Source organism: Propionicimonas paludicola (assembly GCF_002563675.1).
GTDB classification, from domain to species: Bacteria; Actinomycetota; Actinomycetes; order Propionibacteriales; family Propionibacteriaceae; genus Propionicimonas; species Propionicimonas paludicola.
The window spans coordinates 2,338,700-2,800,072 of sequence record NZ_PDJC01000001.1 but is presented as its reverse complement, the minus strand read 5'-3'; the positions used below and the strand labels follow the sequence as shown (position 1 = coordinate 2,800,072).

Genomic DNA, 461,373 nt, shown 5'->3' with positions numbered 1-461,373 from the left:
GTTTCCGGGGGTTGCTCGTCGGCCCGGACCCGCTTGGCGATCCGGCTCAGCGCGACATCGGTGATGCCCAGGAAGCCGGCCAGGTCGCGCTGGGTGACCCGCTGCACCAGGCCGGGCTGCTCGGCCAGCAGTGCGCGGTACCGCTGTTCGGGGGTGCTGCGCAGCCAGCCGACGTCCACCTGCAAGGTGGTGGCGTGCATCAGGGCCAGCATGCCGAGCAGGCGCGACCACTGCAGGTGCTGGGCGGTGAGATGTTCGACCACCCGGAAGGAGACCCGCAGCACCAGGCTGGGCTCGACGGCGATCAGGGTGTGCAGGCTCTGCTGGTCGACCACAGAGCGCAGAGTGTCCGCCCGTGGGTGCAGGCCACGGGAAACCACTCGACGGATGCCTTCGGCGCCCATCGCGCTCAGCGGCGCCACGAAGTCGCCCTCCTCGGGGAAGAAGACGGTGGTCAGCCGTCCGTCCGGGAGCCGCAGCTGAGCCTTGAACAGCCCGCTCTGGACGAAGTAGAGGTAGGGGTGCACCTCGCCGGCGGAGAACAGGGTCGCACCCTGGTCCAGCCGGAACAGCCGGACGTTGCTGGCGAACAACTCCCACTGCGGCAACTCGGCGCTCGCGTAGGCCTCGAGCAAGAGCCGCAAGCTTCGCAAGGCGTGCGCGCTGGCGGCGTTCTCGGTGATCATCTGCTCCGTCTTTGGATTTACTCGTTGATCGCCGGCCGGTCGGACTACAGAATTCCGATTGATCAGGGTCAACGGTTGATGGCTGAGTCTTGATAAAGGTTAGCTCGGGAATGGCCGATGTGCGACCTGATCTGGCAGCGTGAAGTCGTACCTGGCGGGGTAATCGTGATCACCCATCGGTATCGGGCAGGGGAGCCCCAGGTGCGAGGGGAGACCGCGTCAGCGACGCCGGATCCGGAAGGCAGGCACTGTTCTGCGGCAACTCCGATCCGGCGTCGCGCGAGGGGAGAAGCCCCTTTTTCGGGGATCAGAACTGACAGGTTGCGGACAACTTGCGCTCGGATGGTGGGTGACAGTTGTCAGCATCTGAGGATGTGGTGTTCACTTTCACGTTGGGGGGACAAAGTCGGTTGCCGCTGCTTAGGGGGACTGGCTTTGAATACATGGCTCTCGGAGCTGATGGTGGCTGTTGCGAGTGGCGGCTTGCGACGTCATCGGGTTCCGAGTTGCGAACTGAGCTCGGCTCCCCAAACAGAGCTTGTTCGCAGGCGGGCGTCCGGACCTGGTCCGGGCGCCCGTCGTTGTTTCTCGGTCACGGCTCGAAGCGGTAGCCGACTCCCGGCTCGGTGATGAAATGTGCCGGGTGCGCCGGATCGGCCTCCAGCTTGCGACGCAGCCCGGCGAAGTACACCCGCAGGTAGTTGGTCTCCTTGGCATAGCCGGGACCCCACACTTCGGCCAGCAGCTGGCTGCTCGGCACCAGGGTGCCGGGTCGACGGACCAGGATCTCGACCAGATGCCACTCGGTCGGGGTCAGCCGCACCGGGGCCCCGTTCCGGCTGGCCCGCTTGGCGGCCAGATCGATCTCGAAGCTGGCGGTCCGGACGATCGGAGCCACCACCTCAGCGCCGTCGGTGCGCCGCAGCGCGGCCCGGATCCGGGCCACCAACTCGTCCATCCCGAACGGCTTGGTGACGTAGTCGTCGGCGCCGGCGTCCAGGGCCCGCACCTTCTCGGCCTGGGCGTCCCGGGCGGACAGCACGATGATCGGGATCTGGGTCCAGCCGCGCAGGCCGCGGATCACGTCCACGCCGTCCAGATCGGGCAGCCCCAGATCGACGATGGCCAGATCCGGCGGGGCGGCGGCGGCCGCTCGCAACGCCGTGGAGCCGTCCGGCACCGCCTCGACCTGGTAGTGGCGGGCGGTCAGGTTGATGGTCAGCGCCCGGCGTAGCGCCGGCTCATCCTCGACGATCAGGAGCCGCGGCATCAGGCCACCTCGAGAGTCACGGTCATGGTCAGGCCGCCACCGCGGGTGGGTGAGGCCACCAGAGTGCCGCCCATGGCCTCGGTGAAGCCCTTGGCGATCGCCAGGCCCAGGCCGACGCCATTGGTCACCCGGTCGCCGAAGTGCTGGAACGGGGCGAAGATCTCGGTCAGCCGCTGCGGCGCCACCCCGGGGCCGTGGTCGATCACCCGGATCACTCCGCGACCGTTCTCGATGGCCGCGCTGACCTGCACCTCGGCCTCGTGGCCATGCCGTCCGGCGTTGTCGATCAGGTTCGCCAGGACCCGCTCCAGCAGGCCGGCGTCGGCCGATAGCAGCGGCAGGTCCTCGGGCAGGTCGAGGGTGATCCAGCTGCGTCCCGGGGCGATCACCCCGGCCAGGACGTCCAGCAGGTCGGTCGGCGCCGGATGCACCGACAGCGCGCCGGCTTGCAGCCGGCTGGCGTCCAGCAGATTGGAGATGATCGAGTTCAGCCGTCCGGCGTGCTCGGAGATGGCGGCCAGCAGCTCGGCGCGATCGGCCTCGGTGAGCTCGATGTCGGTCTGTTCCAGGGTCGAGGCGGCCGCGGTGATCGCGGCCAGCGGGTTGCGCAGGTCGTGGCCGACGGCGGCCAGCAGGCTGGCTCGCAGTTCGTCCACCTTGGCTAGCTCTTCGGCGCGGCGGGCCTGCTCGGCCAGCCGTTGCGCCTGCCAGAGCCGTCCGGTGGTCTGGGCCAGGGCGTCCAGCAGGCTGCGGTCCTGGCCGATCCGCTCCGGGCCGCTGAGTTCGAGCCGACGGCCGCCGCCGGCATCCACACTGAGCTGTTGGTCATCCGGCCCGGCCTCGCCGGAGGAGGCCAGCACCCGGTCGTCCTCGAGCAGCGCGGCCCGGTTCGCGCCGTAGACCGTGCGGGCCTCCGACAAGGCGCGTTCGACCGAATCCGGACGGGTGGCCCGGTTTGCAAGCCCGGTCAGCCAGGCCGCTTCGATCCGGCCGCGCTCGGCCCGTCCGGTGGCCCGGGCGGACGCCTCGGTGCCGATCCCGACTCCGATCGCCACGGCCGCGAACACCACGAGGTCGACCAGCTCACTGGGGTTCTGCACCCACAACGAGCCGTAGGGCGGGGTGAAGAAGAAGTTGGCCATGCCCAGGCTGAGCAGGGAGGCGGCCACGGCCGGGATCACCCCGCCGACCGCCGAAGCGGCCACCGCAACCAGCACGAACAGCAGCAGGACGGTGTCCAGTCGCAGGTCGTCGCGGATCCCGATCAGGCAAGCGGTCAGCAGCGGTGCGCCGATCGCGGCCACCGCGAGCCCGTACAGCCGGCGCCTCCCGGACAGTCGAGGTCCGGTGGTGCCAGCCTCGCCCAACTGCTGGCTCACCTCACAGAGCTTGCCAGATTCTCCTCACGAGTGCCCTGTGCAGCGCTCTGCGGGCGCGGGGACGTCCCCGGTTCCGGCTGCGGCGGTCGGGCCGGCGGCTCGGCACCGGCCCCCGGCGGGCTCAGCCGGTACGGCTCGGCCGACTTCAGCTGGTACGGCACGCTGGTCACCATCACCCCGGGCATGAACAGCAGCCGGGTCTTCAGCCGCAGCGCGCTCTGGTTGTGCAGGATGGCCTCCCACCAGTGCCCGACCACGTACTCGGGAATGAACACCTGGACGACGTCGCGCGGGCCGATGTGGATCCGGTCGAGGTAGCTGAGCACTGGCTCGACCAGATCCCGATAGTCGGAGGTGACGATGCTCAGCGGCACCGGAATGTCGCGGGCAGCCCAGTCCTCGATCAGCTTGGCGGTGCGCGCCGGGTTGGTGTCCACCCGCAGCGCCGTGATCGTGGACGGGTGGATCGCCCGAGCGAAGGCCAGCGCCTTCAGCGACGGCTCGTTCAGCTGGCTGATCAGCACCACGGCGTGGATCCGGCTCGGCAGGATGATTCCGGCCGCCCGGGGCTGCAGCTGGCGGGACACCCGCTGGTAGTGCCGGTGGATCCGGAACATCAGGAACACCAGCAGCGGCATGGCGATCACCACCAGGTAGGCGCCGTGGGTGAACTTGGTGATCAGCACGATCACCAGCACCACGGCAGTGGCCAGAGCTCCGACGGCGTTGATGATGGCCGAAGTGATGTGCGCGGGCGTCCAGCCGTGCTCGCGGGCCTGACGCCGCCAGTAGATGACCATGCCCAGCTGGCTCAGGGTGAACGAGACGAAGACGCCCAGGATGTACAGCTGGATCAGCTTGGTCACCGAGCCGCCGAAGATCACGATCAGCGCGGCGGCCGTGGTGGCCAGGATCACGATGCCGTTGCTGAACACCAGCCGGTCGCCGCGGCGGGTCAGCTGCTTGGGCAGGAACCGGTCCTCGGCCAGGATCGAACCCAGGATCGGGAACCCGTTGAAGGCGGTGTTCGCGGCCAGGGCCAGGATCAGCGTGGTGAAGCCCTGGACGGCGAAGAAGCCGAAGCTGTTGTTGCCGAAGATGGCCGAGGCGAGCTGGGCCAGCACCGTCCGCTGGACGTAGCCTTCGGGCACTCCGCTGAGCTCATGGCTGGGGCTGTCGGCGATGTGCACGCCGGCGCTGGTGGCCAGGAAGGACAGCCCCACCATCATGGTGATGCTCAGCACGGCCATGGCGATCAGGGTGAGTGCGGCATTGTGGCTCTTCGGTGAGCGGAAGGTCGGCACCCCGTTGGAGACCGCCTCGACGCCGGTCAGCGAGGTACAGCCGGAGGCGAAGGCGCGCAGCAGCAGGATCAGCAAGGCAGCCCCGGACGGGGTCAGCCCGGTGAAGCCGAAGGCGGCCGACTCGGCGACCGGGGCGTGCCCCTGCAGCATCTGCCAGAAGCCGGCTCCCAGCATCACGAAGACGCTGACGATGAAGCCGTAGGTGGGGATCGCGAACACCGTCCCGGACTCGCGGACGCCGCGCAGGTTCATCAGCATCAGCACCACGATGAAGCCGACGCACAGCTCGACGGTGTAGGTGTGCAGCTCCGGGAAGGCCGAGACCAGGTTCTCCACACTGGCCGCGATCGACACGGCCACCGTCATCACGTAGTCGACCATCAGCGCCGAGGCGGCGATCAGCGAGGCGGTCCGTCCGAGGTTGGCCTTGCTGACCGCGTAGGCGCCACCGCCGTCCGGGTAGGCGTAGCAGGTCTGCCGATAGGACAGCGTCACCAGCGCCAGCAGGCCGACCACCACCAGGGCCACCCACGGGGTGATCAGGACGGCCGAGGCACCGCCCAGGGCCAGCACCAGCAGGATCTCCTGGGTGGCGTAGGCGTTGGACGAGATCGGGTCGGAGCAGTAGACCGGCAGAGCCAGCCGCTTCGGCAGGAGCGTCTCGTGCATCTGTGCCGAGCGCATCGGGTTGCCGACCAGCAGCCGCTTCGGGGCGCGGAATCCAATAGTCACCAGACCAGCAAACTCCCGTCAGCGGCGGGCCCCGTCCATCCTTGACGCAACCTTTGCGCCCACCCGGCGAACCTTTACGCGTCCTTTACGGGTGGCATCGCGGGGACGGCTCCGCCGCGGATCGAACCGGGGCTTCGATGGCGATAGCGTGAGCCCAGAACAGGAGCGTCAATGCGGGCATTGGTGAAGACGGCCCCCGGGCCGGGGCTGGAGTTGGTCGAGGTTCCCGAGCCGGTGTGCGGACCGGGCCAGGTGAAGCTGCGGGTGCTGCGGGCCGGGCTGTGCGGTACCGACCTGCACTTGGAGGCGTGGGACGACTGGGCGGCCAGTACCGTCCGGGCGCCGCTGACCATCGGCCACGAGTTCTACGGCGAGGTGGTCGAGGTCGGGGCGGACGTCACCGGAGTGGCGGTCGGCGACCGGGCCTCCGGCGAGGGTCACATCGTCTGCGGGAACTGCCGCAACTGCCGGGCCGGACGCCGCCACGTCTGCATCAACACCGTCGGCCTCGGGGTGAACACCAACGGCGCCTTCGCCGATTACGTGGTGATCCCGGCCACCAACCTGTGGCGCCAGCCCGAGGCCATCGACCCGGACCTGGGTGCCATCTTCGATCCGCTGGGCAACGCCACCCACACCGCGCTGCAGTGGCCGGTGGTCGGCGAGGACGTCCTGATCACCGGAGCCGGGCCGATCGGGGTGATGGCCGCGGCCATCGTCCGGCACGCCGGAGCCAAGCACGTCGTGGTTAGCGACCTCAGCGATTACCGGCTGGGCCTGGCCAAGGCGGCCGGCGCCGACCTGTGCGTGAACGTCGGCAGCACCCGAATCGCCGACGCCCAGCGCGACCTGGGCATGCGGGAGGGCTTCGACATCGGGCTGGAGATGTCCGGCGCGCCCAGCGCGGTCACCGAGATGCTGGCCAACCTGAACCACGGCGCCAAGGTGGCCATGCTCGGCCTGCCGAAGGATCCCTACCCGATCGACTGGGGACGGGTGATCACCCACATGATCACCATCAAGGGCATCTACGGACGCGAGATGTTCGAGACCTGGTACCTGATGAGTTCGATGCTGGCCAGTTCGTCCGTCCTTGCCGATGCCATTCGCTCGGTGATCACCCACCGCTTCGCCGCGCAGGACTGGGCACAGGCCTTCGCCACCGCGCGCAGCGGCGAGTGCGGCAAGGTGATCCTGGACTGGAGCTAGGAGCGGTCAGCTCGCCGCGGCGAGCAGATGTCCACGCAGGACGTCCAGCTGCGCGCGGGCAGCGGCCAGGTCGGCAGCCAGCTGGGGCCGAGAGTCGAGCAGGAGTTGCCAGCGCCGCGGGTCGTCGCCGGCCTCGTCCGGGGCGATCGGCAGCGTGCTGACCACACCGAAAAGTCGCCGGATCTTCTCCGGGGACGAGGTGGTCACCCCGATCGGGACGGCCCCCTCGGTCATCCCGATGATCAGCGCGTGGGCCCGGTCGCTGATCACCGCAAGGCTGTCGCGGTAGTAATGCCGCAGGCGGGCCTCTCGGCTGCGGAGACTCTCCGTGGCCGGCCAGTCGAGCAGGTCGGCGCCGAGCCCTGCGGCCAGTTCCGCGGCCCGTTGGCCATCGCGCCGCACCTGGACCACCACCTGCAGCCGGCAGCCCCGCTCGGAGGCGAGCGTGGTCACCTGGTCGTACCACTCCGGGGGCGGTGCCGGCCGGTCGCCGCGCATGGTGACGGTGACCAGCCGACGCTCACCGGGTGAGCGCAGGAGTTCGGCGGGGCTGCCGAGGGCGAAGGCCCAGTCCGGGTTCACCGCACCGCGACCCACCTGGTCGGCCGACCACTGCTCGCGCCAGGACACCAGGGTGGCGGTACGCGCGTTGCCCGGGCCGAAGGTGCTGGTCATGGCGAAACCGGGGCGGACGCTGTTCCCGGCCATCACCACCAGACCACCCCGGATCCGGTTCAGCCAGGCGACCACCTGCTCTGCCGTCGGTCCTCCGCTCGCCGCCCGCTCAGAGATCCGCAACTCGCCGGAGTTGTAGGCCAGGCAGATCCGCTCGCGCAGCACGCTGGCGCGGGCCGCCCGTAGCCAGGCCTTCGGATCTGTGTACAGCCGGTCACCGGATTGCGCGTGCAGCCCGGCCTGATAGTCGGGGGGTACGTTCACCAGCACGTGCAGCTCACCGACGTGTCGCAGGGCGTCCAAGTAGGCCCGGCGCAGCACCGAATCACCGACGTTGTCCTGCTGGCCGCCGGCGTCGACGAAGACCTTCATGGGGTATGCGGCGCCTTCGGCATGAGGTGATCGCAGCCGTGGGGCGGGCGGCCTCGGTACCGTCCGGAGACGGCCACCCTGGCGGGGGCGCAGTGCATGGCACCAGCCTAGGCGTCGGCTGCCGGCTCGGCACCTCCGGTGGGAAGACTTACGCCATGGCCGTGGGACAGCGGATCTGTGTGATCCCGGGCCGCCCGCATCGCCCGTCGTCCGGACGGCAGCAGCAGCGCGATGGCCGCGACGATCAAGGTGACCATCCCGGACAGAATCAGCACGAACTCCACCGACTGGAGGTTGGCCAACGGGCCGAAGACGGCCATCCCGACCGGCATGGCGGTCGCCGAGACGATCCCGAAGAAGCCGAACACCCGGCCCTGCCGATCCGGCTCCACGACCTCCTGCAGCACCGTCATCGACGGTGTGGAGAACACCGGCACCGCCACTCCGGTCAGGAACATGAAGCCGTAGAAGACCCACAGGTTGCTGGACAGGCCCATCCCGATGGACAGGAAGCCGAAGCCGATCGAGGCGCCCACGATCAGACCGATCCGGCTGAACCGCTTGCCCCAGCTGCCGATGGTGGCACCGGCCAGCATCATCCCGATCGAGAACGACAGCTCCAGCACGGTCAGCTTCCAGACCTCTTCGCCGAAGCTGCGAGCCACCATCAGCGGGGTCAGGAAGGACGGGGCCGCGGCCAGGACCATCACCACGGCGTACAGCCCGAGCAGCCAGCGGATCAGCGGATGGGTGACCACGTAGCGGAAGCCGGCGCTCAGGTCGGAGAAGTAGCCGGTCGGAGTCGCCTCCGAGCGGACGATCTTGGCGACCGGAATCAGGGTCATCAGGCCGATCCCGATGGCGGCCGTCACCACGTCCACCCCGAGGATCCAGTACAGCGGCAGGGTCGCGTAAAGCAGGGCGGCCACGGCCGGGGCGATCAGCATCATCCCGGCCTGGATCGACTGGTTGATCCCGTTGATGGACAGCAGCCGGTCGGACGGGACGATCTGCGGCAACAGCGCGCCGACCGCGGGCGTCTGGATGCCGGCACCGGCCGAGCGCACAGCGAGCGCGGCGTAGATTAGCCACAGCTCGCGGTTGCCGAAGAACATCAGGATCGCCAAGGTGGCGGTGGCCAGCGCAATGGACGCGTCCGCGCCGATGATCAGTAGCTTGCGGTTGTGCCGATCGGCCCACACCCCACCGAAGATCGAGATGATCGCCTGCGGCAGGAAGCCGAACACCGTGGACAGGGCCAGCACCGTGCCGTCCTTGGTGGTCAAGGTCAGGTACCACATCACCGCGTACTGGACGAGCATCGAGCCGAACAGCGACACGGTCTGCCCGGTCAGGAACAGCGTGATGTCGCGGCGCCAACCGGGACGCTCTTCGACGGTGGTCACACTCTCTTCGCTGCTCACCGAACCCATTGTGGCTGGCCGCTCTGACAGTTCCCAAGCCCCGTCCCCGACGAGATGCGGGCATAAACTGCGGCCATGTACGACCTGCGCGCCGAACTTGCCTCCACGTTGACCGAGATCGCCGAAGCCGGTCTCTACAAGCACGAACGCGAACTGACCACCCCGCAGTCGGCCCAGGTGGCCACCGCGGCCGGGCCGGTGCTGAACTTCTGCGCGAACAACTACCTGGGTCTGGCCGACCATCCGGCGGTGATCGCCGCGGCCAAGGACGCCCTGGACGAGTGGGGCTTCGGGATGGCGTCGGTTCGCTTCATCTGCGGCACCCAGACCCTGCACACCCGGCTGGAGGCCCGGCTCTCGGAGTTCCTGGGCACCGAGGACACGATCTTGTTCTCGTCCTGCTTCGACGCCAACGGCGGGGTCTTCGAGGTGCTCTTCGGTGAGCAGGACGCGATCATCTCCGACGAGCTGAATCACGCCTCGCTGATCGACGGAATCCGGCTCTCGAAGGCGTCCCGCTACCGCTACCGCAACCGCGATCTGGACGATCTGGAGGCCCAGCTGAAGGCCGCCTCCGAGGCTCGACGGACGGTGATCGTCACCGACGGCGTCTTCAGCATGGACGGCTACTTCGCCCCGCTGCCCGGCATCTGCGACCTGGCCGAGCGCTACGGCGCCCTGGTCCTGGTGGACGATTCGCACGCGGTGGGCTTCATCGGCGACGGCGGCCGGGGCACCCCGGAGAAGTTCGGGGTGGCTGAGCGGGTCGACCTGATCACCGGCACCCTGGGCAAGGCGCTGGGCGGTGCGTCCGGCGGCTACGTGAGCGGCCCGGCCGAGGTGATCGCGCTGCTGCGGCAGCGGGCCCGTCCCTATCTGTTCTCGAATGCGGTCGCGCCCAGCGTGGTGGCCGGTTCGCTGGCTGCCATCGACCTGGCCGCGTCCTCTGGCGAGGCCCGGGCGCAGCTGAACGCCAATGCCGCCCTGTTCCGCGAGCTGATGACCGCAGCCGGCTTCGAGCTGCTGCCCGGCGAGCATCCGATCGTCCCGGTGATGTTCCCCGGCCCGGACGGTGCCCGGCAGGCGGCCGCCATCGCCGACGCCATGCTGGAAAGGGGCGTCTACGTGATCGCATTCAGCTACCCGGTGGTGCCGCAAGGCAAGGCCCGGATCCGGGTGCAGCTGTCCGCGGCGCATTCGGAGGCGGACGTCCGGACGGCTGTGAACGCCTTCGTGGCGGCCCGGGAGCTGGTCGGCTGATCAGCAGTACTGGGCCCAGGCGTCCAGGTTGAGATGCTTGCGGACGGTGCTGAACCCGGCCGGACGGGCCGCGCAGATGCCGGCGATGGTGCCGGAGTACTCGACGTGGAAGACCGGCTTGCCGGCGGCCACGAAGCCGGCGTAGACGCCGCACTCGTGGTACTGCAGGCACTGCTCGTTGACCGCGAACTCGACAGCGGAGGTGGCCTTCGGCAGCAGGGCCAGCGCGTTCTTCAGCCCGATGGCCAAGCCGCGGGCGTGGGCGGCCTTAGCCAGCGCCTTCAGGTAGGCCAGGGAGTGCTTCGACTTCAGGGGGAAGCCGGTCGGGGCGTTCGCGTAGCCGTCCATGTTGTCCGGATCGACGGCGTCAAAGCCCTTGTCGCGGCACTGATCCAGGCGCTTGCTCATGATCGGCATGAGTCTCTTCAGCTGCCGGATGTCCAGCCAGCGCTCGTCCGGCCAGCCGTCCAACTTCTTGCCGATCGCCGATTTCGGGAACTTCTTGCGGTCGGGGCGCCAGTTCTCCCAGCTGCCGGCGCTGAAGTAGCAGATCACCTTCTTGCCCTGCGCGTGCAGCGTGGCCACCTGGGCCTTGGTGGTCTCGACGCCGTCCAGGTCGACCACCTGGGCGTCGGTGGCGGCCAGGGCTCCGACGTACTGCAACTGCCAGCTCAGACCCTGGGTGGGTTTCCAGATCCGGGCCAAAGGAGTCGTGGCCTGCGGCGAGACCTCGGGGGCGGGAGAGCTGGTCCCGGCTGCGGCGGACACGTTGGTGGTCGGACGGGTGGCGTCGGCCGCGCAGCCGCTGACGGCCAGAGCGAGCGCCAGGAACAGCCCGGTGAGCCTCACGGCTCCATCTTGCCCGCGATCTCGGCGATCAGCGCCAAGCCGCGAGCCAGCTCGGTGTCCGTGGCCGCGCCGAAGCCGAAGACGATGCCGCCGCGTCCGTCCGCGCCGGACCAATAGCTCGACAGCGGGCTGACCTGCACTCCGGCCGCGGTCAGCTCGGCCACCACCTCGTCCTCGGGCCGGACGGTCTCGACCACGGCGTGCAGACCGCCGTCCATGGGTTGCACTCGCAGGCCGTCCCGGTCGGCCAGGGCGTCCATCACCTGGGCCCGGCGGCGCCGATAGCGCTGCCGCATCCGCTGGGTGTGCAGCCGCAGCGCACCGGCGTCGAGGTAGTGGGCCACGGCCCGCTGCGGGACCAATCCGACCGGCTGGCCCAGGTCGGCCCGGACGGCCCGGACCGGCTCGACCAGCCAATCCGGCAAGGCCAGGAAGCCCAGGGCCAGGGCCGGGGTCAGCGTCTTGGACAAGGTGCCCAGCAGCACCACCCGGCCGTCGTCCGGATCGTCCAGCGAGGCCAGCGCCGGCAACGGCTGGGACGTGTAGCGCAGCTCGGAGTCGTAGTCGTCCTCGACGATCACCACCCGATGCGCCCGGGCCCACTCCAGCAGCCCCTGCCGCCGGTCGACCGGCAGGCTGCCGCCCAGCGGGTACTGATGGCTGGGCGTGACCAGGACGACGTCGGGGGCGTCGGTTCCGGTGGGCAGGTCGGCCACTGCCAGGCCGCGGTCGTCGGTGCGCAGCGGCAGCACCTGGGCGCCGTAGTGGGACGGCACTCGGCGCAGCGACGGGTAGCCCGGTTCCTCGACCCCCACCCGCAGCGGACGGCCCTGCCCGGCTCGCACGGTTGGGTCGGAGAGCGCAGCGAGCAGCAGTCCGAAGCCCTCGCGGCCTCCGGCGGTCACGGCCACCTGTTCGGGGTTCCAGACCACGGCCCGCATTCGGCGCAGGTGCTCGGCCCAGGCCCGGCGCAGGGCCGGCAGGCCGAGTTCAGGCACGGACTGGTTCACCGGTTCGGCGGCCGCCTGTCGCCAGGCGGCCTTCCAGGCCGCCCCGACAACCTCGTCGGTCCACGGACGTCCGGGGCGCAGGTCGAGGGTGGTCTGCGGCGGCGGTGCCGGCACCGACATGGCCGGAGCCGGACGCGGATGCACTCGGCGCAACTGCGGGTTGACTACGGTGGATCGTCCCGGCGCCGCGCTCAGGTAGCCCTCGGCCAGCAGCTGGTCGTAGCCGGCCACCACCGTCCCTCGGGAGACCCCCAGATGCTCGGCCAGCGCCCGGGTCGAGGGCAGCGCATCGCCGGGAGCCAGCACGGCTGCGGTGATCAACTCGCGCAGCCCGGTGGCCAGTCGTCCGGGCAGCGGGCCGTCCCCGTCCAGCCGGACGGGGAGCGTGATCTCGGGGGTGCGCCGCACCCGTCCAGGATACTGGTCCAACAACAGTTGGGTAGTTCTGGCTCTTGGAACAGTCCAGTTAGGCGGCCACGATGCTGCCTATGACAACTGGTTCTCCGCTGGTCAAGCGCGGCTTGGCCGACATGCTCAAGGGTGGCGTGATCATGGACGTGGTCACCCCCGAACAGGCCCGGATCGCCGAGGACGCCGGCGCCGTGGCCGTGATGGCGCTCGAGCGGGTGCCGGCCGACATTCGCGCCCAAGGCGGCGTGGCCCGAATGAGCGACCCCGATCTGATCAGCGCCATCATCGAGACCGTGTCGATCCCGGTGATGGCCAAGGCCCGGATCGGCCACTTCGTGGAGGCCCAGGTGCTGCAGCACCTCAAGGTCGACTACATCGACGAGTCCGAGGTGCTCTCGCCGGCTGACTACGTCCATCACATCGACAAGCAGGCCTTCACCGTCCCCTTCGTGTGCGGCGCCACCAACCTGGGTGAGGCGCTGCGCCGGATCGCCGAGGGCGCGGCCATGATTCGCTCCAAGGGCGAGGCTGGCACCGGCGACGTGTCAGAGGCCACCAAGCACATCCGGACCATCCGGGGCGAGATCGCCCGGCTGCACGCCACCTACCAGGCCAACCCGGACGAGCTGTACGCCGCGGCCAAGGAGCTGTCGGCCCCCTACGACCTGGTTCGCGAGGTGGCCGAGACCGGCGCGCTGCCCGTGGTGCTGTTCACGGCCGGCGGAGTGGCCACCCCGGCCGATGCCGCGCTGATGATGCAGCTGGGCGCCGACGGCGTGTTCGTGGGCTCGGGCATCTTCAAGTCCGGCGACCCGGCGGCCCGAGCCGCGGCCATCGTGAAGGCCACCGCGCTCTACAACGACCCGGCCGCCATCACCGAGGCCTCCCGGGGCCTGGGCGAGGCCATGGTCGGGATCAATGTGGCCGACCTGCCGGCTCCGCATCGGCTGGCCGAACGCGGCTGGTGATCGCCGCTAGCCACCTGGTGAGGACGCCATGAGTCAGATCACGGTCGGGGTGCTGGCCCTGCAAGGTGGAGTACGCGAGCACGTCCGGCTGCTCGAGGAGCTGGACGCGCGGACGGTGCCGCTGCGCACCCCGTCCGACTTGCTGGGGGCGGACGGGGTGCGGGTGGACGCTCTGGTGCTGCCCGGCGGCGAGTCGTCGACCATCGATCGGCTGCTGCGCACCTTCGGACTGTTCGAGCCGCTGCGGGAGGCCATCGCGGCTGGGCTGCCGACGCTGGGCACCTGTGCGGGGCTGATCCTGCTGGCCCGTGAGGTGCTGGATCCCGCGCCTGGTCAGCACTCGCTCGGGGTGCTGGACGTGACCGTGCGCCGCAACGCCTTCGGCTCCCAGGTGGACTCGGCCGAGCTCGATCTGCAGACCGTGGACGGGCCGGTGACGGTGGCCTTCATTCGGGCTCCGCAGGTGGTGGCCACCGGGCCCGGCGTCGAGGTGATCGCGCTGCGCGACCAGGCGATCGTCGGTGTCCGGCAGGGGGCGATCACCGGCATCGCCTTCCACCCCGAGCTGACCGGCGAGCCGCTGTTCCACCGTCGGCTGCTGGAGACCGCGTCAGGCGCGGCTGCGTCCGTCCGCTCTGTGGCCTGAGGCTGGCGTCGTTCGGCCTGTAGTAGTCGCCGGGTCGGACGGACCATTCTCGAACTCCGTGGCTGAGCGGGGCGTTCGGGTGCGGTTGGGTAGGGCCTGGGGTCAAGAGATACGTTCTTCGAACGGTCCGTCCGACCCGGCTCGTGCTGGTGGTCGGGGCTCTCGCCGGGTCGGAGGCACCATTCTCGGACTCCGTCGCTGGGTGGGTTGTTGGGGTGCGGTTGGGTAGGGCTTGGGGTCAAGGGATACGTTCTTCGAACGGTCCGTCCGACCCGGCTCCAGCACCTCGTCCGGCAGCAGGATTACCGCTGTTGGTTGTCCGGGCCCGGATCGTCCCGATAGCCTCGTGGGCGAGGGGAGTACTTCCCAAGTCGTCTGCGGTCAATCCGAGCTACCAGCTCTCGCGGACGCGCCGCGGCTGCGGTGAAGGAGACCTCACAGGCAAAGCTGTGAGAGGAAACCTATGACCATCCCGCTCGCCATCGGCGTCGGCACCCCGACTCTGTGGGCCATCACCATCGCCGCCGTGCTGGCGCTGTTCGTGCTCGACTTCATCATCACCCGCCGTCCGCACGAGGTCTCGATGAAGGAGGCCATCGGCTGGTCGGCGTTCTACATCGCGCTCCCGGTGGCCTTCGGCGGCTGGGTGTGGGCGACCTTCGGGTCCCAGATCGGGGTGGAGTACTACGCCGGCTACCTGGTCGAGAAATCGTTGAGCGTGGACAACCTGTTCGTGTTCATGCTGCTGCTCAGCTCGTTCGCGGTGCCCCGCGAGCTGCAGCAGCGCGTCCTGCTGATCGGCGTGGCCGGCGCGCTGGTGCTGCGCGGAGTGTTCATCGCCCTCGGTGCGGCCATGCTGAACAGCTTCTCGTGGACCTTCCTGTTCTTCGGCGCGATCCTCCTCGTCACTGCCGTGAAGGTGCTGCGGGACACCCTGAACCCCGCCGATCACGAGGTCGACCCGGGCAGCCTGGCCATCGTCCGGGTGGCCCGGCGGTTCTTCCCGGTCACCGACGGCTATCGCGGGTCGCGGATGAGCGTCCGTGAAGCCGGACGCCGCGCGCTGACCCCGCTGGCCCTGGCCACTTTGGCGATCCTTGCCACCGACGTGGTCTTCGCGGTCGACTCCGTCCCGGCCGTCTACGGCATCACCGGCGACCCGTACCTTGTGTTCGCCACCAACGCCTTCGCGCTGCTCGGTCTGCGGGCGCTGTACTTCGTCCTCGAAGGCGCGCTGGGGGCCCTGGTGCACCTGGGCTACGGGCTGGCTGCCATCCTGGCCTTCATCGGGGTGAAGCTGGTGCTGCACTGGGCGCACGGCGTCTGGACCTGGGTGCCGACCGTGCCGACGCTGGCCTCCCTCGGGGTGATCGTGGCCATCTTGGCCATCGTGATCACCACCAGCCTGATCGCGAACCGGCGGACCAAGGCCGTCCTGGCCGCGGCCGAGGCCGGACGTCCCGAGTAGCTCGGCCGCCGTACCGACCCGCCATCGGGCCTCCTCCTCCGCGTTAGCTACCGATTGGAACTCTTGCTGCCGGAACTTCGGTAGCAAGGGTTGCGTCCGGTAGCGGGAACCTTGAGGGACGGGGAGCAGGCCGGACGGGAGCGGGAGCTTCAGCGGTGCGGCGAGGCGGGCGCCAGCGCGAGCCGAGGGGGACCGGCAGAACCGGACGGGGTGGAGGTGGACGGGCCTCGTCGTGTGCCTCCGGCTGCGAGCCGTGCTCTGGGCGTCCCCGGGGCCGTCCGTCGGGTCTCATCCCCCGCGTTAGCTACCGATTGGAACTCTTGCTGCCGGAACTTCGGTAGCAAGGGTTGCGTCCGGTAGCGGGAACCTAGAGGGCCAGGGCGAGGCCGGACGGGCGCGCGAACCGAGGGACGGAGCTAGACCAAAGCCAGGGCGCGGATGATGATCCCGGCCACGGCGAGCACGGCGACGCCGGCCAGGCCGACCCATTGGATCAGCGAGCGGTCCTTGCGCGGCGCGTAGGCGATCAGCGCGGACGTGATCAGGCCGCCGATCAGGCCTCCGATGTGGCCCTGCCAGGAGATCCCGGTGCCCGGCGTGAAGGTGAAGACCAGGTTGATCACCAGCCAGAACAGGACGTTCTGGACGTTCCCGCGCAGCCGCAGAGCCAGCACCAGCAGCGATCCGATCAGACCGAAGATGGCGCCGGACGCACCCAGGGTGGCGGTATCAGGGGCCGATAGCCACATCACTGCGGTGGAGCCGGTCAACGCCGAGATCAGGTAGACGGCCAGGAACCGGGCCCGTCCCAGGGCCTGCTCCAACGGCGGACCGAGGAACCACAGAGACATCATGTTCACGCCCAGATGCAGCAGCTGCTGGTGGCTGAAGGCCGAGGCCAGCGGCTCCAGCCAGAAGCCGTGGCCAACCAGTCCGGGGATCAGCACGAAGTTGGCGTAGGCCTCGTTGCTCAGCTGGCCGTAGTTGATCAGCACCCAGACCAGGGCATTGATCGCGATCAGCACGATCGTGGTCACGCTGGCATTGGCCACCGGACGTCCGCCGAAGCGCAGCTCGCCCTGCCGGGTCTCCTTCGCGGCCGAGCGGACGCATTCGGGGCACTGGAAGCCGACCGCGGCGCTGACCATGCACTCGCCGCAGATCGGACGTCCGCAGCGCTGGCAGCGGATGTAGGTGCCGCGATCGGCATGCCGATAGCAGGCGTAGGCAACCGGTGGCTGCTGGGTCGTCATGGCTGAAACCCTACTCGGGCACCGACACCGCCTGATCCGCTGTGTGATGCGGCACGCTCACGGATAATGGGCCCATGACTGGCAAGACGGTGGCTTTGGTGCTGGGCTCTGGTGGAGCCCGCGGGTACGCCCATATCGGGGCGTTGCAGGTCCTGGAGGAGCGCGGCTACAAGGTCGTGGCGATCGCCGGGGCGTCCATGGGTGCGCTGATCGGCGGCCTGTACGCGGCCGGCAAGATGGACGAGTACGTCGACTGGGTCACCCCACTGACTCAGCGGGACGTGTTGCGGCTGCTCGACCCGAGCCTGGGTGGCCCGGGGGCGTTCAAGCTCGAGCGGGTGCTGGCCCGGATGAGCGAGATCCTGGACGGCGCCCAGATCGAGGACCTGCCGATCCCCTACACCGCGGTGGCCACTGACATCGGCGCCCGTCGCGAGGTCTGGTTCACCTCCGGCCCGGTGGACGTGGCGATCCGCGCCTCGATCGCCATTCCCGGTGCGATCACCCCGATCATGGTCAATGGACGGTTGCTGGTCGACGGCGGCGTGCTGAACCCGGTCCCGGTCGAGCCGGTGATCGGCTCGGGGGCCGACTTCACCTTGGCCGTCGAGCTCTCCGGCGACAGCGGACGCAGCTTCACCGCCAGCCCGTCCAAGGAGACCTCCGAGCAGCGTCCGCCCAACGAGTGGCTGGACCGGTTCATGAAGAGTGCGGCCGGGGTCTGGGAGAACGACTTCATTGCCTCAATCATGGCCCGCTTCGGCCGTGGCCAGGGCGAGGAAACCGACGATGACAAGGCCATCGAGCCCGAGCACAGGCACCCGGTCCGGGGCACCTTCGAGCAGCCGCCGCCCGGGGTCGGGCTGACCGATGTGGCCTCGATGGCGCTGGACACCATGGGCTCGTTGATCACTCGCTACCGAATGGCCGCCATGCCGCCGAACGTCACGGTGACGGTCCCCGGCGATGCGGCCAAGACCATGGACTTCCACCGGGCCGTCGAGCTGATCGCGCTGGGCCGCACGCTCACCGAAGAGGCGCTCGACAGGGCCTTCCCCGAGGATCGCGGGGCGTCGGCCGAGGTGGCCGCCCTGGAGTGATCCCACCGGAAGGGGACTGTCCCCTTCTTTGCGGGGACGGCGCTTCGCGCGTCCGATCAGTCGACCGGCGAGCCGACGTCGTGCAGGTGGTGCACCAGGTCGTGCAGGAAGTACTGGCCGAGGGTGGCCACGGTGAACACCGAGCCGTTGCTGCGGCGTCCGGGACGATCCCACTCCTCGGCGCGCACACTCGTCCACTCGGCAACGTTCTCGGCGGCGGCCACCATCAGTTCGCCGCTGACCACGGCCGGATCCTGCTCCCAGTAGCGCTGCTCGAGTGCGGTGGCGTCCTGATCCCAGTTCTCGAAGAGTGGGTCGTCGGTGCTACGCATCAGCTCCAGCCGACGGTTGAAGATCCGCAGCACGTCGCGGACGTGGCAGCCGTACTCCAGCGCCGACCAGACAGTCGCGGACGGGCGGACGGCCACGTCCGGACGAGCCAGGATGGCCGGCCACGGTGCGGTCGCGGCCCGGACTCGCTCGGGCAACTCGGCCGTCGCCACCGCCGAGCCCAGATAGCCGCACTCGGAGCAGGGAGTGTTCAGGACGAACGTCCAGTCCTTGTCGTCGGCCGGCGGAGTGGCCGGCTCGCCGCTCGGCAGCCGCAACACCACCGAACCGGAGTCCAGGTCGAGCGGCTGCGGGCCGTCCCCGCCCTGGGCGTCGGTGAGTACCAGCGACTTCTCCAGGTCGCGCTGCTGGCGCTGGAACCGCTGTCCGGGGTCGAAGATCTCGAAGAAACTCATAGCGGGCTCAACGCTGCAGCAGCTCGCCGAGTTCGGCAACCCTGTGCACGGTGATTCCGTCGCGCTGCTCGATCGCCAGCCCGTGGGTGCTGCCGCGGGACAGCATGATCAGCGGCGCCTGGCCCATGTCCCGGGTGTGCACCTCGACCGGCAGTCCCTTGGTCGGCTCGGAGTAGGGCAGCTCGTTGGCCAGCACGCCTTCCAGCGGACGAGTGGCAGCCCGGTTGGGGTCGCTCCAGTGCTGGGCGATCACCCGCATCGAGTCCTCGCTCACCTCGACCCAGATCGACCAGACGAACGGGCTCAGCTCCATGTCGTCCACCGCAAGTTGCAGGTGTCCACGAATGAAATGCCTGATCAGGCCGCTGTCGGGGAGGATGCAGACGTCCGGGGTCAGCTCGGCCTCGAGCCGCTCACCATTGCTGACTGCCAGCCAGTCATCCGGCGCGGATGCGCCCAGCAGGCGAGTCAGATTGGTGTGCCGGCGGTTGCACACGCTGCACAGCGTGAGGGCATCTCCAGTGACCCGGGCCATAGCCACAATCATCCTCTTCGGACGGGTTCGGCGAGGCGGAACCGGGTAATTGGGCCCCCCAGTGGTCGGGCCGACCGGGAACACCGCGCTGTGCTCCCGGCCGGGCCGATCGCTGGGGGTTAATGCTTCGCCGCGTGCCAGCCTCCGTCAGCCGAACTCGTCGGACCGAACGGGGCAACTGCCAATCTAGTACGTGTGGGAGATTCCGCAATGGGTTTTCGGCAAGCCGTCGGGGGCGCTCAGCCGAGCACTGTGCGGGGTGGATCGGCCAGCGCCAGCTCGACGCGCCGGGCGTGGTCCTCGGTCATCGGAGGCAGCGCGTCCGCGGCGAAGAAGGCGGCCTCGGTGGCCTCTCCGTCGGCCGGAAACGGCTCGCCGGAGACCCAGCGGCACCGGAACACGTGATCGATGTACTGGGTCTGGTCGCCGTTGGCGTAGGTGACCACATCGGTGACGGTCAGCCAGACCAGGTTCTCGACCTCGGCCACCACCCCGGCTTCCTCGACCACCTCTCGCAGCGCAGCCAGATGAGGCTGCTCACCGGGATCGATGATTCCCGACACCGGGGTCCATTGGCCGTTGTCGGTGCGGCACACCAGGAGCACTTCCTCGCCGGACGGGGTCGGCCGAATCACCACGGCTGTTGCCCCGGAAAGCCACAGTCGAGCGGTTCCGATCTGCTCGCGCAGGGTCAGGATGAACTCCGGGGTTGCCACGGACGCAGCCTAGTGGCTGGACCAGCAAGAGCCGGTCTGGAATTCACCAGACCGGCTCTTGTGGCTCCACAACAGAGACTGAGGACTCGCCGCCCGGCGCCGCAGGACAAAGTCCGAAGGCATCCCCCACCCCAATCCAGGGCTACGGGCATCACGCAGAGGTTCCGGTTCCTTGATCCCAGCTCCGTCCCGGCGCCCCCACGCCGGATCGGTAGGGCGCTGGGGTCAGTGCCCCGGCGATCCCTCTGCCTACCTAGTCCCGTCAGTTGCCGTCCGGCGAGGCTAGATACGAGTCCCTGTTCAGTTGTGGCGGTCGGTCAGCAGTTCGCATCAGCAGCTCCGTCCAGCACCAGACATCTGCCAGAGCCGTTGGCCGAAAAGGTCGGCTCCGACGGATCGATGTCCGTGGCCGAGCCCCTCGCCGGGATCCCCCTCCCGACTTCGGGGCCAGGACGCAGCAGGTGCGATCAGTGACCTCTCCTCTGCTGGAAATTCAACATAGTCATAGCCATGGGTCTTGTGAACTGGACCGGCTGCGGTAGAACTACCTAACCGGGGCAACCGAGCCAGGTTCCGTGGTTCGGACAACGCCGCCCGCCGCCCGCCCGGGAGTACCCTCCATGCACGCGCTGAGAAGGAGAAATGGTGTCGAGCGGGGCGACGATTCGGCCAATGACGGCCGCCGATGTCGGTGAGGTCTTCACGGTCCAGCGGGCCGCCTTCGTGGTGGAGGCGCAGCGGTACGCCGACGCTTTCCTGCCGCCGCTGACCGAGAGCGTCGACGACATCCTCACCGACCTGCAGACCAGCATCGGCCTGGTGTCGGTGCTGGACGGACGGCTGGTCGGCTCGATCCGAGTCAAGGCCAAGGACGACGAGCTGCACATCGGACGGCTCAGCGTCGCTCCGGACCTGCACGGCCGCGGCCTGGGTGCCGAGCTGCTGCTGGCGGCCGAGAAGGTGCTGCCCGGACGGCGGGCGGTGCTGTTCACCGGCGATCGCAGCGAGTCAAACCTGCACCTGTACACCAGCCGCGGCTACGCCGAGACTGGACGGGCCGAGGTGCCCGGCGGGGTCGTCCTGATCCACCTGGCCAAAGAGCTGGTCTGAACAGCCGACGACCGTCGGCCCGGGACCGAAGTCCCCGACCGGCGGTCGGCTGACGCGCTATACCTCTTCGATCGGGGCGTCGGCGGCGTTCTTCTTCACCGACTCGATGCCCTGCTTGGCACTGGCCTTGCTGGAGTAGCCCTCGCCACCGGTGGCGATGACCTGGCCATTGCTGGCCTTCAGGCGCCAGCGGTACTCACCCTTGGCGTCGGCGTACAGCTCGAACTTGCTCATCTTCGTTGACTCCTGGTTCTGCGCGGACGGCCACGTCCGGCCCTGTCAGGAGGCTAGCCGTCCGGAGTTCCGCACGGGAGTAATTGGTGGTGATCTTTCTGAGTCGCGACTAGGGGTAATCGGGACGAGTGGGCCCCCGGCGCGCCGAGGAATTCATCATCTCGCTCAGAATATTGTTGACTACGCAATTTTCAGGTTAGCCTTACCTCACTGGCGGGACGTCCGTCGGACTCTCTCTGAAGGAGAAGAGCGAAATGGCTAGTGTTTCTGACGTCAAGGGCAAGCGAATCCGACTGCTCGGACTGGTCACCGCACTGATCGGTGTCCTGTTCATCGTGGCCGGAGGGGTCACCTGGGGCATGGTCAGCACCAAGCTCGCCGCGGAAGATATCACCGTCTCGGCTGATGCACCGATGCTCGCCGGCGCCAAGGTGGCCGGTCCGCTGGAGGCTTTCGTCCAGGCCGATGTGATCAGCGGCCACGCCCTCAAGGCCACCGGCGGCAAGACCTACGCCGAGCTGGACAAGGAAGACCCGCTGCGAGCGACCGCGATGAACGCGTCCTTCCTGCGGGCGTCGCTGTTCACGTCCGTGATTGCGTTCGGGGTCGCCCTGTTCGCGATCGGAGTGGGCGTGGTGGCGATCCTGATCGGCTGGGCGCTGCGCCTGGTCGGAGCACAGGCGGCTCCGGTGCTGGTCGAGACCGAGTAGCCCTCAGCGCAGCAGCCAGGCTGCCGCGTCCGGAGCGAGGCGTCCGTCGACCAGGTCGTCACTGGTCAACAGCACGCGCGCCGCGTCCGGCAGGCTCAGCGGCTGCTCGCCGAGATTGACCCAACACTCGACGTCGGCCCCGCAGGTGAAGGCGACCGCCTGCGGGCCGGCCTCGAGCCAGCCGAACTCGCCGACACCCAGGCCCCAGGTGCGACGAAGCGCCAGTGCCGAGCGGTAGAGCTCGAGCGTCGAGCCGGGACGTCCGTCCTGGGCCTGGACGCTGTGTTCCCCCCACCCGGCGGGCTGGGGAAGCCACCCGGCGGCCCCGCCCTCAGGGGAGAAGCCGTAGTTGGTGCCGCTGATCGTCCACGGCAGCGGTACCCGACAGCCGTCGCGACCGCGATCGGCGAAGTCCGTGCCGCGGACCACCGGATCCTGGAGCGCCTCCAGCGGCAGGTCTTCGACCTCGGGCAGGCCGAGTTCCTCACCGTTGAACAGGTAGGCGCTGCCCGGCAGGGCCAGGCTGAGCAGGGCCGCGGCGCGCGCTCGGCGCAGGCCGCGCTCCCGATCGGCCGGACGGTCCAGGAAGTGGCTCAGCGTGCGGTCCTCGAAGGCGTGGACTCGCTGCTCGCGGGCATAGCGCGATGCCGGACGGCAGACGTCGTGGTTGCCCAGCACCCAGGTCGGTGGCGCGCCGACTGCGGCGTGTGCGGCCAGCGTGCTGCTGATCCGTTGCCGCAGCTGGTCGGGCAGCCAGGGCGAGACCAGGAAGCTGAAGTTGAACGCCGTGTGCAGCTCGTCGGGACGCAAGTACGCGGCCAGTCGCCGATCGCGGCCCACCCAGATCTCGCCGCAGAACGCGCGCGGCGGGGAGTAGGAGTCGGCCACTCGGCGCCAGCCGCGAAAGATCTCGTGGATCCCGGGCTGATCCCAGTGTGGATGCTCCAGGCCGTCCGGGGCATCCTCGGGCAGCGGAAAGGTCATCCCGTCCAGGTCGGCGAAGCCCGGATCCTTGACCAGGCCGTGCGCGACATCGATCCGGAAGCCGTCGACGCCCCGGTCGAACCAGAACCGCAGGATGTCCTCGAACTCCGCGCGGACTTCGGGGTTGGCCCAGTTGAGGTCGGGCTGGGCCGCGGTGAACAGGTGCAGGTACCACTGGCCCGGACGTCCGTCCGCTTCGATCACCCGGGTCCAGGCCGGGCCGCCGAACTCGCTGCGCCAGTCGTTGGGCGGCTCGGCGCCGTCGATGCCCCGTCCCTCGCGGAACAGGTAGCGCTCGCAGGCCGCCGAACCGGGTGCAGAGGCCAGCGCCTCGACGAACCAGGGGTGCTGGTCGGAGGTGTGGTTGGGGACGATGTCCAGCAACACCCGCAGACCGACGGCATGCGCCTCGGCGATCAGGGCCTCGGCCTCGTCCAGGGTGCCGAAGCTCGGCTCGATGGAGCGGTAGTCGGAGACGTCATAGCCGGAGTCGGCCATCGGCGAGGGGTACCAGGGGTTGATCCAGATCGCGTCCACCCCCAGGCCGGCCAGGTAGCCGAGTCGGGAGCGGATCCCGGCCAGGTCGCCCACGCCGTCGCCGTTGGCGTCGGCGAAGCTGCGCGGATAGAGCTGGTAGACCACGGCATGGCGCCACCACTCGTCCGCCGCATGCTCGCTCATCAAGTGCCCCTTTACCGATAAAGTCTGTAGCGGTAAAGATAGACTCAGCGTGGAACCCGGGCAAGCCAGGAGGTCGGCGAATGGGCAAGGTCACCCTGCAGTCGATCGCCGACCGGCTCGGGGTCAGCCGGATGACGGTCTCCAATGCCTTCTCCCGGCCCGATCAGCTGTCGGCCGAGCTGCGCCGCAAGATCCTGGACGAGGCCGCGGCGCTGGGCTACCTGGGGCCGGATCCCTCGGCCCGCTCGCTGGCCACCGGAACTGCGGGGACGGTCGGGCTGCTGTGGACCACCACGCTGAGCACCGCCCTGGCCGACGAGATGTCGGCCCGCTTCGTCGGCGCCGTGGCCGACGAGCTGAACCAGGCCGGACTCGCCCTGACCCTGCTCCCGGCCACCACCGACGGCGCCGTGGTGCCGGCCCGCGACGTGGCCCTGGACGGGGCGATCATCTATTCCTGCGATCCGCAGCTGCCGGCGGTGGATCTGCTGGCTCGCCGCGGCCTGCCGCTGGTCTATGTGGACGCCGACGCGCCTGCCAAACGTCCGTCCATCACCATCGACGACTATGGTGGCGCGAAGGCGGCTGCCGAACATCTGCTGGCCCTCGGCCATCGCCGGATTCTGGTGGTGACCACGGGTTTCGGTCCGGAGCCCGGACTGGTCACCGGCCCGCCACCGGCGTCCGCGCTGCGTCAGCGGGTGCTCGCTCAGCGATGGTTCGGCTGGATGGACGCACTGGCCGCCGCCGGCGTGCAGCCGCAGGTCATTCATCAGCCCGACCCCTATGCCCCCGAACAGCTGGACCGGCTGCTGGCCGCGGCCGACCGGCCGTCCGCCGCGTTGTGCCTGACCGATGTGCTGGCCCAGGCACTGATCGCCGCGGCGACCGACCAGGGGCTCTCCGTGCCTGGCGATCTGGCCGTGGTGGGCTTCGACGATCACCCCTTGGCTGCGCGGAACCGTCCGGCGCTGACCACGGTCCGCCAGGACGTCGATCGGAAGGGACGGGCCGCGGTCCGAGCGCTGCTGGCCGAGCTGGCCCGCCGGGCCGATCCGTCCGCCGAAGCCCCGCTGAGCCAGCGGCTGCGGGTGAGTCTGGTGGTGCGGGAGAGCACCTCGGGCTGAGCCGGACGTGACTCAGCCCGCCGGTTCGGGGGTACGGCGGGCTGAGCAATCCCCGCGGTCGGCCCGTTTCGCATGGGGGGCGGGCGATGGACTTTGGGGTCTCGGCTGGGCGATTGGCGCATCGCCCAGCCGAGGTCTGTGGGGGACTAGTTCTTCGGCTTCGCGAAGTCCTGCGTCCAGTAGGTGCCGTAGTAGCCGCCGGTCGCATAGCCGACTCCGAGCTCGGTGTAGGAGCGGCTCATCAGGATTCGGCAGTGACCGGGGCTGGCCAGCCAGGCGTCCACTACGGCCTTCGGGGTGGTGAAGCCGGCGCCGATGTTCTCGCCTGCGGCCCGGTAGTCGTAGTTGGCGGCCCGCATCCGATCGAAGGGGCTCTTGCCGGACTGGGAGGTGTGGCTGAAGTAGCTGCGCTCGGCCATGTCGCGGCTGTGCGCTGCGGCCACATCGGCCAGGGTCTGGTCGACGCGCAGCGCCGGGGCGGACGGGTACTTGGTGCTGCCGCACTTGCGGGCCTTGTTCCGGGCCACGTTGGTGAGTCGGAGAACCTCACTTTCCATGGTGCGGACGGTGTACATCGGCCCGGTCGCGGTGCCGGCTGCCGTGGTGACCGAGACCCGGTACTTCCCTGCCTCCAGAGCCGGGAGTTCGAAGGTCACCTTGGTCTTGGTGGCCGAGAGCACCTTGGCCGGGGTGCTTCCGAAGCGCACCGAGGTCGTCGTGGCGAGGTTCTTGCCGGTGATGGACGCCTTGCTGACCGTCACTACGATGCCCGGCTCGACGCCCGACTTCGATGACAGTGTGGACACCTTCGCGGCGGCCGGCTTCAGCGCGGCGCTGGGTGCGACAGAGGCTGCCTCAGCGGTCGGCAACTGAGGCATCAGGGCGATGGCCGTGGCGAACGCGGCAAGCGAACGCAAACACACGGTACGCAAGGTCAGCATGGCGGTACATCCCTTATGTCGAGTTGTCCATCGCGGGGTAGGCGATGGGTTCCCCTCTCGTACCCGACAAACTCTGCCCGAAGCAGGGCGTAATGGCAATCCCTACGAATGGATATAGCGGATAACCGAATGGGTACCCATCTATGTCACCCGTAAGGGGGCTTGCCCTCGTTTCCGTGCATTTCCTGAGATTCCTCTAAACGAGTCCACGCACATCTTGGCGAGGTTGTGAGATTGCTGCAATATTCAACTCATGACCGATTCCGCCACCGGTCGGGCCGCATTCCACGCCGAACTGACTCAGGGCTTCGCGCTTGCGAACGCCGATTTCGTCACGCAGCGAATAGCTGTTGGCGGCGATCTCTCGGCGAACTTCGAGCTTGCCAGACGGCAGCTCGCTGAGCTGTCCGAGGCCGGAATCACTCACATCATCGACCTGCGCGCGGAATGGACCGACGAGTCGCTGGTCCGTCGTTGGGAGCCGGGAATCCGGTACCTGTACCACCCCGTCGACGACGACGGAGCCGTGATTCCGGGCCGCTGGTTCGACGGGGTCGTTGAATGGGCCAGGCAGGCTCTTGCCGATCCGGAAGCCAAACTTCTGGTGCATTGTCACATGGGGGTGAATCGAGCCCCGTCGGTGGTGCTGGCGATCCTGCTGGACGCCGGCATGGGGGTGCGTCCGGCCCTCGAAGCGATCCGGACGGCTCGTCCGGTGGCTGCGATCGACTATGCCGGCAGCGTCCTGGCCTGGTGGTCGGCCCGGCTCGGCCACGACGCCCGCACTCGGCGGAACGCACGGCGGGTGCTGCAGCGCTGGCGTGCCGCCCGGAACCTGGATGTCGAGGCGGTGATCCGGACGATCCGGAACACCCAACAGCCCCGCAATCGGTGGACGCTACGGCTGAGCGTTGGCCAGCGGCTGGCCCTGGCCGACCTGATCGACCGCTCTCCGGAGGTGGCCGCCGGGCTGGTCGTTGGGGGCCCGCGCTCGGAGCTCGCGCAGCTGGACGAGGTGCTGCTGCTCACCGCAGAAGGCCTCTGCGGACGCGCATTGGTGGTGGGGCCGGTCGAGCCCGGCGAGGCCATGCTGCCGGTGAAGGTGACTGAGCTCTTCGAGCCGATCCCGGTGCTGGTTCCGGAGCGATTGGCCGGCTGGCTGGCCGGCGATGGCCCGGTCCTACGCCTGCTGCACGGGGGCGACTACGCCCAGCTGGTACACGCCGATCCCCAGACCCTGGCCCTCGGCGCATGAATATGCGGTCGCCTGTGGAATTCTGAGCCGACCCTCCTTGACCCCCTACAACGACGGCAAATAGCCTCCTTACCAGGCGAGTCACACCCCCGCGGCTCCCTGCCAGAAAGGCGATGGCCGTGCAGCCGAAACTCCCCGTTCTGATCGCAACCGCTACCGCGCTGGCCCTGGCCGCTTCGGCCGTGCCGGCGCACGCTGAGACCCGCTCCGGGGCCGACAGCTTCGTCCGCATGTCCACCGACGGCCCGATCGGCACCACTTTCACCCCGCGCAGCCTGGACGGCTCGAAGAAAGTGGACGTGATGGTGCAGCTCACCGGCGATCCGGTGGCGGTGGTCCAGGCCAAGGCCGGCGGCTCGCTGACCGGCAGCCAGCGCACTGCGGTCAAGGCCAAGCTCCGCAAGGCCCAGGACGCGCTCACCGGCGAGATCACGGCCGGCGGCGGCAAGGTGGTGGCCAAACTGCAGAGCGCCTACAACGGGATCCGGGTCCGGATCGCCCGGAACAAGGCCGCCGCACTGGCCGGCCTGCCCGGAGTGACCGCCGTGCACGCGCTGACTCCGAAGTCGCTGAACAACACCGTGTCGGTGCCGTTCCTGGGCGTCCCGCAGGCCTGGCAGGCCACCGGAAAGACCGGCAAGGGGGTCAAGGTCGCGGTCATCGACACCGGCATCGACTACACCCACGCCGACTTCGGCGGGCCCGGCACCGTGGCTGCCTACACCGCCGCTCGGGCCAACTCGGCCGCCACTCTGCCGACGAACAGCACCCTGTTCGGTCCGTCCGCACCACGGGTGAAGGGCGGCTACGACTTCGCCGGCGACGGCTACGACGCCGACGGCACCACCGGGTCAGCGACGCCCACTCCGGACGCCAACCCGCTGGACTGTGAGGGCCACGGCACCCATGTGGCCGGCACCACCGGCGGCGGCGGAGTCACCGCGTCCGGGGCGGCCTACACCGGCCCGTACGATGAGTCGACGCCGAGCAAGAAGTTCACGGTCGGCCCCGGTGTCGCCCCCGAGGTCGATCTCTACGCGCTGAAGGTGTTCGGGTGCACCGGCACCACCGATCTGTCGGTGCAGGCCATCGACTGGGCCGTCGACCACCAGATGGATGTGATCAACCTCTCCCTGGGCGCCCCGTTCGGTCAGTCGGACGATCCGGACGCCGTCGCGGCCGCCAACGCCGTGGCCGCCGGTGTGGTCGTGGTGGCCTCGGCCGGCAATGAGGGCGGCAACCCGTACCTGGTCGGCTCTCCCGCGGTGGGCAAGGGCGTGATCGGTGTGGCCGCCGTGGACAGCGCCGAGACCTTCCCGGGCGCCGAACTCAGCGTCGGTAGCACCAGCGTCCAGGCCATCAACGCCAATGACGCAGCGCTGCCCTCGGGCACCCTGAAGCTGGTCAACATCCCTGATCAGCCCGGTACCGCCGACGTCAATGAGTCGCTGGGCTGCTCGGTGGAGTCGTTCACCGCGGCCGGGATCAAGGCTGGCGAGAACCAGATCGCCGTGGTCGAACGGGGCAGCTGCGCCCGGGCCGCGAAGGCCATCTTCGGGCAGAAGGCCGGAGCGGCTGCTGTGGTGATGACCAACACCGACCCTGGCTTCCCGCCCTTCGAAGGCAAGATCCTGAGCAACCCCGACGACGGTGAGGCCTACCAGGTCACCATCCCGTTCCTCGGCGTGACCAGTGACGGCGGCGCCACCTTGGCCGATGCCGAGGGTGCCCAGGTCGGGTTCTCGGCGAGCACCGTGACCAACCCGGTCTACCGCGCCGTGGCCGACTTCTCCTCGGCCGGACCGAGCACCACCGAGTCCGGGCTGAGCCCGAATGTGGCGGCGCCCGGCGTCTCGATCTTCTCCGCGGCAGTGGGCACCGGCAGCGACGGTCAGGTCGAGTCCGGAACCTCGATGGCCGCCCCGCATGTGGCCGGGGTGGCCGCGCTGGCCGTCCAGGCCCACCCGAACTGGACGGCATCGCAGGTGGCGGCCGCCGTGGTCGGCACGGCCGACGCCGACAAGGTCGCCGGCTACCAGGTCACCCAGTCCGGCACCGGCCTGGTGGACGCGCTGCAGGCGATCAACACCCAGACCGTGGTCACCGGCGACAGCTACCGGACCTCGGCCGGCAAGATCCAGGAGGCCAGCCTCAGCTTCGGCTTCGCCGAGCCGTCCCTGGCCTACGTCGGGGCGAAGAGCATCACGATCAGCAACCTGAGCGATCGGCCGGTGACCTACCGGCTGAGCACCCAGGCCGGGCCGCAATCGCGTCCGGCCAGCATGGTGCTCGGCACCAAGAAGCTGACCGTGAAGGCCCGCAGCCAGGCGACCGTCCCGGTGTTGCTGAGCGTCCCTGCGGCCAGCATCGGCACCTCGCTGTCCGGTGAGGATCAGTTCAGCTTCCGCCAAGTCTCCGGCGCGGTGGTGGTGAGCTCCAGTGCCGGAGAGCTCAAGGTGCCCTACCTGCTGGTGCCCCGCGCTCAGGCCCGGCTCGACGCCCGACTGGCCGCAGACAAGCAGCTCGGCCTGTTCACGGCCGCGAACGCCACACCCAAGAAGGGCAGCAAGCCCACCGCCGTGCGGCCCAGCTACGACCTGAAGCTGAAGCTGGCCAACTTCGGTGGGGCGCTGCCCGCGCTGGCCGACATCTACACCTGGGGCCTGGCTGACAAGGCCAAGGACCTGCCGAAGGGTTCGGTGGCGTCCGGCTACGACCTGCGGGCGGTCGGCGTCCAGTCCTTCGGTGACCCGGACGACCCGCTGATGGTCTTCGCGATCAACAGCCACAACCGCTGGTCGAACGCGGCCTCGATCGAGTTCGACGTGGACGTCGACACCAACCGGGACGGCGAGTCCGACAAGGTGGTGATCGGCTACGACTCCGGCTACATCCGCAATGGCGAGTACAACGGGCTGATGGAGGCGTTCGTGATGGACGTCGCCAGCGGCGAGGTGACTCCGTCCGGCTACCTGGCCCAGGCGCCCACCGACTCCAGCACCATCCTGCTGCCGGTGAACGCGTCCCAGCTCGGCCTGAGTGCGACGTCCGGTGCCTTCAAGTACACGGCTTCGGCCTACACCGTGCTCGGCTTGGGCGAGGACAGCTTCGACGGCTGGGCCAGCTATGACCCGTTCCACAAGCCGTTCACCGACTCCGATCAGGTGATGGTGGGACGCAACAAGACCGCCAAGCTGACCGTGGTGGCCAACCAGGCCGCCTACGCCGCGCAGAAGCCGAAGGGCCTGATGGTGGTGTCGGTGGACAACAAGTCCGGCGCTAGTGAGGCCGCGCTGCTCCGCACCCGCTGAGCGGCCAGCTCAGCGGCGTTCGCAGAGCTTCGGGGTGTTGGTGTTGCCGAAGCGGTAGTCGTAGAGCTTGCCGGCGGCCTTGACCTGTACTCGCATGCCGTCGACCAGGGCCTGGGTGTACATCCGGCCGGGCTCGGGGCAGCCCAGCGAGCCGTCGTTGAAGGTGACCGACTCGGCGCTGACCAGGGTGACCTGGTCGGCGGGCACCTTGCGGGTGGCCAGGTCGTCCAGAATCGCCTGCCACCGGACCGGCGGGACGGACGCGCTGGCGCCGGCGTTGGGCGTCGGCATCGGGCTGGTGGTCTGGAACGGCGGACGGGCGGACGGGCTGTCCATCGGGACTCCTTGGCTGGCGCACCCGGTGACCGCGAGGGCGAGGCCGGCCACGATCGGGGCCAGGCGGCGACGAACGGTCATCGGGAACCTCCTTGTCGCCTCCAGCCTACGTCGGCTCCGGTCGCCGGCGGCTGACTCGAAGCGTCCTCAGCGGACGAACAGGCGGGTGATCCGGCCCAGCGGGGCGTCCGGCGGAGTGGCGCCGGTGAAGGCCCACTCCGGATCGGTGAGCATCCGGGCCCCGGCCAGGCCGGCCACCATGGCGATCACGGCCAGCACGGTGGCCACCCCGTTCTGCATGGCCAGCACCACATTCGACTGGTCGAAGTAGAGCAGGGTGCGCAGCGCAGCCGCGCCCGGGATCGAGACCAGCAGGGTCGGCACGGTCATGATGATCTTCTCCATGTCGAACAGCTTCCCGGCCAGGGCACACAGCAGGCCCATCAGGAAGCAGCCGAGGAAGGTGGCCACGTACTCCTTCACGCCGAAGCCGATCAGGATCAGCCGCGGGACGTTGCCGAGCATGGCGATCACTCCGGAGGCCACGGCCATCCAGATCGGGGTGTTGAACATGGTGGCCCAGCCGAAGACCGCGAAGAAGCTGGCCGCCAGCACCGCCAGCCACAGCAGGACCGGATGCCCGTCGATCGGCGGCACCGGATCGGGGTTGGCGCCGGACAGGCTGGCCACCAGCCACACCCCGATGGTGATCGAGAGCAGCACCAGCGCGGCGTAGGTGAGCCGAGGGATGCCGGCCAGCAGGTCGATCCGGGCCAGGTCGAGGCCGGCGGTGACCAGCGGGAAGCCGGGGATCAGGAAGATGGCCGCGCAGATCAGCCCGGCCGCGAACCGGGAGCTCGGCCCGCCCAGGGCCAGGTCCAGCAGCCTGCTGAACCCGACGTACAAGCCGGTGGCCACCGCGGCCGAGGTGAGCACGACGGCCAGGTGGTTGAGCTGGTGGCCGGTCAGTGCCCGGTGCAGCCAGTAGGCAAGGGCGGACGCCGGCAGCACGGCCAGCACCTCCCGCCAGCTGCCGTGGCCGAGCACGGTGATCGACGCGCAGGCGATCGCCACCAGCGGGATCAGCACCCAGCTCGGGTACAGCTTCGGGGTGTGCTCGATCTGGTCCAGTTGGGCGTCCACCTCGGCCACCGTGGCCCGCTCGGGCAGGTGCTCGCCGAACTCCTTGAGCATGGCGATCCGGTGCGCGTTCACGCCCGGCGCCGCGACCTCGCCGACCTGGGTCCGGAAGGTGCTGCGTCGGCGGACGGTCAAGGTGATGTCGGTGTAGGTGATCTGGGCCTGCAGCTGGCGCAGCCCGACCGTCCCGGCCACCGAGCGCATCACCTCACGCACCCGCAGGCCGGACGTCCCGGCGCCCAACATCATGATCCCGGCGCGAAGTACCACGTTCGAACGCCGGATCAGGTGCCGGGGCTCGAGGGCGTCCTCGTGTTCGTGCTCGTCGAAGAACCCATCACTGCTCACAGGGGTAAACCTAGCTAGCCGGACCCACCGAACCGGCCCGGTCCGCCCGGTGTCGACGTGCGGGCGCGGCGCGCTAGAGCTGCAGGTCGGCGGTGTTCACCACGTCAGCCACCCGTCCGGGACCCTCGTGATCGGCCCAGTACAGGTTGGTGTGGGCGATCACGTCCGCCGGGGACGGGTTGCCCCATTCGGTGAGGTCTTCGGTGGTGTGCGCGTCGCCGACCAGGATGGTGTCGTAGCCGCGGGTGAACGCGCCGTGGATCGTCGAGCGGATGCAGGCATCGGTCTGGGCGCCGGCCACGTAGAGCCGTCCGATCCGTCCGGCCTCGAGCAGGTCGGCCAGTTCGGTGTCCTCGAAGGAGTCGCCGTAGCGCTTCTGGACCCGGGGCTCGTCGGCCAGCGGCTCGAGCTCGGGGACGATCTGCCAGGGTGCGGAGCCGGCCTCGCGGTCACCGCCGAGGTCCTGCACCCAGATCACCGGGACGCCGGCCGTGCGGGCCTTGGCCACGAGCTCCTGAAGGTGGGCCAGGGTTTCGTCGCGGTGGTAGGCGTCGGCCACCACGCCGACCTGGACGTCGACGACCAGGACGGCGCTGTTGGGACGATCAGTGAAGGTGCTCATGGTCCTCCTCGGCTTCAAGTCCAGACTAAGCCTCGGCACTGACCAGACGGGCGCGCAACTGTTCGATCGCGCCGCGGGCCAGCCGCTCGGACTCGACCACCGCGAAGCCGGCCACCGGCAGTTGCTGGGACGGGCGCCGGGTGTAGTGCTCGCCGCCCAGCGGAATGGTCACGGCCTCCAGCAGCCGCTGGGCCAGCCGGACCCAGCCATCGGTGGCGATCACGTGATCGGCCAGCAGCAGTTGTCCGTCCGGACGGAGGACGCGAGCGAACTCGCGCAGCACCGGTTCGACCTTCGGCACCTCGCACAGCGCGAAGGTGCACACCACGGTGTCGAAACTGGCGTCGGGGTAGGGCAGGCGTCCGGCGTCCCCGGTCTTGAGGATCATCCCGAGCTTGCGCTCGTCCGAGCGTTGAGCGGCCAGGGCCAGGGCGTCCGGCTCCCGATCGACGCCGTGCAGGTCCAGGCCGGGCGGATAGTGGGACAGGTTCAGTCCGGTGCCGACCGCCACCTCGAGGGTCCTGCCGCTGGCCCGCGAGCAGATCCAGCGCCGGGTGTGCGGGAAGTAGCGCCGCTCCAGGCGGGTCATCAGCGTGTCGAAGCGCGCGATCTTGGCGGTGGGCTCCATGCGTCCATCTTTGCTCGGACCCGGTGTCGGTACCGCCGATTGGACGACTCCGCGCCGCCCCTCGGTCACAACTGCCCCCTCGATCTCCCCGCCGACCGTCACGAGTCGGCTTACCATGACCACATCGGCGGCCAGTCGAGGGGACGGTTCCCTGACCGTCCGCCCTGGTCAGCCGGTTCGGTGGGGACGGTTCCATTGCCATCCATCCCGCCGATGCGAGAGGGACGGTTCCCTTTCGTCCTGCGGTCCGCTCGGGCCGCAACCGAAGGGAAGGGGCAGTGATGTTCTCCGGTAAGTCAGTCACCTGGGCGGTGCTCACGGCGTCCGCGCTGTTCGCCGGGACGCTCAGCGCCAGCCCCGCGCAGGCAATGCCGCTGCCGCTGCCGACGGTGAGCCCGGCGTCGGCCGTGCTGCCGATGGCCACCACCGCCACCAAGATCCTCAGCCAGCCGGCCAGCAGCACCACCAACCGCTACGGGGTGTCCACTCGCACGAAGTTCAGCGTCACCGCCTCCGGCACCTCGCTGAAGTACCAGTGGCAGTCCCGGACGCCGAAGGCCAAGAAGTGGACCTCGATCACGGGCGCGAAGTCGTCCTCCTACACCGCCAAGGGCAGCAAGTGGGCTAGTGGGACGCAGTTCCGAGTGGTCGTCACCGGCAAGGGCGGCAAGGTCACATCGGCCGCGGTGAAGCTGACCGTCCGGTTCCCGTCGAAGACGCCGGCCGCGGACGCCCAGAAGGCCTTCGGGCTGACCGGGCTGCGCCAGGGCGTCGACCTGTCGGCCTACCAGTGGGCACCGAAGAAGAAGGTGAAGCTGGCTGCCGTGAAGTCGTGGACGGGCTCGCACGGCTTCGTGGTGCTGCGGGCGGCTTCGGGCGCCAAGCCGATCAACCAGCCCTATGTGAACGCCTGCACCGGTAAGAAGGCCAAGACCGGATCCAAGCCCGTCGACAAGGACTGTGCCTACGCCACCCTGGCCGACGCGGTGAGCAAGGCCAAGCTCGGCCTGGGCCACTACTGGTTCAACGGCTGGATCGACAGCATCGACACCACCCCGGGCAACCTGTTCTCGGCCGGCTACACCCCGACCGACTCGGCCAACCAGTTCTTCGCCTGGCTGGTCAAGGACGGCAAGCTCGCCACGGCCGACACCGACCCGATCGTCCTGGACGTCGAGGCCGGACGCGCCTGGACCACCACCAAGTCCGGCAAGAAGTACAAGCTCTCGCTGCGTGCCTGGAACCCCACCGAGGTGGCCGAGTTCCTGACCGTCCTGAAGGCGAAGCTGATCGACAGCGGACGCCGGCCGAACCTCTACGTCTACATGGGCGCCAATGCGGCCAACCGGATCGACGCCGGCGAGTACGTGTGGGAGCCAGTTGCTCCGCTGGCCCGGCTCTGGGTGGCCTCGTGGGGCAAGGACAACGGACGAGTGCCGGACGCCCAGCCGCTGACCGGGCCGTGGTCGGAGTGGTCGCTGTGGCAGTACAGCTCGAACCTGCGGATCTCCGGCTCCGGTGTCGGCGCCCTGGACGCCGACCTGGCCAAGGCGGACGCCTGGACTCCGCGCGTCGACGGCTGATCCCGTCCGGCTCGGCCGTCGGGCCTCCGCTCGACGCCGTCCACAGCGTTCGCTACCGAATGCAACCTTTGCTGCCGAAATTTCGGTAGTGGGGGTTCCGTTCGGTAGCGCGAACTGGGTTTGGCGGGGCGCGGGTCGGAGGGGCGAGAAGATGGGCCAGCCGCCCCGTCCGACTCGTCCGTCGGGCCCGGCTAGGCCCCGTCCGGGTAGAGCCGCCCCGGCCCCGTCCACAGCGTTCGCTACCGAATGCAACCTTTGCTGCCGAAATTCCGGTAGCGGGAGTTCCGTTCGGTAGCGCGAACTGGGAGTGCGGGGCGCGGAGCTACAGGTGGACCATCCAGCGCTCGGGCTGGGCCAGCGGCTCGAAGCCGTACTGGGCGTACAGGCCGTGGGCGTCCGCGGTGGCCAGCAGGATCCGGCGGAGCCCGAGCGGTTCCAGGTCGTCCACGATGCCGGAGATCAGGCGCTTTCCGACGCCGCGTCCGCGGGCGTGCGGGGCGACGATCACATCGCACAGCCAGGCGAAGGTGGCCCCGTCGGTGATCACCCGGGCGTAGCCGAGCTGGGCGCCGGTCGCCTGGTCATGGACGCTGTAGTTCCGGGAGCCGTCGATGGCGGTGTCCTGGGTTTCGCGGGTGCGTCCCTGGGCCCAGTAGCTGAGCTCGCTGATCCAGTAGTGCACCAGCGTCCGGTCGATGTCTTCGGTGCGGTTGGAAAAGCGCAGGCCGTCAGTCATGGGCGGCAGCCTAGGCGGCTGGACGCCGCCTCACCACCGCGCCGGACGGTAATGGAACCGTCCCCGTCAGCGGCGGACGTACTCGGCCAGGTGCCGACCGGTGATGGTCGATCGGGCCTCGACCAGCTGGGCCGGGGTGCCTTCGAAGACCACCCGTCCGCCGTCATGGCCGGCGCCGGGACCCAGGTCGATGATCCAGTCGGCGTGGGCCATCACGGCTTGGTGGTGCTCGATCACGATCACCGACTTGCCGGCCTCGACCAGCCGATCCAGCAGGCCGAGCAACTGCTCGACGTCGGCCAGATGCAGACCGGTGGTCGGCTCGTCCAGGACGTAGATGCTGCCGGTCCCGGACAGCTCGTTGGCCAGCTTCAACCGCTGCCGTTCGCCGCCGGACAAGGTGGTCAGCGGCTGGCCCAGGCGCAGGTAGCCCAGCCCCACATCGGCCAGTCGGGTCAGAATGGCCGTCGCCGGAGCCAGCTTCGCCTCCCCGGCCGAGAAGAACTCCAGCGCGTCGGCCACTGGCAGCGCCAGCACCTGCGCGATGTCCTTGCCGGCCAGGTGGTAGGTCAGGACGGACGGCTGGAAGCCCTTGCCCTCGCACTCCTCGCAGGTCACCGGCACCCCGGCCATCACGGCCAGATCCAGGTAGATCACCCCGGCACCGTTGCAGGCCAGGCAAGCCCCCTCGGAGTTGGCGCTGAACAAGGCCGGCTTGACCCCGTTGGCCTTGGCGAAGGCCTTGCGGATCGGCTCCAGCAGCCCGGTGTAGGTGGCCGGGTTGCTGCGCCGAGAGCCCTTGATGGCGCCCTGGTCGATGGCGACCACGCCCGGGCGTCCGACCAGCCCGGAGTCGACCAGCGAGCTCTTGCCCGAGCCGGCCACCCCGGTCAGGACGGCCAGCACGCCGAGCGGGACGTCCACGTCCACGCTATGCAGGTTGTTGGCGTTCGCCCCACGAATCGGCAGGCTCCCGGTCGCGGCCCGGACGGACGGCTTCAGCCGAGCCCGGTCGTCCAGGTGGCGTCCGGTGAGCGTCCCGGATGCCCGCAGGCCGTCCAGATCGCCGGTGTAGGTGATCTGACCTCCGGCCGTCCCAGCACCGGGGCCGAGGTCGACCACGTGGTCGGCGATCGCCATCATCTCGGGCTTGTGCTCGACCACCAGCACGGTGTTGCCGGCATCGCGCAGCCGCAGCAGCAGGCCGTTCATCCGGGCGATGTCATGCGGGTGCAGCCCGATGGTGGGCTCATCGAAGATGTAGGTGACGTCGGTCAGCGACGAGCCGAGGTGTCGGATCATCTTGATCCGCTGCGCTTCGCCGCCGGACAAGGTGCCCGACGAGCGGGCCAGGCTCAGGTAGCCCAACCCGATCTCGGTGAAGGAGTCCAGGATGTGCCGCAGCTTGGCCAGCAGCGGGGCCACGGACGGGTCGTCCAGCCCGCGCACCCATTCGGCCAGATCGGTCAGCTGCATGGCGCAGACGTCGGCGATGTTCGCGCCGGCGATCCGCGCCGAGCGGGCCGGCTCGTTCAGCCGGGTGCCGGCGCAGTCGGGGCAGACGGTGAAGGTGACCGTCCGCTCCACGAAGGCCCGGATGTGCGGCTGCATGGCCTCGACGTCCTTGGCCAGGTAGGTCTTCTGGATCTGCGGAATCAGGCCCTGGTACGTGACGTTGATGCCGTCGATCTTCACCTTGGTGGGCTGCTTGTAGAGCAGATCGGACAGCTCCTTGGGGGAGTAGTCGCGGATCGGCTTGTCCGGGTCGAACCATCCGCAGCCGCGGTAGATCCGTCCGTACCAGCCGTCCATTGTGTAGCCGGGGACGGCCAACGCGCCCTGGTTCAGCGACTTGGAGTCGTCGTAGAGCGCGGACAGGTCGAAGTCGTTGACGTTGCCGAGCCCCTCGCAGCGGGGACACATGCCGCCTTGGACGGTGAACGACTTGCGTTCGACGATCTTGCCCTGGCCCTTCTCGATCTCGACCGCGCCTTTACCGGAGACCGTGGCGATGTTGAACGAGAATGCTTGCGCCGAGCCGATCTGCGGGGTGGCCAGCCGGCTGAACAGGATCCGCAGCATGGCCAGCGCGTCGGTGACCGTGCCGACCGTCGAGCGCGGGTTGGCCCCGATCCGCTCCTGGTCGACGATGATCGCCGTGCTCAGGCCCTCCAGGACGTCCACGTCCGGACGGGTCATGCTCGGCATGAAGCCCTGGACGAAGGCCGGATAGGTCTCGTTGATCAGCCGCTGCGACTCCGCGGCGATGGTGCCGAAGACCAGCGAACTCTTGCCCGACCCGGAGACCCCGGTGAACACGGTGAGCCGTCGTTTGGGCAGGTCGAGGTCGATCCCGCGCAGGTTGTTGACCCTGGCGCCGCGCACTCGGATCAGATCGTGCTGGTCGGCCGGATGTCGATGATCAGCGGACATGATCTCCCCTTCGAGGCGGTGGGCCTGCCGCCCAGCCTAGGAGCCGCCACCCACTGGGCGGAATGGGCAGACCATCGAACCGATAGTCGGCCCGGACGATGCCGGGGCGATGCTCAGGCTTCCGGTGCCCCGATCGCGGTCACTCGTCCATTCGGCTCGACCAGCAGGCCGGCATGCCGATCGAGGGTGGCCAGCCAGCCGACGGCGGTCGGCCCCTTCACGAAAGCCGCGGTGGCATAGACGTCCGCCCAGGTCAGCTCGGGGCCGATCACGGTGGCCGACAGCAGGCCGTCCGCTGCCATTCCGGTGGCCGGGTCGACGATGTGGGCGCCGCGAGCCGCGGTACCCGAGGTGGCCACGGCGCCGGTGCGCAGGTGCAGCGCCCGCAGCAGCCGGCTGCGATCGCGCGGATCCTCGATGGCCACCACCCAGTCGGGGGTGTCGGTGCGGGTGCAGGCCACGGCGATGTCACCGCCGGCATTGATCATCAGGTCGTGGGCTCCGAAGCGGCGCAGCCGCTCACCCAGCAGGGCGGACGCCTGCTGGACGGCCCAGCCCTTCACCAGCCCGGTCGGGTTGAACCGCAACACCCCGGACGCGTCCGGCAGCCACGCCGAGAAGGCGCCACCGGTGCGGTACTCGGCGAGCTCGCACAGCGCGGCCACGTGCCGTAGCCGGGGTGGGGCATCGGCGATCTGGTCGCGTCCGTCCCGAATCCGGCTGGCCGGGCTGTCCGGACGCCAGATGCTGAACAACTCCTCATCGGCGCGCAGCTCGCCGAATGCCTCGGCCACCAGGGCGGCGATCGCCGGCGACTCCGCGGCCGGCCCGCGCAGGTGGATGCTGATCGGCAGACTCATGATCTGGGCCACCCAGGCGCGCCGCGGCAGGTCGGTGGCCACGGCTGGGCTCAGCGTGAGGGTGCTCATTGCAGGTGGGCGGCGTCGATGGCCGACTGGAGGGACGTGATGTAGCCGTCGCTGGTCACCGTGGCGCCGGAGACGGCGTCGATGCTGGCGCTCTGGGCGTCCACCGCTTCGGAGTTGAGGATCGGGATGGCGTAGGCGTTGATCTGCTGGTCGTGCCGATCGCTGTTCGGGTACTGGATCGCGTCAGCCGCGGTGATCTTGCCGCCGGAGACGGTGATCTGCACCTGAACGTCGCCGTACCGGGTGGCGGCCGCATCGCCGGTGTAGGTGCCGTCCGCGGACGACCCGGACGAGCCCGCGTTGGGTGTCGTCCCGCCGGAGCTGCCGGTGCCCCCGCCGGTGTCGGTGGTGGTGTCCTTGGCCGCAGTGGAGTTCGTGGACGTGTGATAGCTGAACAGCAGCACCAGCGCACTGACGGTGCTTGCCAGCCCAATGACGATCTTGCGCATGAGGCTCCTCGATTACCAGCTGAAGCGTTCGGAATGGATGCGGTCGGCCGGCACCCCGCACTCGCGGGCGGCCTTGGCGGCGGCGTCCATCCAGGCGTCCGCGCCGCAGAGGTAGACGTCGTGCTCGGCGATGTCAGGCACCAGCCGGCGCAGGCCGTCGGCATCGCTGAGAGTGCCGGCGCTGGACGGCAGCCAGGAGTTCCGCTCCCGGCGACGGTGGCCGACCACAAAGAACACCCGCGCCCCCCGGGACGCGGCCAGCTGCTCGATCTCGCCGGCCAGCACCAGCTCGTCGTCGCTCCCGGCCCGGTAGATGAAGGTGACATCGCCGGGGGCCTGCGGCAGTTCCTCGAGCAGCGCCCGCAGTGGGGTGATCCCGATCCCGGCACCCATCAGCAGCACCTTCCGGCTCGTCCGGACGCCGCCGTGCAGCCGTCCGTAGGGGCCTTCGATCAGCACCCGGCTGCCCGGGGTGACGCCGGCCAGCTCGTGGCTGCCGTCGCCGAGATCCTTGACCGTGATCCGCAGGTCGCGGCCGTTCGGGGCCGCCGACAGCGAGTACGGGTGGGCCCGAGTCCAACTGGGACGGCCCAGGAACCGCCAGTGGAAGAACTGGCCGGCCGCGACCGGCAACCGGTCGAGGTCACGTCCGGAGATCAGCACGCTGATCACGTCCGCGCTTTCCCGGCGGACGCCGGCCACCCGCAGGTCGTGCCGCAGGCTGCGGTACAGCGGGACGGCCAGTCGCCAACCGACGATGGCGACCAGCGCGGCGATCCACAGCCCCCACCAGTAGATCGTGGCCCAGGCGTTGCTCAGGAACTCCTGGCCGGTCCACAGCTGGTGGGGCAGGGCCAGCCCGACGCCGAGGTAGGCGTACAGGTGAATCAGATGCCACGACTCGTAGCGGAGCTTTCTCCGTGCGGCCCGGATGCTGCTCATGGCCACCACGACCACCAGCACGGTGCCGGCCGTGGCCAGCAGCATTCCGGGGTAGTCGACGACCAGCTCCCAGAACTGGACGAACACGTTCAGCCGGGCCGATAGCGCGTAGCCGATCGTGATCAGCACCAGGTGGACGAGCATCAGCGAGAACGACCAGAAGCCGACCAGCCGGTGTCGGCGGGCCAACTCGTCCTGGCCGTAGACCCGCTCGACTACGGGCAGCCGGGCCATCAGCAGCACCTGGATCAGCAGCAGGACGGACGCGATCAGGCCGGTCAGCCGGCCCAGGGTGGTGAAGGCGCCGGCCGGTGTGGACAGCGCCTGCAGCCCGCCGCCGCTGACCCACAGTGCGGTGACGATCAGCAGGTTGGCCCAGATGGTCAGGCCCACGGCGTCCCGCCACCAGGACGGCACCAGCACTCGGCGGTCAGCCACCAGCACCCGACGATCAACGATCGGCGTCTGCCGGGTGGTGCCCGTCGGGCTCTGGGTCTCCACGGCCACGTCCACTCCCATCATTCGATGTGAACGAGAGTCTCGGGTCGAACCGTCCATACCCTTGGACGTCGCTGTGTGCTCGCTGTGGCCGCGCGGGGCGGGCGTTCGCTGGTGGCCGTGAGCGGCTGGTTCTAGCCAGCCGACCGCCATCTGCGGGCCTTGTTACCGAATGCGGGTGCCTCCGGCAGCGCCGGAGCCGAGTGGCGGAGTTGGTTACCGAATCCTGGCTGTTTCGCTGCGCATTCGGTAACCAAGTCCGCGAGTTGCTCGGGACGCTCCGCCCTCTTCGCCGATCAGGTAACAAACTCCGCGATCAGCCGAGATCGGCGCATCGCCCTGCGGCGCAGAGCGTTCCGCGGGAAGCTGCGGAACGGCTCAGTGGCCGGAGATCAGGTCGGCGAACTTGGCGATCGGGGAGGTGGTCGCACGTCCGTCCAGCTCCTGGCGGTCGGCCATCCGGTAGGCGGCGTACATGGCCTGGACGCCCAGCCAGCGCAGCGGCTCGGGCTCCCACTTGCGCACCTTCCGGCCTACCCAGGGCAGCCGGACCAGCTCGGTGTCGCGGCGCAGGATCAGATCGGTCAGGGTGCGTCCGGCCAGGTTGGTGGTGGCCACTCCGGTGCCCACGTAGCCGCCGGCCCAGCCCATCCCGGTGCCGTGGTCGAAGCCGATGGTGGCCGCCCAATCCCGGGGGACGCCCAACACCCCGGCCCAGGCGTGGTCGATGCCGACCCCGGACGCCGCCGGGAAGAAGCTGCGCAGCAGCCCGGTCAGGGCCTCGATGGTGCGCTCCTGGGTGACGCCGTCGGTGTCCACCCGCGAGCCGTAACGGTAGGGGACGCCCCGGCCGCCGAAGGCGATCCGGCCGTCCGCGGTGCGTTGGGCGTACATGTAGACGTTGGCGTAGTCGCCCAGCACCTGCCCGGACGTCCAGCCGAGCTGCGTCCACACCGACTCCGGCAGCGGCTCGGTGACGATCATCGAGGAGTTCATCGGCAGCCAGGTGCGGTGCTCGCCGCGCAGGTTGGCGGTGAAGCCCTCGGTGGCCCGGACGATGGCCGGCGCCCGGACGTCCCCGTGGTCGGTGCGGACCACGCCCGACGAAATCTCGTTGACTAGGGTGTTCTCGTAGATCACCACACCGGCGCGTTCGCAGGCCAGGGCCAGACCGCGGGCCAGCCTGGCCGGGTTCACCTTGGCGCAGTGCGGCTGCCAGGTCGCGCCCAGGGCGCCGTCGATGTTGATTCGGTCCTTGGCTTCTGTCGCGTCGAGCAGCTCGATGTCGGTGACCGGCCAGGCGGCCTCGGCCTCGTAGAAGGCCTTCATTCGACCGACCTGCGATGGTGTGCGAGCCACGTTGAACTCGCCGCCCTTGATGATGTCGGCGTCGATCCCCTCGGCCGCGGCCACCGCGATCACCTCGTCGACGGTGTCGTTCATGGCCCGCTGGAAGCCGATCACGGCGTCGCGGCCGTGGCTGTCCAGGTACTGCTCACGGGTGCCGGTGATCGAGTTCACGCACCAGCCGCCATTGCGACCCGAGGCCCCGAAGCCAGCGAAGCGCTGCTCGAGCACCACCACCCGGGCGTCCGGCTGGGCTTTCTTCAGGTAGTAGGCGGTCCACAGGCCGGTGAAGCCGCCGCCGACGATGGCCACGTCCGCCTCGAGCGAGCCGGGCAGCGCCGGACGGAGGTCCGGCAGTCCGAGTTGCTGCCACCAGAAGGAGATCTGCCCATTCGTGGTCATCGGTGATCCTTGTTCGCGCGGGACGACTACCGCCAACGCTAGGTTCGAAAACCCGGCCCCGCAGGCCTCCTCAGATGCTGAATCCGACCCACGCTCGTCATCGCCGCCTGCTAGACGGGCACGCGGGCTCGAACAGCAGCAGTGAGCAGCATTCGAGAGTGCTGGGCTCGAACCCAAACTTGGTCCCGATCTGAGCCAGCGGAGGGCTCAGTAGACGCCGTCAGCCGCGGGACGCCACCGCGTCGATCTCCACCCGGAAGGCCGGGCTGACCAGGCCGGCCACCTGAATCAGCGAGCTGGCCGGCGGCCGCTCGGCGTCGATGAAGCGATCCCGCACCTCGCGGACCACGGCCAGGTCGGCCAGATCCACCAGGTAGTAGGTGAGCTTGACCACGTGGCTGAAGTCCAGGCCGGCCGCGGCCAGCGCCGTCCGCAGGTTGGTGAACACCTGCTCGACCTGCGCGGACGGGTCCGCCGAGACCACCTCGCCGTCGGCATCTACCGGCACCTGGCCGGAGATGAACACGGTGTCACCGTGGGCGATGGCCACATGGCTGTAGCCATTGGTCGGGGGCATTCCGTCCGGGCGGGTAATGACGTCGGGCATGATCCTCCTGTTCGGGGCAACGAACCCGACCAGCGTCGGGTCACCGCTTCGGCAGCACCAACAAGGTGATTGAGGAGCCGGCGAAGCTGGTAGAGATCGTCGAACCGTGGCGTTTCACCGAGACCTTCTTCACGATGGCCTTCGGATGGGCTGAGGAGTAACGGTACACGGCGGCCTTGGACGCCCCGACGAAGCCGGCCAGCGACAGGGTGGACAGGATCGTCGAGCCGGTCTTGTTGATCACCATCACGGTCAGCGCCCCATCACTGCTGCGGACCGCGGCATAGACCGCCAGCCGTCCCTGGTTGGCGCTGCTGGCCCGGACGGAGGTGTCCCCGAAGCGGTGGTGCCGCCCGTCGTAGTTCAGGTACATCCGGAAGGCGTAGGCCCAGGGGTCACTGGCCTTGGTCGGTCCCCACAAGGTGGCCAGGTCGAGGCCTTCGCGCCCGAAGATGCCCAGCACATCGGCCTGGGCCAGGGCCCCGTTGATCGACTCCAGGCCGCCCCAGTTGTACTCGGTGATGGCGGTCTTGGTGCCCGGGTAGTACTGGCTGACCCAGGCCTTCATGGTGCGGATCCACTGCAGCGGCTTGCGGCCGTCCGCATCGCTGATCCAGGACTCGTCGACATAGCTGGGATCCCACAGCGCCCGGGTCGAGCGCAGCCGCAGCGCCTTCGTCGCCGAGCTCCCGGCCTTGCCGAGGGCCACGTTGTTGCCCTGCGGATAGAAGTGTTCGTCGAAGTAGTCGAGCAGCCGGACGCCACCGTCGCGCTCGGCCGCGGCGAACTGCTGTAGGTACCAGGCGCCCAGCGGCAGCCCGCCGTGGGCATTCCGGTCGGCGGTGGATTGGCCGCACTCGTCGGCCGCGGAGAAGTAGTAGGCGCACCAGCCCCAGTCGCTCGGACCGAGGACGGCGGCGGTGCCGTCCGCCGACTTCACGGCCTGGGCGGCGGCCTGTGACTTGTTCCACAGCTCGTCGCTGGTCAGCGGATCGGGGTGGACGTCGCGGTGGGTGCTGTTCCACAGCACCGGCTCGTTGTCCAGCGCATAGAACTTCACCCCGCCCTGGGCCGCGGTGCCGTACCGGCTGACCAGGGAGGCGACCATGTCGTGGTCGAAGTCGGCCCCGACGCTGATCGAAGTGCGGGACGGGTCGGCGCTGAGCTGGGTGCTGCCGCGGACGCCGTTGCCGCAGTTGGCGTCCCACGGGTCGAAGTCGTTCTGGGTGGCGAAGCTCGTCCGCGGGAAGGAGCAGGCGAACGGGTGCGCGGACGGGGAGTCCTTGGCCACCCAGCCGATCATCGGCACGGTGACTAGGCTGGCCGTCCCGGCCGTCCGATCCTTGTCGATGAAGCTGGTCAGGGTGTCGGACGGGTCGGCCACGATGTTCTCGTAGTACCAGTCCTGGCCGGTGTTGTAGGTGTGATTGCGGTAGTTGTACCGGGACGTCGAGTTGCCGCCCCACCGATCGACCGGAACGTGGAAGGCCGAGCTGAGCCCACTGGTCTGACCGGCGAAGTTCACCCCGTAGATGAGCGGACTGATCGGGTGGCGTCCGGCTCTCGCGTCGATCTTGAGGTTAACCCGGGAGACCTTCGCCTTCTTCGCGACCACCACCCGGGCCGGACGGAGAGTCGCGGACGGCAGCGAAGTCGAGGCGGACGGAGCCAGGCGCGGCTCTTGGACGGGCGCGGCGCTAGCGGGGGCCGGTGTGGCCAGCAGGGCCAGTGCGGCGGCAGCGATGATCAGCAGGCGGGGGGTGCGCACAACTTCATTGTGCGCCTGCGGACCGCCGTCAGTGCTGCATGTCGACGAAGCGGCTGTAGTGGCCCTCCGATGCATGTCTGGCCGGGACGGCCTCACTGCGTCTTCCGTGGACGCTTCCTCGGGTGCCAGTCGCCCCATTCTGTAAACGGCTCCAGGCTCGCCAGGTCCTCACCATCGCAGATCACCGATGCGAGCTGTTCGAAGAAGGGCAGGCGAGGGTCCCTCTCCTTCCGAAGGCGATCCAGGCTTCCGCCGAAACTCCAGCCCGGGGACCGTGCGCCGGCTTCGAGTGCTGAGCGGAGTTCGAGGCCCGGCTTGGGTGAGGAGCCTCCTGTGTGGGCAGCAAGCGCGCAAAGGATCTCCACCCGCAACGTGGCGGGGCAGCCCTCGTCGGACAAAGCCACCTTGGCCAGCCTCACTCCCTTGGCATCGTCCGCCACTGCGAAGGCCAGTTGTGCGAAGTTGCCGAGCAGGATGGTGTTGTTTGGGTCGTTGGTGAGGGCGCGTTCGTAGAGTTCTTGGGCTTTGTCGTGGTCGTTGCGGGTGTTGGTGAGGAAGTTCGCGTAGCTGCCGAGAGCGTAGGGGTCGTTTGGGTCGTTGGTGAGGGCGCGTTCGTAGAGTTCTTGGGCTTTGTCGTGGTCGTTGCGGGTGTTGGTGAGGAAGTTCGCGTAGCTCGTGAGGTTGTTGGTGTTGTTTGGGTCGTTGGTGAGGGCGCGTTCGTAGAGTTCTTGGGCTTTGTCGTGGTCGTTGCGGATGTTGGTGAGGAAGTTCGCGTAGCTGCCGAGAGCGTAGGGCTTGTTTGGGTCGTTGGTGAGGGCGCGTTCGTAGAGTTCTTGGGCTTTGTCGTGGTCCTTGCGGATGTTGGTGAGGAAGTTCGCGTAGCTGCCGAGAGCGTAGGGCTTGTTTGGGTCGTTGGTGAGGGCGCGTTCGTAGAGTTCCTGGGCTTTGTCGTGGTCCTTGCGGATGCTGGTGAGGAAGCTCGCGTAGCTGCCGAGAGCGTAGGCGTTGTTTGGGTCGTTGGTGAGGGCGAGTTCGTAGAGTTCTTGGGCTTTGTCGTGGTCCTTGCGGATGCTTCTCATGAAGTTTGCGTAGCTTGTGAGGTTGTTGGCGTTGTTTGGGTCGTTGGTGAGGGCGAGTTCGTAGAGTTCTTGGGCTTTGTCGTGGTCCTTGCGGATGCTTCTCATGAAGTTTGCGTAGCTTGTGAGGTTGTTGGCGTTGTTTGGGTCGTTGGTGAGGGCGAGTTCGTAGAGTTCTTGGGCCCCGTCGTAGTCGCTGCAGCTGTTGGTGAGGAAGTGCGCGTAGTTGCGGAGGACCCTAGGGTCGTTGTTGCTCGTCGCAGCGGCCCGCTCGTAGGCGGCGGTGGCTCCTGAGATATCACCAGCCTTGGCAAGGCGGCGGGCCTCCCGTTCGGCATTCAACCCCTCCAGGGTTGCGAGAAGGCGGTCAGCCGCTGGCCTCAAGTTAGATTGACCCGCATCAGCAAGAACGCCCTTCAGCCTCTCCTCCCAAGAATCAAACAGCTCGGTGAATCGACTGGAGTCCGGCAGCTTCAAGTCCAATGTGGACGCCAGTTGGATGAACAGGGCGTCGAAGTCTTGGTGCTCAATGTGAAACGAATCGGCGCGGTTGGCTATCCACTGCCCGACCGCGTTGTTGGGGACGGTCTCGCCTACCCAGTACACGCCAAACGGAAAGGCGTCTGCCGGGAATCCCTGCAGGAACTCGGCGATACTCTCGTCGTTTCCGGCATAGCCGCAGAACACTAGCCCGCCTCCATCCAGAATGCCGCGGACGGCAGACGCTAGGCGCGGATCCAGCTGGCTGGTCTCTTCGGCGGTGTTTCGCGGCGCGAGTCGGGCATCCCCGTGGACCTTCACCACCAGCGGCCGGCGGCGACTAGCGCGGGCGAACTGGGCCAGGTTCTCGTGGGCGATGACCAGCGGCTTCTGGCGTGTGAGGAGATACAACGAATCCGCGACGAGGTCATCGAAGTTGGTCGTGACGACCACGTTCGTCTTCGGGCCGTGCGAGGCGTCTGCCGCAAGCACGGCGAAGACCGCATAGCCGACGGCGGGGTCGCAGTCCGATGTAATGCGCTCGATCTCACTCTGGCGGTCGCGTGGCAGAGGGAAGAGGGCATTGATCACCTCGCCGTAGACCTGCTCAAGCCGCTCGGGATGGTATCCCTCGAAGTACTTGGCCGCCCAAGCGTCGACGTCATCACTCGTTCCGGTCTCGAGTCTCTTGAGTCGCGGCAGCCACTCCCGTACGAGATCTTGAGCGCCAGGAATGCCCGAAGAAATCGAACACCCCGCACCAAAGAACCACACCAAGCGGAAGTCCTCCTCGGAGTCCAGGTGGGACTTGAGTGTGTTCAGGAATCGTGCGAGGGTGATCTTCCGCATGTCGAACTCCAGGGTTGCTGATGTGCCTGGGCAGAATCCTTGCATCGAAAGGGCCGTGGCACGGTTCCTTAGGGGATTCTCGGCGAACATCACCTAGCCGCTAACGTGAGCCACCCCTGATCTGATCGGTTCGAACAACCCGGGGCGAGGATCGGCGACTCCGTTTTGCGTATCGCGAGGGCGGCCTCGAAGGCGCTTGTAAGTGACGGTGACGGTCCTGGTCTTGTCGTTCCCGGTCGCCGTTGAAACTCCAACCAGGCATCGCCGACGACTTGACGCTTTCGGCTAGCGCGAGCGCCGCGCCTCGACCGGATGGCGGCCAGAGGTCACGCCCATAAGTGGATTTCAGTCGTGTCGCCAGCCGAATATCTTCGCGAGTGGGCTCGACGGGCTTTCGATGAGCAAACCTAGCTTGGACAGTTCGCGAAGCTGGTACTGAGGAATCGGGTTCTTGGCCACGGTTTTTGTGTACTTGTCAAAGGCCTCTCGCAGCTCGTGCCGAGTCTCCGGACTCCCGCCGTTGGCGCGGATCGCGGTCTTCGCAGCGTTGGCGCCCGAGCCGACCAGTCCGTCCTTGAGCAGCGCCAGAGCGAGCCTGCCTGCCGCGCTCCTAGCCGTCTTGTCGTTGGCAAGGTTTGCAGTGAGGAGGCGATCTGTGGACGTCGTCTGAGCCGTAAGCGAAACCCCAAGAATCTGGCTCTTCATGTGATCCACGACGCTCGCGTCAACTCCGGGGAGTCCAGCAGCAGACAGCATGGCCGCGGGTTCCCCCGACGCTTCCATCTGGATCCACATCTTGCTACGTTCCGCGACCGACTTGAGTGGCGACCACGAACCAACCACTGGCGAACTGAGCCTGTGGGTTGCGTGGACGGTCAACATCTCCTGATGAGATGGGCCGCATAGGGCCCATTCCGCGACGAGTTGTGGCCCTCCCAGTTCTTGGGCGAGGCTGGCTACTAGTCGTCCCGGTAGAGGCGTCAAACCGGCTCGTTTGCGTGCCGCCGTGCGCAAGCGAACGAGCAGCACGGGGCTGAGGGCAGACCCAGTCGCGGCCCTCAGCTTGGTTTCGAGATGACGAGCGTGGACCGGCGTGAGGTCTCGGATCTCGGCGCAGGCCTGCTCTGCGCCTTCATCGGGAATGCTGCCGTCCTCTACGCAGCCTATGAGGGACTGGACGCAATATGCGCTTCTCTGGCCAAGCGCGGGCCTCAGCTCCAGGGCACTGTCGATGAGGCTGATGAGGCTTCGCCTTAGGGCGCGGCTTGAGGGTGTTCCGACTGGTGGGTGAGTGCTCAGTGCCTCTAGGACGGCCTGTAGCGCATCCTCCGTGCGGACATCGCTCATTGCTCCCATTAGGCGCTTGAGATGCGCCGCAGCTTCGCTGCTGGGCTTCTCGAGCGGGGCAACTGTGCTGATCTCCAGAAGACGACTGAAGGCCCTCTTGGCTAGAACATGGTCGAGCTTTGGGGTTAGGTTCAGGGTCTTCGCCCAGCCCATGGCCTCGGCATCGTCGCTCACCGATGATGTAGCCCCGAGCGCAAGCTGGTCGTACTTGGCCGGGGAGAGGACTTGGTCGCTCAGGGCATCGCGATGCTCGACCAAAATCGCGCGCAGCAGTGGCGCGTCAGCATCAAGTGCGAGCGATGCGACGGCGAAGGACACGTCCTCGACCGCGACGTCTTTCCTCTCGATCAAAGCCCCCAGAAGCGCCCGGTACTGATCTGCTGCGCCCTCAGAGCTATCGACTGGGCGGCGCGCCGTGGCCGCTTCCGGCGCCTTGCTGATGATGGCGAGGATGCTCGGCCCGGCTAGCTCCCAAAGCGCCGCGACCTGATCAGCTGGCAAGGTCTTGAGTGCCTCAAGGAGGTACTCAGGATGCAGGGAGTACGCCTCGACTATGGATGGATACAAGTACGCGGCCCTCAGCCCGACCGATGGCAGAGCCGGCATCAGCGCGGCGAGTGTCCCATCTGCGGCAAGGCCCTCAGTGAAGCCGATGGCCTCGAGGCCTTTGAGGGGGTCGTGGATCTCCTCATCGAGGAGCCCGAGAAGGATCGCGCCCCGCGTGGCGCTACTCCTCCATCGACCCTGTGCGGCCTCGCTTAGGACCGTGGCGGCCGCGACACGGGCGACCTTGCGGGCTTCATCAACAGAGAGGCTCATCGCGACCCGGCAGATTGACTCAATCAAGTTTGCGCGGGCTTCCCCCCAGGAACTTGGGACCTGCGCCACCAGGTACCCGATGGCCCCGATCTTGTCGCAGGTCTCCGCATCTGAGAAGGCGCGAGCAAGCTCGGACGGTGCCGTGTCAGCAGCGAGATCAAGAACCTGAGCAAGGGATGCATCTGCAAGCCCGGATGCGTGCCCGGCGGGTTGCAGATATACAAGGTCCAGAGTCGGGAGTGGGATACCGGCCGCATGGATCTTGCCGAGATACGAGTGGAGCTGAACGTTCAGCTGTCGTCTGGTGGCTACGCGATCTTCCGTCTCCCGCGCTTCGGGCAGGTCCGCCAGCGGTGAGGCCGCCACCACCTGTCGGCTGTCGGCCCTTGGTGAGGGACTCGCCGGAGCTTCCTCGTCGTCGATCCCCTCGTACGCCTCAACCAACGCATTAAGGCGGGGCGACTTCTCAAGATCCGGGTCCAGAAGAGCCTGCAGGAGGAGAGGCTCTCGTACAAGATCTCTCGCCACGGACGCAAACTCGGTTTGCAGCACAGTGAGCACTGCCATCTCGACTGCCCTCGAGCGCATGTCCATTGCCCTAGCGCCCGCTATCCGCATGTTGGTTGCGAAGTTGTTCAGGAGCACCTTGACGCGGCGGGGGCTTCGGACGTGGGCAGGCACTAGCGAGTAGACGACATCCTCGTATGTGTGACGATTCTTGCGAAGCTCGTCCCAGATGCCATGCGCTTGATCGGCCATCCGCATTGCGTAGCTAGTAAGCGCCTCAGGCCGAGTGGGGGGCACGGCTAGTTGGTGCTGGAAGACTTTGTCGAGATACTCCGCTGCAGTTGCGTAGTAGGGCTCGCCCGAGCGGAACGGCCGGGCCTGAGGCGCCTTCGCAATTGCCTCCTCAATCACCTCTCTGTCGGCTGCGACCACGAACACGCATGCCCTATGGTCGAGGAAGGCCACAAGATCGGATAGGGCCCTGGCAACACTTGCAGGGGAGCAGCGGTCTAGCTCGTCGACGAAGACCACCAATCGTTCGACGTCTCGCCGGAACCAGTGGCTCTTGGTGAGGTCCTTGATGAGGCGGTCGAAGGCTCTGTAGAACTCGTCGGCGTCCTTGAGTGGGGCCCGTGTGTGACGCTCGACTGTAGCGGCGAGTCCTTGGGTGCTCAGTAGTAGCGCGACCACGATTGCCCCGAATACGACCGATGCACTCGGAACTGCCTGAATCAGTTCGGACTGGAGAGATGCTGGCTCGCCGGTGTTGCCGATGCCGAGTTGCGCGCTGGCCCAGCTCCCGAAGAGCGCCCATACTGCCGCAACTGCGAACGCAAGGATGATGGCCGCCACGATCGACAGCCAGTTCTCACGTAGGTATCGGCCTATCCTGAGGCGCGATACCTCGGCGGTGCCCTCAATGTTCTCGATCTTCCTAGACTTGAAGCCGAGCTCGTTGGCGACGTGCGAGAGAAAGTTGCGCTGGAGGCTCTGCCCATCGAACTTCGAGATGTCGTACCGAATGAGAATGACTCGCGAGGGGTGAGACTTCGATCGCGCTGCGATCTGCGCTTGAAGCATGCTGTAGATGCTCGATTTGCCGGAGCCCCAAGGGCCGAACAGAGCGATGTTCGCGGGGGTTCGGACGCTGCACACCAGGTCGAAGAGGGTGTCAGCAACAGCCTTGTGGTCGAGCGCATCCTCGGAGGGATCCTCGAGTGCTCGGTCTGGGATGAGGTCGTCCCCAGTCAGCGTCCAGGCAGCAACCACCGGGTCCGGTTGGTCCGTCACTGCCTGGAAAGACTCGAGCATCGCGCCGCCTAGTGCTGCATGTCGACGAAGCGGCTGTAGTGACCCTGGAAGGCGACGGTGACGGTCTTGGTCTGGCCGTTACGGTGCTTGGCCACGATCAGGTCGGCCTCGCCGGTGCGGTCGGAGGAGTTGTTGTACATGTCGTCGCGGTGCAACAGGATCACCATGTCGGCGTCCTGCTCCAGCGAGCCGGACTCACGCAGGTCGGACAGCATCGGCTTCTTGTCGGTGCGCTGCTCGGGGCCACGGTTCAGCTGGGAGAGCGCCACCACGGGCACCTCGAGCTCCTTGGCCAGCAGCTTCATCTGCCGGGAGAACTCCGACACCTCGAGCTGACGGGACTCGACCCGCTTGCCGGAGCTCATCAGCTGCATGTAGTCGACGATCACCAGCTTCAGGTCGTTGCGCTGCTTGAGCCGGCGGGCCTTGGCGCGGATCTCCATCATCGTCAGGTTCGGCGAGTCGTCGATGTAGAGCGGAGCCGTGGAGATCTCGGCGGTCTTGCGGGCGATCCGGCGCCAGTTCTCGTCGCTCATGTGACCCTTGCGGATCTCGTTGAGCGCCACCTGGGCCTCGGCCGAGATCAGTCGCATCACGATCTCGGTCTTGGTCATTTCCAGGCTGAAGAAGGCCGAGCACAACCCGTGCCCGATGGACGCCGCCCGAGCGAAATCCAGCCCCAAGGTCGACTTGCCGACACCAGGACGGGCCGCGATGATCACCATCTGCCCGGGATGCAGGCCGTTGGTCAGCTCGTCCAGATCGAGGAAGCCGGTGGGCACCCCGGCCATGGTGCCGTGGGCGTCCAGGGCCTCGATCTCGTCCAGGGTGGACTCCATCAGCTCCGACAGGGGCTGGTAATCCTCGCTGGCCTTGCCTTCGGCGACCTCGTAGATCGCCTGCTGGGCGGCATCGACGATGCCGGCCACGTCGCCCTGGCCGGAGTAGCCCAGCTGGGAGATCTTCAACGACGCTTCTACCAGCCGACGCAGGATCGCCTTCTCTTTGACGATCTCGGCGTAGTAGGACGCATTGGAGGCGATCGACACCTGCGACAACAGCTCGTGCAGGTAGATGTGGCCTCCGACACGACCGAGCTCACCACGTTTGGTCAGCTCGTCGGCGACGGTGATCGCATCAGCAGGCTCGCCTCGCCCATACAGGTTGAGGATGGCCTCATAGATGATCTCGTGCGCCGGCCGGTAGAAGTCGCGCCCCTTGACCACCTCGGCAACGTCTCCGATGGCGTCCTTGCTGAGCAGCATCGCCCCGAGCACACTCTGCTCGGCCAGGACGTCCTGTGGCGGGGTGCGGTCGGATCCGGCCACGTCGTCGGCGCCATAGGGCATCACTTCAGCAAGTGACATAGTTCCTCCAAGGGCGCGTCCGGGGTGGTCGCGGCTCTGCACATCAGCAGGTTATTTGGCGGTGCTGACAGTCTGGCCGCGGGGATCGACCAGCCCAAACTAGCCCTCGGCCGACGACTTCATCAACGGCATTATCCACAGCCCCTGTGGATGAACTGGGGACAACCCAGCGTGTCTAGGCACAGGCCTGTGTACAGGTAGGTGGCAAGCCTGTGGACGCAGCCGCCCCTCGATCGCTAATTCGTTTCTGACTAGGTGCGATAAAGCTCACGGGGTGTGGACGGAAGACAGTTCTCCACCAATTTTCGGCTTTGGCCCCGGACTTGACACCCCTCCCTTCCATGGGTGTATAGGCGCTGGCGCTGAGCGGTTATACACACAACATCCACACCCCTGTGGGTGTCCTCCTATACCCATGGGGGGTATGCTGGCCAGCAGATCAGGAGGTGGAAGTGGAACAGGAGTCACAGTTGTCACACGAGTCCGTCGATCATCAGGTCGATCACCCCGCGGATCATCACGGTGATCATCACGCCTCGGGCCACGGCTATGTCGACGGCCGGGCCGAGTATGTCCGCCGGTTGAAGCGGATCGAGGGCCAGGCCCGCGGGTTGCAGCGGATGGTCGAGACCGACCAGTACTGCATCGACATCCTGACCCAGGTGTCGGCGGTGACCAGGGCTTTGGAGTCCTTCGCCCTGGCCATGCTCGAAGACCACCTGCGCCACTGCGTGGCCCGCGCCACCGTGGCCGGGGGGGACGAGGCCGAAGCCAAGATCACCGAAGCCTCGGCCGCCATCGCCCGGCTCGTTCGCTCCTGACCGAAGGAACCTCCGACATGCGTGAACTTCTCCAGCTCAACACCGACCGCCTGTCCCCGGCCGAGAGCACCCGTCGAGGGCCCGTGCGTGAGCTGACCCTCTCCCCATTGACCTCCGTCGCTGACCGCCAGCCTCCGTCTCAGGCCGAACGTCCCGCCCGGAACCTCACCACCACGAGCAGCAAGGAAGATCTGATGAACGCCACCTACACCGTCTCCGGCATGACCTGCGGCCACTGCGTGCACGCCGTCAAGCAGGAGGTCTCGGCCATCCCCGGCGTGACCGACGTCGCACTGGCCCTGGAGACCGGAAAGCTCGAGATCACCTCGTCCGCCCCGGTCGACTTCGACCGGATCGTCGAAGCCGTGGCCGAAGCCGGCGAGCACTACTCGGTGTCCTGAGCCGATGACTGCCCCGACCAGAGAGGCCGTCGAGCTCGACATCACCGGGATGACCTGCGCGTCCTGCGCGGCCCGGATCGAGCGCAAGCTGAACAAGCTGGACGGGGTGCAGGCGCGGGTGAACTACGCCACCGAGAAGGCCACTGTCCTGATCCCGCCCGAACTCGACCTGACTCACCTGATTCAGGTGGTCGAGCAGACCGGCTACGGCGCTACCCTGCCGCAGCCGGACGAGCCGCCGGTCGACCACGCCGCCCAGCTGCGCGGACGCCTGATCGGCGCCATCGTCCTGGCTGTGCCGGTGATCGCGCTGGCCATGGTCCCGGCCTGGCAGTTCGCCGGCTGGCAGTGGGTCAGTCTGGCGCTGACCCTGCCGCTGTACCTGTGGGCGGCCTGGCCGTTCCACCGCTCGACGCTGGTCAACGCCCGGCACGGGGCCACCACCATGGACACCCTGATCAGCTTGGGCACCACGGCCGCACTGGGCTGGTCGATCTATGCGCTGCTGTTCGGGGGCGCCGGACGGATCGGCTACACCCACGCCTTCGAGCTGCGGCTGGGCACCGCCCACGGCGAGGCCGGGCTGTACTTCGAGGCGGTCGCCGCCATCGTGGCCTTCCTGCTGTTGGGCCGCTGGATCGAGGCCAAGGCCAAGGCCAGCGCCGGCGAGGCCGTCCGCTCGCTGCTGCAGCTGGGCGCCACCGAGGCCATCGTGCTGATCGACGGCGTCGAGACCCGGGTGCCGGTCGGCGCGCTGGGCGTCGGGGACGAGTTCGTGGTGCGCCCCGGCGAGAAGGTCGCCACTGACGGCCACATCGTCTCTGGCGTCTCCGCGGTGGACAACTCCCTGGTCACCGGCGAGTCGGTGCCGGTGGACGTCGGCCCGGGGGACGCCGTGATCGGCGCCACCCTGAACACCACCGGACGCCTGGTCGTCCGGGCCACCCGGGTCGGCCGGGACACTCAGCTGGCCCAGATCGCCCGGCTGGTCACCGAAGCCCAAGCCGGCAAGGCCGCCATCCAGGACCTTGCCGACAAGATCTCGGCGGTGTTCGTCCCGATCGTGATCGGGATCTCCGCGGTCACCCTGGCGGCCTGGCTGCTCTCGGGTGCCATGGTGGCCGACGCGGCCGGGGCTGCGGTGGCCGTGCTGATCATCGCCTGCCCCTGTGCGCTGGGTCTGGCCACGCCGACCGCACTGCTGGTCGGCACCGGCCGCGGCGCGAACCTGGGCATCGTGATCAAGGGCGCCGAGGCGTTGGAGCGAGCCCGCGGCATCGACACCATTGTGCTGGACAAGACCGGGACGGTGACCACCGGTGCGCTCAGCGTGCTGGCCGTCCAGCCGGCTCCCGGGGTCGAGGAGGCCGAGCTGCTCCGCTACGCCGGGGCCGCCGAATCCGGCTCCGAGCACCCGATCGCGCAGGCCATCGCCGGCTATGCGGCCAGCGATCTGGCGGTCACGGCGCTCACCGACTCCCCGGGCCTGGGCATCACCGCGCAGGTGGCCGGCCGGACGCTGCTGGTCGGCCGGCCGTCCTGGCTGGCCGGGCAGGTGAACGTCCCCGAACTCGTCGAGCCGGGCCCCGCCAGTGCGGTCTCGATCGCCTGGGACGGCACCTACGCCGGCACGATCTGGGTCGCTGACCAGGTCAAGCCCACCTCGGCAGCGGCGGTTGCCGCCTTCGCCAAGCTGGGGCTGCGGCCGGTCCTGCTGACCGGGGATCGCCGGGTCGCGGCCGAGGCCATCGCCGCCGAGGTCGGGATCACCGACGTCATCGCCGAGGTGCTGCCCGAGCAGAAGGTGGCCCAGATCACGGCGCTGCAGGCGTCCGGCGCGAGAGTGGCCATGGTCGGGGACGGGGTCAACGACTCCGCTGCGCTGGCTCAGGCCGACCTGGGGATCGCGCTGTCGTCCGGATCGGACGCGGCCATCGAAGCCGCCGATCTGACCTTGATGCGCTCGGACCTGCTGGTGGCCGTCGACGCCGTCCGGCTGTCTCGGGCCACCTTGGGCCGGATCCGGGGCAACCTGTTCTGGGCGTTCGCCTACAACGTGGCCGCGATCCCGCTGGCGGCGTTGGGCTTCCTGAACCCGATGATCGCCGGGGCTGCCATGGCCTTCTCCAGCGTCTTCGTGGTGCTGAACAGCCTGCGGCTACGAGCTTTCCGTCCGCTCAGCTGAGCGTCGCGGGGAGGGGCGCGCGAGGCGGGCGCACCTCCTGGCCGGCGAAGCCGGTGATGTCACCAGCGCCGGTTCAGGCTTCGAGGACCGCGCCCTTCGCCCTGCCGGAGACGGCGATCCAGGCCAGTGCGGCCACCCAGACCACCGCAGCGACGGCGATCGGCAGCGCGGTCACCGTCGAACGTCCATCGATCATCCGGGCGCCCAAAGCGATCATCCCCGCCAGGACGGTCACGCCCGCCAGCCAGGAGAACAGATCGGCACGCGGCAAGCCGATGATGGTCTGCTGTACCAGCACCCAGCCCACCCCGACCAGCAGCAGCACTCCGGCAGCCAGCAGCCAGCGAATCTCCAGCTGCCATTCCACAAGGCCGAGCGCCAGGCAGATCGCCGTGCCGCCGAGCAGCCAGCCGTGGGCCGACCGCGGCGAGGACGCCGCTGCCACCCGCTGGGTGAGCAGGTCGTCGCCGGTCTGCGGCCAGCGGTCGAGAATGCGCCACCAGTTGCCGGCCTCGGCCATCCAAGCTCGTCCCTCAGCAGTGGTGAGCCGACGGACCAGCGTCCAGCAGACGTCGACGCCGATGATCATCACCGGGGCGATCACCATGGCGGGTGAGGCGTTCGCCAGCCAGGCGTACATGCCCAGCGCCCAGCCCAGTCCGCCGAGGAGCGGACCCAGCAGCAGCTCCGTATCGCCACCGCGCGGAGCGAGCACCGCGCCCGGCAGGATCGCGGCGCCGACCAGGGCAATCAGGCTCAGCAGGCCCGGGTTCGGCAGGCCGAGGGCGATCACCGCCAGGTAGACCGCGGTGAGGACGCCCACCTGCGCCGGGAGCCGAGCGGCGGACGAAGTGGTCGAGGCTTCGGTGGCGAAGGTGACCACGCCCATGACGACGACGCCGGCGATCACGGCGAAGGCGGCGTTGGTGAGGAAGAGGTCCCCGCGCTTCCACTCCAGGGCCATGGCCGCAGCGAAGACGACGGCCTGGCCCAGCACCCGCCACAACCGATGCGCGCCCAGACTGGCCAACCCCGCGTCCAGGACGGCCACGATCAGCGCGGTGATCAGCAGGATGGAGATCAGGTTGAGTGCGCCGCCGGCGACCATCAGCACGACGAAGCCGGCCAGGACGCCGAGCAGGGCCGGTAGGCCTCGTCCGAAGCGGGTCAGCACGGCGGGCAGCTGAGCCATGGAGGGCAGCAGGAAGGCGGCTGCCCCGCTGATCATGAGCGCCACGAGGGCGGCGAAGACGGTTGCCATCATGTGCCTCAGCTCACCTTGATCCCGAAGATCTTCTGGTCGTACGAGGCGACCACCAGCATGTTGTTGTACGCCGCCACCGAGGCTTCGACGTTCTTGCCCAGCGACACCGTGGAGTAGTCCTTTCCTGTGGCCGGGTCGAACAGGTGCAGCAGGCCGGCGGAGTCACCGAAGACGCCGTACTCGTGGCCGTCGGTTCCGGTGATCATCACCGGCGAACTCCACGAATAGTGCGCCAAGCTTCGCGACCACACGACCTGGCCGGTCTCACGATCCAGGGCGATCAGGGTGCCTTCGGACGGCGCGGTCGTCTTGGCCACGTTGAAGATCACCAGGTCGGAGTCCTCGCCCTTGCCGAGCAGCGGGGTCGACAGCAGGCCGCCCTTGACCGGGAAGTAGTAGTAGCTCGGCAGGTTGTACTGCCAGACCACCTCGCCGGTCAGCCCGTTCACCTTGCGCAGGTTGGTCACCTGGTCCTTGCGTTCCGACCCGCGCCAGCCCACGGAGTTGCCGGTGTAGAGGAAGGGGGTTCCGGACGAGGCGTCCAACACCGGCGTGGAGTCGGTGTTGTCCACCAGGTAGTGGGTCCACACGATGTCCATGGTGTTGGCGTCCCAGCAGACCAGGTTGCCGTCGTTGTCGGTGGCCCACATCAGGTTGCGCCAAGCCACGGCCGAGCTCTCGATGCCGCGCTGGTTGCTCTGCGAGGTGTCGTAGACCATCTTCACGACCTGCGGGTTCACCGAGACCTTCTTCGCCTTCGGGTCGAAGGACGTGTTCAGCTTGGCCTTGTAGATCACGCCGTTCTCGCCGGGCTCGATCAGGGTGTCGGCGGCCTTGTTGACCAGCGCCGAGGAGTCGAACGCTCCCCAGCCGGTCGGGTCCTGCCGCAGCGAGACCTCATCGGTGCCGCTGATCTGGGAGACCTGCTTGTTCTTGATCAGATCGAAGATGCGGTACTCCCACGGGCCCTTCTGATCGCCCTTCTCATTCAAGCCCTGGCCGGTGTAGAGCAGCGGATAGCCGCGCGGGTCGATCGACCCGGTGCCCTTGAAGCCCCAGCCCGAGTCGATCGCGGGTTTGGTGGCCGCACCCGTGGCCAGATCGAGGCGATAGATGTGGCCGTCGAAGACCGGATAGACGACTTCAACGAAGTTCGGGTCGTTCACATAGGACGGGGTGAGGCTCATGGCCTGCTTGGTGGCCTTCGGCCAGTTCACCAGCAGCGGCTGGCCCGTCCATCCTGCGCCGGGGAAGTAGCTGCCGTCGGCGCTGACCGCGCCGATGTCGTGGGTCCACACGATCTGCAGCTTCTTCTCGGTGATGTCGGCGGTGCCATAGGTGGGGGCGGTGCGGGAGTTGTTGCCCCGCCAGACCAGCACGCCGGGCACATCGGTGTAGGTGTCGCCCGAGCCCCACACCACCTTCTGTTGGCCGTCGGTCGAGGGCAGTGGCTGGCTGGCCGCATCGAAGACCTGCCAGCTGACCGAGCCCTTGCTGCCGAGCAGCGGCTTGGTGTACCAGCCGTTCGACTCCCTTGTCGGGGCCACGAAGCCGGGCAGAGTGCTCGGCGTCACCGGCTCCGGGTCGGTCACGGTGGCCTCGGCGTAGCGCGTCCCCGCGTGTGGTCGGGAACCCATCGCCACCGGGTCGGCGGCGCAGGCGGCCAAGCCGACCAGGCAGGCCATCGCTGTGGTGGTTACGAGCAGACGCGATCCGATTCGCACCCGGCATCTCCTTCGGACTGCGGCAGTACACCGCGAGCCTACCTTCGCGGGCAACGCCGCCGGCCGGCCGAAGAAGCCGACGCCGCCGGACGATGGAGCCTCCTCCGGCAACCCCGTTCGGTGCGCTGAAAGCTCAGCCGGCCGCCTCGGTCGGGGCCAACAGACTGGTGTAGGTGTCCGGGCGACGGGTCTGGGTGAACGGGAACAGCTCGCGCCAATCCCGGCACTGGTCCAGATCCAGCGAGGCCACCAGGACCATGTCGGCCGAGCGCGGCGCCTGGGCCAGCACCCGTCCGTAGGGGTCGGCGATGAAGGACGAGCCGTAGAAGGCGATCTTGCCCTCGGTGCCCCACCGGTTCGGCACCACCATGAAGGTGCCCGCGGTGACCGCATTGGCCGCGATCACCTGGCGCCACAGCGGCTCGGTGTCGAAGGCCGGGTGATCGGGCTCGGAGCCGATTGCGCTGGGGTAGGCCAGCACCTCGGCCCCGGCCAGCGAGTAGGTCCGGGACACCTCGGGGAACCACTCGTCCCAGCAGGTCGGCAACCCGATCCGCGCCGCCGAGGGCAGCGCCAGCGTGGTCACCGGGTACGGATCCTCGGCCGGCCCGGGACGGAAGTAGTGATCCTCGTGATAGCCGGTCGTCACCGGAATGTGCAGCTTGCGGGTACGGGCCAGCAGGGTGCCGTCCGGCGCCACCAGGATGGCGGTGTTGTAGCCGCGTCCGTCCGGGCCGTCGGCGCGCTCGTAGAGCGAGGCGTGCACCAGCACCTGGTGGCGTCCGGCCTGCTCGGCGGCGAAGCGGTAGGTCGGACCGTCGGTCAGGTCCTCGGCCAGGTCGGCGGCTCGTCCGGTGGGCAGGGTGTCGGCCGGGTAGCGCTGCAGCGTCAGTTCGGGCAGGAAGACGACCTCTGCTCCTTCGGCGGCGGCCGAGGAGATTCCGTCGGCGAACACGGCCCGGTGGGTGGCCGGGTCGGGATGCCAGTGGGTCTGGACCAGGCCCACTCTCAGCGGCGGACGAGTGGACGGCCGGACGCGGGCGGGCGAGTCCAGGGGGGTGGCCACCACGGTTCTCATCGACGGACTCCTTCTGCGGAGCGGGGTTGTTGCTGGGTGATGCAGTGGACGCCGCCGCCGCGGGCGAACAGCGGACGCGCGTCGACGCTGAGAACCTCACGGCCCGGATAGGCGGCGCCCAGGATCTCGGCGGCCGGCTCGTCGGACGGGTCGGCGAAGCTGCCGAACAGGACCGCCCCGTTGAGCACGTAGTGATTGATGTAGCTGTAGTCGACCCAACCCTCGGCATCGCGCAGCGTGGCCGGGGCGGGCAAGTCGACAAGCTCGAGCGCGCGCCCGGCGGCATCGGTCTGGCCGGCCAGGACGTCCCGCAACTGGGCACTGACCAGGTGATCGGGGTGCTCGGGGTCGGTTTGGTCGTGCACCAGTAGGCGTCCGGGGGCGGCGAAGGTGGCCAGCAGGTCGACGTGGCCGCGGGTGCCGTAGGTCTGCGAGTCCCGGGTCAGTCCGCGGGGTAGCCAGATCACTTTCTTGGCGCCGACAGCCCGGGCCAGCTCGGCCTCCACGTCGGCCTTCACCCAGCCCGGGTTGCGTCCCGGGTCGAGTTGGACGGTCTCGGTGACCAGGAAGGTGCCCTGCCCGTCGGTGTGGATCCCGCCGCCTTCGTTGGTCAGCGCCGAGCGGATCGCGGTCGCGCCGGCCGCGGCGATGGCCACATCGGCGGCCCCGGCGTCCAGCTCCCAGCGGGCCCAGCTCTGCGCGCCCCAGCCGTTGAACAGCCAGTCGACCGCGCCCAGGCGTCCGCCCGGGCCGAGGACGAAGGTCGGCCCGATGTCGCGGTACCAGGCGTCATCCAGCGGCCGGAAGTACAGCTCGACCGACGAGCTCAGCAGTCGGGTGGCCTCGGCGGTGGCGGTCGGCGGGACGATCATCGAGACCGGCTCGAACTCGACGATGGCGTTGGCCACCGCGGCCCAGGCGCGCCGGGCGGTCTCGGCCTCGCCCCAGCTGTCGCCCAGCGTGTAGCCACCGGACGGCCAGGCCATCCAGGTGCGTTCGTGCGGCTCGGTTTCGGCAGGCATCCGCCAGCCCGGATGGTCCGCGGGCGCGTCCGCACCGGCGTTGGTGAGCACCCGTCCACCTCCTGTCGCAGCGATCGTGCAGCCACGATAGGCCGCGCTCAGCGGCAATGGCGGGTGCGGTGAACGTTCGTCACCGAGCTTTCACCTGGCCGAAATACCGGCTCAGTCGGGCCGATCGAAGCGGGCCGTGATCGTCCGTCCAGGGAACACGCGTCGCCCGTAGTCAGGGCTCAGGTGCTCGGTGGTGGGCACCGTCCGTCCGGCGGCCAGGTCCTCGTAGATGCCGACCAGCTCGGCGCACTGCCCGGCCAGCGTCCACTTGGCGGCCAGCTCGCGGGAGCGGGCGGAGGCGTGGGCGGCGTAGCCGGGGTCCTTCAGCGCGTCCAGCAGGCTGACCATGGCGCCGGCAAGCGAGACCGGGTTCGCCCTGGCCAGGACGGTGTTGGTGCCCGGCTCGGTGACCAGATCCAGCTCGTGATCGACCATCACGAAGGGCAGCCCGGCGTGGGCGGCCTCGTGCAGGGAGATGCCCTGGGTGTCGGTCAGCGACGGGAACACGAAGGCGTCCGCAGAGGCGTAGTAGGCACCCAGCTTGGCCTTGGGCACCTGGCCGACCAGCCGGACTCGGCCGAACCGGGAGGCCCGGACCAGCCGGCGGCGCAGCGCGGTGGGCGCCGACCTCCAGTCCCCGACGATCATCAGCTCGACGTGCGGGATCTGATCGCGGACCAGCGCGAACGCGTCCAGCAGCAGGTCGATCCCCTTCTCCTGCGAGATCCGTCCGACGTAGAGCAGCCGCGGGCCCCGTCCCTTGCTGATCGGCGGCAGCTCCGGCAGCGGATCGACGCCGCTGGGGATCACCCGCACCGCGGCCGCCGGGGCCACCTCGAGCACCCGCTCGGCGGTCTTGGCGGACGGGGTGGTGACCAGGTCGGCGTCGGTGAGCATCTTGGCGGCCAGCTCGAGCAGCTCCACCTGGGCGCCGCCGCGGCGGGGACGCTTCAGCTTCAGCTTCTTGATCTGCTCCCAGGTCGATTCGGCCATGTGCAGCTCGTAGACCTTGTAGGCCGCGTTCAGGAAGGGCAGCACATGCCAGTAGTGCTCGGCATAGGCCTCCAGGTCGGTCTGCCAGGTCAGTACCAGCGGACGTCCGGTGCGCTCGGCCACCCACAGGCCCAACAACCCGATCGGGCCCAGGCCGTGGACGTGGATCACGTCCGGCGGGTTGGCCACCATCTGGGCCAGTCGGTAGTCGAAGTCCTGGCCCATCGACAGCCGGATCTGGGTGCCCGGGATCGGGACGCTGGGCAGTCGGATCTCGCGGCGTCCGGCGCGGCCGGCGTAGGGGTTGGGCCCGTCGCCGACCGGGGCGACCAGCAGCAGCTTGTGGCCGGCGGCCAGCACCTGGCCCTCCAGTGACTGCACCGCGTGCAGCAGGCCCGAATCAGCCGGCCCGTAGTTGTCGGTGAACTCGGCGATGGTCAGCGGGCGATGGCCCGCCGCGGCAGGCCCCGATGAGGCCGGGGTCGGCGCTGATCCCTTGCGATGTGGCACGCTCCCGACTGTAGCGGCCCGCCCCGGCTCCACGCCTGCCCCACGGGAAAGGGGGCAGTCCTCTTTTCGGTGGAGCAGTTGGCGGCGAGACCCCCAGTCAACCCGAGGTAACCGGGCTTGGCTTGCGGAAACGTCACAGTCTGGGCACGCCTGAGATTCGCGAAAGTAGGGGGTTGTCAGCCGGGGGGTGGGGGTGTAGCTTCGCCGTGTACAACGATGTACTTCTGGAGTACAACGTTGTACACACCAGCTATCGACCACTGATGGAGGTCTGAAATGACAGCACAACGCCGAACTCGCCGGTGGCGGGTCGCGGCTATCGGGTTGGCTGCGGGATTGGTTCTCCCGCTGGCGGCCTGCGCCGGTCCGGCGCAGCAGCCGCAGGCGTCCGGCCCGACCCACATCACCTTCTGGAACTGGTACCAGGGATCCGATGGCCCCACCGTTGAGGCCTTGGTGAAGAAGTTCAACGAGTCCCAGTCCAAGGTCGTCGTCGACATGACGATCATGCCGAAGGACACCATGATCCAGAAGCTGCTCCCGGCCTACGCCTCCGGCGACGGCCCCACCCTGATCGCCGTCGGCCACGAGATGACCACGCAGTACATCACCAAGAAGGTCGTCCAGCCGATCGATGACTTCTACGGGGAGGGCAAGCTCGACAAGTCCGTCCTGCCCAAGGCCACGATCGACGCGACCACCTACGACGGCAAGCTCTACGGTGCGCCGATGAGCGCGGCTCCGCTGATGCTCTATTACAACAAGACGCTCTTCGCGAAGGCTGGGGTGAACCCGCCGACCACGCTCACCGAGATGGCCGAGGCCGCCAAGAAGATCACCGTCTACAAGGAGGGTGAGAACACCACCAACATCTACGGGCTCGCCCAGGGCATGTTCTCCGGAATCCACTCCTGGACCGCGTACTTCCGCAATGACGGCGGCGGCTACGTGAGCGAGGATCGCAAGAAGTCGATCTTGGACTCGCCGGAGAACATCAAGGTCCTGAACTACTGGACCGACCTGTTCCGGAACAGCCACATCTCGCCGATCGGCATCTCGGTGCCGGACGCCCAGGCGCTGTTCGCGGCCGGACGGGCCGGCATGGTCATCGACGGACCGTGGGGCGCGGGCAACTACAAGAAGAGCGGTGTCGACTTCGGTGTCGTCGCCTTCCCCAAGGGTTCGGTCACCCAGACGACGATGATCGTCGGGACCCCGATCCTGGTTGCCTCGGGCATCTCCGACGCTCAGCGTCAGGCCTCCCTGGAGTTCCTGAAGTTCTGGAACAGCACGGAGTCCCAGACCACCTGGGCCGTGAAGTCCGGTTACCCTCCCACCCGCAGTGACATCCCGATGGCCGATCTGTCGGCCAACCCGGTTCCGGAGATGTTCACCAAGGCGGTCGGTGCCGAGTCCCACATGCGCGGTGTCGTGAACTTCCAGACGATCCTCGACGACGTCGTCAATCCGGCCATTCAGAAGGTGATGAACGGCCAGGGGACCGCGGAGGAAGTGCTGCCCGAGGCATCCAAGCAGCTCCAGGCACTTCTGGGCTGACCGCAGTAGCCACTGATTCCTCTCTGAAGCAAGGAAGCGCCATGAGAATCCTGCCGGCGGCAGAACGCCGTCCGTCAACCGGACTCTCAGGCACGAAGGCCTGGCGAGTCACCTCGAAGACTCGCCAGGCCTTCACCGCCTGGATGTTCATCGCCCCTGCCGGGGTCATCATCGCCATCTTCGTCTTCTGGACGTTGTTCGAGTCGCTGAAGACGTCGTTCACCGACGACTCGGGCTTCGGCTCGGCGAACTGGGTGGGGCTGGCCAACTACGCCCAGCTGCTCTCCGATCCCCGGTTCCTCAACGCCTTGGCCAACACCTTGGTGTACGCGGCTGTGGTGGTGCCGGTCTCGATCGTCATCGCGCTGGGCCTGGCCGTCCTGCTGAACCGGCCGAACCTGCCCTTCCGTGGGTTCTTCCGGGTGGCGGTCTTCCTGCCTTTCGTCACCTCGCTGGGCATCTCCTCGATGGCCTGGTGGGCAATGCTCAACCCGCACGCCGGGATCATCCCGGCCTGGTTCGAGATCTTCGGCCTCAGCCTGGGCAACGGCATTCAGGATCCCAGTCTGGCCATGCTGTTCGTGATGATCGTCGGCGTCTGGCGTGATGTCGGCTTCTTCATGGTGATGTACCTGGGCGGCCTGCAGTCGATCCCCAAGGAGCTGCGCGAAAGCGCCCAGATCGACGGCGCCGGACCCTGGAAGTCGTTTTGGAGTATCACCTGGCCGCTGCTGGCCAACACCACCATGTTCGTCGGGATCATGGCCCTGGTCTTCGCCTTCCAGGCCTTCGACCAGATCTACATCATGACCGGCGGCGGTCCCTTCTTCCGCACCGAGACCTTGGTGCTCTACATCTTCAGCACGGCCGTCGAGCGCTACCAGCTCGGCTACGCCTCAGCCATCTCCTGGGTGCTGGTGCTGCTGGTCTTCGTGGTGAGCCTGTTCCAGGTCGGCTACTTCTCCAAGAGGACGGTGCAGTACTGATGACCGCAATCACAGTTCCCGCCGTTGACTACGCCACTCAGGCCACCCGCAAGGCGCGCCGGCAGCGCCTGGTGACCACCGTCGTGGTGATCGTGATGTTCGCCATCTCGGCCTTCTTCCTGCTGCCGTTCGCGTGGATGCTGACCGCGTCGGTGCGCACCGAGGGCTCGCTGCTGGCCGACCCGGCCACCCTGTGGCCGACCGTGTTCACCTTGGACAACTACTCCGAGATCTGGCGCCGGATCCCGTTCGGACGCCAGCTGGGCAACACCGTTGTCTTCGCCGGAGTGGTCACCGTGGTCTCGGTCACCTTGAACTCGATGGCCGGTTACGCCCTGGCCCGGTTCGACTTCCGGGGCAAGAACGTGGCCTTCCTGGTGCTGATCCTCACCTTGATGGTGCCGATCGAGGTCACCTTCGTCCCGCTGTACAACATCATCAGCAACTTCGGCTGGATCGACACCTACCAGGGCCTGATCGTCCCCCGGATGGCCAGCGCCTTCGGCATCTTCTTGATGCGGCAGTTCTTCATCGCACTGCCCAAGGATCTGGAGGACGCGGCCCGGATCGACGGTGCGTCCGAGATCCGGATCTTCCTGCGGATCATGTGGCCGCTGGCCAAGCCGGCCGTGCTCACGCTGGGCATGTTCAGCCTGCTGCGCAACTGGAACGACCTGCTCTGGCCGCTGATGGTGATCACCCGACAGGACATGCTCACCCTTCCGCCCGGCCTGGCCATGTTCAAGGGCGACAACCTCACCGAGTTCGGCCTGCTGATGGCCGGCTCCGTGGTGGCCCTGATCCCGATGGTGGTCGCCTTCCTGTTCGTGCAGCGCAGCTTCATCGAAGGCGTTGCGACCACCGGAATGAAGTAGATCGTGCGCCTGCCGCTACGCACGCAAGAGCAAGGAGAACCAAGCGATGGCTGAGTACGTCACCATCAACACCACGGCCGGCGCCATTCGTGGCCTGGACACCTGCGGCGTGGCCCGCTACCTGGCGGTGCCCTACGGCGAGTCGACGGCCGGGGCCGGACGGTTCCGGCTGCCCCAGCCCAAGCGGCCCTGGACCGGCGTCCGGGACGTCCTGGAGTTCGGCCCGATCGCACCGCAGGCCGACTTCCGGATCGGCGGCAGTGAGCGTGGCGACCGGATGATCGCCAGCCTCAACCCGCGTGGCGGGGGCCCGATCGAAGCCGGGCCGATCAGCGAGGACTGCCTCAGCCTGAACGTGTGGACGCCGTCGCCGAAGCTGAACTCCGAGCCGGTTCCGGTGATGGTGTGGCTACACGGTGGCGCCTATATGACCGGGTCGGGCAGCGAGACCGCGTTCCACGCCGACCTGCTGGTCGAGCGGGAGAACGTGATCCTGGTCGCGGTCACCCACCGGCTCGGCCTGCTCGGCTTCTGCCCCTGGGAGGACTTCGACGCCGAGGGCTTCACCGGGGCCGGGGTGGCCGGCATGGTCGACATCGTGTTGGCCCTGGAATGGGTGCGGGACAACATCGCCGCTTTCGGTGGTGATCCGGACAATGTCACCGTCTTCGGCCAGTCCGGCGGCGGCGCCAAGACCGCGAACCTGCTGGCCATGCCGCGAGCCCGCGGCCTGTTCCACAAGATCATCATGCAGTCGCCGTCCTCGCCGGCGCTGCCGCTGAAGGAGGACCACTCCCGGCTGGCCGAGCTGATGGCCGCCGAACTGGGCATCAACTCCGGCAACTTGGGCCGGCTGGCCGAGATCCCCCTGGCCGAGCTGCTGCGGGTGCAGCGGATCGTCGAGGCGAAGGTGGATCCCGGACGCGTCCTGTTCAGCCGCGGACGTCCGCAGCTGCGGATCGGGCCGTACCGCGACGGCGTCCACATCGTCGAGGACTTCTACTCACCCGAGATCCAGCCGTGGGCCGCGCAGATCCCGGCCATCGTCGGCTCGGCCGCCCACGAGTACTCGATGAAGCTGTGCAGCCGCGACGACTACCCGGACGCCACCGATGAGCTGGTCATTGAGCAGCTCACCGCCGAGTTCGGGGACGCCACCGCAGAACTGGTCGCCGACTACGCCAATCGCCACTCCGAGCCGCCCCGGCTGCGCTGGGCCCGGCTGTGCGCCGACATCAGCTTCCGGGGGGTGGCCTTCCGGACCGCCGACCAGCTGGCCGGCTGCGGAGCACCGGTCTACGGCTACGTGTTCAACCAGCCCACCGGGATCCTGGGCGGCATGCTCGGCTCCTGCCACAGCCTGGATCTGGCCTACACCTTCGGCACCGTCGATCGGATCCCGATGACCGGCCGCGGTGGCGGACGGCACCGCGTCTCCGAGCACGTGATGGACGCCTGGGCTCGGTTCGCCCGGACCGGCGACCCCAACGGCGGCGAGCTGCCGCACTGGCCCACCTGGCAGCCGGACGCGGCCGAACTGCTGCTCATGCAGCCGCACCCGGCCGTGGTCTCGGCCGCCGAGTACGCCCCGGTGGCCACTGAGGCCGGCTCGAGCGCGATCGTCCGCTGAGCCCAACATGCGCACCTACGTCGAACCAAGAGAACGAGAGAAGGACCAGAGAATGACTTTCCGACCCCATCACCTGCTCGTGGATGGCCGCGAAGAAGCAGGCGGCGGCGAGCTGCTGAGGTTGGTGAACCCGGCCACCGGCAAGGTCTTTGCGACCTGCCATTGCGCCGATGCCCGGGACATCGATCGCGCCGTGAGCTCGGGTCGGGAAGTCTTCCAGCGTGGCGAGTGGAGTCAGATGACGATCCACCGCCGGGCCCGGGTGCTGAACCGTTTCGCCGACCTGATCGAGTCCGAGATGGGCACCCTGTACCAGATGGAGACCCAGGGCAACGGCCGGCCTTTCACCGAGACCCGGGCCCAGGTCACCCGGCTGCCCGAGTGGTACCGGTACAACGCCGCCCTGCTGCTGGCCAGCCGGGACGCCGTGGTGCCGATGGCCGGTCCGTACCACTCCTACACTTCGCGGTTTCCGCTCGGCGTGGTCGGCATCCTTTCCTCGTTCAACCATCCGCTGATGATCGCCTCCAAGAGCCTGGCTCCGGCTCTGGCTACCGGAAACAGTGTGGTGCTCAAGCCGTCCGAGCAGACTCCGCTGACCGCATTGGTGATGGGCCGGCTGGCCTTGGAGGCGGGCATCCCGCCGGGCGTCCTCAACGTCGTCCCCGGGCTCGGGCCGGAGGCCGGCGCGGCTCTGGTCGAGCACCCGGACGTGGCCAAGGTGGTCTTCACCGGTGGCACCGAGCCGGGACGATCGGTCGCCGTGGGGGCGGCCAAGCGCTTCGCCAAGGCCACCGTCGAACTCGGCGGCAAGACCCCGGTGATCGTCTTCGACGACATCGACCCGGCCGTCTCGGCCCGTGGAGCGGCCTTCGGTGGCTTCATCGGGGCTGGTCAGACCTGCATCGCCGGCACCCGGATCCTGGTCAAGGAGAACATCTATGACCAGTTCGTGAAGGCGCTGGTGGCGCAGGCGGAGAGGATTCGAGTCGGCGACCCGACAAGTGCCGCCACCCAGCTCGGGCCGGTGATTTCGGCCGCGGCCCGGCAGCGGATTCTCGAGTTCGTCGATTCCGGGGTCGCCGAAGGCGCCCGGCTGGCGACCGGAGGGGTCCCGGTGAAGGTGCCGGGCCTCTCCGGCTTCTTCGTGGCACCGACCGTCCTCGCCGACGTCACCAACCAGATGCGGGTGGCGCGCGAGGAAATCTTCGGGCCGGTGGTGGTCGTGATTCCGTTCACCGATGAGGCGGACGCCATCCGGCAGGCCAATGACTCCCGCTACGGCCTGGGCTCCTCGGTCTGGACCCGAGACGTTGCTCGCGCGCATCGGGTGGCCGGCCAGCTGGAACACGGCATCGTCTGGGTGAACGATCACCACCGGCTCGATCCGTCCTCGCCGTGGGGCGGGGTCCGGGAGAGCGGGTACGGACGCGAGGGCGGCTGGGAGTCGTTCAACGACTTCTCCCATGTCCGCGCCGTGACCGTCCGGACCGCCGAAACCGACATCGACTGGTACGGCGGCGTGGCCGTCGACCGACTCAACTGAAGGACGGCCCCGATGGCGATCCTGACTTCGGTGGACGGCCTGGTGATCGACGCCAGGGGGCCGGTGCTGTCGGCCACCCTGGCCGCCCCGAACGGCAACCAGGTCAGCCCGGTGATGGCCGATGCGCTGATTGAGGTGCTCACCGCGCCGCCGACCGATGCGCACGTCCTGGTGTTGCGGGCGGTGGGGGAGGCGTTCTGCCTGGGCCGGGATCGGGCCGCCACCGGGCCGGGGGCGCTGTCGGTGGAGGTGGATCGGCTGGTCCGGCTGAACCAAGCCCTGGCCACCACCTCGTTGGTGACCATCGCCGAAGTGCACGGGGACGCCGCCGGCTTCGGGGCCGGCCTGGCCGCGCTGGCCGATGTCAGCGTGGCCACCGAGTCGGCCCGGTTCTGGTTCCCCGAGATCGGGATCGGCCTGGCGCCCACCCTGGTGTTGGCCTGGCTGGAGCGGATGGTCGGACGCCGGGAGGCGTTCTGGCTGACCGCAACCGGCGAGCGGATCCCGGCCGTCCGGGCCCAGCAGCTGGGCCTGCTCAACGAGGTTGTCACCGACCAAAAGGCCTTGTCCGATGCGGTTGAGCGACGCGTGGCCGAGCTGGTGGCTCACCCGCGGCGAGTGCACGCCGAGATCAAGTCGATGCTGCGGGCAGCGTCCGCGCTGAGCCCGGAACAGGCCGGTCAGCTGGCCGCCAGCCGGCTGGTGGTGGGTAGCCTGCGGCTGGGCGAGTGAGCCTTCGGCCCGATGGCGCGAGTGGGCTCAGCGGGGGGTGAGCGCGGTGGTCCGGGCTCCGGTCGACTCGCGGGCCACGATCCGGAACTCCGGCTTGATCAGTCGCGGCGGGACGGCAGTCTCCGGCTTCTCGTTGATCCGCTCGATCAGCAGATCGACCGCCGTGGCCGCGATGGTCTCCCGGCCCGGGTCGACGCTGCTCAGCGAGGGCACCGAGTAGCTGGCCTCGTCGATGTTGTCGAAGCCGATCACGGCCACGTCGTCGGGGACCTTGCGTCCGGCCTCGCCCAGGGCGCGCAGCGCGCCCAGCGCCAAGGTGTCGTTCAGAGCGAACAGTCCGTCGAAGGGGACGCCGTCGGCCAGCAGGCCGCGCATGGCTTCGGCGCCGTTCTCGCGGTGCCAGGGGGCGGCCACCCGGATCAGCTTCGGGTTGAGCGCGATCCCGGCATTCTCCAGGGCGGCCCGATACCCGCGGACCCGCAGGTCGGCCGAGCGGACCTCCTGCTTGCCGTCCGGGTGAGCCCCGATCACGGCGATTCGGCGGCGTCCGATCGAGATCAGGTGCTCGACGGCAGCCTGGGCCGAGGAGCCGTTGTGCATGGTGACGTGATCGGTCGGCCCGCCGAAGATCCGCTCGCCGAGCAGCACCACGGGGAACCCGGTGTTCAGCAGCTCGCGGTCGTCCTGGCCCAGGGCCATCGGGCTGAACAGCAGCCCATCGGTGAGCCGGACCCGGCGTCCGGTGAGCACCTCGATCTCGCGCTCCCGGTCACCGCCGGTCTGCTCGACCACCACGCCCAGCCGGCGTCGTTCGGCGGCGCGGATCACCGCGTCGGCCAGTTCGGCGAAGTAGTTCTGGCGCAGTTCGGGGACGGCCAGGCCGATCACTCCGGTGCGTCCGGAGCGCAGCCCGCGCGCCGACAGGTTCGGCCGGTAGTCGAGTTCCTCGATGGCCTGCTGCACTTTGCGCCGGGTCTCCGGGCGGACGTGCGGGTAGTCGTTGATCACGTTCGAGACGGTCTTGATGGACACGCCGGCAACCCGCGCCACGTCGTGGATGGTCGGGCTGCTCATGGTGCTCCATCTGGGGGTGCCGGCTGCGGCGAGATCGGCGTCAGCCTACCGCTGGCCGGGCGGCTCACTGGAGCGCGGGCCGATCATCGACTGCAGGACGGTTCCGGGCGGGAGGCTCCGGGTCTTTGTGGCGGCCGGTCGGGACGTGAATGGTGGCCGCGCCATGCGACGTCCGAAAAATCAGATGCCCTCGCCAACGGCACCTACAACGTTGTAAAGTGAGGCCAGCCGGAGCCCTTGGCCGGCCAAAGTCGATGCACCTCTTGACCTGGAAGGCACAATGATTCGAGCCCACCTGACGGTAGACCCCCACTTCGTGGTTGGGCCGATCAATCGCAGACTCTTCGGCTCCTTCGTCGAGCACCTCGGACGCTGCGTCTACGACGGCATCTACGAGCCCGGCCACCCGTCCGCCGGCCCGGACGGCTGGCGCGCCGACGTCCTCGAACTGGTCCGGGAACTTGGCGTGACCACGCTGCGCTACCCGGGCGGCAACTTCGTCTCCGGCTATCGCTGGGAGGACGGCGTCGGCCCGGTCGAGCAGCGTCCGCGCCGGTTGGATCTGGCCTGGCACTCCACCGAACCGAACCTGGTCGGCCTGGACGAGTTCGCGGCCTGGACGAAGCTGGTCGGCGCCGAGCTGATGTACGCGGTGAACCTCGGCACCCGCGGGCTGCAGGAGGCCCTGGACGTGCTGGAGTACGCCAACATCGCCGGCGGCACCACGCTGTCCGACCAGCGGGTCGGCAACGGCGCCGTCGCGCCGCACGGCATCAAGATGTGGTGCCTGGGCAACGAGATGGACGGGCCCTGGCAGCTCGGCCACAGCACGGCCGGCGAGTACGGACGGCTGGCCGCGTCCACGGCCCGGGCCATGCGGCAGATCGACTCGAGCCTGGAGCTGGTGGCCTGCGGCAGCTCGGGAGCCCAGATGCCCAGCTTCGGCACCTGGGATCGAACCGTCCTCGAGCACACCTATGACGAGGTCGACTACATCTCCTGCCACGCCTACTACGAGCCGATCGACGGCGACCTGGGCAGCTTCCTGGCCTCAGCGGTCGGGATGGACCGGTTCATCGACTCGGTGATCGCCACCGCCGACTTCGTGAAGGCCGCCAAGCGCAGCAACAAGACGCTGGCGGTCTCCTTCGACGAGTGGAACGTCTGGTACAAGTCCCGCTACGAGAACGTCGATCGGATCACCGACCCGAACAGCTGGCCGGTCGCCCCGCGCCTGCTCGAGGACACCTACTCGGTGCTCGACGCCGTGGTCTTCGGAAACCTGATGATCTCGCTGATCCGGCACGCCGACCGGGTGCAGGCCGCCAGCCTGGCCCAGCTGGTGAACGTGATCGCCCCGATCATGACCGAGCCCGGCGGCCCGGCCTGGCGGCAGACCACGTTCTTCCCGTTCTCGCTGTCGGCTCAGCTGGCCAAGGGGGTAGCCCTCGAGCTGCGGCTGGACTGCCCCAGCTACGACACCGTCGAGCACGGCGAGGTGCCGCTGCTGGACGGGGTGGCCACCTACGACGCGACGGACGGCTCGGCGTCGATCTTCCTGGTCAACCGCAGCATGGACGCCCCGGCCCAGGTCGAGATCGACACCCGGGCGCTCGGCCCGGTCGTCCCCGGCATGGCCCGGACGCTCAGCGACGCCGACATCCACGCGGCCAACACCCTGGCTGAGCCCGAGCGGGTCGGGCTGGCCGACAACAGCAGCATCGAGCGCGACGGCGATCGGCTGCTGATCACCCTTCCGCCGGTCTCCTGGACCGTGCTGACCCTCAACCCATCCAGCCCGCGCTGACGCGGACCCAAACCAAGGAAAGCTGATCATGACCTCGATTCAGGACGGCACTGTGGCCGCCTCGTCCGGCATCGTCCGGCTGCGCTATCTGGTCGACAACGAGTGGCGGGAGTCGAAGACCTCCAGCTACATGCCGGTGCTGAACCCGTCCACCGGCGAACAGATCGCCGAAGCGCCGTGCTGCACCCAGGCCGAGGTCGACTCGGCCGTGGCGGCCGCAGCCAAGGCCTACCCGGCCTGGAAGGCCACCCCGGTGCCGCAGCGGATCCAACTGATGTTCCGGTTCAAGGCCCTGCTCGACGAGCATCTGGACGAGCTGAGCCTGCTGCTGGCCACCGAGATGGGCAAGGTCCTCTCCGAGGCCCGCGGGGACGTCCTGAAGGCCATCGAGGTCGTCGAGTGCGCGTGCTCGACGCACTACCTGATGCAGGGCGACACGGCCATGAACATCTCCAACGGCTACGACACGGTCTCCTACCGGGAGCCGTTGGGCGTGTTCGTGGGGATCGCGCCGTACAACTTCCCGGCCATGATCCCGATGGGCTGGATGCTGCCGTTCGCCATCACCACCGGCAACACGTTCGTGCTGAAGGCTGCCTCGATGGTGCCGCAGACCTCGATCCGAATGATGGAGCTGCTGATCGAGGCCGGCCTGCCCAAGGGAGTGGCCAACCTGGTCACCTGCTCGCGGGTGGAGGCCGACAGCCTGCTGGTGCATCCGGACGTCCGCGGGGTCACCTTCGTGGGCTCGACCTCGGTGGGCCGCTACATCTACCAGACCGCGGCCGGCGCCGGGAAGCGGGTGCAGGCGCTCACCGAGGCCAAGAATCACGCCCTGGTGCTCGAGGACGCCGTCCTGGAGCGGACCGTGGCCGGCATCGTGAACTCCACCTACGGCTGCGCCGGCCAGCGCTGCATGGCGCTGCCCGTCGTGGTAGCCCAAGAGTCGATCGCCGACCAGCTGGTGGCCATGCTGGCTCAGAAGGCCGCGGCGCTGCGGATCGGCCCGGCCTACCTGCCCGAAAGCCAGCTCGGCCCGGTGATCACGGCCAAGCATCGCGACTGGGTGACCTCGTGCATCGATCGCGGCGTGACCGAGGGCGGCGAGCTCGTCCTGGACGGCCGCGGGGTGCAGGTGGACGGCTACGAGGGGGGCTTCTACGTCGGCCCCACCATCCTGGATCGGGTGGGTCCGGACAACTGGGCCGGGACGCATGAGATCTTCGGCCCGGTGACCGCCATCAAGCGGGTCCGCGACTTCGAGGAGGGGGTGGCCGTGATGAACGCCAACCCGTTCGCCAACGGCTCGTGCATCTACACCAGTTCCGGTCACTACGCCCGCGAGTTCGCCAGCCGCACCGACGCCGGCATGGTCGGGGTGAACGTCGGCATTCCGGTGCCGTTCTCGATCTTCCCGTTCAGCGGCCACAAGCAGTCCTTCTTCGGTGACCTGCACGCCATGGGCAAGGACGGCGTGGCCTTCTTCACCGAGACCAAGTCGGTGACCACCACCTGGTTCACCGAGGAGCACCGCCATCAGGCCGTCGGCACCTGGGACGGGATGACCACCCGCAGCTGACAGGCTCCGCCGCCCGGCTGGGACGAAGGGACTGAGGTCCCTTCGTCCCAGTGTGCTGTTCGGGCCAGACGACTCGGCCGCCAGGGGAGCGGACGGTCCCGGCACCGTCCATCGAAGTCAGCGGCGTATGGAGGTCGGTTCCCGCGGCGCCGGGACGCAGCGCGGCAGGTCCTCTTCGTCCCCCTGCCATACCTGTCCGGTCTGCGGCTCCTCGCTGTGGACTCGTCACTCCCGGCGTCATCGGCGTCATCAAGTTGTGATGTGAGTGAGTCTTGACAGTTCGCGCGAAAGTTAGTTGGATCGGTTTAGTAAACAGTGCACCTTGCGGCCGGGGCACCCGACATCGACGTCAGGACGGTTCCGATGGCTCGCTCTTCAGGGCAGGTTGACTCGCCCCCGATCTCGTCGTGGCAGCGCCACGGCCAGGCTCCCGGTGAGTCTGTGAAGACCGGCGAGCCGGGCTACGCCACCTCCTGACCACACCCATACGTCCGCTACATCCACAATCTCGCCCGGGTGGTCCCTGGCCGCACCATGGCCACCCGGGCGGCCTCACCGAAGGAAGCCGATGACCCTCGATTCACTCACCGCTCATACGGAGTCCGCCGTACTCGGCGCCTTCCCGTCGGACGCGGTCGTGTACCAGGTCTACCTGCGTTCCTTCCGTGATGGCGACGGCGACGGCCTCGGTGACCTGGCCGGGCTGTCCCGCGGCCTGGCCGAGATCGCCGAGCTGGGGTGCGACGCGATCTGGCTGAACCCCTGCTACCTCTCACCTCAGCGCGATCACGGCTACGACATTGCCGACTATCGAGCGATCGACCCGAGTTTCGGCACGCTGGCCGAGTTCGATGCGGTGGTCGAGCAGGCGCACCGGCTGGGCCTTCGAGTGCTGATGGACATGGTGCCCAACCATTGCTCGAGCGAACACGTCTGGTTCCGGGCTGCCCTCGCTGCGGGGCCGGGCAGTCGCGAGCGGCAGCGCTTCCTGTTCCGCGATGGACGCGGTGCCGACGGCGGGTTGCCGCCGAACAACTGGCTCAGTGTCTTCGGAGGGCCGGCATGGACTCGCGTGACCGAGGCGGACGGTACCCCGGGCCAGTGGTACTTCCACGCCTTCGACTCCACCCAGCCGGACTTCAACTGGCGCAACCCGGAGGTTGCTCAGGAGTTCGAGGACGTCCTGAGCTTCTGGTTCGCCCGCGGTGTGGATGGGTTTCGGATCGACGTCGCCCACGGCAACGTCAAGGCCGCCGATCTGCCCGACCACCGGGGCGATGGCCACAACTATGCGATGTGGGACCAGCCGGAGGTCCACCAGATCTACCGCTCCTGGCGTGCGCTCGGTGATGCCAGCCCGGTGCCCAAGTACTTCGTGGGCGAGGTCTGGCTGCCCTCCCAGCACCTGGTCTCGGCATACGTCCGCTCGGACGAGATGCACCAGGCTTTCGACTTCGGCCTGCTGGTGCAGCCCTGGAACGCCGCCCGGATGCGCGCCGCGATCGATGCCGGGCTGGCCAACTTCGGATCGGCGCCGGCCTGGGTGCTCTCGAACCACGACGTGCATCGCACCGTCACCCGCTACGGCCAGCAGCAGAGTCTGATCGCGCCACCGCCCACCGACATGATCTCGGCCGCCCGCCGCCGGGGCCCGGTCGATCTGGAGTTGGGGGCTCGGCGAGCGCGCGCCGCCGCGGCGCTGCTGCTGGCCCTCCCCGGGTCGGCGTACCTGTTCCAAGGCGAGGAGCTCGGCCTGCCCGAGGTCTTCGAGCTGCCCGACTCGGTCCGCCAGGATCCGATCTGGTTGCGATCCGGTGGTGCCGAGCTGGGCCGCGACGGCTGCCGAGTGCCGCTGCCGTGGACCCTGGACGGGGCCAACTTCGGGTTCTCCCCGGACGGTGCCCGGCCCGCCTGGCTGCCGCAGCCGGAATGGTTCGCCCGCTATGCCCGGTCCGGCCAGCGTCAGGACCCGAACTCGATGCTCACCCTCTACCGGCAGCTCATCCGAGCCCGCCGGACACTGTTCGCCGCGGACGCCGGCCTGCGCTGGTTGGAGGGCCCCGATGGCGTCCTCGCCTTCCAGCGCGGAGACGGAGTCTGCGTGGTGAACCTCACCGACCAGCACTGCACCATTCCCACGTCCTGGTCGCTGGGGCCACGCGTGATCAGCACGGAGGAGGTCAGCGGAGTAGCTGACCTCCCAGCCAATAGCGCGAGCTGGTTCCAGCTGGCGCTGCCGACACCACAAACCGGGCGCAAGGATTAGCGCCTAAACATGAAAGGAAGACCAATGCACCGTCACCTTAGGCTTGTCGCCGCTGGCGTCGCAGGCCTCCTAGCGCTCACGGGGTGCGCCGGGCCATCGGGCAGCACCGCTGCGCCCGCCGTCTCGTCCTCGGCTTCGGCCCCGGCCGCACCGGCGCAGATCACCATCTGGCACTACTGGGACGGCACCAATGCCGACACCTTCGACGCCATGGTGGCTGACTACCAGAAGAGCCATCCCCAGGTGAAGATCACCACCTCGATGGTGCCGAACGCCGACTTCCTGACCAAGCTGCGCGCCTCGGCGACCTCCAAGACTCTGCCCGACATCGCGATCGGCGACCTGGTCTGGGTGCCGCAGATCAACCAGATCGGCACCTTGGCCGACCTGAAGTCTCTGCTGCCGGCCGAGGTGGTCTCCGACATCAACCCGGCCCTGACCTCCTTCGGCACCATCGGAGGCAAGCAGGTTTCGGTACCGGTCTCGGCAAACAACCTCGCCTACATGTACAACAAGACCCTGTTCAAGCAGGCTGGACTCGATCCGGAGAAGCCCCCGACCACGTGGGAGGAACTGATGGCTGATGCCAAGCAGATCCTGGCCAAGACCGGGAAGCCCGGCTACGACCTGTACACCCAGGCCGGTGACAGCGGTGAGGGGCTGACGTGGAACTTCCAGGTGAACCTGTGGCAGGCCGGCGGCGAGTTCCTGAAGGCCGACAACTCCGCGGCCGCGTTCAACACTCCGCAGGGCAAGAAGGCGCTGCAGTTCTGGGTCGATCTGATCAAGTCGGGCGTCTCCCCCTACGCCAAGTGGGGCGAGTTCGAGAAGGGCAAGGGCGGCTCGGCCCAGGAAGGTTCCTGGATGGTCGGGATCTGGGCAGCCGATCCGCCGTTCGACTTCGGGGTGGCCAAGGCGCCCTACCCCAGCGACGGCAAGCCGGCCACCAACCTCGGTGGCGAGCAGGCCATGGTCTTCAACAACTCCGATGCCAATGCCAAGGCCTCCGCGGACTTCCTGGCCTGGTTCCTCTCCGCCGACCAGGTCACCAAGTGGAGCGAGACCACCGGCATGCTGCCGGTGACCAACTCGGTGGCTACCTCGGCCGGCTACCTGGACTGGGTGAAGAGCTCGCAGCCGCGGCTGCTGCCCTATGTCGAGCAGATGGCCGACGCCCACGCTCGTCCGAACACTCCGCTGTACCCGAAGATCTCGCTGGCCTTCGCGCAGCAGATCGAGAAGGCGCTGGCCGGTGAGGCCACGGTCGACGAGGCGCTAGCCGCCGCCGAGAAGGCCGTCAACGCCGTGATTGCACAAGGCTGAGCCGCGTGGCGCAGGCTCAACTGGTGATCCGCTCGGGGGAGACTCCCCCGAGCGGATCACCGCGCTCCCCACGACGGCGGCGCTACGACCGGGAACAGGTGATCACCGCCGCCGTCTTCCTGGCCCCGGCACTGGTCGTCCTGGCCGTGTTCGTCTTCTACCCGATCCTGGCCGCAGGGCAGATCAGCCTGACCTCCTGGAACGGCTTCGACCCGGTGCAGCCCTTCGTCGGTCTCGGCAACTACCAGCGCCTTGCCCAGGATCCGGAGTTCTGGAACAGCCTGGCGGTCACCGTCGGCTATGCGCTCGGGGTCTGTGTGCTGAGTGTGGTCAGTGGGCTGGCGATCGCCCTGCTCCTGGACGCCCCACTGCGCGGTCTGGGCATCTACCGCAGCATCTACTTCCTGCCTGTGGTCACCTCGTCGGTGGCGGCTGCGATCGTGTGGCGCTACCTGCTCGACCCGTCCGGCCTGGTCAACTCGGTGTTGGCCCAGTTCGGAATCGCCGGCCCGGACTGGCTGCAGGACCGCTACTTGGCGCTGGGGGCGCTGACTCTGCTGACCGTCTGGAAGAACATCGGGTTCAACGCCGTCCTCTACTTGACGGCGCTGCAAGCACTGCCGCATTCGATCTACGAGGCGGCCGGGCTGGACGGGGCCAGCGGCTGGCAGAAGCTGCGCCACCTGACGATTCCGCTGCTGTCGCCGATGACCTTCTTCGTCGTGGTTCAGGCCCTGATCACCAGCTTCCAGGCTTTCGACCTGGTCTATGTGTTCACCGAGGGCGGGCCCCGCGGTGGCACCGACGTGCTCGGCATGTTCATGTATCGCACCGCGTTCCGGCTCGGCGACTTCGGCTATGGCACGGCGATCGCCTTCGTCACCTTGGCCCTGGTACTCGGCGTGACCCTTGTGCAATGGCGGGTCACCGGCAGTGATGGGACCGAGCGATGACCCGCGCACAAGCCGGACGACTCGTGCGCCACGCGATCTTGATCCTCGGTTCGGTGGTGGTCGTGGTGCCGTTCCTCTGGATGTTCACCACCTCGCTGCAGACCCGGGCTGAGACCTACACCAACTCCTCGATCCTGCCCACCTCGTGGCACTGGGAGAACTATCTGCGGGCCTGGCAGTCCGCGCCATTCGCGCAGTACTACGTCAACAGCCTGGTGATGGCCGTCGGAATCGTGGCCGGGCACCTGGTCTTCGACGCCCTGGCCGCCTACGCGTTCGCTCGACTGGACTTCCCGGGCAAGAACGTCCTGTTCCCGGTGCTGCTGGCCGGGCTGATGGTGCCCACCTTCGTCACGGTGATCCCGGCCTACACGATCGTGGCCAACCTGGGCTGGATCGACACCTATGCGGCCCTGATCGTGCCGAGGCTGGCCGATGTGTTCGGCATCCTGCTGCTGCGCCAGTACTTCGTGACGATTCCGGTCGAGCTGGAAGAGGCGGCCCGAATCGACGGCTGCAGCCGGGCCGGGACGTTCTTCCGGGTGATCGTCCCGCTGTCGTCGCCGGCTTTCGCCACGTTGGGGATCTTCAGCTTCCTGTTCGCCTGGAACGACTTCCTGTGGCCCCTGCTGGTCACCAACAACGACGACATGCGCACGATCCAGCTCGGACTGTCCTCCTTCGTGGGGCGGTACGGGACGTCCTGGAACTATCTGATGGCCGGCACACTCACCGCCACGATCCCCAGCATCGTCGTCTTCCTGTTCTTCCAACGCGCCCTGGTGCGTGGAATCGCTTCGACCGGATTGAAGGACTGATGGCCGCTCCCGAATGGCTCGCTGACGCCGTCTTCTATCAGATCTTCCCCGAGCGCTTCGCCAACGGCGATCGCTCCCTGGATCCACCCGGAGTCGAGCCCTGGGACGCCGTCCCGACCCGAGACAACTTCCTGGGCGGCGACCTGCAGGGGATCATCGATCACCTCGATCACCTGGACGGGCTGGGGGTGAATGCGCTCTACCTGACGCCGATCTTCGAGGCCCGCACCAACCATCGTTACGACGCGGTCGACTACTTCGCGATCGACCATCGCCTCGGCGACCTGGAGACCTTCCAGCGCTTCCTGGACGCCTGTCACGCCCGCGGCATCCGGGTGGTCCTGGACGCGGTCCTGAACCACTGTGGGGATGGCCATTGGGCCTTCCGGGACGTGGTCGAGAAGGAGGCGGCCTCGCCGCACGTGAACTGGTTCTCGGTCGAGGGCTTCCCGGTGATCAGCCACCCGGAGCCGAACTATCGGACCTGCTCGGGCTGCTACTACCTGCCCAAGTGGAATGCCTACAACCCGGAGGTTCGGGACCACCACTTCTCGGTGGCCCGGTACTGGATCGAGCAGGGCATCGACGGCTGGCGCCTGGACGTCCCCTACTTCATCAACCGGAACTTCTGGCGGCAGTTCCGAGAGGTCGTCAAGCCGCTGGGTGAGGACCTCTACATCGTCGCCGAGGAGTGGCGCGAGCCGCAGGAGTGGCTGCAAGGCGACATCGCGGACGGCACCATGAACTACACCCTCCGCGACCTCGTCCTCGGCTTCACCGCCGACCGCAGCATCGACGCCACCGAGTTCGCCGCCGGGATGAACCAACTGCGTCGGCAGATCCCCGACGGCTACCACCACGGCATGCTCAACCTGCTCGGCTCACACGACACCGAGCGAGTGCTCACCCGGCACGGCGCGGACGTCGACTCGGCCCTGCTCGGCTACAGCCTGCTGTTCGCCGCCGAGGGTGCGCCGATGCTCTACTACGGCGACGAGGTGGGGATGACCGGCGAGAACGATCCCGGCTGCCGGGCCGGAATGGTCTGGGATCCGCAGGCCTGGGACCAACGGCTGCTGGCCGGGGTGCGTGAACTCGCCGCTCGACGCACGTCGACGGCGGCACTTCGTCGCGGCAAGCAGGACGTGTACCCGCTCGGCACCGATACAGTCCTGGTCATGCGAACACTCGGGGACGCCGCCGCGGCTGTCCTCGTCCATCGGGGCGAGGGCGTCGACCTCGACCCGGTCGACTATCCGGTGCTTTCGCGCTTCACCTCCGCGCCGCTGCACCTGGGCCGGCGCAGTTCGACGATCCTGGAAGCCGGCTGATGGCGCGCAATCGGATCACCATTCAGGACGTCGCCAATCGGGCCAATGTCTCCAAATCCGCGGTGTCCCTGGCCTACAACGACTCCAAGAAGCTCTCCGAGGCGACCCTGCAGAACATCCTGCGGGCGGCCGAGGAGTTGGGCTACAGCCAGGATCCGGCCGCCCGGATGCTCCGCACCCAGCGCACCGACAGCCTGGGGCTGCTGCTTCCGCAGCAGCTCGACAAGGTCCTGGAGAACCCCTATTACACCCAGTTCCTGCAGGGGATCGGGCAGACCTGCCAGCAGGAAGGACTGACCTTGCTGCTGGTGCCGCCGTTGCGCGGCTCCATGCTGAAGGCAATCCCCTACGCGGCGGTGGACGGCTTCATCGTCAGCGGCCTGGAGTACGACCGCGGCGAGGTCACGGCGCTGCGCCAGCGGGGGATTCCGTTCGTCCTGGTCGACAGCGAGTGGCATGAAGGAGTGCCCAGCGTCGAACTCGACGAGACCGAGGGGATGCGGGAGCTCGTCGACTACCTGTTGCGGCAGGGTCACCGTCGGATCGCCTTCATCGCGATCGAGACCGACACTGCCGGCGGCTATCAGAACTGGCGAGGGCCGGTTCAGCGCCGCATGCAGGGCGCCACTGAGAGCCTGGCCCAGTACGGCCTGAGTCCGGAGAGCGACTCGATCACCATCGTCGAGACCCCGTGCACACGCCTGGGCGGCGTGACCGCCTTCCGGACGCTGTGGGCACAGGACGAGCGGCCGACCGCGATGGTGGCCTTCAGCGACATCATCGCCTTCGGCATCCTGGACGCCGCCCGCGAGGCCGGAGTGGACGTGCCGAGTCAGTTGTCGGTGTCCGGCTTCGATGACTTGTCCGAAGCCAGCTGGACGATGCCGAGCCTCACCACGATTCGCCAGCCGATCGCCACCAAGGGACGACTGGCTGCCGAGTACCTGGTGGAGGCCATCACGGCCAGCAGCCCACCCGACACCACTCATCAGCAGCGGCTGTCCACCGCACTGCTCTTGCGCGGCTCGACCGGCGCCGCTCCCGCGCTCGGGCCCACCTGATCGAGGGCTCCGGCCACCGAGGACTGGTCGGCGCTGCCTCAGTGGCGCAGCGAGCCGTACATCGACTTGGCCTTCTCCAGGGCGGCCAGGTAGCCGGAGCGGTGGTAGCCCAGCGGGTCGGCGTCGGAGGGGACGGCCAGCAGGCCGCGGAACTCATCGACGCTGGCGTAGCCCTTGGCCTGGGCCCAGTCGTCCATCCCGGCAATGAGCTTGGCCGCGTAGCCAGCTCCGTGCCGGACCAGGGCAGAGGTGGTCATCACCACGTCCGCACCGGCCAGCATGTGCGCGATGGCATCGGCCGCGGACTCCACTCCCGAGCTGGCGGCCAGGGAGGCCTTGGTCTGGCGGCGCAGCGCGGCGATCCAGGTGCGCGGCACCCGGGCTTCGGCCGGGGACGACAGATGCACCCCGGACACCACGGCCAGCTGCTCGACGTCCACCCCGGGCTGCAGGAAGCGGTTGAACAGCACCAGGCCGTCCGCGCCGGCCTCGATCACCTGTAGCGCGAAGTTGCCCGGGCTGGAGAAGTACGGCGACAGCTTCACCGCCACCGGGACGTCCACGGCCTGCTTCACGGCCGCGACGATCTCCAGGTGCTGGGCCTCGACCTCGGCGCCGGTCATGGTCAGGTCGCCGGGGACCAGATAGATGTTGCATTCCAGAGCGGACGCTCCGGCATCGACCAGTTGTCGGGCGAAGCCGGTCCACGAACCGACAGCGGACGCGTTCAGGCTGGCGATGATCGGGACGTCCACGGCCTTCGCCGAGCGCTCGATCAGGCTCAGGTAGCCGGCCGCCGGGTTGGCCAGCTCATCCACGGACGGGAAGTAGCTGGTCGCCTCGGCGAAGGACTCGGCGTACTCCTCCTCCAGCGCCAGGTCATGGGCGGCCTGACGCTGCACCTGCTCGGCGAACAGCGAGTAGAGCACCACGGCACCCAACCCGGTGTCGGCCAGCGCCTTCACCTGGTCGACGCTCTGCGACAGCGGGCCGGCCGAGGCCACCAGCGGATGCCGCAGGGTCAGCCCCAGATAGCTGGTGGTGGTGTCCATCGCTCAGCTCCTCGCTACTTCGGCGAACCGCTCGGCGCCCCGAGTGGCCATCTCCTCGTATTCTGCCCAACGCCGGTTGACCTGCTCCTGACCGAGCTCGAGCAGCTTCTCCGCCGACTCCGGATCGGAGTTCATCAGCATCCGGAACCGCAGTTCCTTGGCGTGGTACTCCCGCAACGGCAGTCGCGGCCGCGGCGAATCCAGCAGGAACGGGTTGCGTCCGGCCGCCCGCAGCACCGGGTTGTAGCGCATCAGCGGCCAGTGGCCCGACGCCACCGCGGCGTACTGCTGGTCCAGGCCCTTGCGCATGTCGATGCCGTGGGCGATGCAGTGGCTGTAGGCCAGGATCAGGCTGGGGCCGTCATAGGCCTCGGCCTCGCGGAACGCCTTCAGAGTCTGCTGCGGATCGGCGCCCATGGCCACCCGGGCCACATAGACATTGCCGTAGGCGGTGGCCTGCAGGGCCATGTCCTTCTTGGTGGTCGGCTTACCGGCGGCGGCGAACTTGGCCACCGCGCCCAGCGGGGTCGACTTGGACGCCTGGCCGCCGGTGTTGGAGTACACCTCGGTGTCCAGCACCAGGATGTTCACGTTGCGCCCGGACGCCAGCACATGGTCGACACCGGCCGAGCCGATGTCGTAGGCCCAGCCGTCGCCGCCGACGATCCACACGCTGCGTCGCAGCAGGTGGTCGGCCACCGAACGCAGGTCCTCGACCTTGGCTCCGCTCATCGAGTCCAGCCGGGACTTCAGCGCGTCCACTCGGGCCCGCTGCTGGGACAGCTCCGACTCGTACAGCTGCGGAGCTTCCAGGATGGCGTCCACGGTCTCGTCGCCGAGCTCACCGCGCAGTTCCTCCAGCCGCTGCCGGGCGGTGGCGGTGTGCAGGTCGGCGGCCAGCCGCAGCCCCAGCCCGAACTCGGCGTTGTCCTCGAACAGCGAGTTCGACCAGGCCGGGCCGCGCCCGTACTTGTTGGACGACCAGGGCGTGGTCGGCAGGTTGCCGCCATAGATGGACGAACAGCCGGTGGCGTTGGCTACCGTGGCCCGGCCACCGAACAGCTGGGTGAGCAGCTTCAGATAGGGGGTCTCGCCACAGCCGGAGCAGGCCCCGGAGAACTCGAACAGCGGCTCCAGGAACTGGGTGCCGCGGACGTTCGCGAAGTCGATCCGCGAGCGCCGGTTCACCGGGATCTTCTCGAAGAACTCGACGTTGGCGATCTCCTTGTCCCGCTCCAGCACCGGAGCCAGGTTGATCGCCCGACGGTTCGAGGTGGCCCCCAGCGGCTTCACCGGGCAGGCCTCGGTGCACAGGCCGCAGCCGGTGCAGTCCTCGGCGTACACCTGCAGGGTGTAGCGGGAGCCGGGGAAGCCGGCCGCATTCAGCGGCGCCGACTCGAAGCCCTCGGGGGCCCCGTCCAGAGCCGAGCCGTTGTAGTACTTGGCGCGGAGCACGGCATGCGGGCAGACGAAGGCGCAGTTGCCGCACTGGATGCAGGCTTCCGGATCCCACTGGGCGATCACGTCGGAGATGTTGCGCTTCTCGTAGCGGGTCGTCCCGGACGGGTAGGTGCCGTCGACCGGAAGCGCCGAGACCGGCAGCGAGTCGCCGGTGCCGGCCAGCATCGAGCCGGTGACATTGCGGACGAACTCCGGCGCACTGGAGGGCACCGGCGGAATCATCTGGTGCTCACCGACCGGCGCGGCCGGAACCTCGACCCGGAACAGTGAGTCCACCGAGGCGTCCACGGCGGCCTCATTCTTGGCCACGACGTCGGCGCCCTTCTTGGCGTAGGTCTTGCGAATCGTGGCCTTGACGGCCTCGATGGCCTCGGCCCGCGGCATCACCTTGGAGATGGCGAAGAAGCAGGTCTGCAGGACGGTGTTGGTCCGCCGGCCCATGCCGGCCTTGCGGGCCACCAGGTTGGCATCGATCGTCCACAGCTCGATGCCGAGCGCGATGATCTTGGCCTGCATCGGCACCGGCAGCTGAGCGAAGACCTCGTCCGGGCCGAACGGGGCATTGATCAGCAGGACGGTGCCCGGCGCGGCGAACTCCAGGACGTCCACCCGCTCCAGGATCGACCAGTGGTGGCAGCCGATGAAGCCGGCCTGGCTGACCAGGTAGGGAGCCTCGATCGGCTTGGGGCCGAAGCGCAGGTGCGAGACCGTCCGCGAGCCCGACTTCTTGGAGTCGTAGACGTAGTAGCCCTGGGCGTAGGTGCCCTCGATGCCGCCGAGGATCTTCACCGAGTTCTTGTTGGCGCCCACGGTGCCGTCCGAGCCGAGGCCGTAGAAGACCGCGCGCAGGGTGGCCGGATCCTCCAGGTCGATGCTCGGGTCGTAGGGGAGGCTCAGCATGGTCACGTCATCGTTGATGCCGATGGTGAACCGCGGACGGGGGCTGGGCAGGGCCAGCTCGTCGTAGATCCCGACCACCATGGCCGGCGTGAACTCCTTGCTGGACAAGCCGTAACGCCCACCCGACAGGTGCGGGAGGTGGTCGCGACGGCCGGCGGCGTGCGCCTCGCCGAGGGCCGCGGCGATGTCCAGGAACAGCGGCTCGCCGCCGGCTCCGGGCTCCTTGGTGCGGTCCAGGACGGCGATCGACTTGGCGGTGGCCGGGATGGCGGCCAGCACCTCTTCGGTCGGGAACGGACGGTACAGCCGCAGCTGGACGACGCCGACCTTCTCGCCCTGGGCGACCAGGTGCTCCACGGTCGAGCGGACGGTGTGAGCGCCCGAGCCCATGATCACGATCACTCGCTCGGCGTCCGGGGCGCCGTAGTAGTCGACCAGGTGGTAGTGGCGTCCGGCCAGGGCGGCGAACTGATCCATGGCCTGGCTGACGATGCCGGGCACGGCCTCGTAGAACGGGTTGGCGGCTTCGCGTCCCTGGAAGTAGGTGTCCGGGTTCTGCGCCGTGCCGCGGATGTAGGGGTGCTCCGGCGACAGCGCCCGGCGCCGGTGGGCGCGGACCAAGTCTTCGGGGACGAAGGCCAGCAGCTGTTCGTCGGTGAGCAGCTCGACGCTGTTCTCCTCGTGGCTGGTCCGGAAACCGTCGAAGAAGTGGACGAACGGCACCCGCGAGCGCAACGTGGCCAGCTGCGAGATGGCGGCCATGTCGTGGGCTTCCTGCACGCTGGACGAGTTCAGCATGGCGAAGCCGGTCTGCCGGACCGCCATCACGTCCTGGTGGTCGCCGTAGATGCTCAGGCCCTGGGCGGCCAGCGAGCGCGCGGCCACGTTGAGCACCATCGAGGTGAGCTCGCCGGCGATCTTGTACATGTTCGGGATCATCAGCAGCAGGCCCTGGCTGGCGGTGAAGGTGGTGCTCAGCGCACCGCCCTGCAGCGCGCCGTGCAGCGCACCGGCCGCACCGCCCTCGGACTGCATCTCGATGACCGTGGGGATCGAGCCGTAGACGTTCTTGCGTCCGCGGGCCGACCACTCGTCGGCCAGCTCGGCCATGGTCGAGCTGGGAGTGATCGGGTAGATGCTGCACAGCTCGTTGAGCCGGTAGGACGCCGAGGCGGCGGCCTCGTTCCCGTCAATGATTACCCGGGCCATGCTCAGTTCTCCTCGATCATCGCGATGGCACCGACCGGACACTGCTCGAAGCAGGTCGCGCAGCCAGTGCATTTGTCGTAGTCGTAGCGGTAGCGGTTGCCCTTGCCGAGCTTGATCACGGCGTCCTCGGGGCAGGAGCCCAGGCAGCCGTCGCACTCGAAGCAGTTACCGCAGCTCAGGCAGCGGGCCGCCTCGGTGTGCGCCTGATCCTCGGTCAGGCCGCCGACGATCTCGTCGAAGTCGGTGACCCGCTCGCCGGGCTCGAGCTCGGGCTGGGTGGTCCGGCGGGCATCGCCGAAGTACCACAGGTTCAGCTTCTCGAAGCTGGCCAGATCGTGCTTGGGGCGATCGGCCGCTTCGCGTCCGGCCAGCCAGGCGTCGATCTGCTTGGCCGCGCGCTTGCCGTGGCCGACCCCGATGGTCACGGTGCGGTCGGACGGCACCGCGTCCCCACCGGCGAAGATGCCGGGCACGTCGGTCATCAGCGTGCGCGGGTTCACCTGGACCACGTCGTGGTCGAAGTGCATGCCCGGGATCCGGCGCAGGAAGTTGGAGTCGGTCTCCTGGCCCAGGGCCAGGATCACCGTGTCGGCTTCGAGCTTCTCGAAACGTCCGGTCCCACGGGCCTTGCCGTTCTCGTCCAGCTCCATGATCTCGACGGTCAGGTCGGACTCGTCCACGCTGGAGATGGTGCGCAGCCAGTTCATCTTGACGCCCTCGCGCTCGGCGCCTTCCTTCTCCTCGGCGTGCGCCGGCATCTGCTCCTCGGTGCGCCGGTAGACGATGATCGACTCCTCCGCACCCAGGCGGCGGGCCACTCGGGCGGCGTCCATGGCGGTGTTGCCGCCGCCGTAGATGGCCACCTTGCGGCCGATCATCGGACGCTCGCCGGAGGCGACGTCGCGCAGGAAGCTGACCGCGTCCACAATCTTGGAGGCGTCCCGGTTGGGGATGTCGACCCGCTTGGACAGGTGCGCGCCGATGGCCACGAAGACCGCCTCGAAGCCGCCCTCGGCCTGGTCGGCGAGCAGATCCTTGACCGTGTAGTCGGTGGTGATGGTCACGCCCAGGGCGTAGAGACGCTCGATCTCGGCGTCGAGCACCGCGCGCGGCAGCCGGTACTCCGGGATGCCGTAGCGCATCATTCCGCCCGGCTTCGGGGAGGAGTCGCGGATCTCCACCTGGTGGCCCATCTTGGCCAGCTGGTAGGCCGCGCTCAGGCCGGACGGGCCGGCGCCGATCACCAGGACCTTGCGGCCCGAGGAGAAGCGGGGCTTGTCGAACTGCCAGCCCTTCTCGATGGCCAGGTCGCCGAGGTAGCGCTCGACGGAGTGGATCGAGACCGACCCGTCCAGCTCGACCCGGTTACAGGCGCCCTCGCAGGGGTGGTAGCAGACCCGTCCGTGGATGGCCGGGAAGGGGTTGTTCTTGACCAGCTCGCGCCAGGCAGCCTCGTCCTGGCCGGCCTTGGCCAGTCGCAGCCATTCCTGGATGTTCTCTCCGGCCGGACATGCGTTGTTGCACGGTGGCAATCGGTCCAGATAAATCGGCATTCGGGTGCGGACCGGGGCCACCCGTCCGCTCGCATCGGCCAGGTCGGGAAGTTCGGTGATATCGCGGGCCACAGTGCACCCCTTCGTTGTCAAACTATGCGCTCGAGCAGCACCCTACTCCGGCTCACACTCCCGCGCTGACAAGGGGATTTGTGCAACATCTCAGTTCAGAAAATACCCGTCAAGGTATGGCCGACTGATGAAATCTCGGCCATGGTGGGAGGTCTCCGGTGAGGCTCGCATCACCCCAAGTCAGCCCGGTTACCGCGGGTCGCAGCCAGCCCTCGGAGGGTTCGGGACGTCCCCGGAATGGGCCCGTCCGTCCCCTCAGGCAGGCGCCCTTTCCGTCGCGACGGAGCCACGGCCGTCCGACATCTGGTCTCCTGGCTCGAACCCGGAAATGGTCCCGATCTGAACGAGGCGTGGCATCCCCCGAGGCTCGAACCCGACTTTGGCCCCGATCTGCGGCCCCGGGTGACGCCGATTGGGGACCAAACTCGGGTTCCACTCTTGCTGGGTGTCGAGACTGGCTCGGATCGGGACCGAACTCGGGTGTGAACTGCGACCGAAGCGACAGGCTTACCCGGTGCTGACCGGATCGCCGGTGGCGGTGAGCTCTCCTTCGAACTGCGTCCGGGCCACCAGGGTGGCCAGCTGGTTCTTGATCTCGGCGAGCTCGGACGCCAGGACGTCCACCTGCTCGCGGGTGGCGATCTCCTGCTGCTCGGTGACATCGGCAACCCGCTGCACCAGCCAGGAAGCGATGGTCGCGGTAACGACGCCAAGCAAGGCGATGCCGCCGATCATCAGCGCCACGGCGACGCCGCGTCCGATCGGCGACACCGGGAAGCGATCCCCATACCCCACGGTCGCGATGGTGACGGCGGCCCACCAGAAGCCGTCGCCGAGGTTCTCGATGTTCGCGCCCGGTACGCCTCGCTCGGCGTCGGTCACCGCCAGTGCACCGATGACGACCAGCAGCGAGACCGCACCCACGGTGTAGGTGACCACACGTCCATGCAGCCGCTGGGTGGCCGTCCGGTTCAGGATCGAAAGCAGCGAGAGCAGCCGAACCAGGCGCAGTGGACGCAGCATCGGCAGCACCACGGCGGCCAGATCGACCAGGTTGCTGCGGAAGAAGCGCCACTTGTCGTGGGCGAGTACGAAGCGGGTCACGTAATCGACGGCGAACAGCCCCCAGGTGACCCAGACGACGACCTCACAGGTCAGCAGCAGCCATTCGGGGGCGTCCGGGTTGGCCACTGGGATGGCGTAGGCGATCAGGAAGATGACAGCGGCGATGTTGAGCGGCCATTCGGTGATGACCTCCCAGCGGCTACGAGTGGGCATGGCGCGAAGATTAGAACCTGCGAGCTCATTGTGGATAGAGAGGTCCACTTTCTGTCCTATCCCAGCCGTCTGCTCGTCCACTTTCGGCGGCGAGGTGGTATTCGTACAAACTCGGTGAGCGCATTGCCTGTCTCGTGCTCACACCCGTGGATATGCTCCGCTCAGCAAATTCCTGGGTTGAAGGGATTCACGGTGAGCACTCCTGGCGTCAAGGATCGGGTGCGGTACTGGTTCGACAATCAGATGTCGAAGGGTCTGGGCGCTCTGATGGTGCTGCTCGGGCTGGCCACCGCGGTCTTCGTGCTGGTGTTGGTGGCGCTCGCCTTCGCCGCGCGGGCGTTCCCGGGAGATGCGCCGGACGCCGACCCGCTCGAGATGATCTGGGCCGGCCTCATGCATGCCCTCGACGCCGGTGCGGTCGGTGGCGACACCGGATGGGCCTACCGCGGGGTCATGCTGCTGGTCACTGTGGGCGGTCTGGTGATTGTGGCGAGTTTGATCGGCATTGTCTCCAGCGCATTCGATGAGAAGGTCGCGCAACTCCGGAAGGGCCATTCCCTGGTCCTGGAAGAGGGGCACACCCTGATCCTGGGCTGGAGCAACAAAGTCTGCCCAATCATCAATGAACTGGCCAAGGCCAATGAATCCCGTCCGCATGCGAGCGTGGTGGTTCTGGCGAACAAGGACAAGGTCGAGATGGACGACCAAGTCAAACGGGATTGCCAGCGCCTTGGTGGCACCGCCGTCATCTGTCGGACCGGCGATCCCCGACGGCTGGCCGAGCTCCAGCTCGCACGTCCGCACCTGGCCCGCAGCATCATCGTGTTGGCGCCCGAAGGCTCCCACGACCCGGACGTCGAGGTGATCAAGGCGGTCCTGGCGATCGTCAGTGACACCGAGTATGACGGGCAGGTGCCGCACATCGTTGCCGAGCTCTCCGATCCGGCCAACCTCGAAGCGGCGAAGCTGGCCGGCCAGGGCCGTGCCCACTGGGTGGTCAGCCAGGAGGTGATCGGCAAGATCATCGTCCAGACCTGCCGGCAGTCCGGACTCTCGGTGGTCTACCAGGAGTTCCTGGACTTCGACGGCGACGAGATCTACCTGGTCCCGGCCGATGGCCTGGTGGGCCGAACCTACTTCGATGCCCAATGTGCGTTCCCGAGATGCGCGGTAATGGGCCTGTTCAGTGACGGGATCCCTCGGCTCAACCCGCCGGCCGACACCGTGATCGGTGCGGACGATCAGATCATTCTGGTCGCCGTGGACGACTCCGCCGTGCGGATCGGCCCGGAGCCCGACCAGCAGAACGCCTCCGAGGCGCCCGGCGAGCCGCCCCGGATGCCCAAGCCCGAGCGGGTTCTCGTCCTCGGGGTCAACCAGGTTCTGCCGATGATGCTGGCCCAACTGGACGAGTACGTCGGGGCGGGCTCGGAGGCCGTGGTCGTCACACCGGGAGAACCACCTGCCATGCCGGGTCTGGGGAAGCTTGCCGTGCACTGGATCGCTGGTGATCCGACCAAGCGCTCAGTGCTCGAGGGGCTGGGGGTCGGCGGCTTCGACCACATCATTCTGCTGGCCGATGTCGAGCGCTACGGGGCCGAGCGGGCCGACAGCCGAACCCTGGTCACCCTGCTGCATCTGCGCAACCTCGCCGCCGGTTCCGAGCTTGAGCTGAACATCGTCAGCGAGATGCTGGACGACCGCAACCGTGAGCTCGCCGAGGTGGCCCGAGCTGACGACCTCATCGTCAGCGACAAACTGGTGGCGCTGATGCTGTGCCAGATCTCGGAGAACAAGCACCTGGCCGAGGTCTTCACAACGCTGTTCGAGTCACAGGGCAGTGAGGTCTACCTGAAGCCGGCCCGCAACTATGTCGAGGTCGGGCACGAGGTGGACTTCTATGGAGTGCTGAACGCGGCCAGGCAGTACGGCGAAACGGCGATCGGCTACCGGATCGCGGCGCAGGCTCACGATGCCGACCAGTCCTACGGAGTGCGACTGAATCCGGAGAAGTCGGCACCGGTGGTGTTTGGGCGGTCCGACCGGATCATCGTGCTGGCCGAGAGCTGATCGTTGTTGGCCAGCGGGCGTCCGGGCTAGAGGTGGACCACCCGATCGCAGCGGGCCACCACGGCCGGATCGTGGGTCCGTCTTGGGGACGGTTCCCATTTCGTACCAGTCCCTTGTCGCACGGGTTGGGGACGGTTCCCGGTTCGCGTCCGTCCACAGCCCGAGCTGGTGCCGCCCTCGAAACTCACAGGCCCGCGTCAGTGTGAACAGATCAGTTCGGCTGCCCCCACCGTTGTGAAGCGAACGAGCCCAGGGGGAGTCCATGCCACGCCAACGCCGAAAGCTGTCCGAGTCCGGGATCCACCACGTCATGATGCGTGGGGTGAACCGTTGCGCAATCTTCCTTGAAGAGGCCGACTATCGGCGCTTCCTCGAGGTCTTGTCTGTTGCCGTGAGGCTGAGTGGGTGTCACGTCCTGGCCTACTGCCTGATGCCAAACCACGTCCATCTGGTTCTGCGCACGGGGGAGGAACAGATTGGGCAGGTGATCAAGCGGGTTGGCGTGCGCTACGTCGGCTGGTTCAACCTCAAGTACTCGCGTGTCGGGCACCTCTTTCAGGATCGCTTCCGAAGCGAGCCCGTCGACTCCGACGCGTACTTGCTGGTGCTACTCCGCTACGTATGGAACAACCCGGTCGAGGCAGGGATCGTCGGGCGTGCGGAAGACTACCCGTGGAGTAGCCGGCGGCATTGGGAGTTGGTGAGGTGCGTTGTCGACCACGCCGAGCTGGAGAGGCTCATCCCTGCCGATGAGCTCAACGAGCTCGGTGCGGAGCCGTCGCTATCGCTCGGACCGAGGCATCGTTCCGGACGTCGTCCACGGATTGCGGACGACGATGCGCAACTCCTGCTCGTTCGAGTCTGTGGGGCGGCAGACATGCATGAGTTCGCTCGCTTGGCCGCACCGGCCCAGCGCAGGGCCATCCGCGAGCTGTTTGACCGGTCGGTCTCGTATCGCCAACTTGCCCACCTCACTGGGCTCAGCGTGACGCAGGTTCGTCGAATGCAGATAGCGGGTCAGGACTGAGCCGTGCGTCGGGCGTAGGTGCTCGGGTTGGTACGGAAGAGGAACCGTCGCCTATATGGCGGGCTAGGGGTTGGTACGGAATAGGAACCGTCCCCGGGGTTGCGGGCTAGAGGTGGACGACCCGATCGCAGCGGGACACCACGGCTGGGTCGTGGGTGATCACCAGGACGGCCGAGTCGGAGGTGCCCGACCAGATGTCGTCCATCAGTTGGGTGGCGGTCTCGACGTCCAAGTGCTCGGTGGGCTCGTCGAGGACAAGCACCTGGTAGTCGCCGACCAGCAGCCGGGCCAGCGCCACCCGGCGGGCCTCGCCGCCGGAGAGCTGGGTGCCGGTCTCGCCGACCAGGCGGTCGGGGGAGAGCCCCAGTCCGGCCAGGGTTAGCGCCGCGCTCACCTGTTCGGGGGTGGCGTCCCGGTTGCCGATCCGGACGTTCTCGGCGATCGAGGTCGAGAAGATGTGAGCGTCCTGGGCCAGGTACCCGACCCGACCGCGGACGTCCACGCGTCCGCCCATGGCCGGGATCAGGCCCAGCACGGTCGCGGCCACGGTGGTCTTGCCGACCCCGGAGGGCCCAACCAGAGCCACTCGCTGGCCGCGCTCGACGTCCAGACTCAGTCCGGTCACCACCGGATCGTGGCCGGGCCAGCCCGCGGCCAGCCCGACGATCTCCAGCCCCGGATCGGCGACCGGTGCACCGGCGGCCGGCAGGTCTCCGGCGCCCACCGGATCGGCAGCCAACAGCTCCTCGACCCGGCCCAGAGCCACCTTGGCCCGGGTGTAGGTCTGCGCCGACTGCACCAGCGTCGACAAGGCCTCATGCAGAGCCAGGGGAGTCAGCACCAGCACCGCCAGCAGAGTGGTCTGCAGAGCGGCGGCCGGCGGGTCGGGGACCCGGATGAAGACGACGTCGCGCATCCAGCCGACCAGGCCCGGTGCCATCGAGTTGGACGCCACTTCGCCGGCCCCGATCAGCAGAGCGCCGATCACGGCCGTGCCGGCGGCAAGCAGCTGACCGGCCACGGCCAGTCCGCGCACCCAGGTGCTGCGCGCCTCGGCGCGACGTAGCCGCTCATCGACGGCCAGCAACTTGTCGGTGTAGCTGCCGGCCGCGTTGTAGGCGACCAGATCGGGAGCGGCCTCGGCGATCTCGTTGACGGAGTCCGCCAGATCGCCGCGCAGGCCGACCATGGCCACGTCCGCCTTCGCTGACAGCCGCTGAGCCAGCCACGGCACCAGCAGGCCGGCTGCCGCGGCACTGAGCAGTAGCACCAAGCCGGAGCCAGGTGAGATGACACCCATCGCGAGGCCGGTGATCAGGATCACCAGTGATGAGGCCACGAACGGGATCCAGACCCGGACGATCAGGTCCTGAATCGCCTCGACATCGGCGATCACCGTGGTCAGCAGGTCGCCGCGACGCCGGCCGAGCAGGGTCGTCCGGGCCAGCCGGGAGTAGGTCTCCAGCCGTAGCGCCGACTGCAGTCGCAGCGCGATGTTGTGCCCGGTGAGCCGCTCGACGTAGCGCAGCACGCCGCGGGAGATGCCGAAGAAGCGCACCGCCACCGACGGTGCCTCCAGGAACAGCACCGGCACCAGCAGGGCGGCGAAAGCCAGCAGCCAGGCCGAGACCGACATCAGCGCCACCGAGGCGGCGCTCGCGCAGAAGGCCAGGAAGACGGCCAGGGCCAGCCACTTCCGTGAGCCGGGGACGGCATCGAGCAGGCGGCGCAGCAGCGGGCGGTCGTCCACCGGCAGCGCACTGACGTCGTCGATCTCGGCGGTTGAGCCGGCCGCCGCGGACGTGGGGGGCGCGGCCGAAGCAGCAGCCCGCACCGGCGTCGGGGCGTCGGAGGTGTTGGCCGGAGCCGCGACGTCCAACTCGATCACTCGATCGGCGGCGGCCAGCACGGCCGGCCGGTGGCTGACCACCAGGACGCCGACTCCGGCCTCGCGCAAGCTGGTCAGCAGGACGGCTTCGGCGTCGGCGTCCAGACCGGCGGTGGGCTCGTCGAGCACCAGCAGTCGAGCCGACGTGGCACCGGCGGCATCGATCCGCAGCAGGGCGCGAGCGGTGGCGATCCGGCGGCGCTCGCCCGCCGACACCCCTTCGGCCCGGTCGCCAATCACCTGGTCCAGCGGCAGTTCGGAGGCACCGGCTCGGGCCAGCGCGTCCCGCACGGCATCGTCACTGGCTGTCGGGTCGCCGAGCCGGACGTTGTCGGCCACCGAGCCGACCACCAGGCCGGGGAACTGGCCCACGTAGGCCATCCGGGAGCGCCAGTCGGACAGCTCCAGGGGGCGGCCGCCGCTGTAGAGCTGGCCGGCAGTCGGCGTCAGGAAGCCCAGCACGGCGTTCAGCAGAGTGGTCTTGCCGCCGCCACTGCTGCCGGACAGGGCCACCAGCTCGCCGGGCTCGAGGTCGAAGCTGATCGGCAGCAGGGCCGGCGCAGTGGCACCGGGATAGGTATGGGTGAGGCCGCGGACGCTGAGTAGCGCGGTCGGGCTGGGCGCGGTGGCGTCCGAACTCACCGAGGACTCGGCGGTGCCGGTGGCATGCGCGTCGATCAGGCCGAAGGCGGCCTCGGCGGCCGCCACCCCGTCCGCGGAGTCGTGGTAGTGGACGCCCACCTGGCGAATCGGCAGGTAGGCCTCGGGAGCCAGGATCAGCACGAACAGGGCCGTGCTCAGGTCGAGGTGGCCGTAGACCACCCGGAAGCCGATCACCACGGCGATCACCGCGACGCTCAGGGTGGCCAGCAGCTCCAGCACCATGGCCGACAGGAACGAGATCCGCAGCGTCCCCATGGTCTCCCGGACGTGCGCAGCCTCGGTCCGCTTCAGTCCCTCGGCCTGGGCCTTGGCCCGTCCGAAGACCTGCAGCGTGGGCAGGCCGGTGACCAGGTCGGCGAAGTGGTGGGCCAGCCGGGTCTGGATCGCCCAGCGGCGCTGGGTGCGGGCCTCGGTGGTCCAGCCGACCAGGGCCATGAAGACCGGGATCAGCGGGACGGTGACCGCCACGATCACCGCGGAAAGCAGGTCGGAGGTGAGGATGGCCACCCCGATGATCAGCGGCACGGTGACCGCCAGCATCAGCTGCGGCAGGTACTTGCTGAAGTAGCCGTCCAGAGCGTCCAGACCCTGGGTGACCAGGGTGATCAGCCCGCCGGTCGAGGCGGGCGAGTCGATCGGGTGGGCCAGCCGGGCGCCGATGATGTCGCGGCGCAGCTGCGACTTGACCGCGGCGGACGTCCGGTGGGCCAGCCACTGGTGCAGCCAGGCCAGGCCGGCCCGTCCGGCGAAGACCGCGGCCAGAGCCAGGGCGGCCAGCCACAGCCGGTCATCGTGGCCGGTGGCGAAGATGGTTCCGATAGAAGACGACAACAGCCATGCCTGAACCAGAGTCAGGATGGCTGTTACGGAGCCAACTGCGACCCCGGCGACCAGGTATCCCCTGGTCGCCGAGGCTCTGCGCAGTAGGCGCGGGTCGATTGGTCCTGCCATCAGGCAGTGGCCGCTACCTCATCGGGAATGTTCTCGATGCTGAGTCGACGCCGGAACACCCAGTACGTCCAGCTGGTGTAAGCCAGGACGATCGGGACGAAGATCACCGCAGCGACCGTCATCAGGGTGAGGGTGTAACTGGTGGACGATGCCGTCGCCACGTTCAGCGGCGAGAGCGCTGCGCCAGCAGCATCCCGGAAGCCGAGCCCCGGCCACATCGCCGTGAAGATCCCGACGGCCACGAACAGGATGGTCGCCGCCGTGGAGACGAAGGCGATCCCGTCGCGTCCGGCGTTGTTGAACCACCACGCCGACACCAGGCCGAGGGCGGCCAGCACCAGCAGCACCCAGCCCAACCAGCCGGTCGGGTGGACGAACTGCTGCCAGACCAGGAAGGCTGCGCCACCGACGATGGCCACCAGGCCAGCCTTGGACGCGAAGGCCTTGGCCCGGTCGTGAAGCTCGCCACGGGTCTTCAGGGACAGGTAGAGCGCTCCGTGGAACAGGAAGAGCACCACCAGCACCACGCCGCCGAGCAGACCGAACGGGCTGAACAGCTGCCAGAAGTACGGCCGCGGCTCGAGGACGAACAGGCTGGTCAGCTTGGCATCGGCTGCCACCGGCAGGCCCAGGATGAAGTTGGCGAAGCCGACTCCGAAGACCAGGCTGACCAGGAACGAGCCGGTGGCCGCCATCCAGTCGAAGGTGCGACGCCACTGCGAGTCCGGGTGCTTGCTGCGGTACTCGAAGGACACGCCGCGGATGATCAGGCCGACCAGCACCAGGAACAGCGGCAGGTAGAGCCCGGAAAACAGCGTGGCGTACCAGGCCGGGAAGGCCGCGAAGGTGGCGCCACCAGCGGTGAGCAGCCAGACCTCGTTACCGTCCCAGACCGGACCCACGGTGTTGACCATGACCCGACGTTCCTTGTCGTTCTTGCCCAGGAACGGGATCAGCATGGCGACGCCGTAGTCGAAGCCTTCGAGGACCAGGTAGCCGATCCACAAGACCGCGATCAGGATGAACCAAAGCGTCTGCAGGACTGTTACATCAACCATTTCTCAGACCTCTCAGTACGCGAAGGACAACGGGGCGTCGTCATCGGTGAGCACCTTGGGCTCCTCGACGTCGGGCAACCCGAGCTTGATGTAGTGCAGCAGCAGCCGGACCTCGACGACCGCCAGGGCGCCGTAGATCACTGTGTAGAGCACCATGGTGAGCCCGACCTCGAAGGCCGACACTCCGGGGGACCATGCCGCCGATACCGGAAGCACGCCGTAGACGATGAACGGCTGACGCCCCATCTCGGCCATGATCCAGCCGAAGGAGTTGGCGAACAGCGGTGCCAGCGGGGCCGCGATCATGGCTGCGGTCCAGAGCTTGCCGCCCTTGGGCAGGCGTCCCTTGCGGGTGGCCAGCAGCGCCCACAGCCCGATCAGGATCCCGATGCCACCCAGCGCGATCATCATTCGGAAGGACCAGAAGGTCACCGGGATGGACGGGGCGAAGTCGGTGACGCCGGCCTGGGTCAGCCGATCCTTGGCCTGCAGCTGCAGCTCAGTGGTGCCGAAGCCCTGCGCGGCGTACTGCTTGTTCAGGTCGTTGATGCCCTGCATCTCTGCGTTGACGTCGCCCTTGCCGAGGTAAGAGAAGACCCCCGGGACGGTCACGGCGAAGCCCGAGCCGGGCTTGCTGCAGTCGATGCCGAAAGCGACGATCGAGAAGCCGGCTCCCTTGGTGGTCTCGCACAGCCCTTCGGCCGCGGCCATCTTGGCGGGCTGCTCGGCGGTCACGATCTTGCCCTGGATGTCGCCGGTGGCGATCGAGAGGACGCCGGCCACGATCATCACCCAGGCGCCGAACTTGGTGGCCCAGGTCCAGGCGGCACGCTGATCGAGCTGCTTGCCGGACAGGTCGCCAGAGCGTCCGAGCTTGGCCAGATGCCAGCCGGCCACACCGAGGATCAGGCCGCCTGCGGTGAGGTAGGCCGCCACCAGCACGTGCGGCAGGGTGATCAGGTTCACCGGGTTGGTCAGGACGGCCAGCAGGTCGGTCATCTCGGCCCGGTCAGTGGCCGGGTTGAACTTGGCGCCGACCGGGTTCTGCATCCACGAGTTCGCGGCCAGGATGAAGATGGCCGAGATCATGGTGCCGATGGCCGCCAGCCAGATCGTGGCGAGGTGGACCTTCTTCGGGAGGCGATCCCACCCGAAGATCCAGATGCCGAGGAAGACGGACTCAAGGAAGAAGGCCAGCAGGGCCTCCAGGGCCAAGGGGGCTCCGAAGATGTCACCGACGAACCGTGAGTACTCGCTCCAGTTCATGCCGAACTGGAATTCCTGAACGATTCCAGTGACCACACCCATGGCGAAGTTGATCAGGAATAGCTTCCCGAAGAACTTGGTCAACTGAAGCATTTTCTCGGCACCGGTGCGTACCCAGATCGTCTGCATGACAGCCACCAAGAGCGACAGTGCAATGGTGATCGGCACAAAGAAGAAGTGGTACACAGTGGTGATACCGAATTGCCATCTGGCAAGGGTTTCCGGGCTCATGGCGGGCAATCTACTACCCACTGTCGTAGTCCGCAATGAGGGCTTTAGCATGTGCGTCATGGCCACATCGGGCGAGCTGGAGCAGGCGGTGATGGAGATCCTGTGGTCTCACTCGTCGCCGCTTTCGGTGCGCGAGGTGCACGAGCAGCTGGCCGCCGACCGGACGCTGGCCTACACCACCGTCCTCACCGTCTTGGACCGGCTGGCCAAGAAGGGCAATGTGCTGCGCACGCTGGACGGGCGGGCTTGGCTCTATCGACCGGCCCGCAGCCGAGTGGACGAGGTGGCCAGGCGGGTCGCTGCACTGATGGAGCCGCTGGCCGAGGCGGAGCGGCGAACGCTGCTGGCGCTGCTGGTGAGCCGGCCCATCGGGAATGCCGAGGCCTGATTCCGGGCGAGCCTCGTCCGGGTGCGGTAGAGCCTGGCTAGCGTTGAATCATGACCCTTCCAGATTGGCTCTTGCCCTTCGTGAGCATCGATATCTCCTTGTGGGAGAAGGTTTTACGGACCGTGGTGGTCTACCTCGGGATCGCCGCCCTGCTCCGGGTGGCCGGCAAGCGGCTGCTGGCTCAGATGAACTCGCTGGACCTGGTGGTGGTGTTGCTCCTGTCCAATGTGGTGCAGAACGCCATCATCGGGCCGGACAACTCCGTCTTGGGCGGCCTGATCGGGGCCGTGGTGCTGGTCGGGTTCAATGCACTGGCCGACCGGGTAATCGAGAGTTCGGACCGGGGGCGGCGGCTGTTCATCGGTGGGCCGTCCGAGCTCGTCCGAGGCGGTCAGGTGGATGAGGCCGAGCTACGCCGGATGGGGGTCAGTCGCAGCGAGTTGGAGATCGCCCTGCGCCGGCAGGGGTCGGACGGTCCGGCGGCTGTGGAACGAGCTACTCTGGAGCCCGAGGGCGAGATTCTGATCGATCTGAATCCCGGTGCGCGGCCTGCAACCAGAGATGATCTTGAAGCTGCAGTAGAAGAATTGCGTAGGCTGCTGGCGCAGCGTACGTAGGACCGCGCTCGCTGCTACTCCGTCACCCCGCCCCGGTCCGCCCATTGGGTGGTTGAGAAGGTAACTCGTCGCCGAAACTCTCCTATTTCCGCCTTTTCTGGGCACCCATTTACGTTTGCTGATCGGTGATGGCGAACTCCTTGGCGGGCCTCGCTGAGGTTCTCTTTCGGACCGCGGGAGAAATCCATCCGATGCCCTAGGGGCAGCTTCCGGCCAGGCCGGGACGGTTATCGGTCATTCAGGGTGTGCTGAGTAGGCGGCGCAACAGAATCGCCAACTGGGGGTGGCCCAGCGACAGGTCGGCTGCACTCGCAGCCAGCACCGCCCGTCCGGGCTCGCCGTACTCGGCCAGGGCCATGGCCGCCGCGACTCGCAGGTCCGGGTCGCCCTCGGCCAGGCGGGCCGCCAATGCTGTCACCGCGGACGCCGCCGCTGCCGGCTCGAGCCGGCCGGCCACCCGAGCCAGTGCCTCGGCCGCGGTCTCGCGACCGGCGGACGGTGCCGTCTCCAGGGCAGTGATCAGAGGATCGGCGGCCGGTGCACCGATGCTGACCAGGGCGTCGAGCAGGGCATCATCGGGGATCCGTCCGGTGCCGAGTCGGGCGGCCAATGGGCCGGCCGCTTCAGCATCGCTGAGCCGGCCGAGGGCGTCCGCCGCAGCGCGGGCCACGCTCTCGTCCGCATCGTCCAGCGCGGAGATCAAGACCGCTCCGGCCAGCGGAGAGCCGGTCTTGGCCAGGGCGCGGATCAGTAGACCGCGTGAGCCGGCAGGGGCCGTCCCCAGCGCGGCCAGGGTTGCCGCGGCGCCGTCGGGTCGCTGCGCCAGCGCCCAGATCAGAGTCTCCCGGACCGCCGGATCGGGCTCGGTGAGGAGGGACTCGACCAGCTCGTCCGTCGCCCGAGCGGACGGGGTGAGCGCGGCCCGCAGCCGAACCATCGGATCGCCGTGGGTCTGCAGCTGGCTCAGCGCGATCGCGTCCAAGACATCGTCCCAGCTGGGCTCATCAGCTTCAGCCAGCCGACGCAGGCGTCCGGCCAGTCGCTGCTCGGCCGCGATCCGGGCCTCCAGGTGAGCCAGATGTCCGGCCAATGCGGAGGCGGCATCCAGGCTCGGGTCGGCCAGTACGTCAGCGATCTCGGCCAGGCTCAGCCCGAGCGCCTTCAGGTTCTGGATCTGCAGCAGGCGCAGCAGGTCGTCGCTGGAGTAGAGCCGGTAGTTGCCCCAGCTGCGCTCGGCCGGCACCAGCAAGCCGAGTTCGTCGTAGTGGCGAAGGGTGCGCCGGGTCAGGCCGGTGCGCTCAGCCACCTCGCCGATCCGCCAGCTGCGTGCCACCCGATCAGCCTAACCAGCGATCAGTGACGCAGGGCCAGGGCGTGATGCGATTTGCCGGCTCGATGACGTGGCGGCGGTTCGGAGGTGTCAGTGCGGCGATCGAGGCGGCAAATCACGTCACGTCTTCCCGCCGAGGTGACATGCTCGGGGGCCGAAGCCTGGTCGGCGCGGTCAGCCGCTGGCCGCTCGCGTCGCCGGGCTGAAGCCGAGCGCGATGCAGCCGCCCAACGCGATCACGACGGACGCCGCCGCGGGCAGTACCAGCCCGGGTGCGAGGGTGTCGCCGAACAGTGCCACCCCGATGACCGCCGGCACGACCACCTCGATCACGGCGACCAGGGAAGCGGCCAGCGCCACCGGCCCCACCTCCAGTGCGCGGATGTAGGCGGTGAAGGCGACGACTCCGAACCCGACGATGACGATGGCCAGAGGTTGGCAGAGCATCTGGAGCAACCCGCCGGCATCGTCGGTTCCACGAGCAGCGATGGCAACGCCGGCGTAGGCCAGGGCGCTGATCGTCCCGAACAGCCAGGCGGGTCCACGCCGATACCAGACAGTGAGGACGACGATCAGCGCGACCAGTGAGCTGGCCGTCGCGGCGAGGAAGCCCGGGGGCGGGGCCACGGCCGGCTGGTCCGTCCCGAGCAGCGCCAACCCGATCAGGCCGGCCAGTACGCAGAGGACCGCGGCGGCGTCCGACCAGCGCAGCCGTACGTTGAGGAAGGGGACGGCCAGTACGACCACGACCGCCACGGAGGCCGCGATGATCGTCTGGACCAGAAACAGCGGCAGCCGGGCGTAGGCCACCAGGCTCAGCAGGAACGAGGCTCCGTCGATAGCCACGCCGATCAGCACCAGTGGTTGCAGCATAGCCTTCAGGCCGGTGGCGCGTCGGCTGCCGATTGCCTGCAGGATCGTCGCCACTGCGTAGCCGACGGACGCACCAAAGGTCGCCAGCAGATACGGCGTGATTGCGTCCGTGGCGGCCTCCGTCCGTGCCTCACCAGCCTACGTCGCCGCCCGCGAGCGGACGGCGACGTAGGCGAGGGTCAGGCGGCGTCCTCGGCGGCCGCCGCAGCGAACTGCGCCTGGTAGAGCCGGTGGTAGGCGCCACGGGCGGCGAGCAGCTGATCGTGGTTGCCCTGCTCGACGATGGCCCCGTCCTCCATCACCAGGATCACGTCGGCGTCCCGAATGGTCGAGAGCCGGTGCGCGATCACGAAAGAGGTGCGGTCGGTGCGCAGCTTCTTCATGGCCCGCTGCACCAGCAACTCGGTGCGGGTGTCGACCGAGCTGGTCGCCTCGTCCAGGATCAGGATCGACGGGTCGGAGAGGAATGCCCGCGCGATCGTGATCAGCTGCTTCTCACCAGCCGACAGGTTGGACGCCTCGTCGTCGATCACCGTGTCGTAGCCCATCGGCAACGAGCGGACGAAGCGATCCACGTAGGTGGCCTTGGCCGCAGCCAGGATCTCCTCCTCGGTGGCGCCGTCTCGGCCGTAGGCGATGTTGTCGCGGATCGTCCCACCGAACAGCCAGGCGTCCTGCAGGACCATGCCGATCTCACTGCGCAGCACCTTGCGCGGCACGCTGGTGATGTCGGCACCGTCCAGGGTGATCCGGCCCGACCCCAGGTCGTAGAACCGCAGAATCAGGTTCACCAAGGTGGTCTTCCCGGCTCCGGTCGGCCCGACGATGGCGACCGTCGAGCCCGGCTCGGCGACCAGGTTCAGGTCGGTGATCAGCGGACGCTCCGGGTTGTAGCTGAAGGAGACGTCCTCGAAGGCGACCCGGCCTCGGACCGGCTCGGGCAGCGCGCCGGACGCATCGGCCGGCTCCTCCTCGGCGTCCAGCACCTCGAAGACCCGCTCGGCCGAGGCAACGCCCGACTGCAGCAGGTTGGCCATCGAGGCCAGCGAGGTGATCGGCTGGGTGAACATCCGGCTGTACTGGATGAACGCCTGCACCGAGCCGATGCCGAGCCCGCCACCGGCCACCAACAGGCCGCCGACAACGGCAATCACCACGTAGTTCAGGTTCCCCACGAAGAACATCACCGGCATGATGATCCCGGAGATGAACTGGGCCCCGAAGGATGCCGTGAACAGCTCCGCGTTCTTCACTCGGAACTGCTCGGCGATCTCGCGGCGCCGTCCGAAGACCTTGACCAGGTCGTGGCCGGTGTAGGCCTCTTCGATCTGTGAGTTCAGTTCGCCGGTGGACTTCCAGGTCTTGGCGAACAGCTTCTGCGAACGCTTGCCGATCACCATGGTCACCACCATGGCGATCGGGATCGAGACCAGCGCCACCAGGGCCAGGACCCAGGAGACGTAGAACATCATCACCAGCACCCCGATCAGGGTGAACAGGTTGGTCAGGATCTGCGACAGGGTCTGCTGCATTGTCTGAGAGATGTTGTCGACGTCGTTGGTGACCCGGCTCAGCAGTTCGCCGCGGGGCTGGCCGTCGAAGTACTTCAGCGGCAGCCGGGTCAGCTTGTCGGAGACCTTCTGCCGGATCCGGTAGATCGAGCGCTGGACGATGCCATTGATCATCCAGGCCGCGGACCAGGACAGCAGGAAGTAGATCAGGTAGACCACGGCCGCGCTCAGCAACACCTGGGCCACTGCGGCGAAGTCGATCGGCCGGTTCTGGATCACCTTGGCGTTGTAGATCAGGTCGGTCGCGTTGCCGAGGATGGCCGGGCCCACCGAGTTGGCCACTGTGCCGACCACGGTCATCAGGACGACGACCGCGATCCAGCGCAGCTCAGGGCCGAGCTCTCCGGCCAGCCGGCGCAGCGACGGAATGAAGTTCACGGCCTTCTCGCCGCTGCCGCCTTGGTGCATCGGGCCACCGCCACGGGTGGGCGGGCCGTACTTGGGACGGGCGTTGGCCGCCGGCTTGGGGCTGTTCTGCTGGCTCATGCCGCCTCCTCGCTGCGGAACTGGGATTCGACGATCTCGGCGTAGGTCGGGCAGCTGACCAGAAGCTCGTCATGGGTGCCGATCCCGACGATCTGACCGTCGTCGAGGACGATGATCTGATCGGCGCTGCGGATGGTGGAGACCCGCTGGGCCACCACGACCACGGCGGCCTGATCGGTCTCCTCGGCCAGGGCGGCGCGCAGGGCGGCGTCCGTGGCGACGTCCAGAGCGCTGAACGAGTCATCGAAGACGTACACCTCCGGACGTCTGACCAGGGCTCGGGCGATGGCCAGCCGTTGTCGTTGGCCGCCGGAGACGTTGGTGCCGCCCTGGGAGATCGGGGCCTCCAGCTGGTCGGGCATGGCTCGGACGAAGTCGGCGGCCTGCGCGATCTCCAGGGCTCGCCACAGTTCGGCGTCATCGGCGTCCGGGTTGCCCAGCCGCAGGTTGGACGCGACCGTCCCGCTGAACAGGTAGGGACGCTGTGGCACCAAGCCGATTCGGCTCCACAGCAGATCCGGCTCGAGATCGCGGACGTTCACTCCGTCCACGGTCACCGAGCCCTCGGTGGCGTCGAACAGCCGGGGGATCAGGTTCACCAGGGTGGTCTTGCCGGAACCGGTCGAGCCGATGATGGCCGTCGTCTTGCCCGGACGAACCGCGAAGCTGATCTCGGATAGCACCGGCGACTCGGCGCCCGGGTAGCTGAAGCCGACCCGATCGAAGGTGATCTCGCCGTAGCGGCTGAGCGTCGTGACCGGGTTCTCGGGCGGCACCACCGAGGACTCGGAGTCGAGCACCTCGTTGATCCGTCCAGCCGAGACTGCGGCGCGCGGCGCGATCATCAGCATCATTGTCGACATCATCACGCTCATCAGAATCTGGGCCAGGTAGGCCAGATAGGCGGTCAGCTGGCCGACCTGCAGGTAACCGTCCTCGATCCGGGAACCGGCGAACCAGACCACCGCGATCGAGGAGAAGTTCATCACCGCGAAGACGGCCGGGAACAGGGTCATCATCCGGCGTCCGACCGCGGTCGCGGTCTCGGCCAGGTCGGCATTGGCGCGATCGAAGCGGGCCGCCTCGGTGGCCTCGCGGACGAAGGCGCGGACCACCCGCAGGCCGGAGATCTGCTCGCGGAGCACCCGGTTCAGGGCGTCCACCCGGACCTGCATCACCTTGAACAGCGGCATCACCTGGGTGATGATCGCGCCGATGATGGTGGCCAGCACGACCACGGCCACCACGATCAGCCAGCTCAGCCCGACGTCCTCGCGCAGCGCCATCACGATGCCGCCGATCATCATCAGCGGGGCGCCGATGATCATGGTGGCGGTCATCAGCACCAGCATCTGCACTTGCTGGACGTCATTGGTGTTGCGGGTGATCAGGGTCGGGGCGCCGAAGGTGTTCATCTCTCGGGAGGAGAAGCTGATCGCCTTGTCGAAGATGGCTTGGCGGAGGTCGCGTCCGAAGCTCATGGCCGAGCGCGAGCCGAACCACGTGGCACCGATCTGGGCGGCGATCTGGACCAGCGAGACCGCCAGCATCACTCCACCGAGCTGCCAGATGTAGCCGATGTTGTTCTTGGCTACGCCGTTGTCGATGATGGACGCGTTGAGGCTGGGCAGGAAAAGTGCGGCCAGGGCCTGCACGAGTTGGAGGACCACCACGCCGATCAGCAGCGGGGTGTACGGACGCAGGTAGCGTCGCAGAAGTCGGATCATTGCTTTCCTTTGGCGATTCCGTGGGCGAGGAGCTCGGCCCACTCGGCCGGATCTTCGAGCTGGTGATCGGTGCTGAACATACGGCCAGCCACCGACACTGCGACGATCAGCTGGCTGGTGCGCTCAATCGAGGCGCTGAGCTGATCGGTGTAGGGAGCCAGCGCATCAGCGAGGCCCGTGCGGATGATCCGAAGCCGGTCGGTGTGTGGCCGGTGATTGGTCGGCTTCGGCGGACCTTCATGCGGACGGGACCCGAACACCGCCGCGAACAGCGAGCGGGTGCGGGCGATCTCGTCCGAGACGATCTGAATGATGGCGGCCAGCCGGTCGGTCAGTGGCTGGCCGTCGGGGAGCGCGGCGAGCGCGTCCATGGCCTCGGTGGGCGCCAGCGCTGCGTCGAGGGTGGCGTGGACGAGTTCAGCCTTGGTCTCGAAGACTCGGAAGATCGTCCCTTCGGCGATCCCGGCGGCCTTGGCGATCTCCTTGGTGCTGAGTTCGGGGCCGTTGGCGATCAGCAGCGGCAAGGTCGCCTCGATGATCGCCCGGCGTCGTTCGTCCGGGCTCATCGGGGTTGCTCTGCTCACGTGCCCAGAGTAGTGAGTGAGCACTCACTCATGCAACCGAGGGGACCACATTGCTGATCTGGCCGGTCCGGTCGCCGTGACGTCCGATCGGCAGGCTCGTCGCGAGCAGCTCATCGCTGGCCGCGCCGGACGGCACCAGGCTGCGGTCCTCTTGCTGATCCCGCCCCACCTCCACGGTTCCGGCTACCGACTGCAACTCTTGCTGCCGATCTTTCGGCAGCAAGAGTTGCAGTCGGTAGCGCGAACCGGGGTGACGTCCGTCTGCTCGCCGGGGCGCGGCAACCCAGGGCCGGAATCGGTAGCCTAGGCGCCGTGAACCAGACGCCAGCTGTGAACCCGTCCCTGACCGAGCAGGAGCAGGTCCGGCACGATAAGCGCGCCCAGCTGATTGCCGACGGTGGCGAGGCCTACCCGATCACGGTGCCGCGGACGCACAGCGCCGCCGCCGTCCATGCCGGTTGGGGCCACCTGACCGCCGGCGAGGAGACCACCGACGTGGTCAGCGTCTCGGGCCGAGTGGTGTTCATCCGCAACACCGGCAAGCTCTGCTTCGCGACCATCCAGGACGGCTTCACGCTGGACGAGTCCGGCACCCGACTGCAGGTGATGCTGTCCCTGGCCGAGGTCGGCGAGGAGTCGCTGGAAGCCTGGAAGGCGCAGATCGACCTGGGTGACTTCGTCTCCGTGACCGGCCGGGTGATCTCGTCCAAGCGCGGTGAGCTGAGTGTGCTGGCCACCGACTGGGTGCTGGCTAGTAAGGCCCTGCGTCCGCTGCCGACCCTGCACAAGGAACTCGGTGAGGAGACCCGGGTCCGGCAGCGCTACGCCGACCTGGTGGCCCGGCCGGAGGCCCGCGACATGGTCCGGCTGCGTGCTGCGGTGACCCGCAGCATCCGGGAGACCCTGTACGCCGACGGCTACCTGGAGCTCGAGACCCCGGTGCTGCAGCTGATCCACGGCGGGGCGGCTGCGCGCCCGTTCAACACCCACCTGAACGCCTTCGACATCGACATGACGCTGCGGATCGCGCTCGAGCTGTACCTGAAGCGGGCCATGGTCGGTGGCGCCGATCGGGTCTACGAGATCGGACGGATCTTCCGCAACGAGGGCATCGACTCCTCGCACTCGGCCGAGTTCACCATGCTCGAGGCCTACCAGGCCTGGGGTGATCAGTTCAGCATCGCCGAGCTGATCAAGAAGCTGATCCAGAACGCCGCGGACGCCGCCCTGGGCACCCGGGTGATCCAGACCGAAGCCGGCGAGATCAACCTGGACGGCGACTGGGAGTGGAAGCCGGTCTACCCGACCCTGGCGGCAAAGCTGGGCGAGGACATCACTCCGGAGACTCCGGCCGAGCGGCTGCGGGAGATCGCGACCGCCCACGAGGTGCCGTTCGATCCTGCCTGGCCGGCCCAGAAGCTGATCATGGAGCTGTTCGGCGAGCTGGTCGAGCCCGATCTGATCCAGCCGACCTTCGTGTGTGACTACCCGCCGATCGCGCAGCCGCTGGCCCGTCCGCACCGCAGCGACCCGAACCTGATCGAAGCCTGGGATCTGATCATCGGTGGCGTCGAGCGCGGCACCGGCTTCTCCGAGCTGATCGACCCGGTCATTCAGCGCGAGCGGCTGGTCGCCCAGTCACTGAAGGCCGCTGCCGGAGACGTGGAGGCCATGCAGCTGGACGAGGACTTCCTGGCCGCACTCGAGTTCGGGGCACCGCCGATGGGTGGCCTCGGGCTGGGCATGGACCGGCTGATCATGCTGCTCACCGGTGCCGGCATCCGCGAGACGATCCTGTTCCCGCTACTCAAGCCGCAGAGCTGAGTTCCGTCCGCCTGGACGGGGGCGAACCCGTCCATCGGTTCGGGGGACGCACTCGTGCCGCCGGAACTGCCTCCAGTAGGGCACAGAAAGGGGATTGTCCCCCCTGTCTGTGGGGCTACTTCCAGAGAGTGGCGAGGGCGAACGAAGCGGCCATCAGGACCATTCCGATCGCCACATTCCAGGAGCCGAGGACGTCACTGAACACCGGAATGGTGATGCCGACGGCGTTGGTGATGTAGAAGACGACCAGCCACAGGACGCCGAGCAGACCGACGGTGATGAAGGTCGGCACCACCCAGGCGCGGCTGCCGGGGGCGGCTACCGAATCGCGCTTCTCGGCCTCAGTCGCGACCGAACGGTCGGTGAGCTTCTTCTTTTCGGCTGCAGCCTTGCGAACCTTCGACTCCGGCACCTGAACTCCTCATGACGTGCATGGACGTCTGAAAAGGATAACCGAGATCGGCCGACCGTGTTGGTGGGCGACAATGGGGGACATGGCACGGATCCTGGTGATCGACAACTACGACTCGTTCGTCTACAACCTGGTCGGCTACCTGGGGCAGCTCGGGGCCGAGACCGAGGTCTGGCGCAACGACGACCCGCGGTTTGCCGACCCTTCCTGGGCGGACGGATTCGACGGGATCCTGCTCTCGCCCGGCCCGGGAACCCCAGAGGAGGCCGGGGTCTGCATTGACGTCGTTCGCAACCAGGGCGGACGGATCCCGATCTTCGGTGTCTGCCTGGGACTGCAGTCGATGTCGGTGGCATTCGGCGGGGTGGTCAACCGCGCTCCCGAGTTGCTGCACGGCAAGACCTCGCTGGTCCATCACGACGGCAAGGGCGTCTTCGCCGGGCTGCCGAACCCGTTCACGGCCACTCGCTACCACTCGCTGGCCCTGGATCCGGCGACCGTCCCGGACGACCTGGAGGTCAGCGCGTCCACCGACTCGGGGGTGATCATGGCCGTGCGGCACAAGAGCTTGCCGATCGAGAGCGTCCAGTTCCACCCTGAGTCGGTGCTCACCGAAGGTGGCTACCAGATGCTCGCGAACTGGCTGGTGGCCTGTGGGGACGCCGAGGCGCCCAGCCGTGCCGTGGGGCTGACCCCGTTGATGGCCCTGCGCGACCAGGGCTGAGCCGCACCGCAGCCGACAGTCTGATCGGACAACGCGAAAGCCCGTCCAGTTAGCCGACGTCCGGCGCGACCCCGATCAGGAGGGGGCCGAGGTTGGTGACTCGGTGGGCGGCGGCGTGGTCGGCGGCGGTGTCGGGGTCGCCGGAGCGACGGCCAGCACCAGCTTGATCACCGTGGTCCGCTTGACCACCTTGCCCAGCACCGGGTTCTGCGAGATCACGGTGCCCGGGGTCTCCAGCGACTCGGCAGGGGTGAACTTGGGCGACGGGAAGCCGGCCTCGACCGCCTGCGCGATCGCCTCCTCCTGGGTGAGCCCCTTGAAGTTCGGAACTGCCGACTCCCCGGTGGCGTAGTAGACGGTGATCAGCGCGTCCATGTTCACCGTCTGGCCGGGCTGCGGGTCGACATTGGTGACCGCGTTCGCCCGCGCGTCCAGGGGCTCGCTGGGATCCTTGATGGCTCTGGTGTTCGAGAAGCCGAGTCGGGTCAGTTCGGCGATCGCGTCGTCGACGTTCATGGTGACCAGGTCGGTCGGAATCTGGGCCTTGGCCGGGCCGATGTTCACCTCGATGGTGACCTCGGTATTGATCGGGACCGACGTGCCCTCGGGGAGCGACTGCCGAATCACCTGGCCCCGGGTGGTGTCGTCGGGGCCGGTCACTGTCTGGACGCGGGCCTTGAGCCCCTTGTCGGTGAGCGCGAACTCGGCGACGGCCTGCGGACGTCCGACCAGCCCGGGGACGGCCACCATCTGGACCTTCTCGGGCTGGGTGGCGAAGTAGGCCACGAAACCGATCGCGACGAGGGCCAGCGCGGAAAGGAACACTGCCACCGGCCAGATCCGGCGCTTGGGCTTGGTGGCCACCGGCCCGGCCAGCGTGGTCGGCGAGGGCAGCGACGGGTTCGGGTTGCCGGCCATGACGGTGGTCGGCTCATAGGAGGCCGGAGTCAGCGAGCTGGTCGGGGCAGCCATCGGAATCACCGGCGGACGGGCGGAGATCTCCTGGCCGGCCAGCAGCCGGGTCAGGTCGGAACGCATCGCCGCGGCGGTCTGGTAGCGGTCCTCGGGGTCCTTGGCCAGCGCCTTCAGCGTGATGGCGTCCATGGCCGGGGTGATCATCGGGTCCAGCTGGGACGGTGGCACCGGGGCTTCCCGGACGTGCTGGTAAGCGACGCTGACCGGCGAATCGCCCTGGAACGGCGGACGCCCGACCAGCAGCTCGTACAGCAGGCAGCCGGCCGAGTAGATGTCGCTGCGGGAGTCGACGGTCTCGCCGCGGGCCTGCTCCGGGGAGAGGTACTGGGCGGTGCCGATCACGGCCGCGGTCTGGGTCATGGTGGACGAGGTGTCGGCGACCGCACGGGCGATCCCGAAGTCCATCACCTTCACGGTGCCATCGGCGGTCAGCATCACGTTCGCGGGCTTGATGTCGCGGTGGATGATGCCGGCTTTGTGGCTGTAGCTCAGCGCGTCCAAGATGCCGCGGACGAACTCCAGCGCCTTGCTGGGGACGATCTTGCGGCCGGTGCGCAGCAGGTCGCGCAGAGTGCGTCCGACGACCAGCTCCATCACGATGTAGGGCACTCGGACGCCGCTGTTCGGCTCGAGATCCTCGCCGGTGTCGTAGACGGCCACGATGTTCGGGTGGTTCAGGCCGGCCGCGGACTGGGCCTCGCGGCGGAACCGCTCCTGGAAGGTGGGGTCGGAGGCGAGGTCGACGCGCAGCTGCTTGACCGCCACTTCGCGGCCCAGGCGTAGATCGCGGGCTCGACGGACCTCGGCCATGCCACCACGGCCCAGCACCTCGCCGAGCTGGTAGCGGCCTCCGAGAATCCTCGGCTCTTCGGTCATCTCACTGCGTCCTTTCGGGCCGGTGATCCGCCGGGCCGAGCGCGGCCCACCGGTACATTGTGGCTGATCAGGGGTACTGGGGTCATCGCAGGGCCTCGATCACGGCCTTGGCGATGGGTGCGGCGACACGTCCGCCGGCGATTTCACTGGCGTCGATCTCGGCATCCTCGACGAATGCACAGACCGCCACATGGGGATTGTCCGCCCACGCGGTGAACCAGGCGTACGGGTTCCGGATCCGGTCGGACTGCGCCGTCCCGGTCTTGCCGCCGACGGTGACGCCGGGGATCTGGGCGTTGTGCCCGGTGCCGTTGGCCACCACCTGGACCATCATCTTCTGCAACTCGGTGGCGCTGGACGCGGTCAGCGCCTGGCTGCGCGCTCGCGGCGTCGTGGTCCGGACGACATTGAAGTCGGCGTCGGTCACCTGGCTGACCAGGTAGGGCTCCATGAGGACGCCGCGGTTGGCGATCGCGGCCGACACCAGCGCCATCTGCAGCGGAGTGGCGGCCACCTCGAACTCACCGATGGCGCTCATTGCGGTCTGCGCCGGGTCGAGCTCGTCGGGGAACCGGCTGGGTGCCGAGCCGATCTCGTCGAGGAACTTGGAGCCGAAGCCGAAGCGTTCGGCCTGGTTGCGCAACTCGTCCTCGCCGAGGCTGGCGCCCAGTCGGGCGAAGCCGGGGTTGCAGGACACTTTGAGTGCCTGGGTGAGGCTGATCGAACTGCCCCCGCAGTTGCCGGTGATCACCTTGGTCGAGGTGGGCAGCTTGAAGGCCGAGGAGTCGATCTTGGAGTCGGCGGTCAGCCCGGACTCCAGGGCGGCCGCGGCGGTGACCAGCTTGAAGGTCGAGCCGGGCGGGTAGATCTCGCGGGTGGCCCGGTTCGACATCGGCTTGGTCGGATCGTTGTTCAGCGAGTTCCAGGCCTTGGTCGAGTTCGGCAGGTCGTGGGTGGCCAGCTTGTTCGGGTCGTAGCTGGGTGAGGTGACCAGCGCCAGCACCGCACCGGTGGTGTAGTCCACAGCGACGACCGCGCCCTTGCGTCCGGCCAGGGCTTTCCAGGCTGCCTGCTGGGCTTTGGCGTTGATCGTGGTCTCGATCGCTCCGCCGCGGGGGACGGCCCCGGACAGCATGTTCACCAGGCGACTCAGGAACTGTGAGTCGTCCTGGCCGGACAGCGCCGAGGAGTAGGACTGCTCGAGCCCGGAGGCCCGGTAGAGATAGGAGTAGAAGCCGGTGATCGGGGCGTACAGCTCGCCATTGGAGTAGCTGCGCTGGAACTTGTAGCGGTCCTTGACCGGCTTGGACTCGGCGACCGCAGTGTTGCCGACCAGGATCGGCCCGCGATCCTGGCCGAACCGGGCGTCAGCCACCCGACGGTTCTCGACGCGGTCGTTCAGGTAGGACTGCTGGCCGATGCTCAGATAGGTCAGGTTGGCCAGTAGCGCGGTGAACATCAGCATGACCGCGATGGCCACACCTCGAATCGGACGGTTCATCGCGGCTCCCCGTTCTCCGGCCGGATCGCCGTGGTCGCCTCGGCATCAGTATCGATGGACGGCAGTGGGCCGGTGAGCGCATCGGGCGCGACGGTGGGCAGTGGGCCGGTCAGGGCGTCCGGGGAGACGGTCGGGATCGGCCCGGTCGGGTCGTCGGCGAAGATCGGCAGCGGTCCGGTCTCGTCCTCTGCCACCGACGGACGTACGGACGCACTGACCGGGATCAGCTGAGTGGCTTCGGAGGCCAGCGAAGCCACCGGATCGGCCAGCGGCTCGACGCTGGGCTGGCGGACCTGGTGGGTGATCACCAGCAGCAGCCCGATCATGACCCAGTTGGCGACCAGCGAGGAGCCGCCTTGCGACATGAATGGCGTGGTCAGACCGGTGAGCGGAAGCAGCCGAGTGACACCGCCGATGATCGAGAAGACCTGAATGGCGAAGACGAAGGCCAGGCCGGCGGCCAGCAGCTTGCCGAACGGGTCGCGGCTGCCCAGGGCTGCCCGCAGGCCGCGGGCCACGATGAAGCCGTAGAGGATGATGACGGCGGCCAGACCGGTGATGCCCAGCTCCTCGCCGATCGCCGCGGAGATGAAGTCGGACTTGGGCAGCGGGGTGAGGTTCGGCCGGCCCAGGCCCCAGCCGGTGCCGAACAGGCCGCCCCAGGCGATCCCGAACTGGCCGCTGATCACCTGATAGTTGACGTCATAGTTGCTGAACGGGTTCAGCCAGCCGGAGACACGGGTCTGGACGTGGCCGAACAGGAAGTAGGCCCCGACCGCACCGCTGATGAACAGTCCGGTGCCCAGGATCACCCAGCTGGGCTTCTCGGTGGCCACGTAGAGCATCATCACGAACAGGCCGAAGAACAGCAGTGAGGTGCCCAGGTCCTTCTGGAAGACCAAGACCGCCAAGCTGGCCAGCCACATCACCAGGATCGGGCCCAGGTCACGGGCTCGGGGCAGGTCCAGGCCCAGGAACTTGCCGCCGGCCAGCGCCAGGACGTCCCGCTTGTCGACGAGGTAGGAGGCGAACGCGATGGACAAGACGAGCTTGGCCAGCTCGGCCGGCTGGAAGCTGTAGGTGCCCAGGTGGATCCAGATCCGGGCGCCGTTCTTCTCCAGCCCCAGGCCGGGCACCAGAGGCAGCATCAGCAGCACCATGCCGGCCAGGAACATCAGGTAGGTGTAGCGGTACAGGATCCGGTAGTCGCGCAGCCAGATCAGGACCGCACAGCAGCCGACCACAGCAACCACCATCCAGCCCAGCTGGAGTTCGGCGGAGTGCATCACCGGGTCGGTGCCCAAGTCGAGCCGATGGATCATGGCCAACCCCAGGCCGTTCAGCAGCATCACCAGCGGCAGGATCAGCGGGTCGGCGTACGGCGTCCGCCAGCGCACCACTAGGTGCAACACCAGGGCCATGCCGAGCAGGATGCCCAGCGCCCACGGCCACTGCGCGGGCAGCTTGGCGTCCTGGTTCAGGTGGGTGATCACGTAGCCGCCCCAGCCGAGCGCCACGGCGAAGACCAGCATGAAGGCCTCGACGCCGCGTCGCTTCCGATAGCTGACGACTTCTGCCATCAGCACTCCGTGGGCGCTGCCGGGGTGCTGGTGTCCGTCGGCTGCGGGCTGGCGATCGACGTGGGGGCCGACGGGGTGGCCCCCGGCTTGGCAGTGGGAGAGGCGGATCCGCTCGGACGACCGGACGGGGTCTGGCTGGCCGGGGGAGTGGGGCTGGGACTCGGGCTGGGGCTGTGCCAGCCGGAGCGCTGCTTGATGCACTGCTCGGCCTTGACCCGCAGCGTGTCCAGGATCCGCTGGGCGGCGGTCAGCGAGCCGGCGGTCAGGGCCTTGGCCCGGACCTGTTCTTGGTAGTAGCCGGGCAGATCGGCGACCCGGGTCTGGTCGTCCTGGATCACCTTCGACAGCGGCAGGTTGAACACCGGCTCGGGGATGCCCTGGTAGATGGCCACCTGTTCGGCGTTCGCGCCCAGGTAGTACTGCCCCTGGGTGTAGTGGTACCAGCCGTAGCCGGCCCCGCCGATCAGGCCCAGCGGCAGCAGGATCGCCAGCAGCACGGTCAGCGAAGTGCGCAGCCGGTGCTTGGTGGTCGGGGCGTAGCGGGCCGTCTCGCCGGCCACCGGGTCCGGGGCGACCTCGACCAGCTGACCGGCCGGCAGGGCCACGGTGTTCTCGCTGATGTCGTCCGGATCGATCACGGCTGCGGCACCGAGCACCTCGGGGGTCCCGGACGGCTCGCCCTCGACCACGTCGGCCAGGATGATGGTGATGTTGTCCAGGCCGCCCTCGGCGTGAGCCACGGCGATCAGCGACTCCAGAACCTTGGGCAGATCGCCGTCCATCTCGGAGGCGATGACGGCATCGGTGACCATGCCGCACAGGCCGTCGGAGCAGACCAGCAGCCGGTCGCCGACCTGGACGTCGACCAGCTCCAGATCGGGCAGGTGCTGGGTGCTGCCGTTGATGACGCGCAGGATCAGTGAGCGATGCGGATGCTCGAGGGCCTCGGCCTCGGTGATCCGTCCCTCATCGACCAGGGTCTGCACCCAGGAGTGGTCCCGGGTCAGCCGGGTGAGCACGCCGTCGCGGTAGCGGTAGGCGCGGGAGTCGCCGATGTTGGCCAGGCCGATCTGGTTGCCGTCGAACATGAAACCGCACACGGTGCTGCCCATGCCGTCTAGGGCCGGGTCGTCGTCGATCAGATCGGAGATGGACCTGGACGCCTTGGCGATGGCCGCGTCGATCGCGGTGAGCATCGACTCGCCGGTCAGCGGCCCGTCCGCCTCTTGCAGCTCGCGGATGGCGATCGCCGAGGCCAGGTCGCCGGCGGCGGCGCCGCCCATTCCGTCCGCCACCATCAGCATGGTGGGCGAGGTGTAGGCCGAGTCCTGGTTGTTGCGACGGACCAGCCCGATCTCGGAGTGGGCCAGGTAGCGCAGAGCGAGGGTCATCTACTTCTCCACGCTCATCAGGGTGCGGCCGATCCGCAGGGTGTCACCAGCGCCGAATGGGCTGGGGGTGGTGAGCCGCTGGTTGTTGAGGAAGGTGCCGTTGGTGGAACCGAGATCCTCGACCTGGTAGCCGCTCGGGGTCACCACGATCCGGGCGTGCTTGGTGGAGACGTAGTCGTCCTCGAGTAGCAGCTGGCAGTCCGGTGAGCGTCCGATCAGGACGCCGCCGGCCAGCGGGACGGTCAGACCGGCCTGGCGTCCGTGGGTGATCTTCAGGACGGTGGGCAGGCGCTTCTCGACCTTGCGGGGCATTTTCGCGGTCGGGCCGCCGGTGGCCACCAGGCTGGCTTGGGCGATCTCGGTGGCCGGCACCTTGCGTCCGAACAGGTCGGTACGCACCACATTGCCGACGAAGAGGATGAACAACCAGAGCAGGGCCAGGAAGCCGAGCTTGAGCGCGACGACGACGAGTTCAGACATCCGAGGTCGGCGAGACGATGGCGAGTCGGGTGGTTCCGATCTCGATGCGGCTGCCTTCGCCGAGGCTGGCCTGACGGGTGCGGACGCCGTCCACTGTGATGCCGTTGGTGGAGCCGAGATCTTCGATGCTGACCTGCTGGCCGGCGGCGGTGTCGACCACGTTGATCCGGGCGTGCAGCCGGGAGACGCCGGGGTCGTTGATCCGCAGGTCCGCGTCGGTGCCACGTCCGATGCTGAAGCCGGGCGGGGTGAGCGGGTGCCGGACGCCGTTGACCTCGACCACCAGCCGGGCATTGCGCACCTCGCTGGGGGTCGGTTCGGCAGCGGCGTCCACCCCGGCCACAGCGGCGGAACTCACCGTGAACCGTCCGACCGGAAGCGATGCGTCGAGGACGTAGTCGATGGTGAGCGGGCCGTTGAACAGGTAGCCGGCGTTCGCCGCGTAGTCGCGCAGGACCGGGATGATCTCGGCGTTCAGCGTCTTCGAGTAGGGGGTGAGCCGGTCGTAGTCGTGCTGGGAGAAGCCGATCGTGAAGTCGTTGGGAACGAGCTTGCGATCGCGGTCGAGCAGCTTGGCCTCGCTGTCGAGTTCGCGCTGCAGGCGAGCGGTGAGCTCCACCGGCTGCACGTCGCCCTTGAAGGCGCGCGCAAAGACGCCGCTGACGGCGCCCTCCAGCTTTTTCTCCACCCGATCGAAGACCCCCATGCGCACTCCTTCTGCTGTGGCCGGTAGCTCCAAGCCTATCGAGGCCCAGGTAAGCGTCCCACGTTGTCGCTATGGACGCGGCGGACAGACTTCGATCTTCAGCAGGCCTTCAGGCCGGTGAGCTCGAATCGAACTCACCGGCCAGTCTGTGCTAGCCTCTTGCGGCTGGCTCCTGAGGGAGTCGAGCGCGAGTGGCGGAATGGCAGACGCGCACGGTTCAGGTCCGTGTGTCCGAAAGGACGTGGAGGTTCAACTCCTCTCTCGCGCACCGTAAGGTGCCCCTGACTAGGGCAAACACGGAATGGCGAATCCTCTATCGGGACCCATTTCGGGCACAGGCAATATCCCGCTGGCTAGGGCTTTCACTGGGCGCGGCAGGCCGCCTCAGGTCAATCGAGCCCTCACGTGACAACTCGTGCCCCACGGAAATGGTTCGCTCAAACCCGCCTTTGACTAGGTGCGGAACCTTGTGTGGAGACTGCGCTGCCCCACGTCTGCCCCACGACCGATTCAAGTAATGGTGACCCCTGACGACCTTGTGCGAGGTTGATCGGCGGGAAGGCCGTCGGTCAGCCGAGGTTCGGACCCGAAGGTGACGCATGCGAGGGTGGCGACGTGTGTGACGTTCGGGTGTACCAGAACTGATCAGCGTCGGTTACGTTTGGCGTCGCTCGAGGATGGTGGTGGTAGAGCGACGAGACTGGTGCTCATGAACGCTTTCCGACTCAGCTGCCCGCGCTGCAAAGAGGCCTTCTCGAGTGACAACGCCGACCACCTCACGGACGCGTTGCTGACCCATTTGAAGGTCGAGCATGGGCACGCGCCACCCCGCGAACATGTCCTGGCGCGGATCGAGCGCCACAATCCGCCCAGCAGATTGGGGAGCTGAGTGTGAACCGGGAGGCTATCGCGTGGTTCGGCTCCGACCTCCCCCTAACAGAACGGCTCTCGCGGGCTTGATCTGCGCCCTTCTTCACCGATCGGTGGGGGCACCGATCCCTCCGGTGCACTCGCCTCGCGGCTCGGGAGCCTGGCTGGCGTCGGCGTACTTGGCGATGAAGCTGGCCAGCTGGGGGTCGGTTGCGGATTGAACCTTGAGTTGGACGCCCCACACGGTGGCCACGACGGGTGCCGGTAGTCCCGGGAAGGGGCTGAGCAGTCCGTAGGGTTGGGTCTTGACCGCGGCCTGGAGGACTTGCACCTGGTCGGGTGCGAGGTCGGGCCGGTAGGTGACCCAGATCGCTCCGTGCTCGAGGGAATGGACCGCGTTCTCGCTCTGGACAGGGGCGGTGTACACGCCGCAGTTCTGCCATTCCTCTGCATGGTCGCCGCCCGCCGGCGGAACCTGGGCGTACACGACCGGGGTGGAGACGTGGCCTCGTGCCAGATCCGGGTAGGTAACGGTCCCGGTCGTATCGGCAGTGGCTACCGGGGGTCGTGACAGGAGTACTCCAGCGCCGGTGATCACCACGACGACCGCGACACCGATCGCCACCCACATCAGGATCCATCGGCGCCGCTTCCGCCGCTGTTGTGCCACAACGGCTTCGCGAAGGGCAGTCGGCCGGGAGTTGGGGCTGGGGTTCTGGGGCATGGGGTCCTCGTCAAGTGTGGTTTGGGGCCGGGGATGTGGTGATGTGCCTAGTGCGGGTGGGGTGCCGCGAGGTGGCCGTAGCGGTGGGGATCCCGATCGAAGGTTTTGGCGCAACCCTCGGCGCAGAAGTAGAAGTTTGTGCCGTCGTGTTCGCGGGTTGCTGCGGCGTTGGCGGGGGCGATTCGCATGCCGCAGATCGGATCGAGGGCCTTGATGGTCTTCTGCTTCTCGAACATGCTCTTTCCTTCTCGATGGGTGTGATTTCGGGTTGGTCGAGTGGTCGCAGGTCTGGAGATCCGAGCCCGCGATCCCGCCGGTCAGAGCCGGGTCTTGATCTCGTCGAGCAGTGTTTTGGGTTCTAGCCACATGGAGGGGTATTCGCCGTACCAGCGCTGGACGCCGGTGGCGTCGATGAGGACGAAGCTGTGGCCGGGCAGGTCGGCGTGCATGCCCTTGCCCAACGTGCCGTAGGCCTTGGAGACGGTGCCGTCGTCGAGGAGGAAGGGGGTGGTGACGCCGTAGTGGGTCATGTCGGTGGTGATGTCGGCCTTGGTGTTCATGACGATGGGCAGCACGGTTATGCCGACGGCGTCGAAGGCCGCCTTGTTCCTTTCGATCTCGGTCATCTGCATGAGGCAGGCGCCGCATCCGGCTCCTTCGTTGAAGTAGAGCAGGACGGCCTTGCCGCGGAGGTTGGAGAGGGTGACGGTGGTGTCGCTGGTGGTGGGCAGGGTGAAGTCGGGGGCGGTCTTGCTGGTGCTGGCCGAGGTGGTCTGGGAGGTGAACAGCATCCCCGCGATGATGGCCACCAAGGCGAGGGCAGCCCCCCAGGACAGCCACAGCCGCAGGGTGCGCTTGCGCTTCTGGGTCTGGGCCGCGACTCGCTGGCGGGCGTGCAGATCCTGACGTTGGGTGGGGATGGTCATGTCGTCTTTCGTCCTTGTCTGCACGGTCAGTGGAGTGGGAGGTCGGAGGTGGACGCCGGCTTGCTCGGAGAGGACCGTGCGTCGGCCAAGTCGGGGAGGGCTTCTTCACTCTCAGTTGGACGGGGGTGTCTCCGGCGTCCGATGAGGGCGCCCCAGATGAAGACTCCGGCCAGCAGGAGGAGACCGAGTCCGAGGACCGGTTCGGGCACTGGGGTGAGGAGGGTTTCGATCTGGGTGAACCAGGTGGCGAGTGCGCGTCCGGTGTCGACCTGGACTTCGGTTCCTCCGGACATGGTGCCGGTGTTGGCCAGGTAGATGATGAAGCCGCCCATGACGGTGAACCCGATCGCGACAGCAAGGTTGACGGTGTTGGTTGCCAGCGACCAGCGCCCCAGCCGCAGCCGGAGTGGTTTCGCGGCCAGTGGCTTGGTGCGCAGTCCGGTCACGTCCCACACCAGCGCCATCACGAACAGCGGGAACACCATTCCGAAGACGTAGGCCAGGCCGAGAGCGACCCCACCGACGGGTGAGCCGGCGAGCGCCGACAGGGTCATCACCCCGACCAGCACGGGGGCGCAGCAGCTGGACGCGATGCCGCTGAAGACGCCAAGGGCGAAGAAGCTGGCCCCGTCCCCCCTGGCGGTGTCTGGGGTGCGCAGGAAGCTGGGCAGGCTCCACATCCGTCCGGACAGGGTGAAGGCGGCGAGCGCCAGCATGAGCACGCCACCGGCGTAGTAGAGGACGGTGTGGTACTTGGCGATGGCGCCGGCGATCAGGCTGATCCCGACCGTGATCGGCACGAGCACGGCGGCGAGCCCGGCGGCGAACAGGAACGTGAGCGGCAGCAGCCGCCAGCGCCGGTTCTTCACGGCCGCGGCGAGGTAGCTCGGGGCGAGGAACACGATGCAGCAGGGCGCGAACAGGGCGACCCCGCCGGCAAAGAACGCGGCCAGCACCCCGCCGGTGGTCAGCAGGTCACCCACGGGAGTTCACCCCGGTGAGGGTCCGTGCGCGGCGGTCTAGGAGTACCTGGAGTTTGCGGATCGGGAGCCGGCCGGCGGAGAAGTAGTCGCCGTCGACGAGGACGAGGGGATTCATCGGCGGGCGGTGCTCAGCCAAGAGCGCGAGCCCGGCCGGGGAGATCGCTTCGACGAGTTCGATTTCGATCGCGGCACCGTCGGCAGCGAGGTGGCTGAGCGTCTGATGGGCTTGTTCGCAGAAGTGGCACCCGGGTGCTGTTACGACCGTGATCCGTGCCGGGCGCTGCGGAGTGGTTCCGGGGGTCATCGGAGGTCTCCTTCGGTCTTGGCTCGGGTCGGGAGGGGTGCGGTCGCATGGGCCTGGGGATGCTCGAAGGTGGGCTGCTGCCAGTCCGACGCGGGTGGCGTCGGGCGGGGCGGTGATGTTGTGAGCTCCTTCGGCTGGGCGTCCGCGTTCGAGTGGGAGCCGATTGATGACAGCAGCCACCACAGGCCACCCCAGATGGTGGCGACGGCGATCGCCCCAAAGGCCCAGGAGACCATGCCCATCGCGCCGAATCCCATCATCTTCAGTACTCCTCACCTTGTGGCCTGCTGGTTCTCAGCTTGGTTGGTGTTCCCGATGGGACCTCGAAGTCTTGATGAAGAAACGATGTTGCTCTGGACTGTGGAGCGGGCGGTGTAGTCCGGCGGAGGCATGATGGCAGTCATGGACCCAACCTCGGATCTGCAGGCTGCCCATGTTCTGGTGGTGGATGACGAGACCGTGCTGGCCGGCATGGTGGCCAACTACTTGCAGCGCGCCGGGTTCCGGACGTCGGTCGCCCACGACGGGATCACAGCTGTTGAGCGTGCCCTGGCCGACGCACCGGACGTTGTCGTCCTCGACCTTGGCCTGCCGGGTAAGGACGGGCTGGAGGTGTGCCACGAGATCAGGCGGCATTCGGACTGCTACATCATCATGCTCACCGCTCGCAACGAGGAGATCGACAAGCTGATCGGGCTGTCCGCGGGCGCTGACGACTACATGACCAAGCCGTTCAGCGCCCGCGAACTCGTCGCCCGCGTGCAGGTGCTGCTGCGCAGACCGCGGGCGGACCGGGCTGTCGAGGAGCCGGCCCGCACCGTCGGGGCGTTGTCCATCGACGTGTCCGGACGCCGGGTGACGGTCGAGGGAACCGAGGTCGAGCTCACCCGCACCGAGTTCGACCTGCTCCAGGTGCTCGCGGCCAGGCCCAGAGCGGCGTTCACCCGCCGCGAGCTGGTGGACGCGGTGTGGGGCGAGGACTGGGTCGGCGATGAGCACCTGGTCGACGTCCACGTCGGACACCTGCGGCGCAAGCTCGCCGAGATCGCCGACTTGGCCTTCGTCGAGACCCTTCGCGGCGTCGGATACCGGATGGGCCCCGCCCGATGAACCATAGGCAGCAGCCCGGGAGCCTGAGTACCCGGCTACTCGTCTCCCAAATCGGGGTGTCGGTAGCGATGGCGCTGACCATGATCGTCGTTGCCGCAATCGCGGGCCCGCCCCTGTTCGAGGCCCACATGAAGGAAGCCGGCCACGACAGCCCCGAACTGCTCGCCCACTCCCAAGAGGCATTCAGCGCCGCCGGAGCGCTTGCACTGGGTATGGGCCTGGCGATCGCCGCCACCGGTGCCGTCATCGTCAGCGTCCTCATCACCCGCCGCCTGCGACGATCGCTCACCGACCTCGGCGACGCGGCCGCTCGGATCTCCGACGGCGACTACGAGCTCCGGGTCGAGCCGGCCGACTCCCGCGAACTGGCAACACTGGCGGCCAGCTTCAACACCATGGCCGGCAAGCTCGCGACCGTCGAAGGGAGCCGCCGCCGGCTGCTGACCGATCTCGCCCACGAGATCCGGACCCCCTTGGCCAGCATGGAGATCTGTGTGGAAAGCCTCGAGGACGGCGCCATCGAACCCGGCCCGCGGGCCTGGCAGATCCTCAGCAGCCAGATCGACCGCATCTCCCACCTCGCCGACGACCTCGGCCAGGTCTCCGCGGCCGAGGAGGGCAGGCTCAACCTCGAACCCCGTCCCAGCGACCCCAACGCGCTGGCCGAGACGGCGGTCCTCGCCGCCAGGGACGGGTTCGAGCGCAAGCAGGTCGAGCTCCAGCTTCACCCCTACCGAGGGGATGCGCTGTGGACCGAGGCCGACCCGGCCCGGATCGGCCAGGTGCTGGGCAACCTGTTGTCGAACGCCTTACGGCACACCCCTAGCGGCGGCCGGGTGGAGATCACCGTCACACCCGACCGGGACAGGGTGAACCTGCAGGTCACCGACAACGGGGACGGGATCGCCGAGGAACACCTCCAGCGGATCTTCGAACGTTTCTACCGGGTCGACGCAGCCCGCGACCGCGAACACGGCGGGACCGGTGTGGGCCTGGCTATCAGCCGAGCCATCGCACGGGCACACGGAGGCGAACTCAGCGCCGCCAGTGCAGGTCTGGGCAAAGGCACCACGATCACGCTGAGCTTGCCGATCGCCAAAGGATCTTCAGAGAAACTTCACACCGCACCGTAGGGAACGACCTCTCGCACGGGCAGGCTGGAAGAACGACCAACGAGAGGCCCGCCATGCCGAACATCTTCACCCGACGCCGCCTGATCGCCGGCGGTCTGGGGATCGGCGGGGCAGCCCTGCTGAGCGCCTGCACGCCCGCCACGGGACAACCGGCAAGCCCGGTCGCCGCGCCGCCCACCTCGACCTTCGGTGCGCCGGCTTTCGAAGCCACCCTGCGCGCGGGCGTCACCGAGGTCGACCTGGGCGGAATCACCGCGACCACCTGGGCCTACGACGGCCGGATCCCCGGCAAGGAGTTCCGCGCCAAGGCCGGCGACGTGCTCAAGATCCGCGTCGAGAACACGCTGCCTGTCGAGACCAGCGTGCACTGGCACGGCGTCCGGCTCCACAACGCCGCCGATGGTGTGCCGGGCCTCACCCAGGATCCGATCGCCGCCGGCGCCGACTTCACCTACGAGTTCGTCGCCCCCGACCCAGGCACCTACTTCTTCCACCCCCACTCAGGGGTGCAGATCGATCGCGGGCTGCATGCCCCGCTGATCATCGACGACCCTGCAGAACCCGGCCGCTACGACCACGAATGGGTGCTGGTCCTTGACGACTGGACCGACGGGGTGGGGAAGAGCCCCGACGACATCCTGGCCGCCTTCCAGGCCCAGCACGGCTCCGTCTCCAAGGGCATGAACATGGACGGCATGAGCGGCATGTCCGGCATGGGCAACTCGCCGCTGGGTGACGTCGGCGACATCGTCTACCCCCACTACCTGATCAACGGACGCATCCCTGCCGAACCGCTCACCCTCACCGCCACGCCGGGCCAGAAGGCGCGGATCAGGCTCATCAACGCCGCGGCCGACACCCTGTTCCGGGTCGCGCTCGGCGGCCACGTGATGACGATCACCCACACCGACGGCTACCCCGTTCAACCCACCCAGACGCGAGCGCTCTACCTCGCACAGGGGGAACGGGCCGACGTGCTGGTCACCCTCGGCGACGGGGTGTTCCCGCTGGTCGCCGCCGCAGAAGGCAAGCAGGGTCAGGGGCTGATCCTTGTCCGCACCGGCGCAGGTGCGAAGCCCGCCCCCACGGTCCGGCCCGCCGAGTTCGACTCGAATCCACAGCTCCTTGCGGCCTTGATGCCGCTGGACTCGGCACGGATGCCTGTCCGGGAACCGGATCAGGTCGAGCAGGTCACCCTGAATGGTCAGATGCAGCCCTACGCCTGGGGAATGAACGGGGTCACGTTCGGCAACGACACCCCGATCCGCACCAACGCAGGTGCGCGGCTCCGACTCACGATGGTCAACGAGACGATGATGGCCCACCCCATGCACATCCACGGCCACACCTGGTCGCTGCCCAGCAACGGCGGTCTGCGCAAGGACACCGTGCTGGTGCTGCCGATGCAGTCGATCACCGCCGACCTGCAGGCCGACAACCCGGGCAAATGGGCCTACCACTGCCACAACATCTACCACGCCGAAATCGGCATGATGACATCCCTGCAGTACTAGCTAACCTGCTGGATCCGATCCGGTCGCAGATCGAGCCGCCGCAGCCACTGGGCGTTGGCAGCCACCACGATGGTCGAGATCGACATCAGGACGGCGCCGAGTTCCATCGGAAGGTTCACACCTATCGACGCGAGCACGCCCGCGGCGAGTGGCACCGAGATCAGGTTGTAGCCGGCAGCCCACCACAGGTTCTGCAGCATCTTGCGGTAGCTGGCCTTCGACAGCGTGATCACCGACACCACCGAACGGGGGTCGTCCCCGGCCAGGATCACCCCGGCGGAGGCGATCGCCACGTCGGTACCGGCACCGATGGCAAGCCCGACATCGGCCTGAGCGAGGGCAGGCGCGTCGTTCACGCCATCGCCGACCATCGCCACCCGCTGGCCGCCCGCCTGCAGCGCAGCCACCCGGGCGGCTTTGTCCTCGGGTCGGACCTCCGCCAGCACCATGTCGACGCCCAGTTGCGCGCCGACGGCTTCCGCCACCGAGCTGGCATCGCCGGTGATCATGGCGACCCTGATGCCCAGAGCTTGCAGCGCCTTCACGGCCTGGGCCGACTCGGGGCGGATCTCATCGGCCAGCACGAGACTGCCCAGGACGGCACCGTCGCGGATCACGTGGAGCTGGGTTGCACCCTGATCGGCCGAGGCCAGTGCGATCAGCCCGACTTCAGCCAGAAGCCGGGGCCCGCCCACGCGCACCCATGCCCCGTCGACCTGCGCGGTGACGCCCAGCGCCGGCTCGGAGCGGAAGTCCGTCGCTGCCGGGATCGCGAGGCCACGTCCCTCGGCTGCGTGGACGATCGCCCGGGCCAGCGGGTGCTCACTGTCTGACTCGACAGCTGCCGCAAGCGCGAGCAGCTGATCAGGCGAGTACCCGGACACGGGGACGGCTTCCACAGCTGTCAGTGCCGGCTGGCCCTTCGTGAGGGTGCCGGTCTTGTCGAACACGACGGTCGTGATGGTCCGCATCCGTTCCAGGGCGAGGCGGTCCTTCACCAGGACCCCGCCGCGCGCCGCCCGTTCGGTGGAGATCGCCACCACCAGCGGGATCGCGAGCCCGAGAGCGTGGGGGCAGGCGATCACCAGCACGGTGATCGTCCGCGCCACAGCCTGGTCCGGCTGGCCGAGCAACGACCACACGAGGGCGGTCACCGCGGCTGAACCCAGAGCGAACCAGAACAGCAGAGCTGCCGCACGATCGGCCAGACGCTGTGCCCGCGAGATGGAGTTCTGGGCTTCGGCCACCAGCCGCTGGATACCGGCGAGTGCGGTGTCCTCCCCGGTCGCTGTCACCTCCACTCGAATGCCCGAATCGGTCGACACCGTGCCTGCGGTCACCCGATCACCGGGACCGCGGCTCACGGTGCGTGACTCGCCGGTCACCATCGACTCGTCCATCTCGGCCACACCGGCCACGATCCGTCCGTCCGCAGGAACGGCAGCACCCGGACGCACAAGGACAACGTCACCCACGACCAGCTCGGAGGGGCTCACCGGCACCACGTCGTCGCCGCGGACGACCTCCGCGACGTCGGGCAACAATGCGGCGAGGGAATCGAGGGCGCTGGTGGTCTGGGCGAGCGACCGCATCTCGAGCCAGTGCCCCAGCAGCATGATCACGACAAGGAGTGCGAGCTCCCACCAGAACTCCAGCGTGTGGCTCAGTACGCCGAGCGTTGCTCCCCAACTGGCAACGAAGGCCACCGTGATGGCCAGGCCGATCAGCAGCATCATTCCCGGACGGCGCGACCGCAGCTCGGCAACGGCACCGCTGAGGAACGGCGAGCCACCCCAGACGTACAGCACGGTGCCCAACACCGGCGGCATCCAGGCCAGGATCCCCTCTGCCGGGACCTCGTAGCCCAACAGCATCCCGAAAGCGGGGGACAGGACCACGACCGGGACGGCGATCAGCAGCATCAACCAGAACAGACGCCGGAACCGCTGGACATGGCCGCCATGGCCATGACCGTGGCCCGTGTGTGACGAGTGGTCGTGTTGGTCGTGATTCGACATCATGTGGTGGTCGGGTGTGGCGACCATGTGCTCGTGTTCAACCATTTCGCTACCTTCTGCGAATACCTATGGGGGGTATCCGTCACAACCCTGTCGCGGTCGGCGAGATTCCTTGCGGCACAGAACAACATCGAAACTTCATCGAAACCGGGCTGGCCGGCCACTCGCGCACGCGACCCTTGGGGCAAGCGATTCCCCCCCCCGAGTCCAGGACGTAACGATGATCCCCAGCGCAACCCGTCAACGCCAGCGTGCACCCTGGCGTGCCCGTCGGACGATTCCAGCCGTGCTCGCTGCGTTCATTTCTGCCCTGATCCTCACCGCCGTCGCTGCGTCGGCCGCCTTCGCAGCTCCAGTGGGCTATCCCGCAGAGGGTCCGTCCGCAGGCGCGACAGCAACCCCCGATCCGCACGCGTCAATGTCGGGGATGGATCCGAACATGCCGGGGATGATCCACGAGGCGACCACGGGGATGGATCCGAACATGCCGGGCATGACCCACGAGGCGACCACGGGGATGGATCCGAACATGCCGGGCATGACCCACGAGGCGACCACGGGGATGGATCCGAACATGCCGGGCATGAGTGGGAGTAGCGGCCACGCGCACACCGCAGCCGCAGGTTCTGACTCTCGTCCCCAGGCTGCCGTGGTCGGCACCTTCGCCGTGGTCAACGGCGGTGTCCTGCTGACCGCCGGGCTGATGCGACGCCGGGCCGAGTTCACCGCCAAGCCGTCCCGGGCCACCCGGCCGGCGAAGTAACCCCCACCGCGGCCAGCCGAAAGACCAACACCATGCCCACACCGCTTTCACTCCGCCCGGTCGGCAAGGGTCGTCCGCTCGTCGATCCCGACGTCCCCCCCGATCTTCCGCCCCCACCGCCGGGACGCGACCTCATGAAGATCCCGGCGATCGCCAGGATCATGCGAAGCCGGTGGTACCCGGGCGTTCTGCAGGTCCCCGTCGCGGCCATCTTCGGGCTCGTTGCCTACCAGCTGCTGGCGGGCCCGGTCACCGCGGACAGGAACCCCGGAACCGCGCTGATGTGGGTGCTGTGGTGGCCGGTCCTGCCGATCACCTTCGTCGTCCTCGGCCGGTTCTGGTGCGCAGTGTGCCCGTTCGGCGCCCTCTCCGACTTCGTCCAGAAGATCGTGGGCGTCAACCGTCCCGTGCCGAGGTTCCTGAAGCTGTACGGCCTGTGGATCATCGACGCGCAATTCCTCGCGATCACCTGGAGCGACCACATCTGGGGCATCGTCGAATCGCCGTGGGGATCTGGTGTGCTGCTGCTGCTCCTCACCACCGGCGTGATCATCTCCGGCGCGTTCTTCCAGCGGCGCACGTTCTGCCGCTACCTGTGCTTCCTCGGTGGGCTGTGCAGCAATTACTCGCGCGCCAGCGTGGTCGAACTCAAGGCCGACACGAGCATCTGCGCCACCTGCAAGGCGAAGGCCGCCTGCTTCAACGGCAGCGCAACCCAGGCAGGCTGCCCGATGTTCAACTTCCCCCGCACCATGGATTCGGCAGCCAACTGCAACCTGTGCTCCAACTGCATCAAGGCCTGCCCGAACGACGCCATCCAGCTCACCACCCGCAAGCCCATGAGCGAACTCTGGTTCCTCGACAAGCCCAAGGTCGAAGAGTCGTTCCTTGCCATGGCGATCATGGGCATCGTCCTCATCCAGAACATCACCATGCTGACCGTGTGGCAGAACGTGCTGACCTGGATCGAGCAGACCACCGGCATCACCAACTACCCGCTCATCTTCACCGTCGCCTTCGTGACCGCCGTCAGCCTGCCGGTTGGGCTGCTGGCGCTCGCCTCACGCGTGGCCGCGGCCGGCAACCTGGAGAGCACGTTGATGAACTTCGCCCGGTTCGGCTACGCCCTGATCCCACTGGACATCGCCGCCCACGTCGCCCACAACCTGTTCCACCTGCTGGCCGAAGGCTCGCTGGTGTTCTCCACCGTCGCCTCCATGTTCGGTGCCACACCAGCCAACGGGGCAACAGCACTGGCCAGCCCCGCAGTGATCCTGATCCTGCAGATGACGGTCCTTGCGCTCGGCGTGGCCGGCTCGGCCTACACCATCCGCCGCATCGCCAACCGCCGATACGGCAGCGTCGCCCGCCGCTGGGCAACGACCGCCCCGTTCATGGTGATGCTCGGCATCCTCTCGGTCATCAACGTCTACCTCTTCATGCTTCCCATGGCCCATCGCATGTAGGGCAAGAACACCTTCGAGCGCGCTTGGTACAGGGCTGACTGGCAGCACAGCTTGCCCCACATCTGCCCCACGAGCGTCCTCTCCACCGTTCGAAATTGCACGAAAGCCCTTGTCAACACGGGGTTGGCTCGCGTGCCGCGGGAGGTTCAACTCCTCTCTCGCGCACCGTAAGGTGCCTTTGACTAGGGAAAACACCGAAACTCGAATCCTCTCTCGTGTCCATCTCGGGCTTAAGTCAAATCGCTGTGACTAGGGCTTTCGCCTGGCGCCTGGGTGGGCGCGGGTCAGATAGGCCCATTCGGGGTCACTCCTGCCCCACGGAAATGGTACGTCGAAACTGCCTCCCACTAGGTGCGATGCACCCGGGACGGGGTGCGCTGCCCCACGTCTGCCCCACGGCCGGTCGAAGAATGGTACGGCGCCGGTTTCGGGCTACCCGTGTGTAGCCCGCGCGCTGGAACGCGGGAGTCGTCGTGGCTGTGCTCGTGGGCGTGGGTCACCGGGTCGTGCCGATGAAGATGCTCGTGGTGCTCGCTGAGGTGCAGCCAGACCCCGACCGCCATCAGGACGGCTGCGCCGAGCAGTGGCCAGGTAGGGGTTTCGCCGAGTGCGAGGGCGAGGGCGGCACTGAAGAACGGGGCGACCGAGAAGTACGCGCCGGCCCGGGCCGTGCCGAGGTGCCGCATCCCGGCGATGAACAACGCGAGGCTCACCCCGTAGGCGAAGAACCCGACCAGCATCGCTGGTGCGACCGGTCCCGGTGCCGGCAGGGCGGCGCCGACGATGAGGCCAATGGTGAGGTCGACCGGCCGGCGACACAACCCTTGATGGCGGCGAGCCAGGTGGCGGCCGAGCAGGAGTTTCGCCACTGGCGTGCTGGCACCGAACAGGACCGCCGACATCAAGGCGGCCTGCACGCCGCGGTTGCTCAACGCCGCCCTGATCGCTCCCGGCCCGATCTGTGTCGGACGCCGACGATTGTCCCATCTAGCGCCGCCGGGCGCCGAGGATGGTCGGTCAGTTGGCTGGTGCGAGTTCTGCGATCAGGGCCTGGATGCGGCCGCGGATCTCGTCGCAGATGGCGCGGACGGCTTCGATGCCTTGGCCTGGCGGGGTCGTCGAGGATCCAGTCCTCGGAGCGCTTGCCTGTGCCTTCGCCAATCTCCGCTATCATCGTCGCATGACGATACTAAACGATGGCGAGCGGGCGACGTCTGAGGTCGAGCTAGGGGCGGCAGCGTCGCTGTTTCGAAGTCTGGCCGATCCAGGTCGGCTGGTTATCCTGCAGCATCTGCAACAGGGTGAGCATCGGGTGCGGGAACTCACCGAGCATCTGGGTTTGGCCCAGTCGACGGTGAGCGCGCACTTGGCCTGTTTGAAGGGCTGCGGGCTGGTGACATCACGGGCCGAGGGCCGGGCTTCGGTGTTCTCGTTGTCCGTGCCGGCCGAACTGGTGGGCGTCTTTCAGGCGGCGGAGCGGCTACTGGAAGCGACTGGTTACGCAGTCGACCTGTGCCCGGTGTACGGCTCGACGGGTACCCGGAAGTGAGCGCCTCACCTTCAAGCATGTCGGAGGTTGAGGTCGGGCTGACGCGTCGAGGGCTGCGGCTGGCGTGGTTCACGATCAGCTACAACTTGATCGAGGGCGTCGTCGCGGTCACCGCGGGCGTGTTGGCCGGGTTGGTGTCGCTGATTGGATTCGGCATCGATTCGGGAATCGAGTCGATGTCAGCCGTGCTGGTGGCAATGCGGTTGTCGGCACGGCTTCGACACGGGACGGTGGACGAGGCCAAGGAACGCCGAGCGCTAAGGTTCGTCGCGATCACCTTCTTCCTGCTCGCCGGCTACGTCACCGTCGAGGGAATCTGTGCCCTTATGGCCGCGGAGGTGCCCGACACCTCCCCGTTGGGCATCGCCGTGCTCGTCGCGTCGCTGTTCGTGATGCCGTTACTGGCAGCCGCGAAACGCCGCGTGGGCGTCGCCCTGGGTGGGGATCCGCTGATCCTCGCCGACGCCGCCGAAACCCGGATCTGCGTGTGGTTGAGCGTCTCTACGTTGGCCGGACTACTGCTGTTTCAGCTGACCGGTGCTGCCTGGCTCGACCCGGTGGCCGGATTCGTGATCGCCGCCTTCGCCATCCATGAGGGCATCGAAGCCTGGCACGGCGAACTCGTGGAAGCGGACGACGACGATGACTGAGACACCACCTTCGATACCCGAAGGGACCCGCTGATGGGCGCCGGCCACGACCACGACACGGCGGGGTCGAACCGGGTCCGGCTCGCTATCGCGTTCGGGATCACAGCGACCGTCTTGGCCGCTGAAGCCGTGGGCGCCTGGATCACCGGCAGCCTCGCCCTCCTGGTGGACGCAGGACACATGCTCACCGACGCCGGAGGGCTGTTGATGGCCCTACTCGCCGCGACCGCCATGACCAAGCCTCCGACGGCCCGACGCACCTGGGGTTGGGCCCGGATCGAGATCCTCGCCGCCGGGGCCCAGGCAGCGATCCTGCTGGGTGTCGGGATCTACGCGTTCGTCGAAGGGCTACAGCGACTCCTCGCCCCACCCGAAATCGCCGCCGGCGGACTACTTCTCCTGGGCATCCTGGGCCTGATCGCCAACATCGCATCCGTACTGGTCCTGTCCGGCGGCCGGGGACACAACCTGAACATGCGCGCTGCGTTCCTCGAAGTCGTCAACGACGCCCTCGGCTCCATCGCCGTCATCGCAAGCGCGCTGGCCATCCACTACACCGGCTGGACCCAGGCCGACGCGCTGGCCGGCATGCTGATCTCCGTGCTGATCGTCCCCCGCGCCCTGACCATCCTCCGCCAAGCCGGCAGCGTGCTCCTCGAAACCGTCCCCAAGGGACTCAACCTCGATGACGTCCGCACCCACCTGCTTGAACTGCCCCATGTGACTGACGTCCACGACCTGCACGCCTCCCTCATCGGCACTGGACTACCAGTCCTCACCGCCCACGTCGTCGTCGAAGACCAGTGCTTCCACGACGGCCACACCGACGAACTCCTCGACCAACTCCAAGCCTGCGTCCGCCAACACTTCCCCGTCAGCGTCGAGCACTCCACCTTCCAGCTCGAACCAGCAAGCCACACCAGCCACGAGAACGACACCCACGCCTGATGACGAGCAGCCGGGTGCGTCACGTCACCCTGCGCGGAGCCTCGGGATCGTGGGTGATCGGCCGTACCCTCGGTGCTGTGACCGCCGATCGCCAGGAGTTGCACGAACTCGTGGACGCGCTGCCCGACGACCAGGTCGCCCGGGTCCTCGCCGACGTCCGGCGCCGGCTGCCAGCCGCCTCGGGCGAGCGACCTTGGCCGCGGCGTTCTTCGGCATGGGTGTCGACAAGGACGGCCGTCCGGACCTGTCTGTGAGTGTTGACGAGTAGCAGCAAAACAACCCAGTCGATGCGCGCAGCAATCCCGGTGTGACCCGGTAGCCCGGGCAGTCGGTCAGCCGCAATCCCCAGACTCCCTGGCCGACTGGCTTGGTGTCCGCTGGTGGCTTTGGGTTTCGGCTCAGGTCCCGCTGGTGATGATCTGGAGGCCTTCGTAGTCGGCGTAGTGCTGGAAGCCAGCGGTGTTGAGGGTGGCGAGCGGGAGGTGGTAGGTGCGAGGACGATCCGCATCGGGTCTCAGGCGAGTCCAGCGGCGCGGTCGGCGCGGAGCCAGGCGAGGAACTCGTCGAGTTCGTCGGTCGACTCGAAGACCCCGGGCGCGGCAAGGTCGCTGCCGTCGCCGACTGGTCGGGCATCGCGGAACAGCTCATCGAGGTCGACCCGGTCACTTCCGTCCTGCGCGGGCAGCGGTTGTGGGTTGGTAGACACGATGACCACCTCCTGACGCGAGATCTCGACTCCCAGTGTGACACGGACAACGCCTTGCGGCCCGTGTTGGCACTGCCTGACAGGGGAAGCAACGCGCCGTCCTGGAAGTCCCCGTCCGAGCGCGCAGTGAGCACTTGGCTGAGTGCTCGGAGCGCCACGGACATCGGGCCTGCGGACGGAAGATGGTTGGGGACGGCGGAGCTCCCTCCTGCCCCACATCTGCCCCACGAGGCCCGTGGCGCCGTCCGTGAACTGTACATAACCCTTAGTGGGAGCCATGTTCATCTCTGCCCCACGGTAGGTTCAACTCCTCTCTCGCGCACAACGCAAAGAGCCCCAGGCTTCGGGATTCCCGGCCTGGGGCTCTTTGGTTTTGTCTGCTTTCTGAGCCTGTGCTTCCGCTACCTGAGCGTGGTCAGGGAACTTGGCGTTGGCTTCGACAGGCTCGGCCAACGGCAGGCTCAACCGACGGTTCGGGTCAGTGCAGTGCCGTGCCTGGCAGTGGGTCGGGGACGGTCAGCAGGTAGCACTGGTCGTGATTGGTCAGAGTCTGGGTGTCGGCGTCGTGGGTGTAGCCGAAACAGGACAGGACGCTGCCGCTACCGGCCGCCATCACCGCCGATGAAGGTCCGCCCTCGGTGCTCTCCTTCGGATAGGTCACCCCGGGCAGCGCCGGCACCTGCCACAGCACCTGGGTGCGCGGGTCGAAGAGCTTGCCCTGCGACTCTACGGCGTTCCCCGTGGAGAGCGGCCGGGTGGCGATCGAGCCGCCCAGGTCGTCCATCCGGGCCGTCAGGCCGCCGATGGTCGACGCCTCGTCCGCGGTCAGCTTCACGGTGGTGCAGCGATCGGTGGTGGCGCCAGCGATGCCGGCGAAGTGGCAGCTGGTGATCTGGGGCGGTGCACTCTCGCCGGGGCCGTAGGTGTCGAACGCGGCCAGGCCGCCCACGATCTGCGTGGGCACCGACTCCGCATCGAGGAGGCGGACGGCTCGCCACTTTCGAGCAGACAGATCGAAGATGGCGTTGCCACCGGGTCGTTCGTTGTCGTCGGCGTCGTAGCTGGACTCCGTCCGCAGCCACAGATGAGTGGCATCCAGGAGCGCCGCTTGGGGATTGTCGAGGCTGCGTTGCGGGGGTCGGGGCAGCGGCGTCCACGACGTGGTGGCGAAGGCGAAGAAGGCACCCCTGCCGGCGGTCGAGTCGCCATCGGCGAACAGGGCCACGCCGTCCGTGGAGGACATCAGCAGCTGGTCGCCCCGGTCATGGGTCGCCGGTGGGGCGGGCAGGGCCGTCCAGCCCCCGCCGGGCCGCAGATCGAGGACGGCCGCCTTCCGCTCGCCGGTGGTCGGCTCGCCGCTGTCGACATGGAGCGGAGGCCCCAGCGGTGAAACCACATAGAGCCGTCCGTCGACGATGGCCGCCGCGCTGCTCGCCGTCACCCACGGGAAGACGTCGGTGAACGACGGCAGTCGAGTCCAGGTATCGGTGGCCGGGTCGTAGCTGGCGCCGTCGAAGACCGGGTCACCGTGCAGGCCCTGGTCGTTGTTCCAGATCTCGGCGGTCATCCCGGTGTAGCCGCCAAGGACGTAGTAGCGGCCCTCGGCGTAGAACGCCAGCGCGTCGTAGCGAGTGCCCAGCGGTGACGGCGCCGTGGGCGTCCAGTCGGGGTTCCCGGTGCGAGGTGTGGACGCCGGTGTGGTCGGGGCGGGCGCCGCGCTCGCCGAGAGGGGGTGGCTGACCGGCGCCGGGCTCGGCGTGCAGGACGCCACCAGCCCGACTGTGGCCACGACGGCTGCCACCGTCAGAGTCAGGCGTGAATGACGGCCGGAGGGCCGGCCGACGCGGATCCTCGTCATCCCTAGCCGTTGTTCCTTTGCATCTGTCTAGTTGGGCGCGAGAAGTAGCACCCGGGCGGTCTTGTTGGTGATGAAAAGTTGGTACACCCGGCCGTCGACGATCTGGAGTTCTCGGCTCGGCTTGACGTCGGCGGCCACGTGCAAGGTGTAGGTGTGGACCAGCTGCTCGGACCGGTCGAACTGGTACACGTAGCCACGGTAGACCTGCTCGGCGTTCGCTCGGACGTAGTTGTCGTAGACCTGGTAGTACGTGTAATCGGCGTCGCGAGCGATCAGTTCAACGCCAGTCGGCTCGTAGCGGGTGGGGATCTCCAGCACGGTGTGGCCGTCGGTGATCCGGAATCCGCGTCCGTTCAGTTCGAAGGTGGGGTTGGCCACGACGGGGTCGGAACCGTCGACGGCGACCCAGGTGTTCTGCTCGGTGAGCTGCGCGACCAGCCGGCCATCGTCCCAGCCGATCCGGTCTGCTTCGGCCGGCAGTATCTGGTTGCCGACCTGGGTCAGAGTGCGGGTGTCGTCCATCACAAACTCGTCCACCTCGCGCTGGTCGAGGGCGTTGAGGAAGTAGTAGTGGCCGTCGCGGATGGCCATGTCGGCGAGCTTGAGATCCGGGAAGGCGACGGCCCCAATGCGGCGTCCGTTCTGGAAGGTGACGATCTGTTTGTTCACGCGGTCAGCGATGGTGACGGTGTCGCCGCGGACGACGAATGCCTCCGGCGCGTACGGCTGATCCTCGGGGCGGGTGAGGACCATCTTCGGCTGGTCCAGGAGCACCCGCGCCTTGCTCGGCGCATCGGCGGCAGGCGCGCGTACCACCGTGAGGCGTGGCGTCGCCACCGAGGTGGTTGTCGCTGGCGAGGTTGGCGAGACCGCGGCGGACACCGTGCCGCTCGGAATGTCCGGTTGCGGGCTCACGGTGCAACCGGAAATCGCAAGGCCAAGCAGCGCGGCAAGTATCACGAACGGTTGCTGGTGCTTCATCTGGATCCTGGACTACGTGGGCACTGGTGAGGCGGCGGGGCGGTCAGGCCAGAGTTATTGGCAGCAGCCTGATCCCGGCCGTCGGCTGGCCATGCCGACCCGCATCTGTTGGCGAAGCTACTCGCCGAGGGACGAGCTTTCTGGAGCTTCCCGGCCTTGTCCGCGCTTTGGCCGCTGGCAGTCGGTTGCCGCCTCGGCTCGCTCAGGGCACGCGACTCTGACCAGCCGTTCACTCAGGCGGAGAGGTGCCTGGCCCGGGCTCTCGTCCAGCCCAGCCAGGGATGGGCTTCGGCAGGATCAGGCCGGGATCGGCACCTGCCCGCTGATCTTCGTGACTGTGGCGTAGCCGGACAGCTTGCCGGTGACGCGCACAGAGATGAAGGTGCCGGCGTCCGCGGCGCCGAGCTTGTAGCTCGCCTTGGTGGCCTTGGAGATGGCCTTGCCGTCGCGCAGCCACTGATAGCTGAGCTTGGTCTTCTTGTTCCAGGTTCCGGGCTTGGCGGTCAGCGTGGAGCCGACGGCCGGCGAACCGGTGATCGTCGGGGTTCCGGCGGTGGTCACCTTGGCGGTCGCCGAGCTCGTCCGGCTGATCACCGGGAAGTTCTGGTAGGTGCCGCTCACCTTCACGGTGAGCCGCTTCCCTTTCTGAGCGGTGGTGAGAGTCAGTGACTGCGCGGTCGCGCCCGCGATCTGCTTGCCGTCGGCGTACCACTGGTAGCTGGGAACCGACGCCAACTCCCAGGCCCCGGGATCAGCACTCACCTCGGACCCCACTGCCAAAGTCCCACGGATTTGTGGGACCGAGCTGCGCAGGAGGGGCCAGCTTGTCGGCGATGTTGCGGTCACCCAGTAGTTGCCGACCCGGCTGGTCACCCGGACTTGCAGCTGGGTGTGCAGGTCGGCCAAGCCCGGCGTGTACGTCTTCTTCGTGGCCTTGGGGATCGTCGCACCGTTGCGCAGCCACTGGTAGCTGAAGGATGCCTTCTTCCACTTTCCGGGACCGGCATCGGCCTTCTGCTCCAGCCCGATGCTCGGCGATCCCACTACCCAGGGCGCAAGCAGGCCGGCGTTCTTGGGTCCGCTGAAGGAGAGCAGACTGAGATAGTGAGCCTCGGCCTTCAGCCGGGCCCCCTTGGGCAACTCGCCGTCGACCGCATAGCTGCCGGGACGCAGCTCCGGGAAGCTGAAGCGTCCGGCGCTGTTGGTGGTGACGGAGTCCAACTCGCCCCAGTACTGGCCGCTGGTCAGCCAGATGTACAGAGTGATCCAGCGGCCGGCAACCGGCTTGCCCTTGGAGTTGGTGAGCGTGCCGGAGATCGTGTCCAGGTGGTCGAGTTCAGCGTTGGCCTCAGTCCCCGGGCCGTCCGCGGTGACGGTGATCACCTTGGCGCCGATCGAGCCGTAGTTGTTGTGGTCCCACCATTGGGTGATGAAGCCGTCGCCGCTGAACTCCAGCACATAGTCACCGGCGGGCAGAGCGCCCAGGGAGTAGTAGCCGTAGGCGTCGGTGACGGCCGTCGCGACGGGGGGGCCACCGAAGAGGTTGTCGTGCCAGATCTTCGCCGTTATGCCCTCGACCGCATCGCCGGAGTAGCTCTCCCAGACTTCGCCGTAGATGGACGGCTCGGTCGCCGGGTCGTCGGTCGTCGCGCTGATCCGGCTGCTCTGGACGGACTTGGCGGGTTCGAGCCCGGCTGCGGTCCGGGTGGGCCTCGATCCGCGCTCACCCTTGGTCGCAACCGACCTCTTCGTCACTCTGTGGTCAACCGGCGGCGCAGCCAACTGCCGATCGGCGCGAGTCGCCGTGGCGCGGGCCGGCGCCGGATCGGTGGTGTCCTCCGCCTGGGCGGGGAGCGTTGAGCTGACCGCGAAGGAGAGCGCAAGAAGCGTGGAAACGAAGACGCAAGCGAGTCTGGTCGACCGTGACATGGGGGGCTCCCTGTGAGACTGCTATGGAATCTAGCAGGCCTAGTCAGCGCCCGCTCGGGGCCGCAGAAACTGTCCGCGAACTGGCCGCATGCGCAGCCCGATGGGTCGGTCTTGCGAACCCCGCCCCTGGCGGACGAGCCCGCGCCCGGGGGCATCGACAGGCCCAGCCGTCGGGTGTCCTCGACGGGGTCAGCCAACGATGGGCTCGGTCGGCGCAGGGTGAGGTCATACTGGGGCTGAGGGAAGGGGACGGCCATGAGCAAGACCATCGTCATCACGGGGGCCAGCGACGGGATCGGGGCGGCGGCCGCCGCGCAGCTGACGGCGTCCGGGCACCACGTGGTGGTGGTCGGCCGGTCGCCGATCAAGACCAGACAGGTCGCCGAGGCCATCGACGCCGACTACTTCGTGGCGGACTTCGCAGACCTCGGCCAGGTGCGGACGCTGGCTGCCGAACTGCTGGCGGCCTACGCCCGGATCGACGTGCTGGCCAACAACGCCGGCGGCCAGATGGGTGCTCGTAGCGTCACCGCGGACGGCTACGAGAAGACCTTCCAGGTGAACCACCTGGCGCCCTTCCTGCTGACCACCTTGCTGATCGAGCGCCTGGTCGAGTCGAGGGCGACGGTGGTGAACACCTCGAGCATCGGCAGCAAGCTGTACGGCCACGTCGATCTGTCCGACCTGAACTCCGAGCGGCACTACGGGGCATCCCGGGCCTACTGCACGTCCAAGCTGGAGAACGTCCTGTTCACCAAGGAGCTGCATCGGCGCTACTACGACCAGGGGATCTCGACCCTGGCCTTTCACCCGGGCGTGGTCGCCTCGAACTTCGCCGGCGAAGCCACCAACCTCATGGGCCTGCTGTACCGGACCCGGTTGCGCAACCTGCTGACCAGCTCGAAGACCGCCGGCGGTTTCCTGGCCTTCTTCGCCGAGGGGGCGCCTGGACGGGACTGGATCCCGGGCCAGTACTACGAGAAGACCACGCTGGCTACGCCTGCCAAGCAGGCCAACGACGCCGGACTGGCCCGAGCGCTGTGGCAACGCAGCGAGGAACTGGTCGCCGCGAAAGGCTGAGCGGTACCGTCGTGCGGACATGAGCCGGTGACCCGGGAGAGCTGAGTGAGATCCGCGTTGCGCAACCGCGGCGTCCAGGCCGCGCTCGCCTCGGCCGTCCTGTTCGGAGCCGGGACGCCACTGGCCAAGCTGCTGCTGGGCGAGGTGAACCCCTGGCTGCTGGCCGGCCTGCTGTACTGCGGCTCCGGGCTGGGCCTGCTGGGCTACCGGCTGCTTCGGCGGCTGCCGCGGGTGCGGCTGGCTCGCAATGAGCTGTGGGCGCTGGTCGGGGCGGTCGGCTTCGGTGGGGTGATCGGCCCGGTGTTGCTGATGCTCGGCCTGACCGCCATGCCGGCTTCGGGGGCCTCCCTGCTATTGAACGCTGAAGCGGTCTTCACCACGTTGCTGGCTTGGCTGGTGTTCTCCGAGCACGTCGATCGGCGGATTCTGCTCGGGATGGCCGCCATCGTGGCCGGAGCCATCGTGTTGGGGGTGCCGTCCACGGTGTCGCTGGGGACGCCGCTGCCGGCGCTGGCGATCCTGGGGGCCTGCCTGGCCTGGGGGCTGGACAACAACCTGACCCGCAAGGTGGCGCTGAACGATGCCACCTGGCTGGCCGCGGTGAAAGGCCTGGTCGCTGGCCCGATCAACCTGGTGCTCGGCTTCGGGCTGGGTGCCACCTTGCCCCCGCTGGGGGCGGTCGGCGGCGCCATGGTGGTCGGACTGTTCGCCTACGGGGTGAGTCTGGCCCTGTTCATCGTGGGCATGCGCCAGGTCGGGACGGCCCGGGCGGGCGCCTACTTCTCGGTGGCACCGTTCTTCGGCGCGATCCTGGCAGTTGCGCTCGGCGAGCCGGTGACCTGGTCGCTGGTGGCAGCGGCCGTCCTGATGGGCCTGGGCGTTTGGCTGCACCTGAGTGAGCGGCACGAGCACGTCCACACCCATGAGGCCATCACTCACACCCACTGGCACACCCACGACGAGCACCACGACCACGAGCACCCGGACGGGCCGGTGCCGGCCGGGGTCCGCCATCGGCATGAGCACACCCACGCGCCGATCACCCACTCGCATCAGCACTACCCGGACGCCCACCACCGGCATCGGCACTGAGATGAAGGCGTCCCGTCAGCGGGCGAGTTCGAGCGGCTCATCCCGGACGGGCTCGAGCGGCGCGGCGGTGTGCCCCAGCTGATGGGACAGCTCCCGCTCGGTCGGGCCGGGACGCACGGCGCGCAGCGCGGTCAGGATCGCGGCCAGATCGACCAGCTCCTGCAGGGCAGCGCCGACGATGGCCGGCAGCACTCCCCAGACCGCGATCAGCATCAGCACGACGCTGATGATGATGCCCAGCCAGATCGCCTGCAGGGCGATCCGGACGGTCCGCTGGGCGATCGCGATGCTGGTGGCCACCCGGCTCAGGTCGTCCAGCATGATCACCACGTCGGCGGACTCGCTGGCCGCAGTGGCCCCCTTGGCGCCCATGGCGATGCCGACATCGGCGGCAGCCAGCACCGGGGCGTCATTGACGCCGTCGCCGACCATGGCCACCGGGCCCAGCGGCAACTCGGCCACCTGAGCGACCTTGTCGGCCGGCAGGAGTCCGGCCCGGACGTCGTCGATCCCGATCTGCTCGGCGATATGCCGGGCGGTGGGCACGGCGTCCCCGGTGAGCATGGCCACGCTGCACACGCCCAGGCCGTGCAGCGCGCGCAGGGTGGCCGGGGCGTTGTTGCGGATCTGGTCGCTGAGCAGGATGCGGCCCAGGTAGCCGTCCTCATTGCCCAGATAGATGGCGATGTGGCCCGGTGGGACGGGAGCCTCCGGAGGCTGATGCCCGGTGACGCGGGCCACGTGGCCGGCATTGCCGACGGCGGTTCGCAGACCACCGATGGTGGCGATCATCCCGGCTGCGGTGGCCTCTTCGACCCCGGTGGCGGCCGGCACGCTCAGCCCCGCTTCGTGCGCGGCACTGACGATGGTTTTGGCCAGCACATGGGCGGAGAAGGTCTCGGCGGCAGCCGCGGTGGCCAGCAGGTCGTCGGCGCTGGTGCCGTTCGCCGGTTCGATCAGGTCGACGACGGGATGGCCGTGGGTGAGGGTTCCGGTCTTGTCCAGGGCGACGGTCCGCACTCGGGAGAGGGTCTCCATCACTCCACCCGACTTCACGATCACGCCGTTGGCGGCCGACCGGCTCATCCCGGCCAGGAAGGCCACCGGTGCGGCGATCAACAGCGGGCACGGGGTGGCCACCACGAGCACCTCGGCGAACCGCACCGGGTCGCCGGACAGGTACCAGGCCAGGCCGGCGATGGCCAGGGAGACCAGGGTGAACGGCACTGCGTAGCGGTCGGCCAGCCGGACGATCGGAGACTTGCTCTCTGCTGCGGCTTGGACCAGATCGATGATCTGCTGGTACTGGCTCTCCTTGGCCGAGAGGCTGGCCCGGATCAGAGCCGCCTTCTGCTGGCTGACTGAGCCGGACAGCACCTGATCGCCGTGGAGATGCTCGACCGGCAGCGGCTCACCGGTGATGGACGACTCGTCGAAGGAAGCGGCCTCGCCTTCCAGCAGGCCGTCCACCGGGACGACTTCGCCCGGCCGGACCAGCACCAGATCACCGGCCGCCACCTCGCTGATGGGAACCTCGACGAAGCCGCCGTCCGCTGTGGCCCGGTGAGCGAAACGGGGTGCGCGTTCGAGCAGTGCAGAGACTTCCCGGTGCGCCCGCGCATTGGCATAGTCCTCGAGGGCCTCGCCGCCGGTGAGCATCAGGACAACGATCAGCGCAGCCCAGTGATCACCGACCAGAACTGTGGCGGTGATTGCGGTGACGGCAAGGACGTCCAGGCCGAAATTGCCGCGCAGCAGATCGCGAATCATCGACCACGCCTGCCAGGCCGCGATTGCCAGCGCATAGCCCCCGACCAGCCAGTAGGACAGCGTCGGATGCCCCGCGACTAGCAGCAACACACCCACGACGCCCACTGCCAGGGTGGCCGCAATGACCGGGTACTGACGTATCGAACTGAACAGCCTCACCAGGCAATAGTCGCGGCAAATTCAGGCAATATCCAGCAAGGAATGCCTTACCTCATTGATGGAAATGAGGTTTGCCTCACCTATTTCCAGTTCCGATAATCGGCCTCAGGAGAGCAGTTCGAGGCGGCCGTCCGCTGCCTCGCCGCCGGCTTCGAGCAGCGCGCGCCGGACCACCGTGCGCAGATCGCGGCGGTTGTGGGTGTCGGTGGCCGAGGCGCGGAACTCGCGCTGCCGCTCGGCACCGGAGCCGCCGGCGAGCAGCTCCTGGATCAGTTCGGCGACCGGCTCCCGCTCGCCGAACTCGGCCAGGACCGGGTCGATCGCGGCCAGGAGCTGGCCGACCACCTCGGCGGCCGGTGCCGGACTGCGAGTGATCGGGCTGACCAAGGAGCGGGTCAGGCCGAACCGGCTGGCCTGCCAGCTCCACGTCCTCAGGACCGCAGCCGAGACCGCGGCGGGAGCCCGTCCGGCCTGCCATTCGCGGACCGCGGTCTCGACCAGGGCCCGGATGATCGCGGCCAGCCCGGCGGCGTGGGTCGGCTGCAGGCAGACGTCGGCCACCCGCACCTCGATCGTGGGGAAGGCGTTGGACAGCCGAGCGTCGAAGTAGAGCATCCCTTCGTCCAGGGGGACGCCGGTGTCGAGCAACTCTGCGCAATGCCGGCGGTAGCCGTCCGCCGATCCGAACAGCTCGGACGGCCCGGCCGTCGGCCACCGGCTCCACACCTGATAGCGGTAGCTGGCGAAGCCGGTGTCCATCCCCATCCACAGCGGCGAGTTGGCGCTCAGCGCCAGTAACACCGGTAACCAGCCACGGATCCGGTCCAGCGCCGCGACGCCCTCCTGGTCGGAGGCCACGCCGACGTGGACGTGGAAGCCACAGGTGAGCTGGTCGACGGCGGTGAGCGCGAAACGTCCGGCCATCTCGGCATAGCGCGGGTGATCGACCAGGGTTGAGGTCAGCGGCCACGGGCTGGTGGCCAGCGGTACTGTCCGGGCGTCGTGCTGGGCGGCTGCGGCGTCGGCGATGGCCCGTCCGGTGCGAATCGCGGCGAGCTGGCCGTCCAGGGTTGTCTGCGGTGGGTTCACCACCTCGACCTGCTCGCGCTTGAACTCGGTGGTCAGCCGATGGCCGGCAGCGGACGTCTCGGCGGAGGCGACGATGGCCTCTCCGCGCGGCACGGGACGCAAGGTGGTGGCGTCGACGACTAGGAGTTCCTCCTCCACGCCGAAGGTGCGTTGCTCCGATGCGCGGCCGGGCAGGGTGGAGAAGGGCGAACGGCGAGAACGACTGGGCATGGCGGCCTCCGACTCTGTCGGCTGTTCCGGCCAGTGGCACTGGCCAGCGAGCAGCCTGGCTCCGTCCCATACCCAGCGCGGCGCCTGATGAATCGGCTTGTCGCAGAAGTGTCCGGTCGGCTCCCTATACAGCGGCCGACTGCGGAGCCCACGGCGCCGGCTGGCCGGGGTGCTGGGTGCCGAGAGTGCGACGCAGTGAGCGCAGTGCGCGATGCTGAAGCACGCGGACCGCGCCCTCGGACTTGGCGACGATCTGGGCGGTCTCCTCGATGGAGAACTGGTGGACGTAGCGCAACAGCAGGACGGCCCGCTGATCGGGGCTCAGGCCGGCCAGGATCTCGGCCACGGCGGCCTGCTGTTCGCTGGGTGAGTCGGTCGCGCCTTCTGGACGCAGCTTGTCGGCGGCCGCGGTCACGTCCTCGCTGCTACGGCCAGGACGGCGCTGCTCGCGGCGCCAAGAGTCGATCAGGCGGCTGCGGGCGATGGTGAAGGCCCACGTGCGGAAGGCGGCCTCGTCACCGGTGAACTTCGGCAGCTGCCGGACCAGTTGCAGGAACACCTCGCCCAGGCAGTCCTCCGGGTCGGCAGCCCCGTGCGCGGCCAAGAACCGCAGCACGCCAGGGGCCAGCTCGCGATAGAGCTCACCCCACGCCCAGTCAGCTCCCTCGGCCGCAGCGGAGAGGACCTGCGGGAATCGTCCACCGATAGCCACGACGCAGATGGTCTCGGCTAGGAGCGGCGGGAGGAAGGTACCCGTGCGGGTACCTGCACGGATGCCTGCGCGAGGCGGAGAGAAGTGCTGACCCGGGCGGCGGTCACCGGGTCAGCACTACGTCCACCATCAGCCAGGGGATCAGTCTTCGGAGTGATCGTCACCGGAGTCTTCGCCGGAGTTGTTGTCGGAGTTGTTGCCGGAGTTGTCACCGCTCTGGTCGTGGCTGCTGCCGGCGCTCTCCTGGTCGTCGGGCTCGTCGCTGGAGTCGTCACTGGAACCGTCCGACTCGTCATCGGCCTCCTGGTCGTCGGAGTCGTGGCTGCGGCCGGCCTTGGTGTGATGGTCGCCGTCGTCGTCGGTCTCGTCGGCTTCGGCGTCGTCATCCTCGCGATGCGAGGTGGGAGTGGCGCTCGGGGTGGGGGAGCTGTCGTCGCCGGACTCGTCCTCGGCCTCGGACTGGTCGTCGCTCTCGTCGTCGGCGGACGAGCTGGCGGTCGGCTCCTCGGTCGGAGTGGGGTCTTCGGTCGGGGTCGTCTCGACCGACGGGGCCATGGTCTCGGGTGCGGCGGGCACCAAGTGAGCCAATGGGCCGGTTCCGGTGGCGGCGGCCACTCCGACGCCTGCGGTGAGGGCGACGACAGCCGCGATCACCGAGCCGATCAGTAGGCGGTGGGTCTTGAACGTGAACAGGTCCTTCATGCGGGTCCTCCTGTTGGTCTGGGGTGCGTTCCTGAGCGAGCGCGCCTCATGCGAGACGGCGGCCACGATGGTCGCCTCGTACTGCGCAGTGGGAACGTCGGCGTAGGCCGACTCCACGGCTTCCAGGAAGGCGGAGACCTCCCCCCAGGTCGGGTCATCAACCGGCCGCTCTCGCGAGATCAGCCGGTTCTCCTGCTCTTTGTCGATGCCCATGACCACCTTTCCAACTGGGTAAACGCGCGGTCGGACGCCGCTGTTACACCCCCTCGCCGCAGAAGTTCGGTGGCGTGGGTGGAATGTTTGGGGGTCTGTCCCCGCACGTTGGGTTGGCAAGGGGGACGGTGGTGGAAAACCGTCCCCGGGGTCAGGGCTGGAGGGGGAGCAGCAGGGCGCCGGCGTGCGGCGGGAGCAGGATCTCCGAGCCGCCCAGCCGGGCCCCGGCCGGGGTCGTCCAGCGCAACTGGTAGGACCCACCGAGCTCGATCGGGTTCTGGTAGTCGCTGAAGTTGATGGCCACCACCAGGCCGCCGCGGCGCAGCAGGAACCAGCGGGACTGCTCGTCGAACTCGCAGCTGGTGCGCAGCAGGGACGGGTTGGTCAGCTCGGCGTACTGCCGGCGCAAGGTGATCAGCTCGCGATAGGCCCCGAACAGCCGCCGGTGGTCGCCGTCCTCGCGCTCGTCCCAGTTCAGCTTCGCTGCCTCGAAGGTCTCGATGGCCATCGGGTCGGGGACGGCGTCGTGATCCCAGTTCATCCGATCGAACTCGGCCAGCCGGCCGGCGCTGACCGCGGCGGCCAGCTCGGATTCGGGGTGACCGGCGAAGAACGGGAACGGGGTGCGGGCCGCCCACTCCTCACCGGCGAAGATCAGCGGAGTGAAGCCGCTGGTCAGGGTCAGTAGGGCGGCGCAGGCCAGCTGGTCGACATCGAGGTGGGCGGACGGACGGTCGCCCGCGGCCCGGTTGCCGACCTGGTCATGGTTGGCGCTGTAGCCGACCAGCCGCCAGGCGGCCTGGTGGGCCCGATCCAGCGGCGCGCCGTGGTGGCGTCCGCGGAAACTCGACCAGGTGCCGTCGTGGAAGAAGCCCTGCTCACAGACCTTGGCCAGCGCCGACAGCGGTTCGAAGTCGGCGTAGTAGCCGTCGGTCTCCCCGGTCAGCGCCACATGCAGGGCGTGGTGGAAGTCGTCGCTCCACTGCGCGTCGATGCCCAGCCCGCCGGAGCTGGCCGGAGCGGTCAGTCGCGGATCGTTCTGGTCGGACTCGGCGATCAGCGTCAGCGGGCGACGCAGATGCACCGACAAGTCGGCCGCCACTGCGGCCAGCTCGGTGAGGATGTGGGTCGGCGAGTTGTCGATCAGCGCGTGCACGGCGTCCAGGCGTAGGGCGTCCACGTGCATGTCGACGAACCAGTGCCGCAGGTTGTCGGCCAGGTATCGGCGCACCTCGTCGCTGCCCGGGCCGTCCAGGTTCACCCGGGTGCCCCAGCCGCTTTCGGCGTCGTCCCCGGCACCGAGGTAGGGGCCGAACCGGGGCAGGTAGTTGCCGCTGGGTCCCAGGTGGTTGTAGACGACGTCCTGGATCACGGCCAGGCCCAGGCCGTGCGCGGCGTCGACGAAGCGGCGATAGGCGTCCGGGCCGCCGTAGGGCTCGTGGACGGCGAACCAGGCCACCCCGTCGTAGCCCCAGCCGCGGTCGCCGTTGAAGGCGTTGACCGGCATCAGCTCGACGAAGTCGACGCCCAACTCGACCAGGTGCGGCAGTTTGGCGATGGCCGCATCCAAGGTGCCCTCGGGGGTGAAGGTGCCCAGGTGTAGCTCGTAGAGGACGGAGCCGGCCAGCTGGCGTCCGGTCCAGGCCTGGTCGTGCCAGGCGAAGCCGTCCGGGTCGAAGGTGCGGGAGCGTCCATGGACGCCGTGCGGCAGCCAGCGGCTGCGCGGATCGGGCAGCACCGTGGGATCGTCGTCGAGCAGGTAGCCGTAGTCGACGCGGCCCAGCGGCTCCGGCTCGGCCGGAGTCCACCAGCCGTCGGCGCCGCGCTGCATGGCCACCACCCGCTCGTCGGTGACCAGCCGGATGCGGTGCGGCAGCGGCGCCCAGACGTCGAAGCGTCCTCGTTCGCCGGCCCGACGCTCCTCGCGGACCAGGGCGGCCACCGGGTACTGGGCCAGCAGGTCGGCCAGTGGCACCGCACCGGCCGGGTCGCGCTCGACCAGGCGTCCGGAGATCAGGTCCCGCCAGCGTCCCTCGGGCAGCGGCAGGGACGTATCCCGCCAGCCGCCGGCCGCAGCCAGGCCCACCGGCAGCCGGGTGGCCACGGCGATCACCCCGCCCCGGTCGAAGGCCACCAGATGTGCGGCGGCCGGACCTTGGGCGGCCAGCGGGGTGTACTCGGCGAACAGCTCGGGACGGTCCCGGCGCAGGGTCAGCAGCTGGTGGCACAGCAGCAGCTTGGCCGCCCCGTCGTCGGTGATCCCGGTGCTCAGTGGCGGACGGGCGCCGGTGCGGACCCGGCGCAGCAGCTCGGCTCGGGCCGCGAAATCGACCGGACGCCGGTTGTCCGGGTCGACCAGGCTCTGCTCCCACAGCTCGCTGCCCTGGTAGAGGTCCGGGACGCCGGGGACGGTCAGGGTCAGCAACTTGGCGGACAGCGAGTTGCTGCGTCCGGGGCCGGCCACCACGGCCAGCACCCGCTCCAGCACCGCGGCCACCCGCGGATCGTCGAAGCAGGCGTGCACGCAGGCCTCCAGGGCCCGCTCGTAGCCGGCGTCCGGCGCCGTCCATCGGGTGTGCTCTCCGGCCTCCCGCATCGCCTTTTCGGCGTAGTCACGTAGGCGTTCCCGGCTGGCCGGCCAGGCGCCCACGATGGCCTGCCAGAGCAGGTTCGCCATCCCGGCGTCCGGCACCGGCACCAGGGCCAGCAACTCGCTGAGAGCCTCGGCCCACAGCTGCGGAACCTCGGCCAGCACGCTGATCCGAGCCCGGACGTCCTCGCCGCGCTTGGTGTCATGGGTGGTGCCGGCGGTCAGCGCACGCGGCCAGTCCTGCTGACGGGCGGCCATCAGGGCGTGGAAGTCGTCCACTCCGACCGAGAACAGGTTCGGGTTGCCGCCCACCTCGTTCAGCGAGGTCAGCCGCGCCCAGCGGTAGAAGGCCGCGTCCTCGACGCCCTTGGCCATCACCATGCCCGAGGTCTGCTGGAAGCGCTGCGCCGGGGCGGACGCGCCGTCGGACAGGATCGGCACCAGGACGTCCAGCAACTCCGACAGGTCCGGACGATGCCGGCGGGCGGTCTCGAAGGCCCGATCGACGTACTCGCGCCCCTCGGGCAGGTAGGAGCGGTACACCTCGAAGTCGGCCAGCAGTTCGGCGATGGCCTTGGCCAGGGCGTCCAGCTCGGGGGCCTGCTCGGGCTCAAGGGTGGCCCACACCTCGCGCGCGATCCGGCGGGTCTCGGAAGCCAGGATCCCTTGGGCCACGGCCAGTTTGCTGGCGTGCACCAGGGTGGGCCAGTCGGTGGCGTGCCCGCGCAGCTCGGCCTCGAGCTCGGTCAGCGGGGCCTCGCCGGCCGGGTCGACCAGCACCCGGTCGATCAGGGCCATGGCCTCGTAGCCGGTGGTGCCGGCCGTGGCCCAGGTGTTCGGTAGCTTCTCCAGGCCCAGGCGTCCGGACTCGCCGTCGGTGATCGAGAGGATCTTCTCGACCAGGACGTAGCTGTCCCGGGTCAGCCCGGCCAGATCCTCCAGGTAGCGCCCGGGGTCGCGCAGGCCGTCGGGGTGATCGACCCGCAGCCCGTCCATCAGGCCCTCGTCGAACCAGCGCTGGATCTCGGCATGGGACTTGCTGAACCACTCCGGATCCTCGACCCGGATCGCCACCAGGGTGTTCACTGCGAAGAAGCGGCGGTAGTTGAGCGTCCGATCGGCCTCCCGCCAGCTGACCAGCTGGTAGTGCTGGCGACTGTGCACCAGGTTGGGATCCTCGTCGGGGCCGAAGGTGGTGCCCGGCGCCAGCGGGAAGCGTTGGTCGTAGTAGTGCAGCTCGCCGCCGAGCACCTGCAGGTGCTCGATCCGTCCGTCCGGGCCGAGGTCGTCGTCACCGATCACCGGGAGTCGCAGCTTGCCGTCCCCGGCCGCCCAGTCGATGTCGAAAGCCGAGGCATAAGGGGATTCGTGGCCGTGAGTGAGCACCTGCCACCACCAGTCGTTCTCCCATGGACGGGCCACGCCGACGTGGTTGGGGACGATGTCGACCAGCACGCCCATGCCCAGCCGGCGGGCTTCGGACGACAGCGCGGCCAGCCCGGAGGCGCGTCCGCGGGAGGGATCGATGGCCCGATGGTCGGAGACGTCGTAGCCGTGTTCGCTGCCCGACTCGGAGGCCAGCAGCGGGGAGAGATAGACCCAGTCGACGCCCAACTCGTGCAGATAGCTCAGGTGCCGGGCGGCCGCGACCAAGTCGAAGTCCTCGGTGATCTGAAGCCGGTAGGTGCTGGTCGGGGTGCGCCGCACGCCTACCTCTCTTTCTGGATCGGAGTCGGTCTCTCGAGGCTAGCTCGCGCTACCTGAGCGCGTCATCATCGTGGAAGTACCCGGTGTGGACGCCATCACGCGGCCATCCGTGTGATGCTCAACGTAGCGGTCGCGGCGACCGCCCGATCCGAGCGGAGGTGGCAGGTGGCCACGATCGAGCAGGACGCGGCTAGTCCGGGCCAGCGCAGGCGGGTGGCCGTGGTGGTGAATCCGGTCAAGATCGACGACCTTGAGCAGCTCAAGGGCTCTCTGGAGGATGGCGCTGCGGCGGCCGGGTGGACGGTGAGCTGGCACGAGACCACGCAGGACGAACCCGGCGAGAGCCAGGCCCGGCAGGCGGTGGACGAAGGGGCGGAGCTGGTCTGTTCGCTGGGTGGCGACGGCACCGTCCGGGCGGTTGCGTCGGGGCTGGTCGGGACCGAGGTCCCATTGGGGATTCTGCCGGGCGGCACCGGGAACCTGCTGGCCCGCAACCTGGGGCTGCCGGTGGACGACCTAGTCGCCGCAGCGCAGGTGGCGCTCACCGGAGTGCCTCGTCCGGTCGATGTCGGAGCGGTGACCTGGGACGACGACCCCGAACAGATCTTCCTGGTGATCGCCGGGATGGGGCTGGACGCGCGGATGATCGGCGAGGCCGATGAGCGGATCAAGAAGGCGGTCGGCTGGCCGGCCTACCTGCTGTCCGGGGTGCGTGGGCTGTTCGACTGGGGCTTCTCCGCGCACATCACGGCTCCCGGACGCCGGGAGGGCAGCCGGCGGGCCCGAACCGTGGTGGTCGGCAACTGTGGGCAGCTGCCCGGCGGCCTGGATCTGATGCCGGACGCCCGGCTGGACGACGGGCTGCTCGACCTGGTGCTGGCCGCCCCGCACGGCCTGTCCGGCTGGTTCGGACTGCTGCGCGAGCTGATCACCGGCCGCGGAGATCGCAGCCTGCGCCGGCTTCGCGCCGACTCGGTCCGGATCAGGCTGGGCCGTCCGATCCTGGCCCAGCTGGACGGAGATGCGGTCGGTGAGCGAACCACGATGACCGTGCGAGTGCGTCCGCTGGCGCTGAAGGTGATGGTTCCCGCCGACTGATCCCGTGGCCCCCCGGTACGAAATGGGGACGGTTCCGATTCGTACCAACCCCTAGTCAGCGGGCTGCGCTACGAGTTTCGGAACCGTCCCCGGGTTAGGCGGGACGAGTGAGCCGGGCCAGCCGGGTGGTGAGCTCGGCCAGCTCGGGTACGAAATGGTACGAAATGGGGACGGTTCCGATTCGTACCAACCCCTAGTCAGCGGGCCGCGCTACGAGTTTCGGAACCGTCCCCGGGTTAGGCGGGACGAGTGAGCCGGGCCAGCCGGGTGGTGAGGTCGGCGAGCTCGTCGGCGGGGATGGCGTAGGTGTGCTCGGCGGCCGGGAACTCGCGGGCGCGGACGGCGTCGGCGTAGGCGGTGACCCCGCGCAGAGTCTCGGTGTGCACGTCGGCGAAGGTCCGGACGAACTTGGCCAGCGAGCCTTGGGTGATCCCGAGCAGGTCGTGCCAGACCAGGACCTGGCCGTCGGTGGACGAGCCGGCGCCGATGCCGATGGTCAGGCAATCCAGCCGAGATGTGATCAACTCGGTGACCGCTGCCGGAACCGCTTCGAACACGATCGCGAAGCAGCCGGCATTCTGCAGGGCCAACGCATCGGCGAGCAGTTGCTCGGCCTGGTCGGCGCTGCGTCCCTGGACCCGGTAGCCACCCAGCGCGGTGGCCGCCTGCGGGGTCAGGCCGAGGTGGCCGACCACCGGGATGCCTGCGGCAACGATGGCTCGGGCCCGATCGATGCTGGTGCCGCCGCGCTCGAGCTTCACCGCGTCCGCGCCGCCCTCTTTCACGAAGCGCTGCGCGGTGTGGACGGCCTCAAGATCGCTGGCCTCATACGACCCGAACGGCAGATCGGCCACCAGTAGCGCCCGGCGCAGGCCGCGACGGACGGCCTTGGTGAGCACCAGCAACTCGTCCACGCTGACCGGGATTGTGCTGTCGTAGCCGAGGACGACATTGGCCGCCGAGTCGCCGACCAGCACCAGATCGACCCCTGCCTGATCGGCGATCAACGCGCTCGGGTAGTCGTAGGCGGTCACCATCACCACCGGTTCGCCGGCGGCCTTGCGCTCGGCCAGGACGGTCAGGGTCACCGGGCGCTCCTCGGAGGCCGCAGCCTGCGGACGTCCTGCTGCGCTCATGGCGCCACCTCCAGGTTGTCGATCAGCCGAACCGGGCCGACCGGGACGGCCAGCGCGAGCAGTGCCCGGCCGTCCAGCTCGTCGATCGGAACGAAGGTGGACGGATCGACCACGGCGATGTACTCCGCACTCAGGCCGTCCGCCGCGAGTACGGCCGCGATGATCGTAGTAAGGCTCGTCGCGCTGCGTTCGCCCTGGTCAACGGCGGCTTTGGCCGCACTCAGCCCGCGGGACAGCGCGGCCGCGCGACGGCGCTGATCGGGGTTCAGCCGGACGTTGCGGCTGCTCATCGCCAGGCCGTCCGGCTCGCGGACGGTGGGACACACCTCGAGAGCAACTGGCAGGTTCAGGTCGGTGATCATCCGGCGCACCACGGCCACCTGCTGGGCGTCCTTGGCCCCGAAGAAGGCGACGTTCGGCTGCACCATGTTCAGCATCTTGGCCACCACAGTGGCCACACCGGCGAAGTGCCCGGGACGATGCGCGCCCTCCAGGACGTCCGCGATGCCGGAGACGGTGATGGTGGTGGCGTGGCCGTCCGGATAGACCTCGGCCACGTCCGGCGCGAACAGCAGGTCGGCGCCGCCCGCGGCGGCCAGCTCGGCGTCCCGGGCCTCGTCGCGCGGATAGCTGGTCAGGTCGGCGGCGTCGTTGAACTGGGTGGGATTCACGAACAGCCAGACCACGACCAGGTCGCAGGACGTCCGCGCCGCCCGGATCAGCGACAGGTGGCCCTCGTGGAAGGCGCCCATCGTCGGCACCAGGCCGACCCGGAGCGGGGACGATGCGGCGGCCCGGGCCTCGGCGATCGCGGCTCGCACCCCGGCGACGTCACGGACGATCTGCATCGCGGCCGCCTCCGTTCACCCGTCCGACCCGGTGTCGGCGCACCAGAAATCATCCCCCGGCGCGCAACCGACCGGCAACCGGCGCGGTCAGCTCCTGGGTGCCGAGGACGATGGCGAGCTCGAGCAGCTCGGCGTCCGGGCTACCCGGCTCGGCGGTGTAGACCATGATCCGCAGATCATCGGAGGCGACCACCAAGGTGTCGCAGGTCAGGGCGATGTCGCCCACGGCCGGGTGACGAATCACCTTGTGACGGCTGGGATCTGGGGGAAGTGGCTCGCTTGCGGCCGTCCACAACTCGACGAACAAGGGGCTGGCAGAGCGCAGTTCGGCGAGCAGTCGCCGCAGGCCCGGATCCTTCGGATAGCGGGCCGCGGTCAGCCGAAGGTCGGCCACCAGGCGGGCGGCGGCCGCGCCCTGCTCCTCGGCGCTCTGAACGGCGCGAGAGCCGGGCCCGACGAGGTTGCGCCACACGCCGTTGCGGTCGTTGCCTTTCAGGGCGGAGGTCGCTCCCATCAGGGCGTCGTAGGGGGCGTTGGCGACGATCAGATTCCAGGCCGCGTCGTAGACCACCAGCGGGACGTTGCCGAGCCGATCCAGCAGGCGCTGGACGCTGGCTGTGATCCGGGTGCAGATCAAGCCCGGGCCAGGTGCGACGAGCCCGGCCAGTGTGAACAGCAGCTCCCGTTCGGTGTCGGCAAGCCGCAGCGCCCGGGCCAAGGCCTCCACGATCTGAGGTGAGGGTGACGTCGCACGTCCCTGCTCCAGTCGGGTGAGGTAGTCGACGGAGATCCCGGCCAGGCCGGCCACCTCCTCGCGGCGCAAGCCGGCGGCCCGCCGGCGAGAGCCGACCGGCAGGCCGACGCTCTCGGGCCGCACCTGCTCGCGCTGGCGACGTAGCGCCTTGCCGAACTCGCTTGCCTCCATCGCTCCATTCTGCGCGCTGTGCGAGCGGACGTCCTGGCCCTGTCAGTCCTACGACAATCAGGGACCTGGTTGCGCTGAGGTTGGCGGCCAATCATCGAACCATGACCACAACACTGATCACCGGGGCGAACACAGGCCTCGGCAAGCAAACGGCAAGACTCCTCGTCGAGGCAGGCCACACGGTGTGGCTCGGCGCCCGCGACGAAGCCCGCGGACAGGCGGCAGCGGACGAGCTCGGGGCGCGCTTCGTCCAGCTCGACGTCACCGACGACGCGTCCGTCGCCGCCGCGCTGGCCGCGATCGAGGCCTCCGGAACCGGGCTGGATGTCCTGGTGAACAACGCCGGCATCGCGCGTCGGGGCGCCGGCGGCTCGGAGGCTCTGGACGGACCGAGCGTCCTGGAGGTATTCGACACCAATGCCGTCGGGATCATCCGGGTCACCGAGGCCGCGCTGCCGCTGCTGCAGCGTTCGTCCAACCCGGTGATCGTGAACATCTCCAGTGCCCTCGGCTCGTTCTGGGCCACCCACGAGCCGTCCCGGCCAGCCTCGCACTTCCGCTCGATCGCCTACGGCTCGAGCAAGGCCGCGGTGTCGATGATCACCGTCCAGTACGCGCTGAGCTATCCGCAGCTGCGGATCAACGCCGTCGAGCCGGGAATCACCCAGACCTCGTTGGGTGGCGGCGATCCGAAGAGCCACCCGGGTCGTCCGGCCGCCGAGAGCGCAAAGGTGGTGGCGCGGCTGGCCTGCATCGGCTCCGACGGACCGACCGGCACCTTCCAGGAGGACGACGGCGAGCTCGGGTGGTAGTTCGCCGGTGCTCCGCCACCGGTTGTGACCAGTCGCGGCGGATACTCGGTGCATGAGTAACAAGGGCTGGCAGACTCACTGGCACAAGCATCCGGGCGTCCGCTCGGGAGACCAACTCACCCTCGGCGAGCGAGCCGCCGACCGGATGCGCAATGCCATGGGATCGTGGCCATTCGTCTTCGGGTTCTTCGCCGTGATGATCGGCTGGGTGATCGTCAACACGGTGCTGGCGATCGGTGGGCCGCACGGCTTCGATCCGTACCCCTACATCCTGCTGAACCTGTTCTTGTCGATGATGGCCGGGGTGCAGGCGGCGGCGCTGCTGATCGCCGCCAAGCGGTCGGACGCCATCGCGTCCGAGATCGCGATCCACACCGAGCACAACACCGACGACATCAAGGACCTGCTGGCGCAGAACCTGCAGCTGATCCAAGAGGTGAAGCGCAACACCGATCTTCTCGACGAGATCCATCGGCATGTGACCGCGCAGACTCCAGGGGTCGGGGAGTTCCCGCCGAAGGCCTAGCTCGGACGTTGTGGAGCCGTCCCCACCAGTCGCGGGGACAAGGGTGGACGGTTGTGGAACCGTCCCCGATGAGGCGGGGGACTAGCGACCGGGCTGGTCGGCTCGGCTCACGTTGGCCTGGATGATCGGGATCGGGAACCGGGACGCCCGCAGCGGGTCGAGCAGGTCATCGGTGATGCCGGCGGTGAAGTCGTCGATGGCGAAGACTTTGAACAGGGCTTCGCGGCCGAACTTGGAGCTGTCGGCCACGAAGAAGGCCTCCTTGGCCACCGAGCGCATGACGCGCTTCAGCTCCAGCTCGTAGCTGTTGGCGTGGTACAGCCCGTCCTCGGAGACGGTGTCCGATCCAAAGATGGCCACATCGACCCGGAGGTTGGCCAACTGCTGCACTGAGGTCGGCCCCCACATGGTGTAGAGGTTCGGCAGCAGCTCGCCGCCGATGAACACCAAGTGCATTGATCGTTTTCGCGCAATCTCCAGGCCGACCCTCAGATCGTTGGTGACGACGGTGACTCGCTGGTGGTTCAGGTTGCGCGCGACTTCGAGCGTGGTGGTCCCGCCGTCGAGCAGGATGGTCTGGCCCTCGAGGACTCGCTCGGCCATGGCTTTGCCGATCGCCGCCTTCTCCTGACGGTGCAGTTCCTCTTTGAAGTGGTGTGGTGTCTCCGACTGCTTGATCGGGGTGGCCCCGCCATGCGTGCGCCGGATCAGATCCATCGACTCCAGCTGCTCAAGGTCGCGACGGATAGTGGATTCAGTGACCCCAAAGGCCTGCGCGAGATCACGCACCGACTGGAAGCCGTGGTCGCTGAGCACCTCCACGATCTCCGCTTGCCGAGACATGTCCCTCCTCATCCGTCTTGCTGCAAAGGCTAGCCCGACTAGCGTCCGCGCGCAGCAAGCGCGCGAAATCGTGCATCAGCAACCGTACTGCAAGCCAGACCCGCCCTCGCACGAAATGAAGCGCCCCCCGCGCGCACACCGCACGGTCCAGCGAAGTGGTTGCGCGTTCGAAAGATGGCCCTTCGCGCGTTTTGCGCGATGTAGCGCAAGATTGTGCACGTTTTCGCTTGACCCGGGGGTGGCGCAGGGGCTAGCGTCCACCGCAATGGGGCGCGGCATGAAGGCTCGTGCAGCCCCCAAACCAGGCTTTGGACAAAGGAGTTCCTATGAAGCGCAGGTTCATGCCCGCCGCCGTTCTCGCGGTCGGGCTGTCCTTCTCGGTGGTTGGTTGCACGACGGTCGGCGAGGCTGCCCCGTCCGCATCCGGCGCCGCCTCGTCGGCCGCTCCGGCCGGTGAAAAGGTGATGGTGACCGTCGTCAAGGCGCAGACCATCCCGTGGTTCCAGCGGATGGCCGAAGGCGTCAAGGCCTTCGCCGAGCGCACCAAGATCGACGCCCGCCAGGAGGGCGCCGACGACGTGGCTCCGGAGAAGCAGGTCAAGATCATCGAAGACCTGATCGCCCAGCGCCCGACCGCGATCACTGTCGTCCCGAACTCGCCGGAGGCGCTGGAGAGCGCACTGGCCAAGGCTCGCGAACAGGGCATCATCGTGGTCTCCCACGAGGCCACCGGCATGAAGAACGTCGACATCGACATCGAGGCCTTCGATAACGCGGCCTATGGCTCGGACATCATGAAGAACCTCGGCGAGTGCATGAAGGGCAAGGGCAAGTACGTCCAGTTCGTCGGTGGCCTGACCGCCAAGACGCACATGGAGTGGGTCGGTGCGGCCTATGACTACCAGACCAAGAACCTGCCCGACATGAAGCGGGTCGAGACCCCGATCGAGAGCACCGACAACCAGGAGACCGCCTACCAGCGGGCTCGCGAGATCCTGGCCAAGTACCCCGATATCGCGGGCTTCCAGGGCTCGGCCGGCAATGACGTCCCCGGCATCGCTCGGGCGGTCAAGGAAGCCGGTCTGCAGGACAAGGTCTGCGTGATGGGCACCTCGATTCCGTCGGTGGCCAGCCAGTACCTCGAGGACGGCTCGATCGACAAGATCTTCTTCTGGGATCCGGCGCTGGCCGGCGAGGCCCAGCTGCAGATCGCCAAGATCCTCTCCGAGGGCGGCAAGATCACCGCTGGCACCGACCTGGGCATCAAGGGCTACGAGAACCTGCAGCCGATGGCCGGACAGACGAACGTCTTCGTGGGCACCGCTCAGGTGGCGGCCGATAAGGAAAGCGCGAAGCAGTACCAGTTCTAGTCACTCAGCGCTAACCGGCTCCGGGGCGTGTCCAGGCGGCACGCCCCGGAACCAACCCAAAGAGAACAGAAGCTCACGATGAGTTCCACGACAGCACCAGCAACCCAACCCTGGGTCGCGGCCGGGCAGCCCCCGGTCCTGCAGGCCCGACACATTTCGAAGCGATTCGGCGGCGTCCAGGCTCTGGATGATGTCTCGCTGGACCTGCTCCCCGGCGAGGTGCACTGCCTGGCCGGCGAGAACGGCTGTGGCAAGTCCACGCTGATCAAAATGATCTCCGGCGCCGAGCGTCCCGACTCCGGCGAGATCGAGGTGGACGGTGTCGTCCACACCCGGATGAACACCACCTCGGCCATCCAGAGCGGGATCCAGGTGATCTACCAGGACTTCTCCCTATTCGGGAACCTGACGGTGGCCGAGAACATCGTGCTCACCTCCGCGGTGGCCGCCAAGCAGAAGCTCTACCGGGCCGCCGAGGCTCGCGAGAAGGCGCGGGCCATCGTCGAGGAGTTGCAGCTCGATCTGGATCTGGGCGCCGACGTCGAGAACCTGTCGGTGGCCGATCGGCAGCTCACCGCGATCTGCCGGGCTCTGGTCAGCGATGCCCGGGTGATCATCATGGACGAGCCGACCACGGCCCTGACCCACTCCGAGGTGGAGCATCTCTTCACCGTCGTCGAGCGGCTGCGGGCCCGCGGCGTGGCCCTAGTTTTCGTCTCCCACAAGCTGCAAGAGGTGCTGGCCATCTCCCAGCGGCTCACCATCATGCGTTCGGGACGAGTGGTCATCTCCGGCCCGGCCGCCGACTTCGACCGGCGCTCGATCGCCCGGCACATGACCGGAAGCGACGTCGAGGAGTCCCGGCGGGTGCCCGACTTCGACCAGGCCGCGACCCCGGCCCTCGAGGTGCGCGGGCTGACCTTGCCCGGCGCCTTCCGGGATGTCTCCTTCCAGGTCGGCAAGGGCGAGATCGTCGGCGTCACCGGCCTGCTGGGATCCGGACGCACGGAGTTGGCCGAGTCGATTTTCGGAGTACTGCCGGCCAAGTCCGGCACGATCGCGATCGACGGAGCCCCGGTGCGCGTCCGCAACATCCAGGATGCCGTGGCGGCCGGCATCGGCTACGTCCCCGAGGATCGGCTCACCCAGGGCCTGTTCCTGGAGAAGCCGATCGCCGACAACATCATCGCGGCCTCGCTCGACGAGCACCGCAACTGGTGGAAGCTGCTGGATCGCGCGCGGATCTGGAAGACGATCACCCACTTCTTCGATCAGCTCAAGATCCACGCGCCGCACCCGAACCGGGCGGTCCGGGCGCTGTCGGGCGGAAACGCGCAGCGAGTGGTGCTGGCCAAGTGGCTGGCCACTGATCCCAAGGTGCTCATTCTCAACGGCCCGACCGTCGGCGTGGACGTCGGCTCGAAGGCTCAGATCCTCGACCTGCTGCGGATTCAGGCAGAGCGGGGAATGGCCGTCGTGATCATCTCCGACGACACCAATGAGCTCGTCGCCTGCTGCCACCGCGTCCTGGTGGTGGCTCACGGGCAGATCACGCGTGAGTTGGTTGCCGATCAGGTAACCGAGGAGTCGATCCAGGAAAGCATGGCGGTCTGATATGCAGCTCCTTCGCAAGTTCCGGGGCGCCAACAACGAGGGCAGCCTGGCGCTGATCCTGCTCGTGGTCGTCCTCGGCATGTCCCTGCTCAACCCGGTGTTCTTCAGCGTCAACACCGCGTTCTCAATCCTGCGGGCGGCCACCGTCCCGATGATCCTGGCCCTGGCCGTCCTTCTGGTGATCATCTCCGGCGGCATCGACGTCTCGTTCCCGGTGGTGGCGATCGGCTCGGCCTACACGGCGGTGACCATCTGCCTGAAGACCGGCTTCGATCCGGGGCTGCCGGCCATCTTCGGGATGGCCATCATCATCGGCGGACTGCTCGGCTTGGTGAACGGCTTCGTGATCGCCAAGTTCCGGCTGCCCACCCTGATCGTCACTCTGGGCACCCAGGGCATCTTCTTCGGCGCCATGCTGGTTTACGTCGGCACGCGCTACTACCCGAGCCTGCCGGCCTCGATGGCCGCACTCTCTGCGGTCAACGTGGTCGAACTGACCACCGGCGCCGGACGGGCCTACCTGCACGTGCTGGTGCTGCTGTCGATCGCGATCGCCATCGCCATCTGGGCGGTGCTGAAGTTCACGATGTTCGGACGAGCCCTGTACGCCATCGGCGGTGACGTCGAAGGCGCTCGTCGGGCCGGCATCCGGGTGGTCCGCACTCAGCTGTTGATCTACGTGCTGGTCGGCATGGTGGCCGCCATCGGCGGGGTTGCCTATGTGGTGATGAGCCGCAGCGCCAACCCCCAGGATCTGGTCGGCGGCGAGCTGGACATCATCGCGGCCGTGGTGTTGGGCGGGGCGTCCATCTTCGGCGGACGCGGCTCCGTGCTGGGAACCGTGTTGGGCGTGCTGCTGATTCAGGTGATCAACAACAGTCTGTTGTTGGTCGGCGTCCCGAGCGCCTGGCTGCGGGCGGCGGTCGGTCTGCTGCTGATCCTGGGCGTGGGCGTCCAGGCGGTCAGTGCCCGGCGCAACTCGCAGCGCATTCACACAGTGGACGACGCGGTCGAAGCCGCCGGGCCAGAGCTGGAGAAGGTGTCATGAAGACTGAGCAAGCACAGCCCGAGACCGGCGCGAACAGCTTCGCGGCGATGAACAACCGGATCGGACGGGTGGTCGCCGAGGCCGTCGGACGAACCCTGCGGGATCGCGGCGTCTCCCGGATGCTGATCGCCTTGGTGGCGGCCTTCGCCTTCTTCGCGATCATGCGGCCGCAGATCTTCCTGGGCCCGATCAACATGCAGAACATCATGGTCGCAGCGCCCGAGGTGGGCGTGATCGCCATCGCCATGATGCTGGCCATGCTGACCGGCGGGATCGACCTTTCGCTGGTCTCGATCGCCAACCTGTCGGCGGTGACCATGTCCACGCTGTTCACGATGATGGCGGCGTCCAACCCGGCCACGGGGCAGTCGATGACCGTGCCGCTCGTGCTGATCGGGCTGCTGGTCGGTGCTGCCTGCGGCCTGCTGAACGGCTTGCTGATCAGCCTGGTCGGGATCACCCCGATCCTGGCCACCCTGGCCACCATGCAGATCCTCAATGGGATCGCCATCGTGTGGACCGGCGGCAAGACCCTCTATGGGGCACCGGCCGCGCTGACCACCTTCGGCAAGACCGCACTCGGCCCGGTGCCGATGCTGTTCATCGTGTTCATCCTGGTGGCCATCGTGATCGCTACCGTGGTCCGGAGCACTGCGCTGGGACGCAAGCTTGAGTTGCAGGGGGCCAATCCGGTGGCCGCCCGGTTCTCCGGGATCCCGAGCCGGTCGGTGCTGATCGCCAGCTACACGATCGGTGGGACGTTGGCCGGCCTGGCTGGAGTGCTCTTCCTGTGCCGCAACCCCACCGCATCGGCCGACTACGGCGCGTCCTATGTGCTGCTGGTGATCGTGATCGCCGTGCTCGGTGGCACCAACCCCAACGGTGGTTTCGCCACGGTGGCCGGGGTGGTGCTGGCCACGCTCACCCTTCAGGTGGTGGCCAGCGGGTTCACGGCACTGCGGCTTTCGCCCTATCAGTACTCGATCGCACAGGGCGTGATCCTGGTCGTGGTGATGATCCTCGACACCATCAACTGGTCGCGTCCCAAGTTGCGCAAACCCGCCGTGACAACCGATTCAGCTTCATTGCAGACGACACAGGTCGGATCAATCAAGAAAGATAAGGAACAAGAATGAAGAAGATCATCAACGAGCCGCTCCGGTTCGTCGACGAGTTCCTCGAGGGCATCCTGCTCGCTCACCCCGACCTGGTGAAGACCCCGGGTGACGACCCGCGGATCCTGGTTCGGGCGGACGCTCCGGTGGCCGGCAAGGTCGGCATCGTCACCGGTGGCGGCTCGGGGCACCTGCCGCTGTTCAAGGGCTACGTCGGCAAGGGACTGTGCGACGGCGTCGCGATCGGCAACGTCTTCTCGTCCCCGTCTTCGGCCCAGGTGTTCGAGGCGACCAAGGCCGTCGACGGCGGCGCGGGCGTCCTGTATCTCTATGGCAACTACGGCGGCGACGTCTTCAACTTCGACCTGTCGGTGGATCTGGCCGAGCTGGAGGGCATTCCGACCCGGACGGTGCTGGGCTGCGACGACGTCGCCAGCCAGCCGAAGGAGCGGGCCGCGGATCGTCGCGGGGTGGCCGGCATCATCTTCGCGTTCAAGGCGGCCGGTGCCGCTGCCGAGCGTGGCGACAGCCTCGATGAGGTGGCCGCTGTGGCTCAGGACATCGTCGAGAACACCGCCACCATGGGTGTGGGGCTGACCCCGACGATCCTGCCGACCACCGGCAAGCCGAGCTTCGAGCTGGCCGAGCGCGAGATGGAGATCGGCATCGGCATTCATGGCGAGCCGGGCATCCACCGCGGTGAGCTGGAGAGCGCCGACGAGATCGCCGATCACCTGCTGGCCCCGCTGATGGCCGACCTCTCCCTGGTCGCCGGTGATCGGGTGGCCGTCCTGGTCAACGGCCTGGGCGCGACCCCGCTGGAGGAGCTGTACGTCCTCTACCGCCGGGTGCACCAGAACCTGGCCGCGGCCGGCATCGAGATCGCCAAGAACTACGTCGGCGAGTACGCCACCAGCCTCGAGATGGCCGGTGCGTCCATCTCGCTGCTGAAGCTCAACGACAGCCGGCTCGAACTACTCAACGCGGCGGCTCGCTCGCCCTTCTTCATTGAGGCATGACAGTAATGAATGGAAAAGAACTCGCCGAGGCGATTCAGAAGTGCCTGGCACTGTTCACCGACTACGCCGACGAACTCGGTGACCTGGATCAGGCACTGGGCGACGGGGACCTGGGGATCACCGTGTCGCTGGGGGCGAAGGCCGCCAGCGAGGCGCTGAGCAACCTGGACGACTCGGCCACGCCGGCCGAGGTGGTGCTGGCCTGCGCGAAGGCGTTCGCCAATGCCAATCCGTCCACCATGGCTGCCCTGGTGGCCGGCGCGCTGCTGGCCGGTTCCCGGACCCTGGGCGATGCGACCGAGGTTGCGCCCGGCCAGGCCGGCAAGTTCGCCCTGGCCGCGGCCGAGTCGATCAGCCAGCGCGGCAAGTCGCAGGTCGGCGACAAGACCATCCTGGACGCGATGTTCCCGGCCGCCGAGGCTCTGCTGGCCTCCCCGGACGGTGTTGCCGACCTGGCTGCGGCCATCGAGGCCGCCGAGGCGGGGGTGATCCGTTCGACCGGCCTGCAGTCTCGTCGCGGGCGGGCGTCCTGGATGCAGGAGCGCAGCATCGGTCTGAAGGATCCCGGTGCCACCGCGTACCTGAGGTTCCTGCAGTCCTGGCACGCAGCGAACAGCCCGGCGGAAGTCGGCTGAGACCCGGCGAGCGGCGCGCCGCCACGTGCCGTTGGCAAGCCCCGGGGTGTGTTTCGATCTGGACTCTCGCAGATCGAAACACACCCCGGCCTTTGTTTCGGGCCGGTCGGCCCGCAGACCCAACAACAGGCAGGTAGCCCGATGACTTCGATGTTCGCGCAGGAACTTGATACCCCCGGCCCGCTGGCGTCGGCGCCACTGAGCTGGCGGACGACCACGCGTCCCGAGCCCGGGCCGGGGCAACTGGTGATCGAGGTGGCCTCCTGCGGGGTGTGCCGCTCGAACCTGCACATGGTGCAGGGCGACTGGGTGGCCGGCGGGGTGCCGGCGATCTCACCGATCATCCCCGGCCACGAGGTGACCGGACGGGTGGCTGCCCTCGGCGCCGGTGTCAGCGACTTCGCGGTCGGTGACCCGGTGGGCGTCCAGCCGGTGTGGTGGACGTGTGAGGAGTGCGAGTTCTGCACCAGCGGACGCGAGCAGCTGTGCCACCGCCGGATCATTACCGGGGAGCATGTGAATGGCGGCTATGCCGAGTTCATGCTGGCCAATGCTGCTCACACCTACCCGGTCCCCGCCGAGCTCGACCTGATCGACGCCGCGCCGCTGTTCTGCCCGGGAATCACCGCGTACGGCGCCGTCGAAAAGGCCGGCATCGTGCCTGGTCAGCGGGTGGCCGTCTTCGGGCTGGGTGGGGTCGGGCACATGGCCGTCCAGTTCGCCCGATTGGCCGGGGGTGACGTCGTGGCGGTCGGACGCAATGCCGAGCACCTGCGGGTGGCTCGCGAGCTGGGGGCGTCGGACGCCGTGGACTCGACCGACCCGGCGCAGCTGGCCGCGTTGGAGGACTCTGCGGACGTGGTCTTGACCTTCGCCGACGCCGATGTGGTCACTGCGCAGGCCCTGGCCGCGCTGAAGTGGGGCGGGACGCTGGTGGCCGGCGTACCGCTGAACGTGACCGGCTTCCACTTCAACAAGGCACAGACCATCAAGGCGTCCATCCTGGGCAACCGGGAGCAGATGCGGACGGTGCTGGCGCTGGCCGCGTCCGGGAAGATCACCACTGTCGTCGAGCGGTTCGGGATGGCGGACGCCGCCCATGCTCTCGACTTGCTCGCCGCCGGACGGCTCTCGTCGCGGGCCGTGCTGCACAACTGAGGCTGCCGCGGGTCGCTCGGCCGGCTGGACCGCAAGGCCTTCACGCGCTTGGTGCCTTGCGGCACTAAGGCACGCGAGCCACTTGGGTCGGCGCGCACAGCCCTGCGCGCGGCGCGTTTGGATTCGACACACTACTGCTCTTCGCTGTTCGGATATCCTCACCGCTGTGAGCCTCAGGCGGCGCTTTCGGCTGTGGCGCCTGAGGTTTTGGGCGCTGATCCTTCCTCCGCGCCCGGTGCCGCGGGACCTCCTTGCCGAGAGGCAGACAAATCTTCAGATTCTCGCCAGACTAGCCGGCCTAGCTGGGGTTTTCGTAACTGCCTCCCTCGGGGTAACGCTAATCAAGCTGGTTCTGGGGCTTGGTGGCAACGGGCAGTACTTGGCCGCGGTTATGGAGAGGGTGTCGTTGTCGGCACTAGCCGGAATGACTCTCGCTACCCTTGGTGCCAGCCTGCTGCCGATGTCGCTGGTTTGGGGCTTCGTGTCACTGGCCACTTCTAGTACGTCTCCTCGGATGCAGGTGTTCTGGGCAGTGGCTGTGGTCTGTGACCTAACCGTGTTCAGCAAGGCCATTCCCAACATCTCCTGGCTGTGCGGTGTTGCTTGCTATCTGCTTGTTCGGTATGCCGATCTTCGCCGATCACGTGGCCGAGGAACCACAAGAGTGATTGACCTCGCTGAATGGGGGCGAAGGTCTCGTTACCACGGCGACGGCCAGATCCGAGGTCTCTCGAGGCGTGCCAGAGACTCTGCGCGACTGAACGAGAACGAACGTGAGGCTCTCGTCCAAGAGATACAGGACCGCGAAGGCCAGCTGAAACTTCCTGCGGATCTGGCGAGGTTAGCGGCGGTTTGGTCTGCAGCTAGCCTCTACCTTGTTTCGCTCCTAATCTCGCCCCCCACCTTCTCCGCGCTTTACCTCGTTACCACGGAAGAGGGATCTCGGCCTGGATACCTGGTTCGAGGACGCGATGACTTCCTTGTGCTGGACGAGAGTCTGACTCAGGCAAGGATTTGGCCGCGATCCGAGGTGCTCTCCTGGCAGCTCTGCAGCGGCACCACGAACGACGACACCTGGCTGTTCCGGCCCATGGTGGCGCCAAGCGACGAAGGGGTCTCACCGTGCTGAACGGCCCCCCGTTGCTGTCATCTGGCACGGGCAACGACACCGTCCCCGCTTATCCGGCGGCGGCGCGGGCGGCGGCGGGCAGGGCGGCGATGAGCTGGTCGAGGTCGGCGTCGGAGTGGGCGGCCGAACAGAACCAGGCCTCGTAGGCAGAAGGCGGCAGGGCCACCCCGGCGTCGAGCATGGCGTGGAAGAAGCGCCGGTAGGCACCTGCGTCCTGGGTCTGGGCCTGCGCGTAGTTGGTCACCGGTGCGTCCACGCCCCAGAAGATCGAGAACAGCGAGCCTGCCCGCGAGATCACGTGCGGGACGCCGGCCTGGGTCAGGGCGTCGTCCACGGCCGTCGAGAGCGCGGACGCCACCGCGTCCACCCGGGCGTAGACCTCGGCGTCGGCCAGCTTCAAGGTGGCGATCCCGGCCGCGGTGGCCAGCGGGTTCCCGGACAGGGTGCCGGCCTGGTAGACCGGGCCGAGCGGGGCCAGCAGGTCGAGCAGCTCGGGGCGTCCGCCCAGGGCGGCCAGCGGCATGCCGCCGCCGATGACCTTGCCGAAGGTGAACAGGTCCGGGGTGATCGCGCCCTGCTCGAGGCCCCACCAGCCGGCCGCCGAAACCCGGAAGCCGGTCAGCACCTCGTCGTAGATCAGCAGGGCGCCGTGGGCCGAGGTCAGTTCGCGGAGCAGCGCGTTGAAGCCCGGGGCTGGTGCCACCACGCCCATGTTCGCGGCGGCCGGCTCGGTGATCACTGCGGCGATCTCGGCGCCGCGGGCCGCGAAGACTTCGCGGATCGCGTCCGGATCGTTGTAGGGGACCACCAGGGTCTGTGCGGTTGCGGCGGCCGGGACCCCGGCCGATCCGGGCAGGCCGGCCGTTGCCAGGCCCGAGCCGGCGGCGGCCAGCAGGGCGTCCGAGTGGCCGTGGTAGCAGCCGGCGAACTTCACGATCAGGTCGCGTCCGGTGGCGCCGCGGGCCAGCCGGATCGCGGTCATGCAGGCCTCGGTGCCGGTGGAGACGAAGCGCACCTTCTCGGCCAGCGGGACGCGCTCGCGGACCAGTTCGGCCAGCTCGGCCTCGGCCACGGTCGGGGCGCCGAAGGACAGTCCGCGCCCGGCGGCATGCCGGACCGCGGCCACCACCTGCGGGTGCGCGTGACCCAGGATGGCCGGGCCCCAGGAGCCGACCAGGTCGAGGTACTCGCGTCCGGCCACGTCCCAGACCCGGGAACCCTCGGCGCGGGACACGAAGACCGGGGTGCCGCCGACCGAGCCGAAGGCCCGCACCGGGGACGAGACCCCGCCCGGAATCACCGCGCGGGCGCGGTCGAAAGCCTCATTGTTCGTGGTCATCGCAGCCACCCGGCCAGCTCGAGCGCGGCGTAGGTGAGCACGATGTCGGCCCCGGCTCTCACGATCGCCGTGGTCGACTCGACCAAGGCCGTGCGGCGGTCGATCCAGCCGCGTTCGGCCGCGGCCGCGATCATGGCGTACTCGCCGGAGACTTGGTAGGCGGCCACCGGGACGTCCACGGCGGCGGCGACGTCGGCCAGGACGTCCAGGTAGTAGCCGGCCGGCTTCACCATGACGATGTCGGCGCCTTCGGCCTCGTCCAGTGCGGCTTCGAGGACGCCCTCGCGGCGGTTGGCCGGATCCTGCTGGTAGGCCCGCCGGTCGCCGACCAGGGACGAGCCGACCGCCTCGCGGAAGGGTCCGTAGAAGGCGGAGGCGTACTTGGCCGCGTAGGCCAGGATGCCGGTCTCGAGGTGGCCGGCGGCGTCCAGGCCGGCGCGGATGGCGGCGACCTGGCCGTCCATCATTCCCGAGGGGGAGACGAAGTGGGCTCCGGCTTCGGCTTGGGCGATCGCTTGGCGGACGTACAGCTCGACGGTGGCGTCGTTGTCGACGGAGCCGCCGGGGGTGAGCACGCCGCAGTGGCCGTGGTCGGTGAACTCGTCCAGGCAGGTGTCGGCGACGATCACCAGGTCATCGCCCACCTCTGCGCGGACGGCTGCCAGGGCGCGGTTCAGGATGCCGTCTTCGGCGTAGCCACAGCTGCCTGCGGGGTCCTTGTCGGCGTCGTCCGGGACGCCGAACAGGACCAGTCCGCCCAGCCCGGCCTCGACCGCGCGGACGGCCTCGGCACGCACCGAGTCAAGACTGTGCTGGACGACCCCGGGCAGCGAGCCGATCGGCTTCGGCTCGGCCAGTCCGTCCGCCACGAAGACCGGCAGCAGCAGTTGGGCCGGCTGCGGACGGGTCTGCGCGACCAGCCTGCGGATCGCCGGATTGGTACGCAGCCGACGGGGACGCCGGACCGGTGGGTTCATGCTCGTGCTCCTGCGTGGACGCTAGTGGCGGAGTTCCCATTCTCGCCCATGGGGTGGAGGGTGGCGATTCGGGGTCAGGGGACGTGCGCGGGGTCCGGCTCTCTGAGGGCCTGTAATCGAACAGGCGTGCGAAAAAGTGTCAGTGGCGGGTGGTGAAATCTAGCTATGACGACGAGCAGCAGCCTCCTTCCGGCCAGCCAGGTGTTGGCCGAGGTTGACGCGCTGCTGGATCGGGTGGCGCCGCGGGAGCATCGCATGGATCCGGCTGATCGGCTGGCTTTGGTGCGGTTGGCTCGGCGGGTGCGGAGCCGGGTGGACGCGTTGGCGTCGGTGGTGACCGCCGAGGCGGAACGTGCCCATGCTGCGGAGCGGGCTGCCGGGACGGGGTTGGGTTCCTGGATCGGGATGGGCGAGACGGTCTCTCGTCGGGAGGCGGCCGGTGCGGTGCGGCAGGCCCGCTCGTTGGGTTCGCATCCGGTGGTGGGTGAGGCTGCGGTGGCCGGGCGGCTCGGTACCGGTCAGGTGCGGGCGATCACTGGGCTGCTGGACGGTCTGGCGCCTCAGTTGAGTGGTGAGCAGGCCGCGCAGGCTGAGGAGTTGTTGGTGGGCTGGGCTGGTCAGATGGATGCGGATCAGCTGACCCGGTCGGCCGGCAAGGTGCTGGCTGCGGTCGCGCCGGCCACGGCTGCCGAGACCATGGAGGCTCGGTTGCAGCGTGAGGCGGAGGCGGCGCACCGGCAGCGGTCGTTGCGGTTCTTCTTCGAGGGTGCATCGGTCCGGTTTGATGGTTCGCTGCCCCGGCTCGCGGCCGAGGCCTGGATCGCGCAGCTGGACGCCATGGCCGAGCAGACTCGGCGGACGCTGCTGGAGCGCCGCGATCGGCTCGCTGAGCTGCCGACCGCCGATCAGCGGCGAGCTGATGCGCTGATTGCGCTGATTCAGGCCGGTGGCAAGGGCAAAGAGTCGTGGGGCGGACGGGTGCTGGTGCAGCTGGACTATGCCCAGCTGTTGGCTGGTGCGGCTGGAGTGGGGCTGGTTGGAGCTGGGCAGCAGTTGCCTGCGGGTGAGTTGCGTCGGATCTGCTGCGACGCCGAACTGATTCCGGTCGTCCTCGGCTCCCACTCTGAAGTGTTGGACGTCGGGCGCGCCGAGCGCCTGGTGACCCCGGCGATTCGGACTGCTCTCCTGGTGCGTGATCGTGGCTGTGTGTTCCCTGGCTGCGACGCTCCCGCCTCCCGCTGCGAAGCGCATCACATCATTCCTTGGTGGGCCGGCGGACGAACCTCCCTTTCCAACCTCGCACTCCTGTGTCACACCCATCACCCGCTGGTCGAACCCGCCCACGGCCCCCTCCGCGACCAATGGCAGTTGCGGATCGCCCCCGACGGCCTCCCCGAGTTCACCCCACCAGCCCGGATCGACCCCAACCAGAAGCCCGTTCGGCACTCCCGCCATACGAGACACACAGCCGACTCACCGCCCACCCCGGCCACGGGCCCGCCCCCAGCTGCCTGACCTGGGAGCAGAGGGAGGCGGTGCTCTGCTTGCGATGCTTGGTTGTTTCGCCACCGCGGGCTCTTTCGCTCGGTAGCGTGAGTTGAGGCGACCTTCAGGGGGAGATCATCATGCGCAGATCAGTCGCAGTTGCAGTCATCGTGGCTGGACTCATGCCGCTAGCAGCGTGCGCCGGCGGGCAGGCCTCATCGATGCCGAGTGCGGGCGCGGAGTGCCTCGAAGCCACGAACCTCGCCATGAACGGGATCATGAAGGGCACTACTGGCGAGGGAATGACGTTCGTCTCGGCCAAGGCGATCAAGTCGCCTGACTTCTCGAAGGTGTACTTCATAGCCATGAAGTTCTCGGCCACTGGCGTCGAAGACCAGGTCGGAGTCTGGGCCTCCAACTCTCTCGAGCCCGGTGGCGGTCTCATCATGGCGATCGACGGCGTCGCGCAGCAGTTCAGCGACTGGGGTCCGGGCTCATCCACCACGGCGAAGATCAGCGCCGCTGACCCGTCAGTAGCAGCAGCGAAGTCTTGTCTCCGCTGAACAGCTTCGCCGCCCGGGCTGAACGCGTGGGCCCATGCGTGCCGATCCGCCTCGGTTGAGAGGGAGCTGCTGCAAGGTCGCTCGATGTCGGACGCGCCGAACCCCTGATCGCCCCGGCGATCCGGACTGCTCTGGTGGTGCGTGATCGTGGCTGTGTGTTCCCCGGCTGCGACGCCCCCCGCCGCCCGCTGCGAAGCCCACCACATCACCCCCTGGTGGGCCAGCGGCCCGACCGCCCTGTCGAACCTCGCTAGTTGCCAGTCAGCCCGCCTAGATCGGCCGGGGTGGGCAAGCCTCGCCAGTTGATCAAGCAGAACCAAAGGCAAGCCTGCCTCAAGTAGGGTTGCCCTACATCGGCTTGACGCCGTTGGGCCCGATTCAGAGGACGCGAACGCATGACGCAATCAGGACTGATCCCAGTGTCAACAGCCGAACTGTCAGTGCCCGCAACTGTGGTTCAGCAGAATGACTATCAGTTTTACTCGGCGATCGTGCCAGGCAAGGCCCTGCTTGACAGTTGCTTCGTTTCCCGCCGCACAGACAATGAACACGGCGGCTTCAACAGGGCGCTGAGCACGGCCCGAGCCCGGGACATCGCAAGGTACCTCGACAGAGGTTCATCGATCCCGACCAACATCATTCTGAGTGCTCAGCGGAACGCTGGGCTCCACTTCGCAGACTCGACCCTCACCTGGCAGAACAACGGATCCAACTTCCTTGTCCTCGATGGACAGCATCGCCTCTTTAGCATGGCCTATACCCAGTCGGATTATGATTTCGTTGTGGCGATCTACGACAACCTCTCCCCGCAAGACGAGGTCCAACTATTTATCGACATTAATACGAACCAGAAGGGCGTGCCACCCGCACTGCTCCTTGACATCAAGCATCTCGCCGGAAATGAGACGGATCTTGAGTCGCAACTTCGGCATTTGTTCGATGAGGTTGCGAGGGATCGCCGGTCACCGCTTTATGGAAAGATGTCGGCCTCGGCAACGCGATCTGGTTTCATCTCGAGGGTCACATTCAATTCCGCCGTTAAGAAGCGATTCGAGGCCGGCCCTCTTGCAAACATCGGCTCATCGGAGCTTCAAGTGAGCTTGGTGATCAACTTCCTAATCGCTGCTGACCGGATCGTTACGGCCAGCGGAGCCATGAACAATCACTTGAATAAGTCGACGATCCTTCAAGCGTTTTTCGAGGTATTTGACGATGTCGTGACGATGTCGCTAGATCAGCGGCATTCACTGAAGCCTGACGATCTCACCGAGATCATGCGCCCCTTAGCGCGTCTAGCCTTCGACAACTACATCGGCAGCAACCGTCCCAGCAAGGCCAAACTGGTGGCCGACATGCGCGCTGCGTTGATTCCGACAGCAGCAGTCACCTCAGACATGCTCTGATCGTGTTGACAGCGTCGGTGGCGGCGGCTGAGCTTCGCGCGCGTAACCGCCTAGTTGTTGGTGTATCCGCATTGCAGCCCACAGTGGACCTTGCCTCCATGGTGGACGCGTATCGAACTCAAGCCAAACTTGCCGGACCTTCCCGTTTTGAGATTGAGATCCCATCGGAGTATCTCGAAGCGGCGTGGCTGGCGGATTGGGAAGCCGCATATAGTATCGCAATAACGCAGACGCGGACCTATTTGCATTCGGTCTTCTCGCCAATCAACCCCGAATGGACCGCCGTAACGGGCTACTATGCCGCATTCTTCTCCTGTCGGGCGCTACTCTACGGCGTTGGTGTTGGCCATCGAACGCTTGGTCGCGGTGGCGTGTTGCCACAAGGTCTATATGACCTTCGTGTAGTGCAAGGCCCAAGCGTCAACACCTCCACGCTGATCTGCAAACCTCAAGGCCAAGGCGGAAGCCACAAAGCCGCTTGGAGGGAGTTGGACCTGGTGCTGGCAGATCTGCTCACGCTTGGAGGTCTGGATCTGACCTCTACGAATATCATCAGCACACTGAGAACGCTCATTAGCCACCCGCAGCACGTGAGTGCCTTTCGCAATGCGATCAACTACTCGCTTGATATTGCTTCAAAGCCGATGAAGATGTGGACGTCCGAAATCGGTCGAGTCTCCGACGTTGCGGCGCTTGAGCAGTCGCTATCCACTCTGCAACACCGTCGCGGCGAACATCGGATCGAAGTCCTGCTTCTTGCCACGCTCTCCTGGCAACGGGACCTCTACTCAGACTACTTGGCGCGCGCGGTGCGACCGGATCGACGACCGAAGCGGCAGCGAGCGGAGGCCGTCGCTCTTGACGGCGCACCAGTCGGTCCCCTCCTACAGGAGTGGATCTGACGGCGCTTCACTTGAACTAGCAACACAACTCGTTTCGGGCTGTGTGGGCTTTCTGACCGGCAGTCGGGCTGGGTGATCAGGCGAGGGCGACTAGGACCGAATCAGCGATAGCGGCGGCGAGGGGGCGGGTCGCGGTCGCGGCGACGGTGAGGCCGAGTTCTGTAGACACTCTGGCGGCCGAAGGGCCGAGGGCGACGACTTTCGGGCCGGGGAGGCCGGCGGAGGCGACGGCAGACCGGGCGACGGAGCCGGCGGTGACGATGAAGGCGTCGATGGTGCCGGCTTGCCAGCGGGAGACGACCGACTCGGGCAGCGGAAGGCTGATCGTCCGGTAGACGGCGAGGTTGTGGACGTCCCAGCCCTTGGCAACAAGACCTGCGGTGGGCTCGACGGAGTGGTCGGCGGCGCCGGGAATGAGGATGCGGCCGGGTCCGGCGGGGAAGGCGGCGACCAGGGCGGCGCCGTTCGCGGGCTGGGCGACGAGGGTGGGCGTGAGGCCTACTTCGGAAAGCGCAGCGGCGGTGGCTGGGCCGACGGCGGCAACCTGAGCGGTGAGGGGGCGTCCGGCGAGCGCCTCGACCAGGGCGGGGACGGCCTTGGCGGAGCTGAGCACGAGCCAGTCCCAGTCTTCGGCCAGGGCGGCACGCAACTCGTCCAGAGGCAGCGGCTGCTGCTCGGTGAAGGCGGCCAGGATCACATCGGCGCCGGCGGCGGTCAGGGTGGCTGCAGTGCCGGAGGGAGCCCGCTCGGGGACCAGGATGGTCCGGCCGGCCAGGGGCTTGGGCTTGTCAGCGGACAGATCGACGAGGTCGGCGGCGCCGGCGGCGAGCAGCTGGTCGGCCACCTGGCGTCCCAACTCCTCGGCTGAGCTCGATGCTCCGGAGACGTGTTCGGTGAGCTGGGCGGTGCCGTCCACGGCGGTGACCGTGGCCACCAACTCCAGCCGACCATCGGCAACCGTGGCATGCGCGGCGACCGGGGCCGCACAGCCGGCCTGCAGCCGGAGCAGCACGGCGCGCTCGGCCAGCGCCGCCAGCCGGGAAGCCGGGTCGTCCACCTCGGCCAGCGCAGCCCGCAGCTCGTCGGACGCATCGGCGCGGCACTCCAGCGCCAGCGCACCCTGGGCCGGGGCCGGCAAGAACTCCGACGGATCCAGGCGCTCGGTGATGGCCGCAGCCAAGCCGAGCCGGCGCAGTCCGGCCGCAGCCAGCAGCACAGCGTCCAGGTCGGCCCCCACCCGGGAAAGCCGGGTCTCCACGTTGCCGCGGATCGCCACCGGCTCCAGATCCGGCCGCCGCAACAGCAGCTGTGCAGCCCGCCGCGGCGAACCCGTCCCCACCCGCGCTCCGGCCGGCAACGCGGCCAGACTCAGCCTGTCGCGTGCGCACAGCGCATCGGCCAGATCCTCGCGCTCGGGCACCGCGGCGAGCACGAAGTCGTCGTTCGGCTCGGTCGGCAGATCCTTGAACGAATGGACGGCCAGGTCGGCCTCACCGGCCAGCACGGCCGCCCGCACGGCACCGACGAACACCCCGGCTCCGCCCAGGCTGGCCAGGGGTGCCGTGGTCACATCGCCGTGCGTGGTGACCCGGACCAACTCGACCTCATGCCCGTGCGTCCGCAGCAGGTCGGCGACCATCCCGGACTGCGCCCAGGCCAGCTTCGAACCGCGGGTGGCCAGCCTCAGCTTCATCAGGCTCGTCCCGTCCCGGGCACGGTCGGCAGCTCCCGGCGCGGGTTCGCGCAGCAGCCGCCGGAGCAGAAGTCGCCGGCCTCAGGCTCGGGGGACGGCGCGGCCAGCTCGGCGGCGATCCGCCGGGCCAAAGCTGCCACGAAGCGCGGATCGGTGCCCACGGTCGGCGTCCGGACCAGGCGAACGCCCAGCTCAGCGGCGGTATCGCGGGCCTGGGTGTCCAGGTCCCAGATCACCTCCATGTGATCGGACAGGAAGCCGATCGGCACCAGCACCACGGCCGTGGCGCCCTCGGCGGCGTAGGCCCGCAGCGCGTCGTTCACGTCCGGCTCCAGCCAGGGCATGGTCGGCGGGCCGCTGCGCGACTGGAAGACCAGCTCCCACGGCTTGGTGACGCCGATGGCCTCGGCCAAATGGCCCACCACCTGCTCGGCCACCCAGCGGTGCTGGCTCACGTACGCGTCCCCGGACGGGCCGGACGCCCGGGCCGCCGAGGTCGGCACGGAGTGGGTGGTGAAGACCAACTGGGTGCCCGGATCGTCCAGTGACATGTCACGGGGCAACGCCTCCAGCAGCAGCGCGGCGATGGTGCCGGCGAACTCGGGCAGGTCGTAGAAGGGGGACAGCTTGCGCACGGCCAGGCCGAGGTCGGACGCAGCGAGCGCCGTCCCCAGATCCTCCCGGTACTGCCGACAGCTGGAGTAGCCGGAGTAGGCCGCCGTGGCCACGGCCAGCAGCTCGCGGTGTCCGGTCGCAGCGAGTTCGGCCAGCACGTCCGGCACGAAGGGAGGCGAGTTCCGGTTGGCCAGGGCCACCTCGATCGGCGAGCCCTGAGCGGCGAGCGCCTCGGCCAGCGCCGTCCGCAGCGCACGGTTCTGAGCGTTCAACGGGCTCACCCCGCCGAGGGTGAAGTAGTGCTGTCCCACCTCGACCAGCCGCTCGGGCGGAATCCCGCGTCCGGTGGTGACCCGCTCCAGGAACGGCACCACCTCGTCGACGCCCTCCGGGCCGCCGAAGCCGAGCAGCAGGACGGCGTCGGTCATCGCAAGACTCGGGGCAGGTCGGACGGCGCGATCCGGTGTCCGGTGAAGAACGGCACCTCCAGCCGGACGTGCCGGCGCGCGCCGGAGCCGCGCAGGTGGCGCATCAGGTCGGTCAGGTCGACCAGCTCGTCGGCCTCCAGGGCCAGCAGCCACTCGTAGTCGCCCAGCGCGAAGGCGGCCACCGTGTTGCTGAGCACCTGCGGGAACTCCCGTCCCTGCTCGCCATGCTCGGCCAACAAGGCGCGACGCTCGTCCTCGGGCAGCAGATACCACTCATACGAGCGGACGAACGGATAGACGGTCAGCCAAGTCTTCGGCTCGACACCGCGCAGGAAGGCCGGACGATGGCTGCGGCTGAACTCGGCCTGCCGGTGCACCCCGAAGCCGGACCAGGTCAGCTCGACGGCCCCACCCAGCGCCTCGCGCTGGAAGCGGCGTTGCGCCTCCTGGAGCCGCTCGGCCGAATCGCCGTGCAGCCAGACCAGCAGGTCGGCCTTCGCCGGCATCCCGTGGACGTCGTAGAGGCCGCGGGTGGTCACCCCGCCCTCGGCTAGCTCGCCGATCAGTTCGGTGACGTCGGCGGCCACGTCCACCGGGGCCGGGCCGCGGCGGGTGAAGACGGCATAGCAGGTGTAGCTGATCGCATCAGTCATGAATCGACCCTAACTCTGGCGGCGGTTTCGCGTGCAGGGGTGGCTTCGGGGGTGGTGGCGGCGTCTAGGGCGGCGGCGGCCTGGCGGCGTCCGTCGGCAATGCAATCGGGCACCCCGACGCCGCGCAGTGCCGACCCGGCGATCCGCCAGCTGGGCAGTTCGGCCAAGGCGGCTTCGGCCGTGGCGATCCGGTCCAGGTGGCCGACGGTGTACTTCGGCATCACCGAGGTCCAGCGGGTGAGCCGGGTCAGGAACGGAGCCCCGGTGGCGCCCAGCACGGTGCCCACGTGCGCGATCACCGTGGCCAGCAGTTCGTCGGTGTCGGCGGTGGCGATCGGGCCGAGGCGTTCGGGGACGAATGCGCGGATCAGCACCTGATCGCCCCCGGCGCGTCCGGCCCACTTGGCCGAGCTGACCGTTACTCCGCTGATCGGGGCGGCCTGTGCTTCCAGCCAGCCGTGGGTGGTCACCGGGGCCGGGAAGGCGGACGCCCGGTAGCCGAGGTTGATCACATTCGAGGTAGCCAGCGGCACGTCGGCCAGTGCTGCCGCGGCGGACGGGGCGACCTCGGCCAGTAGTTCGGCGCTGCTGCGGACGCCGCCGGCCAGCACCACGGCGTCGGCCTCGATCACGGTTCCGTCGCTCAGTTCGGCGTGCGCTCCGCCGCCCTCGGTTCGGGTCAGCGAGCGCACCGAGACGCCGGTGCGCACCTCAGCTCCGGCCGCGGTGAGCCGGTCGGCGACGGAGTCCACCAGGGTGCCCAGGCCGCCACGCAGGGTCTGGAAGGGGGAGCCCGGTCCGCGGGCACCCGAGGCCCGGCGGGCCGCGCGGGCCTTACGGCCCGAAGCCAGCGAGGCCAGGATCAGGCTGCGGTGGGCCGCCTCGTCCGAGCGCAGGCTGGGCAGCACGGCGTCCAGGCTCAGCTCGTCCACGCTGGCTCCGTAGATGCCGCCGACCATGGGGTCGGCGAAGCCGGTGACGATGCCGCCACCGAGCCGGCGGCGCAGGAAGGCGCCGATGGCCACGTCGTCGGTGCCCAGTTGGCGCGGCAAGACCAGATCGAGCCCGGCGCGCAGCTTGGCGCCCACCGAGAGGATGCCGGTGGTGGCGAACGGCAGCAGCCGGGTCGGCAGCACCATGCCCATCCCGGCCGGGATCGGACGCAGCTTGTCCCGCGAGCGCAGGTAGACCTGGCGGGTTCCGGAAGTCCCGATCAGCTCATCGCCCAGGCCGACCTCGCGGGCCAGCTGGGCGGCCGCCGGACGGTAGCTGACGAACGAATCCGGGCCGTGCTCGATCAGGAAGCCGTCGACGCTCTCCGTGTGCAGCTTGCCGCCGAGCCGGTCATCGGCCTCGACCAGCACCACTTCGGTGCCGGGCCGAGCGATGGCCTCCCAGGCTGCGGCCAGCCCGGCGATCCCGCCACCGACGACCAGCAGCTTCACTTGCCGGCCTTGGGCTGATAGGGGCACAGCGGGTCGGACTCCAGCGGATCACCGGTCCAGGCGTAGGCGCGGGCCCGGGAGCCGCCGCACCAATCCTGGAACTCGCAGACCCCGCAGCGTCCCTTGAACTGGGACGGGTCGCGCAGCGCGCGCATCAGCGGATCGTCGCGGTACAGCTCGACCAGCGAGCGCTGCTTGACGTTGCCCACGCTGATCGGCAGGAAGCCGGACGGGGTGACCTCGCCCAGGTTGGAGATGAAGACGATGCCGTTGCCGTCCCGGATCCCGAAGGCCCGCGACATCGGATGCGCCTCGAGGTCCTCCTTGCTCTTGCCGGCGCGCAGCAGCGGCTGGGCCACCAGGCGGCGGTAGTGCATGGCCTCGGTGGTCTTCACCCGGAACGGCGCCTCGCGGTTGATCCCCGCGGCCCACAGCAGCCATCGCTCGGCCTCGCCGGGGCTGAGCTCGGTCAGCTCGGTGCCGCGTCCGATCGAGATCAGGAAGAACAGGCTCCACTGCATCAAGGTGTGCTGGCTGAGCAGCTCGTAGACCGCCGGCAGGTCGGCCGCGGTGTTGGCGGTGACCAGGGTGTTCACCTGCACCGACAGGCCGGCGTCGGCGGCATCGTCCAGCGCGGTGAGGGTGGCGTCGAAGGTGCCCGGCACCATCCGGACGCCGTCGTGGTAGGCGGCCGTGGAGCCGTCCAGGGACAGCGAGATGGCCTGGATGCCGATCTCCTTCATCCAGAACATCCGCTCCCGGGTGAGCAGCGGGGTGACCGCCGGGGCCAGGGAGACCCCGATCCCGCGGGCGGTGGCCGCGGCCACGAGCTCGGGCAGGTCGGCCCGGCGCAGCGGGTCGCCGCCGGTCATCACCACATGGGGCAGGGCCTCGTCCGGACCGGCGAAACCGAGGATGTCGTCGAGCAGCGCGATGGCCTCGGACGTGGTCAGCTCACCGGGGGCCGCGTCCGGCATGGCCGTGGCCCGGCAGTGCCGGCAGGCCAGCCCGCAGGCATTGGTCAGCTCCCAGTAGATGATCATCGGAGCGCGCTGGTAGGCCCAGCCGTCCGGCTTCACCGAGCCGATGCCGTGCGAGGGACGTCCGGCGCCCGGGTGGCCGGCGCCCGGGTGTCCGGGCTGGGCGTGGCCGGGGTGTCCAGTGCTGGCGGGATGCATATCAGTGCTCCGGAGGGATCGAGTGGACCAGCTCGACGAGCCGGGTGAGGACGTCCGGGTTGGTGTCCGGCGGGACGCCGTGACCCAGGTTGAAGACATGTCCCGGTGCGGCCGCACCGCGGGCCACGACGTCACGGGTGGCCGCCTCGAGGGTGGCCCAGTCGCCGCTGAGGAGGGCCGGGTCCAGGTTCCCCTGCAGCGGGACGGCCCCGCCGAGCAGCTGATTGGCCTGGTCAAGGCCCAGATCGGAGGCCACTCCGATCACGTCGGCTCCGGCGGCCAGCAGGTCGGGCAGCAGGTTCGCGGTGGCCGTGCCGAAGTGCACTCGGGGGACGCCTAGGTCGGCGATGGCCGCGAACACCGCGGCCGAATGCGGCTGGACGTTGATGCGATACTCGGCCGGGGACAGCCGACCCACCCAGGAGTCGAACAGCTGCAGGGCGACGGCCCCGGCCTCGACCTGGGCGCGCAGGAAGGTGGCCGTGATCCCGGCCACCCATCCCAGCAGCCGGTTGAAGGTCTCCGGGTCCTCGGCCAACAGGGCTTTGGTCGCGGGCAGGTCGCGGTTGGGCCGGCCCTCGATCAGGTAGGAGGCCAGGGTGAACGGGGCGCCCGCGAAGCCGATCAGCGGAGTGGCGCCGAGTTCGGCCACGGCACCGGCAACCCCGGCCCGGACCGGCGCCAGGGCGTCCGGGTCGAGTTCGGGGAGGGCGGCCACGTCGGCCGCACTGCGAATCGGCGAATCCAGCACCGGGCCGACGCCCGGGACGATCTCGACGCCGATCCCGGCCAGCCGCAGCGGCACCACGATGTCGGAGAAGAAGATGCCGGCGTCCACGTCGTGCCGTCGAACCGGCTGGACGGTGATCTCGGCGGCCAGCTCCGGAGTCAGGCAGGCCTCCAGCATGGACGTGCCTTCGCGCAGCGCCCGGTACTCCGGCAGCGAGCGGCCGGCCTGGCGCATGAACCACACCGGACGCCGGGTGACCGGCTGGCCTCGGTAGGCGGCCAGCAACGGAGAGGTGGGCTGGCTCATCGTGGGATCTCGATTCCGAAGAGGGTGTGCAGGGCGTGGGAGTAGTCGTCGAGTCCGCCGGTGCGGGCCAGTTCGGCCGCGCGCAGCGAGGGAGTGTGCAGTAGGGCGTTCGACACCCGGCGCAGCGAGTGGGCCACGGCGGCCGCGGTCTCGGCGTCGTAGCGGCGGTTGGCCGACTCGATCTCCCGCTCGATGAACTGGGTGACATGTGCTCTGATCGCGGTGACCGCCGGGGTGGCCTGGCGTCCCTGCTCCAGATGCAGGTAGGTCTCCACGCCGCGGTTGACCAGGTCGCGAGCCCGCAGCACGGCGGCGGTCTGAGCGGCCGGGGCGGCGGCGCCCACCTCGTCCAGATCGATGAGGTCGACATTGGCCAGCTTGTCGGCGTCCGCGGCAACGTCACCGGACAAGGACAGATCCAGTACCGGCAGCAGTGGCGCCCCGGCCCGGGTGGCGGCCAGTTGGAAGGTGCCCAGGACCGGCTCGCCGCGGTGTTGCCCACCGCTGCAGGTGATCACCAGCTCGGTGGCGGCCAGAGCCGCGTCCAGCTCGGCCTCGGTCACCGGACGGACGTCGTGGCTGGTGGCGAACTGCTCGGCCCGGCCACTGGGGGAGTAGACCGACAGGTCGGTGCAGCCGCGGCGCAGCAGTGCAGCGGTGACCACCCGGGCGTAGCTGCCGGTGCCGATCAGCAGCACCCGGCGGCCGGCCAGGGGGAAGTGCCGGGCCTCGACCAGGTCCAGGCCGACTTGGGCCAGGGAGCGTCCGGCTTCACCCAGCCCACTCTCGCTGGCGACCGCCTTTGCCGTGGTCAGAGCCGCATCGAAGAGCCGGTGCAGGGCCGCGCTGGCCCGGGGGCCGGCCGTCGTCAGGGCGCCCCGGACCTGACCGATGATCTCGGCCTCGCCGACCACCATCGAGTCCAGGCCGCTGGCCACTTCGAGCAGGTGCTGGACGGCGGCGTCCGCGGCGTACACCTCGAACTGATCGACCAGGTGTTGATCGGCGGGAGCCAGCGCATCCCGGACCGCGGCGAGCACCAGTTCGAGGCCGCCGTGGAAGGTAGGTGTTTCTACGTAGAGCTCGAAGCGGTTGCAGGTGTTGAGCAGGATGCGTCCGGGGACGTCGGCCCGATCAAGTCGGGCCAGGATCTGTTCGGAAGCGACGCTCAACCTGGCCAGCTCGTCCAGGGCTACCAGGTTGTGGTTCACGCCGACGCTGGTCACAGGCACGTTCAGCATGGTAATCGCTGAGCCAGCGTTGGCCCGAACCGGGGTGGGGGCTGTGGGCGTCCGCTGGCAGGCCGGCGACGGGGGCCGTCCGGTCACTTGTGGAGCAGGTCGAGCCCGACCACCGAGCCGATCACGGTGAGCGCCGGCGGCTGGATGCCGGCCGCGGCGGCCAGGGCGGGCAGAGTGTCCACGGTGCCGCGGACCACCTGCTGATCGGGGGTGGTGGCCTGGGCCACCACGGCGGCCGGCGTCTGGGCGTCCAGGCCGTGCGAAGTCAGCGCCGCGCAGATGTCGGCCAGGTGCCGGACCCCCATCAGGATCACGATGGTGCCGGCGGTCTGGGCCACCACCTCCCAGTTCACGGTGCTGGACGGGTGGGTGGGGCCGACGTGGCCGGAGACCACGGTGAACCCCTGGGTGAGGCCGCGATGGGTGAGCGGGATGCCGGCCAGCTCGGGGCCGGCGATGGCCGAGGAGACCCCGGGGATCACGCGTACCGGGATCCCGGCTTCGGCGCAGGCCAGCCACTCCTCGCTGCCGCGGCCCAGCACGAACGGGTCGCCGCCCTTGAACCGGACGACGCTGGCCCCGGTGGCGGCGTGCTCGATGAGCAGCCGGTTGATCTCAGCCTGGTCCGTGTGCCGACCGCCGGGCAGCTTGCCGACGTCGATCAGGGTGGCGTCCGGCTTGGTCTCGTCCAGGCAGGCCAGTGGGGCCAGGTGGTCGTAGAGCACGACGTCCGCGCGCTGCAGGGCGCGCAGGCCGCCGACGGTGAGCAGGTCGGGGTCGCCGGGGCCGCCGCCGACCAGGATCACTTCCCCGGTCGGAGCAGGGCGGACGTTCATGAAGGGTTCCTTTCGCTATGGCGGAAGCGGGTCGGATGGGAGGTGGGTGGGGGCCGCGGGCGGCTCAGCCGGTGCGTCCGTCCGGGCCGCACAGGGCGTTCAGGGCGGCCACGGTGACGGCACTGCCGCCGCGGCGTCCATGGACGATGAGGTACTCCAGGCCGAGCTTGTTGGTGGCCAGCGCGTGCTTGGACTCGGCCGCGCCCACGAAGCCCACCGGGATGCCGAGCACGGCGGCCGGGGCCAGGGCCGGCTCGTCGGCCACGAGCTCGAGCAGGTGGAACAGCGCGGTCGGGGCGTTGCCGATGGCCACCACGGCACCAGGCAGCAGCGGACACCACAGCTCGACGGCCGCAGCAGTCTTGGTGGTGCCCAGCTCGGCGGCCAGGGCGTCCAGCCGCGGATCGCCCAGCATGCAGACCACCTGGTTGTCCCGGGGCAGTCGGGACCGGATCACGCCGCTGGCCACCATCTTCGAATCGCACAGGATCGGGGCGCCGGCCCGCAGGGCGGAGGCGGCGGCGTCCGCGAAGCCGTCCGACCAGGCCAGATCTTCGACCAGGTCGGGCTGACCGGACGCGTGCACCATCCGGATGGCGGCGGCCCGCAGCCCGGCAGGCACCCGGGCCAGGTCGGTCTCGGCCTCGATGATGGCGAACGACTGCCGATAGATCTCGGCCCCGTCCTTGAGGTAGGTCATGAGCCGCTCACCTCGCTCGATGCCTCGCCCCACAGCGCCACCAGCTGGTCGCGGACGGTGCGGGAGCGGCGCGGATCGCCGCCGGCCAGGACGGCCACCGACAGGCCGTCGATGGTGGCCGTGGCCGGGGTCCAGGCCGAGCCCTGGTCGGCCCGGTCGGCGCGGACGCAGAAGGTGTGCCGGGCCTCGGCGGCCGCAGCCACCTGCGCATTGGTCTCCGGGTCGTCGGTGGCGGCCAGGACGTACCAGGCGCCGTCCAGGTCGGAGTCCAGGAAGGTGCGCTCGCGCCAGCCGATCTTCCCGGCCTCGGCCAGCGTGGCTAGGGCGGGATGCAACTCGGGGGCCACCACGGTCACCTCGGCGCCGGCGGCCAGCAGCTTGGGCACCCGGCGCCGGTTCACGCAGCCGCCGCCGACCGCGACCACCCGGCGTCCGGCCAGCAGCAGTCCGCTCAGGTAGGCCGACGAACCGGCCTCGGCGCGCAGCTTCAGCACGCCCTCCCGGTAGCGCTGGACGACCACCTCGGCCAGCTCGGTGCAGGCGCCGATCACTCCGGCCACTCGCACCTCGACCTCGGGATGGGCGGCCACGAACTCGGCGGTCTGCTGCTGAGTCCACTGGTCGAGCCGTCCGGTGAACAGGAAGTGCGGCATCACCACGATCCGCCGGCTGCCGGCAGCTGCGGCCTGGGCCAGCGCCTCGGGCAGCGACGGCCGGGCCACCTGGATGAACGCCGCGGCCACCTGCCGATAGCCGCCGGCCTCGAACAGCAACCGGATGAGCCGGACGTGGTCGGCATTGGTCTCTGCGATGCTGCAGCCGCGTCCGACCAGAATCACGTCGGTGTCGGCGGCCGCCCAGTCGCCGCGGGCTGCGTCGATCCGCTGCCGAACTGCGGCCAGCAACGCCTTCGGCGAGCCCAGGTGCCGGGTGTGGGCCACGGCGGCGTCCGGCTGGGTGGCCTGGGCCGCGGCGATCGCCTCGGGGATGTCGTCGCGGACGTGGCCGCCGCTGCCGATCATCAGCGGCACCACCACGGCCCGTCCGGCCCGAGCCAGCAGCGGAGCCAGCGCGGCGTCGATGGTGGGCTCGGTGAGTTCGACGAAGCCTGCCTCGACCTGAACGTCCGGCAACAACTCCCGGACCCGGGCCACCAACTCCTCGGCAGCGGCCGCACCGGCGGCCACCCGGGTGCCGTGGCCGGCGATGACCAGTGGCGGGGTGGCCGCGGCGGGCGCGGAGGGGGTGGGCGGCAGGTTCGGGTGGCTCATCGGTTCATCCAGTGGTAGTCGCGCGGGGTCACCATGGCGGTGCCACCGACGCCGGTGGGCAGGTAGCGGGTGGTCGAGGATCCGATCACCACTAGGGAGTTCATGTTCACCACGGACGGGTCGAACTCGGCGATTGTCGACAAAGTGACTCGTTGGTCGGGCCGGTCGGCCTCTTCGACCACGGCGATCGGCGTGGTCCCCGGCCGGCGCGCGGCGAAGATGGCCACGGCATCGGGCAGGTGATGCAGCCGGGTCCGACTCCGCGGGTTGTACAGCACGGTGACCAGGTCGGCCTCGGCGGCGGCCCGCAGCCGCCGAAGGATGGTGTCCCAGTCGGTGTGCAGATCCGACAGCGAGATGGTGGCGTGGTCGTGGCCCAGCGGCGCGCCCAGAATCGCGGACGCGGCCAGGCTGGCGGTCACCCCGGGGACGATCTCCACGTCGATCCCGTCGGTGCCCTGCTCGAGGGTGGGCGAGGCCATGGCGTAGATGGCCGGGTCGCCGGAGCAGACCAGGGCCACCTTGTTGCCCTGCCGGGCCAGTTCGATGGCCGTGGCGGTCCGCTCGGCCTCCTTGCCCATCGGGGTGGACGCGATCCGCACGCCGGGGGCCAGCAGGTCCTTCACCTGGGCCACATAGGGCCGGTAGCCGACCACCACCGAGGCCTCCCGGATGGCGGCCTGGGCTCGTGGAGTGGTCAAATCCCGGGAGCCCGGGCCGAGCCCGACCACGGTCAGCTTGCCGCGGGCCGGGAGCCGTCCGATGGCGCAGGTGGCCTGCGGCGTCCGCTGCTTCTCGACGATCAACATCGCCCCGTGGGCGAGCACGGACGCCTCGGCCACGCTGGGGGTGCCCACCGCCCGCAGCGGTGCCTCGCTGGGGTTCGGGACGTCCTGAGCGGCCAGGGTCGGGGCCGGATAGGCCACCAGCGGGACGCCGAGTTCGGCGGCCAAGGCGACCAGGCCCGGCTCGTCGGCTTTCGCATCGACCGTTGTCAGCGCGGCAACCGAGGTCAGGGCCAGGCCAGCCTCGGTGAGGCTCTCGGTGAGCAGTGCCCGCAGCGCGGACGACTCGGTGCCGGCATTGCAGCCCAGCCCGGCGACCAGGCTGGGCGGGTTCAGCACTACGGTCGGCAGCGCGGACGGCTCGGTGAGCCGGTCGGTGACCAGGATCAGCCCGGCCACGTCCGCGTCGTTGGGGGTTGGCGCATCGGCCGCCTCGCCGGTCTGCACGGTGACGTTCGGGGGCAACGCGGGCAGCAGCCACGGCTGGCTGCGGACCAGCCGCACCGGACGCTCGTCGAGAATGGCCCGGGTCACCTCGGCGACGGCCCCCGACCACGGCCAGCCGAGGGTGTCCAGGCCGGGCAGGCCGACCGCGTCGGTGGCAGTGGTCAGCACGGCGGTGGCGTCCAGGCCGTCGGCCAGCCGGCGGGCCAGGTCGTTGGCGCCGCCGGTGTGCCCGCCGACCAGCGGGATGGCGAAGCGTCCGGCTTCGTCCAGGACCACCACGCCCGGGTCGGTGAGCTTCGACTGGAGCAGGGGCGCGATCAGCCGGGTGGTGGCGCCCAGAGCCAGGTGAGATATCACCAGGTCGCATTCGGCCCAGGCCTGCGGCAGCCCGGCCACGGCGCCGGAGGTGTAGCGCCGGGTGGTGACGCCCAGGATGGCGTCCACCCGATCGGCCCGGGCCTGACTGGCCAACCCGGAGGTGACCTGGCCGATCACCGGCTCGGACGGATGAGCCGCAGCGGACGTGGCGGCGTCCGCTGCGGAGTCTGCGAGGCTCGGCTCGGCGATCACGCCGGCCCACGCCGGGTCGGCCGCAGCCGGCGGCCGGTCCAGGATCAGCACCACATTCGGCTCGACCGGCTCGACCTGGCGGGCCTGTGCGCTGTCCAGCAGCCGCACCCGCTGGTCCGGTTCACCGAGCCGCTCGGCCAGCACCCAGTGGCGCTCGAGATCGCTCAGTCCGGCGGCCAACTCGCGGATGCCGTGCTCGGCCGAGGTGAACACCGCCACCTTGGCGCAGTCCCGGGCCAGCCGTAGGGCCGGCTCCAGCGGACGGCCGTGCACGCTGACCACGGCGGCGTCGTCCCAGGGCAGGCCCACGGCGGCGAATGCGGACGCGATCGAGGACACGGCAGGCACTACCTGCGGGCGCAGCCCGTGGCGGCGCAGTGCGCGCAGCACCCCGAAGTAGCCCGGGTCGCCGCTGGCCACCACCAGGACGTCCGCCTCGGCCGGAAGGGCGACAACTTCGGCAACGGCCGTGCTCAGCGCGCCCAGGACGATCCGGCGCTCGGCCGGCACGGCCAGAGCGTCCAGCTGCCGGGTGCCGGCCACCACCCAGTCGGCGCCGGACGCAGCGGCCCGCAGCCGGTCGTCGGGAGTGCCGAGCAGGCCGTGGACGGTGATCACTGAGGCTCCTTGGTGATGAGTTCGCTGCCGTCCGCGGCCCGGAACTCGTGCCGGAAGCCGGGGTGATACAGGTGGCTGCGGGTGGTCGAGGTCTCGGCCAGGGCCGGGCCAACCAGCACCACGGTGTGCTTCCACAGCTTGTGTTCGCGCATGGTCGCCGACAGCTCGTCCAGCCGGCAGCGCAGCAGCAGCTGGTCGGGCCAGCTGACCCGGTAGCCGACGATGCAGGGGGTGTCGGCCGGGTAGCCGCCGGCCATCAGTTCGGCCTGGAGCACCTTGTTGCGGGCTGCGGACAGGTACAGCGCCATGGTGGCGCCGTGGGCCGCGAAGCCGCGGACGGTCTCCCGGTCCGGCATCGGGGTCCGGCCACCCTCCAGCCGGGTCAGGATCAAGCTCTGGGATACCTCCGGGACGGTGATCTCGGCGTCGGCGACCGCGGCGGCCGCCGAGAACGCCGAGACTCCGGGGATCGTCCGGTGGGCGATACCGAGCTGGTCGCAGACCCGGCGCTGCTCGGCCGTGGCGCCGTAGATGCTCGGATCGCCGGTGTGCACCCGGGCCACCAGCAGGCCCTCGTCGCGGGCCCGTTCGTACAGCGGAGTGATCTCCTCCAGCGAGGCGCTAGCCGAGTCGACCAGCAGCGCACCGGGCTTGAGGTTGGCCACGATTCCAGCATCGACAAGGCTGGACGCCCAGATCACGATGTCGGCCGCGGCGATCACCGCGGCCCCGCGGACGGTGATCAGGTCGGACGCGCCCGGCCCGGCCCCGACGAAGACCACCTCGCCGGCGGGGGTGGCGGCGCTCACAGCCGACCGCCGATGCCGTCCCGGGCTCCGACGATCTGGACCGTGGAGAAGTAGGGCGCGCTGGCTTCGGTCACCTCGGCCAGCGGGGTGACTGTCTGGTCCGCACGGCCGAGGTTCACCCCGAGGACGCCGTCCCGGCCGGACGCGGCCACCACGGCGCGCAGCTCGGCCAGCTGGCGTCCGCCCTTGTAGGCGACCACGGTGTCGGAGTGGGCTAGCGCCTCGCGGACGGTCTCCAGGCCGGCCGTGGCCGGCACCAGAGTGAGCGACTCGGTACCCTCGACCAGCGGCGTCCGGCTGGCCGCGGCGAGAGCTTGCATGGCAGTGATGCCCGGCACGACCGACACGTCAACGCCGGGCATCACTGCCTGTACTTGGGCGGCGAGGTAGGAGAACGTCGAGTAGACGCTCGGATCGCCGACGGTGGCGAAGGCGACCGTGGTCGCCCCCGCGGAGAAGGCATCGACCGCCGCCTGGGCGGAGGCCTGCCAGGATTCGGTGCGCGCGCGGCCGACGCCACGCCGCTGGGCCATGCTGAACGGGATTCGGCGCAGCTTGGTCGCGGCTTCAGGGCAGGCGGCCAGGACGATCTGCTCGGCGCGTCCAGCTGCGTCCGCGCTGGCTTCGGTGGCCGGCACCAGGATCACGTCCGCCCGCTGCAGGACGGCGACCGCCTTCACGGTGATGAGTTCCGGGTCGCCAGGACCCACGCCTACCCCGACCAGGGTAGGCGTCGGGGGAGCAGGCGTTGCCGCCATGGAGCCTCCTCAGGTTTCCGCGCCCGATGTGTTGCTCGGCAGCGAGGCGAGTTCCTGGCTCCCGGAATCGCTTCCGGTCACAGTGGCGGGACCGCCCCGGACTCGCCCACTAGGGGCTCACCGGAGTTCCTGCGCTGATCGCTGCGGGGCTCAGTCTGGCACACTCGGCGGCACCGGATTTACCAGCGGCGAGGGAGTGGGCATGGCGCGGACGGGTGTCCTGACGGCCGCCGGACTGATGCTCGGCTGGCTGGCCGATCAGGCGTTCGGCGATCCGCAGCGCGGCCATCCGGTCGCTGGCTTTGGCCGTGTGGCTACGGCTTATGAGCGAGTGAGCTATGCCGACCGGCGAACCAACGGGGTGCTCAACGAGGTCGTCCTGGTCGGTGCCGTCACCGGACTGGGGGTGGCGCTGAGTTCCGGCGCGCGGCGTCCTTTCGCACGAGTGTGCATGACCGCGCTGGCCACCTGGACGGTGCTCGGCGGACGTTCGCTGGCCCGCGAGGCCGAGGCCGTGGCCGCCCATCTGGCCGCCGATGATCTACCTGCGGCCCGGGAGCAGGTCAGCCATCTGGTGAGCCGCGATACGCAGGCACTGGACGCCGATGGGGTGGCCCGGGCCGCCCTGGAATCGGTGGCCGAGAACACCTCCGACGCCGTGGTGGCCCCGCTGTTCTGGGGGGCCGTGGCCGGGATTCCGGGGCTGCTGGCCTACCGGGCCATCAACACCCTGGACGCCATGGTCGGCTACCGCAACGACCGCTACGGCAACTTCGGCTGGGCCGCCGCGAAGCTGGACGACCTGGCCAACTGGCTGCCGGCCCGGCTGGCCGGAGCCCTGGCCGTGGTCGCCGCGCCGGTGGTCGGCGGGGAGCCGAGCCAGGCCGTCCGGGCGATCGTCGAGCAGTCCGGGGCGCACCCCAGCCCGAACGGCGGGGTGGTCGAGGCCGGCTTCGCCGGAGCCCTCGGGGTGCGGATCGGCGGACGCAACAGCTACGACGGCGTCGTGGAGGATCGCGGCGAGCTCGGCTACGGGTCGGCGCCCACGCCGTCCGATCTGGTCCGGGCGAACCGGCTGGCGCTGGCGGTCTCGGCCGGATCGGTGCTGGTCAGCGCCGGATTGGCCGCGCTGGTGCATCGAGGCCGGCTGCCGCAGGTGAGGCGACACCGGTGACGGCCAGTCCGGAGTCGAGGCGACTGCGGTGAGCGTCCTGCTGCTCGGTGGCACGGCCGAGGCCCGGGCCCTGGCCGATGTCCTGGTCGGCCAGGGGATCGACGTGGTCAGTTCGCTGGCCGGGGCGCTGGCCTCGGTGCGCCTGCCGCCCGGGCAGGTCCGGGTCGGCGGCTTCGGCGGCGCGGACGGCCTGGCCGACTACCTGCGCGAGCGCCTCATCGAGTCCGTGATCGATGCCACTCACCCGTTCGCGGCCCGGATCAGCGCTCATGCGGCGCTGGCGTGTGCGGCGACGTCCACCCCGCTGCTGCGGTTGGAGCGTCCCAGCTGGGCCGAGCGCCCGGACGCGTCCGGCTGGTGCTGGGTCGATGACCTGGCCGCGGCCCGAACCGCGGCCGGCGAACGGGGCCGGCGGATCTTTCTGGCCGTGGGCCGGCAGGGCCTGGCCGAGCTGGCCGACTGGACCGATCGCACGATCGTGGCCCGGGTGGTGGAGCCGCCCGCGGTCGCGTTGCCGACCAACTGGCAGCTGGTTGCCGCGCGCGGCCCGTTCTCGGTGGCCGAGGAGCGCGCCCTGTTCGCCGGGCACCGGGTCGAGGTGCTGGTGGCCAAGGACTCCGGCGGGCCGACCACGGCCAAGCTGGACGCTGCCGCCGAACTCGGGGTGGCCGTGGTGATGGTGCGCCGTCCGCCGGCACCGGACGGAGTGGCCGCGGTGGCGTCCGTGGCTGAAGCGCAGCAGTGGCTGGCTCAGACCCGGCGCAGCAGGTAGGTGTCGAACATCCAGCCCTTGCGGGCGATGGCCTCGGTGCGGACTCGAAGCACCTCGTCGCGGACCTCGGCCAGTGGGCCGGCGATCAGCAACTCGTCCGGGGTGCCCAGGTAGGCGCCCCAGTACAGCTCGAGGCCGGTGGGGTCGATGCTGGCGAAGACCTGATGCTGGTCGAGCATCACCACGACGTCGTCGATGCCGTCTGGCATCCCCGTTCGCAGCAGCCGAGCCGGGCTGAGTTGGACCGCGCGTCCCTGCCGGTTCAGCGGGATCCGGTGCCGAGCGGCCAGCGCGAACGCGCTACTGATGCCGGGGATCACGTCGAGGGTGATCGGGTTCGGGGCGGACGCGACCAGCTCGGTGCAGATCGCCAGGGTGCTCTCGTACAGGCCCGGGTCGCCCCAGACCAGGAAGCCGCCGACTTCGCCCTCGCCGAGGGCGGCGGCGACTGCGTCGCTCCACTGAGCCAGTCGCTCGGCCCGCCAGCGAGCGACCGCCTGGTCGTAGTCGGGGGCGCTGCGCCACGGACGCGGTGGGTCGGCCAACTCGACGACTCGCAGCGGCTCGCTGCGATGTCGGGCGATCACCGCGCGCCGGGCCTGAACCAGATCGTCCAACTCGTCGCTCTTGACCACCACGAACAGCACGTCGAGGCGCTGGATGGCGCCGACGGCCTGCAGGGTGATCCAGTCCGGATCGCCGGCCCCGATCCCGATCAGCAGCAGTTCACGCATCGGGTCACGCTATCGCGCCGATCCAGATCGTCCGACTCGTCACGGCGTCGCGGTCCGGTCCGCTCCGCTTCGCTACCGGTTGGGTCGCTTCGCTACCGGTTGGGCCGCTTCGCTACCGCTGGACGGGTAGCGAAGCAGGGTTACGGGTAGCGAAGTCGCTGCACGGGTAGCGAAGCGCGGGCAGTCAGCCTCGGGAGAGCGAGGCCAGGGCGCTGACCAGGGCGTCCGCCACGTCAGGGGCGGGAACCTTGACCCGGATCCAGGTCGGGCCGAGCCCGGGGAAGGACTCGCCGCGGCGGACCGCGAAGCCGGCCCGAGCCAGCGCCGGACGCACCGAGTCCGGCCCGCAGGCCGCGGTGTCGATCAGCACGAACGGCGCCTGCGAGGTCAGGGTCGGGAAGCCGGCCGCGGTGAGCCCGGCGACCAGGTGGTCGCGGTGGGTGGCCAGTTCGGCGTAGCGGGCGGACGCCTCGGCGCGGGCCGCGTCCGTGCTGGTGGCGACTATGGCTGCGGCAGCCGGAGCCGAGATCGGCCAGGCCGGCTGGGCCTGTTCGAGACGAGCGATCAGCGCCGGATCGCCCACCACATAGCCGACCCGTAGTCCGGCCAGCCCCCAGGTCTTGGACAGCGAGCGCAGCACCAGCAGCCCCGGCATCTCCGGGCTGATCAGCGACTCGGCCTCGTCGGTGGCGTCCATGAAGGCTTCGTCGACCACCAGCAGCCGCCCGGCGCCGGCAGCGAGCAGGTCGGCGCGCGCATGCAGCCAGCCGGTCGGGTTGGTCGGGTTGCCGACGAAGACCGCGTCCGCCCAGGTGGGCAGGTCGGCCAGCGGCGGGGTGGACGGCTGCAGCGGCAGCAGCCAGCGCTGGACGGCATGTCCGGCCGCCCGCAGCGCGGCCTCGGGCTCGGTGAACTGTGGGTGCACCACCAGCGGACGGGCCGCGGTGAGCGTCCGCGCGATCAGGGCGAAGCCCTCCGCGCCACCGGCGGTGGGCAGCACCATCTCGGGCGGAACCCCGTGGGCTGCGGCGATCGCGGCCCGGGCCTCTGCGGCGTCCGGATAGCTGCCCAGGCCGGTCATGGAGCCGGCCAGAACCTCGGCCAGCCACTCCGGTGGACCGGGCAGCATCACGTTCACGGCCAGGTCGATCAGGCCCGGAGCCAGATCGTGGTCGCCGTGGTGCTGCAGGTCGATCCCGTCGATGCGCGTGTCGCCGTTGCTGCGGCCAGCGGCATCCGCCGGCGCAGCCGGACGAACGACGGTCGCCGCGAACCGGGACGCGGTCTCGGCGAACCGCTGGGCCAACCCGGGATGGCCGGCCCAGTGCAGGTGCAGGTAGGAGGCGTGCAGGCTGGGTCGTCCGCTGCCGGACGGGTCCAGCGAGAAGCCCTCACGGCGGTCGGCCCAGCTCCAGGCCGCGGTATCGGCGCCGGCCGGCGCGGTCTGGGTCCGGTGAAACTCGTGCCCGACCACGCGCTCATTTGCCCTGGCCAGCAGGGTGTCGGCGGGTGCGACCGCGTCCCGATAGCCCAGGGTCAGCCGCGGCGTCATCCGGGCCGTGGCCGGCAAGGCAGCCACCATCGGATGCCCGTCCAGCTGCTCGGCCAGGTACAGCTGGCCGGCGCACTCGGCCACCGTGGGCAGCCCAGCCACCACGGCGTCCGCGATGGCCGCCCGCAGCGCGGCATTGCGGCTCAGCTCGACCGCGTGCACCTCCGGGAAGCCGCCGCCGATGTACAGCCCGGCGACCAGTTCGGGCAGCCGGGTGTCGCTCAGCGGATCCACCTCTACCACCTCGCAGCCGGCGGCGGTGAGCAACTCGGTGGTCTCGGGGTAGCGGAAGGTGAACGCGCGCCCGGCCAGCACCGCGATCCGCGGACGCCCGGAGACCGGCGACACCACCTCGGTCGGACGCCACGGCTCGACGGCCAGGTCCGGTGCCGACGAAGCCAGCGCCAACACGGCATCCAGCTCGACGTGGGCAGCGATATGGGCGGCCAGCGCGGCGATGGTGGCCGCCGACTCGTCCCGCTCGGCGGCCGGAACCAAGCCCAGATGCCGCGACGGCGCGCTGATCGACGCACTGCGCGGGACGGCGCCCAGCACCGGCCAGCCAGCCTCGGCGAAGACCGCACGCAGCTCGTCGGCATGCCGGGTGCTGCCGACCCGGTTCAGGATCACTCCACCGACCCGCAGCTCCGGGTCGAAAGCGCCCAAGCCGAGGGCGGCGGCAGCCGCCGTCCGCGACGAACCGGCCGCGTCCACCACCAGCAGCACCGGGGCGCCCAGCAGCTTCGCCACGTGGGCCGTGGAACCGAAGCCGTCGCGGCCCAGCTGGCCGTCGAACAGCCCCATTACCCCTTCGACAAGGGCAATCTCGGCCGGACGCGGAGTCAGTGCGCCATGGACGAACAGCCGCGGCACCAGCTCCTCGCTGGTCAGCACCGGGTCGAGGTTGCGTCCGGGACGTCCGGTGGCCAGGCCGTGATAGCCGGGGTCGATGAAGTCCGGGCCCACCTTGAACCCGGCCACTTCCACCCCGGCGGCCCGTAGTGCGGCCATCAGGCCGGTGGCGATGGTGGTCTTGCCGGCCGAGGAGTTGGCGGCGGCGATCACCAGCCGCGGAATGTTCACCATTCGATCCCCGCCTGCCCCTTCTGGCCGGCGTCGAACGGGTGCTTGCGCTTGCCCATCTCGGTGACCGTGGTGGCGATCTCGCACAGCTCGGCCGGCGCATTGCGTCCGGTGATCACCACGTGCTGGGTGCCCGGACGATCCCGCAAGGTGGCCACCACTTCGGCCACGTCGAGCCAGCCCCAGACCAGCGGGTAGGTGAACTCGTCCAGCACGTACAGCTGGTGGCGTTCGGCGGCCAGCCGAGCCGACACCTCGGCCCAGGACTGCCGGGCGGCCTCAGCCTGTTCGCTGCGATCGTCGGGCTTGCGGACCCAGCTGCGTCCGGCGCCGCTGGTGAACCAGGCCACCTCGCCGCCGGCCCCGCTGCGTTCGTGCTCGGCGCCGAGCGCCTCCAGTGCCAGCCGCTCTCCGCTCGCCCACTTGCCCGACTTGATGAACTGGAAAACCCCGATTGACCAGCCCTGATGCCAGCCGCGCAGGGCCAGGCCCATGGCTGCCGTGGTCTTGCCCTTGCCGTCCCCGGTGTTCACGATCAGGGCCGGACGCAGTCGCCGCTGCCGGGTGGTCAGCCCGTCGGACGGCACCGCGGACGGCTCACCGGCCGGCATCGGAACGCTCGCTGGGGGTGCTCATGGCCCACGATTGTGCCGCATCGGCGTTAGGGTGCTCGCCATGGACGACCAGCCCGCCGACCTCAGCCAGCTCAGTGCCGGGCTCCCCGACGAGGAGTTCGCCACCGACGGTCTGCTCACCAAACGCGCGCTGCGCGCCTACGCGCTGGCCATGCTGGCGCCGCGGGCCGGCGAACTGCTCTGGGACCTCGGCGCAGGCACGGGCTCGATCAGCATCGAGTGGTGCCGGCTGCGCCCGACCAACCGGGCCATCGCCGTCGAGCGGGACTCAGAACGGGCCGCGCGGATCGGCGCCAACGCCGTCCGCTTCGGCGTGACCGGGCAGCTGGACGTCCGGGTGGCCGCCATCGACGCCGAACTGGCCGCCCTGCCCGCGCCGTCCGCGGTCTTCATCGGCGGCGGGGTGACCGGCGAGACCCTCGAGCGCTGCTGGCAGCGATTGGACAGCGGCGGACGCCTGGTCGCCCACGGCGTCACCGCCGAAACCGAGGCCGTGCTGGCCCAGGCCTACCGTGAGCGCGGTGGTGAGCTGGCCCGGATCGGGGTCGAGGTGGCCGAGCCGATCGGGCGATTCACCGGCTTTCGTCCGCTGCGCACCGTGACCAGTTGGGCGGGAACGAAGCCCTAGTCACATCCGAATGGACGGGCTTTTTCAGGATCGCTCATAGCCGGGCCCGCGGTTCGCCATACTGCCGATCATGTCCAAGCTGCGTGCCGCCGTCTCCCTGCTGGTGTTGTTCCTGTTCCCGCTCGTCGTGGTCGCCTTGGTGATCGGGGTCTTCTTCGCGATCGTGATGGTCGCCTTCGCCGTCGGCAGCAGCGCGTTGGGTCGCGTTCTCGCTCAGCTGATCGTGGTTCCGCTGCTGATCGCCATCTTCGCCGCCATCCGGGAGGCGCGACGGGCCCGGCTGCAGCCGGTGGCGGGGCCGCAGCTGCTCCGGGAGGAGTACCCGACGCTGTGGGCCACGATTGTGGAGCTGGCCCGGCTGGCCAAGACCGAGCCGCCGAGACGGGTGGTGCTGATCCCCGAGGTCAATGCCGCGGTTCACCAGGTCGGCTCCGAGCGCGAGTTGCTGCTGGGGCTGCCCCTGCTGGCCGGACTCAGCGTGAGCGAGCTGCGCTCGGTGCTCGCCCACGAACTGGGCCACTTCGCGGGTGGAGACACCGCCCTGAGCGCCCGGACCTACGGCGCGAAGATCTTCCTGCGGGCAGCCCGGGACAATGCCGGCTCGCTGTTCCGCTGGTTCTTCGCCCTGTACTACCGGATCTTCGTGTGGGTCTCGGCGGCCAGCAACCGCGACCTCGAGGCGCGGGCCGACCGCTACTCGGCCCAGGCGGCCGGGCCGCAGGCTGCGGCATCGGCCCTGATCAAGCTCGTCCAGATCGACATCGCCTGGAACCACGTGGTCGAGCAGCGGGTATCGCTGTTCGACCAGGCCGGTGCCCGAGCCCCGCTGGCCGAGGCGGTCTCGACCCTGATGGCGGCCGAGTCCGAGGGCCTGCAGCAGGCCGGCACACAGATCCTGGAGCAGCAGCGACCGCGCTGGGACGACACCCATCCCCGGACCCAGGACCGGGTGGCCGCCTTTGCGGCCCTGCCGCCGGCGACGTTCGCCACCGATGATCGGCCCGCGCTCACCCTGCTGGCCGACGGGCCGAGCCTGGCGGCCGCCGAGGGGGAGTTGCTCACCGAGGACTGGCCGTTGCGCAGCTGGGACGAGGTGGCCTCGGCCGCCGCTCGCCGGATGCTCCCGCAGCGGCTGAACCGGCTCTTGCAGGGGCTGTCCAGCGAGGGCCTGATCAGTGAGCCCAGCCCGTCCGCCCTGCTGAGCGCGCTGCAGACAGACCCGCAGCGGATCGGCGCCCAACTGGACGCCGAGCATCCCGCCGAAGCGGCGGCCGAGGTGGCCGTCGTGCTCACCCAGGGCACGCTGGCCACGGCGTCCGGGGTGCGGGTGGTGATGGACGCCGCCGACGGGCTGTGCCTGGTCGACGTCGATCGGCAGCTGATCAAGACCCGCGAACTGGCCGAGTCGGCCGACTTGGCTGAACGACTGCGCTCCTTCGGGGCCGACCTGGACGTCGTGGTCGAGGAGTCCGCGGTCGAGGCTCGTCCGGCCCGTCCGGTGGTGCTCGGTGCGCTCACGATGACCCTGAACAAGAAGCCTCGCCGCCAGGCGCGGGATCTCCTGATCTGCTCCGATGGCCTGTTGTTCGTCCCGGTGACGATGACTCGGTGGGAGGTTGCCACCGGGGGCACCACCAAGCACAACCAGCAACGACGCGTCGAAGAGTCCGCCACTCAGTTGGCGCAGCTTCGCCAGGATCCGGTCAACGAGTGGATCCCGGCCGAGGAGATCGCCAGTGCGCGGCTCCAGATCATCCCGTCCCGGCTCACCATCACTCGGGTCGACGGGACCAAGCTGGCCGTGCCGTTCACGGCGTACTTCGAAGAGATCGGACTGCTGGCCAAGGACCCGATGAAGGCCCTGCTCGGGGAGCGTTTCCGGCGCGGCTAGGCGCGCAGCTCGGCGCCGCACGACGCCGTCCACCAACTGGGCAATCGTGCGTAGTCAGCACGATCTGGTGCCAGGATGGCGCCGTCGTCCACGAACGGAACCCGGTGTGAATCCGGGACGGTCGGGCCACTGTGACCTCAGCGATGGGGGAGTCAGATACGCGCGTGGACGGAACGTTCCTTAGGCCACGTCACCTAGAAAGGGAACTCGCTGATGCATATCGCTGAGGGATTCCTACCTGTCATTCACTGCGTCGCTTGGTACGCAGTCTCCGCTCCGTTCGTCATTCACGGGGCCCGCAAAGTCATCACCGAAGCCAAAGAGCATCCCGAATCGCGGCTGCTGCTGGCCGCCGCCGGTGCCTTCACCTTCGTGCTGTCCTCGATCAAGCTGCCCTCGGTCACCGGCAGCTCCTCGCACCCGACCGGCACCGGCCTGGGGGCGGTCCTGTTCCGTCCGCCGGTGATGGCGTTCCTGTCCACCATCGTGTTGCTGTTCCAGGCGCTGCTGCTGGCTCACGGCGGGATCACCACGCTGGGCGCAAACGTGTTCAGCATGGGCATCGCCGGACCCTGGGTGGGCTACGCGCTGTGGACGCTCTCGAACCGGCTGGGCTGGCATCGCAATGTCGGGGTGTTCCTGGCCCTGGCGTTCGCCGACCTGTCGACGTACCTGGTGACCAGCGTCCAACTCGGGCTGGCGTTCCCGGATCCGGTGTCGGGGCTGGCCGGCTCGGTGGCCAAGTTCGCCGGCGTCTTCGCCATCTCGCAGGTGCCGCTGGCGATCGCCGAGGGCATCCTCGGCGTGCTGGTCTTCCGGCTGCTGACCGACGTTGCCGCACCCGAGTTGCGGCGCCTGGGCGTCTTCGGCGCGGCGAAGGAAGCGGTGGCCTGACATGAGCAAGAAGACCTGGACCACCATCGCCCTGATCGCCGCCCTGGTGATCATCTTCGGGGTCAGCTTCGTCGTGGGCGGGCTGCACACCAACCCGGACGAGCGCTTCACCGGCACCGACTCGGTGGCCACCAGCACCATTCAGGAGTCGCACCCGGACTACCAGCCGTGGTTCGAGCCGTTCTTCCAGCCGGCGTCCGGGGAGGTCGAGTCCGGCCTGTTCGCGCTGCAGGCCGCCATCGGCGGGACGGTGCTCGGCTTCGCCATCGGCGGCCTGTGGGGTCGCCGTCGTGGTGAGCGGACGGCACTGGCCGCGGCCACCGAACCCACGCCCTGATGTCGCACGGCCTGGCGCTGGACCACGCTGCGTGGTCCAGCCCCTGGCGGGCGCGCTCGCTGCGGGACAAGGGCGTTCTCTGTCTGGGCCTGCTGCTGGCCGCCATCTGCCTGCCGCCGGTTCCCGGCGGTGCTGCGGTGGCGGTGATCAGCCTGGCCCTGCTGCTCGGCCCGATTCGGGTGGGGTGGACGCGGCTGCTCCGGATCGGCTGGCTGCCGCTGGTTTCGATCCTGATCGGAGTGGCCACCGTGGCCGTCAGCGTCAGCTGGGCCGACGGGCTGCGGCTGGAGGTGACCGACGCCGGCACGGCGGCGGCCGTCCAGTTGGCCGTCCGGGCGCTGGCCGCAACGCTGGCCATGTTCACGCTGGCCTGCTCGACCCCGATGATCGATCTGCTGGCCGGCCTGCGCCGGTTGCGGGTCCCGGACCCGCTGATCGAGATCGCCGCGCTCATCTATCGGTTCAGTGCTGGGCTGCTGGACTCGGCGTCCGCCATCCACGCGGCCCAGGACGCCCGGCTGGGCTTCGTGAACCGGACCGCGACCATGCGCTCGGCCTCGATGGGGGTCGCCGCGCTGTTCCTACGCTCGTGGGATCGCGCCCGACGGCTCGAGGACGGCCTGGCCGGACGCGGCTACACCGATGCATTGCGCACCCTGGAGCCGGCCCGGCGGCGCTCGTCCGGCTTTCTGGCCGGCAGCGTGCTCCTGCTGGTCGCGGTGACCGCGACCGCGCTGAGTTGGCCGGTGACCCGATGAGTCACCGACAGCTGTCGGCCCACGGGCTGAGCGTCCGTTTCGGTGAGCGGACGGTGCTGGCCGACGCCGAGCTGAGCGTCCCGCGCGGTGGACGGTTGGCCCTGCTGGGCGCCAACGGCTCGGGCAAGACCACCTTGCTCCGGACCCTGTCCGGGGCGGTGCGTCCGAGCGCGGGACGGGTGCAGGTGGACGGGGTCGACCTCGACTACGGACGGGCCGGCCTGCGCGCCCACCGGCAGGTGGTCCAGCTGGTCGCCCAGAACCCCGACGATCAGCTGTTCGCTGCCGACGTGTTCCGCGATGTCTCCTTCGGGCCGCTCAATCTGGGGCTCACCGAGGTCGAGGTGCGGGCCCGGGTGGACCGGGCGCTGGCCGTGCTGTCGATCGAGGATCTGGCCGAGCGGCCGATCCACGAGCTGTCCTTTGGGCAGCGCAAGCGGGTAGCCATCGCCGGAGCCTTGGCCATGGAGCCGTGCGTGCTGCTGCTCGATGAGCCGACCGCCGGGCTCGACCCGCAGGGAGTCGACGAGATGGTGGCCGCATTGGACGCCCTGCTGGCCGCCGACACCACCGTGGTGATCGCCACCCATGAGGTGGACTTCGCCTTGTGGTGGGCCGACTCGGTGGCCGTCCTGCGGGACGGCCGGCTGTCTTGTGGGTCTGGTCCCGAACTGCTCGGCGACCCCGAGGTGGTGGCGTCGGCGCGGCTGCGTCGTCCGATCGTCCTGCAGGTGGCCGCGGCGTTGGGCCTGGCCCCGTCCGGGATCACCGAAGTGAGCAGCCTGGTGGCCGCCCTGAGCCCCCACCTGGTTCGCAAGCTGTGAGTTTCGCGGCGACCTCGCCGCCCAACTCACAGCGTGCCAGGGTGCGGCGGGTTCAGCGGGTGGCTAGCTCGGCCAGCGCGTCCAGGTCGGTGTGGGCTTCCAGGGCGTCGGCGAGCTCGTCCAGCATCTGAGTGCGGCGCTCGGCGAAGCCCGGGGCGTCCGGGCTGGGCCGCCAGCTCGAGCCGACGGTCGTGGCCAGTTCGCTGAGCCAGGCCCGGCGGAAGTCGTCGTTCTCGAAGGCGCCGTGCCAGATCGTCCCCCAGGTGTTGCCCTGCCGGACGCCGTCAAGGAACGGCTCGCCGCCGTGCGGTTCGACGATGCCGTGGTGGATCTCGTAGCCGACCACCGGATGGCCCTGCCAGCTGCCGGACGGCTCGCCCAGGGTCTTCTCGGCCTGGAATCGGACCCGGGCCGGCAGCAGGCCGAGCCCCGGCTCGGTGCCACGGACCGACTCGATCGGGTCGTCGATCAGCTCGGTGAGCATCTGGTAGCCGCCGCAGATGCCCAGGATCGGGCCACCGGCCGCGGCTCGAGCGGCCAGCGCGTCGGCAAGGCCGAGGCGACGCAGCCAGTCCAGGTCGGCCAGGGTGCTGCGGCTGCCCGGCAGCACCACCAGATCGGCGGTGGCCAGGTCGGACGGGTTGGCCGTGGCGAACACGTCCAGACCCGGCTCGGCGGCCAGGGCGTCCAGGTCGGTGGCATTCGAGATCCGCGGGAACCGCAGCGCGGCCACTCGCAGGCTGCCGGCTCGTCCGGGCTGGCGAGGCCACTTGGCGAAGGCCAGTGCGTCTTCGGAATCCAGCCACACCTGGTCGAGCCACGGCACCACGCCGAAGCAGGGCAGCCCGGTGCGCTGGCTGAGTTCGACCAGGCCGGGGTCGAGCACCGACTGGTCGCCGCGGAACTTGTTGATCAGATAGCCGGCCAGCAGCTTCCGGTCGTCCTCGTCGACGATCGCCCAGTGGCCGAAGATCGAGGCCAGGACGCCGCCCCGATCGATGTCGCCGACCAGCACCACCGGCAGGTCGAATCGCCTGGCCAGGCCGAAGTTCACGTAGTCGCCCGCGCGCAGATTGATCTCGGCCGGGGAGCCGGCGCCCTCGGCGATCACCAGCTCGTAGCTCTCGGCCAGCTCCTGGTAGGCGTCGAAGGCGGCCTCAGCTAGCTGGGCGCGTCCGGTCGCGTACTGGCCGGCCTCCAGGGTGCCGCCGGGCTGGCCGCGCAGCACGATGAACGCGCGCCGGTCGGTGGCCGGCTTCAGCAGCACCGGGTTCAGCAGCGCGGACGGACGGACGCCGGCGGCCAACGCCTGCAGGTACTGGGCGCGTCCGATCTCGGAGCCGTCCGGGCAGACCATCGAGTTGTTGCTCATGTTCTGCGCCTTGAACGGGGCCACCCGTACCCCGCGGCGGGCAAAGGCCCGGCACAGTCCGGCGACGATCAGCGACTTGCCGGCATCCGACGAGGTGCCCGCCACCAGAATCCCTGCCACCACGGCATCTTCCCATGTCGGCCGGGCTCGACCGGGATCGGCCCGACGGAGCAGCCAGCTCCGGCCCGCCACGGAAAAGGGGACTGTCCCCCTTCTGTCGGGCGTCGGGGAGTGAATCAGGCCGTAGCGTTGTTGAGCAGGCAGCTCCCGAACAACCCCGGAAAGTGAGCAGCAGATGGCCCGCAAGAGTTACTTCGGCCCGATCGTCGACGTGTCGTTCGACGGAGCGGTCTGCCAGCATGCGGCTGAGTGCGTCCGCGGGATGCCCCGCGTGTTCGACACCGGACGCAAGCCGTGGATCGACCCGGGGGTGGCAACGTCGGCCGAACTGGCCGACCAACTGCGCACCGTTGTCGGACGCTGCCCGTCCGGCGCCTTGGCCATCGTCGAGCACGAGGTGGCCCGATGAGCACCCCCGTGGTCACCGACAACGTCGAGTTGCAGCGCTTCGAGGCGCACCTGGACGGGAAGCTGGCCGGCTTCGCCGAGTACCAGCTGACCGATGCGCTGGTGGTCTTCACCCACACCGAGGTCGACCCGTCCTTCGAGGGCAACGGGGTCGGCTCGGCGCTGGCCCGCTTCGCTCTGGACCAGATCCGTGACGACGGCGTCCGTAAGGCGCTGCCGGTCTGTCCGTTCATCAAGGGCTGGATCCAGCGCCACCCCGAGTACCTCCCGGTCACCTACGGCGCCTGACCTCGGGGACGGTTCCGTCGCCATCCAGCCCGGAGCGCAGGCCCGCACGGGCTCGTCCGAGCCGCGTGCCAGAACGGACGCGGTAGGGCATCTGCGTCGAGCAGTGGCAAGGTGAATCAAGTGAGTGCGACGGTCTGGGCTGGTCATCCGGCCGGGACGCCCGGACATCGGCGGCTGGTGCTTGGCCTGATGGCCGGCGGCCTGGCCAACTTCTCGCTGATGTACTACGTGCAGCCGCTGCTCCCACTTCTGGCCCGCCACTACGGGGTCAGCTCGGCCGACTCTGCGCACGCGCTGTCGGCCACCACCTTGACCATGGCCTTCGGTCTACTGCTGATGGGCCCGCTGGCCGATCGGGTCGGACGCGTCCGGCTGATGCGCTGGTCGCTGCTCACCTCGGGAGTCATCGGCATCATCAGCGCCGTGATCCCGTCCTGGGACGGGCTGGTGATCGTCCGCGGGCTGCTCGGACTGAGCCTGGCCGGCTTCCCGGTGGCCGCCCTCGCGTACCTGCGCGAGGAGGTGCTGGCCTCCGATCACCTGCGGACGAATGCCGCCTACATCGCCGGCACCGCACTGGGCGGCGCGGTCGGACGGCTGCTGCCCGGCCCGCTGGCTGAACTCGGCGGCTGGCCGCTGGCCAGCCTGGTGATGAGCGGAATCACCCTGAGCGCCGGGCTGGCCCTGGTCGTCCTGCTCCCGGCATCGCGCCGCTTCCAGCCACACCGACCGAGCACCCGCGAGGTGCTGCTCGGGGTGGTCAGCGCGCCCCGCGACCCGGTGGTGGCCCTGCTGTGCGTGGCCGCGTTCGTCGCCAACGGCACCTTCGTGGGCGTCTACAACGCCATCGGCTTTCGGCTGCAGGCACCGCCCTTCTCGCTCGGCGTGGCTGCGTCCCTGCTCTATCTGGCCTACCCGATCGGGATCGCCGCGCCCGGTGTCGCTCGCCGGCTCGCCGATCGCACCGGACGCGGCCTGGCCGCGGTGATCACCTTCGCCGCACTCGGGGTGGCCGTGGTGGCCATCTCGCTGCCGTCCCTGGTGGCCATGTTCGTCGGCCTGGGGGCGGTCACTTTCGTCTTCCTGGGCCTGCACTCGCTGCTCAGCGGCTGGGTGGTCGATCGAGCCCGGCGGCGTGGACGAGGCACCGCCCAGGCGTCCAGCGCCTACCTGCTCGCCTTCTACACCGGTAGCACCCTGGCCGGCGCGCTGGCCACCAGCCTGTGGGCCAGCAGCGGCTGGCTGGCTGTCGAAGTGATGGGCCTCGTCCTGTGCACGATCGGGGTCGGGGTGGCCGCGCTGGCCAACTCGTCCGACCGCGACGCCGTCCGTCCAGCCGTCCGTACCGAGCCCGAAGTCAGCGACACCGCGAACTAGCGGGAAACCTCGCTGGCTTCGGTGGACGGTAGGGGAACCGTCCCCACTCAGTTCGGCGGGGCTAGAGGGCGCCGAGCCAGAAGCCGAGAGCAGCGCTGGCCACGCTGAGCACCAGCATCCCGGCGGTGTGGACGGCGAAGGCCAGCCAGCGCTGCGCCCGGCCCAGCCGGACGGCCTCGACCGCGGCGGTCGAGAAGGTGGTGTAGCCACCCAGGAAGCCGGTGCCGATCAGCTGCCGGATCTGCGGGTCGCCGCCGTGGAACGTCCACACCCCGACCAGCAGGCCCAGGGCGAACGAGCCGGTGATGTTGATCACCGCGGTGCCGAGCAGCAGGCGTCCGCGCGGGGCCCAATGGCCGAACTGGGCGTCCACGATGAACCGGATCACCGCACCGAACCCGCCGGCCAGCGCCACCAGCAGCCCGATCATCGCCGTCCTCCCCGCAACCAGCGGACGGGCAGACGCACGGCCCGCACCCCCACGAAGGCCGCGGCCACGCCGAGCAGCACGCTGCCGATCGCATACCCCAGCCCGATCAGCCAGGATGCCGAGCCGATCAGCCCGAATGACTCCACGGCGAAGGTCGAGTAGGTGGTGAAACCGCCCAGCACGCCGGTGCCCAGGCCCAGCCGCAGCCCGCGCCGCCAGCCGTGGTCGGCGCCGCTGATAGCCAGGCCTTCCAGCAGGGCACCGAGCAGGAACGCGCCACCCAGGTTGATCCAGAAGGTCGTCCACGGCCACTGTCCTGGCACTGGGGCGAAGGTCGACTCCAGGGCGGCCCGGACGGCCGTGCCGAGCGTCCCGCCGACGAAGATCACCCCGAGCCAGGCTGGACGCACCGGCAGGTGCACCAGGCGCAGGCCCGGGATCGAATGACTTGGCGGTTCTGCTCCTACCACTGGGTCGGAGCCTTCCAGTCGACGACGGCCAACGGGACGATCACCACCGGACGGTGCTGATGCCGGGACAGCCGCAGCGCCACCGAGCCGGCCACGAACTCGCGGAACCGCTCTGTGGCCGTCGGGTGCTTGGCACCGACAATGATGGCCGAGGCGTCCACGGCCCGGGCAAGGTGGGTGAGCGCGCGATCGGCTCGTCCGGCCAGGTAATGGAACTCCCACGGGCCGGCGTGATCGGCCAGCACCTCGGCCAGATAGGCGCGGATCTGGGTCTCGCGCTGCTCCCAGGAGTCGTCGGCCTGATCGGGGTCGAGCCCGGAGTGCCGGACCGAGCCGTCGGCGGACTCCTCATCGACGATCCGGGACGGGTCGGCATAGCCGAAGTGGATCGGGACTCCGCCCAATGCGTCGGCCCAGGATGCCGCGGTGAGCGCCACCAACTCGGGCTGACCAGGGACGACGCCGACCACCAGCGGATGCCCGGGCAGCGGAACCATCCGCTCCGGGCTCGGCTGCGGTACCTGGCGAGGCGACATGTCGACCTCCTGTCCGGGCGCAGTACGCCCGCGAAGACGCACAGGAACCATCAGCCGGACGGCGGTTCGGGCGAGCCCTGGTGGGATCCATCACCGGCGACCACCCTAGCCGCGGTGTGGCTCGCCGGATCGGAGGTGTCCAGGCATGACAGGCTTGGCGGGGGACAGGGCTGCGAGTTTGCGAGGAGATCAGATGGTGCACGGGCGTCCGGACAAGCACGATCCGGCCACGGTCGGCGAGGGGACCTGGGCCGTCCACGGCGGCAACGAGCCGGATCCGGGCACGGGTGCGCTGCGCCGTCCGCTGGTGATGGCGAACTCCTACCTGTTGCCGCCCGACCCGGAGGAGATGGACTGGTCGAACCCCGAGGGGCTGGTCTACACCCGCACCACCGGCGCCAACCAGCTGGCCCTGGAGACCAAGCTGGCCGCCCTCGAGGGCGCGGACGCCGCCATAACCTTCGCCTCGGGAGTGGGGGCGCTGCACGCGGTCTTCTTCTCCCGGCTGAAGACCGGCGACCACGTGGTGGTCTCCGACGTTACCTACGAGGCCGTCTGGCGGCTGTTCACCGAACTACTGGCCGAGCGCTACCAGATCGAGTCGACCTTCGTCGACGTCAGCGATCTGGACCAGGTGCGGTCGGCCATGCGTCCCAACACCAAGCTGGTGCACGTCGAGACCGTGGCCAACCCGACCACCAAGGTGGCCGACATCGCCGCGCTGGCCGAGATCGCACATGCCGGCGGCGCGCTGCTGGTGGTCGACAACACCTTCACGCCGCCGCCGCTGTACCGTCCGCTGGCCGACGGCGCCGACCTGGTGATCCACTCGCTGACCAAGTACATCAACGGCCACGGGGACGCCATGGGCGGGGCCGTGATCGGGGCGTCCGACCTGGTCACCCAGGTGCGCCGGGACTCGCTCACCGATCTGGGTGCGGTGATCTCGCCGTTCAACGCCTGGCTGATCCTGCGCGGCTCGGTGACCCTGCCGCTGCGGCTGGCCCGGCACCAGGAGAGCGCCCAGCGGGTGGCCGAGTTCCTGGCCGCCGACCCGCGGATCGCTTTCGTGGCCTACCCGGGGTTGGCCTCGCACGCCGAGCATGACCTGGCCGTCCGGCAGTTCGGCGGACGAGGCTTCGGCGCCATGCTGGCCTTCGCCCTGGACGGCGACTCCGAGCTGCAGAACCGGTTCGTCCGCGAGCTGCGAGTGATCACTTCGGCGGTCTCGCTGGGACACGACGAGTCGCTGATCGTCCACTCCGGGCCGTCCGGACGCGGCGGCACCGAGCACTACCCCGAGCCGTTCCGCCGCTACGGCCACCTGCGACTCTCGGTCGGCCTGGAGGACGCCGACGACCTGATCGCCGACCTGGCTGCGGCCCTGGACGCCGTCAGCTAGGCCGTCCCGTCCCGCCGTCCCCTCGGCGTTCGCTACCGAAAGCAACTCTTGCTGCCGGAATTTCGGCAGCAAGAGTTCCGATCGGTAGCGCGAACCTGGAGGTGGGGCGGGTGCGGGCGCCCGGGGCCGTGGACGACCGCGTCGGGGTCAGGATGCGCTGTTAGTGTGACCGCGTGTTCGCACGTGCATACAGGCCTCGTCGAAGGCTCCGATGAGCATCCCGCAGGACCCCGCGGCGCCGTGGCAGCGGACGGCCCGCGCGGCCGGCCTGCTCGGCGCGGACGGTGACCTGGCCCCCAGCATCTTCGCCAAGATGTCGGCGTTGGCCGTCCAGCACGGCGCCATCAACCTCGGTCAGGGCTTCCCCGACGAGGGCCCGCCGCTACTGGTTCAGGAGGCCGCTCGCCAGGCGATCGCGGACGGAGTGAACCAGTACCCGCCGGGGCGTGGCATCCCGGTGTTGCGTCAGGCCATCGCCCAACACCAGCGGCACTGGTACGGGCTGGACTGGGATCCGGAGACCGAGGTCCTGGTCACGGCCGGCGCTACCGAGGCCCTGGCCGCCACCCTGCTGGCCTTCGTCGGTGCCGGCGACGAAGTGGTGGTGATCGAGCCCTACTACGACTCCTACGCCGCGATCACCGGCCTGGCCGGCGGACGGCTGGTGCCGGTCCCGGCCCGAGCGCCGAGCTTCTTGCCCGATCCGGACGACCTGGCCCGCGCGGTCACCGATCGCACCCGGATCATCCTGCTGAACTCCCCGCACAATCCCACCGGTGCAGTGCTGCCGGACTCCACCATCCGGCTGGCCCTCGAACTGGCCGAACAGCATGACGCTCTGGTGGTGGCCGACGAGGTCTATGAGCACTTGGTCTTCGCCGGGCCGCACCGCAGCCTGGCTGAGTTCCCCGGTGGCCGCGAGCGGGGGGTGACCATCTCCTCGGCCGCGAAGTCGCTGAATGTGACCGGCTGGAAGATCGGCTGGCTGACCGCGCGTCCGGGGCTGTTGGAGCCAATCCTTGCGGTCAAGCAGTTCCTCACCTTCGTCAACGGGGCGCCCTTCCAACCGGCGGTCGCGCTCGGACTGGGTCTGCCCGACAAAGTGTTCGCCGAAGCCGCGGCCCGTTTGGATGCGCGGCGTCACGTGATCACCGACGCACTTCGGGGCGTCGGCTTCTGGGTGAACCAGCCGGCCGGAAGCTACTTCCAGATCGCCGACGGAGCTGCGCTCGGCCTGAGTGACGGGGTCGAGACCTGCCGCCGGTTGATCGAGGAGGTCGGCGTGGTGGCGATCCCGGTGAGTGCCTTCCTGGCCGATCCGGGCGACCCCGGCGCGTCCTCGCTGGTCCGGTTCGCGGCCTGCAAGACCGACCCGGTGATCGCGGAGGCGGCCGGTCGACTGGCCGGTTTCCGGGCGTAGGGGACGTCGCCTCGCCCGTCCACTCCGCCTTCGGTAGCGCGAACCGGAGTTGGGGCGCGAACCGGGTTGGGGGGCGCGATCGCCGAGCCGGTCAGGCGGCCGGTGCAGACCGGCTTCAGGGCCTGCTCTGGTGCCTCGGTCGGCCGAGACGCCCCCAGGCTCGGCCCGGCTGGCCCGAGGTCAGGCGGTGGGCAGGCCCGCCTCGACCCAGGCGCCGACGCCGCCGGCCACGCTCTTCACGTTCTGGTAGCCCTGGGCCTTCAACAGCAGCAGCGCGTATAGCGAGCGGACGCCGGCTGCACAGACCGTCACCACCGGCGCGGACGGGTCGGACGGCAGCCCGTCCAGACTGCCGGCGGACAGCTGCGGCAGCGGCAACGTCACCGCTCCGGGGATGCTGACCCGGGCTACTTCCTCGGGGTTGCGGACGTCCAGGATCGTCACCCCGGCCTGCTGCAGCGCGGCCGCGGTCGGCGCGTCGATCACGTCCGGGCCGGCCTGAGCCAGCCGGAACGCCGCGTCCAGATGCTGCGCGAACGGGTTGCTCGGGGCCGGTGCCGGAGCGGCCGGCTCCGGCGGGAACAGGTCGGGCAGGTGCCGCCGGAACGACGAGAGGTACTTGTAGGCGTTGTCGGCGAAGATCACCACGGCCACCACCCCCGGCTCATCGGGGACGGCCTGCAGCGCCCCGGCCAGGGCCAGGCCGGCGCTCGGCCCGGCGATGATGCTCTCCACCTGATGCAGGTGCCGGGCCTGGCCGTAGGCCTCGGCATCGGAGACCTCGAGGACGGCGTCGTACTCCTCAGGGGTGAAGAAGTCGGTCAGCGCCAGTGCTCGGCGGCTGCGGACGCCCGGAATGTCGTGGCCGTCGGTGGGGTGCACCCCGATCACCTGGACGTCCGGGTTGTGCTCCTTGAGGTAGCGGCCGGTCCCGGTGATGGTGCCGCAGGTGCCCAGCGAGGCCACGAAGTGGGTGATGGCTCCGCCGGTCTGCCGCCAGATCTCCGGGCCGGTGGTGCGGTAGTGGGCGTCCGGGTTGGCCGGGTTGGCGTACTGATTCAGTTCGGTCCAGCCCGGACGTTCGGCCAGCTCGGCCGCCTTGGCCATGGCTCCCTCGGGTTGGCCGGGCATCGGGCACAGATCGTCGTCCAGCTCGACCAGGTCGGTGCCGAACAGGCGCAGCGCCGTCCGCTTCTCGGCGGGGATCGCCTTGGACAACGTGGCCGCGAAGCCGTAGCCACGCGCGTTGGCGACCAGAGCCAGCCCGATCCCGGTGTTGCCGGAGGTCGGCTCGACCAGGTTCTTCAGCTCCTCGCCCCGCTCCTCGGCATCGCGGACGAGGTTGGCCGCCACCCGATCCTTCACGGCGCCGAAGGGGTTGTACCACTCCAACTTGGCGTAGATCTTGGCGTGCTGCAGCCCGGTGTGGCGCAGCCGCACCAGTGGAGTCGGGTTCTGCTCGTCGGGGAGCAGCTCCAGGATCGACTCGTAGGTGCGGGTGCTGTGGTCGGCCATGATGTCCTCTCAGCTCAGGGGAGCTATTGGTGCCGGTGACCCCCGAAGGTGCGGCTCGGGGGTCACCGGGCTTTTCGTCCCAGCAGGCAGGGCCTCCGCTTTATTCCCCGCCACTGAGGTCTGCGATCGCCTGAAGGAACAGGTCGATCTCGTCAACGGTGTTGTAGAAGGCGAACGACGGACGCACCGTCTTCTCCAACCCGAGCCGGCGCAGGATGGGCTGCGCACAGTGGTGCCCGGCCCGAACCGCGATCCCGCGCTGGTTGAGCGCGCGACCGACGTCCTCGGGTTCGTGCCCGGCCAGGACGAAGGACAGCACGCTCGCCTTGTGCTGCGCCGTCCCCACCAGCCGGACGCCCGGAATCGCGGCCAGCCGAGGGGTGGCGTAGTCGAGCAGCTGGGCCTCGTAGGTGGCGATCCGGTCGATGCCGACCTTGCTGACGTAGCGCAGTGCGGCAGCCAGGCCGACGGCGTCGGCGATGTTGCCGGTGCCGGCCTCGTACTTGTTCGGCGGGTCCTGGTAGATCGAGCGTTCGATGGTGACGTCGGCGATCATGTTCCCGCCGCCGTGCCAGGCCGGCGTCTCCTCCCAGACCCGTTCGGCGAGGTAGACCACGCCGATGCCGGTGGGGCCGTAGATCTTGTGGCCGGAGAAGACGAAGAAGTCCGCTCCCAGCGAGGCCAGCGAGACCGGCAGGTGCGGCACGGACTGGGCACCATCGATGAGCACCCGGGCCCCGGCTCGATGCGCCAACTCGACGATCTCCCGCACCGGGGTCACGGTGCCGATCGCATTCGCCACCCAGGTGACCGCGACCAGCTTCGTCCTGGGTCCGATCAGCTCGGCCAACTCGCCCACGAGCAGGTTGCCGGCCTGGTCCACCGGAGCCGTCTTCAGCACGGCTCCGGTGGCCTTGGCCACGATCTGCCAGGGGACGATGTTCGCGTGATGCTCCAGTTCACTGATCAGAATCTCGTCGCCAGGCAGCAGGTTCTTGCGTCCCCAGGACTGCGCCACCAGGTTGATCCCCTCGGTGGCGCCGCGGACGAAGATGATCTCCTCCGAGCGGGCCGCACCGAGGAAGTCCCGGACGGTGGCCCGGGCGTCCTCGTAGGCGTCGGTGGCCCGAGCGGCCAGGGTGTGCGCCGCCCGATGGATGTTGGAGTTCTCGTGGGCGTAGAAGTGGGCCAGCCGGTCGATCACGGCCTGCGGCTTCTGGGTGGTGGCCGCATTATCGAACCAGATCAGCTGATGCCCGTTCACCCGCTCGGTCAGGATCGGGAAGTCGGCGCGAACCGACGTCACGTCGAAGGCCTCCGCCGGCAGGCCGTCGATCGGGGCGAGTCCGCCATCGCGTCCGCTGTCGGTGGGGACGGGTCGGTGGCCGTCCAGCCGTCCCTGGGGGAGCCCGGCCACCTCGCGGAGCCTGCCGAAGTCCGACGGAGAGGCCGGCCGCAGCCCCACCGTCGGCTCGGTCCATGGCCCCAGGGAGAGCGGCAGCTCCAGCCGATCACCTGGTTGCCACGGTCCCGGTGTGGCCGCACCGGGGACGGTCGCGGGTAGCCAGGGGCCTGCGGGGCTCGGCGCCCGATGCCCCGGAACGGCAGCCAGAGCAGAGCCGTCGGGCACCGAGCCGCGCGGGGCAGGCGGAGCCACCGGGGGTGGCGGCGGCTCCACACCGACACCCCCGGGCCCCGCATAAAGCTGGCTGGCCAGCGCGGCCAGTTGGGCCGGGCTCACCGGAGGGGCGAAGCCGGCCGGGCCACGCTCAGTCGTACTCATGGAAGACGCCGACCTCTGCTGCGTCGAGGACGGCCAATGCGTCGTCGGTCAGGACGGCCAGGGCCGAGTACAGCGAGACCAGGTAGGACGCGATCGCCTGACGGTTGATCCCGCTGAACCGCACCGAGAGACCGGGTGCCTGCTCGCCGACCAGTCCGGGCTGGAAGAGCCCGACCACGCCTTGGCGCTCTTCGCCGGTCCGGACCGCGATGAAGGTGGTCTTGCCGCCGGTGACCGGGACCTTGTCGGAGGGGACGATCGGAATGCCGCGCCAGGTGATGAACTGGCCGCCGTACAGGTTCACCGTCACCGGCGGGACGCCCCGGCGGGTCGCCTCGCGTCCGAATGCGGCCACCCCGAGCGGGTGGGTGAGGATGAAGCTGGGGGTCTTCCAGACCTTGGTCAGCAGAGCGTCCAAGTCATCGGGAGTGGGCGGGCCGGAGATGGTCTTCAGGGTCTGCTCGGGGACGACCTGAGAGAGCAGGCCGTACTCCGGGTTGTTGATCAGCTCGAACTCCTGGCGCTCCTTCACCGTCTCGATGGTCAGCCGCAACTGCTGGGTGACCTGATCGTGCGGACTCGAGTACAGATCCGAGACCCGGGTGTGGATGTCCAGGATCGTCGAGATCGAGCGCAGGGTGATCTCCCGCGGATTGGTCTGGTAGTCCACGAAGGTGGCCGGCAGCGGCTCCTCGCCGGCCTCGCCGACCTGCAGCGACGCCGCCACTTGATCAGCATTGATCACTCGGTTCACCCGGTAGATGCCGGCCTCCACCGGCACCCAGGCCAGCAGATGCAGCAACCACCGGGGCGTGATGGTGTCCAGTTGCGGGACGGTCTTGGTGGCATTCGCCAGCTGACGAGCGGCGAGATCGCCGAGCGCCTGTGATTCGGTCTGTTCGCTCACTTCTGATTTCTCCTGTTGTCGGCGACCTCGGCCAGCGGCCGAGGCTTCAAGGGGACGATCTGCTCGAAGATGTCGGCCTCGGCCGCGGCGGTCACCGTGACCAGCGGGGTGAACTCGCCTGCCCCGCCCGGGCTCCGGGACCCGATCAGCACGCGGGCGTGGACCGGCTGGTGGTGCAGCCGCAGCTGGACGGCGTCGAGCTCGGCCGGATCCAGCGGTGTGAGGTAGAAGGCCTTGCCGGGAGCCACTGGGCCAGCCAGTTGGTGGCCGGCGTCGTCCACCACGAAGGCCTGTTCGCTGAGGATCGTGGCTGGAGCCAAGGTCAGCGCGAACGGGCCGTAGCGGTGCGGATCGGCCGGTGGCTCATTGCGGTGGATCTGGGGCAGCGCCCCGGCCGCTTGGCTGAGTAGATGGTCGTACAGGTAGACGACCCGCTCGTTGTTGGCGTAGCGGGACGCGTTCGCCACCTCCACGCGTAGACCCTCGAGCTCCACCAGTCCGTCCCGGACGGACGGTCCGGTGGCGGCCAGCCGGTAGAACTGGTAGCCGACGCTGCCCAGCACCGCACGAGCGTGGGAGACCGTCGCACCCAAGCCCAGCCGGCGATGGACGCGCTGGCTGCCGGTCGGCGTGGCCAGGCTCACCGTGGAGCCGGAGATCGGTTGCCAGCTCCAGCCGTCGTGAGAGGCCTCGAGCCAGAACGTGATCGGGTGGCGGCCGGTGCGGGTGCCGAGAGTGAAACTGAAGCCGTGCAGCTCGGGCTGCCCGGCGAACTCGAACTCCAGATAGGCAGCCTCGCCCGAGGGCAGCTGGCTGGACCAGTTCAGGGTGCCGTCCGCTTCGGTGGCGATGGCTCTGCCGGACGGGTGGGCGCCGATCCGAGCAGTTCCGCGCAGCGGGGCATCGACCGCCCGGGTGTCCAGTTCCAGGCCGTTGGTGAGCCGCCAGATCGCGGCCTGAGTAGCGGCGATGGCCTCATGCTCGCGCAACTCGCCGGCCCCCAGCGGATAGCCGGACGCGCGCAGCCGCCGAGTGAGCTCCGCCGTGCCGACCTGGGGGTAGCTGCTGGCCAGGATGGCGGTGATCTCGGCCTGCCACATCACGGCCGGCCGGATCGGCGCGTCCGCCCAGGCCACCTCGCGATAGTGGGAGAGCTGGCGTGGGCTGACTCCGTTGACGTCGAGGGAGTAGGCGTCGATGTTCGGGTTCAGCCGGATCAGGTCGGTCCGTGCGTGTCGTCCGTCGGCGAACCACACCTCCCCGACCGTGGCCGAGAAGGTGCCGCCGCGGCCCCGGGACAGCGCGGACGCCGGCGCGGCCGTCGGCTGGCTGGGGCGAAGTTCGACGAAGGTCGGCTCGAGTGCCGCGGCCGGGTAGGTGTGGGCGAGGTCCGCCTCGATCAGGGTTGCCATCGATGAGTCCTTGGGTGTGGCCGCGGGCTACCAGCGGGCTGGCTCCGGGGCGTGGGTGCGGGGGTTGAGTGGAACGTCAGTTCGACATTCGACAACGGCAACCCAGAACCATGGCGACAGCAGTGGTCGCGCGCACCTGGTCCGGACTCATGGGGTGAACGCTAGCGCATGTAGCTGTATCCATACGCGCACCGAGTCTCGCATCGTGGAATCTCCCGCATTTGCGCCAGCCGTGGACGGCACGTTACGGTGTCGCCGTGTTCGCAACCACGCAACTGATGTTCGAGGCGCCGCTGGCGTCCTCGGCGCTGATGCGTGCGCGAATGTGTTGTCGTTGATTCCCGATCCGACAGCGCTGTTCGTCGGCCTGATCTTGGCCTGACTTCGACTCTTTCACTCGGTCGCCCGATCACGGGCTGGTTGCCGTCGGATCCCACCTCCCTGGGCGCGGCTCCGCTGCGTCCGCAACCGAACGGAAAGACCCGTAGTGATCGCACTCCACGACCTGAAGAAGGTCTATCGCCAAGCCGGCCGGGATATCCCCGCACTGGACGGGGTCACGCTTGCCGTGCCGTCGGACTCGGTGCACGCAGTGGTGGGGCAGTCCGGTGCCGGCAAGTCGACGCTGGTCCGCTGCATCGCGCTGCTGGATCGTCCGACCTCGGGCACCGTGGAGATCGATGGGGTGGAGCTGACCGCCGTCCGGGCGACCGAGTTGCGCAAGGCGCGACGGCGGCTCGGCGTGGTCTTCCAGAACGCCAACCTGTTCGACTCCCGCACGATCATCGGCAACGTCGCCTACCCGCTGGAGCTGGCCGGAGTCGGCCGGGCGCAGCGGACGGCCAAGGCCAAGGAGCTGCTCGGTCTGGTCGGGCTGGCCGAGGCCGGCGGCGCCTTTCCGGCGCAGCTCTCCGGCGGCCAGCGGCAGCGGGTCGGGATCGCCAGGGCCTTGGCCACCGACCCGGACGTCCTGCTCTGTGACGAGCCGACCAGTGCCCTGGATCCGGCCACGACCTCGGAGATCCTCGACCTGATCGCCGCACTCAAGGCCCGGCTGGGGCTGGCGGTGGTGGTGATCACTCACGAGATGACCGTGGTGAAGCGGATCGCCGACTCCGTCTCTCTGCTCGAGGCCGGCAAGGTGATCGAGTCCGGCCCGTTGGAGCAGGCCGTGGCCCGGTTTGGCAGCCGACTGTCCGAGACGCTGCTGGCGCTGCCGGCCACGTCCGGGCTTCCTCAGGCCGGCATCACCATCGAGGTGCTGGATCAGACCGGGCCGGCGGAGGTGCCCGCGCTCACCTCCGTCGGCCGACAACTCGGGGTGGATCTGCCGATCGTGGCCGGGGTTGTCGAGCATCTCGGTGAGGCCACCTTCGGACGCTATCGGGCAGTGGTCCCCTCCGCCTTGGACCCCGGCGAGGTGCTCACTCAGCTGCGCCAGCGCGGCGCTCAGGCCGAGCTCAGCCAGGCAGTGGCGGGGGTCGCCCGATGAACGAGCTGCTGCAGTCTCTGCTGAACAACCCGGCGATCACCACCGCGCTCGGGCCGGCCTTCGGCGAGACCCTGGTGATGGTCGGCATCTCGGCCCTGGCCACGGTCCTGATCGGGTTGCCGCTGGGCGTGGTCTTGTTCGTCACTCAGCCCGGCGGACTGGCCGAGAACCGCGGTCTGAACGTGGTACTGGGCAGCATCGTGGTCAACATCACCCGGTCGATTCCGTTCGCCATCCTGATGGTCTGTCTGATCCCGGTGACCCGGCTCCTGGTTGGCACGGCCATCGGTCCGCAGGCCGCAGCGGTGTCGCTGACCATCGGCTGCGTCCCCTTCTTCGCCCGGCTGGTGGAGACCGGCTTACGCGAGGTGCACCCAGGAAAGGTGGACGCCGCGCACGCCATGGGCTCGACTCGGCTGCAAACAGTCTGGAAGGTGCTCCTGCCCGAGGCGCTGCCGTCCCTGGTGGCCAGCGTCACCACGACCGTGGTGGCCCTGATCGGCTACTCGGCCATGGCCGGCCTGATCGGCGGCGGCGGACTCGGCCGGCTGGCCTACAACTACGGCTATCAGCGCTACCAGCCCGAAGTGATGGTCGTGGTCCTGATCATCCTGGTGCTGCTCGTCCAGCTGGTCCAGGTGGCCGGGGACGCGCTGGTGCGACGGGTGGACCACCGATGACATCCCACAACTTCCCACGCCGCACCCAGGCGTGGGCCCGTCCGGGAGTCGCCCGGCCGGAAACCAGGCCCCCAACCGGGGCCGCCATCAGAAAGAGGAACACCATGGGAATCAGACGCAAGCCGCTGTCCATCGCCGCAATTGCCGCGGCCGTCATGGCGCTGACTGCGTGTGCCAGCACCACGGCCGCCTCTCCGGCAGCGACCAGCGCCAGCCCGTCCGCCAGTGCTCCGGCCCTGGTCACGGTCAAGGTGGGCGCCAGCCCGGTGCCGCACGCCAAGATCCTGGAGTACATCGAGAAGAACCTGGCCGCCGAGGCCGGGATCGACCTGAAGATCGTCGAGTTCGACGACTACGTCCAGCCGAACGAGGCGCTGGCTTCTGGTGATCTGGATGCCAACTACTTCCAGCATCTTCCGTACCTGGAGGCGCAGATCAAGGAGAAGGGCTACAAGTTCGAGCATGGCGCCGGCGTCCACATCGAGCCGTACGCCGCCTTCTCCAAGAAGTACAAGTCGTTCGCGGAGGTGCCGGCCGGGGCCAGCATTGCGATCACCAACGATGCGTCCAACCAGATCCGCGGTCTGCGGGTGCTGCAGGACGCCGGGCTGCTCAACGGAATCACCGACAAGTCCAACGTGCTGAACCTCACCAAGGAGCAGAACCCGAAGGGCTTCACGTTCATCGAGAACCAGCCCGAGGTGATCGTGAAGCAGCTGGACGATCCCAAGGTCGATGTGGCCTTCGTCAACGGGAACTTCATCCTGTCGGCCGGGCTCAGCACCAAGGACGCCCTCGCGGTCGAGAAGGTGGAGAACAACCCGTACGCCAACCTGCTGGTCTGGCGTACCGACAACACCAACCCGGGGGTGGCCAAGCTCGAGGAGCTGTTGCACTCGGACAAGGTGAAGGAGTTCATCAAGGCCACCTGGCCGTCGGGTGATGTGATCCCGGGCTGATCCATCCCGTTACCCCCGCTGGCGGAGGCCACGGCGGTGGCACACCGGCCTCCGCCAGCGGACCCACTTTTTCGAACCAGGCCCGTCCCCGATCCCCGGGGGCGGGCCTGGTTCGCATGTGCGCGCCTTGTCGCCTGCGGGCGTTTGCCCTAGCAGATTCGATTCAGCAGGGATGGGGTCGGCCCTCAGAGCAGAGATCCGAGCGCTCACCTTGACCGGTGACGGGCTGAGTCACTACTCTGCCTGAGAGCGTTTTCATTCGCTGCTCAGCAGCGGCTCATCAACGTGATGCGTCCACCGCCGGACGCCCTTGACGGAGGCAGACATTGCAGTACGGCCACTTCGACGACGCCGCCCGCGAGTACGTCATCAACACCCCGCACACTCCCTACCCGTGGATCAACTACCTGGGCTCGGAGCAGTTCTTCTCGCTGCTCTCGCACCTGGGTGGCGGCTACTCCTTCTACCGCGATGCCCGGATGCGCCGGCTCACTCGCTATCGCTACAACAACGTCCCCACCGATGCCGGCGGACGCTACCTGTTCGTCAATGACGGCGGGGACGTCTGGACGCCGACCTGGCTGCCGGTCAAGGCCGAGCTCAGCCACTTCGAGGCGCGGCACGGCCTGGGCTACTCCAAGATCACCGGCGAGCGCGGCGGGCTACGAGTCGAGACCACCTACCTGGTGCCGCTGGGCGAGAACGCCGAGGTGCACAAGGTCGTCCTGACCAACAACACTGACCGGCCCAAGCAGGTGAAGCTGTTCTCCTTCGTCGAGTTCGCGCTCTGGAATGCCAACGACGACCAGACCAACTACCAGCGCAACCTCTCCATCGGTGAGGTCGAGGTGGAGCCGCTCAGCCCGTCCGGCGGGACGGCCATCTACCACCGCACCGAGTACCGGGAACGCCGCAACCACTACGCCGTCTTCGCGGTCAACGAGGCTGCGCAGGGCTTCGACACTGATCGGGAGACCTTCCTGGGTGGACCGTTCAACGGCTTCGACGAGGCCGCCGTGCCGCACCGTGGGGAGTCTGCCGACTCCGTGGCGTCCGGCTGGTACCCGATCGGATCGCACGGCAACGTGGTCGAGCTGGCCCCCGGTGAGAGCCATGCCCTGGTCTATGTGCTCGGCTATCTGGAGAACGACGTCGAGGCCAAGTGGGCCGATGACGCCAAGCAGGTGGTCAACAAGGTGGGCGCCCACGAGCTGCTGGCCCGCTTCTCCAGCCCGGCCGCGGTGGACGACGCGCTGGCCGCGCTGCGCAGCTACTGGACCGAGCTGCTCAGCACCTTCACGGTGAACTCCAGCGACGAGAAGCTGGACCGGATGATCAACGTCTGGAACCAGTACCAGTGCATGGTCACCTTCAACATGTCCCGCTCGGCCTCCTACTTCGAGACCGGCATCGGACGAGGGATGGGCTTCCGCGACTCGAACCAGGATCTGCTCGGCTTCGTCCATCTGGTTCCGGATCGGGCCCGTGAGCGGATTCTCGACATCGCCGCTACTCAGCTGCCCGACGGCAGCGCGTACCACCAGTACCAGCCGCTGACCAAGCGCGGGAACAACGACATCGGCTCGGGCTTCAACGACGATCCGCTGTGGCTGATCGCCGGCGTGGCCGGCTACCTGAAGGAGACCGGCGACTTCTCGATCCTGGACGCCGAGGCGCCCTTCGACAACGAGCCCGGAACCGAGGCGCCGCTGTGGGAGCACCTGGTCCGCTCCTTCCGGTTCACCACCGACAACCTGGGCCCGCACGGGCTGCCGCTGATCGGACGGGCCGACTGGAACGACTGCCTGAACCTGAACTGCTTCTCCAGTGAGCCGGGGGAGTCCTTCCAGACCACCGAGAACCGGGCCGGCGGGGTGGCCGAGTCGGTGTTCATTGCCGCCCAGTTCATCCTCTACGGAGCCGACTTCGCCGAGATGGCCGAGCGGCGCGGGCTGGCCGAGGTGGCCGCGGACGCCCGGGCCAAGGTCGAGGCCATGCGAGAAGTCATCGTCACCCACGGCTGGGACGGCGAGTGGTTCCGTCGCGCCTACGACTTCTTCGGCAACCCGGTCGGGACGGCAGCCGACACTGAGGGCCAGATCTGGATCGAGCCGCAGGGCTTCGCGGTGATGGCCGGGGTCGGGGTCGGCGATGGGCCCGGCGACAATGCGTCCCTTGCGATCACGGCGCTGGACTCGGTGCGCGAGATGCTCGGCACCCCGCATGGCTTGGTGCTGCAGTACCCGGCCTACCGCAGCTACCGGATCGAGCTGGGCGAGGTGTCCACCTACCCGCCGGGCTACAAGGAGAACGGCGGCATCTTCTGCCACAACAATCCCTGGGTGATCATCGCCGAGACGGTGGTCGGCCGCGGCGATTATGCCTTCGAGTACTACAAGCGGATCGCCCCGGCGTACCGCGAGGAACTCAGCGATGTGCACAAGCTCGAGCCGTACGCCTACGCCCAGATGATTGCGGGAAAGGAAGCTGTTCGGGCCGGTGAGGCCAAGAATTCGTGGTTGACCGGCACTGCTGCGTGGAATTTCGTAGCAGCGAGCCAGTATCTCTTGGGGGTCCGGCCGGATTACGATGCCCTGGTGATCGACCCGCAGCTGGGGCCGGATCTCCCCAGCTTCGCGATCACCCGCCGCCTGCGCGGTGCGACCTACGAGATCAGCGTGACCAACTCCGGTCGTCGCGGCTCGCGGGCCACGCTCGTGGTCGACGGTGTGCCAGTTGACGGAAACAAGGTTCCCTACGCCCCCGCGGGGGCCAGGGTGAGGATTGAGGCGACTCTGTAGATTCCAGCGGTCGGACGCGCTCGGGGGGCCGCGCTTGCCGACCGAATGGGGTTCGCCTCAGCGGCGTGCCGACACCTAGGGGGTGTCGGCACGTTCGTGTTCTCGGCCGGACGGTAGTGGAACCGTCCCCGTCAGTCGCGGCGGATGGTCTCCAGGTACTCGCCGATTCGGCCGATGGCCTCGGTGAGCACCTCGGCCTCGGGCAGGGCGACCAGCCGGAAGTGATCGGGGGCGAACCAGTTGAAGCCGGTGCCATGGGTGACCAGGATCTTCTTGGCGTGAAGCATGTCGATCACGAAGGCCTCGTCGTCGTCGATCGGGTAGCGCTCGGGATCCAGCCGCGGGAAGCAGTACAGGGCGCCGCGCGGCTCCACACAGCTCACCCCGGGGATCTCGTTCAGCAGGGACGAGGCCAGTTTCACCTGGTCGTAGAAGCGTCCGCCCGGGACGATCAGCTCGGTGATCGACTGGTAGCCGCCGAGCGCCGTCTGAATGGCGTGCTGGGCCGGGACGTTCGCGCACATCCGCATGTTGGCCAGCAGATGCAGGCCTTCCAGGTAGTCGGCGGCCTCTTCCTTGGGCCCGGAGATCATCACCCAGCCGGCCCGGTAGCCACACACCCGGTAGGACTTCGACAGGCCGGAGAAGGTGAGCACGATCGTCTCGTTGCCGGCCAGCGCGGCCACGTGGTGATGGACGGCACCGTCGAACAGGATCTTCTCGTAGATCTCGTCGGCGAAGATGGTCAGCTGGTGCTTGATGGCCAGGTCGACCAGGCCCTGCAGCACCTCGCGGCTGTACACCGCGCCGGTCGGGTTGTTCGGGTTGATGATCACCAGACCGTGGGTGTTCTCGGTGATCTTCGACTCGATGTCTTCCAGATCGGGGATCCAGCCGTTGTCCTCGTCGCAGCGGTAGTGCACCGGAGTGCCGCCGGACAGCGAGACCGCGGCCGTCCACAGCGGGTAATCCGGGGCCGGGATCAGGATCTCGTTGCCGTTGTCGATGAAGGCCTGCAGGGTCATGGTGATCAGCTCGGAGACGCCATTGCCCAAGATGATGTCGTTGACGCTGGTGTCGGTCAGTCCCTCGGCCTGGTAGTACTGAGCGACCGCGGTGCGCGCGGAATAGATGCCACGGGCGTCGGAGTAGCCCTGCGACTCCTCCAGGTTGTGCACCATGTCAGCCACGATCGCGTCCGGCGCGGTGAACCCGAACGGCCCGGTGTTACCGATGTTCAGCTTGAGGATCCGGTGCCCGGCAGCCTCCAGCCGCTGTGCCTCTGCCAGAATCGGACCTCGCACGTCGTAGCGGACGTTCTTGAGCTTCTGTGACTGGACCAGCGGACGCATACCCGCCAGTCTGACACAGCCCGACGCCGCTGACGCCGAGCTTGCTCAGTGGACGAGCGTGCCGAGAATGCTGAAGGCCCCGATCACGAAACCCGGCGTGGCTAGCTTGAACAGCACGCCAAGTTCAACCAGGAGGCCGGTTCGCGGGCCGGGGCCCGGGGTGAACCAGAGGTCTGGGCTGGTCACTTCTACGGCGCCGGCAGCTCTGCTGAGCGCTCCGATCAGGACGACGGCCATCACCCCCGCGACCAGCTGCACTGCCATTGCCGGCCAACTCACCCACCCGGGCAGGGTCAGCCTCGGCGGCGCCCACAGCTGCCAGATCACCAGATAGGCGGCCATCCGGAAGCTCACCCAGCTCAGCCACCAGCCCTGGACCAACCGGACGTCCGGGCTGCCGAACACCTCGGCCAAGCCGAGCAGGTGCCACCGCGGCACCCACCACTGTCGGCCGGCGGCCCAGTGCGCCTCGGCCTGCCAACGCGGCTCGGGCACCGACGCCCGGCTCAGGGCGATGGTGGCCAGCTGACGCTGCCAGCGACTCCAGGCCCAGCCGGCCAGCATCAGCAGTGGCCACAGCGCGAACGAGGTGGCCAGGGTGATCAGCTGGCTTTGCCCGTCCGTCCCGACGGCCCGCCGATGGTCGGCGGCCACTGCCGAGGCCACCGCGCCGGCCAGCCAGCCGAGAGTGGCCAGGCCGACGCCCAGCTGGGCGAGTAACGCCCGGGTCCGGAGCCCGTCCGCGGACGACGTGGGCGGCGACTGCTGCTGCACGCGCCGAGCCTAGAGCCACCGTCGCCGACCGGGGCCTGATCGGCGACGATCGGGTCCCTCTCTATGGTCAGTGAGTGGCTGGTGGGGGCCGATCGGCCAGAATTCACCGCAGGCCGAGGACGGCTTTGGTAACGGCCGGGAGTTCGAGGCCGCAATCGTGCGGAGCCGGGCTATGGTTCTGACAAAACCAGAACTGGGCTTACTGCCAGGAGGAGACGATGGACGCCCCGGATCGCGCGGTCAGCCCCCAGTCGGCTGCCGCCCCCGCGCCCATGTTGTCCTCCGAGATCCTGGCCTGGCATGAGGTGACCCGCCACTACCGACGTCCGCTGGGCGGCTGGTGGTGGGCCGCAGCGATCCTGGTCCCGTTGTCCCTGGCCCTGGTCAGTGCCGGCTTCGGGATCGGCTCAGCGGCCACGGCCAGCGCTGCCGGAGCGCCGTCGGCGACTACTCCGGTGACCTCTTCCATCCCGTCCACCAGTACTCCGGTGACCTCACCCAGCTCGTCCGCCTCAGCAACTGTCCCGCCGGCCACGGCGGTGCCGTTCGGCCTGGTTCGGGTGGGGGAGACGGTCACCGTGACCGGCAGTTTCGCCGATCAGGCCGCCAAGAAGGCGGCCATCCAGGCGCTGCAGGCTGCGCTGGGTGCCAAGATCACGGTGGCCGACCAGACCGGCATCGCCGCCGGGTCGGTCGGCCTCAGCGCGGAGGCGGCTGCCGCCCTGGGCGGGGCCTTCGTCTTGGTCCCCGACCTTGCCGTCCAATTCGACGGATCCATCGTCACGCTGAGCGGCACCGCCCCGTCCGAGCAGGCCGTCGCAGCCGCCGAGCATGCCGTCGCCGTCGCCTATCCGGCCGCGGGTGTCCGCAGCGAACTGATCGCCGCGGTCAGTTCGCCGGTGGACTGCGCGACTCTGTCCGGTCAGGTCAAGGCCGTGGCCGGTACCGGCCAGATCACCTTCGGCAACAAGAAGAGCGCGCTCACCACGGCCGGCACGAAGGCCGTCGACGCCGCCGCCCGGTTGCTGAAGGCCTGCCCGAAGGCGGCTGTGGTGGTCTACGGCTATACCGATGGACTGGGCACGCCGGAGGGGAACAAGAAAGTCTCCCAGCAACGAGCGGACGCCGTGAAGAAGCTGTTGCGGAAACTCGGGGTCAGCAACCCGATCGCCGCCAAGGGACGAAGCGGTGCGAACCTGATCGCGGACAACTCCACCCCAGCGGGTCAGGCGGCCAATCGCCGGGCCGAGATCAGCGTCGGCTAGCGAGGCAGAGATGAACTTCCTGATCGACTTCGCGACCTACCTGGTCGCCTTCGGCCTCGGGTCGGGACTGACCTGGCTGGTGCTGCGTCGGTTGTGGCCCGCCCGCAGCGCGGACGAGGCCTTCGCCGACACCGAGGAGCTGCGAGAGCCGGGGGAGAAGCGATGATCGGCAACCTCTGGTTCGCGCTCCTGGCCTTCGTGCTGGGTGCCGGACTGACCTATCTGCGGATGGCTGGCAGCGCCACTCGGCAGGTGGCCAAGCCGGTTCCGCGCCGGCTGGTGATGGGTGGGCTGATCCCCGGGGTCGTAGACCCTCCGCAGGATGCGCTGCCGAGTGACGTCGGCCCGGAGTGGCAGATCCGCGTCGGCTCAGCCGCGTCCGCGCCGTCCGCGGCCACCCCGGACGATGCGCCGCCGGCCGAGTCGGCAGAGGTTGAGGCCGATCCGGCTCCAGCCGTTGACGCTGACGCCCCGGCATTGCCGCCGCTGGAGCCACCGTGGCCGGTCGAGGACGATGCTGCACGGGACGAGACTCCGGCCGAGGCTCCGGTCCCGGACGGCGAGCAACCCGCTGCCGACCCGGCCTCTGCCGCCGAGCCGAGCGTTGAGACCGAACCTTCGGTCGCGGTCACCACTGAGCCGTCGGCCCCGCTGGAGCGCAAGATCGCTGCCGGAGCCACTGATGAGCCGCCGACCTCGTCCTGGTGGGCGGCGGCCTTTGATCGCGGTGATCCCGGCCCGTACCCCGGCCCGCTGCGCTACGCCAGCGCGTGGCCGCCGGTCGGCAGCCGAGTGCTCGACGTGGACGACGAGTTCGCCGCTGCGTGGGGGGCCGGTGCCGCCGCCAGTGCTGCGTCCGCCGCTCTCTTCGGGACCGCCGGTCATGCGGCCAGTGCGGCCGAGCCGGTGGAGAGCCTCGCGCCCGAGAAGATCAAGGGCAATCGGGACTCGATGCTGTACCACACGCCGGATAGCCCCTGGTATGCCCGGACCAAGGCCGAGGCCTGGTTCGCCACCGAGGACGAGGCGCAAGCCGCCGGGTTCGCCCGGTGGGACTCCCGAACCAGGGGCCGTCAAGGCTGAACAGCGGTTTCGTACAGGCAGTCCCCTTTTGGGGGACCGAGAGGGCCTGGGGATTTCCGCCTTGGCTAGGCTAAATGCTTCTGACTAGCAGTTCTGCCCGGATTTCATAGAGCTAATTATGTGCTGTGGTAGTAGCCTGATGACTTCCGGGGGGTGGAGGGCAACACATGACAGGTGTTGGCCAGTGGTCGGTGAGCTTTAGCGGTACTCCGATCATGTTGCATGCGGCGCTGTGGGTTCGCCAGGCGGCCAGGGTGCTGCCCAATGACCCGTGCCTGCCCAAGCGACTCCTCGACCCGGTGCCCAGGGCCGATGTCAAGATCGATCCCAAGCTGTGGCGCGAATGGTGGCAGGCCCTGCAACACGGGCCGGATTCCCGCGGAACCGCCTTCGATCGGTGGCCGGCCGCACCCACGGCGCTACGTCCGGTGCTGGACGAGTTCGGCGACGCACCGCTGGTCTGGGCGCAAACCTTGGCCGAGCACCGCAACCCCTATCGTCCACCGCGCTATCAGCTGCCGGTCGACGCCGCACTGGCGAAACTGCGCCGCGAGAGCACGGGACGGGCCAGTCTGGAAGCCCGGGTCTACGGGCTGGCCGTGGAGGGCAACTGGGTCCACGTCGTGCCGGAGAGCTCTGTGGTTCTGGCCTCCTGGGCGGCGCTGGCTCGCCCGCAGGAGTGGCTCACCGAGGCGCTCCGGGACACCGTCCGGCCGCTGGCCTCGTAAGCCCGGCCGTACCCGGTTCCGCCGACCAGCCCGGCGGCACGGGGCACAGCACACGTCAACCCCCGTCCGGGCCCGATGGCCATTCGGGCAGCGCTTCTGGGTAGCCTCTATATTCGCTAGCGGGGGCGTGATGACGGCGTTATGGGGTAATGGATGAGCAGGATTGCTCGCGGTGTAGGGGTAATTGAGACCCGCGGCATCGAGCCAGTTCCGGAGGTGGAGCGGACCGGCAGTGTGGCCGGACTGTTCTGGTTGTGGCTGGCGGCCAACATGGGCGTCTTGGGGATCACCCTCGGCGCGGCCTTGGTTGCCCTGGTGGGCCTGAACATCTGGCAGGCGCTCTTGGTCGCCGTGATCGGCGCCGGCGGATCGTTTGCCATGGTGGGCTGGCTCAGCACGTCCGGCAAGCTCGGTGGCGCGCCGGGTCTGACCTTGTCACGAGCGGTTTTCGGAGTGCGCGGCAACTGGGCGCCGACGCTGGTGGGCTGGCTCGGCTTCGTCGGCTGGGAGACCGTGATGTGCACCACCGCGGCCTTCGCGCTGGTCCTGGTTCTGCACACCGTGGGCATCGAGGCGGGTGCCGTCGGGACGGTGCTGGTGGTGCTGCTGGTGGTCGCGTTGGCCGCCGCGATCGGCTGGTTCGGTCACGCTACGATCCTGTGGATTCAGAAGTGGCTGACGGTGATCTTCGGTGCCGCCACGTTGGTGGTGGTGGTCTTCCTGGCGTCCACCGTCGATTGGGCGTCGGCCTGGTCGCTGCCGGCCGCGCCGCTGGCCGCCGTGGTCAGCGGGATCGGCTTCATCGCCGCCGGAACCGGCATCGGCTGGCTGGCCGCCGGGCCCGACTATGCGCGCTACCTGGCTCCGTCGGTGCGGGCCCGCACCATCACCGTGGTCACCGTGGTCGGCGCCGGGATCCCGCTGGTGCTGCTGATCGGCCTAGGTGCGTTGATGGCGATCACCGACTCGAGCTTGGCCGGCGCCAGCGATCCGGTCGCGGCCATCGGCGCGGCCTTGCCGGACTGGATGCTGATCCCGTACCTGATCACCGCAGCCATGGGTTTGATCGCCGCCGCCGACTTGTCGATGTACTCCTCAGGGCTGAGCCTGCTGGCCGGCGGCGTCCCGCTGCGACGGACCCACGCGGTGCTCATCGACGCGGCACTGATTACCGTCGGATCGTTGTACATCACCGTGGTGGCCCAGGACTTCTTCGGCCCGTTCACCACCTTCCTGACCCTGCTGGCCCTGCCGTTGTCGGCGTGGGCGGGCATCTTCGGAATGGACCTGCGCCGCCGCTCCGGCTACGACCCGGACGCCCTGCTGGACACCCAACCCGGGGGCGCCTACTGGTTCCGGGGCGGAGTGCACTGGGGAGCACTGGGCACCTGGCTGGCCGCGACGGTGTTCGGCTTGCTCTTCACTCGGATCGGGTGGGGCGAGCAGATCTGGTTCGCCGGCCCCTTCGTCGACAACTGGATCGGCCAGAACTCGCTCGGCTGGCTGGTTGCCGGATTGGCGGCCGCAGCGGTCTACTGGGTGCTGGAGCCGTTGCGGCACCACCAGAGCGTCTCGGCGGCTCGACTGCTTGCCGATTCGGAGCCGCACATGCCGCAATCGCCGGGCGAACCCGCCCACGAGGCCGAGCCTGAAGCGGCCATCCATCTTGCCGAGGAGAAGTAATGGCAGCCCCGAACGGCCAGGTGTTATCCCTGGTCAGCATCCTGATCGACGTGACCTTGTCGGTCTCGCACCTGCCGCCGCGCGGCGGGGACGTGCTGGCCGACACCGCCCGGACCGAGGTCGGCGGTGGCCTGAACGTGGTCACCGCGGCGGCCCGCCAGGGCGTCCGGGTCTCCTACCTGGGTCGGCACGGCGCCGGGCGCAACGGCGACCTGGTTCGGCGGGCTTTGGCGGCTGAGGGCGTCCAACTCGCGCTGCCGCCGACCGAGACCGGTGACACCGGCTTCTGCGTGGGTCTGGCCGAACCCGACCTGACCACCAGCTACATCACGCTGCCCGGCGTCGAGGGGGACCTGACTCCGGCCGAGCTCGAGGTCCCGGCGATCACCGGATCGGATTACCTGGTGCTGTCCGGCTACGACCTGCTCTACCCGGTCAGCGGCGCCTCGATCACCGACTGGGTCGTGGCAGGCAAGGTGCCGGCCAAGCTGATCCTGGACCCCGGCCCGCTGGTGGCCCGGATCCCGGCCGAGCGGTCCTTCGCCATCCTCGAGCACCTGGACGTGCTCACCCTGAACGAGCCGGAAGCGCAGGAACTCAGTGCGACACCGTTCACCGGGGTGACCCTGGTGAACGCGCTGCGCCGGGAGCTGCCGCTGCCGGCCGGCGCGCTGGTGGTGCTGCGATCCGGAGCGTCCGGCTGCTACGCCACCGGGGGTGCGCTCGGCGACCAGATCCTGAGCTTCCCGGTTCCGCGGGTCGAGGCCGTCGACACTGCCGGTGCCGGGGATACCCACACCGGCGTCCTGGTGGCCCGACTGTTGCTCGGCGACTCAGTGCCGGACGCGTTGGTGGCGGCCAACAAGGCGGCCGCCATCTCGGTCACCCGGCTCGGTGCGGCCACCGCTCCGACCGCGGAGGAAATGGCCTAGCTCACAGCTCGTTGCTGAGCCACTGGTAGTGGCGGTAGCGCTGCTCGGCGTCCGCCTGGGCCTGGACGACCAGCCGCTCGGCCAGCTCCGGGTTGGCCCGGGCCACGCTGGTGTAGCGGGTCTCCTGGGCATAGAAGTCGGCCAGCGGCAGCGACGGTGCCTTCGAATCCAGCTTGAACAGTGGCGGTGCGCCCGGCTCCGGGGACGGGTGGTACCGGTACAGCGGCCAGTGTCCCGAGGCCACGGCCTCCTTCTGGTGGGTGGCGCTGTCGGCCATCTCGATGCCGTGCGCGATGCAGGTGGAGTAGGCCAGGATCAGGCTCGGCCCGTCGTAGGCGGCCGCCTCCAGGATCGAGCGGACGGCCTGGGTCTCGTTGGCGTTCAGCGCGATCTGGGCCACGTAGACGTCCCGGTAGGACTGGGCGATCATGCCCAGATCCTTCTTCTTCGACGCCTTGCCTCCGGCCGCGAACTTCGCCGACGCCCCTAGTGGAGTGGCCTTGGACGCCTGCCCGCCGGTATTGGAGTAGACCTCGGAATCCAGCACCAGCACGTTGATGTTGGCGCCGGAGGCGAACAGGTGATCCAGTCCGCCGAAGCCGATGTCGTAGGCCCAGCCGTCCCCGCCGACCACCCAGACCGAGGTCGGCACCAGGGCGTCGGCCAGCTCGTCGAGCAGGTCCATCCGGGGGCTGCGGACGGCGCCGGACAGCGCGGCCTTCAGGGCGGCCACTCGTCCGCGCTGGGCGGCGATGCCGGACTCATCGGTGATGCTCACCTCGGACAGCAGGCCGTCGACGAGCTCGGTGCCCAGGCCCAGGTCGCCGGCCAGTTCGCCCAGCAGCGCCTTGGCCTGCGCGGTGCGTCCGGCCCCGGCCAGCTGGATGCCCATCCCGAACTCGGCGTTGTCCTCGAACAGCGAGTTCGACCAGGCCGGGCCTTGGCCGGCTGCGTTGGTGGTCCACGGGGTGGTGGGCAGGTTGCCGCCGAAGATGGACGAGCAGCCGGTGGCATTGGCCACCACCATCCGATCGCCGAGCAACTGGGTGACCAGCTTCAGGTACGGGGTCTCACCACAGCCGGTGCAGGCCCCGGAGAACTCGAACAGCGGCTCCAGCAGCTGCGAGCCCTTCACCGTGTCGGTGCGGACCAGGGTGCGGTCGACCTCGGGGATGCTCAGGTAGTGCGCGAAGGCCGGACGCTGCGCCTCGCGCACCTGCTCGGCCGGGACCATGTCCAGCGCCTTGTGGTCGGGGTTGGTCCGGGACTTCGCCGGGCAGACCGACACGCACAGCGTGCAGCCCGTGCAGTCGTCCGGGGCCACCTGGACGGTGAGTCGGGTTCCGGCCGGCCAGTCGCGTCCGACCACCGGCTTGCTGAGGAAGCCGTCCGGGGCGCCGTCGAGGTGCTCGGGGGAGTAGGTCTTCATTCGGATGGCCGCGTGCGGGCAGGCCAGGGTGCATTTGCCGCAGTCGGTACACAGATCCGGATCCCAGGTGGGCAGCTCGGTGGCCAGGCCGCGTTTCTCCAGCTTGGCGGTGCCGGTGGGGAAGCTGCCGTCGGCCGGCAGCGCCGAGACCGGCAGCAGGTCGCCCTGGCCGGCGATCAGCCGAGTGATGGTGGTGTGGATCGCATCGGCGGACGGGCCGGCGCTGACCGGCTCGGCCGCGCGCACCTCGCCGATCCGGACGCTCTGCAACCCGCCGACCGCGGCATCGATGGCGGCCAGGTTGGCCGCCACCACGTCCGCGCCGCGCCGGGCATAGCTCTTGGCCGCGCTGGCCTTGATCAGCTCGAGGGCCTCGTCGGTGGGCAGCACCTGGGCCAGCGCGAAGAAGCAGGCCTGCATCACCGTGTTCACCCGCCGGCCCAGTCCGGCGGCCTTGGCCACGGCGGGGGCGTCGATGGTGAACACCTTCAGCTGCTTGGCCGCGATCTGGGCCTGGACGGCCGGGGTCAGGTGCTCCCACAGCTCGTCCCCGGAGTAGCCGGTGGCCAGCAGGACGGTGGCGCCCGGCGCGGCGATGTCCAGCACCGGCAGCCGGGACAACAATCCGAAGTGGTGCACGGCCACGAAGTCGGCGGCCTCGATCAGGTAGGGCGCGGCGATCGGCTCCGGGCCGAACCGCAGGTGCGAGACGGTCACCGAGCCGGACTTCTTGGAGTCGTAGACGAAGTAGCCCTGGGCGAACAGGTCGGTGTGCTCGCCGATCAGCTTCACCGAGTTCTTGTTGGCGCCCACAGTGCCGTCCGAGCCGAGCCCGTAGAACACGGCTTGGCGTCCCTGGCTAGGCACGATGAAGTCGGGATCGGTGTCAAGGCTGAGCCCGGTGACGTCGTCGCGGATGCCGACCGTGAACCGGCGCTTGGCGGCGCGTCCCTTGGCCAGCTCGGCGAAGACCGCGGCCGCATCGCGCGGAGTGAACTCCTTCGAGCCCAGCCCGTAGCGGCCGCCGATCACCTTGGGTGGGACGTCGCGGGCCTCGGCCAGCGCGGCCACCACGTCCAGGAACAGCGGTTCACCCAGCGCACCCGGCTCCTTGACCCGATCCAGCACGGCCACCGAGGTGACGGTCTCGGGCAGGGCCGCAGCCAGGGCCTCGGCCGGGAACGGACGGTACAGCCGGACGGCCAGGACGCCGACCCGCTCGCCGGCGGCCACTAGGGCGTCCACGCTGGCCCGGACGGTGTCGATGGCCGAACCCATGGCCACGATCACCCGCTCGGCGTCCGGGGCGCCGTAGTAGTCGACCAAGTGATAGCGGCGTCCGGTGCGCTCGGCCAGATCGTCCATGGCGGCCGCCACGATGCCGGGCACGGCGTCGTAGAACGGGTTGGCCGCCTCGCGGCCCTGGAAGAAGACGTCCGGGTTCTGCGCGGTGCCGCGCAGCACCGGCGCGGACGGACGCAGCCCGCGGGCCCGATGGGCGGCCACGGCGTCCTCGTCGATTAGCGCGTGCAGATCGTCGTCGCTGAGCAGCTGGATCCGGTTCACCTCGTGGCTGGTCCGGAATCCGTCGAAGAAGTGCAGGAACGGCACCCGGGACCGAATGGCGGCGGCGTGGGCCACGGCAGCCAGGTCGTGGGCCTCCTGGACGTTGTTGGACGCCAGCAGGCACCACCCGGTGGAACGGGCCGCCATCACGTCGGAGTGGTCGCCGAAGATGGACAGTGCGTGGGTGGCGATGGCCCGGGCCGCCACATGCAGCACGGCCGGGGTGAGCTCGCCGGCGATCTTGAACATGTTCGGCAGCATCAGCAACAGCCCTTGTGAGCTGGTGAAGCTCGAGCCCAGAGCGCCGGCGGTGACCGCGCCGTGCAGGGTGCCGGCCGCGCCGGCCTCGGACTGCAGCTCGATCACCTGCGGCACTGCACCCCACAGGTTCTTCCGGCCGCGGTCGCTCCAGGCGTCGGCCAGTTCGCCCATGGGCGAGGCCGGGGTGATCGGATAGATGGCGCAGACATCGCTGAGCCGGTGGGCCACCGATGCGGCCGCCTCATTGCCGTCCAGACAGTGCCAAGCGCCCTGGCCGGCGGTGGTGTGGGCGGACGAACTCATCGGCGTACTCCTCGCATTGCGACCACGGCAGGATACCGGCCTGGTCGGGTCGCCCTGCGTGGAGTGGGCCTGCTGAGCGTCCGCCCTCGCCCTACCAGGACGACTTGGTGATCCCGGGCAGGAAGCCGGCATGGGCCAGCTCCCGGAACTTCACCCGGGAGACGCCGGCCTTGCGCAGATAGCCGCGCGGACGTCCGTCGGTGGCATCGCGGTTGCGCAGACGGACCGGACTGGCGTCGCGGGGGAGCCGGGCCAGCGCCCGCTGGGCGGCCATCCGTTCCTCCAGAGTCGCCCCGGTGCGCGCGGACTCCTTCAACTCCGCGCGGCGCGACGCGTAGCGGGCCACGGTCGCCCGGCGTCGGGCCTCGGCCGCGATCTTGGCCTGGCTGGCCATCAGCGGGCCTCCTTGAACTCGACGTGCGCGCGGATGATCGGGTCGAACTTGCGCAGCACCATCCGCTCGGGATCGTTGCGGCGGTTCTTGCGGGTCACGTAGGTGTAGCCGGTGCCCGCCGTCGAGCGCAGCTTGACGATCGGACGCAGGTCCTTGCCCTTCGAGCCGGCCATCAGAGCTTCACCCCTTGCGCCTGCAGCTCGGCCACGACCGCGTCGATCCCGCGGCGGTCGATCACTGAGATGCCGCGGGCGCTGACCCGCAGCTGCACCGCGCGTCCCAGGCTGGGCACCCAGTAGCGCTTGTGCTGGACGTTCACGTCGAAGCGGCGTCGGGTGCGCCGATGCGAGTGGGAGACGTTGTTGCCGAAGCCCGGACGAGCCCCGGTCACCTGACAGGTTTGCGACATCTTGTTCCTCTATGGATAATGAGAACCGTTATCAACTAGAGTAGCAGGTGACATGAAAGCCAACATCCATCCCGAGTACCGCCAGGTGGTCTTCCGCGACCGGTCGGGCGACCTGGTCTTCCGGACCGGCTCCACGATCGCCACCGACAAGACCATCGAGTTCGACGGCGCCACCTACCCGCTGGTCGACGTCGAGATCTCCAGCGCGTCCCACCCACTGTGGAGCGGACGCGAACGGGTCGTCGACACCGAAGGCCGCGTCGAGCGCTTCCAGCGCCGCTACGGGGTGACGCGATGAAGGTGCGCAACTCGCTGCGGGCGCTCAAGGCCATCCCGGGCGCGCAGATCGTCCATCGCCGGGGACGCACCTTCGTGATCAACAAGCGCAACCCGCGGATGAAGGCGAGGCAGGGATGAGGCGCGCGTCACTGAAGGTGCCGGTGATCCTGATCAGTGGCGTCGACGCCGAGCCGATGATCCAGGCGACCATCTCGATGCAGCTGGATCTGCCCAGCGCGGTGGTGGTGCGCCACGAGCTCGATCCGGATCGCGAGGTGCTGGTCCGCACGGTCAGCGACGTGAACGGGGTGATCGAGCATCTCGAGATCGACGTGGAGCACGCTTGCACCAGCTGCGCCACCAGGGAGGATGTCGTTCCCACCCTGGAGCGGCTGGCTGCGTCCGGGCGCTGGGGAGCGATCATCGCCCAGCTCCCGGTGACCGCCGAGCCCATGCAGGTGTGCCGGCTGATCAGCTACTCACCGCAGTCGGCGCCGCACGTCCGGATCGCCGCGACCCTGGTCGCTCTGGACGGCGACAGCGTGGCAAAGGATCTGATCGGCGACGACCTGCTGATCGAACGCGGCCTTCCGGTGCGTGACGACGATGAGCGCGGGGTCGGCGAGACCGCCTCGGCCATGGTCGAGTACGCGGACGTGGTGGCCGCCATCGGCGAACCGTCCACCGCTGACTGGGAACTGCTGCGGGCGCTGGCTCGTCCCGGTGCCCAGCTGACCAACTCCAGCGCCGAGTTGGACGCCTCGGCGCTGGTCGCCGGGGTGCACGATCACGAGGCCGCGGAGGAGTGGGTGGCCGTGGTCCGCCGGGAGCCGCTGCCGTCGTCCGGCGGCGATGAGGCCTGGGTGCTGGAGATCAGCTCCGAACGTCCGCTGCACCCCGAGCGGTTGCAGCAGACCATCGTCCAGCTGGGTGGCGGCGCGCGGCGCTCCCGGGGCTGCTTCTGGCTGCCCAGTCGTCCGACCCAGGTCTGCCAGTGGGACGGGGCCGGCGGCATGGTCAGCATCGGCCCGGCCGACCGCTGGGACGGCACCGGCCCGCTGACCCGGATCGTCGTGGTCGGGCTGGACGCCGGACGAGAGCAGCTGGCCGAGGCCTTCGCCGCCTGCCTGCTCACCGACGAAGAGCTGGCTGAACGCGGGCGCTACTGGGAACTCGACTCCGACGGTTTCGAGCCCTGGCTCGGCCCGATCCATCAGCTCGAACGAAAGGCGTCCTAGATGGCAGTCCCCAAGCGGCGGCTCTCCCGCAGCAACACCCGGCACCGCCGATCCACCTGGAAGGCGGCACCGATCGACCTGGTGCCGATCCAGCTCGGCCCGGACACCTACCGGGTGCCGCGGGCCCTGGTCCGCGCCTACCAGCGGGGCCTGATCGTCCCCCCACAGCACTGAGCCGTCCGGTCCAGGGCAATCGATGAAGGAGAACAGATGATTCGCAGGGAACTGGTGGCCGAGGTGGCCGACAAGACCGGGCTCAGCGCGCATTCGGCGCAAGCCGCCGTGGACGCGCTGCTGGAGGTGATCGTGGACGAGGTGGCGGCCGGACGTCCGGTCATCCTGGCCGGCTTCGGCACCTTCGAGGCCCGCGACCGGGCCGCCCGCACCGGACGCAACCCGCGCACCGGTGAACCCATGGAGATCGCCGCCGCCCGGGTGCCGGTGTTCAAGCCGGGCGCCAAGTTCCGGGCGCAGGTCGATCTGCGCGACTGACCTTCCTCACCCAGTGGCCGCCGGCCGGGACCTCAGCCCCCGACCGTCGGCCTGCGCCGGCCGGCGTCCGAACTCCCTCGGGCGCCGGCTGGTTGCTGTCCGTCCGCTTCGCAAAGTGGACGACTCGGCCGTCTGGCCGTGTGATCTTCCACCTGGCGAGGGTGGGCCGGGAGTCGCCGGTGAACCGAGCGGACCGGCTCAGATGGCGGCGTCCGAGACGGCCTTGAGTACCGGACGCAGATCCATCCACCACTGCTGCAGCGGACGCCGATAGGTCGGGTCCATCTCCTCGGCCATCTGCTCCAGCGGACGCACCTCGACCTTCGACTGCACCAGGCCCAGGTAGTGGCTCTCGTTGGTGCCTGCAGCGAACTCGGCGGCCAGGACGTCCAGGCCCTTGGAGACCAGTCGGACGCCGAGCAGTCGGTCGAAGGGGGACGGCGAGCCACCCTGCTGAATGTGGCCCAGGATGTTCTGCCGGACGTCGTAGCGCCCCTGGCCCTCCTGCTGCAGCAGCCGGGCCAGGAAGTCGGTGGTGTAGAGCGGGTTGGCGCTCTCGTTGCGGATGGCCAGGAACAGCTTGCGCCCGGAGGCGAAGCTGCGCCGCAGCCAGCGGATGTCGTCCAGCAGGGCCGGCAGCTCGATCCCGTCCTCGTGCAGGTAGACCCGCTCCGCACCTCCAGAAATGGCGCTCATCAAGGCCAGATAGCCGCAGTAGCGGCCCATGGTCTCCACCACGAAGGCCCGCCGGTTGGCCTGGCCGGACATCTTGATCCGGTCGATGGCCTCGGTGATCACGTTCAGCGCGGTATCGGTGCCGATCGACAGCTCCGAGCCGGGCAGGTTGTTGTCGATGGACGCCGGGACGCACACGATCGGCAGCCCGCAGGCCGGGAATCGATCGGACTCGGCATGCAGCATCTGAGCGGCCTCGTAGGCGTCCCAGCCGCCGATGACCAGCAGCGCATCGATGTGGTGCTCCTCGAGCTGACGGCTGATCCGGTACAGGTCCTCCACCGCCGGGACGGTCCGGCTGGTGCCCAGATCGGCGCCGCCGGTCAGCCAGCCTTCGACCTCACCCCAGCTGAGTTCGCTGATGGCGCCCTCGCGCAGACCCGGGAAGCCACCCTGGACACCGAGCATCCGGTAGCCACGGCTGATTCCCAGCCGGACGGCAGTGGCGGCCGCAGAGTCCATGCCCGGAGCCAGGCCGCCGCCGTGGATGATGGCGATCCGCTTGCATTCGGTGTCCGACTCGATCCGGCTCGGCTCGACCATCTCGGCGAAGATCCTGGACGCCTCGGTGAACGAGCCGCCGCGCAGCTCCATGGCTGCGGCGAAGTCGCCGGCGGCGATCAGCTCGGGCACCTTGCGGGTCTTGGCGACCGCCTCGATCAGCGGCACTCGGGAGACCCGGTTTCCGCGGAAGCCGATCACCGGACCAGTCGTCCCCGGCTCGGCGGTGAGCACCTCCATCACGGCCTCGTAGCCCAGCCAGGTGGACGCCCACCGGTCGTAGGCGCTGGGCGCCCCGCCGCGCTGGACGTGGCCCAGGATGGTCACCCGGGCCTCCTCGCCGAGGATGTCCTCGATGGCTTGCCGCACATAGGCCGAGGTGATCGGCTTGCCGGACCGGTCGCAGGCGCCCTCGGCCACGACCACCATCGAGTCGCGACGGCCGGCCGCCCGGCCACGCTTCAGCGCAGCGCACAGCTGGTGCTCCCAGCCCTCCTCGGGCGGGTTCTCCGGGATCAGCACGTAGTCGCAGCCGCCGGCGATGGCGCTCATCAGGGCCAGGTAGCCGCAGTGGCGTCCCATCACCTCGACCACGAAACAGCGCTGGTGGCTGGCCGCCGTGCTGCCCAGGGCGTCGATGGCGTCGACGATCCGATGCAGGGCGCTGTCGGCGCCGATGGTCATGTCGGTGCCGACCAGGTCGTTGTCGATCGAGCCGACCAGTCCGGCGAACATCAGGGACGGGTGGGCGTCAGCCACCTCCTGGGTGATCTTGCCCTCGGCGACCAACTCGGTGAGGATCTGGGTCCACTCGCCACGGAACTGGTCCAGGCCGGACAGCGAGCCGTCCCCGCCGATCACGATCAGTCGGTCGATGCCGTTGGCCAGCAGGTTCACGGCGGCGCGCTTGCGTCCGTCGTACTCGCGGAAGTCCTTGGACCGGAAGGTGCCGATCATGGTGCCGCCCTTGTGCAGGATGGAACCGACGTCCTCCCAGACCAGCTCGCGAATCCCCGCGCCGCCGTCGACCATGCCCTGGTAGCCCTCGTAGATGGCGAACACCCGTGCTCCCAGGCTGACCGCTGTGCGCACCACAGCGCGCACCGTTGCGTTCATGCCCTGGGCGTCGCCGCCGCTGGTCAGGATGCCGATCTTCTTGCCTGCGCCCAGCAGTTCAACCACCGGCGCCACCTGATTGGTCATGGCTTCATTGTGGTCGCTCGACCCCAGTGATGCGGACGCCCCGCAATGATCGGACCGGGCGACGATCCCGCGAATCACCTGTACAACCGCCCGACGGCTCAGGCCAGGCCGAGCACTTCTTCGAGGGTGAGCGTGTTGCCGCTGCCGAACCGGGCGGCCAGCGTGGTGCCGAGGTAGCGGAAGTGCCACGGCTCGTAGGCGTAGCCGGTGAGCTTTTCCTTGCCCTTGGGGTAGCGCAGGACGAAGCCGTACTCGTGACAGTGCTTGTGCAGCCACTTTCCGGTGGCGGTGTTGGCCATCGGCAGGCTCCAGGTGACTCCGTCCCATAGGTCCATGGCCAAGCCGGTCTGGTGCTCGCTGGCCCCGGGCGGGGCGTTGTAGCGCTTAGCCGAGGTGATGCTCGGATAGTTGCGCAGCGCGTTGTTGTAGACCTGCTTCTGGGTGGCGTAGCTGCGGTAGCCGGAGCGGACGACCAGCTTCACCCCGTCCTTCTTGGCGGCCGCCGTCATCTTCGCCAGCGCCTGCTGGGCATCGGCGTTCAAGCCGTACGGGCCGGTCGGGCGGGGCGGACGGTAGTTCGCCGAGACCGGGTGGGCTTTGGAGACCACGATCACCCCGTCCACCCGGTAGGGCTGGTTCAGCTGGGCTCCGGTGCGGGTGTCCTTGGCCGGTGCGGACGGCGTGGCGCTGCCGGTCGGCGTCTCGCTCGGCGTCGGACTGGCGCTGACGGTCGGGGTGGAGGTCGGCGTCGCGCTGATGACAGGGGCTACCGGGCTGCTGGCTCCCGCGGAGGACGACGGCAGTCGGGCCGGACCGGCACTGGGTGGCTGGGCGGCGCAGCCGGACGCAGCCAGCAGACAGGCCACGACAAGGGCGATACCGGCGCGCTTCACCTCATGAACTGTAGCCACCACTGGCCGGGGTCCGGTCGGTGGTGTTCGTGCAGTCGTCCGTCCTGCCACCAGAAGGTGCGCTGCGGGTGACTCGGCCAGGCCGTGGGTCGTTTCGGCGGGACGGACGAGGTACTCCCGCTCGGCTGGGGTCGTGAGTGCGGGGCCTGCGGAGTCGAAGGCCGGGTGGTCGGCGGCGGGCTGGGGCTCGGCCCGCTCGGGGTGGGATGCGGAGTCCAACTCGGTGTCGGCCGAGTCGGCGGGGGCTGAGTCGACCCGGTGGCCGACGGGGTCGGAGTGGACGGATCGGTCGGCGTCAGGGTGGGCGTTGCGGTGGGGCTCGGCTCGGTCGGGCGTGGAGTCGGCTCCACCGTGGGCGTCAGGGTGGGCGTCGGCTCCGTGGTCGGGGTCGGTTCGTCGGTCTGGCTCGGCGTCGGAGTCGGCGTGGGCTCGCACGGGGGCGTCGGCTGCTCGGTGGGCGTCGGCTCCACTGTTGGGGTGGGCTGGACGGTGGGTGTCGGCTCGTCCGTGGGGGTCGGCGTGACGGTCGGAGTGGGGGTCGGCGTTGGCGTGAGCGTGGGCGTCGGTTCGACGGTCGGGGTTGGCTCGTCCGTGGGGGTTGGCTCGACTGTCGGAGTGGGCTCTTCTGTGGGGGTGGGCTCGACGGTCGGGCTCGGCTGCTCGGTCGGCGTCGGGTTCGGCGAGTCACTGGGCTCGGGTTCGGGGGCCTCGGACGGCTCGGCGGTGGCGGTCTGCGTGGGCTCCTCGGTCGGGCTCAGCGTCGGCACCGGTTCGCTCATCGTCATGGTCGGCCGACTCATCGGGTCGACGGTCGCCGGATCGACGCTCTGGGTGGGCAGCACGGTGGCATCGCCCGGCGAGGTGACCGCTGGTGAGGTCGGGCCGGTCGCCGCAGAGGTCGGCTGGTAGCTGATCGTCGGGGCCATGGTCGGCAACTGTGAGGAGGCGTTGCCGCTGCCGAATGGCGACCCGGCCCAGCCATTGGCCTGATCAGGCGCAGCGCTCACCGTCACACTGGCTCTCGGCGGTGCCACCAGGACTCCTGCCAACATGCAGGCTCCGGCGGCCACGAGCACCTTGGCCTTGGCCATCAGTTCCCCCGAACCCAACGAGCATCGCCACAGCATGTCCAGGGTGAGATCACAGTCGTCCCGCTCGGTCGGCCGGGTGGCCGCGAGAACATCGGGCGTCCGCCTCGCCCCAGAGTCGACCCGGTTCCCAGGCCGGTCCGACCACCACTCAGCGTAGTTCTTAGCTGCAGCGCTGACGAGGGTCGGCCGGGCGAAACGGGGTCCGCGCTACTGCGTACTGGATGCATCGGGCAGGATGGGGACGTGCCCGCTCCGCTCCGCCTCCCAGGTCGTCATCAGGTCGTACTCAGCCTGCCTGCGGTCGGGATCGACGAGTTGCTGCCGGCCGCCGAAGTCTTGGCCCAGGAGGGTTTCTTGGCGTGGGCGGTGTCGGTCGAGGAGCTGGCCGCGCTGCCGGCCTTGCTGCATGGCTTCGGACGGCGGGCGCTGATCGGCGTCAGCGGAGTCGAGAGTGCTGATCAGGTGCGCGAAGCCGCCGATGCCGGGGCCGGCTTCGTGAGCTCGGATTTCGTCCTTCCGGAGTTGGTCTCGGTCCGACCGGAGCTCCCGGTAGTGCTCGGTGGACTGACTCCGACCGAGTTGCGGGCCGGGCTGGGGGCCGGGGCGGCAGCGGTACAGGTGACGCCGGCCGGTGCCTATCGCGGTGAAGTGCAGGCGCTACCGGCGATGCTCGGCTTCCCGATGCTGATCGCCAGCGGCACGCTGAACCCGGACCGGGCCAGTGCCTGGCTGGCCGCCGGAGCGGCAGCGGTCTGGCCGCAGCAGTTGATCGGCGCCGAGCTGGTCAGCGCGGCGACTCTGGGTGGCTTGCGCAGCCTGTTGCGTGACTGGCGGTTGAACGACTGACCTAGCCGGCAGCCCGACGAGCGTGCGACCGGCGCTGCAAGGAACGCTTCAGCGAGCCGATTGCGAACAGGATCAGCACGCAGCCGATCAGTGCGACGGCGCCGACGGCGGCCAGGTCCAGCAGGTCGAGCCCTTCGATCTCACGCATCTGGTCTCCTTCAGTGTGCGGCGCCATTGCCGATGATCTGAGGTTGCCGTCACCCGGCCGGGTGACGGTACGCCTTGTTGCCTTCAGTTCCTTAAGTTAGGCTGAGAGTGTCCTCAGATTACTTCAGGCTGGAGCTTCATGGCATACCAGGCACGCAGGATTGTCGAGGCTGAGCAGCCCGACGTCGCGGTGCCGTCGGCGCCTCGCCGCGGAGCCCGCAGAGCCAAGGGGCTCCGTGCGCGACCGGCCGCCCAAGGCGTGGTCGGACTGGTCGGGCTCGCCGTGCTGGCCACCTCGGGCGCGATCGTGCTCGGGGTCAACGGTGGTTCGGCCGCCGCGGCCGGTAGCAGCCCGTCCGCTGTGATCGCCGAGCCGACCCTGACTGCTCGGGCGCTGACCGCCGACTCGCTGGCTGCGCCCGCCGCTGTCCGTCAGGTTGTGGCACCGGTCGTGGTCAGCAAGACCCGGCTGTACAGCACGGGATCACTGAACGTCCGCGCCGAGGCCGACACTTCTGCCAAGCTGCTCGGCTCGATCAGTCGGGGCGCCAAGATCTCGGCGACCAGCTCCGTCGAGGGCAAGTACCGCCAGATCGAGTTCGAGGACGGCTACGGCTGGGTGCTGGCCGCGTCGCTGTCCGATGAGTCGGACTCGCCGGTGCCCGACGGCACCACCATGGACCCCTGCCCGCGCGGCTCTGCGGTCGAGAACCGGCTGCGCCCCAAGACCATCTACATCTACCGCTCGGTATGTCCGCTCTTCCCGGAGATCAACTCTTTCGGCGGCTGGCGGGCTGGCGGTCGCCAGTTCCACAAGAACGGACGCGCCCTCGACCTGATGCTGACCACCCACGTGGAGAGCAAACTGGGCTGGCGGATCACCAAGTACCTGATCGCGCACTACCGCGAGTTCAACATCGATCACATCATCTTCGAGCAGCAGATCTGGACGCCTAGCAACCAGCGCTGGCGCAAGATGGTCGATCGCGGCAGCCTGAACGCGAACCACTTCAACCACGTGCACGTGGCGATCAAGGCCTGATTCCGGCTTGCGATCCCGGCGGTTGGTTGCTGCCACCCAATACGCTGGTGCGCTGTGAGCCCCGCCCAGTCCGTCGACAGTCCCGGTCGCGCGCCCGTCCCGGAGTGGGAAGAGGCCGCGCGGGCGGCATGGCCGGGCCACGTCCCGTCCGGAATCGCCGCCTTCGCGGGACGCCACCACCTCAGTGTTCTGGTGCTCAGCCTGGTCGTCCTGACCCTGGCCGCCTGGCTTCGACTGCCCTGGCTGGGTCTGGCCGCCTGGCTGATCGGGTCCGGTTGGGAATGGCTGTCCACCGCCGCCGACCCAGTCGGCGTCCGGTCGCTGGAGCAGGTCGGACTCCGTCCCCAGCTGCGGGCTCTGTTGCGCAGCCTGATCGCGGTCGGACTGGTCGCCGGGCTGGCCACCGCGACTGCACCCAATGCCGCCCTCACCTACCTGACGGCAGTGCTGGTCATTCAGCTGGTCTGGCTGATCCAGCCGGTGTTGGCCACCTGGCTGTGGCGGGTCGCCCCGCCGCTGCGCTACCAGCCCGCCGGCCGGCAGTCCGGGGCTTTCGCCGAGCACGCCCGGGTGTATGCCCGCGGAGTCGGGACGAGTGGAGTCTTCGTCGCTCTCGAGGCGGCCGTGCTGCTGGTCGCCCTGATCACCACCGGACGCCCGGCCGACTCGCTGTGGGTGCTGTTCGACTACTGCTTCGCCGTTGCCATCGTCGAGACCGCGCTGATCTACCTGGGCTGGACGACCTGGCAGACCATGCAGCTGCGTCGCCAGGCCCCTCAGACCGCCCAGGAGCTGGTGGACGAACTCGGCACCCTGACACCGCGATTCCTGGTCTATGTCTCGCTCCCGGCTCGGCAGTCGGAGTACGTCGTCAACCAATGGCTGCCGGCTCTGGATCGGCTGACCACCGACGGGCTGATCCTGGTCCGGGAGGCCAGCCAGTTGGCTCCGCTGGAGGCCACTCGGCATCCGGTGATCTACGCCCCCGCGTCCAGGGATGTGGAGCGACTCGAGCTCCCGTCACTGAAGGCCGCCTTCTACCTGGCCTACGGCGAGCGCAACGGTCAGCCGATGCGTAACCCGGCGTTGCGCCACATCTTCTTGATGCATGGGGACTCGGACAAGGCGACCAGCGCCAGCAACCTGGCCAAGGGCGCCGACGAGGTCTGGGTGGCCGGCTCGGCCGCCATCGAGCGCTTCCGGGTCGCCGGCGTGGACCTCCCCGACGAGCGGTTCGCGGTGATCGGACGTCCGCAGGTTGCCGACCTGACCTTCGGGCCGACCGGCAATGAGCGTCCGGTGGTGCTCTACGCGCCGACCTTCGAGGGCCTGGACGACCAGATCGCCTACTCCTCGCTGGAGGTGATCGGGCCGGACCTGGTCAGGGCGCTGCTGAAGAACCATCCCGAGCTGCGGGTCTGGTTCCGTCCGCATCCGGCCAGTGGGGTGAACCGTCCCCAGCTGCGGGCCGCGATCGCCGAGATCGAGACCATGCTGCGGGCCGGGGACGGCCATTTGGTCACCGCCGATCAGGGCCTGTCCCTGACCGAGTGCCTGAACGCCGCCGACCTGCTGATCACCGACATCTCCAGCGTGGCCACCGACTTCCTGGCCACCGGACGTCCGATCGTCACCTGCGATCCGCTGGGTCGGCCGCAGGCCGAGTTCGTCGCGACCTACCCGACCACGGCCGGTTCCTACCTTGTGCATCCCGGCGTGCGGGAGGTCGACCTGGTGCTCGGTCTAGCCTTCGGGGACGATCCGCTGCGGCCGGTCCGGGACCGGCTCCGCCGCGAAGTGCTGGGCGAGCTGCCGGACGGTCCGCAGGCCGCCTTCGAGGCGAATGTGCGGCGGGTCACCTCCGGCTGAGTGCAGCCGGACGTGGCACGAGTTGCCGAAATGACCTCTTAGGCTGGAGCCATGACATCTCCGGTTGATCCCACCAGCACCCCCGCCTGGGCCGCGCTCACCGCGCTGGCCGACGGCTACGCCCTGGACCTCCGCGAAGCCTTCGCCGCCGACCCGGGACGGGCGCAGCGGCTCAGCCTGACCGCGGCTGACCTGTTCGTGGATCTGTCGAAGAACCTGGTCGATGACCGGGTTCTTGCGGCACTGGTCGAGCTGGGCGAGCAGGTCGGGCTGGCCGAGCGTCGCGACGCCATGCTGGCCGGCGAGCGGATCAACGTGACCGAGAACCGCTCGGTGCTGCACACTGCGCTGCGCCGCCCGGCGACCGATTCTCTGGTCGTCGACGGGGTGGACGTGGTCGCCGAGGTGCACGCCGTGCTCGACCGGGTCTTCGCCTTCGCCGACGCCGTGCGCAGCGGCAGCTGGGTGGGTGTCACCGGCAAGCCGATCAGCACTGTGGTCAACATCGGCATCGGCGGCTCCGACCTCGGCCCGGTGATGGTCTACGAGGCTCTCCTGCCCTACGTCCAGCCGGGCCTGGGCTGCCGCTTCGTCTCCAACATCGACCCGGCCGACGTCTCCGAGAAGACCGCGGATCTCGATCCCGAGACCACGCTGTTCATCATCGCCTCCAAGACCTTCACGACCCTCGAGACGCTCACCAACGCGCGGATGGCCCGGGACTGGTTCCTGGCCAGGCTGCGCGAGGCCGGCGTGGTCGACGACTCCGAAGCGTCGGCCAAGCAGGCCATCAGCAAGCACTTCGTGGCGGTCTCCACCGCACTGGACAAGGTGGCCGACTTCGGCATCGACCCGGCCAACGCGTTCGGCTTCTGGGACTGGGTCGGCGGCCGCTACTCGGTCGACTCGGCTGTGGGCACGGCCGTGGCCGTGGCGATCGGGCCGGACAACTTCCGCGCCTTCCTGGACGGCTTCCACTCGGTCGACGAGCACTTCGCCACCGAGCCGCTGGAGCGCAACGTCCCGGCCCTGATGGGTCTGCTGAACATCTGGTACGTGAACTTCCTGGGGGCAGCCAGCCATGCCGTCCTTCCGTACGCCCAGTACCTGCATCGCTTCGCCGCCTACCTGCAGCAGCTCACCATGGAGTCCAACGGCAAGGGCGTCCGCAGTGACGGCCGGCCGGTGACCACGGCCACCGGGGAGATCTTCTGGGGCGAGCCCGGCACGAACGGCCAGCACGCCTTCTATCAGCTGATCCACCAGGGCACTCAGCTGATTCCGGCCGACTTCATCGCGGTAGCCACTCCGGCGCACCCGCTGAAGGACGGTGCCGCCGACGTTCATGAGCTGTTCCTGGCCAACTTCTTCGCCCAGACCAAGGCGCTGGCCTTCGGCAAGACTGCCGACGAGGTGCGGGCCGAAGGCACGGCCGAGCCGATCGTCCCGGCCCGGGTGTTCAGCGGCAACCGTCCGACCACCTCGATCATGGCTCCGGCGCTCACCCCGAGCGTGGTCGGCCAGCTGATCGCCCTCTACGAGCACATCACTTTCACCCAGGGTGTGGTCTGGGGGATCAACAGCTTCGACCAGTGGGGCGTCGAGCTGGGCAAGCAGTTGGCTCTGCAGATCGCCCCGGCCGTGGCCGGCGACGCGGACGCCCTGGCCGCACAGGATCCGTCCACCGCCAACCTGGTGCGCTACTACCTGGCCAACCGCCGCTGACTGACAAGGGCGGACGAGGGTCGGTGCCCGGTCCGCTCGCCGGTTGCACTAAACTCGCTTGCGCTTCACCGACTCGGTGGGGTCCAGCCACGGAAATGGAGCAGGGAGCCGGATGAGCCTCTCCGAGTTGGCCGAACAGCATGGGCTGCATCGGGTCGGCGCTCGCGCCTCCGTCCTGCCGTACTTCCGGGAGACCTGGGAACGGCGCGACTTCATCAGCACGATGGCCCGCTACCGGATGGCGGCCCAGAACCAGGAGAACCGGCTCGGCGCCTTCTGGCTGGTGCTCAAGCCGGCCCTCAACGCTCTGGTCTACGGGACGATCTTCGGAGTCATCCAGCAGAGCAGCACTCGTCCGGCGGATTACCCGGCCTACGTGGTGGTCGGTGTCTTCCTGTTCGAGTTCTTCTCGGCCTGCTTCGCGCAGGGTGCCAAGGCCATCACCGGGAACCGGGCTCTGGTCCAGTCGCTCTCCTTCCCACGCGTCGCGTTGCCGCTGGCAGTGGTGTTCGAGCAGTTCTACACGCTGCTGCTGTCGATGGTGGTCATGTTCGGCCTGCTGATCATGTTCGGGCACTTCCCGACCTGGAACTGGCTGCTGATGGCACCCCTGTTGCTGATCTACCTGGTGTTCAACACCGGCATCGCGCTGATCACGGCCCGGCTGACCGTCCACTTCCGGGATCTGACCCAGATCCTGCCGTTCGTCTCCCGGCTGCTCTTCTACACCTCGGGCGCACTGTTTGACGTGAAGAAGCTGTTCGCCGGTCATCCATGGGTGGTGCAGGTCTACGAGTGGCATCCGATCTTCCAGACCCTGACCATTGCCCGGTCGCTGCTGATGACCAGTGAACGCTACGACTACGCCTATTGGGTGCACTTGGGAGTGTGGGCGGTGGCCTCGTTCGTGATCGGCTTCATCTTCTTCTGGCGGGCGGAGGAGCGCTATGGCCGCGACTGATCACCGCAGGCCGGTCGTCGTGGTGGACGAGCTCCACGTCGAGTACAAGGTCTACGCCAGCGGCAAGGCGGTCGGCCCGAACGCCAAGCCGGTCCGATCCCCGCGTGGGATCCGCACCGTCCATGCCCTGAAGGGCGTTTCCTTCGTGGCCTATGAGAACGAGTCGATCGGTGTGATCGGCTCCAACGGTTCCGGGAAGTCGACCCTGATGCGGGCCATGGTCGGGCTCACCCCGCCGTCCGGAGGCGCGGTCTACGCCAGCTCCCGGCCGAACCTGCTGGGGGTCGGGGCTGCCCTGCTCCCGGATCTGTCCGGTGAGCGCAACATCGTGCTGGGCGGCCTGGCGCTGGGCTTCAAGAAGAGCGAGATCACCGCGCTGCGCGACCAGATCGTCGAGTTCTCCGAGTTGCAGGACTTCATCGATCTGCCGATGCGGACGTACTCCTCGGGCATGCAGGCCCGGCTGAAGTTCGCCATCGCCGCGTCGCAGCAGCACGACATCCTGATCGTCGACGAGGCGCTGAGCGTCGGCGACAAGCGCTTCCAGGCCCGCAGCGAGGGCCGGATCCGAGAGATCCGGGACAACGCGGGCACGGTCTTCCTGGTGTCGCACTCGATGGCCTCGATTCGCGGCACCTGTGACCGGGTGATCTGGTTGAAGAAGGGCGAACTAGTGATGGACGGACCGACCGACGAGGTCGTGACCGCCTACGAGTTGGATCGGAGTACCTCTTGATGGTCAGTGGACATCCGGCTGAAGCGCCCGGCGGTGCTTTCGCCACCCCCGAGCGGCCTGAACCGGCACCTGCCAGGACCATTGCGGTGGTGCTCGCCGGAGGCACGGGCTCTCGGGTGGGGCTGTCCATTCCCAAGCAGCTGATCAAGGTCGCCGGCAAGGCGGTCATGGAGCACACCATCGGGATCTTCGAAGACAGCCCGGCGATCGACGACATCTACGTCCTGATGCACCCCGATCACCTGGAGTCGGCCCAGCGGATCGGCGCCCGGTTCGGCAAGGTGCGCCAGGTGCTGGCCGGTGGTCAGACCCGCAACGAGACCACCCGGGCTGCGCTGAGCGTGCTGACCAAGTCGCACCCCGGCGACACCAAGGTGCTCTTCCATGACGCCGTTCGTCCGCTGCTCGACCAGCGGATCATTGATGACCTGGTGGCCGCGCTGGACGCCGGCTACGACGCGGTCGACGTGGCGATCCCGTCCGCGGACACCATCATCGAGGTCAACGACGCCGACGAGATCGTCTCGATCCCGCCGCGGGCCAAGCTGCGTCGCGGCCAGACCCCGCAGGCCTTCCGCCTGGGCGTGATCGATCAGGCCTATCAGATCGCCTGGCAGGATCCGGCCTTCCAGGCCACCGATGACTGCACGGTGGTGCTGAACTACCTTCCGCAGACCGCGATCAAGGTGGTCGAGGGTGCCGGGCACAACATGAAGATCACCGAGCCGATCGACGTGTTCATCGCCGACAAGCTGTTCCAGCTGGCCTCAGCCGTGGTTTCCACCGACCGCAGCCACTATGCCGAGCGGTTGGCCGGCAAGGTTCTGGTCGTGCTCGGTGGCAGCTACGGCATCGGGGCCGACATCGCCGCGCTGGCCGAGAGCTACGGCGCCCGCGTGCATTGCTTCAGCCGCAGCCAGACCAGCACGCATGTCGAGGAGCCGGAGGAAGTCGCCGCTGCACTGGCTGAGGTCTACCAGGCCGAGGGCCGGATCGATTATGTGGTGGTCACGGCGGGCCTGCTCAGCATCGGCAAGCTCGACGAGCTCGCACTCGACGACGTGCTGGCCGCGATCCGGGTCAACTACGTGGCACCGGTGATCGCTGCCCGGGCCAGCTACCGCTACCTGAAGGAGACCCGCGGCCAGTTGCTGCTGTTCACCTCCAGCTCCTACACCCGCGGACGTGCCGACTACTCGCTGTACTCCTCGGCGAAGGCCGCGGTGGTGAACCTGACCCAGGCTTTGGCCGACGAGTGGTCACCGCTGGGCGTCCGGGTGAACTGCATCAACCCCGAGCGCACCGCGACTCCGATGCGGACCAAGGCCTTCGGAAAGGAACCCGCCGACAGCCTGCTGGAGTCCCAGGCCGTCGCGCTGAGCGCGCTGGACGTCCTGCTGGCCGGCATCACCGGCCAAGTGATCGATGTCCGCCGCGCCGAACCCGGTGCCGGCCCTGGCACTGAACGTAAGCCGGCCGCTCTGGAAGCCGCCCTCGAGGCAGCGAGCGAGAGCATCGACCTCCCATGACCTCACCCGCGGAGGCACCGGCTCTGCTCGCCGCCCGCGGCTCGGCGTGGATCAAGCGGGCCAACGCCGCCGGCTTGACGGGCTGGCAGCCGCTGACGGTCATGGCCCTGGTCGCGATCGGCATCGTCGGCTCGCTCGGCACCGCCGTGATGGGCTGGATCTGGCTGTTCTGCGCCAGCATCGTGATCGGCGTCCTGGCCGACCAGCTGGCCGAGCGCCTCACCTTGGTGCAGCGACTGCTGGACCGCGCCCAGCTGAACCTGGTTGCTCGCTCGATCTTGCGCGAGTTCGCGCTGCTGCTGGTCCTCACCCGGATCGGTTGGCCCGAGGATCTGGTGATCTGGGCCGCACTCCTGGTCTTCCTGGTGATTCTGGCCCGCTCGTTCCTGGTCGTCGCCGAACGCCAGGTGGTCGACCTCCAGACCTCCAAGATCCTCACCCGAAACCTGCTCTCCTCGGCCGATGAGGCCGCGGCTCAGCCGGTTCGGTCGTTGGAGCCGGCCAAGTTGGCCTTGATCGGCTCGGTGCCGATCGTGCTCGGTGGCCTGCCGACCGTCGTCCTGGCGCAACTGTGGCCGCTGTTGGTGGCATCGGTCCTGTATGTCCTCTTCGCTGGAGCCTGGTCGTTGTGGCGGGTGGCCGGCTGGCTGAGGTCTTCCCGCCGCGGCCAGCAAGACCGGCTGGCCCAGCGGGCCCGGGCCGCGGTCGATGCGCTGCGCCCGCAGGTGCTGGTCTACTTCAGCGGCGAGTCGGACGCTCTGTACCAGCTGGCGATGTGGCTCCCGGTGCTGCGTGAGCTCGACCCGAAGACCCTGGTGGTCCTGCGTGAGCGGGCCAACCTGGCGGCGCTGCCACAGACCGACCTTCCGGTGATCTGCATCCCCAATGCCAGCGAGCTGATGGACTTCCGGCTGCCCACGGTGCGGGTGGCGTTCTACGTGGCCCATGTCGGCAAGAACATCCACATGCTGCGCGAGCCCCGAATGAAGCACGTCTTCATCGGGCATGGCGAGTCGGACAAGACCGCCAGCGTGAACCCGGCCACGAAGGCCATGGACGAGGTGTGGGTTGCCGGCCGGGCCTCCCGTGAGCGTTGGGCTGCGGCCAAGGTTGGCGTCCGCGACGAAGCGATCGTCGAGGTCGGACGTCCGCAGCTGGGCGGGATCCGTCCGGCTGAGCCGCGCGACGGCCGGCCGCTGAGCGTCCTCTACGCCCCGACCTGGGAAGGCTGGTCCGACGACCCCGGGGCCACCTCGATCGTGACCATGGGCCCGTCCCTGGTCCGTTGGCTGACCGAACGTCCGCAGACCCGAGTGATCTACCGGCCGCATCCGCTGACCGGCCGGGTGAGCGCCGCGGCGCGTCGCGCGCATCTGGAGGTGCTCTCGATCATCGAGGCAGCGGGTGGACGGGCACTGTCCGCCGGACCGGCGTCCGCGGACGACTGGGCCGCGGCGACCGAGCTCAGCCTGGTGGTGGACGGTGATCAGGCACCGCTGTACGACTGCTTCAACAACTGCGACGTGCTGATCGGGGACATCTCCTCGGTGGTGCCGGACTTCCAGGCCAGTGGCAAGCCCTACTTCATCCCGAACACCAGGGGCTGGGCACACCAGACTCTGCGCGACTCCAGCGCCAGCGCCCGAGCCGCCTACCTCCTCGATCCCGATGCGGCCGGCTGGGAGCAGGCCATGCTCGATGCCAGTGGCGCTGATCCGCTCGCCGCGGATCGTGCGGCGCTGCGCCAGCATCTGCTCGGGCCGGTCGTCGCTGATCCGCTGGAGCCGTGGCGGGTGGCCGTCCGTAGCCTGATCTCGCGGGCCGAGGCCGAGTGGCCCGACGCCGAGAACGAAGCCCTGGCCACCCAGACCGACTGAGCTGATCAGCGGGCCTCGTGGTTCAGCGCTGCGTGGAATACTGACACGGTGGGTACTCAGGCGCAGACGACATCGGAGCGGCTCGTCGGAGTGCGGCGACTGATCGCCACCGTGATGGTTCCGGTGCGCGAGTCCGGCGATTCGGTGTGGCTGCGGCGCAGCCACTGGATCGGTGCGGGCCTGGTCACCGTGCTGGCGTTGGTGGTCGCCATCTTCCGGATCGATCGACCATCGCCCTGGGCCGACGAGGCTGTCACGACGCTGGTGGTCAGGGGAGAGTGGTCGGGTATCCCTCCGCTGTTGGGCGGGGCGGACGCTCCACTGGTGCCCTACTACGTGCTGGCGAAGGCCTGGGCGGCATTGTTCGCCTGGTTGCCCACTCTGACCGCGGTACGCCTGCTCTCGGCAGTGGCCGGCGCGCTCACTGTGTGGGTGCTCTATGAACTCGTTGCCCGCCGCGTGGGGGTGGGCCCGGCCGGAGTGATCTCGCTGATCCTGATCAGCTTCCCGGGCTGGTCACGCTATGCGCAGGAAGCTAGGCCCTACGCTCTGCTGGTCCTGATGGCCACGGTGCTCTGGCTGGCCTGGGACTCGCGTCCCCCGGCGGAGCCGACTCGATTCGGCTCGTCACTTCGCGGGCATGGCTGGCTGGGCTGGCTGCCATATGTCGCCGCGCTGGGCGGCTCGGTGGTCTTCCACCTCTTCGGGCTGTTCCAGTGGCCGGCTCAGCTGCTGGCCGACATCACGACCCCTGGCGTCACTCGCCGGCTCCGGGTGCGTCGGCTGACTCAGTCGGTGACGGCCATGGCCGTGGCTGCCGTGGCCTTCGGACTGCCGGTGGTGATCGGAGCCCTCCGTGGCACCGGAGCGCCTCGGCTGATCCCGCTCACGGTCAAGCAGCTGGTCTTCGACTTCGCCGTGGTGGTCCAGGCTCAGCCCACCCTCGGGGCGCTGATCGTCGTGCTCGTCTTCATCCTGATCGCGCTGCTCACCGTGGTCTTCCGGCTGCCGGCCGCGCGCCGCTACACGGACTTGGTGCGGCTGGCGGTGATCTGGGCGGCGGTTCCGCTCGTCCTCAGTGTGCTCGCCGCCGTGCTGCGTCCGTCGCTGCTGCGGGCCCGGTACTGGATGCCGGCGGTGGTGCCGCTGGCGGTTCTGGCCGGGGTGGGGACGCTCGTGCTCGCCGGCCTGGTCTGGCAGGCCCTGCGTGGGTGGGCCGACTCGCCGCGGGGAGTTCCCGCCCTGCGAGTCGTTGCCGCAATGCTCGCCATCCTGATCGGTTTCGGCGTGCAGGCCTATGTCGCGATCCCGCAACAACGCTTCGTCCGCTCCGAAGCAGGTCACGCCCAGCGCGCGAAGGGGGCGCTGGCCGCTATGAACGACCTGCTCGCGCGCAATCCCGGCATGCCGGTCGGGACGTCCCCTTACACCCGCAGCACGATCCTGTGGGCGATGGACGAGCAGCTGGAGCCTGTGGACGTGCTGCAGAAGCGGATTCCCAACACAGACTCGGTCTGGCCGGTGAACCGTCCGACCGCCGAAGTCAGCTCACTGCTGGCCGGTCACGATCAGCTCGTGTGGATGCGGGCCATCATCCAGTCGACGCCTCGTCCGACGCTTCCCCCCAAGCCGCTCCAGGAGCTGGGCTTCCGGGTGGTGTCCGCAGAGAAGCACGGCAGCTGGTGGGTCTGCATCGTCGAACGTGGGAAGTGAGTCGCGCGGCTACTTCCGGGGCAGTTTGGCCACGTAGCCAGTGACGTCTCCGGTCACGTTGAGGGTGTAGTTGACCGCCCGGTAGGTGGCCGACCCGACGTAGGACAGGCGAATCCGGTAGGTCCCGGCCGGGATCCCGGTGAAGCTGAACGTGCCTCCCGAGTAGGTACTGGACAGGGTCTCGGTGCGTCCGCCCGCAACACTGGAGATGGTGACGGTCGCCCCACTGACGGTCGAGCCGGTCTTGGCGTCGGTGACCTTTCCGGACACGCTGAAAGCCGGCCCGATGGTGACCTCGGGAACCGGGACCACGACCTCGTTGCCCACCTGGTACTGCGCGGCACCGGAGGAGTTGGCCACAGTGGCGCCGGACGCGCTCACCCAGCTGGAAGCGAAGTTGTCCGAACCCAGATACGTGATCCGGACCCGGATCGCCCCCGGGAGCACCCGCAGCTGGTAGCTGCCGTCCTCGGCGATGTCGGCCTGATCCTGGATGTTGAACGAGCTGTCGTAGGCCACCGCGACCAGGTCGTGCATCGGCGCGGACGAGTCCACCGTCCCGCTGAGCGTGCCGTAGCGGCTCAGTGTCTTCACCATCAGGTAGCCCGACAGGTCACTGCGCTGCTTCCCACCGGCTCCGAACACGGCGACCCGGGCGTAGTAGATCTTGTCCGACGACAGCCCGGTCACCTCGAGCGAGGTATCGGTGGTGGTGCCGGCGTACCAGGACGCACTCTTGGTCATGGCCGAGTTCGCGGCCAGCCGGACGCGGTAGTAGTCGCCCTCGGCCAGAGGGGTTCCGGGCGCCGTCCAGGTCAGCTTGGCGCGGTTGGTGCGCTGCGGGGTGACCAGGCTCAGCTCCTCCGGCGCGGCGAGCGCGTAGTTCGAGGTGGTCCTGCTCACCGAGGACGATGCCCCGGTGATGTCGATCGCCGGCCAGGAGATCCCGCTCCACGACTGGGCGGGAGCCACGGTGTACAGCTTGATCGTGTACTTGGTGCCGCGGGCCAGGCCGGTGATCGTGTAGGCCGTGGTGCACTGCACGCTCGGCTGACCGCCCGGAGGCGTCGGCGATACGGCGATGCGGAAGCAGGCGAACTGGCCCGAGGGCGTGCTCCAGGTCAGGTCGATGCTCGACCCACTGACGTTGTCGGTGCTGATCTTGTAGGCCTTCTGGACCTTGTTGCCGTCGTAGATGCTGGGATACGAGGTCTTCTTCGACACCTTGGGCGACCAGCTGGATCCGGCCGCCTTGACCCGGAAGTACCAGGTCTTTCCCGAAGTGAGCCGATTGATGGTGGTGCTGGTTGAACTCGTGGTCACCGACTTCGCCGAGCGGAAGGTGCTCGACGTGGAGTATTGGACCTGGTAAGTCTTGCCCGCCCCTTGTGACTTCCAGGACAGATGGACGGCCGTGAAGCGTGCGGTCACCTTCACGTTGTAGCTGGGGGCGGCGGCACTCGGGGTAGCCGCGGTGACCGCGGAGGCGGCGACCAGTGCGGCAGCGAACAGGGTGGCCAGGTACCTGCGGATCAACTTCGGCATCAGCAGCCCTTCGCCTTGCTCGCGATCTCGGTCCAGCCCGCCATGTAATCGCCGTACACGTGTCTGATTGCTTCCTTGTACTCCGGCAGGGTGGCCCGAGTGGAATCGAAGGTGGTGGTGTGCTCGTCACTCTGGGTGAGAGAAAGGACGCCCATTGCGGCCGTGCTCGTCATGACCTTGGCCTCATTGCCGGTGGTCGAGCCGATCAACACCAGCTTGGTGTGCAGCGACACCGGCGAGCACTTGAACCAGATCCCCGACTTCTTGAGCATCTTCTTCACCACGGACGTCACCGCATAGTTGCCGACCGGTGAGGTGAGCACGATCTTGATATCGCAGCCCTGCTTCTTCAGGCTCGACATGTTGGTCACCAGCTTCTTCGCGGCATCATCGGTCAGCCGGAACATCGCGATCCGAATGCGGTTCTGAACCCCGCAGTCGACCTTGTCCAGCGCTTGCTGGTAGTAGTCGCGAGTGGAGGTCGGTGCCGGCGCAAAGGCAACCCGCGTTCCGCGTCCGTTGGAGGTGGGGTGGCCCGACGAAATGGTGTCGACCCAGATCAGTCGCTTCTTCTTCAGCCAGTTCTTCTGCTCGGAGGTGAAGCCCTTGTTGGTCTTGCAGCCGGACTTCGCGCAGTACCTCATGGCATCGAAGCGGTCGGCCATCAGCTGGTGGTAACGCTGGTCTCCGTAGACCAGCACCGACTCCTGAATGAACAGGCGCGTCTGGCTCCGAGCCCAGTTGCCCGAGGAGGACAGCACCACGGAGTCGTCCGAACCGGGATTGGCGTCCGAGGGTCCCCACACCGTGTGATTGATGGCGATGATCTTCTCGTGGTTGATGTAGTCCATCGTCTCCTCAAGGCCATTCTTGAGGATCTTGGTCGGCTTGTTGCGGGTGTTGAAGCAGCCGTGGCTGCAGTATTCGATGGACGCGATCGAGCCCAGTCTCTTACTCACCTGGCTCCGCGACGCGGACGGCATCGCGCGCTTCTCGAGCACAATGTTGATCTTGACTCCGCGATTCTTGTGCACCCAGTCCAGAGCGTCATAGATGACCTCAGGGTCGGTCTCCGGGCGTGAACCCAATCCGGAACTGCTCATCGTGCCCAGAGCGCGAATGAAATACATCCCGATCCGGATCGTGGCCCCGGGTGCCGCCGCGCAAATGACCTGGGCGGACTTCACCATGAATGGCCACGGGTCGTGGTTTCCAGGATCGCTGTAACCGCGCTCGTCCAAGTCGCGAAGGTTGTACCAGACTTCCACCGGTCGGACATTTGACAGGGTCGGGCAGCTGCTGCCATTGGGCGTCGGCTCGACGATCTTCCCGTCCGAGTCCGTAGTGAAATCGACGGCCGTTGCGGGGGTGGCTCCCAGGCCGAAAATGAGCGACAAGCATAATGTGAGCGCGAACAATCGCGATGCGCGGTTTGCCCTTTTATTTCCCATACTGGATTTGCCACCGTATCTTTGCGGATCGTTACCGACAGTCATTGTCCGGGGTGGGTCGTTATCGCCAAGCCGGATGGAAATTGCTTGCGTCTGGTGTATACAGTATACGCAGGTGTCTGCCTGGGCAAATGTTGTGAGGCGGCCCGATACTCCTGGAGGTGTCATGAACAGCCGGTCAAGGTTCGGCGTGTGGGGCGGACTGATCGCGCTTGTGGCGAGTCTTCTGGTGGCCCTGGGAGGCGCTCCGGCGCATGCCCAGGAGGCGGTGCTGGAGGCCAGTGATCCGTATCCCCATCAGCAACTCGATGCTCCACCTTCGGGGGTTGTGCTCGCCTTCGTCCGCGAGGTCGATGCTGCTGCCGCGCAGATTGTGGTGACCAATAGCCGTGGCAATAGTGTCAACATCAACAGCCTGATTGTCGAGGGTACCAATGTCAGCGCACAGGTGAAGCCCAACCTTCCCAAGGGAACTTACACAGTTCATTATCAGGTGAATCGTAAGGATGGGCAGGTGGAGGGCGGCGCCTTCCAGTTCAGCTATGGGCCGGGCACGTGGACCACGCTGCCGGACGAACGCTGGTCGGGCAATGCCGCTCAGCCCACGGTGTTGGTCTCGCCGTCGGTCGACACCAGCACCGAGCTGCCGACCCCGGTCGCGACGGACTCCCCGAGCGGGAGCCCGACTCCTTCGATGGCCACTCCGGCGACCGCCTCGTCCGCGCCCGCGCCCCAGCCGCTGCTGGGCAGCTCGGCGGCGCTCTGGGCGGGAGTCGCTGCGATCGGCGTGGTCCTGCTGGTCGCTCTCGGAGTGGTGATCAGCGTGATCCGGCGCCGCTCGAAGTCCAAGCGCTAGTCGCGCACTCCGTGGGGTATGCCGCGGAACCAGATTCGATAGGGCGACTGCCGCTACGATGACGTGTCAGGCTATGAGGCGATCGTGGGAGGCTCGGTAGTGCGCGTCATCACCTACGGGACCTTTGACCTGTTCCACGAAGGCCACCGGCGCCTGCTGGAGCGCGCCAAGGCCCTCGGCGACTATCTCATCGTGGGTGTCACCACGGACAACTACGACAGCTCTCGCGGCAAGCTCAACGTGAGCCAATCGCTGATGGAGCGAGTCCGCAACGTCACCGACTGCGGTCTGGTCGACGAGGTGGTCATCGAGGAGTACGAAGGCCAGAAGATCCACGACATCCAGCGGCTGGGCGTCGACATCTTCGCCATCGGATCGGACTGGGCCGGGCGGTTCGACTATCTGCGCGACTACTGCCAGGTCGTCTACCTCGACCGCACCAAGGGCGTGTCCAGCACCCTGCTGCGGCAGGAGAACCAAGGCATCTTGTCGATCGGTGTCGCCGGCTCGGGACGCATCGCGGCCCGCTTCGTTGCCGAAGCCCGCTACGTCAGCGGCGTCAGCGTCGAAGCCGTGTGGAGCAGGACCCCTGAACACGCCGCCGAGTTCGCCTCCCGGTTCGAACTCGAGCGCAGCTGCGCGAGCTACGACGAACTGCTGACCCGGGTGCGGGCGGTCTACATCGCCGGCCCGCACGGCACCCACTACGACCTCGTTGCGCGGGCACTCGCGGCCGGCGTCCACGTGCTCTGCGAGAAGCCGCTGACGCTGTCGGCCGCCCAGGCTACGGAGCTGTACGCCCAGGCCGAGGAAGCCGGCCTGGTCCTGGTTGAGGCCGTGAAGACCGCCTTCAGCCCCGGCTTCCAGCACCTGATCGCGATCGCCCGGAGCGGTTCGATCGGGGACATCCGATCGGTCGACGCCACCTTCACCAAGCTCATCCGCGGCGGACGGGAGACCGAGGCCCCGGACGGCGGCAGCCTGTCCGAGCTGGCCAGCTACCCGCTGCTGGCCGCGGTGAAGATTCTGGGAACCGGCTTCACCCAGGTCCGGACCCGCAGCTATCGTCCGGCGGGCTCCGAGGTCGAGCTGTTCAGCCAGGTCGATCTCGACTACCCCAACGCGGTCGCGATCGCCCGGACCGGGATCGGCGTCAAGTCCGAGGGACACCTGGTGATCTCCGGCACGGAGGGCTACATCTACGTCCCGGCGCCGTGGTGGCTCACCGAGTACTTCGAGGCACGCTTCGAGGACCCGTCACGGAACCGGAAGTACTTCTACAAGTTCGAAGGGGATGGCTTGCGCTACGAACTCGCCGACTTCGCGGCCTTGATCAGAGACGGCCGGACGGCCAGCTTCAAGTACCCGCCGCAGGAGTCGATCGCGATCGCCGGGATTCTGGAAACCGCACGCGCGTCGGCCGAGATCTTCGGCGCTGCCGCTGGTCAGGGGAGCCTGGATGGCTAGCCGACTCGACCGCGTCCGGGGCCGGCTGGTCCGCACGCTGAGCCGGACGACTCGGCACTGGCGTGCCCGGACGCAGCTTCCCGAGGCGCTGTTCCCGGTGGCCGACGACTGGGTCGCCGAACTGCGCAGCTTCCGCTGGCTGGACGACGACCGGTTCGAGGTCACCGGCTGGGCGTACGACCGCGGCGTCGACTACACCGGTCAGCAGCCGCGCCTTCAGCTGTGGCTCGAGCTTCAGTCGGGCATCAAGCGGTTCGTCCCGCTGGCCACGAGCCCGAGCCCGTCCCCCGAGGTCAACCAGTCCTTCAACGGGGCCACGACCTCGCGGGACTACTCCGGCACCTGCTTCATCGCTGTCGGTTCGCTCACCGATCTCCGCAGGCTGCGAACCGGCCAGGTCTGGCAGCTGCGAGCAGGAGTCGCGGTGCCCGGGCACGAGGCCCAGGGACGGTTCCGCAAGCACTACGCGCTGGGCTCGGCCGGTTATCTGATGGCCGGCCGTCGTGGGGGCGCCATCGTCATTCCGACCTGGTCGGCCGGCGGGCTCACTCTCGAGGTTCGCGCCGACCGTCCGGTGGCAACCGATCTTGAACTGACTCCCGAGGGTGGCATCCGGATCGATGTCGAGTCGGCGGACGGCATCACCGAGGCGGCCCTGGTCGCCGAGGATGGCCGCGTTCCGCTGCAGATCGTCCGCGCCGATGGCCGCAGCTTCCTCGAGGGGCCGTTGCCGACCCTGCCCGATGGGGCATGGAGCCAGTACCGAGTGGTGGCCCGGGTCGACGGCGCCCAGCTCCCGGTGGTGGTCGCCTCCGCCGCGCTGATCGACGCCCATCCGCTTCTGGCCGAGGCCGGCGAGGGCAGCGGGCTGTACCTCAACGTCGGCGGGCCGTGGGCGCTGGTGACCGGCGTGGCATTGATCGGTGCCGATCAGCCGTGCCTGGAGGTTGTCGGCAAGAGCAGCGGGGACCTCAGCCAGGCGCGCTTCGAACTCGCCAATGAGCGGGACGTTCGGGCCGGCCAGCTCACCTGCGACGGCACCGACTTCCGGCTCGTGGTGCCCTTCCTGCAGTCGAAGTGGAACCTGCCGGCATTGCCGCCGCAGATCGGACGAATGACGTTGCGGGCGTTCGCCGCGGACGGCACCTCGTTGCAGGTGCGCTGCTCGACCGCCGTGGTCGAGTTGGCACCGTCCTCGGAGCTGAACTACTGGTTCCGGCTCTACTACGCCGTTGGCGCCGGACGCACGCTCGCCCCGCGCCTGGAGATCCCGCTGCGCGACGACGAGATCGGCACCCACAACCAGGCACGGATTCAGGCCGACTATCTCGGCGGGGTGTGGCCGATCATCGATCAGATGTACTTCGAGAGCTTCTACGGGCGACAGTGCGGCTGTAGCCCACTTGCGCTGCGCAATGAGCTCGCCGAGCGGCATCCGAAGGTGCCCCGCGTCTGGGCGGTGCGGGACCTGTCGGTGGCCGTCCCCGAGGGCGACCGGGCCGTGGTGGATGCCACCACCGACTGGTGGCGGGCCCGTGCGGAGTCGCGATGGCTGGTGGTCAACGACTGGCTGCGGGCTCGGTTCGCGCCGCGCGATGGCCAGACCGTGATGCAGACCTGGCACGGCACCATGTACAAGAAGGTCGGCCTGGACCGCGGCGAGCAGCTCGACGCCGAGGAGCGCGAGTTCATGCTCGGCGAGCGCAAGAAGTGGGATCTGCTGCTGTCCCAGAACCCGCACTCGACACGGGTGTTCCGGGAGTCGTACCTCTCGAACCCGCCGATCTACGAAGAGGGCTACCCGCGTAACGATCTGCTGGTGAACGGCGATCCGGCACCGATCCGCGAGGTGCTCGGCATTCGTCCGAGTCAGCGCGTGATCCTGTACGCGCCCACCTGGCGCGACGATCGCACCGAGCTGGTCGACTTCCTGGACGTGAACCGGCTGGCCGCCGATCTCGGCCCCGACTATGTGGTGCTGCTGCGTGCGCATTCGCGGGTGATCCGGGTGGGCAGTGCCGCCAAGGTCGCGGACGGTGTGATCGATGTGAGCACCTACCCGAACACCACCGATCTGTTGTTGATCTCCGACGTGATGATCACCGACTACTCATCGATCATGTTCGACTACGCGGTGACCGGCCGTCCGATGATCTTCTTCACCCCGGACATGGACGAGTATCGCGACCAGCTCCGAGGGGTCTACCTCGACCTGGAGAAGGTGGGCCCCGGCCCGGTGGTCTCCACCCAGGACGAAGTGCTGGACGCGCTGCGGCGAATCGACGAGGTGGCTGCGGCGTTCGCCGCGCGGTACGCCCAGTGGCAGGCCGACTACACGCCGTGGGACGACGGAGGCAGTTCCCGGCGGGTGCTCGACCGCTACCTGGTGGACGCCCCGCCGGCCGATCCGGCGATTCTTGACTGACCTCGCCGCCCTCGGATCAGGGCAGGTGCACCCACGCGGTGAGCAGGTTGTGATCTGAGGGCAGTACGCCGACCCACTTCCGGCTGGCGTCCACCTGGACCACCATCTGGGTCATCGCGATCCGGACCTTCGGGCTGTGCCAGATGTAGTCGATGTCGTGGGCGTTGGGGTACTTCGAGCGCTTCGCGTAGGGCAGGTAGTCGTTGTAGCTGTTGTAATCCAGGTCGATGCGGTGCTCGGTCGTCGCCGCGGAGCTGATCGCCCATGAGCCCGTCGGGTTGCCCAAGGGCTCGCGCAGTCCGGCACCGGACATGACGTCGTACACCGGGTTATCCGGCTTCGAGCTCTTTCCGGAGTTGAAGTCGCCGCCGAGGAGCACCGGCAGCTGATCGACGTTGGCCGTCTTGATCAGCCGGACCAGCTCCTCGCTCTGCGTGCGCCGCAGCGCCGAGTATCCGTCGCCGGCGATCAGGTGGGTACTGGCAGCGAAGAACCGCTTGCCGCTGAGTTGGTCTTCCAGCACCGCCCAGACCGCGTACTTCTGGGTCGAGGAGTTGCCGATCGGCAGCTTCTGGATGCCGTGTTCGGACGGCTTCATCGACAGGCGGTTGGCGTCGTACACCAGCCGAGTGGTGTTCGAGACGTTCCGGTTAGCCGGATCGGTGCTGACGTAGCGCCGGCCGGAGGCCGCATTCAGCGCGGTCAGGAAGTTCGGCAGCTTGCTGGTGGAGATCTCCTGCAGATAGAGCACGTCCAGCGACTGCGCGGCGATGTTGGCCACCGCTGCCGGTTCGCGAGTTCCGTTCCAGCCCGCGCAGGGGGAGCTGCACAGGTTGTAGGTGCCGACCTTGAGTACCGGTGAGCCGGCCTTCTTTGCGGTGGTGAAGGAGCCGGTCGTGGAGTAGTCGGAACGGTACCCGAGGCGGTCGGGGGTGAGCACCCGAACCTTGTAGTAGTACTTGGTGCCGGCGGCCAGCCCGCTCAGCACCATGCCGGGATACTCGCTGTGGGCCAGCTGGGACTTGCCGAGGGGGAGCTTCTTGCCGGTGCCGTAGCGGATCCGGTAGACGACTCCCGGTCCGCGGGACGACCACGACAGGTACATCGAAGAGGGGCTCTGGGTGGTGGCCTTGAGCGCGATCGGAGGCAGCTCAGCCATCCGGTCGGCCTTGGCGGTCTTGACCTTCAAGATCTTCGAGTAGGAGGTCAGGTTGGCCTTGGCGAGGGTAATCACCTTCACCCGGAAGTAGTAGGTCGTGTTCGGACTCAGCCGTGGAGCGTTCCGATTCGGATCCATGTCCAGGTTCGTCCACTCGACGTAGGGCTTGACCACGTCGAGGGTCGCGAAGGTGTTCATCTTCGGCTCGGTGGAGAACTGCACCCGGTAGCCGGGGGCGCCCTTGACTGCCTTCCAGGTCAAGGCCACGGTGTTGGCGCTGACGGTCGCGGTCAGCCCGGTTGGCTTGGCGTACTTCGCCGCCCAGGCCCGACCGGGCGCAACCAGGAGCAGGGAGGCGCTCAAGGCAAGGCTCAGCGCAACGATCAGCAAGGACCGTCGGCCGTCGCGTTGGCGGATGCGAAGGCTCGGCACGCTGTGGCCTCCTCGACGATGTCGAATTGCTGGGCGCGCGGGGCACGCGAACCAGCCGGACCTACTGACCGTACGACAGCTTCTCTTGGCTAGTCACGGGCTGGTTGGGAAATCAGTCCTTACTCTCGACGGCTCCTGAAGACTGGCCGGCGGCTAGTTGAGGTGCATCCACGCGGTGATCAGATTGTGGTCGGACGGGGCCCGTCCACCCGGTCCGGTGAACCTCCGGGAGGTATCCAGATCCACCACGGTCTGCACCATGTCGAGCGCCACCGAACTGTCCCGCCACAGGTAGTCCACGCAGTAGCCGTTGGCCCATTGAGCGCGCAACGCCAGGGACTGGTACTGGTTGGCGCTGGCGTAGTCCACGTCGATGCGATGAGCGGCCAGTGCGGCCTGGTCCGGGTAGCGGGAGTCGGACGGGTTGCCCAGCGAGTCGATGAAGCCGGCACCGGTCATCGTCGAGTAGACCTTGGGGTGGTCCGCCTTGCGCTTGCTGACGTTGAAGTCGCCGCCGATCACCACCGGGAGGTCGCCGGGGTTGTTCTCGGCAATGGTGTCCACGACTTCCTTGGCCTGGCCGATCCGGTTGGCCTGCGCGGACCCGGAGTCACTGTTGGTCATGTGCACCGACACGGCGAAGATCTGACGATCGGTGATCTGGTCGGTGAACACCGCCCAGACCAGGTTCTTGCTCTGATCGTTGGTGAAGGCGTGCACCCCCCAGCGATCCGGGTCGAGGGTGAACCGATCGGCGTTGTAGCCCAGTTCGGCATGGTCGCTGTAGGAGACGACTCGGTAGTCGCGTCCGCTGAGCTGGCTGAGTCTGTCCATCAGGTCCGGCGAACGGTTGGCCTCCTGCATGGCGATCAGATCGGGAGCGTGGGTGGCCAGGCTGCGCGCCATCAGCTCGCGGCGAGTGTCCCAACCCGCATTGGCGAAGCAGCCACCGGCCCAACTGCAGATGTTGTAGCTGGCCATCTTGAAGGCCGCCGACGGCGCCGCATCGGTGGTGGTCGTGGTGAAGCTCTGGGCGGCCGAGGTTGCACTGCTGGTCGCTCCGGCCGTGGTGATCACGCGTACCCGGAAGTAGTAGCGGGTCCCCGCTCGCAGCTGGTCCAGGACGCCACCGCTGTAGTCGAAGCGCTCCTGGCGGCTCCCGCTGAAGTCGGCTTGGGTGGCGTACTCGACCTGGTAGCTGACCCCCGGTCCACGCGAACTCCAGGACAGGTACTCCGAGGTGGGGCTCTGCGCCGTGGCCCGCAGCGCGACCGGTGCCAGGTAGGGCCATGAGCTGGACGGCTTGGTCTTGGCCGTCAGCCGACTGGAGTACTTCGTCAGCCCGGTGGCGGACTTGTTCAGGTCGCTCTTGGTGACCACGCGCACCTTGAAGTAGTACTTGGTGTTCGGCTTGAGCCGGCCCGGATTCTTGCTGGGGTCCGGATCCAGATAGTTCCACTCGATGTAGTTGGTGGCTACATCGGTGGTCCTCGCTCCGCTCATGTTCGACTTGGTCGAGAACTGGACGCGGTAGGCCGGAGCTCCCTTCACCGGGTTCCAGCTGAGGGCCACCGAGCGAGCCGAGGTCACCGCCTTGAGCCCGGACGGCGTGGAGTAGCTGGCGGCGGTGGCGCTCGGTGCGTTCAGCCCGGGCGGCAGAACCAGGGCCGCGGCGAAGGCAAGAACTGTGAGCGTCGAACGGAGCCGAGAGTGGGGGGACGGCATGAGGCCTCCTTGGGGGCGACGCTCACCGGCGTGTACACACGAGCGGGGGGCGCCGACCAGGTGGGTCTGGGGGTGTACTGCTCGCTGAAGTATAAGAGTCGGCCTCGGCGCGTCTAGTGGATCAAGAGGCAGAACTCTTGCTAGCTGCGTCCGCCCCTCCGAACGGCGGTGCCCGGCGCGGTCACGGAGACGTCAGTGGCGCGGCGCTCAGGGCGGGTGCCGACACTCCTGGGCCCGATGCCCGGCGGTGGGGAGGCTGGACTCGTCCGCTGGAGGTCGGGATCAGGCACCGATACCCTCGCGGGCCCGGCCGATGCCTGTGACTAGGACGGATCGGGCAGATAGACCGTCGCCCGGACCATGTTGTGGTCGGACGGGATGACTCCGACGAACCGGCCGGACGAGTCGGTCCGGACCACGGTCTCCCACTCGGCCACTCGCATCGGTGACACATAGATCTGGTCGAGCATCACGCCGGTGGAATAGCCGGTGGCGCGCTCGGCCTTCCGCTTGAAGCCGTTGATGGTGAAGAAGTTCTCATTGATGCGGCGTTCGGCCACCCCGCGGGCACCGTCGCCACGCCACCCGTCAATGTTGTCCAGCGGGTCGAGGTAGCCGGCCCGGGTGATGATCTTGTGCGGAGCGTTGTCGGGCTTGCGGAACTTGTGGGAGTTGAAGTCTCCGACGATGATCGTCGGCAGCTTCTCCGGGTTCTCCCGGGCCACGATCTTCACCAGCTGCTGGGCGCAGGACTTGCGGCTCTTGTAGCCCTTGGCGTTCTTCCACTGGAGGAAATGGGTGTCAACGAAGAAGAAGGTCTTGCCGGTGGACAGCTGCCGGAACTCCGCCCAGGTGACGTAGCGCCAGTTCTTGTTGGCGTGGGTGCCGGCCAGCTTCTGATAGCCCTGCCGGAGCAACGTGACCTGCGCCGAGTCATAGATGATCCGGGTGCCCTCCGGGCCGGCATTGCCCACGTAGGTGGTGGACTTCCAGCTCGAGCCGAGCAACTGGGCGATGTCGCCGTACTGGCTGACTCCGCGTCCGGGCACGTGCCGCCAGGTGGCCTCCTGGAGGCCGACCACAGAGACCTTCTGAGAGGCGATGGTGTTCGCCACTGCGGCTCGACGCTTCGACCAGGCGGGTGCGGACTTGTCGGTGCCATTGCGGACGTTGTAGCTGCCGACCCGCAGTGGGGCATCGGCGGGGGTGCTGACCAGCTGCGGGGACGACCAGTCGCTGGCGACCTCCCCGCTGAGCCACAGCGCCCTGATCGACAGGTAGTAGTCGGTTTCCGGCTTCAGCCCGGACACGGTGTGGGTGGTCTCGGCGGTCTGGGTGACGGTGAGGGCCATCGGGTCGGTCCCCACCCCCACCTCGTAGCGCAGATGTCTGGCCGGTGCGGTCCAGGTCAGTTCCAGCGAGGTCGTGGTGGCCAGGCCCACGGTGATCTTCGGTGCACCCAGCGGATAGATCTGGGCCGGCGTCGTGAAGGTGAACGGCGTGCTCCAGCCGAGGGGGGCGTTCTGATCCGCCGACACGGCAGCTACCCGGACGTAGTAGCTGGTGGCCGGGGACAGCCCGGTCAGCACGACGGCCGAACTCGCCGAGGTCAGGGTCTCGGCGGAGCCGAAATCGCTGGTCAGGCTTCGCTGCACCTGATAGCCGGACGCTCCGTCGACCGGACGCCAGGACACCACGGCCATGGTGGGTCGCTGGCTGGATGACACGCCGGTGACGGCGTCGAGGGCTGCGGCCTGAGTGGGTAGGCCCACCGGCATCAGGGCGACCGCAAGCAGCACACTGACGAACGCGTTCGCCAGTGCACGGCGCAGGTAAGCCCCCACGAAACCCCTCCTCGCCGAGGCTTGGCGATCTGGATCAGCTGAAATTACCATCCCGAGAGCCAGCTGACGAGGTGAATTGGATGTTGGATGGCCGCAAAGGCGGTGGCTGATGCGGCCACGGCGGGCGGGTTCGGTCGGACGTGCGAAAATGGCGCCCATGTTGTCCCTGCCTTCGTTGCTCAGCGAGCGCGTTGCGGCCGTGGCCGGAGTCGATCCGGAGTTGCGTCCCGCGACCCGTCCCCAGTTCGGCCACTACCAGACCAATGTGGCGCTGCGCCTGGCCAACGAACAGGGCCGTCCGCCGCGTGAGGTGGCCGCCGAGCTGGTGGCCAAGATCGACCTCGCCGACCTGTGCGAGCCGCTGGAGGTGGCCGGGCCGGGCTTCATCAATCTCCGGATCCGCGCGGACGTGCTGGCGTCGGTCGCCACCGCCGTGCTGACCGAGCCGGGGGCCGGGATCAGCCCGGCCGAGCACCCGCAGCGGGTGGTGGTCGACTACTCCTCGCCGAACGTGGCCAAGCAGATGCACGTCGGTCACCTGCGCTCGACCATCATCGGCGACTGCTTCACCCGGGTGCTGCGCGCCCAGGGGCACACCGTGATCCCGCAGAACCACATCGGTGACTGGGGCCGGCAGTTCGGAATGCTGGTCGAGCAGATCCTCGACGAGGGTCTGGACGCGTCCAGCCTGGACCTGCCCGGTGCCGAGGCGCTGTACCAGCGGGCCAACACCCACCTGAAGGAGTCCGAGGAGTTCGCCGACCGGGCCCGGGAGCGGGTGGTCAAGCTGCAGGCCGGCGACGCCGAGACCCGCCGGATCTGGCGGCAGCTGATCGAGGTCTCGCTGGCCGGCTTCAACGCCACCTACCGGCGGATGAACATCCTGCTCACCGACGCCGACCTGGCCGGAGAGTCGATCTACAACGCCGACCTGCCGGTGGTGGCCGCCGATCTCGAAGAGCGTGGCATCGCCCGGATCGACGACGGTGCGCTGGCGGTGTTCGTTGAGGGCGCCCAGGCGCCGGCCATCATCCGCAATGCGGCCGGCGGTTACGGCTACACCTGCACCGACCTGGCTGCCATCCGGCACCGGGTCGGCACGCTGGGCGTGAACCGACTGATCTACGTGGTCGGCTCGCCGCAGGAGTACCACTTCCAGCAGGTCTTCGCCGTGGCCCGGCTGGCCGGCTACCTGCCCGATGACGTGTCGGCGGAGTTCGTCGGCTTCGGCCAGGTGCTCGGCGCGGACGGCAAGAAGTTCTCCACTCGCGAGGGCACGGCGGTCACCTTGAACTCGCTGCTGGACGCGGCCGAGGAGCAGGCGGCCCCGCCGATCGCCCTGGCCGCCATCAAGTACGCCGACCTGTCGTCCGGCCTGCAGAAGGACTACACCTTCGACGCCGAGCGGATGGTGGCCACCACCGGCGACACCGGCCCCTACCTGCAGTACGCGCACGCCCGGGCCAACCAGATCCTGCGCAAGGCCGAGGCTGAGGGCTATGGCTTCGAGAACGTCACGGTGCTGGACGAGCCCGCCGAGCATCAGGTCGCACTGCTGCTCAGCCGCTTCGGCGAGGTGGTCGCCCAGGTCGGCGAGACCCTGCAGCCGCACCGGCTGTGCGGGTACCTCTACGAGCTGGCCGGCGCCCTGAGCGTGTTCTACGAGCAGTGCCCGGTGCTGAAGAGCGAGGGTGCGGTGCGCTCGTCCCGGCTGGCGCTGTGCGCGGCCACCAAGAAGGTGCTGGCCACCGGCTTGGATCTGCTCGGCATCGAGGCCCCCGACCGGATGTGAGCCGGCCGGCGGCACCTCACTCGAGGTACTGCTGGCGCAGTTCCAGGCCGATCTGGGCCGCATCGAGCTGGGCCAGGGCGTCGTCCATCATGGCGGACGGGTAGCTACCGACGCTGCGCAGATCCAGCAGCTTGGACCGCTGAGCCTCGATCACGGTCAGCCGGAGCTCAGACAGGGCCGCGATCCCGGCCCGCTGGTCTTCGGCATCGGCGTCGGACCGGTCGAGCCGGGCCTTCAACCGCTCCACGACGGCGGCAGCCTGCTCGTTGCCGCTGTTCACCAGCGCGGTGAGCGCGGCGGCGTCCAGCTCGGCTTGGAGGGCGTCCCACTGCGCCGGGTCGGTGGCGGGGCCGTTGTCGGCCAGCCCGAGGCGCTTGGTGAGCGGCGGCAGGGTGAGCCCCTGAAGCAGCAGAGTGCCGACCGCCACCATGGTGGCCACCAGGATCACCAGCGATCGGTAGGGCACGTCGGCCGGCAGGGTCTGGGCGGCGGCGATGGTCACTGCACCGCGCATCCCGGCCCAGACCAGGATGGTTCCTTCCGGCCAGCCCAGCCGCTCGGCGGCAAGGTAGTCCAGGTCGGCCCGGCGCCGGTCGAGCATCCGCTGCCATTGGCCGACCCGATCCCGGGCCGGCTTGGGGTGGGACTGTCCACGCCGGCGTCGGATCGGCCCGCCGGTCTTCGGGAAATCGGCTCCCAGGGTGTTCCCGGCATCGAGTTTTGCCTGGATCTGGCTGATCCGCTCGCGGCCGGACTCGGCCCGCTGATAGCGCCGGGCCAGCTCCCACACCGACCAGGCCACCATCCCTGTGCGGAGTGCCATCACCACGGTGCCCAGCAGCAGGGCCAACAGGGCCGGGAGCCGTAGACCGGTGTTGCCGGTGTCGGCGGCCAGGGTGGGCAGCTCCAGTCCGACCATGAGGAAGACCGCGCTCTCCAGGATCAGCTCGATGGTCTTCCACACCGACCGCTCGGCGATCCGCACCTGGGCGCCCATCCGAGCCGGCGTCCCGTATCCGGTGACCAGCCCGGCCACCACGGCCGCGACCAGGCCGGACGCGCCCACTGCCTCGGCGGGCAGGTACGCGGCGAACGGGATCACCAGGGAGAGCGCCACATTCGCCGACACCTGATGGATCCGTCCGCGGACGACGAGGTTCAGCCAGCCGAGGAACCCGCCGATCAGGAGTGCGCCGACCACGGCCCAGACGAACTGGCCGGCCACGTCCAGGAACGAGACGCCGATGCCGATCGACGCCACCGCGGCCCGCAGCAGGACCAGGGCGGACGCGTCGTTGAACATGCTCTCGCCCTGCAGAATCGTGACGATTCGCTTCGACACTCCGGCCCGGCGGACGATCGAGGTGGCCACCGCGTCGGTGGGACTGATCACCGCACCCAGCGCGATGCCGACGCCCAGCGGCATTCCGGGCACCAGGGCGACCCCGATCAGGCCGACGGCCACCGCGGTGATCGCCACCAGCACCACCGAGAAGACCGAGATGGTGGCCAGATCGCGACGGAACTCCATCACCGGGGTGTCCACGGCCGCGGCATACAGCAGCGGCGGCAGGATGCCGGCCAGGATCAGCTCTGGCGGGATCACGATCGGCTCGACCATGGGCAGCAGGCTGATCCCGAAGCCGAGCGCGACGAGCAGGAGGGGGCTGGCCACTCCGATCTTCGGGGCCAGGGTGGACGCGGCGACCACCAGCAGAACGCCGATGATGGCGACGAGTTCGAACTCCATGCCTGCACTGTAGGGGTGAGCCACGCCCCACCGAAAAGAGGACAGTCCGCTTTTCGGCAGGAGGTTCCCGCAGGTCCGGTTCGCCGGTGGGTCCGGGCCGAACGCCTAGCTGGGGTCGGCCAGCTGTCCGACGAACAGCGGCGTCCGGCTGGGCACGTGCATCAGCGCGTAGCTGAACGGACGATCCAGCTCCAGCTCCTTGGCATCGGTGACCCCGCTGGTGAGCTCCATTCCGACGGCCGTAGCCGCGGCGGCCTCGATGCCACCGGAGGTGACGTCGATGGTCGCTTGATGGACGACGAAGCTCACGAAGAGCTTCTCCTGGGTGGTCATGCCCGAGAGGTCGGCCAGGTCGGGGTTGAAGGCCAGCTCCACGCCGAGGGTCTCCAGCAGGGGACGCAGCTGGGTCCTGTAGTCGGTCTTCCAGGCCGGCATCCGCAGCTTCACCTGGGCCGGGGCGGCGGCCAGCACCTTCCCGAACAGCCCGGACGGCACGGCCACCGTGGAGTGCGCCTGCTTGGGCAACACCACGACCAGCGCGAAATCGGGGTTCTTGCAGGACTGGACGCTGCCCCGCCAGGTGTCATCCTCGAACCACGGACGCTGCCCGAGCTTGCCAAGGAACGGAACCTTGACCGTCTTGTCGCCGGTGTGGAACTCCCGGTCGCCAAGCTTGTCGAGGAGCACGGCCCAGGCAGCCTTGAAGTAGATCGCGTTGACCAGCACCAACCGGGTGTCGGCGGTGAGGCTGCCTTGGCTGAGCAGATCCTTGATCTTGTCCTTGGTCTGGTCGACCACCCACTTGTTGATGTCTACGCGGATGTCGTCGGGATGCGCCCCGAAGTCCACCTGGTTCAACGGGGCGCCGTAGCCCTTGGTCAGCCGATCCAGGAATGCCGGTTGCCAAGCCAGATCCTGCTGGCCCCACAGCGCGTTGGCGGTGTTTACCTGGACGTCCTTGGCCGTGGCGAAGGCGGCGGTCTGGCTGTGCAAGGCATCACCCAAGGCAGGGGCGGTGCCGCCCAGCAGAGCGTCCAGCTCGTCGGCGGTCTTGCCGACCGCGCCTTCGCGCACCATCGACAAGGCCATGGCGATCGACCACGGCGAGAGGATCAGGTTCGTCGGCTTGGGCGCCAACCCGGCCAGCAGGGACGCCGCGAAGTCGGCCAGAAGTGGGCCGCCGACGGCCGCGGCCGTGCCGCTGCCACTAGGCTTGACGCTCGGCTGGCTGGCCACCGGGGCCGCGCAGCCGGGCACCAGGGACACCGCACCCAAGGCCGCAGCCAGAGTCAAGAACTCGCGTCGATCCATTCCGACCTCCTCGCATTCAGACACGCTCCCGCCAGGCCGGATGTTGCATCAACCCGGCGAAAGCCCTGCTCAGCCGTGGTGCTTGGCCGCCTTCTCCGCTGCCAGCGCCGCGGCACCGATGATCCCGGCCTTGTTCATCAGGACGGCCGGCACGATCGGGGTCTTGAGCTTCAGCTTCGGCAGGAACTTCTCGGCATGCTTGGAGACGCCACCGCCGACCACGATCAGGTCCGGCCAGAACAGCGCTTCGAGGGTCTCGTAGTAGCGCTGCAGCCGGGGCACGTATTCGTCGTAGCTGAGGTTCTCGGCGGTGCGCACAGACGCGGCCGCCCGCTTCTCTGCGTCGAAGCCGTCGATCTCCAGGTGGCCGAGCTCGGTGTTGGGCACCAGTACCCCCTGGTAGATCAGCGCGCTACCAATCCCGGTACCCAAGGTGGTCACCATCACCAGGCCGTCATTGTCCTTGGCCGCGCCGTAGCGGACCTCGGCGACGCCGGCAGCGTCCGCGTCATTGACCAGGACGACATCGCGACCCAGCCGGTCCTCGAAGATCTGCTCGGCCGGGGCGTCGATCCACGACTTGTGGATGTTGGCCGCCGAGCGGGTGATCCCGTGAGTGACCACGGCCGGCACGGTGACACCGATCGGTCCGTCGCCCATTTGACCGGCAAACTCGGTGACGATCTGGGCCACCACGTCGGCCAGAGCCGACGGAGTCGAGTTCTCCGGGGTAGGGATCCGGACGCGGTCAGTGGCGAAATCGCCAGCGCTGAGATCGACCAGGGCGCCCTTGATTCCGGAGCCGCCGATATCGATCCCGAGGACGGGTTGGTTCTGCATGGCCCAACCCTAGCCAGCGCGACGGGTGAGTGTCGTTCGTGGCCATAGACTCGCGGTCGTGACTACCTGGCTAGTGACCGGCGGGGCCGGCTATATCGGTGCGCACGTGGTGCGCTCGCTTCAGCAGCAGGGGATGACTCCGGTCGTCCTGGACGACCTGTCGTCCGGGCTGGCGAAGTTCGTGCCGGACGGGGTGGCTTTCGTCCAGGCTGACATCAATGACACCGTCGCGGTGACTGCGGCGCTCACCGACCACGGTTGCGTCGGTGTGATCCACGTGGCTGGCTTCAAGTACGCCGGGGTCTCGGTGCAGCGTCCGTTGCACACCTACACCCAGAACGTCACCGGCACTGCCAGTGTTCTGGCCGCCATGGAGGCCGCTGGGGTCAAGCACATCGTCTTCTCCTCCTCGGCGGCCGTCTTCGGCACCCCCGACACAGAACTGGTCACCGAGGAGTCGGCCACCCGTCCGGAGTCGCCCTATGGCGAGTCGAAGCTGATCGGGGAGTGGCTGATCGCCGACGTGGCCCGGGCCCGTGAAGGCTTCACCGGGGTCTGCCTGCGCTACTTCAACGTGGTGGGCTCGGCCACGGACGAGGTCTACGACGCCAGCCCGCACAACCTGTTCCCGCTGGTCATCGAGGCCTTGCTGGCCGGACGGACGCCGCGGATCAATGGCGTGGACTACCCGACCCCGGACGGGACCTGTGTGCGCGACTACGTCCATGTCGGCGACCTGGCCGACACCCATGTGGCCGCGGCGCAGGCGCTGCTGGCCGGGACGCCGCTGAAGCCGGCCTACAACCTGGGCAGCGGCACCGGGCTGAGCGTCCGACAGATCATGGACACCATGGCCGAGGTCAGCGGAATCGACTTCACCCCGGAGATCGCCGACCGGCGTCCGGGTGATCCGGCCCGGATCGTGGCCGACGGCAGCGCCGCGGCCGCCGACCTGGGCTGGAAGATGAGCTACTCGCCCTCGGAGATGGTTTCCACGGCCTGGTCGGCCCGCAAGGCGTCCGGCCCGGCCTGATCCGGTTCGCCGAAGCTCACCGGGGCCGGTCCCACGGTCGGGTCCCGCTCGACTCGGACCCGCTGCAACTGACACAGCTGCGGGAGTTCGGCGGCGAGCTCCTCGGCGTCCAAGCCCTCGGCCACGACCATCAGCTGGTGGCCGCCGGTCTGGATCCGCAGGTCGGCCAGGCCGAGCCGGCGGGACACCGGCCCCTGGACAACGCTGAGTGACTGGGCTCGGGCCAGCGGCACCACCTGCCAGCGCCGGACCAGCCAGCCGCGCCGGGTGACCACGAAGCGTGCGTCGTGACCCCAGCGCAGGAAAGGCCCGGACAACGGGTGCAGCCAGCGGGCCCGGGACGGCACCTGCCGGTCGGTGAGCCGCTCCCAGTCGCTGCCCGGCCAGATGGCGTCCAGGCAGATCCGGACCTGCTCGATGCCGCCGGCCGGCAGCATGATGCTGGAGACCTTGTCGGAGTCCTGTTCGTCGCTGATGCTGAAGCCGATCACCTCGAGATCGACCCGGTACAGGCCGAGCTTGCGCCACAGCAGCGACTGGCTGACCTGGACGGCCTGGACCCGCCGCGGCGGCAGTGAGTGGCTGGACAGCGTGGTCAGGCCGCGAGTGATCCGCAGCCCGGAACTGCGCCGCGACAAGGTGTAGTTGAACTGCTTGAGGACCCGCGAGCTGACCAGCCCGAAGATGGCGCTGGCCGCGGGCACGGCGATGCCGAGCCCGACCCACGGATGGCCCACCCAGGCGGCCATCGCGGCCGCGATCGCCAAGCCGACGACCGCAGTGAGCAGTTCGTGGGTGGTCAGCGCCGCGACCACCAACGTCTTGGTGGGCACCGTGACCAGAACCTGGTCGTTGCCGGTCAGCCCGGTGAGTAGCGAGCCGGCTTCGGCGTGGGTGATCACCTCGGCCGGGCGGACGCCGTGTGCCCGGGCCAGCAGGTAGTCCCGCATCCCATGGGCGCGGGCCAGAGTGAGGAACCGGACTTTGGGCCGAGCCCCGCTGCCGATGTCGATGCTCACCTCGGCCAGGCCGAACAGGCGGGCCGCCAGCGGCTGCACGACGTCCACGCCCTGCACCTTGTCGTAGGCGATCCGCTGGGACTGCCGGAACAGCATCCCGGTGTCGATCCGCAGTTCGTGCTCGTCGGTGATGAAGTGGGTGAACCGCCACGACATGAAGCCGGCCAGCGCAGCGCCCACGGTGATCAGCGCGATGCCGCCGAACAGCCATTCCAGCGGCGGCAGCCGGAAGTCGTCGGAGCCGTTGGGCAGCAGCTCCTTGCCGACCCCGATCAGGATCGCCAGCAGCACCACCCAGCCACGGATCAGCGGGGTGAGCGGATGAGGACGTTCCGCGGGCCGCGCCGGCACCGGCTGGGACGTCGTGAGCTCCGGGTCGGGCAAGCTCATAGCGGCAGAGCCTGGGCCTCGCCGGCGGCGATCAGCCGGTCGCGAAGGCCGGCGGCCACCTCAGTGGGGACCGCGGGAATCGTGGCATTGGAGGCGATGCTGGCGGTCACGATGGCCACACTGGCCAGGCCCCACAGCCGGGCGATCGGTCCGGACTGGACCTCGACCGACAGCATCCGTCCGTAGGGGACGGCGCTGAACTGCTTGTTCCACAGTCCGGAGGTGATCAGCAGATCCTGCTCACGTTCGAGATAGGCGAAGCTGCGCGCCCAACGGCCGGCCCGGACCACCCGCCAGATCGTCCAGGCCACCCCGAGGCCGGCGACCAGCCAGACCGGCCAACCCCAGTTGGCCAGCAGTCCGGTGCCGACCACGGCGGCGATGGCCACCGGCAGGTTGATCGCCAGGGCGCCCACCTGCTTGGCCGTGGCCGCGTTCGCAGGGAGGCGTTGCCAGTCAGCGCCGACGGTAAACAGCTCGCTCATAGGGAGAATCTAGCCGCGCCGCTTCACTTTCGGGTTTTTGACCTCGACCCCGCCGAACCCGACGAAGCCCTTGACGATGATCTTGGGGGCGCCGGTCATCGGCGGAGCGACCTTGTGCACGTCCGCGCCACCGAAGACGGCGATCACCTGGTTGTCCACGTTGCTGCCGGCCGGGACGGTCAGCTCGACGCCGCCGAACAGGCAGAACACGTTCACCACGATCGTCTGGCTGGTGAAGATCGCCTGAGTCAGATCGAGTTCCACCCCACCGAACATGGTCAGCACCGAGGTGTTCGGACGCACCTCCCACTGGCCGGAGCGCTTGGTGCCGGAGAAGATCGCCACGATCTGCTCGGCGGGCTGCTCGGAGCCGGCCGGCTGGTAGTTCACCAGCGGGGCCGGCTTGGCCACCACCAGGTCGCGGGTCAGCGGAACCAGATCGTCGAAGGTCTGTGCGGCGAGGGCGGACTCGATCCGGCGATCGCGGTCGTAGGCACTCAGGTGGCCTTCGGAGTGGGCCGCGTTCAGCAGCGTGATGACGTGCTGGCGATCGCTCTCCGCCACGCCCAGATCGCCACCGACCGCAGGGCCGACATCGGTCGGTTCCAAAGGATTGCTCATGAGTCGAACCTAGAACAGGTGATGGTGCCGCCGAAAGCTCTGACGGCCGCTTCCGGGGACGGTTGGGGGACCTCCCTGAGCGCCGCTGGGCGTCGTCCCGGGCGGCCTAGACTGCCGCCATGACCATCCTGCCTGGGGACGACCGTCCGGAGCCGCCGCTGGCCGGCGACGAGGCGTCCACTCTGATCGGGTTCCTGGACTATCAGCGGGCCACTTTGGCCTGGAAGTGCTCGGGCCTGGATGCCGTCCAGTTGGCTCGGACGGCCGCGGCGTCGTCCATCACTTTGGGTGGGCTGCTGAACCATCTGGCCCTGGTCGAGGACACCTGGTTCGGCTACCGGCTGGCCGGGGTGGCACCGAGCGAGCCGTGGGCGAGCGTGGACTGGGACGCCGATCCCGACTGGGAGTGGCATGCGGCAGCGCGGACCGAGCCGGAGGTGCTCTTCGAGCGCTGGCGCGCGACCGTGGCCCGGTCGTCGGCTCAGGTGGACGAGGTGCTGGCCGCTGACGGCCTGGACCGGCTGGCCAAGCGTCCGCGCAGCAACGGGGAGGTGCCCAGCCTGCGCTGGATCCTGCTGCACATGATCGAGGAGTACGCCCGACACAACGGGCATGCCGACCTGATCCGGGAGAGCATCGACGGTCAAACCGGGGAGTGACCCCGGCGGCTCAGACCTGGCTGATCAGGCCGTTCTCGCGGGCGATGCCGACGGCCACCAGCCGGTCGTGGACCCCCAGCTTGGTGTAGACGTTGCTCAAGTGCTTGTGCACGGTGCGCGGGGAGAGGCCGAGCCGGGACGCGATCGTCCGGGCCAGCAGGCCTTCGGAGAGCAGCTGCAGCACCTCGACCTCACGCGGAGTCAGGTTCAGCGCCGCGGCAGCCTCGGCGGCATCGCGGGCGGCCTGAGAGGACACACAAGCCGCTGCGACCCGCGGCATCATGAAGGTGACCGGAGCCACCGCTTCGGCCAGTAGTGCCTGGGCGTCCGGGGCGAAGCCGTTGCGGCGGCTGACCGCCAGCACGCGGGCCCGGCGTTGGATGGTGTTCTCGTCGAACTCGGGACCGATCAGGACGACTTCGCCGAGAATCGGATGCTGGCCCCCGCGCAGCAGGCTGTTCGGGTTGCGCCCGCCACTGCGGGCGGCGACATCGGCAAGGGCGGCCGCACTGCGCGCATCGGGCACGGCGGCATGGACGCGTGGACGCCGGGACGGGTCCAGACCGATCAGCACGGCCACGTCGGCATTGCTCGCTTTGGCCAGTGCGCGACAGATCAGAACCTCAGGCTGCTCGCCCTGGTCGATGACCGCCAGCGTCTGCGCCATCAGGTCGACGAGGGTTATTGCCCGATCTTCCCTGGTCACCTTCACCGCCTCTGCGTTTTGGGGTCGCCTGTGTGCCGGCGAGAATGTCCGAGTGCCAGTCTGTCAGAGAACCTGCGTAGTCGGCATAGTTTCCACCTCCGACGCGGCGGGCGATCCTTGTCATCTCGGTGTGCGAGCCGCGCGCGCGAGCGGCTAGACTGCCTCACGCGCCGGGCACCGGCGCTTGCGGATGTAGTTCAATGGCAGAACATCAGCTTCCCAAGCTGACAGTGCGGGTTCGATTCCCGTCATCCGCTCCACGGCTCGTCGATGATGAGCATCCTCCCCCTGCCCTCGGCTCCTGATCGGAATCTGCCGAGAACTCACCTCTTCACAGCGACTTCGGGCGGTGCTAGCGTGTGCCGCGCGGATACCGAAGGTGTCCCAGAGCCAGGGGTTGTGACTCCGAAGGCAAGACCCGAGCTCAAGCATCAGCACAGCAGCGTGCGATGTCTGGGGCTCGTTTTTTTGTGCCCCGAATCGCCCGCTCAGACATTCCACAGCCAAAGGAGGCAGTGTGAGCAACGAGCGAGTAATGAGCCGGGAGTCCTTCGCGCAAGCGATCCTGGATCGAGTAGGCGGTCCGTCCAATGTGGCGGCACTGACGTCATGTTTCACCCGGCTGAGGTTCGTCGTGAAGGACCAGTCGAAGGTTCGTCGCGGTGAGCTCGAGCAGTTGGACGGCGTGATCTCCGTCGTGGTCGCGGCAGGCCAGTTGCAGGTCGTGGTCGGCAACGATGTCCCGCAGGTTCGCGAACTGGTGGAGGCGCGCCTCCCACAGTTGGTGGTCGAAGATCCGGCCCCGGCCGAACCGCAGGGCAACGTGTTCGATCGGTTCATCAATGTGATTTCGGCGATCTTCCAGCCGATCCTGTGGGCTCTGGCCGGAACCGGTCTGCTCAAGGCGTTCCTGATGGTCTTCTCCACCGTCGGGTGGCTGGACTCGACGACCACGACGTACCAGATTCTCAATGCGGGCGCGGACGCCTTGTTCTACTTCCTGCCGATGTACCTGGCCATCACCGCTGCAAAGCGCTTCGGTGCCAACCAGTTCGTCTCGCTGACCCTGGCCGGCGGTCTGCTCTATCCGTCGATCATCGCCCTGGTCAGTTCGCCGACCCCGGTCACCTTCTTGGGCATTCCCGTCGTGATGGCGACCTACACCTCCTCGGTGATCCCGATCGTCGTGATCGTGTGGGTGCAGAGCCACGCAGAGAGGCTGCTCAAGCGGATCCTGCCCGGCATCATCGTCAACTTCGCCTCGCCGGCCTTGATCATGCTGGTGCTGTTCCCGCTCAGCCTGCTGACGATCGGCCCGGCGACCACCTACCTGAGCCAAGGCATCACGGCTGCGGTCAGCTGGGTCTACGCGGTCAGCCCGATCGCCGCCGGCTCCATCATCGGCGGCCTGGCCCAGGCACTTGTGGTGTTCGGCCTGCACTGGGCGCTGATCGCCGTGATCATCAACGAGTTCGGCACCTCAGGCCAGTCGTTCACGATCCTGCCCTTCTTCGCCGGCGTGACCGCCCAGACCGGCGCGGTCCTGGCCGTCTTCTTCCGGACCCGCAACGCCAAGCTCAAGCAGGTGGCTGGGCCGGCCGCACTGAGTGGCCTGCTCGCCGGCATTTCCGAGCCGGCGGTGTACGGCGTGAACCTGCCCCTGCGGCGGCCCTTCTTCATCGGTCTGGCCAGCGCCGCGGTGGGTGGTGCCGTGATCGCCGCCAGTGGAGTGACCTCGCACGCCTTCGCGGTCCCGTCCCTGATCAGCATGCCGGCCGCCCTCGGCCAAGGGAGCTTCCCGGTTTTCGTGGCCGGAGTCGTCGGCGCCATGGTGCTGGCTTTCGTCCTGACCTACTTGTTCGGCGTGAAGGAGCCGGACGCGGGCTTGCCGACGCCGGCCCCCGCCGCCCAGCCGGTGGCATCGGTGGCGACCACTGCAGTTCTCTCCCCGCTGTCGGGGGCGAGCCGTGCGCTGTCGGCTGTCGGCGATCACGTGTTCGCGAGTGGCTCGATGGGTGCCGGAGTGGCGCTGGTCCCGTCCGACGGTCAGCTCTACGCCCCGGTGGACGGCGTCGTCATGGCCTGTCTGCCGCACGCGTACGGGATCCGTACCGACGACGGTGTGGAGGTGCTGGTCCATGTCGGGATCGACACGGTCAAGCTGCAAGGTGAGGTCTTCCAGCCGGCGGTCAGCGCGGGTGATCGAGTAGTCGCCGGCGAGCCGATCGGCACTGTGGATCTCGCCGCGGTGGTCGCCGCGGGCTTTGATCCCACAACGGTGATCATCGTGACGAACTCCGCAATGCTCAGCCGGGTGACCCCGGTGGCCGCCGCCGAGGTGCACCCCGGCGACACCCTGCTGGAGGTCGTCCGATGACGGCGCGGCTTGAGTTCCCGGAGACCTTCCTCTGGGGTGGCGCAACCGCCGCCAACCAGATTGAAGGTGCCTACGACGAGGGCGGGAAGGGGCTGTCCACGTCCGACCTGGCCCGCTACCGTCCCGACGTGGTCAACGGCGCCGACAACTTCACCTTCGAGGTCACCGGTGCCGAGCTGGACGCCGCTGACGCCGGTGAACTGGAGGGCATCTTCGCCAAGCGGTGGGGGATCGACTTCTACCACCGCTACCGCGAGGACATCGCCCTGTTCGCAGAGATGGGGTTCACCACCTTCCGGATGTCCATCGCCTGGCCCAGGATCTACCCCACTGGGCTGGAGGATGAGCCGAACGAAGAGGGCCTCGCGTTCTACGACCGGGTCTTCGACGAACTGCTGGCCCACGGCATCCAGCCAGTGGTGACCATGTCGCACTACGAGATGCCGCTGGAACTGACCCGACGCTTCAACGGTTGGCTGTCGCGGGAGTGCATTGCGCCGTTCGAGAAGTTCGCCCGGACGGTCCTGACCCGCTATCGGGACAAGGTGCGCTACTGGCTCACGTTCAATGAGTTGAATATGAACCTGACCAGCGTCTACACCGGCGCTGGCGTCCTGATGGACCGCACCGACCGCCCTGTTCGGGAGGTCGCCTACCAGGCCACCCATCACCAGTTCCTGGCCAGTGCATTGGCGGTCAAAGCGGCCCGGGAGATCCTCCCGGCCGGGGCCGTGATCGGGGCCATGATCAACCGGATCGAGGTGTATCCAGCCACGCCCAAGCCCGCGGACGTCTTGCAGGCCATGCGCGAGGATCAGACGAACTTCTTCTATCCCGATGTGGCCGTGCGTGGCCGCTACCCGGGCTATGCCCTGCGGTACTTCCACGACGCCGGCCTGAACATCGAGTTCGCCGAGACCGACCAGCAGATCCTCGCCGACGGCACCGTCGACTACATCGGGATCAGCTACTACATGTCGCACCTCACCGAGGACCGCCCGGGTGCACAGGACGAGACCGGTCTGCTGGTCGGAGCGCTGAAGAACCCACACCTCACACTCACTCAGTGGGGGTGGCCGGTTGATCCGGTCGGTCTACGGATTTCGTTGAACCGCCTGTGGGATCGTTATCAGGTGCCGATCTTCGTCGTCGAGAACGGCTTGGGGGCCGAGGAGGCCCCTGGCCCGGACGGGATCATCCACGACCAGTATCGGATCGACTACCTCCGCGAGCATCTGATCCAGATCGGCGAAGCGATCCGCGACGGGGTCGATGTCATGGGGTATACCGCTTGGGGTCCGATCGACCTGATCTCTTGCGGCACCTCCCAGATGTCCAAGCGGTACGGCTTCATCCATGTCGACCAGGACAACTACGGTCAGGGCACCCTGCGTCGGAGTCGCAAGGACTCCTTCGGCTGGTACCGGGACGTGATCGCCAGCCGCGGCGCGTCGCTGGCCGGCGACTAGGCGCGGGCTGATTCGGGGAATGGACAACGATGTACATCGAGCGGATCCTCAGCAATAACGCCGTCATCGCTTCGGTCGACGGACGTGAAGTGGTGGCGCTGGGTCCTGGTATCGGGTATCGCCACAAGAAGGGCACCGAGCTCCCGGACCAGGAGGTGGAGCGGATCTTCCGTCCCACCCCGGCCCAGCCGATGGAGCAGCTCAGCGCCTTCCTGGCCGAACTCCCGCCCGCCTACCTGGACGCCGCGCTGGAGATCTGCGATGCCGCCAGCGCAGAGTTGTCCATTCCTCCGAGTCAGGCGACGGTGATCGCCATTGCCGATCACCTGAACTTCGCGGTTCAGCGGCTGCGCGACTCGATTGCCATTGAGTATCCGCTGGCGTGGGAGATCGCCCAGCTCTACCCGGCCTATGCCGCGGTAGGGCGGGGCGCCCTCAGTGTGGTGAGGAACCGGCTGGGCGTCGAACTGCCCGAGGGCGAGTCGATCAGTTTCGCCATGCATTTCATCAACGCGCAGGCCGGAAGTGCTCCGGATGGCTTGCCGTGGACGCGTCAGCTCACCTTGGTCACCCAGATCTTCGACGTCATCGATTCGTCGTTCAATGTCCGGGTGGACCGGGACTCGATGAGTGCGTCCCGTTTCGTGACCCATCTGCGTTATGTGTTCGCCCGGATCGAGCGGCACGCGCAACTGGGCGATACTCCCGATGAGCTCCTGCGGTCCATCGCCGACAACTTCTCCGCGGAGATGGCCTGCGCGCACCGGGTCGCCTATCTGATCCGCCTGGGACTGGGCGCAGCTATCACTGGCGACGAGATCGCCTTTGTGGCGATTCATGTCGCCCGGCTGGTCGGAGATCTCCAGGCCGAGCCGAACAGCGGCAACTAGGTCGTCCGGTCGCTGCCTGCGCGGCCGGCCCACAGAGAGGCAGTGCCCATGGATCGCATCCGGATCGCCATGGTCGGGGCTGGCTTGGCGGCCCGACTGTTCAGCGCGGCCGCCGAAGAGGTGGACGAGGTCGAGGTGGCCGGCATCTTCTCGGCCAACCCCGAGCACGCGGCAGCGTTCGCGGCCGAGCATCGGCTCGAAGCCTTCGCCAGCCTGGAGGCCATCGCCGCTGACCCCACCATCCAAGCGGTCTATGTCGGGACGCCGAACTCGACCCACTACGAGTTGGCGCTGGCCATGATGGCCGCAGGCAAGCACGTCCTGATCGAGAAGCCGCTGGCCACCTCTGCGGCCGAGGCCCGCGAGCTCGTCCAGGTCGCCACCAGCCGCAAGGTGTTGCTCATGGAGGCCTATCGGGCAGCTTTCGAACCCAACATCGCCGTCCTCCGACGCGCCTGTGCACAGCTTGGCCCGGTGCGCCGTGCGGTTCTCATCATGGATCAGTACTCCTCCCGCTTTGACGCGTACAAGGCCGGCCAGGTTCACGCCGCGTTCGATCCGGGACGGGGTGGCGGTTCCACCATGGACCTGGGCTTCTACCCGGTCTCGCTGGCCGTCCATCTCTTCGGTGAGTCGCGCACTGTGACAGCGACCGGGGTCCTGCTGCCCAACGGCGCTGATGCCCAGGGAACGATCCTGCTGGGCTACGACGGGTTCGAGGTGGCCTGCCTGCATTCGAAGGTGGCCACCATGGGCATTGAGTCGCAGATCGCGGGGGAGCGCTCGGTGCTGACCTTCGACGACTGCGCCAGCCCGGACAGCGTGCGGCTGCACACCGCTGGCTCGGCCTCCAGCCTGTCTGGTCGCCCGCCGCGGGAGATCGTGGAACTGGGCCGGCCGCGCAGTGGGCCGCTACTGGTCGGTGAACTGCGCGAGTTCTCCCGGCTGGTCATCGCCGGTGAGCTGCAGTCGGCCGTCCATCCTTTGGCGAACTCGGTTGCGGTAGCGGTGATCCTCGATGAAGCTCGTCGGCAACTCGCCGCGAACTCCATCCCGATCCGGATCCGGTAGGCCGCCGCTCCTGCCAGACGCTGTCCGAGGCCGTGCCCTGCCCAACGACACAGCCGCTGGGATCTGGATGCCATGCTGAGCCAACTGTTGAGTAGCCCACCCCGGCGCCTGGTCGAGCGCCGCCTGTTCAGAGAGGAGCAGACGGCTGAGCGCCGTCATGAGAACTGGCGACGAGTGCTTGCCATGGCAACCGTGGCACTGGTGGGTTTGGTGATGACGAGGGACCTTGTGTCAGTTCGTCGCCGTGCCCTCGCTCCCTGTCGAGTGGTTCGCGCTACCGATCGGAACCCTCGCTGCCGAAATCTCGGTAGCAGGAGTTGCGATCGGTAGCGGGAACAGGGTTCGGTGCCGATGGTTGGACGCGACGAGACGCGACGAGACGCGGGCCGGCATCGGCGAAGCCGCAGTAGCGGCGGACACTGGATGCCATGATGGCCGAGTTGGGACAATCGGCTCAGACGAGGCGGAGGCGCACCGAGATGGCGGATCAGGACCACAGTGAGCACCGGGCCGAGGCGCAGCAGGTAGTGGTGAAGCTGAGCCGGGCCACCAAGATCGGGCTGCTGTCCGGGGCCGACTACTGGCACACCAAGGGGCTGCCCGAGCACGGCATCTCGCCGATCATGGTCACCGACGGTCCGCACGGGTTGCGCAAGCAGCTCGGCAAGGCCGATCACGCCGGGCTGTCCGACTCGGTACCGGCCACCTGCTTCCCGACCGCCTCCGCGCTCGGCTCGACCTGGGACGTCGCGCTGCTCGAAGAGGTCGGTGTCGCACTCGGCCGGGAGTGCCGGATCGCCGACGTCGCCGTCCTGCTCGGCCCGGGCCTGAACATCAAGCGGCATCCGGCCGGCGGACGCAACTTCGAGTACTTCTCCGAGGACCCGCTGCTGTCCGGGAAGGCGGCCGCCGCCATGGTGCGCGGCATCCAGTCGGCGGGGGTTGGCGCGTGCGTGAAGCACTTCGCCGCCAACAACCAAGAAGACTTCCGGATGCGACTGGACACCATCATCGACGAGCGGACCCTGCGCGAGCTGTACCTGACCGGCTTCGAGATCGCCGTCACCGAGGGCCGTCCGTGGACGGTGATGTCGTCCTACAACCAGGTCAACGGCGAGCACACCGGCGAGTCCCGGCGGCTGCTCACCGACATTCTGCGCGAGGAGTGGGGCTTCGACGGCCTGGTGATGAGCGACTGGCTGGCGGTCGCCGACCGTCCGGCCGGAGTCGCCGCCGGAATGGAGCTGGAGATGCCCAGCAGCCACGGCGCCTGGGACGCCCGGGTGTCCGCCGCCCTGGACTCCGGCGCACTCAGTGAGGCTGCGCTGGACCGGGCCTGCGTCCGGGTGATCGAGCTGCTGCTCAGAGCGGCGGCCGGCCGCGGCGCTGGTGAGCTGTTCGAGCGCCTGGACAAGGACGCCCATCACCAGCTGGCCCGCCGGGCCGCGGCCGCGGGCACCGTGCTGCTCACCAACGACGGGCTGCTGCCGCTGGCTCCGTCGGGACGGGTGGCGCTGATCGGTGCCTTCGCCGAGCACCCCCGCTACCAGGGCGCCGGCAGCTCGCTGGTGCAACCTACCCAGCTGGACACCGTTCTGGACGCGCTGCGCGAGCGCCTGGGCGAGGCCGCCGAGCTCGACTACGTCCCCGGCTACGACCCCGAGACCGGCCAGACCAGCGCCGCCCAGTTGGCTCGGGCCGCGGCGTCCGCCGCGGCTGCCGACCAGGTGATTCTGCTGGTCGGGCTGCCGGCCGCCTATGAGTCCGAGGGCTTCGACCGGGACGACCTGCGGCTGCCGCAGGGCCAGGACGCGATCGTCCGGACGGTGCTGGCCGCCAACCCCCGCACGGCGGTGGTGGTGATCGCCGGCGCTCCGGTCGAGCTGGACTGGGCCGATCAGCCAGCCGCCCTCGTGTTCGGCTACCTGGGCGGTCAGGCCGCCGGCTCGGCGCTGGTGGACGTCCTGCTCGGCGATGTCGAACCCGGCGGACGGCTGGCCGAGAGCTTTCCGGTGGCGGTGGCTCAGCTGCCTGCCCAGGACAACTTCCGCTCCCACCCGACCCAGGTGCAGTACCGCGAGTGCCTGAACGTCGGCTATCGGTTCCACGACTCCTTCGGCATCGCGCCGCGGTTCTGCTTCGGCCACGGGCTGGGCTACACCAGCTTCGCGTACTCCGATCTGGAGGTCAGTGGGGTCGGCACCGAGTGGGAGGTGGCGTTCACGCTGACCAACACCGGGGAGCGGGCCGGAGCCGAGGTGGTCCAGCTGTACGTCCATGACGTCGAGGCCTGCGTGGCCCGTCCCGAGCAGGAGCTCAAGGCCTTCTCCAAGGTGTGGCTGGAGCCGGGGGAGAGCGTCCCGGTGCGGCTGAGCCTGGGCCGTCGTGCCTTCGCGGTCTACGACGTTCCGGCCGCCGACTGGCTGGTCGAGGCCGGCGAGTTCGAACTGCGGGTCGGTGCCTCCAGCCGGGACGTCCGGCTGCGTGCGACCATCCGGGTCGACTCACTGGATCGGGTCACTCCGGCGGTGATCCCGGCTGCAGCATTGGCCACCGGGAACGAGTTCACCGCGCTGTGCGGACGTCCGCTACCGGCCCCACGGCCGCTGCTGCCGCTGCACCTGGACTCGACCCTGGCCGAGCTGCAACTGCGTCCACTGGGCCGTCCGCTGTACCGACTGCTGCGAGTAGTGGCCGGTCAGGTGATTAGCCCCGAGGACGAAGGCAGCACCCCCGAGACCTTGGACCGCATGATCGGCCAGATGCCGCTGCGCGCACTGATCACCTACGCCGAGGGACGGCTGAGCCTGCCGGCTCTGCAGATGCTGATCCGGCTGCTGAACCTGGGCTGGCCCCAGCCGACTAGATGACCTGGCGAACCTGGGGGTAGTGGCAGGCCACCAGGTGGCCCGGCTCGAGCTCGACCGGCATCGGAACCTCGGCCGCGCACCGCTCGGTCGCGATCGGGCAGCGGGTCCGGAACACGCAACCCGACGGCGGGTTCTGCGGGCTGGGCAGGTCGCCGGTGAGCAGGATCCGCTCCCGGTCACGCCGCGGCTCGGGCACCGGCACCGCCGACATCAGAGCCTGCGTGTATGGGTGCATCGGACGCTCGTAGAGCCCGTCCCGGTCGGCGACCTCCATCACCTTGCCCAGGTACATCACCATCACCCGGTCGGAGATGTGCCGCACCACGGACAGGTCGTGCGCGATGAACACATAGGCCAGGTTCTGCTCCTGCTGAATGTCCTCCAACAGGTTGATCACCTGGGCCTGGATGGACACGTCCAGCGCGGAGACCGGCTCGTCGCAGACCACCAGCTTGGGCTTCAGGGCGATCGCTCGGGCCACCCCGATCCGCTGCCGCTGGCCGCCGGAGAACTCGTGCGGGTAGCGGTTGTAGTGCTCGGGGTTCAGACCGACCCGCTCCATCAGCTCCTGGACGGCGCGCTTGGTGCCACCCTCGGGCTTGATCCCCTGGATCAGGAACGGGGCCGCGATGATCGCACCGATCGGATGCCGCGGGTTCAGCGAACCGTAGGGATCCTGGAAGACCATCTGCATCTGACGGCGCAGGTGGGCCAGTTCGGATCCGGTGGCGCTGGTGACGTCCTTGCCCTCGAACTCGATGGTGCCCGAAGTCGGCTCCAGCAGACGCAGGATGGTGCGCCCGGCCGTGGACTTGCCGCAGCCGGACTCGCCGACCAGGCCGAGGGTCTCGCCGGGCTCCAGGCTCAGCGACAGGCCGTCCACGGCCTTGATCGGGGCGCCCTCGACGCGGACGAGCTTTTGTTGATAAGTCGGGAAGTGCTTGCGCAGGTCCCTCACGGACAGCAGGCTCACGGTCTCTCCTACAGCCTCGGGGCGATCTGCTCGGCGAACAGCTCAGCTCGCTTCGGCGCCGGAATGTGGCAGCGCGAATCGTGCTTCGGATAGGACTGGACGAGCTCCGGCACCACCTGGTTGCACGGTGCGGACGCGAAGTCGCGGAACGTGCAGCGCGGGTGGAAGGCACAGCCCGGCGGAATGTTGATCAGCGACGGCGGGTTGCCGGCCACCGGCACCAGTCGCTCCAACCGAGTCCGGTCCAGGCGCGGCATGGACGTCATCAGGCCCCAGGTGTAGGGGTGGTCGGGGGCGTGGAAGGCGTCGTCCACCTCGGCGTACTCGACACACTTGCCGCCGTACATCACCAGGACGTCGTCGGCGATCTCGGCCACCACACCCAGGTCGTGGGTGATCATGATGATCGCCGAGCCGAACTCCTTCTGCAGGTCGCGCATCAGGTCCAGGATCTGCGCCTGCACGGTGACGTCCAGGGCGGTCGTGGGCTCGTCGGCGATCAGCAACTCGGGGTTGTTGATCAGAGCCATGGCGATCATGGCGCGCTGCCGCATACCGCCGGAGAACTCGTGCGGGTACTGGTCGAAGCGCTTGTCCGGGCTGGGGATGCCGACCCGGGCCAGCATGTCGACCACGGTCACCCGAGCCGCCTTCTTGGACACGTTGTGGTGCACCCGGATCGCCTCGGTCAGCTGCTGGCCGATCGTGTAATACGGATGCATCGCCGACAGCGGATCCTGGAAGATCATCGCCATCTTCGAGCCGCGCAGGCCGCGGATCTCCTCGTCGGTGGTCTTGAGCAGGTCGACGTCGTCCAGCCAGATCTCGCCGCTCAACTTGGCCCGGGTGCCGCGGTGCAGCCCCATGATGGCCAGCGAGGTGACCGACTTGCCCGAGCCGGACTCGCCGACGATACCGAGAGTGGTGCCCTTCTCCAGGTCGAAGGTCAGGCCGTCGACGGCCCGGACCACGCCGTCGTCGGTGGGGAAGTAGACCTTCAGGTCGTTGACGCGCAGGAACTTGTTCATTTCGCCAGCTTCACTCTCGGGTCGATGAAGCCGTAGGCGATGTCGACCAGCATGTTCGCCACCACGATGAAGGTGGACACGATCATCACCATGGCCACGATCGTCGGTAGATCCATCGTGGTCACCGAGTGCACCGCCAGGTAGCCGAGGCCGTGCAGGGAGAAGACGCTCTCAGTGATGATCGCGCCGCCGAGCAAGCCGCCCAGGTCGAGTCCGGCCGCGGTCACGATCGGAGTCAGCACTGCGCGCAGGCCGTGCTTGAAGATCACTGCCCACTTGGCCACGCCCTTGGCGTTAGCGGTGCGGATGTAGTCCTCGCTGAGGGTCTCGATCATGTACGCCCGGGTGAGCCGGACGTAGCTGGCGGCGAAGAAGAAGGCCAGGGTGATCCAGGGAAGGATCAGGTTGGCCGCCCATGCCGCCGGGTTGTCGGTGAAGTTGACGTACTTGGGAATCGGCACCCAGCCCCACTTGATGGCCGGGAAAGTCAGGAGAACAAGGCCGACGAAGAAGGTGGGTAGCGAGAACCCGATCAACGCCGAGCCGACGATACTTCGGTCCTGCCATCTGCCTTTGTTCAGGGCGGCGACGATGCCGCCTCCGACGCCGACCAGCATCCACAAGGTGAATGCACCGATAGCGATCGAGAGGGAGATGGGCCAGGCTTCAGAGACCATCTCGTTGATGGTGCGGTGCTGCGAGGGGGAGTAGCCAAGGCACGGGGCCGGGCACTTGACGATCTGCTCGGGGTGGTCCTTCTTGAGCTGCTCGTTGTCGGGGAACTCACGACCGACAACCAGGCCGGCGAGGAACTTGCCGTACTGCACGGTGGCGGGCTGGTCGTAGCCGAGGGCCTTGCGGTTGCCCTCGAGGATGGTGGGGGTGCAGTTCTTACCGCAGGTATATCGAGCCGGGTCGATCGGCGAGGCGAAGAACAGAGCGAACGTAGTGGCTGTGATCAGAAAGACCATCACCACGACCGAGGCCAGTCGCCTGAGGATGTAATAGAACACGCAGTCTCCTAAGGGAGCCGGGGGTGCGCCCGTGGGCGCACCCCCAACCCTTAATCAATCAGTGCTTGACGCTGACGTCGGCCAGATCGTAGTAGCCGGTGAACGTGGTGTTCACGACCGCGCCCTCGACATTGCTGCCGTGGACGAACACGAACTGATCGTTGATCAGCGGGATCACGCCGAAGTACTTGGTGACAACCTCGGTGTCGAGCTGTCCCCAGGCCTTGTCGGCATCCGCGCCGGTGGCGGCGTATGCCTTGTCGATCCCAGCGTTGAACTCCTTGTTATCGAAGTAGCCGTAGTCCTGGCCCGGGCCGCCAGCAGAGATCTGGCTGCGGGAGTCGAGGAGCTGCGGGATGACCGTCGATGCAGACGGGAAGTCAGCACCCCAGCCGGCCCAGTAGGCGTCGTACTTCGTTGCGGAGTCCGGAGACTGCAGGGTGCCGTAGTACTGGTCGGCCGGGATGCCCACCAGTTCGGTGTCGAAGCCGGCTGCATCCCAGCCGGTCTTCAGGCCCGCGAACACCTTGTCGAGCGTGTCGTTCTTGCGGTAGGTCACCTTGATCTTGACCGGGAGGGTCAGACCGGAAGCCTGCAGGGCCTCCTTGGCCTTGGCCGGGTCACCCTTGTCGCCCGCCAGCAGCGGGGTGTTCGGGAACGCGGGCAGAGCCGGGTTGATCAGGGAGTTGGTGGCCTTCACGACCTGGTCGCCGCCGGCGGCGAGGACGTAGGCGCTGCGGTCCGTGGCCAGAGCCAGGGCCTCACGGGCCTTGTCGTTGCTCATGACCTTGGACTTGAAGTTCGGCACCAGGTAGCGGGTGTACGGCGAAGCCACGATCGAGAAGCGGCCAGCTGCGCCACTCTCCACGTTGGACAGCGCGGTGACCGGAGCCTGATCGAAGGTGATCGCGTTCTGGTCGTCGCCCTGGTTGGCGATCAGGCGCTCGTACAGGGTCTCCTGGGTGAGCGACTCGTCCCAGGTGATCTTGTCCGGGTACGCCTTGCGGATGGTGTCGGTCTTCGGGTCCCACTGATCGTTGCGAACGAAGGTGCCACCCTTGTTGGCCGTCCACTCGCCGTCCAGCTTGTACGGGCCGTCGGAGAAGATGGCGTAGTTGGACTTGTCGCCCTGGTCCTTGTCCTTGCGGAAGGCGCCGAAGGCGGTCATGGTCAGAGCCATGTTGAAGTCGCCCGCCGGGTTGGCCATTTTGAAGGTGATGTTGTTGCCATCACAGATCACGGCCTTGTCGAACAGGTCCTGACCGGTCTTCTTGTACGGGCCGGCGTAAGCGGACGAGCCGTCCTTGTTCTTCGGGATGTCGAGGTACTGGATGGCGTAGTTCGGGCCACCGGTGATCACGTCGACAGCGAAGGTACGGGAGATGCCGTACTTGTAGTCCTCACAGGTGACGGGCTTGCCGTCCTCCCACTTGATCCCATCCTTGAGGGTGAACTTCCACTCCTTGCCGTCCGCGGAGACGGTGCCGGTGTCGGTCGCGGCGTCGGCAGCCAGTTTGGCCGGCTCGCCGTCCTTGCTGACCGGAGCGAAAGTGGTCAGGGTACGGGTGAACAGACGGTTGCCCGCCTCGATGTTCACGCCGACGTAGACCCGCTGCGGATCCCAGTGCTCGGTCGCGGTGCCGGACAGGATGGACAGCGTGCCGCCAGCTGCTGCCGCCGGAGCGCTGCTCCCCCCTGCACTCGCGCTGGGCGCCGGGGTGGCCGAACCGCCGCCCGCGCAAGCGGTGGCAGTGAGACCAAGCGCCAGCACGGTCGCCACACCTGCGACGATCTTCGTGCGCTTCATTGGTTCTCCTTCTTGGTTTGTTGCGGAGATCTGGTCTTCCCGGTCACTGCCGATCGGCTTTGGGGTCCAGCGCATCGCGCAGGCCATCACCGAGCAGGTTGAAGGACAGCACCACCAAGAACAAAGTGATGCCCGGGAAGATGAAGTAGGCCGGATCCGAGTTCGCGTAGTGCACGGAATCATTCAGGATCGAGCCGAAGGACGGGGTGGGGGCTTGAATGCCCACCCCGAGGAAGCCCAGCGCGGCTTCAGTGGCGATGTTCTGCGGCATCACCAGGGTCGTGTAGACCAGGATCGGCGCCCACAGGTGGGGCAGCAGTTCCTTGAAGTAGATCCGCCGCCGGTTGGCGCCCAGCGAGCGGGCCGCCTCGATGAACTCCCGCTCCTTGAGCGACAGCACCTGGCCACGAATCACACGGGCGAACACCGGCCACCCGAAGAAGCCCATCACCAAGATCATGAAGACCATGGACGCCGGTGTCCGGTCCGAACCCATTGCAGCTTGGAGAATGTCGATCACGATGGTCGACAACGCGATCAGCATCAGCGTCTGCGGGAAGCTGAGCACGAAGTCAGTAAGGCGGGACAGCCACCAGTCGACGCGTCCACCGGCGGTACCGGCGACCAGGCCGATCACGGTGCCGAGAACGACCGAGACGATGACCGCGCACACGGCGACCACCAACGACACGGTCAGTCCGGCGATGACCCGGGAGAGGATGTCGCGGCCGGTGCCCGGCTCCACGCCCATCCAGTGCTGAGCGGACACCCCGCCGGCCGGCCCGATCGGCAGCGATCCGAGGCCACCGACCAGCTTCGAATTCCCGTCATAGGGGTTGATCACCCCGATGGCAGTGAGGGCGGGCGCGGCGACGGCCAACACAACGAAGAAGATTGCCGCGCCCAGCGCCACCATCGTGCCCCGGTCCTTGGCCAGCCTTGCCCGGGTGATCTGCCACGGCGTGCGACCGGTGATCGAGACGGCACCATCCACAGCCGTGGTGTCTGCCATCCGGTTCCCCTCTTTCGTCAATGCCCGAAAAGGTAGCTGCTCAACGGGTGGACGGTAATGTACCACGCCACGCTAAGCGGCGTAATGGCTAGTCCGAGCCGGGTTGCGCGTTATCAAAGCGTGATTATCGGGCTTTCGCCGCGCTGCCTTGGGCGCCTCTCGACCGGTTTAGCAGACGTTGCGCCGACCGCCGCCGTGCTCACATGCTGGACATCGCCGCTTGTCTGAACCGGGTTCGAGGTCTGCAGGCGGCTGCGGGCCGGCTGGGGGTTGCTCGCCTCGGCCGGGCCGACGGATTCGCACCGAGGGTGGAGGCGCGGGTGCTGTTCGGGCCGCAGCGGCCGTTCGCAGAGGGTCACCTGGTGATACTGCCTCCGGGCCGAGGCTGACCGCCGTGAGAGCCTCGGATCACCGGGTGGGCTGGGGTCCCACTGGGGCGGATGGTGGGTTAGCATTAGCCGCCGAGATAGCGCTAACATGTCCGAGTGACCAGCACCAATGTTGCGGCTGAGGTCTTCGCTGCAGCCTTTAGCGCCGAGCCCACCGGATTTGCCCTCGGGCCGGGACGAGCCAATCTGATCGGCGAACATACCGACTACAACCTGGGCTTCGTCCTGCCGTTCGCCATCGACCGCGCAGCGGTGGCGGCCTTCCGACCTCGGGCCGACCGTCAGATTCGGTTGGCCACAGACTTCGCCCCCGGCGTGATCACCTCTGACCTGGACCACCTGGAAGGTGCCGGCGGCTGGTCGGCCTATCCGCTCGGAGTGGCCTGGGCGCTGGGTGAGTTCGGTGCCGATCTCCATGCGGCGACCGGCTTCGACCTGGCCCTGCACTCCGACGTGCCGGTGGGCGCAGGACTGTCCTCGTCCGCCGCGATCGAGAGCGCCACCGTGCTGGCCCTGGACGCCATGTGGGGCCTCGGTCTGGATCGGCGCACTCTGGCTCGGGTCGGGCAGCGCGCGGAGAACGTGGTGGTCGGTGCCCCGACCGGAATCATGGATCAGTCCGCATCGCTGCTGGGCGAGGCCGACTCGGCAGTGTTCCTGGACTGCCGCAGTCTCCAGGCGTCCGCCATTCCACTCGGCCTGGACGCTGCCGGCCTGGAGATCTTGGTGATCGACACCCGGGTCAGTCACGCGCACGCCACCGGTGGCTATGCCACTCGCCGCGCTCAGTGCGAGGAGGGTGCCCGAGTGCTGGGGGCAACGTCGCTGCGCGAGGTCGGGGTGGACGACTTGGATCGGGCGAAGAGCATGCTCAACGACGTGGTCTATCGCCGGGTCAAGCACGTGGTCACCGAGAACCAGCGGGTGCTCGACACCGTGGCCACGCTGCGGACGTCCGGGCCCGGCCAGATCGGCGCCCTGCTCGATGCGTCGCACGTGTCGATGCGCGACGACTTCGAGATTTCGGTACCCGAACTGGACCTCGCCGTCGAGACTGCAGTGGCCGCCGGTGCGCTGGGGGCTCGGATGACCGGTGGCGGTTTCGGTGGCTCGGCGATCGCGCTGATGCCGGTGGAGCGGGCCAGGGATGCGCAGGCCGCGATCGCGGAGGCGTTCGGGCGAGCCGGCTTCGCGGAGCCGGTGCAGTTCGAGGTGCGCGCGGTGGCCGGCGCACGGCTGCTCTAGGCGGGGTTTTTCGGGCGTAGAAATGGCTACGCCCCGCCCGGGATGGGGCGGGGCCGGAGTCCCCTATCCCTAAAGGACCTGCCATGTGGCTTTCGCCGATCCTCAATATAGTCACCCCTTTGGGGGAATGCCGGGAAATCGTGCGGGCAACCGCATGTTCGCGTCGCCGGTCGCCGATCAATGGCGCTCGCCCCGGCTCGGGAGCGCGGTCTGGCTCGGTGGTATGGTCGTCGCGAAGACAGGGGAGCGCCGCAGGGGCGCTGAGAGTGCGGACGGCCGCAGACCCTCGAACCTGATCCGGCTAGCACCGGCGTAGGGAGTCGGGAATCTCCTCGGGACGACACCCGAGCCCTCCGAGCCTTATGGAGGAGATATGTCGAAGAAGTCATGGGCCCTGGCCTTGGCCGGGGCATTGCTGCTGGGGGGTTGTGCCGCCCCATCGGCGACACCGAGCCCGAGCGCGTCGGCCAGTTCGTCCGCGCCGACAGAGAGCAAGCAGCTGCGGGTGATCACCCACGACTCGTTCGCACTGTCCAAGGAGTCGATCGCTGCGTTCAAGGCCGAGACCGGGTACGACGTCGTCTTCAACGCTCCCGGCGATGCCGGCACCGTGGTCAACCAACTGGTTCTGACCAAGGCCGCCCCGATCGCCGACGTGGTCTTCGGCATCGACAACACCTTCGCCGGCCGGGCCTTCGCCGAAGGCGTGCTCAGCCCCTACACCTCGTCCGCGCTGCCGGCCGATGCCGCGAAGTTCGCTGCCGACGACTCGTCCCGGCTCACCCCGATCGACTACGGCGACGTCTGTCTGAACGCCGACACCGCCTGGTTCACCGGCAAGGGGCTGGCCGTCCCGGTCAGCCTGGACGATCTGCTCAAGCCGGAGTACCGGGATCTGCTGGTGGTGGCCAACCCGGCCACCTCGTCGCCGGGCCTGGGCTTCCTGCTGGCCACCATCGCGGCCAAGGGCGAGGACGGCTATCTGGGCTACTGGAAGGCGCTGCGCGACAACGGGATGAAGGTGGTGAAGGGCTGGACCGAGGCCTACAGCGTCGAGTTCTCCGGGTCGTCGGGCAAGGGCAAGCGTCCGCTCGTGGTCTCCTATGCCTCGTCCCCGGCTTTCGAACCGGCCACCCAGTCACTCAACCAGACCTGCTTCCGTCAGATCGAGTACGCCGGGGTGGTCGCCGGTTCGGCCAACCAGGTGGGCGCCGGCAAGTTCATCGACTTCCTGCTCAGCGCCAAGGTGCAGGCCGAGATCCCCGACCAGATGTACGTCTACCCGGTCGACTCCTCGGTGAAGCTGCCCAAGGAGTGGGTCGCTCATGCGGTCCTGCCCGAGCACCCCTACACCCTGTCGGCCGCGCAGATCAGCGCCGGGCGGGACGGCTGGATCAAGGCATGGACGGCGGCAGTCATCGGGTGAGCCGCCCGACCGGGCGGGTTCTGGGCTGGGCGGCACTGGCGCTGGTGCCGCTGGCCTTCCTCGCCATCTTCTTCGTCTGGCCGGTGGCGTCGCTGGTGGCCAGGGGCTTCACTGACGAGAACGGGTTCAGCCTCGCCGGAGTGAGCGAGGTGCTGGCCGCCCCGCGCACCTGGCGGATCATCGGACAGACCCTGGTCCAGGCCGTCCTCGGCACCGCGATCTCGGTGCTGCTCGGAGTGCCGGCCGCCTACCTGCTCTATCGAGTCCGGTTCCCCGGACGTCGCCTGTTGCGGGCGGTGGTCGCGGTGCCCTTCGTGCTGCCCACCGTGGTGGTCGGGGTGGCCTTCCGCAGCCTGCTGGCCGAGCAGGGTCCGCTGGGCGGCCTGGGCCTGGAGGAGTCGCTCACCGCGATCGTGGCCGCGCTGGTCTTCTTCAACTACTCGGTGGTGGTCCGGACGGTCGGGGCCCTGTGGGCCCACCTCGACCCGCGCACCGGGGAGGCGGCCCGCAGCTTGGGCGCCAGCCGCTGGCGGGTGTGGTGGACGGTGACCTGGCCGGCTCTGGCGCCGGCGGTGGCCTCGGCCGCGGCGCTGGTGTTCCTGTTCTGCGCGTCCGCCTTCGGCGTGGTGCTGGTGCTGGGCGGCAACGGCTGGGGCACCGTCGAGACCGAGATCTGGTACCAGACCACGCAGCTGCTCGATCTGCGGGCGGCCGCGGCCCTGTCGATCGTGCAACTGGTGATCGTGGTGGCCTCGCTGCTGGTCGCCAACCACACCCGGGCTCGCCAGGAGCGCGCGCTGAAGCTGTCCGGTCCGCCGGTCGATCACGACTTCGGGCCGGCCGACCTGCCGGCTGCGCTGGTCACCGGGATCGTGGTGCTCGGGCTGCTGGTCACTCCGCTGGTGACCCTGGTGATCCGATCCCTGCAGACCAGCTCGGGTTACGGGTTCGGCAACTATCTGGCCCTGGCCACCGAGGCCGAGGCGGGGTTCAGCACCGGGGTGTGGCCGGCCCTGGGCAACTCGCTGGCCACTGCGGCCGTGGCCTCGGCCATCTCGCTGAGTCTGGGCGCGATCGTCAGCTTCCTGCTCTCCCGGCGGCCCGCCTCTGCGGCCGGACGGACGGCGCTGGCTACGGCCGACGCCGCCTTCATGCTGCCGCTGGGGGTCTCAGCGGTGACCGTCGGCTTCGGCTTCCTGATCACCTTGACCGCGCCGCCGCTGAATCTGCTCGGCTCCTGGCTGCTGGTGCCGCTGGCCCAGGCCGTGGTGGCACTGCCGCTGGTGGTGCGCAGCCTGCTGCCGACCCTGCGCGCGATCGACCCGCGGTTGCAGCAGGCCGCGGCGACCCTGGGAGCGAGCCCGGCTCGGGTCGTGGCCACGATCGACGCTCCGTTGGCTTGGCGCGGCTTCGGGCTGGCCATCGGCTTCGCTTTCGCAACCAGCCTCGGCGAGTTTGGGGCGACCAGCTTCCTGGCCCGTCCGGATCGTCCGACGCTGCCGGTGATGATCTTCCGGCTGATCGGACGGCCGGGTGCGGAGAACCTGGGGACGGCGCTGGCCGCCTCGGTGGTGTTGGCCCTGCTCACCGGTGTGGTGATGGGTGTGGCGGAATGGATCGGACCCAGAAGGGGGCAGCCATGGTGAGTGGCCTGCAGGTGCGAGGGGCGGGCGTCCGCTACGGGTCGGTGGTTGCGGTGGCCGAGGTGTCTGTGGAGGTCGCCCCCGGCGAGATCGTCGCGCTGCTCGGCGCCTCCGGCTCGGGTAAGTCGTCGCTGCTACGCGGAGTTGCCGGGCTGGAGCCGTTGGCCACCGGCAGCGTGCACTGGGACGGCGTCGAACTCACGTCGACCCCGGTGCACCGGCGCGGTTTCGTGATGATGTTCCAGGACGGGCAGCTGTTCCCGCACCGCACTGTGGCCGGCAATGTCGGCTACGCCTTGACCGGGATGTCTCGTACCGACCGGGACGCTCGGGTGGCCGAGCTGCTGGAGTTGGTCGGGCTGGCCGGCTACCAGCGCCGTCCGGTCACCGAGCTGTCCGGTGGGCAGGCACAACGGGTGGCGCTGGCCCGCTCGCTGGCCGCCAAGCCGCGGCTGCTGCTGCTCGATGAGCCGCTGTCGGCGCTCGATCGGGGGCTACGCGAGCGGCTGGTCGAGGTGCTCGGCTCCAGTCTGCGCGCTACCGGAACCTCAGCGCTGTACGTGACTCACGACCAGGACGAGGCCTTCGCCATCGCCGACCGGGTCGGTGTGCTGGTCGACGGACGGCTGCGCCAAATCGATCCACCACGACACCTCTGGCATCACCCGGCCGACGCCACGGTGGCCAGTTTCCTTGGCTACGATCCGCTGCTCAGCCCGGCCGAGGCGCTCGCCCTCGGCTGGCCCGGTGGACCGCCGTCCGGCCAGGTCGCCGTCGGCCCGTCCGGCCTGGTGGAGCGCGCGGACGGCGTGGCCCTGCCGGTGCTGGAGGTGCGTCATCGCCGGGGCCCGAGTGAGGCCACCGTGCGGCTGCCCGGCGGCCAGAGCGGGCAGGTTCGGGTCAGCGACGACGTCGCCGCCGGAGTCGAGCTGAGGGTCGGACTGGAGCCGTCCGGCTGTGCCGTGGTTCCGCCCGGCGACTAGGAGTGGCCACTCCCGGATCCCGGATCCCGACGGCAGCGAGGTGGCATCGGCCAATGTGTGCGTGTGCGACCACGGGCCCCACTACGATTCCGGCATGGGCCTCCGCGGCCAGGATCCCACCTGGTGCTGAACGCTCATGTCGGGCGATAGCGGCGTCCTTCGGATCCGCGGCCGGGACGCGATCAGGCTTCACTGCGGGGTGTGGGCGATGCACGCCGGCCACGACGCCTGGTCCAGGGGGCTGCGATCTGCCTGCTCCGCGTCCGACCTCATCAGAAGTGTGGAGGACGGGGAACTGATGTTGCGTCGTTGGTGGGTGGTCGCCGGTTCTGCGTTGGCGGCCGTCGCTCTGCTCGGGTTCATGCTCAACGGCAACATCCGCTACCAGGTCGGTGTCGGACGGGTCTCCGGCTACTCGGTGGCCGAGACCTTCTCCCATCGTCCCATCCTCTTCCGGCTGCTCAGCGCGGCCCAGGCATGGCTCCCCGAACAGGTCAGCCGGCTCGCCGGCCCCACCACATCGTGGGAGGGCATTGTCGTGTTCGAGTCCGGGTTCCGGCTCATCGCGATGCTGGCGGCCGCAGGAGCAGCAGTGCTGTTGTGGCGAGGCCTGGCCCGGCGCTGGGGTACTGCGGCGTGGCCCTATGGCATGGCCGCCTTCGCAGCACTGGCCTTCAGCGCTCCGGCCACCGGAGAGCCCGACTGGATGGCCGCTGCGCTGACCGTCGCAGCGGTGGGCGCCGGTCTCTTGTGGCGACCTGCGGTGGGTGCTCCGGTGAGCGGGGTGTTGCTGGCGCTGGCCGCACTGGTGAAGATCAGCACGCTCCCGGTCGCCGTGGCCGGGCTGGTCGTGCTCTGGGTCCTCGACCGGCGGCGGGGGTGGCTCGCAGCAGCAGTGGCACTGGTGAGCGGCCTGGCGGCAGTCGGCCTGATCTGGTGGCTGGCGCCGTGGGAGATCAGTTGGCTGCTGGACATCAAGGCCCTGCAGCCCGACCCGTGGACCATGGCCCACGCCATCGAGGCCCGGGACTACCTGTTCAACCTGGCCGCCCGCTGGCCGACCGTGGCGCTGCTGCCGGCCTTCTTCATTCGGGCCCGCCGCACTGAAGTCTGGACGGCGCTCGTCGGTCTCGTCCTGACCGCGTTCGCCTTCCTGGTCCAGGGGCAGTACTTCGTCTATCACTCGCTCGGCTTCGTCACTCTGGCCACCCTGCTGGCCGTGGCCACGATCGTGCGCTCCCGCGGCGCGCTCCGGTGGCCACTCCTCGTCCTCATGGCCTGGACCTTCGTTCTGTTCCTCACCCCTGTCGAATGGCGTCTGGCTCACCCGCTGCGGCTCTACCTGATCACCGCAGCCTGGGTCGTGATCCTGACCGGGTGGCAGTGGTGGGCCCTGAGGCGTTCGGCGGTGCGGCTCTCGCGGGCCCGGACGTACTGGTGGTCCGGTCTGCTCGTCACCCTGGCCCTGCTGGCCACCCAAGCCCCGGCTTCGGCCGAGTCGCTCACCCTCAGCACCGCCGGACGAACCTCGGTCGGGGCCACCGCGGTTCTTCGGTCCGACCTCGCCGCCGCCGCGAAGGTGCACGCCCTGATCGGCGACGACACATCGGTCGCCTACCTCACCTTCGGTTCCGACACCTACACCCTCGGAAACCCCACCCAATGCCGCTACCCCTCACCGCTGCTCCTGCAGCGCGTGCATGCGGACAAGAAGGTGCCACCGGCCGACCGCGAGGAGAACCTCAACTGCCTGGCCAACCCGAACCTGCGTTGGCTGATCTGGGACCGGAGCTGGCTGCGCCTCAAGTCCGCTCCCGAGGACGTGGTCACGACCATCGACACCTACTGGGACTGCGACAGCGCCAAGACCATCGGCCGGTACACGGTCTGCCCACGACGGCCCTGACGTCGAGGTCGACTCGGCCCGACTGGGGGCTTTCCCGCGGCCCGGCCAGCGCGGACGCCCGCCCATCGGAGCCTTCGCAGAGGTTGCCGGTGGTATCGCTCAACACAGCCGTCCGGCGATGGAAGAATGCGCACATGGCAACTCCACTGGTGGCGCCGCCGCGGGAGCGGCGCGTGCTCGGCGCGGGGGAGTTGCTGTTCTCCACGACAGATGCCGCCGGGGTGATCGACCAAGTGAACTCGGTGTTTCTGCGGCTGTCCGGCTATCGACGCGAGCAGCTGGTCGGGGCCTCGCACAACCTGGTCCGGCACCCGCAGATGCCCGGCGCGACCTTCGCCAGCATGTGGCGTTCGCTGAAGGAGGCTCGGCCGGCCTTCCTGTACTTCCGGGACCTCGGTTCGGACGGCCGCCCGTATGACGTCTTCTCGACGGTGGTGCCGCTCGGCGAGCGGTTCCTGTCGGTGCGCGGTCGTCCGCTGGCCAAGAACTGGTGGCGGCTGGCCCACAACCTGAACTCGCGGGTCGGTGTCTTCGAGGAGCAATGCCGCACCCGCGGCTGGAGCGCGGAGGATGCCGCCCGGCTGGGCTTGGAGCAACTGGAGTCGGGGCTGGCCGCGTCCGGCTACCCGAGCCCTGAGCAGTTCGGACGTTCGGTGCTGCTGGCCGAGGTGCAGGCCCGGCTCGATCGGGGGATCCGAATCGGGGCCCGTCCGCTTGCCGACGGGCAGCCGGCCGAGCTGCTGGCCGCGACCCGGGGGTTGGAACGGGTCCTGGTCGACTGGCTGGATCGCTACGACCGGCTGCAGGATGCCGCCATCAACCTGGCCGACTACAGCCCGCGGCTGCTGGAGATCCTCGAGCAGAGCCAGGCGGCGGCTGAGGGCGTCCGGTTCGACAATGCCAGCGGACGGCTGGAGCCGGCCGCGGTGTACCTGCGCACCTGGGCCGAGACCTCACGCGAGGTCGCCGCAGTGCTGGCCGACCTGCTCGATCAGTTCAATGACCTGCGCCACAGTTGCGCGCTGGCCCGGGCCGAGTTGGCCCTCACCGTGCTGCACAACATGGCCGCCGGACAGTACGTGCTGGAAGTGATCGACGAGGTGCCGCAGGCCGGCGCGGTCGGCGCGGCGCTGGCCGACCTGGGTCAGGCCCTGGCCGATGATCTGGACGAGCTGGCACCGCAGGCCACACGCTGCTTCACGCTGGCCGCCGAGCTGGCCTACCAGCTGGACGGGGTGACCGGGCTGCTGGAGCTGCCGCAGTCGCTGATCCGGGAGTGGCTGGTCCGGGTGGCCGAGGGCGGGGCGCACTCGTCGGCGGAGTTCGTCGACTGGGTCAGCGACCATCTGGACCGCAGCGAGGCCGGTATCGCCACCCTGGGTGGGCTGGCCACGTCCGGCCGGGAGCTGGCCAAGGTGCCCGACCTGGGGCCGGTGCGAGAGTGGATCGCCCTGCTGACCCAGGCCCGCACGAGCCTGGGCTGAGCCGAGGAGGCGCGATGCGAGCGATCTGTCCCAACCCCACCATCGACCGACTGGTGCTGCTGGACGAGCTGGTGCCCGGCCGAGTCGATCGGGTTCGGCAGAACCAGGCCCATCCGGCCGGCAAGTCGGTCTCGGCCGCGCGCGGTGCGCGGGCCAACGGCGTCCAGGCGGACGTCCGGGTGCTGCTGCCCGAGCAGGGCAGCGGCTGGTACCTGGCCACTGCTGTCGAGGAGGGGCTGCGGATCGGCGCCACCCTGGTTCCGGGGACGGTGCGCGAGTCGATCATTCTCCTGGAGGACTCCGGACGGGTGAGCGTGCTGAACGGCACCGGAGCCGAGGTGAGCGCGGACGCCTGGACCGACTTCCTGACCGAGTCGTTGACCCGGCTGGAGCCCGAGGAGTGGGTGGTCTGCAGCGGCAGCTTCCCGCCCGGGGTGGGGCTGAGCGCGGTGACGTCCCTTGCTGCGCGAGTGGCCGAAGTCGGCGGCCGACTGGCTCTGGACACCGGCCCGGGCTGGCTGTCGGCGGCCCTGGCCGGGCTGGTGAAGCCGGAGCTGATCAGTCCGAACCTGGCCGAGGCCGAGTCGATCCTCAGCGGGCAGATCGCGCCCGAGCCGACCAGCGTCGACGCCGATGCCCTGGACCGTGCAGCTGCCGCCGCGGACGGCCTGCGAGCCCTCGGGGTGCGCTGGGTGGTGGTCACGGCCGGATCGGCGGGGCTGGCCTGGTCCGGCCCGGACGGCTCCGGCACGCTGACCGGGCTGGTCGTCGAGGTCCGCAACCCGATCGGGGCCGGCGATGCCTTCCTGGGTGGGCTGGTGGCCCGGCTCGAGCAGGGCGTCCGGTTCGCCGAGGCGGTCGGCTGGGGAATGGCCACCTCCTCGGCGGCCATCGAGCAGTTCCGGCCGGGAGCGGCCGACCCGGCCCGGGTGCAGCTTCATCACCAGGCCATCGAGACTGCCAGGGTGGGCGCTTGAACGCTGCGGCAAACTGGATCTGAGATCGCTCGGAACAGGGTTCGCCGATCCTTCCGATGCCTGGTCCTCGCTGGTGGGTCGGTCGGCTTCGCTTCCGGCCCACCAGCCATCTCCAGCCCCGAACGCTCGTCCGCCGGGTCCTCCCGTCAGGCCGGTGGTGGCGCCGTGCTGGCCCGCAACACCAGCTGGGGCACCCGCAGCAGCGGGTTGGGAGCCGCCTCGTCGGTCAGCACTGCCAGCATCACTTCCATGGCGTCGCGGCCGAGTTGGGCGAAGTCCTGATGCATGGTGGTCAGCGGCGGTGAGAAGTGGGCAGCCTCGGGGATGTTGTCGAAGCCGATCACGCTGACCGCGCCCGGCACGTCCCGGCCGGCTTCGGTGAGGGCGTGGATCAGGCCGAGTGCCATCTGGTCGTTGCCGCAGAAGACCGCGGTGAAGTCGTCCTCGAGCAGCCGTCGTCCGGCCGCGTACCCGCTGGCCGCCGACCAGTCACCGACGATCGGATCGTGGGCGACCAGATCGTTCTCGGCCAGCAGATCGCGCCAGCCGCGGGCCCGTTCCAGGGCGTCCATCGACTCGATGGGGCCGGACACGTGCCGGATCTTGGTGTGGCCGAGTTCGATCAGGTGCCGCACGGCCCGCTTGGCGCCGGCGTACTGATCCAGCGAGACCCGGTGCAGGTCGTTGCCCTGGGAGACCACGCCCAGGAAGGGGACGCCCAGGTCCATGCTCTGCAGCAGGCCCAGCGCGGCCCCATTCGAGGTGATCAGCACGATGGCTTCGACGTTCTGCCGGACCAGGGTTTCGGCGGCCTGCCGCAGGGCAGTGGCGTCGGACTGCAGCAGGCTGGCCATGATCACCGCGTAGCGCTCGTCCCGGGCGGCCTCATTGAAGTAGACCGCCGTGGTGGACGGGCCGTACTCGGGCAGTCCGGTGGTGATCAGCCCGATCGTCCGGGAACGACGGGTGACCAGAGCCCGGGCCGCGGGGGACGGGATGTAGCGCAGCTGTTGGATCGCGCGCTGGACCCGCTCCCTGGTGGCCGGACGGACGTTCGGTAGCTCGTTGAGCACGCGCGAGACCGTCTGGTGGGACACTCCAGCCAGGCGGGCCACGTCAAAGATCGTCGCCGCCTTGGTGCGTTCTTCCTCGGTCGTCACCGCCGTACCTGCTGTCCCGGGTTTGCGGACTCCAACGGTCCTCCCGGGGCCAGATGCTACCGACACCGGACCACTCAAGCCCGTCTAGAGGTGAGTACCTTCTGCAGCACAATGAACACCAGCAGCAGCGCGCCGATGAAGATCTTGGTCCACCAAGAGCTCAGCGTGCCTTCGAAGGTGATCATCGTCTGAATCAGGCCGAGTACCAGCACACCCAGTGCTGAGCCGAGGACGAAGCCGTAGCCGCCGGTCAGCAGGGTGCCACCGATGACGACTGCGGAGATCGCATCCAGCTCCCCGCCCACACCGGTCAGCGCATAGCCGGACAGCGTGTAGAAGGAGTAGAGCAAGCCGGCCAGGCCCGAGCAGAAGCCGCTGATCACGTAGACCAACACCTTGGTTCGGGCGATCGGCAGGCCCATCAGGGTGCCGGACTGCTCGCCGCCGCCGATGGCGTAGGTGGTGCGTCCGAACCGGGTGTACTGCAACACCCAGACCGCGATCACCAGCACTACCAGCGCGATGATCACGCTGGCCGTGATCGACAGCCGCGGGCCGAGGATGATCGGCTGAGCCATCGAGGTGAAGAACGGATCGGTGATGGCGATCGACTCCTTGGCGATGATGTAGCACAAGCCGCGAGCCAGGAACATAGCGGCCAGAGTCGCGATGAACGGCTGGATCTGGAACACGTTGATCATGAGCCCGACCAGCAGGCCGAGCACGGAGGTGCAGACCAGGATCAGCACGATCACCACGGCCGGGGGCATCCCGATCTGCAGCCCCTTGGCGGCGATGATCGTGGATAGCGCCAGCACGGCGCCGACCGACAAGTCGATGCCGCCGGAGATGATCACGAAGCTCATCCCGATGGCCAGCACCAGCAGGTAGGAGTAGCTGACCAGCAGGTTCAGGATCGTGGTGGCCGAGAAGAATCCGTTGTAGCGGACGCCACCGGCCACGAACATCACGATGAACAGCACGGCGGTGACCAGCACCGGCCCGGACTTCGGGCTGGTGAAGGCATCGCGGGCGCGCTCCAGCAGGCGGGCGACGCCGCTCTTGGGGGCTTCGAGAGTTGTCATCGGACCACCGCCGGCTCGCTCGGACGGGATGCGGGCTTCACAGACTTGGGTCTGGATCGCCAGCGTTCCAGCGCCGCATTCGTGGTCGGCGACTGGAGCAGGGTGACCACGACCACCACAGCCGCCTTGAACACCATGGTGGCGATCGGCGGGATGCCCACGGTGTACACGGTGGTGATCAGGGTCTGGATCACCAGGGCACCGACCAGGGTGCCGGTCAGCGAGTAGCGTCCGCCGTTGAGCGAGGTGCCGCCGATGACCACGGCCAAGATGGCGTCCAGCTCGATGAACAGGCCGGTGTTGTTGGCGTCCGCCGCGGTCTGGTTCGAGGTGAGGATGATGCCGGCCACGGCAGCCAGCAGGGCGCACAGCCCGTAGACCAGGAACAGCAGCCCGCGCGCCCGGACGCCGGCCTGCCGGCTGGCTTCGGGGTTGATGCCGACCGACTCGATCAGCATGCCCAGTGCCGTCCGCCTGGTCAGCAGAGCCACCAAGGCCAGCACCACGGCCGCCACCACGGTGGCCACCGGGACGCCGTAGATGAAGCCCGAGCCCAGGAACTTGAACGGGGTGCTCTGGACAGTCAGGATCTGGCCCTCGGTGATCAGCATGGCGATGCCGCGGCCGGCGGTCATCAGGATCAGCGTGGCGATGATGGGCTGGATGCCGAGCACCGAGACCAGCATGCCGTTCCACAGGCCGAGCACCAGGGCCAGGGCCAGGGCGACCAGGACGGCCACGGTGACCGTGCCCACACTGTGCGGGTCGGAGGAGGTCAGGATGATCGAGCAGGCCATGGCGCCGGAGATGGCGCACAGGCTGCCCACCGACAAGTCGATGCCGCGGGTGGCGATCACCAGGGTCATGCCGACCGCGATGATCAGCGTGGGAGCCCCGTTGCGCAGGATGTCGATCAGCGAGCCGAACAGGTTGCCGTCGGCGTTGATGGTGATCGAGAGGAAGCCGGGCACCCGGATCACATTCACCGCGACCAGTGCTACCAGCATCACCAGCGGCCAGAACAGCCGGTGGCCGATGACTTTGAAGAAGACGTCCTTCACGATGCTGCTCCAGTCTTGATCTCGGTTTCGGCCGCGCCTTCGGCGATGACGGCCAGCAGGTCGTCCACGCTCAGCCCGTCGTTGACCAGGTCGGCCACCTTGCGCCGGTCGCGGAGCACCACGATCCGGTTGCTCAGCCGGAGCACTTCTTCGAGCTCGGCCGAGATGAACAACACACTCAGGCCGTTCTCGGCCAGCGAGTAGACCAGCTTCTGGATCTCGGCCTTGGCCCCGACGTCGATGCCGCGGGTGGGCTCGTCCAGGATCAGCAGCCGGGGGGCGATGGCCAGCCACCGGGCCAGCAGTACCTTCTGCTGGTTTCCGCCGGAGAGGTTGCGGACCAGGGCGTCCGCATTCGGGGTCTTGATGTTCAATGCCTCGATGTAGCTGGCGGCCAGCTCGTCCTGCCGCTTGCGGGGGATCGGACGGAACCAGCCCCGGTCGGCCTGCAGGGCCAAGATGATGTTGTCGCGGACCGAGAGGTCGTCGACGATGCCTTCGGCGCGGCGGTTCTCCGAGGAGTAGGCGATCTGATGCTTGATGGCCTGCCGCGGGGTGCGCAGCTTCAGCACCTTGCCGTTCACCTTGAGCTGGCCGCCGTCGACGCGGTCGACGCCGCCGATCAGTCGGGCCAGCTCGGTGCGTCCGGACCCGAGCAGGCCGGCCAGGCCGACCACCTCGCCGGCATCGATCTGGATGTCGATGGGGGCGATCGAGCCCTTGCGGGTCACGCCCTTGGCGGACAGGAAGGTGACCGCCTTCGCGTCGGGCTCGTCGTCCTTCTCGGTGGAATGGACGCGGCTGCCCAGATCCTCCAGGGCGGTCAGTTCCTTGCCGATCATCGCCTGGACCAGGTCGATCCGCAGCAGTTCGGGAGTCAGGTACTCACCGACCAGTTGGCCATTGCGCAGCACGGTGAGCCGGTCGCTGATCTCGTAGACCTGATCCAGGAAGTGGCTGACGAACAGGATCGCCACACCGCGCTCCTTCAAGGAGCGTATCACCCGGAACAGCTCGGCGACTTCTTCGGTGTCCAGGCTCGAGGTGGGCTCGTCCAGGATCAGCACTTTCGCCTGAATGTCGATGGCTCGGGCGATGGCGACCAGTTGCTGGACGGCGAGGGAATGTGAGTTGAGTAGGGAGTTCGGGTCGATATGGAGGTGCAGGCCTTCCAGGACGTCCTTCGCGCGACGCCGCATGGCTCGCCAGTCGATGCCACCGAGTCGGCGCGGCTCGCGGCCGAGCATGACGTTCTCGGCGACCGTCAGGTTCCCCAGCAGGTTCACCTCCTGGTACACCGTGCTGATCCCGGCGGCCTGAGCCTGGGCCGGGTTGATGAAGACGACCGACTCGCCGCCGAGCCGAATCTCGCCGGAGTCGATGCTGTAGACGCCGGTCAGGGCCTTGATCAGGGTGGACTTTCCGGCCCCGTTCTCACCCATCAGCGAGTGGACTTCGCCGGGGAACATCCGGAAGTCGACCCCGTCCAGGGCCTTGACTCCGGGGAAGGTGATCGAAATGTCGGTCATCTCGACCACGGGCGCTGTCGTCACCGCTTCGGTTGGGGCTAGCGGGTTCGCGCTGTCAGGCATCGTTGCTCATCTCGTCGGCAGAACCATTGATGGGGTGCACCCGGGGTGGGTGCGTGGGGTTACCACACACCCACCCCGGGGCGGGTGAAACTACTGGGCTATCGCTCAGTACTTGCGGGTGGGCAGAGCCGTCTTGGCCTGGTCCTGGGTGAAGGTGGTCTCTTCGGTGACGATCCGCTTCTCGACCGGCTGGCCGGCGTTCAGCTTCTTGACGATGTCGATCAGCTGCTTGCCGAGGAGCGGGGAGCACTCGACGATGAAGTTGATCTTGCCGTCAGCCAGAGCCTGCATGCCGTCCTTGACCGCGTCAACGGTGACGATCTTGATGTCCTTGCCCGGAACCTTTCCGGCTGCCTCGATGGCCTCGATGGCACCCAGACCCATGTCGTCGTTCTGCGCGAAGACCAGATCGATCTTCGGCTGCGACTTCAGGAAGGCCTCCATGACCTGCTTGCCGCCGGCGCGAGTGAAGTCACCGGTCTGGCTGGCCACAACCTTGAGGTTGGTGTTCGAAGCGATGGCGTCGGCGAAGCCCTTGGCCCGGTCGATGGCCGGGGCGGAACCCGTGGTGCCTTCGAGCTGGACGATGTTCACCGGAGCCGAGGCGCTCTTGTACTCGTTGGCAACCCACTCGCCGGCCTTCTTGCCCTCAAGCACGAAGTCCGAGCCCAGGAAGGTGGCGTAGAGCGAGGTGTCCTTGGAGTCGACCGCGCGGTCGGTCAGGATGACCGGGATCTTCGCGGCCTTGGCCTCGTTCAGGACGGCGTCCCAACCGGTCTGGACGACCGGGGAGAACGCGATGTAGTCCACACCCTGCTGGATGTAGGAACGGATGGCGCTGATCTGGTTCTCCTGCTTCTGCTGAGCATCGGAGAACTTCAGGTCGATCCCGGCCGCCTTGAAGGATTCCTGGATGTCCTTGGTGTTGGCGGTGCGCCAGCCACTCTCGGCACCCACCTGTGCAAAGCCGACGACGATCTTGTCCAGCGGCTTGTTCGCGGCACCGCCGCCAGCGGCACCACCGGTAGCCGCGGGGGTAGCCCCGCCGCTGCAAGCCGAAAGCGCCATGACCAGCGCAGCGGCTGCGAAGAGACCAACGGTCTTCTTCATTTTTGAACCTCCTTGTTCGCAACTCGCGGTGATGCAGGAACCACCGCGAGGAACGGCCGCCCGTGGCCGTAGCGAAATGTTAGGGCTCACATGTGAGCCCTAACAATCAGCTGTGACAATCCGTTATGAACTCGTTACCGCGCCTAGTGGGCACGACTGAGAGCGGTCCCGCCATGGCTCACATGAGCGCTCACAATTGGATCGTCGGATCGGCGTCTACTAGGGACTTTGCGTCCCCGCCCGGGTGACGTCCACTTTTCGTCCGCTGGGTGCCTCGAATGGGGGCGACTCGATGCTCCTCGGTCCGGTTTGCGCAGACGCGGCGCAGCCCAGGCGTCGGCGCCCCACGAAGGTGACTCCGTGGGGCCCAGGACGGGAGGGCTAGCCGGCCAGTCCGTAGCTCAGGGACGGGCGCGCGGCCTCGATCTGGACCAGCCGGTTGTACTTGGCGATCCGCTCGCCGCGGGCCGGGGCGCCGGTCTTGATCTGGCCGCAGCCGGTGGCCACCGCCAGGTCGGCGATGAAGGTGTCCGGGGTCTCGCCGGAACGGTGCGAGACCATCTGGCCATAGCCGGCTTCATGGCAGATCCGCATGGCTTCCACGGTCTCGGTGACGGTGCCGATCTGGTTGACCTTGATCAGAGCTGCGTTGGCGATGCCGTCCGCGATGGCCGCGGTGATGATGGCCGGGTTGGTGCAGAAGTTGTCGTCGCCGACCAACTGGATCCGCTCGCCCAGGGTCGCGGTGAGCTGCTTCCAGCCGTCCGGATCCTGCTCACCCAGACCGTCCTCGATGCTCCAGATCGGGAAGCGGGTGACCATCTCGGCGTAGCGGGCGATCATGTCGGCGCTGCTCAGCAGCGTGCCGTTGACCTTGTAGCCGTCGGCGGTCCAGAACTCCGAAGCGGCCGGGTCGAGGGCGATCCCGATGCCGGCCGTGCCGCTGGGGTAGCCGGCATCGTTGATCGAGGCCACGATCAGCTCGAGCACCTCTTCGGGCTCGGCCAGGTTGGGGGCGAAGCCGCCTTCATCGCCCAGGCCGGTGGCGTGTCCGCCGGCCACCAGGCGCTTGCGCAGCGCCTGGTACACCTCGGCGCCAGCCCGGATGGCCTCCCGCATCGAGGTAGCCCCCAGCGGGCAGACCATGAACTCCTGGAAGTCGAGCGGGTTGGGCGCGTGGGCGCCGCCGTTGAGCACGTTGAAGCAGGGCACCGGCAGCCGGGCCTCGCTGATCCCGGGCAGCCATTCGTACATCGGACGGCCGGCGGACGCGGCCAGCGCCCGGGCCAGCGCCATCGAGGTGCCGATCAGGGCGTTCGCGCCGAGCCGGGCCTTGTTCGGGGTGCCGTCCAGGTCGCACATCGCTCGATCGACCTCGGCCAGGCTGGTCCAGCTGAGCCCGGACAGTGCGGTGTTCAGTTCGCCGTTCACGTTCCCGACGGCCTTGCTGACCCCGGACCCACCGAAGCGGGACGGGTCGCCGTCGCGAAGCTCGACGGCCTCTCGGGTTCCGGTGGACGCCCCGGACGGGACTCCGGCCTCGGCCACCGTGCCGTCGGCCAGGCTGACCGTCACGTTGAGGGTGGGACGTCCGCGGGAGTCGAGGATCTCGATCGCCTGCACACCATTGATTTCGAAAGCCACTGTCGGCCCCTTTCGTCCGCACGGTTCCCCTGTGGAACTCGGCTGCGTGCACGAGGGCTGAGGTGAGATGGACGGGCCTATCTCGCCGCAACTGCGCCGTGCACGAGATAGGGACTGTTGGCCGCCGAAGCGACAGTTTGGGTTAGGTGAGCCCCACCGCCTGGTTCGACTGTAGTCGCTGGCGGACGCCAGTGCGCGGCTCAGGCTGGACGCGGAGTCAGCAGGCGTCCGCTGATCAGGCTGAGCAGCATCCAGGTGGCTGCATAGCCGAAAGCCAGCTGCGGTGAGACCACCGACCACAAGATGCCGGCCACCACGGTCGCCCCCAAGTCGCCGACTGACTGGACCAGTCCGAGGAGGCCGAAGGCGTGACTGCGATTCTCGGCCGACACCGACAGCGCGACCACCGCCGACTCGGCGGTCTCAGCCAGCCCGATTCCGGCTCCGGCCAGCACGAAGCCGACAATCACTGCAGCGATCCCGGTGCCGAAGGCGAAGGTCAGGTAGGCGGCCACGAAACAGGCTGCACCAAGGGCGAATGCGGCTCGTGGGCTGCGTCGGTCGGTGAGTTGTCCGGCCAGCAAGGCGCTGCCCACGGCGACGGCGTTGTGGCCCGCGTAGGCCAGGATGGCTGCGCTGGCTGCGGCACCCGGATGCCAGCCTGAGCCGACCAACAGATCGGTGGCTCGCAGGATCAGCAGGGTGTTGGCCAGGTTGCCCAGCTCGAACAGCGAGACCGGCGTCAGTGTGCGCCAGATGCCTTCGCGGCTCAGTTCGCGCAGGTTCAGCGAAAGTCGAGCCTTGGCTGTGCCTGTGGTCAGGGTGGCCCGGGCCTCGCCGACGGCCACGGAGATGGCAATCGCGGCCAGGGCGCCGGGAATGAGCGCGAGCAGGATCGTCCACCGGACGCCGAACACGCCGACCAGGGCCGAGGCGAGCAGCGGCCCGAGGATCGCCCCCAGATTGTCGCCGGCCCGTTCCAGGCCGAAGGCTCGACCGACGCTGCGACGCGTGGTGAGGTCGGTCAGGACCATGTCCCGGGCCGGCGAACGCAGGCCACGGGAGACCCAGGCGATCGCACGCAGGATCGCCACCTGCCAGATGGCTGTGGTGAGGCCGATGCCAGCGGTGGCCAATGCCGTCCCGAGGTATCCGCTGCGGGCCAGCCATCCTCGGCGTTTGGGCTCGGCGGCCAGCGGGCCACCGGCCAGCTTGCTGAGCCCGGTCAGAGCGTCCGCCACCCCGTCGATCGCGGCCAAGGCGGACGCGCCGCCGCCGAGCACTCCGGTGACGAAGCCAGGCAGCAGCGAGGTAGCCATCTCATGGCCGGTGTCGGAGAAGAAGGACGCCGCCGCGACGCTGGACACACCCGGAGTCAGCCACCCGCTGGGTGTCTGGTCCTGTGTGGGTTGCTCGGTCACGTCCGGCCTCCTGGAGTCGTCCGATCCGAAGCGATCCTAGGCCTGTGCCGGCTCCGCCTCGGCGCGGCGAGCGCGGATGATCCAGGGCAGGTAGAGCAGCGTCCAGAGCAGGGAGACCAGCACCATCAGCACGGGGATGTACCAGGGGCCGGCGAGCTTCTGGATCGGCTCCAGTGGGGAGCCGGGGGCGCCGGCGTTGAGGAACCAGAAGTTGGTCCCGAAGGCCTGGTTTGCGCTGAAACCGATCAGGCAGCCGACGGCGGCGATCACTACCACCCGCCACAGGTTGCGGACGTCCGGAACCAGGTCGCCGCCGACCAGCCGCATCACCAGGTAGCCGAAGATCAGGCCGTGGATCGAGAAGCTCTGCCAGGTGAAGATGTTGAGGATCGGGCGAGTGGCCCAGTCCGGGAACAGGTTCGCGGCCAGGGCGCCCCACCAGCCCATCGCGTAGAGGAAGTCACCGGTCCAGCGGTTGGGCCGCAGGGCATCGATGAACACCGCGACCGTGGCGAAGGCACACAGGTGCAGCGGCAGGATCTCGGCGCTGTACCAGCCGTTGACCAGGTAGGACGTCTGACGCAGCACTTCGAGTGACAGGACCGTCCAGCCGATGGTTAGCCGCATCGTGCGGCGTCGCTCCTGGCCGGCCCGGCGGTAGCCGACGGCCAGCGCCACGATGCCCAATCCGATCAGGGCCAGCACGCCGAGGTGGATCGTGGAGAACATGCCGAAGCCGGCGTCGCCAGGGGTGGGTCGGTTCTGCGGGACGAAGAAGTAGTCCCAGGTCCAGGTGAGCCCACCCATGTCGTCCGGCCCTTCCGCAGAGCCGTCACGGCAGCGGCCCGCTCACATTCTGGGTCAACTCTCGAGAACTAGCGAGGTGCTAGCGCTGGCCGACCTCTGGACTCGGCGTCCGATCCAGCGAGCGTGTCGCGTCATATCTCGACGTCAACATCCCCCTCCGGTAGTTGCTCGCCCTCCCCCGTCTCCTTGGTCTTGCCCTCATGTCGTCGCGTCGGATAGCCGGACCACACGCGAGAGAACTCGCTCGGCTCTTCTCTCTTGCAGCGGACGAAGTCGCCCGAGCCGGAGAGGAGTGCGATAGTCGCGAGGTACTGCGGCATTGTCGGAGATGGCAGCGCCCCGAGGTCCAATGTGGAGGGCGTTGCGAGTGATATTTCGCGACCTCGCCGGTCCTGAAATCGGAAGAACCCGCGACCCCATGCGTCAAAAGAAAGCCCAGTGTGTGAGTACATTATCCGGCACAGGCCAGCGCCTTCGAGAGAGGAGATAACCGAGGCGACGCTCTGAAGGCAGGAGATCAGCGGCTCGATGGCGACAGTGGATCGGCGGTAGTGCTGCCAGCTATTGCGAATGTGGGGGACATCTGCGCTGAGGAGTCTGCGAGACACCTCGTGGAGAAGGTCGACTATCGCGGTCTGGGCGTCCTTGGTGAGGTCTAGATACACTTCGTAGTGGAAAAAAGGGTAGGTCTTGAGATCGGATCCGTGAACTCCAACTGGGAGCTCGCTCTCGGGTCGCCTGTGTGACCGCTCCTCGGCTACTAGGCTCTTGAGGTGGTCCGCAAGTACGGCAAAGCCACGGCACAGGGGGTGCAGCTGGTTCTGCTCGGAGAATGTGATGACTTCCTGTGTGGATGTATGGCTCAAAGATATCTGCGAAAGCAGTCTGAATGCCTCAAGTCGGTCACGTTCGATGTGATAGGTGAATGGCTCGGTGTCCGACATGTGCTCCATCAGGAGCAGCCAGGTGATGAAAGCGAGCGAGTCATCTAGCACACCTTCGAGCTCGACGAAGTAGTTGCTCGCGAGCGAGCGGACCGCGGACTCGTCTACCACTGCGCTTACGCCTGCTGTCTGAGATAGGCGAGACATCTCATCGTGAAGCCGCCAGAACCTCTGGTTGAAGTCCTCGGAACTTTGCGCCGGATATCCGAGCTTCCAGAGAACCCTTCGTACGAATGCATCGTCAGTGTCATAATCGTCGGTGTCAATCGCCAGTTCGACTCCCGTAGTGATTACGTTGGCCTTGGAGGCCAGAACCAGACGCTTGACCACCTGTTCTGGCGTGTTGCTGCGAATGAACTGCTCAAGCTTCCCTTCAGCTGTGATCGCATCGGTTCCTCGGAGCTGCCAGTCAAACTCGATGATGTCTCCGCTCTCCCTTGTTGGGTAGAGCCTGCGCACAAGCCGCTTAAGGCGGAGTGGTGCCAGATCCTCGAAGCGAGCGACAAACCGCACTCCATCGGCACTGAGTTCTGGGCGTAGGCCATAGTGCCCACTGCCAGCACCGGCGTTGATTATGGGCCGCCGGATCTCCTCGCCTGGCACACTCACTACCTGTCGCCCGACGAGCTTGTCTAGGGAGCGGACGATGGCCTCGTCCCGAGCGAGCAGTGTCAACTGCATCAACTCGGCCTGTGAGCGATCGAGGACGGCTGAGGAGGCGCCGTGGATGCCAGCATTTGCCAGCACCTGCCGGAGATCTGCCTTCTCGTGGTCTTCGTCCATTAGGTGCCTCAAGAGCAAGGCCAGCTCCTCTGACGACAGGCAGTCGCCCAGAAGCCAGTGCGTCGCAAGCTGGGAGCGGTCGTCATACGGCCGCTTGGCACCCTTGACTATCTCGGCCTCAAACTGTGCCCATTCAGACGACTGTTCGGAGATCGTTCTCAAAGATCTGTCGAACTGGTCAGTGTAGGGATTCACAGCTGCGCCATGATTGGTTGAGAGTTCGGCATAGTGAATGATGCTGCATCCCAGGTTGGAGCAGTGGTAGAAGGGTACCCGTCGCCGCGGCGGTATCCATCTTTGTTCCAGAGATTTGAGGAATCCCATTGGCCCTGTGGTCCAGTATCCAAGCTGAGTGAAGCCAATCGGGGTATCGGTGAGCAATTGTATCGTCTCATCGAAAGTTAGGCGTGGGGTCTCATAGGGAAATAGGTCCGCGCCCTTGTCGTACAGCAGTCTTCCATATGTGTGAGGCAGGAGGATCTTCCGCGCTAGCAGTTGATCGTTGATAGAGCTGCGCACCTGGTCAGGGTTAGTCTTTTCGATGTCAACTAGGAGATCCGTGTAGCCCAGCCTGAGAAAGCAAAGAACGGTCGCTTCTTTCGCAGGTATAGGGCCTGTCTTCCTGGTGGCTACCTGAGTCCGCAGTCTTGATCCGGAGTCGCTGAGGTGTATGGCCGAGTTTAGTGCATCGGATATTGTGTAGCCGGGGCTGAGGATGCATGCGCGCAGCAGGTCCCGAAGATCCGATAACTCGAGGTATCTAGATCTCCATTCCGGGTCGGGGTAGGCGGAAAGTAGCTCTGCCTTTGCTAGCGGCTGCTCGTGGTCGCGGCTGGCTGGCATGGGTTCTCGCATTCGGGGTGTAGCTACATGAGCATGTGCGCCAAACGTACACTTGTGAGGCTGCGCCCTGCTAGACCCAGGATTCATCACAAGCGGCTCGCGACACTAGGATTTAGGCGCCGCCCGAGTGCATTCGACATGGGGAGGAGCTACCGGCGACGAGGGACGGGCTGGCCGGCCAGCTGCCGGGCGACGTGGCTGCGGGCGTGGGCCACGGCGACGTCCAGGTCGTTGAACAGGTGCTGATCGGTGCGCAGCGCCTCCAGGACGCCGGCCCGGGCCGCCATCCGCTGGTGTCGGTTGCGCAGACCCTTGATCAGGACGGTGACCCCGCGGGCCTCGAGCAGCCGGACGATCTCGGCCAGCCGGTGCGCGCCGGTGGGATCGAGCAGCTCCACCTTGGACAGCCGCAGAATCACCACCCAGGCCTCGGCGTCGGCGATGTCGTCCATCACCCGATCGGCGGCCCCGAAGAAGAGCGATCCCTCCAGCCGCAGCAGAGCGATGTGCTCATCGCCTCGGGTCGGTGGGCCGGGCAGCGGCTGGGTGGCCACGTGGGTGGTGTCGGCCATGGCGCGCAGCGCGAAGAAGGCGGCCAGCACCAGTCCGACCTCGACCGCGGTGAGCAGGTCGAGCAGCACCGTGCAGGCGATGGTGACCACGAAGGTGGCCGCCGTGCTGCGTCCGACCTTCATCAGGCCGCGCACCTCGCGCGGGTTGACCATGTGCAAGGTGGTGGCGATCAGCACCCCGGCCAGGGCGGACAGCGGAATCCGGGAGGCCAGTCCGGAGCCGAAGGCGACCACCGCGGTGAGCAGGACGGCGTGAGTGACTGCTGAGAGCCGGGAGCGGGCGCCGGCGCGGACGTTCACCGCGGTCCGGGCGATGGCGCCGGTGGCCGGCATTCCGCCGAACAGTCCGGACGCGATCGAAGCCAATCCCTGGCCGAAGACCTCGCGGTCGGGCAGCACCCGTCCGGTCGGGGCCATGCCGGCCGCCACCCGGGCCGACAGCAGCGACTCGATGGCGGCCAGTGCGGCCACGGCCAGGGCCGGTCCGGCCAGCTCGCTGAGAATGCTGGGGTCGATCATGGGGATGCTGGGCATCGGCAGGTGAGAAGGCAGTTCGCCGATCCGAGTGACATTCAGTCCGGCCACCTCGGCCACGATGGTGGCCGCCACCACGGCGATCAGGGCACCGGGCAGCGAGCCGGGCAGCCGGCGCAGCGCCTCGACCAGCACCACCACGCCCAGGGCGATGGTCAGCGGCAGCCAGGCGTGGCTCCAGTCAGCCAGCCGGACGGCGTCGTAGGCGGCCAGCATCGTCCGCTCTCCGGTCGGGGTGGACGTGTCCAAGGCCAGTGGCACCTGCTGCAACGCGATGACCAGGGCGATTCCGGCGGTGAAACCTTCGATCACCGGCCACGGAATGTAGACCACCACTCGGCCCAGCCGCAGTGCGCCGGCCGCGACCAGGATCACTCCGGCGATCACCGAGACCACGATCACCGCGTGCGGGCCGTGGGCGGCCACGATCGGGGCCAGGACGACGGCCATCGCCCCGGTCGGCCCGGACACCTGGACGTGGGAACCGCCGAAGACCGCGGCCACCACGCCGGCCACGATCGCGGTGATCAGCCCGGCGGACGCGCCCAGGCCGGAGCTCACCCCGAAGGCCAGGGCCAGCGGCAGCGCGACCACGCCGACGGTGATGCCGGCGATCAGGTCGCGGCGCCAGCTCGTCCGCATGGGGGCGAGGTCGGCGGGACCGGGCAGGAGGCCGGTCAGGTGTCGTCGGATGTGGGCGGGGATCAGGGCGGGTCGCGGTGTGGTGGCGGTGGTCATCGGGCCGTTCGGGTCGAGATGGGCGGGTGGATCAGCGGCGCTCGCCCAGCGGCGGCAGGGCGGTGGCTGCAGAGAGGTGGTCGCCGCTGGCGGCCAGCGTGTCGATCAGGAAGCGGCGGGCGCTGGCCAGCAGGTCGACGACCGCGGGATGGGCGGTGCGGTAGAGCACCCGGGAGCCGACCCGTCGCGAGCTGACCACGCCGTACTGGCGCAGCACTCCGAGGTGGCCGGACAGGTGGGACGGCGAGCCGCCGAGATCGGTGAGGAGCTCGGTGACCGAGACTTCGCCGTCGCTGCCGGGCTGGTTGCCGGCGGCGACCAGCAACTCGAGCACGCGGATCCGGACCGGGTGGGCGAGAGCGCGAAACAGGTTCGCCTTGATCTCGTACAGCGGCGCCTCACTTGGTTTCACGGTTTCAGAATATCTTGAAATCGCGATACCAGCGACCGGGCGTCCGGTCGTGAGCGTGGACGCTGCGGAAATCTCCGTCCCGGGAATGTCGGAGGGGCCACCTACGGTTGGACCAAACGGACGCCATGACCCCGGGGCGCCCGCACAACCGGGAGGAACCGGCGCGTGATCAACCTGTTGTCCGTGACCAAGGTCTATCCCGGCGGCACCACGGCCGTCGGCGACCTGACTCTGGTGGTGCCCACGGGCCAGATCACCGTGCTGGTCGGGCCATCGGGCTGCGGCAAGACCACCACGCTGCGGATGATCAACCGAATGATCGAGCCGACCAGCGGACGGATCGAGATCGACGGGGTGAACACCGCCGACCTCGAGCCCGGCGAACTGCGTCGCGGCATCGGCTACGTGATTCAAGGCGGCGGCCTGTTCCCGCATCGGACGGTGCTGGACAACATCACCACCGTCCCGCTGCTCCTGGGCTGGGATCGGCGCCGAGCGAAATCGGTGGCCACCGAGCTGATGGAACGGGTCGGGCTGGCTCCGGACCTGGCCAAGCGCTACCCCAACGAGCTGTCCGGCGGCCAACAGCAGCGGGTCGGAGTGGCCCGTGCGCTGGCCGCAGACCCGCCGGTGATGCTGATGGACGAGCCGTTCAGTGCCGTCGATCCGGTGGTCCGTGAGCAGCTCCAGGACGAGTTCCTGCGGCTACAGGCCGAGCTCGGCAAGACCATCGTCTTCGTCACCCATGACATCGATGAGGCCATCAAGCTCGGCGATCAGGTGGCGGTGCTGCGGGTCGGTGGGGCGCTGGCCCAGTTGGCCGCCCCGGCCGACCTGCTGGCCGACCCGGCCGACGATTTCGTGGCCGACTTCCTGGGCCGCGATCGCGGCTACCGCGGGCTGGGTTTCGCGGCCGCCCCCGACCTGCAGGTCAGTCCCGAACCGGTGGCCGTGCTCGGCTCCTCCGCCGATGATGCCCGACGGCTGGCCGCAGGTGCGTCCTGGCTGCTGGTGGTCGACGATGCGCAGGCCCCGGTCGGCTGGGTCCGCCCGTCCGCGCTCACCACAGTGATCGGCCCGAATGACCTACACCGCGGCGGAACCGTGGCTCGACAAGGGGGGACGCTGCGCGCCGCACTCGACGCCGCACTGTCGGCACCTAGTCGGCGCGGAGTGCTGGTCGACGACGACGGACGGCTGGTCGGCACCGTCCGGGCCGCGGACGTCCTGGTCGAGATCGAGCGTGACGACGGTGGCCGGCCATGACCTGGTTCCTCGGCCATCTGTCTCAGGTGGGCGGCCTGTTGGCCACCCACACCGCGCTGGCCGTGATCCCGCTGCTGATCGGCCTGCTGCTGGCCGTGCCGCTGGGCTGGCTTGCCCACCGCTACCGCTGGCTCACGGCGCCGCTGGTGGCCGGCACCGGACTGCTCTACACGATCCCGTCGCTGGCGCTGTTCGTGCTGATGCCGCTGGTGTTGGGCACCGGGATCCTGGATCCGATCAATGTGGTGATTGCGCTGAGCGTCTACACCGTGGCGCTCCTGGTCCGCACGGTGGCCGACGGCCTGGCCTCGGTGCCGGACGAGGTCGTCCAGGCGGCCACCGCCATGGGCGTCGGTCCGCTGCGGCGGTTCTTCACCGTGGAGTTGCCGCTGGCCGTCCCGGTGATCGCGGCCGGGTTGCGGGTGGCCGCGGTGAGCAATGTCTCGGTGGTCTCGGTCGCGGCCCTGCTCGGCATCTCCCAGCTGGGCTCGTTGTTCACCGACGGCTTCGCCCGTGACTTCGTCGACCCGATCGTGGTCGGGATCGTGGCCTGCATGACGCTGGCACTCGTCCTCGATCTGGTGATTCTGGTCGCCAGCCGGGTACTGACTCCCTGGCAGCAGCGGGGGAGGACGGCATGAGCGCGATCTGGCGATGGCTGGTCGATCCGGCCCACTGGCTCGGCAGCGACGGCATCTTCGCGCGCCTGGGCGAGCATCTGGGCTACGCCTCGGTGACCCTGCTGCTGGCCGCGCTGATCGGCATCCCGCTCGGGTTGTGGATCGGCCACACCGGCCGCGGACGGCTGGTGGTGGTGAACTTGGCCAACGGGATGCGCTCGGTGCCGACCCTGGGGCTGCTGTTCGTGGCCGTCCTGGTGCTCGGCCCGCGGCTCGGCGGCGATCTGGCCTTCCTGGCGCCGGCGATCATCGTGCTGGTGATCTTGGCCATCCCGCCGATCCTGGCCGGTGCCTATGCCGGAGTGGAGAGTGTCGATCCGGCCGCCCGCGACGCGGCCCGCGGGATGGGCATGCGTCCGCTCGAGGTGCTGGCCAAGGTCGAGGTGCCCTGCGCGCTGCCGCTGATCTTCAGCGGGCTGCGTTCGGCCGCGCTCCAGGTGATCGCCACCGGCACCTTGGCCGCCTCGGTCAGCCTGGGCGGCCTGGGCCGGTTCCTGATCGACGGCCAGGCCTACCGCGACTATGGCCAGATGGCCGGCGGGGCGCTGCTGGTGGCTGTCCTGGCCGTCCTGGTCGACCTGATCTTCGCCGCGGTGCAACGCACCGTGGTCTCCCCGGGCTTGCAGCCCACCACGTCTCGCCGCGCCACTCGGACGCGGCTGGTCCCCGACCCGGCTTAGCCGAGGAAGAAGGAGTATCGATGATGAAGAAGCTGATCCTGGCGGCGGCACTGGCCTCGGCCATGCTGCTGTCGGCCTGCGCGACCGGAGACCCGCTGGCATCGCCCAGCGCGACTTCGGCCAGCGCGTCCAACACCGCGGCGCAGGTTGCGGTGACGGTTGGCTCGGCCAACTTCCCCGAAAGCGAGCTGCTCGCCGAGCTGTACGCCGGTGCGCTGGAGGCCAAGGGGGTGTCGGTCACCAAGAAGCTGAACATCGCCTCGCGGGAGACCTATGTGCCGGCGCTCACCAAGGGCGAGATCGACCTGATCCCGGAGTACGCCGGCGCCTTCGCCAAGTACCTCAACCCCGACGCGGACACCTCCAACGAGGCGACCGCATTGGCCTCGCTGCAGGCCGCGCTGCCCAAGACCCTGGCCGCCTTGCAGCCGGCTGCTGCCCAGGACAAGGACTCGATCACGGTCACCCGGGCCACCGCCGACAAGTACTCGCTGAAGACCATCGAGGATCTGGTCCCGGTGGCCGGGCAGCTGGTGCTCGGCGGGCCGCCGGAGTGGAAGGGCCGCAGCTATGGCGTCCCCGGCCTGAAGAAGACCTACGGCTTGGTGTTCAAGGAGTTCAAGGCGCTGGACGTGGCCGGTCCGCTGACCGTCCAGGCGTTGAAGAACGGGCAGGTACAGGCGGCCAACCTGTTCACCACCGACCCGGCCATCAAGGCCAATGACTTCGTCTCGCTGGAGGACACCAAGAGCTTCTTCGGTGCCCAGAACGTGATTCCGGTGCTCACCGCGAGCAAGGCCACCCCTGAGGTGACCGCCGCGCTGAACGGGGTCTCGGCCAAGCTCGACACCGACACGCTGGCCGGCCTGGTCACCAAGGTGGTCGTCGACAAGCAGGACGCGTCCGCCGTGGCTGCGGAGTGGCTGAAGGCCAACGGCCTGGCCTGAGCATGCAGCGGCCCCGCCGGAGTCATCCGGCGGGGCCGTCTTGCGTCCAGGTGCGGCTCAGCGCTGGGCTGCCCGCAGATCCCGGACGGCGTCCAAGATGCCGCGATGGAAGGTCGGATAGGCGTAGATCATCGTCTCCAGGGTGCTGATCGGCACTCTGGCATGGACGGCCACCGCCAGTGCCCCCAGAATCTCGCCGCCGTTGGGACCGGCCGTGGTGGCGCCCAGCAGGACGTCCGCATCGGTGTCGGCGACCAGCTTGATGAAGCCAGCGTTGCCGACCTTGTGAATCCACCCGCGAGAGGTGGACGGTAACTGCGCCGACCCGGTCTGCACGGCATAGCCGGCTTCGCGGGCCTGCTTCTCGGTCATTCCGACCGCACCGATCTCCGGGTCGGTGAACGCCACCCGCGGCACCGCACGGTAGTCGGCACCGGCGATCGGCTCGCCGAGGATCGAGGCAGCCACGATGTCGGCCTGGTAGGTCGCCATGTGGGTGAAGGCGCCGTGGCCGGTGATGTCGCCGGCCGCCCAGACTCCGTGGCCGACGCGCAGTTGCTCGTCGGTGGGCAGGGTGCCCGGTTTGCCGGTCAGGCCGAGGGCCTGCCAGGTGTCGGCGTCCAGGGTGGGCTTGCGTCCGGTGGCCACCAGCAGCTTCTCGCCGTGGACGGAGCTGCCATCGGCCAGCTCGACGGTGAAGCCGGAGTCATCGTGGCTGACCTTGGCTATACCGACCCCGAGCCTCAGCTCGATGCCTTCGGCGGCCAGCACCTCGGCCAGCAGGGCGCCGGACTCGGCTTCCTCCTGCGCCAGTGGGCGGTCGGCGGCGTCCAGCAGGGTGACCTTCACGCCGAACCGGGCCCAGGCCTGACCGATCTCGGTGCCGATGGCGCCGGCCCCGATGATCAGCAGTTCGCCGGGCAGAGTCTCGGCCTTCACGGCGTCCCGGTTCGTCCAGTAGGGGACGTCGGCCAGGCCGGGGATCGGCGGGATGGCCGAGGTGGTGCCGGTGGTGACCACCAGTGCCTGGCCGGCGGTGAGGGTGCCGACGCTGGGCACCTCAACCTGAGTTGTCGAGCGGATGGTGGCCCGTCCGCGGAGGAAGCGCATCCCCTTGTCGGTGAGCCGATCGACGGCCACCTGATCGTTCCAGTTGTCGGTGGCCTCGCTGCGGATCCGCTCGGCCACCAGGCTCCAGTCGGAGTGAACCTCGGCGCTGCCGGCCAGGTCGCCGACTCGGCGAGCCTCGGCTAGAGCGTCCGCTGCCCGGATCATCATCTTGGTCGGGATGCAGCCCCAGTAGGGGCACTCGCCACCGACTAGTTCGGCCTCGATTCCGATCACACTCAGCCCGGCTTCGGCCAGCTTCCCGGCGATCGCCTCGCCGGCGACCCCCAGGCCGACGACGATGACGTCGGCGTCCGGGCTCACTGCTGAGCCTCGTCCGCCGGACGGATCTCGACGCCGCGCCAGAACGCGACCCGGTTGGTGATCTCGACGGCGGCGTCCGAGGGCTTCGGGTAGTACCAAACGGCGTCGGACGAGCTCTGCCCGTCCACGTTGACCGTGTAGTAGGAGGCGATGCCCTTCCACGGGCAGACCGTGTGGGTCCCGGACGGCTCGAAGTACTCGGTGTGCGCGGACTCGATCGGGAAGTAGTGGTTACCTTCGACTACCACGGTCTGGTCGCTCTCGGCGATCACGGTTCCGTTGAAGACAGCCTGCATACGCATGTTCTGTCCGCCTCTCTGCTGTTGGGGTGGGGCCAAATGGCCCAGGTGCAGGTACCCAGCTTTGCCGTCGCTGACGCGAGGTGGCCCGTCCGGGGAGTGAACCTGCTTAGTGGAACAACCGCGGGCCGCTGATGCTTCCCCGCGGGGGTCAGGCTCAGTTGGCCCGGGCCGCGTCGCGGCGCAGGTGGCGGACGCTGCGTCCCAGCACGATCATTCGGACCGTGCCCACCCCTGCGGTGATCAGTGCGCCGGCAATGGCCGCGAACAGCGCGGCGATGCCGACCGGCAGGCTGAACGTCCAGGCCAGCAAGGTGATCTGAGTGGGGACGTTGTTCTGCAGCACGAAGATGAGGATGAACACCAAGGCCACGACTCCGACCACCAGTGCCGTCCAGGCGGTGCCGGACAGGTTGCGGGCGCGGGCCGGGGCGGGTCGCGGTGCCGGAGCCGGAATCGGGGTGAGCGGCGCGGCGAGAGTCGGGGACGGCGTCGGCTGCACGTCCTCGGGAACTGCGCGAACGGGTCGGTCTTCGGGATAGCTGGGCATGTGCCCTCCTGAGGTTGCGCCGGCAAGAGCCTGCACACTTCGTTACCCGGCACCGGCCCTTGTGAAACAGGGACAGCGGTACCGGCTCAGCGTCGTCGCGAGACGATCGAACAGACCGGGCCGTCCTCGTGGCTTCGGGCGATGCTCCACTTCGCGGCCCGGGCCAGGGAGTCGAAGCTGCCCAGATCGCCGCAGCGCTATGGGTGCGGGACGTCCATCACTCGCCGCACGGCCTCATGGGTGACCGTGTAGGTCTCGACCGTTCCGCCGGCCAGCTCGGCTACCCGGGCCGGGTTGGCCAGGACGGTTCCCACTGCGACCGCGAGCGGAACCAGCGAGGGAGGGTCAGCCAGGAGCGGAGTGAGCACCTCGGTGCTGCCCCGCAGCGACGATCGCTGACTCACCGAGCCAACAATGCTGGACAAGACGGCGCGACGGGTGTGGTGCTGCTCGGCGGCACCGAGCGCGATGGCCATCGTCGATCTGGTTCGGACGCCGGCGCGTGCGATCAGCGGCTTTGTCGGGAGTTCGCCGCCCGTGGCCAGCCTGATCGACAGTGCCGGCAAGTCGACCCCGGCTGCAGCCGCGTTTCCAGGCTCGACGGTGCGCGGGTTGCACTCGATGAAGGACGGCGCCCCGTCGACATGCAAGTAGTCAAGGGTGAGGCCGCCGTGCCAACCGAGCCTGGCGCCGAGTGTGGTGATCGCCGCGATCGCGTCCGGGTGGTCGACGCTGAGGCGTGCGGCGGCACTCCCGCCCGCGCCGATCGCCAGCTGTTCGCTGGCAGCAGCGGCGACGAGCCGTCCGTGGTCGAAGAGCCCTTGCACTTGGGCATAGCGCCCCGTTGCCGGACTCTGGATCATGACGGACGTGCCGGGAGTTCGGGTCATCATCGTCCACAGTGATGCGGCCTGCTCATGGTCGGCCGCAAGGCCGACGCCTCGTCCCGCGGTGGAGAAGGCGGACTTCACCCACACTGGGAAGCCGAGCGCGCTCAGATCGCTCTCGGCCTCGACCAACCGCCAGGCCGGCTGCGGCAGTCCAAGTGAGTCCAGGAGGGCTGCGAACGCAGGCTTCGACTGCACCTGATCGAACGCATCCAACCCCGCGACCGCCATTGTGGCGTGCGGCAGCAGATGCCGGCCGGCTGCGAACAGCCAGGCTTGCTCATGGGTGGGCAGGAGAGCTGCGAAGCGGCCGGAGGCCATCAGCTCGTCCACCCGGCGCAGATAGCCGATCGGGTCAGTCGATGGTGCCGGCGCCCGATGGACGCGTCGGCACCATCGGCTGAACTTCACCAGCGGCGCCATGGCAGGGCTGACGGCCTCGACCTTGACGCCTGATCGGCCCAGCACGGTCGTGAACTCACGAGCCGTCAGCGAGGACGCCTCCGACAACAACACTGTTTCGCGACCCACGCCTTCCGAGGCTAGCCGTCGATGCGCATGCCCGCTGTGCGGATCACGCCAGATCAAGGCTGGGCCGGATCGGGGTTGGTGTGGTGCACGTGCGGTCGGCGGTGCAGGCTTCGCCAGGCTCGGCCAGCGGCGGGGGCACGAAACGCTGAAAGCCGCTCCGAACCGGGATCAGATCCCAGGTCAGAGCGGCTCTCCGCTTGTGGTCGGGGTGACAGGATTTGAACTGCCACCTCGGGCTCTTTCGTCTACCTCTCCTGACTACTAGTTTCAGCGCGATGACTAGGTGTGATGGTCGCTGCCTCTCGAACGCGAAGTTGGCGCAAATAGGCAGAAATGGGCTGTCGTTAGGATGCGTTAGGATGCAGGTGAGATGCAAGGGCAGGGTGACAGGGTGACCAATCTCCGACTGGTGGACGGGGCTGCGGGTACGCCCGCGCGCACCGGTTCGGCTCCGCGGCCGTCCACTCGGACCAGGTCGACCCGACGCCGGCGGGCCTTCGGAAAGATCGCGAAGCAGCGGTCGGGCCGCTACCAGGCCAGCTATCTCGGCGAGAACGGGGAGCGCTATCTGGCCCCGGTGACGTTCGAGACCAAGGGCGACGCCGACGCGTGGCTGTCGATGCGCCGGGCCGAACTGGAGGAGCATCGCTGGCGTCCGCCCGACCCGCAGCCGGCCGAGACCCCGACACTGCGCGACTACTCCGAGATCTGGCTCGAGCGCCGACGCACCCGGGACGGCCAGCCGCTCAAGCCCCGGACGAAGGACCTCTACCGCATCCTGCTCGACAAGCAGATCCTGCCCACCCTGGGCGACAGGCACCTGGCCGACATCACCGCCGACGACATCGACGACTGGTACGCGATGCTGCTGCCCGCCGCTCCGACCCGGCGGGCACACGCCTACTCGCTGCTGTCGACCATCATGCGCAGCGCCAGCACGGGCCGCCGTCCGCTGATTCCGGACTCCCCATGCAAGGTGGAGCATCCGACGGTCCTTCACCGCACCTTCGAGCCGAAGCCGGCCACGCCTCAGCAGATCGCCATCATCGTGGAGAACATGCCCGACAAGTACCAGGCGCTGATCCTGCTGTCGGCTTGGTGCGGCCTCCGCTGGGGCGAGGTGAGCGAGCTGCGACGCAAGGACCTCGACCTGGCCTCGATGTCGGTTCGGGTCGAACGCGCCGTCGTGTGGCGCAAGGGCGAGGCGACGGTCGGCACACCCAAGTCCCGAGCGGGCGTCCGCACGATCGCACTCCCGCCGAACCTGCGTCCGGCCCTGAAGCGGCATCTCGCCGAGCACGCCATGCCCGGCCCGGACGGGCTGCTGTTCCCGAACGCGACCAAGACGGGCCACCTGCACGTGAACACGCTCAGCAAGACCTACCACAGGGCTCGTCAGGTGGCCGGACGGCCGGACCTGCGCTTCCACGACCTTCGGCACAGCGCGGCGACCATGGCCGCGCAGGCCGGCGCCACTCTCGCGGAGCTGATGGCGCGCATGGGGCACTCCACGGCGAAGGCTGCGCTGGTCTACCAGCACGTCGCCGAGGGCCGCGACCGGATCATCGCCGACCGCATGGCGCTGCTCGCAGAGCCCGGAGTCGTTCAGTCCACGGGTATCGACGGCCCGCGAGCCGAGACGTAGCCCCCGCCCGAAGCGCGCTGGAGGTTCTTGACGTGGCCTGCGATCAGTCGGGCTCTACTTGAAAGCTACTTGAAGCCCGGAGTTTCAAGTAGCGATGTCGCTGGGCGGCTGGGCGGCTGGGGGGCTCGGCGCGCGAGGCCGCGCGGCTACTTGCATGGAACATGAAGAAGTTTAAAGTAGAGCCATGACGGCGAACCAGGTGGATGCGGCGCTCGCGGCTGATCGGTCGGACGTTGGCCGGCGCCTCTTGGCGTTGCCGGAGGACCAGTGGTTCGATCGCAAGTCGATTCGCGTCCGGGCGCAGGACCTCGACAGGCCGCTCACCGCCTTCGCCAACGCAGAGGGCGGGGTCATCGTGATCGGACTGTCTGACGGGCGAGTGGAAGGGATTCGATCCCACGCGTCGAAACAGAACGCCATCCGGCAAGCGGCCCTGGACTTCACCGTCCCTCCTGTGCGAGCGCACGTGGAGCAGGTCGGCTGCATCAACGACGCAGGTGAAGTGGACGCACTCCTCGTGATCCGTGTTGATCCCGGTGAACTGGTCCACGAGACCCGCGCCGGCGATGTGTACCTGCGGGTTGGGGACGAGTCGCGCAAGCTCGGGTTCGCAGCCCGTCAAGAACTGGAGTTCGACAAGGGGCAGGGCCAGTACGACGGCAGACCCGTCCCCGGTGTGCGGATCGCGGATCTGGACAGGAAGCTCGTGCAGAACTACCGGTCGCGTGTCGGTGCTTCCAGTGATCTCAAGCTGTTCCGCGCCCGGAGTCTGCTCACGCCGAAGGACGAACTCACCAATGCGGGCTATCTGCTGTTCGCCCCGCGTCCGCAGGACCTGTTCCCTGAGGCGTACATTCGCGTGATTCGTTTCCTCACTCCGGAGCGCGGCACGGGCGCCCGGCTGGGGGTGGAGGAAGGCTCTGACATCCGGATTGAGGGGCCAATCCCGCGCGCTATCCAGGAGGCCGATCGGGTGATCAGTAGCCTGATCCCCAAGCGTCGAGCACTGGCCGAGAGCGGGCTTTTCGAGGCCCGTCCGATCGTCCCGCGTGAGGCTTGGCTCGAAGGAGTGGTCAACGCCGCAATCCATCGTTCATACAGCCTCTCCGGCGACCACATCCGGGTCGAGATCTACCCCGACCGGGTCGAAATCGAAAGCCCGGGACGCTTCCCGGGCCTGGCCAACCCGGCACTCCCGCTGGAGATCCCGCGGTTCGCCCGCAACCCACGAATCGCTCGGGTTTGTGCGGACCTTCGAATCGGCCAGGAACTGGGGGAGGGCATCAAGCGAATGTTCGACGAGATGCGAATTGTCGGCCTGCGGGATCCCGCCTACCGCCAAACAGCCGGCAGTGTCCGACTGACTCTCGCCGCGCTGCCCCGTCTGCCTGCTACCCAGGCCGCGCGCCTCCCCAAGGGATCGCAGCAGATCCTGGACGCACTCCGAACCGCTGGAGTCGCCGGACTGGGTTCAGGGGAAGTCGCCGAGGCTGCCGGGCTGAGCCGCCCTGCCGCAAATGCCCGCCTGAAGGCCTTGCGTGAGGAGGGCCTCATCGTCTGGCACGGCAAGTCCTCTAAGGACCCGCGAGCTCGCTGGACACTCGCCGAAGGGAGCTGATGCGCGGATGCGGTTCTTCGGGCAAGGCCGCGTGCCTATCAGCACGTCGCCGATGGTTGCTGCGCGACCATGACCTCGATGATGGCTCTCATCGCCGGTGTGCAGCTGAACATGACATTTGCGTTCGCTCGGGTATCACACTTGCGTTCGCCCCGGTATCACACTTGCGCGCACGACGCCTCCAGGGCCCGGGGCCGATAGGTCAAGCGACTTCGTTCCTGTAGCGCTGACGGGCCGCCTCACCCGAGGTGCCAACGAAGAGCCCGATGGCGGACCAGGGCATGCCAGCAACACGCGCTGCCCTGATTGCTTCCACGACGTGGCGCTCGGCGTCGGACCGCTCCTGGATCGCGGCGCGCAGCAGCGCTATGGCGCCGGGGTCGAGCTCATGTGCGGGGTCGGGCTCGTAGCCCTTGAACCGGGCCGCAAGGTCATCTGCGTGCTGGAGGATCTGGTCGAGTGTGCGAGGCATCGTCATCACCTGAGGTACTCGGCGGGGCGCTCCAAGATAACTTGCGAGGGGTCGCCTAGCAATCCCTCGGTACCTGACCGATCGTTGCGGCACACCTCGGGAAGTGCCCCGATGGCGAAGCTCCCATCACGCTCGACGCCGATGAATGGCTCGTTGAACGACCACGATCGGACGGCAGACCCTGTCGAGATCGACGGCCCGGACGCGGATGATGCGGGCACCGATTCGGGACGCCGGGAGCACCCCAGTTGCGATGCGGCGCCGCAGCGTGTCGACGCTGATCCCGTAGACGAGGGCGGCTTGTTGGAGGGAGAGCCATTCTGGGACTGATTGGCTCCATTCGGCAGGATCGCTGGCCATTCTGTTCCTCTCCATCGGGTATCAGATGCTGATGCCGCGGTCGGGGCTGTGGGATCGCGGGTGTTCGGGATAGGGCCGGGGAGCGGTGGGGGTGATGGTCTCCCAGACTCTGCTCTCGGCTTCGCGTTGGGTCTTGATGAGCCCGGTGATTCGGTAGTTGAGGGCGTCGGCGGGGTGGTCGTCAGGCAGTGTGCCCTGAACGGCGGCCCGTTGCAGGAGGTCGGTTGCGTCGTGTCCGCGGTTGCTGAGCCGGGCGAGGCGGGCGGCGAGGACGGACAGGCGCGGGTCGCCGGCGGTGGCTGGTGCGGCCTGGGCGATGCGGGGTGCCCATTCACGGATGCCTGCTTGCGCGTGTTCGAGCTGGTGGTCGAGGTCACGCTGGATGCGCCGCTCGGCGGGGCTGCTGCTGGTGGGCCCGGTGGGCCGCAGGTCGTGGTCGGGGATCTGGCGGGCTGCCCGCCATAGCTGGATGTCGGCGACGAGTTTGGGGTCGAGGCCGGGGAGCTGCTCGGCCCAGCGCGGCGTGTCCTCGGCGCTGCAAGCCGCCTCATGGACTTCTTCGCCGAGCTTGCGGGTGAGGGTGAAGCGGGCGCTGAGGTAGGTCTTCCATTCGGGGTCGTCGAGGAGCTGGGTGGGGATGCCTGGCAGCCAGGGCAGGGGTCCGCGGGTTCGGCCGTTCGAGGCTTGAGTGAGGTCGATTCGCCAGCACAGGACGGCGGCCCGGTCGTGGGCGTCGTCGAGCCCGCCGAGGGCTACCGCCTGGCTGAGCACGGCCACCGGCTTGTGGTCGTTGGCCGCGATGAGCATCAACTGGCCGCGTAAGGCCGGCCAGGCAGCAGCCTCGGTGAGGCCGTATCGTTCGCCGACCCAGTCGATGACCTGCTTCGTCTCGTCGGGCAGGTGGTGCTCGGCAGCGAAGGTGATCGCGTCGAGGTAGCAGGTGACGGCGGGGCGGAGGAGTCGGGAGGGGTCGTCGGCCTGGGCCAAGAGCGTGGTGGCCGAGGCGGGCGCCTGGTCGCATTCGATGATGGCCTCGAGGATCTCGACGGCGGTGTGCGGCTCGACGAGGGCCTGCGCGACCGGGGCCAGGTGGTGTTCGGCAGGGTTGACCATGAGCCAGGCGTGGTTGGCTGCCCGGCCGCGGCTGAGCATGGTGTAGGCGAGCTGTCGGGATTCCTGGCCGGTGAGGAGTCCGTGGCAGGTGTCGGCGGTGATGCCTTGGGCGGTGTGGATGGTGGTTGCGTAGCCGAGTTCGACGCTCTCGGCGACGTAGTCGGCGGGCAGGGTGAGCTGGTTGTGGTTGCGCAGGTGCTGGACGTCGATTGATCCGTCGCGGTGGATGGCGGTGACGGTCCACCGGTCGCCGTTGCGGACCCAGGCGGTCTCTCCGGTGTTGAGCGTCCGGTTGTTGCGTCGGGTCAAGATGATGTCCCCGACCGAGGCCTGGTTGCCGTCGGACAGGTCGGTTGTGCGCCCGGCGCGGTGGCCGGCGATTCGGGCGGCGCGAGCGGCGGCGTTGAGTTGGGCGACCAGTTCGCGGGTGGGGGCGAGCATGAGCGCGTCCAGCCCGGCGTCCTTGTCGGCTTGCCAGGCAGCGAGGATGTCGCTCGTTGCGGTGTCGGGGTCGACAGCGTGGACGCGGCCGTGTTCGAGGTAGTAGCCAATCGCTCCCACGTCCCCGCTCCGCAACGCGAGGCTGGCGTCTGCTTCGGCAGGGTCGCTGAACCGGAGGACTTCGTCGAGGCGGAGGGCGCCGTGGCTGGTGGCGATGTCGCGCAGCACCCCGCCGGCACCGATCGCGCCGAGCTGCTGGTCGTCACCGATGAGCCGGATTGAGGCCCCCCGGTCCAGGCACCAGGAGATGACGTGATCCAGCGTCAGGGTGTCGGCCATGCCGGCCTCGTCGATGATCACGAGCGTGTCGGGGCCGATGGCGTCGGCGAGGGGTTCGTGGTGGCCGATCGCCCAGACGAGTTTGGCGAGGTTGTCGGCGACGGTGTGCTGGCCGAGTTGACCGCGGAGTTGTTCAGCCGCAGCGGCCGAGGGGGCGAGACTGACCACGTTGCCACCGCTATTGGTCCACGCGGTCGCCAGCCCTCGCATGGCGGTGGTCTTCCCCGTGCCGGCCGGGGCGATCGCCAACTGGAGCCGCCGCCCGGAGGTCGCCATCTCCCGGACGAGAGTCTGTTGGGTGGAGTTGAGCGGTTCCCGGTTTGCCATCGACTGCAGAAGTGCGAGGGTGACGGAGTTGTGATCGGCGGTCCGTCCGCCGGTGCGTGCAGCGGTGTCGACCAGGCGGCGTTCGGCCCACAGGACGCGGTGGGACGTGTAGCGGGTGCCATCAGGCTCCGCGTAAACGGGGGTGCCGTCGGGGCGGAGCAGCAGGTCTGGTTCGACCGGCAGGGTGCGGGTGGTGGCGATCGGCACAGACACGGTCGGTGCGAGCACTCGGGAGGTGAGTTGGTCGACGACCCGTTCCGCCTGTGCGTAGCTGATAGCGGCGGCCCGGACCTGCCGGAACGCTTCGGAGCGCACGTTCCAGATGGTCCAGCTCGACCGCTCCGATTCGACGATCGTCACGATCCGCTGCGCGGTCCGGGCCAGCCACCCGTCATCGACCACCGGCGCGGGGGCTGGCAGTGCCGAGGTCAGGACGGCGGTGAGCATGCGGTGGAGGCCGCCGAGGCCGAGGGTGTGTTCGGCCTGGGCCTGCCAGGTCGCTCGCTGTTCGGCTTCGCTGCGAGGCTCGTGTTTGGCCTGCCGGGTTGCCAGGGTGGCCTGCTGGGCGAGATCGAGCTTCTCCGCCGCTGTGGGCAGCCGTTCGTGCTCGGCCTCGAACCGGGTGACCAACTCGCCGGTGTAGGCGGTGATCCGCCGGCGCCGCGACGACCACCGCGCCAACAGTCCAGGCTCGAGGCCGGCGATCTCCCACACCGGACGCTGCCCGTCCCGCCCGGTCGGCTCCATGGCCAGGCCGAGGTCGCGCAGGCCTGCGGTCAGGCTGGTGGTGTAGGCCTCGGAGATCGTCACCTTGGCCGCGTACAGGATGCTGGCGTCGATAGCGAGCCAGTCCCCGGGCAGGGTTTGGACCTTGTTCGAGATCGCCACATGGGTGTGCAGGTCCGGATCGCCGGCCCGAGAGTCGCGGTGCACGAACCGGGCCGCGATCATCCCCCGGACTGGCAATCGGCGGACGCCCTCGGTGCCCTGCCGGGTGAACAACGCCCGGCCCTCCAGATACGTCAGGGCGTCGGTGACGGCCTGATCGTGCACCGCCCGCAAGCGGGATGCCAGTTCCGGGTCTGCGACCGCCCACAGTGCCGAGACGGACTTGGGAGGGGAGAGGGTGAGGTCGAATCCGGCCACCGGCACTCGGGGATGGGAGATCGCTTTCGCGATGAACGCGTGCAGCTCCCTTGGCCCCTCCGGAAGGGTGCCGCGCTCCGCCAGGAACCACTCCCGGCCCAGCTCCGTCCGCAGTTGGGAGCGAACCTGCTGTGGGATCGGCGCAGCAGGTTCGAGGCCGTGGGTGTGCTGCCAAGCGGTCAGGCGGCTGCCGAGTTCGGTCTCGAACGGGGTCGGCTCACCAGCGAACACCGAGTAGGCCCTGCCGAGCTTCTCGCCGGTGGTCGGGTTCAGGCCGGCGCCGAACAGCAGCTTCATCTGCTCGGCGGTCACCTCCCCGCCGGCGGTGAGTCCGACCGCATCTAGGCCGGAGCCCCACCAGATGCCGGGAGCCTCACCCTTGACTGCGTAGTAGTCGGCCAGACTGACGTGGCCGCGGCCGGTCACGTCCAGCGCAGCGACCTGCCGGGTCAGGTACTCATAGCCCGAACCGGCCGACAACTTCTGCAGACCAATCGCCACCCGCAATACCTCCTTCCACCTTCCCAAAGCCCCGTCGGGCCCCGATCGGGACGCCGGCCGGGCCACTTCTTCTCTGGTTCTCAGTTCGGGACCCGTTCACTTTCCTTAAGCCTCGAATCCGGCCCGTTTCGGACAGCCCAGCCTTGAGAAGTTCGACTCCGCTCGGCAGGGCGAGCGCCGGGACCACTTGTGACGCGCCTGTGAAGTAGAGCGGACCGGCGTTACCACAAACGTTCCCCTGGCCTCCCCAGCGCCGGCTTCGGGCCTCGACGGCGAGGCGGTCAGTGCTTGTGGGAAGCGCGTTCCCCGACGTTCCCCCAGAGGCTGTAGACAACCGTTTGCAGGCACACGAGAAGGGCACCACAGCAACCTCCCCCCACCCCCGGGAAGGGCAGGCGCGGTGTCAGTGCCGATCAGGTGAACGTCCTTGTCAACGGCACGTCCCCCAACCTCCCCCCAAACCGCGCCCGACCAGCGTCCCGATCGTCCAGCAGGGTGGAACCCATAGTCAGAGGCACCTCCCCCAACCTCCCCCCAGAAGATCTAGGGATTCTTCGATGTGGCGGCCGGTGAGGCCACGACCAACCGGGGGGTCAAGAATGGCTGCCGCGATTCATTCCGGTTCGTCGGCCGCGGTTGCTAGCCTCGGCGGTACCAGATCCCCCTCGCCTCTCCACGATGCGCACTAGGGGGATTTTCTACGGCCGGGCCCCACGCTCAGAATGTCCGCGTCACCACGTCGATCCGCGCCTCGAGCGCGTGGCGGCGACGTGTACGTGAAGCCGGTCCTCACCCATGAGCAGCTCGTCGAGCGCATGCGGTTCCGCGGCCTGGTCGCTCCCGAACCATGACCGGGGCTGGGCTAGTCTCGACGGCCAGACCAACCAGCCGGCTCAAGCGAACGACCCCTTGTCGGTGCCGCTCGAAAACTGGTCAGTTTCGCCGCCGCAAAAGTGAACGGTTGCTGGCAGCTTAGCCCTGGGTGTCGTTGGTGGTGGTTCTGATGCTGGGGAGGGTGTCGATGCCTCGGTTGCGGAGCCGGTAGCTGGCTCCTTTCAGGGTGAGGACGTCGGCGTGGTGGACGATCCGGTCGATCATGGCGGCGGCGACGACCTGGTCTCCGAATACCCCACCCCAGCCGGAGAACGGCAGGTTGCTGGTGAGCACCAGGGAGGCGTGTTCGTACCTGCTGGAGACGAGCTGGAAGAACAGGTTGGCTGCGTCTTGCTCGAAGGGCAGGTACCCGACTTCGTCGATGATGATGAGCCCGTAGCGGCGCAACTTTGTCAGTTCCGCGGGGAGCCGGCCGGCTCGGTGGGCGTCGGAGAGCCGGGTGACCCAGTCGGTGGCGGTGGCGAACAGGACCCGGTGACCGTGGCGGCAGGCGGTGACGCCGAGGGCGATCGCGAGGTGGGTTTTGCCGGTGCCGGGAGGTCCGAGGAGGACGACGTTGCGGGCCTCGGTGAGGAACCCGCCCGAGGCCAACGACGCGACCTGGTTCCGGACGGTGGGTTGGGCGTCGAAGTCGAAGTCCTCCAGCGTCTTGCGGGCACCGAACCCGGCAGCCCTGATCCGCAGCTCGGCGCCGGAAGCGTTGCGGGCCGACACTTCCCGCTCGAGGACAGCGGCCAGGTAGTCCTCGAAGGTCCAGCCGGCATCTCGGGCCTGATCGGCGAGCCGGCCGGCCACGTCCAGGATCCGGGGGGCTTTGAGCGCACCCGCGAGGTAGGTCAGCTGCTTGACCGCATCCGTGGTCTTGGTGGACATCAGGACACCTCCCGGCCCTCGAGACCGAACGCGCGGTCGTAGTCGGCCAGGTCTCTGACCAGCCCGTCGCCACCAGCTTGGGTGCGGGGTTGCTGGAACTCCTGCCGGAGCCGGGCGGCGGTGGCGACATGGCTGGTGTCGGTGATCGTGACCCCGCGGGCCCACACCCGGGGATGCTCGGTGATCAGCCGTCCATCCAGCCTCACCTGGACTCGTTCGAGGTCGGCGTGGGCGTCGACCATCCGGCCGATCCAGGTCGGGTCGACGGAGTAGTCGTTGCGGGCGATCCGCACGTAGTAGTCCCGGCCCAACCGGACCTGGTTGCGCCACCCCACGATCGGCGGGACCGGGGGCAGTGCCAGCATCCTGGCGCGATCGGCCTCCAACAGATCGATCGGGCGGGCCTTGGTGGTGCGCACGATCTTCTGGTTCGCCCGATCCAGCCAGCCGCTCAGCTGACCATTGAAGTCGGCAGGTGAGGCGAAGCTGCGACCCGGCATGAACGACTTCTCGAACCAGCCGTTACGCCGTTCCACGATCCCCTTGCTCTCCGGATCCCGAGGCCGCAGCAACACCAGCCGGGTGGCAAGGGTGCCCATGAACGCCGGCACTCCTTCGGCCCGGTGCGGACCGCGGCCGATGCCGCGCTCGTTGTCCCACAACAGCCGCCTCGGCACCCTGCCGAGCTGTTGGAGCAGCTGCCACATGCCCAGCAGCAGGTCCTCCGTGGTCTTGGTCGGGATCATCGTGGCCAGCACGAACCGGGAGTAGGCCAGGGTCATCACCAGCACCGGCAACAGCATGCTCGCGCCGTTCTCCAACAGGATCCTCTTGGGTGGGAACCACAAGTCACACTGAGCCGCGTCTCCGGCCTCCCACGTGAGCCGATCAGCCGGATCGACCCTGCGATGCTCCGGCCGCAACCGGGCCACGTTGCCCCGGAACCACGAACTCGAACCCGTCCAGCCGACCCGCTCCGCGATCACCGTTGCCGGCATATCCGGGAACTCCTGCAGCAGAACACGCACCCGCGGCTCGAACACCGCAAACGACCCTTCCGCCGGCGTCCGGGCATACCTCGGCGGCGCATCCGAGTTGACCGCCTTCACCACCGTGGTCCGCGAGATCCCCAACCGCCGAGCGATCGCCGCATGCGGCTCACCCTCCGCAGCAAACCTCCTGATCAGTGCCCAGTCCTCCAAGGTGATCACTCTCCGATCGTCGTCGAGTGTTCACTTTTCACCGGGTGGTTTCCAGCGGTCATCGCAACGGCGGGTGATTCTGGGAGGTTAGCAGGGCGTTGAACAGATCTGCCGGGGTGCGGTCTCCGAGGATCATGCGCGGTCTCCGGTTGAGCTCCAGTTCGACCCTGGCCAGGTCGGCGGGGGTGTGGACGGACAGGTCGGTCGACTTCGGGAAGTACTGGCGGAGAAGGCCGTTGGTGTTCTCGTTCGTGCCGCGCTGCCATGGGCTGGCGGCGTCACAGAAGTACACCCTGATGCCGGTGTCGGCCGCGACCTCGAGGTGGCGGGCCATCTCGGTGCCCTGGTCCCAGGTGAGGGTGCGGCGCAACCCCGCGGGCAGCTGACCCAACGTCCGGACCAGGGCGGCGTGGACGGTGATCGAGTCCTGCGTCGGGAGGTGCAGCAGCTTGGTGTAGCGGGTCTGTCGCTCGACCAGGGTGCCGATCCCGGAACGGTGGTTCGGGCCCACGATCAAGTCGCCTTCCCAATGGCCGGCGACGCTGCGATCGGTGGGCTCGAAGCCACGGTCGTGGACGCTGAGCATGGGTTGAGCGAACCGGCGCCCGGCCCGGATCTGTCGGTTGTGAGCACGCCGGTGGTCGCGGCCGGTCCGCAGCGGCGATGGCTTGCTGACAAGGCCATTCGATGGCCGATACAGGGCCAGGTAGATGCTCTCGGTCGCCAGCCGCATCGCCGGCTCGTCGGGATGCGCCGCGCGCAGGGCACGGCTGATCTGTTGCGGGCTCCACTTCTCGGCCAGCCGGTCGACGACGAACGCGCGCAGCACCGGGTTGCCGGCGACCTTGGGCTGTTTGGGTCGCCGGCGTCGTTGCGCGGCGAGGACCTGGGCGTGGAACGGGCGGTACTGGCCAGTGGTGTGCAGGTTGCGGCGCAGCTCACGACTGATCGTCGACGCAGCCCTGCCCAGCGCCTGGCCGATCACGGTCGGACCGTCACCCCTGCTGGCCATGTCAGCGATCCGGACCCGTTCCTCCTCCGAGAGGAACCGCGGCGAGATCGGACGGACAGCGAGGGGTTCCAGCGGAAGCACGACCTTGACCGTGCCATCCTTGCGACGCACCGTGGTGCCGTTCTTCCAGATCTGAGCAGCAGACCGGCTGACTCCCACCTCGATGGCCGCCAGCCGCAACGGCACGCCCTGGGCGAGCAACTCCATGAACCGCTGCCGAGCCAACGACTTCGGCCGCCGGCCAGGGCCCTTCGGGATACGACGAGTGGACAACGAAGACCTCCAAACACAGGCTCACGTTGCAACGTTCGCTGGAAACCGCCCCGGCGAAACCGTTCAGTTTTCGACCGGCGCCGACACCCCTCATTACCATCCGTCGCACCTCGACCAGCTCCACTACCCCTCCCGACCCCCCAGACACCCATCGCCCACCGAAGCCGCTCACGTAGCCTTCCCGACGGAGGCTCAAGCAAACCACCCCGAAGTCCGACACACCCGGTGCAAATCGGAACGAGCGTGACGGGATCGGCGCCGCCGGACAGGACGTTCTGTGGCCAGCTGTGGTTGGGGCGCCGACCAACACTGGCCTACTGGCCAGGATGCTCACGACGAGTTGGCAGGACGTGGCGGCGGCGATAAGGAGAACGGTCCAGCCCTTCGGCGGCGTTGCGCAAGGCGGCCGCCGCTCCGGGCTACCGTAGCGACCGAGGACAGATCGAGGTCGGCCTGGACGTCCCACACGACCGGACCGACGGGGGTCAGTGCCGCTCGCAGGGTTGGCCGCCAGGATCAGAGGGCTGCGGTCAGCAGCAACCCTCCGCTCGCCGAGCCGTACAGCGCAGCGGGGGCACCGAGAAGAGCGTCCATCGCGTCAAACCTCTCGATGATTCCGAATGAGGTTCGTAGCCATGTGCAGCGATCTGGACGCCGCCCACGAGGCCGTGGTGCGAGCAGTCGAGGTCAGCGACGGTGACGCGGCCGCCAACGCCGACGCCGCGATTCCGCTCGGTCCTGCTCTCGGGGAGGGACTGCCGGACGTGGAGAACCCGGGCGGTGTCCGTGCGCTCGAACCTTGCCGGACGAGCGGGCGCGGTCGGAGTCAAAGCGCCCGAACCACTGGGACAATCCGAGTGCCATCTATCGTTGAGTCCATGTACACGCCACCTTTCAACCGTGCTGACGACGTCCAGGAACTTCGCAGGCTCGTGACACATGTTCGCGCGGGCTGGCTTGTGACGAATGGACCAGTCGACGCCGCGCCCTCGGCGACATACCTGCCGATTCTGTGGCAGGGCGACCGGGTGATCGCGCACCTCGCGAAGGCGAACCCGCACTGGCGCGAGATCTCGCCTGATGCGCCGGCGGTGATCATCGTCACCGGCCCGGACGCCTATGTCTCACCGGCGTGGTACCGAGCCAAGGCGGAACACGGCAAAGTCGTGCCAACCTGGAACTACAGCGCCGTCCATCTGGTAGGCACCGCTCGGGTGCACCATGATGCCGAGTGGCTCCGCAAGGCCGTGGACGAACTGACTAATGCGCATGAACGACCGCGCGAGGAGCCCTGGCATGTCAGCGACGCGCCGAGTTCCTACGTGGAAGGCCAACTGAGGGGGATTGTCGGGCTGGAATTGACCGTGACCCGCGTCGAGGGGAAAGCGAAGCTCAGCCAGAACCGCTCGCGGGCAGACCGCGAGGGTGTCGTTGTGGGCCTTCGCGAGTCGCAGCGCCCGGAGGAGCAGAGCGTCGCTGAGGAGATGGCTGCCGTCATCCGGGCTGAGCGACCGTCTTCACTTCTAGACGGCTGAAGGCCAACAAATGTGCAGCCGGCGCCTGATCGACTTGGGGTGAACCCGAGCCTCCCGGTGTCGCCCGACGGCTGCTCATGCCTGGAGCCTCAGTTGCCAACGGGGTTCGCCAGGCCAATGTCGTGGGGGGCTCGACGCAATAGAGCTTGCTTCAAGTCAGGGGCGTCCGTTGCTTTCCGCGTGGCGGAAGCACGGGTAGTTGCGGCCAGCGACGACCACGGGGACCATTTCGGGGGCGAGGAGTCGACCAAGGAAGGTGGGCGTGATGCCGGCTGGGGATCGCCGCGCGCGATTGATCTCGGTGTTGCGTGACAGCAGTGCGCCCGTTTCCGGCCTCAGGCTCGGGGACCTGTTGGGGGTGTCCTCCCGATCGATCCGCCAGTATGTCCGTGACCTGAACGCCGAGGCGAGGGCGGAGATTATCGTTGCTGATCGGGCTGGATACCGGCTCGACCCCCGACGCTACGAGGAGTTCCGGGCGCGTGGCGTGAACCGTGAGCGGGGGCACGAGAGCGGCCGGCAGCGAGTGTTCGGCATCGCCCGCCGGCTGCTGACCGACAGCGATGAGCTTGATGTATTCGAGTTGGCCGATGACCTATTCATCGCGCCAGCGACACTGGAAGCGGACCTGGGCAGGGTCCGCGAGATCTTTCGCGAGCACGGGCTGGTGTTGCGTCGGAGTCGCGACTTGGTCAAGGTGGAAGGAACCGAACGTAGGCAACGGCGGCTGTTGCGACAGTTGGTCCTCAGTTCCGCTGAGGGTCTGAGCGCGACGGCGGTGAACGCCTTCTCAGGGCAGTTCGCGGAATATGACCTTGCCGAGTTGCGGGCGACCCTCCTCGCCGCCGCGAGAGAGTCCGGGTTGGAGATCAACGAGTACTCGATGAACGACCTTCTGATCCACCTGGTCATCGCGGTGGATCGGCTCCGGACGGGACGCAGCTACGACGCCGAGGAGAACCACAGCCCAGCCAACGCGGCTAGTCGGGCCTCGCTGGCAGGGGTGGTGGTCGCTGTCGAGCGCTTCTTCGGGATCGCGTTCCCGATGGCCGAGCGGGAGGCCTTGCAGCTCCTTCTGTCGACCCGAGTGGCTCCGTCCCGGGAGCCCGGTTCGCCGCTGAACATCCTGGAGGACTCGGTTCTTTCGATCGTCACCGACTGCCTGGAGTCCCTGTGGAGTCGCTACGGCTTGACTTTCACCGACGACCGCGCTCGGCTCAGTCTGGCCCTCCACGTGCAGGGCGTACGGGCCCGGGCGGCTTCGGATCGGCAGTTCGACAATCCACTCGGCCAGGAGTTTCGCAACGCCCATCCGCTGGTGCACGAGATCGCATTGAGCTTCGCCCGGCAGCTGGAGCACGAGTTGTCGATTCGGCTCGACCCCGGCGAGGTCGATCTGCTGTCGCTGCACCTAGGGAGCCAGTTCCAGAAACAGCTCAACGAGGGGCCACCGGTCCTGGTCAGTTGCGTCTTTCCCCGCTACGGCGGGCTGGAGGTCGACGCGAGGGATCGTCTGGCGGTCGCGCTGGGGACGGACGCGGTGATCGAGCAGTTGATCACCACCCCCGGCCATGACTTCGACACCATCACCAGCGACCTGATCGTCACATCGATCGATCTCGCGGGGCGCACCAGGGTCCCGGTGGTCAAGGTCAGCCCGCTGCTGGGGACCGAAGACATCGAGGCCGTGCGGTCCGAGCTGCGCGAGCAGCGCCGGCGGGCCACCCGGCGCCGTCTACAGGCCGATCTGGTCACCCTTTCCGACCCACGCCTCTTCTTCCACCCCACTTCGGCGGGGCGGAAGGAGGACGTGCTGCGCGTGATGTCCACGGCGATGATCGAAGCCGGCGTCGTCCAGCCCACGTTCCTGGACGACGTCCTGGACCGGGAGTCGCGCTCGCCCACCGCTTTCGGGGGCCAGTTCGCCTTTCCCCACTCGATGTATCCGGATGCCGAGGAGTCCGCGATCGCAGTGCTGGTGAGCGACGAGCCGGTCGACTGGGGGAACTCAAGCGTCAGGCTGGTGGCCATGCTGGCGATGAGCCCTGACGCCGGGACAATGCTGCGCGACTTCCTGGACCACTTCACCGAGCTGTTGCTGGACGCCTCGAAGATCGCCTCGCTGATCGAGCGCTCAGTCGACTATCCGGGGTTCCTCGCGGCGGTCAACGAACTGCTCGCGGACTAGCCGGATTGTTGGCAACGGCCGACTTCCGCCTGGCGGAAGCAGGAGTATTGGCAGCTCCACCTGGGCCGCTCGTAGCGTGAAGATGCGGTACAGAAGTGCGATCGGCCCGCCCTCCGCGACGACACAGGCCGACACTGACCAGGGGCAGGCCCCCCGAGGAGGAGCAATGAAGATCCTGTTGATCTGTGGGAACGGGGTGTCCAGCGGCATGATCGCGCGCAAGATCGCGCAGGCCGGCGTCGCGAGCGGCGCGACCGACACCACGTCCGAGGCGTACAGCTACGCCCAGCTGGGCCAGGTCGTCGACCAGTTCGACGTCGTACTGGCCGCGCCGCAGATGCGTTCGTTCGAGTCCATGATTCAGAAGGCCTGCGCGACCGCAGGCAAGCCGTACGCGATCCTCGACGACATGACCTACGCGATGCTCGATGGCAATGCGGGTTTCAATGTCGCCCAGGCCGCAGTGAGCGGGGGCGTGCGATGAAGAGGTTCTACCAGAGCCTGATGACCTGGTTGAAGCAGTCGCTCAGCCCCATGGTGGCGAAGTTCACCCAGAACACGTACGTCATGGCCGTGCAGAGCGCGTTCCAGATGGTGCTGCCGATGATCCTCGTCGGTGCTGTCGCGAACCTCCTGGCCACGTTCAGGAACTTCTTGCCGTGGCTGCCGGATGTGTCGGCGATCAACCAGTACAGCTTCGGCCTGCTCGGCCTGTTCCTAGCGTTCGTCATCCCGTTCAACGTCCTCGAACTCAAGGGCCTTGGCCGGGCGCGCATGGTCGCCGGCCTGACCGGTATCAGCACAATGTTCGCCCTGATGGGCCCCAAGATCGACAAGAACGGCGTGATGTCCTTCGCGGCCGGCAACCTTGGCGCGGGTGGCATGACGGTCGGCCTGATCGCAGGCCTGCTGCTGGGCTGGCTGTTCAGCGCCTACTTCAAGCGCGGCCTGTTCCCGAAGGACACCACCCTGCCCACGATCGTGGTTACTTGGTTCGAGTCGATCCTCCCGGTGATCCTGGTGATCGCCGCGGCCGTCGTGACCACCTCGCTCGGAGTGGACGTCTTCGGCTCAATGACCCGGCTGTTCGAGCCGCTGCAGGCGATCGGGAACAGCTTCGTCGGCTTCGTCCTGCTGTACTTCCTGATGGCCTTGTTCTACTCGCTGGGCCTGTCGGCGTGGACGGCGTACCCGATCTTCCTTGCTCTCGCTCTGCCCAACATCGCCGCCAACGCCGACCTCGTCGCCGCGGGTCAGAAGCCGATCTACATCACCACTGTCGAGGTCGTCTTCGCCGGCTGGTGTACCTTCGGCGGCATGGGCGGCACCATGCCGCTCAACCTGCAGATGCTGCGCTCGAAGTCGGCCCGGATCCGCAGCGTCGGCCGCGTGGCGATCTTCCCGTCCATCTTCAACATCAACGAGCCGGTGATGTACGGCCTGCCGGTGGTGTGGAACCCGCTGATGATGATCCCCTACCTGATCGTCAGCCTCATCGTGCCGTCCCTCACCTACCTCACCTTGAGCGGCGGACTCGTGGCGATCCCGTCCCGGCCGTTCGCGATGAACTTCCTGCCCCAGCCGGTCTCGACCTTCCTCACCAACTACGACTGGCTGGGTGTGGTGTTCTGGGCGGTCCTCTTCGTGATCGCGTACTTTGTCTACCTGCCCTTCTTCAAGACCTACGAGGCTCAGGAAGCTGCCAAGGAGAAGGCGGCGGCCGAGGCCGAGGACGCCGCTGAGGCGGTGGCTGCCTGATGTCTGCGTTCCCTCCAGACTTCCTCTGGGGCGTCGCCACCAGTGCGCACCAGATGGAGGGCTCGTACGACAAGGACGGCAAGGGTTTGGCGATCGTCGATGTCCTTCCGGCCGGCCATCAGGGCGAGTACCCCGACGCCCTGGTGGTCGACCCGGATCGCCGCTACCCGTTTCACCACGGGATCGACTTCTACCGCACCTTCCGCGAAGACATCGCACTGCTCGCCGAGATGGGCATCAAGTGCTTCCGAATGTCGATCCTGTGGGCGCGGATCATGCCCAACGGCGACGACGAGACCCCGAACGAGGCCGGCCTGCGCCACTACGAGGAGGTGTTCGCCGAACTCGCCAAGTACGGCATCACTCCGCTGGTGACCCTGTGCCACTACGAGATGCCGCTGGAACTGTCCCGCCGGTACAACGGCTTCGCCAGCCGCGAGGTGATCGAGCTGTTCGTCCGCTACGCCGAGATCTGCTTCGAGCGGTTCGGCAAGTGGGTCAAGCACTGGATCACATTCAACGAGATCAACTTCGCCACCAGCACGCCGTTCCCGTGCAGCGGGGTGTTCTTCGGCAAGCAACCTCGATCCGAGCAAGTCATGTTCCAGACCGCCCATCACCAGATGGTTGCCAGCGCAAAGGCGGTGGCTGCTGGTCACCGACTGATTCCGGACGCCAAGATCGGCTGCATGGTCAACGCCATGACCGCGTACGCCAAGTCGTGCGACCCGCTCGACGCTCTGGAGGAACTCGACGCCGACCGGGAGGTGTTCTACTACACCGACACCATGGTCCGCGGCCACTACCCGGCCTACGCGAAGGGGTTCCTGGACCGGAAGGGCATCGCTATCGAGCAGGCGGATGGCGATGCCGAAGCTCTGGCCGACGGGACGATCGACTTCCTCGCCTGGAGCTACTACTTCAGCCGGGTAGCACCGCTCAACCCTGAGAAGGACCCACTCATCACCGACGCCCAGCGCATGCTCGGCATCTTGGAGAACCCCTACCTGGCCAGGACCGACTGGGGCTGGGCGATCGACCCGATCGGCCTCCGCGTCACGATGAACCGGTACTACGACCGGTACGAGATCCCGATGGCAATCGTCGAGAACGGCATCGGGGCCAAGGACGAGGTCGTCGACGGCCAGATCCACGACCCTTACCGGATCGAGTTCTTCAAGGCACACATCGAGCAGATCGCCCTGGGGATCGCCGAGGACGGGGTGGACCTGTTCGGCTACACCACCTGGAGCGGCATCGACCTCGTATCCGCGTCCAGCGGCCAGATGTCCAAGCGGTACGGTTTCATCCACGTCGACCTCGACGACAACGGCGACGGCACGGGCAAACGCACCCGCAAGGACAGCTTCTACTGGTACCAAAACGTGATCGCCACCAACGGTGCCGACCTCGAACCCCCCACCAGCAACTAGAGGGACAGGACAGATGGAAGACAACGACGAACTCGTCCAGGCCTCGATGCAGGTGATCCTTGCAGCCGGCGATGGGCGCACCCACGCCATGCGGGCGCTCGAACTCGCCGGTGAGGGCGACCACGAAGCGGCACAGGCCGAACTCGACCTGGCCGAAGCGGCGATCACTGAGGGCCACCGGATGCAGACTGAGGTGATCCAGGGCAGCGTCCGCGGCGAAGCCCGCTACAGCAGCTACAGCATGCTGTTCAGCCACGCTCAGGACAGCCTCATGGTGGTCGTCAGCGAAGTGCAGATCACCAAGCGGATGCTGCCCATCCTTAAGGCCCTGCACACCCGCATCGACACCCTCGAGTCCGAACACGCGCCCCGATAGGGGGAAGTCCGGACGCACCGATTGCACCAGGGGGAAGCGGGCGGCAAACGCCAAACGCTTCCCCCTTGGCGTCCTCTGAGGATGCGCAGGCGAAGCCGTAGGAACCGTTGTCGAAAGGTACCCACGCCGTGATCGGACCGCTCCCTGTGCCCCGGGTGAAAGACCCCCGGCTGGCCCGGCCACCGCGCTGGGGCATCATCGCGCCGGGCGCCATCGCCCACTCGTTCGCACACGCGTTGACCAGGCACGCCTCGACAGGTCCTGCTCGCTGTAGCGTCCAGGGACCCTTCCAGGGGAGAGGCATTCGGCCGCCGATTCGGAGTGCCACGGGTTCACGCGAGCTACGCCGAGCTGGTTGCGGATTTGGAGATCGAAGCCGTGTACGTCAGTTCGCCGCACAGTTGCCACCGCGAACGCGCGCTGTTGGCCATCTCCGCGGGCAAGAGCGTGCTCGTCGAGAAGCCGATGGCACTCAGCGTGGCAGAAGCCAACGAGATCCTCGCCGCACCTGGCCTCGCCGGCGTAACCGTCATGGAAGCAATGAAGACGCGCTTCCTGCCCCGCACCGACGTCGTGCGCCAACTGCTGCACTCGGACGTCCTCGGCGACATCGAAGTTCTTCTGGCCGATTTTGGCCGCCGCGTCATGCACATCCCGCAGCTGACCGACCCCGTCGCTCGGGGGAGGGGCACTCCTTGACCTTGGCTACTACGTCGTGGCGTTCGCCGTCATGGTGCTCGGCGAGCCAAGCGGAGTGCATACCGTGGACGAACTTACTCCCTCCGGCGTGGATCGCACCATGTCGCTCACGCTCGGCGGGTTCCCCGGCCACCCGAACGCCCAGGCCCAGCTTCACACAACCATGGCGGCGGACACCCCGCGCGCCGCGGCGATCTGCGGGCACCCGCGGTCGCATCGAGTTGCCCGACGGTTTCCACAGTCCCGGTCCGGTGACATTGGCTCTCACCAACGGGCAGGTCATCACCACCGAAGCCCGCGGTTTGGACGGCCACGACGCGATGGCGTACGAGATAGCGCACTTCGCCGAACTGGTCCACGCGCGCCAGCAGGAATCCCCACTCATGCCATGGGCCGACTCCATCGCCGCGCTTCGAGTCGTGGAACGGGTAAAGAGGGGATCGCGCAGAGATTCAGACTCGCCGGAGTCATCGGCTTCCTGATACGTCACATGCCTCGAACGGGGCGAACCTCCCAGACGAGCGCCGAGGGCAGCTAAGCGGGAAGGCTCGCAGCTGTTCGACCACCAATGGCGGCGTGACAGTGTGCGCAGAAGCCAGCAGGAGTTAGCCGTGCTTAGGATGCGGTTAGGATGCATGACGCCGCAAGCCGCTCTGGCTGGGACCATAGTCCCTAGTCAGAGCGGCTTTCCGCTGGTCGGGGTGACAGGATTTGAACCTGCGACCTCGTCGTCCCGAACGACGCGCGCTACCAAGCTGCGCCACACCCCGAACGACCCTGAGCTAGTCAGGGCCGGGTGAAAGTGTAGCTGAACTCGACCGGGTCAGCCATTCGAGCCCGGGACGAGGGTCAGCAGGGTGACCTCGGGCGGGCAGGCGAACCGGAAAGGTGTATAGGGGTTGGCGCCCAGGCCGGCCGAAACGTGCAGCCAGGAGCGCCTTCCGGCGGCGTGGTGGCGGCTGGCGCCCTTGGCCTGGCGCGGCGGGAGGTCGCAGTTGGTGGTCAGCGCCCCGAAGCCGGGGACACAGACCTGCCCGCCGTGGGTGTGCCCGGCCAGGATCAGCCGCAGCCCGTCGGCGGTCATGGCGTCCAGCACCCGGGAGTACGGGGCGTGGGTGACCCCGACGGCCAGGTCGACGCCTCGGGCCGGACGTCCGGAGACCAGGCGGTAGTCGTCCAGGTTCAGGTGGGCGTCGTCGGTGCCGCGGAACTCCACCCGCAGCCCGCGCAACTCCAGCTCGCCACGCTTGCCGTTCAGATCCAGCCAGCCGTGGCTAGTCAGGGCCTCCCGCAGTTCCTCGGTGGGCAGCTGCTGCCGGTCGGCATGGACGCCCTCGCGGCTGGTGTCACCGGCTAGGTAGCCCAGCGGGTTCTTCGGTCGCGGCGCGGTGTAGTCGTTGGAGCCGAACACGAACACCCCAGGGACGTCCAGCAGCCGGCCCAGATCCTCGATCAGCGGCGCCAGGGCGTCCGGAGAGGCCAGGTTGTCGCCGGTGTTGACCACCAGGTCGGGTTCCAGCCCGGCCAGCGCCCGGATGAACGCGCGCTTACGCCGCTGATTGGCCACCAGGTGGAAGTCCGAGATGTGCAGCACTCGGATCGGTGCCGCGCCAGCCGGAAGGACCTTCAGGCGCGCTCGGCGTACCCGAAAGTCGTAGGGCTCGATGAAGGTGCCGTACGCGAAACAGGCCGCAGCCAGAATCGCCAGCCGGCGAAAGCCTCGTCCCATCGGCTCAGCCGCCACCACGCGGACGGCCCGGACTGGTACCGCCGCCCGGCAACCCGGCCCCACCGGTCCCCGGACTCGCTGGCGGGGTTGGCGTCGGCGGCGGAGTCGGCGTCGGCTCGGGGCCCTTGCTCACGTAGAGGGTGATCGTGCTCGCCTTGGTGGCCTGGCCGCCGGACGCGCTGGTGCCGATCAGAGTGCCCACCGGGTACTCGGAGAACTGCTTCTCCTCGACCGGGGTGAAGCCGGCGTTGATGAGCCGCGACTTGCAGGCCGAGAGGCCCAGCCCCGAGCAGCTCGGGACACTGACCTTCTCGCCGATCAGGATGTCCCGCGGCGGGGCAACGAACTGATGCTTGTCCGGGATGTCGGCCAACGCTGCAGCGAAAGCCGGCTTCAGCAAGCGGCCACCGGCCTCCTGGCCCGAGGCCCCGTACAGCGTCCGCTTGGAGTACTTCAGATACACGCCGCGCAGGAACCGGTTACTCCGTGACTCCCAGAACTTCGGGAACCCCCACTTCGGCTGCGAGTCGTAGCTGATCATTGCGGCCGCGGCCAGATCCGGGGTGTAGCCCATCGTCCAGATCGCCTTGTTGCGCGGCACGGTACCGGTCTTGCCGGCCATCTTGACGCTCCAGACCCGAGCCGGAGTGGCGGTACCACCGTTGTACGGACCCTGGAAGATCGCGTTGACGGCGTCGGCCAGATCCTCGCTGATCACCCGCTTGCAGTTCGCGCTGGGCACAGGGACGTCCGCGCCGTCGCGGTTGGTGATCGACTTCAGGATGATCGGGTCGCAGTGAATGCCACGGGCCGCGAAGGTGGCGTAGGCCTCGGTCAGCGACAGCGGCGAGATGCCGGCCACGCCGAGGGTGAACGACGGGATGGACGAGTAGGTCTTCACCAGGTCGGCACCGTCGGCCGACTTCAGGCCGAGCTTGGCGGCCATCTTCACCACCGGGCAGATGCCTACCCGCTGGATCAGCCGGGCGAAGTAGTTGTTCATCGAGTGCTTGGCGCCGGCCCACATGTCGAAGCGGCCGACCTGGCCGCGCCCACCGGTGACCGCCCACTTGTCGATCTGGGTGAAGGGGCCGTCACAGTTGCGGAAGGTCTCGCCCTGATAGTTGTGCTCGTAGTCGAGTTTGATCTTGTCGTAGCTGCCCAGGCCCTCATCGAGGGCGGCGGCCGCGGTGAAGATCTTGAACGTCGAACCGGCCTGGAAGCCCTCGGCGCCGCCCATCTCCGCAGTGGCGGCGTAGTTGTAGTACGTCTCGCCCTTCCATTGGTTCTTGCCCTTGTCGTTCTTGTTGATGCCCATCACCGGACGGCTCTGCGCCATGGCCTTGATCAGGCCGGTGCCCGGCTGAAGCATGGTGATCACCGAGATCACCGGATCGCGGGCGTCGATGTAGTTGCTGATCACCGACTGCGCCTTGTCCTGAGCGGCCGGGTCGATCAGGGTCTGGATGGTCAGGCCGCCGCGCTTGATGTAGCTGTCCCGCTCCTCGGGAGTCGCGCCCAACGAGGGCATCTTCAGCAGCGTCCGGTAGGCGTAGTCGCAAACGAAGGGGTACTTGGAGTTCGCGCAGCCGCTGAGTGACTTCTTCACCTTCGTGGCGTCGAAGGGCTCGGCCTTGGCCTCGGCCAGCTGGGTGGCAGTGATCTCACCCAGGGTGTACATCCGGGTGAGGACGTCGTTGCGCCGCGAGATGCCCGGCTTGGGGAACTTCACCGGGTTGGTGCTCACCGGGTTGCGCACCAGGCCGGCCAGCATCGCCGACTGGGCCAGCGTGAGCTTGGCCGCGGAGGTGTTGAAGTAATGCTTGGCTGCGGCCTCGACGCCGTAGGCGCCGTCACCGTAGTAGCTCATGTTCAGGTAGCGCTCGAGAATCTCGTCCTTGCTGAACTTCTGCTCGATGGCGATCGCATAGCGCAACTCGCGGATCTTGCGGCCCAGCGTGTTCTCGGTGGCGGCGTCCTTGGCCGCCTTCTTCTGGGCCTCGTCGCTGATGTCCTCGGCGTTCTCCACCAGGACCAACCGGACGTACTGCTGGGTCAGCGTGGAGGCACCCTGGGTGTTGCCCTGGCTGGTGCTGACCAGCGCTCGCAGCGTCCCCTGCAGGTCGAGGGCGCCGTGCTCGTAGAAGCGGTGATCCTCGATGGCCACCTGCGCCTGGCGCATCAGCGGCGAGATCTTGTCCAGCGGGACGTAGATGCGGTTCTCGTCGTAGAAGGTGGCCAGCACCTTGTTGTCGGCGGTCATCAGCCGTGACCGCTCCGGCTGCGCCGGGGTCTCCAGATTGGCCGGCAGCTGATCCAGGCTCGACGCCGCTGACGTTCCGGCCGTCGACGCGATTCCGGCGATCGGGACGATCAAACCCGCCGAAAGCAGGCCGCCGAGAAACGCGACGAAGAGGAACATGATCAGCGAGTACAGCCGTTTCCCCATGCGCATGGGTTCAAGGTTACGTCACCCGAACGCCACCCCTGAGAAACAAGACTGTACGGAGTTCACCGGGAGGTGAATGACCCCTAGCGGCGGCTCAGCAGATGGCCTAGCCTGAGCCCTACCGCCAGCCCGGGAACCCCACCCGGTTTGGTGCACCCCATGTGTGAAAGGTAGAGCGATGTCGCTCCGAGTCGAAGACTGGACTCTTCAGGCGAAATGCCGGGGTCTACAGGATGAGTTGTTCCCCGACGGCGCGGATCAGAAGCGAGCTCGCTCGGTGTGTTTCAGCTGCCCCGTGCGCAATGAATGTCTTGCCGAGGCTCTGGACAACCGCATCGAATGGGGGGTCTGGGGTGGGCTCACTGAGCGAGAGCGTCGCCAGCTGCTGCGCCAGCGCACCGACATCACCAGCTGGACGTCGATTCTCTGCCCGAAGGCCCGCCGGGTCTGCTGAGCATCTCGCCGCCCCGGCCGGGGCTAGAGCATCGTCAGGGGCGCTGATTAGGGTGAGCTCATGACAAAGTGGGAGTACGTGACCGTCCCGATCCTGGTGCATGCCACCAAGCAGATCCTGGACAACTGGGGCTCGGACGGCTGGGAGCTGGTGCAGGTCGTGCCCGGCCCGAACGCGGAGAACCTGGTGGCCTACCTGAAGCGTCCGCTCCAGTGAGCGCCTCGGCGCGACTGGCCGAACTCGGCATCACCCTGCCGGATGTCCCGGCGCCAGTGGCCGCCTACGTGCCGTCGGTGCGGGTCGGCGATGTCGTCTACACCTCGGGTCAGCTGCCCTTTGTGGCCGGCCAGTTGGCCGGAGCCGGCAAGGTCGGGGCCGAGCTCGACACCGAGACCGCCGCCGGGCTGGCCCGGATCGCCGCCCTGAACGCGGTCGCGGCCGCCGCCTCGGTGGCAGGCGGGGTGGACGCCATCGAGCAGGTGGTCAAGCTGGTCGTGTTCGTGGCCTCGGATCCGTCCTTCACGGCCCAGCCAGCCGTGGCCAATGGCGCATCGCTGCTGGTCGGAGAGATCTTCGGCGAGGCCGGACGGCATGCCCGCAGCGCGGTCGGTGTGGCGGTTCTGCCGCTGGATTCGCCGGTGGAGGTGGAGCTGATCGTCCGGGTCCGCGGCTGATGGCCGTCGAGTCGAAACGGGCCATGCGAGCCCGAGCCGCGGAGATCTTCGCGCTCCTCGGCCAGACCTATCCGGACGCGCACTGCGAGCTCGACCACGCCGATGCCTGGCAGTTGCTGGTGGCCACCGTGCTCTCGGCGCAGTCCACCGATCGCCGGGTGAACACGGTGACGCCGGCGCTGTTTGCGCGTTGGCCCGACCCGTCCGCCCTGGCCGCGGCCGATCGCACCGAACTCGAAGAACTGATCAAGCCGACCGGCTTCTTCCGGGCCAAGACTGACTCGCTGCTGAAGCTGTCGGCTGCGGTCCAGTCGCAGTTCGGCGGCGTCGTCCCGGGCACCTTGGACGCGCTGGTCACCCTGCCCGGGGTGGGACGCAAGACCGCCAATGTGGTGCTCACCGACGCCTTCGGCGTGCCCGGCATCACCACCGACACCCACCTGATCCGGCTGTCCCGCCGGTTCGGCTGGACGGTGTCGGAGAACCCGGTGGTGATCGAGGCCGAAGTGGGCGCTCTGTTCGAGCCGTCCGACTGGCGCCTGGTCAACCATCGAGTGATCTGGCACGGACGGCGCTGCTGCCATGCCCGCCGTCCGGCCTGCGGCGCCTGCCCGGTGGCCGGCCTGTGCCCGGCGTTCGGCGAAGGTCCGACCGATCCGAAGGTCGCCGCGAAGCTGATCCGGGAGCCTCGTGGCTGAGCGCCGCGGGGCGACCGGTCCGGGTTTCGTCCCGGTTCCGGACGAACTGCTGGCGGCCCGGGCCCGGCTGGCCGAGCCCGGCGTGCTGGCGCTGGCCGCCGCCCGTCCACCGCAGGGCAAGCGGGCCGCCGCGGTGCTGATCCTGCTTTCCCAGGGGGAGCACGGCTACCAGCTGGTGCTGGTCGAGAAGCGCGCCGAGCTGCGTAATCACGCTGGTCAGGTGGCCTTTCCCGGTGGCGGGATCGAGCCGGACGACGCCAGTCCGATCGCCGCGGCGCTCCGCGAGGCGGCCGAGGAGGTCGGCGTCAGCGACGACGTGGAGGTGCTCGGCGTGCTGCCGGCCGCGCACATCCCGCGCAGCGGCTTCGACGTCACCTCGGTGGTGGCCTGGTGGACGAACCCGCAGCCGCTGGCCGTCGTCGACGCCGAGGAGCTGTCCGCGGTGCACGTGATCGCCGTGGACGAGCTGCTCGACCCGGCCAACCGCTGCACCTGGGTGCTCCCGGCCGGCTTCGAAGGCCCGGCCTTCATGATCGGCGAGCTGTACATCTGGGGCTTCACCGCCTACCTGCTCGACGAACTGTTCGAGCTGCTCGGCTGGACCAAGCCCTGGCCCCGCGATCGGCACACCGAGATTCCGGCGCGGTTCCTGGCCGGCTGAACCGGCGCGGTGTCGTCCGCACGGCGCACCGCCGGGGCGCACCCGATCGGCCATGATGGAGCCATGGCGTGGTGGCACAGCGCAGTCGCATACCAGATCTACCCGCGGTCCTTCGCTGACAGCAATGGCGACGGGGTCGGCGATCTCAAGGGCATCCTCACTCACCTGGACTACCTGGCCATGCTCGGCGTGGACGTGGTCTGGCTATCGCCGATCTATCGCTCGCCGATGGACGACAACGGCTACGACATCAGCGACTACGACGACATCGACCCGCTCTTCGGCACCCTGGCTGACTTCGATGCGCTGGTGGAGGGGCTGCACGCCCGCGGCATCCGGCTGGTGCTCGACATGGTGATCAACCACACCTCCGATGTGCACCCGTGGTTCCTCGAGTCCCGCAAGCCGGGCTCGCCGAAGCGGGACTGGTACTACTGGCGTCCGGCCCGCGACGGCTTCGAGCCGGGCAGCGAGGGCGCCGAGCCGACCAACTGGGGCTCGTTCTTCGCCGGTCGGGGCTGGAAGTTCGACCCGGCCTCCGGCGAGTACTACCTGCACCTGTTCAGCCCCCGTCAGCCCGACCTGAACTGGGAGAACCCCGAAGTCAGAGCCGAGTTGTACGCGATGATGCGGCGCTGGCTGGACCGCGGCGTGGACGGCTTCCGGTTCGACGTGATCAACCTGATCTCCAAGACCCTGCCGCTGGCCGACGGTCCGGCCGGTCCGGACGGGATCTGCTACGACCCGTCCGTGGTGGCCGAAGGGCCGCGGCTGCATGAGTTCCTGAAGGAGCTGAACCGCGAGGTCGGCATCGACGAGCGGCAGCTGTTCACGGTGGGCGAGATGGTGCTGGTGAACAGCGCGGACGCCCGCGCGCACACCGACCCCGAAGCCGGCGAGCTGGGCATGGTGTTCACCTTCGAGCACATGATGTTGGATGCCGGGCCGTCCGGACTGAAGTGGGACATCGTTCCGCTGCGGCTGCCCGCGCTCAAGGCGAACCTTGCGCACTGGCAGCAGGAACTGGCCGACGTTGGCTGGAACTCGCTGTACTGGGAGAACCACGATCAGCCGCGCTCGGTCTCCCGGTTCGGCGACGACTCGCCGGAGTTCCGGGTGGCGTCGGCCAAGACCCTGGCCACCACGCTGCATCTGCTGAAGGGGACCCCGTTCGTCTATCAGGGCGAGGAGCTCGGGATGACCAATGCCGGGCTGACCGGCATTGAGCAGTATGACGACATCGAGTCCCGCAACTTCTACGCCGGTGGACTCGCGCTCGGCATGGACCCGGCGCAGCTGCTCGGGGCGCTGGCCCAGCGCAGCCGGGACAATGCGCGCACTCCGGTGCCCTGGCATGGCGGCGCCGGCGCAGGCTTCAGCACGGGGACGCCGTGGCTACCGGTGAACGCCAACCACGACCAGATCAACGCTGCGGACGCCGTGGCCGACCCCGGCTCGGTGTTCCATCACTACCGCAAGCTGATCGCGTTGCGTCACGACTCCGCTCTGGTCCGGGAGGGACGATTCGAGCTGCTGCTCGGCGAGCATCCGTCCCTGTTCTGCTACCTGCGCAGCCTGGACGACCAGGCGCTGCTGGTGGTCGCCAACTGGTCCTCGGCTCCGGTTCCGCTGCCGCTGGATGACCTGCCTTCGCTGGTCGGCGCTCGGCTCATCCTCGGCACTCACGACGAGCTGTCCGACACCCTGGCCGGCTGGGAGTCCCGGGTCTACCGGCTCGGCTGGTAGTCCTGGGCCTACCGGCTCGGCTGAGCTCGCTCCGTCCCCGCGTCCCCTCCTCGCGTCCGCCTCCCGGTTCGCGCTACCGATGGCAACCTTTGCTACCGGAATTTCGGCAGCAAGAGTTGCGTTCGGTAGCGAACGCGGAGGAGGACGTGAGCGAACGCGGGCGGACGACCTGGGGCCGGCCGGACCGGTCAGGGGAGTTCGGGTACCTGGGGACGCTTTCCGCCGGTGATGGACAGCTCGGCCACTTCGTCCTTGCCGCGCTCGACGGCGTCCTTCACGGCAGCCACGGAGGCCTCGGCCTGGGCGACGGTTGCCTCCGGTCCGGAGAACTTCATCTGGGCCTTGCCGATCAGTGCGAGCACCGCGGCCACCAGCAGCATGGTGACGGTGTCGGTGAGGAAGCCCCAGAACAGGGCCGGCAGCAGGTCGAGATGGAACCATGCCTGGAAGCCGATGGCCCAGGCGAAGCCGATGGTCGAGAACAGCACAGCCATCGCCGACAAGCCCAGATAGCCGACGGCGCCGAACAGTCCGGCACCAATCCCGGCCCGCTTGGCCTGGGGGATCAGCTCGGCCTTGGCCAGCTCGAGTTCACCACGGACGATCGCAGTCACGTCCGCCTGAATGGACGCGATCAGGTCGGCGATGTCGGTCTTCTCAGCCATCTGGCAAACCTCCGTCGGTGGTGCTGGTACCGCCAGCCTAGTCGGGTGGGCCTCCGGCTACAGCGTGATCTGCAGCCCCGACTCCGGCGGAGCGAAGGTCGTGGTGAACTCCGAATGGTCGACCCGGGCCCGCCAGCAGCGCACCGAGTAGGGCAGCAGTAGTGGCTCGGGGGCCTTCGCTGAGGCGTCGTAGAGGGCACCCACCTTGGCCAGCAGCGTGGACGCGTCCGGCTCGGGCAGCTGGGCGAGCTTCGGGTTGCGGCTGACCAGCTCGATCAGCCCGTCCCGGTCGATCGGAACCCACTGCCGGAAGTCACGGCGATGAACCTTGGGGAAGTAGCCACTGTCCTCGAGAGCGTCCACCGACTCGGCCGCCGAGCCGCTCATCAGCTGCGGATCGTAGGTCTGCAAGAGGGTGGCGAACCGGCGCACCCAGGGCACCGTGTCGTCGCGGACGGTGTACAGCACGGACAGTGATCCGCCGGGGGCGAGTACCCGGGCGAACTCGGCCAGGGCCAGCCCGGGCGCCAGCAGATGCAGGCCCTGCGCGACCAGGACCTGGTCGAAGGAATGCGCGGTGAACGGCAGCGCCTCGGGCGCCGCAGCCACGCTGAGTAGTTCGGGGTGGCGCGCCGTGGCCCGGCCGAGTTCGTCGGCCGGCTTGTCGATCAGGGTGAGCCGGTGGCCGCGCCGGGCGTAGCGGACGGCGGTGGGCAGCGAACCGAGGCCGACCGCGAGGACGGCGCTGGGGTCGGCGGGGGCCAGCCACTCGATGGCGGCTGGCGGAAAGCTTCCGACCCCGGGGTTGGCCATGGACGCATCGTAAGGGCAGCCGGCAAGCCAGCGGCGGCGAACCTCCGCCCGACCGGTGAACCGCGAAGTTGTGGACAACTCGGCAGGATGGTCGAACTTGTCCACAGGTCTCGGTGAGCGCGAATGCGAGCACGGCTCACGCCCCACAGTGCCTGTTGTGACGCAGAGCAGACCAGGGCCGGACGTCCTGCTGGTGGCCCCGCCGGGCGAGGTGCGCGAGCTGGTCCTGGCTACGGCGGCCGCTCAGGAACTTGAAGTGGAGGTGCTGGCCGAGCCCGAGCGGATGGCCGGCATGTGGCGCAGCGCCGGCACGGTGGTGGTTGCCGGCGAGCTGGCCCGACGGGTGGCCAGTGCCGCGCCGACGGCCCGTCCGGGGGTGTTCCTGGTCGGATCGGACGCCGAGCAGCTGGCCGCCTGGTCGGCGCCGCTGGCGGCCGGCGTGATTCAGCTCCCCGAGGGAGGCGCCTGGCTCGGCGCCGTGCTGGCCGACGGACGCAGCCGGTTCAGCGGTCCGGTGGTGGCCGTCCTCGGCGGCTCCGGCGGGGTCGGCGCGTCCACTCTGGCCGCATCGCTGGCGCATCTGGGGGCCGAGCGGGCCGAGGCGTCCGCCCTTGTCGATGTGGATCCGCTGGGTGGCGGGCTGGATCTGCTGCTCGGTGCTGAGCGAGTGAGTGGGTGGCGCTGGCCGCGGCTGGAGGCTGCCGACGGACGGCTTGGCGACCTGCGTGGCTACCTGCCGGTGGTCGACGGGGTGACCGTGGTATCGATGGCTCGCGGCCCGGCCTTCGATCTGTCGCGGGAGCCGCTGGCCGCCATCGTGGGGGCGCTGCGGTCGTGGCATTCCCTGGTGGTGCTCGATGTCGGGCGATGTGGCGGGCCGGCCGCCCGCGAAGCGTTACGGCTGGCCGGGCGGCAGTTGCTGGTGGCCTCGGCCAGCGTGCGTGGGGTGGCAGCTGCGCGTCAGGTGGTGGCCGAGTACGAGCTGGAGCGGGCCGAGTTGGTGCTGCGTCGCGGTCGCGGCTCGCTGGACTCGGCCCTGGTCGCCGAGGCCGTCGGGCTGCCGATCCTCGGCGAGATCCCTACCGATCTGCGCTTGGTCGAGGCCGCCGACAGCGGTGAGCCGCCGGCGCGCGGGGTCCGGCGCGGCTACCGGCGAGCGGTGGACGCGCTGGTCCGGCGAGTGCTGGCCGACGCCGATGACTGAGCTGGAGGAGGTGCGCTCCTACCTGGTCCGGCACGGCCAGCAGGCCGGACCGGTGGAGGTCGCCGCCGCGCTGCGCGGTTTGGGCGAGCTGGTCAGCGATCAGCGGGTGCGCAGCACAGTGGCCGCGTTGCGCCGTGAGAGCGAGGGGGCCGGGCCGCTGGATCCGCTGTTGGCCGAACCGGGGGTGACCGATGTGCTGGTGAACGCCCCCGACCAAGTCTGGGTGGATCGCGGCTCCGGGCTGGAGCCGGCCGGCGTGCGGTTCGGGTCGGCCGAGGAACTGCGCCGGCTCGCGGTGCGGCTGGCCGCCTCGGTCGGGCGTCGCCTCGACGACGGCTCGCCCTTCGTGGACGCCCGCCTGCCTAGTGGCGTCCGGGTGCATGCGGTGCTGGGCTGTGTGGCCGAGACCGGCACCTGCTTGTCCTTTCGGGTCCCGAACCGACGCCGGCTCACCTTGGACGACTGGGTGGCGGCCGGCTCGCTGGCGCCCGGGGTGGCCGAGCTGCTGACCGGACTGGTGCATGGCAAGCGGGCCTTCCTGATCTCGGGCGGTACCGGCTCGGGGAAGACCACGCTGCTAGGCGCCCTGCTGAGCCTGGTTCCAGCCGGTGAGCGGATCGTGATCGCCGAGGACTCCCGCGAGCTGGCGCCGCAGCACCCGCATTGCCTGCGGCTCGAGGCGCGACCGCCGAACGCGGAGGGGATCGGCGCGATCACCCTCACCGACCTGGTCCGGCAGGCGCTGCGGATGCGTCCGGATCGGCTGGTGGTCGGCGAGGTGCGCGGTGCCGAACTGGTCGATCTGCTGCTGGCCATGAACACCGGCCATGAGGGCGGCTGCGGCACCGTCCATGCCAACTCGGCCGGGGCGGTGCCGGCTCGGCTGGAGGCGCTGGCCGCGCTCGGCGGGCTGTCCCGTGATGCCCTGCACGCCCAACTGGCGGCCGCTGTCGAGGTGCTGGTGCAGGTGCGACGGCTCCCGGACGGACGCCGCTGGGTGGAGGAGCTCCGGGTGCTGCGCGCCGATCGCCGAAGTGGACGCTGCCGTGCCGTTCCGGCGCTGAGCTGCGCTCCCGACGGCCGCCTGGAGCAGGGGGACGGTTGGTCTCGACTGAACCGGCTGGCCCAGTCATGATCGGCTTGGCCTGTCTCTGCGCGGCCGTGGCGGTGTTGCTCGCCTGGCCGGTCGGCCGGGGTCATCGTTGGGTCCGGCTGCTCGAACCGGCAGCCGCGCCGCGCACTAGGCCGAGACTGCTCGGGTTGTGGCCGGCGCTGGGGCCGCCCGCCGGGCTGGCCGTTGGGTCGCCCTTCGGCGGTGTCGGACCGGTGCTGGGTCTGTGTGTGGGACTGATCGCCGGCACCGCCGCGCACCTGGCGCGTACCCAGCTGCAGCGCCGCCGGGCAGCCAGGGACGAAGCCGAAGTGGTCTCTGCCTGTCGGCTGTTGGTCGGCCTGCTTCGGGTGGGGCAGGTGCCCGGCGGGGCGCTGCAGCTGGCCGCGGCGGAGAGCCCGGTGCTGGCTGAGGCTGCGGCCGCACAACGGGCGGGCGGATCGGTGGCCGAGGTTCTGCGGGCCGGTGCGGTCCGTCCGGGGCAGGCCGGTCTGTCTGAGTTGGCGGTGGCCTGGGAGCTGGCCGAGCGAACTGGGGCGTCCATGACGTCGGCGCTGGACTCGGTGGTCGAGCGGCAGGCGGCGGCGTCCGGGGTGGCCGAGGTGGTCGCGTCCGAGTTGGCCGCGCCGCGGGCCACCGGACGGCTGCTGGCAGTGTTGCCGCTGGCCGGGCTGGCGCTCGGGTTCGCGGTCGGCGGTGATCCGCTGAGCTTCCTGCTCGGCTCGATGGTCGGTCAGGTGAGCCTGACCGCCGGAGTGACCCTGGCCTGCGTCGGGGTGTTGTGGACCGACTGGCTGGCTCGCCCGGGGGTGAGGTGAGTGGGCTGGCCGCTGGTCACCGCCCTGGCCGTCGGGCTGGCCATCCTCTTGGCCTGGCGGCAGCCGGCGCTCCGGTTGCGCGAGGCCGATCCGTCGACCGGGATCGAGCCGGCCCGGCTGGCCCGGCTGCGGCTGGCCGGACTGAGTGCCGCGCTCGGCTTCGCTGCCGGCCTGGTCGTCGACTGGTGGGCGGTGCCGCTCGGGCTGGCTGCCGGTGCCGCCGGCTACCTCGCGTCCGGTCGGCTGAAGAGTGCGGCCGAGGCGGCGCGGAGTCGCGCGCTGGCGTCCGCAGTGCCCGGGTTGTGCGACCTGATCGCGGTCTGTCTGGACGCGGGCCTGCCACTGCGCAATGCCGTCGCCGAGCTGGGACGAGTGCTGCCCGGTCCGGCCGGTGAAGTGATGAACCGGCTCGGCGCGGCGGTCGCACTGGGGACGGACGAGGCCGCGGCCTGGCGGGAGTTGGCCGCTGCAGAGCCGGAGCTGGCCGAACTCGGACGAGAGCTGGCGCGCAGCCTGGACTACGGGTTGACCGCCACGGCGACGCTGCGGGTGATCGGTGAGCGGGCGCGCCGGGTTGAGCTGTCGCGAGTCCAGCAGCGGGCGCGTCGGGTGGGGGTGAGCAGCGTGCTGCCGCTGGTGCTGTGCCTGTTGCCGTCCTTCCTGCTGATCGGGGTGGTGCCGGTGGTCGGTGGGGTGGTTCAGCGCTTCTTCGGCTGAGTCACTCATCCACAAGTGGTCCGGTGCGCGGCGCCGTCGTCCACAGCCGCCCGGGCTCCGCGAACACGAAGCCGGTCTGCGGCCAACAGTGACGGGTGCGTCCGGATGGATGCCACGCAGAGAGGAGTACAGATGGGCAAGGCGGTTGCGAAGCTGCGCAAGCTGGGGCAGCGAGGCATGACCACGGCGGAGTACGCGGTCGGCACGGTGGCCGCGGTCACCGGGGTCGGTGCGTTGGTGGGGTTCTTCGGCAACGAGGACTTCCGGCGGTTCCTCGGCGAGATCGTCAAGGCGCTCGTTCGGTGGATCCTCGCCTCGGTCGGGATCAACATCTAGTGACCGGCGGGTCGGCCGGCCGGCTCCAGCCCGGCCGGCCTCCCCGCTATGGCGGCGCCCGGCCGGTGCGCCCGCAGCGGGGGATGGTGACGGCCGAATTCGCTTTCGCGAGCCTGGCCATGGTCGGCGCGGTGGTGCTGATCGCCTGGCTGCTGACGGCGCTGATGCTGCTCGCCCAGTGTCAGGGGCTGGCCGCTGAGGTGGCTCGGCAGGAGGCGCGTGGCGATCGTCGCGCGGCAGCCGATGCCATCGCGGATCGTCCCCCGGGTGCGGTCGTGCACGTCGGAACGGCGCGTGACCGGGTGCGGGTGGAAGTGAGTCTCGATGCTCGTCCCTGGGCGTCATGGCTGCCTGCGGTGCCGCTCCGGGCAGAAGCGGTCGTGCTCCGGGAGCCGAGTTGACCAGCCGGACAGCGCATGGACCCGGGGCCTCGGCGTCCGCCGGAGCCGGGACGGTGCTGGTCGCCACCGTGGTCTGCCTCAGCCTGTTGTTGGGGGTGGGGGTGGCGTTAGTGGTCGGCTACTCCGCGGCGGCCCAGAAGGCGAACGCGGCCGCCGATCTGGTGGCACTGTCGGGGGCATCGGCCCAGGCCACCGGCGAAGGTGCCTGCCGAGGGGCGGCCCGGGCAGCCCAGGCCAACGCAGTGCGGTTGTCCGGTTGCCGAGTCGTCGGCGATCTGCTCGAGTTCGCGGTGGCAGTCGAGGTCGAGGTGTCGGTTCCGCACGCGCTTCCGGGGCTCCCGGATCACTTAGTGGCCCGCGCCACCGCCGGGCGAACTGCTCCGGATCCGCCAGGGTGAGGGAGGCCGGATCGACCGGCGCGGAGCGTCGAGTGGTGCGGTCGGCCTCTGGGCTCAGCCGACCAGCAGAGCCAGCAGCTGGGCGGCGGCCGCCTTGTTCAATGGGTTGTTGCCGTTGCCGCACTTGGGGGATACCACGCAGGCGGGGCAGCCGTCCGCGCAGGCGCAACTGCGCAGCCGGTCCACGGTTGCGCCCAACCACTCCTCGACCACCTGATAGCCCCGCTCGGCGAACCCTGCGCCGCCGGGGTGGCCGTCGTGGACGAAGACGGTGAGTTCACCGGTGTCCGGGTGCCAGGTGGTGGACAGGCCGCCGATATCCCAGCGGTCGCACGGAGCGAAGGCCGGTAGCAGGCCGATCGCCGTGTGCTCGGCGCCGTGGGCCGCGCCCGGCAGGTCGGCGGCGGCGATCCCGGCCAATGCGGCCCCGGGCAGGGTGTACCAGACCGCCTGTGTGCGGAGCACTCGCTGGGGCAGGTCCAGGGGAAGTGAGTCCCAGACCTTCCCGGTTGCCTCGTCTCGACGCAGGTAGCCGGTGACCTGACTGGACAGCTCGACCGTTCCGAAGCTCACCTGTCCGGCACCGAGGTCGCGGCTGCGCAGCTGGCTGAGGATCGACACGGTGCTCTCGCCCTGCGGTTGGGTGAAGTAGCCCTCCCCGGTTCGGGAGACCAGGGCCACTCCATCGGCCGGTTGGTAGTCGGTGACCAGCCACTGCTCGCCCTGATGCAGGTAGATGGCTCCGACGTGGACCGTCCGGTCACCGGCGGCCGGATCGACCTGCCCGATCACCCGTCCGGTCGCCGACTCGACCACGGCCAGCGAGGTGCCCGACATCGAGCGCAGATCAATGGCATCCACCGGACGATCCGGACGAGTCCAGTACCAGCGCGCACCACGCTGGCGCAGATGCCCGGCTCGGGTCAGTGCGTCCAGCAGGTCGGACAGAGTCGTGCCGAAGTAGCGTTCGTCGGCCAAGCTGACCGGGAGCTCAGCCGCGGCCGCGGCGATGTGCAGGCCGAGCACTTGTGGGTTCTCCGGGTGCAGGATCGTCTGCTCAACCGGCTCGGCGAAGATGAGTTCGGGATGCTCGCACAGGTAGGCGTCCAGCGGGTCGGGTCGGGCGATCAGGATGCCGAGGGCGTCCCGGCCCGCACGTCCGGCGCGTCCGGCCTGCTGCCACAGCGCCGACCGGGTCCCGGGGAAGCCGCAGGTCAGCACCGCGTCCACCCCGGAGATGTCCACACCCAGTTCGAGCGCGTTGGTGCAGGCCACTCCGCGCAGCGACCCGGACTGCAGGCCGGCCTCGATCTCCCGGCGGTCGGCAGCCAGGTAGCCACCTCGATAGGACTCGATGGGTGAGATGTCACCGGCCTTGCGTTGAGCGCGGAGAGCCACCAGCTCCGCCTGCACCCGGGACGACGTGAAGGCCAAGGTCTGCTTGCCGTCGCGGACCAGTCGGGCGAGCAGGTCGGCCGCCTCGTGGTGCGGGTCCTCCTCGGGCTGCCACAGCAGGTAGTCCAGGCTGGGCCGGGCCGAGTCGTCGGTGGCGATCTCGACCACCGGCTCCACTCCGGCCAGCCGGGTGAGCAGTTCACCGGCGCCGGACACCGTCGCCGAGGCTGAGATGAAGACGGGGTCGGCGCCGTAGTGGTTGGCCAGTCGGCGGAGGCGACGCAGCACCGCCGACACCTGGGCGCCGAAGACTCCGCGATAGCGATGCGCCTCGTCGATCACCACATAACGCAGGCTGGCCAGCAGTCGCACCCACTGCTGATGGTTGGGCAGGACGGCTCGGTGCAGCATGTCCGGGTTGCTCAGGATCAGCCCGCCGAAGTCGCGGGCGAACCGGCGTTCGGCCGCCTCGGAGTCGCCGTCCAGAGTCACTGGCTGCCAGCCAGGCAGGCCCAGCGTGCGGCAGACCCGAAGCTGGTCGTGAGCCAGCGCCTTGGTCGGTGCGAGGTACAAGGCGCTGTGGCCGCGATCGATCCCCAGCGGCCCGGACGCCGTCGCGAAGCCGGTCCGTCCGGAGACCGTGGCAGCCAGGACCGGGAGGAGATAGGCCAGGGTCTTGCCGGAGGCCGTGCCGGTGGCCAGAGCGACGTGCCGTCCGCTGAAGGCCGCCTCGGCGGCGAGCGCCTGATGGCGCCACAGCCGAGTCACCCCGACTCGTGCCCACGCGTCTCGGATCTCCTGGTCCACCCATTCGGGGAAGTCGGACGTGACCCCGGCCGTGGCCGGCCGATGGTGGTGATGGCGAATCCGCGGGTCGGCTTCGAGCCATTCCGGGAGCGCCATGCGCACAGCCTGCCACGCGCGGCCCGCGATGCCACCGGGGGTCTGGCCGACGGCAGGTCCGGCAAGAGGCGCGGGTCTCCCGCGCGTCGGACGAGAGGCGGCCACTCGCGCGTCCGACGGGAGGCGGCCACCTGCGCGTCCGACCAGAGGCGGAGCCTACGCGTCCGACCAGAGGCGGCGGCCGACCCCGCCCCCGCCCCCGCAGAGGTTCCCGCTACCGAGTGCAACTCTTGCTGCCGAGATTTCGGTAGCGAACGTTGCGTTCGGTAGCGCGAACTGGAGGGTGGCGGGGAGGGGAAGCGGGCGTGGCGGGAGGGGGAGCGGGCGTGGCGGGAGGCGGGGGGCTTTCCTGGTCGGGGAGCGGACGATTCCGTGTCAGGCTAAATGCATGCTGGACGAAACCGCCATCGACGCCCTCCGTCGGGCCCTCGTGGCCGCCGATTACACCCTCGATGCCGTCTCCGAGCGGCTCGGCAATGTCGGGCTGGCCGGGCTGGCCCGCAATGCCAGCGTTCCTGCGCTGCGCACCCTGGCCGGAGCCACCGACTCTCAGGCCGAACTGATCCGTTTCTGGCTGCTTGGCCTGCCGATGCCGGCCGGCACCATCCGTCCCCTGCTGGGCTGTCCCGACATGCTGGTCGAGGCGGGCCTCATCGCCGTCAACGGGGACGAGTGGCGGGCGGCCATCGAGCTCAAGCCGCACGGCTCGCAGGCCCGATCGGGTTGGATCTGCTCCGATCAGACCCCGCTGGACGGACGGGTGGTCCCGCCGAGTGAGGACTTCGTGCTCGGCGCCAGCCCGGCGTCCACCACGCTGGCCCAACTGGTGCCGCCCGGGCACTACGGCAGGGTGCTGGATCTGGGCACCGGCTGCGGCATCCAGGGACTTCATCTGGACGCCGAGCAGCTGGTCGCCACCGACCTCAACCCGCGTGCGCTCGAGCTGGCCTGCATCAGTCTCCGGCTGTCCGGGCTCCATGCCGACCTGCGGCTCGGCTCGCTCTACGAGCCGGTGGCCGGCGAGCAGTTCGACCTGATCGTGACCAACCCGCCCTACGTGATCGGTCCGCCGCGCGCGGATCGGCTGATCTACCGCGACGGCGGCCTGGCCGGGGACGACCTGATGCGCGAGGTGGTCACCGGGGCGGCCGAGCACCTGAACCCGGGCGGCTATCTGGTGGTGCTGGGCAACTGGGCCATCACCGACCGGCCCTGGGACGAGCGGCTGACCGAGTGGATCACTCCGACCGGTTGTGACGCCCTGGTTCTTCAGCGGGAGGTGCTGGACGCTTTCGAGTACATCGAGCTGTGGCTGGCCGACGCCGGCCTGACCGGACGTGCGGAGTACCTGCCGCGCTACCGTCAGTGGCTGGACTACTTCGCCGACAACGGCATCACCTCTGTCGGCTTGGGCTGGCTGGTGCTGCGCCGGGCCGATCGTGACCAGCCCGAGGTGCGTTTCGAGGACTGGCCGCACGCCGTCCATCAGCCGGTGGGCACGGCCTTCGCCAACTTCTTCACCGCAGTGGACGCCGCCCGGCTGCCCGAGCCGGAGTTCTGGGCTCAGGCCTGGAAGCAGGCTCCCGGGCTGACCCAGGAGACCTTCGGACGTCCGGGCGCGGCCGATCCGGAACATCTGGTGCTCCGCCAGGGTTACGGCTTTGGACGGGCCATGGAACCGGGTACGGCGTTGGCTGCGGTGGTCGGTGCCTGCGACGGAGAGCTTCCGCTGGGAGCGCTGGTGGCGGCGGTTGCCGGGCTTCTCGACGAGGACGGCCAGACCCTGGCCAACGAGCTGCTGCCCACGCTGCGTGAGCTGGTCAGCCTCGGGTATCTGGTCGGTGAGGACTCACAGGTTCTCACAGGATTCGGACAGTCTGGGCATTGATTCGCCGCGAAAACTGGGGCTCGTTGAGAACGGAGGTCGAAGATGGTTGACGATCAGGCCGATCGGTCCTGGGACAACGTGCCAGTCAATGAGGAGACCGCGACCGGCGGTCAGGCGGACCGGGGGGCATCCGCCGCACACACCGAGTCAGCTGCGGAGCAAGGCTCGGCGCCGGGTGCGTCCGGTGGGTTCGGTGAAGGCGGTTCTTGGTCCGCCGATCCGCTTGCCGCGACATCGGTAGAGGCCGAGCGGACGGCTCGGCTGCCTCAGGAGACTGCCCCGGACTCGGGCTGGACGGCACCGCCTCCGCCATCACCGTGGGCTCGCCAGGAGTCCGGCAGTTCGGCATGGACGGCGCCGGACCCGGCGGCTCACGTATCACCGGCATCCTCGGACCAGGCCGGCTATGGCTACGGCTACCCGACCCAGGCCTACCCGCCCGGCTATCCGGGCCCCGGATACCCGTACCCCGGTCAGGCTCCGGCCTACCCGCCGGGCTACCCGGGCGCCGGCTACTCGCAGCCGGGCTATCCGGGCACCGCCGGCTACGTCCAGGGTGGCGCTCCGACGGGGCCGGGCGTCCCGCCGAACGGCGCCTACCCGCCGGCCGGCTACGGCGGCAACCCGCCCAACGGCGGCTACCCCTACTACTCGGGCGGCTACTACCCGCAGCCGCCCTACTACCAGCCGAATCAGCCGGCCACCCGATCGCGCGGACGTCGCTGGACGGCCATCGTGGCCGCTGTCGCGGCCTTCTTGATGATCGCCACTGGCGCCTTCTGGGCCAATGGTGCGCTGCAGGGTGCGGTGGACGCTCCCAAGGTCCAGCAGCCGGCCGGCCAGTCCGGCAACGGCCAGCAGGATCAGGGCAGCGGTCAGCCCGGGGGCCGGCAGGGCGAGAAGAACACCACGGCGTCCACCAAGGTGACTGCGGCCCAGGCCAAGGGGGTGGTGCTGATCCAGGGCGAGACCTCCAACGGCACCGCTGCCGGAACCGGGATGATCCTGACCTCCGACGGCAAGGTGCTCACCAACTACCACGTGGTTGCGGGCACCGACAAGGTCGCCGTCCGGGTTCCCACTACCGGGAACACGTATTTGGCTACGGTTCTTGGCTTCGACCAGAGCAAGGACGTGGCGCTGCTGCAGCTGAAGGACGCCAGCGGTCTGGACACCGTGACCGTCGACAACAACGGCGTCAGCACTGGTGAGCCGGTGACCGCGGTCGGCAATGCCGAAGGCGGCGGCGTACTGGTGGCGGCTCCGGGCCAGGTGACCGGCACCGATCGCAGCTTGCGGGTGTCGTCCGACTCGCCGTGGGGCAACTTCGAGGATCTGTCCGGACTGATCCAGACCAACGCCGGGGCCGTCCCGGGGCACTCCGGTGGCCCGATGTTCGACTCCCAGGCCGAGGTGGTGGGGATCACCACGGCCGGTTCCACCAAGGCGGGCACCAGCTATGCCGTCCCGATCGCCACCGCGCTGAGCGTGGTGTCTCAGATCGAGACCGGTGCCGATGCCGGTACCGTCCGGGTCGGTCCGGCCGGCTTCCTGGGCGTCCAACCGTCCACGCAGGAGGCGACCGGCAACGGGGTCGACGTGGTGAAGGTGGTCTCGGGCAGCCCGGCCGCGAAGGCCGGCGTGACCGCAGGCAGTCGGCTGATCAAGGTCGGCGACTCCTCGATCAAGGCCGGAACCAACCTGGCCAGCGTGATTCGCAGCCTCGAGCCGGGACAGCAGGTCACCATCACCTGGATCACCAGTAGTGGGAACACCAAAACTGCCACGGTGACATTGGGTAGTAGCCCGGTGAACTAGCCTGGGCAACAGACCTGGACGTGCCCCCGAACCCGTTGTTGGTCCGGGGGCACTACCATGCCGGAACTAGAGTGATGCCTCGATCCACCCGACTGTCAGGGAGTTCCTTAGTGCCCACAGATGCCAAGCGCAGGCTGGTGATCGTCGAGTCCCCGACCAAGGCGGTCAGTCTGGCCAAGTTCCTCGGTGCCGGTTACATCGTCGAGTCCAGCCGCGGCCACGTCCGCGATCTGCCGACCGGTGCCGCCGAGGTTCCGGCCAAGTACAAGGGCGAGAAGTGGGCTCGAACCGGGGTGAACGTCGAGGCCGACTTCGAACCGCTGTACGTGGTCGCCGCCGACAAGAAGGGCACCATCCGCGATCTGAAGGCCAAGCTCAAGGAAGCGGACGAACTCCTGCTGGCCACTGATGAGGACCGCGAGGGCGAGGCGATCGCCTGGCATCTGCTGGACGAGCTGAAGCCGAAGATCCCGGTGAAGCGGATGGTCTTCCACGAGATCACCCCCGAGGCCATTCAGGCCGCCGTCGAGAACACCCGCGAACTGGACACCGACCTGGTCGACGCCCAGGAGACCCGGCGGATTCTGGACCGGCTCTACGGCTACGAGGTTTCTCCGGTGCTGTGGAAGAAGGTCATGCCGAAGCTGTCGGCTGGACGCGTCCAGTCGGTGGCCACCCGGCTGGTGGTCGATCGGGAGCGGGAGCGGATCGCCTTCCGGGCTGCCGGTTTCGCCGGCATCGAGGCCGTCCTGGACGCCGGGGCGGACTCCGAGCCGCGCACCTTCACGGCCCGACTGTCCACCTTCGACGGCCGCCGGATCGCCCAGGGACGTGACTTCGACTCGGTCGGACGCCTGGTCGGCGAGGACGTCCTGCAGCTGTCCCTGGCTGGGGCCGAGAAGCTGGCCGGCCAGCTGTCGAAGGCCGGCTTCGCGGTGGCCTCGGTCGAGGCGAAGAGCTACACCCGCAAGCCCTACCCGCCGTTTAGGACCACCACCTTGCAGCAGGAGGCCGGACGCAAGCTCGGCTTCACCGCGCAGCGCACCATGAGCGTGGCCCAGGAGCTGTACGAGCGCGGCTTCATCACCTATATGCGTACCGACTCGGTCACCTTGTCGACCACGGCCATCGCCGCGGCCCGGGCGCAGGTCAAGGAGCTGTTCGGTGGGGCCTACATACCCGATCGGCCGCGCACCTACACGTCCAAGGTGAAGAACGCCCAGGAGGCGCACGAGGCGATCCGGCCGGCCGGTGAGAGCTTCCGTACCCCTGAGCACAGTGGGCTGTCCGGCGATCATCGTCGGCTCTACGAACTGATCTGGAAGCGCACCATCGCCTCCCAGATGACCGATGCGGTCGGCGAGACCGTCTCGGTGCGGATCGGCGCCACCCTGCCCGAGCGGGTATCGGTGACCAACGCCGCCACCGGCGAGGTGATCGAGTCCGGACGGGCCGCGTTCACCGCCTCGGGTCGGACGGTCACCTTCCTCGGCTTCCTCAAGGCCTACGTCGAGTCCCACGATGACGACGACACCAGCGAGGACGACGCGCAGGCCCGCCTGCCGCAGCTGGCCAACGGCCAGCAGCTGGAGCCGGAGAGCCTGACCGCCAGCGCCCACGAGACCAAGCCGCCGGCCCGCTACACCGAGCCCAGCCTGGTGGCCAAGCTCGAAGAGCTGGAGATCGGCCGTCCGTCCACCTACGCCGCGATCATCCGGACGATCACCAGCCGCGACTATGTGTTCAAGAAGGGCTCGGCGCTGGTGCCGACCTGGCTGGCCTTCGCGGTGACCCGACTGCTGGAGGAGCACTTCAGCAAGCTGGTCGACTACACCTTCACCGCCGGCATGGAAGAGATCCTCGACGAGGTGGCCAGCGGCAAGGCCGCCCGGATCCGAGTGTTGAAGGACTTCTACTACGGCGACGACGGCGGGGCCGGGCTGGAGAAGCTGGTCAGCGAGCTGGGCGAGATCGACGCCAAGAAGCTGTCCACGTTCAGCCTGGGCGACGGCATCGACGTCCGGGTGGGCCGCTACGGCACCTACCTAGAGGACACCGAGGGGCGTCGGGCCAATGTCGATCCTGAGCTGCCGCCGGACGGGCTGAGCCTGGAGTTCGCCCGCGAACTGCTCGACAAGCCGGCCGCCACCGAGCGGGAGATCGGGGTGAATCCGGAGACCGGGTACCCGATCGTGGCCAAGGACGGACGCTACGGCCCCTATGTCACCGAGGTGCTGCCCGAGGATGCGCCGAAGTCGGCCAAGGCCAAGACCGGCTCGCTGTTCGCCTCGATGAGCCTGGACACCGTGACCCTGGAGGAGGCGCTGAAGCTGATCAGCCTGCCCCGGGTGGTCGGTGTCGGCGCCGACGGCGAGCAGATCACCGCCCAGAACGGACGCTATGGCCCCTACCTGAAGAAGGGGACGGACTCGCGCTCGCTGACCAGCGAGGAGCAGATCTTCGACATCACCCTGGAGCAGGCTGAGGCCATCTACGCCGAGCCGAAGACCCGCGGACGGGGTGCCGCCCGGGCCGGAGCCGGACCGCTGGCCGAGCTGGGTGCCGACCCGGTCTCGGGCAAGCCCGTGGTGGTCAAAGACGGCCGGTTCGGTCCGTACGTGACCGACGGTGAGACCAATGCCACGCTGCGGCGTGACGACGCGGTCGAGACCATGACCCTGGAGCGGGCTGCCGAGCTGCTGGCCGAGAAGCGGGCCAAGGGGCCGGCTCCGAAGCGGACCACCCGCAAGCCGGCCGCCAAGACGTCCACCCGCAAGCCGGCCACGCGCAAGGCGAGCGGCAAGTAGCCATGGCCGGGGTCTTCGTCGTCTTCGAGGGCGGTGACGGGGTCGGCAAGTCCACGCAGACTGCACTGCTGGCCGACTGGGCTCGTGCCCTGGGACGAGAGGTGCTGGTCACCTTGGAGCCCGGCGGTTCGCCGATCGGTGAGGTGCTGCGCGATCTGGTGCTGAACCCGGCCTGGGGGGACGTGTCGCCCCGCGCCGAAGCGCTGATGTACGCCGCTGACAAGGCTCAACACGTCTACGAGGTGATTCGGCCCGCGCTGGATCGGGGAGCCTTGGTGATCTCGGATCGCTACGTCGACTCGCTCCTGGCCTACCAGGGCGCCGGCCGTGATCTGGATCCGGACCGGGTCGAGCAGATCGCGCGCTGGGCGACCGGCGACCTGTTGCCGGACCTGACGGTGGTGCTCGATCTGGATCCGGCCCAGGGGCTGGCCACCATCGAGGAGAAGGATCGTCTCGAGGACGCCGGCCACGACGTCCATCTGCGCGCCCGGCAGGCATTCCTGGCCCTCGCGGCACGCGATCCGGAGCACTATCTGGTGCTTCCGGCACGGCTTCCGGTGGCCGAGTTGGCCGATCGGATCCGGGCTCGGCTGGCCTCGCTTCTGTCCGGCCCGGCTGGCACAGTGGAGCCGTGAACGCAGCCACCAGCACCGGGGTCTGGACCGACCTGATCGGCCAGGAGCGGGTTGTCGACGTGCTGCGGCGGGCTGTCGGAGCGTCCGAGGTGGACGGCAACCGGCACGCCATGACCCACGCCTGGCTGTTCACCGGTCCGCCCGGCTCCGGCCGCTCGAATGCGGCTAGGGCTTTCGCCGCGGCGCTGCAATGCCCGCGCGGTGGCTGCGGCGACTGCAACACCTGCACCACCGTGCTTTCCGGTGCTCATCCCGACGTGACCCTGGTCCGCACCGAGCAGCTGTCGATCGGGGTGGACGAGGTGCGCGATCTCGTCCGACGGGCGGCGATGGCGCCCACCCTCGGGCCGCTGCAGGTGCTGGTGGTCGAGGACGCCGACCGGGTCACCGAGCGTGGTGCGGACGCCCTGCTGAAGAGCATCGAAGAGCCGGCACCGCGGACGATCTGGCTGCTGTGCGCGCCGACCGCCGACGACGTGGTGGTGACCATCCGGTCCCGCTGCCGGCGGGTCGAACTGAGCACGCCCAGTGAGGCGGCGATCGCCGAGTTGCTGGCGCGCCGCGACGGCGTCGAGCCGGCGCTGGCCGCCGAGGTGGCCCGGATCGCCCAGGGTCATATCGGACGCGCTCGCGCGCTTGCCAGGAACGAGTCGGCTCGGGAGCGGCGCCGCCAGGTGTTGGCGATCCCGTCGGCACTGACCTCGCTGGGGGCCTGCCTGCGGTCTGCGGCCGAACTGGTGGACGCTGCCGCTACGGAGGCGTCCGCGATCACTTCAGGGCTGGACGAGCAGGAGCGGGCCAAGCTGAACGAGGCGCTCGGCTTCGGGACGAAGGGGGCCCGTCCGCGCAATGCGCAGGCGGCGCTGCGCGAGCTGGAGGATCAGCAGAAGGCGCGGGCCAAGCGGCTCCAGCGCGATGCCCTGGATCGAGTGCTGACCGAGTTCACCTCGCTCTACCGCGACGTCCTTGCCGTCCAGACCGGCTCGGGAGCCGCCCTGGTGAACCTCGATCTGGCCGATCAAGTGGACGCCTTGGCCCGGTCCGGCGACCCGACCGCCACGATCCGCAGACTGGACGCCATCCTGGCTTGCCGGACGGCGCTGGAGACCAATGTGGCGCCCCTGCTGGCCTTCGAAGCGCTGCTGTTGAGCCTGGCTCGCCCGTCCTGACCGCTGTGACCGGCGGCCCGGTGGGCCGTGTCGCTGTGCAGTGATCCCCTGTACGGGTGACAGCATGGGGGAGACTAAGCCCGGAGGAAGGACTTCCCGTGACCGAGCCGCGCGAGCCGGAGAATTACCCGGCAACCAATGAAGGGGCGCCGGCCCAGCCGACACCAGCCGCTGAGCCGACCGCCGCCCGCTTTGCGGCCGAGGGGCCGAGCCAGGCTGCGCCGTGGACGGACCTGCCGCGGCTGGCTGCCCCGGCCGAGCCGGCCACCGGCCCTGAGCCGGCCGCCGACCTGCCCACGTGGGCGGCTCCGCCCGCCCCGCCGGCACCGACTCTGCCGGCCGCTCCGGCCTGGACGGCTCCGGCCGCTCCGCCGGCCCCGGTGCTGCCGCCGGCCCCGGCCTGGGGTGCGCCACCTATGGAGTCGGCCGCCAGTGGTTGGGTGGCTCCGCCCGCGCCTGAGCCGGTTCCCGAGCCGATCACCCCGGAGCCGGTGATGTCCGAGCCGGTCACCCCCGAGCCCGCCCTGCCGGAGCCGATCACTCCCGAAGAGGTCGCCGCCCAAGCCTGGGTCGCCCCGACGGGCTTCGTCGCACCGGTGGCCGAGCCTGCTCCGGTGGCTGAGCCTGTCGAAGCCGCGTGGGCGCAGCCGTCCCCGGTTAGTGAGCCTGTTGAAGCGATTGCCGAGCCTGCTCCGGTTGCTGAGCCTGCCGAAGCGCCCGCCTGGGCTCAGCCGACCCCGGTGGCTGAGCCGGTGGTTCCGGTTCCCGCGCCGCAGCCGACCTACTCCGAGCCCGACCCGGTCGCCCAGTGGGGTTCCGCCCCCACTCCGGCCGAGGAACCGTTGGCCGCCCCGGTCGCTGAGCCTGCTCCGGTTGCTGAGCCTGTCGAGGCGATCAGCGAGCCTGCTGCGACACCCGCCTGGACGCAGCAGCCCCCGGTGGCTGAGCCTGTCGAAGCGCCGTCCCCGGTTGCCGAGCCTGTCGAAGCACCGGCCCCCACGTGGTCGCCGGCCGCTGCGGCAGCGTCCGGTGGTCCGGTGCCGTTCGCGCAGGTGGTCGCGGAGTCGAGCCCGGTCTCGGTGGCCACTCCGAACCTGAGCCCGGCGCCCGAGGCGCCGGCCGCGGTGCCGTCCCCGACGGTGGTGGCACCGCCCACCGACGACATCTTCCGCACCGAGGAGAGCGTGGCTGCGGCGCAGGAGCCGTCGGAGGAGGAGCGCAAGCTCGCCGCCGAGCGCGCCGCCCGGCGTGAGGCCCGCGAGGCCGCTCTGGTGGCCTCGACCGCAGTGGCCCCGGCTGCCGTGGTTGCAGCCGAGCCGATCCGGATCGAGAAGCGGACCACCGACAAGTTCATCGGTTCGCTCGGACTGTTCCTGCTGCGGCTGATCGTGGCCGGGATCTTCGCGATCCGCGGCCTCGGCATTCTCACCGAGCTGCCGGTCGCCACCAAGACCTTCGCCGCGACGATCCTGCCGCGCCCGGAGCTGTGGGCGATCGTCACCGGAGCCAGCTCGCTGGCGATCGCGTTGGCCTTGGTCCTGGGTCTGCTCACTCGGGTGGCCGGTCTGGGCGTGGCTCTGATCGCCGGTGGCGCGCTGGCCCTGGTCTTCTGGGGTTCGAGCTTCAGCCCATTCGTGGCCGGTCAGCCCGGGTTCTACGGTGAGCTCGAGCTGCTGCTGGTCGGTGTCGGCATCCTGTTCCTGACCGTCGGAGCCGGCGGCTGGAGCCTGGATCGCAGCTTCCGCGATGCCCGCGGACGTGACGAGGCGGACGAAGAGGACTGAGCCGGTCGCACCGGCCCAGCGACTAGGCTGAGTCGGTGCGAGGGAAACGGATCCTGGGCCTGCTGGCGGCGGCATCGCTGCTGGTCAGCGGCTGCACGGCCGCACAGGTCGGGCCCAGCCCGTCCAGCCCGCCGAGCGATCCGACGCCGAGTTCGGCCAGCCCGAGTCCGACCAGCACCACGGTCGGCGATCTGGTGCTGGCCACCAGGCCGTCCCCGATGGTCGATCGACTCACCCTGCCGCCGGTCCATCCCACGGTCGCCGGGGTGGCCGCCTCGCTGGGCCCTGACTTGGACGGCTACCTGAGCCAGCGGCTGTCCTGGACCGACTGCGAACAAGGCACCCAGTGCGCCAGCGTCCGGGCGCCGCTGGACTATGCCGACCCGAGCCGGGCCGCGGTCACCTTGGCGCTGCGTCGCAAGCCGGCCACGGCGACTCCGAAGCTCGGCACCTTGTTCATCAACCCCGGCGGACCGGGGGCGTCCGGCACCGAGCTGGTCACCAGCTTCGCCAGCAAGGGGCTGGAGGGCTACGACATCATCGGCTGGGACCCGCGCGGGACGGGGTCGTCCACTCCGGTCCGCTGCCTCAGCGATGCCGACACCGACACGTTCATCCAGCTCGACCAGAGCCCGGACGATCCGTCCGAGCGGGCTGCGCTGTTGGCCGGAGTGGAGGCCTTCAACAAGGGCTGTTGGCAGCGCAACGGCGATCTGCTGGCCCACATCGGCACCGTCGACACGGTCCGTGACCTCGACCTGCTGCGACGGCTGCTCGGCCAGCCGAAGTTGAACTTCGTCGGCTACTCCTACGGCACCCAGATCGGCGCCTACTACGCCGAACTGTTCCCCGAGAACACCGGACGGCTGGTCCTGGACGCCGCGGTGAACATCACCGACGACGAGTCGATCCCGCAGGCCGAGGGCTTCGACCTGGCTCTGACGCACTACGCCACCTGGTGTGCGGCCCGGTCCTGCCCGCTGGGCGGAAGCGAGGCAGCCGTGAAGTCAGCGATCACCAGGTTGTGGGATCGGCTGGACTCCTCCCCGGTCAAGGCCGGCGACCGGATGCTCACCCAGAGCCTTGCGGTGACCGGGGTGGCCGCGATGCTCTACGGCGGAGCCGAGGCCTGGCCGTCCATCGCTCTTCTGGTGAAGTCGGCCGACGCCGGGGACGGACGCGGCTTACTGGCCGCCGCCGACCTGCTGAACGGCCGCAACGAGGACGGCAGCTACGACCCGATGGTCTACGCCTTCCCGGCCATCGGTTGCCGCGACTCCACCGACGACGGAGTGGTGGACGCCGACGCGGACTGGGTCACCGATCAGCGCAAGGCGCCGGTCTTCGGCAAGTACCTCGGGCCGTCCTACACCTGCCCGCTATGGCCGGTGCGCGCGGACGTCCAACTGCACCCGACCGGCGCCGGTGCGGCACCGCTGCTCGTGATCGGTGCGTTGGGCGACAACGCAACCCCTTACCGCTACGCCGAATGGATGGCCAAGCAGCTGAAGTCGGCCACGTTGATCACCTACACCGGAGAGGGCCACGGCACCTTCGGCGGCAAGTCGACGTGCGTGGACCAGGCCGTGATCGCCTACTTGACCCGAGGTGTCGTCCCTGCGGCTGGGCTTCGCTGCAGCTGAGCCGCGTCCGACTTCGCCCCGACGTGCGAGCGCCTCTATAGTTGTGCCTCGGCCCCTGGGCCGCGCCACCTTAGCTCAGTCGGTAGAGCGACGCTCTCGTAAAGCGTAGGTCGCGGGTTCGATTCCCGCAGGTGGCTCCGAACGGCGCGAGTCCACGCGACCTGATGCCCGCCTCACTCCGAGATCGACGCAAGCTGTGAGTTTGGCGTCGATGTCGCCGCCGAACTCACAGCCTGCGAATGGCGGCGCGTGGGCGGGGGTGGCCGCCTGGAACAGGTCTCTTTGGCGTTGCCGGCGGACGGTTCGTGGACGCTTCGAGCGAGGCTCGCGGCCCGGTGCGCTCGGGTGCCTGAGACTGGCGGGCATGGGGCAGATCACTCGTGTACTTGCAGCGGTTGCTTCGGCGTGTCTTCTGAGTGTGACGGGCGGTTGCTCAGAGCTGCTCCCGATGTTGGTGCCGACCCGTCCGCTGGAACCGATCGTTGTCGCGCACACCTCCAGTGGGTATGAACTGATCAGCGTCTGCGGTTCGGCGATCGTGTCGGCATCCGTGCAGCAACCTCCGGAGTATGGCCCGGCGGTCACCTTCTCGTGGCAGGCGGACGCGGACGGGACCCCGAGCCCGCAGCTCCTGCTATTTGCCGAGAGCATCGACGGTTATCGGATCGCTGTTGAGGGTGTGCGTGACTCGGCGACTGAAGTTCTTCTGGCCGCCGACACCGTCGACGACATCGAGGCCGGCCTAGCGGTGGATCTCGACAGCATCGCGATCGGGCAGGTCGCCTATCAGAAGGGCGTCGTCTCGAGCTCGGAGTTCGAGCAGCTTCCGAAGACGGGTTTCGGCTGTCGACCCTGAGTCCACCGATGCGTGACAGCCGAAGACGCCGGGGAGTTGTGCAGGAGAGGCACCCGCTGGCGTCCCTGCATCCGTTGGGGCGGTCAGTTGTCGGTCGACTTTGGGCGTGGTCACAGATCTCGCATGACAGACCCACAGGAAACTGATAAGCCTGGCTCTGGCGGCTTCAGGTCGCGCTGAGTAGCGGTTATGCGCCGACGCGTCCGCCATACCCGTGTCGATCCCAGAGGACCAAGCGACTGATGAACCGTACTCGGCAAGGCAGGGCGAGCGTGCTGGTACTGGCGGGCATCCTGTCCGCTACTGGGTGCACCGCAAACACTCCTGCACCGAGCCCATCACCGGCGGCTTCGGCCCCCTCGGTGTCGGCCAGCGTCTCACCGGTCAGTTCTGCCTCACCCACTGCAGCACCGACCACTGTGCCGACCGTGGTCGTGCGCGACTTGCCTCCGATGAAGCCGGCCAAAGCAAGAGAAGTGGTGAACGATCCGTCCCTGGTCGAGTACACCCCCGGCGGTGATGAACCCCGCGGTCCGAACACGTTCTGGGTTTCCGGGGATGAGGTCGTGATCAGCAACGAGAACCCCGAACAGCCCGTTCTGGTCACCTACCGCAACGGCCGCAAGGTTCGGACGGTGCGCACACCCGACGACGGCTGCCTCGATTTGCGGGTGGAAGGCGATCGGTACTGGATCCTCGGCTTCGAGTTCGCTGACGGAGCCGCCGACGGTGCAACCACGCCCGTCCAGGACACCCAGGAGTACGCCGCTGAATATGTCCTGCCGAAGGGCGCTGACCGGCTGACCGAGGTCAAGCGCATCACTTTGCCCCCCGACTCGGGGAACGCCCCCGTCACGGGAGACCTCCCCGACGACTATGTCCAGTGGGATGACGGTTCTCTGGAGCGCACTGACACCGGCTTGTTCGCCGTACCCGCTGGCGGCCCCACGATCCGAATCGATGGCACCGGTACCGTCCCCGACGCCCCGCCCACTCGCAGCGAGGACAAGACCGTTGTGATCAAGGATCCGGGCTTTACCGCCAAGATCCGCACCCGCATCGGGGGTGCGGAAGCGTGGCTGATGTCTCGCTACGGTGGCCGCGTCTTCTATGAGGTGGATGACGGCTCCGGACCGAACCGGGGCTACCTCTACGAGTTCACCGCGAGCGGCACCCTTGTCCATACCTACACGCTCCACGACGGGTACGCGATGAGCCCCGACCGGCCCATCGTGATCACCGAGGATGGCCAGGTCTACCAACTCCTCATCAGCACCAAGACCGCTCGAGTCCTCCACATCCCGCCGAACTGAGCCGAGGGCCCCTCGACTGACCGACGCGTGCGGCAGTCCTCGCCAACGCATACGCGGCGACGCGCGAGCAGCAACTGAGCGTGCGATCCGCGGTGTGCTCATTGTCAGAGACGCGCGGATGGGACGTCACAGCCACAGACCGGCGAGCCAGCCCATGGTGATGGCGGTGACTAGGAGCGTCCCGATCACCAGGGCGACGATCCGCCAGCGAGCGATCACGAGCATGCCGCTGATGGCGCCCACGCTGGTGCCGGCTCCGGTGATCAGGAAGGCCAGGCCGGCGCCGGGGGCCATCCCGCCGTGCAGCAGGCTGGCCACCAGCGGCAGCGAGGCATCGGTGTTCAGGTACACCGGAATGCCCAGGACGGCGGCCAGCGGCACCGACCAGATCGGGTTGCCGGTGCCCAGCCAGTCGGTCAGGACGCCGGTGGGCAGGATCCGGATCAGCAGGTAGCCGATTGCGGCGAAGCCGAAGAAGTAGGCGGCCAGCTTGCGGGTGTTGGCCAGCAGGGCAGTGCCGAACTGGCGCAGCTTGGTCGGCCGGGCTTCGACAAGCTCAGCCACCTGGGTCGGCCGCTCGACGATCGTCAGTTGCCGGACGCCACCAGCGGCGGGCTCGTCCGCAGTCGACGAGCCGCACTCGGGGCCGCAGCCGGAGGCCGGCGCAGCCGGTGCGGGAGCAGCCATTCGGGCTTGTCCGTCCAGCAGTCCGCGGCGCTCCAGCCACCAGGCCGCGCCGCCGCCGAGGAGCCCGACCACGATCGAGGCGGCGAAGAAGGTGGCCGCGAAGCCCGGTCCGAACAGGCCCACCGACAGCACGTACTCCTCAGGGCTGGCCAGCGGCGAGGACGCCATGAAGGCCACGATCGGCGCCCAGGGCACCGAGGACGCCATGGCGCCCAGCACGATGGCCGTGGTGCCGCAGGAGCAGAACGGAGTCAGTGCGCCCAGAGCGACCGCGCCCAGGATGGCCACCCAGGTACGTCGGCGCAGCCAGCTGCTGAGCCGGTCGGTGCTCACGAAGACCTGCACGGCCGAGGCGACCAGCACCGAGATGAGCAGGTAGGGCCAGTTGTGGACGAACGTCGTCCACACGTCCGTCGCGACGGTGGCGACCAGGTGGGTCAGGTAGTCGGGCATGGCAGCATCCATTCATAGACCGTCGTCGATTGTTCGACGACGGTCGATATGATAGACATACTTCTATGAGTTCACAAGAGCTGCCCTTGCGGGTGTTGTCAGTGAGCGAGCTGTGCTGCTCGCCGGTGCTCCAGGCCCCGCTTGAGCCGGACGACGCTCTGGCGCTGGCCACGGCGCTGAAGGTGCTGGCCGACCCGGCGCGGCTACGTCTGCTGAGCCTGATCAAGGCTGCCGACGGCGGACGGGCCACCACCGGAGTCCTGGCCGACCAGGTCGGACTGACCCAGCCGACCATCACCCATCACCTGGGGGCGCTCTACGAGGCCGGCTTCCTCGAGCGCGAACGGGACGGCCGGCAGACCTGGTACTGGGTCAAACCGGACGGACTTGAGGCCGTCCGGCAGTTGCTCGACCCGTCCCCGGCTCGGCAAACGATCTAGTGGGCCGCGAGCAGGTCCTTCACCTGGCCGGCGGTCGGGACCCGTCCGGAGAGGACGACCTCGTCGTCGACGACCAGACCGGGGGTGCGCATGATCCCGTAGGTGGCGATGTCGGCGTAGTCGGTGACCTTCTCGAAGGTCGCCTCCAGGCCGAGCTCGTCCACCGCCTGCCGGGTGGCCTTCTCGAGGTTGACGCAGTTGGCGCAGCCGGAGCCGAGGATCTTGATGTGCATGTTGTCCCTTTCTAGAGGATGGCGTTGAACAGGTAGCCGACGGCGACGATGCCGACGGCGGTGACACCGACGAAGGTGGTGATCAGTCGGGGCTTCAGCACCCGGCGGAGCAGGATCATCTCGGGCAGGCTGAGCGCCACGGTGGCCATCATGAAGGCCAGCAGGGTGCCCATCGGCAGCCCCTTGGCGTACAGCGCGTCCACCAGCGGCAGGACGCCCGCGGCATTGGAGTACAGCGGGACGCCGATGGCCACTGCGATCAGCACCCCGAACGGGTTGTCCGGCCCGGCGTAGCGGGCGAAGAAGTCGGCCGGCGCCCAGCCGTGAATCACCGCGCCCAGTCCGATCCCGACCAGCAGGTAGGGCCAGATCTTGCGCAGGATGGACGCCACTTCCTCGCGCCCCATAGCCAGCCGGTCGTCCCAGGTGAGGTCGGCGGTGGAGTCGACCACCTGGCCGCGCAGTCGGGTCTCGTAGACGAAGCCTTCGACCTGGCCTTCCAGGTGCAGCCGTCCGATCACCATGCCGGCCAGGATGGCGATCACCAGGCCCGCGCCCACGTAGAGCAGAGTGGGGCCGATCCCGAACAGGCCCAGCAGCAAGGCGATGGCCACCTCGTTCACCAGTGGGCTGGCGATCAGGAAGCTCATCGTCACCCCCAGCGGAATGCCGGACGCCACGAAGCCGATGAAAGCCGGAACCGCGCTGCATGAGCAGAACGGGGTGACCACGCCCAGCGAGGCAGCCAGCACGTTGCCGATGCCTTCGCGCTTGCCGCCGAGCAGGGCGCGGGTGCGCTCGATGCTCATGAAGCTGCGCAGCACGGTGACGATGAAGATAATCCCGGTCAGCAGCAGGGTGATCTTGATGGTGTCGTAGCAGAAGAAGTGCAGCATCGACGGCCAGCCGGCGGTGAGGTCCAGGCCGAACACCGTCCGATACAGCCACGTCCAGGCCACTTCGTTCAGCGCATAGGCGCCGACCCAGGCTGCCGCGGCCGCTCCGAGCAACCCCCAGCGCCGAGTGGCGGCTCGACGATCGGTGGTGGCAGTGGTCACTGGGTGACCCCGAGGAGTTCCGGTGCCGGGTCGACCGCGCACCCACAGGTTCGGGTGCCGGGGACGGGCAGAGCGGCGTGCAGCCGGTCCAGGGCGTCCGGGGTGAGCCGGTAGTCGATCCATCGGCCGCGCCGGTTGCCGACGACCAGCCCGGCCTCGCGAAGCACCTTGAGGTGATAGCTGAGCAGGTTGGCCGGGATCTGTGGCTCGGTGGTCAGCTGACAGACGCACCGCTCCTCCCGGTCGGAGAGTTGGGCGATCAGCTGCCAGCGGATCGGATCGGCCACTGCGGCCAGCAGGGGCACCGACACTTCAACCGCATTTGATTCAAGCACGGTTGAAGTGTACGTCACGGTGGGTGGTGCGCTCGCCTTCTGCGAGGGAGAGTGTCCGGTCCGGTCCGGGCTCGGCACTGGTCGTGAGGCGCCCACCCGGGCGACGGCGATGCCGTGCCTTCGGGATCACCGACATTCAGGTGACTCCTCCGCCGCAGTCGGCCTATGACTGAACGCGATAGAGGTACTCGGGCGCTCCGCCAAGATGGGTCAGCGTGCCCGCTTCACGCAGACATGAGTAGCCGTCCAGCCGTGTGCGGGACAGAGCCCAGCCGGGCCCCACGGCCTTCTGCAGCTCCGCAGAGCAGGGGTCGATGGTGAGGGTCATCAAGGACCCGCGCTGGTTGGTGATCTTCGCATCCGATCCGGCCGGGCCGGGCTGCCAGTCGTACTTCACGTAGTTGTTCCACAGCAGTTCATCCGCCGGCGCGAGCGCCGTCATCACGTCCGCGTCCGGAATGGGAGTCTGCCCGGAGACGCTCTGCAGCCCCGCGGCCCGGACCAGTGCGATGGTGCTGGCCCCGCCGAAGACCATGATGCGCTTGTTGGTCGAGGTCTGGGTGGCCGCCTGTAGGCCCCGCACGAGCGGGTCGGTCTTGAGCGGGCCGAGGCCCACCTGAACCGGGTTCACCAGGAACCAGCTGACGACGGCGTACCCCGCCAGCACGGCCGTGGCACCCGCTCGGCCGCGTGGAGCGGAGAGCAGGACGAAGCCGGCCGACAGGACGAAGCCGGACAGGAAGACCAGCGCTGGGGCCACAGTGGACCAGTCCCAGGGCACCGTGGTCATGGTCCATAGTGCGAGCAGCCCGTCGATGACCGCCGCAGCCCCTCCCCAGACCAGGAGCGCTCGCAGGCGGCGGGGTGGCGACGCGAGGGCCACTGCCCCGATCGCCACCGCAGCGAACCCGAGGGCCAGCGGCAGCCGTCCGGGCTGAACCCGGTCCAAGAGAGTGAGCGTCCCGACCAGCCCTGGCACGGGGAGGAAGAACCACGCCAGCAGCAACGCGGTTGCGGCGCTGACCAGGCCCAGGGTCCAGGCTGACGCGCTGTCGTCCGCCGAGGTCGGTTGCCCGACGGATCGCCGGAGTACGCGACGACTCAGCCGGCGGGCCCCGGGCGCGAGACCCCAGCAGACCAGAAGCAGCAAGGCAGCCAGCGGGAACCAACTCGACGCGTTCTCGGAGAGGTTGTCGCTCGAGCTCAGTCCGGCGATCTTGCCGACGGTGCTGCCGGCGGGCCCCGCCATCCAGAAGTTCAGTGGCGCGCTGAAGAACTGGTAGGGCCACCCCGAGCCGGGCACGGTGATCCGGTGCCCGGGGTAGTAGGTGTTGGTCATCGCCGCGATCGCGCGGCTGTTCTGGACGTACCAGACGGCCAGGATCGCGCCGCCGGTGGCGGCAATCGAGCCGATGACGATGGCGCAGCGCGTCCACGACAGACGCAGATCGACCACGCGTCCGATCCCGATGGCGGCCACGACGATGGCCACCGAGATCGCCCAGGGCGGGTACAGGACGAGGGTGAAGCACACGGCGAGGAAGGCTCCCAGGGCACTCAGCCCGGCAGTGGCGACGATCCGCCGGACCGCGGTGGCGCCCAGGATGCAGGCACCCAGCGCCGCGCCGTAGCCGAGGACGAGCGCAGGTGGGGCTGCGGACCACCATGCTGAGTACGGAGTGAAGGTGGCCACCATGGCCAGGGCGGCAGTCGTCGCCGGTCGACGCACGATGAACCCGATCAGCGCGTAGGTTCCCAGCAGGCAGATGGTGAACGGCCACCACCAGGAGAAGGCGAGTCCCCGCTCCGCGCCCAACAGGATGTAGCCCCAGTGATCGGGATGGAAGAGTGCGGTCCAGTCGGTCGAGATGCCCGAATGCACGGCGACGTCCAGGTTGGTCGGGGCGAGTCCCACCCACGGGTCAGCGGGGAAGCCCTGGACGACCGAGGAGACATTCGACGGGGTGGTCAGTTGGAACTCATCGCTGCGGACGCCGCGCGGGGTTCCCCACAGCAGTCCGGAGCGAAACGCCGGGAGGGCGAGAGCCCCGATCGACGAGCCGCTGATCCGCAGCCAGACGAGCGCCGCCGTCCCGACGAGCACCAGCAACGGGAAGCTCAGCCATCCGACGAGCCCCCGGCCGATGGCGCTGTGACGCACCTGCACTCTGCACCCAGCCTTCTGTCCGCGCGCGATGGCAGGTCAGCGGTCTTGCCACTGGCACTGTCACGACAGTGGCCGGAGCCGGCCTCCTCGGCGGACGTGTTACTCACCACCGTATTGCCTGAGGGTTGGTTGGCCGAGCCGGCAATGAGGCTGTCCTCGGCCGGGGGCTCGTCATGCTGAGGCAGGCCGCCGCCTCACCCGGTTCGGCACGGGCCGAAGTGTAAGCTCGGCCACAGTTTCCACGCGCTTCGCCCGGCTCCGCGCCTCAGCCTCCAGAGGGTGGCGTGCTTTCGCTGGGAGAGGTGATCGAACAGGGGCCCGCGATCTGCCGAGATCCGTTCGGCCCGGCCATCAAGGAGGGCCGACGCAATGCCCGTTGAGCATGGAGCACTTTCATGGTGGCGGCGTCTCTTGGCCGACCAGCGGGTTCGCTTCCTGATCGTGGGCGGTGCAAACACCGTGTTCAGCACTGCGCTGTTCATCGGCTTCGATCTGTGGTTCGGACGGATGGTGTACTCGTTCGTCCCGCTGGTGCTGGCCTGGGTGATCTCCCTGGTGTGCGTGTTCTTCCTGCACCGCGGCCTCGTGTTCCGGGTGCACGGCCATCTGCTCAGGGACCTGGGACGCTTCGCGGTGGTGAACTCAGGAACCCTGGCCATCAACATCGGCGCGCTCTTCGTCGTTTCCGACCTGCTCGGCTGGCCGCGGATCCCGTGGCAGTTGGGGATCACCGCGGCGATGGTGGTAGCCAGCTTCATCGGCCACAAGTACTTCTCGTTCAAGCGCACCAGTGCCGAACTCGATGTCGACCAGAGCGACATCCCCGCACAGTGAGGACCCTGAAGCCGTGTCCGATGTGATCCCGAAGGTCTCGGTGGTGATCCCGGCGTACAACAACGCCGCCTACCTCGCTGAGGCCATCGAGTCGGTTCTCGCCCAGACCTACCCCGACCTCGAGTTGATCATCGCCGACCACAGCTCTGCCGACCTCAGCGCCGAGATCGCCGCCGGCTACGCGGGCGATTCGCGGGTGCGCCTGCTGGAGCCCACCCCGGCCGGGGGTGGAGCGGCCCGTAACTGGAACCGGGTCAGCGAGGCGGCCCGCGGTACCTATCTCAAGCTGCTGTGCGGCGACGACATCCTCGAGCCGGAGGCGCTGAGTCGGCAGGTGGCTGCGCTCGACGCCAATCCGTCCGCGGTTATCGCCGCTGCGCGGCGGCGCCTCATCGACGCACACGGAGCGGTCTTCCTGGGTGGCCGTGGCCTGAACGGGCTGCGCGACCTGGTGCCGGGGGAGGATGCGATCCGGGCCACCGTCCGGGCGGGCACCAACCTGTTCGGCGAGCCGGGTTCGGTGCTCTTCCGACGGTCGGTCCTCGCCGAGACCGGGTGGTGGGACGCCACCAATCCCTACCTGATCGATCAGGCCACCTATGTGCGGGTCCTGCATCACGGTGATCTGTGGGCATCTGCGGACGTCCTGGCGTCCTTCCGCCTGACCGGGTCGCAGTGGAGTGCGCGGCTGATCGGCCAGCAGGCCGGGCAGGCGATCGCCTTCCACCACCGCGAGCGTGCCGCCAACCCCGGGCGGATCAGCGCTGCGGACGTCGCACTCGGCGATCTCAACGCCCGCAAGACGGCAGTGATGCGGCGGGCCAGCTACCTCGTCCTCGGCAGCAAGCGGCTCAGCCGCTGAGCTTGTGGCAAGCGAGTGGTGCGCTCCCGGCCAGGTTCTGCCGGGCCTGTTCGCCGGCCTCAGCCGACCGGCAGCAGCTCAGCCACGAGGGTTTCGATTCGGCGCCGGATCTCGTCGCGGATCGGACGCACGGCCTCGATGCCCTGGCCGGCCGGGTCGTCCAGGACCCAGTCCTCGTAGCGCTTGCCGGGGTAGAACGGGCAGGTGTCGCCGCAGCCCATGGTGATCACCACGTCGGAGGTCTGGACGGCCTCCGTGGTGAGGATCTTGGGCTGCTCGGCCGCGATGTCGATGCCTTCCTCGGCCATGGCCTGCACCGCCACCGGGTTCACCGAGGCTGCGGGAGTGGAGCCGGCCGAGAGCACCTCCACTCGGTCCCCGGCCAGGTGGCGCAGGTAGCCGGCCGCCATCTGGGAGCGTCCGGCGTTGTGAATGCAGACAAACAGGACGGTGGGCTTGCTCATCGATGCTGCTCCTGGCTGGTCGTTGCGTCTTGACGATCACAATAGCTCAGCTATCATTGACTCAACAAGTGTGGAGGTAATCGTGAAGGATGTGGCTGAGCGAGCCCGGGCCTACGCCGCCCTGGGTGATCCCTCCCGGTTGGCGATCGTGGACCTGCTGGCCGGCTCCGACCGTGCTCCCAGTGAGCTCGGTGCCGAGCTGGGGCTGCCCACGAACCTCATGGCCCACCACCTGCAGATCCTCGAACAGGCCGGACTGATCAGTCGCCGCCGCTCCGAAGGGGACGGGCGGCGCAGCTACGTCCGCCGCACTCCGGCCTGCAATCAGCTGGTCGGGGGCGTCCGGCACCTACCCCGACCGGCCCGGGTCGCCTTCGTCTGTTCGCAGAACTCGGCCCGCTCGCAGCTGGCTGAGAGCTACTGGCGCACCATCAGCGACATCCCGGTGGTGTCTGCCGGCACCGAGCCCGCAGCGCGCGTCCATCCGATCGCGATCCGGGTCGGACGCCACCACGGCCTCGACCTGGCCGCCGCCCAGCCCAAGCTCGTCGGGGATGTGCTCGCCGGCGACGAACTGGTGATCGCCGTGTGCGACCGCGCCTACGAGGAGCTGGACGCCCCGGTGCACTGGTCGATCCCCGACCCCGCCCGCAGCAGCGCCCCGGACGCCTTCGAGGCGGCCTACTCCGATCTCATTGGCCGAGTCGAACTCCTCGCGGCTCAACTCACGGAGGATCCATCATGACCATTCACCCTGTGTCAGAACGAACCTGGGAGAGTCTGCACCCCGATCAGCGACTGGCTCTGAAGCAGGCCGCAGCCCGGCTTGCCGACGAGTTCACCGGGCTCTACGGGCACGAGACCATCGAGCGCTTCCTGGCCAGCTCTTTCGATCAGTTCGCCGACCGGGCGCGCGTCACCAAGTTCCTGCCGCTGCTCGCCGAGCGCTTCGCCCGGCAGCGGCTGGACGCCCTGGCCCGGGTGGAAGGTCTGCACGCCGACGGCAAGCCGGTCGTCTTGTTCTTGTGCACCCACAACGCCGGACGCTCCCAGATGGCGCTCGGCTTCTTCCAGGCCATTGCCGGGGAGAACGCCATCGCGTGGTCCGGTGGGTCCGAGCCGGGCCTCGAAGTGAACCCGGTCGCGATCCGGGCCATGGCCGAGCGCGGCATCGACATCGCCCGCGAGTTCCCCAAGCCGTGGACCGACGAGACCGTCCGCGCCGCCGACGTGGTGATCACGATGGGCTGCGGCGATGCCTGCCCGATCTTTCCCGGCAAGCGCTACGAGAGCTGGGAGCTCGACGACCCCCATGGCCAGGACCTCGACACCGTCCGGCGCATTCGCGATGACCTGGAGCGGTGCGTCCGCGGCCTGATCGCGACCCTCGACCTGTAGCCCGACTCGCCTCGCGCCGAGTCAGCGAGCCCTCCGAGGGGACGTCCGCTCTGGCAGTCGGGTCGGCATCGTGCGGGGCGCCGTGCCCGGCTCGCCGCGGTGCGTGCGGGAATGGCGAACCGGTCTCTGCGCCGGGCTATGCTGCCCGCGGCCACGGCGTCGCGGCGGCTCGATTCAGGGCGCTGCGCGGCGAGGTCGCCGAGTCGAGTGGAGGTCGTCATGAGTCCTGAGGTCAGCTGGCTGGACGAGGAGCATCGCGCCTGGCTGCAGGCCCAGTTGGAGGCCCAGCTGCGGTTCGCTCGCGGCTTCGCGCACCCGTCCGGTGGCGCCTACTACCTGGCCGAGGGTGGACGCCCGGACCTCACTCGTCCGGTGCAGACCTGGATCACCTCCCGGATGCTGCACGTCTACTCATTGGGCCACCTGGCCGGCATCCCGGACTGCCTCGAGCCGGCCCAGGCCGCCCTGGCCGGGCTGACCGGCCAGCTGCACGATGCCGTCAACGGCGGCTGGTACGCCGGAGTCGGCCCGGAGCCCGGCCAGCGCAACGGCACCAAGGCCGGCTACGCGCACGCCTTCGTGGTCTTCGGCAGCTCGTCGGCCACGGTGGCCGGAGTGCCCGGCGCGCCCGAACTGCTGGACGACGCTCTGAAGGTCCTCGACCAGCACTTCTGGGAGGAGAGCCCGGGCCTGCACCTGGACTCCACCAGCGAGGACTGGTCGCAGATCTCCGACTACCGTGGCGTCAACGCGAACATGCACTCGGTCGAGGCGCTGCTCTCGGCGTCCGACACCACCGGCAACCCGCTGTGGCGGCAGCGCGCGACTCGGATCACTCAGACCGTGCTGGGCTGGGCCGAGGCCAACGACTGGCGGATCCCCGAGCACTTCACTCCGGACTGGGTGCCGCTGTTGGAGCACCATCGCGACCAGCCCGACCACCCCTTCGAACCGTACGGGGCCACCGTCGGTCACGGGCTGGAGTGGGCTCGGCTGGCCCTGCACGTCCGCGGCGCACTCGGGGCGGACGCCCCGGCGTCGCTGCTCACCGGCGCTCAGGCCCTGTTCGACCGGGCCGTGGCCGACGGCTGGCACGCCGACGGCGCGGACGGCTTCGTCTACACCACCGACTGGGCCGGACGTCCGGTGGTCACCCAGCGGATGCACTGGGTCTTGGCCGAGGCGATCTCGGCATCGGCGGCACTGGCTGCGGTGACCGGCGACGATCGCTACCAGCAGTGGTACCGCCGCTGTTGGGACTACGCCAAGGCCTACCTGATCACTCCGGACGGCAGCTGGATCCACGAGTTGGATTCGCAGAATCGTCCGGCCGGGACGGTGTGGCCAGGGCGCCCGGACCTCTATCACAGCGTCCACGCCGTGCTGCTGCAACGGCTTCCGCTGGCCCCGACCGCTCCGACGGCACTGGCTCGCGGGCTGCTGGTCTGATCCGCTCCGCACGCCGCGGCGATCCTCGGTCGCCCGCGTTCGCTGGACTCGACGCGACCTGCTGTGCCTGGGACATACTGGTCGGACAAGCCCGTCCCCGGGTGCATCGGGAGAGGTGCGTGTAATGGAGCGTTCCGCCAAGCCGGTCAGTGTGGCGGCGCAGTTGCTGCCGATGGTCGTCACCGCCGCAGGCTTCGCCGCCATCTGGGCCTGGAGCAGCGGGCCCGGCCTCACCGGCACCGCAGGCTGGGTGGGCCACAACCTGTGGCTGTTCGCGCCGATCGGGATCCTGGTCGCCTATCGCGGGGGCTGGAAGGCGATCGGCTGGCTGGCCGGCGGCCTGGTGGCCGGGGTTGTGCTGGGCGAGCTGATCGGAAACCTGATCTACCAGGCTGAGTTCGACCAGCTGACCAGGCAGAAGCTCGATCCCGGGTACCGCCAGGATTGGGAGCCGCAACACCTGGGGTGGGCCATCGCCTGCGTGGTGTTCCTGGTTTCGGCTCTGGTCGGCGCCGGTGCGTTCCGGCGCCGACCGCGGGCCGGCTCGATGCCGGGCTGAGCGAGCCCGTCCGCGCCGTGAGTTGCTGTGGCTGCGCACGCTTCGACAGGCTCGGCGAGCGCAGGCCGGCGCTAGACACCAACTCCGCAGGCGTTGGCGGCGTCCAGCTTCGACTGGCGCACGGCCGCCCGCTGCTCGGCGGTCAGTTTGCCGACCGGGCGAGTCAGCACGGTGTCGGCCAGGCAGTGCTGCTGTTCACTGGTCAGGCCGGCCCAGGCGAAGCCGAGCCGTTGCCGCTCGGCGGCCTTGCCGCGCACCGTGATCTTGCAGTCGGACAGCGCGGACTTCACCTGGCTGTTCAGCTGCCTGCGCTGTTCGGCCGTCAGCTTGCCCTCGGGGCGCTGCAGGTTCGCATCGGCCAAGCAATCGCGCTGCGCGGAGCTGATCGCCGTGTAGAACCAGATCACTCCGGCCTGGCCGAGCTGGCGGGCGGTGGCCGAGGTGGCCGAGGTGGTCACGGTCGGGCTGGGCAGCGGGGTGACCGGCGCGGCCATGGCCTGGCCGGCGAACAGGCCGCCCGTGGCCAGGACGGCCGTGCCGGCGACGAGCGAGGTGGTCAGGTTCATTGCAGTTCCTCCTGTGAGGTTGTCGTTGCCCCCAATCTGGACGGGCCGGCTGGAAGCCGGTTCAAGGAAACCTGGAGATCTGCTGGAAGCTGGACGCAGTGCTCGTCAGCGGAGTGAGTCGGCTGGCATCGTTGAGCCGTGGCAGCTGCGTCCCGAATCCTCGTGGTCGACGACGAGGAGAACATCGCCTTCCTGGTCGGGAGTGCATTGCGGCTCCAGGGCTACCTGGTCGAGACCGCCGCCACCGGGGCGGACGCCCTGGCCGTCGCAGCCAAGCTCGACCCCGAGGTCGTGGTCCTGGACATCCAGCTGCCCGATCTGGACGGTTACCAGGTGCTCCAGCGGCTGCGGACGTCCGGCAGTCGCGCCGCAGTGATCTTCCTGACCGCCCGCGGCACCACCGGCGACCGGGTGAAGGGCCTCACCGAGGGCGGCGACGACTACGTGGTCAAGCCGTTCGCGCTGGAGGAGTTGGTGGCTCGGGTGCAGGTGGCCCTGCGCCGGCGGGCCGAGCAGCCCGTCGCTCGGCGACGTTGGCAGGTGGCCGACCTGGTCCTGGATGCCGATGCCCACCAGGTCTGGCGTGGCGAGGTCGAGGTCTCGCTGTCGGCCACCGAGTTCCGGCTCCTCGAACTCCTGCTCACCAACACCGGACGAGTGGTCAGCCGCGCTCAGATTCTCGACCAGGTCTGGCAGTACGACTTCGGCGGGGAGTCGGCCATCGTCGAGTCGTTCATCTCCAGCCTCCGCAAGAAGGTGGACGCCGCCGAGCCCCGGCTGATTCACACCGTCCGCGGGGTCGGCTACGCCATCCGGGAGCCGCAATGAGCCTGCGACGGCGCCTGCTCTGGTCGGCCTCGGCACTGCTGGTGCTGATCGCGGTCGCTTTCGCCGGGGTGGTGCTGGCCCAGCGGGCCTACCTGATCGGCCAGCTCGACGACCGGCTCACCTCGTTCACCGGCAACCCCAAGGCACTGATCGGAATCGCGAACCGGGCCGAGCTCGGCACTGCGGTGGCCGGCGACCTGCTGTCGGACAGCTACGTCGGCGTCCAGCGCGCGGACGGACGGCTGCGCACGGTGCTGGCCCCGCAGTCACGTCCGCAGCTCGAGCCGGTGCTGCTCGGCAACGAGACCGGCGCCGGCCCGGTGACCCGGCTTGCCGCCGGCGACCCCGGCACCCGGATCCGGCTGGTCGAGGTGCCGCTGGCCACCCGGGCACTGGTGATCGGACTGCCGATGGACGGCATCGAGGCGGCCGTGCAGCGGCTGATCATCGCGTTGACCATCACCTGGCTCGCTGTGGCCGGGGTGGCCGCGCTGGTCGGCTTCTGGCTGAATCGGCTCGGCCTGGCCCCGATCGCTGAACTCACCCGGGCCGCCGACAAGGTCACCGCCAGCGGTGGACGCGAGCTCGTCCAGGTCACGCCCGGCGACCCGTCCACCGAGGCCGGACGGCTGGCTGCGGCCTTCAACCAGATGACCGCCACCACCGCGTCCGGCCAGGAACAACTGCGCCGCTTCGTGGCCGACGCCAGCCACGAGCTGCGTACCCCGCTGACCACGCTGCGCGGCTACTCCTCGCTCTACGCCCAGGGCGGGTTGGCCACCGACGATCAGGTGGCGGACGCCATGGCCCGGATCAACGCCGAAGCCACCCGGATGGGCGGGATCGTCGACGACTTGCTCGAACTGACCACCCTGGGCGACGGTGCCACGCTGGCGCTGCGGCCGGTCGACCTGGGCGCCCTGCTCGGCGGCCTGGCCGCCGACCTGCGAGTGCGCGAGCCCGACCGGGAGGTCGTGGCCGAGGGGGCGTCCGCGGTGCTCGTCCGCGCGGATCCGGATCGGCTCAGCCAGGCGCTGACCGCGCTGCTCGCCAACGCCGTGAAGTACTCCGCAGACGGCACGTCGATCACTCTGACCGTCCAGCCGACGGCCTCCGCGGTGCGGATCTGGGTGGTCGACCAGGGGGTGGGGATCGCGGCCGAGGAGCTGCCGCGGGTCTTCGATCGCTTCTACCGGGTGCGGCGGACGAGCGCAGCCCGCGGCTCCGGCCTCGGGCTGGCCATCGTGGCCGCCATCATCTCGGCTCATCAGGGCCGCTACGGCGTCGAGTCCGAGCCAGGGGTCGGCTCCCGCTTCTGGATCGAGCTGCCCAGGGCCTAGCCTTGGTGGTCGACCGGGGCTCGGCCCGGGTTGCCTGCCGTGATACCCTCGGGGGTATAAGAACGAGGAGTCGTGAATGAGCACCACTGAGCTGACCGCAGCCAACTTCGAGCAGACCGTCGCCGAGAACGACATCGTCCTGGTCGACTTCTGGGCCGCCTGGTGTGGCCCGTGCCGGATGTTCGCCCCGGTCTTCGAGGAGGCGTCCAACAACCACCCCGATCTCGTGTTTGGCAAGGTGGACACCGAGGCGCAGCGCGAGCTGGCTGCGGCTGCCCGAATCATGTCGATCCCGACCCTGATGGTGTTCCGTGAGGGCGTCCTGATCTATGCGCAGCCCGGCGCCATGCCGGCCCAGGCCCTCGAAGAGCTGATCGGTGCCGTCCGCTCCGCCAACATGGACGACGTGCGCGCGGAAATGGCCGAAATGGCCGCGCAGGATTCCGGTTCGGCTGAATGACCGAGCCGCAGCGCGATACCGTGCCGGGTAGTACCAAAGTCACTGGGTCCTTCAGCGGGGGAACTGCCATGGAAATCGACAAGGATGGCCTCGAGGCGGTCTTGAAGCGCCTCAAGCGCGCTCAGGGTCAGATCGGTGGCATCATCCGGATGATCGAGGACGGGCGGGACTGCCGCGAGGTGGTCACCCAGCTGGCTGCTGTCTCCAAGGCGCTGGATCGGGCCGGCTTCGCCGTGATCTCTGCCGGCCTGCGGCAGTGCTTCACCGAGGACCCCAGCGGCGAGAGCGTGGACACCGCCACGCTGGAGAAGCTCTTCCTCTCTTTGGCCTGAGGCAACCCAGACATCACTTCGGGGCTCGGCTGAGGTTTCACCCTCGGCCGAGCCCCGTTGTGTGTGCCGGAGCTACTTGTGCCCCTTCACCACCATTCGCATGATCCGGGTGTTGAAGGAGAGGAACCGCAGGAACTGCAGACCGATGTTGCGGCGGGCCCGGAGGGTCCGGGCGGTGGGCAGCGGGGCCTTGGAGAGGTCGGCGATCGGCTCGGCGCCCGGGTTGGGCGCGGTCATGGACAGGTGGGTCACGGTCACTCCGGAATCAGTTGCCAGCCCAGGCGGGCCTTGGCCTTGTAGATGAACAGGTAGTGGAGCATCAGCTTCACCCAGTGGCCGTGCAGACCGATCTCGCCGCGGGTCTCGCGGACGTCGCGTCCGGTGGGGTAGCGCTGGTAGTCCGGGACGACTGGCAGCATAGTCATGGCCGCGGCCGAGCCCTTGGTCAGGCCGGTGCCGGCCGAGGCCACACAGGCCGCGCCCATCCGGGCCATCGAGGCGGTGTGGGCCGTGGCTCGCGAGCCGGTCGTGATTCGGTCGGCGATGGTGAGCGCCACCGTCTTGCCCATCACGCCCGACGGCATCCCGGTCCGCGGCGGAGCCGGGGCGATCATGGTCCCGTTCGGGCTCTTGCGCGGACGCGAGATCTGATGTGGGGGAGCGAAGGCGATCCCGACCGCCCAGACGTTGTCGTAGCCGACCGCGGCGTAGGTCTGCGGCCAGTCCTCGGCCCGCCATTCCTCATAGGGCTTGGCGGTGTAGTCGGCGTCCACCTTCATGAACCCGGACGGCGCGAACAACTCCCCGGTGATGTCGTTGCCCTCGGCGTCGTAGGCCTTCAGCGGCTGCCCGCCGAACGGCGGGATGAGCATGGCGAAGTCGTGGTCGAGGGTGTGCAGCGAGCCGTCCAGCAACTCGTAGTGGATCTGGGTGGCGGTGACCTTGGTGACGTGGGCGCCGAGGATGGCCTCCACGCCGCGCTCCCGGAACAGGGAGCCGGTCCACAGCTCGCTGGTGGTCTGGAAGCCGGACTGGTCGAAGACCATCCCGTCCACTCCGAAGTCGCCCAGCGCAGCCTCATTGGTCAGGTAGACCAGGCGGGCCAGGTCGCGGACGCCTTCGGCCCGCAACAGGTGGTCGACGTTGAAGGTGTACTCGAAGGCCGCACCCTCGCAGGTGCAGGTGCCGTGTCCCATGCCGACCACCAGGGTCTGCGGCTGGCCGTCCTTGAGCTTGGCGATGGTCTCGCGCAGCTTCTCGTTGGCCTCGACGGCATGGTCGGCGGTGCACACCGAGGCGGTGAAGCCATCGGGGCCCATCCCCTCGGTGGCCTCGAAGCGCAGCTTCGGGCCGGTGGCGTTGATCAGGTAGTCGTAGCGCAGCCGCTCGCTCTGGCCGGCCCGGGACGCTTCGGTGTACTCGACGTCGACCGCGCCGCGGGCGTCCGCCTCATCGCCGGACGGACGGATGGCGACCGCCTTGGCCTGACGGAACTCAATGCCCTTGCGGGCGTAGATCGGGGCCAGCGGGAAGACCACATCCTTCTTGCCCATGTCGCCGACCCCCACCCAGATGTTGGACGGGATCCAGTTCCAGTTCGCGTTCGGTGAGACCACCGTCACACGGTGTTGGCGGCCCAGCAGTCGCCGTAGGTGGAGCGCCGCGGTATGTCCGGATACCCCAGCGCCGAGGACGAGTACCTCGGCCATCACTTCTCCTTCCGCCGGCGTCGGTGCCGGCGATGATCTGACCTGATGTGGATACCGTAGGGGGTATGTGAGTCGCGTGGAAGGAGTGCGTCGGGCGTGCGGGTCAGCGGATGGCCGCGACAGTGCCTGCGGCAGCGCAAAACGGGCTCACAAGCTGCGTCGAAGATGTCGCAAAACTGCGTAGCCGTAGCGCCGGATCAGAGGTGCAAAGCGGTGAACAACCGGGCTTCGGCCAGCGCCGACCAGCCGTTGTAGAACTCCAGGCCGACCACCGTGGCCGGCGGAAAGTTGTAGCGGATCCGGTCCATGGCCTCCGGGTTGGAGTGCTGGCGATCGGCCAGGTTCGAGGCCAGCGCCGGCACTCCGGGGGCGTGCCCGACCAGCAGGACGGTGAGCACCTGATCGTCCACCCCGGACAGCTCGGAGAGCAGCTGCCGGGAACCGGCGTTGTAGAGCCGATCCAGGTATCGGACCGGGCAGGACAGGCCGAGCAACTCGGTGGTCTGCCGGGCCCGGCTGGCCGAGGAACTGAGCACCAAGTCGACCCGCTGCTTGCCCAGCAGGACGCCGGCGTCGCGCGCCTGGCGGCGTCCCTTCGGGCTCAGCGCCCGCGCGAAATCACGAGGATCCGGGCCGGTGGACAGTGCGTCGGCATGGCGCATCAGGTACAGACGATGCGCCTTCGGTTCGCCGCGGACTGCCATGGTCAGGGGAGTGCTAGGTCAGTCGCGGGTGAATTCGTTCTCGTAGGACGTGCCGCGGGCACGCTCCCAACTTGCCCGAATTTCCATCTCGGCTTCGGCGTGACCGACCCAGATGGCGCCTTCGACCGACTTGCCCGGTTCAAGGTCCTTGTAGACGGTGAAGAAATGCTCGATCTCGAGCAGTGCCAGGTTCGGCAAGTCGGTGAGCTCGCGGATGTTCTGCTGGCGCTGGTCGGCGACCGGGATGCAGAGCACCTTGTCGTCACCGCCCATCTCGTCCTTCATTCGGAACATCCCGATGGCGCGGCACTCGATCAGCGCGCCCGGGAAGGTGGCCTCGGGGACCAGCACCATGGCGTCCAGCGGGTCGCCGTCCTGGCCCAGGGTGCCTTCGATGAAGCCGTAGTCATTGGGGTACTGCGTCGAGGTGAACAGCGTCCGATCCAGCCGGATCCGGCCGGTGTGGTGATCCATCTCGTACTTGTTCTTGGTGCCCTTGGGGATCTCGACGGTGACGTCGAAATGCAGGCTCGGACGGATCTTGGGGCGGGCGAAGCTCGGCCGATCGGTCGGGGTCATCGGAACCTCTCTGCCATGATGTTCTCTTGATGAATGAGCCGAGCCTATCGCGAGAATGCCGGCCGTCTTTCGGTGGATCGAGGCGTCTGAGCGCGGCTCTTGCCGCAGTTTTGCTGGTCAGTGGGTGTGCTTTCGGCCCTCCTGACACCCCCGGACGATCGCCGGCCCCGGCGCCGGCGCACGCCTCCTCGGCAAGCCCGCTCGCGACACCCACCATGGTCCCGATGCCGTCGCCGGATGCTCTGGCCGCGGCCTTGGCCAAGGTCTCAGCGACGTCGATCGGCACCCGCGGGATGGTCGTCCTGGCCGACGACGACCAGACACTGGTCCAGCGCAACGCCGATCAGCCGCTGACCCCGGCCTCGACCATGAAGGTGCTGTCCACCATGGCCACCGTGGACATCCTGGGTGCCGATCATCGCTTCACCACTTCGGTGGTCACCACCAAGCCGGGCGCACTGGTGCTGGTCGGCGGCGGCGATCCGCTGCTCACCGACAAGGCCGGCAAGTCCGACGCCAAGCCGGCCTCGCTGCAGAAGCTGGCCGATCAGACCGTGGCCAGCCTGCGCGCGTCCGGGATCACGAAGGTCTCGCTCGGCTACGACGCCCGATTGTTCTCCGGCCCGGACTTCAGCCCGAACTGGAAGTCGAGTTGGAAGAGCTACGAGTCCCGGGTCAGTGCGCTGATCGTCGACTCCGGGCGGATCACCTCCTGGCAGGCCCAGCCGAACCCTGCCCAGTTCGCTGCGAAGGCCTTCGCCAAGCGGCTGTCCGCGGCCAAGATCACCGTCACGTCGGTGAAGCCGGCCGCATTGGCCACCCCGGGGACGGTGGTGGCCTCGGTCGAGTCGGCCCCGCTGGCGACGGTGATCGCCCACACGCTGGCCGAGAGTGACAACCTGGCCGCCGAGATCATGCTGCGACAGGCTGCCGTGGCGAAGGGGCAGCCGGGCAGCTTCGTCGGGGCCGCCCAGACGCTGACCGGTTGGCTCAAGGCCAACGGCCTATGGTCCGGGGGCATGGTGATCGTCGACGGCAGCGGGTTGGCCACCAAGGACCGGGTCAGTGCGAACGTCCTGGCCAAGGCCATCAGCCTGTCGCTGAGGACCGAGCGGTTGATGGCGGTCGCTGCCGGACTTCCGGTGGCCGGGCAGAGTGGCACCCTCAAGCACCGCTTCGACGACAAGTCCGAGCGAGCCGGACGAGGCCGCGTCCACGCCAAGACCGGGACGCTACGGAGCGTGGCCAGCCTGGCCGGCTGGGTGACCACGGCCGACGGCGCCCGACTGATCTTCGCCTTCGTCGGCAACAACACCGCCGGGCAGAACAGCGCCTACAACTGGCTGGATCGTTCGGCCAGCGTGCTGGCCGGCTGCGGCTGCCGCTGATCATTGGGCGCAGCGCCGTAGGGTTGCCGCATGGAACAGGCATCGGTCGACTGGGCTGTGGCGATGCGGGCCGGGGCCACCCTGGTGCCACCCGGTCCGGAACTGGAATCCGGTGAGATCTCGGCAGTGGTGGACGACCTGCGCCGGGCCGCCGAGCGATCGGTCGAACTGGTCGCCGAAGTGACCGAACTGAGCGGGCCTGCCTCGTCGGTGACCTTGGTGGTGGATCGCCCCGGATGGCTGGCTGCGGCCGCGTCCTCGGCCAATGCCATGCTCCTTCGGGCCGGTGTCCTCGACGAGCCGCACGGCCTCGCCGACCGGCTCCGAGCCCGAGCCCTGGGCACCCAGGCCGGGGCCGTCCTCGCCGTTGTGGCCACCAGGATCCTGGGCCAGTTCGACCCGTTCGCCGACCCGTCCCGGCTGCTGTTGGTTGCGCCCAATGTGGTCGGCCTCGAGCGCAAGCTCGGTGCGCTGCCCCGCGACTTCCGGCTGTGGGTCTGCCTGCACGAGCAGACGCACAGCTTCCAGTTCGGTGCCGCGCCGTGGCTGCGTGAGCACCTCACCGGCCTGATCGCCGAAGTGGTCGCCGATGAGGATCCGGACCCCGGTCACAAGCCTCAGCTCGGCCTGGCCGGGCTGCTCGGCGGGCCGGAACAGCGAGCCGCCTTCGACCGGGCCACGGCGGTGATGTCACTGATGGAGGGCCACGCCGACGTGATGATGGACCGGGTGCCCGCCGGGGCCGTGCCCACCCTGCCCTCGATCCGGGCCGTCTTCGAGCAGCACCGCGACCAGGGCGGCTTCTCCGGGCTGGTGTCGCGGCTGTTCGGCCTGAACCTCAAGCGTGAGCAGTACCGCGACGGGGCCGGGTTCTGCCAGGCCGTGATCGCCGAGGCCGGCGTGCCCACCCTGAACCGGGCCTTCGCATCGGCCGAGGCGCTGCCCAGCCTGGCCGAGATCCACGATCCGCAGCTGTGGCTGCGTCGGATCTGATGGCCAAGAAGGCGCTGGGGCCGGCCACCTTGGCGGTGGTCCAGGCAGTCGAGGCCGTGGCGGACGCCCCGCTGCTGGTGGCCTGTTCGGGCGGTCCCGACTCGCTGGCCTTGGCTCTGGCCGCCCACATCGCCGCCGCCCGCCGCGGAGTGGACGTGCGGGCAGCCATCGTCGACCACGGGCTGCAGCCCGGCTCGGACACCGTGGCCGCCACCGTGGCCGAGCAACTGGCCGGACGCGGGGTCTCCGCGGTGGTGCTCACCGTCACCGTCCCGGACAGCCCGGACGGAACCGAGGCAGCTGCCCGGCAGGCCCGCTACGCCGCCCTGGAGGCCGAGGCCCGGCCCGATGAGCTGATCCTGCTCGGCCACACCCTGGACGACCAGGCCGAGACCGTCCTGCTCGGCCTGGCCCGCGGCTCGGGCACCCGATCGCTGGCCGGGATGCCCACTCGGCGCGGGGTCTTCGTGCGTCCGCTGCTGGGACTGCGGGCCGCGCAGACCGCTCAAGCCTGCGCCGAGCTCGGCGTCGAGCCGTGGCGCGATCCGCACAACGACGAGCCGAGGTTCACCCGAGTCCGAGTGCGTCGGCAGGTGTTGCCCCTTCTGGAGGCCGAGTTGGGGCCGGGCATCGCCGAGGCGCTGGCCCGCACGGCGGGGCTGGCCCGCCGTGATGCCGACCTGCTCGACCAGTTGGCCGCCGACCATCAGCTGCCTGCGGTTGGGGCTCCGTTCGCCGTAGCGGAACTGGCGGGTCTGCCGGCGGCCATTCGCGGCCGGGTGCTGCGCAGTTGGCTGCGTGCGGCCGGAGCCACCGACCTCAGCGCGACTCACCTGGACGCCGTGGACGCCCTGCTCGACGACTGGCGCGGCCAGCGCTGGGTGGAACTGCCCGGGGTGCGGGTGAGTCGCCGCGGTGGTGGGCTGTGGGCGGAGTCGTCCACACCCGGGACGTTCGGTCCGCAGGACTGAGTCGGCGCGCTCCGCCACGCCGCCAGGAAAGCCCGGACGGCGCTGACGCCTTCCGAGGGCAGGTAGGTTATCCCCCGTGGATGCAGCTGACGTCACCGCCGATTTGACCGAAATTCTCTTCACCCGAGCCCAGATTGATGAGCGGATCGCCGAGATCGCCGCTCGGATCGATGCCGACTACGCCGACAAGAACCCGCTGTTGATCGGGGTCCTGAACGGTGCCGTGATGGTGATGTCCGACCTGTCTCGCGCGCTGAGCATTCATTGCGCGATGGACTGGATGGCCGTCTCTTCCTACGGCATGGGCACCCAGTCGTCCGGGGTGGTGCGGATCCTGAAGGATCTGTCCACTGATCTGGAGGGCCGCCACGTCCTGGTCGTCGAGGACATCATCGACACCGGGCTCACCTTGACCTACCTGATGCAGAATCTGGCCTCCCGCAATCCGGCCAGCCTCGAGATCATGACCATGTTCCGCAAGCCGGACGCCATGAAGGCCGAGATCGATGTGAAGTACATCGGCTACGACCTGCCCAATCAGTTCGTTGTCGGGTACGGGCTGGACTTCGCGGGTCGCTACCGCAACCTCAACGACGTCGGAATCCTGGCCCCGCACGTCTACAGCTGAGGGCGTCGCGAGCAGCTGATGTTGTCTGCTTCGGTATCGTCCTAGTTGCGTCCGCGCCGGACGAATCGCACACGAAGGCAGCTCATGAAGTCGAACCGGGTACTCAGGTCGCCGATCCTTTGGATCGCCGTGGGCTTGGTGGCCATCGTCTTGCTCGTCGAAGGCCTCAGCAATGTCGGCGGCTACGCCGACAAGCCGACCTCTCAGGTCATACAGCTGATCAACTCCGATACGCCGCTGGCTCAGGTCATCCTGAACGACGGCGAGCAGACCATCAGCGTCGTCACCAAGGACAATCCGCCGCAGAAGCTGCGCGCCGGCTGGGTGGGCAACCAGAGCCAGGACGTGGTCAAGCGGCTGAACGAGCGGATCGCCGCCGGCACCCTCGAGTCGTGGAACGGCCTTCCGCCGCAGCCCAACCTGTGGGGCACGTTCCTGTTCAGCGTGCTGCCCTTCCTGGCGCTCGGCGTGGTCTTCATGCTGATGATGAACAACGCCCAGGGCGGCGGGAACCGGGTACTCGGCTTCGGCAAGTCCAAGGCCAAGCTGGCCAGCAAGGACACCCCGAAGACCACCTTCTCCGACGTCGCCGGTTGTGAGGAGGCCATCGAGGAGCTCCAGGAGATCCGTGAGTTCCTCTCCGAGCCGGCCAAGTTCACCGCGGTCGGCGCCAAGATCCCCAAGGGCGTCCTGCTTTACGGCCCGCCCGGAACCGGCAAGACCCTGCTGGCCCGCGCTGTGGCCGGCGAGGCCGGCGTCCCGTTCTTCTCAATCTCCGGCTCGGACTTCGTGGAGATGTTCGTCGGCGTCGGTGCTTCCCGGGTGCGCGACCTGTTCGAGCAGGCCAAGGAGGCCGCCCCGGCCATCGTCTTCATCGACGAGATCGACGCCGTCGGACGCCACCGCGGCGCCGGCATGGGTGGCGGTCACGACGAGCGTGAGCAGACCCTGAACCAGCTGCTGGTCGAGATGGACGGCTTCGACGTCCACGGCGGGGTGGTGCTGATCGCTGCCACCAACCGTCCCGATGTGCTGGATCCGGCGCTGCTGCGTCCGGGCCGGTTCGATCGGCAGATCCCGGTGGAAGCCCCCGACATGAAGGGACGCCTGCAGATCCTGCGCGTCCATGCCGCCAACAAGCCGATCGCTCCCGATGTGGATCTGTCCAGCGTGGCCAAGCGGACGCCCGGCTTCACCGGTGCCGACCTGGCCAATGTGCTGAACGAGGCCGCGCTGCTGACCGCTCGGATGAACCTGCGCTTCATCGGCAAGCCGCAGCTGGACGAGGCGATCGATCGAGTGATCGGTGGCCCGCAGAAGCGCAGCCGGGTGATGAACGAGCGCGAGTTGCTGATCACGGCCTACCACGAGGGCGGACACGCCCTGGTCGCGGCGGCCATGCCGGGCAACGACCCGGTGCAGAAGGTGACCATCCTTCCGCGCGGCCGGGCGCTGGGCTACACCATGGTGATGCCTGACGACGACAAGTACTCCCAGACCCGTGGCCAGCTGCTCGATCAGTTGGCCTACATGATGGGCGGCCGGGCTGCCGAAGAGATGGTCTTCCACGACCCGACCACCGGTGCTGGCAACGACATCGAGAAGGCCACCAAGCTGGCCCGAGCCATGGTCACCGAGTTCGGCATGAGCGAGCTGATCGGCGCGGTCCAGCTGGGATCGGGCGACCACGAGCCGTTCGTCGGAATGAGCTACGGGGGTAACGCTCCGCGGAGCTACTCCGAGGCCGTGGCTGCGCAGGTGGACTCCGAAGTCTCCAGGCTGCTGGCCGCTGCTCACCAGGAGGCCTTCGACGTCCTGGAGGCCAACCGCGAGGTGCTCGACGAGCTGGTCCGTCAGCTGTTCGAGAGGGAGACCCTCGACAAGGAGCAGGTCGCCAAGATTTTCGAGCCGCTCAAGCGCTGGCCCAAGCGTCCGGCCTGGACCGGTTCGGACTCCCGCAAGCCCAGCGACATCCCGCCGATCGATCCGCCGGAGCGGCTGATCCAGCAGCCGGTGGAACCGGCCGCCGTCACCGGTCCGGTGCCGTCCTACCCGGCCCCGGCGCCGTACCCGCAGCAGCTGCCCCCGGGCTACCCGCCCAACGCTTTCCCGCCGGCTGGTCAGTACCCGCCGGCCGGCTACCCGGGAGCTCCCGGTCCGTACCAGGGCTTCCCGCCGCCCGGAGGCTACCCGCCGCCCGGATATCCGCCGGTGCAGCCCAGCCCGGTGCAGCCGCCGGCCCAGCCCGGGGTGGCGCAGCCGCCGGCTCAGCCCTTCCCGCCGCAGCCCGGCCCCGGCCAGACCTTTGACCCGACCCGTCCTGACTCCGGGAGCCAGCCGAAGAAGGAGGACTGATGGCCGTCGATCAGCCGCGGGTCGCCGCGGCCATCCGCGAGTTGCTGATCGGAATCGGTGAGGACCCGGACCGCGACGGTCTGGTCGACACCCCGGCCCGCGTGGCCAAGGCCTACGCGTCCATCTTCGAGGGGATGGACGCCGACCCGGCCCAGATCCTGTCGACGACCTTCGAGCTCGGCCATGACGAGCTGGTGCTGGTCCGCGACATCGAGGTGTGGAGCACCTGCGAGCATCACCTACTGCCGTTCACCGGCAAAGCCCACGTCGGCTACATCCCGTCCAAGGGCCGGATCACCGGGCTGAGCAAGCTGGCCCGGCTGGTGGACGCCTACGCAAAGCGTCCGCAGGTGCAGGAGCGGCTCACCTCACAGGTGGCCGACGCCCTGGTCGAACACCTCAAGCCCCGCGGCGCCATCGTGGTGATCGAGTGCGAGCACCTGTGCATGACCATGCGCGGGGTCCGCAAGCCCGGCGCCAAGACTGTGACCAGCGCCGTCCGCGGCGTGATGGCCAACCCGGCTACTCGCGCCGAGGTGATGGGCCTGATCATCGGCTGAGTCCGGGGACGGGCTGGGCCGGGTCGAGCCCGGTGGGCCGGATTGGTTAGGCTCTGCGGGTGATCCGACTGCCACGACCTGGACGAACCCTGGTGATGGGCATCCTCAACGTCACCGCGGATTCCTTCTCCGACGGTGGTGAGTTCCTGAACGTGGAGGCGGCGGTCAGCCACGGCCTCGAACTCGCTGCGGCCGGTGCCGACCTGGTCGATGTCGGTGGCGAGTCCACTCGTCCGGGCGCCCAGCGAGTGCCGGCCGAGGTCGAGGCGGCTCGGGTGCTTCCGGTGATCGAGCGGCTCAGCGCGTCCGGAGTGTCGGTGTCGGTGGACACCATGCGGGCCGAGGTCGCCGCTGCCGCCGTGGCTGCCGGTGCCGTGCTGGTCAACGACGTCTCCGGTGGTCTGGCCGATCCGCAGATGCTGGACGCCGTGGCCGCGGTCGAGGTGCCCTACCTGGCCATGCATTGGCGCGGGCCGTCCGATCACATGCAGGACCTGGCCCATTACGACGACGTGGTCGCCGACGTCACGGCCGAGCTCGCCGACCGGGTGGACGCCGCCGTCGCCGCCGGAGTCCGGCGCGATCGGCTGGTGATCGACCCCGGTCTGGGCTTCGCCAAGACCGCCGACCACAACTGGGCCCTGCTCACTCACTTGGACGAACTCGGACGACTTGGCCTGCCGCTGCTGATCGGCGCCTCCCGCAAGCGCTTCCTCGGTGAGCTGCTCGCCGACGCGGACGGCCCCCGGCCGCCCAAGCAGCGCGATGACGCCACCGTGGCCATCACCACGCTGCTGGCTGCCGCCGGCGTCTGGGGAGTCCGGACCCATCAGGTCAGGGCCCAGCGTGACGCCATCGCGGTGGCCGGTCGGCTGGCATCACTGAGCAGCTCGGCAGGGCTTGCCGGACGGTAGTAGGGTCGCGCCGAAGGGGGACATCGCCCATGGAGAAGCTCGACCGGATCACCCTGCGGGGGATTGAGGCCGTCGCGCGCCATGGCGTGTACCCGCAGGAGAAGGTGAACCCGCAGGCCTTCCGCGTCGATCTGACGGTGTGGCTGGAGCCGCGCCCCGACAGTGACGAGCTGGCCACCACCGTCGACTACTCCGAGCTGGTCAGCCTGACCGCCGAGGTGCTCAACGGCGAGTCGGTGGACCTGATCGAGACCTTGGCAGAGCGGATTGCCGCCGCCTGCCTGGCCCGTCCGGGTCTGGCCGAGGTCGAGGTGACCGTGCACAAGCCGGACGCACCGCTCTCGGTCCCGGTCGCGGACGTTGCCGTGACGATCAACCGGAGGAAGCCATGACCATTGACTTCGATGTCGACACCCTCAGCGGAATGGTGCCGCTGCGCCAAGCGGTGTTCTCGCTCGGCTCGAACCTGGGCGACCGGATGGAGTACCTGCAAGGCGCGGTGGACGCGCTGCGGGCCACCCCAGGACTGACCATCAGCAGCATCTCGGGGGTCTATGAGACCAAGCCGGTCGGCCTGCTCGACCAGCCCGACTTCTTGAACGTCGTGGTGGTCGCCGACTCGACTCTGGCGTCCATGGTGATGCTGGAGCGGGCCCTGGCCATCGAAGAGGTGTTCAACCGGGTCCGCGAGGTTCCGGGCGGCCCGCGGACGGTCGACGTCGACGTGATCTGCGTGGGAGAACGCCGGATCAACACCGAGGCGCTCACCCTGCCGCACCCCCGGGCTCATCTGCGGGCCTTCGTACTGGTTCCCTGGCTGGAAGCCGATCCGGCGGCCAGCCTGGTCGGGCATGGACCCGTCGCCGAACTCGTCCGGAACACCGACACCAGCGGGGTGGTCCGGCGCACCGACCTGCGGATCGAGTGATGGGCGAGTCAGGTCCACAGCCCACGCTGCGTCCGACCGGCTGGCAGACCATCGGAGTCGCGGTCGTGGTCGGGGCCGGCCTGGGCTGGCTGCTGTTCAGCGTGCTCGACCTGTTCGACCTTCCGCTGCCCCAGCTGCCATTGGCAGTGGTGGCGACAACCGCGGTGCTTGCGGCATTCACCGCCATTCAAGCGTGGGCCACTCATCGGGCCGTCCAGGTGCGTCACGAGCTGCTCGAGCCGCAGCGCGCCATCCGGTTGGTCGTCCTCGGAAAAGCGAGCCTATTGGTCGGCGCCGCTCTGGCTGGTGGCTATGCCGCGATTGCCGGCTATTCGGTTTCGCGGTGGGACGCAGTATTGCCCAGAGAACGTGTGATCAGTTCGGCGGTGGCGGTCATCACCAGTGCGGGATTGGCCGTGGCTGGCGCCTTCTTGGAACGAGCGTGTCGGATACCGCCATCGAGCGACGATGACGCCACGCCGCCGCGTAATCCCGACCGCAGCGACGACGCTAGCTAGACTCAGCGGCGTGAAATCAGCCGCAGGGCGGAGAAAAGCGATTAGCTCCCCGCGTCGCCGGCAGGCTGAAGTAGTGCTCGTCTCGGCGGCGCTGGTTGCCATCGCAACCGCATTCTTGGGATTTTGGGGCGCGATCGCCAGTGCGGTGATCGCCATCGGCGCGGGTGTGTTCGCCACCGTCCGGGCCTGGGGTGAAGTCCGCGAGACCAGATTCTTGTTGCTGAGCGAGCAGGCAGCGGATGCATTTCGCTCAGCGGCCGAGGTTGCCAGCTTCCGGCTGCGTACCGATCGCACCATTGACGAGGTGATCGAGCGTAATCAGGGCCTGCAGCACAGCCTGGACGAGGCTCGGGCGGAGGCTGGGCGGCTTCAGCTTGAGGTTGCCCAGTTGCGCGGTGACAAGGCAGCCCTTCGGGCCGAGCTGGGTCGGCGGATGGGCCTTCAGGAGGCGCAGATCCTGGCTCTGCCCACCCGGGGACGCGATGCCACGCTGGCCGACCTGTGGGATGCGCAGGGGTTCCCAACGGTGGTCCTACTCCGGGCATTGGCCAATCCGCCGGGCGAGGGCCTGGACGAGCTGCGCCAAGCCTGACCGCAGCGGTCACTATCGCTGCCGGCTCGCCTTTGTGATGGCGCTTGTGGCATCGGCGTTTCGCTGGGCTCGGCTGCAGGCCTGATGTCTGATCGACCTAATTCGGACCGCTGCAACCGCTTTCAGATTTGACGGCAAGTGGTACCGTGCCCGGCCTGCTCCGATCTCCACGTCCGTTGGATTTCTGACCGAATTGCCACAACCCGCAATCAACTTGGCCAACTTGCAGTTTCTCGCACCGGGTATATGCTTCAACACGCAGATTAGGGGAGCCAATAGCACTTCCGTGCTAGGGCATATCGAAAGGAACCACATGGCCAAGCGAGTTCAGGTGATCCACACTGACGACCTCGACGGCTCCGCAGCCGCCGAGACGATCGCTTTCTCGCTCGACGGAGTGAGCTACTCCATCGATCTCTCTACCGCCAACGCCAAGAAGCTTCGCGATGCTTTCGCCCCCTACATCGCGGCCGGTCAGCGCGAGCGCACTGCTCGTCGGGCCGGTGGAAAGCGCAAGGCCGGCGGCACCGCCGCCACCGATATTCGGGCATGGGCGGTCTCGGAGGGAATGCAGGTTTCGGCCCGCGGCCGCGTGTCGGCCGAGGTGCGCGAGGCCTACGAGCGCGCTCACAGCTGAGCAAGATCCGGTTCGCCTCCGGCCTCAGATTGAGCCGGAGGCGAACACGGGACTTCGGAGCACCGTCGCAGCGTTGACTAAGCTGTTGGTGCCATCGGTGACGGGTTGGCCCCGTTGGGCCGTCGCCGGGAAAAGGAGTTCTCCGGAATGTTCGACCGCTTCACTGACCGTGCCCGTCGGGTGATCGTCCTGGCTCAGGACGAGGCCCGAATGCTCAATCACAACTACATCGGTACCGAGCACCTTCTGCTGGGCCTGATCCATGAGGGTGAGGGTGTCGCAGCCAAGGCGCTGGAGTCGATGGGGATTTCGCTGGAGGCCGTCCGCGAGCAGGTCGAGGAGATCATCGGCCAGGGCCAGCAGGCGCCGACCGGCCATATTCCGTTCACTCCGCGCGCCAAGAAGGTGCTGGAGTTCTCAATGCGCGAGGCGCTGCAGATCAACCACCCCTACATCGGTACCGAGCACATCCTGCTGGGCCTGATCCGTGAGGGTGAGGGCGTTGCCGCCCAGGTGCTGATCAAGCTCGGCGCCGACCTGAACCGGGTTCGCAACACTGTCTTGCAGCTGCTGTCCGGCTACCAGGGCAAGGAGGCGGCCACCGCCGGTGCTCCCGAGTCCGGTCCGGCCGCGTCGGCCCAGACCATCCTCGATCAGTTCGGACGCAACCTCACCCAGGCGGCTCGAGAGAACAAGCTCGACCCGGTGATCGGTCGCGCCAAAGAGATCGAGCGGGTGATGACGGTGCTGTCCCGGCGCACCAAGAACAACCCGGTGCTGATCGGCGAGCCCGGTGTCGGCAAGACCGCAGTCGTCGAGGGCCTGAGCCAGCAGATCGTCCGAGGCGACGTCCCCGAGACCCTGCGTGACAAGCAGATCTACACCCTTGACCTGGGTGCGCTGGTGGCCGGCTCCCGGTACCGCGGTGACTTCGAGGAGCGCCTGAAGAAGGTGCTCAAGGAGATCAAGACCCGCGGCGACGTGGTCCTGTTCATCGACGAGATCCACACCCTGGTCGGAGCCGGTGCGGCCGAGGGTGCCATCGATGCTGCGTCCATCCTGAAGCCGATGCTGGCCCGTGGCGAGCTGCAGACCATCGGGGCCACCACCCTCGACGAGTACCGCAAGTACATCGAGAAGGACGCCGCTCTGGAGCGCCGGTTCCAGCCGATCCAGGTGGCCGAGCCGTCCATCGCGCTGACCATCGACATCCTTCGCGGCCTGCGTGACCGCTACGAGGCGCACCACCGGATCACCATCACCGATGCTGCCCTGACCGCGGCCGCCCAGCTGGCCGACCGCTACATCTCCGACCGGTTCCTGCCGGACAAGGCCATCGACCTGATCGACGAGGCCGGCGCCCGGCTGCGGATCAAGCGGATGACCGCGCCGCCGGACCTGCGCGAGTTCGACGAGAAGATCGCTGCGGTGCGCCTGCAGAAGGAAGCCGCCATCGACGCCCAGGACTTCGAGCTGGCTGCCGGGCTGCGTGATGACGAGCGTAAGCTCAACATCGCCCGGGCTGAGCGCGAAGAGGCCTGGAAGACCGGCGACTCGGACGTCCCGGCCGAGGTCGGCGAGGAAGAGATCGCCGAGGTGTTGTCGGGTGCCACCGGCATCCCGGTCTTCAAGCTCACCGAAGAGGAGTCGGCTCGACTGCTCAAGATGGAGGAGGAGATCGGCCGGCGCTACATCGGCCAGCACGACGCGGTCAAGGCGCTGTCGCGTTCGATCCGGCGTACCCGGGCCGGACTGAAGGATCCCAAGCGGCCCAGCGGTTCGTTCATCTTCGCCGGCCCGTCCGGCGTCGGCAAGACCGAGCTGACCAAGGCGCTGACCGAGTTCCTGTTCGGTGACGAGGACGCCCTGATCACCCTCGACATGAGCGAGTACTCCGAGAAGCACACCGCCTCCCGGATGTTCGGTTCGCCTCCTGGCTACGTGGGTTACGAAGAGGGCGGCCAGCTCACCGAGAAGGTGCGCCGCAAGCCGTTCAGCGTGGTGCTCTTCGATGAGATCGAGAAGGCCCACCCGGACATCTTCAACTCGCTGCTGCAGATCCTGGACGAGGGTCGTCTGACCGATGCCCAGGGCCGGGTGGTCGACTTCAAGAACACCGTGATCGTGATGACCACCAACCTGGGTACTCGCGACATCTCGAAGTCGGTGAACCTGGGCTTCAGCCAGAACACCGACGAGGTCGGCAGCTACGAGAAGATGAAGGCCAAGGTCTCCGACGAGCTCAAGCAGCACTTCCGCCCTGAGTTCCTGAACCGGGTGGACGAGATCGTGGTCTTCCACCAGCTCACCGGCGCCGACATCGAGCGGATCGTGGACCTGATGGTCGCCCAGATCGAGCTGCGGCTCAAGGATCGCGACATGGGCATCGAGCTGACGTCTGCGGCCAAGGCGCTGATCGCCAAGCGTGGTTTCGATCCGATGCTGGGAGCGCGTCCGTTGCGGCGGGCCATCCAGCGCGACATCGAGGATCAGCTTGCCGAGAAGATCCTGTTCGCCGAAGTGCTGCCCGGCGAGATCGTCGTGGTCGATGTGGCCCCGGAGGGATCGGAGTTCCCGTTCACCTTCACCGGTCAGCGCAAGCAGCCGGTTCCGGACTCACCGACGGCGGACGTCGTCCAGCCCTGACGTAATAGAAAAGCGGCCCGGTTCTTCGGAACCGGGCCGCTTTCGCTTGTCCAGGAACTCAGCGGTAGAACGCGGCCATGCCGACAACTCCCAGCACTATGACGCCGATCATCAGCAGCCAGATCACCGAGGTGATGAGGCCCAGCACCCAGCCGACGGTCAGGGTGCCGCTGGAGCCCCACCGGCCGGGGTAGGCCTTCATCTCGGCGCGGGCCTTCGAACCCATCACCCACGCGACCGGCGCGGTGAGCGGGAACAGGAACATGCCGATCAGGCCGAGGACCAGCACCACCGTCGAACTGGGGTGGTCGGGCGCCATCGGATAGCCGTAGCCGTAGGGCTGCTGCTGCTGGGTGGCCATCTCTTGCCCGTAACCGGCATAACCGGACGGCTCGGGGTAGCCGGCCTGAGCCGGCTGCGAGTAGCCCGAAGACTGTCCGTAGGGGGCCTGCGGGTAGCCGGTCGGCTGGGCGTACCCGGTCGGGTTCGGATACCCCGTCGAGGCGGACGCCGACGGGCCGGGCTGCAGCTGGGGCTGCGGATAGGTGGGCTGGGCGTAGGCAGCCTGCGCCTGGTAGTTCAGCCCCGGGTAGCTGGTCGTGGTCGGTTCCGCGGCCGGTGTGGGCAGATCCCACAGGTGGCTGGACGCGGAGGTGTCCGGCTGGGTCGAGTCGGGCAGGCTGAACGGGTCAACCCTGGTCGGCTCGTCGAACTTCGGGAACGTCAGATCGTCCGCCGGCGGCGTCGCCTCGGCGCCCGGAGTGGAGTCAGCGGTCGGATCAGTCATCTCTGCCCTCACAAAGTCATGGTGTGTCTGCCTCAAAGGTACCGGCCAGGTGTGCAGTACGGATCAGGTAACCCCGTGGTTCGGCGTGGTGTGCCCCTGGTCTTGGCCGGGTCGACCTAGCCTTGGCCTATGGGCTCGGTGCTGCATCCGGTGGGTGAGCGGCCCGCCGCGGTCTACTGGCTCCGTCGCGCCCTCGTGCTGCTGGTGCCGCTGGCCCTGATCGTCGGCCTGGTCTGGCTGTTCCTGCCCAAGGGCCCGGCGCCGCTGGCTGCGGCGCCACCGACCCGCCCGGCCAGCCCGAGTGCCCCGATCACCACTCCTGCCCAGACTGCTGCCCAGACTCCCACCGCCTCCGCCAGCACTCCGTCCACCCCGGTGGCGCCGACGGCCTGTGCCGCCGAGAGCCTTTCGGCCAGCCTGGCCGGCTACGGGACGGTGAAGGCTGGCGGCACCCAGCCATTCAAGCTCACCCTGACCAGCCAGGCCGACGCCGACTGCCTGTTCGACGCCGAGGTCGGCACCGTCGAACTCGCGGTGAGCAGCGGGGCGGACCGGATCTGGACCACCGATCACTGCGCCAAGCTGTTGCCCGGCAAGACCCTTACCCTGAGCAAGGGCAAGCCGGTCGAACTCGGCATCGACTGGCCGGTGAAGCGCTCGGCCAAGGGCTGCAAGACCACCAAGGACGTGCTCGGTGCGGGCACCTATGTGGCCACGGCCACCTATCGCAATGTGACCTTGGCCCGGAAGGTGATGTCGGTCACTGCCAAGTAGCGGTCGTCGGCGGACGGCAGCCCATGTCGGCAGCAGCGGGACGTCCTCGCAGACCGATCAGCCGGCCTGCTCGACCACACTGAGCTGCGGACGCTCCGGATCAGTCTTCTTGCGCAGCCCGAGGACGGCCAGCGCGTTGGCCACGGTGGTCACCTCGACGGCGCGGAGTGCACCCACCCGTCCGCCGCAACCGGGCGGGACCAGGGCCACCTGGAAGCCCAGCCGGGCCGCCTCGGCCAGCCGACGCTCGACGCCGGGGACCCGGCGCAGCTCGCCGGACAGGCCGATCTCGCCGATCGCCACCACCGGCCGGGCGAAGGACTGGTCACAGGCCGCCGAGGCCACCGCGATCGCCGCAGCCAGGTCGGAGGCTGGATCGATCAGCCGGGCACCGCCCACGGTGGAGACGTAAACCTCCTTGTTGTGCAGCTTCACCCCGGCCCGGCGCTGCAGGACGGCCAGCAGCATGGCCACCCGTCCGGACTCGACGCCGTGAGTGACCCGGCGCGGCATCGGGGCCGCGCTCGGCGCCACCAGCGCCTGGATCTCGGTGAGCAGCGGACGCCGCCCGGCCAGCGAGATGCTCAGGCAGGTGCCGGGGGCCGGCTCGGCATGCAGGGCGGTGAACAGTCCGCTGGGGTCGGCCACCTCCCGGATGCCGTCTTCGGTCAGCTCGAAGCAGCCCACCTCGTCCGCCGGGCCGAAGCGGTTCTTCGCGGCCCGGAGCAGCCGCAGGCTGCTGTGCGGCTCGCCTTCGAAGTTGAGCACCACGTCGACCAGGTGCTCCAGGGTGCGCGGGCCGGCCACAGTGCCCTCCTTGGTCACGTGGCCGATCAGCAGCACCGGCATGGCCCGCTGCTTGGCCACCCGGACCAGAGCAGCGGTCACCTCCTTCACCTGGGCGACCCCGCCCGGGGTGGTGTCCACTCCGGGCACCTGGACGGTCTGCACCGAGTCGAGCACCAGCAGTTGCGGGGAGAGCTCTTCGATGTGGCCGAGGATCGCACCCAGGTCGTTCTCTGCGGCCAGGTACAACTCGTCCACTACGGCATGGGTGCGTTCGGCGCGAAGCCGCACCTGGGCGGCGGACTCTTCGGCGCTGGCGTACAGGGTGCGGCGCCCGGCCCGGGCCCAGCGACTGGCCACCTCGAGCAGCAGAGTGGACTTGCCGACCCCGGGTTCACCGGCCAGCAGCACCACCGAACCGGGGGTGATCCCGCCGCCGAGCACCCGATCGAGTTCACCAACTCCGGAGCCGAGGGACGCGGCCGCGGCCAGCGAGACCTCGGTGATCGGCTGGGCCGGGTTCACCGGAGCAGTGGCCCCGTGGGTTGCGCTGACTCCGACCTCGGCGATGCTGCCCCAGGCTTGGCACTGTGGGCAGCGTCCCAGCCATTTGGGTGCGCGCCAGCCACACTCACTGCACTGATGGGACTGCGGGACGGTCTTGGCCATGTCCCGAAGCTACGTCCCGGCTCTGACAGAACCGGAGGCGGGGATCGCTAGATCTTGACCTTGCCGTTGGGGGTCTGGAAGGTGGCCGAGAGAATGCCGGGCTGGCCGTACTCGGAGCTGAACTTGATCCGGACGCCGTCGACGACCTCGCCGATCTCGGTGCCCAGCCAGTCCTCGACCCGAGAGCGGGTGCCGGCGATCTCGATCCGATCCAGCTTGATCTCGCCGTGCAGCGCACTGGGCAGGAGCTCCGGCTCGGAGGTCCAGCGGATGAAGTAGGGCAGCTGCGGGTCGGCGATCAGGCCCTTGATCCCGATCTGATCCCACTCCAGCAGGCGTCCGTCGGGGAAATGCCGGGAGCCACGGACGGCCTGGCGGTCGAGACGCTGCTCGAACGGGCTCAGGTCGTCCACCGAAATCACCCAGCCGAGCCAACCGCCGCCCATCTCCGAGCGCGCCCGGACGGCCTGGCCGAACGGCGCCTTCTCGGCTGCCGGGTGCTCCAGGACCTCGACCACTTCGAGATAGCGGTCGTCGGCCAGCGGAAGGATGTGGCTGCGGGTGCCGAAACGGGGGTGGAAGCCGCCGTCGCGGAAACGGGCACCGAGCAGGTCACCCAGGCGCTCGGCCTCGGCTTTCAGTCCGGCGGGGCCAGCCGCGAAGGTCAGATGATCGACACGCATAGGGCCATTCTGGCTGTCAAGGGGGCCGGACGCGAAATCGGCCCGATCTGCGAGCACCCAGCGACGTCGTCGAATTGTGCCTCGCCTACCATGGACGGGTGGCTGAACCCCTGGACGGCACGTCGCCGGTGGTGCTTTCCACGTCCTCGGTGTTCCCCGAGTCGACGGCATCGGCCTTCGCCCTGGCCCGGCAACTCGGCTATGACGGCATCGAGTTGATGGTGGGCACCGACAGCGTCTCGGCCGATGTCGACCAGGTGGCCGACCTTTCGGCCTATCACGAGGTGCCGGTCCTGGCCGTCCACGCGCCCACCCTGCTGCTCACCCAGCGCACCTGGGGGATCGATCCCTGGGAGAAGCTGGAGCGCTCGGCCATGGCCGCGAACCGGCTCGGGGCCGGCGTGGTGGTCGTGCATCCGCCGTTTCGCTGGCAGCGCGGCTACGCTCAGGACTTCACCACCGGGGTGCGCCGGCTGGCCCAGAGCACCGGGATCCGGTTCGCCGTGGAGAACATGTATCCGTGGCGCGGGCCGGGCGGCGGCGAGTTGCGGGCCTATGCGCCCAGCTGGGACTGCGCCCAGCTCGACTGCGACCACCTGACCTTGGACCTTTCCCATGCGGCCACCGCGCGGCTGTCGTCGCTGGAACTGGTCCGGGACTGGGGTGAGCGGCTCGCCCACGTCCATCTGACCGACGGGACGCATAGCTCGGCCGACGAGCACCTGCTGCCCGGCGACGGTGACCAGGACCCGTCCGCTGTGCTGGCCGAGTTGGTCAAGACCGGTTATCGGGGGCAGATTGTGCTGGAGGTCGGCACCCGCGGCATGAGTCGGACGGAACGTCGCGACGCCCTGGCCAGCTGTCTGGCCTTCGCCCGACAGGGACTGAACCGAGAGGGACAAGGATGAGCGAGGCTCCGCTGGCCGAGGTGGCCGTCGAGGAACGTCCGCGGTTTCGTCCGGGCTGGGAACTGCTGCTGGTGCTGGGCGTCTCGCTGGGCCAGTCGGCGGTCTACTCGGCCCTCTCGCTGGCCGACAAGCTGACTCGCGGCAAGCCGCTGAATCAGCAGACCACCACGATCACCTCGTCGGTGGCCGCCGAGCGTCCCTGGCTCGATTTGTCCTACCAGGTCGCCAATCTGGTGTTCCCGCTGATCCCGGCGTTGCTGGCGCTGTATCTGCTGCACCTGACCGCAGACCGGCGCCGGATCGGCTTCGACCTGCGTCGGCCGTGGTTCGACTTCGGCTGGGGCTGGGCACTGACCGCTGGCATCGGGATCCCGGGCCTGGCGCTGTACTTCACGGCGCGGGCCATCGGCATCAACACCAACGTGGCCCCGGCCAACCTGGCCCAGAACTGGTGGACGGTGCCGGTGCTGATCGGGGTGGCCCTGATGAACGGCGTCCTCGAGGAAGTCGTGATGATCGGCTTCTGGTACACCCGCACCAAGCAACTGAACTGGCCGCTGTGGACGATCGTGCTCGGCTCGGCGCTGGTGCGGGGCAGCTACCACCTGTACCAGGGCTTCGGCGGCTTTATTGGCAATGTGGTGATGGGTGCGGTCTTCGGTCTTGTCTATCTGAAGACGAAACGGATCGGCCCGCTGGTGGTGGCCCACGTGATCTTGGACCTGTTCTCGTTCGTCGGCTACGCGCTGATCGCCCCGTACGTCTCCTGGCTGTAGCGGCGTCCTCGCCTCGCCTCGGCGAGGCGAAGGCTCGGGCGTCATCCTGGCTGAGCCCGGATGGAGGTGCAGATGACGGCTGTCGCGCGAAGTCGGACCTTCGGGGTGCTTGCTGACTAGGCTGGCGGCATGGACTTCGACCCGATGGACCCTGGCTCCGGCTTCGACCAAGGATCTGGGCCTGTGCCGGGCATGGACCCGCACTTCGACTCGATGCTCTTGATGATGCAGATCTTCATCGGGCTCTTCTTCGCGGTGGTGATCGGGATGATCATCCTGGCCATCGTCAGAGGCGTGTTGCCCAAGATCAAGAATGCGCAGTCGCCGGAGGTGAGTGCCGCGGCCGAGGTCCGGGACAAGCGGATCGAGACCAGTGGTGGCGGGACGTCCATGATCGGCTCCGGCATGAACGGTGTCGGCACGGGCTTTCAGAGCTCGAACAACCCGATCCACCAGCAGCATTACGTCACCTTCGAGCAGGCGGACGGGACCCGCTTCGAACTCGAGGTTCCGGCCAGCGAGTACGGCCTGTTGTCGGTCGGGGATCGCGGTTCGGTGTCGATGAAGGGCACCCAGTACTTAGGTTTCTCCAGAGAAATCCTTCGCTGAGCGTGCATTAGGCGGACCTTCAGGGGGCTTTCAGTCCGCCCCGCTAGGGTTGCCACCATGCGTGTTGGTGTATTCGGAGCGACCGGTCAGGTCGGCGGCGTGATGCGGACCCTGCTGGCAGAACGTAACTTCCCGGTGGACGAGATCCGCTTCTTCTCTTCGGCCCGCTCGGCCGGAACCAAGCTGCCCTGGGCGGGCGGCGAGATCGTGGTGGAGGACACCGCGACCGCCGACTTCTCCGGGATCGACATCGCCCTGTTCTCGGCCGGAGCGTCCACGTCGCGCGAGTTCGCCCCCAAGGTGGCCGCAGCCGGTGCGATCGTGATCGACAACTCCTCTGCCTGGCGGATGGATCCGGACGTCCCGCTGGTGGTCAGCGAGGTGAACCCGGAGGACGCGCTGAACCCGGCCAAGGGGATCATCGCCAACCCGAACTGCACCACCATGGCCGCCATGCCCGTGCTCAAGCCGCTGCACGACGCCTGGCGGCTCACTCGGCTCACGGTGGCCACGTATCAGGCCGTCTCCGGCTCCGGGGTGAAGGGCGTCCGCGCCCTGGCCGACCAGACCGCTGCCGCGGTCGACCCGGCCCGGCTCGCCCTGGACGGCACCGCGGTGCCGGCCGGCGACCCGACACCGTATGTGAAGCCGATCGCCTTCAACGTCGTCCCGCTGGCCGGTTCGCTGGTCGATGACGGCAGTGGCGAGACCGACGAGGAGCAGAAGCTGCGCAACGAGTCGCGCAAGATCCTGCACATTCCCGACCTGCTGGTCGCGGGCACCTGCGTGCGCGTCCCGGTGTTCAGCGGCCACTCGCTGAGCATCCACGCCGAGTTCGCCGAGGAGACCACGGTCGCCCAGGCCACCGCACTGCTGTCCACCGCCCCCGGGGTGGCGCTGTCGGACGTGCCGACCCCGCGCGAAGCGGCCGGCGCCGACCCGAGCTTCGTGGGCCGGATCCGCACCGACCAGTCGGTGCCCGGCGGACACGGCCTGGTGCTGTTCATCAGCAACGACAACCTGCGCAAGGGGGCCGCCCTCAACGCCGTCCAGATCGCCGAAGTGGTGGCCTCGCGATGAACAGCCTGGCGGTGGTCGGCGCCGGCGTGATGGGGGAGACCCTGATCGCCGGGCTGATCCGGGCCGGCTGGGAGCCGAGCCAGATCACCGCCGCCGATCGGCACGCGGCTCGACTGACCGAGCTCAGCGCCCGGCACGGCATCTCGATCGCCGACACCGAACCGGCTGTGGCCGGGGCGGATGCCGTGGTGATCGTGGTCAAGCCGCAGGATGTGGCCGAGGTGCTGCCGCAGGTGGCGTCCGCGCTGCGTCCAGGTGCCTTGGTGGTGTCGCTGTGCGCCGGTGTCTCGACCAGCCGACTGGAGGCTGCGCTGCCTGATGGCACTCCGGTGGTCCGGGTGATGCCCAATACCCCGGCCCAGGTGGACGAGGGGATGGCCGCCATCTCCGGCGGCTCGTCGGCCACTGCCGCCAACCTGGAGTTCGTCACCGGCCTGCTCAGCGCGGTCGGCAAGGTGGTGACCGTCCCGGAGAAGTACCAGGACGCGGTCACCGCGATTTCCGGCTCCGGCCCGGCCTACCTGTTCTTCGTGGTGGAAGCCATGATCGACGCCGGTGTGATGCTCGGCCTGCCGCGAGACATCGCCACCACCTTGGTGGTGCAGACCATGTACGGCTCGGCCAAGCTGCTGGCCGATTCCGGGGAGCACCCGACCGTGCTGCGCGAGCGAGTCACCTCGCCCGGCGGCACCACTGCGGCCGCGTTGCGCGAGCTGGAGGCGAACAAGGTCAAGGCTGCTTTCATCACTGCCATGGAGGCCGCTCGCGACCGCAGCCGGGATCTCGCCGGCTCATGATCGTCCCGGCCGGCGAGGAGCTGCCATGTCCGAGGCCACGCCGTTCTGGCTGACCGCCTTCGCCGACTTCCCCGCGTCCGAGTTCGACGCGGGCGTGGATTTCTGGGTGGACGCCACCGGACACCGGCTCTCGGCTCGCCGCGGCCAGTTCGAGGAGTTCGCCAGCCTGCTGCCGCACACCGGGGACGAGTACCTGCGGGTGCAGCGGCTCGGTGACGGCCCCACCCGGGTACATCTGGACCTGCACGTCACCGACCCGTGGACGGCCGCCGAGACCGCGGAGTCGCTGGGCGCGGAGCTGATTGCCGACTTCGGCCACGGCTACCTGGTGATGCGCTCCCCGGCCGGCCAGGTGTTCTGCCTGGTCACCCAAACTCTCGGCGCGGTGCCCACGCCGGTGGACTGGCCCGAAGGTCATTTCAGCCGGGTCACCGAGGTCTGCCTGGACGTCCCTGCGGTGCACTATCCGGCCGAGGTGAGGTTCTGGAAGTCCTTGTTGGGTGGCGATTGGGCGGCTCGGGGCGGCGATGATCCGCTGGTTCGCCGGGCGGCCGGCGACTGGGCGCTCGGGCTGCTGCTGCAGCCGGCCGTGATCGCCACCGAGGTTTCCGGGCACCTGCACATGAGCACCGACGATCGTCCGGCCGAGGTCGAGCGGCTGACCGCGCTCGGTGCCCAGTCCCGGGCGGTCCGCAGCGGCTGGACGGTGATGGAGGCGCCCGGCGGGCTGAGCCTGTGCGTCCTGGATCTGGGCGACGGCCGCACCCCATGAGTGCGCCGACCGGCTGGTTCGTCGGCCTGGCCACCCTCGATGTCGTGCAACGGGTGGACGGCGTCCCGGCCCCCAATCAGAAGGTGGTGGCCACTGACACCTGGCTGGCCGCCGGCGGCCCGGCCGCCAATGCCGCGATCGCCTTCGCCGCGCTGGGTGGACGTCCGGTGCTGTGGACGGCGATCGGCCACGGAAGTGCGGCGGACGTGGTCCGCGCCGACCTGGCCGGTGCCGGGGTCGAGGTGATCGATGCCGCCCCGCCGGGCTTCGAGCTGACGGCGTCCTGCGTGCTGGTCGATAGCGCCACCGGCGATCGGATCGTGGTCTCCGGTTCGGCGCATCAGCCGGACTTCCCGACGCTGCCGGCGCCCGAGCTGGGGCGGGCCCAGGTGCTGCTGGTCGACGGCCACCATCCCGCGCTGGCGCTGCCGGCGGCCCGGTTCGCGAACGAGCGAGGCCTGCCGATCGTGGTGGACGCCGGCTCCCACAAGCCGAGCTTCGATGAGCTGTTCCCCCTGGCCAGTGACGTCCTCTGCTCGGCCGATTACGTCCACCCCGGCGGGCTGGACGCGTCCGCGCTCCTGGCCCTGGGCCCGCAGCTGATCTCTGTCAGCCATGGCGCCCAGCCGCTGCAGTGGTGGACGGCCACGGCGACCGGTCAGGTGGTCCCGGACTCGATCCGGGCTGCGGACACCCTCGGTGCCGGCGACGTCCTGCACGGCGCCTATGCCTACGCGCTGGCCGCCGGATTGCCGCGAACCCAGGCCCTGGCCCTCGCGGTGGCGGCAGCCTCCACCCGGGTGGCCAGTATCGGCCCCTTCGTCTGGCGCAGCGCGCTTCACAGCCTGCTCTCCTGAGCTTCAGCCGCACTGCGCAGGCTCGCTCCCGCGCTCTCAGCAGGATTGCTCGGCTCACCCTCTTGACGAAGCCGGGGGCAGCGCCGGACTATTGCATCGAAGCGCTTCGACTAAGCGCTTCGATGCTCTCGAGGAGGCGAGCGTGGCGACCATCGCTGACGTGGCACGTAAGGCCGGCGTATCGGTGTCGACGGTCTCTTATGCCTTGTCCGGCACTCGTCCGATCAGTGACGAGACCCGCCAGCGGATCCAGGTCGCCATGCGCGAACTCGGCTACCACCCCAATGCCATGGCCCGCTCCCTGGCCTCCCGGCGCAGCAACGTCATCGCGCTGATCTACCCAGAGGTGGCCACGGTCGGCAACACCGGCGGCGAGTTCGTCCAGGCCGCTGCCCAGCGAGCCCGCGAGTCGGGCTATCAGCTGGTGCTGTGGCCGTTCCGCGACTCCGAGGGCAAGGAGATGCGCAACCTGGCCCGCCAGGGAATGGCCGACGGCGTCCTGGTGATGGAGGTCTGCCTGGACGACGACCGGATCGACATTCTCGAGGCGGCCAAGATCCCCTACGCCATGATCGGACGTACTCGCGACGTCTCCGCTCGTCCCAGCGTCGACATCGACTTCGAGGCCACCGTAATCGGTGCCATCGACCACCTGGCCGGCCTGGGCCACCGGCACATCGCGTTCATCAATCACTCCCAGGAGCGGATCGACGCCGGCTACGGCCCGGCCGTCCGGGCCGCCGCGGCCTTCGATGAGCAGATGGCCAAGCGCGGCCTGACCGCGCTCAGCCGCGCCTGTGAGGACTCGCCGGTGGTCGGCCGCAAGGTGACCGCCGACCTCCTCACCTCTGATCCCCGGGTGACCGCCTTCGTCACCATGAACGAGTTGGCCACCTTCGGGGTCTATGCCGAACTCCAGGCTCGCCGCCTGGCCATTCCCGACGACGTCTCAGTGCTGGGCATCGTCACCTCGCCCGGGGTGGGCACGCTGAGCTACCCGGTCTTGAGCACCATGCACTCCCCGGGCGGGGAACTGGGACGGCTGGCAGTCGACTGTCTGCTCAGCCAGCTTGATCCGGCCCGCCAGCCGATCCCGAATCAACTCATCGCCTGCGTGCTGGAGCCAGGGATGAGCATTGGTCCAGCCCGGACCATAGCGAACGTCGACCTTGGTCGTTCGTGACCGCCGGAACCCCGGCAAGAACCCTTTCCGAAAGGACAACTCATGAAGCGCATTTCGGGTCTGGCGCTCGTGGCGACATCGGCGTCGCTAGCGCTTGTTCTGACCGCGTGTTCCGGCGGTGCTGCCGGGACGGCGGCCCCGTCTGGAAGCCCCGCGTCCTCCTCGGCAGCTGCACCCGCTGAGGCCCGCACCTTCACCATCTGGGACTACGAGTCCGACGATTCGGCCATGGGCCAGGCCTGGGCCAAGGCCATCGAGATCTTCAAGAGCAAGCATCCTGAGGTCACCGTGAAGACCGAGGAGCAGACCTTCGAGCAGATCCAGAAGAACGCCAAGATCGTCCTCACCGGCGACACCGTCCCCGACGTCATGGAGTACAACAAGGGCAACGCCACCGCCGGCCAGCTGGCCGCGCAGGGCCTGATCGCCCCGCTCACCGACGCCGCCAAGCAGTACGGCTGGGACACCAAGCTGGCCGGCTCGCTGTCGGCCACCGCGAAGTACGACGACAAGGGCCTGATGGGCTCCGGCGAGTGGTACGGCGTCCCCAACTACGGCGAGTTCGTGGGCGTCTACTACAACAAGGACATGTTCGATAAGTACAGCCTCAAGGTCCCGACCACCATGGACGAGTTCCTCAAGGTGATGGACACCTTCAAGGCCAAGGGCGTCACCCCGCTGGCAACGGCCGGTGCCGAGTACCCGCTGGGCCAGCTGTGGTACGAGCTGGTCCTGGCTAATGGCGATCGCTCTTTCGTGGACGGCTACCAGCTGTTCAAGTCGGACGTGAACTGGCAGGGCGCACCGCTCACCACGGGCACCCAGACCCTCTCGGACTGGATCAAGAAGGGCTACCTGGCCAAGAACTCCGCGGCTCTGAAGGCTGAGGACATGGGTGTGGCGTTCATCAAGGGCACCTACCCGATGATGGTCTCCGGCTCCTGGTGGTTCGGCCGACTGTCCACCGAGATGAAGGCCAACTGGGGCATGTTCACCTTCCCCGGCAACAAGCTGCACCCGGGCTCGTCCGGCAACCTGTGGGTGGTCCCGACCAAGGCCAAGAACGCTGATCTGGCCAAGGAGTTCATCGACATCACTCTGAGCAAGGACGTCCAGAACGTCCTGGCCGCCAAGGGTGGCCTGCCGGTGGCCGGCGACACGTCCGCGATCACCGACCCGAAGGTCAAGGAACTGACCGAGAACTTCAACTCGATCCTGTCCCAGGACGGCCTGGCGTTCTACCCCGACTGGCCGGTGGCCGGCTTCTACGACGTCATCGTGGCCCAGCTGCAGGCGCTGGCCAACGGCAACAAGGACGTCAACGCCACCCTCGAGGGGCTTGGCAAGGCCTACACCACCGGTAAGGCCGACATTCTGAACGGCTGACCCGCCAGAACCTTGGTGGGGCGGTACCTCTCCCGCCCCACCAAGGGCCCGGTCCCCCCACGTCCGAGGAGTTCCGACCATGGCGACCACCGCCACCGCCCCCCGCCGGCGCCGCAAGGCGAGCTGGGTGGGCTACCTGCCCTACCTGCTGCCGGCGATCATCGCCTTCGCCGTGATCATCGGCTACCCGCTGGCCATGAACCTGTACTTCAGCCTGTTCCGCTGGAAGGGCGGGCTCGCCCCGATGCGCTGGGTCGGCCTGGGCAACTACGCCGATCTGCTCGCTGACGAGGCCTTTTGGACGTCCTTCCGGAACTCGATCTCGATGATCGTGGCCATGGTGATCATCCCGACCATCATCGGACTGATCCTGGCCGCCGTCCTGTTCGACTATCTCGGACGGTGCTTCGGCCCCCGGGTGGCCGCGGTGCTGCGGGCGACCTACTACCTTCCGCAGATCCTGCCGGTGGCCGTGGCCGGCATCGTCTGGAACTGGATCCTGAACGCCCAGGACGGCGCCGTGAACGTGTTCCTGGGCCAACTCGGCGTCACCGACCCGCCGGACTGGCTGGGTAACCCGGCCCTGGCCATGCCCAGCGTGATGCTGGTCCTGATCTGGGTGCAGATCGGCTACCCGGTGGTGATCTTCATGTCGGCGCTGCAGCGGGTCGACCCCGAGCTGTACGAGGCCGCCGAACTGGACGGTGCCGGCTGGGGCGCTCGATTCCGGGCCATCACCTTGCCGCAGATCAAGCCGGAGACGTTCGTGGTCACCCTGACCTGCACCATCGCGGCCCTGAAGGTGTTCGCGCCGGTCTACGTGCTGACTCGCGGCGGACCCGAAGGCACCACGCTGGTGCCCAGCTACTACTCGTTCCTGAACTTCTTCGACAAGTCGAAGGTCGGCTACGGCGCCGCCGTGGCCACGGTGCTGACCCTGGTGATCATCGCGATCGCCAGCGCGATCCTGTTCTTCCAGGCCCGGGTTGAGCGTGAAGAACGGGGGGCCCGCTGATGAGCTCGCTGCGAGTCGGCGCCCGGCGCGCCGAGAAGCTGCACTCCCGCTACGCTCACGGGCCGGTCCGCTGGATCGTCCTGGCGGTGGCCATCCTGGTGGCGATCGCCATGCTGGCCCCGATCCTGATCATGCTGCTGAACGCCTTCAAGTCGGCCCAGGACTACTCGCAGAACGGGCCGCTCAGCCTGCCGTCCAGCTTCTACACCAACGGCCTGGCCACCTTCTGGAACCGGACGAACTTCCCGATCAAGCTGCTCAACTCGATCTTCATCTCTGGTCTGGTCGCCGTGTTCGGCACCTTCTTGTCGCTGATCACCGCCTACGCACTGGGGATCGGACGGGTGAGGGGACGGACCTGGATCATCGCGCTGTTCCTGATCGCGAACATGCTGCCGCAGGAGTCGATCATCTATCCGCTGTTCACCATGGCCAACGCCGTCGGCCTGTCGAACTCGCAATGGTCGGTGATCATCATCTTCACCGTGATTCAGGCCGCCTTCGGCATCTACCTGCTCTCCAGCGTGCTCAGCACCTTCCCGAACGAACTGCTCGAGGCCGCCGCCCTGGACGGCGCCGGACGGTTCCGCACCCTGTGGTCGGTGGTCTACCCGATCATGAAGCCGACTCTGGGCGTCCTGATGGTGTTCTTCTTCATCTGGACCTGGAACGAGTTCTTCATCCCGCTGGTGATGCTGACCTCCAACGACACCCAGACCGTGCCGATCGCGCTGAGTTCGCTGCAGGGGGATCGGATGATGGATGCGCCGACCATCAACGCCGGTGCGCTGGTGTCGTTGCTCCCAGCGCTGATCTTCTTCCTGATCTTCCAGCGCACCCTGACCCGCGGCGTCACTGCCGGCTCAGTCAAGTAACCCGCCAACCGCCCTACTACGAGAAGAATCGCTGCCATGAAGTTCACCGATGGGTACTGGAGCCTCAAGCCCGAGTTCACCGCCCTGCGCGCCGTCGAGATCGACGACGTCCGGATCGACCCCGAGGCCGGCACCCTGACCGCCTATGCCCCCACCGCCCCCATCCGCGGACGTGGCGACACCTTGAACCGACCGATGCTGACGATCCGCTACTGGTCGCCGGCCGAGGGTGTGATCGGGGTGGAGATCGTCCATCACGCCGGACGCCGCGCGCTCGGCCCGTCCTTCGAGCTGCATACCGAGGCCGGGTTCCGGCCCGAGGTCGAGCTCGGTGAGGACTGGGCCGTGCTGCGCTCGGGATCGCTGGAGGTGCGACTGCCGCGCCGTGGCCCCTGGCTGGCCGAGTTCCGCCAGGACGGACGGCTGCTTACCGCGTCCCAGGCCAAGTCGGTGGCCGCCTTGCGCGACCGGGACGGCCAGGAGTGGGTGCACGAGCAGCTCAGCCTCGAGCCGGCCGAGCAGGTCTACGGCCTGGGGGAGCGGTTCGGCGCGTTCACCAAGAACGGCCAGGTGGTCGACACCTGGAATGAGGACGGCGGCACGGCCAGCGAGCTGGCCTACAAGAACGTCCCGTTCTACCTGACCAGCCGTGGCTACGGGGTCTTCGTCGACCACCCCGAGAAGGTCTCCTACGAGATCGGCTCCGAGGTGAACACCCGGGTGCAGTTCTCGGTGGCCGGCTCGTCGCTGCGCTACTACCTGATCGCCGGACCCACCCCCAAGGACGTGCTGCGCCGCTACACCGGCCTCACTGGACGGGCGCCGCAGCTGCCGGCCTGGAGCTACGGCCTGTGGCTGACCACCTCGTTCACCACCGACTACGACGAAGCGACCGTGACCAGCTTCGTGAAGGGCATGGCCGAGAGGGGGATCCCGCTGTCAGCCTTCCACTTCGACTGCTACTGGATGCGCGAGTACCAGTGGTGCGACTTCGAGTGGGACTCCCGGGTGTTCCCCGACCCGGTCGGAATGCTGGCCAGGCTGCACGAGCTCGGGGTGCGGATCTGCGTGTGGATCAACCCCTACATCGCCCAGCGCTCGGCCCTGTTCGACGAGGCCGCCGCCCACGGCTACCTGCTGCGGACGACCTCGGGCGACATCTGGCAGTGGGACATGTGGCAGGCCGGGATGGGTCTGGTCGACTTCACCAACCCCGAAGCCAAGGCCTGGTTCCAGGGCAAGCTGCGCGGCCTGCTCGGCCAGGGCGTGGACGCCTTCAAGACCGACTTCGGCGAGCGGATCCCGGCCACCGATGTGGCCTGGCACGACGGCTCGGACCCTTCTCGGATGCACAACTACTACGCCCACCTCTACAACCAGGCCGTCCACGAGTTGCTGGTGGCCGAGCGCGGCGAGGGCGAGGCCGTCCTGTACGCCCGGGCCGCGACGGCCGGCGGCCAGCAGTTCCCGCTGCACTGGGGTGGCGACTGTGAGTCGACCTACGCCTCGATGGCCGAGACCCTGCGCGGCGGACTGTCGCTGGCCCTGTCCGGCTTCGCCTACTGGAGCCACGATATCGGCGGCTTCGAAGGCACTCCGGACGCCGGGGTGTTCAAGCGCTGGCTGCCGTTCGGTCTGCTGTCCTCGCACTCGCGGCTGCACGGATCGTCCTCCTACCGGGTGCCGTGGGCCTTCGATGAGGAGGCCGTGGCGGTGGCCGGTCGGTTCACCCGGCTGAAGCTGTCGCTGATGCCGTACCTGGCTGGGCTGTCCGAGCAGGCCAGCGCCACCGGCGTCCCGCTGATGCGTCCCATGGTGCTGGAGTTCCCCGAGGATCGCGGCGGCCACAGTGTCGACACCCAGTACATGCTCGGCGACGCGCTGTGCGTCTCGCCGGTCTTCCGGGCCGACGGAGTGGGCGAGACCTACCTGCCCGGTGCCGGCTGGCGGCATCTGCTGGACGGCAGCGTGGCCGGCCCCGGCTGGACCACGCGCAGCTACGGCTTCGACTCGCTGGGCCTGTACGTCCGGCCCGGCACGGTGCTGCCGGTGGGCGCGGTCGACTCCACGCCGGAGTACGCCTGGGCCGACGGCGTCACCCTGGAGGCTTTCGACCTCGCCGACGGTGCCCGGGTGTCGGTCCGAGTGCCGGGTGGCACCGGGGCGCCGGCCACCTTCACTGTCTGGCGGGAAGGCTCGGTGCTGGCCGCTACCAGCGCCGACGCTCCCGGGTCGTGGGCGCTGCGCGATACGGCCACCGGGAAGCGGGTCGAGGCGTCCGGCCCCGGCGAGATCCGCCTGGAGCTGGTGAATGGCTGAGGCTGTCTTCCCCCGCGGGTTCTGGTTCGGGGCGGCCACGGCCGCCTACCAGATCGAGGGGGCGGCCGCTGAGGGCGGCCGCGGCCCGTCCATCTGGGACACCTACTCGCACACGCCGGGAGCCACCGAGTTCGGCGACACCGGGGACGTGGCCTGCGACCACTACCACCGCTGGGCCGAGGACGTGCAGCACATCGTCGCGCTCGGCCTGGACGCCTACCGGTTCTCGATCTCCTGGTCGCGGGTGCAACCCGGCGGGCGGGGTCCGCTGAACCCGGACGGGGTCGCGTTCTACTCCCGGCTGCTGGGCGCTCTGAACCAGGCTGGGGTGGCACCGGTGGCGACCCTGTACCACTGGGACCTGCCGCAGGAACTCGAGGACGCCGGCGGCTGGGCCAACCGGGAGACCGCCTACGCCTTCGCCGACTACGCCCGCGCCATGGCCCGGACCTTCGGCGACCAGGTGCACACCTGGACCACGCTGAACGAACCGTGGTGCTCGGCTTTCCTCGGCTACGCCTCTGGCGTCCATGCGCCCGGACGCACCGAGCCGGCCGCGGCGCTGGCTGCCGTACACCACCTGAACCTGGCCCACGGACTGGCCGTGGCCGCCATTCGCGAGGAGCTGGGGTCGGCGGCTCGGGTCAGCATCACCGTGAACCCGCACGTCCTGCGAATGGCCGACCCGGACAGCCCGGCGGACGCCGACGCGCTGCGCCGGATCGATGCCGTGGCCAACCGAAGCTTCACCGGCCCGCTGCTGCGGGGTGCCTACCCCGACGACCTGCTGGCTGACACCGCCGCCATCACTGACTGGGCTTTCGTCCGTCCCGGCGATCTGGAGTTGATCCACCAGCCGATCGACTGGCTGGGGGTGAACTACTACGCGACCACCATGGTCAGCGGGGTGCCGCCGGAGCCACAGCTCAGCGGCAACGGCGGACATCGGGCATCGTCGGCTAGCCCGTGGGTGGGTGCCGAGCAGGTGAGTTTCGTCACCGAGCCCGGGCCGTACACCGAGATGGGCTGGAACATCGCTCCCGAGGGGCTGGCCACCATGTTGGTCGACCATGCCCGCAGATTCCCTACGGTGCCGTTGATGGTCACCGAGAATGGCGCGGCATTCGCCGATCAGGTCAGTCCCGATGGCCAGATTCACGACCCCCGCCGAGTCGCCTATCTGCACGACCATCTGGCGGCCGTCCTGGACGCCATCGAGGCCGGCGCGGACGTCCGCGGCTACTTCGCCTGGTCGCTGCTGGACAACTTCGAATGGGCCTGGGGCTACGCCAAACGCTTCGGCCTGATCGGGATCGACTTCGCCACGGGAGAGCGGACGTGGAAGGACTCGGCGCACTGGTATGCCCGCCTGCTCAGGGATCGGAAGCTGCCCGAGATCGGCTGAGCCGAGGCGGGAAATTCGGCGGCCGGACACCCGGAATCAGCGATTGTTTTCATCACGGTTACTTCTTGGTTCGAACCCCTCCACGGGGGACCGGCCAAGCACTATGGTTGGTCGATCGGCTCCGTCCGGGGGCCGCGGGAGGAAGCATCGCGATGAACGACCAGGTCACCCCGCTTGGGACCGTGAAGTTTCTCAAGGTGTCCGAGGTCGCAGCAACGTTGCGGGTGTCGCGAATGTCGGTCTACCGGCTCATTCATTCCGGTGATCTGGAGGCTGTGCGGTTCGGCCGCAACTTCCGGGTGCCCGAGCCGGCGATGAATGCCTACCTCCGAGGTGCCTACTACAACGCCAGCTGATTTCGCTGTCCAGGCACAACCCCGGTAGGATCACTGTGCTCTGGCTGGAGTGTCCAGCCGTCTGCCCGTGGGTTGCTCGTCAGCCCGCATCGATAACTTTCCGGTTCTTCCAGCCGGTTTGCTGAGAGGTCTGCCAGTGGGTTCGGTCATCAAGAAGCGTCGCAAGCGGATGGCGAAGAAGAAGCACCGCAAGCTGCTCAAGAAGACGCGCATTCAGCGCCGCCGCGCCGGCAAGTAAGCCGCCGTCCGCCCGAGCCGCTCTGATCAGCCGAGCCCGGGAAAGCTGTTGCCCATGACGGTTGTCGCCTCCACTGGAGGCCGCAACCGTCATGAGTGCTGCCCGCGCAGGGGCATCGTGCCCCTCCTCCAGGGGCAGGCATGACAAAGGAGCCATGTCGAGAGCCGGAAACTTCGCCAGGTGTGGCGGGGTTGTCGGTGCGAATGCTTCGCAACGACGACGAGCGTGGACTGCTCGTCCCCGTGCAAGTGGATCCCTGGACCAGCTATCGCAGCTACACCGCTGACCAGCTGGGGGCGCCGGACGAACTGCGTATTGTGGGGGCACGATCGAGCAAGGAGACGCGATGAACGTCGTCCATCTGGTGCGGCACGGCCAGGTACACAACCCCGAAGGCATCCTCTATGGACGCCTGCCCGGCTATGGCCTGTCCGACCTCGGCCAGCAGATGGCGCAGCGTCTGGGCGAGTACTTCGCCGATGCGCCGCTGGTGCACCTGGTCAGCTCGCCGCTGCAGCGGGCCCAGGAGACGATGGCTCCGATCGCGGCCGGTCACCCGGAGCTCACCGTGACCCTCGACGAGCGGGTGATCGAGGCGGCCAACATCTTCGAGGGTAGCTCGTTCGGCCGCTACAACCAGCGGCTGCTGCGTCCGTCGAGCCTGTGGCGGCTGCGCAACCCGCTGCGGCCGAGTTGGGGCGAGCCCTACCAGCAGATCCTGGCCCGGATGCGGACGGCGCTGGCCGACGCCGCCACCCATGCCGTGGACGGCGAGGCGCTGATCGTCTCCCACGAACTGCCGATCTGGATGGCCCGGAGTTGGGCCGAAGGTTGGCCGCTGGTGCATGACCCACGTAAGCGGCAGGCCCGGCTGGCCAGCGTGACCACCTTCACTTTCGACGGCACCGAGCTGGTCGGCGTCCGCTACGCGGAGCCTGCCGGCGACCTGGTGCCGCCCAAGAAGCGGCGGTTCCGGCCGGGTGCCTGAGCGTCGGCTTGTGGGCGGCGTCCCCAGGGCGGAGAGTGGCCTGGTGAACAAACCGATTGCGGTAGCTCTGGCCGGAGTGCTGGTCCTGGTTGGCTGCGCCGCCACTCCGCCCGAGCCCAGTCGGCAGGCGTCGTCCGTGGCGCCGTCCCGGACGCCTAGTCGGACGCCGAGCGCGTCCGTCCATCCCACGGCGAGCCCGTCGACCACCCCGCCGCAGCAGCGCTGCCTGAGCACCGCCGCGAACCTCAGCCGCAAGGCCCAAGTTGGCCAGCTGATCATGGTCGGGGTGAACGGCCCGCTGACCGCGGCCGAGCGGAAGCTGATCGCGGCCCAACAGCTCGGCTCGGTGGTGCTGCTGGGCGACCAGCCGGGAAGTGTGAAGAGTCTCGCCGCCACCACCGCTCAGCTCTCTGGACTGGTCGCGGAGGTGCCGGTGGTGACCGCGGCCGACCAGGAAGGTGGGCTGGTCCAGCGGCTGAACGGCCCGGGCTTCACGACGATCCCCAATGCCAATCGGCAGGCCCAGCTGAGCGACGTCGCGCTCCGGACGGCAGCCCAGAAGTGGGGCAGCCAGTTGGCGGCAGCCGGCGTCCGCTGGAACTTGGCGCCGGTCGCTGACGTGGTACCCAAGGCCAAGCTGAAGACCAACCAGCCGATCGGGGCGTTGCACCGCGGCTATGGGAGTGACCCGGCCGTGGTCACCGAGAAGACTCAGGCGGTGATCGATGGGCTGAAGGCGGCCGGGGTGGTCGCCTCGGTCAAGCACTTCCCTGGCCTGGGTGAGGTGGTCGGCAACACCGACTTCGCCAGCGGCATCGTCGATTCGGTGACTACCGCCGACAGCCCGTCGCTGGCCCCGTTCCAGGCCGCCGCCCAGGCCGGAGTGGCCTCGGTGATGATCTCTTCGGCCCGCTACTCGAAGATCGATCCGAACAACCAGGCCGTGTTCTCGGCCACGGTGATCGGACTGGTGCGCGGCTGGGGCTACCAGGGCGTGGTGATCAGCGACGACCTGGGTGCGGCCGCGTCGGTCCGCAAGATCCCGGCCGGGCAGCGGGCCGTCCGCTTCGTGGCGGCCGGCGGGGACGTGGTGATCGACGCAGACCCGTCCCTGGTACCGGCCATGACCGCGGCTCTGCTGGCGAAGGCCGCCAAGGACCCGGCCTTCGCGACTCGGGTCACCGAGTCGGCAGCACGCGTGCTGGCGCTGAAGCAGGACCTGGGCGTCTTCCGCTGCGGCTGAGCTACTTGTCGACCCGCAAGTCGGCCAACGCAGCCCGGACCTCGGGGAGCCGGTCCGCGCTGGTGTTGGGCACCGAGGCGTAGAACAGGCTGTACTTCGTGCCGTCCACCTGGACCACGGCCAGCAGCACAGTCTCGCTGGTGGCGTTCAGCCCGGGGATCGAGAAGCTCAGCTCCGACTCGATCAGCCAGCCGTCGTGGCCGTTCACCGGATGCGCCTTGCTGAGGGTGTCCGAGCGCTGCACATTGGTGTTGTCGTAGTAGATGCCGACCACGCACTTCAGGATCAGCTCGGCCGCACTCTTGGTGCTGGGGAAGCCCTCCCCGGACAGCAGCGGGGCGACCATGATGCTGGACACCCAGGAATGCCCGGACTGACCGTCGTAGTCCTGCTGATCCATGGCCGACTGCTCGGCCCCCAGATCGCCGTAGGGCACCCGGTTGTCCACGGTCGGTGGGGTCCACGGGTCGCCGAGCTCGGGGTAGGAGAGACCGCCGGCGCGGACTCGTCCGTCCGCCTGCTGAGGTGCGGCGCTGGAGATGTTGTTGCTGGCCGGCTGCGGGCAGATGTCGGCGCTGGACTCACCGTTGGGGGAGCGCGGGGACGGATCGGCGGACGGCACCATTCCGCCCATGCCGAAGAAGGCCCACACGAACAGTCCGACGACGACCACGGCCGCGATGCCGACCACCCAGCCCACGGTCGAGCCGGAGCGCCGGGTGGCGGACGGCCCGGCAGTCGGGGCGCCGGTCGGCAGTGGCGGAGCCGGAGTCGTCTGTGGATACGGGGTGATCGCCTCGGTCCAGGCGGTGCCTGTCCAATAGCGGTACATGCCGGGTTGCCCGCCCGGATCCGGATACCAACCAGCCTGACTCGCCATGGCGCAGATCCTAGTCGGCGAGCCTGTGCGTCCCCAGAGTCGGATCAGCCGAAGCGGCCGGAGATGTAGTCCTCGGTGGCCTGGACGTCCGGAGCCGAGAAGATCTTGTCGGTCGGGCCGACCTCGATCAGCTTGCCCGGAGCGCCGGTGCCAGCGATGTTGAAGAAGGCGGTGGTGTCCGAGACCCGGGCCGCCTGCTGCATGTTGTGGGTGACGATCACGATCGTGTACTTCTGCTTCAGCTCAGCGATCAGATCCTCGATGGCCAACGTGGAGATCGGATCCAGCGCCGAACACGGCTCGTCCATCAGCAGCACCTCCGGCGACATGGCGATCGCCCGGGCGATGCACAACCGCTGCTGCTGACCGCCGGACAGGCCCGAGCCGGGCAGCTCGAGCCGGTTCTTGACCTCTTCCCACAGGTTTGCACCGCGCAGGGAGCTCTCCACCAAGGCGTCCTGATCATCCTTGGGCATCCGCTTGTTGTTCAGCCGGATGCCGGCCAGGACGTTCTCCTTGATCGACATTGTCGGGAACGGGTTGGGCCGCTGGAAGACCATGCCCACCTGACGACGGACCCGCACCGGGTCGACGCCGGGGCCGTACAGGTTCTCCCCATCGAGCAGCACCTCGCCCTCGACGTGGGCGCCCGGAATCACCTCGTGCATCCGGTTCAAGGTGCGCAGGAAGGTCGACTTGCCGCAGCCGGACGGGCCGATGAAAGCGGTCACCGCGCGCGGCTCGATGGTGATGGTGACGTCCTCGACGGCGCGGAAGTTGCCGTAGTAGACGTTCAGGTCAGTGGTTTCAATTCGCTTCGACATGGTCGGCCTTTCAGCGAGTCTTCGGGGCGAACCGGCGGGCGATCAGCCGGCCGATCAGGTTCAGCAGCATGACGATCAGGATCAGGGTGAGCGCTCCGGCCCAGGCGCGATCCCAGTAGGCCTGCACGTCCGTGCCCGGGTGGGCGTAGGAGTCGTAGACGAACACCGGCAGGGTCATCATCGGGTTCGCGAACAGGTTGTTGTTCAGGCTGGCGGTGAAGCCGGCCGCGATCAGCAGCGGCGCGGTCTCGCCGATCACTCGGGCGATGGCCAGGATCACGCCGGACACCAGGCCGGAGATCGCCGTGGGCAGCACCACCTTGACAATGGTCAGCCACTTGGGAACGCCGAGGGCGTAGGCCGCCTCGCGCAGCTCATTGGGCACCAGCCGGAGCAGCTCCTCGCTGGCCCGCACCACCACCGGGATCATCAACACCGACAAGGCAATGCTCCCGGAGAAGCCGGAGCGGGTGCCCGGGCCGACGATCATCCCCATCAGTGCATAGGCGAACAGGCCGGCCACGATCGAGGGGACGCCGGTCATGACGTCCACGAAGAAGGTGATCGCCTTGGACAACCGGTTCCGGACGCCGTACTCGGCCAGGTAGATGGCCGTGAGCAGGCCGATCGGCACCGAGATCAGGGTGGCCATGCCGGTCACATAGAGGGTGCCGTAGATGGCGTGGACGGCCCCGCCGCCCTCGCCGACCACATTGCGCATCGACTTGGTGAAGAAGTCGATGTCGAAGCGGGCCATGCCCTTACTGACGACCTCCCAGATCACCGATACCAGCGGCAGAAGGGCCAGCAGGAAGGCGCCGACGATCAGGTGCCGGGCGCGCCGGTCGGCGGCCTGCCGGGCTCCTTCGATGACTCGGGCCGCGATCTCCATGGTGATCAGGAAGATCAGGTAGGCGATCAGCACCGCAGCGCCGAGGTTGCCGCCGGCCAGCAGCGCGGCCAGTGCGAAGCCGACGATGGCCGCGGCCACGGCGGTGACCGGGGTGGCGAACTTCGGCAGGCGACCCGAGGTCAGGCTGTCCTGGGTGATCGCGTGGCTGAGGGCTGTCATCAGTTGGCTCCGGAGTATTCGGCGCGGCGCGAGACGATCCAGCGGGCGATCGAGTTCACGGCGAGGGTGATCAGGAACAGCACCAGACCGGCTGCGATCAGTTGGCTGGTCTTCAGGCCGAAGGCTTCGGCGAAGTTCTGGGCGATGGTGGCCGCGATGGTGTTCGGGTTCTGGCTGGTGAGCAGCTCAAGGGTGATGTTGCGGCTGCCGGACAGCACCATGGTCACCGCCATCGTCTCGCCCAGAGCCCGGCCCAGGCCGAGCATGACCGCGGCGATGATGCCGGGACGGGCGAAGGGAAACACCGCCATCTTGATCATCTCCCAGCGGGTGGCGCCGAGGGCCAGCGCGGCCTCCTCGTGCAACCGGGGCGCCTGCAGGAAGACCTCACGGCACAGGCTGGTGATGATCGGCAGGATCATGGTGGCCAGCACCACGGCGACCGTCAGGATCGTCCGCCCGGTGCCGGAGACCTGGCCGGCGAACAGCGGGATGAAGCCGAGATGAGTGTTCAACGTCGTGAACAGGGGGAGCATGGCCGGGGCCAGCACCACCGAGCCCCACAGGCCGAAGACCACCGAGGGCACCGCAGCCAGCAGATCGATCAGGTAGCCCAGCGGCTGGGCCAGCCGGCGCGGAGCGTAGTGGGAGATGAACAGGGCGATACCGATCGCGACCGGCACCGCGATCAGCAGCGCCAGCAGCGCAGCCCAGACCGTGCCGAAGGCGAAGGGCAGGACCCAGGAGACGAACTCGCCGTAGCCCTGGGTGGCCAGCTTGGCCGGGTCGGCGAACAGTGCCGGGCCGCCCTGGATCAGCAGGAAGCTGGCGACCAGGACCAGGATCACCAGGATCAGGATGCCGGCGCCGGTGGCCAGGCCGCGGAACACGGCCTCCCCGGGACGCTTGGGATCCGGACCAGGCTGCGGCGGGGCCGCTGCGGCGCCGGTTGGCGTCGAGGTGAGCTTGGCGGTCATCGGTGGACCCTGCTTTCCGTGCCTAGTTGCGTGGCGGGGCGGCGCCGGGGTGCTCCCGGCGCCGCCCACTGTGATTCAGTTCGATTCGGTCACTTGACCGAATCGAGCGCGGTCTTCACCTTGGCCTGCAGGTCCGCCGAGAGCGGGGCCGAGCCGGCGGCCGTTGCGGCGGCCTTCTGACCGTCCGCGGAGGAGATGTAGCCGACGTAGTCCTTCACCAGCTTGCCGACAGCCGGATCCTTGTAGGTCTGGCAGACGATGGCGTAGGAGACCAGCACTGCCGGGTAGACCCCCTCGGAGGTGCGATCCAGGCTGTAGGCCAGATCGTTGGCGGCGCGACCGGGGATCGTTTTGGAGTGATCCAGGATCGATGCGGCAGCATCAGCGGTGGGCTGAAGCGGCTTGCCGTTAACGATGATGCTGGCCTTGCCGAGCTTGCCGGCCGCCGAAGCGTCCGCGTAGCCGATGGTGCCGGCGCCGCCGGTCACGGCCTGGACGACACCGGAGGTGCCGTTGGCAGCCTCACCACCGAAGGCGGCGGGGAAGGTGTCGGCAGCCTTCTCGGTCCAGACGGTCGGAGCGAGCTTGTTCAGGGTGTCGGTGAAGTTGTTCGTGGTGCCGGAGTCATCGCCACGGTGCACGGCGGTGATGGCCAGATCGGGCAGCTTCGCCTTCGGGTTGGTGGCGGCGATCGCGGGATCGTTCCACTTGGTGATCTTCCCGGCGAAGATGCCGGCGACGGTGGCCGGGTCCAGGGTCAGGTCGGTGACGCCGTCGAGGTTGTAGATGACCGCGATCGGGGAGATGTACACCGGCAGGTTCAGGGCGTTGGAGTCAGCGGCACAACCGGCGAACTTGCCGGCGCCCATCTCTTCGTCCTTGAACGGACGGTCGGAGCCAGCAAAGGCGGCTGCGCCGGCGATGAAGGCCGAGCGGCCCGCGCCGGAACCATCCGGGGAGTAGTTGACGGTGACGTTGGGGTTCTTGGTCTGGAAGTCGGCGACCCACTTCTCCTGGGCTGCCTTCTGCGAGCTGGCGCCAACGCCGGTGAGGGTCTGCGAACCGGAAGCGGATCCCGTTCCGGCGGGCGCAGCCTCGTTGGTGGCGCACCCGGTGAACGCCAGCGCTGCGGCGGTGACCAGGGCTGCTACTGCGAACGGCTTGATACTCACGCTTGTCCTTCGTGTGTGGGCTCAGAGCTGGTTTGCTCTGTTCCTCACGCTAGGACGCGCGATTGACGCGACCGGGACCCCTTGGTGAACGTTAGGTGAATTGCTGTTGAAGCGATCAACCCCCGAGGCGGCCCGGTGATCGGGCGGCTGGTGTCCTACGCTAACACCCATGAGCGATGTCGCTGCCGGGCTGGGAGTCAGGCCACCCACGGTTGCCGATGTGGCACGCCTTGCCGGAGTTTCGGCGATGACGGTGTCCCGGGTGATCAACGGCCAGGCCAAGGTTGCCGCTGCGACCAAGGAACGAGTGCTCGGCGCCATGCGCTCGCTGGACTATCGGCCGAACTCGATGGCCCGCGGCCTGGCCAGCGGCCGGTCCCGGTCGATCGGGGTGCTGACCGTCGATCCATTGCTGTGGGGGCCGAGCGCCGCACTGCACGGTATCGAACTGGCCGCCCGCGACCGCGGCTACACGGTGACCATCTCGCATCTGGGTGAGCCGGGCCAGGACGCCATCGCGCACGGCGCCGCGCTGCTGCGCTCACGCTCCTCGGACGGGATCATCTTGTTGCAGCCTCGATCGGACGAGGCCGCGGCCACCGACCTGAACGGCAGCTTGCCGATGGTGGCCATCCACTCCAGCGTGCATGGCCGCTACCCGTTGGTGAGCGTCGACCAGCGGCTGGGCGCCCGGATGGGCACCGAGTACCTGCTCAGCCTGGGGCATCGGACGGTCTGGCACCTGTCCGGCCCGGACGTCTGGTTCGAGAGCCTGGAGCGCATCGACGGCTGGCGGGACACCTTGTCCGAGGCCGGTGCCGAGGTGCCGCCCTTCGTCCGCGGCGACTGGTCGGCCCGCTCCGGCTACCTGGCCGCCCAGGAGATCTTGAACAACCCGGGCGTGACGGCGATCTTCGCGGCCAACGACACCATGGCGTTGGGTGCCCTGCACGCCCTGCATGAGCGGGGCCTGAGCTGCCCGGGCGATGTCAGCCTGGTCGGCTTCGACGACATCCCCGAGGCCGAGTTCTTCTCCCCGGGACTGACCACCCTGCGCCAGGACTTCGACGAGGTCGGACGGCGCAGCGTGGAGCTGCTGATCGACATGATCGAGAACGATGTGGTGGCCGCCGAGCCTCCACTGCTGGAGCCGACCCTGATCGTCCGCGGCAGCGCGGCACCGCCCTCGCACTGAGCTCGGCCGGTGCCCGGACTCAGAGCCGGGACTTGTGGAACTCGATGGCCTGCAGCTTGGCGTCCGGAGCCAGGTGCAACACCATGGCCGCGGCCGGCGGAATCGCCCGACTCGGCACTCCGATGGCGTCCAGCATCGTCGGCAGCACCGGACGATGCCCGCAGATGGCCAGCGGAGTGCCGGTGTCGGCGGTCTGCTGAGCCAGCCGGCGGATCAGAGTGCGTACGGCGCCCGGGTCCTTGGTGCCCTGCTCCTCGGTGAGGATGCTCCAGCCCTCGACCTCCAGCCGATGAGCCTTGGCGTGCGGCTGCAGGGTGCGCAGGCACCGGTTGGCGCTGGACGATGCCAGTCGCCGAATCCCGTAGGCGTCCAGCAGCGGCACCAGGGCCCGGGACTGACGGCGTCCGCGTTCGTCCAGGGGCCGGCCGACATCGCGTCCGCCCCAGTTGGCGCGCAGCATGGCCTTGGCATGCCGGACGATCACCAGCGGCGTCGAGTCGGGCAGTTCGACGGCCTGACGCAGGATGGCCCGCTCATCGGGGTAGCTCACCTGTCGTAGCGCCTGGGTGATGCTCAGCCAGGCGACCTCGTCCACCTCGGCGCTGGGGACGTGCGGCTGCTCGCCGTCCAGCTGCCCGCGCCAGTAGTGGACGGTCTTCATCCCGGTGCTGATCGGGTAGCGGATCTTGTCCACCGGCAACCCGAGCCGGACCCGGACCGAGGTCTCCTCGCGGGTCTCCCGGACCGCGCAGGAGGCCAGGTACTCGTCGGGATCGAGCTTGCCCTTGGGCAGGCTCCAGTCGTCGTAGCGGGGCCGGTGCACCAGCAGCACCTCGCGCTGCCCGTCCGCCCCGCGCCGGAAGACCACACTGCCGGCGGCCAGGATCTCCTTGGTCGTCTTGGCCATCGATCAGCGTTCCACGGCCCGACGCTGGCCCATTTGGACGATCAGATAGTCCTGGATGTCGAGCAGCGGCTCGCCCTCGGCATTGGTGGTCCGCTGGGTCCAGGTGTCGCCCTGCAGCCACCAGGACGCAGTGCCCTCGTCGAAGGCCAACTCGAAGAGCCGCTCGATCTGGGCGATGTGCCGCGGGTTGTTCAGCGCGACCACCACCTCCACCCGGCGATCCAGGTTGCGGTGCATCAGGTCGGCCGAGCCGATCCCCACCTTGGGCTGGCCGGCATTGGCGAACCAGAACAGCCGGCTGTGCTCGAGGAAGCGGCCCAGGATCGAGCGGACCCGGATGTTGTCGCTCAGCCCGGGCACGCCCGGACGCACTGAGCAGATCCCGCGCACCCACAGATCGACCGGAACCCCGGCCTGCGAGGCCCGGTAGAGGGCGTCGGTGACGGCCTCGTCCACGATCGAGTTGACCTTGATCTTCACCCCGGCCGGCAGCCCGGCCCTGTGGTTGGCGATCTCCAGCTCAACGCTCTCCAACAAGCCCTTTCGCACCGAATGCGGGGCGACCAGGAGCCGCTTGTAGCTGGTCTCCTGGGTCATCCCGGACAGGTGGTTGAACAGCCGGGAGACGTCATCGGTGATCACGGCATTCGAGGTGAGCAAGCCCATGTCCTCGTACATCCGGGCGGTCTTGGGGTTGTAGTTGCCGGTGCCGATGTGGCAGTAGCGACGCAGCCCGGACGGCTCCTCGCGGACCACCAGGGACAGCTTGCAGTGGGTCTTCAGGCCGAGCATGCCGTAGACCACGTGGCAGCCGGCCTTCTCCAGCTTGCGGGCCCAGGCGATGTTGGCCTGCTCGTCGAAGCGGGCCTTGATCTCGACCAGAGCCAGCACCTGCTTGCCGGCCTGCGCGGCCTCGATCAGGGCGTCGATGATCGGCGAGTCACCGGAGGTGCGGTACAGAGTCTGCTTGATGGCCAGCACGGCCGGGTCGGCCGCAGCCTGCTCGATGAACCGCTGCACGCTCGTGGCGAACGAGTCGTAGGGGTGGTGCAGCAGGACGTCCCTTGTCTTCAGGGCCGCGAACAGGTCGGCCTGCCGGGCGGTCTCGACCTTGGCCAACTCGGGGTGGGTCTTGGGCAGGAAGCTTGGGTAGAGCAGCGCCTCGCGATCCAGATCGGCGATCCCGAACAGGCCGCGCAGATCCAGCGGGCTGGGCACCTTGAAGACTTCCTTGTCGGCGATGTCGAGCTCGCTGACCAGCAGCGACAGCATCGAGTCGTCGATGTCCTCCTCGACCTCGAGCCGGACTGGCGGGCGTCCGATCTTGCGGCGCAGCAGTTCTTTCTCCAAGGCGAACAGCAAGTTCTCGGCGTCGTCCTCTTCGACCTCGACGTCCTCGTTGCGAGTCACCCGGAAGGTCGAATGGCCCAGGATCTGCATGCCGGTGAAGACCTGATCCAGGTGTCGGGCGATCACGTCCTCCAGCGGGACGAAGCGTCCACCACCCAGCGGGACGAACCGGCTCAGGATTGTCGGGACCTTGATCCGAGCGAACTGGCGGGCGCCGGTGGTCGGGTTGCGGAGCAACACGGCCAGGTTCACGCTCAGCCCGGAGATGTAGGGGAACGGGTGCGAGGGGTCGACGGCCAGCGGAGTGAGCACCGGGAAGATCCGGTTCTCGAACAGCTCGGTCATCTGCGCCCGCTCGGACTCGTGCAGCTCGTCCCAGCGCAGGATCTCGATGCCGTGCTCGGCCAAGGCCGGACGGATGTCGGTGGCGAACACCCTGGTCACCTCGGCGACCAGCTCGCGGGTCCGGGCCAGGATCGCATCGTGCAGTTCGCGGGGGAGCAGCCCTGAGTTGCTCGGGACGGCCACGCCGGCGGCCATCCGGCGCTTCAGCCCGGCCACCCGGACCATGAAGAACTCGTCCAGGTTGTTGCAGAAGATCGCCAGGAACTTCGCCCGCTCCAGCAGTGGCACCCGCTTGGCGTCCTTGGCCAGGTCGAGGACGCGTGCGTTGAAGGACAGCCAGCTGAGCTCGCGGTCGGAGAACCGGTCGGCGGGCAGCTCCGGCAGGTCAACGGGCTCGACAGGGCTCGGCGTCGCGGGGGCGGACGGTGCCTCGGGCACGTCGATACCGGACTCCTCCAGTCGGCTCTCGGTCATCGGTTCTCCTGGGCCGGTTTGGTGTAGAGCAGATCACGGTGATCGATCAGGAAGCCGGCGCCTTCGTACATTCTTACCGGTATCTGCTCGGCGCTGTCGACGTAGAGCAGCACTTCGGTGGCTCCGGCGGCGGCCAGGTGGGCCAGGCCGGCGTCCAACAGGACGCGTCCGTAGCCGCGTCCGCGGACTCTGGCCGCGGTGCCGATCACGTACACCTCGCCGGTGCCGGGCTCGGCCAGCTTCGTCCAATGGAAGCCGACCAGGCCGTCGGCGTCGAAGGCCAACAGCAGGCCGTCCGGATCGAACCAGTCTTCGGCCATCCGCTGGGCCAGGCCATCGGCGTCCAGGGCGCCCTGCTCGGGATGCTCGGCGAAGGCCTCGGCGTTCAGCGCCAGGAAGGCGTCCCGGTCGCCGGGCTGGAAGCCGCGCAGCTGCAGGCCTTCCGGGATCGGGGACGGCTGGAGGTCAGCCAGCGGACGGCGCATCACCAGTAGCGTCCGGCTCGGCCTGAAGCCGAGCGCGGCGGCGAACTCCCTTGCTGCAGGCAGATCGCCGAAGGACCACAGCCCCCACTCGCCGGACTCGGAGCCGGCCAGGCCGAGCGTGGGATCGGCCAACCCTTCGATGAGTTGCTCGACCAGGGCGCCGCCCAAGCCGCGGCGCCGGAAGTGCGGGTCGACCACCAGCTGCCCGGTGCCGAATGCCGGCTGCCACTGCAGGTAGCCGACGATCACACCGTCCTGTTCGGCGAGCAGATGTTCGGCCGGGGTGCCGGCGATGGCGAACCGGGCCTCTTCGTTGAGCGGCGCACATCCGTCCGCGGCATAGGCGCGGTCGGCAAGCGCGAGGATCTGTTCGGCTTGGCTGCTGGTCAGGTTCACATGGCCAGGCTAGCCGCGCTGCGTTACGGCAGAACGGCGGTCAGTGTCGCGGACTGCCGTCGGGGGAGAAGCGGTAGCCGACGTTGCGGACGGTGCCGATCAGCGCCTCATGCTCGGGGCCGAGCTTGGCCCGCAATCGCCGGACGTGGACGTCTACGGTGCGGGTGCCGCCGTAGTAGTCGTAGCCCCAGACATCGGCCAGCAGATGTTCGCGGCTGAAGACCCGTCCAGGGTGCTGCACCAGGTACTTCAGCAGCTCGAACTCGGTGTAGGTCAGGTCGAGCGTCTCACCTTCGAGCATCACCGAGTAGGCGGCGTCGTCGATCACGATGCCGCCCGCGGAGATCAGTCCGTCGTTGGCGGCGGCAGTGACCAGCAGCCGGATTCGCGCCTCGAACTCGGCCGGTCCGGCGGTGTCCAGGACCAGGTCGGAGATGTTCCAGTCGGAGGCGACCGCAGCCAGGCCGCTCTCGGTCAGCACCAGCAGCAGCGGGACGGTCGAGCCGGACGACTGGAACAGCCGGGCCATCATCCGCGCCCCGGCCAGGTCCTTGCGTCCGTCCAGAACCACCAGATCGGAGCGGGCCGACTCGGTCAGCGCCTGGGTGTCGGCGGCCACCTGGTGAATGGTGTGGGGGAGCAGCGCCAGCACAGGCAACGAGCGTTCGGCAGGCGCACCACTGGTCACCTCATTGCTCACTAGGAGCAGTTGCGCCATGCCACCTCCTCGCGTCAGGTGCGTTGCTTTCGGGTAAACCTTAGTGAACCTGGTGGTCACAGCGCTGCTGTAGCGCTGTGGCGGACTACTCGTCGATGTCGATGATCAGGGTCATCGGTCCCTGGTTGACCAGGGAGACCTCCATATCGGCACCGAATCGTCCGGTCTGGACAGTGGCGCCGAGCCTGCGCAGTTCTTCGATGAAGCACTCCACCAACGGCTCGCTGATCGGGCCGGGGGCCGCCTTCGACCACGACGGACGGCGTCCCTTGCGGGTGTCGGCGTAGAGGGTGAACTGGCTGACCACCAACAACGGGGCGTTCAGGTCGGCGCAGGACTGCTCGTCCGGCATGATCCGCAGCTGCCAGAGCTTCGCGGCCAGCTTGGCGGCCAGTTCCTCGGTGTCGGTGTGGGTGACCCCGACCAGCACCATGAGGCCCGGCTCGTCGATCCGTCCGATTACCTCGCCGGCGACGCTCACCTGGGCCGAACTAACTCGCTGTGCGACTGCTCTCACGCCGTCCATCCAAGCACCTCGCGGGACGCGGTTCGTCCCGCTCCGAAGCGGCGGTCACCGCGGTGAGGTGCCGCCTCGAACCCGAGTTTGGTCCCGATCTGGACCGTTGGTCCGAGGCGTCGACCCTCAAACCCGATTTTGGCCCCGAATTTGCTTGTCCGCAGACCCTGTTTGGGTACCGAAGTCCGGTTTGACCTCTGGAGCCCTCGCAGACCCGCGGAAACTGGGGCCAAACTCGGGTTCGAGCGGGCCGCCGGGGGTCGACCTTCGCTGGACCGGGGTCCTCAGCAATCCAAGGCGCGTCCCACACGCTCGACCACCACGGCCGGCGAGGTCAGGATCTCTCGCGCCAGCCACCGGACCACCAGGTAGCCCTGGTCGCGCAGCGCCTGCTCGCGCTGCTTCTCCCTGAGGTAGGCGTTCGGATCGGTGTACTTCACAGCTCCGTCGCACTCACCGATGACCCGCAGTTCAGGCCACAGGCAGTCGGGATAGAAGACCCCGATCGGAGTCCGGATCGCCGCCTGAAAGATCGGGGTGGGCAGCCCGGCGCAGTGGAAATGCCCGGCCGACAACGACTCGGCCGCCGACTCGCGGCATGGCTCAGATAGCCCGATGGCCGCTGCCAGCCCGCTGTGGCGACAGAGGTGGGCTGCGCCGAGAAGCTGCTCTTTGGTCTGGGCCATGAAGGCGGGGTTGGTGAAGTCGGATCGGCGCGGAGTCGTGACGAAGCCCTGGCACAGCCGCCGCGCGGCGCCGTCCAGGATCACCAAGGCTTCGGGCAGCGGGCGTACGGCAGCCAGGTCGACGGCGGTCCGAGCCAGGCTGGTGAGGAGGTAGCCGGACTCGTCCCGGCACACATGTCCGGCCGGGAGCCGGGCGACGTGGTGGACGCCGGTCGCGCCACGGCTGGAGCGGTAGCCGCCCGTGGCCGGCAGGGTGATCGAGACCGGGAGATCGGTCCAGCCGTCGACATCCGGCGAGGGCAGCTCCCAGGCCAGCGCGGCCGACTGATGGCTGATCACCGCCTCCGGGTTCGCCGCAACCTCGGCCTTGGCCAGGATGAGCTGCTGAGCTCGTCGGTCTTCAGGCCACGCGCCCGCGGCCAGATACACCCCCTGCCTCAGCTGCACGAGAGAGCCACGGCGAGCCTGAGTGGCGATGGACTTGCGACTGACGCCCAGGCGTCGCAGGGTGGCCGTGCTGGTCGGCTCTCGCGGAAGTGTCCAGGCAGCGGTGGATCCCATGTCCTGCACTGTCGGACGCCCCGGCGTCCGCCGTTCAGCCGGGCTGGCCCGCTGTGGACGGAGTGTCCCGATTCCGGCGCACGGTGTGGACGGCGGCCATGATCGCGATGGCGGCTCCGGACGCCCCGATGCCACCGACCAGCGCCTGGACGAGCCATGCATTGAGGCCGACGAGTCGGCCTCCGGCAAGAGCGAGGGAGACGCCAGCACCGATCAGCCCGGAGATGCCGGCCACCCAACCAAGCCAGCGGGCCAGCGGCACCGGCTGCGCGGCAACGGAGTCGGCCGGGGTTCGCCAGCCGACCCAGGCCAGGATGCCCAGACCGATCGCGCCAAGGAGGTACTGCGCCCAGCGGTAGCCCTCCCAGCTGCTGCCCAGCGGCGACGGATAGCTGGCGGCGAGCACGGCCAGGTGGGTGGCACCGAACCGTCCGACGTGGGTGAACTCGTCGAGCAGGACGTGGGTGGCCGCACCGATGGCCAGGGCCAGCAGCACGCCCCACCAGCGCGGACGCTCCGACGGAAGCCGCCAGCGTTGCTGGATCGCGACCGGCGCGAGCTCCTTCAGGGCCGGGGCCAGCCAGCGCCACAGCAGCCAGGCGACCAGGCCGAGGACGACATCGAGGCTGGGCACCGCCCAGGCGGTATGAGTGAGCGCGCTCAAGCCGCGCACGCCGGGTAGGTAGTAGGGAAGGTCGGGGCTCATGCTGCCGATGGCCAGCGCCGCGAACGGCAAAGCGCCGCTCATCCTGCCGCGTAACGGCAGGATCGCCGCGACGTGGCTCGGGGTGAACGGCATGATTTCAGGCTAGACGGCCGGCCAAGGCGTCGCCCGGGCCGGCGGACGGTAGTGGAACCGTCCCCACCGACTGCGCTGACCGGGGTGGACAGGAGTGGAGCCGTCCCCACTGCGCCGACCGGGTGGCTTCGGGGGGTGGCTGGGGTCGGCCGGTTATGCTGCTGGGGTGCTCAGCCTCGTTCCTCTCTCGGTGACCGGCTGGGTCGTGGGTGGCGGTTGCGCCGCGCTGATTCTGCTGGCCGGCTGGGGGCTGTTCGTGATGCTCCGCGGCCGAGGAGGTAAAGATGGCCTTTGAGATCCCGTCCGACCTGAACCCGGCGCTGGTCGGGCTCGCCTGGCTGCGCGGACGCTGGGAGGGCACCGGCTATCGCCAGTGGCCCGGCGAAGAGAAGGTCAGCTACGCCATCCAGGTCGACTTCGCCGACAACGGCGGCGACTTCCTGCACTACCTGGCCCAGGCCTTCCTGACCGACGCCGACGGCCAGCCCGAACGTCCGCTGTTCATGGAGACCGGCTTCTGGCGTCCGCTGGCCGACGGCACCGTCGACGTGATGATGACCTCCCCGGACGGCTATGCCGAGATCTGGTTCGGCAAGCTCGCTCCCGGGCGGCTGGACCTGATCACCGACGCCGTGGCCCGCACTCGGGACGCCAAGGTCACCTACACCGCCGGACGCCGCCTGTACGGCACCGTCGAGGGCAAGCTGATGTTCTCCTTCGACCGCGCCACCGAGACCGAGGAGCTGCAGCCCTATCTATGGGCGACTCTGGAGCGGCGGTGAGCGTCCAGGTCACCGAGGGCCTCGACGCCGGAGCCATCTGGCACTACGGCGACCCGTTCCGCGAGCAGAAGCTGCTGGCGGCCGGCCAAGCCGGGGTCGACCTCTCGTACCGTCCGGTCTTCACGATCAGCGGCCCGGATCGGCTCCGCTGGCTGAACGACATCACCAGCCAGGACTTCGCGAACCTGGCCCCTGGCCAGCCGACCGTGGCCTACATCCTCAGCCCGCAGGGCCATCTGGCCCACGTCTTCGGCGCCATCGACGACGGCACCACCTTGTGGTGCCACACCGAGCCCGGACGTCTTCCGGAACTCCTGGCCTGGCTAGGAAAGATGATCTTCGCGGCCCGAGTCGAGCTGGCTGAGCCGGACGGCTTTGTGCTGGCCATGGCCCCCGGCGCGGCTCCGGAGGTGATCCCGGCCGGACGGCTGGAGGACACCCTCGGTCCGGTCCGGGCCGGCACCTGGGCCATGGACGCGCTGCGGATCGCGGCCGGTCTCCCGCGCATCTTCGTCGACACCGATGAGCGGACCATCCCCAATGAGCTGGCCAACCCCGACGGCGACCTGCTCGGCCCGGCCGTCCATCTGCGCAAGGGCTGCTACCCGGGCCAGGAGACGGTGGCCCGGGTCTACAACCTGGGCCGGCCGCCGCGTCGGCTGACCCGGCTGCTGCTGGACGGCTCGGACGACACCCTGCCCCCGGTCGGCGCGGACGTGCTGGCCGGCGACCAGGTGGTCGGCCGGATGGGCAGCTCGCAGCGGCACTACGAACTTGGCCCGATCGGGCTGGCCCTGCTCAAGCGGCAGCTGAACCCCGAGACCGAACTGATGGTGGCCGGGATCCCCGCCGCCCAGGAGCCGCTGGTCTCCGCCGACGCCGGCCTGCATTGGCGTCCACAGCCCGGCCTGGGCCGCGCCTGATGGCTCGGCCCCGCACCGCCTCGGGGCGCGGTGCCCAGACGACTCGCGGTGCCCAAGCGCGTCCGGTGCGCCGGTGGCCGCGCCGGCTGCTGTTGGTGTTGGTGGCCGCGCTGTCCTTCGCGCTGGGTCTGGGCTGGCCGATCCTGGTCCGCCCGCCGCTGATCCCCGGTCAGGACGCGATCTCCAATGCCGCCAGCGCCAAGGCGAAGGTCAGCCTGAAGACTGACGACGGGCGTTATCTGCTGGTTGAACCGCCGGCCGGAGTGGCCGAGTCGGACGTCTTGGTGGTGATCTACCCCGGTGGTCTGGTCCGGCCGCAGGCCTACGAGTGGCTGGCCCGCCGCGAAGCCGCCGCCGGCCGCACCACGATCATCCCCGAGTTCTGGTTCGATCTGCCGGTGCTGCAGCCCGACCGGGCCAAGTCGATGCTGGCCAGCTATGGCCGCGGCAAGAAGGTCGTGCTGATCGGCCATTCACTCGGTGGTTCGATGGCTGCTCGGTTCGTGGCCGACCAGGACAAGTGGGGCTCGCATCCGGTCGCCGGGCTGGTCCTGCTGGCGTCCTATCCGCCCGATGACAACGACCTCAGCGACATCCCTGGGCTGAAGGCCATGGTGGTCGACGCTGAGAACGACAAGGTGGTCGACAAGGCCAAACTCGATGACGGCCTGAAGCGGTTGCCGGCCGGCACCAAGAAGGTGCGGCTGGACGGTGCCGTCCATGCCTTCTTCGGGCGCTACGGGCCGCAGGCCGACGACGGGGTCTCGACGGTGGCCCGGACCACGGCCGAGGAGCAGCTGGTCGGTCTGATCGATGCCTTTGTCGCAACCTTGTGACAGTCCTGCGATTTCGGCGCTGACCAGGCCCGACAGGGCCCATGATGCGGGCATGGAGTTCGTGTCGTTCGCAGAGCAGGCCCGTCGGATCGCCTCCGGTCAGGTGACGTCCGCAGAGCTGGTCGAGGAGTCTTTGGCCCAGATTCAGCGGCTGGATCACCAGCTGAACGCCTTCGTGGCCGTGCTGGACGAACGGGCCCGGGCCGAGGCTGCACAGCGCGACGCCACTCCGGCTGCACAGCGCGGACCGCTGCACGGGGTGCCGATCGCGATCAAGGACGAGAACGACGTGGCCGGCCTGCCCACGGCCTACGGCGGAGCAGCGTTCCGGACGCCGGCGGCGGCCGACAGCGAGGTGGTCCGCCGGCTGCGCGAGGCCGGCGCGGTGATCGTCGGCAAGACCCGGATGCCCGAGTTCGGGATCTGGCCGTGGACCGAGACCAGCGCCAACGGCTACACCCGCAACCCGTGGAACCCGATGCGGTCAACCGCCGGATCGTCCGGCGGCTCGGCGGCCGCGGTGGCGTCCGGGATGGTGGCAGCCGCGATCGGCGGCGATGGGGGCGGCTCGATCCGGCTGCCGTCATCGTGGTGCGGGCTCTATGGGCTGAAGTGTCAGCGCGGCCGGACCAGTGCCGCCCCGAACGCGCATCTGTGGCGCTCACTGGGCGTGATCGGCCCGCTGACCAGGACCGTCGAGGACAGCGCGCTGATCTATGACGCCATCACCGGCTCCACCCCGATCGACACCTGGCGGGCCGGACCGCTGCCGATCAGCCTCACCGAGGCCTACCGGCGCGAGCCCGGACGACTCCGGATCGGCTACTTGACGAAGTTCGCCGGAGCGTCCGCCGATGCCGAGACCACCAAGGCCCTGCTCGATACCGCGGACGCCCTGGCCGAGCTCGGGCACCTGGTCGAACCGGTGGACCCGAAGTTCCCGAACGTGAGTCTGACCTTCATGGCGCAGACCGCCGCCGGGGTGGCCGAGGAGGCGGCCCGGGCCGAGTATCCGGAGCTCCTGGAGCGGCGCACCCGGACCCTGATGCGACTCACCGCGCCGCTGCGCGGGCTGGCCGGCAAGGCCGAGCGGGACGGACAGGCGGCCGGGGCCGCCTTTGCTGCGGCCTACTTCGGTGACCACGATCTGCTGCTGATGCCGACCACGCCGTCCCCGGCGGTCCCGGTCGGCCAGTTGGACGGACGCGGGGCACTGGCCGCCACCAGCAAGGCGACCGCCACCTCGGGCTTCACCTCGATCTGGAACGTGCTGGGCAACCCGGCTGCGGCCATCCCGTCCGGTTTCAGCTCCGATGGGCTGCCACTGAGCGTCCAGCTGGTCGGAGCGCCCAATGGCGAACCGACCCTGATCCAGGTCTCGGCCCAGCTGGAGCGGGTCCGTCCGTGGGCGCAGGAGCGTCCGCCGCTGAGCTAGTCGGCGTCGCCTTCGCGGATCAATGCGGCCAGGCCGCGGACCTCGGCCTTCAGCCGGGCGGCGAGAGTTTCGATGTCAGAGGCACCTGGGCGGCGCATGATGGCCATCATGGCCACCATCACCACGGCGAAGGCGTTGGTGGCGGTTTCGTCGTCGGCGGCCCGATGCTTGGCCAGCTCGATCACCGGGCGGCGACGCAGGTTCATCTGCTGCCAGAAACTCAGCGCCAGCTCGGAGTAGTCCTTGAGCAGCACCTTCACCCGTGGGTAGTCCCGAGGGACGTCCACGCTGGCGGCGACCAGCTCGCACAGGTCGTCCACCAGACTGCCGGTCCCGGCCAGGAAGCACTCGCGGACCTCCTCGCTGATCTGTGACTCGGTCAGGTCGAAGGCTGCGGCCAGCTTGGTTGGGTAGTAGTTGAAGAAGGTCCGTGGCGAGACGCCGACCTCGGCGCAGATCTCCTCGACGGTGACCCCTTCCGGGCCGCGCTCGTCGACCAGCCGCAGCGCCACCTCGTGGATGGCGATCCGGGTGGCCAGCTTCTTGCGCTCGCGCAGCGAATCCAGCCGCTGCCCTCGGGGGCTGTTCGGGTCAATCATTGTCCGGCTCCGATCCGGCCGCGGCTTCGGCGGCAGCCGACTTCTCCTCCAGGGCCGACCGGTTGCGCAGCGGCGGCACCTTGAAGAGCCAGGTAAGCACGAAGGCGGTCAGCATCACGGCAAGACCCACCCAGTAGATGGTCACCACGGAGTCGTTGAAGCCGTTCAGGAAGGGCGTGGTCAGCCGCCGATCGGCCCCGTTCACGAAGGACGTATCGCTGGCGTCGGTGTCGGTCTTCACCGAGTCGTTGTTGCCGGAGTTGATCGCGTCGACCATCTTCGGAACCAGCTCGTCGACGATCGCCCGGCGCTGTACCGGATCGGCGAAGTCGATGGTGAGCTTGTGGTCGACCACGCTCAGGTGCCGTTCTGCGGCGACCTTCTGCAGGGCCTTGTCCTGGGCCTCGGGGAGCAGCTCGGCGACCTTGTCGTCGATCACCTTCTCGATCTTGGAGAGCTTGCGGACGCCGCCGCCGACCTTGCTGGCGCCGTCGGCCGCTCCGCTGGCTCCGGTGCTGAGCAGGCTGCCCTTGTCAGCAGCCATCCCGACGCCGTCGGCCAGCGCGCTGGTGCCGGCGGCCAGCTTGTTCATCCCGGCGGACAGACCGCCCAGGCCGGCGGCCAGCCCGGGATGATCGGCACTGCCGTTCAGGGCACCGTCCAAACCGTGCACGCGATCGCCCAGCGTGCTGAGCGCCGTTGCCAGGGCGTCCCGGTCGGCAGACAGCTTCGCGCAGGCCGCGTTGTCGCCGCCGTTGCAAGCGTCCACATCATCGGACAGCCGGTTCAGGTCCGCCTTGGCATCGGCGTAGCCGGCGCTGGTGTAGCTGGCCAGCCCGGCGATCTTCTGCTCGCCGTCACTGACCTGGCTGAGGCCGGCGGCCAGCTTGGTGCTGCCGGCGCTGAGCTTGTTCACCCCGGCCGAGATCTTGCCGACCCCGTCGACATAGGCCTGGGTTCCGTCGGCAAGCTTGCCGAGGCCGGAGCTGAGCGCGTCCACACCGTCGGCCAGCTTGCCGGCCCCTTGCGCCGACTTGCTGTGTGCAGCCTCGGACACCTTCTCGCGCAGCTTCTGCTCGACGGCGTCCTTCACCTGCGTGGTCGCGGTGTCCATGCTGTCGTCCAGCTGGGTGTGGATCTTGTCCAGGATCGGCGCCCACATCTTGTCGATCACCTTGGTGTTGGCCGGCGCCGTGGCAACGGCCGGGTCCAGGGCGGCGTCCAGGGCATTGGTCAGGGTGGCCCGATCGGTCAGCGAGTTGGTGATGTTGGTCGGCAGCACCGTGAACAGCACCGACAGCAGCACCGCGGTGCCCAGGGTGCCGCCGATCTGCCGGAAGAAGGCCGCCGAGCTGGTGGAGACACCGATGTCGCGGGCCGGGGCCGAGGCCTGGGCGGCCAAGGTGAGGGTCTGCATCAACTGGCCGAGGCCGGCGCCGATGACGAACATCGCGATCATCATGTACCAGGACGGACGATCCGGCGTGATCTGGGTCAGGATCACGAAGCCCAGAGCGGTGGTGGCGGTGCCGGTGATCGGGAAGATCCGGTACCGACCGGTGCGTCCGATCAGCTGGCCGGTGCCGATCGAGGCGATCATCACGCCGGCCATCATCGGCAAGGTGGCCAGGCCGGACTGGGTCGGAGTCAGGCCGTTCACGATCTGCAGATACAGCGGGATGGTCATCATGGCGCCGAACATCCCGAAGCCGACCAGCACGCTCAGCACGATGGTCATCGAGAACGCCTTGGAGTCGAACAGGTGCAACGGGATGATCGCGTCGGTGCCCATCGCCCGCTCAACCAGCAGGAAGCCCACCGCGCCGGCCGCGCCGAGGGCGTAGCAGGCGATGGCGGCCGGGGACGTCCAGCCCCACTCACGGCCCTGCTCGGCGATCAGCAGCAGCGGTACCAGGGTGCCGACCACCAAGGTGGCGCCCCACCAGTCCACGCGGGGACGGGCGTGCGGGATGTGCGGCAGGTGCAGGAAGGCGATCACGATGGCCAGGGCCAGGATGCCGACCGGGACGTTCACCAGGAAGACCCAGCGCCAGCCGGAGATCCAGGCGATCTGGTCGGTGCCGGCGAAGACGCCGCCGATCAGCGGGCCGACCACCGAGGCCACCCCGAAGGTGGCCATGAAGTAGCCCTGGTACTTGGCCCGCTCTCGCGGCGCCATGATGTCGCCCATGATGGCCAGCGGCAGCGCCATCAAGCCGCCGGCGCCCAGACCCTGGAAGCCGCGGAAGGCGGCCAGCATCAGCATCGAGGTGGCGAAGCTGGACAGCAGCGAGCCGAGCACGAAGATCGAGATCGAGATGATGAACAGCGGACGGCGTCCGAACAGGTCGGAGAGCTTGCCGTACAGCGGCGTGGTGACCGTGGCCGCGATCATGTAGGCGGTGGTCACCCAGGCCTGCTGGTCCAGTCCGTGCAGGTCGTCGCCGATGGTTCGGATCGCCGTACCGACGATTGTCTGGTCCAGCGAGGACAGGAACATGCCGGCCATCAGGCCGTACACGACGAACAGGATCTGCCGGTGATTCATCAGCGGCTGGGTCGCCTCGGCTTCGGGGCGGGTTGCGACAGCGGTCATTCAGAGCCTCAATCAACGAACAACGCCACTGCATCGTGCAGCGGCGCAGGATTACAGTACTGCAACTTTGCAGGACTGCAAAAAACCGAGGCTTAGGACGGATCGTCGATCGAGTACGGCAAGGTGTTGATCCCGCTGAGTTGAGCTGTCAGTCGTTGGTTGAGCCGGTCCTGGGCGAGCTGCTCACGCCGCCGGTGCTCGTACAGGACTGCGGCGATGAACGGCTCAGGGTAGGTGCCCCACGGCGGAGCCGGCGAGACGAAGAGTTCCAGCTGGGCGGCCAGCCGCAGCCCGAGCCGGTGCCGGATCGTCGGTGGGAACCGCGGTGCTCGGCTGAGGAACTGTCGGGCCCGCAGCGCCAGCCCGCTGGGCAGCGGACGCAGGTCGGTCAGTGCCGCCCATCCGGCCAGCTCCGCCGGCAGGTACAGCGGCGGCCTGGCATCTGCCGTGCTCCGCACCCGGATCGCGTAGGTGCCGGCCAGGTAGTCGCCGACCCGCTTGCCGCGGTCGTTCAGCATCGAGACCAGGAAGGCCAGTCCGCCGAACAGCATCCACAACTCGAAGAAGCCGACCAGGGCGCGCACCGAGGCGTGCCGCAGCCGCACCGGCCCGCCGTCGTCGCGGACGATCTGCAGACCCAGGGCCAGCTTGCCCAAGGAGCGTCCGCGGCTCAGCGTCTCGACCGTGATCGGCACCCCGATGAACAGCACCACGATGGCCACGTAGAGGATCGCCCGGAGCGCTGCGGAATCGAAGTCGGACAGCTCCCACAGCAGTGGCACGAAGATGAACGTGACCAGGATCACGCCCGCGGTGGCGACCGCGTCGATCAGCCAGGCAGCCGCCCTGGCCAGCACCGATGCCGGGCTGATCTGCAGGGCGACGCCCTCACCAGTGAGGATTTCGTCGGGCACGGGACGAGGCTAGCGGCGATCGGGTCCATTGCGCCGGTTTCTCGGGCCGATGGCGGCTAGGCTGCCGACGTGGACATCGACGTGTTCGCCAGCGCCCGAGCCGGCGGCTGGCAGCGCCTGGAGCAACTCGCGGGCACACGTCGGCTGACCGGGGCCCAGGCGGACGAACTCGTCCGGCTCTACCGGCAGGGCGCCACCCATCTCTCGCTGCTGCGCACCAACGCGCCCGATCCCGAACTGGTCTCGCGGCTCTCGGTAATCCTGGTCAAGGCCCGCTCCCGGATCGCCAGCCCGCACGATCTGACCTGGTCGCAGGTGCTCAGCTTCTTCACTCGGACGATCCCGGCCGCGCTGTACCGGGTGCGCTGGTGGTCGGTGATCACCGCAGTGCTGGGTGTGCTGGTCGCGGTCAGCGCAGGCTGGTGGACGGCCTCGCACCCGGCGCTGCTCGCCTCGGTGGTGCCACCGACCGAACAGCGGGAGATCGCCGAGAGCGCCTTCGCGTCCTACTACTCGGAGTACCCCAGCGCGAGCTTCTCCGCGATGGTGTGGACGAACAACGCCTTCGTGGCGGCACTGTGCGTGGCCACCGGGATCACCGGCATCTATCCGGCCAAGGTCATGTTCGACAATGCGCTCAACGTAGGGGTGATGGGTGCGGTGATGCACGTGCAGAATGCCGACTGGGTGTTCTGGTCGCTGATCCTGCCGCACGGCCTGTTGGAGCTCAGCTGTGTGTTCGTGGCCGGCGCGGCCGGGATGCGGCTGGCCTGGGCCTGGCTGGTCCCCGGACACCGGACCCGGCGACAGAGTCTGGCCGAGGAGGGCCGCACCACCATCGTGGTGGTGGTCGCCCTCACCATCGCCTTGTTCATCAGCGGTCTGATCGAAGGCTTCGTCACCGGCTCCCAGCTGGATCCATGGTTGAAGATCGGGATCGGCGGACTGGCCTTTGTAGGCTTCTGGGTTGTCGTCTTCGGCCTGGGCCGACGGGCCGTGCGGATCGGCACCGACCCGGGGCTGAACGCCGAGGAGCAGGCCAGCCTGATCCCTGTGGCCGGCTGATTCGCTACAGCCGTCCGGCAGCCTTCAAGGCCAGATAGCGATCGCAGACGGCCGGCGCCAGCGCGTCCGGGCCGGCCTGGACCACATCTACGCCCAGCCGTCCGACCCGCTGGGCCAGCGCCTGAGTGCCCAGCCAGAGCCGGCTGCCGGCGGCCGCATCGTAGGCCTGGGTGGCATTCTGCGGGGCGGCGGCCCCGACCGTGGTGCCCGGATCGGTGACGTGGGCGATCAACACCTGATGGGCCTGGCTGAGCCCGGCCAGCACAGTGCCGACGCCGTCGGCATACAGCGCCGGATCGAGGCCGGTGACCAGGATCACCAGGCTGCGCTGCCGACACAGCTGGGTCACCTGCCCGGCGATCAGCGTCCAATCCGGCTCGCCGAGGACCGGCTCGACCTGGCTGAGCCCGTCGGCGAAGGAGGCCAGCACCGAACCCCGCCCGGTGCCGGGCAGTCGCAGCCGCACCTCCTGATCGGCCACCAGCAGGCTCATCCGATCGCCGGAGGCGGCCCCGAGGGCGGCCATCAGCAGGCAGGTCTCGATGCCGGCCTCGAGCCGGGTCTGGTCGCTGCCGGTGCCGCCGGACAGCCGTCCGGCCGCCCACCGCGAGGTGTCCAGGACGATCAGGATGTGCCGGTCCCGCTCCGGACGCCAGGTGCGCACCATGGTCTTGGTGGCCCGGGCTGAGGCCCGCCAGTCGATCGAGCGGACGTCGTCGCCCAACGCGTACTCACGCAGTGAATCGAACTCGGTGCCCTGGCCACGCACATGCACCGACGCCTGCCCGTCCAGTTCGCGGAGCCGGGCCAGCCGGTAGGGCAGCTGGCTGCGCGAGCGGAACTCGGGGAGCACTCGCAGCACGCCGGGAAGCTCGATGGTCCGCTGCCGGGCGGCCAGGCCCAGCGGGCCGAAGGAGCGGACGGTCACGCCGCCGGCGGCCACGTCGCCGCGCCGGGTCGGCAGCAGCCGAGTGCTCTGGCGCAGTGATTCGCCGCCCTGCAACACCAGTCGCGGACGCTCGGCGGCCGGCTGGGTGCTGGGTGGCCAGGCGTCGCGCAGCTGGAACCGGGCCGTCCGCGACGCCGCGTTGGTCACGGTCAGTCGGGAGATGGCCGGCTGACTGAGCCGGACGCTGGCCGGCAGGTCGCGGCTCACAAGCAGTCGTTGCGGGGCGAGCGCCAGCGCCAGGTCGAGCCCGGTCAGCCCGGCGACCAGGAGCGCCCAGCCGAGCACCGCCAGCGGCACCGGCCAGACCACCACGGGGATGATTCCGACCAGGAGCAGCAGCGGGACCCGTCCCGAGATTGTCATCGGCCCTCGCTCAGCGCGGCACCGGCAGCGAGGCCAGCACGTTCTGCAGCACGCCGGCCGGCGTCGTGCCGTCCAGCTGGGCTTCGGTGCGGATCGCCAGCCGGTGGGCCAGGGTGGCCGGCGCCATGGCCTTCACATCGTCGGGAGTGACGAAGTCGCGTCCGCTCAGCCAGGCCCAGGCCCGGGCGGTCTTCAGCAGTGCGGTGGCCCCGCGCGGGGACGCGCCGAGCGAGACCGAGGGCGCCGAGCGGGTGGCCCGACACAGATCGACCACATAGGCCAGCACCTGCTCGTCCACTCGGACCGTGGCCACCTGAGCCCTGGCCGCCACCAGATCGGACGCTCCGGCGACCGCCCTCAGTCCGGCACCGGCCAGGTCGCGGGGGTCGAAGCCGGCCGCATGCCGGCGCAGCACCTGCAACTCGTCGTCCCGGGGCGGCAGCGGCAGGGTCAGCTTGAGCAGGAACCGATCCAGCTGGGCCTCGGGCAGCGGATAGGTGCCTTCGTACTCGACCGGGTTCTGGGTGGCGATCACCATGAATGGATCCGGCAGCGGCCGCGGGGTTCCGTCCACGCTGACCTGACGCTCTTCCATGGCCTCCAGCAGCGCGGCCTGGGTCTTCGGTGGCGTCCGGTTGATCTCGTCGGCGAGCAGCAGGTTGGTGAACACCGGCCCGGGACGGAAGTCGAAGCGGGCGGCCTGGCTGTCGTAGATCAGCGAGCCGGTGACGTCACCGGGCATCAGGTCGGGGGTGAACTGAACCCGCTTGGTGCTCAGCTCGAGGCTGGCCGCCAGCGAGCGGACCAGCAGCGTTTTGGCCACGCCCGGGACGCCTTCGAGCAGCACATGGCCGCCGACCAGCAGCCCCACCAGGAGCCCGGTGACCGCGCCGTTCTGGCCGACCACCGCCTTGCCCACCTCGTCGCGGACCCGAGTCAGCGCATCCTGGGCCGGGTTCAGGGCCGGTGGGGGTGCGAACGGCTGATCACTCATGGCTGGTCACCTTTGCTTCTAGGTCGGACAGTTGGGTGGCCAGGGCCACCAGTTCGGAGTCGGTGTGCGGGAAAGTGCCGTAGTAGAGCGTCCGGATCAGCTGCGGATCCTCGCCGCTGGCCCGGGACAGTCGCTCGATGACCAGCTCCGCGCTTGCCGCAGGTGGCAGGCCGAGCCGGGCCCCGAGCCGGTGCAGGCTGGCGGCCCGCAGGGCGGCGGTCGAGTGGCTGCGAGCGCCGGCCTGGCGGTAGAGCCGGCCCAGGCCGGAGGACACCTCGGAGGCCGGCATGGCCACCGGCAGCCGTTCAGCGACCAGCGGGCCGAAGCGGCGTCCGCGCCAGGCGGCGGCTGCGGCCAGCGCCAGCCCGAACAGCGCGCTCACCGGCCCGAACCAGGGCGGGAGCAGCGCGGACGGGTCGAGCTCGTCCCCGGCTGTGTCGGTGAGCAGCACCTCCGGGCCGGGCAGGTACCAGGTCAGCTGGGAGTGCCGACCCAGCGCCCGCAGGGCCAGTGCGGCATTGCCGACCTGGGTGATGGTGTCGTTGCGCAGCCAGCGGGTGCCGGCGATCACGGTGACCCGATGGCCAGGGACGTCCACCTGGGCGTAGAGGCCGTTCCCGACCTCGTCCAGGAAGCACAGGCTGACCTGCTGGCCGATCGCGTACAGGCCCTGGTCAGAGGTGGTGATCTGTTTCGCGGCCAGGGCGTCCGGATCGGTGCAGCCCGCTCGCGGCTCGTCCTCGGACCACCAGTAGGTGGTGCCGATCTTGCCGTCGCTCAGTTCGGCCACGGCCTCGATCGGGTCCTCGGCGGCGTAGATGATGACCAGATCGGCATCGACTGTGCGCAGCCGAGAGAGAGCCTGCTCGGACAACTCCTGGGTGAGGGTGATCGCCAGGGTCGATCCGGCCGCGGCCTGCGCGGCCTCGTCCAGGCTGGTCACTTGATGCACCTGGACGCCCTGGCTGCCCAGCACTTGGGCCAGCGCCATGTCGCCATTGGGTCCCGGGTTGGAGATCGAGTTCGGAAGCCGATCCGGGTTGGGCGGCAGCATCACCGAGATCGCGATCAGCCCTGCGAACAGCGCCAGTGCCACGCCGAACACGATCAACCAGCGGCGGCCGGTCATTGGCCGACCTCCACGCTCACCGCGGCCTGGCTCTCCCGCTGGGGCAGGACGGGCGTGGCGGCAGCCACCTCGGCATCGAGATCCACCAGCTGCTGGTACTGCTCAGCCGTGCCGGGCTGGTCGCCGTAGGCCACGGCGTCGAAATCGCGCGCGGCCTGAGCGAGCTGCTCGGCCAGCGACGGCAGCCGAACCGCGGCCAGCGTGCTGGCCTCGTCCGCGGTCATGCCGGCGAACTCCTCGATGATCACCCGCTCGCTCAGTGACCGGATCATGGCCCGGAAGTGCTCCACGATCGCCTGTCCCCACTCACCGTTCGCGGCCAGCGCGGACGCCTTCGCGCGCAGGTCCGCGGCGCTCAGCTCCTCCTCGTCGAACAGCTCCCGGGAGCGGCGGCGTTCGGCGCGCAGCGGGCCCATCAGCGCCCAGATCACCACGACCAGGACGGCCGCCGTCCCGAAGCCGATCCACAGCCCCTGTCCACCGCTCAGCGGTGAGGTGGACACGGTCGGATCCGATGACCCCTGCAGCCAGTCGAGCAGCTTGCGCAGCTGCTCCATCAGCCAGTTGCGGGCGTCCAGATAGATCGGCTTGCTCAGCTCATCGGCGAGCAGGCGCCGGGCTTCGTCCGCGCTCGGGGTCAGCGGTGGGCTCATCCGAACAGCTCCTCGCTGAGCTCTAGGTCGAAGGCCTCGGTGCGGAACCGGGCGTCCACGTAGAGCAGGGTGACCAGGGCGCTGGTCAGCGGGAGGCTGAACACCGCCACGGTGATCGTTGATGAGCTCAGCATCACGGTCGCGCCGATGCCGGCATTGGCTGCGGTGATCACGCTGCCGACGAACAGGAACACGGTGGAGAGCATGTTGGTGGCCAGCGAGATCAGGATGGTGGTGGCCAGGTAGATGCCGACGATCCGCCAGAACTGGCCGCGGGTCAGCGCCCAGCTTCGCCGGATGGCGGCGATCGGGCCGCGGTTCTCGATGGCGATCACGCAGGGTGCCAGCAGCAGCCGGACGGCCAGGCAGGCGGCCGCGAAGCCGCCGCCGATGCCCACCGGGATCCAGACCCAGGGCTGATCCTTGGCGGCCAGCGGCGCTATCAGCACGGCAACCGCGGCGATGACCGCGCCTCCGGCGAGCAGGGGCAGGGCATACAGGCCGACCGTCGGCCAGAACCGGGCGGCGATCTGGCGGGCCGCAGCGAGTGGAGCGGCCTTCTTGGCCCGGACCGCCTGGAAGGTGGCCCAGGTCAGCCCGATGCCGATCACCATCTCGGCGAAGGCGGTGGCCACCGTTCCGGCCACCCACGACCAGGACAGCATGGCCAGGTCGCCGTCGGCTTCGTCGCCGGGCAGCAGGCTGACTCCGTACTGCTGGCTGAGCAGGTAGCCCACGCCCATGCCGAGCAGCTGGGCGACCAGAGTGAGGATCAAGGTCAGGCCGAACATCGTCCCCGGGGCGTAGCGGACGGCGCGGAAGACGCCACCCAGGATGTCGCCGAAGCTCAGTGGATGCGGTTGGACGATTCCCGGTTCACCGGTGGGTGGCGACCAGTCCGTCCGGACCGGCTCGGGCGCCAGCTGGGCGGCGAAGTACTTCGGCCCGTCCCAGCCGGTGGGGAAGGTCATGAACGCTCCCGGGGGTGATGTTGGCCCGAGTCTAGGGGAGTCGGCAGCGCCACGAGCCGCTCACCACCCCCGACATCGCGGCTCCGGCCGATTGACCGGGTTCTGACCGCTGCCCAGCCTGGGGGACGGCTCCATCACCGTCCGGCGCTGATCAGCGTGAGTTGCAGGAACCGTCCCCGTGACGCGTGGGAAGACAGAAGGACGGCCCGGTCTCGTCGCGCTTCTGGTGAAGCGAGACGAAGCCGAACCGTCCTGCGTCGGTCTAGGTCAGGCCTTCTTGGCCCGGCTGCGCTGCTTGGCCCGCTCGTTGGCGTCCAGGACGACCTTGCGGATCCGGACGTTCTTGGGCGTGACCTCGAGGCACTCATCGCCACGGCAGAACTCCAGCGCCTGCTCGAGGCTGAGCACGCGCGGGGGGATCAGCCGCTCCAATTCGTCACCGGTCGAAGAGCGGACGTTGGTCAGCTTCTTCTCCTTGGTGGGGTTGACGTCCATGTCCTCGGGTCGGGGGTTCTCGCCGACGATCATGCCCTCGTACACCTCTTCGGTGGGCGAGACGAACAAGGTGCCGCGCTCCTGCAGGTTGAACAGCGCGAAGCTGGTGACCACGCCGGTGCGGTCGGCCACCAAGGAGCCCGACAGGCGGGTCTTGATCTCGCCGGCCCACGGCTCGTAGCCCTCGAAGACGTGGTGCATGATGCCGGTGCCGCGGGTCTCGGTGAGGAACTCGGTGCGGAAGCCGATCAGGCCACGCGCCGGGATCACGTACTCCACTCGCACCCAGCCGGTGCCGTGGTTGACCATCTGCTCCATCCGCGCCCGGCGGGTGCCCATCAGCTGGCTGATCGTGCCGACGTGCTCCTCGGGCACGTCCACAGTCAGCCGCTCGACGGGCTCCTCGGTCTTGCCGTTGACGGTGCGCAGCAGCACCTCGGGCTTGCCGACGGTCAGTTCGAAGCCCTCGCGGCGCATCATCTCGACCAGGACGGCCAACTGCAGCTCGCCACGTCCCTGCACCTCCCAGGTGTCAGGACGCTCGGTGTTGAGCACTCGGATCGACACGTTGCCGATCAGCTCGGTGTCGAGGCGGTTCTTCACCAGGCGAGCGGTGAGCAGCTTGCCCACCTTGCCGGCCAGCGGCGAGGTGTTGATGCCGATGGTCATCGAGATGCTGGGTTCGTCGACGTGGATCAGCGGCAGCGGACGCGGATCGGACGGATCGGCGATGGTCTCACCGATGGTGATCTCGGGGATGCCGGCGATGGCCACGATGTCGCCGGGGCCGGCCGAGTCGGCCGGAACCCGATCCAGGGCCTGGGTGATCAGCAGCTCGGACAGCCGGACGTTGCTGATGGTGCCGTCGTGCCGGCACCAGGCGACGGTCTGGCCGCGGGTGATGCTGCCCTCAACGATCCGGCACAGGGCCAGGCGGCCCAGGTAGGGCGAGGCGTCCAGGTTGGTGACATGTGCCTGGAGTGGCGCGCCCTCGGTGTACTCCGGCGCCGGGATCTTGTCGGTGATCAGGGTGAACAGCGGTTCCAGGTTCTCCGAGTCCGGCAGTCCGCCGTCGGCGGGCTGGTTCATCGAAGCCCGTCCGGCCTTCGCGGCGCAGTAGATGATCGGGAAGTCCAGGTGGTGTGCCTCGTCGTCCTCGAGCAGGTCAAGGAACAGCGCGTAGACCTCGTCCACGACCTCGGCGATCCGGGCGTCGGGGCGGTCGACCTTGTTGATCACCACGATGATCGGCAGGTTCTTGGCCAGCGCCTTGCGCAGCACGAACCGGGTCTGCGGCAGCGGGCCTTCGGAGGCATCGACGAGCAGCAGGACGCCGTCCACCATCTCCAGGCCGCGCTCGACCTCACCGCCGAAGTCGGCGTGGCCGGGGGTGTCGATGATGTTGATGGTGACGGTCTGGCCGTCGGCCATCACGTGGTCGACCGCGGTGTTCTTGGCCAGGATCGTGATGCCCTTTTCGCGCTCCAGATCCATCGAGTCCATCACTCGGGTGGACACGTCCTGGTTCTCGCGGAAGGCCCCGGACTGCCACAGCATGGCGTCCACCAAGGTGGTCTTGCCGTGGTCGACGTGGGCGATGATGGCGACATTGCGCAGGTCTGCGCGAGTGGGCATGCGGGACTCCGGTCTGAAGCGGGAACCTGCCCAGTCTACCGGTCCGGTCGCCGCAGCCTCTCCGCGGGTGCGTCCGGCGGCCCGTCCGCTCGTCCGGGCGGACCGAGAACAGAAAGACGTTTGGGCCGGACGACCCTCGAGGAGGAGAGGGTACGTCCGACCCAAGTTCAGGAGGCTGTCCGGGCTATCGGTCCCGGCCCAACCCGCTGGCTGGGGTCAGCGCAGGTCGTCCGGGCGGACGACGCCAGACTCCATGGCGGCGGCGATATCGGGGTGGATAGGAGCCCCGGTGGCCAGCCGCGAGTTGCGGTGTGAGTAGGCGAAATAGATGACGAAGCCGATCGCCAGCCAGACCACGAAGCGCAGCCAGGTCTCCACCGAGAGGTTGATCATCAGGTAGCCACAGATCAGCGCGGACGCGATCGGCAGCACCGGCACCCACGGCACCCGGAAGGCGCGCGGCAGATCGGGACGCTTGTGGCGCAGCAGGATCACTCCGATCGACACCAGTACGAATGCTGACAGCGTGCCGATGTTCACCATCTCCTCGAGCACGCCGACCGGGGTGAACCCGGCGACGACCGCCACCACCGCAGTGACGATGATGGTGATCAGCCAGGGGGTGCGGTACTTGGGGTGCACCTTGGCCAGTCCCATGGGCAGCAGCGCGTCCCGGGACATGGCGAAGATCAGTCGGGTGGCGCCGATCATCAGGGTCAGCACCACGGTGGTCAGGCCGGCCACGGCACCGGCGGCGATCAGAGTCGCCATCCAGGCCTGCCCGTGATAGGCGAAGGCATTGGCCAGCGCCGCGGACGGGTCGAGCTTGTCGTAGGGCACCATGCCGGTCACGACCAGCGCCACGGCGCCGTAGAGCACGGTGCAGATGATCAGAGACGCGATGATGCCGATCGGCAGGTCCCGCTGCGGGTTCTTGGTCTCCTCGGCGGTGGTGGCCACCACGTCGAAGCCGATGTAGGCGAAGAAGACCAGCGCGGCACCGGAAAGGATGCCGCCGATCCCGAAGTTGGACGGAGCCGCCCCGGTGATGAACTGCAGCAGCGGCTGCATCAGCCACTTGCTGGCGTCGGCCGCCGCACTCGGAACGGCCTCGGGGATGAACGGGGAGTAGTTGGCCGGGTTGATGAAGAAGATGCCGGCGATGATCACGAACAAGACGATGAACAGCTTCAGTCCGACCAGGACCAGGTTGACCCGCAGCGACTCCTTGATCCCGACGGTGACCAGCACGCCCAGGATCAGCACCAGCAGGATGGCCGGCAGATCCACCACACCGCCGTAGCTGATGGCGGCGGGCAGTGTGATGCCGAGCTTGCCGAGGAAGGCGCTGAAGTAGGCGCTCCAGCCCTGGGCCACCACGGACGCACCCAGGAACATCTCCAGGATCAGGTCCCAGCCGATGATCCAGGCGAAGATCTCGCCCAGCGAGGCGTAGGAGAAGGTGTAGGCCGAGCCGGACACCGGCACCGTCGATGCGAATTCCGCATAACACATGGCCGCCAGGGCGCAGGCCAGAGCGGCGATCACGAAGCTGATCACGATGGCCGGTCCGGCGACGCTGTGGGCAGCTCGTCCGGTGAGGGTGAAGATGCCGGCGCCGATCACGACACCGACCCCGAACACGGTCAAATCCAGGGCAGACAGTGACCGCTTGAGCTGGTACTCCGGCTCATCGGTGTCGGCGATCGACTGTTCGATCGACTTGGTGCGTAACAGGCTCATCGGCTCTCCGTGATGGTGACGCGGCGCTGCGTCCGTGGGCAAACCCGGCAAGCGTAGATCCGGCACTGCGCGATTCGTAGCGATGGTCACTATCTGAGGCGGCCGGGGGCGGGCCGGGGGACGCCCAGGGGGCCACCCCATCGTCCGGCAATGGTCGGTTGCCTAGGCTCGACGCCATGACGCAGTGGTTCACCGAGTCTTTTCGGGCCGAGTTCGAGAAGCAGGCCGCCGAACTGGGCCGGGTCAACATCGCCGTCTTCGGCAAGACCGGAGTCGGCAAGTCGACCTTGATCAACGCCATTTTCGGGGCCCCGGTGGCCGCCACCGGGATCGGTGCGCCGGTCACTGTGGGCTCGCATCTCTACCTGGACTCCCGGGGCAGCCTCGGCGTCCTGGACAGCCATGGCCTCGAGATCGGACGCGATGACGATGCCCTGATCAAGGAGCTCACCACTCTGGTCAAGGACAGCCGCCGCAAGCCGATCGACGAGCAGATCCACCTGGCCTGGTACTGCGTACGCGGCATGGACCGGCGCTTCGAGGAGGCCGAGGAGCGTTTCATCAAGACCCTGGACGACCTCGGCCTGCCGGTGATCTGCGTGCTCACCCAGGTGCCGATGCGCGATGGCCAGTTCCACCCCGATGCGGTCGAGCTGGCCCACCACATCGAGTCCCGCGAGCTGCCGATCTACGGCGGACGTCCGTTCCTGACCTACGCGATGAGGGACCAGTTCACCGGTCAGCCGGCCTACGGCTTGATGGAGCTCCTGCAGGGCACCTTTCAGCTCACTCCGGACGCGGTCCAGGGTGCCCTCATCGCCGCGCAAGAGATCGATCTGGGGCTCAAAGCCGGCCGATCGAAAGCGGCGATCGCCGCTGCCGTGACCGCGGCCGCTGCCGCAGCCGCGGTGCCGATCCCGTTCTCGTCGGCGGCCATCCTGGTGCCGATCCAGCTGTCCATGATGGCCAAGATCGCTCAGTTGCACGGGCTGGGTCTGGACAAGTCGGCGCTGCTGGCGGTGGCGTCCACCTCGGCCGCCACGGCAGCCGGACGAGCTGCGGCGGCCGGTCTACTGAAGTTCCTGCCGGGCGCCGGCAGCATCGCGGGCGGGGTGATCAATGCTTCGGTGGCTTCGTCGTTCACCTTGGCCATGGGCCAGGCCTGGCTGGCCGTGTGCCGGCAGGCGCAGACGAAGGCGCTGCCGATGCTGGACGGGCATTTCGACGCGGCCGCGGTCCGCGGCCTGTTCGAGGCCGAGATGGCCAAGCGGCTGCCGAAGATCCGGACCAGCGCCTAGCCGTCCGCCCGGGCTCAGGCGGCCGGCTTGCCGCCGGTCTCGAGTCGGCGATCCAGCCCGTTGCGCAGCCCCCACAGGGCCAAGGCGGTCCGATTGGCCGTCCCGGTCTTGCGCAGGCTCTGGGCGATCTGGGCCCGGACCGTGTTCACGCTGATGCTCAGCTGAGTGGCGATCTCCTCGTTGGTGGTGAAGCCGCCGCTCAGGTGCGAGACCACCGCCAGCTCGGCGGGGGAGAGCACCGTCTCGCCGGCCGGCCCGACCCCGTCCGGACGCAGCTGCCGACCGCGGCGGACGAACTCGCGCACCACCTTGGTCACCACCCGGCTGGAGACCACCGCGTGGCCCTTGGCCGCGCTGCGGATCGCCGGGCCGAGGTTGGGCAGATCGTGTCGGCGCACCAGGTAGCCGATCGCGCCACAGTCCAGGGCATTGGCCACCTGCTCACGTTCGGAGTGATCGCTGAGCACCAGGACCGGCACCGCCGCGTCCCCGGACGTGATCGCCCGGATCGCCGCGAAGCCTTCGGGTCGCTGCGGCTGCAGATCAAGGAGCACCAGATCGACGCGCTCGGCGCGGGCGATCCGCACCGCATCCGGGTAACTCGCCGACTCGGCGACGACCGCGACTCCGTCCACACCACTGAGTTGGTGCCGGATCAGCCGCCGGTCAGCGCGGTTGGCGTCGACGACCAAGAGCCGAACCATGCCACCTCCGTGGGTGCTGAACATCCGGACACGGTTGCGTCCGGGCGGGAGCATCCCTGCCCAGCGCAGAGCTTCTCGGGTCAAGCTGAACGCAAGGTGACGCGATGGTGAGCACTCGGTGGGTCCTGTGGAACGACTCTCAGGAGGGCCTCAGGCCACCCCATCCACCCGGACGAATTCGCGCACATCGGGTCCCAATCACGAGGGACCACGTGCTGAGGATCTGCTGAGCGCTTTCAGGGCAGCGGTGGGTGTGGGTCGCGCAGGTTAGTGGGCTGAATCGGCGCGGCGCAAGACCTGTATGGATGGCTTCGAATGCTGTTCATCTTCGTCCTACTTGGCGTCCACCTTCGCCCCGACAGCCCGCTCGGCCCCGCTCCCGGCTCTCATGTCAGGCTGCCATCGGCTCGGCCAATCACCGAGCTGCTGAATGGGGGACTCCAGAAGTGATCGGCGCGGAGATTGGCGGCTGGCGTGCCGCGATCCGGCAGGTGGCGACGATCGAAGCCGGTGGATCGGCAGCGGTCGCGACCTGGCTTCCGGCATCCAACTCGGAGCCGGCCGGGGTCGAGACCAAGCGTCGCTTGGACGGCCGGGAGGTGCTGGCCGATCAGATCTTCCGTCGCACCGCTTTCGCCTCCGGAATCATCACCGTCGGGATCATGCTTGCGGTCGGGGTGTTCCTGACCCTGCGGGCCAGCGATGCGCTGCGGTCCACCGGCTTCGCCTTCCTCTACACCCAGGCCTGGTCTCCGGAAACCGGAACCTTCGGCGTCGCCGCGGTCCTGTTCGGGACGGTCGCCATCGCCCTGATCGCTCTGACCGTGAGTCTCCCGCTGTCGCTGGGGACGGCCATGCTGCTGTCCGAGGTGGTCACCGGCCGGCTGCGGGCCACTCTGGTCTCGCTGGTCGACCTGATGGCGGCCGTGCCCAGCATCGTCTTCGGGCTGTGGGGGGTCTACTTCCTGCAGGCGGCGATCATCCCGGTCTCACAGTGGATCTCGGTGTGGCTGGGCTGGATCCCGATCTTCGCGGTCACCGATGCGTCCGGAGCGCAGGCCACCGACGCCAGCGCCTTCACCTCCTCGGCTTTCATCGCCGGGATCGTGGTCGGCCTGATGGTCGTCCCCACCCAGACCTCGATCATGCGCGAAGCCTTCACCCGGGCGCCGATCGGTGAACGCGAGGGCGCCTACGCGCTCGGTGCGACCCGGTGGGGGATGATCCGCTCGGTGGTGCTGCCGTTCGGCAAGGGCGGGGTCATCGGCGGCACCATGCTCGGCCTGGGCCGGGCACTGGGCGAGACGATCGCCGTCTACATGATCATTTCGCCGGTCTTCACCATCAACTGGCAGCTGCTGAAGACCGGGACGAACTCAGTCTCAGCACTGATCGCATTGCGCTATGGCGAGGCCAGCGAGTTCGGCCTGTCTGCGCTGATGGCGGCCGGCCTGGTGCTGTTCCTGCTCACCTTGATCATCAACTTCACCGCCTCCTCCGTGGTGGCGCGGTCGCGTTCAGGAGCGCAGAGCGATGGCTGACATCTTCCGCACCGAGGTGCTGCCCAGCGTCCGAACCAGCCTGCCCGGCACCAAGGCCGAGGCTGACGGCCCCCGCCGCAAGGTGCACGGCTTCACCGCGGCCCAGCGCTTCGACTTGGTCGGCGCCCTGGCCGCCGGGGTGGCCCTGGCCACTTTGCTGTTCGGGTGGTTCGCCCCGCTCAGCGGTGCGATCGGTTGGACGATCGTGGCCTTCTTGGCCTTCCTCGGGCTGTACATGCTGCTGATCTGGCTGCACTCCGACATCGAGGAGGTCAAGGACCGGCTGATCACCACCTTGTTCAGCGCGGCCGGGACGCTGCTGTTCACGGCGTTGGTGTTCATCGTGATCTACACCCTGTGGCGGGGCACGGACGCGCTCGGCCACCTGAACCTGTTCACCCAAACCATGGAGTTCGCCGGCCCGCTGGCCGGGCTGGAGGTCGGCGGCATCCTGCACGCCATCGTCGGCACCCTGATCCAGATCTCGATCGCGCTGGCGATCACCATTCCGCTGGGGATCGGCACGGCCGTCTTCCTCAACGAGGTTGGCGGGAGGTTCGCCCGCTTCGTCCGGACCATCTCGGACGCAATGACGGCCCTGCCCTCGATCGTGGCCGGTCTGTTCGTCTACGCCGCTGTGATCCAGGCGATCACCCATGAGCGCTCCGGGCTGGCCGCCGGTATCGCGATCACCGTGATGATGCTGCCGATCGTGATCCGCTCGGCCGACGTGGTGCTGCGGTTGGTCCCCCAGAACCTGCGGGAGGCGTCCTACGCGCTGGGCTCCTCGCGCTGGCAGACGGTCTGGCAGGTGGTGTTGCCGACGGCACGGTCCGGCCTGGTCACCTCGGTGATCCTGGGTACCGCGCGCGGCATCGGCGAGACCAGCCCCGTCCTGCTCACCTCCGGGATCACGGCCGCGATGAACGCCAATCCGCTGGCCGGTCCGATGATCTCGCTGCCCTTGCAGGTCTTCGACTTCGTCCGCTCGCCTGAGCCGAACATGGTGGCCCGCGGCTTCGGCACCGCGGCGGTTCTGCTGCTGCTGGTGCTGACCCTCTTCTTGCTGGCCCGGGCACTTGGCGGACGTGCCCCCGGCGAGCTGTCCGAGCGGCAGCAACTGGCCGCTCGGGCAGCCTCGCTGCGCGACCTGAAGCGTTTTGAGCTGCGCCGTCATCCGGTCGGACGACCGGCGGCGCCCAGTGGGCCGATGAGCCCGAGCAGTGAGGAGCAGGCATGAGGTCGGTCCGGAGCAGTCAGCGCATGACCAGGTCGGCGAGCTTGCGGCGACGGCTGGTCGCCGCCGCAGCGGCTTCGCTCGCCCTGGGCCTGGCTCTGCCCTGGTCGGCCACTGAGGCTGTGGCGGCCGCGTACTACCCGATCACCGGGTCGGGATCGACGTGGTCGCAGAACGCTCTGGACCAGTGGCGGGCCAATGTCTCCAAGAACTACGCGATGACGGTCAACTACTCCGGGATCGGCTCCAGCTCGGGACGCCGGGACTTCATCGACGGCACCGTGGACTTCGCGATCTCGGAGATCCCGTTCCAGGCCAAGCCGGAGGACGGTTCGGCACCGGAGAAGCCGACTCACGGCTATGCCTACATGCCGATCGTGGCCGGTGGCACCAGCTTCATGTACAACCTGAAGATCGGCGGCAAGCGGGTCACCAACCTGCGGCTGTCCGGCGACACGGTCGCCAAGATCTTCACCGGCGCGATCAGCAAGTGGAACGACGCCGCCATCCAGGCCGACAACCCCGGGCTGGCCATGCCGGCCAAGAACATCGTCCCGGTGATCCGCTCGGACGGCTCTGGAACCTCGGCCCAGTTCACCTTGTGGATGTCCAAGCAGTACCCCTCGATCTGGAAGACCGGGATGACCTCGCAGTTCCCGAGCTTCGGCAACTCCAAGGCCCAGAAGGGCTCTGATGGGGTGGCCGGCTACGTCTCGCAGAACTACGGCGAGGGTGCGATCACCTATGTCGAGTACTCCTACGCCAAGAAGGCGGGCTTCCCGGTGGTGAAGCTGCTTAACAAGTCCGGCTATTACGTCGAGCCGACGGCCTCCTCGGTGGCCGTGGCCCTGATGCAGGCCAGGATCAACACCGACAAGTCCTCGGACAACTACCTCACCCAGATTCTGGACGGGGTCTACAACGCCACCGACCGCCGGGCCTACCCGCTGTCGAGCTACTCGTATGCGATCGTGCCGACCCAAGTGGCCGGCATCTTCAACACCAACAAGGGCAACACGCTGGCCGCCTTCATGCGCTACGTGCTGTGCGAGGGTCAGCAGCAGGCCGGGACGCTGGGCTACTCGCCGCTGCCGATGAACCTGGTGATGGCCGGCTCGGAGCAGATCAAGCTGATCCCCGGCTCCGGCGGCAAGGGCGTCGACACCGGCAGCTGCAACAACCCGACCTTCAAGGCCGGCGACTCGCCCTCGAAGAACCAGCTGGCCCTGACCGCGCCCTACCCGGCCGACTGTGACAAGAAGGGGCCGACCCAGTGCACCATCGGCACCGGCGGTGCGAGCACGTCCACCCCGACCTCGAACCAGGGCAACAACCCCTCGAACAATCCGACCAGCGGGGCGAGCACGGGAGCCGGCACCGGTACCGGCGGCGGCTCGACCGGTGGGGAAGTACCGACGTACGACGAGAACGGCAACCTGGTTGGCGGCTCTGGTGGCGGCGATGGGGCGGTCTCTAAGCCGTTCACTCTTCCGGACCAGGGGATGGGCGCTTCACAAGGCCTGATGCTGGCGGCCGCGCTGTTCCTTGTAGCTGCCGTGGTGGTTCCGCCGCTGGTCGGCCAGTGGCTGAAGACCGGGGGCGAGGGTGTCTAGTCGCACGCTGCGCCGTCCGCTGGCGGTCGCCCTGCTGATCCTGGTCATGCTGAGCCTGTCCGGGACGCCGCTGGCCGCCACCCAGGCCCGTGCCGACGGTGTGGCCAGTTCGGCCAAGACCGTCCGCGCCGCCGACTACGACCCGGACGCCGCGAACTCACCGTTCCCTGATCTGTCGGTCACCGTCTCTCAGACCCAGGATCTGATCCAGCAGGGCATCACCGTGAGTTGGACCGGCGGCAAGCAGTCGACGGTGCCGAACCAGCAGACCGGCGGCGCGAACTTCCTCCAGGTCATGCAGTGCTGGGGGGATGAGCCCGGAAGCAATGGAACTCGCCCTGATCGGACCACCTGCCAGTACGGCGGACTCAATCTTCCCGGGGATATGCGTTGGTCGAACCGTCCCTCGCAGTCGGTGCCCGCAGCCGAGGATGCCCAGTACACCGCAGTTGGCGCCGAGTACTTCGACCCGACCATGACGGCGATCCCGTTCCGCTCAGCCACTGGAGTGACGGTGGCGAGCGTCGTCGACGGGAAGAAGGTTCCGAATGCGCCCGACCTGGACAACAACGAGTTTTTCACCCGCTACACCACAAATGAGGTGTCTTGGGCAGGCTCCGGTGCGGACGGTGCTGGCTCGATCAGCTTTGAGGTGCAGACGGCTCAGCAGTCCCCTGGCCTCGGCTGCGGGGCGAGAGTGGTGGCCCCGGATGGCACCTCCGGGGGTGCGTCGTGCTGGCTGGTCGTCCTTCCGCGCGGGACGGCCGATGCAGGGTTGACGGCTATAACCAAGTCGGGACTCTTCTGGGAGACCTGGAAGCATCACATAGCGATTCGGCTCGGCTTCAAGCCAGCTGGTGTCTCCTGCGCGATTGGGGCGGCCGAGCGTCAGCTCTCGGGCAGCGAGTTGGTGTCAGCCGCAATGGGGCAGTGGCAGCCCAAGTTGTGCAACGCCTCCGGTGGTGCCATCTACTCGCTGTTGACTGGGTCAGAGTCTGACGCGGCGCTCGCTGCGAATGGCACCGCGACAGCACCTCTTGCTCTCACATCGCGTGCTCTGTCGGCGGAAGGTGCAACCGACTCGCTCGCGTACGCGCCAGTTGCACTTACCGGCATCTCGGTGGCGTTCGCCATCGACCGGAAGAGCAGAGCCATTGGAGACCCCGTCCCAGATGAGGAGTTGGCAAAAGAGCGCCAAGCCTTCACCTCGCTGAAGCTCACCCCCCGACTCTTGGCCAAGTTGTTGACCGCCTCCTACTCCGAGGCTCTGCCACGTGGGGCAGATATATCCCACGTTTCCAATGTCCGCGATATCACTTTCGACCCGGACTTCCTGGCAATCAATGACCCCGAGTGGCGGTACATGAACATCACCGGGGTGGGCGTCGCCGACGCTCTCGTCCCGCTGGGGCGTTCTGATGCAGCTCGGGCGGTATGGAGCTACATCCTCGCCGACGCTGATGCGAGAGCCTTTCTCAACGGTGCGCCAGATCCGTGGGGGATGAAGGTGAACCCCTATTACTCGATCAATGCCAAGATCAACCCCACCGGCGTCGCGCTGGGCCTGCCGAGCCAGGAGTTTCCCAAGGCAGATCCGGCTGAGTTCAAGGGCACCGCGAGTAACAGGTACGCCGACACCATCAACCTCGTGAGCTGGCGTCCATACACGTCAAGCCTGGAGATCGGTGCGTACCGGGTGCTGACGGGAGATCCGCAGGAGCTTGGCTCCTGGGACCCCATGGCGCAACCGCCCAAGTACGGCCAAAGTGGACGCGCCCTCGTCGGACTTCAGGCCGTGATCGGCCTCACCGATACTGCCGCCGCGAGCCAGTTCCGCGTCGCCCAGGCGGCCCTCCTCAACCCCGCTGGCCGATTTGTGGCGCCAACGGATGCGTCCTTGGTGGCCGCAGCGACTGCCATGACTGTTCAGAAGTCCCAGAAGCAGGTGGTCGGCTTCGATCCGGCCTCAAGCGCGGCCAAGAAGGCCGCTGCTGCATACCCCCTCACTATGCCGGTGTACGCGGCGGTCAATCCCGCTATGAGCGACGCTGCAGTGCGTTCCGACTATGCGCGCTTCATCTCGACCGTGGCCACTGACGGTCAGGTTCGTGGGACCGGCGATGGTCAGCTGCCCGCCGGCTATGCGCCGATTCCCGCTGCGTGGAAGAAGCAGGCACTCGCTGCCGCCGCGGCCATCAAGGCTGGCGGCTTCCCAAAGCCGTCCCCAAGTGTGACAGCCTCGCCGAGCCCGACCTCGGCGACGTCGGGCAACCCGGTGCCCAGCGTGGCCAATACCACCGCCGCCAGTAACCCGACAGCGACCGGAAGCGAAGCCGGTCAGCTGACTGGACCGACCACACCGGCCGACCCGAACCTCGGTGCTGCGGCCACGGTGGTTCCGGCGACCGCGGCGGTGGGTTTGGCGGCCGTGCTCGGAGTCCCATTCATGTCCCGCTTCCGGCGGAGACGGCTATGACGGCCACTGCCGTCACCACAGACAACCGAGCGGGGGCCGCCTTGGAAAACGCCCCCGCCCGGAGGGTCGCCGCGTCCGCGGACGACCAGGTACTGCAAGGAAAGGATCTCACATGAAGATCAAGAGGCCCCTGGTCCTCGGCGTGGCCGCAGGCATCGTCCTGTCGACCGTCGCTGTGGTGACCCCGGCTTTCGCTGATCCGGTGGCGAACAGCTACGCCATTGTCGGTTCAGACACGCTGCAGGCGTCGGTCGATGCTCTGACCAACGGTACGGACGTGACGGGCGCACGTGTGCGCGTCGTTGCCCCCGCGGGGACCATCGGCAACTTCGACGCTTTTGCGCCGGGCTTCAATGTCGCTGGCGGCGTCATCCAGACCAAGCCTGCCGGCGTCAGCTTCCCTCGCCCGAGTGGTTCGGGTAACGGTGTGCTTGCCCTGCTCGCCTCCATCAACAACACCACTTTCACTCAGAATGGTGTGACGTCGGCCAAGTCCATTGGTGGCCAGGTCGACATCGCTCGTTCGTCGGCCAAGCCGAAGACCGAGGTCGCGGACGGGATCCTGGCATGGGTTCCTTACGCTCGAGACGCCGTGGCCTACGCGTACGTCGGCGGCAGCGCCGCTGACGAGAGCCACGTCGCAAACCTCAGCAAGTCCCAGCTCAACGCCATCTACACGGCGACCTCTGACCAGGCTCTCTCGGGCACTACCGTGAAGGCGTACCTGCCCCAGAGCGGCTCCGGCACCCGCAACTTCTTCCTGGCCGCTCTCGGGATCACGGGCAACCCCGGCACTGCCGTCTTCACCAACAACGAGACTCTCGCGGAGAACGACGCCACGGTGTTCCCGACCACGGTTCCCGCGGGGACCGCCTACATCGTTCCGTTCTCAGCGGCAAACTGGATCGCTCAGTC

Annotated in this window: 396 protein-coding genes, 4 tRNA genes, 4 pseudogenes and 3 riboswitches (2 of these 407 only partly in view); of the genes and pseudogenes, 209 read left to right on the top strand and 195 right to left on the bottom strand. The window is 68.5% G+C overall.

Annotated elements, in window-relative coordinates:
• From ATK74_RS12960 to ATK74_RS12945, 4 genes are all read right to left on the bottom strand, one after another.
• Positions 1-686, bottom strand: partial view of a Crp/Fnr family transcriptional regulator gene (locus tag ATK74_RS12960; protein ID WP_098461431.1) — the 5' portion only. It extends 28 nt beyond the left edge of the window; 686 of the gene's 714 nt are visible here — the first part of the coding sequence; it begins with the start codon at positions 684-686; its stop codon lies beyond the left edge, outside the window.
• A 592-nt stretch (positions 687-1,278) separates the two neighbouring features.
• On the bottom strand, positions 1,279-1,956 hold the full coding sequence (locus ATK74_RS12955; protein ID WP_098461430.1) for a response regulator: 678 nt from the start codon (positions 1,954-1,956) through the stop codon (positions 1,279-1,281).
• The gene (locus ATK74_RS12950) at positions 1,956-3,335 is read right to left on the bottom strand and encodes a sensor histidine kinase (RefSeq protein ID WP_098461429.1); all 1,380 of its coding nucleotides are present in this window, start codon (positions 3,333-3,335) and stop codon (positions 1,956-1,958) included. Before ATK74_RS12950 ends, ATK74_RS12955 begins: the two co-directional genes overlap by 1 nt.
• A complete protein-coding gene (locus tag ATK74_RS12945; RefSeq protein WP_211283378.1) occupies positions 3,332-5,371 on the bottom strand; it encodes an APC family permease in 2,040 nt (679 codons plus the stop codon). The genes ATK74_RS12950 and ATK74_RS12945 overlap by 4 nt, the downstream gene beginning before the upstream one ends.
• A gap of 171 nt (positions 5,372-5,542) precedes the next feature.
• On the opposite strand from ATK74_RS12945, the gene tdh reads away from it, so the two are divergent.
• The gene (gene tdh / locus ATK74_RS12940; RefSeq protein ID WP_098461427.1) at positions 5,543-6,580 is read left to right on the top strand and encodes an L-threonine 3-dehydrogenase; all 1,038 of its coding nucleotides are present in this window, start codon (positions 5,543-5,545) and stop codon (positions 6,578-6,580) included.
• Between the two features lie 6 nt (positions 6,581-6,586).
• On the opposite strand, the gene ATK74_RS12935 is transcribed toward tdh, so the two are convergent.
• Both ATK74_RS12935 and ATK74_RS12930 read right to left on the bottom strand, forming a co-directional pair.
• Positions 6,587-7,627 (bottom strand): polysaccharide pyruvyl transferase family protein, encoded by a 1,041-nt coding sequence (locus ATK74_RS12935; protein ID WP_098461426.1) that lies wholly within the window; start codon positions 7,625-7,627, stop codon positions 6,587-6,589.
• Positions 7,628-7,734: 107 nt separating this feature from the next.
• Complete coding sequence (locus ATK74_RS12930; protein ID WP_098461425.1) at positions 7,735-9,051, bottom strand: MFS transporter; 1,317 nt, start codon at positions 9,049-9,051, stop codon at positions 7,735-7,737.
• An 84-nt stretch (positions 9,052-9,135) separates the two neighbouring features.
• Between ATK74_RS12930 and ATK74_RS12925 the strand changes: the two genes are divergently transcribed.
• Complete coding sequence (locus ATK74_RS12925) at positions 9,136-10,311, top strand: glycine C-acetyltransferase (protein ID WP_211283463.1); 1,176 nt, start codon at positions 9,136-9,138, stop codon at positions 10,309-10,311.
• Here the strand turns inward: ATK74_RS12925 and ATK74_RS12920 are convergent, their stop codons facing one another.
• Together ATK74_RS12920 and pdxR are read right to left on the bottom strand one after the other, a co-directional pair.
• Positions 10,312-11,160: an endo alpha-1,4 polygalactosaminidase gene (locus tag ATK74_RS12920; RefSeq protein ID WP_169923854.1), complete on the bottom strand. Its 849-nt coding sequence runs from the start codon at positions 11,158-11,160 to the stop codon at positions 10,312-10,314.
• A complete protein-coding gene (gene pdxR / locus ATK74_RS12915; RefSeq protein WP_098461422.1) occupies positions 11,157-12,578 on the bottom strand; it encodes a MocR-like pyridoxine biosynthesis transcription factor PdxR in 1,422 nt (473 codons plus the stop codon). The genes ATK74_RS12920 and pdxR overlap by 4 nt, the downstream gene beginning before the upstream one ends.
• Before the next feature lie 71 nt (positions 12,579-12,649).
• On the opposite strand from pdxR, the gene pdxS reads away from it, so the two are divergent.
• The 3 genes from pdxS to ATK74_RS12900 all read left to right on the top strand — a co-directional run bounded on the left by pdxS (position 12,650) and on the right by ATK74_RS12900 (position 15,663).
• Entirely contained in the window at positions 12,650-13,549 is a 900-nt protein-coding gene (gene pdxS, locus ATK74_RS12910; RefSeq protein ID WP_098461421.1) for a pyridoxal 5'-phosphate synthase lyase subunit PdxS, read from the top strand.
• Positions 13,550-13,577: 28 nt separating this feature from the next.
• A complete protein-coding gene (gene pdxT, locus ATK74_RS12905; RefSeq protein WP_098461420.1) occupies positions 13,578-14,195 on the top strand; it encodes a pyridoxal 5'-phosphate synthase glutaminase subunit PdxT in 618 nt (205 codons plus the stop codon).
• 463 nt (positions 14,196-14,658) lie between these two features.
• Positions 14,659-15,663, top strand: a complete 1,005-nt coding sequence (locus tag ATK74_RS12900; protein ID WP_098461419.1) for a TerC/Alx family metal homeostasis membrane protein — start codon at positions 14,659-14,661, stop codon at positions 15,661-15,663.
• Positions 15,664-16,079: 416 nt separating this feature from the next.
• Here the strand turns inward: ATK74_RS12900 and ATK74_RS12895 are convergent, their stop codons facing one another.
• Positions 16,080-16,916 carry a rhomboid family intramembrane serine protease gene (locus tag ATK74_RS12895; RefSeq protein ID WP_098461418.1) on the bottom strand — a complete coding sequence of 279 codons (837 nt, stop codon included), beginning with the start codon at positions 16,914-16,916 and terminating at the stop codon, positions 16,080-16,082.
• Positions 16,917-16,990: 74 nt separating this feature from the next.
• Here ATK74_RS12895 and ATK74_RS12890 point away from each other — a divergent pair, with 74 nt between their 5' ends.
• Positions 16,991-18,016 (top strand): patatin-like phospholipase family protein, encoded by a 1,026-nt coding sequence (locus ATK74_RS12890; RefSeq protein WP_098461417.1) that lies wholly within the window; start codon positions 16,991-16,993, stop codon positions 18,014-18,016.
• A gap of 56 nt (positions 18,017-18,072) precedes the next feature.
• Here the strand turns inward: ATK74_RS12890 and ATK74_RS12885 are convergent, their stop codons facing one another.
• The 3 genes from ATK74_RS12885 to ATK74_RS12875 all read right to left on the bottom strand — a co-directional run bounded on the left by ATK74_RS12885 (position 18,073) and on the right by ATK74_RS12875 (position 20,013).
• Positions 18,073-18,762 carry a DinB family protein gene (locus tag ATK74_RS12885; protein WP_245840931.1) on the bottom strand — a complete coding sequence of 230 codons (690 nt, stop codon included), beginning with the start codon at positions 18,760-18,762 and terminating at the stop codon, positions 18,073-18,075.
• A 7-nt stretch (positions 18,763-18,769) separates the two neighbouring features.
• On the bottom strand, positions 18,770-19,297 hold the full coding sequence (locus tag ATK74_RS12880) for a DUF2199 domain-containing protein (protein WP_169923853.1): 528 nt from the start codon (positions 19,295-19,297) through the stop codon (positions 18,770-18,772).
• Between the two features lie 239 nt (positions 19,298-19,536).
• On the bottom strand, positions 19,537-20,013 hold the full coding sequence (locus ATK74_RS12875; protein WP_098461415.1) for an NUDIX hydrolase: 477 nt from the start codon (positions 20,011-20,013) through the stop codon (positions 19,537-19,539).
• 672 nt (positions 20,014-20,685) lie between these two features.
• Here ATK74_RS12875 and ATK74_RS12870 point away from each other — a divergent pair.
• A complete protein-coding gene (locus ATK74_RS12870) occupies positions 20,686-21,123 on the top strand; it encodes a GNAT family N-acetyltransferase (RefSeq protein ID WP_211283377.1) in 438 nt (145 codons plus the stop codon).
• Between the two features lie 57 nt (positions 21,124-21,180).
• Here ATK74_RS12870 and ATK74_RS12865 read toward each other — a convergent pair whose 3' ends face one another.
• Positions 21,181-21,357: an HVO_2922 family protein gene (locus tag ATK74_RS12865; RefSeq protein WP_098461413.1), complete on the bottom strand. Its 177-nt coding sequence runs from the start codon at positions 21,355-21,357 to the stop codon at positions 21,181-21,183.
• 254 nt (positions 21,358-21,611) lie between these two features.
• Here ATK74_RS12865 and ATK74_RS12860 point away from each other — a divergent pair, with 254 nt between their 5' ends.
• Entirely contained in the window at positions 21,612-22,067 is a 456-nt protein-coding gene (locus ATK74_RS12860; protein WP_098461412.1) for an aromatic ring-opening dioxygenase LigA, read from the top strand.
• Between the two features lie 3 nt (positions 22,068-22,070).
• On the opposite strand, the gene ATK74_RS12855 is transcribed toward ATK74_RS12860, so the two are convergent.
• Positions 22,071-23,732, bottom strand: a complete 1,662-nt coding sequence (locus tag ATK74_RS12855; protein WP_098461411.1) for a glycoside hydrolase family 13 protein — start codon at positions 23,730-23,732, stop codon at positions 22,071-22,073.
• Between the two features lie 80 nt (positions 23,733-23,812).
• On the opposite strand from ATK74_RS12855, the gene ATK74_RS12850 reads away from it, so the two are divergent.
• Positions 23,813-24,859: a LacI family DNA-binding transcriptional regulator gene (locus ATK74_RS12850; RefSeq protein WP_098461410.1), complete on the top strand. Its 1,047-nt coding sequence runs from the start codon at positions 23,813-23,815 to the stop codon at positions 24,857-24,859.
• A gap of 146 nt (positions 24,860-25,005) precedes the next feature.
• Here ATK74_RS12850 and ATK74_RS12845 read toward each other — a convergent pair whose 3' ends face one another.
• Entirely contained in the window at positions 25,006-25,776 is a 771-nt protein-coding gene (locus ATK74_RS12845) for a CAP domain-containing protein (protein WP_169923852.1), read from the bottom strand.
• Positions 25,777-26,053: 277 nt separating this feature from the next.
• Here ATK74_RS12845 and ATK74_RS12840 point away from each other — a divergent pair, with 277 nt between their 5' ends.
• Together ATK74_RS12840 and ATK74_RS12835 are read left to right on the top strand one after the other, a co-directional pair.
• A complete protein-coding gene (locus ATK74_RS12840) occupies positions 26,054-27,055 on the top strand; it encodes a dual specificity protein phosphatase family protein (protein WP_098461408.1) in 1,002 nt (333 codons plus the stop codon).
• A gap of 119 nt (positions 27,056-27,174) precedes the next feature.
• A complete protein-coding gene (locus ATK74_RS12835; protein ID WP_211283376.1) occupies positions 27,175-30,366 on the top strand; it encodes a S8 family peptidase in 3,192 nt (1,063 codons plus the stop codon).
• Positions 30,367-30,375: 9 nt separating this feature from the next.
• Here ATK74_RS12835 and ATK74_RS12830 read toward each other — a convergent pair whose 3' ends face one another.
• From ATK74_RS12830 to ATK74_RS12815, 4 genes are all read right to left on the bottom strand, one after another.
• Positions 30,376-30,783, bottom strand: a complete 408-nt coding sequence (locus ATK74_RS12830) for a hypothetical protein (RefSeq protein WP_098461406.1) — start codon at positions 30,781-30,783, stop codon at positions 30,376-30,378.
• A gap of 66 nt (positions 30,784-30,849) precedes the next feature.
• Positions 30,850-32,190, bottom strand: a complete 1,341-nt coding sequence (locus tag ATK74_RS12825; protein WP_211283375.1) for a threonine/serine exporter family protein — start codon at positions 32,188-32,190, stop codon at positions 30,850-30,852.
• Positions 32,191-32,263: 73 nt separating this feature from the next.
• On the bottom strand, positions 32,264-32,812 hold the full coding sequence (locus tag ATK74_RS12820; RefSeq protein WP_098461405.1) for an isochorismatase family protein: 549 nt from the start codon (positions 32,810-32,812) through the stop codon (positions 32,264-32,266).
• A 25-nt stretch (positions 32,813-32,837) separates the two neighbouring features.
• On the bottom strand, positions 32,838-33,440 hold the full coding sequence (locus ATK74_RS12815; RefSeq protein ID WP_098461404.1) for a class I SAM-dependent methyltransferase: 603 nt from the start codon (positions 33,438-33,440) through the stop codon (positions 32,838-32,840).
• 281 nt (positions 33,441-33,721) lie between these two features.
• On the opposite strand from ATK74_RS12815, the gene ATK74_RS12810 reads away from it, so the two are divergent.
• Entirely contained in the window at positions 33,722-35,023 is a 1,302-nt protein-coding gene (locus tag ATK74_RS12810) for a GH25 family lysozyme (protein ID WP_098461403.1), read from the top strand.
• Between the two features lie 322 nt (positions 35,024-35,345).
• On the opposite strand, the gene ATK74_RS12805 is transcribed toward ATK74_RS12810, so the two are convergent.
• From ATK74_RS12805 to dnaB, 11 genes are all read right to left on the bottom strand, one after another.
• Positions 35,346-35,759, bottom strand: a complete 414-nt coding sequence (locus ATK74_RS12805; RefSeq protein WP_098461402.1) for a GNAT family N-acetyltransferase — start codon at positions 35,757-35,759, stop codon at positions 35,346-35,348.
• Positions 35,760-35,825: 66 nt separating this feature from the next.
• The gene (locus tag ATK74_RS12800) at positions 35,826-38,192 is read right to left on the bottom strand and encodes an ATP-binding cassette domain-containing protein (protein WP_098461401.1); all 2,367 of its coding nucleotides are present in this window, start codon (positions 38,190-38,192) and stop codon (positions 35,826-35,828) included.
• 113 nt (positions 38,193-38,305) lie between these two features.
• Positions 38,306-39,121: an FAD:protein FMN transferase gene (locus tag ATK74_RS12795; protein WP_098461400.1), complete on the bottom strand. Its 816-nt coding sequence runs from the start codon at positions 39,119-39,121 to the stop codon at positions 38,306-38,308.
• A complete protein-coding gene (locus ATK74_RS12790) occupies positions 39,118-39,570 on the bottom strand; it encodes an FMN-binding protein (protein ID WP_098461399.1) in 453 nt (150 codons plus the stop codon). The genes ATK74_RS12795 and ATK74_RS12790 overlap by 4 nt, the downstream gene beginning before the upstream one ends.
• A gap of 12 nt (positions 39,571-39,582) precedes the next feature.
• Entirely contained in the window at positions 39,583-41,025 is a 1,443-nt protein-coding gene (locus ATK74_RS12785; RefSeq protein ID WP_211283374.1) for a ferredoxin reductase family protein, read from the bottom strand.
• A 363-nt stretch (positions 41,026-41,388) separates the two neighbouring features.
• Positions 41,389-42,759, bottom strand: a complete 1,371-nt coding sequence (locus ATK74_RS12780) for an NAD(P)/FAD-dependent oxidoreductase (protein ID WP_098461398.1) — start codon at positions 42,757-42,759, stop codon at positions 41,389-41,391.
• 220 nt (positions 42,760-42,979) lie between these two features.
• Positions 42,980-43,366: a RidA family protein gene (locus ATK74_RS12775; protein ID WP_098461397.1), complete on the bottom strand. Its 387-nt coding sequence runs from the start codon at positions 43,364-43,366 to the stop codon at positions 42,980-42,982.
• A 40-nt stretch (positions 43,367-43,406) separates the two neighbouring features.
• On the bottom strand, positions 43,407-45,134 hold the full coding sequence (locus ATK74_RS12770; protein WP_211283373.1) for a glycoside hydrolase family 44 protein: 1,728 nt from the start codon (positions 45,132-45,134) through the stop codon (positions 43,407-43,409).
• Positions 45,135-45,226: 92 nt separating this feature from the next.
• The gene (locus tag ATK74_RS12765) at positions 45,227-47,539 is read right to left on the bottom strand and encodes a tetratricopeptide repeat protein (RefSeq protein WP_169923851.1); all 2,313 of its coding nucleotides are present in this window, start codon (positions 47,537-47,539) and stop codon (positions 45,227-45,229) included.
• Positions 47,540-47,884: 345 nt separating this feature from the next.
• Positions 47,885-51,523: a KAP family P-loop NTPase fold protein gene (locus ATK74_RS12760; RefSeq protein WP_098461395.1), complete on the bottom strand. Its 3,639-nt coding sequence runs from the start codon at positions 51,521-51,523 to the stop codon at positions 47,885-47,887.
• A gap of 8 nt (positions 51,524-51,531) precedes the next feature.
• Entirely contained in the window at positions 51,532-52,872 is a 1,341-nt protein-coding gene (gene dnaB / locus ATK74_RS12755; protein ID WP_169923899.1) for a replicative DNA helicase, read from the bottom strand.
• 488 nt (positions 52,873-53,360) lie between these two features.
• On the opposite strand from dnaB, the gene ATK74_RS12750 reads away from it, so the two are divergent.
• The 3 genes from ATK74_RS12750 to ATK74_RS12740 are packed head-to-tail and all read left to right on the top strand — an operon-like array spanning position 53,361 to position 56,297.
• Positions 53,361-53,711, top strand: coding sequence for a metal-sensitive transcriptional regulator (locus ATK74_RS12750; RefSeq protein WP_098462260.1), 351 nt, complete (start codon positions 53,361-53,363; stop codon positions 53,709-53,711).
• Between the two features lie 17 nt (positions 53,712-53,728).
• Entirely contained in the window at positions 53,729-54,112 is a 384-nt protein-coding gene (locus tag ATK74_RS15655; RefSeq protein ID WP_245840923.1) for a heavy-metal-associated domain-containing protein, read from the top strand.
• A 4-nt stretch (positions 54,113-54,116) separates the two neighbouring features.
• Entirely contained in the window at positions 54,117-56,297 is a 2,181-nt protein-coding gene (locus ATK74_RS12740) for a heavy metal translocating P-type ATPase (protein WP_098461393.1), read from the top strand.
• 73 nt (positions 56,298-56,370) lie between these two features.
• Here ATK74_RS12740 and ATK74_RS12735 read toward each other — a convergent pair whose 3' ends face one another.
• The 5 genes from ATK74_RS12735 to ATK74_RS12715 all read right to left on the bottom strand — a co-directional run bounded on the left by ATK74_RS12735 (position 56,371) and on the right by ATK74_RS12715 (position 62,939).
• Positions 56,371-57,561: a hypothetical protein gene (locus ATK74_RS12735; RefSeq protein ID WP_098461392.1), complete on the bottom strand. Its 1,191-nt coding sequence runs from the start codon at positions 57,559-57,561 to the stop codon at positions 56,371-56,373.
• A 5-nt stretch (positions 57,562-57,566) separates the two neighbouring features.
• The gene (locus tag ATK74_RS12730; RefSeq protein WP_143483674.1) at positions 57,567-59,285 is read right to left on the bottom strand and encodes an outer membrane protein assembly factor BamB family protein; all 1,719 of its coding nucleotides are present in this window, start codon (positions 59,283-59,285) and stop codon (positions 57,567-57,569) included.
• A gap of 133 nt (positions 59,286-59,418) precedes the next feature.
• On the bottom strand, positions 59,419-60,363 hold the full coding sequence (locus tag ATK74_RS12725) for a nitrilase-related carbon-nitrogen hydrolase (RefSeq protein WP_098461390.1): 945 nt from the start codon (positions 60,361-60,363) through the stop codon (positions 59,419-59,421).
• Entirely contained in the window at positions 60,360-61,436 is a 1,077-nt protein-coding gene (locus tag ATK74_RS12720) for an agmatine deiminase family protein (protein ID WP_245840921.1), read from the bottom strand. The genes ATK74_RS12725 and ATK74_RS12720 overlap by 4 nt, the downstream gene beginning before the upstream one ends.
• A 111-nt stretch (positions 61,437-61,547) precedes the next feature.
• Entirely contained in the window at positions 61,548-62,939 is a 1,392-nt protein-coding gene (locus ATK74_RS12715) for a glycosyltransferase (protein WP_169923850.1), read from the bottom strand.
• Between the two features lie 276 nt (positions 62,940-63,215).
• Between ATK74_RS12715 and ATK74_RS12710 the strand changes: the two genes are divergently transcribed.
• The 6 genes from ATK74_RS12710 to ATK74_RS12685 are packed head-to-tail and all read left to right on the top strand — an operon-like array spanning position 63,216 to position 70,265.
• Positions 63,216-64,496, top strand: a complete 1,281-nt coding sequence (locus tag ATK74_RS12710) for an ABC transporter substrate-binding protein (protein ID WP_098461388.1) — start codon at positions 63,216-63,218, stop codon at positions 64,494-64,496.
• Positions 64,497-64,537: 41 nt separating this feature from the next.
• Positions 64,538-65,482 carry a carbohydrate ABC transporter permease gene (locus ATK74_RS12705; RefSeq protein WP_098461387.1) on the top strand — a complete coding sequence of 315 codons (945 nt, stop codon included), beginning with the start codon at positions 64,538-64,540 and terminating at the stop codon, positions 65,480-65,482.
• Entirely contained in the window at positions 65,482-66,357 is an 876-nt protein-coding gene (locus ATK74_RS12700; RefSeq protein ID WP_098461386.1) for a carbohydrate ABC transporter permease, read from the top strand. Before ATK74_RS12705 ends, ATK74_RS12700 begins: the two co-directional genes overlap by 1 nt.
• Before the next feature lie 46 nt (positions 66,358-66,403).
• Positions 66,404-67,987 (top strand): carboxylesterase/lipase family protein, encoded by a 1,584-nt coding sequence (locus tag ATK74_RS12695; RefSeq protein WP_098461385.1) that lies wholly within the window; start codon positions 66,404-66,406, stop codon positions 67,985-67,987.
• A gap of 52 nt (positions 67,988-68,039) precedes the next feature.
• Complete coding sequence (locus ATK74_RS12690; protein ID WP_098461384.1) at positions 68,040-69,533, top strand: aldehyde dehydrogenase; 1,494 nt, start codon at positions 68,040-68,042, stop codon at positions 69,531-69,533.
• A gap of 12 nt (positions 69,534-69,545) precedes the next feature.
• Entirely contained in the window at positions 69,546-70,265 is a 720-nt protein-coding gene (locus ATK74_RS12685) for an enoyl-CoA hydratase/isomerase family protein (protein ID WP_098461383.1), read from the top strand.
• Positions 70,266-70,292: 27 nt separating this feature from the next.
• Here ATK74_RS12685 and ATK74_RS12680 read toward each other — a convergent pair whose 3' ends face one another.
• Positions 70,293-71,339, bottom strand: a complete 1,047-nt coding sequence (locus ATK74_RS12680) for a LacI family DNA-binding transcriptional regulator (RefSeq protein WP_098461382.1) — start codon at positions 71,337-71,339, stop codon at positions 70,293-70,295.
• Between the two features lie 280 nt (positions 71,340-71,619).
• Between ATK74_RS12680 and arfA (ATK74_RS12675) the strand changes: the two genes are divergently transcribed.
• From arfA (ATK74_RS12675) to ATK74_RS12640, 8 genes are all read left to right on the top strand, one after another.
• Entirely contained in the window at positions 71,620-73,146 is a 1,527-nt protein-coding gene (arfA, locus tag ATK74_RS12675; protein WP_098461381.1) for an arabinosylfuranosidase ArfA, read from the top strand.
• Positions 73,147-73,174: 28 nt separating this feature from the next.
• A complete protein-coding gene (locus tag ATK74_RS12670) occupies positions 73,175-74,725 on the top strand; it encodes a CoA-acylating methylmalonate-semialdehyde dehydrogenase (RefSeq protein WP_098461380.1) in 1,551 nt (516 codons plus the stop codon).
• A gap of 568 nt (positions 74,726-75,293) precedes the next feature.
• Positions 75,294-76,991, top strand: coding sequence for a glycoside hydrolase family 13 protein (locus ATK74_RS12665; protein ID WP_098461379.1), 1,698 nt, complete (start codon positions 75,294-75,296; stop codon positions 76,989-76,991).
• A gap of 24 nt (positions 76,992-77,015) precedes the next feature.
• A complete protein-coding gene (locus ATK74_RS12660; RefSeq protein ID WP_098461378.1) occupies positions 77,016-78,314 on the top strand; it encodes an ABC transporter substrate-binding protein in 1,299 nt (432 codons plus the stop codon).
• A gap of 5 nt (positions 78,315-78,319) precedes the next feature.
• Complete coding sequence (locus ATK74_RS12655; RefSeq protein WP_245840919.1) at positions 78,320-79,267, top strand: carbohydrate ABC transporter permease; 948 nt, start codon at positions 78,320-78,322, stop codon at positions 79,265-79,267.
• Positions 79,264-80,085: a carbohydrate ABC transporter permease gene (locus ATK74_RS12650; protein ID WP_098461377.1), complete on the top strand. Its 822-nt coding sequence runs from the start codon at positions 79,264-79,266 to the stop codon at positions 80,083-80,085. Before ATK74_RS12655 ends, ATK74_RS12650 begins: the two co-directional genes overlap by 4 nt.
• Positions 80,085-81,416, top strand: coding sequence for a glycoside hydrolase family 13 protein (locus ATK74_RS12645; protein WP_098461376.1), 1,332 nt, complete (start codon positions 80,085-80,087; stop codon positions 81,414-81,416). The genes ATK74_RS12650 and ATK74_RS12645 overlap by 1 nt, the downstream gene beginning before the upstream one ends.
• Positions 81,416-82,477, top strand: coding sequence for a LacI family DNA-binding transcriptional regulator (locus ATK74_RS12640; RefSeq protein ID WP_098461375.1), 1,062 nt, complete (start codon positions 81,416-81,418; stop codon positions 82,475-82,477). The genes ATK74_RS12645 and ATK74_RS12640 overlap by 1 nt, the downstream gene beginning before the upstream one ends.
• A gap of 38 nt (positions 82,478-82,515) precedes the next feature.
• Here the strand turns inward: ATK74_RS12640 and ATK74_RS12635 are convergent, their stop codons facing one another.
• The 4 genes from ATK74_RS12635 to ATK74_RS12620 all read right to left on the bottom strand — a co-directional run bounded on the left by ATK74_RS12635 (position 82,516) and on the right by ATK74_RS12620 (position 90,002).
• The gene (locus tag ATK74_RS12635) at positions 82,516-83,529 is read right to left on the bottom strand and encodes a dihydroorotate dehydrogenase-like protein (RefSeq protein WP_098461374.1); all 1,014 of its coding nucleotides are present in this window, start codon (positions 83,527-83,529) and stop codon (positions 82,516-82,518) included.
• A gap of 3 nt (positions 83,530-83,532) precedes the next feature.
• The gene (nifJ, locus tag ATK74_RS12630; protein WP_098461373.1) at positions 83,533-87,099 is read right to left on the bottom strand and encodes a pyruvate:ferredoxin (flavodoxin) oxidoreductase; all 3,567 of its coding nucleotides are present in this window, start codon (positions 87,097-87,099) and stop codon (positions 83,533-83,535) included.
• A gap of 2 nt (positions 87,100-87,101) precedes the next feature.
• Positions 87,102-88,724 carry an NAD(P)-binding protein gene (locus tag ATK74_RS12625; RefSeq protein ID WP_098461372.1) on the bottom strand — a complete coding sequence of 541 codons (1,623 nt, stop codon included), beginning with the start codon at positions 88,722-88,724 and terminating at the stop codon, positions 87,102-87,104.
• A 507-nt stretch (positions 88,725-89,231) separates the two neighbouring features.
• Positions 89,232-90,002, bottom strand: coding sequence for a potassium channel family protein (locus ATK74_RS12620; RefSeq protein WP_098461371.1), 771 nt, complete (start codon positions 90,000-90,002; stop codon positions 89,232-89,234).
• A gap of 192 nt (positions 90,003-90,194) precedes the next feature.
• On the opposite strand from ATK74_RS12620, the gene ATK74_RS12615 reads away from it, so the two are divergent.
• Both ATK74_RS12615 and ATK74_RS12610 read left to right on the top strand, forming a co-directional pair.
• Entirely contained in the window at positions 90,195-92,072 is a 1,878-nt protein-coding gene (locus ATK74_RS12615) for a CASTOR/POLLUX-related putative ion channel (protein WP_143483673.1), read from the top strand.
• A gap of 262 nt (positions 92,073-92,334) precedes the next feature.
• Positions 92,335-93,099, top strand: a complete 765-nt coding sequence (locus ATK74_RS12610; RefSeq protein ID WP_098461369.1) for a transposase — start codon at positions 92,335-92,337, stop codon at positions 93,097-93,099.
• A gap of 106 nt (positions 93,100-93,205) precedes the next feature.
• On the opposite strand, the gene cydC is transcribed toward ATK74_RS12610, so the two are convergent.
• The 4 genes and pseudogenes from cydC to ATK74_RS12595 all read right to left on the bottom strand — a co-directional run bounded on the left by cydC (position 93,206) and on the right by ATK74_RS12595 (position 99,156).
• A complete protein-coding gene (cydC, locus tag ATK74_RS15755; protein ID WP_211283460.1) occupies positions 93,206-94,855 on the bottom strand; it encodes a thiol reductant ABC exporter subunit CydC in 1,650 nt (549 codons plus the stop codon).
• Between the two features lie 108 nt (positions 94,856-94,963).
• Positions 94,964-96,601 (bottom strand): annotated as a pseudogene (gene cydD, locus ATK74_RS15750) (thiol reductant ABC exporter subunit CydD); the annotation flags it as partial.
• Positions 96,601-97,659 (bottom strand): cytochrome d ubiquinol oxidase subunit II, encoded by a 1,059-nt coding sequence (cydB, locus tag ATK74_RS12600; RefSeq protein WP_098461367.1) that lies wholly within the window; start codon positions 97,657-97,659, stop codon positions 96,601-96,603. The pseudogene cydD and the gene cydB, both read right to left, overlap by 1 nt.
• 12 nt (positions 97,660-97,671) lie before the next feature.
• Positions 97,672-99,156 carry a cytochrome ubiquinol oxidase subunit I gene (locus ATK74_RS12595; RefSeq protein WP_098461366.1) on the bottom strand — a complete coding sequence of 495 codons (1,485 nt, stop codon included), beginning with the start codon at positions 99,154-99,156 and terminating at the stop codon, positions 97,672-97,674.
• Between the two features lie 58 nt (positions 99,157-99,214).
• On the opposite strand from ATK74_RS12595, the gene ATK74_RS12590 reads away from it, so the two are divergent.
• Both ATK74_RS12590 and ATK74_RS12585 read left to right on the top strand, forming a co-directional pair.
• Positions 99,215-99,544 carry a BlaI/MecI/CopY family transcriptional regulator gene (locus ATK74_RS12590; protein WP_098461365.1) on the top strand — a complete coding sequence of 110 codons (330 nt, stop codon included), beginning with the start codon at positions 99,215-99,217 and terminating at the stop codon, positions 99,542-99,544.
• Between the two features lie 50 nt (positions 99,545-99,594).
• Positions 99,595-100,161: a DUF421 domain-containing protein gene (locus tag ATK74_RS12585; RefSeq protein WP_098461364.1), complete on the top strand. Its 567-nt coding sequence runs from the start codon at positions 99,595-99,597 to the stop codon at positions 100,159-100,161.
• Positions 100,162-100,399: 238 nt separating this feature from the next.
• On the opposite strand, the gene ATK74_RS12580 is transcribed toward ATK74_RS12585, so the two are convergent.
• The 6 genes from ATK74_RS12580 to ATK74_RS15455 all read right to left on the bottom strand — a co-directional run bounded on the left by ATK74_RS12580 (position 100,400) and on the right by ATK74_RS15455 (position 106,907).
• Complete coding sequence (locus tag ATK74_RS12580) at positions 100,400-101,494, bottom strand: MerR family transcriptional regulator (RefSeq protein ID WP_098461363.1); 1,095 nt, start codon at positions 101,492-101,494, stop codon at positions 100,400-100,402.
• 171 nt (positions 101,495-101,665) lie between these two features.
• Positions 101,666-102,364, bottom strand: coding sequence for a hypothetical protein (locus ATK74_RS12575; RefSeq protein WP_143483672.1), 699 nt, complete (start codon positions 102,362-102,364; stop codon positions 101,666-101,668).
• Between the two features lie 179 nt (positions 102,365-102,543).
• Positions 102,544-104,421 (bottom strand): ABC transporter ATP-binding protein, encoded by a 1,878-nt coding sequence (locus ATK74_RS12570; RefSeq protein WP_098461361.1) that lies wholly within the window; start codon positions 104,419-104,421, stop codon positions 102,544-102,546.
• On the bottom strand, positions 104,418-106,148 hold the full coding sequence (locus ATK74_RS12565) for an ABC transporter ATP-binding protein (protein WP_098461360.1): 1,731 nt from the start codon (positions 106,146-106,148) through the stop codon (positions 104,418-104,420). Before ATK74_RS12565 ends, ATK74_RS12570 begins: the two co-directional genes overlap by 4 nt.
• The gene (locus tag ATK74_RS12560) at positions 106,145-106,732 is read right to left on the bottom strand and encodes a TetR/AcrR family transcriptional regulator (protein WP_143483671.1); all 588 of its coding nucleotides are present in this window, start codon (positions 106,730-106,732) and stop codon (positions 106,145-106,147) included. The genes ATK74_RS12565 and ATK74_RS12560 overlap by 4 nt, the downstream gene beginning before the upstream one ends.
• Positions 106,733-106,760: 28 nt before the next feature.
• Positions 106,761-106,907 carry a hypothetical protein gene (locus tag ATK74_RS15455; protein WP_169923848.1) on the bottom strand — a complete coding sequence of 49 codons (147 nt, stop codon included), beginning with the start codon at positions 106,905-106,907 and terminating at the stop codon, positions 106,761-106,763.
• Positions 106,908-107,044: 137 nt separating this feature from the next.
• Between ATK74_RS15455 and lysS the strand changes: the two genes are divergently transcribed.
• On the top strand, positions 107,045-108,556 hold the full coding sequence (lysS, locus tag ATK74_RS12550) for a lysine--tRNA ligase (protein ID WP_098461357.1): 1,512 nt from the start codon (positions 107,045-107,047) through the stop codon (positions 108,554-108,556).
• 115 nt (positions 108,557-108,671) lie between these two features.
• On the opposite strand, the gene ATK74_RS12545 is transcribed toward lysS, so the two are convergent.
• A complete protein-coding gene (locus tag ATK74_RS12545; protein WP_098461356.1) occupies positions 108,672-108,968 on the bottom strand; it encodes a cell division protein CrgA in 297 nt (98 codons plus the stop codon).
• 82 nt (positions 108,969-109,050) lie between these two features.
• Here ATK74_RS12545 and ATK74_RS12540 point away from each other — a divergent pair, with 82 nt between their 5' ends.
• Positions 109,051-109,692, top strand: coding sequence for an aminodeoxychorismate/anthranilate synthase component II (locus tag ATK74_RS12540; protein ID WP_169923847.1), 642 nt, complete (start codon positions 109,051-109,053; stop codon positions 109,690-109,692).
• A gap of 75 nt (positions 109,693-109,767) precedes the next feature.
• On the opposite strand, the gene pknB is transcribed toward ATK74_RS12540, so the two are convergent.
• The 6 genes and pseudogenes from pknB to ATK74_RS12510 all read right to left on the bottom strand — a co-directional run bounded on the left by pknB (position 109,768) and on the right by ATK74_RS12510 (position 117,201).
• Entirely contained in the window at positions 109,768-111,543 is a 1,776-nt protein-coding gene (pknB, locus tag ATK74_RS12535; protein WP_098461354.1) for a Stk1 family PASTA domain-containing Ser/Thr kinase, read from the bottom strand.
• Positions 111,544-111,625: 82 nt separating this feature from the next.
• Complete coding sequence (locus ATK74_RS12530; RefSeq protein ID WP_098461353.1) at positions 111,626-113,044, bottom strand: peptidoglycan D,D-transpeptidase FtsI family protein; 1,419 nt, start codon at positions 113,042-113,044, stop codon at positions 111,626-111,628.
• A gap of 257 nt (positions 113,045-113,301) precedes the next feature.
• Positions 113,302-114,624, bottom strand: a pseudogene (locus tag ATK74_RS12525) (FtsW/RodA/SpoVE family cell cycle protein); the annotation flags it as partial.
• Complete coding sequence (locus ATK74_RS12520; RefSeq protein ID WP_098461351.1) at positions 114,624-116,015, bottom strand: PP2C family protein-serine/threonine phosphatase; 1,392 nt, start codon at positions 116,013-116,015, stop codon at positions 114,624-114,626. The gene ATK74_RS12520 and the pseudogene ATK74_RS12525, both read right to left, overlap by 1 nt.
• The gene (locus tag ATK74_RS12515; protein WP_098461350.1) at positions 116,016-116,495 is read right to left on the bottom strand and encodes an FHA domain-containing protein FhaB/FipA; all 480 of its coding nucleotides are present in this window, start codon (positions 116,493-116,495) and stop codon (positions 116,016-116,018) included. It abuts the gene before it with no gap.
• The gene (locus ATK74_RS12510; RefSeq protein ID WP_098461349.1) at positions 116,488-117,201 is read right to left on the bottom strand and encodes an FHA domain-containing protein; all 714 of its coding nucleotides are present in this window, start codon (positions 117,199-117,201) and stop codon (positions 116,488-116,490) included. Before ATK74_RS12510 ends, ATK74_RS12515 begins: the two co-directional genes overlap by 8 nt.
• A 185-nt stretch (positions 117,202-117,386) precedes the next feature.
• On the opposite strand from ATK74_RS12510, the gene ATK74_RS12505 reads away from it, so the two are divergent.
• Positions 117,387-117,469: transfer RNA gene (locus ATK74_RS12505), tRNA-Leu, on the top strand.
• Positions 117,470-118,174: 705 nt separating this feature from the next.
• Here the strand turns inward: ATK74_RS12505 and ATK74_RS12495 are convergent.
• The 6 genes from ATK74_RS12495 to ATK74_RS15220 all read right to left on the bottom strand — a co-directional run bounded on the left by ATK74_RS12495 (position 118,175) and on the right by ATK74_RS15220 (position 121,268).
• Positions 118,175-118,696 carry a thioredoxin-like domain-containing protein gene (locus tag ATK74_RS12495; RefSeq protein WP_169923846.1) on the bottom strand — a complete coding sequence of 174 codons (522 nt, stop codon included), beginning with the start codon at positions 118,694-118,696 and terminating at the stop codon, positions 118,175-118,177.
• A 146-nt stretch (positions 118,697-118,842) separates the two neighbouring features.
• A complete protein-coding gene (locus ATK74_RS12490) occupies positions 118,843-119,031 on the bottom strand; it encodes a YHS domain-containing protein (protein WP_098461346.1) in 189 nt (62 codons plus the stop codon).
• 81 nt (positions 119,032-119,112) lie between these two features.
• Entirely contained in the window at positions 119,113-119,721 is a 609-nt protein-coding gene (locus ATK74_RS12485; RefSeq protein ID WP_098461345.1) for a peroxiredoxin family protein, read from the bottom strand.
• A gap of 26 nt (positions 119,722-119,747) precedes the next feature.
• Positions 119,748-120,704, bottom strand: a complete 957-nt coding sequence (locus ATK74_RS12480) for a cytochrome c biogenesis CcdA family protein (RefSeq protein WP_098461344.1) — start codon at positions 120,702-120,704, stop codon at positions 119,748-119,750.
• Positions 120,697-121,008: a glutaredoxin gene (locus tag ATK74_RS12475; protein ID WP_098461343.1), complete on the bottom strand. Its 312-nt coding sequence runs from the start codon at positions 121,006-121,008 to the stop codon at positions 120,697-120,699. The genes ATK74_RS12480 and ATK74_RS12475 overlap by 8 nt, the downstream gene beginning before the upstream one ends.
• Entirely contained in the window at positions 121,005-121,268 is a 264-nt protein-coding gene (locus ATK74_RS15220) for a hypothetical protein (RefSeq protein ID WP_143483670.1), read from the bottom strand. Before ATK74_RS15220 ends, ATK74_RS12475 begins: the two co-directional genes overlap by 4 nt.
• Positions 121,269-121,410: 142 nt before the next feature.
• On the opposite strand from ATK74_RS15220, the gene ATK74_RS12465 reads away from it, so the two are divergent.
• The 3 genes from ATK74_RS12465 (at position 121,411) to ATK74_RS12455 (ending at position 124,765) form a co-directional block, all read left to right on the top strand.
• Positions 121,411-122,118: a response regulator transcription factor gene (locus tag ATK74_RS12465; protein WP_098461341.1), complete on the top strand. Its 708-nt coding sequence runs from the start codon at positions 121,411-121,413 to the stop codon at positions 122,116-122,118.
• 68 nt (positions 122,119-122,186) lie between these two features.
• Positions 122,187-123,251 carry a sensor histidine kinase gene (locus tag ATK74_RS12460; protein WP_169923845.1) on the top strand — a complete coding sequence of 355 codons (1,065 nt, stop codon included), beginning with the start codon at positions 122,187-122,189 and terminating at the stop codon, positions 123,249-123,251.
• Positions 123,252-123,304: 53 nt separating this feature from the next.
• Entirely contained in the window at positions 123,305-124,765 is a 1,461-nt protein-coding gene (locus tag ATK74_RS12455; RefSeq protein WP_098461339.1) for a multicopper oxidase family protein, read from the top strand.
• Here the strand turns inward: ATK74_RS12455 and ATK74_RS12450 are convergent.
• A complete protein-coding gene (locus ATK74_RS12450) occupies positions 124,762-126,828 on the bottom strand; it encodes a heavy metal translocating P-type ATPase (protein WP_098461338.1) in 2,067 nt (688 codons plus the stop codon). The two genes, ATK74_RS12455 and ATK74_RS12450, sit on opposite strands and share 4 nt — an antisense overlap.
• A gap of 241 nt (positions 126,829-127,069) precedes the next feature.
• On the opposite strand from ATK74_RS12450, the gene ATK74_RS12445 reads away from it, so the two are divergent.
• Both ATK74_RS12445 and ATK74_RS12440 read left to right on the top strand, forming a co-directional pair.
• Positions 127,070-127,546, top strand: coding sequence for a hypothetical protein (locus ATK74_RS12445; protein WP_143483669.1), 477 nt, complete (start codon positions 127,070-127,072; stop codon positions 127,544-127,546).
• A 32-nt stretch (positions 127,547-127,578) separates the two neighbouring features.
• Positions 127,579-129,012: a 4Fe-4S binding protein gene (locus ATK74_RS12440; protein WP_098461336.1), complete on the top strand. Its 1,434-nt coding sequence runs from the start codon at positions 127,579-127,581 to the stop codon at positions 129,010-129,012.
• 347 nt (positions 129,013-129,359) lie between these two features.
• On the opposite strand, the gene ATK74_RS12435 is transcribed toward ATK74_RS12440, so the two are convergent.
• Positions 129,360-129,944, bottom strand: coding sequence for a DMT family transporter (locus tag ATK74_RS12435; RefSeq protein WP_143483668.1), 585 nt, complete (start codon positions 129,942-129,944; stop codon positions 129,360-129,362).
• A gap of 248 nt (positions 129,945-130,192) precedes the next feature.
• Between ATK74_RS12435 and ATK74_RS12425 the strand changes: the two genes are divergently transcribed.
• Genes ATK74_RS12425 through ATK74_RS12410 form a run of 4 tightly spaced genes read left to right on the top strand, consistent with a single transcriptional unit; the run spans position 130,193 to position 132,413 of the window.
• Positions 130,193-130,561 (top strand): ArsR/SmtB family transcription factor, encoded by a 369-nt coding sequence (locus ATK74_RS12425; RefSeq protein ID WP_098461334.1) that lies wholly within the window; start codon positions 130,193-130,195, stop codon positions 130,559-130,561.
• A gap of 17 nt (positions 130,562-130,578) precedes the next feature.
• Complete coding sequence (locus ATK74_RS12420) at positions 130,579-131,211, top strand: cation diffusion facilitator family transporter (protein ID WP_098461333.1); 633 nt, start codon at positions 130,579-130,581, stop codon at positions 131,209-131,211.
• A gap of 33 nt (positions 131,212-131,244) precedes the next feature.
• Entirely contained in the window at positions 131,245-132,159 is a 915-nt protein-coding gene (locus ATK74_RS12415) for a cation diffusion facilitator family transporter (RefSeq protein WP_098461332.1), read from the top strand.
• Positions 132,159-132,413 (top strand): hypothetical protein, encoded by a 255-nt coding sequence (locus ATK74_RS12410; protein WP_098461331.1) that lies wholly within the window; start codon positions 132,159-132,161, stop codon positions 132,411-132,413. Before ATK74_RS12415 ends, ATK74_RS12410 begins: the two co-directional genes overlap by 1 nt.
• A 260-nt stretch (positions 132,414-132,673) precedes the next feature.
• On the opposite strand, the gene ATK74_RS12405 is transcribed toward ATK74_RS12410, so the two are convergent.
• The 4 genes from ATK74_RS12405 to ATK74_RS15450 all read right to left on the bottom strand — a co-directional run bounded on the left by ATK74_RS12405 (position 132,674) and on the right by ATK74_RS15450 (position 137,633).
• Complete coding sequence (locus ATK74_RS12405) at positions 132,674-132,865, bottom strand: hypothetical protein (protein ID WP_143483667.1); 192 nt, start codon at positions 132,863-132,865, stop codon at positions 132,674-132,676.
• Positions 132,866-133,343: 478 nt separating this feature from the next.
• Positions 133,344-134,666 (bottom strand): Kelch repeat-containing protein, encoded by a 1,323-nt coding sequence (locus ATK74_RS12400; protein WP_143483666.1) that lies wholly within the window; start codon positions 134,664-134,666, stop codon positions 133,344-133,346.
• A gap of 84 nt (positions 134,667-134,750) precedes the next feature.
• A complete protein-coding gene (locus tag ATK74_RS12395; RefSeq protein ID WP_143483665.1) occupies positions 134,751-135,638 on the bottom strand; it encodes a hypothetical protein in 888 nt (295 codons plus the stop codon).
• Positions 135,639-136,001: 363 nt separating this feature from the next.
• Positions 136,002-137,633 carry a carboxypeptidase regulatory-like domain-containing protein gene (locus tag ATK74_RS15450; protein WP_098461327.1) on the bottom strand — a complete coding sequence of 544 codons (1,632 nt, stop codon included), beginning with the start codon at positions 137,631-137,633 and terminating at the stop codon, positions 136,002-136,004.
• A gap of 255 nt (positions 137,634-137,888) precedes the next feature.
• On the opposite strand from ATK74_RS15450, the gene ATK74_RS12385 reads away from it, so the two are divergent.
• Positions 137,889-138,713, top strand: coding sequence for an SDR family NAD(P)-dependent oxidoreductase (locus tag ATK74_RS12385; protein ID WP_098461326.1), 825 nt, complete (start codon positions 137,889-137,891; stop codon positions 138,711-138,713).
• A 45-nt stretch (positions 138,714-138,758) separates the two neighbouring features.
• Positions 138,759-139,805 (top strand): DMT family transporter, encoded by a 1,047-nt coding sequence (locus ATK74_RS12380; protein WP_098461325.1) that lies wholly within the window; start codon positions 138,759-138,761, stop codon positions 139,803-139,805.
• 15 nt (positions 139,806-139,820) lie between these two features.
• Here ATK74_RS12380 and ATK74_RS12375 read toward each other — a convergent pair whose 3' ends face one another.
• The 5 genes from ATK74_RS12375 to treY all read right to left on the bottom strand — a co-directional run bounded on the left by ATK74_RS12375 (position 139,821) and on the right by treY (position 148,957).
• Positions 139,821-141,734 carry a heavy metal translocating P-type ATPase gene (locus ATK74_RS12375; RefSeq protein WP_211283371.1) on the bottom strand — a complete coding sequence of 638 codons (1,914 nt, stop codon included), beginning with the start codon at positions 141,732-141,734 and terminating at the stop codon, positions 139,821-139,823.
• A gap of 105 nt (positions 141,735-141,839) precedes the next feature.
• The gene (locus tag ATK74_RS12370; RefSeq protein WP_098461323.1) at positions 141,840-143,033 is read right to left on the bottom strand and encodes a carboxylate-amine ligase; all 1,194 of its coding nucleotides are present in this window, start codon (positions 143,031-143,033) and stop codon (positions 141,840-141,842) included.
• 124 nt (positions 143,034-143,157) lie between these two features.
• Complete coding sequence (locus ATK74_RS12365; protein ID WP_098461322.1) at positions 143,158-143,745, bottom strand: RNA polymerase sigma factor; 588 nt, start codon at positions 143,743-143,745, stop codon at positions 143,158-143,160.
• Positions 143,746-143,886: 141 nt separating this feature from the next.
• A complete protein-coding gene (locus ATK74_RS12360) occupies positions 143,887-144,660 on the bottom strand; it encodes a hypothetical protein (protein WP_098461321.1) in 774 nt (257 codons plus the stop codon).
• Positions 144,661-144,811: 151 nt separating this feature from the next.
• The gene (gene treY, locus ATK74_RS15645; RefSeq protein ID WP_098461320.1) at positions 144,812-148,957 is read right to left on the bottom strand and encodes a malto-oligosyltrehalose synthase; all 4,146 of its coding nucleotides are present in this window, start codon (positions 148,955-148,957) and stop codon (positions 144,812-144,814) included.
• Positions 148,958-149,122: 165 nt separating this feature from the next.
• Between treY and ATK74_RS12350 the strand changes: the two genes are divergently transcribed.
• Entirely contained in the window at positions 149,123-150,055 is a 933-nt protein-coding gene (locus ATK74_RS12350; protein WP_211283370.1) for a diacylglycerol/lipid kinase family protein, read from the top strand.
• Positions 150,056-150,291: 236 nt separating this feature from the next.
• On the opposite strand, the gene panB is transcribed toward ATK74_RS12350, so the two are convergent.
• From panB to ATK74_RS12335, 3 genes are read right to left on the bottom strand one after another with little or no spacing between them, the layout of a single operon-like run.
• Entirely contained in the window at positions 150,292-151,191 is a 900-nt protein-coding gene (gene panB, locus ATK74_RS12345) for a 3-methyl-2-oxobutanoate hydroxymethyltransferase (protein WP_098461318.1), read from the bottom strand.
• A complete protein-coding gene (panC, locus tag ATK74_RS12340; protein ID WP_098461317.1) occupies positions 151,188-152,039 on the bottom strand; it encodes a pantoate--beta-alanine ligase in 852 nt (283 codons plus the stop codon). Before panC ends, panB begins: the two co-directional genes overlap by 4 nt.
• 49 nt (positions 152,040-152,088) lie before the next feature.
• Complete coding sequence (locus tag ATK74_RS12335; protein WP_098461316.1) at positions 152,089-152,964, bottom strand: helix-turn-helix transcriptional regulator; 876 nt, start codon at positions 152,962-152,964, stop codon at positions 152,089-152,091.
• A 101-nt stretch (positions 152,965-153,065) separates the two neighbouring features.
• Here ATK74_RS12335 and ATK74_RS12330 point away from each other — a divergent pair, with 101 nt between their 5' ends.
• Positions 153,066-153,776, top strand: coding sequence for an SDR family NAD(P)-dependent oxidoreductase (locus ATK74_RS12330; protein ID WP_211283369.1), 711 nt, complete (start codon positions 153,066-153,068; stop codon positions 153,774-153,776).
• 52 nt (positions 153,777-153,828) lie between these two features.
• On the top strand, positions 153,829-154,302 hold the full coding sequence (locus ATK74_RS12325) for a DUF1003 domain-containing protein (RefSeq protein ID WP_098461315.1): 474 nt from the start codon (positions 153,829-153,831) through the stop codon (positions 154,300-154,302).
• A gap of 81 nt (positions 154,303-154,383) precedes the next feature.
• Here ATK74_RS12325 and ATK74_RS12320 read toward each other — a convergent pair whose 3' ends face one another.
• A complete protein-coding gene (locus ATK74_RS12320; protein WP_098461314.1) occupies positions 154,384-155,145 on the bottom strand; it encodes a DeoR/GlpR family DNA-binding transcription regulator in 762 nt (253 codons plus the stop codon).
• A 326-nt stretch (positions 155,146-155,471) separates the two neighbouring features.
• Here ATK74_RS12320 and ATK74_RS12315 point away from each other — a divergent pair, with 326 nt between their 5' ends.
• From ATK74_RS12315 to ATK74_RS12285, 7 genes are all read left to right on the top strand, one after another.
• Positions 155,472-156,515, top strand: a complete 1,044-nt coding sequence (locus tag ATK74_RS12315; RefSeq protein WP_098461313.1) for an autoinducer 2 ABC transporter substrate-binding protein — start codon at positions 155,472-155,474, stop codon at positions 156,513-156,515.
• A gap of 78 nt (positions 156,516-156,593) precedes the next feature.
• Complete coding sequence (locus ATK74_RS12310; protein WP_098461312.1) at positions 156,594-158,129, top strand: sugar ABC transporter ATP-binding protein; 1,536 nt, start codon at positions 156,594-156,596, stop codon at positions 158,127-158,129.
• A gap of 1 nt (position 158,130) precedes the next feature.
• Positions 158,131-159,177, top strand: coding sequence for an ABC transporter permease (locus ATK74_RS12305; RefSeq protein ID WP_098461311.1), 1,047 nt, complete (start codon positions 158,131-158,133; stop codon positions 159,175-159,177).
• A complete protein-coding gene (locus ATK74_RS12300; protein WP_211283368.1) occupies positions 159,174-160,313 on the top strand; it encodes an ABC transporter permease in 1,140 nt (379 codons plus the stop codon). The genes ATK74_RS12305 and ATK74_RS12300 overlap by 4 nt, the downstream gene beginning before the upstream one ends.
• Positions 160,310-161,311, top strand: a complete 1,002-nt coding sequence (locus tag ATK74_RS12295; protein ID WP_098461310.1) for a dihydroxyacetone kinase subunit DhaK — start codon at positions 160,310-160,312, stop codon at positions 161,309-161,311. Before ATK74_RS12300 ends, ATK74_RS12295 begins: the two co-directional genes overlap by 4 nt.
• Before the next feature lie 5 nt (positions 161,312-161,316).
• Positions 161,317-161,946: a DAK2 domain-containing protein gene (locus ATK74_RS12290; protein ID WP_098461309.1), complete on the top strand. Its 630-nt coding sequence runs from the start codon at positions 161,317-161,319 to the stop codon at positions 161,944-161,946.
• A 141-nt stretch (positions 161,947-162,087) separates the two neighbouring features.
• The gene (locus ATK74_RS12285) at positions 162,088-163,104 is read left to right on the top strand and encodes an alcohol dehydrogenase catalytic domain-containing protein (protein ID WP_098461308.1); all 1,017 of its coding nucleotides are present in this window, start codon (positions 162,088-162,090) and stop codon (positions 163,102-163,104) included.
• 1,178 nt (positions 163,105-164,282) lie between these two features.
• Here ATK74_RS12285 and hemL read toward each other — a convergent pair.
• Together hemL and hemB are read right to left on the bottom strand one after the other, a co-directional pair.
• Positions 164,283-165,572, bottom strand: coding sequence for a glutamate-1-semialdehyde 2,1-aminomutase (gene hemL, locus ATK74_RS12275; RefSeq protein ID WP_098461306.1), 1,290 nt, complete (start codon positions 165,570-165,572; stop codon positions 164,283-164,285).
• Entirely contained in the window at positions 165,569-166,549 is a 981-nt protein-coding gene (gene hemB / locus ATK74_RS12270) for a porphobilinogen synthase (protein WP_098461305.1), read from the bottom strand. The genes hemL and hemB overlap by 4 nt, the downstream gene beginning before the upstream one ends.
• A gap of 165 nt (positions 166,550-166,714) precedes the next feature.
• Here hemB and ATK74_RS12265 point away from each other — a divergent pair, with 165 nt between their 5' ends.
• The 4 genes from ATK74_RS12265 to ATK74_RS15200 all read left to right on the top strand — a co-directional run bounded on the left by ATK74_RS12265 (position 166,715) and on the right by ATK74_RS15200 (position 170,902).
• Positions 166,715-168,064: an HNH endonuclease signature motif containing protein gene (locus tag ATK74_RS12265; protein WP_098461304.1), complete on the top strand. Its 1,350-nt coding sequence runs from the start codon at positions 166,715-166,717 to the stop codon at positions 168,062-168,064.
• Between the two features lie 248 nt (positions 168,065-168,312).
• Positions 168,313-168,597: a hypothetical protein gene (locus tag ATK74_RS15210; RefSeq protein ID WP_169923844.1), complete on the top strand. Its 285-nt coding sequence runs from the start codon at positions 168,313-168,315 to the stop codon at positions 168,595-168,597.
• 395 nt (positions 168,598-168,992) lie between these two features.
• Positions 168,993-170,000, top strand: a complete 1,008-nt coding sequence (locus tag ATK74_RS12255; RefSeq protein ID WP_098461302.1) for a DGQHR domain-containing protein — start codon at positions 168,993-168,995, stop codon at positions 169,998-170,000.
• 2 nt (positions 170,001-170,002) lie between these two features.
• Positions 170,003-170,902 (top strand): hypothetical protein, encoded by a 900-nt coding sequence (locus tag ATK74_RS15200; protein WP_143483663.1) that lies wholly within the window; start codon positions 170,003-170,005, stop codon positions 170,900-170,902.
• Positions 170,903-170,978: 76 nt separating this feature from the next.
• Here the strand turns inward: ATK74_RS15200 and ATK74_RS15640 are convergent, their stop codons facing one another.
• The 14 genes and pseudogenes from ATK74_RS15640 to cobI all read right to left on the bottom strand — a co-directional run bounded on the left by ATK74_RS15640 (position 170,979) and on the right by cobI (position 185,985).
• On the bottom strand, positions 170,979-171,620 hold the full coding sequence (locus tag ATK74_RS15640; protein WP_281255398.1) for a uroporphyrinogen-III synthase: 642 nt from the start codon (positions 171,618-171,620) through the stop codon (positions 170,979-170,981).
• A 72-nt stretch (positions 171,621-171,692) separates the two neighbouring features.
• Positions 171,693-172,598: pseudogene (hemC, locus tag ATK74_RS15515) on the bottom strand (hydroxymethylbilane synthase); the annotation flags it as partial.
• Entirely contained in the window at positions 172,595-173,638 is a 1,044-nt protein-coding gene (locus ATK74_RS12240; protein ID WP_098461300.1) for a ferrochelatase, read from the bottom strand. The pseudogene hemC and the gene ATK74_RS12240, both read right to left, overlap by 4 nt.
• A complete protein-coding gene (gene hemQ, locus ATK74_RS12235; RefSeq protein WP_098461299.1) occupies positions 173,635-174,291 on the bottom strand; it encodes a hydrogen peroxide-dependent heme synthase in 657 nt (218 codons plus the stop codon). Before hemQ ends, ATK74_RS12240 begins: the two co-directional genes overlap by 4 nt.
• Positions 174,288-175,736 carry a protoporphyrinogen oxidase gene (gene hemG, locus ATK74_RS12230; RefSeq protein WP_245840917.1) on the bottom strand — a complete coding sequence of 483 codons (1,449 nt, stop codon included), beginning with the start codon at positions 175,734-175,736 and terminating at the stop codon, positions 174,288-174,290. Before hemG ends, hemQ begins: the two co-directional genes overlap by 4 nt.
• A complete protein-coding gene (locus ATK74_RS12225) occupies positions 175,733-176,914 on the bottom strand; it encodes a TIGR04053 family radical SAM/SPASM domain-containing protein (protein WP_098461297.1) in 1,182 nt (393 codons plus the stop codon). The genes hemG and ATK74_RS12225 overlap by 4 nt, the downstream gene beginning before the upstream one ends.
• A gap of 1 nt (position 176,915) precedes the next feature.
• A complete protein-coding gene (hemE, locus tag ATK74_RS12220) occupies positions 176,916-177,950 on the bottom strand; it encodes a uroporphyrinogen decarboxylase (RefSeq protein ID WP_098461296.1) in 1,035 nt (344 codons plus the stop codon).
• The gene (locus tag ATK74_RS12215; protein ID WP_169923842.1) at positions 177,947-179,182 is read right to left on the bottom strand and encodes a glutamyl-tRNA reductase; all 1,236 of its coding nucleotides are present in this window, start codon (positions 179,180-179,182) and stop codon (positions 177,947-177,949) included. Before ATK74_RS12215 ends, hemE begins: the two co-directional genes overlap by 4 nt.
• 92 nt (positions 179,183-179,274) lie before the next feature.
• Complete coding sequence (gene cobA / locus ATK74_RS12210) at positions 179,275-180,027, bottom strand: uroporphyrinogen-III C-methyltransferase (protein WP_098461294.1); 753 nt, start codon at positions 180,025-180,027, stop codon at positions 179,275-179,277.
• Between the two features lie 64 nt (positions 180,028-180,091).
• Entirely contained in the window at positions 180,092-180,727 is a 636-nt protein-coding gene (locus ATK74_RS12205) for a precorrin-8X methylmutase (RefSeq protein WP_098461293.1), read from the bottom strand.
• Positions 180,724-181,998 carry a CbiX/SirB N-terminal domain-containing protein gene (locus ATK74_RS12200; RefSeq protein ID WP_098461292.1) on the bottom strand — a complete coding sequence of 425 codons (1,275 nt, stop codon included), beginning with the start codon at positions 181,996-181,998 and terminating at the stop codon, positions 180,724-180,726. Before ATK74_RS12200 ends, ATK74_RS12205 begins: the two co-directional genes overlap by 4 nt.
• Complete coding sequence (gene cobJ / locus ATK74_RS12195; RefSeq protein WP_098461291.1) at positions 181,995-184,418, bottom strand: precorrin-3B C(17)-methyltransferase; 2,424 nt, start codon at positions 184,416-184,418, stop codon at positions 181,995-181,997. Before cobJ ends, ATK74_RS12200 begins: the two co-directional genes overlap by 4 nt.
• Positions 184,415-185,227 (bottom strand): precorrin-4 C(11)-methyltransferase, encoded by an 813-nt coding sequence (gene cobM, locus ATK74_RS12190; protein ID WP_098461290.1) that lies wholly within the window; start codon positions 185,225-185,227, stop codon positions 184,415-184,417. The genes cobJ and cobM overlap by 4 nt, the downstream gene beginning before the upstream one ends.
• Positions 185,224-185,985, bottom strand: a complete 762-nt coding sequence (cobI, locus tag ATK74_RS12185; protein WP_098461289.1) for a precorrin-2 C(20)-methyltransferase — start codon at positions 185,983-185,985, stop codon at positions 185,224-185,226. Before cobI ends, cobM begins: the two co-directional genes overlap by 4 nt.
• A gap of 26 nt (positions 185,986-186,011) precedes the next feature.
• Positions 186,012-186,143: riboswitch (cobalamin riboswitch) on the bottom strand.
• 44 nt (positions 186,144-186,187) lie between these two features.
• Between cobI and ATK74_RS12180 the strand changes: the two genes are divergently transcribed.
• Positions 186,188-187,159 carry a cobalamin biosynthesis protein gene (locus ATK74_RS12180; protein WP_098462252.1) on the top strand — a complete coding sequence of 324 codons (972 nt, stop codon included), beginning with the start codon at positions 186,188-186,190 and terminating at the stop codon, positions 187,157-187,159.
• Positions 187,160-187,187: 28 nt separating this feature from the next.
• Entirely contained in the window at positions 187,188-187,931 is a 744-nt protein-coding gene (locus ATK74_RS12175; RefSeq protein WP_098461288.1) for a cobalt-precorrin-6A reductase, read from the top strand.
• Here the strand turns inward: ATK74_RS12175 and cobF are convergent.
• The 3 genes from cobF to cobO form a co-directional block, all read right to left on the bottom strand.
• Complete coding sequence (gene cobF, locus ATK74_RS12170) at positions 187,910-188,665, bottom strand: precorrin-6A synthase (deacetylating) (protein WP_098461287.1); 756 nt, start codon at positions 188,663-188,665, stop codon at positions 187,910-187,912. The two genes, ATK74_RS12175 and cobF, sit on opposite strands and share 22 nt — an antisense overlap.
• A gap of 184 nt (positions 188,666-188,849) precedes the next feature.
• Entirely contained in the window at positions 188,850-191,303 is a 2,454-nt protein-coding gene (gene cobBC, locus ATK74_RS12165) for a bifunctional hydrogenobyrinic acid a,c-diamide synthase/histidinol phosphate aminotransferase CobBC (protein WP_425440101.1), read from the bottom strand.
• Positions 191,297-191,911: a cob(I)yrinic acid a,c-diamide adenosyltransferase gene (cobO, locus tag ATK74_RS12160; protein ID WP_098461286.1), complete on the bottom strand. Its 615-nt coding sequence runs from the start codon at positions 191,909-191,911 to the stop codon at positions 191,297-191,299. The genes cobBC and cobO overlap by 7 nt, the downstream gene beginning before the upstream one ends.
• A gap of 64 nt (positions 191,912-191,975) precedes the next feature.
• On the opposite strand from cobO, the gene cbiT reads away from it, so the two are divergent.
• The 6 genes from cbiT to ATK74_RS12130 all read left to right on the top strand — a co-directional run bounded on the left by cbiT (position 191,976) and on the right by ATK74_RS12130 (position 197,267).
• Positions 191,976-192,563 carry a precorrin-6Y C5,15-methyltransferase (decarboxylating) subunit CbiT gene (gene cbiT, locus ATK74_RS12155; RefSeq protein ID WP_098461285.1) on the top strand — a complete coding sequence of 196 codons (588 nt, stop codon included), beginning with the start codon at positions 191,976-191,978 and terminating at the stop codon, positions 192,561-192,563.
• A 70-nt stretch (positions 192,564-192,633) separates the two neighbouring features.
• The gene (locus ATK74_RS12150; protein WP_098461284.1) at positions 192,634-194,454 is read left to right on the top strand and encodes a M48 family metallopeptidase; all 1,821 of its coding nucleotides are present in this window, start codon (positions 192,634-192,636) and stop codon (positions 194,452-194,454) included.
• 213 nt (positions 194,455-194,667) lie between these two features.
• Positions 194,668-195,348, top strand: a complete 681-nt coding sequence (locus ATK74_RS12145; RefSeq protein WP_098461283.1) for an energy-coupling factor ABC transporter permease — start codon at positions 194,668-194,670, stop codon at positions 195,346-195,348.
• Position 195,349: 1 nt separating this feature from the next.
• The gene (locus ATK74_RS12140) at positions 195,350-195,685 is read left to right on the top strand and encodes an energy-coupling factor ABC transporter substrate-binding protein (RefSeq protein ID WP_098461282.1); all 336 of its coding nucleotides are present in this window, start codon (positions 195,350-195,352) and stop codon (positions 195,683-195,685) included.
• A complete protein-coding gene (cbiQ, locus tag ATK74_RS12135) occupies positions 195,685-196,443 on the top strand; it encodes a cobalt ECF transporter T component CbiQ (RefSeq protein WP_211283367.1) in 759 nt (252 codons plus the stop codon). The genes ATK74_RS12140 and cbiQ overlap by 1 nt, the downstream gene beginning before the upstream one ends.
• Complete coding sequence (locus ATK74_RS12130) at positions 196,440-197,267, top strand: energy-coupling factor ABC transporter ATP-binding protein (protein ID WP_098461280.1); 828 nt, start codon at positions 196,440-196,442, stop codon at positions 197,265-197,267. Before cbiQ ends, ATK74_RS12130 begins: the two co-directional genes overlap by 4 nt.
• Before the next feature lie 52 nt (positions 197,268-197,319).
• Here the strand turns inward: ATK74_RS12130 and ATK74_RS12125 are convergent, their stop codons facing one another.
• Positions 197,320-198,759 carry a cobyric acid synthase gene (locus ATK74_RS12125; RefSeq protein ID WP_098462250.1) on the bottom strand — a complete coding sequence of 480 codons (1,440 nt, stop codon included), beginning with the start codon at positions 198,757-198,759 and terminating at the stop codon, positions 197,320-197,322.
• 175 nt (positions 198,760-198,934) lie between these two features.
• Between ATK74_RS12125 and ATK74_RS12120 the strand changes: the two genes are divergently transcribed.
• The 3 genes from ATK74_RS12120 (at position 198,935) to ATK74_RS12110 (ending at position 200,832) form a co-directional block, all read left to right on the top strand.
• Entirely contained in the window at positions 198,935-199,168 is a 234-nt protein-coding gene (locus tag ATK74_RS12120) for a (4Fe-4S)-binding protein (protein WP_098461279.1), read from the top strand.
• The gene (locus tag ATK74_RS12115; protein WP_098461278.1) at positions 199,165-199,455 is read left to right on the top strand and encodes a GNAT family N-acetyltransferase; all 291 of its coding nucleotides are present in this window, start codon (positions 199,165-199,167) and stop codon (positions 199,453-199,455) included. The genes ATK74_RS12120 and ATK74_RS12115 overlap by 4 nt, the downstream gene beginning before the upstream one ends.
• A gap of 120 nt (positions 199,456-199,575) precedes the next feature.
• Positions 199,576-200,832 carry an MFS transporter gene (locus tag ATK74_RS12110; RefSeq protein WP_211283366.1) on the top strand — a complete coding sequence of 419 codons (1,257 nt, stop codon included), beginning with the start codon at positions 199,576-199,578 and terminating at the stop codon, positions 200,830-200,832.
• Positions 200,833-200,893: 61 nt separating this feature from the next.
• On the opposite strand, the gene ATK74_RS12105 is transcribed toward ATK74_RS12110, so the two are convergent.
• Genes ATK74_RS12105 through ATK74_RS12095 form a run of 3 tightly spaced genes read right to left on the bottom strand, consistent with a single transcriptional unit; the run spans position 200,894 to position 202,268 of the window.
• Positions 200,894-201,262, bottom strand: coding sequence for a fluoride efflux transporter FluC (locus ATK74_RS12105; RefSeq protein ID WP_098461277.1), 369 nt, complete (start codon positions 201,260-201,262; stop codon positions 200,894-200,896).
• A complete protein-coding gene (locus ATK74_RS12100) occupies positions 201,259-201,732 on the bottom strand; it encodes a CrcB family protein (RefSeq protein WP_211283365.1) in 474 nt (157 codons plus the stop codon). The genes ATK74_RS12105 and ATK74_RS12100 overlap by 4 nt, the downstream gene beginning before the upstream one ends.
• The gene (locus ATK74_RS12095; RefSeq protein WP_098461276.1) at positions 201,726-202,268 is read right to left on the bottom strand and encodes a universal stress protein; all 543 of its coding nucleotides are present in this window, start codon (positions 202,266-202,268) and stop codon (positions 201,726-201,728) included. The genes ATK74_RS12100 and ATK74_RS12095 overlap by 7 nt, the downstream gene beginning before the upstream one ends.
• A gap of 34 nt (positions 202,269-202,302) precedes the next feature.
• Positions 202,303-202,372: riboswitch (Fluoride riboswitch) on the bottom strand.
• Between the two features lie 89 nt (positions 202,373-202,461).
• On the opposite strand from ATK74_RS12095, the gene ATK74_RS12090 reads away from it, so the two are divergent.
• Both ATK74_RS12090 and ATK74_RS12085 read left to right on the top strand, forming a co-directional pair.
• Complete coding sequence (locus ATK74_RS12090) at positions 202,462-203,670, top strand: trans-sulfuration enzyme family protein (RefSeq protein WP_211283364.1); 1,209 nt, start codon at positions 202,462-202,464, stop codon at positions 203,668-203,670.
• A 211-nt stretch (positions 203,671-203,881) separates the two neighbouring features.
• Positions 203,882-205,090, top strand: coding sequence for an aminotransferase class I/II-fold pyridoxal phosphate-dependent enzyme (locus ATK74_RS12085; RefSeq protein WP_098461275.1), 1,209 nt, complete (start codon positions 203,882-203,884; stop codon positions 205,088-205,090).
• 180 nt (positions 205,091-205,270) lie between these two features.
• On the opposite strand, the gene ATK74_RS12080 is transcribed toward ATK74_RS12085, so the two are convergent.
• The 4 genes from ATK74_RS12080 to ATK74_RS12065 all read right to left on the bottom strand — a co-directional run bounded on the left by ATK74_RS12080 (position 205,271) and on the right by ATK74_RS12065 (position 210,707).
• A complete protein-coding gene (locus ATK74_RS12080) occupies positions 205,271-206,605 on the bottom strand; it encodes a pyridoxal-phosphate dependent enzyme (RefSeq protein WP_098461274.1) in 1,335 nt (444 codons plus the stop codon).
• A gap of 100 nt (positions 206,606-206,705) precedes the next feature.
• Positions 206,706-208,388, bottom strand: coding sequence for a cysteine desulfurase (locus ATK74_RS12075; RefSeq protein ID WP_098461273.1), 1,683 nt, complete (start codon positions 208,386-208,388; stop codon positions 206,706-206,708).
• Positions 208,375-209,295, bottom strand: a complete 921-nt coding sequence (locus ATK74_RS12070) for a family 2A encapsulin nanocompartment shell protein (protein ID WP_098461272.1) — start codon at positions 209,293-209,295, stop codon at positions 208,375-208,377. The genes ATK74_RS12075 and ATK74_RS12070 overlap by 14 nt, the downstream gene beginning before the upstream one ends.
• Complete coding sequence (locus ATK74_RS12065) at positions 209,292-210,707, bottom strand: TQXA domain-containing protein (RefSeq protein WP_098461271.1); 1,416 nt, start codon at positions 210,705-210,707, stop codon at positions 209,292-209,294. The genes ATK74_RS12070 and ATK74_RS12065 overlap by 4 nt, the downstream gene beginning before the upstream one ends.
• A 487-nt stretch (positions 210,708-211,194) precedes the next feature.
• On the opposite strand from ATK74_RS12065, the gene ATK74_RS12060 reads away from it, so the two are divergent.
• The 4 genes from ATK74_RS12060 (at position 211,195) to ATK74_RS12045 (ending at position 216,639) form a co-directional block, all read left to right on the top strand.
• On the top strand, positions 211,195-212,199 hold the full coding sequence (locus ATK74_RS12060) for a methionine ABC transporter ATP-binding protein (RefSeq protein WP_098461270.1): 1,005 nt from the start codon (positions 211,195-211,197) through the stop codon (positions 212,197-212,199).
• Complete coding sequence (locus ATK74_RS12055) at positions 212,196-212,879, top strand: methionine ABC transporter permease (RefSeq protein WP_098461269.1); 684 nt, start codon at positions 212,196-212,198, stop codon at positions 212,877-212,879. Before ATK74_RS12060 ends, ATK74_RS12055 begins: the two co-directional genes overlap by 4 nt.
• Positions 212,880-212,983: 104 nt before the next feature.
• Entirely contained in the window at positions 212,984-213,838 is an 855-nt protein-coding gene (locus ATK74_RS12050; protein WP_098461268.1) for a MetQ/NlpA family ABC transporter substrate-binding protein, read from the top strand.
• A gap of 326 nt (positions 213,839-214,164) precedes the next feature.
• Positions 214,165-216,639, top strand: a complete 2,475-nt coding sequence (locus ATK74_RS12045; protein ID WP_098461267.1) for a glycoside hydrolase family 94 protein — start codon at positions 214,165-214,167, stop codon at positions 216,637-216,639.
• A gap of 131 nt (positions 216,640-216,770) precedes the next feature.
• Here the strand turns inward: ATK74_RS12045 and ATK74_RS12040 are convergent, their stop codons facing one another.
• Positions 216,771-217,991, bottom strand: a complete 1,221-nt coding sequence (locus tag ATK74_RS12040) for a pyridoxal phosphate-dependent aminotransferase (RefSeq protein ID WP_098461266.1) — start codon at positions 217,989-217,991, stop codon at positions 216,771-216,773.
• A gap of 45 nt (positions 217,992-218,036) precedes the next feature.
• Positions 218,037-218,765: a hypothetical protein gene (locus ATK74_RS12035; RefSeq protein WP_098461265.1), complete on the bottom strand. Its 729-nt coding sequence runs from the start codon at positions 218,763-218,765 to the stop codon at positions 218,037-218,039.
• A 218-nt stretch (positions 218,766-218,983) separates the two neighbouring features.
• On the opposite strand from ATK74_RS12035, the gene arfA (ATK74_RS12030) reads away from it, so the two are divergent.
• The 6 genes from arfA (ATK74_RS12030) to ATK74_RS12010 all read left to right on the top strand — a co-directional run bounded on the left by arfA (ATK74_RS12030) (position 218,984) and on the right by ATK74_RS12010 (position 224,456).
• Entirely contained in the window at positions 218,984-220,030 is a 1,047-nt protein-coding gene (arfA, locus tag ATK74_RS12030; protein WP_098461264.1) for a channel-forming protein ArfA/OmpATb, read from the top strand.
• Positions 220,031-220,040: 10 nt separating this feature from the next.
• Positions 220,041-220,196 (top strand): channel accessory protein ArfB, encoded by a 156-nt coding sequence (gene arfB / locus ATK74_RS15440; protein WP_169923841.1) that lies wholly within the window; start codon positions 220,041-220,043, stop codon positions 220,194-220,196.
• Positions 220,193-221,113, top strand: a complete 921-nt coding sequence (locus ATK74_RS12025; protein WP_098461263.1) for a sunset domain-containing protein — start codon at positions 220,193-220,195, stop codon at positions 221,111-221,113. The genes arfB and ATK74_RS12025 overlap by 4 nt, the downstream gene beginning before the upstream one ends.
• 167 nt (positions 221,114-221,280) lie before the next feature.
• Entirely contained in the window at positions 221,281-221,841 is a 561-nt protein-coding gene (locus ATK74_RS12020) for a hypothetical protein (protein WP_143483661.1), read from the top strand.
• Between the two features lie 153 nt (positions 221,842-221,994).
• Positions 221,995-223,524, top strand: a complete 1,530-nt coding sequence (locus tag ATK74_RS12015) for a purine-cytosine permease family protein (protein WP_098461261.1) — start codon at positions 221,995-221,997, stop codon at positions 223,522-223,524.
• Positions 223,524-224,456: a PfkB family carbohydrate kinase gene (locus ATK74_RS12010; protein WP_098461260.1), complete on the top strand. Its 933-nt coding sequence runs from the start codon at positions 223,524-223,526 to the stop codon at positions 224,454-224,456. The genes ATK74_RS12015 and ATK74_RS12010 overlap by 1 nt, the downstream gene beginning before the upstream one ends.
• A 1-nt stretch (position 224,457) precedes the next feature.
• On the opposite strand, the gene nifJ (ATK74_RS12005) is transcribed toward ATK74_RS12010, so the two are convergent.
• From nifJ (ATK74_RS12005) to rpmB, 4 genes are all read right to left on the bottom strand, one after another.
• Entirely contained in the window at positions 224,458-228,015 is a 3,558-nt protein-coding gene (gene nifJ, locus ATK74_RS12005) for a pyruvate:ferredoxin (flavodoxin) oxidoreductase (protein WP_098461259.1), read from the bottom strand.
• A 91-nt stretch (positions 228,016-228,106) separates the two neighbouring features.
• Positions 228,107-228,409 (bottom strand): 30S ribosomal protein S14, encoded by a 303-nt coding sequence (gene rpsN / locus ATK74_RS12000; RefSeq protein ID WP_098461258.1) that lies wholly within the window; start codon positions 228,407-228,409, stop codon positions 228,107-228,109.
• Positions 228,409-228,582: a 50S ribosomal protein L33 gene (rpmG, locus tag ATK74_RS11995; RefSeq protein ID WP_098461257.1), complete on the bottom strand. Its 174-nt coding sequence runs from the start codon at positions 228,580-228,582 to the stop codon at positions 228,409-228,411. Before rpmG ends, rpsN begins: the two co-directional genes overlap by 1 nt.
• Positions 228,582-228,818, bottom strand: coding sequence for a 50S ribosomal protein L28 (gene rpmB, locus ATK74_RS11990; protein ID WP_098461256.1), 237 nt, complete (start codon positions 228,816-228,818; stop codon positions 228,582-228,584). The genes rpmG and rpmB overlap by 1 nt, the downstream gene beginning before the upstream one ends.
• Before the next feature lie 52 nt (positions 228,819-228,870).
• On the opposite strand from rpmB, the gene ATK74_RS11985 reads away from it, so the two are divergent.
• Genes ATK74_RS11985 through ATK74_RS11965 form a run of 5 tightly spaced genes read left to right on the top strand, consistent with a single transcriptional unit; the run spans position 228,871 to position 230,827 of the window.
• Entirely contained in the window at positions 228,871-229,116 is a 246-nt protein-coding gene (locus tag ATK74_RS11985) for a type B 50S ribosomal protein L31 (protein ID WP_098461255.1), read from the top strand.
• Entirely contained in the window at positions 229,113-229,235 is a 123-nt protein-coding gene (gene ykgO / locus ATK74_RS11980) for a type B 50S ribosomal protein L36 (RefSeq protein WP_098461254.1), read from the top strand. The genes ATK74_RS11985 and ykgO overlap by 4 nt, the downstream gene beginning before the upstream one ends.
• Positions 229,232-230,335, top strand: coding sequence for a CobW family GTP-binding protein (locus ATK74_RS11975; protein ID WP_098461253.1), 1,104 nt, complete (start codon positions 229,232-229,234; stop codon positions 230,333-230,335). Before ykgO ends, ATK74_RS11975 begins: the two co-directional genes overlap by 4 nt.
• Complete coding sequence (gene rpmF / locus ATK74_RS11970; protein ID WP_098461252.1) at positions 230,336-230,509, top strand: 50S ribosomal protein L32; 174 nt, start codon at positions 230,336-230,338, stop codon at positions 230,507-230,509.
• A 36-nt stretch (positions 230,510-230,545) separates the two neighbouring features.
• Positions 230,546-230,827, top strand: coding sequence for an HU family DNA-binding protein (locus ATK74_RS11965; protein ID WP_098461251.1), 282 nt, complete (start codon positions 230,546-230,548; stop codon positions 230,825-230,827).
• Positions 230,828-231,025: 198 nt separating this feature from the next.
• On the opposite strand, the gene ATK74_RS11960 is transcribed toward ATK74_RS11965, so the two are convergent.
• Positions 231,026-233,266, bottom strand: coding sequence for a 6-phosphofructokinase (locus ATK74_RS11960; protein ID WP_098461250.1), 2,241 nt, complete (start codon positions 233,264-233,266; stop codon positions 231,026-231,028).
• 98 nt (positions 233,267-233,364) lie between these two features.
• Positions 233,365-234,159 carry a M15 family metallopeptidase gene (locus ATK74_RS11955; RefSeq protein WP_098461249.1) on the bottom strand — a complete coding sequence of 265 codons (795 nt, stop codon included), beginning with the start codon at positions 234,157-234,159 and terminating at the stop codon, positions 233,365-233,367.
• A 276-nt stretch (positions 234,160-234,435) separates the two neighbouring features.
• On the opposite strand from ATK74_RS11955, the gene ATK74_RS15700 reads away from it, so the two are divergent.
• Both ATK74_RS15700 and ATK74_RS15435 read left to right on the top strand, forming a co-directional pair.
• Positions 234,436-235,086, top strand: coding sequence for a hypothetical protein (locus ATK74_RS15700; protein WP_098461248.1), 651 nt, complete (start codon positions 234,436-234,438; stop codon positions 235,084-235,086).
• Positions 235,087-235,511: 425 nt separating this feature from the next.
• Entirely contained in the window at positions 235,512-236,114 is a 603-nt protein-coding gene (locus ATK74_RS15435; RefSeq protein ID WP_169923840.1) for a beta/alpha barrel domain-containing protein, read from the top strand.
• 1 nt (position 236,115) lies between these two features.
• Here the strand turns inward: ATK74_RS15435 and ATK74_RS15430 are convergent, their stop codons facing one another.
• Positions 236,116-236,262, bottom strand: a complete 147-nt coding sequence (locus tag ATK74_RS15430; protein ID WP_169923839.1) for a hypothetical protein — start codon at positions 236,260-236,262, stop codon at positions 236,116-236,118.
• Positions 236,263-236,400: 138 nt separating this feature from the next.
• Here ATK74_RS15430 and ATK74_RS11940 point away from each other — a divergent pair, with 138 nt between their 5' ends.
• The 8 genes from ATK74_RS11940 to ATK74_RS11905 all read left to right on the top strand — a co-directional run bounded on the left by ATK74_RS11940 (position 236,401) and on the right by ATK74_RS11905 (position 247,713).
• Positions 236,401-237,303 carry an SH3 domain-containing protein gene (locus tag ATK74_RS11940; protein ID WP_143483660.1) on the top strand — a complete coding sequence of 301 codons (903 nt, stop codon included), beginning with the start codon at positions 236,401-236,403 and terminating at the stop codon, positions 237,301-237,303.
• A 54-nt stretch (positions 237,304-237,357) separates the two neighbouring features.
• Positions 237,358-239,172, top strand: coding sequence for a CDP-glycerol glycerophosphotransferase family protein (locus ATK74_RS11935; protein WP_098461245.1), 1,815 nt, complete (start codon positions 237,358-237,360; stop codon positions 239,170-239,172).
• A 51-nt stretch (positions 239,173-239,223) separates the two neighbouring features.
• Positions 239,224-240,897 carry a glucose-6-phosphate isomerase gene (pgi, locus tag ATK74_RS11930; RefSeq protein WP_098461244.1) on the top strand — a complete coding sequence of 558 codons (1,674 nt, stop codon included), beginning with the start codon at positions 239,224-239,226 and terminating at the stop codon, positions 240,895-240,897.
• Between the two features lie 112 nt (positions 240,898-241,009).
• Positions 241,010-241,858: an ABC transporter permease gene (locus tag ATK74_RS11925; RefSeq protein WP_098461243.1), complete on the top strand. Its 849-nt coding sequence runs from the start codon at positions 241,010-241,012 to the stop codon at positions 241,856-241,858.
• On the top strand, positions 241,845-242,594 hold the full coding sequence (locus tag ATK74_RS11920) for an ABC transporter ATP-binding protein (protein ID WP_098461242.1): 750 nt from the start codon (positions 241,845-241,847) through the stop codon (positions 242,592-242,594). Before ATK74_RS11925 ends, ATK74_RS11920 begins: the two co-directional genes overlap by 14 nt.
• Before the next feature lie 89 nt (positions 242,595-242,683).
• Positions 242,684-244,123, top strand: a complete 1,440-nt coding sequence (locus ATK74_RS11915; RefSeq protein WP_245840916.1) for a bifunctional cytidylyltransferase/SDR family oxidoreductase — start codon at positions 242,684-242,686, stop codon at positions 244,121-244,123.
• Entirely contained in the window at positions 244,120-246,000 is a 1,881-nt protein-coding gene (locus tag ATK74_RS11910) for a hypothetical protein (RefSeq protein ID WP_098461240.1), read from the top strand. Before ATK74_RS11915 ends, ATK74_RS11910 begins: the two co-directional genes overlap by 4 nt.
• Positions 246,001-246,048: 48 nt before the next feature.
• The gene (locus ATK74_RS11905) at positions 246,049-247,713 is read left to right on the top strand and encodes a hypothetical protein (protein WP_143483659.1); all 1,665 of its coding nucleotides are present in this window, start codon (positions 246,049-246,051) and stop codon (positions 247,711-247,713) included.
• 9 nt (positions 247,714-247,722) lie between these two features.
• Here the strand turns inward: ATK74_RS11905 and ATK74_RS11900 are convergent, their stop codons facing one another.
• Together ATK74_RS11900 and ATK74_RS11895 are read right to left on the bottom strand one after the other, a co-directional pair.
• Complete coding sequence (locus tag ATK74_RS11900; RefSeq protein ID WP_098461238.1) at positions 247,723-249,258, bottom strand: fibronectin type III domain-containing protein; 1,536 nt, start codon at positions 249,256-249,258, stop codon at positions 247,723-247,725.
• Positions 249,258-250,877, bottom strand: a complete 1,620-nt coding sequence (locus ATK74_RS11895) for a phospholipase D-like domain-containing protein (RefSeq protein ID WP_169923838.1) — start codon at positions 250,875-250,877, stop codon at positions 249,258-249,260. The genes ATK74_RS11900 and ATK74_RS11895 overlap by 1 nt, the downstream gene beginning before the upstream one ends.
• On the opposite strand from ATK74_RS11895, the gene ATK74_RS11890 reads away from it, so the two are divergent.
• From ATK74_RS11890 to ATK74_RS11880, 3 genes are all read left to right on the top strand, one after another.
• Entirely contained in the window at positions 250,876-251,565 is a 690-nt protein-coding gene (locus ATK74_RS11890; protein ID WP_169923837.1) for a copper resistance CopC family protein, read from the top strand. The two genes, ATK74_RS11895 and ATK74_RS11890, sit on opposite strands and share 2 nt — an antisense overlap.
• 99 nt (positions 251,566-251,664) lie before the next feature.
• On the top strand, positions 251,665-253,032 hold the full coding sequence (locus ATK74_RS11885; protein ID WP_098461235.1) for a Gfo/Idh/MocA family oxidoreductase: 1,368 nt from the start codon (positions 251,665-251,667) through the stop codon (positions 253,030-253,032).
• On the top strand, positions 253,025-255,457 hold the full coding sequence (locus ATK74_RS11880; RefSeq protein WP_098461234.1) for a CDP-glycerol glycerophosphotransferase family protein: 2,433 nt from the start codon (positions 253,025-253,027) through the stop codon (positions 255,455-255,457). The genes ATK74_RS11885 and ATK74_RS11880 overlap by 8 nt, the downstream gene beginning before the upstream one ends.
• A gap of 16 nt (positions 255,458-255,473) precedes the next feature.
• On the opposite strand, the gene ATK74_RS11875 is transcribed toward ATK74_RS11880, so the two are convergent.
• The 3 genes from ATK74_RS11875 to ATK74_RS11865 all read right to left on the bottom strand — a co-directional run bounded on the left by ATK74_RS11875 (position 255,474) and on the right by ATK74_RS11865 (position 260,617).
• Positions 255,474-257,048, bottom strand: a complete 1,575-nt coding sequence (locus tag ATK74_RS11875) for an endonuclease/exonuclease/phosphatase family protein (protein WP_098461233.1) — start codon at positions 257,046-257,048, stop codon at positions 255,474-255,476.
• A 153-nt stretch (positions 257,049-257,201) separates the two neighbouring features.
• Entirely contained in the window at positions 257,202-258,773 is a 1,572-nt protein-coding gene (locus ATK74_RS11870) for a fibronectin type III domain-containing protein (RefSeq protein ID WP_098461232.1), read from the bottom strand.
• Positions 258,774-259,096: 323 nt separating this feature from the next.
• Positions 259,097-260,617: a fibronectin type III domain-containing protein gene (locus tag ATK74_RS11865; RefSeq protein WP_169923836.1), complete on the bottom strand. Its 1,521-nt coding sequence runs from the start codon at positions 260,615-260,617 to the stop codon at positions 259,097-259,099.
• A 157-nt stretch (positions 260,618-260,774) separates the two neighbouring features.
• Between ATK74_RS11865 and argS the strand changes: the two genes are divergently transcribed.
• On the top strand, positions 260,775-262,409 hold the full coding sequence (gene argS / locus ATK74_RS11860) for an arginine--tRNA ligase (RefSeq protein WP_098461230.1): 1,635 nt from the start codon (positions 260,775-260,777) through the stop codon (positions 262,407-262,409).
• Positions 262,410-262,425: 16 nt separating this feature from the next.
• On the opposite strand, the gene ATK74_RS11855 is transcribed toward argS, so the two are convergent.
• The 3 genes from ATK74_RS11855 to ppgK form a co-directional block, all read right to left on the bottom strand.
• Complete coding sequence (locus tag ATK74_RS11855) at positions 262,426-264,159, bottom strand: cation:proton antiporter (protein ID WP_098461229.1); 1,734 nt, start codon at positions 264,157-264,159, stop codon at positions 262,426-262,428.
• A gap of 105 nt (positions 264,160-264,264) precedes the next feature.
• Positions 264,265-265,470, bottom strand: coding sequence for a serpin family protein (locus tag ATK74_RS11850; protein ID WP_098461228.1), 1,206 nt, complete (start codon positions 265,468-265,470; stop codon positions 264,265-264,267).
• Between the two features lie 69 nt (positions 265,471-265,539).
• Entirely contained in the window at positions 265,540-266,310 is a 771-nt protein-coding gene (ppgK, locus tag ATK74_RS11845) for a polyphosphate--glucose phosphotransferase (RefSeq protein WP_098461227.1), read from the bottom strand.
• Between the two features lie 58 nt (positions 266,311-266,368).
• On the opposite strand from ppgK, the gene galE reads away from it, so the two are divergent.
• Complete coding sequence (gene galE / locus ATK74_RS11840; RefSeq protein ID WP_098461226.1) at positions 266,369-267,343, top strand: UDP-glucose 4-epimerase GalE; 975 nt, start codon at positions 266,369-266,371, stop codon at positions 267,341-267,343.
• On the opposite strand, the gene ATK74_RS11835 is transcribed toward galE, so the two are convergent.
• Genes ATK74_RS11835 through ATK74_RS11825 form a run of 3 tightly spaced genes read right to left on the bottom strand, consistent with a single transcriptional unit; the run spans position 267,280 to position 269,858 of the window.
• Positions 267,280-268,752, bottom strand: a complete 1,473-nt coding sequence (locus ATK74_RS11835) for a PH domain-containing protein (protein WP_098461225.1) — start codon at positions 268,750-268,752, stop codon at positions 267,280-267,282. The genes galE and ATK74_RS11835 overlap by 64 nt on opposite strands.
• Positions 268,749-269,237, bottom strand: coding sequence for a PH domain-containing protein (locus tag ATK74_RS11830; RefSeq protein ID WP_098461224.1), 489 nt, complete (start codon positions 269,235-269,237; stop codon positions 268,749-268,751). The genes ATK74_RS11835 and ATK74_RS11830 overlap by 4 nt, the downstream gene beginning before the upstream one ends.
• A 9-nt stretch (positions 269,238-269,246) precedes the next feature.
• Positions 269,247-269,858, bottom strand: a complete 612-nt coding sequence (locus ATK74_RS11825; RefSeq protein ID WP_098461223.1) for a DUF1707 SHOCT-like domain-containing protein — start codon at positions 269,856-269,858, stop codon at positions 269,247-269,249.
• A gap of 119 nt (positions 269,859-269,977) precedes the next feature.
• On the opposite strand from ATK74_RS11825, the gene ATK74_RS11820 reads away from it, so the two are divergent.
• The gene (locus ATK74_RS11820; protein ID WP_098461222.1) at positions 269,978-270,517 is read left to right on the top strand and encodes a DinB family protein; all 540 of its coding nucleotides are present in this window, start codon (positions 269,978-269,980) and stop codon (positions 270,515-270,517) included.
• 10 nt (positions 270,518-270,527) lie between these two features.
• Here ATK74_RS11820 and ATK74_RS11815 read toward each other — a convergent pair whose 3' ends face one another.
• A complete protein-coding gene (locus ATK74_RS11815; protein ID WP_211283363.1) occupies positions 270,528-271,223 on the bottom strand; it encodes a response regulator transcription factor in 696 nt (231 codons plus the stop codon).
• 186 nt (positions 271,224-271,409) lie between these two features.
• Between ATK74_RS11815 and ATK74_RS11810 the strand changes: the two genes are divergently transcribed.
• The 6 genes from ATK74_RS11810 to ATK74_RS11785 all read left to right on the top strand — a co-directional run bounded on the left by ATK74_RS11810 (position 271,410) and on the right by ATK74_RS11785 (position 279,900).
• Positions 271,410-271,483 (top strand) — tRNA-Gly (locus ATK74_RS11810).
• Between the two features lie 257 nt (positions 271,484-271,740).
• Entirely contained in the window at positions 271,741-273,600 is a 1,860-nt protein-coding gene (locus tag ATK74_RS11805) for a beta-glucoside-specific PTS transporter subunit IIABC (protein WP_143483656.1), read from the top strand.
• Positions 273,597-275,069: a glycoside hydrolase family 1 protein gene (locus ATK74_RS11800; protein ID WP_098461220.1), complete on the top strand. Its 1,473-nt coding sequence runs from the start codon at positions 273,597-273,599 to the stop codon at positions 275,067-275,069. The genes ATK74_RS11805 and ATK74_RS11800 overlap by 4 nt, the downstream gene beginning before the upstream one ends.
• Positions 275,070-275,098: 29 nt before the next feature.
• Complete coding sequence (locus ATK74_RS11795) at positions 275,099-275,959, top strand: PRD domain-containing protein (RefSeq protein WP_098461219.1); 861 nt, start codon at positions 275,099-275,101, stop codon at positions 275,957-275,959.
• Between the two features lie 48 nt (positions 275,960-276,007).
• Entirely contained in the window at positions 276,008-277,030 is a 1,023-nt protein-coding gene (locus ATK74_RS11790; RefSeq protein ID WP_098461218.1) for a Gfo/Idh/MocA family protein, read from the top strand.
• A gap of 479 nt (positions 277,031-277,509) precedes the next feature.
• Complete coding sequence (locus tag ATK74_RS11785) at positions 277,510-279,900, top strand: glycoside hydrolase family 3 C-terminal domain-containing protein (protein ID WP_098461217.1); 2,391 nt, start codon at positions 277,510-277,512, stop codon at positions 279,898-279,900.
• Here ATK74_RS11785 and ATK74_RS11780 read toward each other — a convergent pair.
• From ATK74_RS11780 to ATK74_RS11760, 5 genes are read right to left on the bottom strand one after another with little or no spacing between them, the layout of a single operon-like run.
• Positions 279,893-280,873: an ABC transporter ATP-binding protein gene (locus ATK74_RS11780; protein ID WP_098461216.1), complete on the bottom strand. Its 981-nt coding sequence runs from the start codon at positions 280,871-280,873 to the stop codon at positions 279,893-279,895. The two genes, ATK74_RS11785 and ATK74_RS11780, sit on opposite strands and share 8 nt — an antisense overlap.
• An 8-nt stretch (positions 280,874-280,881) precedes the next feature.
• Positions 280,882-281,901 carry an ABC transporter ATP-binding protein gene (locus ATK74_RS11775; RefSeq protein WP_098461215.1) on the bottom strand — a complete coding sequence of 340 codons (1,020 nt, stop codon included), beginning with the start codon at positions 281,899-281,901 and terminating at the stop codon, positions 280,882-280,884.
• Entirely contained in the window at positions 281,898-282,914 is a 1,017-nt protein-coding gene (locus ATK74_RS11770; protein ID WP_098461214.1) for an ABC transporter permease, read from the bottom strand. The genes ATK74_RS11775 and ATK74_RS11770 overlap by 4 nt, the downstream gene beginning before the upstream one ends.
• Positions 282,915-282,972: 58 nt before the next feature.
• The gene (locus ATK74_RS11765; protein ID WP_169923835.1) at positions 282,973-284,721 is read right to left on the bottom strand and encodes an ABC transporter substrate-binding protein; all 1,749 of its coding nucleotides are present in this window, start codon (positions 284,719-284,721) and stop codon (positions 282,973-282,975) included.
• A 43-nt stretch (positions 284,722-284,764) separates the two neighbouring features.
• The gene (locus ATK74_RS11760; RefSeq protein WP_098461212.1) at positions 284,765-285,733 is read right to left on the bottom strand and encodes an ABC transporter permease; all 969 of its coding nucleotides are present in this window, start codon (positions 285,731-285,733) and stop codon (positions 284,765-284,767) included.
• Between the two features lie 485 nt (positions 285,734-286,218).
• Between ATK74_RS11760 and galK the strand changes: the two genes are divergently transcribed.
• The 7 genes from galK (at position 286,219) to ATK74_RS11725 (ending at position 295,786) form a co-directional block, all read left to right on the top strand.
• A complete protein-coding gene (galK, locus tag ATK74_RS11755) occupies positions 286,219-287,367 on the top strand; it encodes a galactokinase (protein WP_098461211.1) in 1,149 nt (382 codons plus the stop codon).
• 230 nt (positions 287,368-287,597) lie between these two features.
• Positions 287,598-287,703, top strand: a riboswitch (TPP riboswitch).
• Between the two features lie 37 nt (positions 287,704-287,740).
• Complete coding sequence (locus ATK74_RS11750; RefSeq protein ID WP_098461210.1) at positions 287,741-288,793, top strand: thiamine ABC transporter substrate-binding protein; 1,053 nt, start codon at positions 287,741-287,743, stop codon at positions 288,791-288,793.
• On the top strand, positions 288,769-290,439 hold the full coding sequence (locus tag ATK74_RS11745; protein ID WP_098461209.1) for an ABC transporter permease: 1,671 nt from the start codon (positions 288,769-288,771) through the stop codon (positions 290,437-290,439). Before ATK74_RS11750 ends, ATK74_RS11745 begins: the two co-directional genes overlap by 25 nt.
• Positions 290,406-291,419, top strand: a complete 1,014-nt coding sequence (locus tag ATK74_RS11740; RefSeq protein ID WP_245840914.1) for an ABC transporter ATP-binding protein — start codon at positions 290,406-290,408, stop codon at positions 291,417-291,419. Before ATK74_RS11745 ends, ATK74_RS11740 begins: the two co-directional genes overlap by 34 nt.
• A 298-nt stretch (positions 291,420-291,717) precedes the next feature.
• Complete coding sequence (locus ATK74_RS15425) at positions 291,718-293,325, top strand: hypothetical protein (RefSeq protein ID WP_169923834.1); 1,608 nt, start codon at positions 291,718-291,720, stop codon at positions 293,323-293,325.
• Between the two features lie 134 nt (positions 293,326-293,459).
• Positions 293,460-294,809: a PAS domain S-box protein gene (locus ATK74_RS15420; protein ID WP_098461206.1), complete on the top strand. Its 1,350-nt coding sequence runs from the start codon at positions 293,460-293,462 to the stop codon at positions 294,807-294,809.
• A gap of 14 nt (positions 294,810-294,823) precedes the next feature.
• Entirely contained in the window at positions 294,824-295,786 is a 963-nt protein-coding gene (locus ATK74_RS11725; protein WP_098461205.1) for a 1-phosphofructokinase family hexose kinase, read from the top strand.
• A 146-nt stretch (positions 295,787-295,932) separates the two neighbouring features.
• Here ATK74_RS11725 and ATK74_RS11720 read toward each other — a convergent pair whose 3' ends face one another.
• From ATK74_RS11720 to ATK74_RS11670, 11 genes are all read right to left on the bottom strand, one after another.
• The gene (locus ATK74_RS11720; RefSeq protein ID WP_098461204.1) at positions 295,933-296,946 is read right to left on the bottom strand and encodes a LacI family DNA-binding transcriptional regulator; all 1,014 of its coding nucleotides are present in this window, start codon (positions 296,944-296,946) and stop codon (positions 295,933-295,935) included.
• Between the two features lie 74 nt (positions 296,947-297,020).
• Positions 297,021-298,031: a galactofuranose ABC transporter, permease protein YjfF gene (gene yjfF, locus ATK74_RS11715; RefSeq protein WP_098461203.1), complete on the bottom strand. Its 1,011-nt coding sequence runs from the start codon at positions 298,029-298,031 to the stop codon at positions 297,021-297,023.
• A complete protein-coding gene (locus tag ATK74_RS11710) occupies positions 298,028-299,092 on the bottom strand; it encodes an ABC transporter permease (protein WP_245840912.1) in 1,065 nt (354 codons plus the stop codon). The genes yjfF and ATK74_RS11710 overlap by 4 nt, the downstream gene beginning before the upstream one ends.
• The gene (locus ATK74_RS11705) at positions 299,089-300,621 is read right to left on the bottom strand and encodes a sugar ABC transporter ATP-binding protein (RefSeq protein ID WP_245840911.1); all 1,533 of its coding nucleotides are present in this window, start codon (positions 300,619-300,621) and stop codon (positions 299,089-299,091) included. The genes ATK74_RS11710 and ATK74_RS11705 overlap by 4 nt, the downstream gene beginning before the upstream one ends.
• Before the next feature lie 168 nt (positions 300,622-300,789).
• Positions 300,790-301,794: an ABC transporter substrate-binding protein gene (locus tag ATK74_RS11700; protein ID WP_098461201.1), complete on the bottom strand. Its 1,005-nt coding sequence runs from the start codon at positions 301,792-301,794 to the stop codon at positions 300,790-300,792.
• A gap of 381 nt (positions 301,795-302,175) precedes the next feature.
• Positions 302,176-303,438, bottom strand: a complete 1,263-nt coding sequence (eno, locus tag ATK74_RS11695) for a phosphopyruvate hydratase (RefSeq protein ID WP_098461200.1) — start codon at positions 303,436-303,438, stop codon at positions 302,176-302,178.
• A gap of 200 nt (positions 303,439-303,638) precedes the next feature.
• A complete protein-coding gene (locus ATK74_RS11690; protein ID WP_098461199.1) occupies positions 303,639-304,859 on the bottom strand; it encodes an MFS transporter in 1,221 nt (406 codons plus the stop codon).
• 36 nt (positions 304,860-304,895) lie between these two features.
• Positions 304,896-305,666: a YwaF family protein gene (locus ATK74_RS11685; RefSeq protein WP_098461198.1), complete on the bottom strand. Its 771-nt coding sequence runs from the start codon at positions 305,664-305,666 to the stop codon at positions 304,896-304,898.
• A 131-nt stretch (positions 305,667-305,797) separates the two neighbouring features.
• Positions 305,798-308,236, bottom strand: a complete 2,439-nt coding sequence (locus ATK74_RS11680; RefSeq protein ID WP_143483653.1) for a hypothetical protein — start codon at positions 308,234-308,236, stop codon at positions 305,798-305,800.
• A 149-nt stretch (positions 308,237-308,385) separates the two neighbouring features.
• Positions 308,386-310,080: a SulP family inorganic anion transporter gene (locus tag ATK74_RS11675; protein WP_098461196.1), complete on the bottom strand. Its 1,695-nt coding sequence runs from the start codon at positions 310,078-310,080 to the stop codon at positions 308,386-308,388.
• Between the two features lie 31 nt (positions 310,081-310,111).
• Positions 310,112-310,492 carry an ArsR/SmtB family transcription factor gene (locus ATK74_RS11670; protein WP_098461195.1) on the bottom strand — a complete coding sequence of 127 codons (381 nt, stop codon included), beginning with the start codon at positions 310,490-310,492 and terminating at the stop codon, positions 310,112-310,114.
• A gap of 165 nt (positions 310,493-310,657) precedes the next feature.
• On the opposite strand from ATK74_RS11670, the gene ATK74_RS11665 reads away from it, so the two are divergent.
• From ATK74_RS11665 to ATK74_RS11650, 4 genes are read left to right on the top strand one after another with little or no spacing between them, the layout of a single operon-like run.
• Positions 310,658-311,758, top strand: a complete 1,101-nt coding sequence (locus ATK74_RS11665) for an ABC transporter ATP-binding protein (RefSeq protein ID WP_098461194.1) — start codon at positions 310,658-310,660, stop codon at positions 311,756-311,758.
• Entirely contained in the window at positions 311,755-312,399 is a 645-nt protein-coding gene (locus ATK74_RS11660; RefSeq protein WP_098461193.1) for an ABC transporter permease, read from the top strand. The genes ATK74_RS11665 and ATK74_RS11660 overlap by 4 nt, the downstream gene beginning before the upstream one ends.
• The gene (locus ATK74_RS11655) at positions 312,396-313,118 is read left to right on the top strand and encodes an ABC transporter permease (RefSeq protein ID WP_098461192.1); all 723 of its coding nucleotides are present in this window, start codon (positions 312,396-312,398) and stop codon (positions 313,116-313,118) included. Before ATK74_RS11660 ends, ATK74_RS11655 begins: the two co-directional genes overlap by 4 nt.
• Before the next feature lie 20 nt (positions 313,119-313,138).
• Entirely contained in the window at positions 313,139-314,065 is a 927-nt protein-coding gene (locus ATK74_RS11650) for an ABC transporter substrate-binding protein (protein ID WP_098461191.1), read from the top strand.
• A gap of 57 nt (positions 314,066-314,122) precedes the next feature.
• Here ATK74_RS11650 and ATK74_RS11645 read toward each other — a convergent pair whose 3' ends face one another.
• The 4 genes from ATK74_RS11645 to ATK74_RS11630 all read right to left on the bottom strand — a co-directional run bounded on the left by ATK74_RS11645 (position 314,123) and on the right by ATK74_RS11630 (position 317,763).
• Entirely contained in the window at positions 314,123-315,496 is a 1,374-nt protein-coding gene (locus tag ATK74_RS11645; protein WP_098461190.1) for a dihydrolipoyl dehydrogenase family protein, read from the bottom strand.
• Positions 315,493-315,798 (bottom strand): DUF427 domain-containing protein, encoded by a 306-nt coding sequence (locus tag ATK74_RS11640; protein ID WP_098461189.1) that lies wholly within the window; start codon positions 315,796-315,798, stop codon positions 315,493-315,495. Before ATK74_RS11640 ends, ATK74_RS11645 begins: the two co-directional genes overlap by 4 nt.
• Before the next feature lie 154 nt (positions 315,799-315,952).
• Positions 315,953-316,345 (bottom strand): lipopolysaccharide assembly protein LapA domain-containing protein, encoded by a 393-nt coding sequence (locus tag ATK74_RS11635; protein ID WP_098461188.1) that lies wholly within the window; start codon positions 316,343-316,345, stop codon positions 315,953-315,955.
• Positions 316,346-316,542: 197 nt separating this feature from the next.
• Positions 316,543-317,763: an ATP-grasp domain-containing protein gene (locus ATK74_RS11630; protein WP_211283362.1), complete on the bottom strand. Its 1,221-nt coding sequence runs from the start codon at positions 317,761-317,763 to the stop codon at positions 316,543-316,545.
• Positions 317,764-318,154: 391 nt separating this feature from the next.
• Between ATK74_RS11630 and ATK74_RS11625 the strand changes: the two genes are divergently transcribed.
• Positions 318,155-319,408: a tyrosine-type recombinase/integrase gene (locus tag ATK74_RS11625; RefSeq protein ID WP_211283361.1), complete on the top strand. Its 1,254-nt coding sequence runs from the start codon at positions 318,155-318,157 to the stop codon at positions 319,406-319,408.
• A 184-nt stretch (positions 319,409-319,592) separates the two neighbouring features.
• Positions 319,593-321,026, top strand: a complete 1,434-nt coding sequence (locus tag ATK74_RS11620) for an ATP-binding protein (protein WP_098461185.1) — start codon at positions 319,593-319,595, stop codon at positions 321,024-321,026.
• Positions 321,027-321,228: 202 nt separating this feature from the next.
• Here ATK74_RS11620 and ATK74_RS11615 read toward each other — a convergent pair whose 3' ends face one another.
• The 6 genes from ATK74_RS11615 to ATK74_RS11590 all read right to left on the bottom strand — a co-directional run bounded on the left by ATK74_RS11615 (position 321,229) and on the right by ATK74_RS11590 (position 329,979).
• On the bottom strand, positions 321,229-321,498 hold the full coding sequence (locus tag ATK74_RS11615; RefSeq protein WP_245840909.1) for a hypothetical protein: 270 nt from the start codon (positions 321,496-321,498) through the stop codon (positions 321,229-321,231).
• A gap of 126 nt (positions 321,499-321,624) precedes the next feature.
• Positions 321,625-321,858 carry a helix-turn-helix domain-containing protein gene (locus ATK74_RS11610; protein WP_098461183.1) on the bottom strand — a complete coding sequence of 78 codons (234 nt, stop codon included), beginning with the start codon at positions 321,856-321,858 and terminating at the stop codon, positions 321,625-321,627.
• A gap of 21 nt (positions 321,859-321,879) precedes the next feature.
• On the bottom strand, positions 321,880-325,725 hold the full coding sequence (gene mobF, locus ATK74_RS11605; protein WP_143483652.1) for a MobF family relaxase: 3,846 nt from the start codon (positions 325,723-325,725) through the stop codon (positions 321,880-321,882).
• 972 nt (positions 325,726-326,697) lie between these two features.
• Positions 326,698-327,492: an IS21-like element helper ATPase IstB gene (istB, locus tag ATK74_RS11600; protein ID WP_098461181.1), complete on the bottom strand. Its 795-nt coding sequence runs from the start codon at positions 327,490-327,492 to the stop codon at positions 326,698-326,700.
• A complete protein-coding gene (istA, locus tag ATK74_RS11595; protein WP_098461180.1) occupies positions 327,492-328,703 on the bottom strand; it encodes an IS21 family transposase in 1,212 nt (403 codons plus the stop codon). The genes istB and istA overlap by 1 nt, the downstream gene beginning before the upstream one ends.
• A 49-nt stretch (positions 328,704-328,752) precedes the next feature.
• The gene (locus ATK74_RS11590; RefSeq protein WP_245840907.1) at positions 328,753-329,979 is read right to left on the bottom strand and encodes an IS30 family transposase; all 1,227 of its coding nucleotides are present in this window, start codon (positions 329,977-329,979) and stop codon (positions 328,753-328,755) included.
• Between the two features lie 620 nt (positions 329,980-330,599).
• Between ATK74_RS11590 and ATK74_RS11585 the strand changes: the two genes are divergently transcribed.
• The 8 genes and pseudogenes from ATK74_RS11585 (at position 330,600) to ATK74_RS11555 (ending at position 337,968) form a co-directional block, all read left to right on the top strand.
• A complete protein-coding gene (locus ATK74_RS11585; RefSeq protein ID WP_245840906.1) occupies positions 330,600-331,514 on the top strand; it encodes an FMN-binding negative transcriptional regulator in 915 nt (304 codons plus the stop codon).
• A 265-nt stretch (positions 331,515-331,779) separates the two neighbouring features.
• Positions 331,780-331,950 (top strand): annotated as a pseudogene (locus ATK74_RS15745) (HTH domain-containing protein); the annotation flags it as partial.
• Positions 331,951-332,001: 51 nt separating this feature from the next.
• Positions 332,002-333,702: a BglG family transcription antiterminator gene (locus ATK74_RS11580; protein WP_245840904.1), complete on the top strand. Its 1,701-nt coding sequence runs from the start codon at positions 332,002-332,004 to the stop codon at positions 333,700-333,702.
• A gap of 166 nt (positions 333,703-333,868) precedes the next feature.
• A complete protein-coding gene (locus ATK74_RS11575) occupies positions 333,869-334,186 on the top strand; it encodes a PTS sugar transporter subunit IIB (protein ID WP_098461177.1) in 318 nt (105 codons plus the stop codon).
• A 20-nt stretch (positions 334,187-334,206) separates the two neighbouring features.
• Entirely contained in the window at positions 334,207-335,460 is a 1,254-nt protein-coding gene (locus ATK74_RS11570) for a PTS sugar transporter subunit IIC (protein ID WP_211283360.1), read from the top strand.
• Entirely contained in the window at positions 335,460-336,893 is a 1,434-nt protein-coding gene (locus ATK74_RS11565) for a glycoside hydrolase family 1 protein (RefSeq protein ID WP_098461175.1), read from the top strand. Before ATK74_RS11570 ends, ATK74_RS11565 begins: the two co-directional genes overlap by 1 nt.
• Positions 336,894-336,906: 13 nt before the next feature.
• Positions 336,907-337,269, top strand: a complete 363-nt coding sequence (locus tag ATK74_RS11560) for a PTS lactose/cellobiose transporter subunit IIA (RefSeq protein WP_098461174.1) — start codon at positions 336,907-336,909, stop codon at positions 337,267-337,269.
• Positions 337,270-337,530: 261 nt separating this feature from the next.
• Complete coding sequence (locus ATK74_RS11555) at positions 337,531-337,968, top strand: Gfo/Idh/MocA family protein (RefSeq protein ID WP_098461173.1); 438 nt, start codon at positions 337,531-337,533, stop codon at positions 337,966-337,968.
• A gap of 693 nt (positions 337,969-338,661) precedes the next feature.
• Here ATK74_RS11555 and ATK74_RS11545 read toward each other — a convergent pair.
• The 3 genes from ATK74_RS11545 to ATK74_RS11535 all read right to left on the bottom strand — a co-directional run bounded on the left by ATK74_RS11545 (position 338,662) and on the right by ATK74_RS11535 (position 342,146).
• A tRNA-Pro gene (locus tag ATK74_RS11545) sits at positions 338,662-338,738 on the bottom strand.
• Positions 338,739-338,791: 53 nt separating this feature from the next.
• Positions 338,792-339,697 (bottom strand): metallophosphoesterase, encoded by a 906-nt coding sequence (locus tag ATK74_RS11540; RefSeq protein ID WP_098461171.1) that lies wholly within the window; start codon positions 339,695-339,697, stop codon positions 338,792-338,794.
• A 4-nt stretch (positions 339,698-339,701) separates the two neighbouring features.
• Entirely contained in the window at positions 339,702-342,146 is a 2,445-nt protein-coding gene (locus ATK74_RS11535) for a transglycosylase domain-containing protein (RefSeq protein ID WP_169923833.1), read from the bottom strand.
• A 178-nt stretch (positions 342,147-342,324) separates the two neighbouring features.
• On the opposite strand from ATK74_RS11535, the gene ATK74_RS11530 reads away from it, so the two are divergent.
• From ATK74_RS11530 to ATK74_RS11505, 6 genes are all read left to right on the top strand, one after another.
• Entirely contained in the window at positions 342,325-342,600 is a 276-nt protein-coding gene (locus ATK74_RS11530) for a WhiB family transcriptional regulator (RefSeq protein WP_098461169.1), read from the top strand.
• Positions 342,601-342,660: 60 nt separating this feature from the next.
• A complete protein-coding gene (gene sp36 / locus ATK74_RS11525) occupies positions 342,661-342,816 on the top strand; it encodes a Sp36 family protein (RefSeq protein WP_098461168.1) in 156 nt (51 codons plus the stop codon).
• A complete protein-coding gene (locus ATK74_RS11520; protein ID WP_098461167.1) occupies positions 342,813-343,274 on the top strand; it encodes a RidA family protein in 462 nt (153 codons plus the stop codon). The genes sp36 and ATK74_RS11520 overlap by 4 nt, the downstream gene beginning before the upstream one ends.
• Positions 343,275-343,297: 23 nt before the next feature.
• On the top strand, positions 343,298-343,972 hold the full coding sequence (gene nth / locus ATK74_RS11515; RefSeq protein WP_245840902.1) for an endonuclease III: 675 nt from the start codon (positions 343,298-343,300) through the stop codon (positions 343,970-343,972).
• Positions 343,965-344,633 carry an NUDIX hydrolase gene (locus tag ATK74_RS11510; protein WP_098461165.1) on the top strand — a complete coding sequence of 223 codons (669 nt, stop codon included), beginning with the start codon at positions 343,965-343,967 and terminating at the stop codon, positions 344,631-344,633. Before nth ends, ATK74_RS11510 begins: the two co-directional genes overlap by 8 nt.
• A gap of 63 nt (positions 344,634-344,696) precedes the next feature.
• Positions 344,697-346,379 (top strand): glycoside hydrolase family 13 protein, encoded by a 1,683-nt coding sequence (locus ATK74_RS11505; protein ID WP_098462239.1) that lies wholly within the window; start codon positions 344,697-344,699, stop codon positions 346,377-346,379.
• 188 nt (positions 346,380-346,567) lie between these two features.
• On the opposite strand, the gene ATK74_RS11500 is transcribed toward ATK74_RS11505, so the two are convergent.
• Together ATK74_RS11500 and ATK74_RS11495 are read right to left on the bottom strand one after the other, a co-directional pair.
• A complete protein-coding gene (locus tag ATK74_RS11500) occupies positions 346,568-347,044 on the bottom strand; it encodes a phage holin family protein (RefSeq protein WP_098461164.1) in 477 nt (158 codons plus the stop codon).
• 57 nt (positions 347,045-347,101) lie between these two features.
• Positions 347,102-347,857, bottom strand: coding sequence for a class I SAM-dependent methyltransferase (locus ATK74_RS11495; RefSeq protein ID WP_098461163.1), 756 nt, complete (start codon positions 347,855-347,857; stop codon positions 347,102-347,104).
• Positions 347,858-348,014: 157 nt separating this feature from the next.
• Here ATK74_RS11495 and ssd point away from each other — a divergent pair, with 157 nt between their 5' ends.
• From ssd to ATK74_RS11460, 7 genes are all read left to right on the top strand, one after another.
• Positions 348,015-349,061, top strand: a complete 1,047-nt coding sequence (gene ssd / locus ATK74_RS11490; protein WP_169923832.1) for a septum site-determining protein Ssd — start codon at positions 348,015-348,017, stop codon at positions 349,059-349,061.
• Positions 349,054-350,196, top strand: a complete 1,143-nt coding sequence (locus ATK74_RS11485; RefSeq protein WP_098462237.1) for a TadA family conjugal transfer-associated ATPase — start codon at positions 349,054-349,056, stop codon at positions 350,194-350,196. Before ssd ends, ATK74_RS11485 begins: the two co-directional genes overlap by 8 nt.
• Positions 350,197-350,402: 206 nt before the next feature.
• Entirely contained in the window at positions 350,403-350,990 is a 588-nt protein-coding gene (locus tag ATK74_RS11480; protein WP_143483650.1) for a type II secretion system F family protein, read from the top strand.
• Positions 350,991-351,707 carry a type II secretion system F family protein gene (locus tag ATK74_RS11475; RefSeq protein WP_098461160.1) on the top strand — a complete coding sequence of 239 codons (717 nt, stop codon included), beginning with the start codon at positions 350,991-350,993 and terminating at the stop codon, positions 351,705-351,707.
• Positions 351,708-351,839: 132 nt separating this feature from the next.
• Positions 351,840-352,043 carry a DUF4244 domain-containing protein gene (locus ATK74_RS11470; RefSeq protein ID WP_143483649.1) on the top strand — a complete coding sequence of 68 codons (204 nt, stop codon included), beginning with the start codon at positions 351,840-351,842 and terminating at the stop codon, positions 352,041-352,043.
• Positions 352,044-352,129: 86 nt separating this feature from the next.
• A complete protein-coding gene (locus ATK74_RS11465; RefSeq protein WP_169923831.1) occupies positions 352,130-352,444 on the top strand; it encodes a TadE family type IV pilus minor pilin in 315 nt (104 codons plus the stop codon).
• Entirely contained in the window at positions 352,441-352,842 is a 402-nt protein-coding gene (locus ATK74_RS11460) for an Rv3654c family TadE-like protein (protein WP_169923830.1), read from the top strand. The genes ATK74_RS11465 and ATK74_RS11460 overlap by 4 nt, the downstream gene beginning before the upstream one ends.
• A 54-nt stretch (positions 352,843-352,896) precedes the next feature.
• Here the strand turns inward: ATK74_RS11460 and ATK74_RS11455 are convergent, their stop codons facing one another.
• Complete coding sequence (locus tag ATK74_RS11455; RefSeq protein WP_098461156.1) at positions 352,897-355,140, bottom strand: DEAD/DEAH box helicase; 2,244 nt, start codon at positions 355,138-355,140, stop codon at positions 352,897-352,899.
• 388 nt (positions 355,141-355,528) lie between these two features.
• On the opposite strand from ATK74_RS11455, the gene ATK74_RS11450 reads away from it, so the two are divergent.
• The 10 genes from ATK74_RS11450 (at position 355,529) to ATK74_RS11400 (ending at position 369,056) form a co-directional block, all read left to right on the top strand.
• Positions 355,529-357,028, top strand: coding sequence for a DUF7059 domain-containing protein (locus tag ATK74_RS11450; protein WP_098461155.1), 1,500 nt, complete (start codon positions 355,529-355,531; stop codon positions 357,026-357,028).
• Between the two features lie 42 nt (positions 357,029-357,070).
• The gene (locus ATK74_RS11445) at positions 357,071-358,846 is read left to right on the top strand and encodes a S1C family serine protease (protein WP_098461154.1); all 1,776 of its coding nucleotides are present in this window, start codon (positions 357,071-357,073) and stop codon (positions 358,844-358,846) included.
• 74 nt (positions 358,847-358,920) lie between these two features.
• Positions 358,921-361,653, top strand: a complete 2,733-nt coding sequence (gene topA, locus ATK74_RS11440) for a type I DNA topoisomerase (RefSeq protein WP_098461153.1) — start codon at positions 358,921-358,923, stop codon at positions 361,651-361,653.
• Between the two features lie 2 nt (positions 361,654-361,655).
• Positions 361,656-362,291 carry a dTMP kinase gene (gene tmk / locus ATK74_RS11435; protein WP_098461152.1) on the top strand — a complete coding sequence of 212 codons (636 nt, stop codon included), beginning with the start codon at positions 361,656-361,658 and terminating at the stop codon, positions 362,289-362,291.
• Positions 362,288-363,460 (top strand): DNA polymerase III subunit delta', encoded by a 1,173-nt coding sequence (locus ATK74_RS11430; RefSeq protein ID WP_098461151.1) that lies wholly within the window; start codon positions 362,288-362,290, stop codon positions 363,458-363,460. Before tmk ends, ATK74_RS11430 begins: the two co-directional genes overlap by 4 nt.
• A gap of 98 nt (positions 363,461-363,558) precedes the next feature.
• Positions 363,559-365,244, top strand: a complete 1,686-nt coding sequence (locus ATK74_RS11425; RefSeq protein ID WP_098461150.1) for a DoxX family protein — start codon at positions 363,559-363,561, stop codon at positions 365,242-365,244.
• Positions 365,245-365,279: 35 nt separating this feature from the next.
• Positions 365,280-366,887, top strand: coding sequence for an alpha/beta hydrolase (locus tag ATK74_RS11420; protein WP_098461149.1), 1,608 nt, complete (start codon positions 365,280-365,282; stop codon positions 366,885-366,887).
• Between the two features lie 64 nt (positions 366,888-366,951).
• Positions 366,952-367,024: transfer RNA gene (locus ATK74_RS11415), tRNA-Thr, on the top strand.
• Between the two features lie 227 nt (positions 367,025-367,251).
• Entirely contained in the window at positions 367,252-367,743 is a 492-nt protein-coding gene (locus ATK74_RS11410) for a hypothetical protein (protein WP_143483644.1), read from the top strand.
• Positions 367,744-368,171: 428 nt separating this feature from the next.
• Complete coding sequence (locus ATK74_RS11400) at positions 368,172-369,056, top strand: hypothetical protein (RefSeq protein WP_143483643.1); 885 nt, start codon at positions 368,172-368,174, stop codon at positions 369,054-369,056.
• A 126-nt stretch (positions 369,057-369,182) separates the two neighbouring features.
• Here ATK74_RS11400 and ATK74_RS11395 read toward each other — a convergent pair whose 3' ends face one another.
• Complete coding sequence (locus ATK74_RS11395; protein WP_211283359.1) at positions 369,183-370,196, bottom strand: permease; 1,014 nt, start codon at positions 370,194-370,196, stop codon at positions 369,183-369,185.
• Between the two features lie 65 nt (positions 370,197-370,261).
• On the opposite strand from ATK74_RS11395, the gene ATK74_RS11390 reads away from it, so the two are divergent.
• On the top strand, positions 370,262-370,636 hold the full coding sequence (locus ATK74_RS11390) for an ArsR/SmtB family transcription factor (protein ID WP_098461144.1): 375 nt from the start codon (positions 370,262-370,264) through the stop codon (positions 370,634-370,636).
• On the opposite strand, the gene ATK74_RS11385 is transcribed toward ATK74_RS11390, so the two are convergent.
• The 4 genes from ATK74_RS11385 to ATK74_RS11370 all read right to left on the bottom strand — a co-directional run bounded on the left by ATK74_RS11385 (position 370,633) and on the right by ATK74_RS11370 (position 374,429).
• On the bottom strand, positions 370,633-370,869 hold the full coding sequence (locus tag ATK74_RS11385) for a thioredoxin family protein (RefSeq protein WP_098461143.1): 237 nt from the start codon (positions 370,867-370,869) through the stop codon (positions 370,633-370,635). The two genes, ATK74_RS11390 and ATK74_RS11385, sit on opposite strands and share 4 nt — an antisense overlap.
• An 11-nt stretch (positions 370,870-370,880) precedes the next feature.
• On the bottom strand, positions 370,881-371,927 hold the full coding sequence (locus tag ATK74_RS11380; RefSeq protein WP_169923657.1) for a permease: 1,047 nt from the start codon (positions 371,925-371,927) through the stop codon (positions 370,881-370,883).
• Positions 371,924-372,262 carry an ArsR/SmtB family transcription factor gene (locus tag ATK74_RS11375; protein WP_098461141.1) on the bottom strand — a complete coding sequence of 113 codons (339 nt, stop codon included), beginning with the start codon at positions 372,260-372,262 and terminating at the stop codon, positions 371,924-371,926. Before ATK74_RS11375 ends, ATK74_RS11380 begins: the two co-directional genes overlap by 4 nt.
• 163 nt (positions 372,263-372,425) lie before the next feature.
• Positions 372,426-374,429 carry a DUF7657 domain-containing protein gene (locus tag ATK74_RS11370; protein WP_098461140.1) on the bottom strand — a complete coding sequence of 668 codons (2,004 nt, stop codon included), beginning with the start codon at positions 374,427-374,429 and terminating at the stop codon, positions 372,426-372,428.
• 369 nt (positions 374,430-374,798) lie between these two features.
• Here ATK74_RS11370 and ATK74_RS11365 point away from each other — a divergent pair, with 369 nt between their 5' ends.
• Together ATK74_RS11365 and ATK74_RS11360 are read left to right on the top strand one after the other, a co-directional pair.
• On the top strand, positions 374,799-375,263 hold the full coding sequence (locus tag ATK74_RS11365; protein WP_098461139.1) for a GtrA family protein: 465 nt from the start codon (positions 374,799-374,801) through the stop codon (positions 375,261-375,263).
• Between the two features lie 13 nt (positions 375,264-375,276).
• Complete coding sequence (locus ATK74_RS11360; protein WP_211283358.1) at positions 375,277-376,125, top strand: glycosyltransferase family 2 protein; 849 nt, start codon at positions 375,277-375,279, stop codon at positions 376,123-376,125.
• A gap of 59 nt (positions 376,126-376,184) precedes the next feature.
• On the opposite strand, the gene ATK74_RS11355 is transcribed toward ATK74_RS11360, so the two are convergent.
• Positions 376,185-376,589 (bottom strand): arsenate reductase ArsC, encoded by a 405-nt coding sequence (locus tag ATK74_RS11355; protein ID WP_098461137.1) that lies wholly within the window; start codon positions 376,587-376,589, stop codon positions 376,185-376,187.
• An 82-nt stretch (positions 376,590-376,671) separates the two neighbouring features.
• On the opposite strand from ATK74_RS11355, the gene ATK74_RS11350 reads away from it, so the two are divergent.
• The 4 genes from ATK74_RS11350 (at position 376,672) to ATK74_RS11335 (ending at position 379,995) form a co-directional block, all read left to right on the top strand.
• Positions 376,672-377,334 carry an arsenate reductase/protein-tyrosine-phosphatase family protein gene (locus ATK74_RS11350; RefSeq protein WP_245840900.1) on the top strand — a complete coding sequence of 221 codons (663 nt, stop codon included), beginning with the start codon at positions 376,672-376,674 and terminating at the stop codon, positions 377,332-377,334.
• The gene (locus ATK74_RS15715; RefSeq protein ID WP_098461136.1) at positions 377,331-377,987 is read left to right on the top strand and encodes an arsenate reductase ArsC; all 657 of its coding nucleotides are present in this window, start codon (positions 377,331-377,333) and stop codon (positions 377,985-377,987) included. The genes ATK74_RS11350 and ATK74_RS15715 overlap by 4 nt, the downstream gene beginning before the upstream one ends.
• Positions 377,988-378,206: 219 nt before the next feature.
• Positions 378,207-379,436, top strand: a complete 1,230-nt coding sequence (locus ATK74_RS11340; RefSeq protein WP_098461135.1) for an AGE family epimerase/isomerase — start codon at positions 378,207-378,209, stop codon at positions 379,434-379,436.
• Between the two features lie 124 nt (positions 379,437-379,560).
• Positions 379,561-379,995: a hypothetical protein gene (locus tag ATK74_RS11335; RefSeq protein WP_098461134.1), complete on the top strand. Its 435-nt coding sequence runs from the start codon at positions 379,561-379,563 to the stop codon at positions 379,993-379,995.
• A gap of 71 nt (positions 379,996-380,066) precedes the next feature.
• Here ATK74_RS11335 and ATK74_RS11330 read toward each other — a convergent pair whose 3' ends face one another.
• Positions 380,067-380,561: a hypothetical protein gene (locus ATK74_RS11330; RefSeq protein WP_098461133.1), complete on the bottom strand. Its 495-nt coding sequence runs from the start codon at positions 380,559-380,561 to the stop codon at positions 380,067-380,069.
• Positions 380,562-380,699: 138 nt separating this feature from the next.
• Between ATK74_RS11330 and ATK74_RS11325 the strand changes: the two genes are divergently transcribed.
• From ATK74_RS11325 to ATK74_RS11310, 4 genes are all read left to right on the top strand, one after another.
• Positions 380,700-381,389 (top strand): response regulator transcription factor, encoded by a 690-nt coding sequence (locus ATK74_RS11325; RefSeq protein WP_098461132.1) that lies wholly within the window; start codon positions 380,700-380,702, stop codon positions 381,387-381,389.
• Positions 381,386-382,729 (top strand): sensor histidine kinase, encoded by a 1,344-nt coding sequence (locus tag ATK74_RS11320; protein ID WP_098461131.1) that lies wholly within the window; start codon positions 381,386-381,388, stop codon positions 382,727-382,729. The genes ATK74_RS11325 and ATK74_RS11320 overlap by 4 nt, the downstream gene beginning before the upstream one ends.
• A gap of 76 nt (positions 382,730-382,805) precedes the next feature.
• Positions 382,806-383,189 (top strand): thioredoxin, encoded by a 384-nt coding sequence (trxA, locus tag ATK74_RS11315; protein ID WP_098461130.1) that lies wholly within the window; start codon positions 382,806-382,808, stop codon positions 383,187-383,189.
• Between the two features lie 68 nt (positions 383,190-383,257).
• Complete coding sequence (locus ATK74_RS11310; protein ID WP_098462234.1) at positions 383,258-383,521, top strand: metal-sensitive transcriptional regulator; 264 nt, start codon at positions 383,258-383,260, stop codon at positions 383,519-383,521.
• A 72-nt stretch (positions 383,522-383,593) separates the two neighbouring features.
• Here ATK74_RS11310 and ATK74_RS11305 read toward each other — a convergent pair whose 3' ends face one another.
• From ATK74_RS11305 to ATK74_RS11290, 4 genes are all read right to left on the bottom strand, one after another.
• Positions 383,594-383,779: a hypothetical protein gene (locus tag ATK74_RS11305; RefSeq protein ID WP_098461129.1), complete on the bottom strand. Its 186-nt coding sequence runs from the start codon at positions 383,777-383,779 to the stop codon at positions 383,594-383,596.
• The gene (locus ATK74_RS11300; RefSeq protein WP_098461128.1) at positions 383,776-385,230 is read right to left on the bottom strand and encodes an NAD(P)/FAD-dependent oxidoreductase; all 1,455 of its coding nucleotides are present in this window, start codon (positions 385,228-385,230) and stop codon (positions 383,776-383,778) included. Before ATK74_RS11300 ends, ATK74_RS11305 begins: the two co-directional genes overlap by 4 nt.
• 197 nt (positions 385,231-385,427) lie before the next feature.
• The gene (locus tag ATK74_RS11295; RefSeq protein ID WP_169923829.1) at positions 385,428-385,892 is read right to left on the bottom strand and encodes a SixA phosphatase family protein; all 465 of its coding nucleotides are present in this window, start codon (positions 385,890-385,892) and stop codon (positions 385,428-385,430) included.
• A gap of 60 nt (positions 385,893-385,952) precedes the next feature.
• Positions 385,953-386,513: an inorganic diphosphatase gene (locus tag ATK74_RS11290; protein ID WP_098461126.1), complete on the bottom strand. Its 561-nt coding sequence runs from the start codon at positions 386,511-386,513 to the stop codon at positions 385,953-385,955.
• Positions 386,514-386,737: 224 nt separating this feature from the next.
• Between ATK74_RS11290 and dacB the strand changes: the two genes are divergently transcribed.
• From dacB to ATK74_RS11225, 13 genes are all read left to right on the top strand, one after another.
• The gene (dacB, locus tag ATK74_RS11285) at positions 386,738-387,901 is read left to right on the top strand and encodes a D-alanyl-D-alanine carboxypeptidase/D-alanyl-D-alanine endopeptidase (RefSeq protein ID WP_169923828.1); all 1,164 of its coding nucleotides are present in this window, start codon (positions 386,738-386,740) and stop codon (positions 387,899-387,901) included.
• A gap of 30 nt (positions 387,902-387,931) precedes the next feature.
• A complete protein-coding gene (locus ATK74_RS11280; RefSeq protein WP_098461124.1) occupies positions 387,932-388,894 on the top strand; it encodes a zinc-dependent metalloprotease in 963 nt (320 codons plus the stop codon).
• Positions 388,876-389,865, top strand: a complete 990-nt coding sequence (gene tilS, locus ATK74_RS11275) for a tRNA lysidine(34) synthetase TilS (RefSeq protein ID WP_342745437.1) — start codon at positions 388,876-388,878, stop codon at positions 389,863-389,865. The genes ATK74_RS11280 and tilS overlap by 19 nt, the downstream gene beginning before the upstream one ends.
• Before the next feature lie 76 nt (positions 389,866-389,941).
• Entirely contained in the window at positions 389,942-390,493 is a 552-nt protein-coding gene (hpt, locus tag ATK74_RS11270; protein WP_098461123.1) for a hypoxanthine phosphoribosyltransferase, read from the top strand.
• An 84-nt stretch (positions 390,494-390,577) separates the two neighbouring features.
• Positions 390,578-392,848, top strand: coding sequence for an ATP-dependent zinc metalloprotease FtsH (gene ftsH / locus ATK74_RS11265; RefSeq protein WP_098461122.1), 2,271 nt, complete (start codon positions 390,578-390,580; stop codon positions 392,846-392,848).
• Complete coding sequence (folE, locus tag ATK74_RS11260; RefSeq protein ID WP_098461121.1) at positions 392,848-393,408, top strand: GTP cyclohydrolase I FolE; 561 nt, start codon at positions 392,848-392,850, stop codon at positions 393,406-393,408. Before ftsH ends, folE begins: the two co-directional genes overlap by 1 nt.
• A gap of 95 nt (positions 393,409-393,503) precedes the next feature.
• Positions 393,504-394,322, top strand: coding sequence for a dihydropteroate synthase (gene folP, locus ATK74_RS11255; RefSeq protein ID WP_211283455.1), 819 nt, complete (start codon positions 393,504-393,506; stop codon positions 394,320-394,322).
• Between the two features lie 29 nt (positions 394,323-394,351).
• Entirely contained in the window at positions 394,352-394,714 is a 363-nt protein-coding gene (gene folB / locus ATK74_RS11250) for a dihydroneopterin aldolase (protein ID WP_098461119.1), read from the top strand.
• Positions 394,711-395,250 (top strand): 2-amino-4-hydroxy-6-hydroxymethyldihydropteridine diphosphokinase, encoded by a 540-nt coding sequence (gene folK, locus ATK74_RS11245; protein ID WP_098461118.1) that lies wholly within the window; start codon positions 394,711-394,713, stop codon positions 395,248-395,250. The genes folB and folK overlap by 4 nt, the downstream gene beginning before the upstream one ends.
• Positions 395,250-395,768: a DUF3180 domain-containing protein gene (locus ATK74_RS11240; RefSeq protein ID WP_098461117.1), complete on the top strand. Its 519-nt coding sequence runs from the start codon at positions 395,250-395,252 to the stop codon at positions 395,766-395,768. The genes folK and ATK74_RS11240 overlap by 1 nt, the downstream gene beginning before the upstream one ends.
• 73 nt (positions 395,769-395,841) lie before the next feature.
• A complete protein-coding gene (locus ATK74_RS11235; RefSeq protein ID WP_098461116.1) occupies positions 395,842-396,360 on the top strand; it encodes a hypothetical protein in 519 nt (172 codons plus the stop codon).
• A 313-nt stretch (positions 396,361-396,673) separates the two neighbouring features.
• On the top strand, positions 396,674-396,997 hold the full coding sequence (locus ATK74_RS11230) for a histone-like nucleoid-structuring protein Lsr2 (RefSeq protein WP_098461115.1): 324 nt from the start codon (positions 396,674-396,676) through the stop codon (positions 396,995-396,997).
• Positions 396,998-397,144: 147 nt separating this feature from the next.
• Complete coding sequence (locus ATK74_RS11225) at positions 397,145-399,643, top strand: ATP-dependent Clp protease ATP-binding subunit (RefSeq protein WP_098461114.1); 2,499 nt, start codon at positions 397,145-397,147, stop codon at positions 399,641-399,643.
• Positions 399,644-399,701: 58 nt separating this feature from the next.
• Here ATK74_RS11225 and ATK74_RS11220 read toward each other — a convergent pair whose 3' ends face one another.
• Positions 399,702-400,430, bottom strand: coding sequence for a DUF4190 domain-containing protein (locus ATK74_RS11220; RefSeq protein ID WP_098461113.1), 729 nt, complete (start codon positions 400,428-400,430; stop codon positions 399,702-399,704).
• Between the two features lie 129 nt (positions 400,431-400,559).
• On the opposite strand from ATK74_RS11220, the gene ATK74_RS11215 reads away from it, so the two are divergent.
• Positions 400,560-401,204, top strand: a complete 645-nt coding sequence (locus ATK74_RS11215) for a hypothetical protein (protein WP_098461112.1) — start codon at positions 400,560-400,562, stop codon at positions 401,202-401,204.
• Between the two features lie 57 nt (positions 401,205-401,261).
• On the opposite strand, the gene radA is transcribed toward ATK74_RS11215, so the two are convergent.
• Together radA and ATK74_RS11205 are read right to left on the bottom strand one after the other, a co-directional pair.
• Positions 401,262-402,659 (bottom strand): DNA repair protein RadA, encoded by a 1,398-nt coding sequence (radA, locus tag ATK74_RS11210; protein ID WP_098461111.1) that lies wholly within the window; start codon positions 402,657-402,659, stop codon positions 401,262-401,264.
• Between the two features lie 47 nt (positions 402,660-402,706).
• Positions 402,707-403,342, bottom strand: coding sequence for a VOC family protein (locus ATK74_RS11205; RefSeq protein ID WP_098461110.1), 636 nt, complete (start codon positions 403,340-403,342; stop codon positions 402,707-402,709).
• A 98-nt stretch (positions 403,343-403,440) separates the two neighbouring features.
• Between ATK74_RS11205 and ATK74_RS11200 the strand changes: the two genes are divergently transcribed.
• The 17 genes from ATK74_RS11200 to ATK74_RS11120 all read left to right on the top strand — a co-directional run bounded on the left by ATK74_RS11200 (position 403,441) and on the right by ATK74_RS11120 (position 420,149).
• Positions 403,441-404,250 carry a sugar phosphate isomerase/epimerase family protein gene (locus ATK74_RS11200; RefSeq protein WP_098461109.1) on the top strand — a complete coding sequence of 270 codons (810 nt, stop codon included), beginning with the start codon at positions 403,441-403,443 and terminating at the stop codon, positions 404,248-404,250.
• Positions 404,247-405,026 (top strand): CPBP family intramembrane glutamic endopeptidase, encoded by a 780-nt coding sequence (locus ATK74_RS11195; protein WP_098461108.1) that lies wholly within the window; start codon positions 404,247-404,249, stop codon positions 405,024-405,026. The genes ATK74_RS11200 and ATK74_RS11195 overlap by 4 nt, the downstream gene beginning before the upstream one ends.
• 129 nt (positions 405,027-405,155) lie before the next feature.
• Positions 405,156-405,635: a DUF2500 domain-containing protein gene (locus ATK74_RS11190; RefSeq protein WP_098461107.1), complete on the top strand. Its 480-nt coding sequence runs from the start codon at positions 405,156-405,158 to the stop codon at positions 405,633-405,635.
• Between the two features lie 57 nt (positions 405,636-405,692).
• The gene (locus tag ATK74_RS11185; protein ID WP_098461106.1) at positions 405,693-406,715 is read left to right on the top strand and encodes an aspartate-semialdehyde dehydrogenase; all 1,023 of its coding nucleotides are present in this window, start codon (positions 405,693-405,695) and stop codon (positions 406,713-406,715) included.
• On the top strand, positions 406,712-407,512 hold the full coding sequence (gene proC / locus ATK74_RS11180) for a pyrroline-5-carboxylate reductase (RefSeq protein ID WP_098461105.1): 801 nt from the start codon (positions 406,712-406,714) through the stop codon (positions 407,510-407,512). Before ATK74_RS11185 ends, proC begins: the two co-directional genes overlap by 4 nt.
• 25 nt (positions 407,513-407,537) lie before the next feature.
• On the top strand, positions 407,538-408,284 hold the full coding sequence (locus ATK74_RS11175) for a VOC family protein (protein WP_098461104.1): 747 nt from the start codon (positions 407,538-407,540) through the stop codon (positions 408,282-408,284).
• The gene (locus ATK74_RS11170) at positions 408,281-409,141 is read left to right on the top strand and encodes a PfkB family carbohydrate kinase (protein ID WP_098461103.1); all 861 of its coding nucleotides are present in this window, start codon (positions 408,281-408,283) and stop codon (positions 409,139-409,141) included. The genes ATK74_RS11175 and ATK74_RS11170 overlap by 4 nt, the downstream gene beginning before the upstream one ends.
• A gap of 142 nt (positions 409,142-409,283) precedes the next feature.
• Positions 409,284-410,324, top strand: a complete 1,041-nt coding sequence (locus ATK74_RS11165) for a LacI family DNA-binding transcriptional regulator (protein WP_169923827.1) — start codon at positions 409,284-409,286, stop codon at positions 410,322-410,324.
• A gap of 42 nt (positions 410,325-410,366) precedes the next feature.
• On the top strand, positions 410,367-411,710 hold the full coding sequence (locus ATK74_RS11160; protein WP_098461101.1) for an ABC transporter substrate-binding protein: 1,344 nt from the start codon (positions 410,367-410,369) through the stop codon (positions 411,708-411,710).
• Positions 411,711-411,789: 79 nt separating this feature from the next.
• Entirely contained in the window at positions 411,790-412,725 is a 936-nt protein-coding gene (locus tag ATK74_RS11155) for a carbohydrate ABC transporter permease (protein WP_098461100.1), read from the top strand.
• Positions 412,725-413,600 (top strand): carbohydrate ABC transporter permease, encoded by an 876-nt coding sequence (locus tag ATK74_RS11150; protein ID WP_098461099.1) that lies wholly within the window; start codon positions 412,725-412,727, stop codon positions 413,598-413,600. The genes ATK74_RS11155 and ATK74_RS11150 overlap by 1 nt, the downstream gene beginning before the upstream one ends.
• A 36-nt stretch (positions 413,601-413,636) precedes the next feature.
• Positions 413,637-415,919, top strand: coding sequence for an alpha-xylosidase (gene yicI, locus ATK74_RS11145; RefSeq protein WP_098461098.1), 2,283 nt, complete (start codon positions 413,637-413,639; stop codon positions 415,917-415,919).
• Entirely contained in the window at positions 415,912-417,324 is a 1,413-nt protein-coding gene (locus tag ATK74_RS11140; protein WP_098461097.1) for a GH1 family beta-glucosidase, read from the top strand. Before yicI ends, ATK74_RS11140 begins: the two co-directional genes overlap by 8 nt.
• 152 nt (positions 417,325-417,476) lie before the next feature.
• Positions 417,477-417,680 carry a helix-turn-helix domain-containing protein gene (locus tag ATK74_RS11135; protein WP_098461096.1) on the top strand — a complete coding sequence of 68 codons (204 nt, stop codon included), beginning with the start codon at positions 417,477-417,479 and terminating at the stop codon, positions 417,678-417,680.
• 136 nt (positions 417,681-417,816) lie between these two features.
• Positions 417,817-417,918 carry a 30S ribosomal protein bS22 gene (locus tag ATK74_RS11130; protein ID WP_002550589.1) on the top strand — a complete coding sequence of 34 codons (102 nt, stop codon included), beginning with the start codon at positions 417,817-417,819 and terminating at the stop codon, positions 417,916-417,918.
• Positions 417,919-418,264: 346 nt separating this feature from the next.
• Positions 418,265-418,906 (top strand): histidine phosphatase family protein, encoded by a 642-nt coding sequence (locus ATK74_RS11125; RefSeq protein ID WP_098461095.1) that lies wholly within the window; start codon positions 418,265-418,267, stop codon positions 418,904-418,906.
• A 43-nt stretch (positions 418,907-418,949) separates the two neighbouring features.
• The gene (locus ATK74_RS11120) at positions 418,950-420,149 is read left to right on the top strand and encodes a glycoside hydrolase family 3 N-terminal domain-containing protein (RefSeq protein ID WP_245840898.1); all 1,200 of its coding nucleotides are present in this window, start codon (positions 418,950-418,952) and stop codon (positions 420,147-420,149) included.
• A gap of 1 nt (position 420,150) precedes the next feature.
• Here the strand turns inward: ATK74_RS11120 and ATK74_RS11115 are convergent, their stop codons facing one another.
• The 5 genes from ATK74_RS11115 to pstS (ATK74_RS11095) all read right to left on the bottom strand — a co-directional run bounded on the left by ATK74_RS11115 (position 420,151) and on the right by pstS (ATK74_RS11095) (position 425,074).
• The gene (locus ATK74_RS11115) at positions 420,151-421,029 is read right to left on the bottom strand and encodes a DUF2510 domain-containing protein (RefSeq protein ID WP_098461094.1); all 879 of its coding nucleotides are present in this window, start codon (positions 421,027-421,029) and stop codon (positions 420,151-420,153) included.
• A 44-nt stretch (positions 421,030-421,073) separates the two neighbouring features.
• Entirely contained in the window at positions 421,074-421,853 is a 780-nt protein-coding gene (gene pstB, locus ATK74_RS11110; RefSeq protein WP_098461093.1) for a phosphate ABC transporter ATP-binding protein PstB, read from the bottom strand.
• A 10-nt stretch (positions 421,854-421,863) separates the two neighbouring features.
• The gene (gene pstA / locus ATK74_RS11105; protein ID WP_098461092.1) at positions 421,864-422,925 is read right to left on the bottom strand and encodes a phosphate ABC transporter permease PstA; all 1,062 of its coding nucleotides are present in this window, start codon (positions 422,923-422,925) and stop codon (positions 421,864-421,866) included.
• Positions 422,925-423,902 carry a phosphate ABC transporter permease subunit PstC gene (gene pstC / locus ATK74_RS11100; RefSeq protein ID WP_098461091.1) on the bottom strand — a complete coding sequence of 326 codons (978 nt, stop codon included), beginning with the start codon at positions 423,900-423,902 and terminating at the stop codon, positions 422,925-422,927. Before pstC (ATK74_RS11100) ends, pstA (ATK74_RS11105) begins: the two co-directional genes overlap by 1 nt.
• An 89-nt stretch (positions 423,903-423,991) precedes the next feature.
• Complete coding sequence (gene pstS / locus ATK74_RS11095) at positions 423,992-425,074, bottom strand: phosphate ABC transporter substrate-binding protein PstS (protein WP_098461090.1); 1,083 nt, start codon at positions 425,072-425,074, stop codon at positions 423,992-423,994.
• A 169-nt stretch (positions 425,075-425,243) separates the two neighbouring features.
• Here pstS (ATK74_RS11095) and ATK74_RS11090 point away from each other — a divergent pair, with 169 nt between their 5' ends.
• The gene (locus tag ATK74_RS11090) at positions 425,244-426,269 is read left to right on the top strand and encodes a LacI family DNA-binding transcriptional regulator (RefSeq protein WP_098461089.1); all 1,026 of its coding nucleotides are present in this window, start codon (positions 425,244-425,246) and stop codon (positions 426,267-426,269) included.
• A gap of 19 nt (positions 426,270-426,288) precedes the next feature.
• Here the strand turns inward: ATK74_RS11090 and ATK74_RS11085 are convergent, their stop codons facing one another.
• The 7 genes from ATK74_RS11085 to ATK74_RS11055 form a co-directional block, all read right to left on the bottom strand.
• Positions 426,289-427,176 (bottom strand): NUDIX hydrolase, encoded by an 888-nt coding sequence (locus ATK74_RS11085; protein WP_098461088.1) that lies wholly within the window; start codon positions 427,174-427,176, stop codon positions 426,289-426,291.
• Positions 427,177-427,179: 3 nt separating this feature from the next.
• The gene (locus ATK74_RS11080; protein WP_098461087.1) at positions 427,180-429,345 is read right to left on the bottom strand and encodes an RNA degradosome polyphosphate kinase; all 2,166 of its coding nucleotides are present in this window, start codon (positions 429,343-429,345) and stop codon (positions 427,180-427,182) included.
• Complete coding sequence (mshD, locus tag ATK74_RS11075) at positions 429,342-430,226, bottom strand: mycothiol synthase (RefSeq protein WP_098461086.1); 885 nt, start codon at positions 430,224-430,226, stop codon at positions 429,342-429,344. The genes ATK74_RS11080 and mshD overlap by 4 nt, the downstream gene beginning before the upstream one ends.
• 40 nt (positions 430,227-430,266) lie before the next feature.
• Positions 430,267-430,944 carry a response regulator transcription factor gene (locus ATK74_RS15695; protein ID WP_098461085.1) on the bottom strand — a complete coding sequence of 226 codons (678 nt, stop codon included), beginning with the start codon at positions 430,942-430,944 and terminating at the stop codon, positions 430,267-430,269.
• Positions 430,945-431,029: 85 nt separating this feature from the next.
• Positions 431,030-431,461 (bottom strand): D-aminoacyl-tRNA deacylase, encoded by a 432-nt coding sequence (gene dtd / locus ATK74_RS11065; RefSeq protein ID WP_098462229.1) that lies wholly within the window; start codon positions 431,459-431,461, stop codon positions 431,030-431,032.
• 284 nt (positions 431,462-431,745) lie between these two features.
• Positions 431,746-432,708 (bottom strand): type IV toxin-antitoxin system AbiEi family antitoxin domain-containing protein, encoded by a 963-nt coding sequence (locus tag ATK74_RS11060; protein WP_098461084.1) that lies wholly within the window; start codon positions 432,706-432,708, stop codon positions 431,746-431,748.
• 34 nt (positions 432,709-432,742) lie between these two features.
• Positions 432,743-433,507, bottom strand: a complete 765-nt coding sequence (locus ATK74_RS11055; protein ID WP_098461083.1) for a DUF4184 family protein — start codon at positions 433,505-433,507, stop codon at positions 432,743-432,745.
• A gap of 284 nt (positions 433,508-433,791) precedes the next feature.
• On the opposite strand from ATK74_RS11055, the gene ATK74_RS11050 reads away from it, so the two are divergent.
• The 4 genes from ATK74_RS11050 to ATK74_RS11035 are packed head-to-tail and all read left to right on the top strand — an operon-like array spanning position 433,792 to position 437,483.
• On the top strand, positions 433,792-434,289 hold the full coding sequence (locus ATK74_RS11050; protein ID WP_098461082.1) for a heme-binding beta-barrel domain-containing protein: 498 nt from the start codon (positions 433,792-433,794) through the stop codon (positions 434,287-434,289).
• The gene (gene ygfZ / locus ATK74_RS11045) at positions 434,265-435,212 is read left to right on the top strand and encodes a CAF17-like 4Fe-4S cluster assembly/insertion protein YgfZ (protein WP_098461081.1); all 948 of its coding nucleotides are present in this window, start codon (positions 434,265-434,267) and stop codon (positions 435,210-435,212) included. Before ATK74_RS11050 ends, ygfZ begins: the two co-directional genes overlap by 25 nt.
• On the top strand, positions 435,212-436,048 hold the full coding sequence (locus ATK74_RS11040; protein ID WP_098461080.1) for an alpha/beta fold hydrolase: 837 nt from the start codon (positions 435,212-435,214) through the stop codon (positions 436,046-436,048). The genes ygfZ and ATK74_RS11040 overlap by 1 nt, the downstream gene beginning before the upstream one ends.
• A gap of 52 nt (positions 436,049-436,100) precedes the next feature.
• Positions 436,101-437,483 (top strand): amidase, encoded by a 1,383-nt coding sequence (locus ATK74_RS11035; protein ID WP_098461079.1) that lies wholly within the window; start codon positions 436,101-436,103, stop codon positions 437,481-437,483.
• On the opposite strand, the gene ATK74_RS11030 is transcribed toward ATK74_RS11035, so the two are convergent.
• The 3 genes from ATK74_RS11030 to ATK74_RS11020 all read right to left on the bottom strand — a co-directional run bounded on the left by ATK74_RS11030 (position 437,480) and on the right by ATK74_RS11020 (position 441,592).
• Complete coding sequence (locus tag ATK74_RS11030; RefSeq protein WP_098461078.1) at positions 437,480-438,082, bottom strand: TetR/AcrR family transcriptional regulator; 603 nt, start codon at positions 438,080-438,082, stop codon at positions 437,480-437,482. The genes ATK74_RS11035 and ATK74_RS11030 overlap by 4 nt on opposite strands.
• Positions 438,075-440,678: a DHA2 family efflux MFS transporter permease subunit gene (locus ATK74_RS11025; protein WP_211283357.1), complete on the bottom strand. Its 2,604-nt coding sequence runs from the start codon at positions 440,676-440,678 to the stop codon at positions 438,075-438,077. Before ATK74_RS11025 ends, ATK74_RS11030 begins: the two co-directional genes overlap by 8 nt.
• 92 nt (positions 440,679-440,770) lie before the next feature.
• Positions 440,771-441,592, bottom strand: coding sequence for an RDD family protein (locus ATK74_RS11020; RefSeq protein WP_098461077.1), 822 nt, complete (start codon positions 441,590-441,592; stop codon positions 440,771-440,773).
• Between the two features lie 69 nt (positions 441,593-441,661).
• Between ATK74_RS11020 and ATK74_RS11015 the strand changes: the two genes are divergently transcribed.
• A complete protein-coding gene (locus tag ATK74_RS11015; protein WP_098461076.1) occupies positions 441,662-442,657 on the top strand; it encodes a stage II sporulation protein M in 996 nt (331 codons plus the stop codon).
• A gap of 4 nt (positions 442,658-442,661) precedes the next feature.
• Here the strand turns inward: ATK74_RS11015 and ATK74_RS11010 are convergent, their stop codons facing one another.
• From ATK74_RS11010 to ATK74_RS10980, 7 genes are all read right to left on the bottom strand, one after another.
• Entirely contained in the window at positions 442,662-443,969 is a 1,308-nt protein-coding gene (locus ATK74_RS11010) for a DUF58 domain-containing protein (RefSeq protein WP_098461075.1), read from the bottom strand.
• A gap of 10 nt (positions 443,970-443,979) precedes the next feature.
• A complete protein-coding gene (locus tag ATK74_RS11005; RefSeq protein ID WP_098461074.1) occupies positions 443,980-444,963 on the bottom strand; it encodes an AAA family ATPase in 984 nt (327 codons plus the stop codon).
• Positions 444,956-446,092 (bottom strand): DUF4350 domain-containing protein, encoded by a 1,137-nt coding sequence (locus tag ATK74_RS11000; RefSeq protein ID WP_098461073.1) that lies wholly within the window; start codon positions 446,090-446,092, stop codon positions 444,956-444,958. Before ATK74_RS11000 ends, ATK74_RS11005 begins: the two co-directional genes overlap by 8 nt.
• Complete coding sequence (locus tag ATK74_RS10995) at positions 446,089-446,745, bottom strand: DUF4129 domain-containing protein (protein ID WP_098461072.1); 657 nt, start codon at positions 446,743-446,745, stop codon at positions 446,089-446,091. Before ATK74_RS10995 ends, ATK74_RS11000 begins: the two co-directional genes overlap by 4 nt.
• A complete protein-coding gene (locus ATK74_RS10990) occupies positions 446,742-447,716 on the bottom strand; it encodes a glycerophosphoryl diester phosphodiesterase membrane domain-containing protein (protein WP_098461071.1) in 975 nt (324 codons plus the stop codon). Before ATK74_RS10990 ends, ATK74_RS10995 begins: the two co-directional genes overlap by 4 nt.
• A 267-nt stretch (positions 447,717-447,983) precedes the next feature.
• Positions 447,984-449,846 carry a translational GTPase TypA gene (typA, locus tag ATK74_RS10985; protein WP_098461070.1) on the bottom strand — a complete coding sequence of 621 codons (1,863 nt, stop codon included), beginning with the start codon at positions 449,844-449,846 and terminating at the stop codon, positions 447,984-447,986.
• Positions 449,847-450,062: 216 nt separating this feature from the next.
• Positions 450,063-451,589: an amino acid permease gene (locus ATK74_RS10980; RefSeq protein WP_098461069.1), complete on the bottom strand. Its 1,527-nt coding sequence runs from the start codon at positions 451,587-451,589 to the stop codon at positions 450,063-450,065.
• A 176-nt stretch (positions 451,590-451,765) separates the two neighbouring features.
• On the opposite strand from ATK74_RS10980, the gene ATK74_RS10975 reads away from it, so the two are divergent.
• Positions 451,766-452,887, top strand: a complete 1,122-nt coding sequence (locus ATK74_RS10975) for a GTPase family protein (RefSeq protein ID WP_098461068.1) — start codon at positions 451,766-451,768, stop codon at positions 452,885-452,887.
• Positions 452,888-452,901: 14 nt separating this feature from the next.
• Here the strand turns inward: ATK74_RS10975 and ATK74_RS10970 are convergent, their stop codons facing one another.
• Positions 452,902-453,591, bottom strand: a complete 690-nt coding sequence (locus ATK74_RS10970; protein ID WP_169923826.1) for a response regulator — start codon at positions 453,589-453,591, stop codon at positions 452,902-452,904.
• A gap of 446 nt (positions 453,592-454,037) precedes the next feature.
• Between ATK74_RS10970 and pstC (ATK74_RS10965) the strand changes: the two genes are divergently transcribed.
• The 5 genes from pstC (ATK74_RS10965) to ATK74_RS10945 all read left to right on the top strand — a co-directional run.
• Entirely contained in the window at positions 454,038-455,132 is a 1,095-nt protein-coding gene (pstC, locus tag ATK74_RS10965) for a phosphate ABC transporter permease subunit PstC (RefSeq protein ID WP_211283356.1), read from the top strand.
• Entirely contained in the window at positions 455,125-456,372 is a 1,248-nt protein-coding gene (gene pstA / locus ATK74_RS10960) for a phosphate ABC transporter permease PstA (protein WP_098461065.1), read from the top strand. Before pstC (ATK74_RS10965) ends, pstA (ATK74_RS10960) begins: the two co-directional genes overlap by 8 nt.
• A gap of 23 nt (positions 456,373-456,395) precedes the next feature.
• Positions 456,396-457,982 carry a phosphate ABC transporter substrate-binding protein PstS gene (pstS, locus tag ATK74_RS10955; RefSeq protein ID WP_098461064.1) on the top strand — a complete coding sequence of 529 codons (1,587 nt, stop codon included), beginning with the start codon at positions 456,396-456,398 and terminating at the stop codon, positions 457,980-457,982.
• Between the two features lie 100 nt (positions 457,983-458,082).
• A complete protein-coding gene (locus ATK74_RS10950; RefSeq protein WP_143483640.1) occupies positions 458,083-460,458 on the top strand; it encodes a hypothetical protein in 2,376 nt (791 codons plus the stop codon).
• A 112-nt stretch (positions 460,459-460,570) separates the two neighbouring features.
• On the top strand, positions 460,571-461,373 hold the 5' portion of the coding sequence (locus tag ATK74_RS10945) for a hypothetical protein (RefSeq protein ID WP_098461062.1). It continues 349 nt past the right edge of the window; only the first 803 of its 1,152 coding nucleotides appear in the window; it begins with the start codon at positions 460,571-460,573; the stop codon falls past the right edge of the window.

Coding starts and splice junctions, on each gene's coding strand:
- ATK74_RS12955 (WP_098461430.1), bottom strand. CDS start 1,956: ATGCCGCGGCTCCTGATCGTCGAGGATGAGCCGGCGCTACGCCGGGCG.
- tdh (WP_098461427.1), top strand. CDS start 5,543: ATGCGGGCATTGGTGAAGACGGCCCCCGGGCCGGGGCTGGAGTTGGTC.
- ATK74_RS12935 (WP_098461426.1), bottom strand. CDS start 7,627: ATGAAGGTCTTCGTCGACGCCGGCGGCCAGCAGGACAACGTCGGTGAT.
- pdxS (WP_098461421.1), top strand. CDS start 12,650: ATGCTGCCTATGACAACTGGTTCTCCGCTGGTCAAGCGCGGCTTGGCC.
- pdxT (WP_098461420.1), top strand. CDS start 13,578: ATGAGTCAGATCACGGTCGGGGTGCTGGCCCTGCAAGGTGGAGTACGC.
- ATK74_RS12900 (WP_098461419.1), top strand. CDS start 14,659: ATGACCATCCCGCTCGCCATCGGCGTCGGCACCCCGACTCTGTGGGCC.
- ATK74_RS12895 (WP_098461418.1), bottom strand. CDS start 16,916: ATGACGACCCAGCAGCCACCGGTTGCCTACGCCTGCTATCGGCATGCC.
- ATK74_RS12890 (WP_098461417.1), top strand. CDS start 16,991: ATGACTGGCAAGACGGTGGCTTTGGTGCTGGGCTCTGGTGGAGCCCGC.
- ATK74_RS12885 (WP_245840931.1), bottom strand. CDS start 18,762: ATGAGTTTCTTCGAGATCTTCGACCCCGGACAGCGGTTCCAGCGCCAG.
- ATK74_RS12880 (WP_169923853.1), bottom strand. CDS start 19,297: ATGGCCCGGGTCACTGGAGATGCCCTCACGCTGTGCAGCGTGTGCAAC.
- ATK74_RS12870 (WP_211283377.1), top strand. CDS start 20,686: ATGACGGCCGCCGATGTCGGTGAGGTCTTCACGGTCCAGCGGGCCGCC.
- ATK74_RS12865 (WP_098461413.1), bottom strand. CDS start 21,357: ATGAGCAAGTTCGAGCTGTACGCCGACGCCAAGGGTGAGTACCGCTGG.
- ATK74_RS12860 (WP_098461412.1), top strand. CDS start 21,612: ATGGCTAGTGTTTCTGACGTCAAGGGCAAGCGAATCCGACTGCTCGGA.
- ATK74_RS12855 (WP_098461411.1), bottom strand. CDS start 23,732: ATGAGCGAGCATGCGGCGGACGAGTGGTGGCGCCATGCCGTGGTCTAC.
- ATK74_RS12850 (WP_098461410.1), top strand. CDS start 23,813: ATGGGCAAGGTCACCCTGCAGTCGATCGCCGACCGGCTCGGGGTCAGC.
- ATK74_RS12840 (WP_098461408.1), top strand. CDS start 26,054: ATGACCGATTCCGCCACCGGTCGGGCCGCATTCCACGCCGAACTGACT.
- ATK74_RS12830 (WP_098461406.1), bottom strand. CDS start 30,783: ATGACCGTTCGTCGCCGCCTGGCCCCGATCGTGGCCGGCCTCGCCCTC.
- ATK74_RS12820 (WP_098461405.1), bottom strand. CDS start 32,812: ATGAGCACCTTCACTGATCGTCCCAACAGCGCCGTCCTGGTCGTCGAC.
- ATK74_RS12815 (WP_098461404.1), bottom strand. CDS start 33,440: ATGGAGCCCACCGCCAAGATCGCGCGCTTCGACACGCTGATGACCCGC.
- ATK74_RS12810 (WP_098461403.1), top strand. CDS start 33,722: ATGTTCTCCGGTAAGTCAGTCACCTGGGCGGTGCTCACGGCGTCCGCG.
- ATK74_RS12805 (WP_098461402.1), bottom strand. CDS start 35,759: ATGACTGACGGCCTGCGCTTTTCCAACCGCACCGAAGACATCGACCGG.
- ATK74_RS12800 (WP_098461401.1), bottom strand. CDS start 38,192: ATGTCCGCTGATCATCGACATCCGGCCGACCAGCACGATCTGATCCGA.
- ATK74_RS12795 (WP_098461400.1), bottom strand. CDS start 39,121: ATGAGCACCCTCACGCTGAGCCCAGCCGTGGCCACCGACCTGCCGCGG.
- ATK74_RS12790 (WP_098461399.1), bottom strand. CDS start 39,570: ATGCGCAAGATCGTCATTGGGCTGGCAAGCACCGTCAGTGCGCTGGTG.
- ATK74_RS12780 (WP_098461398.1), bottom strand. CDS start 42,759: ATGACCACGAATGGGCAGATCTCCTTCTGGTGGCAGCAACTCGGACTG.
- ATK74_RS12775 (WP_098461397.1), bottom strand. CDS start 43,366: ATGCCCGACGTCATTACCCGCCCGGACGGAATGCCCCCGACCAATGGC.
- ATK74_RS12765 (WP_169923851.1), bottom strand. CDS start 47,539: ATGCGGAAGATCACCCTCGCACGATTCCTGAACACACTCAAGTCCCAC.
- ATK74_RS12760 (WP_098461395.1), bottom strand. CDS start 51,523: ATGCTCGAGTCTTTCCAGGCAGTGACGGACCAACCGGACCCGGTGGTT.
- dnaB (WP_169923899.1), bottom strand. CDS start 52,872: ATGCCCTATGGCGCCGACGACGTGGCCGGATCCGACCGCACCCCGCCA.
- ATK74_RS15655 (WP_245840923.1), top strand. CDS start 53,729: ATGCGTGAACTTCTCCAGCTCAACACCGACCGCCTGTCCCCGGCCGAG.
- ATK74_RS12740 (WP_098461393.1), top strand. CDS start 54,117: ATGACTGCCCCGACCAGAGAGGCCGTCGAGCTCGACATCACCGGGATG.
- ATK74_RS12735 (WP_098461392.1), bottom strand. CDS start 57,561: ATGATGGCAACCGTCTTCGCCGCCCTCGTGGCGCTCATGATCAGCGGG.
- ATK74_RS12725 (WP_098461390.1), bottom strand. CDS start 60,363: ATGAGAACCGTGGTGGCCACCCCCCTGGACTCGCCCGCCCGCGTCCGG.
- ATK74_RS12710 (WP_098461388.1), top strand. CDS start 63,216: ATGACAGCACAACGCCGAACTCGCCGGTGGCGGGTCGCGGCTATCGGG.
- ATK74_RS12705 (WP_098461387.1), top strand. CDS start 64,538: ATGAGAATCCTGCCGGCGGCAGAACGCCGTCCGTCAACCGGACTCTCA.
- ATK74_RS12700 (WP_098461386.1), top strand. CDS start 65,482: ATGACCGCAATCACAGTTCCCGCCGTTGACTACGCCACTCAGGCCACC.
- ATK74_RS12695 (WP_098461385.1), top strand. CDS start 66,404: ATGGCTGAGTACGTCACCATCAACACCACGGCCGGCGCCATTCGTGGC.
- ATK74_RS12690 (WP_098461384.1), top strand. CDS start 68,040: ATGACTTTCCGACCCCATCACCTGCTCGTGGATGGCCGCGAAGAAGCA.
- ATK74_RS12685 (WP_098461383.1), top strand. CDS start 69,546: ATGGCGATCCTGACTTCGGTGGACGGCCTGGTGATCGACGCCAGGGGG.
- ATK74_RS12680 (WP_098461382.1), bottom strand. CDS start 71,339: ATGAGCAGCCCGACCATCCACGACGTGGCGCGGGTTGCCGGCGTGTCC.
- arfA (WP_098461381.1), top strand. CDS start 71,620: ATGATTCGAGCCCACCTGACGGTAGACCCCCACTTCGTGGTTGGGCCG.
- ATK74_RS12670 (WP_098461380.1), top strand. CDS start 73,175: ATGACCTCGATTCAGGACGGCACTGTGGCCGCCTCGTCCGGCATCGTC.
- ATK74_RS12665 (WP_098461379.1), top strand. CDS start 75,294: ATGACCCTCGATTCACTCACCGCTCATACGGAGTCCGCCGTACTCGGC.
- ATK74_RS12660 (WP_098461378.1), top strand. CDS start 77,016: ATGCACCGTCACCTTAGGCTTGTCGCCGCTGGCGTCGCAGGCCTCCTA.
- ATK74_RS12650 (WP_098461377.1), top strand. CDS start 79,264: ATGACCCGCGCACAAGCCGGACGACTCGTGCGCCACGCGATCTTGATC.
- ATK74_RS12645 (WP_098461376.1), top strand. CDS start 80,085: ATGGCCGCTCCCGAATGGCTCGCTGACGCCGTCTTCTATCAGATCTTC.
- ATK74_RS12640 (WP_098461375.1), top strand. CDS start 81,416: ATGGCGCGCAATCGGATCACCATTCAGGACGTCGCCAATCGGGCCAAT.
- ATK74_RS12635 (WP_098461374.1), bottom strand. CDS start 83,529: ATGGACACCACCACCAGCTATCTGGGGCTGACCCTGCGGCATCCGCTG.
- nifJ (WP_098461373.1), bottom strand. CDS start 87,099: ATGGCCCGGGTAATCATTGACGGGAACGAGGCCGCCGCCTCGGCGTCC.
- ATK74_RS12620 (WP_098461371.1), bottom strand. CDS start 90,002: ATGCCCACTCGTAGCCGCTGGGAGGTCATCACCGAATGGCCGCTCAAC.
- ATK74_RS12610 (WP_098461369.1), top strand. CDS start 92,335: ATGCCACGCCAACGCCGAAAGCTGTCCGAGTCCGGGATCCACCACGTC.
- cydB (WP_098461367.1), bottom strand. CDS start 97,659: ATGGTTGATGTAACAGTCCTGCAGACGCTTTGGTTCATCCTGATCGCG.
- ATK74_RS12595 (WP_098461366.1), bottom strand. CDS start 99,156: ATGAGCCCGGAAACCCTTGCCAGATGGCAATTCGGTATCACCACTGTG.
- ATK74_RS12590 (WP_098461365.1), top strand. CDS start 99,215: ATGGCCACATCGGGCGAGCTGGAGCAGGCGGTGATGGAGATCCTGTGG.
- ATK74_RS12585 (WP_098461364.1), top strand. CDS start 99,595: ATGACCCTTCCAGATTGGCTCTTGCCCTTCGTGAGCATCGATATCTCC.
- ATK74_RS12575 (WP_143483672.1), bottom strand. CDS start 102,364: ATGCTGCAACCACTGGTGCTGATCGGCGTGGCTATCGACGGAGCCTCG.
- ATK74_RS12570 (WP_098461361.1), bottom strand. CDS start 104,421: ATGAGCCAGCAGAACAGCCCCAAGCCGGCGGCCAACGCCCGTCCCAAG.
- ATK74_RS12565 (WP_098461360.1), bottom strand. CDS start 106,148: ATGATCCGACTTCTGCGACGCTACCTGCGTCCGTACACCCCGCTGCTG.
- ATK74_RS12540 (WP_169923847.1), top strand. CDS start 109,051: ATGGCACGGATCCTGGTGATCGACAACTACGACTCGTTCGTCTACAAC.
- pknB (WP_098461354.1), bottom strand. CDS start 111,543: ATGACCGAAGAGCCGAGGATTCTCGGAGGCCGCTACCAGCTCGGCGAG.
- ATK74_RS12530 (WP_098461353.1), bottom strand. CDS start 113,044: ATGAACCGTCCGATTCGAGGTGTGGCCATCGCGGTCATGCTGATGTTC.
- ATK74_RS12520 (WP_098461351.1), bottom strand. CDS start 116,015: ATGACCCTCGCTCTGCGCTACCTGGCCCACTCCGAGATCGGGCTGGTC.
- ATK74_RS12515 (WP_098461350.1), bottom strand. CDS start 116,495: ATGTCTGAACTCGTCGTCGTCGCGCTCAAGCTCGGCTTCCTGGCCCTG.
- ATK74_RS12510 (WP_098461349.1), bottom strand. CDS start 117,201: ATGGGGGTCTTCGATCGGGTGGAGAAAAAGCTGGAGGGCGCCGTCAGC.
- ATK74_RS12490 (WP_098461346.1), bottom strand. CDS start 119,031: ATGTTCGAGAAGCAGAAGACCATCAAGGCCCTCGATCCGATCTGCGGC.
- ATK74_RS12485 (WP_098461345.1), bottom strand. CDS start 119,721: ATGACCATCCCCACCCAACGTCAGGATCTGCACGCCCGCCAGCGAGTC.
- ATK74_RS12475 (WP_098461343.1), bottom strand. CDS start 121,008: ATGACCCCCGGAACCACTCCGCAGCGCCCGGCACGGATCACGGTCGTA.
- ATK74_RS15220 (WP_143483670.1), bottom strand. CDS start 121,268: ATGATGGGATTCGGCGCGATGGGCATGGTCTCCTGGGCCTTTGGGGCG.
- ATK74_RS12465 (WP_098461341.1), top strand. CDS start 121,411: ATGGACCCAACCTCGGATCTGCAGGCTGCCCATGTTCTGGTGGTGGAT.
- ATK74_RS12460 (WP_169923845.1), top strand. CDS start 122,187: ATGGCGCTGACCATGATCGTCGTTGCCGCAATCGCGGGCCCGCCCCTG.
- ATK74_RS12455 (WP_098461339.1), top strand. CDS start 123,305: ATGCCGAACATCTTCACCCGACGCCGCCTGATCGCCGGCGGTCTGGGG.
- ATK74_RS12450 (WP_098461338.1), bottom strand. CDS start 126,828: ATGGTTGAACACGAGCACATGGTCGCCACACCCGACCACCACATGATG.
- ATK74_RS12440 (WP_098461336.1), top strand. CDS start 127,579: ATGCCCACACCGCTTTCACTCCGCCCGGTCGGCAAGGGTCGTCCGCTC.
- ATK74_RS12425 (WP_098461334.1), top strand. CDS start 130,193: ATGACGATACTAAACGATGGCGAGCGGGCGACGTCTGAGGTCGAGCTA.
- ATK74_RS12420 (WP_098461333.1), top strand. CDS start 130,579: ATGTCGGAGGTTGAGGTCGGGCTGACGCGTCGAGGGCTGCGGCTGGCG.
- ATK74_RS12415 (WP_098461332.1), top strand. CDS start 131,245: ATGGGCGCCGGCCACGACCACGACACGGCGGGGTCGAACCGGGTCCGG.
- ATK74_RS12410 (WP_098461331.1), top strand. CDS start 132,159: ATGACGAGCAGCCGGGTGCGTCACGTCACCCTGCGCGGAGCCTCGGGA.
- ATK74_RS15450 (WP_098461327.1), bottom strand. CDS start 137,633: ATGTCACGGTCGACCAGACTCGCTTGCGTCTTCGTTTCCACGCTTCTT.
- ATK74_RS12385 (WP_098461326.1), top strand. CDS start 137,889: ATGAGCAAGACCATCGTCATCACGGGGGCCAGCGACGGGATCGGGGCG.
- ATK74_RS12370 (WP_098461323.1), bottom strand. CDS start 143,033: ATGCCCAGTCGTTCTCGCCGTTCGCCCTTCTCCACCCTGCCCGGCCGC.
- ATK74_RS12360 (WP_098461321.1), bottom strand. CDS start 144,660: ATGGGCATCGACAAAGAGCAGGAGAACCGGCTGATCTCGCGAGAGCGG.
- panB (WP_098461318.1), bottom strand. CDS start 151,191: ATGAGCGCAGCAGGACGTCCGCAGGCTGCGGCCTCCGAGGAGCGCCCG.
- panC (WP_098461317.1), bottom strand. CDS start 152,039: ATGCAGATCGTCCGTGACGTCGCCGGGGTGCGAGCCGCGATCGCCGAG.
- ATK74_RS12335 (WP_098461316.1), bottom strand. CDS start 152,964: ATGGAGGCAAGCGAGTTCGGCAAGGCGCTACGTCGCCAGCGCGAGCAG.
- ATK74_RS12330 (WP_211283369.1), top strand. CDS start 153,066: ATGACCACAACACTGATCACCGGGGCGAACACAGGCCTCGGCAAGCAA.
- ATK74_RS12325 (WP_098461315.1), top strand. CDS start 153,829: ATGAGTAACAAGGGCTGGCAGACTCACTGGCACAAGCATCCGGGCGTC.
- ATK74_RS12320 (WP_098461314.1), bottom strand. CDS start 155,145: ATGTCTCGGCAAGCGGAGATCGTGGAGGTGCTCAGCGACCACGGCTTC.
- ATK74_RS12315 (WP_098461313.1), top strand. CDS start 155,472: ATGAAGCGCAGGTTCATGCCCGCCGCCGTTCTCGCGGTCGGGCTGTCC.
- ATK74_RS12310 (WP_098461312.1), top strand. CDS start 156,594: ATGAGTTCCACGACAGCACCAGCAACCCAACCCTGGGTCGCGGCCGGG.
- ATK74_RS12305 (WP_098461311.1), top strand. CDS start 158,131: ATGCAGCTCCTTCGCAAGTTCCGGGGCGCCAACAACGAGGGCAGCCTG.
- ATK74_RS12300 (WP_211283368.1), top strand. CDS start 159,174: ATGAAGACTGAGCAAGCACAGCCCGAGACCGGCGCGAACAGCTTCGCG.
- ATK74_RS12295 (WP_098461310.1), top strand. CDS start 160,310: ATGAAGAAGATCATCAACGAGCCGCTCCGGTTCGTCGACGAGTTCCTC.
- ATK74_RS12290 (WP_098461309.1), top strand. CDS start 161,317: ATGAATGGAAAAGAACTCGCCGAGGCGATTCAGAAGTGCCTGGCACTG.
- ATK74_RS12285 (WP_098461308.1), top strand. CDS start 162,088: ATGACTTCGATGTTCGCGCAGGAACTTGATACCCCCGGCCCGCTGGCG.
- hemL (WP_098461306.1), bottom strand. CDS start 165,572: ATGACCACGAACAATGAGGCTTTCGACCGCGCCCGCGCGGTGATTCCG.
- hemB (WP_098461305.1), bottom strand. CDS start 166,549: ATGAACCCACCGGTCCGGCGTCCCCGTCGGCTGCGTACCAATCCGGCG.
- ATK74_RS12265 (WP_098461304.1), top strand. CDS start 166,715: ATGACGACGAGCAGCAGCCTCCTTCCGGCCAGCCAGGTGTTGGCCGAG.
- ATK74_RS15210 (WP_169923844.1), top strand. CDS start 168,313: ATGAAGGGCACTACTGGCGAGGGAATGACGTTCGTCTCGGCCAAGGCG.
- ATK74_RS12255 (WP_098461302.1), top strand. CDS start 168,993: ATGACGCAATCAGGACTGATCCCAGTGTCAACAGCCGAACTGTCAGTG.
- ATK74_RS12240 (WP_098461300.1), bottom strand. CDS start 173,638: ATGACCGACGCCGTCCTGCTGCTCGGCTTCGGCGGCCCGGAGGGCGTC.
- hemQ (WP_098461299.1), bottom strand. CDS start 174,291: ATGACTGATGCGATCAGCTACACCTGCTATGCCGTCTTCACCCGCCGC.
- ATK74_RS12225 (WP_098461297.1), bottom strand. CDS start 176,914: ATGCATCCCGCCAGCACTGGACACCCCGGCCACGCCCAGCCCGGACAC.
- hemE (WP_098461296.1), bottom strand. CDS start 177,950: ATGAGCCAGCCCACCTCTCCGTTGCTGGCCGCCTACCGAGGCCAGCCG.
- cobA (WP_098461294.1), bottom strand. CDS start 180,027: ATGAACGTCCGCCCTGCTCCGACCGGGGAAGTGATCCTGGTCGGCGGC.
- ATK74_RS12205 (WP_098461293.1), bottom strand. CDS start 180,727: ATGACCTACCTCAAGGACGGGGCCGAGATCTATCGGCAGTCGTTCGCC.
- ATK74_RS12200 (WP_098461292.1), bottom strand. CDS start 181,998: ATGAGCCACCCGAACCTGCCGCCCACCCCCTCCGCGCCCGCCGCGGCC.
- cobI (WP_098461289.1), bottom strand. CDS start 185,985: ATGGCGGCAACGCCTGCTCCCCCGACGCCTACCCTGGTCGGGGTAGGC.
- ATK74_RS12180 (WP_098462252.1), top strand. CDS start 186,188: ATGGCGCGGACGGGTGTCCTGACGGCCGCCGGACTGATGCTCGGCTGG.
- cobF (WP_098461287.1), bottom strand. CDS start 188,665: ATGCGTGAACTGCTGCTGATCGGGATCGGGGCCGGCGATCCGGACTGG.
- cobBC (WP_425440101.1), bottom strand. CDS start 191,303: ATGGTGAACATTCCGCGGCTGGTGATCGCCGCCGCCAACTCCTCGGCC.
- cobO (WP_098461286.1), bottom strand. CDS start 191,911: ATGCCGGCCGGTGAGCCGTCCGCGGTGCCGTCCGACGGGCTGACCACC.
- cbiT (WP_098461285.1), top strand. CDS start 191,976: ATGGACGACCAGCCCGCCGACCTCAGCCAGCTCAGTGCCGGGCTCCCC.
- ATK74_RS12150 (WP_098461284.1), top strand. CDS start 192,634: ATGTCCAAGCTGCGTGCCGCCGTCTCCCTGCTGGTGTTGTTCCTGTTC.
- ATK74_RS12145 (WP_098461283.1), top strand. CDS start 194,668: ATGCATATCGCTGAGGGATTCCTACCTGTCATTCACTGCGTCGCTTGG.
- ATK74_RS12140 (WP_098461282.1), top strand. CDS start 195,350: ATGAGCAAGAAGACCTGGACCACCATCGCCCTGATCGCCGCCCTGGTG.
- cbiQ (WP_211283367.1), top strand. CDS start 195,685: ATGTCGCACGGCCTGGCGCTGGACCACGCTGCGTGGTCCAGCCCCTGG.
- ATK74_RS12130 (WP_098461280.1), top strand. CDS start 196,440: ATGAGTCACCGACAGCTGTCGGCCCACGGGCTGAGCGTCCGTTTCGGT.
- ATK74_RS12120 (WP_098461279.1), top strand. CDS start 198,935: ATGGCCCGCAAGAGTTACTTCGGCCCGATCGTCGACGTGTCGTTCGAC.
- ATK74_RS12115 (WP_098461278.1), top strand. CDS start 199,165: ATGAGCACCCCCGTGGTCACCGACAACGTCGAGTTGCAGCGCTTCGAG.
- ATK74_RS12105 (WP_098461277.1), bottom strand. CDS start 201,262: ATGATCGGGCTGCTGGTGGCGCTGGCCGGCGGGTTCGGTGCGGTGATC.
- ATK74_RS12095 (WP_098461276.1), bottom strand. CDS start 202,268: ATGTCGCCTCGCCAGGTACCGCAGCCGAGCCCGGAGCGGATGGTTCCG.
- ATK74_RS12090 (WP_211283364.1), top strand. CDS start 202,462: ATGGTGCACGGGCGTCCGGACAAGCACGATCCGGCCACGGTCGGCGAG.
- ATK74_RS12085 (WP_098461275.1), top strand. CDS start 203,882: ATGAGCATCCCGCAGGACCCCGCGGCGCCGTGGCAGCGGACGGCCCGC.
- ATK74_RS12080 (WP_098461274.1), bottom strand. CDS start 206,605: ATGGCCGACCACAGCACCCGCACCTACGAGTCGATCCTGGAGCTGCTC.
- ATK74_RS12075 (WP_098461273.1), bottom strand. CDS start 208,388: ATGAGTACGACTGAGCGTGGCCCGGCCGGCTTCGCCCCTCCGGTGAGC.
- ATK74_RS12065 (WP_098461271.1), bottom strand. CDS start 210,707: ATGGCAACCCTGATCGAGGCGGACCTCGCCCACACCTACCCGGCCGCG.
- ATK74_RS12055 (WP_098461269.1), top strand. CDS start 212,196: ATGAACGAGCTGCTGCAGTCTCTGCTGAACAACCCGGCGATCACCACC.
- ATK74_RS12050 (WP_098461268.1), top strand. CDS start 212,984: ATGGGAATCAGACGCAAGCCGCTGTCCATCGCCGCAATTGCCGCGGCC.
- ATK74_RS12040 (WP_098461266.1), bottom strand. CDS start 217,991: ATGCGTCCGCTGGTCCAGTCACAGAAGCTCAAGAACGTCCGCTACGAC.
- arfA (WP_098461264.1), top strand. CDS start 218,984: ATGGACGCCCCGGATCGCGCGGTCAGCCCCCAGTCGGCTGCCGCCCCC.
- arfB (WP_169923841.1), top strand. CDS start 220,041: ATGAACTTCCTGATCGACTTCGCGACCTACCTGGTCGCCTTCGGCCTC.
- ATK74_RS12025 (WP_098461263.1), top strand. CDS start 220,193: ATGATCGGCAACCTCTGGTTCGCGCTCCTGGCCTTCGTGCTGGGTGCC.
- ATK74_RS12020 (WP_143483661.1), top strand. CDS start 221,281: ATGACAGGTGTTGGCCAGTGGTCGGTGAGCTTTAGCGGTACTCCGATC.
- ATK74_RS12015 (WP_098461261.1), top strand. CDS start 221,995: ATGAGCAGGATTGCTCGCGGTGTAGGGGTAATTGAGACCCGCGGCATC.
- ATK74_RS12010 (WP_098461260.1), top strand. CDS start 223,524: ATGGCAGCCCCGAACGGCCAGGTGTTATCCCTGGTCAGCATCCTGATC.
- nifJ (WP_098461259.1), bottom strand. CDS start 228,015: ATGAGTTCGTCCGCCCACACCACCGCCGGCCAGGGCGCTTGGCACTGT.
- rpsN (WP_098461258.1), bottom strand. CDS start 228,409: ATGGCCAGCCAGGCCAAGATCGCGGCCGAGGCCCGACGCCGGGCGACC.
- rpmG (WP_098461257.1), bottom strand. CDS start 228,582: ATGGCCGGCTCGAAGGGCAAGGACCTGCGTCCGATCGTCAAGCTGCGC.
- rpmB (WP_098461256.1), bottom strand. CDS start 228,818: ATGTCGCAAACCTGTCAGGTGACCGGGGCTCGTCCGGGCTTCGGCAAC.
- ATK74_RS11985 (WP_098461255.1), top strand. CDS start 228,871: ATGAAAGCCAACATCCATCCCGAGTACCGCCAGGTGGTCTTCCGCGAC.
- ykgO (WP_098461254.1), top strand. CDS start 229,113: ATGAAGGTGCGCAACTCGCTGCGGGCGCTCAAGGCCATCCCGGGCGCG.
- ATK74_RS11975 (WP_098461253.1), top strand. CDS start 229,232: ATGAGGCGCGCGTCACTGAAGGTGCCGGTGATCCTGATCAGTGGCGTC.
- rpmF (WP_098461252.1), top strand. CDS start 230,336: ATGGCAGTCCCCAAGCGGCGGCTCTCCCGCAGCAACACCCGGCACCGC.
- ATK74_RS11965 (WP_098461251.1), top strand. CDS start 230,546: ATGATTCGCAGGGAACTGGTGGCCGAGGTGGCCGACAAGACCGGGCTC.
- ATK74_RS11960 (WP_098461250.1), bottom strand. CDS start 233,266: ATGACCAATCAGGTGGCGCCGGTGGTTGAACTGCTGGGCGCAGGCAAG.
- ATK74_RS15430 (WP_169923839.1), bottom strand. CDS start 236,262: ATGCGTGAGATCGAAGGGCTCGACCTGCTGGACCTGGCCGCCGTCGGC.
- ATK74_RS11940 (WP_143483660.1), top strand. CDS start 236,401: ATGGCATACCAGGCACGCAGGATTGTCGAGGCTGAGCAGCCCGACGTC.
- pgi (WP_098461244.1), top strand. CDS start 239,224: ATGACATCTCCGGTTGATCCCACCAGCACCCCCGCCTGGGCCGCGCTC.
- ATK74_RS11925 (WP_098461243.1), top strand. CDS start 241,010: ATGAGCCTCTCCGAGTTGGCCGAACAGCATGGGCTGCATCGGGTCGGC.
- ATK74_RS11920 (WP_098461242.1), top strand. CDS start 241,845: ATGGCCGCGACTGATCACCGCAGGCCGGTCGTCGTGGTGGACGAGCTC.
- ATK74_RS11910 (WP_098461240.1), top strand. CDS start 244,120: ATGACCTCACCCGCGGAGGCACCGGCTCTGCTCGCCGCCCGCGGCTCG.
- ATK74_RS11900 (WP_098461238.1), bottom strand. CDS start 249,258: ATGCCGAAGTTGATCCGCAGGTACCTGGCCACCCTGTTCGCTGCCGCA.
- ATK74_RS11890 (WP_169923837.1), top strand. CDS start 250,876: ATGAACAGCCGGTCAAGGTTCGGCGTGTGGGGCGGACTGATCGCGCTT.
- ATK74_RS11895 (WP_169923838.1), bottom strand. CDS start 250,877: ATGACACCTCCAGGAGTATCGGGCCGCCTCACAACATTTGCCCAGGCA.
- ATK74_RS11880 (WP_098461234.1), top strand. CDS start 253,025: ATGGCTAGCCGACTCGACCGCGTCCGGGGCCGGCTGGTCCGCACGCTG.
- ATK74_RS11870 (WP_098461232.1), bottom strand. CDS start 258,773: ATGCCGTCCCCCCACTCTCGGCTCCGTTCGACGCTCACAGTTCTTGCC.
- argS (WP_098461230.1), top strand. CDS start 260,775: ATGTTGTCCCTGCCTTCGTTGCTCAGCGAGCGCGTTGCGGCCGTGGCC.
- ATK74_RS11855 (WP_098461229.1), bottom strand. CDS start 264,159: ATGGAGTTCGAACTCGTCGCCATCATCGGCGTTCTGCTGGTGGTCGCC.
- ATK74_RS11850 (WP_098461228.1), bottom strand. CDS start 265,470: ATGGATCGACGCGAGTTCTTGACTCTGGCTGCGGCCTTGGGTGCGGTG.
- ppgK (WP_098461227.1), bottom strand. CDS start 266,310: ATGCAGAACCAACCCGTCCTCGGGATCGATATCGGCGGCTCCGGAATC.
- ATK74_RS11835 (WP_098461225.1), bottom strand. CDS start 268,752: ATGAGCTTGCCCGACCCGGAGCTCACGACGTCCCAGCCGGTGCCGGCG.
- ATK74_RS11830 (WP_098461224.1), bottom strand. CDS start 269,237: ATGAGCGAGCTGTTTACCGTCGGCGCTGACTGGCAACGCCTCCCTGCG.
- ATK74_RS11825 (WP_098461223.1), bottom strand. CDS start 269,858: ATGAGCAATCCTTTGGAACCGACCGATGTCGGCCCTGCGGTCGGTGGC.
- ATK74_RS11820 (WP_098461222.1), top strand. CDS start 269,978: ATGACCATCCTGCCTGGGGACGACCGTCCGGAGCCGCCGCTGGCCGGC.
- ATK74_RS11800 (WP_098461220.1), top strand. CDS start 273,597: ATGACGGCGCGGCTTGAGTTCCCGGAGACCTTCCTCTGGGGTGGCGCA.
- ATK74_RS11795 (WP_098461219.1), top strand. CDS start 275,099: ATGTACATCGAGCGGATCCTCAGCAATAACGCCGTCATCGCTTCGGTC.
- ATK74_RS11790 (WP_098461218.1), top strand. CDS start 276,008: ATGGATCGCATCCGGATCGCCATGGTCGGGGCTGGCTTGGCGGCCCGA.
- ATK74_RS11785 (WP_098461217.1), top strand. CDS start 277,510: ATGGCGGATCAGGACCACAGTGAGCACCGGGCCGAGGCGCAGCAGGTA.
- ATK74_RS11775 (WP_098461215.1), bottom strand. CDS start 281,901: ATGAACAAGTTCCTGCGCGTCAACGACCTGAAGGTCTACTTCCCCACC.
- ATK74_RS11765 (WP_169923835.1), bottom strand. CDS start 284,721: ATGAAGCGCACGAAGATCGTCGCAGGTGTGGCGACCGTGCTGGCGCTT.
- ATK74_RS11760 (WP_098461212.1), bottom strand. CDS start 285,733: ATGGCAGACACCACGGCTGTGGATGGTGCCGTCTCGATCACCGGTCGC.
- ATK74_RS11750 (WP_098461210.1), top strand. CDS start 287,741: ATGTCGAAGAAGTCATGGGCCCTGGCCTTGGCCGGGGCATTGCTGCTG.
- ATK74_RS11745 (WP_098461209.1), top strand. CDS start 288,769: ATGGACGGCGGCAGTCATCGGGTGAGCCGCCCGACCGGGCGGGTTCTG.
- ATK74_RS11740 (WP_245840914.1), top strand. CDS start 290,406: ATGGATCGGACCCAGAAGGGGGCAGCCATGGTGAGTGGCCTGCAGGTG.
- ATK74_RS15425 (WP_169923834.1), top strand. CDS start 291,718: ATGTTGCGTCGTTGGTGGGTGGTCGCCGGTTCTGCGTTGGCGGCCGTC.
- ATK74_RS15420 (WP_098461206.1), top strand. CDS start 293,460: ATGGCAACTCCACTGGTGGCGCCGCCGCGGGAGCGGCGCGTGCTCGGC.
- ATK74_RS11725 (WP_098461205.1), top strand. CDS start 294,824: ATGCGAGCGATCTGTCCCAACCCCACCATCGACCGACTGGTGCTGCTG.
- yjfF (WP_098461203.1), bottom strand. CDS start 298,031: ATGACAACTCTCGAAGCCCCCAAGAGCGGCGTCGCCCGCCTGCTGGAG.
- ATK74_RS11705 (WP_245840911.1), bottom strand. CDS start 300,621: ATGACCGACATTTCGATCACCTTCCCCGGAGTCAAGGCCCTGGACGGG.
- ATK74_RS11700 (WP_098461201.1), bottom strand. CDS start 301,794: ATGAAGAAGACCGTTGGTCTCTTCGCAGCCGCTGCGCTGGTCATGGCG.
- ATK74_RS11685 (WP_098461198.1), bottom strand. CDS start 305,666: ATGGGTGGGCTCACCTGGACCTGGGACTACTTCTTCGTCCCGCAGAAC.
- ATK74_RS11680 (WP_143483653.1), bottom strand. CDS start 308,236: ATGCCAGCCAGCCGCGACCACGAGCAGCCGCTAGCAAAGGCAGAGCTA.
- ATK74_RS11675 (WP_098461196.1), bottom strand. CDS start 310,080: ATGACCACCGCCACCACACCGCGACCCGCCCTGATCCCCGCCCACATC.
- ATK74_RS11660 (WP_098461193.1), top strand. CDS start 311,755: ATGACCTGGTTCCTCGGCCATCTGTCTCAGGTGGGCGGCCTGTTGGCC.
- ATK74_RS11655 (WP_098461192.1), top strand. CDS start 312,396: ATGAGCGCGATCTGGCGATGGCTGGTCGATCCGGCCCACTGGCTCGGC.
- ATK74_RS11650 (WP_098461191.1), top strand. CDS start 313,139: ATGATGAAGAAGCTGATCCTGGCGGCGGCACTGGCCTCGGCCATGCTG.
- ATK74_RS11640 (WP_098461189.1), bottom strand. CDS start 315,798: ATGCGTATGCAGGCTGTCTTCAACGGAACCGTGATCGCCGAGAGCGAC.
- ATK74_RS11635 (WP_098461188.1), bottom strand. CDS start 316,345: ATGCCCAGCTATCCCGAAGACCGACCCGTTCGCGCAGTTCCCGAGGAC.
- ATK74_RS11620 (WP_098461185.1), top strand. CDS start 319,593: ATGACGGCGAACCAGGTGGATGCGGCGCTCGCGGCTGATCGGTCGGAC.
- ATK74_RS11615 (WP_245840909.1), bottom strand. CDS start 321,498: ATGCCTCGCACACTCGACCAGATCCTCCAGCACGCAGATGACCTTGCG.
- ATK74_RS11610 (WP_098461183.1), bottom strand. CDS start 321,858: ATGGCCAGCGATCCTGCCGAATGGAGCCAATCAGTCCCAGAATGGCTC.
- istB (WP_098461181.1), bottom strand. CDS start 327,492: ATGTCCACCAAGACCACGGATGCGGTCAAGCAGCTGACCTACCTCGCG.
- ATK74_RS11585 (WP_245840906.1), top strand. CDS start 330,600: ATGAGGTTCGTAGCCATGTGCAGCGATCTGGACGCCGCCCACGAGGCC.
- ATK74_RS11575 (WP_098461177.1), top strand. CDS start 333,869: ATGAAGATCCTGTTGATCTGTGGGAACGGGGTGTCCAGCGGCATGATC.
- ATK74_RS11570 (WP_211283360.1), top strand. CDS start 334,207: ATGACCTGGTTGAAGCAGTCGCTCAGCCCCATGGTGGCGAAGTTCACC.
- ATK74_RS11565 (WP_098461175.1), top strand. CDS start 335,460: ATGTCTGCGTTCCCTCCAGACTTCCTCTGGGGCGTCGCCACCAGTGCG.
- ATK74_RS11560 (WP_098461174.1), top strand. CDS start 336,907: ATGGAAGACAACGACGAACTCGTCCAGGCCTCGATGCAGGTGATCCTT.
- ATK74_RS11540 (WP_098461171.1), bottom strand. CDS start 339,697: ATGGGACGAGGCTTTCGCCGGCTGGCGATTCTGGCTGCGGCCTGTTTC.
- ATK74_RS11535 (WP_169923833.1), bottom strand. CDS start 342,146: ATGGGGAAACGGCTGTACTCGCTGATCATGTTCCTCTTCGTCGCGTTT.
- ATK74_RS11530 (WP_098461169.1), top strand. CDS start 342,325: ATGTCGCTCCGAGTCGAAGACTGGACTCTTCAGGCGAAATGCCGGGGT.
- sp36 (WP_098461168.1), top strand. CDS start 342,661: ATGACAAAGTGGGAGTACGTGACCGTCCCGATCCTGGTGCATGCCACC.
- nth (WP_245840902.1), top strand. CDS start 343,298: ATGCGAGCCCGAGCCGCGGAGATCTTCGCGCTCCTCGGCCAGACCTAT.
- ATK74_RS11505 (WP_098462239.1), top strand. CDS start 344,697: ATGGCGTGGTGGCACAGCGCAGTCGCATACCAGATCTACCCGCGGTCC.
- ATK74_RS11500 (WP_098461164.1), bottom strand. CDS start 347,044: ATGGCTGAGAAGACCGACATCGCCGACCTGATCGCGTCCATTCAGGCG.
- ATK74_RS11495 (WP_098461163.1), bottom strand. CDS start 347,857: ATGGCCAACCCCGGGGTCGGAAGCTTTCCGCCAGCCGCCATCGAGTGG.
- ATK74_RS11485 (WP_098462237.1), top strand. CDS start 349,054: ATGACTGAGCTGGAGGAGGTGCGCTCCTACCTGGTCCGGCACGGCCAG.
- ATK74_RS11470 (WP_143483649.1), top strand. CDS start 351,840: ATGGGCAAGGCGGTTGCGAAGCTGCGCAAGCTGGGGCAGCGAGGCATG.
- ATK74_RS11455 (WP_098461156.1), bottom strand. CDS start 355,140: ATGGCGCTCCCGGAATGGCTCGAAGCCGACCCGCGGATTCGCCATCAC.
- ATK74_RS11450 (WP_098461155.1), top strand. CDS start 355,529: ATGCTGGACGAAACCGCCATCGACGCCCTCCGTCGGGCCCTCGTGGCC.
- ATK74_RS11445 (WP_098461154.1), top strand. CDS start 357,071: ATGGTTGACGATCAGGCCGATCGGTCCTGGGACAACGTGCCAGTCAAT.
- topA (WP_098461153.1), top strand. CDS start 358,921: ATGCCTCGATCCACCCGACTGTCAGGGAGTTCCTTAGTGCCCACAGAT.
- tmk (WP_098461152.1), top strand. CDS start 361,656: ATGGCCGGGGTCTTCGTCGTCTTCGAGGGCGGTGACGGGGTCGGCAAG.
- ATK74_RS11410 (WP_143483644.1), top strand. CDS start 367,252: ATGGGGCAGATCACTCGTGTACTTGCAGCGGTTGCTTCGGCGTGTCTT.
- ATK74_RS11395 (WP_211283359.1), bottom strand. CDS start 370,196: ATGCCCGACTACCTGACCCACCTGGTCGCCACCGTCGCGACGGACGTG.
- ATK74_RS11390 (WP_098461144.1), top strand. CDS start 370,262: ATGAGTTCACAAGAGCTGCCCTTGCGGGTGTTGTCAGTGAGCGAGCTG.
- ATK74_RS11385 (WP_098461143.1), bottom strand. CDS start 370,869: ATGCACATCAAGATCCTCGGCTCCGGCTGCGCCAACTGCGTCAACCTC.
- ATK74_RS11365 (WP_098461139.1), top strand. CDS start 374,799: ATGCCCGTTGAGCATGGAGCACTTTCATGGTGGCGGCGTCTCTTGGCC.
- ATK74_RS11355 (WP_098461137.1), bottom strand. CDS start 376,589: ATGAGCAAGCCCACCGTCCTGTTTGTCTGCATTCACAACGCCGGACGC.
- ATK74_RS15715 (WP_098461136.1), top strand. CDS start 377,331: ATGACCATTCACCCTGTGTCAGAACGAACCTGGGAGAGTCTGCACCCC.
- ATK74_RS11340 (WP_098461135.1), top strand. CDS start 378,207: ATGAGTCCTGAGGTCAGCTGGCTGGACGAGGAGCATCGCGCCTGGCTG.
- ATK74_RS11335 (WP_098461134.1), top strand. CDS start 379,561: ATGGAGCGTTCCGCCAAGCCGGTCAGTGTGGCGGCGCAGTTGCTGCCG.
- ATK74_RS11330 (WP_098461133.1), bottom strand. CDS start 380,561: ATGAACCTGACCACCTCGCTCGTCGCCGGCACGGCCGTCCTGGCCACG.
- ATK74_RS11320 (WP_098461131.1), top strand. CDS start 381,386: ATGAGCCTGCGACGGCGCCTGCTCTGGTCGGCCTCGGCACTGCTGGTG.
- trxA (WP_098461130.1), top strand. CDS start 382,806: ATGAGCACCACTGAGCTGACCGCAGCCAACTTCGAGCAGACCGTCGCC.
- ATK74_RS11310 (WP_098462234.1), top strand. CDS start 383,258: ATGGAAATCGACAAGGATGGCCTCGAGGCGGTCTTGAAGCGCCTCAAG.
- ATK74_RS11300 (WP_098461128.1), bottom strand. CDS start 385,230: ATGGCCGAGGTACTCGTCCTCGGCGCTGGGGTATCCGGACATACCGCG.
- ATK74_RS11295 (WP_169923829.1), bottom strand. CDS start 385,892: ATGCGCCATGCCGACGCACTGTCCACCGGCCCGGATCCTCGTGATTTC.
- ATK74_RS11290 (WP_098461126.1), bottom strand. CDS start 386,513: ATGACCCCGACCGATCGGCCGAGCTTCGCCCGCCCCAAGATCCGTCCG.
- dacB (WP_169923828.1), top strand. CDS start 386,738: ATGCCGTCGCCGGATGCTCTGGCCGCGGCCTTGGCCAAGGTCTCAGCG.
- ATK74_RS11280 (WP_098461124.1), top strand. CDS start 387,932: ATGGAACAGGCATCGGTCGACTGGGCTGTGGCGATGCGGGCCGGGGCC.
- ftsH (WP_098461122.1), top strand. CDS start 390,578: ATGAAGTCGAACCGGGTACTCAGGTCGCCGATCCTTTGGATCGCCGTG.
- folE (WP_098461121.1), top strand. CDS start 392,848: ATGGCCGTCGATCAGCCGCGGGTCGCCGCGGCCATCCGCGAGTTGCTG.
- folP (WP_211283455.1), top strand. CDS start 393,504: ATGGGCATCCTCAACGTCACCGCGGATTCCTTCTCCGACGGTGGTGAG.
- folB (WP_098461119.1), top strand. CDS start 394,352: ATGGAGAAGCTCGACCGGATCACCCTGCGGGGGATTGAGGCCGTCGCG.
- folK (WP_098461118.1), top strand. CDS start 394,711: ATGACCATTGACTTCGATGTCGACACCCTCAGCGGAATGGTGCCGCTG.
- ATK74_RS11240 (WP_098461117.1), top strand. CDS start 395,250: ATGGGCGAGTCAGGTCCACAGCCCACGCTGCGTCCGACCGGCTGGCAG.
- ATK74_RS11230 (WP_098461115.1), top strand. CDS start 396,674: ATGGCCAAGCGAGTTCAGGTGATCCACACTGACGACCTCGACGGCTCC.
- ATK74_RS11225 (WP_098461114.1), top strand. CDS start 397,145: ATGTTCGACCGCTTCACTGACCGTGCCCGTCGGGTGATCGTCCTGGCT.
- ATK74_RS11220 (WP_098461113.1), bottom strand. CDS start 400,430: ATGACTGATCCGACCGCTGACTCCACTCCGGGCGCCGAGGCGACGCCG.
- ATK74_RS11215 (WP_098461112.1), top strand. CDS start 400,560: ATGGGCTCGGTGCTGCATCCGGTGGGTGAGCGGCCCGCCGCGGTCTAC.
- radA (WP_098461111.1), bottom strand. CDS start 402,659: ATGGCCAAGACCGTCCCGCAGTCCCATCAGTGCAGTGAGTGTGGCTGG.
- ATK74_RS11205 (WP_098461110.1), bottom strand. CDS start 403,342: ATGCGTGTCGATCATCTGACCTTCGCGGCTGGCCCCGCCGGACTGAAA.
- ATK74_RS11195 (WP_098461108.1), top strand. CDS start 404,247: ATGAGCGAGGCTCCGCTGGCCGAGGTGGCCGTCGAGGAACGTCCGCGG.
- ATK74_RS11190 (WP_098461107.1), top strand. CDS start 405,156: ATGGACTTCGACCCGATGGACCCTGGCTCCGGCTTCGACCAAGGATCT.
- ATK74_RS11185 (WP_098461106.1), top strand. CDS start 405,693: ATGCGTGTTGGTGTATTCGGAGCGACCGGTCAGGTCGGCGGCGTGATG.
- proC (WP_098461105.1), top strand. CDS start 406,712: ATGAACAGCCTGGCGGTGGTCGGCGCCGGCGTGATGGGGGAGACCCTG.
- ATK74_RS11175 (WP_098461104.1), top strand. CDS start 407,538: ATGTCCGAGGCCACGCCGTTCTGGCTGACCGCCTTCGCCGACTTCCCC.
- ATK74_RS11170 (WP_098461103.1), top strand. CDS start 408,281: ATGAGTGCGCCGACCGGCTGGTTCGTCGGCCTGGCCACCCTCGATGTC.
- ATK74_RS11160 (WP_098461101.1), top strand. CDS start 410,367: ATGAAGCGCATTTCGGGTCTGGCGCTCGTGGCGACATCGGCGTCGCTA.
- ATK74_RS11155 (WP_098461100.1), top strand. CDS start 411,790: ATGGCGACCACCGCCACCGCCCCCCGCCGGCGCCGCAAGGCGAGCTGG.
- ATK74_RS11150 (WP_098461099.1), top strand. CDS start 412,725: ATGAGCTCGCTGCGAGTCGGCGCCCGGCGCGCCGAGAAGCTGCACTCC.
- yicI (WP_098461098.1), top strand. CDS start 413,637: ATGAAGTTCACCGATGGGTACTGGAGCCTCAAGCCCGAGTTCACCGCC.
- ATK74_RS11140 (WP_098461097.1), top strand. CDS start 415,912: ATGGCTGAGGCTGTCTTCCCCCGCGGGTTCTGGTTCGGGGCGGCCACG.
- ATK74_RS11135 (WP_098461096.1), top strand. CDS start 417,477: ATGAACGACCAGGTCACCCCGCTTGGGACCGTGAAGTTTCTCAAGGTG.
- ATK74_RS11125 (WP_098461095.1), top strand. CDS start 418,265: ATGAACGTCGTCCATCTGGTGCGGCACGGCCAGGTACACAACCCCGAA.
- ATK74_RS11115 (WP_098461094.1), bottom strand. CDS start 421,029: ATGGCGAGTCAGGCTGGTTGGTATCCGGATCCGGGCGGGCAACCCGGC.
- pstB (WP_098461093.1), bottom strand. CDS start 421,853: ATGTCGAAGCGAATTGAAACCACTGACCTGAACGTCTACTACGGCAAC.
- pstA (WP_098461092.1), bottom strand. CDS start 422,925: ATGACAGCCCTCAGCCACGCGATCACCCAGGACAGCCTGACCTCGGGT.
- pstC (WP_098461091.1), bottom strand. CDS start 423,902: ATGACCGCCAAGCTCACCTCGACGCCAACCGGCGCCGCAGCGGCCCCG.
- ATK74_RS11090 (WP_098461089.1), top strand. CDS start 425,244: ATGAGCGATGTCGCTGCCGGGCTGGGAGTCAGGCCACCCACGGTTGCC.
- ATK74_RS11085 (WP_098461088.1), bottom strand. CDS start 427,176: ATGGCCAAGACGACCAAGGAGATCCTGGCCGCCGGCAGTGTGGTCTTC.
- ATK74_RS11080 (WP_098461087.1), bottom strand. CDS start 429,345: ATGACCGAGAGCCGACTGGAGGAGTCCGGTATCGACGTGCCCGAGGCA.
- ATK74_RS15695 (WP_098461085.1), bottom strand. CDS start 430,944: ATGGCGCAACTGCTCCTAGTGAGCAATGAGGTGACCAGTGGTGCGCCT.
- ATK74_RS11060 (WP_098461084.1), bottom strand. CDS start 432,708: ATGGGATCCACCGCTGCCTGGACACTTCCGCGAGAGCCGACCAGCACG.
- ATK74_RS11055 (WP_098461083.1), bottom strand. CDS start 433,507: ATGCCGTTCACCCCGAGCCACGTCGCGGCGATCCTGCCGTTACGCGGC.
- ATK74_RS11050 (WP_098461082.1), top strand. CDS start 433,792: ATGGCCTTTGAGATCCCGTCCGACCTGAACCCGGCGCTGGTCGGGCTC.
- ygfZ (WP_098461081.1), top strand. CDS start 434,265: ATGGGCGACTCTGGAGCGGCGGTGAGCGTCCAGGTCACCGAGGGCCTC.
- ATK74_RS11040 (WP_098461080.1), top strand. CDS start 435,212: ATGGCTCGGCCCCGCACCGCCTCGGGGCGCGGTGCCCAGACGACTCGC.
- ATK74_RS11035 (WP_098461079.1), top strand. CDS start 436,101: ATGGAGTTCGTGTCGTTCGCAGAGCAGGCCCGTCGGATCGCCTCCGGT.
- ATK74_RS11030 (WP_098461078.1), bottom strand. CDS start 438,082: ATGATTGACCCGAACAGCCCCCGAGGGCAGCGGCTGGATTCGCTGCGC.
- ATK74_RS11025 (WP_211283357.1), bottom strand. CDS start 440,678: ATGACCGCTGTCGCAACCCGCCCCGAAGCCGAGGCGACCCAGCCGCTG.
- ATK74_RS11010 (WP_098461075.1), bottom strand. CDS start 443,969: ATGACAATCTCGGGACGGGTCCCGCTGCTGCTCCTGGTCGGAATCATC.
- ATK74_RS11005 (WP_098461074.1), bottom strand. CDS start 444,963: ATGAGTGATCAGCCGTTCGCACCCCCACCGGCCCTGAACCCGGCCCAG.
- ATK74_RS11000 (WP_098461073.1), bottom strand. CDS start 446,092: ATGACCGGCCGCCGCTGGTTGATCGTGTTCGGCGTGGCACTGGCGCTG.
- ATK74_RS10995 (WP_098461072.1), bottom strand. CDS start 446,745: ATGAGCCCACCGCTGACCCCGAGCGCGGACGAAGCCCGGCGCCTGCTC.
- ATK74_RS10990 (WP_098461071.1), bottom strand. CDS start 447,716: ATGACCTTCCCCACCGGCTGGGACGGGCCGAAGTACTTCGCCGCCCAG.
- typA (WP_098461070.1), bottom strand. CDS start 449,846: ATGCCCACTCGCGCAGACCTGCGCAATGTCGCCATCATCGCCCACGTC.
- ATK74_RS10980 (WP_098461069.1), bottom strand. CDS start 451,589: ATGAGCCTGTTACGCACCAAGTCGATCGAACAGTCGATCGCCGACACC.
- ATK74_RS10975 (WP_098461068.1), top strand. CDS start 451,766: ATGACGCAGTGGTTCACCGAGTCTTTTCGGGCCGAGTTCGAGAAGCAG.
- ATK74_RS10970 (WP_169923826.1), bottom strand. CDS start 453,591: ATGGTTCGGCTCTTGGTCGTCGACGCCAACCGCGCTGACCGGCGGCTG.
- pstA (WP_098461065.1), top strand. CDS start 455,125: ATGGCTGACATCTTCCGCACCGAGGTGCTGCCCAGCGTCCGAACCAGC.
- pstS (WP_098461064.1), top strand. CDS start 456,396: ATGACCAGGTCGGCGAGCTTGCGGCGACGGCTGGTCGCCGCCGCAGCG.